The 461,373-nt window shown below is 33.1% G+C and carries 220 protein-coding genes, 11 tRNA genes, 1 other RNA gene and 2 pseudogenes (2 of these 234 only partly in view); 107 read left to right on the top strand and 127 right to left on the bottom strand.

Annotated elements, in window-relative coordinates:
* Positions 1 to 553: the final stretch of a Do family serine endopeptidase gene (locus tag A1OE_RS03930; RefSeq protein ID WP_158512546.1), read on the top strand. It extends 902 nt beyond the left edge of the window; only the last 553 of its 1,455 coding nucleotides appear in the window; the start codon falls outside the window, past its left edge; the stop codon is at positions 551 to 553.
* Positions 554 to 1,008: 455 nt separating this feature from the next.
* Here A1OE_RS03930 and A1OE_RS04450 read toward each other — a convergent pair whose 3' ends face one another.
* Entirely contained in the window at positions 1,009 to 15,387 is a 14,379-nt protein-coding gene (locus tag A1OE_RS04450) for an SDR family NAD(P)-dependent oxidoreductase (RefSeq protein WP_015089151.1), read from the bottom strand.
* A gap of 1,042 nt (positions 15,388 to 16,429) precedes the next feature.
* Complete coding sequence (gene fsa / locus A1OE_RS03920; protein ID WP_015089150.1) at positions 16,430 to 17,116, bottom strand: fructose-6-phosphate aldolase; 687 nt, start codon at positions 17,114 to 17,116, stop codon at positions 16,430 to 16,432.
* A 214-nt stretch (positions 17,117 to 17,330) separates the two neighbouring features.
* Here fsa and A1OE_RS03915 point away from each other — a divergent pair, with 214 nt between their 5' ends.
* The 3 genes from A1OE_RS03915 (at position 17,331) to A1OE_RS03905 (ending at position 22,434) form a co-directional block, all read left to right on the top strand.
* Positions 17,331 to 19,523: a primosomal protein N' gene (locus tag A1OE_RS03915; protein ID WP_202802552.1), complete on the top strand. Its 2,193-nt coding sequence runs from the start codon at positions 17,331 to 17,333 to the stop codon at positions 19,521 to 19,523.
* A gap of 552 nt (positions 19,524 to 20,075) precedes the next feature.
* Positions 20,076 to 21,629 carry a methionine--tRNA ligase gene (gene metG / locus A1OE_RS03910; RefSeq protein ID WP_015089147.1) on the top strand — a complete coding sequence of 518 codons (1,554 nt, stop codon included), beginning with the start codon at positions 20,076 to 20,078 and terminating at the stop codon, positions 21,627 to 21,629.
* Entirely contained in the window at positions 21,622 to 22,434 is an 813-nt protein-coding gene (locus A1OE_RS03905) for a TatD family hydrolase (protein ID WP_015089146.1), read from the top strand. The genes metG and A1OE_RS03905 overlap by 8 nt, the downstream gene beginning before the upstream one ends.
* 408 nt (positions 22,435 to 22,842) lie before the next feature.
* Here A1OE_RS03905 and serA read toward each other — a convergent pair whose 3' ends face one another.
* Both serA and A1OE_RS03895 read right to left on the bottom strand, forming a co-directional pair.
* Positions 22,843 to 24,087 (bottom strand): phosphoglycerate dehydrogenase, encoded by a 1,245-nt coding sequence (gene serA / locus A1OE_RS03900; RefSeq protein WP_015089145.1) that lies wholly within the window; start codon positions 24,085 to 24,087, stop codon positions 22,843 to 22,845.
* A 3,388-nt stretch (positions 24,088 to 27,475) separates the two neighbouring features.
* Positions 27,476 to 28,816: a SagB/ThcOx family dehydrogenase gene (locus tag A1OE_RS03895; RefSeq protein WP_044283305.1), complete on the bottom strand. Its 1,341-nt coding sequence runs from the start codon at positions 28,814 to 28,816 to the stop codon at positions 27,476 to 27,478.
* 2,737 nt (positions 28,817 to 31,553) lie between these two features.
* On the opposite strand from A1OE_RS03895, the gene rpmG reads away from it, so the two are divergent.
* Complete coding sequence (gene rpmG, locus A1OE_RS03890; RefSeq protein ID WP_015089138.1) at positions 31,554 to 31,721, top strand: 50S ribosomal protein L33; 168 nt, start codon at positions 31,554 to 31,556, stop codon at positions 31,719 to 31,721.
* A 1,814-nt stretch (positions 31,722 to 33,535) separates the two neighbouring features.
* On the opposite strand, the gene lpdA is transcribed toward rpmG, so the two are convergent.
* From lpdA to A1OE_RS03835, 11 genes are all read right to left on the bottom strand, one after another.
* Positions 33,536 to 34,942: a dihydrolipoyl dehydrogenase gene (gene lpdA / locus A1OE_RS03885; RefSeq protein WP_015089136.1), complete on the bottom strand. Its 1,407-nt coding sequence runs from the start codon at positions 34,940 to 34,942 to the stop codon at positions 33,536 to 33,538.
* Positions 34,943 to 35,587: 645 nt separating this feature from the next.
* Positions 35,588 to 36,820 (bottom strand): 2-oxoglutarate dehydrogenase complex dihydrolipoyllysine-residue succinyltransferase, encoded by a 1,233-nt coding sequence (odhB, locus tag A1OE_RS03880; RefSeq protein WP_015089135.1) that lies wholly within the window; start codon positions 36,818 to 36,820, stop codon positions 35,588 to 35,590.
* Positions 36,821 to 36,963: 143 nt separating this feature from the next.
* Positions 36,964 to 39,831 (bottom strand): 2-oxoglutarate dehydrogenase E1 component, encoded by a 2,868-nt coding sequence (locus tag A1OE_RS03875; protein WP_015089134.1) that lies wholly within the window; start codon positions 39,829 to 39,831, stop codon positions 36,964 to 36,966.
* 207 nt (positions 39,832 to 40,038) lie between these two features.
* Positions 40,039 to 40,920, bottom strand: coding sequence for a succinate--CoA ligase subunit alpha (sucD, locus tag A1OE_RS03870; protein ID WP_015089133.1), 882 nt, complete (start codon positions 40,918 to 40,920; stop codon positions 40,039 to 40,041).
* Positions 40,920 to 42,089 carry an ADP-forming succinate--CoA ligase subunit beta gene (gene sucC / locus A1OE_RS03865; protein ID WP_015089132.1) on the bottom strand — a complete coding sequence of 390 codons (1,170 nt, stop codon included), beginning with the start codon at positions 42,087 to 42,089 and terminating at the stop codon, positions 40,920 to 40,922. Before sucC ends, sucD begins: the two co-directional genes overlap by 1 nt.
* A 39-nt stretch (positions 42,090 to 42,128) precedes the next feature.
* Positions 42,129 to 43,085 carry a malate dehydrogenase gene (gene mdh / locus A1OE_RS03860; protein ID WP_015089131.1) on the bottom strand — a complete coding sequence of 319 codons (957 nt, stop codon included), beginning with the start codon at positions 43,083 to 43,085 and terminating at the stop codon, positions 42,129 to 42,131.
* Between the two features lie 515 nt (positions 43,086 to 43,600).
* Positions 43,601 to 46,219, bottom strand: coding sequence for a type I DNA topoisomerase (gene topA / locus A1OE_RS03855; protein ID WP_015089129.1), 2,619 nt, complete (start codon positions 46,217 to 46,219; stop codon positions 43,601 to 43,603).
* Positions 46,220 to 47,017: 798 nt separating this feature from the next.
* On the bottom strand, positions 47,018 to 47,617 hold the full coding sequence (plsY, locus tag A1OE_RS03850; RefSeq protein ID WP_015089128.1) for a glycerol-3-phosphate 1-O-acyltransferase PlsY: 600 nt from the start codon (positions 47,615 to 47,617) through the stop codon (positions 47,018 to 47,020).
* Positions 47,618 to 47,673: 56 nt separating this feature from the next.
* Positions 47,674 to 48,963 (bottom strand): dihydroorotase, encoded by a 1,290-nt coding sequence (gene pyrC / locus A1OE_RS03845; protein WP_015089127.1) that lies wholly within the window; start codon positions 48,961 to 48,963, stop codon positions 47,674 to 47,676.
* Between the two features lie 16 nt (positions 48,964 to 48,979).
* Entirely contained in the window at positions 48,980 to 49,963 is a 984-nt protein-coding gene (locus A1OE_RS03840; protein ID WP_044283304.1) for an aspartate carbamoyltransferase catalytic subunit, read from the bottom strand.
* A 1,107-nt stretch (positions 49,964 to 51,070) separates the two neighbouring features.
* Positions 51,071 to 52,192: an FAD-dependent monooxygenase gene (locus A1OE_RS03835; RefSeq protein ID WP_015089123.1), complete on the bottom strand. Its 1,122-nt coding sequence runs from the start codon at positions 52,190 to 52,192 to the stop codon at positions 51,071 to 51,073.
* Positions 52,193 to 52,880: 688 nt separating this feature from the next.
* Between A1OE_RS03835 and trxB the strand changes: the two genes are divergently transcribed.
* The 5 genes from trxB to A1OE_RS03810 all read left to right on the top strand — a co-directional run bounded on the left by trxB (position 52,881) and on the right by A1OE_RS03810 (position 59,109).
* Positions 52,881 to 53,855, top strand: a complete 975-nt coding sequence (gene trxB, locus A1OE_RS03830) for a thioredoxin-disulfide reductase (RefSeq protein WP_015089122.1) — start codon at positions 52,881 to 52,883, stop codon at positions 53,853 to 53,855.
* A gap of 750 nt (positions 53,856 to 54,605) precedes the next feature.
* Positions 54,606 to 55,613: a type I glyceraldehyde-3-phosphate dehydrogenase gene (gene gap / locus A1OE_RS03825; protein ID WP_015089120.1), complete on the top strand. Its 1,008-nt coding sequence runs from the start codon at positions 54,606 to 54,608 to the stop codon at positions 55,611 to 55,613.
* 203 nt (positions 55,614 to 55,816) lie between these two features.
* The gene (locus A1OE_RS03820; protein ID WP_015089119.1) at positions 55,817 to 56,776 is read left to right on the top strand and encodes a class I fructose-bisphosphate aldolase; all 960 of its coding nucleotides are present in this window, start codon (positions 55,817 to 55,819) and stop codon (positions 56,774 to 56,776) included.
* Positions 56,755 to 57,387, top strand: a complete 633-nt coding sequence (thiE, locus tag A1OE_RS03815) for a thiamine phosphate synthase (RefSeq protein ID WP_015089118.1) — start codon at positions 56,755 to 56,757, stop codon at positions 57,385 to 57,387. Before A1OE_RS03820 ends, thiE begins: the two co-directional genes overlap by 22 nt.
* Positions 57,388 to 58,554: 1,167 nt before the next feature.
* A complete protein-coding gene (locus tag A1OE_RS03810) occupies positions 58,555 to 59,109 on the top strand; it encodes a manganese efflux pump MntP (protein WP_015089116.1) in 555 nt (184 codons plus the stop codon).
* Between the two features lie 613 nt (positions 59,110 to 59,722).
* Here the strand turns inward: A1OE_RS03810 and parC are convergent.
* From parC to folK, 6 genes and pseudogenes are all read right to left on the bottom strand, one after another.
* Positions 59,723 to 61,993, bottom strand: coding sequence for a DNA topoisomerase IV subunit A (parC, locus tag A1OE_RS03805; RefSeq protein ID WP_015089114.1), 2,271 nt, complete (start codon positions 61,991 to 61,993; stop codon positions 59,723 to 59,725).
* Between the two features lie 572 nt (positions 61,994 to 62,565).
* The gene (gene era, locus A1OE_RS03800; RefSeq protein WP_015089113.1) at positions 62,566 to 63,447 is read right to left on the bottom strand and encodes a GTPase Era; all 882 of its coding nucleotides are present in this window, start codon (positions 63,445 to 63,447) and stop codon (positions 62,566 to 62,568) included.
* Positions 63,444 to 64,127 carry a ribonuclease III gene (gene rnc, locus A1OE_RS03795; RefSeq protein ID WP_015089112.1) on the bottom strand — a complete coding sequence of 228 codons (684 nt, stop codon included), beginning with the start codon at positions 64,125 to 64,127 and terminating at the stop codon, positions 63,444 to 63,446. Before rnc ends, era begins: the two co-directional genes overlap by 4 nt.
* The gene (gene lepB / locus A1OE_RS03790) at positions 64,124 to 64,840 is read right to left on the bottom strand and encodes a signal peptidase I (RefSeq protein WP_015089111.1); all 717 of its coding nucleotides are present in this window, start codon (positions 64,838 to 64,840) and stop codon (positions 64,124 to 64,126) included. The genes rnc and lepB overlap by 4 nt, the downstream gene beginning before the upstream one ends.
* A gap of 2,608 nt (positions 64,841 to 67,448) precedes the next feature.
* Positions 67,449 to 67,700 (bottom strand): annotated as a pseudogene (rpoZ, locus tag A1OE_RS03785) (DNA-directed RNA polymerase subunit omega); the annotation flags it as partial.
* A gap of 131 nt (positions 67,701 to 67,831) precedes the next feature.
* The gene (folK, locus tag A1OE_RS03780; RefSeq protein WP_044283302.1) at positions 67,832 to 68,335 is read right to left on the bottom strand and encodes a 2-amino-4-hydroxy-6-hydroxymethyldihydropteridine diphosphokinase; all 504 of its coding nucleotides are present in this window, start codon (positions 68,333 to 68,335) and stop codon (positions 67,832 to 67,834) included.
* Between the two features lie 1,321 nt (positions 68,336 to 69,656).
* Here folK and tsaE point away from each other — a divergent pair.
* The 3 genes from tsaE to addA all read left to right on the top strand — a co-directional run bounded on the left by tsaE (position 69,657) and on the right by addA (position 77,137).
* Complete coding sequence (tsaE, locus tag A1OE_RS03775; protein WP_015089104.1) at positions 69,657 to 70,136, top strand: tRNA (adenosine(37)-N6)-threonylcarbamoyltransferase complex ATPase subunit type 1 TsaE; 480 nt, start codon at positions 69,657 to 69,659, stop codon at positions 70,134 to 70,136.
* 498 nt (positions 70,137 to 70,634) lie between these two features.
* Positions 70,635 to 73,625 (top strand): double-strand break repair protein AddB, encoded by a 2,991-nt coding sequence (gene addB / locus A1OE_RS03770; RefSeq protein ID WP_158512545.1) that lies wholly within the window; start codon positions 70,635 to 70,637, stop codon positions 73,623 to 73,625.
* A gap of 20 nt (positions 73,626 to 73,645) precedes the next feature.
* Entirely contained in the window at positions 73,646 to 77,137 is a 3,492-nt protein-coding gene (addA, locus tag A1OE_RS03765) for a double-strand break repair helicase AddA (protein WP_015089101.1), read from the top strand.
* Between the two features lie 1,537 nt (positions 77,138 to 78,674).
* On the opposite strand, the gene ihfB is transcribed toward addA, so the two are convergent.
* The 4 genes from ihfB to A1OE_RS03745 form a co-directional block, all read right to left on the bottom strand.
* The gene (gene ihfB, locus A1OE_RS03760; protein WP_015089099.1) at positions 78,675 to 78,956 is read right to left on the bottom strand and encodes an integration host factor subunit beta; all 282 of its coding nucleotides are present in this window, start codon (positions 78,954 to 78,956) and stop codon (positions 78,675 to 78,677) included.
* Positions 78,957 to 79,160: 204 nt separating this feature from the next.
* Positions 79,161 to 80,864, bottom strand: coding sequence for a 30S ribosomal protein S1 (gene rpsA / locus A1OE_RS03755; RefSeq protein ID WP_015089097.1), 1,704 nt, complete (start codon positions 80,862 to 80,864; stop codon positions 79,161 to 79,163).
* A 254-nt stretch (positions 80,865 to 81,118) separates the two neighbouring features.
* Entirely contained in the window at positions 81,119 to 81,766 is a 648-nt protein-coding gene (cmk, locus tag A1OE_RS03750; protein ID WP_015089095.1) for a (d)CMP kinase, read from the bottom strand.
* Complete coding sequence (locus tag A1OE_RS03745; protein WP_148276845.1) at positions 81,750 to 83,096, bottom strand: 3-phosphoshikimate 1-carboxyvinyltransferase; 1,347 nt, start codon at positions 83,094 to 83,096, stop codon at positions 81,750 to 81,752. Before A1OE_RS03745 ends, cmk begins: the two co-directional genes overlap by 17 nt.
* A gap of 792 nt (positions 83,097 to 83,888) precedes the next feature.
* On the opposite strand from A1OE_RS03745, the gene uvrB reads away from it, so the two are divergent.
* Positions 83,889 to 85,949, top strand: coding sequence for an excinuclease ABC subunit UvrB (gene uvrB / locus A1OE_RS03740; RefSeq protein WP_015089093.1), 2,061 nt, complete (start codon positions 83,889 to 83,891; stop codon positions 85,947 to 85,949).
* A 795-nt stretch (positions 85,950 to 86,744) separates the two neighbouring features.
* Here uvrB and A1OE_RS03735 read toward each other — a convergent pair.
* On the bottom strand, positions 86,745 to 88,580 hold the full coding sequence (locus tag A1OE_RS03735; protein WP_272942669.1) for an ABCB family ABC transporter ATP-binding protein/permease: 1,836 nt from the start codon (positions 88,578 to 88,580) through the stop codon (positions 86,745 to 86,747).
* A 1,332-nt stretch (positions 88,581 to 89,912) separates the two neighbouring features.
* Here A1OE_RS03735 and sseA point away from each other — a divergent pair.
* The 5 genes from sseA (at position 89,913) to ndk (ending at position 94,722) form a co-directional block, all read left to right on the top strand.
* The gene (sseA, locus tag A1OE_RS03730; protein ID WP_015089090.1) at positions 89,913 to 90,779 is read left to right on the top strand and encodes a 3-mercaptopyruvate sulfurtransferase; all 867 of its coding nucleotides are present in this window, start codon (positions 89,913 to 89,915) and stop codon (positions 90,777 to 90,779) included.
* Positions 90,780 to 90,968: 189 nt separating this feature from the next.
* Positions 90,969 to 92,159, top strand: a complete 1,191-nt coding sequence (ispD, locus tag A1OE_RS03725) for a 2-C-methyl-D-erythritol 4-phosphate cytidylyltransferase (RefSeq protein WP_015089089.1) — start codon at positions 90,969 to 90,971, stop codon at positions 92,157 to 92,159.
* Positions 92,156 to 92,653, top strand: a complete 498-nt coding sequence (locus A1OE_RS03720; RefSeq protein WP_015089088.1) for a phosphatidylglycerophosphatase A family protein — start codon at positions 92,156 to 92,158, stop codon at positions 92,651 to 92,653. The genes ispD and A1OE_RS03720 overlap by 4 nt, the downstream gene beginning before the upstream one ends.
* Before the next feature lie 1,034 nt (positions 92,654 to 93,687).
* Positions 93,688 to 94,137: a DNA polymerase III subunit chi gene (locus tag A1OE_RS03715; RefSeq protein ID WP_044283301.1), complete on the top strand. Its 450-nt coding sequence runs from the start codon at positions 93,688 to 93,690 to the stop codon at positions 94,135 to 94,137.
* Positions 94,138 to 94,278: 141 nt separating this feature from the next.
* A complete protein-coding gene (gene ndk / locus A1OE_RS03710) occupies positions 94,279 to 94,722 on the top strand; it encodes a nucleoside-diphosphate kinase (protein ID WP_015089086.1) in 444 nt (147 codons plus the stop codon).
* A gap of 335 nt (positions 94,723 to 95,057) precedes the next feature.
* On the opposite strand, the gene argJ is transcribed toward ndk, so the two are convergent.
* Together argJ and A1OE_RS03700 are read right to left on the bottom strand one after the other, a co-directional pair.
* The gene (gene argJ / locus A1OE_RS03705) at positions 95,058 to 96,299 is read right to left on the bottom strand and encodes a bifunctional glutamate N-acetyltransferase/amino-acid acetyltransferase ArgJ (RefSeq protein ID WP_015089084.1); all 1,242 of its coding nucleotides are present in this window, start codon (positions 96,297 to 96,299) and stop codon (positions 95,058 to 95,060) included.
* Between the two features lie 47 nt (positions 96,300 to 96,346).
* Positions 96,347 to 97,225: a peptidylprolyl isomerase gene (locus A1OE_RS03700; protein ID WP_015089083.1), complete on the bottom strand. Its 879-nt coding sequence runs from the start codon at positions 97,223 to 97,225 to the stop codon at positions 96,347 to 96,349.
* Between the two features lie 694 nt (positions 97,226 to 97,919).
* On the opposite strand from A1OE_RS03700, the gene secA reads away from it, so the two are divergent.
* Positions 97,920 to 100,685 (top strand): preprotein translocase subunit SecA, encoded by a 2,766-nt coding sequence (gene secA / locus A1OE_RS03695; protein ID WP_015089081.1) that lies wholly within the window; start codon positions 97,920 to 97,922, stop codon positions 100,683 to 100,685.
* A gap of 316 nt (positions 100,686 to 101,001) precedes the next feature.
* Here the strand turns inward: secA and aguA are convergent, their stop codons facing one another.
* Positions 101,002 to 102,099, bottom strand: coding sequence for an agmatine deiminase (aguA, locus tag A1OE_RS03690; protein WP_015089080.1), 1,098 nt, complete (start codon positions 102,097 to 102,099; stop codon positions 101,002 to 101,004).
* Between the two features lie 2,397 nt (positions 102,100 to 104,496).
* Between aguA and A1OE_RS03685 the strand changes: the two genes are divergently transcribed.
* Genes A1OE_RS03685 through lpxK form a run of 3 tightly spaced genes read left to right on the top strand, consistent with a single transcriptional unit; the run spans position 104,497 to position 107,434 of the window.
* The gene (locus A1OE_RS03685; protein ID WP_015089075.1) at positions 104,497 to 105,198 is read left to right on the top strand and encodes a lysophospholipid acyltransferase family protein; all 702 of its coding nucleotides are present in this window, start codon (positions 104,497 to 104,499) and stop codon (positions 105,196 to 105,198) included.
* Complete coding sequence (locus A1OE_RS03680; protein WP_015089074.1) at positions 105,195 to 106,466, top strand: 3-deoxy-D-manno-octulosonic acid transferase; 1,272 nt, start codon at positions 105,195 to 105,197, stop codon at positions 106,464 to 106,466. Before A1OE_RS03685 ends, A1OE_RS03680 begins: the two co-directional genes overlap by 4 nt.
* Positions 106,463 to 107,434 (top strand): tetraacyldisaccharide 4'-kinase, encoded by a 972-nt coding sequence (gene lpxK, locus A1OE_RS03675; protein ID WP_015089073.1) that lies wholly within the window; start codon positions 106,463 to 106,465, stop codon positions 107,432 to 107,434. The genes A1OE_RS03680 and lpxK overlap by 4 nt, the downstream gene beginning before the upstream one ends.
* 2,574 nt (positions 107,435 to 110,008) lie before the next feature.
* On the opposite strand, the gene A1OE_RS03670 is transcribed toward lpxK, so the two are convergent.
* From A1OE_RS03670 to mntR, 5 genes are all read right to left on the bottom strand, one after another.
* Positions 110,009 to 110,800 (bottom strand): undecaprenyl-diphosphate phosphatase, encoded by a 792-nt coding sequence (locus A1OE_RS03670; RefSeq protein WP_015089071.1) that lies wholly within the window; start codon positions 110,798 to 110,800, stop codon positions 110,009 to 110,011.
* 1,045 nt (positions 110,801 to 111,845) lie between these two features.
* Positions 111,846 to 113,795: an RNA polymerase sigma factor RpoD gene (gene rpoD / locus A1OE_RS03665; protein ID WP_015089069.1), complete on the bottom strand. Its 1,950-nt coding sequence runs from the start codon at positions 113,793 to 113,795 to the stop codon at positions 111,846 to 111,848.
* Positions 113,796 to 113,976: 181 nt separating this feature from the next.
* Positions 113,977 to 115,932 (bottom strand): DNA primase, encoded by a 1,956-nt coding sequence (gene dnaG, locus A1OE_RS04170; protein ID WP_015089068.1) that lies wholly within the window; start codon positions 115,930 to 115,932, stop codon positions 113,977 to 113,979.
* Between the two features lie 1,733 nt (positions 115,933 to 117,665).
* Positions 117,666 to 119,042 (bottom strand): Trk system potassium transporter TrkA, encoded by a 1,377-nt coding sequence (trkA, locus tag A1OE_RS03655; protein WP_015089066.1) that lies wholly within the window; start codon positions 119,040 to 119,042, stop codon positions 117,666 to 117,668.
* A gap of 2,602 nt (positions 119,043 to 121,644) precedes the next feature.
* Positions 121,645 to 122,082 (bottom strand): manganese-binding transcriptional regulator MntR, encoded by a 438-nt coding sequence (gene mntR / locus A1OE_RS03650; RefSeq protein WP_044283417.1) that lies wholly within the window; start codon positions 122,080 to 122,082, stop codon positions 121,645 to 121,647.
* 3,665 nt (positions 122,083 to 125,747) lie between these two features.
* Here mntR and lepA point away from each other — a divergent pair.
* Positions 125,748 to 127,550 (top strand): translation elongation factor 4, encoded by a 1,803-nt coding sequence (gene lepA, locus A1OE_RS03645; protein WP_015089056.1) that lies wholly within the window; start codon positions 125,748 to 125,750, stop codon positions 127,548 to 127,550.
* A gap of 79 nt (positions 127,551 to 127,629) precedes the next feature.
* Here the strand turns inward: lepA and A1OE_RS03640 are convergent, their stop codons facing one another.
* The 3 genes from A1OE_RS03640 to A1OE_RS03630 form a co-directional block, all read right to left on the bottom strand.
* The gene (locus A1OE_RS03640; protein WP_158512544.1) at positions 127,630 to 129,255 is read right to left on the bottom strand and encodes an ABC transporter permease; all 1,626 of its coding nucleotides are present in this window, start codon (positions 129,253 to 129,255) and stop codon (positions 127,630 to 127,632) included.
* A gap of 1,159 nt (positions 129,256 to 130,414) precedes the next feature.
* Positions 130,415 to 131,338 carry a CAF17-like 4Fe-4S cluster assembly/insertion protein YgfZ gene (gene ygfZ / locus A1OE_RS03635; RefSeq protein ID WP_015089054.1) on the bottom strand — a complete coding sequence of 308 codons (924 nt, stop codon included), beginning with the start codon at positions 131,336 to 131,338 and terminating at the stop codon, positions 130,415 to 130,417.
* A gap of 1,169 nt (positions 131,339 to 132,507) precedes the next feature.
* Positions 132,508 to 132,771 carry an FAD assembly factor SdhE gene (locus A1OE_RS03630; RefSeq protein WP_015089053.1) on the bottom strand — a complete coding sequence of 88 codons (264 nt, stop codon included), beginning with the start codon at positions 132,769 to 132,771 and terminating at the stop codon, positions 132,508 to 132,510.
* Between the two features lie 1,403 nt (positions 132,772 to 134,174).
* Here A1OE_RS03630 and rpmF point away from each other — a divergent pair.
* Positions 134,175 to 134,369 (top strand): 50S ribosomal protein L32, encoded by a 195-nt coding sequence (rpmF, locus tag A1OE_RS03625; protein WP_015089050.1) that lies wholly within the window; start codon positions 134,175 to 134,177, stop codon positions 134,367 to 134,369.
* A 2,975-nt stretch (positions 134,370 to 137,344) separates the two neighbouring features.
* Here rpmF and A1OE_RS03620 read toward each other — a convergent pair.
* Positions 137,345 to 137,418, bottom strand: a tRNA-Gln gene (locus tag A1OE_RS03620).
* 548 nt (positions 137,419 to 137,966) lie between these two features.
* Between A1OE_RS03620 and A1OE_RS03615 the strand changes: the two genes are divergently transcribed.
* Positions 137,967 to 138,686, top strand: a complete 720-nt coding sequence (locus tag A1OE_RS03615) for an RlmE family RNA methyltransferase (protein ID WP_015089046.1) — start codon at positions 137,967 to 137,969, stop codon at positions 138,684 to 138,686.
* A 162-nt stretch (positions 138,687 to 138,848) separates the two neighbouring features.
* Complete coding sequence (guaB, locus tag A1OE_RS03610; protein WP_015089045.1) at positions 138,849 to 140,309, top strand: IMP dehydrogenase; 1,461 nt, start codon at positions 138,849 to 138,851, stop codon at positions 140,307 to 140,309.
* A 1,479-nt stretch (positions 140,310 to 141,788) separates the two neighbouring features.
* Here guaB and A1OE_RS03605 read toward each other — a convergent pair.
* Positions 141,789 to 141,863, bottom strand: a tRNA-Arg gene (locus tag A1OE_RS03605).
* A 1,380-nt stretch (positions 141,864 to 143,243) separates the two neighbouring features.
* Here A1OE_RS03605 and mfd point away from each other — a divergent pair.
* The gene (gene mfd / locus A1OE_RS03600; protein WP_015089040.1) at positions 143,244 to 146,747 is read left to right on the top strand and encodes a transcription-repair coupling factor; all 3,504 of its coding nucleotides are present in this window, start codon (positions 143,244 to 143,246) and stop codon (positions 146,745 to 146,747) included.
* 1,974 nt (positions 146,748 to 148,721) lie between these two features.
* Here mfd and A1OE_RS03595 read toward each other — a convergent pair.
* Positions 148,722 to 149,927, bottom strand: coding sequence for a pyridoxal phosphate-dependent aminotransferase (locus A1OE_RS03595; RefSeq protein ID WP_015089036.1), 1,206 nt, complete (start codon positions 149,925 to 149,927; stop codon positions 148,722 to 148,724).
* Positions 149,928 to 150,393: 466 nt separating this feature from the next.
* Here A1OE_RS03595 and A1OE_RS03590 point away from each other — a divergent pair, with 466 nt between their 5' ends.
* From A1OE_RS03590 to A1OE_RS03580, 3 genes are all read left to right on the top strand, one after another.
* Positions 150,394 to 151,845 (top strand): TrkH family potassium uptake protein, encoded by a 1,452-nt coding sequence (locus tag A1OE_RS03590; RefSeq protein ID WP_202802551.1) that lies wholly within the window; start codon positions 150,394 to 150,396, stop codon positions 151,843 to 151,845.
* 1,271 nt (positions 151,846 to 153,116) lie between these two features.
* A tRNA-Lys gene (locus tag A1OE_RS03585) sits at positions 153,117 to 153,192 on the top strand.
* A gap of 2,253 nt (positions 153,193 to 155,445) precedes the next feature.
* On the top strand, positions 155,446 to 156,054 hold the full coding sequence (locus tag A1OE_RS03580; RefSeq protein WP_015089025.1) for a superoxide dismutase: 609 nt from the start codon (positions 155,446 to 155,448) through the stop codon (positions 156,052 to 156,054).
* Between the two features lie 2,391 nt (positions 156,055 to 158,445).
* On the opposite strand, the gene A1OE_RS03575 is transcribed toward A1OE_RS03580, so the two are convergent.
* Positions 158,446 to 158,522 (bottom strand) — tRNA-Arg (locus tag A1OE_RS03575).
* Between the two features lie 946 nt (positions 158,523 to 159,468).
* Between A1OE_RS03575 and tkt the strand changes: the two genes are divergently transcribed.
* Both tkt and A1OE_RS03565 read left to right on the top strand, forming a co-directional pair.
* Entirely contained in the window at positions 159,469 to 161,469 is a 2,001-nt protein-coding gene (gene tkt / locus A1OE_RS03570) for a transketolase (protein ID WP_015089020.1), read from the top strand.
* A 1,696-nt stretch (positions 161,470 to 163,165) separates the two neighbouring features.
* Entirely contained in the window at positions 163,166 to 163,639 is a 474-nt protein-coding gene (locus A1OE_RS03565; RefSeq protein ID WP_044283296.1) for a SufE family protein, read from the top strand.
* A 638-nt stretch (positions 163,640 to 164,277) separates the two neighbouring features.
* Here A1OE_RS03565 and A1OE_RS03560 read toward each other — a convergent pair.
* A complete protein-coding gene (locus A1OE_RS03560) occupies positions 164,278 to 165,045 on the bottom strand; it encodes an NAD kinase (RefSeq protein WP_015089016.1) in 768 nt (255 codons plus the stop codon).
* A gap of 943 nt (positions 165,046 to 165,988) precedes the next feature.
* Here A1OE_RS03560 and sufB point away from each other — a divergent pair.
* The 7 genes from sufB (at position 165,989) to tmk (ending at position 174,632) form a co-directional block, all read left to right on the top strand.
* The gene (gene sufB, locus A1OE_RS03555; RefSeq protein WP_015089012.1) at positions 165,989 to 167,446 is read left to right on the top strand and encodes a Fe-S cluster assembly protein SufB; all 1,458 of its coding nucleotides are present in this window, start codon (positions 165,989 to 165,991) and stop codon (positions 167,444 to 167,446) included.
* A 31-nt stretch (positions 167,447 to 167,477) separates the two neighbouring features.
* Positions 167,478 to 168,227, top strand: coding sequence for a Fe-S cluster assembly ATPase SufC (sufC, locus tag A1OE_RS03550; RefSeq protein WP_015089011.1), 750 nt, complete (start codon positions 167,478 to 167,480; stop codon positions 168,225 to 168,227).
* A 10-nt stretch (positions 168,228 to 168,237) separates the two neighbouring features.
* Positions 168,238 to 169,533: a Fe-S cluster assembly protein SufD gene (gene sufD, locus A1OE_RS03545; RefSeq protein WP_015089010.1), complete on the top strand. Its 1,296-nt coding sequence runs from the start codon at positions 168,238 to 168,240 to the stop codon at positions 169,531 to 169,533.
* The gene (locus tag A1OE_RS03540) at positions 169,523 to 170,785 is read left to right on the top strand and encodes an aminotransferase class V-fold PLP-dependent enzyme (RefSeq protein ID WP_015089009.1); all 1,263 of its coding nucleotides are present in this window, start codon (positions 169,523 to 169,525) and stop codon (positions 170,783 to 170,785) included. Before sufD ends, A1OE_RS03540 begins: the two co-directional genes overlap by 11 nt.
* Positions 170,786 to 170,811: 26 nt before the next feature.
* The gene (locus A1OE_RS03535; RefSeq protein ID WP_015089008.1) at positions 170,812 to 171,210 is read left to right on the top strand and encodes a DUF59 domain-containing protein; all 399 of its coding nucleotides are present in this window, start codon (positions 170,812 to 170,814) and stop codon (positions 171,208 to 171,210) included.
* Between the two features lie 1,638 nt (positions 171,211 to 172,848).
* The gene (locus tag A1OE_RS03530) at positions 172,849 to 173,322 is read left to right on the top strand and encodes a helix-turn-helix domain-containing protein (RefSeq protein ID WP_015089004.1); all 474 of its coding nucleotides are present in this window, start codon (positions 172,849 to 172,851) and stop codon (positions 173,320 to 173,322) included.
* Between the two features lie 653 nt (positions 173,323 to 173,975).
* On the top strand, positions 173,976 to 174,632 hold the full coding sequence (gene tmk / locus A1OE_RS03525; RefSeq protein WP_015089003.1) for a dTMP kinase: 657 nt from the start codon (positions 173,976 to 173,978) through the stop codon (positions 174,630 to 174,632).
* Between the two features lie 1,151 nt (positions 174,633 to 175,783).
* On the opposite strand, the gene map is transcribed toward tmk, so the two are convergent.
* Positions 175,784 to 176,587 (bottom strand): type I methionyl aminopeptidase, encoded by an 804-nt coding sequence (map, locus tag A1OE_RS03520; protein ID WP_015089001.1) that lies wholly within the window; start codon positions 176,585 to 176,587, stop codon positions 175,784 to 175,786.
* A 72-nt stretch (positions 176,588 to 176,659) separates the two neighbouring features.
* Positions 176,660 to 177,397, bottom strand: a complete 738-nt coding sequence (sfsA, locus tag A1OE_RS03515; protein ID WP_015089000.1) for a DNA/RNA nuclease SfsA — start codon at positions 177,395 to 177,397, stop codon at positions 176,660 to 176,662.
* A 731-nt stretch (positions 177,398 to 178,128) separates the two neighbouring features.
* On the opposite strand from sfsA, the gene A1OE_RS03510 reads away from it, so the two are divergent.
* From A1OE_RS03510 to cysC, 4 genes are all read left to right on the top strand, one after another.
* Complete coding sequence (locus tag A1OE_RS03510; RefSeq protein ID WP_015088998.1) at positions 178,129 to 178,878, top strand: competence/damage-inducible protein A; 750 nt, start codon at positions 178,129 to 178,131, stop codon at positions 178,876 to 178,878.
* 2,889 nt (positions 178,879 to 181,767) lie between these two features.
* Positions 181,768 to 182,448: a ribulose-phosphate 3-epimerase gene (gene rpe, locus A1OE_RS03505; RefSeq protein ID WP_237737652.1), complete on the top strand. Its 681-nt coding sequence runs from the start codon at positions 181,768 to 181,770 to the stop codon at positions 182,446 to 182,448.
* A 1,120-nt stretch (positions 182,449 to 183,568) separates the two neighbouring features.
* A complete protein-coding gene (gene cysD, locus A1OE_RS03500; RefSeq protein WP_015088992.1) occupies positions 183,569 to 184,363 on the top strand; it encodes a sulfate adenylyltransferase subunit CysD in 795 nt (264 codons plus the stop codon).
* Entirely contained in the window at positions 184,314 to 186,263 is a 1,950-nt protein-coding gene (gene cysC / locus A1OE_RS03495) for an adenylyl-sulfate kinase (RefSeq protein ID WP_015088991.1), read from the top strand. Before cysD ends, cysC begins: the two co-directional genes overlap by 50 nt.
* A gap of 665 nt (positions 186,264 to 186,928) precedes the next feature.
* Here cysC and rodA read toward each other — a convergent pair.
* From rodA to A1OE_RS03470, 5 genes are all read right to left on the bottom strand, one after another.
* Positions 186,929 to 188,050, bottom strand: coding sequence for a rod shape-determining protein RodA (rodA, locus tag A1OE_RS03490; RefSeq protein ID WP_015088990.1), 1,122 nt, complete (start codon positions 188,048 to 188,050; stop codon positions 186,929 to 186,931).
* Between the two features lie 63 nt (positions 188,051 to 188,113).
* Complete coding sequence (gene mrdA, locus A1OE_RS03485; protein ID WP_044283292.1) at positions 188,114 to 190,084, bottom strand: penicillin-binding protein 2; 1,971 nt, start codon at positions 190,082 to 190,084, stop codon at positions 188,114 to 188,116.
* 5 nt (positions 190,085 to 190,089) lie between these two features.
* Entirely contained in the window at positions 190,090 to 190,602 is a 513-nt protein-coding gene (gene mreD / locus A1OE_RS03480; RefSeq protein ID WP_015088988.1) for a rod shape-determining protein MreD, read from the bottom strand.
* A gap of 8 nt (positions 190,603 to 190,610) precedes the next feature.
* Entirely contained in the window at positions 190,611 to 191,522 is a 912-nt protein-coding gene (mreC, locus tag A1OE_RS03475; protein WP_015088987.1) for a rod shape-determining protein MreC, read from the bottom strand.
* Between the two features lie 59 nt (positions 191,523 to 191,581).
* On the bottom strand, positions 191,582 to 192,625 hold the full coding sequence (locus tag A1OE_RS03470) for a rod shape-determining protein (protein WP_015088986.1): 1,044 nt from the start codon (positions 192,623 to 192,625) through the stop codon (positions 191,582 to 191,584).
* Between the two features lie 1,575 nt (positions 192,626 to 194,200).
* Between A1OE_RS03470 and A1OE_RS04495 the strand changes: the two genes are divergently transcribed.
* Positions 194,201 to 194,338 (top strand): hypothetical protein, encoded by a 138-nt coding sequence (locus A1OE_RS04495; RefSeq protein ID WP_158512543.1) that lies wholly within the window; start codon positions 194,201 to 194,203, stop codon positions 194,336 to 194,338.
* Positions 194,339 to 196,584: 2,246 nt separating this feature from the next.
* The gene (locus tag A1OE_RS03465; RefSeq protein WP_015088976.1) at positions 196,585 to 196,989 is read left to right on the top strand and encodes a dihydroneopterin aldolase; all 405 of its coding nucleotides are present in this window, start codon (positions 196,585 to 196,587) and stop codon (positions 196,987 to 196,989) included.
* Positions 196,990 to 198,089: 1,100 nt separating this feature from the next.
* On the opposite strand, the gene A1OE_RS03460 is transcribed toward A1OE_RS03465, so the two are convergent.
* On the bottom strand, positions 198,090 to 199,157 hold the full coding sequence (locus A1OE_RS03460) for an NAD(P)/FAD-dependent oxidoreductase (protein WP_015088973.1): 1,068 nt from the start codon (positions 199,155 to 199,157) through the stop codon (positions 198,090 to 198,092).
* Positions 199,158 to 200,032: 875 nt separating this feature from the next.
* Entirely contained in the window at positions 200,033 to 200,935 is a 903-nt protein-coding gene (gene serB / locus A1OE_RS03455) for a phosphoserine phosphatase SerB (RefSeq protein WP_015088970.1), read from the bottom strand.
* 43 nt (positions 200,936 to 200,978) lie between these two features.
* Between serB and miaA the strand changes: the two genes are divergently transcribed.
* Entirely contained in the window at positions 200,979 to 201,926 is a 948-nt protein-coding gene (gene miaA, locus A1OE_RS03450; protein ID WP_237737651.1) for a tRNA (adenosine(37)-N6)-dimethylallyltransferase MiaA, read from the top strand.
* 1,745 nt (positions 201,927 to 203,671) lie between these two features.
* On the opposite strand, the gene A1OE_RS03445 is transcribed toward miaA, so the two are convergent.
* From A1OE_RS03445 to purM, 4 genes are all read right to left on the bottom strand, one after another.
* Positions 203,672 to 205,267 carry a lysine--tRNA ligase gene (locus A1OE_RS03445; protein ID WP_015088966.1) on the bottom strand — a complete coding sequence of 532 codons (1,596 nt, stop codon included), beginning with the start codon at positions 205,265 to 205,267 and terminating at the stop codon, positions 203,672 to 203,674.
* A 488-nt stretch (positions 205,268 to 205,755) separates the two neighbouring features.
* Positions 205,756 to 207,558 (bottom strand): aspartate--tRNA ligase, encoded by a 1,803-nt coding sequence (gene aspS / locus A1OE_RS03440; RefSeq protein ID WP_015088964.1) that lies wholly within the window; start codon positions 207,556 to 207,558, stop codon positions 205,756 to 205,758.
* A gap of 715 nt (positions 207,559 to 208,273) precedes the next feature.
* A complete protein-coding gene (purN, locus tag A1OE_RS03435; protein WP_015088963.1) occupies positions 208,274 to 208,882 on the bottom strand; it encodes a phosphoribosylglycinamide formyltransferase in 609 nt (202 codons plus the stop codon).
* On the bottom strand, positions 208,857 to 209,927 hold the full coding sequence (gene purM / locus A1OE_RS03430) for a phosphoribosylformylglycinamidine cyclo-ligase (protein WP_044283289.1): 1,071 nt from the start codon (positions 209,925 to 209,927) through the stop codon (positions 208,857 to 208,859). The genes purN and purM overlap by 26 nt, the downstream gene beginning before the upstream one ends.
* A gap of 170 nt (positions 209,928 to 210,097) precedes the next feature.
* On the opposite strand from purM, the gene A1OE_RS03425 reads away from it, so the two are divergent.
* Positions 210,098 to 211,174, top strand: coding sequence for a DUF2066 domain-containing protein (locus A1OE_RS03425; protein ID WP_015088961.1), 1,077 nt, complete (start codon positions 210,098 to 210,100; stop codon positions 211,172 to 211,174).
* A 3,519-nt stretch (positions 211,175 to 214,693) separates the two neighbouring features.
* Here A1OE_RS03425 and rnd read toward each other — a convergent pair.
* The 3 genes from rnd to A1OE_RS03410 all read right to left on the bottom strand — a co-directional run bounded on the left by rnd (position 214,694) and on the right by A1OE_RS03410 (position 219,755).
* Complete coding sequence (rnd, locus tag A1OE_RS03420; RefSeq protein ID WP_015088954.1) at positions 214,694 to 215,854, bottom strand: ribonuclease D; 1,161 nt, start codon at positions 215,852 to 215,854, stop codon at positions 214,694 to 214,696.
* A gap of 1,366 nt (positions 215,855 to 217,220) precedes the next feature.
* Positions 217,221 to 219,497, bottom strand: coding sequence for an NADP-dependent malic enzyme (locus tag A1OE_RS03415; protein ID WP_015088950.1), 2,277 nt, complete (start codon positions 219,495 to 219,497; stop codon positions 217,221 to 217,223).
* Positions 219,498 to 219,667: 170 nt separating this feature from the next.
* Positions 219,668 to 219,755: transfer RNA gene (locus tag A1OE_RS03410), tRNA-Leu, on the bottom strand.
* 116 nt (positions 219,756 to 219,871) lie between these two features.
* Between A1OE_RS03410 and lipB the strand changes: the two genes are divergently transcribed.
* The gene (gene lipB / locus A1OE_RS03405; RefSeq protein ID WP_015088949.1) at positions 219,872 to 220,552 is read left to right on the top strand and encodes a lipoyl(octanoyl) transferase LipB; all 681 of its coding nucleotides are present in this window, start codon (positions 219,872 to 219,874) and stop codon (positions 220,550 to 220,552) included.
* A 2,191-nt stretch (positions 220,553 to 222,743) separates the two neighbouring features.
* On the opposite strand, the gene A1OE_RS03400 is transcribed toward lipB, so the two are convergent.
* Positions 222,744 to 223,742: a mitochondrial fission ELM1 family protein gene (locus A1OE_RS03400; protein WP_015088947.1), complete on the bottom strand. Its 999-nt coding sequence runs from the start codon at positions 223,740 to 223,742 to the stop codon at positions 222,744 to 222,746.
* A 2,736-nt stretch (positions 223,743 to 226,478) separates the two neighbouring features.
* On the opposite strand from A1OE_RS03400, the gene purB reads away from it, so the two are divergent.
* The 6 genes from purB (at position 226,479) to purD (ending at position 238,122) form a co-directional block, all read left to right on the top strand.
* Positions 226,479 to 227,777, top strand: coding sequence for an adenylosuccinate lyase (gene purB / locus A1OE_RS03390; protein WP_015088944.1), 1,299 nt, complete (start codon positions 226,479 to 226,481; stop codon positions 227,775 to 227,777).
* A 2,244-nt stretch (positions 227,778 to 230,021) separates the two neighbouring features.
* Positions 230,022 to 230,345, top strand: a complete 324-nt coding sequence (locus A1OE_RS03385; protein WP_044283288.1) for a hypothetical protein — start codon at positions 230,022 to 230,024, stop codon at positions 230,343 to 230,345.
* Between the two features lie 842 nt (positions 230,346 to 231,187).
* On the top strand, positions 231,188 to 232,480 hold the full coding sequence (locus A1OE_RS03380) for a homoserine dehydrogenase (protein WP_015088937.1): 1,293 nt from the start codon (positions 231,188 to 231,190) through the stop codon (positions 232,478 to 232,480).
* Positions 232,481 to 232,603: 123 nt separating this feature from the next.
* Complete coding sequence (glpX, locus tag A1OE_RS03375) at positions 232,604 to 233,587, top strand: class II fructose-bisphosphatase (RefSeq protein WP_015088936.1); 984 nt, start codon at positions 232,604 to 232,606, stop codon at positions 233,585 to 233,587.
* A 47-nt stretch (positions 233,588 to 233,634) separates the two neighbouring features.
* Entirely contained in the window at positions 233,635 to 235,428 is a 1,794-nt protein-coding gene (gene recJ / locus A1OE_RS03370) for a single-stranded-DNA-specific exonuclease RecJ (protein ID WP_015088935.1), read from the top strand.
* A gap of 1,422 nt (positions 235,429 to 236,850) precedes the next feature.
* Positions 236,851 to 238,122, top strand: a complete 1,272-nt coding sequence (gene purD / locus A1OE_RS03365) for a phosphoribosylamine--glycine ligase (RefSeq protein ID WP_015088933.1) — start codon at positions 236,851 to 236,853, stop codon at positions 238,120 to 238,122.
* A gap of 880 nt (positions 238,123 to 239,002) precedes the next feature.
* Here the strand turns inward: purD and A1OE_RS03360 are convergent.
* Positions 239,003 to 240,346 carry a glutamine synthetase family protein gene (locus A1OE_RS03360; RefSeq protein ID WP_015088932.1) on the bottom strand — a complete coding sequence of 448 codons (1,344 nt, stop codon included), beginning with the start codon at positions 240,344 to 240,346 and terminating at the stop codon, positions 239,003 to 239,005.
* 1,179 nt (positions 240,347 to 241,525) lie between these two features.
* Between A1OE_RS03360 and A1OE_RS03355 the strand changes: the two genes are divergently transcribed.
* Positions 241,526 to 242,782, top strand: a complete 1,257-nt coding sequence (locus A1OE_RS03355; RefSeq protein ID WP_015088930.1) for an NAD(P)/FAD-dependent oxidoreductase — start codon at positions 241,526 to 241,528, stop codon at positions 242,780 to 242,782.
* A 76-nt stretch (positions 242,783 to 242,858) separates the two neighbouring features.
* On the opposite strand, the gene ald is transcribed toward A1OE_RS03355, so the two are convergent.
* Entirely contained in the window at positions 242,859 to 243,977 is a 1,119-nt protein-coding gene (ald, locus tag A1OE_RS03350) for an alanine dehydrogenase (RefSeq protein WP_015088929.1), read from the bottom strand.
* A gap of 1,164 nt (positions 243,978 to 245,141) precedes the next feature.
* Positions 245,142 to 246,323 carry an alanine racemase gene (locus A1OE_RS03345; protein WP_015088926.1) on the bottom strand — a complete coding sequence of 394 codons (1,182 nt, stop codon included), beginning with the start codon at positions 246,321 to 246,323 and terminating at the stop codon, positions 245,142 to 245,144.
* Positions 246,324 to 248,216: 1,893 nt separating this feature from the next.
* Here A1OE_RS03345 and A1OE_RS03340 point away from each other — a divergent pair.
* Both A1OE_RS03340 and A1OE_RS03335 read left to right on the top strand, forming a co-directional pair.
* Complete coding sequence (locus A1OE_RS03340) at positions 248,217 to 249,566, top strand: cytochrome P450 (protein ID WP_015088919.1); 1,350 nt, start codon at positions 248,217 to 248,219, stop codon at positions 249,564 to 249,566.
* Positions 249,563 to 250,873 carry a cytochrome P450 gene (locus A1OE_RS03335; RefSeq protein ID WP_044283287.1) on the top strand — a complete coding sequence of 437 codons (1,311 nt, stop codon included), beginning with the start codon at positions 249,563 to 249,565 and terminating at the stop codon, positions 250,871 to 250,873. The genes A1OE_RS03340 and A1OE_RS03335 overlap by 4 nt, the downstream gene beginning before the upstream one ends.
* A 1,322-nt stretch (positions 250,874 to 252,195) precedes the next feature.
* Here the strand turns inward: A1OE_RS03335 and rplT are convergent.
* The 3 genes from rplT to purH all read right to left on the bottom strand — a co-directional run bounded on the left by rplT (position 252,196) and on the right by purH (position 257,736).
* Positions 252,196 to 252,570, bottom strand: a complete 375-nt coding sequence (gene rplT / locus A1OE_RS03330) for a 50S ribosomal protein L20 (RefSeq protein ID WP_015088916.1) — start codon at positions 252,568 to 252,570, stop codon at positions 252,196 to 252,198.
* Positions 252,571 to 252,581: 11 nt separating this feature from the next.
* On the bottom strand, positions 252,582 to 252,779 hold the full coding sequence (gene rpmI / locus A1OE_RS03325; RefSeq protein WP_015088915.1) for a 50S ribosomal protein L35: 198 nt from the start codon (positions 252,777 to 252,779) through the stop codon (positions 252,582 to 252,584).
* Between the two features lie 3,370 nt (positions 252,780 to 256,149).
* Complete coding sequence (gene purH, locus A1OE_RS03320) at positions 256,150 to 257,736, bottom strand: bifunctional phosphoribosylaminoimidazolecarboxamide formyltransferase/IMP cyclohydrolase (RefSeq protein ID WP_015088912.1); 1,587 nt, start codon at positions 257,734 to 257,736, stop codon at positions 256,150 to 256,152.
* Positions 257,737 to 258,727: 991 nt separating this feature from the next.
* Between purH and bfr the strand changes: the two genes are divergently transcribed.
* Positions 258,728 to 259,213: a bacterioferritin gene (gene bfr, locus A1OE_RS03315; RefSeq protein ID WP_015088908.1), complete on the top strand. Its 486-nt coding sequence runs from the start codon at positions 258,728 to 258,730 to the stop codon at positions 259,211 to 259,213.
* A gap of 628 nt (positions 259,214 to 259,841) precedes the next feature.
* On the opposite strand, the gene A1OE_RS03310 is transcribed toward bfr, so the two are convergent.
* On the bottom strand, positions 259,842 to 260,348 hold the full coding sequence (locus tag A1OE_RS03310) for a copper chaperone PCu(A)C (protein ID WP_052312392.1): 507 nt from the start codon (positions 260,346 to 260,348) through the stop codon (positions 259,842 to 259,844).
* 1,773 nt (positions 260,349 to 262,121) lie between these two features.
* Between A1OE_RS03310 and A1OE_RS03305 the strand changes: the two genes are divergently transcribed.
* Positions 262,122 to 262,196: transfer RNA gene (locus A1OE_RS03305), tRNA-Gln, on the top strand.
* 1,013 nt (positions 262,197 to 263,209) lie between these two features.
* Here the strand turns inward: A1OE_RS03305 and A1OE_RS03300 are convergent.
* The 4 genes from A1OE_RS03300 to A1OE_RS03285 all read right to left on the bottom strand — a co-directional run bounded on the left by A1OE_RS03300 (position 263,210) and on the right by A1OE_RS03285 (position 274,507).
* On the bottom strand, positions 263,210 to 263,425 hold the full coding sequence (locus A1OE_RS03300; protein WP_044283285.1) for a DUF2061 domain-containing protein: 216 nt from the start codon (positions 263,423 to 263,425) through the stop codon (positions 263,210 to 263,212).
* Between the two features lie 2,701 nt (positions 263,426 to 266,126).
* Entirely contained in the window at positions 266,127 to 268,016 is a 1,890-nt protein-coding gene (locus tag A1OE_RS03295; RefSeq protein ID WP_148276843.1) for a polysaccharide biosynthesis protein, read from the bottom strand.
* 1,555 nt (positions 268,017 to 269,571) lie between these two features.
* Positions 269,572 to 270,582, bottom strand: a complete 1,011-nt coding sequence (locus A1OE_RS03290; protein WP_015088898.1) for an MraY family glycosyltransferase — start codon at positions 270,580 to 270,582, stop codon at positions 269,572 to 269,574.
* 2,767 nt (positions 270,583 to 273,349) lie between these two features.
* Positions 273,350 to 274,507 carry a glycosyltransferase family 4 protein gene (locus A1OE_RS03285; RefSeq protein WP_015088893.1) on the bottom strand — a complete coding sequence of 386 codons (1,158 nt, stop codon included), beginning with the start codon at positions 274,505 to 274,507 and terminating at the stop codon, positions 273,350 to 273,352.
* Positions 274,508 to 274,647: 140 nt separating this feature from the next.
* On the opposite strand from A1OE_RS03285, the gene A1OE_RS03280 reads away from it, so the two are divergent.
* The 5 genes from A1OE_RS03280 to grxD all read left to right on the top strand — a co-directional run bounded on the left by A1OE_RS03280 (position 274,648) and on the right by grxD (position 283,784).
* A complete protein-coding gene (locus A1OE_RS03280; RefSeq protein ID WP_015088892.1) occupies positions 274,648 to 275,421 on the top strand; it encodes an alpha/beta hydrolase in 774 nt (257 codons plus the stop codon).
* Positions 275,422 to 276,838: 1,417 nt separating this feature from the next.
* Positions 276,839 to 277,240: RNase P RNA component class A (gene rnpB, locus A1OE_RS04180), an RNA gene on the top strand.
* A 2,636-nt stretch (positions 277,241 to 279,876) separates the two neighbouring features.
* On the top strand, positions 279,877 to 280,098 hold the full coding sequence (locus A1OE_RS03275; RefSeq protein WP_237737650.1) for a BolA/IbaG family iron-sulfur metabolism protein: 222 nt from the start codon (positions 279,877 to 279,879) through the stop codon (positions 280,096 to 280,098).
* Between the two features lie 793 nt (positions 280,099 to 280,891).
* A complete protein-coding gene (gene purL / locus A1OE_RS03270) occupies positions 280,892 to 283,114 on the top strand; it encodes a phosphoribosylformylglycinamidine synthase subunit PurL (protein ID WP_015088882.1) in 2,223 nt (740 codons plus the stop codon).
* A 304-nt stretch (positions 283,115 to 283,418) separates the two neighbouring features.
* Positions 283,419 to 283,784, top strand: a complete 366-nt coding sequence (gene grxD, locus A1OE_RS03265) for a Grx4 family monothiol glutaredoxin (protein ID WP_015088880.1) — start codon at positions 283,419 to 283,421, stop codon at positions 283,782 to 283,784.
* Positions 283,785 to 284,594: 810 nt separating this feature from the next.
* On the opposite strand, the gene lpxC is transcribed toward grxD, so the two are convergent.
* The 10 genes from lpxC to rsmH all read right to left on the bottom strand — a co-directional run bounded on the left by lpxC (position 284,595) and on the right by rsmH (position 299,465).
* On the bottom strand, positions 284,595 to 285,506 hold the full coding sequence (gene lpxC, locus A1OE_RS03260) for a UDP-3-O-acyl-N-acetylglucosamine deacetylase (protein ID WP_015088879.1): 912 nt from the start codon (positions 285,504 to 285,506) through the stop codon (positions 284,595 to 284,597).
* 2,029 nt (positions 285,507 to 287,535) lie between these two features.
* Positions 287,536 to 288,456 carry a D-alanine--D-alanine ligase gene (locus A1OE_RS03255; protein ID WP_015088875.1) on the bottom strand — a complete coding sequence of 307 codons (921 nt, stop codon included), beginning with the start codon at positions 288,454 to 288,456 and terminating at the stop codon, positions 287,536 to 287,538.
* On the bottom strand, positions 288,453 to 289,373 hold the full coding sequence (gene murB, locus A1OE_RS03250) for a UDP-N-acetylmuramate dehydrogenase (RefSeq protein ID WP_015088874.1): 921 nt from the start codon (positions 289,371 to 289,373) through the stop codon (positions 288,453 to 288,455). Before murB ends, A1OE_RS03255 begins: the two co-directional genes overlap by 4 nt.
* Before the next feature lie 124 nt (positions 289,374 to 289,497).
* On the bottom strand, positions 289,498 to 290,913 hold the full coding sequence (gene murC, locus A1OE_RS03245; protein ID WP_044283409.1) for a UDP-N-acetylmuramate--L-alanine ligase: 1,416 nt from the start codon (positions 290,911 to 290,913) through the stop codon (positions 289,498 to 289,500).
* A 64-nt stretch (positions 290,914 to 290,977) separates the two neighbouring features.
* Positions 290,978 to 292,081 carry an undecaprenyldiphospho-muramoylpentapeptide beta-N-acetylglucosaminyltransferase gene (murG, locus tag A1OE_RS03240; protein WP_015088872.1) on the bottom strand — a complete coding sequence of 368 codons (1,104 nt, stop codon included), beginning with the start codon at positions 292,079 to 292,081 and terminating at the stop codon, positions 290,978 to 290,980.
* 539 nt (positions 292,082 to 292,620) lie between these two features.
* On the bottom strand, positions 292,621 to 293,997 hold the full coding sequence (gene murD, locus A1OE_RS03235) for a UDP-N-acetylmuramoyl-L-alanine--D-glutamate ligase (protein WP_015088870.1): 1,377 nt from the start codon (positions 293,995 to 293,997) through the stop codon (positions 292,621 to 292,623).
* On the bottom strand, positions 293,997 to 295,082 hold the full coding sequence (gene mraY, locus A1OE_RS03230) for a phospho-N-acetylmuramoyl-pentapeptide-transferase (RefSeq protein ID WP_015088869.1): 1,086 nt from the start codon (positions 295,080 to 295,082) through the stop codon (positions 293,997 to 293,999). The genes murD and mraY overlap by 1 nt, the downstream gene beginning before the upstream one ends.
* Before the next feature lie 30 nt (positions 295,083 to 295,112).
* Positions 295,113 to 296,507, bottom strand: a complete 1,395-nt coding sequence (locus tag A1OE_RS03225; protein WP_015088868.1) for a UDP-N-acetylmuramoyl-tripeptide--D-alanyl-D-alanine ligase — start codon at positions 296,505 to 296,507, stop codon at positions 295,113 to 295,115.
* On the bottom strand, positions 296,504 to 297,967 hold the full coding sequence (locus A1OE_RS03220) for a UDP-N-acetylmuramoyl-L-alanyl-D-glutamate--2,6-diaminopimelate ligase (protein ID WP_015088867.1): 1,464 nt from the start codon (positions 297,965 to 297,967) through the stop codon (positions 296,504 to 296,506). Before A1OE_RS03220 ends, A1OE_RS03225 begins: the two co-directional genes overlap by 4 nt.
* Before the next feature lie 499 nt (positions 297,968 to 298,466).
* The gene (gene rsmH, locus A1OE_RS03215; protein ID WP_237737649.1) at positions 298,467 to 299,465 is read right to left on the bottom strand and encodes a 16S rRNA (cytosine(1402)-N(4))-methyltransferase RsmH; all 999 of its coding nucleotides are present in this window, start codon (positions 299,463 to 299,465) and stop codon (positions 298,467 to 298,469) included.
* A 484-nt stretch (positions 299,466 to 299,949) separates the two neighbouring features.
* Here rsmH and A1OE_RS03210 point away from each other — a divergent pair.
* From A1OE_RS03210 to A1OE_RS03190, 5 genes are all read left to right on the top strand, one after another.
* Positions 299,950 to 300,034: transfer RNA gene (locus tag A1OE_RS03210), tRNA-Leu, on the top strand.
* A 910-nt stretch (positions 300,035 to 300,944) separates the two neighbouring features.
* Positions 300,945 to 301,031: transfer RNA gene (locus A1OE_RS03205), tRNA-Leu, on the top strand.
* A 1,115-nt stretch (positions 301,032 to 302,146) separates the two neighbouring features.
* Positions 302,147 to 302,509, top strand: coding sequence for an NADH:ubiquinone oxidoreductase subunit NDUFA12 (locus tag A1OE_RS03200; RefSeq protein ID WP_237737648.1), 363 nt, complete (start codon positions 302,147 to 302,149; stop codon positions 302,507 to 302,509).
* Entirely contained in the window at positions 302,490 to 303,023 is a 534-nt protein-coding gene (gene mlaD, locus A1OE_RS03195) for an outer membrane lipid asymmetry maintenance protein MlaD (protein WP_015088862.1), read from the top strand. The genes A1OE_RS03200 and mlaD overlap by 20 nt, the downstream gene beginning before the upstream one ends.
* A 1,638-nt stretch (positions 303,024 to 304,661) precedes the next feature.
* On the top strand, positions 304,662 to 305,087 hold the full coding sequence (locus A1OE_RS03190; protein WP_015088858.1) for a DUF2155 domain-containing protein: 426 nt from the start codon (positions 304,662 to 304,664) through the stop codon (positions 305,085 to 305,087).
* Between the two features lie 462 nt (positions 305,088 to 305,549).
* On the opposite strand, the gene accC is transcribed toward A1OE_RS03190, so the two are convergent.
* Both accC and A1OE_RS03180 read right to left on the bottom strand, forming a co-directional pair.
* On the bottom strand, positions 305,550 to 306,893 hold the full coding sequence (accC, locus tag A1OE_RS03185) for an acetyl-CoA carboxylase biotin carboxylase subunit (RefSeq protein WP_193353773.1): 1,344 nt from the start codon (positions 306,891 to 306,893) through the stop codon (positions 305,550 to 305,552).
* A gap of 30 nt (positions 306,894 to 306,923) precedes the next feature.
* Positions 306,924 to 307,367, bottom strand: a complete 444-nt coding sequence (locus A1OE_RS03180) for an acetyl-CoA carboxylase biotin carboxyl carrier protein (RefSeq protein ID WP_015088855.1) — start codon at positions 307,365 to 307,367, stop codon at positions 306,924 to 306,926.
* A 1,035-nt stretch (positions 307,368 to 308,402) separates the two neighbouring features.
* On the opposite strand from A1OE_RS03180, the gene A1OE_RS03175 reads away from it, so the two are divergent.
* On the top strand, positions 308,403 to 309,341 hold the full coding sequence (locus A1OE_RS03175) for an L-threonylcarbamoyladenylate synthase (RefSeq protein WP_015088854.1): 939 nt from the start codon (positions 308,403 to 308,405) through the stop codon (positions 309,339 to 309,341).
* A 125-nt stretch (positions 309,342 to 309,466) separates the two neighbouring features.
* Positions 309,467 to 310,906, top strand: coding sequence for an FAD-binding oxidoreductase (locus A1OE_RS03170; protein WP_044283280.1), 1,440 nt, complete (start codon positions 309,467 to 309,469; stop codon positions 310,904 to 310,906).
* 1,385 nt (positions 310,907 to 312,291) lie between these two features.
* Here the strand turns inward: A1OE_RS03170 and A1OE_RS03165 are convergent.
* The 6 genes from A1OE_RS03165 to speD form a co-directional block, all read right to left on the bottom strand.
* A complete protein-coding gene (locus A1OE_RS03165; RefSeq protein ID WP_015088849.1) occupies positions 312,292 to 313,740 on the bottom strand; it encodes an aldehyde dehydrogenase family protein in 1,449 nt (482 codons plus the stop codon).
* A 1,520-nt stretch (positions 313,741 to 315,260) separates the two neighbouring features.
* Positions 315,261 to 316,664 carry a TolC family outer membrane protein gene (locus A1OE_RS03160; protein WP_044283279.1) on the bottom strand — a complete coding sequence of 468 codons (1,404 nt, stop codon included), beginning with the start codon at positions 316,662 to 316,664 and terminating at the stop codon, positions 315,261 to 315,263.
* A gap of 67 nt (positions 316,665 to 316,731) precedes the next feature.
* The gene (locus A1OE_RS03155; RefSeq protein WP_015088847.1) at positions 316,732 to 317,391 is read right to left on the bottom strand and encodes a protein-L-isoaspartate O-methyltransferase family protein; all 660 of its coding nucleotides are present in this window, start codon (positions 317,389 to 317,391) and stop codon (positions 316,732 to 316,734) included.
* A 1,291-nt stretch (positions 317,392 to 318,682) separates the two neighbouring features.
* Positions 318,683 to 320,611: a glycosyltransferase gene (locus tag A1OE_RS04165; RefSeq protein ID WP_015088844.1), complete on the bottom strand. Its 1,929-nt coding sequence runs from the start codon at positions 320,609 to 320,611 to the stop codon at positions 318,683 to 318,685.
* Between the two features lie 721 nt (positions 320,612 to 321,332).
* Entirely contained in the window at positions 321,333 to 322,181 is an 849-nt protein-coding gene (speE, locus tag A1OE_RS03145; RefSeq protein WP_015088843.1) for a polyamine aminopropyltransferase, read from the bottom strand.
* Positions 322,178 to 322,684 (bottom strand): adenosylmethionine decarboxylase, encoded by a 507-nt coding sequence (speD, locus tag A1OE_RS03140; RefSeq protein WP_015088842.1) that lies wholly within the window; start codon positions 322,682 to 322,684, stop codon positions 322,178 to 322,180. The genes speE and speD overlap by 4 nt, the downstream gene beginning before the upstream one ends.
* A 1,152-nt stretch (positions 322,685 to 323,836) precedes the next feature.
* Between speD and A1OE_RS03135 the strand changes: the two genes are divergently transcribed.
* Both A1OE_RS03135 and pyrF read left to right on the top strand, forming a co-directional pair.
* Positions 323,837 to 324,205, top strand: a complete 369-nt coding sequence (locus tag A1OE_RS03135) for a LapA family protein (RefSeq protein ID WP_015088840.1) — start codon at positions 323,837 to 323,839, stop codon at positions 324,203 to 324,205.
* On the top strand, positions 324,205 to 324,918 hold the full coding sequence (gene pyrF / locus A1OE_RS03130; protein WP_015088839.1) for an orotidine-5'-phosphate decarboxylase: 714 nt from the start codon (positions 324,205 to 324,207) through the stop codon (positions 324,916 to 324,918). The genes A1OE_RS03135 and pyrF overlap by 1 nt, the downstream gene beginning before the upstream one ends.
* A 1,599-nt stretch (positions 324,919 to 326,517) precedes the next feature.
* Here the strand turns inward: pyrF and A1OE_RS03125 are convergent.
* Positions 326,518 to 327,111, bottom strand: coding sequence for a carbonic anhydrase (locus A1OE_RS03125; RefSeq protein WP_015088835.1), 594 nt, complete (start codon positions 327,109 to 327,111; stop codon positions 326,518 to 326,520).
* 2,529 nt (positions 327,112 to 329,640) lie between these two features.
* Here A1OE_RS03125 and erpA point away from each other — a divergent pair.
* Together erpA and xth are read left to right on the top strand one after the other, a co-directional pair.
* The gene (erpA, locus tag A1OE_RS03120; protein WP_044283277.1) at positions 329,641 to 329,997 is read left to right on the top strand and encodes an iron-sulfur cluster insertion protein ErpA; all 357 of its coding nucleotides are present in this window, start codon (positions 329,641 to 329,643) and stop codon (positions 329,995 to 329,997) included.
* A 95-nt stretch (positions 329,998 to 330,092) separates the two neighbouring features.
* On the top strand, positions 330,093 to 330,872 hold the full coding sequence (gene xth, locus A1OE_RS03115) for an exodeoxyribonuclease III (RefSeq protein ID WP_015088829.1): 780 nt from the start codon (positions 330,093 to 330,095) through the stop codon (positions 330,870 to 330,872).
* 677 nt (positions 330,873 to 331,549) lie between these two features.
* Here the strand turns inward: xth and A1OE_RS03110 are convergent.
* The 5 genes from A1OE_RS03110 to grpE all read right to left on the bottom strand — a co-directional run bounded on the left by A1OE_RS03110 (position 331,550) and on the right by grpE (position 341,239).
* Entirely contained in the window at positions 331,550 to 332,251 is a 702-nt protein-coding gene (locus A1OE_RS03110; protein WP_015088828.1) for a GmrSD restriction endonuclease domain-containing protein, read from the bottom strand.
* A gap of 2,210 nt (positions 332,252 to 334,461) precedes the next feature.
* Positions 334,462 to 335,373, bottom strand: a complete 912-nt coding sequence (locus A1OE_RS03105) for a glycosyltransferase family 2 protein (protein ID WP_015088826.1) — start codon at positions 335,371 to 335,373, stop codon at positions 334,462 to 334,464.
* 948 nt (positions 335,374 to 336,321) lie between these two features.
* The gene (gene pheT, locus A1OE_RS03100; protein ID WP_015088823.1) at positions 336,322 to 338,721 is read right to left on the bottom strand and encodes a phenylalanine--tRNA ligase subunit beta; all 2,400 of its coding nucleotides are present in this window, start codon (positions 338,719 to 338,721) and stop codon (positions 336,322 to 336,324) included.
* A 3-nt stretch (positions 338,722 to 338,724) separates the two neighbouring features.
* On the bottom strand, positions 338,725 to 339,795 hold the full coding sequence (pheS, locus tag A1OE_RS03095; RefSeq protein ID WP_015088822.1) for a phenylalanine--tRNA ligase subunit alpha: 1,071 nt from the start codon (positions 339,793 to 339,795) through the stop codon (positions 338,725 to 338,727).
* Between the two features lie 730 nt (positions 339,796 to 340,525).
* A complete protein-coding gene (grpE, locus tag A1OE_RS03090) occupies positions 340,526 to 341,239 on the bottom strand; it encodes a nucleotide exchange factor GrpE (RefSeq protein ID WP_015088820.1) in 714 nt (237 codons plus the stop codon).
* Positions 341,240 to 342,117: 878 nt separating this feature from the next.
* Between grpE and A1OE_RS03085 the strand changes: the two genes are divergently transcribed.
* Positions 342,118 to 342,771, top strand: coding sequence for a non-canonical purine NTP pyrophosphatase (locus A1OE_RS03085; protein WP_015088817.1), 654 nt, complete (start codon positions 342,118 to 342,120; stop codon positions 342,769 to 342,771).
* Between the two features lie 696 nt (positions 342,772 to 343,467).
* On the opposite strand, the gene A1OE_RS03080 is transcribed toward A1OE_RS03085, so the two are convergent.
* Complete coding sequence (locus A1OE_RS03080; protein WP_052312390.1) at positions 343,468 to 344,610, bottom strand: penicillin-binding protein activator; 1,143 nt, start codon at positions 344,608 to 344,610, stop codon at positions 343,468 to 343,470.
* Between the two features lie 1,929 nt (positions 344,611 to 346,539).
* Here A1OE_RS03080 and A1OE_RS03075 point away from each other — a divergent pair.
* Both A1OE_RS03075 and hemF read left to right on the top strand, forming a co-directional pair.
* On the top strand, positions 346,540 to 350,355 hold the full coding sequence (locus tag A1OE_RS03075) for a vitamin B12-dependent ribonucleotide reductase (protein WP_015088812.1): 3,816 nt from the start codon (positions 346,540 to 346,542) through the stop codon (positions 350,353 to 350,355).
* 2,277 nt (positions 350,356 to 352,632) lie between these two features.
* Positions 352,633 to 353,481: an oxygen-dependent coproporphyrinogen oxidase gene (gene hemF / locus A1OE_RS03070; RefSeq protein WP_015088807.1), complete on the top strand. Its 849-nt coding sequence runs from the start codon at positions 352,633 to 352,635 to the stop codon at positions 353,479 to 353,481.
* 2,677 nt (positions 353,482 to 356,158) lie between these two features.
* Here hemF and purQ read toward each other — a convergent pair.
* The 8 genes from purQ to yihA all read right to left on the bottom strand — a co-directional run bounded on the left by purQ (position 356,159) and on the right by yihA (position 370,607).
* Positions 356,159 to 356,851, bottom strand: coding sequence for a phosphoribosylformylglycinamidine synthase subunit PurQ (purQ, locus tag A1OE_RS03065; protein ID WP_015088805.1), 693 nt, complete (start codon positions 356,849 to 356,851; stop codon positions 356,159 to 356,161).
* A 1,627-nt stretch (positions 356,852 to 358,478) separates the two neighbouring features.
* Entirely contained in the window at positions 358,479 to 358,721 is a 243-nt protein-coding gene (gene purS, locus A1OE_RS03060) for a phosphoribosylformylglycinamidine synthase subunit PurS (protein WP_044283276.1), read from the bottom strand.
* Between the two features lie 2,181 nt (positions 358,722 to 360,902).
* Entirely contained in the window at positions 360,903 to 361,688 is a 786-nt protein-coding gene (gene purC / locus A1OE_RS03055) for a phosphoribosylaminoimidazolesuccinocarboxamide synthase (RefSeq protein ID WP_015088797.1), read from the bottom strand.
* A gap of 1,860 nt (positions 361,689 to 363,548) precedes the next feature.
* Complete coding sequence (locus A1OE_RS04510; protein WP_202802549.1) at positions 363,549 to 363,695, bottom strand: hypothetical protein; 147 nt, start codon at positions 363,693 to 363,695, stop codon at positions 363,549 to 363,551.
* Between the two features lie 57 nt (positions 363,696 to 363,752).
* Positions 363,753 to 363,968: an MBL fold metallo-hydrolase gene (locus A1OE_RS04505; RefSeq protein ID WP_202802548.1), complete on the bottom strand. Its 216-nt coding sequence runs from the start codon at positions 363,966 to 363,968 to the stop codon at positions 363,753 to 363,755.
* Between the two features lie 91 nt (positions 363,969 to 364,059).
* Positions 364,060 to 364,329, bottom strand: a complete 270-nt coding sequence (locus A1OE_RS04500) for an MBL fold metallo-hydrolase (protein ID WP_202802547.1) — start codon at positions 364,327 to 364,329, stop codon at positions 364,060 to 364,062.
* Positions 364,330 to 368,460: 4,131 nt separating this feature from the next.
* Complete coding sequence (gene aguB / locus A1OE_RS03045) at positions 368,461 to 369,321, bottom strand: N-carbamoylputrescine amidase (protein ID WP_015088784.1); 861 nt, start codon at positions 369,319 to 369,321, stop codon at positions 368,461 to 368,463.
* Positions 369,322 to 369,938: 617 nt separating this feature from the next.
* Entirely contained in the window at positions 369,939 to 370,607 is a 669-nt protein-coding gene (gene yihA, locus A1OE_RS03040) for a ribosome biogenesis GTP-binding protein YihA/YsxC (RefSeq protein ID WP_015088782.1), read from the bottom strand.
* A 2,597-nt stretch (positions 370,608 to 373,204) separates the two neighbouring features.
* Here yihA and A1OE_RS03035 point away from each other — a divergent pair.
* From A1OE_RS03035 to dnaK, 5 genes are all read left to right on the top strand, one after another.
* The gene (locus A1OE_RS03035) at positions 373,205 to 374,236 is read left to right on the top strand and encodes an MBL fold metallo-hydrolase (protein WP_015088777.1); all 1,032 of its coding nucleotides are present in this window, start codon (positions 373,205 to 373,207) and stop codon (positions 374,234 to 374,236) included.
* Between the two features lie 865 nt (positions 374,237 to 375,101).
* Entirely contained in the window at positions 375,102 to 375,347 is a 246-nt protein-coding gene (gene xseB / locus A1OE_RS03030; protein WP_044283275.1) for an exodeoxyribonuclease VII small subunit, read from the top strand.
* A gap of 22 nt (positions 375,348 to 375,369) precedes the next feature.
* A complete protein-coding gene (locus tag A1OE_RS03025; protein WP_015088774.1) occupies positions 375,370 to 376,263 on the top strand; it encodes a polyprenyl synthetase family protein in 894 nt (297 codons plus the stop codon).
* Between the two features lie 24 nt (positions 376,264 to 376,287).
* The gene (gene dxs, locus A1OE_RS03020; RefSeq protein WP_015088773.1) at positions 376,288 to 378,201 is read left to right on the top strand and encodes a 1-deoxy-D-xylulose-5-phosphate synthase; all 1,914 of its coding nucleotides are present in this window, start codon (positions 376,288 to 376,290) and stop codon (positions 378,199 to 378,201) included.
* Positions 378,202 to 382,118: 3,917 nt separating this feature from the next.
* On the top strand, positions 382,119 to 384,098 hold the full coding sequence (gene dnaK / locus A1OE_RS03015) for a molecular chaperone DnaK (RefSeq protein ID WP_015088765.1): 1,980 nt from the start codon (positions 382,119 to 382,121) through the stop codon (positions 384,096 to 384,098).
* 1,458 nt (positions 384,099 to 385,556) lie between these two features.
* Here the strand turns inward: dnaK and dnaJ are convergent.
* Positions 385,557 to 386,681: a molecular chaperone DnaJ gene (gene dnaJ, locus A1OE_RS03010; RefSeq protein WP_015088762.1), complete on the bottom strand. Its 1,125-nt coding sequence runs from the start codon at positions 386,679 to 386,681 to the stop codon at positions 385,557 to 385,559.
* Between the two features lie 2,752 nt (positions 386,682 to 389,433).
* Between dnaJ and thrS the strand changes: the two genes are divergently transcribed.
* Together thrS and infC are read left to right on the top strand one after the other, a co-directional pair.
* The gene (thrS, locus tag A1OE_RS03005; protein ID WP_015088759.1) at positions 389,434 to 391,371 is read left to right on the top strand and encodes a threonine--tRNA ligase; all 1,938 of its coding nucleotides are present in this window, start codon (positions 389,434 to 389,436) and stop codon (positions 391,369 to 391,371) included.
* A 38-nt stretch (positions 391,372 to 391,409) separates the two neighbouring features.
* Complete coding sequence (gene infC, locus A1OE_RS03000) at positions 391,410 to 391,928, top strand: translation initiation factor IF-3 (RefSeq protein WP_272942676.1); 519 nt, start codon at positions 391,410 to 391,412, stop codon at positions 391,926 to 391,928.
* Between the two features lie 1,185 nt (positions 391,929 to 393,113).
* On the opposite strand, the gene A1OE_RS02995 is transcribed toward infC, so the two are convergent.
* Positions 393,114 to 393,560 (bottom strand): metallopeptidase family protein, encoded by a 447-nt coding sequence (locus A1OE_RS02995; protein WP_015088756.1) that lies wholly within the window; start codon positions 393,558 to 393,560, stop codon positions 393,114 to 393,116.
* A gap of 970 nt (positions 393,561 to 394,530) precedes the next feature.
* On the opposite strand from A1OE_RS02995, the gene A1OE_RS02990 reads away from it, so the two are divergent.
* On the top strand, positions 394,531 to 394,836 hold the full coding sequence (locus A1OE_RS02990) for a 4a-hydroxytetrahydrobiopterin dehydratase (protein WP_015088754.1): 306 nt from the start codon (positions 394,531 to 394,533) through the stop codon (positions 394,834 to 394,836).
* A 976-nt stretch (positions 394,837 to 395,812) separates the two neighbouring features.
* Here A1OE_RS02990 and A1OE_RS02985 read toward each other — a convergent pair.
* The 3 genes and pseudogenes from A1OE_RS02985 to A1OE_RS02980 form a co-directional block, all read right to left on the bottom strand.
* Positions 395,813 to 398,272, bottom strand: a pseudogene (locus tag A1OE_RS02985) (efflux RND transporter permease subunit); the annotation flags it as partial.
* A 20-nt stretch (positions 398,273 to 398,292) separates the two neighbouring features.
* Positions 398,293 to 398,949: an efflux RND transporter permease subunit gene (locus A1OE_RS04560; RefSeq protein WP_015088749.1), complete on the bottom strand. Its 657-nt coding sequence runs from the start codon at positions 398,947 to 398,949 to the stop codon at positions 398,293 to 398,295.
* Positions 398,946 to 399,893, bottom strand: a complete 948-nt coding sequence (locus A1OE_RS02980) for an efflux RND transporter periplasmic adaptor subunit (protein WP_015088748.1) — start codon at positions 399,891 to 399,893, stop codon at positions 398,946 to 398,948. The genes A1OE_RS04560 and A1OE_RS02980 overlap by 4 nt, the downstream gene beginning before the upstream one ends.
* A 907-nt stretch (positions 399,894 to 400,800) precedes the next feature.
* Here A1OE_RS02980 and A1OE_RS02975 point away from each other — a divergent pair.
* The 4 genes from A1OE_RS02975 (at position 400,801) to A1OE_RS02960 (ending at position 404,541) form a co-directional block, all read left to right on the top strand.
* Positions 400,801 to 401,550, top strand: coding sequence for a metal ABC transporter ATP-binding protein (locus A1OE_RS02975; RefSeq protein ID WP_044283272.1), 750 nt, complete (start codon positions 400,801 to 400,803; stop codon positions 401,548 to 401,550).
* 3 nt (positions 401,551 to 401,553) lie between these two features.
* Positions 401,554 to 402,417, top strand: a complete 864-nt coding sequence (locus A1OE_RS02970) for a metal ABC transporter permease (RefSeq protein ID WP_015088744.1) — start codon at positions 401,554 to 401,556, stop codon at positions 402,415 to 402,417.
* 51 nt (positions 402,418 to 402,468) lie between these two features.
* Complete coding sequence (locus A1OE_RS02965; protein WP_015088743.1) at positions 402,469 to 403,365, top strand: metal ABC transporter solute-binding protein, Zn/Mn family; 897 nt, start codon at positions 402,469 to 402,471, stop codon at positions 403,363 to 403,365.
* A gap of 123 nt (positions 403,366 to 403,488) precedes the next feature.
* A complete protein-coding gene (locus A1OE_RS02960) occupies positions 403,489 to 404,541 on the top strand; it encodes a substrate-binding domain-containing protein (RefSeq protein WP_015088742.1) in 1,053 nt (350 codons plus the stop codon).
* Positions 404,542 to 405,085: 544 nt separating this feature from the next.
* Here the strand turns inward: A1OE_RS02960 and A1OE_RS04555 are convergent.
* Positions 405,086 to 405,208, bottom strand: a complete 123-nt coding sequence (locus tag A1OE_RS04555; RefSeq protein WP_015088741.1) for a hypothetical protein — start codon at positions 405,206 to 405,208, stop codon at positions 405,086 to 405,088.
* 374 nt (positions 405,209 to 405,582) lie between these two features.
* Here A1OE_RS04555 and pstC point away from each other — a divergent pair, with 374 nt between their 5' ends.
* From pstC to pstB, 3 genes are read left to right on the top strand one after another with little or no spacing between them, the layout of a single operon-like run.
* Complete coding sequence (pstC, locus tag A1OE_RS02955) at positions 405,583 to 406,971, top strand: phosphate ABC transporter permease subunit PstC (protein ID WP_015088740.1); 1,389 nt, start codon at positions 405,583 to 405,585, stop codon at positions 406,969 to 406,971.
* Entirely contained in the window at positions 406,964 to 408,295 is a 1,332-nt protein-coding gene (pstA, locus tag A1OE_RS02950) for a phosphate ABC transporter permease PstA (RefSeq protein WP_044283271.1), read from the top strand. The genes pstC and pstA overlap by 8 nt, the downstream gene beginning before the upstream one ends.
* 12 nt (positions 408,296 to 408,307) lie before the next feature.
* Positions 408,308 to 409,141 (top strand): phosphate ABC transporter ATP-binding protein PstB, encoded by an 834-nt coding sequence (pstB, locus tag A1OE_RS02945; protein WP_015088738.1) that lies wholly within the window; start codon positions 408,308 to 408,310, stop codon positions 409,139 to 409,141.
* A 1,332-nt stretch (positions 409,142 to 410,473) separates the two neighbouring features.
* Here pstB and purF read toward each other — a convergent pair.
* The 5 genes from purF to metZ form a co-directional block, all read right to left on the bottom strand.
* Positions 410,474 to 411,916 carry an amidophosphoribosyltransferase gene (gene purF / locus A1OE_RS02940; RefSeq protein WP_015088735.1) on the bottom strand — a complete coding sequence of 481 codons (1,443 nt, stop codon included), beginning with the start codon at positions 411,914 to 411,916 and terminating at the stop codon, positions 410,474 to 410,476.
* A gap of 278 nt (positions 411,917 to 412,194) precedes the next feature.
* Complete coding sequence (locus tag A1OE_RS02935) at positions 412,195 to 412,713, bottom strand: CvpA family protein (protein WP_015088734.1); 519 nt, start codon at positions 412,711 to 412,713, stop codon at positions 412,195 to 412,197.
* A gap of 1,582 nt (positions 412,714 to 414,295) precedes the next feature.
* The gene (locus A1OE_RS02930; protein ID WP_015088730.1) at positions 414,296 to 415,051 is read right to left on the bottom strand and encodes an ABC transporter ATP-binding protein; all 756 of its coding nucleotides are present in this window, start codon (positions 415,049 to 415,051) and stop codon (positions 414,296 to 414,298) included.
* Between the two features lie 11 nt (positions 415,052 to 415,062).
* A complete protein-coding gene (locus A1OE_RS02925; RefSeq protein WP_015088729.1) occupies positions 415,063 to 415,836 on the bottom strand; it encodes an MlaE family ABC transporter permease in 774 nt (257 codons plus the stop codon).
* A gap of 1,442 nt (positions 415,837 to 417,278) precedes the next feature.
* The gene (metZ, locus tag A1OE_RS02920) at positions 417,279 to 418,469 is read right to left on the bottom strand and encodes an O-succinylhomoserine sulfhydrylase (RefSeq protein ID WP_044283269.1); all 1,191 of its coding nucleotides are present in this window, start codon (positions 418,467 to 418,469) and stop codon (positions 417,279 to 417,281) included.
* A gap of 1,152 nt (positions 418,470 to 419,621) precedes the next feature.
* Here metZ and A1OE_RS02915 point away from each other — a divergent pair.
* Complete coding sequence (locus tag A1OE_RS02915) at positions 419,622 to 419,837, top strand: DUF3126 family protein (RefSeq protein WP_015088721.1); 216 nt, start codon at positions 419,622 to 419,624, stop codon at positions 419,835 to 419,837.
* A 311-nt stretch (positions 419,838 to 420,148) separates the two neighbouring features.
* Here the strand turns inward: A1OE_RS02915 and guaA are convergent, their stop codons facing one another.
* Positions 420,149 to 421,696 (bottom strand): glutamine-hydrolyzing GMP synthase, encoded by a 1,548-nt coding sequence (gene guaA / locus A1OE_RS02910; RefSeq protein WP_015088720.1) that lies wholly within the window; start codon positions 421,694 to 421,696, stop codon positions 420,149 to 420,151.
* A gap of 2,167 nt (positions 421,697 to 423,863) precedes the next feature.
* Positions 423,864 to 423,953 (bottom strand) — tRNA-Ser (locus A1OE_RS02905).
* A gap of 893 nt (positions 423,954 to 424,846) precedes the next feature.
* On the opposite strand from A1OE_RS02905, the gene rplU reads away from it, so the two are divergent.
* The 8 genes from rplU to A1OE_RS02865 all read left to right on the top strand — a co-directional run bounded on the left by rplU (position 424,847) and on the right by A1OE_RS02865 (position 433,301).
* Positions 424,847 to 425,164: a 50S ribosomal protein L21 gene (rplU, locus tag A1OE_RS02900; RefSeq protein WP_015088716.1), complete on the top strand. Its 318-nt coding sequence runs from the start codon at positions 424,847 to 424,849 to the stop codon at positions 425,162 to 425,164.
* Positions 425,165 to 425,187: 23 nt separating this feature from the next.
* Complete coding sequence (rpmA, locus tag A1OE_RS02895; RefSeq protein ID WP_015088715.1) at positions 425,188 to 425,442, top strand: 50S ribosomal protein L27; 255 nt, start codon at positions 425,188 to 425,190, stop codon at positions 425,440 to 425,442.
* 110 nt (positions 425,443 to 425,552) lie between these two features.
* Positions 425,553 to 426,617 (top strand): GTPase ObgE, encoded by a 1,065-nt coding sequence (gene obgE, locus A1OE_RS02890; protein ID WP_320408555.1) that lies wholly within the window; start codon positions 425,553 to 425,555, stop codon positions 426,615 to 426,617.
* Positions 426,614 to 427,780: a glutamate 5-kinase gene (gene proB, locus A1OE_RS02885; RefSeq protein WP_015088713.1), complete on the top strand. Its 1,167-nt coding sequence runs from the start codon at positions 426,614 to 426,616 to the stop codon at positions 427,778 to 427,780. Before obgE ends, proB begins: the two co-directional genes overlap by 4 nt.
* Positions 427,781 to 427,791: 11 nt before the next feature.
* Complete coding sequence (locus A1OE_RS02880; protein ID WP_015088712.1) at positions 427,792 to 429,102, top strand: glutamate-5-semialdehyde dehydrogenase; 1,311 nt, start codon at positions 427,792 to 427,794, stop codon at positions 429,100 to 429,102.
* A gap of 131 nt (positions 429,103 to 429,233) precedes the next feature.
* Positions 429,234 to 429,854 carry a nicotinate-nucleotide adenylyltransferase gene (locus tag A1OE_RS02875; RefSeq protein WP_015088711.1) on the top strand — a complete coding sequence of 207 codons (621 nt, stop codon included), beginning with the start codon at positions 429,234 to 429,236 and terminating at the stop codon, positions 429,852 to 429,854.
* 217 nt (positions 429,855 to 430,071) lie between these two features.
* Complete coding sequence (gene rfbC / locus A1OE_RS02870) at positions 430,072 to 430,635, top strand: dTDP-4-dehydrorhamnose 3,5-epimerase (protein ID WP_015088710.1); 564 nt, start codon at positions 430,072 to 430,074, stop codon at positions 430,633 to 430,635.
* A 2,096-nt stretch (positions 430,636 to 432,731) separates the two neighbouring features.
* Positions 432,732 to 433,301, top strand: coding sequence for a DJ-1/PfpI family protein (locus tag A1OE_RS02865; RefSeq protein ID WP_044283268.1), 570 nt, complete (start codon positions 432,732 to 432,734; stop codon positions 433,299 to 433,301).
* Between the two features lie 1,781 nt (positions 433,302 to 435,082).
* Here the strand turns inward: A1OE_RS02865 and A1OE_RS02860 are convergent.
* Positions 435,083 to 436,096, bottom strand: a complete 1,014-nt coding sequence (locus A1OE_RS02860) for a FecCD family ABC transporter permease (protein WP_015088705.1) — start codon at positions 436,094 to 436,096, stop codon at positions 435,083 to 435,085.
* Entirely contained in the window at positions 436,093 to 436,902 is an 810-nt protein-coding gene (locus A1OE_RS02855) for an ABC transporter substrate-binding protein (RefSeq protein ID WP_148276842.1), read from the bottom strand. The genes A1OE_RS02860 and A1OE_RS02855 overlap by 4 nt, the downstream gene beginning before the upstream one ends.
* A 1,019-nt stretch (positions 436,903 to 437,921) precedes the next feature.
* Here A1OE_RS02855 and A1OE_RS02850 point away from each other — a divergent pair.
* The gene (locus A1OE_RS02850; protein WP_015088702.1) at positions 437,922 to 439,403 is read left to right on the top strand and encodes a DEAD/DEAH box helicase; all 1,482 of its coding nucleotides are present in this window, start codon (positions 437,922 to 437,924) and stop codon (positions 439,401 to 439,403) included.
* Between the two features lie 49 nt (positions 439,404 to 439,452).
* Complete coding sequence (locus A1OE_RS02845) at positions 439,453 to 439,662, top strand: cold-shock protein (RefSeq protein ID WP_044283398.1); 210 nt, start codon at positions 439,453 to 439,455, stop codon at positions 439,660 to 439,662.
* A gap of 1,397 nt (positions 439,663 to 441,059) precedes the next feature.
* Here A1OE_RS02845 and thiM read toward each other — a convergent pair.
* The 4 genes from thiM to A1OE_RS02825 all read right to left on the bottom strand — a co-directional run bounded on the left by thiM (position 441,060) and on the right by A1OE_RS02825 (position 446,991).
* Entirely contained in the window at positions 441,060 to 441,845 is a 786-nt protein-coding gene (gene thiM, locus A1OE_RS02840) for a hydroxyethylthiazole kinase (RefSeq protein WP_015088700.1), read from the bottom strand.
* Between the two features lie 1,040 nt (positions 441,846 to 442,885).
* The gene (gene rpoH / locus A1OE_RS02835) at positions 442,886 to 443,773 is read right to left on the bottom strand and encodes an RNA polymerase sigma factor RpoH (protein ID WP_015088697.1); all 888 of its coding nucleotides are present in this window, start codon (positions 443,771 to 443,773) and stop codon (positions 442,886 to 442,888) included.
* A gap of 129 nt (positions 443,774 to 443,902) precedes the next feature.
* Positions 443,903 to 444,907 (bottom strand): RluA family pseudouridine synthase, encoded by a 1,005-nt coding sequence (locus A1OE_RS02830; protein WP_015088696.1) that lies wholly within the window; start codon positions 444,905 to 444,907, stop codon positions 443,903 to 443,905.
* A gap of 1,169 nt (positions 444,908 to 446,076) precedes the next feature.
* The gene (locus tag A1OE_RS02825; RefSeq protein ID WP_015088694.1) at positions 446,077 to 446,991 is read right to left on the bottom strand and encodes a homoserine O-succinyltransferase; all 915 of its coding nucleotides are present in this window, start codon (positions 446,989 to 446,991) and stop codon (positions 446,077 to 446,079) included.
* Positions 446,992 to 449,019: 2,028 nt separating this feature from the next.
* Between A1OE_RS02825 and A1OE_RS02820 the strand changes: the two genes are divergently transcribed.
* Entirely contained in the window at positions 449,020 to 450,180 is a 1,161-nt protein-coding gene (locus A1OE_RS02820) for an ABC transporter substrate-binding protein (protein WP_237737647.1), read from the top strand.
* A 3,558-nt stretch (positions 450,181 to 453,738) separates the two neighbouring features.
* Here A1OE_RS02820 and msrB read toward each other — a convergent pair.
* The 5 genes from msrB to A1OE_RS04575 form a co-directional block, all read right to left on the bottom strand.
* Positions 453,739 to 454,158: a peptide-methionine (R)-S-oxide reductase MsrB gene (gene msrB / locus A1OE_RS02815; protein WP_015088687.1), complete on the bottom strand. Its 420-nt coding sequence runs from the start codon at positions 454,156 to 454,158 to the stop codon at positions 453,739 to 453,741.
* Positions 454,159 to 455,159: 1,001 nt separating this feature from the next.
* A tRNA-Asn gene (locus A1OE_RS02810) sits at positions 455,160 to 455,234 on the bottom strand.
* Positions 455,235 to 455,301: 67 nt separating this feature from the next.
* Positions 455,302 to 455,375: transfer RNA gene (locus A1OE_RS02805), tRNA-Cys, on the bottom strand.
* A gap of 1,667 nt (positions 455,376 to 457,042) precedes the next feature.
* Entirely contained in the window at positions 457,043 to 457,351 is a 309-nt protein-coding gene (locus A1OE_RS02800) for a 2Fe-2S iron-sulfur cluster-binding protein (RefSeq protein ID WP_015088686.1), read from the bottom strand.
* Positions 457,352 to 458,440: 1,089 nt separating this feature from the next.
* Positions 458,441 to 459,247, bottom strand: coding sequence for a DUF4167 domain-containing protein (locus A1OE_RS04575; protein WP_015088682.1), 807 nt, complete (start codon positions 459,245 to 459,247; stop codon positions 458,441 to 458,443).
* A 1,677-nt stretch (positions 459,248 to 460,924) separates the two neighbouring features.
* Here A1OE_RS04575 and A1OE_RS02790 point away from each other — a divergent pair.
* On the top strand, positions 460,925 to 461,373 hold the 5' portion of the coding sequence (locus A1OE_RS02790; RefSeq protein ID WP_015088679.1) for a DMT family transporter. It continues 445 nt past the right edge of the window; the window shows 449 of its 894 coding nt (coding positions 1-449); it begins with the start codon at positions 460,925 to 460,927; the stop codon falls past the right edge of the window.

The raw sequence follows: 461,373 nt of genomic DNA, 5'->3' as shown, positions 1-461,373 counted from the left end.
TACCAGTTTAGGTTTATTATCTAATAAAGGTGCTTTAGTTGCAGACGTAGATCCATCGGGGCCTGCCGGTCAAGGCGGATTAAAAGTTGGTGATGTTATTTTACGTTGTGGTAAAATTAAAATTGAAGAAGTTCGTGATTTAACCCGTGCAATCGCTAACACAGATCCAGGCAATCAGATCACACTGATCGTTTGGCGATATGGTAGGGAACGGGAGATAAAGATTCGGGTTAATATTTATCCTAAGGACGATCAATTAGCTCAAGCTACTACAGGTATATCAGACTCTACAGTCATAAAAGTGCCAAATTTAGGAATTACCTTGAGTGATGAACCTCAAGGTGCGGTAATTCTTTCAGTATCTCCCGATAGCGCAGAAGAACTACGTCCCGGAGACATTATTACAGCGGTTGGCCAAGATAAAGTATCAAAGTCTCGTCAGGTTAGCGAAGCAATTAATAGAGCTAAGTCACGCAATGATAAGTTAGTACTTTTGTTAGTTCGTCGAGGAGATCAACAGCACTATGTGACGTTACAGTTGCTGAAGAAGTAATTGACTATTAGCTTTTTGGTTTAAACGTTATGCAGAAGATAATCTCACTAAGTTTTAGTAGATCTGTTAATGTCTCTAATTTAGCTAACAGATTTATGAATAAATCTAATAGATTACATTATTTCTAGCTTCTAGACTACTAATATCAGTTTATGACTTCCATTGTTACACTATTGCTTTTGGTTTTGTTAGGTCTAATTTAGTCTGAATTAGAACAGGGTTTATTAGTATATTATTGCTTTGTTTTTAAAATCTTTAGCAGGCAAAATTACGTCGTAATAATGCGTAGATTGAGGGCAGAAGCTAATAATTTTTAGAAGAGCAATTATAATATGTAATTGCTCTTCTACTTAAAAAAATATCATTTTAAAACAGTAACAATTATTTTTATAAAACTATAATGAGCATAAATATATCAGATAAATTGTTATCTGATATATTTATTATTGCTTTAATTAATTATTGTCTGTAGCACAGCTAATAGTTTCTGCCTTTCGTTGATCAAGTACTTTAGCTAATTCTTCTACAGTTGGGTGAGATGCTAAAAGTGCAGGCTCTACCTCTATTGATAAAGTAGTAGCTAAAGTTTCTGCAATATGCAAAGCTTTGATTGAGTCAATACCTAAGTCCACGAAAGATGTATCCGATTTCAACAATGCATGATCAACTTTTAAATGTTTAACTAGTGCTGCTTTTATCGAAATATCACTAGAAGGGATAGAGATGGGATTGCTCGCTAAGGCCTTTGGGCGCGATATTAATCTTGCTTCGCTTCGTAGTCGCTTGACATAAAATTCTAGCTGAGAGTCATTCATTAAACTGATGTCAGGATCACTTACATCAGGATCACTTACATCAGGATCACTTACATCAGGATCACTTACATCAGGATCACTTACATCAGTGGGACTAGTGAGACCTTCAATCACGTCTAGGCGACCTGTAGCAACTGCTAATATATTTTCTTTACTTGCCAATGCCTGATCTATCAAGTCAAGCCCCTTTTCAGCATTAATAGTACCAAGGCCTGATTTTTCCAACTCTCCTTGGCGAGTTGGAGTTAATTTACTATCGTATTCCCACTGTGGCCAAGCGATTGACAGACTAAGACCAGGGCCAGAGCGAATATTCATCAGTGCATCCTGGAATGCACAGGCAGCAGCGTAGTCTGCAGCCCCAGGCAATCCAAACCAAGATGCAAGAGAAGAAAATACTATGAATGCCTTAAGGTGATCATTTCGTGTTACTCGATCAAGCAAATCAGTTCCAAGAGTTTTAACAGCAAGTACTGATTCTATTTGAACATCATCCTTTGACGCTAGGGTACTGTCATCTACGATGCGAGCAAGATCAATCACAAAGTCAATACCGCCAATTAGTGAACGAATTTTTCCAATGGCAGCGCTTAAATTATCTTCATCTGTTATATCAGCAACAGCATAAGAGATATTAAGCTTAGTCAATAGAGTATTGTTGATTTCTCTACGGCCAATCACGCCAACTCGAGCCTTTCTTTTATTAATTAATACCTTTATCAAGGCCGTGCCAACTTCACCTAAACCACCAACCAAAAGTACGCGACTACCTGGGCCAATCATCAAATTACATTCAATAGACATATCTATTGTTTGTCGTATCGCAATTGCACGTGCTCCACGCCTATCAACTAAAGGCGCGCCTGACATATCTATTGTTCTTTCACTTTCTATAATTTCAGTAAAGTCTTCCTTGGGCAGTAAAATGGTACGTACTCTCCCATTTAGCCCCTCTAATGATACCGAAGCTGCAATCGCAGCAAATACTGTAGCTAGCGTTTCCGAGGAAGTGGTTAAAAACACTCTTTTTAGCCGACCAGGACGCGCCATTATCACGCTTAGTCCAATTAATGTTGCTAGAGTAACACAGTGCAATTCCCGAATATTAGTTACTTTATTTACGATTAGCACAAGATCACTAGCCGAACCAATTGGCATACGATTAAGGAGCTGATCCCAGCCCATACGGTTATCTGGTAGTTTAAGTTCATTAGATGATTGATTTATACTTATAGAATTAGAATCATAAACAAACAAACAAGACGGAGTACTATTGCTCGGCGAAAGTAGAGCTGTTTGTTTCCAGCTACGTTTTATAAAACGGACTGGCATATCAATTTTAGTATTTACATTAGTAAATACTGGCTCTGCTAACCAGTATTTTTCTTTAGCAAATATTGTGCCAGGTAATTCGATAGGCACAATTCTATTCGTTTCAGGTAACTCGTCCCAATCTATATCAGCACCATCAACCCATAGTCTAGCTAGAGCATCAATATCTCTAGCTGCGAGCTTTTCCCTTAGAAGCGCTTGTCCAGAGGAACTTTCTTCTAATATACGTATAGTTTCACCCGAACCATTACCATTTATTCCACCTTTGGGCATTTGACCAATAGCTAATTTATTAAGAGCATTTAGCAGATCGTTAATGTTACGTATAGGCATAGCAAACCGATAACTCAGCGCTCGGCGACCAACTCGCAAAGTGTGACAAATGCGAGTGATATCGTTTTGTCTATATCCTTGTTCGGAAATAAAATCATGCAATACACTAGATAAATGCTTTTGCCTATCGGCATCCACTGTTGATAATACAAATAATTCGCTATTCAGATTAGATGCTTCCACGTTTATCATAGGAGGAGCTTCCTCCAGCACTACATGAGCATTTGCTCCGCCAGCGCCAAATGAACTAACAGCAATTCGACGTGGGCAGTTTTCAGGAGCTGGCCATTCTATTGCTTGGGGCGGCGCATATAATGCCAATGCCTCAAGATCTATTCTTGGATTAAGTGTCATAGCATCCCGTAGGGGGGCAATTTTTTGATAACGAAGTTGAAAAATAGCTTTCACTATTCCTGCTATTCCAGCAGCAGATTCCAAATGGCCAATATTAGCTTTTAGGGCTCCGATTATCAGCGGATTTACTCGCCTACCTTCTCCTTTATAAGCTATGGAAAGACCACTAGCCTCAATCGGATCTCCTATACTAGTACCTGTACCATGAGTTTCTACTACTTGAATAGTAATGGGATCTACTCCTGCATTAGCTAATGCATCAGTAGCTACTTTGCTCTGGGCAACCGGGCTTGGGACTGAAAAACTAGAGGTTCTTCCACCAGCATTTATTGCCGTACCGCGTATTATCGCTTCTATACGATCGTTATCACGCAGAGCAGTATTTAAAGGCTTTATTACAAGAGCAACAATACCTTCTCCATCAACAAATCCATCAGCCCCTTCCCCAAACGACCGGCATTCGCCGCTAGGAGACAACATGCGAGCTTCTGATAAATTAGCAAGCTGTCTGGGATGGACAATTAAGTTGACTCCACCAACCACTGCTGCTCCACATTGACCGTCTCTTAATGCATTTACCGCTAGATGAAGTGCAGTTAATGAGGATGAACAAGCAGTATCTACTGCTAAGCTTGGCCCAGTCCAATCAGCAACATAAGATAAGCGATTTGCAATGGACCAATAAGAAGAAGTTGCTGGCGCTTTATTATTTTGAGCTGACAGCCATTGGTAACCAGCATTCATTACGCCTACAAAGACACCTACTGGCCCGGCTCTCCGTTGCAACCGTGCTGGTGTAGAGCCTGCATTTTCCAGCGCATGCCAAGCTGTTTGTAAAAACAAGCGTTCTTGTGGATCCAAGTTTTCTGCATCTATTGGAGAAATACCAAAATATAATGGGTCAAAACAGTCAATATCGGGCAGGAAACCGCCAATTTTGGTATACGATAGGCCTTCTCCGCCGCTAGGATCGTACCAATTATTAGACTTCCATCGTCCTTCTGGAACAGGTCCAAGCGCAGATAAACCATTTTCCACTAATTGCCAAAGTGCATTTGGTGTATCTGCTCCCGGGAAACGTCCAGCTATACCAATAACTGCTATAGGTGTATTAACAGGCATTATTTGCTTCGAGTTACTTTGTTTTATTTTGTTTTTATCAATGGAGTTTATGTTTTTCGTATTTTGCAAAACTGCACGAACTTCTGTAGGACGAACAGAAATAAGATGATTTGCAAGACCCGTAAGGGTATCGTGTTCAAACATTAGTGTCTGAGATACTCCGCCAAACTTTGCATCTAAAACGTCGCGCACTGCCATAGATGAAAGAGATTCTAAGCCATATTCACCTAGACTTTGATTAGCACGCAACTCAGCTGGATCTATAGCAAGTTGATTGGCGATGATGCTACGCAAATCATCAATTAGCGCTTGTAGTAAACCATCTTTTATAGGATCAGTTTGATCTCCTTGTGGTTCAAACTGATTTATTTTATTTACTACCTCTTTTCCCGCTACTAATCTAACGCCAGAAGGAGCATTAGCAATTATGACAGCTTGCCCTCGCCCTCCTCTTGCTGATAGGTCATTTAAACGGATATTTCGATAACCCTCTGTTTCCAGCAGAGTATGCCATCCATTAGAATCAATAATAGGGCTATAAGGTAAGCGTTCTGCACTTCCAAAACCGCGCCACCAACCGTCAGTTAGCCCAAAAACCATAGTTGCAAAATCTTGCACTTCGATCAATTCATTAACAATCAAGGTACCGTTCGGTTTTAGTAGTCTACCTAATTCACGTAGTACTTTAGGCAAGTCAGCAACCGCATGCAGTACGTTTGTTGCTAGTACTATATCAGCGCTGCCTGGAATTTGACTGTTAGCTTCAACCGTTTGCTCGATATCATATAGTGCTGTTTTAAACCAAGGGCGTCTTAAAGAATTAAAATTTTTAGATGCTGCGTCTAGAAATTGCTTAGATATGTCGGTAAAAAGATAGCTTTTAGCGGGGTTGTAATTGTCCAATGCTGCGATCGCTGCAGCAGTCCCACCTCCGGTACCAGCACCAATTTCTATAATTGCAGCACCTGGACTCAAAGCGGATATCATAGCGCTAGCTGTAGCTGCATTAAAATTATCGGAGATCGGATTGCCGTGATATGCCGCTGCTATTAGATTGCTTTTGCCGCCAGGGAACAAAATTGATAATGGATTAATAGATCCCGATAGAAGGTCTGGATAAACATCTAACACTGCATCTAGTATAATTCTTGGTCCAGAAATCCAGTCGGGCATGTTGTTGGATATTGCATCTTCAGTTATTTGCTTTTGCTTAGCTAAGTTTAACCCAAGCCTAGGTAGGCTAATAAGGTCTTTATGTTTGCTTGCTAACCCTGCACGGCATAGCATTTCCACTATTGCAGAGAAAAGCGGCTTAAATCGTTCAATTATTTGGAGCTTGCCGGCCAAAGTATTTGCTGTTAACGGTTGGTCAGCTTGTAAGTTTAAACTATTGACCAGAGAAGTTGCTAGTCGCGTATATCCATACGCCTCCAAGCGTCTAAATGCAACAATATCTTTCCCAAGATCGGTGCCCAAATCAGCTTTATCTCGCCATCCTAGGCGGGATAAAGCTTTACTTTCGGCTGCAACGACAGCTACACGCTGAACACCACTTTCTAAAATATTATCTAGTACCTGAAATGCATCTTTAGGAGCTATCGGATAAATTCCACCTCGGCGTAGCTTTGCTTGAGTTGCAAGGTCAGCTACTGCTCCAATTTCACCCCAAAGACCCCAATTAATTACTTGCACTCGCATATTGCCATTAAAAGATAAAGCTATTGCATCTTGCATACAGGATGCAGCCACGTAATTAGCTTGTCCCGCTACACCAGCAAAAACATTAGCTGAAGAAAAAATTACTGCTAGCTTGGCTCCTGCCAATTGCGCTACTGCTAGTACATTAGCAGTGCCGACAGCCTTGGGGCCAAGAGGTGCAGAAAACTCAACCGCTGACATTGAGGCTAACTTACTGTCGTTTAACACTAAAGGTAGATGAAAAACAATATCGAGTCGTCCATGTATGCGTACTATGTCATCACAAAGCGTTGTTAACGCCGCATAGTCAGTTACGTCAGCAACTTGGTATCTGACTCCTTCGGGTAAAGTAATTGCAGGATGTTCACGCCTTCCACTTAGCACTACAATAGCATTTTTAGTTGCTAATAAGTACTGAGCTAAAGCTAACCCAATACCACCACTACCACCAGTAATCAAGCATACTAGCGGCATTTTAGTATTAACAGATGAGGAACAGTCATTAGACAGAGTGGTGTCTGATAACGCTTCAATGTATCTGTTCTCGCCTCTCCAAGCCACTCTTACTCCACCCTGCTGGATAGGTTCTTGCAATAGTCGGTCAATGGCCTGAGGAGTATCTATTGATGTAGTTTCAAGATCAAGCAAAACTAACCCAGTGCTAGGTAATTCTGCTACCAGTGAACGCAAAAGTCCTACAATCCCAGCGTTAATTGGATTAAATGTTTGTTTTCCATCTATATCAAATATTCCTGCTGTTACCAGCAATATTTGTTTCGGTGGTTTATTCGAAGCCGCCACTGTTCTTGCCAAATTACCAACAGACTCGATTATGGCGGTAGCATCTACCGCTTGTTTTATTGACCATGAATGAGAACTAATAGCTAGATTAGTCACCAAGATCATAGAATCACAATCAGGTATACCATGCAATGTCTCGGCAAAGGTTAAGTTTGCGATAGGCGCTACACGATCAACTAACCGTTTTAAAAATTGCGTTTCATCATTCATTCGAATAAGTACTACTCGACCTAACTGATCTGACTGACGATGATTCTCTATCAGTGATCGCTGTAGCCAAACCGGAGTCAGTAAACGAGGAGCAATATCATCGACTTCTTGTTCTGGGATGGGCATTTTCTCCACACGTAGACCTTTAATTTGGATCACTGTGTTGCCTTTAGCATCTAAAGCTTCAGCATCAAAAAGACTGTCAGATATTCGTTTAGCACGAACAGTTACAGCAGAATTAGATTGCCCAAATAACGCCATAGAATTAATTGCAACCGGGACGCCAGGTTTGTCTATATCATCCCACCGCAACGGGCCGATCGCTTGAAAGGTAGCATCAATATCAGATACTTGCCGAGTCATAGCATCTGCATTTATTAACGGTTTTAGATGAGCTTCTGTGGTGTTACCATCACTATGCAACTCCGTAAGACGTCGGAAAGTAGCACCGTAATCAATTCCAAGCATCCTAAAGCGATCATAGATTATATTTTCGCTTTGAGTCGTGTAAGATGTATTTACAACTGGCGCTGAAATTGAGTTAAGAATAGTTTCAGCAGTGCTGATAAGTACTCCTGAAGCTATTATAAGGCCTTGAGATAAGATTTTGACCTTACCATTCATAATCTGCCGTTTGAGTTGTAAACCGTTCTCATTAGCCCATCCCGGCAGTAAAAAGGCAATATCCTGCAATATGCATTCAGCACAATTGCTCATAACTGCAAGAGATGCCGCTGCGGGTAATAAGGGCAAATGTTGAAACTTATGGTCACGTAAAATCGGATTCTCGACAGTTAGATGCAATTCTGCATCTGACACGGGGATGGATTTTATAACTGGAGCTTCCAACAAATTTGGCCAGAAACGTTGACGTAAAAGCGGACGAGGAGGTATCCTTATGCGTTTGCCTGACAACGGAAGCTTAGACCAGTCAATTGATGCACCTGTTGTCCATGCTTGGGCAATTTCTTTTAATTTTAATGAGTCCGATGTAATGTATTTTCCACCGCCATCAGCGTTCCCAAAAAACACATCTTTTGCAGGATCACCTTTGCGCCAAGCAGAGAGCTTCGTTGATAATTCTTCTCCGTTCTTGGCAAGTACCGCAATTCGGAAGAATAGCGACTCCCGACCAAGCTGTAATGTGCGAGCAAGATCGACCGGTTCTCGGAATTTATTGAGAATAGCTAAAAAATGATCAATCTCTGTTTCTAATTGTACTCGATTACGACCAGAAAAAACAAAGATGCAATCTTCAGTGAAGGCAGATGATTGTATCTTTGTTTTTTCGATTGGTGCTTCTTCTATAATTAAATGTGCATTAGCTCCTCCTGCACCAAAAGAACTAATTCCTGCAACCCTCGGTAACTGTTCGGATGGCCAATGTTCTACTTCTGTTACTAAGCGTATACGTGCTGATGCATCTTTTAGAGATTTGCTAGGAGAAGCATGTAATATAGTAGGAGCTATAGCGTTGTTGTGAAACTGTAGTACCAAACGAGCTAAACCAGCGATGCCGGCAGCTGCTTCTAGATGTCCAATAGATGCTTTTACAGTTCCAATAGGAAGTGGTTTTGTGCGAGCAGCGGTTGCTCGGGCAATTCCATCAAGCTCAATTGGATCTCCCAGGGCGGTGCCTGTTCCATGTGCTTCCAAAAACCCTAATTGATCCGCTGATACTCTAGCTTTTTCCAATGCAGTAGTAATTGCTTTAGCTTGTGCATCAGGACTAGGTACTGTATATCCATTAGTGCGTCCGCCATGTGTAACGGCTGAACCGCGGATTACAGCATGAATAGGATCACCATTATTTAATGCTTCGGATAACAACTTTAGTACAACTATACCAACACCCTCACCAGGCACATAACCATCACCGCCTTCTGCAAAACTACGGCAGAGTCCATCAGTAGAAGCAAAGCGACCCTGGCTAAGACCAATGTATTTCAGTGGATGTATGCTTAAATTTACCCCTCCAGCGATTGCTACAAAAACCTCGCCGCTCCACAACGATTGGCATGCTAAATGAATAGCTGTTAGCGATGATGAACAGGCACTATCAACTGCCATGCTTGGACCATGTAGATCAAGCCAATAAGATAGTCGATTAGCTATCGACCAGTAAGGCGCTGATGCTGCTATTGGGTTACCTAAGATATGTTGATCAGCTGCGAGAAGTTGATAATCGCCATACATCACACCAATGTGAACTGAACCAAGTCTATCAGTGTCGTTTGTTAGGTTACTTCTGGTTAAAGCAGCATCTTCAAGGGCTTCTGCAGCTACTTCAAGTACTAGCCTTTCTTGAGGATCCATACGAATTGCATCAGCTGGAGCAATGCCGAAATGAACAGGATCAAACATATCAATGTCTTCAATAAAACCACCCCAACGGCTGTAACTACGGTCCATTTTACCGGGCGTATCATCATGGTAACGAGACACGTTCCAACGATGTTCAGGAATCTCTGTTACCAAGTTTCTACCGTCACGTAGTAGCTCCCAAAATGAAGCAAGGTTAGAAGCGCCAGGGAAGCGTCCAGCCATGCCAACAATTGCAATTGGTTCGGAAGAGGTTTTTTGTCCTTTATTTTTTTGGCGATTAAAAGACAAAATGCTATTTGGTAATTGCGTAGCTAGCGATTTTTGAGTCAATGTTTGTGATGTTTTAGAGTTCTCGGTACTTGGTAAGGAAGCTAAAAAATCAGCTACTTTACCAATTGTACGGTGAGCATAAAATAAGGTTGGTGGTACTCCCAAGAATTGGCTTTCTAATTTCTCATTAAGCGTCATCACGTGCATGGAATCAAGGCCAAGATCTTCAATTGTACGCTCTGGATTAAGAAATTCATTTGCTATACCAGTGACTTCAGCAAGCACTGCTTTCAGCACTTTTTGTGCATCTTCGGCTGAATTAGTTGATGTAACAGCTTTAACGGGCATCGAATTAATCACTGTTGCATTGGTAAATGCAGCAGTGATTAATTCACGATCACCCGCTGCAATTGCAAGTCTTGAGTATGGCACAGACATAACCTTGTCCAACAAGGCCAATCCTTCTTCTTGCAATATCCATCGACTACCGGTGGTTCGACGAAGATCATAATCGCTCTCCTCCCGTCCAGCCATACCACCGGTTTGCCAAAATGGCCAGTCAATTACTCTTAGAGGTAAGCCATCACGCTCAGCTAGTGCAGCGATTGCTGCGTTAGCTGCAGCATAGCCGCCCTGTCCAGCTTTACCAAAGCGAGCTGCAAGTGATCCAAAGCCGATTACTGTACGTAGCGGTTCAGCATTTGATTCACTCAATAAATATCTCAACCCGTCAAGCTTAGGCTGCATAATAGCTGAGATAGCAGCCGAAGTTTGATTACGTAAAAGCTGATCTCCGGTAACGCCAGCTGCGTGGACAATTACGTCAATTCGACCAAACTTTTGCTGAGCAGCAGAGATTGCCGTTCGTGCCCCATGTATTGTGCAAATATCTGCAGCGACATCAATAACATCTGAACTAATTTTCTTTGCTAGGTTTGATACTCCTTGTCGTCCGACTAACACAAGTCGTGCATTACGAGATCGAGCCAAATGCAATGCAACTATCGAACCAATTCCGCCACTAGCGCCGGTGATAAGAACTACTGGACGATCCGGTAAAGTATCGGATTTTTCGATGGACTTTGCTTCCCAGATTCGTACATGGCGCTCGCCAGCAAATCGACGCACATAGTGCTCGGAGTCAGATATGCTAAGTTCTTCGCGGATAACGTCAGCAATAGAGCCAGCTCCACGCCCAAGCGATAGAATACGTAAACTTACCTCCGGTGCTTCATGTGGTAAAGTTACAGCAATGCCCTCCAATCCAGCTTCATCCGGGTCTATGCCACCATTTTCAGAATGCACTCGTAAGATATGCAACGGTATACCAGGCCTTGCTTGGAGCCAACCAGCAATCAGATCTACCACTTGACCAGTCGGTGTCGAGTTTATAGCGACAAGGCCACGTAAATCCAACACATGAGTCGGCAATGAATCAATGGATTGGAAAGCTAATTTCCAATCGTTGACAGTTTCCATAACATCCCCACCAAGGATACTCAGTGTGTTCTGCCCTGGATTTATAATCTGCAATAGTTTTTTGGAGAATGGCTCGATTAATGCTTTGCTAGCAGGACACCAGCGAGGTACAAAAGATATAATTGCATCTTCTTTTGGACGTAGAGGAGCATTTGCTACTAACGCTACTATTTTATTCAATTGAGCCAAAACCTTGCCTGCTGGGTCAGTAATGGCGATATTAAGCACTAACCGGTCAGAAGCAGTTTGTGCTTGCTCTGTTACAATGGCGTGACGTGCATTTTTTAGATCACTAAACAATACTGCTTTACCAATTTCTATTGGTATAATCGTTGTTTGCTTTTGAGTAAAACGGCCTAATGCTAAACCCACGGCTGATTGAATTGCTCCGTCAATAAGAGTAGGTTGCCAAGCAAATTCTTTCTTTGCTTTGTACTTTAGGTCAGCTATGACGCAATTATCATAAACTTGCACTCTTTCAACTGTTCGAAATGCCTGGCCATAATCAAATCCAACATCAGCTAAAGCGGCATAAACTGCTTCACCATTAAGTATACGGCTATCGCCTAATAAATTATTATTATCTGATAGATCAATTATATCGGGCGTATAATTATCAGGCTCTATTAAAAAAGCCTTTGCGTAAATTGTATCTGTGCTTTCTTCTACTATTAAAATTTGCCAGTTCTCACCGTCATCCAATAAATTTGCAGTTGCTTTACCAAGCTTTTCAAATGATAAAGGTGTATGAAATGTAATGCTAGCAACATTAACAATATAATCACTGAAAGCAAATTTAGCGACAGCCTGCATAATTTCCAATATAACTGCTGCGGCAATGATAGGTTTTCCATTACGACGATGATCCCGCAATGGCGGCCAGGAACTACTTTCAGCTAACTTCCAACGTAATGCAGTTGTATCAGAGATATTAGAAACTATTAATGGGTGCAATGCGCTACGATTTTCTATTATAACTTGCTTTTTTGGCAGCGTAAGGCGAGTGCGTTGGAAGGGGTATCCTGGTAAAGGCACTCGAAGACGTTCTTCTGCTGGAAACAGGGAAACTAAATCAACTTCTTCTCCAGACAAGAAAGCAACAACTGGATCCGTTGATACTGAAGCTTTCACCGCTCCCAAAACTATAGCCCTACCAATGTTATTGTAAATCTCGCCCGGATCCATTTCACGCAGCTTAGCAATTCCATTTTGTAAGTCATCAAGTGTTGAGGCAATCAACCCTGCACGATGCTCAAAATGGGAGCGACCAGCAGTCAACGTGAAAGCTAAAGCGGGAAACGGTGCTGGTGCGTATTCCAACACTTTTGCGATGTGCTCTAACATTTCCTTAAGTGCACTATCAGTGCGGGCAGAGAAAAATACTGGACGCGGACCACTTGCTTCTTTGGGTAAAAGGCGAAATGGAGCTTGTTCTACTACTGCGTGAGAATTGGTTCCACTAAAACCAAATGAACTAACTGCTGCTCTACGTGGCTTTCCCTCTATTGAGTTCCAATTTACAGTCTTTAGTGGTACTTTGAATCGACCGGTGGTAAGATTTAGCTCAGAATTATCACTGCGATAATGTAGACTAGGCGGTATCATACCGCGCTGAACTGCTAATGCTGCTTTAATAAAACCAGCAACACCTGCTGTAGTTAAGGTGTGACCAATATTCGTTTTTACTGAACCTATCCAGCATGGTTCTTCAGCTGCTCCATAAGCTCGAGTCAATGCATTAACCTCTATCGGATCTCCTAGCTTTGTGCCTGTACCGTGTGCTTCGACATAGCCAATGTCGGCTGGACTTACTTCAGCGCGAGCCATAACTGCTCTAATAAGCTCGGTCTGAGCCGGTCCACTAGGGGCAGTTATGCCACTGGTTCGGCCGTCATGGTTTATCCCAGAGCCCTTCAGTGTAGCAACTATACAATCGCCTTCAGCTAGTGCACGGTCTAGACGCTTTAAAACTACTACACCTACTCCCTCGCCGGGTATAAATCCATCAGCCTCGGAGTCAAAAGTGCGACAGCGTCCGCTGTTTGATGACATACCACTATCAGCCAGGAATTCGTGCAGTCGGGTACTAGTCATAAAAACCGATACACCGCCAGCTAGCATCATATCAGCTTCGCCGTTAGCAATCGTTTGTGCAGCTAAATGGATCGCCACTAGAGATGAGGAACAAGCAGTATCAACCGGTAGACAAGGTCCTTTAAGGTCTAGGAGATAAGATAATCTAGATGATAAAATCGCATTGCTCTCACCCAGCGAAGAGCGTGTATCTGATCTACCCTGACCATAGCCGTCCGGAGCAACTCCTACATAAACCCCCACTGCTCGTCCTGCTAGTTCTTGTTGACCATAGCCCGCATGTTCCAGTGCATGCCAAGCACATTCCAAAAATACCCGCTGTTGCGGACTCATGGCAGTAGCATCGTTAGGGTTTAGTCGGAAAGCTTCAGCATCGAAGCAATCATGATCATCTAAGAAACCACCCCAGTGACTAAATTTCTTACCTTCATTATCTGAGAAAGTCATATGGTCAAATCTATCGTCTGGTATTTCAGTAACACAGTCAACACCGTTAATCAAATTACACCAGAATTCTTCAAGATCAGCAGATTTAGGAAAACGGCATGCCATACCAACAATCGCAATATCTGGATATTTTTTCTCAGTAACAGAAGTAACCATTGGTTCAGTAACAGAAGTAACCATTGGTTCAGTAACAGAAGTAACCATTGGTTTAGAGTTATTGATTAACGATTCTTGTCTCGTCCCTAGACTAACCGCATACTGTGCTAAAGCAGCAATAGTTGCATGATCAAAGAGTACAGAGGCTTGAATTGCCACCCCGAGACGCTCGGTCAGCGTCGTTGCAAGCTGGCCGGCAACAATAGAATCTACTCCAAGTTCAGCAAATGGTCTGTTAATTTCGATTTCTTGTATACTAAGGCCTAGAGCATTAGCTACAATCTGAGTTATAGTTTCTCGTACTAAATTGTCATTCGAATTAGACAAGTTAATCCTTGTTTGGTCATTCTTGTTTGGCAATTGAACAGGAACTTTCGTATCATTTTTGATACGATCGGCAATAAGTAGTGCCTGGCAATCATCACTAACGACTGTTCCCTCCCAGCCTATAGCTAGCGGCCATTCCAATCCAGCAAGTTGGAAGGATTGACACCAACTAGCAATATCTAGTAATGGCGAATGCGGTTGACGTATGCCGCTGTCCTTAAATTTCCACCAATTGTCAAGCAGTCCAAATGTCATAGTGGCAAATAGGCTAGAGCGAGTAATTTCGTTAACTATCAGAACACCACCATAGGTCAGCATATCCCTTATATGACTTAACGTACTGTTAATTTGTGCCGTTGCATGAAGTACGTTAGCAGCTACTACTATGTCGATCGTATTAACATCAAAACCTTGAGCATTTGGACTCTGCTCGATATCCATTTTTGCAAAACGAAGGAATGGATAAACAGAAGCAAAACGATTTCGCCCATATTCAATAAACTCAGTGGAAATGTCAGTGTATGCATAATCAAGATCGAGTTTATTTTCACGACAAGCCTTATCAAGTGCTGGCAGAATACTATTAGTTGTTCCGCCGGTACCAGCACCTATTTCAACAATTCGTAAATTTCCTTGCCGTTCTGCTGCTAGAGCCACAGCTGCGCGGGCTACTGCTTCGGCAACTCTTCGATTAAACCTATCAGCCCAAGTATTGCCTGCGTATATGTTGGCCAATAAATCCATCGAGCCGTTTGGAAACATCACTTCCTTGCCTGTTATTTGCCCCGATAAAACATTTGGCAAGGCATCAGCGCAGTGATGTATTAGTCTGATATGAGGAGACAAATAAGGTTGTTCATCCAAAATAGCCGCAGCAATCAACGCGGGATCGCCATTATTCAATGCTAAAATTAGCGATGCATCAATAGCTTCTGCTAATTTACGCTGATTTTCTAGACGAGCAAACTTAGTTACAGAACCAGGTTGCCAACCTAGCTGTGTAGCGGATCGAAACAGCAGTGCCTTAGCTAAACGATCTAGAATTGTAAATGGATCAACATATGAGGTCATTACTAGGCCTTCCGGATCTCTAGTACATAAAAAAATTTTTCTTTTAAAGTTATATCAATAATAACAGTGTCAGAGCATTGTATTTAGCACGGCCTGCTGGAAAGGCATTGCCTAAATCAATTCTACAGTTCTAATTAGAGAGTCCATTTCCATATATACCGGCTCCATAAATTTTTTTTTATTTAAAGCTTTTTATAAATAAGCATTATTTATTAAATAATCACAAGTTACATTTTATTTATCCTGCTTTTCGATAAAAACCTGTAAACGGTTTAACAACATTGTCGTCTATTTTTAAGGTAATGAAACTTATCATCAATGTCGATATCTACTGCTTATGATTTTAAGTCATTTGATACTAGATACCGAATGCCTTAAAAATCAGTAATTCAATCATATTTTGGCTTATAGACTTGTAATTAAGAATATTTTTGATCGCAATGTTAATTTGGCTATGATGTATAAGAGTAATTTATGATGATTTTAATGACACGTTGTACCTTGCTAATATTACTTAATCATTCGTATGAATGCAATGCATTTAGTCAATAGATACTTCACAAACAGATATTTGTTATCTCTATCCATTAAACAAGATCAGACTAAGCTAAACAAGATCAGACTAAGCAATTAGCTGTATATGCGGTATATTAATGACAAATAAGTTATATCAAGCCTAAACAACAGAAGGATCCACTGTAAATTCAGAGAGTTACGATTATCAGCCTAATAAAATTAGTAGCTTTTAAAAGTAAAATGGACGATTCAAATACGATATAAAGTCGCCTTAAAATTGCTAGAATTTAAGCGCATAAGGTGTCATTATATCATCTAATTCAGCAATTATTTATGACTTATGACGAATTTTAAAAGTTTTGCCTCGTCGCAAAGCTAAAGGCATAGATTGCAAATAATAATTGGTTTTTTTGCGGTAATTTTGCTGCTTATAAAGCTAGATAAGCACACTTTAGTATGAAAGTAATCTGTTCAACAATTTGCAACAAAAAAATTATAGTTATTAGCGATGTTAGGAGTGTAAAATTTATATTTTATGATCATTGATATCTTTTTTTGATGAGAGAATTGATTGGCCAGTATTTGCCCAGTCAGCCATAAATCTTTCTAAGCCATTGTCAGTCAGCGGGTGTTTGTACATAGCACGCAGCACTGCAGGAGGTAGTGTGGAGATATCAGCGCCCATTTTCGCAGCTTCTACCACGTGATGTGGACCGCGCACAGAAGCAACTAAGATTTTAGTATCAAAGTTGTAAGCATTGTAGATATCAATGATCGCTTTGATCATTACCATGCCTTCAGCGCCAATATCCTCCATGCGACCAACGAATGGGGAGATGAAAGCGGCACCAGCTTTTGCAGCTAGTAACGCTTGAGCAGGAGAAAAACATAAGGTTACGTTAACTGCTACACCATCGTCAGCAAGCGCTCGACAAGTTTTTAATCCATCAATTGTTAGCGGAACTTTAATTGTGATGTTATTGGCAATTCCTAGCAAATAACGTCCCTCCCGCATCATTCCTTCATGGTCTTTTGCGGTAACTTCAACGGATACTGGGCCAGCAACTACATCACAAATCTCAGCAATTACTTCGAAAATCGGTCGAGCAGATTTAGCTATTAGCGATGGATTGGTAGTAACACCATCTATTAAACCGGTTGCGTTAAGGTCGCGAATCTCTGAGAGATCGACAGTATCTATAAATAATTTCATTGTGTTGATCTCCGTATCAATAATTAAGCGGAGTCTTAAAAAATAGCTAAGACAAAATATTTTAACCCTATGCCTATTTAGCTATAGACTATAGGCATTTATATTTACAACAAGAAGATTAGGTTATTCCTCAAGCTATCTTCGTATTGATATTTCAATAAACTAGCAGTGGACTGAAAGTCCACTAAAATAAAAGCCTATTATGCATAGTTTGTTGCCTTTAAATAATCCATTCTCTGTTGTGAGTGTTTTGTTGCCTTTGCCTTTAGATAAAGGCTACTATTATAAAGCTAACCCAATGCTAGAGCTGGATCGCGGAGATTTGGTTGAAGTTCCTTTTGCTCGCAGGCGTTTGCTTGGAGTAGTCATTACCCTAAACAGCAAAGGTAATGCGGATTTGGAAAGATTGCGATGGATAATCAGGCGGTTTGACTTATTACGCTTACCTAAAAATTTGATTAATTTGATAGAATGGACTGCAGCTTGGACCCTTGCTCCGCGTGGTAGCGTATTACGCATGGTACTCAGTACACCATCGGCATTTGATCCGCCAAAGTCAATAATGTTTTATACGCTTAATCCTAAAGAAAATTGGATATGCCCAACGCGCCTAACTAATGCTCGTCGCCGAGTATTGTCGGTGTTAAATAATTGTACAGTTCTTGATCAAAAGAACTTGCTTGGCAGGGCTGTAGTAGGTTCAAGAGTAATTAAGAGTATGGTTAAAAGCGGTATCTTGAATTATAGTAAGGAAATTCAGCATCCGATATTTGATATCCCGGATACTAGCCGAGAAGGGCCAATGCTCAATAGAGAGCAACAGGATGCTGTTGAGATTCTAAGTCATAGAATAAATTCTAACAGATTTTCTGTGACAGCAGTAGATGGTATTACGGGCTCAGGTAAAACTGAAGTCTATTTTAGAGCAATTGCTGCAACTTTAGCTGCCGGTAAGCAGGCGTTGGTGTTATTGCCAGAAATCACGTTATCTGCTGAATGGTTAGAACGATTTACAGATCGTTTTGCTGCAAAGCCAGCAATTTGGCATTCAGCCTTACAAGCTAGAGTGCGCCGCGATACGTGGCGTGCAGTTGCACAAGGATCTGTACGAGTATTATTTGGAGCTCGTTCAGCTTTATTTTTACCCTTTAATAAACTTGGATTAATTGTTGTCGATGAGGAGCACGAATCATATTACAAGCAGGATGATGGGGTTGCTTATCATGCTCGTGATATGGCCGTAGTTCGTGCACGCTTGGAAGGGATACCCATCGTTCTTGTTAGTGCTACCCTGAGTCTTGAGACTGTAGAAAACGTTCGTCAAGGTCGCTACACTGCAATTCATTTATCTTCATCTTTTGCTGCTGTAGCTAAACCTAAAGTATCTTTAATTGACTTACGTAAGTACAAGCTAGATCGTGGAAATTTTCTCTCTCAACCATTAGTCGAAGCGATGCAAAGTACCTTGAATAAAGGGGAACAGTTAATGTTGTTTCTCAATCGTCGTGGCTATGCACCGCTGACTTTATGCTATAATTGCGGCAATCGTTTGAAGTGTTCGAAATGTACTGCTTGGCTTGTAATGCACCAGATGCTTGGTCAACTGATGTGTCATCATTGCGGTTTTTTTACTTCATTACCACAATACTGTAATTTGTGCAGTACTAGAAATAGCTTTATCTTTAGCGGTCCAGGTGTAGAACGCTTGGCTGATGAAGTTTTTCGCCGATTTCCAGACGTTAAGTTGCAAATTGCCTCTTCTGATACGATAAAAGGGCTACATAATACAGCTGAGTTAGTAAGTTCGGTGCAGTCAAAAAAAGTTCATGTCGTCATTGGTACTCAAGCAATATTCAAAGGGTACACTTTCCCTTATTTAACTTTGGTTGGAGTAGTAGATGCTGATTTGGGGCTAACAGGATGTGATCCTCGGGCATATGAGAGAACCCATCAACTTTTACATCAAGCAGTCAGTCATGTTAGCCGAACAGGCCATGCTGGTAGGGTATTTGTTCAAACTTTAGCACCAGAAAACCCAGTGATGCAGGCATTGGCATTCGACGATAGAGAATCTTTCTTACGCTTTGAAATTAATCAGAGGAAAGCATCCGGTATGCCGCCGTACGGCAAGCTAGCAGCGCTCGTGATTTCATCACTTAACATCAAGCAAGTTGATGAGGTAACTCAAGTTGTTGCCAAAGCAATGCCAAAGCTAGATGGAGTAGTAATCCTGGGACCAATTCCAGCGCCAATTACTGTTCGTCGTTGCTACCATCGACGCAGATTTATCCTTCGAGCTGACCGCAAGATAAATATTCAAAAGGTATTGCGGCATTGGCTTGCACTGATCAAACCACAAAGTTCTGTACGAATTCAAGTTGATGTTGATCCTTATAGTTTTATATGAGGGAGTTTATTGAATTCGCTTACATAACAATCCAGCTAGTATTTAAAAATTATTTAAATGTTTGTTGTTTAGTATAGAAATTTTTTGTTTTTTTAGGTGAGCTCTTAGCATAGATAGTAATTATTATCATTTTACTCTAGTTCTTTAATTTTACAATATTTCTCGTATAGTGCCTAAGCTCTAAATTTTAGAAAAATGCTTTATCTAAAATTTAGATTGAAACATACACTATTAGCTGCTAAGCTAATAGTGTATGTTATTCGTGAATGCATCTACATAGTATATTGTAGATAGCGAATTTTTAGGCTTTTTAGTCATTGTTCAACCATTATTTTGCTAGATACAATTTGTAGCACAATTATGTTCATTCTAAGGATTTTTTTCCACGCTTATGTGAAGAAATGTTCTTATGCAATAACTTTAGGTACAAAGTCTGTAATTAATTTTACCTAAACTATTTAGGTTAATAGTAAATTAAAGCTTCTTGGTCTAAGTTGGCAATATTTTAGGTACGTTGAGCCGTTACTTGTTTCGCTAACGGAGGCTTGGCTAATGAGCCCCACCTACTACATTACTACACCTATTTATTATGTAAACGATAAGCCGCATATTGGCCATGCTTATACAAGCTTAGCTTGTGACGTTATGGCTCGCTTTAAGCGTCTTGACGGCTATGACGTGATGTTTGTAACTGGTACCGATGAACATGGGCAGAAAGTAGAAAAAGCGTCTTTAGCAGCGGACTTAGATCCACAAAGTTTTACTAACATAGTCAGCCAAAATTTTTGGGATTTGGCTTGTTTGATGGGCTTTAGTCAGGACGATTTTATTCGTACAACTGAGACGCGCCATATAGCAGCTGCCCAGAGTCTTTGGTGCTTGCTTAGAAATAATGGTCATATTTATTTAGATTATTATGAAGGATGGTACTCAATTAATGACGAAACCTTTTACAGTGAAGCTGATGTAAAAAATCTTGCTGGTCAGCATATTGCACCAACTGGTGCTATAGTAGAAAGGGTGAAAAATCCTTCTTACTTTTTTGACTTGTCACGTTGGCAAGAGAAACTTTTAGCATTTTACGAAGCAAATCCAAATTTTATTGCTCCCGAAAGTCGTAGAAACGAGGTTATTGGATTCGTCAAAGGGGGGCTAAGGGATTTGTCAATCAGTAGAACTAACTTTAAATGGGGAATACCAGTACCTGACGATGAAAAACACGTTATGTATGTATGGCTTGATGCATTAACCAACTACATAACTGCTGTCGATTTTCCTAAAGTTACTAGCAAATATACTCAATACTGGCCAGCTGATTTACACATAATTGGCAAAGATATCTTGCGTTTTCATGCTGTTTATTGGCCAGCATTTCTAATGGGAGCTGGGCTTGAGCCACCAAAAAGGGTTTTTGCTCATGGTTGGTGGACTAATGATGGAAAAAAGATTTCTAAATCAATTGGCAACGTAATTGATCCAATCGCTTTAATAAGAACTTACGGACTTGACCCGGTGCGATATTATTTGATGCGTGACGTACCATTCGGTAGTGATGGTCACTTCTTAGAGCCATCTATTATTAAACGTATGACTTCAGACTTATCTAACGACATTGGCAACCTAATACAGCGGGTATTGTCTATGGTTGCAAAAAACTTTGCGTCCACTGTTCCGATCCCTGGTAAATTTACTTCCGAGGATATAGCACTTTTAGCTTCCGCAAATGCTTTGCTTGTAGTCGTGCGTAGACATTTTGATAATCAAGCCTTTCACAAAGGCTTGGAAGAGATTTTTTATGTAATTAAGTATGCTAATAAATATGTAGACGATCACGCCCCTTGGGCATTGCGCAAGAGTGATTATGAGCGAATGGCTACCGTTCTTTATACTCTTGTCGAAACTATCCGATATATAGCAGTGCTATTACAGCCGATAATGCCGACATCGTGCGCAAAGATGCTAGATCAGCTTGCAGTTCCAGTTAATGCTCGTAGCTTTAACCAATTAGCCACAAAGTGCCGTTTAGTTCCTGGTACACGACTTCCAAAACCAGAAAGTATTTTCCCTCGTTGGGTTGAGCCTAGGGGTGTCTTAGATATTGACTAAGTTAGCTGTTCCAATATTAAGTGATAGCCATTGTCACTTAGATTTTGATGATTTTAAGCCAGATCTAGAAAGTGTTATTGATAGAGCAAGACGCTCCGGAGTAATTCATATGTTAACGGTTTGCACGAGGATGAGTTGCTTTACTAGTGTTCGTAATGTTGCTGAGAATTTCTCGCATGTATATTGTTCAGTTGGCTCTCATCCGAGTCAAATATTTGAAGATACTAGTATCTCAACGAAGAAAATTGTTGCTCTAGCTTATAGCTGTAACAAGGTCGTAGCTATTGGTGAGTGCGGTCTAGATTATTTCCATAGTAACATTCCTAGGGATAAGCAAGTTGACAGTTTTCATGCGCATATTACAGCTGCACAAGAAACTGGTATGCCAATTATCATCCATACTAGAAATTCTTACGAGGAGACTGCAACAATACTAGAGAAAGAATACGCCAATAAGTCATTTAGTGGTGTTATACACTGTTTCTCTGGTCCTCATGATATGGCAATGCGGATGCTTGATATTGGCCTATATCTCTCGTTATCTGGCATTATAACATTCAAGAAATCTCATTATCTTCGTGATATAGTTGCCAATTTACCTATTAATCGTCTATTGATAGAGACTGATGCCCCATTTATTAGTCCATCACCAAATCGCGGTAAGCGTAATGAACCAGCTTACATCGTACATATAAATAAAGCATTGGCTGAGGCTAAGGGAATAAGAGAAGAGGAAAGTGCGCTAATTACTACACAGAATTTTTTACATTTATTCAACAAGGTTCCTGCTTATAAAGCAGTTTAAATAACTAAGATAAAATAAATGTTTTTTTTGATTATAACTTTGCTGATACGATCACCGTGACCTTGTACTGTTATGGAGTATGCTTAAAAATTAAAATATAAAACAATGCTATTGATTACATGTACCAATGTAAAAAACTCTAATACATAACATCAAAAGATGTAGAGTATTAAATAATTTTTGCATTATATAATGATACGATTTTAAATGCTAACATTGAGCATTGTCAAGTTAACATGTTTTTATTGCTAATCTATAGCTGAAAAAAGCGATACTCAATCTAAGCTATTCATAGAATATAAAACTAATCAATATACCTTAGCAGATCAAGGATTCTTTTAAAATATGCTACGTTAAGTAATTTTTAGTGTGCTTTTATAAACTTTTGCATTGTAATTTGTGAGATAATTAAACTCTATTTAATAGCCTAGCGCGGATAGTACCAGTTAATTGCCGTATTTCTTTTAAAATATCTACACAATTTGGTACTGCACCACAAACATCTAATACGACATATCCAATATGTCCATCTGACTGATAGTGCTGAGAGACGATGTTTAGCCCATGACGAGCAAATAAATCGTTAAGCCGTCCAAGTTCGCCGGGCTCATTGCGCTGAACCTGAATAAATCGTGTGACCAAAGTACCCTTTGGCAACTGCACCTCAGGAAAATTTACTGCACCTGTTGTCGAACCAACATCAGAATATTCGACAAACTTTCGCGCAACTTCTTCACCGATACACTCCTGTGCTTCTTCTGTTGATCCACCCACATGCGGAGTAAGAATTGCAGTTTCTATACCACGCAACTGGCTTTCGAAAAGATCTTTGTTTGATTTTGGTTCGTTTGGAAAAACATCTACAGCAGCTCCGGATAAATGGCCATCTTTTAGGGCGTTAACCAGGGCATCAATATCTACCAAACTACCGCGAGCATTATTAATTAAGAATGCGCCCTGTTTCATAGCGCGAATCCGTGCTTCAGTGAACAAGCCTTTAGTGTCTGATTGTTCTGGTAAGTGCAGGGAAACTACGTCAGCTTTGGCTAATAGTTCATCGATAGTTTTAGAAGGTTCTGCATTGCCGTGACTGAGCTTGTTAAAGCGGTCAAAATAAATCACCCGCATACCCATTGATTCAGCTAACGCAGCCAGTTGAGTACCTATATTGCCATAGCCGACTATGCCTAAAGTTTTACCCCGCACTTCACGTGAGCCAATAGCAGTTTTAAGCCAGCAGCCTTTGTGGGCGTTAATTGATTTCTTGAAAGTACCGCGCATGAGCATAACGATTTCAGCTATCGTTAGTTCGGCCACTGAGCGTGTGTTGGAGAATGGTGCATTAAATACCGGGATTCCTAACGCGGAAGCTGTCGGTAAGTCTACTTGGTTGGTACCAACTGAGAAACAGCCAACTGCTACTAACGTGCTTGCAGCTTTAAGCACTTGCTCTGTAAGTTGTGAGCGCGAACGGATACCAAGCATATGCACTCCCTTAATTGCCTCAATTAAGGCAGCTTGGTCTAATGCACTGTATATTTCATGAACATTAGTGTAGCCAGCATTAAGGAGAACATTGCGAGCACTAGGAGCAATGTTCTCCAACAAAAGTATACGAATTTGATTTTTAGGACGTGATAATTCTTTAGACATCGTAGATTTACTCTATTCGTCTTGCTAAGAACCACTTAGCATATAATATTGAAAACATATTCGTTAAAGTTTGGGTTAATTGCAGATTAATTACTGACATTATTCTAAGCTTTTGGGTATTTTATTTCTACATTATTTTACCTTGAAGTGTTAAACAAAATATCAAATGTACATTGTGATATTTTGTTTAACACTTATTGCACTTTAGTTCAATTCTAATGATAATAATATTATTTACATTAAAGATTTAGTATCTTAATCGCTTATTAAGCTTTTGTTATCTAAATAAGCTAAATTTAGCCTTTGTTAATTTATTTATAAAGCCAGTAAAGCTCACTTTAATAAACAGCAATTCTAGAAAAAATTTGCTGCCTTGTATAACTTATATTATACAAATATTGTGAAAAAAATACATCTTTAAACTTTTCGAGCAACAAAGATTAAACGAATTCAATATAATAAAACTTAGCTTTTCATAAAATACTATTAAAATAATATTTGCTGTTAAAGTGGTAGTAGATTAGATTATGCTATAGATAATCGTAACTAAATTAGTCAGTCAATTTTATTTATAGTCTAACATTTTAGAAACATTCAAAAGATCGTTAAAAATACGCATTACTCATTGTAATTAAGCAATAAGTGGCTTCTAGCAAAAACATTGTTGCTAATTGGTAATTAATTCTTAATGATATCTGTTATTCAATAAAAAACTTGAAAAATATATGTACTTGAAAATGCTATTAGCAAGGTATGCCTTCGCATTTGAACGAATGTTGTGTAGATACGAATGTGAAATTATGTAAAAAAAAGAACATTAATATAAAAGATATTCTCCGCATCTTTACTGTTAGATTAACCTTAATTAACAATTTACCAATGCTAAAGGTATTAATTAACCGCTTATTTAATACATTTTGTATTTTAAATAATTTCTAGTTAAGGTTAATTGCAGCCATGGAAATTTCTATAAGAATGGTATTTTTACTTTGTAAGAAATAATGCGATGAAAATTGAAATTTATCATAGGCTATGAACTACATGAGGTGGCATTAGTTTTATGGTAATCATTGTGATTATCATAAATTATAATTACGAATCCGCCAAATTTAATATCATTGACTTGAAGCTGAAAGATATTTCCATTTATTTTATATATAAAAGTCAATTATAATTGAGCGAACTGTTTTATATATTTTTATGCTTTAAATTTTTCATTTTTTTTAGTAACTTAAGCTAAAGTAGCTTTACTTTTGAAGCTAGAGTAAAAATGGCCAGGACATGTTAACATTTATTTAATGACTTTAACGATTGATCCAATAAAAGTGAAAGAATGAAAATATTCAATGATTATGTCAATTAAGTATAGTTATTAATCTTATTTAGTATTAATGTTTATTGAGAAAATTTTAGTTCTGTAAAATAATGAGCCTGAATAGTAATCTACTTTATTTAATATAACTGTCCATTTTAGAAAAAATTAAACAAAAATTTTGCTAAATTGTACGCAAAATAGACAAAAATAAAGATAATAATTAAAATTATTACTTAACCAAAATGTTTTATATTTGCTTATTTAAGCTATCATATAATAAGTTTTAATTTAATTAAATAATTTCTATCAAAATATAAAATATTGATTACATTCCCTTTTTGTAATTAGTTTGTATGTGAATAACTATATAATAGTTTTCCATTATTGAACCTATAGCTTATCATTGATAATGAATGATAAGCTATAGGTTCAATATATTAACTAGTGCTTGTGTTTTTATTATTGTTGTGAATCAAAATTAGCTGTTTAAGCGATAAATAAAAATAATTAAATAGTATTATTTTAGAGATGATAGTATTTGACATTTATACAGGTATATTTTTCATATAAACTTAATATTTATAAGTATTTAACTTACTTGGATTTTCTTTATTCTTTGTACTCTCGGTAGTTATTAATTTTACTATTTTTTCTTGTATACTAGCTTAATTAATTGATTTACAAATTCAATTAATTAAGCTATAACAGCAAACGTAAAAGTAAATAGTTGTATATCTAAGCTATATTGAGATAATAACTAACATATATATTAAACTAAAAGTAAATTTACTTATCGTTAATAGCAATCAATTTTAATTGTTTAGATAAACTAGAAAGATATTTTTGTTATTTATGAGGAAATCGACAAATTTATCGTTTAACAATATCAAATTACTTTAACAATTTGAATATTATTTATTTAACTTGATAGATACAATAATTTAATTAAATGAATTAATTTTTGAATAACTCTTAAAATATTACGCATTGATGCAAAAGCAAGATTTGCATTATAGATTCCTTCTTGAGATAACATAATTTTTACTTTTACGGATCGCTATGATTTCATATCAAATTCTTTATTTTAGTTATGAATGAAATTGAATAGATATAATAAGTATATAATGTAAAATGGAAAAACTTAATATCATTAAATAAAATTTGGATTAATTATTAATTTTATTTAATGATAATCAATTATTTTGAAATTGCTTTTATATTTATTATCAATAGGAATAAAAATATAATTTATTTACTTTTAGTATTGTAAACCTATGTTTTAGTAAGCCTATCATCGTAAATAATAGCTAATTAAGTTTATTCTCTCCGTAAGGAAAAAATAAGGTAAGCATTAAATAATTTATTATATATATATTGATCATTAAGGCAGAAATTTTAAAAAGCTTAATGATACTAGATTAGTATATTTATTATGTATTTTTACTCTATTAATAAAAATTAATCATTTACTTATCAGCTAATGTAAAACAATTTGATTAGTTATCAATTGTTTTGCTAATGTGTTGTTTTAAAGATAGCATGTAAAAACTTCTAAATTAGTCAGTTTTTAGTTAATCTTAAAATAAAAATATTCCACCAGCTTGCACTAGCATCATAGTTATACCATGAATTTATTAAATGTATAAAATTTTTAGTCAAATTATATTTTATATTATACAACAATCTACTTTTCTATTTGCTAATACAAGCTAGTTTCAATAGAAACTTGCTTGAAAGAAAATCAAGTACTTAATTTAAAATATAGTTAAATTTATAATAACAAAAACTAAATTTATGCCAGACTAATATGAGCATAGAACGTATATTTTAACTAAAGTGTAACAATCAAGATTAAGCATAATCAATTTATAATGCTTAACACTATAGTTATAATCAATTATGGCCAATGTTGCGTAAGATAAATAAAAAGACTCTTTAGAAAAAAATTTTTAATCCCGTCAGCGTGCTATAAAAGCTTTTTGCTCTTTTGCTGGCCATAACGAATTTTTAGTCTATTACGCATTGTAAATTCTCTGAAAATAAAGCAGTAGAAGGAATACAAGGTCAAATATGTTATTCTATATCATCATGGATTTTTAGTCCAATGGATATTTCTAACAATGGAGTTTCTATAAAACCTCCTGTGATATCTGATATATCTTTGCGGTCGATTAAAGTAGTCAGGGTACGTACTTCACTTGTACCTAGCGAGCAGCTTCCTAAACCAATTTCACTTGCCATTAGCTCCACTGTAGCTGCTGCTGAACCAGCATTAAGTAGAGCTAGGCGATAACCCAGTGCACCGTATTTCTGAACAAGAAGGTCAACTCGAGAAGCTAAAATAAGCATCACAGGTGGTGGATTGTTTGAACGCATCATCGCTGTTGAGGCTCCATCAAACAATCGATACATAGCACTTGCTTCACTGCCTAAATGGTTAAGTTGATCTAACAATGGATCATGACGATAAAGACCAACTTCTAAATCTTCACCATTTCTTACAGCCAAATATCCAATAAGTTCTCCAAGACCACCAGCAGCAGGAAAGGCTCTTTCAACCCAACGAGATGCACCGAGACATCTGACTTTTTGAAAAGCAAGTGTTTGTGTCAGCAACAAGCGTAATGTCGTTGCACTTGGAGGCTTTAGAGAAAAATCACGTAACGAGCGTCTTTTTGCAAATATCTCCGCAATAGATCTATTAGGTAAGCGAGTAGAATCTATCCGGCGCCATTCAGGCACTGGAAGTCCTTGAATTTTGTTTGTAGGTATGATCGAAATTTTTCGACCGTCGTCTCGTGGACGAGATGAGTCATGCATAACCTGGTCAGCAAAAGCCCAATTACGAGTTACTAATGATCCACCCGCTGCTCCACAGCGTAGCAAAAAATCATTTAGTGCTTTGTTTTCGTAAGATATAGTACTTGCCAGAAGACCAGATGCCAATTTCGCTCCCTCAATGGATAGACGAATGTGATAGCTAAGCCCAGGGCAGGAAAAAATAACAGGAAATTTCATGTCACCATCATCTGCTCGACGTAGATGTGATGCGGGATCAAGCTCTCCGCTTGGTTTTTCTAATTGAAATTTTTTAGTTATTGTTGTAGCATGTGCTATAGGCTTTCCTTCTTTCGTTAGTTCCCAGCTTAAAGATAATCGGCAACTTAGCCATTCGATAGCATTATAAATCTTAGCATCATCTAGTGAAGCTACAAGTGTTTGCTCATCTATACCTTGCGGTTGAGCAAGTAAACTTATCAAATTAGTGATTTGTTGATTTTGCATATCAAGAACATCTGGTGATTTCTTCCCAGTATCGATAATAATCCGTAAACCATCTCTTTGTAACGAAGCACTTGGTTGATTAATTCGTAATGATATACGTGTGTCGCTATCCGATAAAGTATTTGTCATTAACATCACTACTCTTAGTAATTGTTGAGGCTATGGATAATGTTTAAAGGTTAATGTTAGCCAATTTGTAATAATACTTTTTTTTTGGTAAAGCAGTATTATTACGGCCGCAACGAAGACAATTTTATTTAACATTATGCTATAGAAAAATATATTGTCTGATGTTATACTTTTCTCGTTGTACTGTTCACGAGATAAGTTATCCTTATTTTTTAAACCTTAATTAGTTATATCTTTAAATTATTAAGTTAATTAATTTTACTTTTATTTACTAAAATTATTCTTCTTTTGTCAGTAATATAGATATTATTTGCACTCCGTAGCTAATAGCTTAATTTGTTAAAAAAGATTATAGCATCTATAGTATAGATCTTGCTTTGTTAAATCAATATTAAAATAAATAAAAATATCTTTTAGTCGTTTTAAAAGCTTAATTTTTCATCTCGGTTATTTATTTAATTGTACTTTAGTTCAATATTGCCACTTTCCTTTAAAGTAATATAAAGATGAAATTAAGTTTTAATTTTGTTATGCGTTAGATATACTATGTACCAATAGTATAAGTTTATTTTACTTTAAGCACTGAGTTTTATTAAATCTTCCTTACTAGTAGTAAAATTTGCTAAGAACTTTTAAAGTGGTTAAAAATTTACATAATTTTATGCTAAAAGTTTAATTATAGGTTTGCTATTGGGGATTAAAAAAAACAACGTGCCTTAATATATTTGTAAGTTTTAATAAAAATATTATTTATCTTTAGTAAATTTAACCAAACCTTTAGCAGAGTATTTTCCCAGTAATTATGAGATCTTTAATCTAGCTTTAGTATCCTTTCTGTAATAAACAACATAGTTGCTGAAAATAATTCTACAGAATTAAGTAGTTGCAAAAAAAATGCGCAAAAATAAATACCAACTATAGCGGTAGTGGCTTTGTATTGTATAATATAAAATGCTCAATTATTTTTTTAGCTATATTTTACAAACAATAAAAATGATTATTATCTGTGCATTAAATAATATTTATTTTAATTAGCTAAAACGTACTATTTATTAAGTCAAATACAAATTTGATCGCAAAAACTCCTGAAAAAATATTATTACTTTATTTTTATCGAACTAATCTTCATTTTGCTTGAAATCAATATATTTTTAATATGTAAAACTATCGGCATATCGATGAGTTTTAATCACTTGATCATTACATTTTTGCGGAAGTTGGTAGAAAGAGATTTAATAAAAAATCTTTTTTGCTTTAGTGGCAGGAAGCATTAAATTAAATTAAAATTTAAACTTAAATTTATTGTTATCAAGATTGTATTATCGATTTTTATCCTAATAAAGTTAGTTAGCTGGGAGGACAGTACTCGAATTTAATAAGAAAAGCAAAAAAGATAAAATACTCTCCTGGAGTACAAAATAACACATTAGTAAAGCATATTGAGCATACGTTAACTATGACTACAAAGCAAATAGTACTTTTGTTTTTTTAATGTACTATTAATTATCCCTGGTGTAATAGAGAGTAAATATTTTTCTTCTTACTTTATTTGATACTATAAATATTTTGTATAGTTCGCGTATGTTGAATCATAAGTAGATAATTAATAATAAGTTTACTAGCAAATATTCTGCATACAATAACAGTATTAATATACTAACTCTTTAATTTTTACTGTGAAATTTAGTCATGAGGAAAGGAGATTGGCTGATGTTTATCAGGAATTTTTACTTATACTTGGGTTGTTAAAAGCATTAATTATCTGATAATTTGCAACCTCAAGTTGTTGATTTTTAGCTTTAGTAAAAATTAGTATAATAATTAGAGTGATGTAGCGAATTTTTGCATCAAAAATATTGCATAGTTGGGCTTTTTCAAAAAAAAAGATAATTTTACTATGTAAAAATGGTTTATGTTATAGCTTAATTTTATTCTTATTGACTCTCTCATTTATCATTTAGAAATAATATTTTGTTTGATGTATAAACAATACAAAAAATTGTTTTTTGGTTCAATTATCAAAACAATTTTTTATATAAAAAAATAAAATTAATTTAACCTCATTGTACTTATTTAGTGTAAATAATTTTTAAACATATTTTTATTTTAAATTCCTATTTAACAGTGTGCTTACTATAACCATAGTTATAGTCTGGTTTTTAATTTTTTCGTTAAAAAATCTAATACTAGTTAAATAATAGTTAGTTTATGGTTAGCTAAATATTTATTTCAATAACAATAGATCTTTTCTTTGAAAGAATATAAATCTACTGATTTATTGCTTAAGATTTTTTCAAAAATTTTTTTGCGAAATAGTTAATTGAATATGTATCTAATATACAAATTTTTTGAGATATTCTTTACTATAGATAAATAAGATTTTTAGCAAAAAAAGAAATATATTTTATTATTGTATTATTTATATGTTACTTGATTATTATTTAGTGTAAGGGTATTTTATATATTTACAGTTTAAAAATTATTTTTTAATTGGAAGTTCACTTGCTAAATAAAGCTACCTTAGCAAGGGCATTTGCTTTAACTGACAAAATGTAAAATTTAACATTCTAGAGTAAAATCTACTTAATACTACGTAATCTAGTTAATAAGTATATTGTATAAAATGCGTGTAGTGCCACTTCTTTAAGTAAGTATACAAAATTATACAGGAAAAATTTTTGAATCTGTGTGCTTTTTAGCTATTTACAGATCATATTAGAGATGAAGGAGAAATGATTTGGCAAAAACTACAACCGTTTTGATCAAGATGGTTAGTACAGCTGATACTGGTTATTTTTATGTTACTAAGAAAAATCCTCGTACAAAAGCGGAAAAACTTAAGTTTCGTAAATACGATCCGGTTATACGCAAACATGTTTTATTCAAAGAATCTCATATAAAATAAGCTAATTATCAGGATAGTTTTATTTATTAATGCAATTAAACAAAAGTTAATCTTTATAAATTTCAATAAGAATTAGTATCTTTATTATGTATAGAAAATAAAATCAGCAATTGATTCTTTGTGTAAAAGCGTTTAATCAATGATATTGATTAGTCAATTTATTCATAATTGAATAAAACTATATAATTTATAATATTAGCTTTTGGTTTGGTAAAAGTAATGATTAGTTGATTAAACTTAGGCCAAAAAACTAGCTTGAGTATAATATTAAGATTATTAAGACTAAGAGAAATAAGTATTATATTTGCTTATTGACCTATTAAAGTACATAATATAGAAAATATTATTTATGAAAAATAGATGTTACCTTGATTATATTTATTATAGTATTTGAAGATAGTAAAAGATTTTTTTATTATATAAACTGTTTTAATTAATATCCTTTAAATTTTTAATCTATTGGAATTTTATAAAAATGATTTGGAAAATTAGTTAAGCTTAGATTAGGTATAGCTTAACTTGATATATTCCTAATCTCTCGATCCATTGTATTATGGTTATTTTGTTTATTGAAGTAATGATTCATAAGCTTATAATTCCATATAAGCAAGAAATATTTTTTATGGGGGTAATTAGATTGCTGAAAAGATTAACAGCGGATCCAGAAATCATGTAATTTAGCTGTTAAATCAATAGTAATAATGCAGCAGTAATATTACTTAAAATATGTTAAAGTGTTAATATACTGAATTTTGCTCCATAAGTGCTCTTAATGCAATAAGCATTATCTATATAGTTTGTGGAAAGTAAAATCCTCAACTGCTAATTAGCAATTGATTTTCACGGAAAAAATAATACTGCAGGAATGTCAAACAATGTATTTTAGTTTTTATACTAAAATTTAGATGTAGTTTTAGTTAACTATGGGTAAATTTTTTCTTTTCCATTAAAGCTAATAGTACAACTATATTATCTAAAATTATGTTTCTCGGATCCAAACATAATTTTATTAATTTTTTTTGGTGCTTGTTATCTTAACTGCTTAATCTAATTTCAGAGAAATATTAAGCATATGTTAATTTTTCTAAGTTTTTTTTAAAGGTTTACTGGTAAGAGTAATTATTAATAACTATACCTAAATAAGTTTTGATATAAAAATTATTAGATAAACAACTTCATTATGAACTAGTACATTAGCTAAATAATAAATATATCTATTTATCCTAGCATTAAATAATCTTCCTGCTATGCTTAGGTAGCTAACTAAATAGCTGATTATTTTCTAATGAAAAATAATAAATAAAATATTTTATTAAAATAGCGCTGCTCAAAAGAGTGTAAATTATATTATTGACTATTACTGAATTAAATACCTCATGGTCAATTAAGGATTGAGCTGTAATAGTTAGTTAAAACTATATGTTAGATATAAATAAGCTAATTTAATAAAATTAAAATGGCATATGGTTATACTTTTAAACCAGTTAAAGAATATCAAGAATGATATCTACATTGTTATAAAACAATTAACCTTCCAAAAATTTAGAAATATTGCTTAGGTAATTAAGCTAGTTAAGCGCATGAAATAGTTAAAATCATTTCTTTTATTATATTTAACTTGCTTTACTCAATTACAATTTAGCGATTGTAGTTTCACTGATCATCGTAATATTAAAGATTAGATTAAAATTAAAAGCCAAAAAAAAATCTTCTTTTAGGCATAATCTTAATTTATTAATAAAAAATTAAGATATAAATACGTGCGAAAATATATTTACAAAATAAAATAGTCAATTTAAATAATCGACTTTATCTTAAATATGAATTGTTTGATCAGCTATAGCCATAGCTGCTTCTTTGATCGCTTCGTTCAAAGTGGGGTGGCCATGACATATGCGTGCGATATCTTCTGCTGCACCTCCAAACTCCATAATTACACAAATTTCGTGTATAAGCGTACCAGCATTTGGCCCTATAATATGAGCGCCAAGAACCTGGTGTGTGTTTTTATCTGCTAGGATTTTTACTTGTCCTTCAGTATCAACATTTGCTCGTGCACGGCTATTAGCAGAAAATGGAAACACACCCCTATGATATTCAATTTTAGATTCTTTTAATTGTTCCTCTGTATTGCCAACAGAAGCTACTTCTGGCCATGTGTAAATGATCTTTGGAACTAAGTCATAGTTCACCTTTCCTGATTGCCCAGCTATAATTTCTACGACAGCAATAGCATCTTCTTCAGCTTTATGAGCTAGCATAGGACCATTAATAACATCACCGATTGCGTAGATGCCGTCTATGTTTGTTTGAAAGTCTTGATCAACTTTAATAAATCCATATTCATCGCATTTTATCCGTACATCTTCTAAGCCTAAGCCTTTGTGATATGGGCGACGACCGGTAGCTATGAGCACTACGTCGCCATTTAGTTCTTCGGTAGTTTTGCCTGTAGTATTTTTAATAGTTAGCTTAACATGATTATTGTTAAGCTTGGCTTGAGTAACTTTTGTTGACATCCTAAAATCTATGCCTTGCTTTTCCATAGCGCGTTTAAATAGCTTACCTAGCTCTTGGTCCATAGTAGGTATAATACGATCCAGAAACTCAACAACGGTTACCTTAGCACCAAATCTCTTCCACACTGAACCCAATTCTAAGCCAATTACACCACCCCCAATTACGATTAATTGTTTAGGCACACATGTTAAATTCAGTGCGCCAGTAGATGTAATTATATGCTTTTCGTCAACTTTAATACCTGGGATCGAAATCGCTTTTGAACCAGTTGCAATCAAGGTATTGTGGCATTTAACGATCTTTTTATCACCACCTGGAGTGACAATTTCCACTTTACCCGGTTCAGTGATTTTAGCAACTCCTTGCAGCCAGTCAACATTATTTTTTTTAAACAAAAATTTTATGCCTTCAGTGAGATTGTTAACTATCTCAGTTTTCTTTTCCATAAGCTTATTTATGTTGAGCTTAGGAGGTGACACTTCAATGCCAAAATGATCCAATCGTTGCTCGACTTCTAAATATTTTTCTGAAGCATTTAGCAAAGTTTTGGATGGTATGCATCCAATATTTAGGCAAGTTCCACCAAGTGATCTGTGTCGCTCCACACAAGCAATCTTTAATCCAAGCTGTGACCCTCGGATTGCAGCAACATAACCTCCTGGCCCAGATCCAATAACGACAATATCATAGTCAATAGACATGATTGCTCCTAATTTGGGTTATCTACTTAGAAAGTATAAATACATTAAGATAAATTAAAAATAAACTAAAAATATTACAATAAATAAAGTATCGTGAAGTGTTATTTTACATATAATCTATCTAATCATAACTTAACCAGTAATAATAATATTAAGTTAATTTAGTAATTAATTCAAAAATTGAATGTAATTTTTATTATTTCTAATTGAAAGTTCTTTCAATGATCAGCCTAAGTTATAAAATAATCTTTTAAAAGTAAAAAATACTTTATAGATTTTAGCACTAGGCAATGACAATTAAATCAATAATTAATTAACAGAAAATCTAACGCCATTACCTAACACAAGCCATTAAATTATTTGTTTGTAGTATTTTATTGAATTTTTTATTCAAGCAAAGACAGCAAATAGTGTATCAGCATTAATAAATTAAAATTTTTAAAAATTATTTACCAATAACTTAAAGTATAAACATAGTTTTTAAATTAAATGAATAGAATATATTTATATAATAAATTTACTTTGCTTCAAAACTAGTCTAAACAAGGATTGTAATTTACTGCAAGAGCATATTTCAGTGAAATGATAGCACAACGTTACTAAATAGATTAAAACAGCTAAATTTTGTGGATAATACTTAATAATTTATAAGTCTAGTAATAACTGGTTTGGATCTTCAATAGCATCCTTGACTTTAACTAGAAAAGTGACAGCTTCACGGCCATCAACAATCCTATGATCGTAACTCAGTGCTAGATACATCATTTGACGTATTTCAACAGAATTACCAATCACTATTGGTCTGGGCTGGATTTTATGCATACCAAGAATACCGGATTGAGGTGGATTAAGAATCGGAGTAGACATCATAGACCCATATATGCCACCGTTAGATATAGTAAAAGTGCCGCCCTGCATTTCATTAATAGAAAGCTTACCATCGCGTGCCTTTACGCCAAGTTCATATATAGTCTTTTCAACAGTAGCAAAAGAAAGTTGATCAGCATCACGCAATATTGGCACTACCAGACCTGTAGCAGTACCAACAGCAACACCTATATCAAAAAAGTTTTTATAAATAATTTCATCATAATATATTTCGGCATTAAGAACGGGAAGCTGGCGTAAGGCATGAACGCAAGCTTTAACGAAAAAGCTCATAAAGCCAAGTCTTACACCATGCTTCTTCTCGAAGCTATTTTTGTGTTGTTTGCGCAAATTCATTACTGTCGTCATATCAACTTCATTGAATGTAGTTAATGTAGCTGCAGTACTTTGAGCTTCCTTTAAACGATTTGCTATAACCTGACGGAGTCTTGTCATTTTCACGCGTTCTTCGCGAGGATTTTCCGGACGATGCGGTATTTGCTCTGCTATTGATACACTATTGATAAATGCACGTTTCGCTGTACCTGCAGCAATCGCTTGTAGCACATCTTTCCGAATTAATCGGCCATCTTTGCCAGTAGGAGTAATCCTTGTTGGATCTAGATTGTTTTCTTCAACTAATTTACGCACCGCAGGAGACATACTTTTTAATTCAAAATTATTAGTAGCAAGAGAAGAAGGTAGTACCGGAACATCATTTTTTTGTTGTACAACAATTTGTTTTAATTCATCTTTTCGTATAGAATGGGATATATTTTGTTCAATCATGCCAAGCACCGCATTAACCTTCACCTTGTCCCCAATTTTAGCGCTAATATTTGTTAGGATGCCGTTTGATGGTGCATTAACCTCTATAGTAACTTTATCCGTTTCAAGCTCTAATAAAGGCTCATCGGCGTTGACGACATCTCCGGGCGACTTAATCCATTTTGCAATTGTCGCTTCAGAGACATAATCCCCGAGTGCTGGAACCTTAATCTCTGTTGCCATAGCTATATTTAGTCCTTTTTATATTTTATTATCAATCAGTAAAGCTGCATAGATAGTTAAAATCATTCATACTAATTTAGTATAGGGATTCTCCAAAGTTTCACATTATCACTTTATTATACATGATTTATACTTTATGTAGTTTATTTAATATTCAGAGTTAACGCTTTGTCAACCAGAGCAGCTTGTTCATTTGTATGTTGAATAGCGCTGCCAGTGGCAGGTGAAGCCGATATTGGACGACCAACATATTGTGGGCGTTTATACATGCCATTTATCTCAATTAATACATCTTCTATGCGACGGTCAACAAAGGTCCATGGACCCATATTTGCAGGTTCTTCCTGGCACCATATAACCTCGGCTTGAGGAAAGCGAGAAAGATTGCTTAAAATCATTTTGCTGGGAAATGGATACATTTGTTCTAATCGCATAAATACAATATCGTTGATGCCGCGCTTTTGACGTTCTTCGTAAAGATCATAATATACCTTACCTGAACATATTACGACTCGTTTTACTTCATTATCTTCGCACATTAATTTTTCATCAAAAAGCACTCGACGAAAAGTAGTTAAACCACTAATTTCTTCTATTTTTGACACCGCCATTTTGTGCCGCAGTAGCGATTTTGGTGTAAAAATGATCAACGGTTTACGAAAGTTGCGATACATTTGGCGCCGCAATACGTGGAAATAATTTGCAGGTGTAGTACAATTTACTACTTGCATATTGTCTTCACCGCAAAGCTGCAAGAAGCGCTCTATGCGTGCTGATGAGTGTTCTGGTCCTTGACCTTCATAGCCGTGGGGTAACATTAGTACCAGTCCAGACATTCTTAACCACTTTGCCTCAGCAGAGGTGATAAATTGGTCCATGACGACTTGTCCGACATTGGCAAAATCGCCAAATTGAGCCTCCCAGCAGGTAAGTGTATTTGGTTCCGCTTGACTGTAACCGTATTCGAAGCAAAGCACACCAGCTTCTGATAAAGGACTATTTATAGCCTCATAACTAGCTTGTTTTTCCTGAATATTATTTAATGGTATATAGCTTTCTTCAGTTTTTTGGTCTATGTATACCGAATGACGCTGGGAAAATGTACCGCGTTGACTATCTTGCCCAGATAAGCGAATCGTAAATCCATCTGTTAGTAAAGTAGCAAAGCTAAGTGCTTCACTCGTAGACCAGTCTATGCCTTTGCCAGTAGTGATCGCTTTTTTGCGAGCTGCAATAAAGCGATTAAGGTTACTATGTAGGTTAAATCCTTTAGGCACATCACATAACTTGGCTCCAATACGCTGTAGCTCTTTGATGTCAACTCCTGTACTACATCCTCTAGTCTCAGCAGAAGCGGTTTTTAAATTAGACCATGCACCTTCTAGATAATTTACCTTTCTTGGCTTATAGGTTAAGCCATATTCAAATTCTTGCACAAGATAAGATTTTTCTTCGGCAAGAATGTTATCTACTTCTTGCTTACCTAAAATGCCTTCCTTGATCAATTCTTTAATATAAATTTCACGAGTAGTCTCATGTTGACAAATCTTTTCATACATGAGTGGTTGAGTGAATCGCGGCTCGTCGGTCTCATTGTGCCCAAAACGTCGGTAACAAATTATATCAACGATAACGTCTGCGTTAAATTTATGACGAAATTCTGCTGCTATTTTAGCTACACGAACCGTAGCTTCTGGATCGTCGCCGTTCACGTGAAAGATAGGTGCAAGGATCATCTTAGCTACGTCTGTAGGATAAAAGGATGAGCGAGCATGTTTGGGATCGGTAGTAAATCCAATCTGATTGTTTATGATGATATGAATTGTGCCACCAGTGCTATATCCGCGTAATTCAGATAATTCCAATGTTTCTGCTACTACTCCTTGACCCACAAATGCGGCATCGCCGTGCATTAATATGCCCATTACCTTTTGACGAAGTTTATCTTTTCTTTGCTCCTGTTTCGCTCGAACACGACCAAGCACTACTGAGTTTACGCTTTCGAGATGCGATGGATTAGAGTTTAAAGTTAAGTGTACATTGATTCCATCAAATGTGCGGTTAGTAGAAAAGCCCATGTGATATTTAACATCACCGGTTTGATGCGTATATTCCAAGTTACCTAAGAATTCTGAAATAATAGCTCGGAAAGGCTTGTTCATGAAGTTACAAAGTACGTTTAAACGTCCTCGGTGTGGCATGCCCAATACCGCTTCTTCTAGCCCAAGCTGACTGCTTCGTATTAAAATTTGTTCAAGGGCTGGGATTAAGCTCTCAGCACCATCAAGCCCAAAACGTTTAACTCCAACATACTTTACAGCAAGAAATTTTTCAAAGCTCTCGGCAGCCGTAATACGGCGCAGAATAAATCTTTTATCTGATGATGTTAAATTTATTCTGCGCCGTGGTTGCTCAATTTGCTCTAAAATCCAAGTTTTTTGTGCTAAATCCTGAATATGCATAAATTCAACACCAATAGAACGGCAATAAATGTTTTCTAAAACGTTTATTATCTCACTTAGAGTTGTTGTTTCTAAGCCAAGCATTTTATTAACAAAGATTGGTCGATCCCAGTCGTTTTTTGTGAATCCGTAAGTCTCAGGATTAAGTTGAGGATGTAAATTTGAGTTCTTCAAACCTAGTGGATCAAGATTAGCCTTCAGATAACCGCTAATTCTATAAGCTTGGATAATCATAATAGCACGTAATGAATCTCGTGAGAGATCAAGTGCGCTATCGGTCTGTTGGGGAGAAGCAACAGTTGCTCTGTCTGGATCTTTTTTTGATACGCTAGAGTCAAATGCACCAATAATCTTCGCTGTTTGAGCTGCAAAACTTGGACCACGTAAATCCATATTAACTACTTTTACATCATCTCTAAGTAGATCAAAATACTGACGCCAGCTACTGTCTACTGTGGCATTATTTTCAAGATACTTTGCAAAAAGCTCGGATATAAACAAAGCATTAGCGCTGTTCAAAAATGTGCAGTCTTGATATTCTATAGACATTTGTCTTCACCACCTATCCGATTGCTGTGTAGTATTTTAAAACTACATTTGCAGCTCCACCGGCCAGGAATACATGCATTGACCTGATTGTTATATCAAATGAATTAATAATATTCATTTGATATTCTGGCCTGAAAAAAATGACGTTGACTAGTCATTGGTACTAGCTAAATAAATAAGGCTACTGAGAACTCAGCTGTGATTTTACTAATTAGTACCACTCATTGCAGCAATCATAGTTTCACCTATCTTAGCTGGGCTGTTTGATACATTAACGCCTGCAGATTTCATAGCTTCAATCTTATTTTCTGCACCCCCTTTGCCACCTGAGATAATCGCACCAGCATGCCCCATGCGTCGCCCAGCACGTGCCGTTATACCTGCAACAAATCCAGTAATTGGCTTTTTATTATAGTTTGACTTCAGGAATTCAGCTGCCTCTTCCTCTGCACATCCGCCAATTTCACCGATCATAATAATTCCATTAGTTTCTTCATCAGCTAAAAACATTTCTAGTATATCGATAAAACTAGTGCCAATAATAGTATCTCCACCGATACCAATGCAAGTCGATTGACCTAAGCCTATAGCGGTAGTTTGTGCAACTGCTTCATATGTTAGTGTACCTGATCTGGATACAATACCAATTTTACCTCTTCTATGTATGTATCCTGGCATTATACCAATTTTGCAAGCGTTTGGTGTTATTACACCCGGACAGTTAGGACCTATTAGTCTAGTATTAGAGCCAATTAAGGAGCGTTTAACCTTAATCATATCCATTACTGGAATACCTTCAGTAATGCAGACGACGAGTGGTATTTCAGCAGCAATAGCCTCTAGAATTGAGTCAGCCGCAGCATGGGCTGGGACGTATATTACGCTGGCGTTAGCTCCAGTTTTATCAGCTGCCTCTTTGACAGTATTGAAAACTGGCAGATTAAGATGAATATCACCGCCCTTACCTGGAGTGACACCGCCAACCATATTAGTGCCGTACTTAATAGCTTGCTGGGTGTGAAAGGTACCTTGGCTACCAGTCAATCCATGACAAATGACTCTAGTTTTCTCATCAATTAACACAGCCATTATGTGAATTCCCTCACAGCTTTAACTATCTTGCTAGCAGCTTCTTCTAGCGTATCGGCGGAGATAATTTTCATACCGCTGTTTGACAATATTTGCTTGCCATTTTCAACGTTGGTACCATCAAGGCGTATTACTAAAGGCACATGCAGATTGATCTTTCTTGCTGCGGTGACAATGCCTTCGGCAATTAAATCGCAGCGCATAATACCACCAAAAATATTGATCATAATACCTTTCACATTTTTATCCGATAGGATAAGCTTGAAAGCTGCTGCAATCTGCTCTTTTGTTGCACCACCACCAACATCAAGGAAATTAGCTGGTTCACCACCGTATAACTTTATTATATCCATGGTAGCCATCGCTAGACCAGCACCGTTGACCATGCAACCAATTGAGCCATTTAGTTTTACATAGTTCAAACCATATTTATTCGCCTTGACTTCTATCGGATCTTCTTCGTCCTCATCGCGCATTGTAGCAATCTCTTGGTGACGGTAGAGAGCGCTATCATCAAAGTCAATCTTTGCATCAAGAGCTACTATATCACCGGCAATATTCTCGATCAACGGATTGATTTCCAGCAATAATACATTGAAACTAGTAAAGAAGTCATACAATCTAGCTAAGAATTCTATCATAAAATTTACTTGCTTGCCTCGAAAGCCAAGCACAAATGCAATACGTCGTGCGTAGTGTTGAGCCATACCAATTGCCGGGTCTATTGAGACAGTCAGAATTTTTTCTGGTTTTTTTTCGGCAAGCTCTTCAATATCTACACCACCTTCGCTGGAAGCAATCACGGCAATTCGTGATGTTGCACGATCAACTAAAAGTGAGATGTAAAGTTCACGAGCAATATTCGAGGATTCTTCGACGTATATACACTTTACTCTTTGACCTTCTGGTTTAGTTTGCTTTGTGATTAGGTTCATATTGAGCATTTTCTCAGCTTCGTATCGAACTTCATCGATTGACTTAGCTACTTTAACTCCACCTCCCTTACCGCGACCTCCGGCATGGATCTGAGCTTTGATCACGTAAATCTGAGCGTCCAAATCTTTAGCTAATCTAACAGCTTCTTCTGGAGTGAAGGCTATTCCGCCTTTTGGCACTGGTATCCCATGTTTAACAAAAAGAGCCTTAGCTTGATATTCATGAATATTCATTGTTCACTAATTTCCATCAGGTGCTAACGATTTTATCTATTAAATCAATAATGCCTTGTTAGCAGCCTGATTGAGTATTTTTATGGCATTAATTGAATTATCAAACATTTCTTTCTCTTCATCATTCAATTCTATTTCCACTATTTTTTCTACTCCGCTACCACCTAATATTATTGGAACTCCTATATAAAGTCCATCAAGTCCATAATGGCCGCTTACATAAGCAGTACAGGGTATTAGTCTTTTCTTATCCTTAAGATAGCTATCAACTATTTGGGCAGCTGAGCAAGCTGGAGCATAAAAGGCTGAGTTGGTTTTTAACAAGTTGACAATCTCGATACCACCATCGCGTGTACGCTGAATAATTTCATCGATTCTTTTTTTGTTCGACCACCCCATTTTAATTAGTTCGGAAACAGGTATTCCAGCGACTGCAGAATATCGAATCAACGGAACCATGGTATCGCCATGGCTGCCTATAACAAAGGCACTTACATCCTCGACTGATACACCAAATTCTTTAGCTAAAAAGTAACGAAAGCGTGCGCTATCAAGGGTTCCTGCCATACCAAGGACTTTGTTTTTTGCTAGACCACTGTATGTTTGAAGTAATCCAACCATAGCGTCTAATGGATTAGTAATGCAGATAACCAATGCTTCCGGACAATTGAATTTGATACCTTCGCCTATGGATTTTATTATTTTGGCATTAGCATTAATCAGATTGTCGCGGCTCATGCCAGGTTTGCGTCGAATACCTGCTGTAACGATGACTACCTCAGCACCAGCGATTGCATCATAGCTGTTAGCCGCAGAAAAAACGGAGGAAAAACCTTCTATAGATGAAGCCTCAGCAATGTCTAGCGCTTTACCTTGCGGTAAGCCTTCGACGTTATCAAACAAAACCACATCGCCGAGATCCTTAAGTCCGGACAAAAGTGCTATTGTACCACCGATGTTACCAGCGCCTATGAGCGCAATTTTATTGCGAGCCATTATCTTCCTATCACATGCTTTGAGCTTAAACGTCTACAGAACTTTGAAAGTAAAGCATAAAGCATAATTAAGTAAAATACAAAACCGAATATTGAGTTTAAATAATGCATAGTGCATTTCTACAAAATAACTCAATATAGTGATAAAAGCAACACACCAACATGTTATAAATCACCAAAAAATATGGATAGTATTTTTCTTACATCAATATTTCTCATTTGTTTGGCAAGCAATAAAAAACAAACCGCTACTTCATGCGACGGATGAGAATATTTTATTGTGCAAGACATCATCGTATAATAGGAAAGCTTAAATTAAGTATGGAAAAACCCGTATTTGATTTCTTAATCGTAAATTAATACTTGGTTAGCAAATAATTAAGTTATTTTAACACACGTAATGTTAATGATTTTTTTTTTCTTTGATCGGGAAATCAAAAAATAATCTTTTAGCTTTCTACTGCTTTAGCGCATTTTTGGCTATGGGCTTGTTTCAAGCTGTTAGTTTATTTTTTTTTAAGAAATGTTCTTATTCTTTTTTTTCTTCGTGTTTAAATTATGATTGCTGATCTTTGTTGGTATCTTTTTGCAATCACCTTTTTGAATATTTTTTGTTTTAGAATTCAACAAATCAATCACTTTTTCTAGAGTGATCTTATCTATCTCTTCTTTTTTTGACAAGTTGGCACGTAAAGACCCATGTTGTGCATATAGGCCGAATCGACCTGTTTGGATTATTACCGGCTTACCATCGTTTGGATGATAACCTAGCAAGCGTTTAATGTTTATCTTGGACACATTTTCAGAGATTAGTTGTACTGCCTGGTTGATGCCGATTGTAAGTACAGTATGATCACTTGGCAGTTTGAAATAGTGTTCACCATGTTTGAGGTAAGGACCGAATCGACCAATACCTGCTTGAATAATTTCCTTAGTTTCTGGATGCTCGCAGATCAAGCGAGGTAGTGACAAAAAAGCTAGAGCAGTATCCAAATCAATATCGGCTAATGCGATTTGTTTTGGCAATGGAGTACGTTTAGGTTTGTCTTTTGATCTTTCTTTCGACTGATCTAGTTGTAGATATACGCCATACGGGCCATTATTTATACTAACTTTCTTACCTGTTTCTGGATCGTTGCCGAGTATTCGAGGAAGAGTATTGTATTCTTTTTCGTCGTCAATCGCCTTGCTTGCAATTCTTCTTTCACTGAGTTGTCGTGTAAACTTACATCCCGGATAATTAGAACAGCCAATAAATGCACCAAATTTACTAAGTCGCAGAGACAAAGTTCCATCAAGGCAGTTTTGGCATTTGCGAGTTTGATGTTCATTGTTACCGTTGGGGAAAAAGTAATCTGCTAGAGCATCATCTAGCTTTTCAAGCACTTCGCTAATAGAAAGTTTATTGATGTCATCTACTAAGCACTTAAATGTTTTCCAGAATTCACGTAATACTTGACGCCAATCGAGCTGACCGTCGGATATATTGTCAAGCTGATTTTCTAAATCGGCAGTAAAACTATATTCAACGTAATGCTTAAAAAAACTGGAAAGAAAGGTTGTGACTAGACGCCCACGATCTTCTGGCATAAAGCGACGACGATCAAGACGAACATATTCACGATCATGCAATACTTGCAAGATATTTGCATAGGTGGAAGGCCTACCTATTCCAAGATCTTCCATTTTTTTTACAAGGCTTGCTTCTGAATAGTGCGTTGGTGGTTGTGTGAAGTGTTGTGTTGGGATGACGTTTTGTTGGGTAACAATATCGCCGTTGTTAAGGTTGGGGAGGGATTTATTGGATTCGCTATCAATTTGATTTGTCTCCTTGTTTGTTTCACAATTTTCTCGATAGAGTTTAAGAAAACCATCAAATGTGATAAATGAACTAGTGGCCTGCAGAATAATGAGTTTATTCTTATCTCTCACATCGATTGTAGTCTGGCTTAGCTCAGTGCTGGCCATCTGGCTCGCCACAGCTCGCTTCCAGATTAATGAATACAGTTTCCATTGATCATGATTGAGATATGCGCACAACATATTTGGCGTACGTGCGATATCGGTTGGTCGGATTGCTTCGTGTGCTTCTTGAGCATTTTTCGCCTTACTGGTGTAAATTATTGGTGTCTTGGGTAAATAGTATTCGCCATATTCACAGCTAATTGTTTGACGAATTTGGGTTATTCCCTCCGCCGATATGTGTATGCCATCTGTTCTTATGTAAGTAATAAGACCAGTAGTCTCGCCGCCGATATTTACACCATCATAAAGAGATTGAGCAACTTGCATGGTACGAGTGGTACGAAATCCAAGTTTGTTTGACGCTTCTTGCTGTAGGGTAGAAGTAGTAAAAGGTTTACTTGGGTTACGCTTGACAAGTCTTTTTTCTACAGAGTCTATAAGAAACATTCCTTTCTCTACAATAGCCATGGCAGCGTTAGCTTCATCCTCTGACTTTATGTCAAATCTTTTTATGCTATTACCATTTAAATTAGTTAATAGTGCGCTAAATGTATCGTTTTCTTTAGTACGAAAAATTGCTTTGATTGACCAATATTCTTTAGCGACAAATTTCTCGATTTCTGAATTACGTTCACAAACTAGCCGTAAAGCAACAGATTGTACACGCCCAGCTGATCGGGCACCAGGTAACTTCCGCCAGAGCAATGGCGATAAGGTAAATCCAACTAAATAGTCTAAAGCTCGTCTTGCTCGATATGCGTTAATTAAATCTTGGTTTAAGCTTCGTGGATTAGCTATGGCAGTCATAACTGCGTCTTTAGTGATTGCATTAAACGCAACTCGTTGGACTTTGACACCAGTAAGTACCTTGCGGGCATCTAATTCGTTACAGATGTGCCAACTTATAGCTTCACCTTCTCGGTCTGGGTCGGTTGCTAAGATGAGTTGCTTTGCTCCTTTCACGGCTTTGGCAATTATTTTTATCTGTTTTTCAGAACGTTGATCAGTTTGCCAAATCATGTGAAAATCATGCTCTGGATTTACTGAACCTTTTTTTGGAGGTAGGTCGCAAATGTGGCCGTAGCTTGCTAATACGTAATATTCTTTACCGAGATAGTTATTGATAGTTCTAGCTTTGGCTGGGGACTCAACGACAACTATGTTATTCATGCCATACTACTCGCTTCTCTAAGATTTGGCACTGTTATCAATATACAAATAGGAGATTTAGATTTGAATAAAATTCAAAATACATAATATAACATGATGTTATGTCATTATGAATTAGTTTATTTATTATATTTTAAATATGCATTTATATTTTAAATATGCATTTAAAAAGTTAATTTTTCTCAAATTCATTTTTACAAGTAAACTTATTTTATAGTTATTTATTGTTAATTAACTGACAATTAGTTGATAAAACATTAGCTCTTTGAGTGTTAATAAAGGTTAATGCTTTTATATGTAATTAGGTATTAGATATCAGTCATCAACAAATCTAAAGCAATTAATTGCCCGGTTATTCTTAATTAAATTTAAAACCTAGAATCGATTAGTTGTATCCATAGCAAAATGGCTCTTAATCGAGAAATTATTTACACCCAATGCAATTTTTCGAATCTATTAAATTAAAGTAAGTAAGTTATGGCGACAATAAGAATACGAATATATTCAGAATTATATTGTATATTTACTTTATCGCTTTTTTAATTTTTTTAATTAATCATAATTTATTATCAAAATTTTCCAAAAGTAATTGAGGCTTTACAAAAAAATTTTGAATCGAATCAGGCTATTCAATAATTAATTGAAATTAAGTCTTGCTGTTTTCGATTTTATCAAGGACTTATGCAGCAAGCGAGATAACATTGAATTAATAAGAAGAAAGCATTGAAGTTATGTCAATGCGCAAAGTAATAATTGCATTATACGAAAAACTAAAAAATTTTTATTAAACTAATGGCTTTATTGTTTTTTTTTGCACAATGTAATCTTGCTTTCACAACCGGCCATAATCCGGCAGATGTTGTGATAATGGCGTAGCCATATTATACTTACGATTACTATTCCAGCTTGAGCAAGTGCAGGATTGCCCATATTCCATGCAAGCAATGGTGCTACGGTTGTAGCTGCTAACGAAGCAGCTGAAGCATAACGAAATATAAAAGCGATGATTAACCAGAGTAAACAAACGATAACTCCAATATCAGTAGCTAAGGCTAACCATACCCCGATAGCTGTTGCAACTCCTTTGCCGCCTTTAAATTTTATCCAGAGTGGAAAACAATGACCAATAACAACCCAAATTGCCGCTAAGTAAGCCATGCTATCCCCAAATTGCCAACCACTCATTACTACGAAGCTGCCTTTGCAGCTGTCAAGTAGCGCTGTGACTAATGCAAGACTTTTGTGACCGGTTCGTAGAACGTTAGTGGCGCCAATACTGTGAGAACCAATTAAACGAATGTCACTAAGGCCAAAATACCTAGTAATAATCAACCCGAAAGGGATTGAACCAATTAAATACGCTACTACAAAACCAGCGAAAAACTCATATGTAGACATGATCAATTTGACAGATATAGATTATAGATGAAGTTCCAATTTTTCGTTGCAAAAATTTATTTTTCCACATCATAAACCACATTACCGCGATACACTGTTCGCCAGACGCGACCTTCTATCGGTCTTTTGTCAAATGGCGTATTTCGGGATTTGGATGCAAAACGCTCAGGTGTTACCTTATCTATCCGGTTTAAATCAAATATCACTAAATCAGCGTCTCCTCCTAGTTTTAGTGTGCCATATGGTAGCCCTAAGATACGTGCCGGAGCAACAGTTAGTCTATGTAGTAAATCTATTAGTTTCATAGCCTTAGTGTGAACCAACTCTAGACTTATAGGCAGTAGCGTTTCTAATCCTACGGCACCGGAAACTGCTTGTGAGAACGGAACGTCTTTCCTATTATGGTCGTGCGGATCATGATCACTAGCTATAGCATCTATGGTGCCATCAGCCAGGCCTGCAACAACTGCTAATCGGTCTTGTTCGCTACGCAAGGGAGGGGAAAGCCGAGCAAATGTGCGGTAGCCGATAATAGCATCTTCGTTGAGTGCAAAATATGGTGGAGCGGTTTCACAGGTAACTGGTAATCCTCTTTTTTTTGCTTGACGGATGGCTTCTATAGCCGCTGCCGTAGAAAGGTGCGCAGCATGATAACTATTACCAGTTAATTCTACTAATCGTAAATCTCTTTCAACCATTATCACTTCTGCTATCGACGGAATGCCAGATAATCCTAGCCGAGTCGCAATCTCACCTTCATTAGCTGATCCTTTGCTAGCTAAATAAGGATCTTCTGGATGCTGGACTATCGTGCGTTTAAAAATGCTAGCGTAAGATAGCGCTCGACGCATTACCAAGGAATTGCTGACAGAGTACTTGGCATCAGTGAAAGCGACTGCTCCGCTATCGGCGAGCATTCCGAATTCTGTTATTTCACTGCCTCTTAGTCCTTTAGTGATCGCAGCATAAGGGTGTACGTTAGCGAGACCAATTTCCAGGGCTCTTCGCTGCACAAATTCAAGTAACGAAACATCATCTATTATTGGATTAGTATTCGGTAGAGGAGCGAAAGTGGTTATGCCCCCTGCTACAGCAGCCTTCTGTGCCGAGTACATAGTTTCAATATGCTCATTGCCCGGTTCACGCATTTGTACTCGCATATCAACTAGTCCGGGAGCGAGACAGCGTTCTTTACAGTCGACAATATCAGCGTCCACTTGTAATAAATCAACAAATACCTTTTCGCTTACCTTAACAATTTTGCCTTCGTGCACTAATAGCGCGCCCATCGTGTCAAGCCCGCTAGCTGGATCGAGCAGTCGGGCATTATTGTAAAGTGTTGTCATTAATTAATTTTCTTATTTAAATTTTTGCTTGATTAGATATAAGAAGGTCAAGGACAGCCATCCGCACAGCAACGCCCATTTCTACTTGTTCACGAATTAGTGAGCGTTTAATGTCATCTGCTACTAAGCTATCAATTTCTACACCACGGTTCATTGGTCCGGGGTGCATAATAAGCGCGTTTGGTTTAGCCGTTTTAAGTTTCTTTGTATCAAGGCCAAAATAGCGAAAATACTCTCGAGCGGAAGGTACAAATGATCCACGCGTCCGCTCTTTTTGTAAACGAAGCATCATGATAATATCGCAGCCAGCTATACCGCTTTTCATGTTGTGGTGGATCTCCACCCCCATGCGTTCAATTTTGCTGGGCAATAAAGTAGGTGGCGCGACAAGGCGCACCCGGGCACCCATGATTAACAGTAGGTAAATGTTAGAGCGAGCAACTCGACTATGAGTGATATCACCGCAAATTGCAACCTCTAACCCTTCCAGATATCCCTTGCGCCGGCGTATAGTTAAGGCATCCAATAATGCTTGAGTAGGATGCTCATGACTACCGTCACCCGCATTAATAACCGAACATTTAACCTTTTCTGACAATAACTGTACCTCACCAGATTCTGGATGACGTACGATCAAAACATCTGGATGCATCGCATTAAGAGTCATCGCGGTATCAATCAAACTTTCGCCTTTTTTTATTGAAGATGATTCGACTGACATATTGATAACATCACTTCCAAGACGCTTGCTAGCCAACTCGAAGCTAGTTCTGGTTCGGGTAGAACTTTCAAAAAACAAGTTAATTATGGTCCGTCCCTGCAAGCTGGTGCATTTTTTGTCCATTTGTCGATTATGTTCAACGAACCATTCAGACCGGTTAAGTAGATAATCAATATCTACTCTAGTAAGTCCATCGATACCAAGCAGGTGATGATACGGATAAACTTGATGATTGTGATCTGATGGTATTATCGAATTCTGTGAAATAACTTTGATCATTAGATCATACTTTATTATAGCTAGTATTAGCATTAACTAAAAAATATTTATAAACTATTTTAGTACGATTGTGCATTAAAAATTATTAGTAGTTTGTCTAGTTAACTTTAGATTAATAATTTCTAAATTATGCTTAGACAAATATCAAACACGAGGTTTTTAGGAAGAAAAGAATTTTTCATTGGATAGTTATTGTTAATGAAAACTACTTACCCAACTAGCAAAATTACCAATTAACTAAAATTAATTTTGAATTATGTACCACTTGTGGTTTCGGGCAAAAATGACAACACCCAGCTTTATATAGGCTGATTTTTTTTTGCAGTACTACGAACAATTTTCGGTCACCTAGCTTGTTAAACATAAATTTAATTCTTTGAGCTAATCAAAAATAACAAATTACTTTAGGAACATTATTATCTTACTGATTAAATGATTTTTTAAATTTGATTAGATAGATTAGATAATGCAGTAAAAAATAACAGCTCATAACTTTATTGAGCATTATTAATTAATCGAAAATTATCGCAGCAAGAAATGCAATTATTATAAAATATGATCTAAAATCAAAGAGTTATATCCGTAAATCTCCACTAAGATTCGGTCTATAGTATTAATAGACATTCTTCAAGCAAACGCTTCTCGTCATATAATCTCTAAATAAAGTATAAAAAAAAACTATTAATTTAAAATGTCAGTAATTGCATCCTTTGTTTTTTTTTAAAATTATAGCTTTCATAATTTAATATTCTGACTAGCGTAAAATATTTGACATTGTCAAAAGCTATCTGCAAACAAGCATATTGCCTAATATATCATATAACTAAAAATGCAAATATTTCAATTATGCCCAACCTCCGAAGGTTTCTTGTCGTAAATTAGTTATTAATCAATCTTGATTAATAACTAACAAATATAAGCAATATTTTGTTAGTTATCTTATTTCATATAATATTGTTAATCCGCTAGGCAAAATTTGCTTTTACATTATTGATTAACGATCGTATGATTTTTTATTTTAAGCAATTATGATACTGATCATTTATAAATAGATGATAAATTCAATATACTTACAGTATATTTTTAGGAGTAAGGCAAACAATTCCTTTAGGATAATCCTTTACGCATTAACCAGTGCTTAATGTTTATGTCACCCGATAGTCTTCTTAGCCAAAATTCTCGAGTTAAATGCCCAAATAGAGATGTACTAGTAGCTATTTTGGTTAGTATTCCTATCGTTATAAGATAAGCAGTTAGCTCATAACGACGCTGGCAGGAGTACCGCGATAAGGTCTCAGCGCTGCCAATATCACCACCTACACGTGCAACAACAGAGAGCACTTTTTCTAAAGTGATCATATCACGCACTGCCAAGTTCCATCCTTGTGCCCCAAGAGGAGGAAGGACATGTGCTGCATCTCCTACAGCTACTATTCGATCTCGTGCTGGAGATAATGAGCATCCTATAGAGAGCGGGAAAACAACTGGTACTGTCGTAATCTTAAGCTGTTTGTAGGCTGGTTGACGAATACGGGTATCAATTTCAATTCCTAATAGACCAGTCGACATAAGCTTGTCAATCATTTCAGTTTGCGCGATACGAATAAGTGATCCATTATGAGTTCCAAGAGGAACAATGGTAATAGATCCAGTATTATCGTAACGTTCTATGCAAAGCCCGTAATGGGGAGCGTTTAATGCGACCGGAACACAAAGTGCACTTAGTCCAAGTAGACGCTGCCAAATGCGAATGTTTGCACTTTTATGAGCGATTGAGGATTTTCCATCCGCTGCTATTACTAATCGAGCGGTTATTTGATATCCTCTGTTTGTTTTTACTGTAACGCATGTTTTACTGCTATTGATTTCACTTATCTTGTCTTCTAAGTGCTTTTCTATTGGCATTAGGTTAGCAAGATCGCTGATCGGAAGATTTAATGCCAAATAAGTTTCTTCAACTTCCTTCGCAGAAAATCTTTCCTCGATAAATCCAAAGGATCCAAGACTTTCAATCAGTATTCCAAGCAATGGTGTTGCTTTTGATGAAACATTAACTCCTAAACCATACAGATAATTAACGCTTAACGGTAGTATAGCTGTATTACGGTGATCAGCTTGAATTGATCCTTTAGGAGCAATAATTATTGCATCTAGTCCTAATCTTTTTAACACACGGTAAGCTAGGCGACCACTAATACCGTCTCCAACTACTATTGCATCTACTTGCATGTTTAGACCTATCAACTAGTTTTAATAGCGCTATTAAAAATCTGTTTATTAATTAAATGTTTTTTTATCTCAGTTAGTTAGCTAAAATTTAAAGAACAAGTTTTGTTTTGGTAAAAAATTTATAGTATTAAAATTCCCAACCAAGATTTAAAAATTTTTTAAAAAATCATCTAGTTACTAGAATAATTTCCCAATTTTGTTTTATGCAAAATTTATAAAAACTTTTTTATAAAATGTTTAATGATTTTTTAAGCTTTAGCGTTTACTTTTCGTAAAATGCTATTTTAAGTTAATACTATATTTTCAATTAAAAATTTGTATTAATTTAATACTTTAAATGACATCTCCTCTATGAATTTCTTACACATTAATGTGTATATTAATTCACTAGACTTAAATTAATCATAAATATTAAAAATTTTTAATTTACTTAAAAATACAGCAAGCAAAATTATTGATTATTAAATCTAGTTTAGGTTTAATAAGTTAAATTTATAATGTAATCGAGATGTCTTGCTGTAGTTGAGTTGTAGTTGATATATTTATGACATCAATATTATATTCATCTAACTAAACATATCGAAGATATTCGAGTTTATGTTAATTTATTTAAAGGCTGATATTATTTAGTTGTAGTATTGACTTTCTTAGAGTTTCTAAATTGTGCCTAGATTGAGGAAAAATTAGAATGCCTAATTATCAAGAAAATTTACTTATAATCGGCGCCGGGCCCTCGGGGTTAACTGCTGGAATTTATGCTGCACGTGCAAACCTTTCACCTGTTATACTAGGTGGATTGCAACCCGGTGGGCAAATGACTCTTACTTCAGAGGTGGAGAACTATCCAGGATTTGCCGATGTTGTTCAAGGTACTTGGCTCATGGAAACAATGCAAAAACAAGCTATGAATGTAGGCGCTAAAATTGTTTATGATATTGTAAATGCAGTTGATTTCTCGCAATATCCATTTCGTTGTGTAACAGATCAAGACGTTGTTTATTCTGCCAAAAGCATCATTATCGCTACCGGTGCCCGGGCGCGCTGGCTTGGTTTACCCAGTGAGGAGCATTTTAAAGGTTGTGGGGTTTCTGCTTGTGCTATTTGTGATGGCTCATTTTATCGAGATAAGAATGTGGTTGTAGTTGGTGGTGGCAATACCGCAGTTGAAGAAGCTCTTTATTTGGTTAACATTTGTCGTTCAGTGACTTTAGTACATCGTCGAGATAGTTTGCGTGCAGAAAAAATCCTACAACATAGATTATTAAATAACGATAAAATTACTGTAATCTGGAATAGTGTGGTTGAAGAAGTATTGGGCAGTGCCCACTCCTCGAAAGGAGTGGAAGCTATTCGTATCAATAATTTAAATTCAGGCGAGTCGATTATCTTGCCTGCCGAAGGTTTGTTTGTAGCTATTGGTCATGACCCAGCTACTAAGCTATTTATCGGTGAGCTATCACTTGACCATGATGGGTATTTAATTGTTGAACCAGGTTCAACCAGAACGTCAGTATCTGGCATTTTTGCAGCTGGGGATTGTGCGGACAAGATCTATCGTCAAGCGATAACGGCTGCTGGCATGGGCTGTATGGCAGCCTTGGAAGCAGAGAAGTACTTAGCTAAGTGTGCGAATAAGGATGTACATGAAACTTATAGCAAATAAGTTGATTGTGCTTTTATATTGGACATGGATAATTTGAACAAAAATAAATGTTAACTAGATATACAAATAAAAATATTTAATAGTTAATAAGTTTGTAATTTAGCGCTTTACTATGTGGTAAAGCCATATTGAAATTGTCAATTGTTGATTACTAATTCTTTAATACTAAATTTATTATCATCATTTTACTTATATAAAACAATAAATCAACTAACTATAGGCTGGGAAATTTTGCTATTTACATGTCTTAATTTTATATTTACTTAATTTAGATTAAATAACTTTCCGTAAATAATCCTTAGTACTAATTAAAGAAGCGGATCGTAAATGTTTACTTAGAGATATTATACGATCCTTGCATACACAAAGTAACGAATACCTTTAGCCTAAAAATAACTGTATTGGTTACGACTTAAGCATTACTTCACTCTAATGCTAGGTAATTACGAGATTATATGCTTAAATGTAAGCATAATACTAGTTAATTAGCTAAATGTAAAATAGCAAAAATAATTTATTTATAGTTAACTTATTAATCGGGTTAATTAATAAATGATTAATTTTGTTGATCTGAGTAAAATAACGACGCTATAGGTAAAAATTTTGTCAATTTATCAAAAAGGATTTTTTAATTAAAAGTAGTAAATAATGTAAACAATTATTTTTTGTGGAATATCCATTAAAGCTTTTAATATTGATTACGTGAAAATCTATTTCTTGTTCGAATGCATAGTTTTTAGGAAAGAAATAATGGTCAAGAATATTGCGATTAATGGTTTTGGCCGGATTGGCCGACTAGTATTGCGTTCATTATATGAATCAAAGCGTGAAGATATTAAAGTTGTTTTGGTAAATGCTTTAGGTTCTGTGGAAAGTAATGCTCATTTATTTCGTTATGACAGTATTCATGGTAGATTCTCTGGTAAAGTAAGCACTGGCAAAGATTGGATGGATGTTGGTATCGGTAGATTTAAGGTAACTGCTGAGCGAAATCCGTCTAAACTACCACATCAGGATCTTGCTGTTGATATAGCGTTAGAGTGTACTGGTAGGTTTACTAAACGAGAAGAAGCTGCCAGGCATATCCAGGCTGGTGCTAAGAAAGTTCTCATTTCCGCTCCATCCGTTGATGCAGACATAACCATTGTTTACGGGGTTAACGATCACTTACTTAAGTCAGAGCATGCAATTGTCTCTAATGCTTCATGTACTACTAACTGTCTCGCTCCAGTCGCTTTTGTCTTAAACAACGTAGTAGGGATTGAACGTGGATACATGACTACGGTACATTCCTATACTGGTGATCAACCAACTATCGATACACTTCATAATGATTTACAGCGTGCTCGTGCTGCCGCTCAATCGATAATTCCAACCTGCACTGGGGCTGCTAAAACTGTTAGTCTAGTAATACCGGAACTGGAAGGCAAATTGGATGGTAGCTCTCTACGGGTTCCGATTGCTAATGTTAGCCTTATAGATTTTAAATTTGTGCCTAAACGAGATACCAATGTGGAAGAAATCAGTATGGCTATTTCTGAAGCTGCTAATAGTTCATTGAGGGGCATTATTGGCATTAACTCTGAACCATTAGTATCCGCAGACTTTAACCATAATAGTCATTCATCGATCTTTGATTTAGGTCAAACCAAGGTCATAGAAAGCAAGATGGTGCGAGTTTTGTCCTGGTATGATAATGAGTGGGGTTTTTCTAATCGCATGCTAGATACTGCTGCTGTTTTAGCTAAAACTTTTTAATATCTAGGTTAATAGACAGTCTAAAAATAGTTTACAATAATCTTAATTATTATATTCCTTTTAAATATATACAAAAGTAGTTACAGATTTATCAAAAATTTAGCCAGAACTTTCAATGCATAGTGTAGCAACAATGATTGCTCGCTTAAAGAGTTATTTCAAGATTTAGCTAGACCTGCACGATTTTAATAGAGAGACCATTCATGGCGATTACCGATAGAGTTAAAAAAATCTTGGATTACTATGAGAGTGATAATCCTGGGACTAAGTCTAATCTTGCTCGCATATTAATGCATGGTAAACTTGCTGGTACTGGTAGAATGGTCATATTACCAGTTGACCAGGGTTTTGAGCATGGTCCAGTATGCAGCTTTGCATCTAATCCGAATGCTTACGACCCTCATTATCATTATAAGTTAGCGATTGATGCAGGGCTTAATGCCTATGCTGCTCCTCTTGGCATGTTGGAGGCAGGAGCTTGCACTTTTGCTGGTGCAATTCCCACAATATTAAAAGTAAATTCTTCTAATAGTTTAGCTCGTGATAAAAAAAGTCCATCTCAGGCTATTACTGGTTCTGTCAGCGATGCTTTGCGCCTCGGCTGCTCAGCAATTGGCTTTACTATTTATCCAGGATCAGATTCTCAATTTGAAATGATGGGTCAGATGCGCGAGATAGCTAAGGAGGCTAAGTCGGTTGGTCTTGCTGTTGTCATATGGTCTTATCCACGTGGTGGAGATTTGCCAAAAGAGGCTGAAACTGCTATTGATATTTCGTCTTACGCTGCGCACATTGCAGCATTAGTGGGTGCTCATATTATAAAAATTAAGCCTCCAAAAGCTGCTCTCTTTCGAGAAACAGCACGCAAAGCTTATGAAAGCAATAACATTCCAATTTCGACCTTGTCTGATCGAGTTCGTCATTTGATGCAATCAAGCTTCAATGGGCGTCGCATTGTATTATTTTCCGGTGGTGATGCCAAGGGAGTTGACGCTCTAATGGAAGAGATTCGTAGCCTATATAAAGGCGGTGCGAATGGTTCGATTATTGGTCGTAACACATTTCAGCGATCTCGTAATGATGCTATGATGATGTTAGATCAGATCATAAATATTTACAAAGGTAATTCGGTTAAATACTTATGTCAGCAGAAATCTACCTAATTACACCCCAGCAGATTCCTATCCTGAAAAGATTTTGTGATGAACTTAGTGCTGTTCTCGATACTGGTTTAGTTGCTTGTCTTCAGCTCCGTCTAAAAAATGTTAAAGACGATCTTCTAATAAGAGTAGCTGAAACAATACTACCGGTTTGCCACTCGCGTGGAGTACCACTTTTACTAAATGATCGTCCTGACTTAGCGGTAAGGGTTGGTTGCGATGGATGTCATGTAGGGCAAAATGATATTTCTTATGAGGATGCGCGCATGATTATGGGACCAAAGGCGCAGATTGGAGTGACATGTAATAACAGTCGTCATTTAGCTATGAAAGCAGGTGAGGCTGGGGCTGACTATGTCGCTTTTGGTGCTTTCTTTCCGTCTGATTCTAAGTACGATGTTCCTATAGCTTCAATAGATATTTTGACTTGGTGGGCAGAGCTAATGACTATTCCATGTGTCGCTATTGGCGGTATCACTGAGCATAATTGTAAATTACTTGTAAGAGCTGGGTCGGATTTTTTAGCTGTAATTAATGCAGTATGGGGACATCATGGAGGTCCTGTTGTTGGAATAAAAGCTTTTGATTTATCATTAAAAGATAATGAATATTGAGTAATTTAATAACAGCGTTATATTACCTTTTACACTAAAATAAGGTAGTTTAGTGTAAAAATATCTTGCAATAGCATTGCTTATAGCTTATTCCTCTGATATTTTTATTTTATATATGCACAATGTTTGTTCTTTACACCTGCTTAGGATTAAAACAGTCTTTCCGACTGTAAAGTATATAAATTTGTTTTTTTTTCAAAAGCTTTATTAGCAGAAGAGAATTTTTATTTTTAATTCATTGTTGATAAGGTTTGTACTTTTCTCGTAGTAGGTTTTAAAATACTCAAACAATTAAATGGATTTTAATTTAAAGCAGAGCTTAGCAAGCTGTCTATTGCTACTAGCTAAACAAAAGTTTTCTATAAGGTAATTAGATTTTTTTAAAAATCATTAGAGCGTGTTTGTAAAATTATTCTGTAGTATTTTGTTATAATTAGAAGCTAATGTTGTTTTTTTTGATTAAAAAATTGTTTTAGTGTAAATAAAGATAAAAGATTTTTTGTTAATTTTCAGCAAATAGATTGTTAGTTAGGATGTATGTGTGTTAGTAAGAATTATTTTTATAAATTTTAATACTGATTAAATTAAACTTTAATGTATTTTTACTTTATTATCATTAATAATTCTACGCTATTGTTTTTTTTTCTTTTTTTTTTGAATTATCATTTACCTTAGCTAATCCAACGAAACCGTTAAATTCATTAAAATAACGTAATAATAATTTTACTACGAATATTAATTAGTGGTTTTTTTATTATTAATAGTTTGTTTTATTACAATAATTTTTGTAATTGATTAATAGTATTTAACTTTTAAATACTATTAATCAGCAATATCACTGTATTCTTGATATGAAATATATTTCTTGGCTTATACACATTTTTAATGTGTGGTTGCTTTAATTGTTATTCACAATAATTTTATTAAATAATGTAATATAAAATATAAAGATAACAGTAAACTAGCTAATGATTGCTATAATATTTTATAAATTATATCATGTATAAAAAATTATACTGAGTAATATTAATTTACCATTAACTAATTCTTTTAACTTAAATTATTATAAATTATTTTTTGACTTAATGGCAATTTACAATTATACATAATCTTCTCTTTAAAATTAAAGAATAACGCATCTTATTTGGCTGATTGAGGATATTGAAAATGTTTTCTACTCTTGCTATTGCCATTGGTGTTTCGGCTGATGCTTTTACAGTAGCGATTGGTAAGGGTGCTAGAAAAGAAAGATACCGAATAATAGATATTTTCATAATCGCCTTCGTTTTTGCATTGGCAGAGACTATCGCACTTTTGATTGGCTGGTCGCTTGGGCGTGCTGCTAATAGCTATGTAGCTGTATTTGACCACTGGTTTGCTTTTAGCATTCTTGGGGGTGTTGGTTTAAGAATGATATGGGAAAGCTTAATATCTTCAGTATCTAGTAATTCAGGATCTGCGATGATATGGTCAAATCTTGCACTCACTTCTATTGGTACCAGTGTAGATACTTTAGCTGTAGGTGCTGTGTTAGCTGTGATAGAGGATTCGCTATTTTCAATAGCGCTTGCTATAGCTGTAGTTACTTTTGTGCTCGCTTTTCTAGGTATGTTGTTAGGAAGGGTAGCTAGTACAGCCATTGGTAGACCAGCAGGTGCTATCGGTGGAATAATTTTGATTACTATTGGTAGTATTATATTAATACAGCACTTGTCCATGTAAAAAATCAATTAGTGATTTTGTTACTAATTGATTTAAGGTATAGCCTATACATTTGTCTTTGAATTAATTACAAGGTAAAGATTTACTAGATAAGTTAATTATTGTTATTTTAGTTAGGATTTTTGTATGTCATGGCGTTATATCAATTAAATTGCTACGAGGGTCATTTCTCCTATAGCCAGTGCACTCAATGCTATTTGGTATAATTAAATCTAGCTTAAATTATAGTAAGTATTACTTTATCCATTTAGTAAAAAATTATATATTAGCTTTATGCATCAAATTACTGGTACTGAATTAATCTGCTTTTACTGGTATTATTATTAATAAGTATTTTTATTGTTAGCTAGATTATATTGGTAAAAGAAGTTTAATTTATACAGATGTATAATTGCATTAGTGGTACTGATTTTAAAGAAATAGAATCAATTTTAATTTCAGTTTATTCAAGTTATTGCCTGTTAGAATAGAACAACCTTTGCTTAATTTTTAAGCAATGCTATAGCTTATTTTAGCGAGTAAATTAATTTTTAATTAATAATAATCAAAGCAATTAGTAATATTTAATTTACTTAATGATTTATATCATATTATGATTATTTTATCTAGTTGTCTAGTCTAGACAACTAGATCGTATAGGAAGCGGAAGGCCACTAGGAAGCAATTTACCAGCAGCAGCTCTTTTTCCTCGCCAGGTAGCAAGATTATCTTCATGATGGAGACAACCACTTGTAATAAGCCAGGACAGCCCTTCCTGCGATTTAAATACCATCAAATCAGCCATTGAATCACCTGATTTATAATTTTGCAAGATAACACCTTTTCCACGACTCATTTCGGGCAAATCATTTACGTCAAATATTAACATTTTGCGATTGGTACCGATTACCGCTACTGTATCCCCAGTAACGGGAATACAAGCTAATGCTTTTGAATCTTCATCTATTCCTAGCACTTGTTTACCTGCTCTAGTTTGAGCTAGTACTTCGTTAGATGACACAATAAAACCTCTGCCATCGTTTGAAGCAACTAAAAGTTTCTCTCCAGACCTGTGCGGAAATATAGCAACAATATCGTCGTCATTAGCCAGATCTATTATGAGCCGAATAGGTTCGCCGTGTCCTCTTCCGGAGGGAAGTTTATCACCGCATATGGTATAAAAACGACCATCTGTAGCAAACAAAAGGATCTTGTCAGTAGTTTCCGCATGAAAGCGGAAACGTTCACCATCTCCTTCCTTATACTTTATCTCCTGATCTAGATCAATATATCCGCGAAGTGCTCGTATCCAAAACTTTTCTGAGCAAATTACTGTAATTGGTTCCCTTTCAACCATAGCTTCGCTTGGAATCGCTAAGATATTTGGAGACGAAATAATATCAGTTCGGCGACGGCCGATCTCGGTAGATTTGCCAAACTTTCTTCTAATTTGACTAAGTTGCTCGCCTATAATCTGCCATCTTCTTTTTTCGTTAGAAAGCAAATCAATTAAATTATCGCGTTCAGCAGAAAGCTGCTCATGCTCTTTTTTTAATTTTATTTCTTCAAGTTTTTGCAGAGAACGTAAGCGCATATTCATAATAGCTTCAGATTGGCCTTCAGTTAATTGAAATGTTCGAATTAGTTCAGCTTTTGGTTCATTTTCTTCCTGGATGAGAAGAATCATTTGGTCAATGTTTAAAAAAGCAATTTGATAGCCAAGAAGTATTTCCAGGCGATGAGCGATATTATTTAATCGATGTTTAGTTTTACGTATAAGTACTTCGTGACGATGATGAAGAAAAGCCTTTAACGCTTCAGGCATGCCCATTACTCGTGGGACATTGTCTTTATCAAGTACATTCAGATTTAATAAAACCCTAACCTGCAACTCAGTTTGCTTAAATAGGCTTTCCATTAAAACGTCTGGATCAACGTTACGGCTTTTGGGCTCCAGTACTACTCTGACATCATTCGCTGACTCGTCTCGGATGTCACCTAAAAAAGCAAGCTTACGAGCATGAAGCAGTTCTGCAATACGCTCAATCAGTCGAGATTTTTGAACTTGATAAGGAATTTCAGTAATGGCTACTTGCCAAGTACCATTCTTTAATCTTTCAACATTCCAACGAGCGCGTACACGAAATGAGCCTTTACCACTGCGATAAGCATCCTTCAGTGTTTCAGGAGACTCTACTAATATACCTCCTGTTGGAAAGTCCGGGCCAGCAATTTTATCTAATAAATTTTCAATTCTAGCTTCCCGGTTTTTTATCAAGTATTGGAGCGCTTCGCACAGCTCATCTACATTATGAGGTGGAATGGAGGTTGCCATGCCTACTGCGATACCTTGACTGCCATTTGCTAGCAAATTAGGAAATGCTGCTGGAAAAACAACCGGCTCTTCTCCTTCTCCATCATAAGTGGTACGAAAATCAATTGTATCGTCATCAATTTCCTCCATCAAAAGTTGCGCTACTTCTGTCAATCGCGCCTCTGTGTATCGCATTGCCGCTGCATTATCGCCATCCACATTGCCAAAATTTCCATGTCCCTCAACTAATGGATAGCGTACAGTAAAATCTCGAGCTAAACGCACCATTGCATCGTAAATTGCGGCATCACCATGAGGGTGAAATTTACCCATAACGTCACCAACTACACGCGCTGATTTTTTAAAGGCTCGGTCAGGGGATAGTTTAAGCTGCCGCATTGCAAATAGAAGTCGCCGATGCACTGGCTTTAGTCCGTCGCGTACATCTGGTAAGGAGCGCCCCATTATGGTTGATAGTGCATAAGCTAAGTATCGCTCGCTCAACGCATCTGCTAGCCAAGCATCAGAAATAGCTTCTGCTTGGCTCAACTCTTGTGGTGGTTTAGACAACAGAGAAAATTTCATGCTCATGCTTTGTAACCTATTTCAGTATTATAGCTTACTTGATTAATTTTTTTTAATTAATCCTATTCCTTACATAGAAGCAGTATTAAAGAGTGATACGCAATTTTAGAAAATTAAAACAAAATTAATATAAGGTTATTATAGCAATTAAAGTTATAAAATCCGAGACACTACTACTTTTAAAGTGTTTAATAATGCACTAGAACAAATACTGCTAGTTTATTAGCTTTTTATGATAACTGTGCAATAGTATTTGCTAGACGGATATATTTGAATAAAAACTATTCACTAGGCGACACCAATTATGTGTCTCATATCTAAATTAGGTACACTATGATGTTAAAAATATCTATGTGTTGTTTAGCAGAGGTTTAGTTGCTTTGGTGATTTTTAGAGATACTCTGTGTTTAACATAGATGGGCGCAGATCTAGCTGTAGCTATCTTGCAGAATTTGTTCGTTGGTAGATTAAAACTAGTATTGCTTATTTTCAGCCATTTTAATAGTATGATGCTTTGATAATTATCTTGTTAGATGTATTAATTAATAATCTAAAAGCAATCATTAATGCAACTTACACTAACGGACGTTCTGAAGGTCTTCTTGACATTTTTTTTTGCGCACTTTTATGAATAAAAACAGATGAACCCGATGTTCTAGCATTTGTTCTAGTTCATTGCGCGCAAGGCAGCAAATATGTTTGATATTTTTACCTTTCTTACCAAGGGTAATTTTTTTATGATTATTACGCTTCACGTATAGTATTTGATCGATTCTTATTGATCCATCATCACGCTCAGTCCATCGATCGGTTTCTACTGTTATTGAGTATGGTAATTCTTCATGCATATATAGAAATATTTTTTCTCGAGTAATTTCTGCAGCCATCAATCGCATCGGTATATTACTTAACTCGTTCCCAGCATAAAGCCAGGGTCCAGATGGTATTCTTGTACCAAGATAAGTCCGTAGATCTTTGCATCCGCTACCCGTTAAAGCAGATATCATAAATATCTTTTCAAATTTAAATACTTCGTTTAACTGTGCAGCTAGAGGCAATAACTTTTCACGCTTAATATTATCCACCTTATTTAAAGCAAGTACCGTATTACGATGAATTTTATTTAAACCATGGATAATCTGTATTATATTTTTATCAAACCCAAGGTGGGCATCTACAACCAGCACAAGTAGATCAGCATCTTTTGCCCCTGCCCAAGCTGCTTCTATCATAACTCGATCAATCTGACGTTTAGGTAAAAAAATTCCAGGCGTATCAAATAAAATAATTTGAGCTTGGCCATCCGATACTATACCACAAAGTCTTGTACGAGTTGTTTGTGCTTTTTGGGAAACGATTGAAACTTTACTGCTAACGATTCGGTTTATCAATGTTGATTTACCAGCGTTTGGCGGGCCAAGTAAAGTGATTAAGCCACATTGAGATTGTGATGTATTCATGGGCTTACTAGTTTAATTAACTTGGCAGCGGCAGCTTGCTCAGCCAAGCGCTTAGATCGTCCGACACCAATGCTTGGTTTATAACCGTCAACTATAACTTGAACAGTGAATTGCGGTGAGTGAGCTGGTCCAGATTGAGTTGTTGTTGTATAGCGCGGCATGGCCAACTTATGACCTTGTGCCCATTCTTGAAGAGAAGTTTTTGGATCCTGAGGTGGAAGTATATCAAGTTCTAATAGTTTATTCCATTCTACTGTAACAAAGCGTCTCGCAGCTTCTATTCCTCCGTCAAAATAAAGGGCACCAATTACTGCTTCCATTGCATCGGACAAAATTGCATCACTATTGCGTGACCCAGCATTGTCCTCACCTCTTGATAATATGAGGAATTTTCCAAGTTGGATGGTACGTGCAACCTTTGCTAATGCTTCGCATCGCACTAAATTGACGTGACGTTTAGCGATTGCTCCCTCACGCTCGTTTGGGAAACGCTCGAGAAGTTGTTCGGTTACTATAAGTGCTAGTACTCGATCACCTAAAAATTCTAGACGTTCATAGGCATTCCAAGCCCACGGTGATGCACTAGCGTGAGTAATTGCTTGTCGTAGCACTTCGATATTTTTAAATTTGTGATAAAGGATGTTGCTGAGAACTGATAAATTTATGCTATTTGATTTCATTCAATCTTTTCCAGAATACGGCTGTAACGGATTACGAAAGGCCATTTCCATATTTCCCAAAGCTTAGCTTGTTCGCTGTGAGAGAAAAATAAGATATCAGCGCGACCTACTAGGTTTTCCTCAGATATTGTTCCTACTTCGGAGAAACGACTGTCTTGGGAATTATCTCTGTTGTCGCCCATTGCAAAATAATGTTTTGCAGGTACGTGATAAATTGGGGTATTGTCTGCACTATTATTGTCACTGTATTCTATAATACGATGCTCTCGGCCATTAGGTAGGGTTTCTATAAACTGTGTTGATGATTCTTTGTCATTTTCAAAGTTAAAATTCTTGATCCGACGGCGTTTTACTGGTTCACCGTTTATATGTAATATTCCATTCTTTACTTGTATATCATCTCCAGGGAGACCAACAATACGCTTAATGTAGTTAGTTTTATTGTCGCTAGCTAGTCTAAACACTACAACATCACCAAGCTTAGGTTGTATAAAGAATATTCGTCGATTAATAATTGGTATAGAATAAAGACTGTATCCGTACGATGCTTTGGAAACGAAAAGATAGTCGCCAACTAGAAGAGTAGGAATCATAGATCCCGATGGGATATTAAAAGGTTCGTAAAAGAAAGTTCGGATGGTGAACGAAAGAGCACAGGCAACTATAACTGTGCGTATAAATTCACGATATACACTCGAGTTTTTTCCAGTCATTGATCAACTATCTCGGCAGCAATTTTAATCTTTTAGCTCATATTTCAATACTTGACAGGTACGTAGGATTTAGTTTGCAGGAGCAAGCAATATAATAGGTTTTTTATACTAAAGCCAATGGACTGTTTATAAGTGTGTTCTGCGAACATAGCATAAAGTTATATAATTCATAAGTAGCTTATATAACTAAAAATAATTATATAATTATGTATCTTTTTATTAAAAAAATTAAGTAAATTATTGCTCACATAGATGGTAAAAGGAACTGCTTTAGCCTTTCTCTGGAGAGAGGCTATATTTTAATGGTATGTTGTCCAGCATGTTATTATGAATCCATCGTTGCAAGTATAATAATTAGTTTGTTACTAAAAGTTTTACAGAGAAATGATACTTAAATAGCTGGCTATTTAGCCATTAAAAATAGCATTATATTAATTTTTATAAAAACGAGATTATTTTCTTAACTATGTATGATATACAAAAATTAATTACGTATGCTGCACATAGGGAACCATAATCATAGTTAAGTAGATAAAATCAATTATATTCCACGTCAATCAGTATCTTAAAAATCGATTGATTAATTTATTAATCTTGAGATTAATGATGTTATCAGGATTATTGTCCAATAATAGTTTACAACAATATTATTGATTTGTATTTCTTGTTAGTATTTATGATACCGATGCTCCTTTCCTTATTTCCTAACATAAAGAATGACAGTAATATTTAACGGAACATATTGTCATGCTATTTATGCAATCCTCGGGTTTTTTATTGTAATCGCTTTGCTTCCTCGTTTCATATACACTTATTAATCTAAAAAGATTAATAATTTTTGCCTGGCAGCTGGTGACATAAAGCGTACGAATATTTTTATAGTAATTTTCGGATTATCTAGGATTCTATTATAGGGATTACGCATACGCTAAGTATGGTGTTATGCTTGAGAAACTGCTCAAGTCTTTTCTTTTAGAAAGAAAAAGAATAGCCTTTGCGATGAAAAGTATTATGCAGCATGTTCTTACTTAAAACAGATCACTCCTAATTACCCTTTAAGCCTACGAAGCTTTCATTGATATGCGCTCTTTAGATCTTTTTTTGAGATACTGATAATAAATTTGATCTATAATTACTCAGGTTAAGTCATGAATGTATTAAAACATAAATTTGTTTTCGTCTTAATTTCTCGGTCTCTCACATTTGAGTTATTAGGCAAAAATTAATTGGCTAGCGTCCTTGCTGGAGAAAATCTGATTTTTAGGGACAATTAGGAATATCATCTTGATATATTTTTAGTTTAGCTTTTTTAAAAATTCTTCAATACTTGCAGCTTGCTCAAGAATGTCAAGTAACTCACGGAAATTAACCTAAATATTATTTACTGTCATTAGTTGAATAGGATTCTTTTTAATTCCCAGTGATTATCAACTTTAAGCTTAACAACATTTTCAGTATGTTCGCTATGCGAACTAATCAGGTCATTATGTCGTAAACGATATACATTTATTTTTAGCTGAGGTGTATTGTTTAAAGCACTTGACGCAACAGATAGGTAGCTATGCATTAGACGAAAAAAACTGGTAGTAAGCAATGATATTATCAACTAATAAACGAAGACTATAATATCAAATAATCGATCAATTTTAACTTTCTTTTTAAGCATTTTGTCATATCAAATATGGCTTTTCATTCTGTCGAATGATAAAAACAATTACGCTATAAGCAACTAACTTATCATGTAATTTAGCGGACTATACTGTTAATCGTATCTCCTCCTAATCGCGTAGATAATTTATCCGAGTGTTGATTGATTAACTTGCTTTGCTGGTTGATATCTGTAAATGAGGTTTGTATGTGCCCTTAAATTTCATTAATACCGACGTGAACTGTAAGAGCAGTGTATATGTCAATTGTATCTTCAGGTAATCTAAGACGTTTTTCTCAATTTTTGATAAAATTCAAGGTAAACATATTATATACTTTATCTGGAATTTTCACTAGTAACACATGAATCTCTTGAATCATGGCCAACTATAAGTTTAGAAAAAAAACTTTCATCCTGTAGTAGAGTAAGATTACAGCTCTATCTTAGTTAAATTAGTGACTAATTCCACTAGACAATTGGCTTGGCTCCTAGGAAATTGCGCAGCCAAATTAAATAAGATTCATTATTTGCGATTACCTCGTCTTGCAAGGCTTATTATGCAGTAGTATGTGGATCTTAATTCAAGCAAGAAAAATTTGCAGATGGAAGATGTAGTTTCCTAATGGATAAGGCAAATAAGGATCGGCTAATGCTCTTAGCTACGAGCAATACACTCCTCTCACATAATACGTAGGTGCTGTCAATGTGACCTGTTTGTATCTGATCCTATGTGCAGATTCGTATCGATAAGTTTAGTTTGTCAGATCATAAAATCATTGTGCTAAGCTAGTTTTGACGTGAAAGTCTTTTCGCAGAAAATTTATGCAATAATTGAACTGCTAATTATCAAGCATTAACCTGACTATTTTTTTTGATGTACGATCTTGCTAAGGTGTGGAAAATAGATTACAGCATTCGATGTTACTAAAATGCTATCAGGGAACCAATCGAGCTTTACATGTCATCGTCTTCAGGTTCATTGAAATCTGTTTTTTTTTGCAATTTTTTAATAAGCGATTCTTTCAACCACGAAACGTCGACAGTTTCTTCAGCAATTTCGCGTAAAGCAATAACTGGGTTTTTATCATTATATTTATCAACTTTAACAGTTGAGCCAGAAGATATGTTGCGCGATCGTTGAGCCGCAATCATAACTAGATCAAATCGATTAAAAATTTTAACTATGCAATCTTCAACAGTAACACGAGCCATCAAAAACCTGTAAATTTTAAGTGTTTAATCGTAGTCGATAAAGTATAACATAACCAATTTACATTGGTAACGTCTTAATACAAAGAAAACAAGTTAATATCTAGTATTTTGTTTAAAATAGTATCGACTAATTATTCAGTAAGCGGATAAATATCTCGTATATCTGAAGATAATGCGCTGATCATTGCGGAAACTGTTTTGCCAGTAATCGGATGTTGCCAATTTGGAGATAGATCACGAACTGGTAATAAAACAAAGGCTCTTTCTGCTGTACGTGGATGTGGCAGCATAGGCGGAACCGAACTAACTTTAACCTTTCCATTAAAGTCTATAAGATCAAGGTCTAGTTTTCGTGCCTCATTTTGTACTTGGCGGACTCTGCCGAAAGAATTCTCAATGGTATGCAGACGCGATAAAAGGTTTTCGGGAGATAACGTAGTATTAACAGTGACGGCGCCGTTTACAAATTTCGGCTGTTTAGACATTGGCACCGGCTTAGATCTAAACCAACGGGAACAGCGTAGCACTTCAATATCTTCTTCTTGCTTCAAAAAAAGGACAGCCGCCTCGCAAGTAGCTAACGGGGTATCGTATCCATTCGCTGAAAGATTTGCACCAAGGGCGACAATAATCATAATAAATTCCAAATTTAAACCTTAAGTAAGCTATGTTATACGAAGTATAACATAGGTGATATCATTATGGTAAAATTTATTAGCTATTTAATCTGATTAAAGCACAATTTTTGTTACCATTGAAGAATAATCTTCAATCACAGAATTGATTTAATTACAAAAGTTTTTTGCTAATAATTTTTAATAATACAAAATTATCAGCAGTGAGTTGGTTGTTGTGGGAGATATGGGTAAAAGGATTAGATTATTTTTTATGACTAATAGCCTTATTTGCAGAAATAATTCTAGTTATGGAATGAATTGATTACAAGATATTGAATTAGTATTAAGGAAAGGAAATTTAGATTTGATATTGAACTTTTGCATTGCGCCAGCAATGTATAATACACAAGCGTAATGTTAATCTAAGCTTATTTTACTTTATTGTTGATCTTAAATTAATAGAAGATTCTTGGTATTAATTTTTTTTATATAATCAATATGAGATATTGAGCTGTTAACGAGTAAATACAAGCGTATCGTTCTCACTATAAGTATCATGTGATTATGAATAATAATTTGGATTATTATTTAAATACTTTCTTTTCCTTCCAAGGAAATACACAACTTCAAAATTTATGCGATAATATCAATTGATATATTCATTAGAATTTAAAGCTGTAAGAGATTAAGCAGAGAATCAATTGGGCTCTAATCCCAAATTAAGTAGCATATCCTTATTTTGAGGATATGCTATAAGTAATATTTAAAAATAGCTTCTTAAGTTGCTTATCGTATTGCAATCTTTCGATGATTTCGTTTAAAGCTTTTTCTCACAAAATCTTTATAATGTTTTAGAATGCAATTGCGAATTTTCGTTCTAATACCAACAAAGAGGTAAAAAATAACCCAAAATGTTTTCACTTATATGATCTAGTATTGATATTATTATTTTATGAATACTAAATAAATTTTTTGCAATTAAAATTCAATTATTTTTTTTTAAACATTAGTGCTTTTTATGCATTAATTGCTTCAGATGCAGAAAGTTGATATTATTCATGTGATGAATAAGTAGTTTTTATAGAATAACAGTACTAGACATAAAAAAATTTGCGCGAAGAACGAAAGCAAGACGAATAAGTGATTGAAAAGTTGTTATTAATTTGATACTAGTTGTTCTAGTATCAAATTTTAGTTACAATGTATAATTTTCTGCAAAACGGAATAATTATTGTTGAATATAACAAAAATAAAGAAGCAAAAGTAAATAAATGATTATCATTGCTATTCGTGCATTATCTGCTGAAGGTATCAATATAGCCGTTTAGGAGAGCGAAAAATGCTGAAATGCGTCTTATTGGATAATCTAAATGCTACGCACAATCTTGCTGCTTTCCTTGCTAAACGAGCTACAATTGGCATGGCAATTTTATTGAAAGGATCGTTGGGTGCTGGTAAAAGTGAGCTTGCTCGTGCGTTCGTACGAGCTTGGCTAAACGAACCGGAGGCAGAAGTTCCCAGTCCGAGTTTTACTATAATACAATCCTACGAATCTACACGCGGGAGTGTTTGGCATTGCGATTTATATCATTTGAGCAATTTAGGTGAAATTGAAGAGCTTGGATTAGAAGAAGCATTCGACGAGTCAATTGTTTTGGTGGAATGGCCATATCAGCTTGGAACGCATCTACCATTTAATCGGCTTGAACTGAGTCTTGAAGTTTGTGATAGCTGCGAATGGCGTATTGCGCATTTAATTCCATACGGCACTTGGATTAATCATTTTAGTGATATTAATGGACTGTCTTTAAGTTTTTAAATAAAAAGCTATATTGTTATATTAATTGTTTCAATAGCTTATACTAGCGGTAACATTAATATTTTGATATATTATTATTGCTATGAAATAGGTTAAAGTGAAATGCAAATATTTGTTAAACATTAATTAATTTGTTGGTCATAAGATAGCATTGTAATACTAAAATAAAAGCAGTAAAATGTTTGATAAAAAATTAAGCTAATTAGCGGTGAGAGAAGTCTTACTTAAGACAAGATGTATTGCTTCTAGCTAAGAGTTATTATAGTATAATTTGGCTATATATATACACTATTTCCAAATTAATAAATATAAGCCATCTATATTATTAGCTGATCAGATTAGCATTAATTCGCTAATTTATTCTATCGTGATTAAAAATACTTGAAGTAAGACACTAAATAAATTTCCTAAAACTTTAAAAATTTATGCGATAACGCGTAATTCTCAGTGAGAGATTTTCTTTATAAAACTAATATTAAATGTTATATGACCAGTGGAGTGTATAATATTCCCATTACTGCACCATTTTTAGATTGTTTGGCAGCAGGCATATGGGAACGAGTTAATGGCAATCTTATTGAATTAACCGATGTACAGGTAATACTACCCAATCGTATCGCAATACGTGCAATTGCGAAGTCTTTCTTGCGTTTATCGCCAAATCCTGTGGTATTGTTGCCCAAATTATCTACTATCACAGATGAGCAGGAATATTTTTTGGATTGGAAGGCAAAACCAGACAGTGATGAAGCTTATGCTCTAGAAATTCTTCCCGCAATAAATGATTTGCAGCGTAATCTAGAATTGATGCATTTAATAATAGGTTTTTTTCATACCTATGCTAATGGAAATATTTCGTATACTCCAGGACAAGCGTATCTTTTAGCAACAAAGTTATCTCATCTGATCGATGAAATGCAAATTCATGAATTATGCTTTACCTCGTTAAAAGACCTTGTTCCAGATTCATATGCTAGCTCTTGGGATAAAACCCTTGCAATGCTGACAGTTTTGCTGAAAGGTTGGAATACACGGTTGAAAGAATTGTCGTTGGTTGATCCAATAGTTCGACGAGATGCTTTAATAAGAGCTAAAGCTTCATACCTGCTTGCTAAGCAACCTAACAGTTTGATTGTCGTAGCTGGATTTACCAACTTAATTCCTGCTACTGCAGAACTGATGAAAGCTGTATTGGGTTTGCCCAATGGGGCAATTGTGCTACCTGGTCTGGATATTTATAGTGACGAGTTGACCTGGAATGCTATTGCCAATGACCCAAACCATCCACAGCACGGTATGAACAAAATTATAAGCACATTAGGCATTACTCGAGTTAAGGTCCAGTACTGGTCACCTTCGCTTAGCAGTACTGGACGTGATCGACTCATCCATGAGGTTATGCGACCTGCTGTTACTACTAATGTTTGGTGTAATCTTTTTACTGCTGTTGGAGGGCCTAAGCCAGCTGATTTTGAGAAAATTATTAAAATAGAAGTGCCTTCTTCGCGTGAGGAAGCTGAGGTCATCGCATTACTTATGCGTGAAGTGCTGGAGAAGCCTGACAAGAATGCTGCGTTGGTTACTAATGATCGCGATCTTGCTCGTCGAGTGTCAAATGAGCTACATCGTTGGCAAATCAGGCAGGAATACGGTGAAGAAATAGCAATTAAAGATTTTGGTAGTTTTCCTTTGTCTAATAGTGTACCGGCAATATTTATGCGCCTTGTGCTTCGAGCAGCTATAGATTGTTCCCCAGTAGCTTTGTTATCGCTGATTAAACATCAGTTAAGCAATTGCGAGCTAACGTCAGAACGCTTAGAATTAGCAGTTAGAGTCATTGATCGCGAAGTATTGCGTGGACCTCGTCCTCCAACTGGATTAGCTGGATTATTAAAGTTTGTCAAAACCATAATACTATCAAAAACCATTAATCAAAATGCTGCAGATCTATTGTTTCATTTCTGCGAGTGGTTAAGCAAGGCTCTTGGACCGCTTGAAGTAGCTTTATCCAATCCTTCGATATTATTAACTGATATTATGGATATTCATTTGCGTGCAGCGGAGATGTTTGCAACTTCTCATGATACTCATGGCAGTTTGCGATTATGGGCCGGGGAAGATGGCGAGGTTGTAGCGCAGCTGTTTAGAGATTTTATTGACGTTGCTTGTGCTCTTAATCCGATTGCTGGAGCGGATTGGCCTGAATTATTTAATATGTTATTAGAAAAAAGAGTTCTGATACCTCACTACAACATGAATGCAAGATTGCATATTTTAGGATTCGCAGAGGCGAGGCTACAGACCTTTGATCGACTGATCTTGGGTGGGCTTAACGAAGGTAAATGCCCGTCAAAACCCCAATTAGATCCATGGATGAGTAGTCGTCTCATGCGTCGAAATTTTGGTTTGCCAGATGTTGATTTGACCACTGGTCAAATGGCCCATGATATAGCTATGGCTATGGGCGTTCAAGAAATATTTCTTACCCGTTCTCAAAGAACGGGCAGCAATCCTACTATTCCTGCGCGCTGGTTGTTGCGTCTCGATACTGTTGCTCGTCTGCTACATAGCGAAGAAAAGTTAAAATTTTGGCAAGAATTACCATCTTACAGTTATACTTTGCTTGACATGCCTAAAGTTTTTGATCCTGGACAACAACCGCGGCCACAGCCGCGGTTGAATCAGCGGCCGCGACGTTTGTCTGTAACTCAAATTGATACTTGGTTACGCGACCCCTATTCTATTTATGCACGTTATATTTTAAATTTGCGTAAGCTGGCTCCAATTGATATGAAAGTTGGAGCTGCTGAGTACGGCAAGGCAATTCATGACGCTTTAGGTGCCTTTGTACACGATTATCCTCAGACTTTGCCGTCTGAACCAAATAAAGTTTTAATTGCATATGGCAAGCGCAGTTTTGCTGCTTATGCAAATAGCCTTAGTATTTGGGCTTTTTGGTGGCCATTTTTTGAACGAGTGGCAAGTTGGTTCATAAAAGTAGAACAAGAACGAAGAAAGTCGCTTGATTATTCGACTATTGAGCGTAAGGGGACAATTGCTATACCTGCTCCAGGTGGGACTTTTGAACTTTTTGGTACCGTTGATCGTATTGATAAAAACAGTGATGGTAGTTATTCAATTGTTGATTATAAGACTGGATTAAACCCAACATTAAGTGATTTGAAAGATGGTCGGGCATCACAACTTCCTTTGGAGGCTATGATTTTGCTCGCTAGAGGATTCTCAGATATTGTAGCTACAGATATTTCTTCGCTAGAATACTGGAGAGTGGGATTAGGCAATCAATCTGGTCGAATAGATCTTGTTGACAAGATTGTACCAGATTTGATTAGTGAAGCGCGTAGTGGTTTGGAGTCATTGATTGCTACCTTTGATAATGAAAAAACTCCTTATTACGCTGCTCCTTATTCGCATTACAATTTACGCTTTAGGGATTACGAACACTTAGCGCGTGTTGGTGATTGGTAGTTGAATGACAATGATTAAAAATGAGTGCCTTTGACTCTTTTACCACAGTTAAGAAAGCTATTCTTAATCAGCGAGAAGCTATTAATCCCTTTACTTCTGTTTGGGTAGTTGCTTCAGCTGGCTCTGGCAAAACTAAAGTATTAATCGATCGATTGCTAAATCTTTTGTTGCTTGATTGTGATCCACGGGGTTTGCTTTGTCTGACATTTACTACAGCTGCTGCGACAGAAATATCTACACGCTTATTGCACATCCTTTCCAAATGGACAATAATTAGCACTGATGATTTAAGGCAAGAATTGAACTTGCTTGATAATCGAGCAGTTAGCCAGGAGCGCATAAATAAAGCAAGGCGTCTGTTTGCCGAAGTGCTAGACATACCTGGCGGTTTGAATATTAAAACAATACACGCATTCGCTCATTCTTTGCTTCTCCGCTTTCCACTAGAAGCTGGTATAACGCCAAATTTTAGTCTTGTCGACGATCGGAAGAAAGTATCTATGCTGGATGATGCACAGCGCTTCGTACTGGAATTAGCATGTACTGAAAATGATAGTGCTTTAGCTAGTGCTTTAAGTATAGTAACTGAGCGAGCTGTTGAGCAAAATATAAGTGATCTACTAAAGACTATGTTGTTTCACCGTGTGCGGTTGATGCATTCATTAGAGCTAGCAGGTGGTATCGAAGAAATTATTGCTAGTTTACATGATACTCTTGGCACCAATGCAACGGATACTGACTTAAGTATTCGTTGCAATGCAAGCAAAGACAATGCGTTCGATCGCAAAGCGTTGTATGATGCCGCACGAGCCTTAGAAGGTGGGAGTAAAACTGATATTAAACGCGCGAATACAGTATTTACTTGGCTTGCTCTACCGAATGTCAAAGCAATGGCATTAGCTTGGGATGATTATAAGCGCGCCTTCCTGACACAGGAAGGCGGCATTTTATCCAGATTTGCTACTAAAAAAATTCAGAATAAAGCAGCTAGCTTAGTCGATAATCTAACCAATGAAGCGAAACGTATCTTAGCAGTCGAAGAGATGCGTAAGGCATTAGACACGGCGTCACGATCAGCTGCATTAATTCGGCTCTCTGTTGCTGTAATTAGTGCTTATGAGAAAGCTAAATCGCGTTCTGGTTTGCTTGATTTTGAAGATTTAGTAGAACGTTTACGTCGTTTACTTGCTATTAAGAGGAAAGATGCTTGGGTGCTATTTAAATTGGATAACAATTTGGAACATATATTAATTGATGAAGCTCAAGATACCAGTTCAGCACAATGGGAAATAGTGCGTGCGTTGGCAGACGACATCTTTTTTAATGGAGAGAATAGTGTAGGCGATAAAGAGTCTAAAAGCTTGAGTAGTATATTTGTCGTAGGCGATGCAAAACAGTCAATATATAGTTTTCAGGGAGCTGATCTCGAAGAATTTATGAATGCAAGATCATATTTAGCTGAACGAGCAAAAACTGCCAATAAGAGTTTTCGTAATGTGGAAATGAATGTGTCATTTCGCTCTACAGCTGCTGTATTAAGGGCAGTAGATGCCGTTTTTAGCTATGATAACGTAAATCACGGGTTATCAGATGTCATTGCTGGTGTTAAGGGTAAGATTACGCATCAGAGTAGTCGTATTGGCCAGGTAGGAAGAGTTGAGATTTGGCCATTAATTGAAGCGAACGAAAAGGAAAAATCTAATTACTGGTCAGCATTATCATCTATTACTATTGTGGAGAAGCATCCTGTTAGGCGCTTAAGTCAAATTATTGTGCAACGCATTGCTGACTGGCTTAGTTCAGGAAAGTTATTAGAGGCAAAAAACCGCCTTATTCGTCCAGGTGATATCATGATACTGGTTCGTCGACGCGGTATTTTTATGACAGAATTAGTTCGTGCTTTTAAGTTTACCGGGATACCAGTGGGTGGCGTTGATCGAATGGTGCTAACCGAGCATATGGCGGTACGTGATTTAATAGCTTTGGGTGAGGTAATTCTGCTACCTGATGACGATTTGATTCTAGCTACTGTCCTGAAAAGTCCACTTATAGGTTTGAAAGAAGAGGATTTGCTGGATCTTGCTTGTGGACGTCAAGAGCACCGCTTGTGGTCAGAGCTTTGGCGCGTGGCAAATAAAAACATCGTTTTTGATAAGGCAGCTAAAAAAATTGCTAATTGGACAATTATGGCAAACCGCTTGCACCCTTATGATTTTTACCAGCAGCTTTTGTCAACTGAACGTGTTCGTGAGCGCTTAATCTCCCGATACGGAGTTGAATGTAATGATGCGATTGATGAATTTTTAAATCATGCTTTAGATTACGAACATGATAACCCACCATCGTTACAAAGCTTTCTGCATACGATTACGAGTAGCAAATATGAAGTAAAACGCCAATCAAATAGCCTTGAAGTGAATCAGGTGCGAGTAATGACCGTTCATGGTGCTAAGGGTCTTCAAGCTCCAATTGTTATATTGCCAGATACAATTCGTGCACCGCAGTTGCGTAATACCATAATTTGGCATCACGATGGCATTGATATACCACTATGGTTGCCATCTATCTCTACTGCCGATAATATTTCTTTGGCTGCACGGGTAAGGTCACAATCAGTGATGGAAGCGGAATACCAACGTTTGCTCTATGTCGCCATGACTCGAGCTGAAGATTGGCTGATCTTCTGTGGCTGGAAGAAAAAGTATGACAAAATTGAAAAAAGCTGGTTTGGACAAGCTTACTTGGCTATGCGTTCCATTGCTGAAGAGAAAGAAGATGGTAGCTTGGTATTAACTACTGGGGAGAAATTAAATTTATCTCAATCGAGTGTCATTAATACAAGTCAGTATCCTAAATCACTACCTTCTTGGGCTCATGTTAGTGCAATTGCTTCGCGCAAAACGATTATTTCGCGCTCTATTGCTCCGTCTCGTTTATTAGTTAATGATAATATTGTTAATTCCCCGTTGCAAAAGAATGAATCAGATCAGCTCAAGCGAGGTGCATTATTACATCGCTTGTTTCAAGTTCTTCCTAACCTAGAGCCGAAACATCGCCCTGAAGCCGGCCGCGCTTTAATTAGCAGACATATCGATACTTTTAGTCATCCTGATAGAATACACGATTGTTTGGAAGAAGTGTTACTTGTCCTCAATGATCCAGAATTTGCTCCCGTGTTTGCTTTTAACTCGCGAGCAGAAGTGCCAATTATTGGACAATTGCTTGGACCAAATGGTTTACAAAATTTTTCCGGTATAATCGACCGACTAGTCGTATGTAATAAATTTATACTTATTGTTGACTACAAAAGTAATCGATCAGCACCAATGTCAATTAGTTATGTAGAAGAATCATATCTACAGCAGATGGCAGCTTATAGAACATTAGTATCTTTTTTATACCCTGGTCGGTTAGTACGCTGCGCATTTCTTTGGATAAGTGTACCTTGCCTAATGCCGATACCTAATGATTATCTTCAAAACATTATGATACACTTTGATCATAATTGCTAACTTCTATTCTCTCTTTTTCCGTCAAAAAAGCAATATCCAAAGATCATTCCAGAGCTTAATCTTGAGTGCATTGATCTTGTAATTTATTAAAATACTACTTTACAATTTTACCTTAATACTTAGTAGTATTAAGCAATATTAGTAAGTTTATTAATGTAGTATTAAAGATACGTTTGATATATGAATACATGTATTTTGTTGGAGTAGACTAATTATAAATTGTATTTTAATATGGTTATAATATGTTAATTTAATCTTTTGATTAATCTTAGCTTAGTCTTTACCTAGTTAATAATCTAATGCCTAGAGGAAAAGTATTTATTTATTTGTAAAAATTTATATTATGGATTGATTAATCATATACTTTCGTGTGTATTAATCTACTCACCCTTTGAAGACAGTAAGTTATTGTTCAATTTTATTTGCTTATAGAGTATTATTTTATAGTTAACCAAAAACAGCAAACAATAATTAATTTTTTCAGCATTGCGAATACAGCGAACTGACATATGGCATTTAATAGATATTAATTTTAATAAAGTAAAATATTTTATTTGGTGAAATCTATTAAAAAAAAGAAAATAGTTCTCTCTTAGACAACCTTACTGAAATTTTTAATTTCTTTTTATCATGGCAAAAGCCAGGAAAGAAATATTAGGTATATATCATCGATTGAATTGATAGAATTTTGATTGCTTTTTTAAATACTAAAATCATTAGTTTATTTGGAATAAAATAACAATTTCCTTAGGTAGGGTTATAAGGACATACTCGATTATAATCGAAAATTAATTATAAACAAACAATATAAAAAATTTACAAAAAATTTTATATATTTAAGCGAATGTACCATAATTTAGGATTAATAATTTAGATTTTGGTATATTTTAATCACACAAATATCTTAATGATAGATAATTCACGGATAATAGATTCTTTAATAAATTTGCGATAATTTTTATTAATCAAATTTATTTTTGCAGTGATTTTATTTAAGATAAATACTTTTATTATATACGCCTTACTCTTTTAGTACTATACAAAATAATAACTATAGAGGACTATATTAATTATCTATTTCAAAATGGAAAAGCAATAATATTATTTTTGAAATAATTTCTTTTATAAAAATAATGGCAATAAATTAGGCTATTTGTACTACTATACTTTGGATAATTAAGCATATTTAAACTTGCTATTTGAATTATAGGACAATTAGTAAACGATAATTATAAATCAGTTATCTTGAAGTTATTATCCACAAAATAATCTATTAGGTTATTCTTTAATTACTGACTATTTTTCGTGTACTAATGTAATCTTTGCTAAAGATAGGCAAAAATAAGTTTGATAAATTTACTAATGATTACAAGCTACTTTCACAGATATTCTACGATAAATATATAATCTGTGAAAGTAGCTTGTAAAAATACATCAATACATTGAATTATCAATAATAAAGTAGTCTATGAATTTATCGGTATCTGAATGATGGTTGTGATCCTAAAAACGCAAAGGTATATTTTAAAAAATCCTGTCAACTAACGTTTATCTTTTCACGAAGCAGCTTCCCTGTCTTAAAAAAAGGGATGTATTTACCTGCAACACTTACAGATTCACCTGTACGTGGGTTACGTCCAACTCTTGCTTCACGCTGCTTAATAGAAAACGCACCAAAACCACGCAACTCAACGCGGTCACCACGTATCAACGCTTCTGTGATTTTTTGAAATACAGTGGAAACTACACATTCAACATCTCGTTGAAACAAATGTGGATTTGTTTCAACGAGTCGAACAATCAATTCGGACTTAGTCATAATTTATAGCCTCTGTTAAGTTTTGTATAAATCTAAGCACAGAGCATCTACTCTCATACAACTCATACTCACTAGTGGTAACAGTAAGTATGAATTTTGCTTAAAAATTAAATTATTGTATAAATGCCTACTAGCAAATACACTAAAAACAATCAAACTACAAAGTAAACTAGATTAATTTGCAAGCTATTAGACTAAATTTCACTAATCATTTGTCTTTTTACCTTCTTCACGTTGATTTAACGCAGCACCCAAAATTTCACCCAGACTCGCACCGCTATCAGAAGAGCCATATTCTTGCATTGCTTTTTTCTCCTCTTCGACTTCGCGGGCCTTAATGGATAGCAGTACCCTACGTGTTTTGTTGTCAACATTGATAACTTTAGCATCAACTTTTTCATCAACAGCAAAGCGATCAGAGCGTTGCTCGAAACGATCGCGGGATAGATCTGATTTTCGTATGAAGCCGTTCATACCGTTGCCTACACTAACTTCAATGCCGCCGTCAGTAATCTTAGTTACTATACAGGTCAGAACCGCTCCTTTACGAGTATTAGCAGCACCCACTTCAAAAGGATCAGCTATTAATTGCTTAATACCAAGAGAAATACGCTCTTTATCGACGTCAACATCTAGAACTTTCGCACGAACTATATCACCTTTATTGTACTTTTGGATTGCTTCTTCACCCGGAATATTCCAGTCGATATCTGAAAGGTGTACCATGCCGTCGATTTCACCGGGAAGTCCAATAAACAAACCAAACTCAGTAATGTTTTTTATTTCCCCATCAAGTTCTGCATCCAGCGGGTATTTATTAATAAAGGCTTCCCACGGATTACCAAGACACTGTTTTAAACCAAGAGAGATACGACGTTTTTGCGGATCAACATCCAAGATCATTACTTCAACCTCTTGAGAGGTTGAAACAATCTTGCCAGGATGAAAATTCTTCTTAGTCCAACTCATCTCAGAGACATGCACTAAACCCTCGATACCAGGTTGAAGCTCAACGAAAGCGCCGTAATCAGTGATGTTAGTGACTCGACCAGCAAATTTTGTGCCGATAAGATAACGCATTTCAACATCTTCCCAAGGATCGGCTTCGAGTTGCTTCATACCTAGAGAAATACGCTGTGTTTCCGGATTGAAACGAACAACCTGCACTTTTACAGTTTGACCGATCTGTAGGGCTTCAGTAGGATGATTAATACGACGCCAAGCAACATCAGTCACATGCAGCAGTCCATCAACACCACCCAAATCAACGAAAGCGCCGTAATCAGTGATATTTTTAACTACCCCTTGAAGAATCATACCCTCCTTCAGCGAAGCAACTAATTCACTTCTTGCTTCTGCACGACTCTCTTCAAGAACAGCTCGACGAGAAACTACAATGTTACCACGCCGGCGATCCATCTTAAGAATTTGAAATGGTTGAGGAGTACCCATTAATGGACCAATATCGCGCACTGGACGAATATCAACCTGACTACCAGGTAAAAAAGCCATTGCACCAGATAGGTCAACGGTAAAACCGCCTTTAACACGCGAAAAGATTATACCGGTAACTCGTTCGCTACTATTGAATGCACGCTCTAAAGCAGCCCATGCCTCTTCACGACGCGCTTTATCACGACTCAGTATTGTCTCACCATTATTGTTTTCTAAGCGTTCAACATAAACTTCAACCTCATCCCCAACATTTAGTTTAACATCATGACTCGAAGAAGTGAATTCTTTCAGCGCCACAATCCCTTCAGATTTAAGCCCAACATCAATCAGTGCATTTCCATTCTCCAAGCTTACTACTATACCTTTAACTACACTGCCCTCAATCGAGGGTACATGACCGAATGACTCCTCTAACATGGATTCAAATTCGTCCGCGTAAGCGGCTTCTGCCATTAGTTCTCCTCAAAAAATACGTAAAAGTAGAAATAACAAAATACAATTATAGCATACAACAACAAGTTAGCTACGTATTATAAAATCATAATAACGGAAATTTGGTATAAAAATGTTCCTTTGCAGTGAGGATTAAATACCGCGTTAGTCCGTATTAAGATATACTGTCTTATGTAAGTATTGATGAAAATTTCTATAATACTCCTCTCTAACATAAAATTTATTTAAAATAACTGTAGCAATTAATTCTTTAATTAAAGGCTTAAAATCTTAAAATTTTCCTTTTGCCGCCTCGATATAATATTTAAAGCAATACGCAAAACACCCAACGGTTTAAGGTACGAGGTATCAATCTCAATCGCATCATCTGCTTTACGCATGGGAGCACTAGTTCTAGTTTTATCCTGCTCGTCACGTGTTTTAATTTCAGTTAGAACTTTATCATATATACTGACCTCACCGCGATCTAGCAACTCTTGATATCTGCGAAGAGCACGCACCTCTAATAAAGCTGTAACAAACAACTTTACATTAGCCTCGGGCACGACCACTGTAGTAATATCACGACCATCTAAAATAGCACCAGGAGGACGATGCGCAAATTTTCGCTGGTAATCAAGCAAAGCTGCACGCACAGCCGGAATTGCAGCAATCTTAGAAGAGGCTAACGTTACTTCGCTAGTACGCAAATCATCTCCATCAATCATATCAATTATGATAGATTCTACCGTAGATTTTGCAACTGTTGGATCCTCAGGATCGGCAGCATTTTTGATAAAAGAGAGAGCCGTTGCTCGATACAACGCACCTGTGTCTAAGTACGGATATCCCAAATAATCTGCTAGTAACTTCGAAAGAGTACCTTTACCAGCCCCTGCTGGGCCATCAATAGCAATAATCATCGATATTTGTAATTGATGCGCCGGCTTTATTCATCAGCTTACTAAAACTGGGAAAAGAGTTAATAACCCCCGTTACGACATCGATAGCGATCTTATCCATCGAGACCATGCCTAGCACGAGAAAAGCTAGGATAATGCAATCGTTAATATCAACTGATATCTTTGCACCACCAGCTATACCATTACTAGCCCCTATGACTTTTAGATCAGCACCATCTATTTCAATCTGAACGCCAACGGAAATCAAATCATTGATAGTATCAATTAGCTGGTTACGTTCCTTTACTTTCATTCCAGAGATAAGCCCTCGCATAATAGTCACACCATCAGCACAAGCGGCCGCAACTAAGAAAATAGGATATTCATTGACCATCGACAGAGCTTGCTTTTGTGGTACTTCTATGCCCTTTAGACGTGAGTGACGCACGGCTAAATCAGCGGTTGGCTCACCACATTTCATACGCCTGTTAATCAGCTCAATATCAGCCCCCATTTCTTGCAAAGCTTCGAAAACGTAGAAACGCAGCGGATTAACACCTACATTGGGTAATAATATCTCAGAATCTTCTATCAATAAAGCGGCAACTGCTGGAAAAACAGCTGAGGCAGGATTGGCGGGTATTACGATCTGACGCCCAGTCAACTCCACCTCACCAAGCAGCGATATGCAACGACCTGCCTCTGTATTTTTTATGTTAATTTCAGCGCCAAAATAACGCAGCATTATTTCAGTATGATCATAGGTTGTTACTGTTTCAATCAAGGTAGTCTCACCCGGAGCGGCTATACCTGCTATGAGGATAGCTGATTTAATTGAATCGGAAGAAGTTGGCATAATATAGCTAATCGGTATGAGCGTTTCAGGAGCAATTACCGCAATTGGTAGAGTAAATCCTTTGTGGGCAACAACTTTAACCCCCATACTTTCCAATGGCTCCACAGTTTGCCATAGCGATTGAGGCTGGAAAGATCCATTGCCAGTAAAAAAAGTCGTTATCGGCTGACCTACTGCTGCACCTATCAGCAATTGCAGATTAGAAATGGCATTATTGCAGTTGATCACATCTGTTGGTTCGTCTAAACCACCTACGCCACGACCTACTACTCTCCAGTGTACTCCTTTTCCCATCTTCTCAATAGTAGCACCGAAGGATTGCATCGCTTTAGCTGTTGCAAGCACTTCATCATTTTCTAACAAACCTTCTATTATGGTTTCACCTATCGATAAGCTTCCTAAGATTAGGGAACGTTGAGAAATTAAATTATCACCAGGAATATTTATTTTCCCAGCCAACGAGCGAGCACGTGATGAAATCAGCCGCTTAGTCACTAAAGGCTCCATATCAGAAGATAGCATTCAAGTGATTGTCTGACGAATCATAACTTTTTCTTGGAAAATTTGGTTAATACAAAAAAACTAATATGTCAATTAAATTGCTGCTAATTATCTAATCCTATGCAAAATAGCAATAAATATAAACTTGGTAAAAAAATCATTTAAAACTATCTAAAGTTCCAATGATGGAATAATATACAGAACGTTTAAATATGTCATTTCTAATATTCAAAGCATGACTAAAGCTTTTTAAGCTAAAGTATTGGCTGAAAAAATTAGCACAACAAATTTATTATTTGCTATAATTATATAGTCAATAATAAATTATTAATTTCTTAATTATATCAATTAAATACTTTTGAAAAATTATTTAATACTAAATTTTTAGTAAAAAATTTTATTCTTTATTAACTCGTCAATGTCTACCTTTGCTTTTCTGTAATAAATTCAGCATAATTACAATGCAATTACATTGCTAGATAAGATCATTCAACTTTTAAAGGGAAGCATTTATAATACCAGTTATTTATTAGAATATTACAATAGGATTAAAATATTATTGTATGTCTACTAGTATTTAATTCACTATCATTAATCAAGAAAATCGTAATTTAAGTTGTTATTTTTTTTTAAGATATCTAGAGTATTCATTTCAACTTAAGCTTAAAAGAGGGTTGTTATGATATCGTTAAAAATTAACATTAATAATTTGATGCAAATTAAAAATTAGTATTTGAGAAGAAGTTTAATATTTGTTATATTTTTTTTAAAAAAAAAGGGGGGGGGGTGAGTTTTACGAATACTGTATTTAGCACTAAGATTAATGAAAATATTTCTGATCAAGATGAAAATCTACTATTTAATTTAGTCTCTGACTATTCTCCTGCTGGAGATCAGAAACAAGCAATTAAAGAGTTAGTTTACGGTATAAGAAACAAAAAAATGGACCAGGTTTTACTTGGTGTTACCGGTTCAGGTAAAACTTTTACTATTGCCCATGTCATTAAAGCTATAGGGCGATCAACTATCGTTATAGCACCTAATAAAACTTTAGCTGCTCAGCTTTACGGAGAAATGAAAAACTTCTTTCCTAACAATGCGGTAGAGTATTTTATTTCCTACTATGATTACTACCAACCTGAAGCATATATACCACGCACTGATACATTTATTGAAAAAGAATCTTCGGTTAATGAGATAATTGATCGTATGCGCCACGCTACAACTAGAGCCTTGCTAGAACGGAAAGATGTCATCATTGTCTCTTCAGTGTCTTGCATATACGGTATTGGCGCAATCGAAACCTATGCAAATATGGTTATTAAGTTAAAAGTAGGGGAACCAATTGACTATACAGCTATAGTACGTAAGCTAATTGATTTGCAGTATAAGCGCAAGCGCAGTCAATTAAAGCGTGGAGTATTTCGTGTAATAGGTGATAGTTTGGAAATTCAGCCAGTTCACCTCGAAGATCGCGCTTGGCGTTTATCTTTTTTCGAAGATAAACTAGAGTCAATCCAGGAATTTGACTCTACGACAGGTGAAATAATCTCTGCTCTCAATTCGATTCAAATTTTTGCTAATTCGCATTATGTGACGCAAAAATCAAGGTTACAGCAAGCCGTTCGCTTGATTAAAGAAGAACTGAAGGTCAGGCTTGATGAATTGAATAAAGCTGGCAAAATATTGGAAGCTCAGCGATTAGAGCAACGCACTATCTTTGATATTGAAATGATCGAAACAACTGGATCCTGTTCTGGCATAGAGAATTATTCTCGCTATCTTTCAGGCCGTAACCCTGGAGATCCACCGCCAACACTATTTGAATATTTGCCAAAAAATTCTTTATTAATCGTCGACGAGAGTCATGTTACTGTTCCACAAATCAGTAGCATGTTTAAGGGTGACTACGCTCGCAAATACACTTTGTCAGAGTGTGGATTTCGTTTGCCTTCCTGTATGGATAATCGCCCTCTCAGGTTTGAGGAATGGGATGGTATACGGCCACAAACAATATTTGTTTCTGCTACACCAGGTTTATGGGAAATGAATCAAACTGGTGGATTGTTTACCGAACAGCTAGTACGTCCAACAGGTTTAATCGATCCTATATGCGAAATACGTCCGGCTAAAAGCCAGGTTGATGATTGTATAGCTGAGTGTCAGGATGTTGCAAGCAAAAAACATCGTGTACTGATTACTGTCTTAACTAAAAAGATGGCTGAAGCGCTTACTGAATATATGAAAGAGATTGGAATCAAAGTACAATATATTCATTCCGATATAGATGCACTAGAGCGTATCGATATTATTAATAATCTACGACGAGGTATTTTTGATGTTTTGGTTGGCATCAACTTATTACGCGAAGGGCTTGATATTCCAGAATGCGCTCTAGTTTGCGTCCTTGACGCTGACAAGGAAGGCTATTTGCGTTCTAAAACAGCTTTAGTGCAAACTATCGGCCGTGCTGCGCGAAACGTAGAAGGCAGGGTTCTTCTTTATGCTGACAAAATGACTACTAGCTTAAAATATGCTCTTAGCGAAACCAGTCGCCGTCGCTGTCGACAAAAGGAATACAATGCCAAACATGGTATTACACCAGAAAGCATAAAGAAAAACATTGACAATATTTTAGATAGTATTTACGAGCGAGGTGACCGCGTTTTAGTTGAAAGCAATAACAACGATGAAATATTTCTTGATAAACCAGTTCAACAGATTATTCAAGATATGAAGATCTGCATGCAAAAGGCTGTCGATGATCTAGCATTCGAAAAAGCTGCTCGTATACGCGACAAAATTAATCGACTGCAATCTATCAAAGCGTTAACTGATACTAATTGAACGATAATATCCAAGGATAGCGAGATAGCAAAAAAAATCAAAGCAGGTAAGAACTAACATAGATAGCGGTATTAATTGACTGATTGCAGTGTAACAAGCAATGTTATGCTGCAAAATTACTAAAAGATACGAATCTGTCGGATTATATTTATTAAAGCAAACTACCTAATGAATTTAAGCTAACTACTTTTCTTTTAAGCAAGGAGTAGAAGTTAGCTTTTTTAAGCTTAAAATTTAATGATTGATTGGATATTAGTTCAATAAAAAAAATAAATCAGATTTTAATCTGTTATTAGTAAAATTTGTTTGATTTATAATAAGCTATCGCGTATCCTTGCAGTCGTTTTTTTTTCAATGCTACATTGACTAGTAAGTGTTTATTTATCTAACCAAAAGATCAACCTATAAGTCTTTATTAGATTGTTAAATTAATACTCAATTAAATATTTTATTGGTATTTGAGTTATAACTTTGTTACAATCAAAATAGTAGAGAGAATAAGATTATCTTAAATCGCTAAGCTCATTCTACCATACAAATTTATTAATAGATACTACACTATTTTGTCTTAATCTATGATTATTTGATCAAGAATTACTATGTGCTATAGTCAGTCTGTAAAAAACAAATTAAGTCATTTTCTTAAAGATATAATAATTGGCTTATTATTCATTTAAAATGCTAATCTTCCTATCAAAATCTTTGGCACTGAAAGTAGATCTATCCCGCTTATTAAGTGATTAGTCACTAGAAGTATTGCGTTATTATGCAAGAGCTATACAATACACACCTAATTTATGATCTAGGTTTTCTCTGGCTCTCATTGTCATCATGCAGTTGAGTACTCCACATAGAGGCATAGATGCCTTTGTGAGCTAGTAGTTCCGCATGGCATCCGTATTCGATAATATTACCATCCTTCAGCACTAAAATTTTATCCGAATCAACCAAAGTGGATAGCCTGTGGGCTATAATCAAGGTAGTATGATCTAAAGAGATATTACGCAAACTATGTTGTATAGCAAGCTCAGTATGACTATCCAAAGCGGAAGTAGATTCATCAAAGACATAAATTCTTGGATCCTTAAGAAGCGTGCGCGCTATGGCGACGCGTTGCTTTTCACCACCGGAAAGCTTCAGACCACGTTCTCCAACCATAGTCTGGTAACCGTCTGGCAATCCTTTAATAAAATCATGAATACTCGCGTGGCGAGCAACAGCTTCCACTACAGATTGAGTCGCGCCAGGTCTACCATAAGCTATATTATAGTAAATTGTATCATTAAACAGTACTGTATCCTGAGGAACAATTCCAATTGCAGCACGCAAACTCTGTTGAGTGACATCACGAATATCCTGGCCATCGATTTTAACAGCCCCGCTTGTAACGTCATAAAAGCGAAATAGTAAACGGGCAATAGTTGACTTCCCAGTTCCACTTTGCCCTACAATAGCGACAGTTTGACCAGGCTCTATGGCGAATGAAAGACCTCGAAGGATCTCTCTTTCTTTACAATAGGAAAAATGTACATTTTCAAATTCAACTCTTCCAGCTCCTTTTTTTAGGGAAATAGCGTTTGGCTTATCTGCTACTTCACGTTTTACTTTAAGCAAAAAAAACATTGCATCCATATCAGCCAGTGCCTGCTTCATTTCACGATAAACAAAGCCAAGGAAATTTAATGGTAAAAAAAGTTGAATTAAGTATGTATTAACCATTACAAAATCACCTACTGACATAGTACCAGCTTTAACACCAAAGCTAGCCATAGACATTAGAGTAATTAAACTGCTCGCGATAATAACACCTTGACCTACATTAAGTAATGATAACGAGCTGCGCGAGGCAATAGCTGCATTCGCGTAACGTTGCAATGAAGTGTCATAACGCTTCTCTTCGTGTTGTTCGTTACCTAAATATTTAACTGTTTCGAAGTTTAGTAGACTATCTATTGCTCGTGTATTGGCCGTTTGGTCATGTTCGTTCATTTGACGTCGAAACTTTAGCCGCCACTCAGTGACAAACATAGTAAATGCTATATAACTACTTATGGTTAATAACGTTATTAATGCGTACCAAAAATTGAAAAAATACCATAAGACAGCACAGACCATAATAATTTCAATTAGCGTTGGTAAAATATTAAAAAGCATAAATGAAAGTAAAAACTCAATACCATTAACTCCACGCTCGATCGCCCTAGATAGACCGCCAGTTTGACGATCCATATGGAATCGCAACGATAACGAGTGTAAATGATTGAATGTTTTTAATGCTACAGTACGAATTGCTAACTGAGTTACTCGGGCAAAGAAAAACTCTCTTAATTCTCCAAAAGCTTGCTGCGCAACTCTTAGCAAGCCGTAGCCAAATACTATAGTGATCAGTGAGTTAATGGTAAAATAAGATCCGTTAGAAATTATATCTATTGCTAATTTGTACAATATTGGTACATAAACAGTTGCTACCTTAGCAAGCAAAAGGCAAACTAACGCTGCTATTACTCGTGCACGGATAGTTACTTGATTTTTTGGCCATAGGTATGGGATCAAAGTGCGAATAGTATTCCAATCACCATGACCATTTTGTTGAATATCGGATTTATGTGATCTCAAAGACTTGGATTCCACTTAACCTGCTGCAGCTCTATAATAAATGTATGGCAAATACAATACATTTATTTCTAAGTAAATTTTTCTCAGTAAAATAAATGCCATCTAGCATAGGTTATTTGATTAATTACTTGTAATATAGTAATTATATAGTAATTACTATATTTTAATGAAGGAGTAAAAATCTAATCATTGATTATTTTCTGCTAAAGATAGTGATAATTATCATTATATTTTTAATGAATACCTAACTTTCTTTATACAAAACATAAGCTAGTACGTTTTTAATATTTTAGTATTAATCTAAATTAAGCTCAAAAAGGTTATACTTTTTGTTTATTCAAAAATTGTGATCTTTTTCTAGTCTTTATAGTGATATACATAATAAGAAATATATGAATTATAATAACAAATAGAATATAGCTATTGTTACTTGTCTGTAATAGTGCTGATGTAATTCAGTGAGATTTGCTTGCAAAATCAACATTAAATTTTAGTAAAATAATCAGTTAGTTATCTTTAACTCAAATGTCCTTTATTAAAAGGATCTTGGAAAGAAATTTTTATAGAAAATTATTCTATTATTTAATATTTTATAAATGTTGTAAGATGCTCTAATAGAAAAAGCTAATCTAGTTTGGATTATTATCCTTAAAATATTTTTGTAATAGGTACAATTTATTTTAACATTGAATAATGGTTGTTAACACTAATCGTTTAAATTTTTAGGTAAATATCTTTATAATAGAGATTATTTTTATTTGGTATAATTTGATGTAATTGAATTTAATAAAAGCTTTAATTAAAATTCCTAAACTATCTTAATAATTGTAAATAAATTACTTGTTCGATACCTATTTAGTTAGGTTTGGTATTTAGTCAAATTAAATAGCAAAAATCACCGAATTATAACAATATATTAAATATATTGGCTATATCATCTACTAAAAAATTAAATTGCTGTCCGATAGGACTAAAGTAGGATTACAGGATACGGAAATCACTTCATTAACTATTTTAATGCGGTTACTAATATACTAATAGTAAATTAAGTATTTAATTCTAATTTACAAAAGCATAGGAAAATTCTTCCTGATATTTGGTATTAATTTTTAATCTGATAATATGCTTGTTTAAGTAACCAATACAAATTAGTTTTAATGATTAGATTACAGTTAATTATTAATTATATCGTTTTTTTTGAAGCTTTTTTTTGACATTTGATCATAAATTGAGAACTATATCACTGTATATTGCCATGCTTATTCATACTGAAAATTTAAAACAGTTTACTCTAAATTAATGAGTTAATTTTATCAAGTATAATAGCTTAGTTAGGAAAATGTAACGATGACTGATGCTTTTGTTACCGCCAAGTGGTTAGCGAATAATTTAAATAATTCTAATGTAATTGTGCTTGATTGTACTTATCACATGCCCTCACTTAAGCGTGACGCTAAAGCAGAATTTTTAGATAGCCATATTCCAGGTGCTCAGCATTTTGATATTGATACAATATGTGATCTTAATAATTCCTTGCCTCATATGATTCCCAGCGTAAAAATTTTTTCGAAAGAAGTAAGTAAACTTAGCATAAACAACGATAAAATAGTTGTAGTATATGACACTTATGGAATGTATTCTGCCGCTAGGGCTTGGTGGATGTTTAGATTATTTGGTCACGACAAAGTTGCTGTACTTGATGGTGGTTTGCCAAAATGGCAGGCTGAAGGATATTTAGTAGAGACGGGCTCAATAAAAAATCGTTCTTTAGCTAATTTCAATGCAATTTTTCGCTGCGGACTTGTTAAATCATGTGACGAAGTGCTAGCAGCAGTAAATGCTGGCGATGCGAATATTATTGATGCTCGTCCTTTTGCTCGTTTTACTGGTGAAGAGATTGAACCGCGGCAGGGAATGCGTTCTGGTCATATTCCAAGTTCGATATCTATCCCAAGCAGTGAATTCTTCGATAAGAAAACTATGTTATCGATTGATGCTAATAAACTAGCTATGATATTTGATAATGCATGTATTGATCTATCGAAACCAATAATAGCTTCTTGCGGTTCTGGCGTAACAGCTTGTAATGTAGCGATTTCTGCTTTTCGTCTTGGTTATCCAGATGTAGCTATATACGATGGTTCATGGTCTGAGTGGGGTTCTCGACAAGATACTCCGGTAGAAACTGGACCAGGCAAAATTCGAGGCGCTTAATTGCTGGCCAATATAAATTGGCAATGATCGTTAGTCTTGTTTATCGGCAAAAACGCTAGCTAGCCGTATTTTTATTATTCTTAAGTAATTCTTTAATATTGTATATCAAATATTATCATAACTTGATATATACTGTTTGGTGGATTGCTCTACCTATTATTGAATAATAAGGTTTATATAGTTTAGGTAATGATTACTACTGTCTTAATTCTTGCTGCTGGAAAAGGTATGCGTATTGGCAGCGATTTGCCTAAGCAGTATCGGTTGCTTGGTGGTATACCTGTGTTGCGTCGAGCAATATTAACTTTTCGAAAACATCCTAGAATTGATTATGTTCGAGTAATAATTGCAGAGGAACATCGTACTTTATACGAGGTAGTTGTTGATGGGCTTGACTTATCTCCTCCTGTGATTGGAGCTGCCAAACGTCAATCTTCGGTATTAAATGGCTTAGAGAGTTTGGCATTGAAAGATAAACCAGATTTAGTCCTGATTCACGATGCTGCACGTCCACTAGTTCCAACTATAGTAATTGATCGAGTATTGGACGCGTTGGAAATGTCAACTGCCGCCTTACCTGTGATTTCGGTAGTTGATACCTTAAAACGTCAAGTGGAGACAAAATGTATTTCGATGAACTATCCGAGCCATAATGAATGGTGGCGAGCCCAAACGCCTCAAGGAATGCGATTCGACAATTTACTCAAAGCTCATCGTCTTGCAAGGGACAAAAATATCTCTGCATCTGATGATGCAACTCTGATGGAATGGGCGGGGGAAACAGTAATTCTAGTCAAGGGCTCGGAGGATTCGATGAAAATTACTATGGCTGAGGATTTTGCATTGGCTGAGCGCTTGCTAGCTGGAGCCGTGGAAACGCGTGTTGGTATTGGATTCGACGTGCATCGTTTAGTAGATAATCTAAAATGCGACAGTAAAGGCCTTTTGTTAGGAGGTATTGTTGTTCCGCATAATCAGGTACTTTTTGGTCATTCTGATGCTGATGTTGTTTTGCACGCTATTACTGATGCTTTGCTAGGAGCACTTGGGTTAGGAGATATAGGTGTTTATTTTCCAAACAGCGATCCGCAATGGGATGGGGCAGCATCTAATCAGTTTTTATTACATGCTTGTAATCAACTTCGTAAGGCTGGTGGAGAAATTCGTCATCTGGACCTTATAGTGATTTGTGATTTCCCTAAGATTAACCCGCACCGTGAAGCTATGCGTGATTGTATTGCAAAGATCTGTAGCATCCCAATAATACGGGTATCAGTAAAGGCTACAACTACTGAAAGACTTGATTTTTTCGGCTGTGCTAACGGCATTGCTGTGCAGGCTGCTGCAACTATAGCAATTCCAGCAACAATGGTCCCGTGAATAGATTTTTTTTTAGCCTTCGTCACTACTTCTTTACCCACATAGCGAAATTGATCGCTACCGGACTGGGAATTGGTTATTTTCCCAAAGCGCCAGGAACTTGGGGCTCGATGATAGCAGCAGTTTCAGCTTGGCCAATTGCCCAACAAAGTAATGGACGTGTGTTTTTGCTAATTACTGCAATTTTAGCCACTGGGTTAGGTACATGGGCAACTTGGATATACATAGAAAATACTGGTACTCATGATCCCGAAGTGGTGGTAATTGATGAGATGGCTGGTCAGTGGTTAACTTTAGTGTTTTGCCCGCTAAACCCAATGTATTGGTGGCTTGCCTTTATTATTTTTCGCTTTGCTGATATTGTTAAAATTTTTCCAGCAAATTGGATTGATCATAATATGCGTAGTCCAATTGGCGTAATACTTGACGATTTGGTTGCCAGTACTTACACTACCTTATTGGTTTGGTTATGTTTTTTTTTAGATTATAGTTAGTGGTGATAAATGCTACTGTATCATATATACGCTTTTTAAATTATTTTTATTGAAGATTTAGCACTGTTGTTACTTTTAAAGTATTAATTATTTTACGCATAAGTTTTGAGAGGTTTATGTAATTTTTTTATTGTTTGATGTCAGTATATCAACTTATATAAAGAGATGAGTGTATTATTACAAACTAATTATAACAAATCTAATGTTATAATTCTTAGCTTTATCGTGCGAACTATTGTTGTTTTACTAATTCAATATATTTTTTAATTAATTTAAATATTTGATATAAAATAGAATTCTTTATTCTATGTCCTTGAATCATTAGCTAGTAAGATTAGTATTGATTTTTACTCACTTACGTGAGTAAGTTTTTGTGCTTGGTTACAGTATGGTGCTTAATGCGATATTTTTACGATTTATTCTGAAATATAACTTCAATTTAGTCTGAATTATTTGGCGTTTGCTAAATTTAATTATGAATTGAGGCTAAGTAATGATAGTTACTTTCGTAAACGGCGTTATTTATTGTTTATATTTTTGGCTTTGATAAATTAATTAATATAAGAAGAGCAATAATTTATTCTAAATATCGAATTAGGCAGATGTTTTTTTCTTTTAGAAAAGAAGACAACTATATGTTTTTTATTTAAAGTCTTACTAAAGAAAATTTATCAGCCAAAAATCATCTACTCTTAGTAAATTTATATGGTACATTTTTTTCTCAATGTTTAGACTATTAATTGGGCTTGTTTAGAATTAGTATAGTGTTTTAGTAGGCTGGTAGAATTTAATTAAGCACCTTAAACTAAATAGATTTTAAGTAACGCTTGCTATTTTACAGAGTGTAGTTTAGATGGAATACTTGATGGCATTTTGGCATGTGATGCGTTTAATATAATTGTTATTTACGGTTAAGGCAGAATATTTATGCTAGGCAAGAAATTTTTTAGTGTATTGTTACTAGTGGTGGTCATAGAAATTTAGAGCATTAATTGTATAAATGCATACTACAAGTCTTTAGATCGATAACCAATATGACTGAAATTATATTTTACCATCTGACGTCTATAACTGTGAATAAAGCCTTACCTAAATTGCTGTGTAAAACTTTAGCAGCGAGAGAACGTGCAATTGTACTTCTAGCTTCAGCCGAAAAAGTACAAGCTCTTGATTATCATCTTTGGGTATATGATGAAAGATCTTGGCTGCCTCATGGAGCGCAGAAATACGATAATGCTAATTTGCAACCAATTTGGCTTACTCATCGAAATGAGAATCCAAATGGAGCTAGGTTCTTATTTATTATTGAACGAGTGGAAGCTTTTGACTTGAGCAGTTTTAAGCGAGTTTTTGATCTGTTTGATGGTCATAATCATAAGTCGATTGCTGCTGCAAGACTACGTTGGAAGTTAGCGCGTGATGCTGGACATGTAATTACTTACTGGCGTCAAAAAAATAATGGTTCTTGGCTCAAAATAGCTTGAAACATTTTTGTTTTTTAATCGTATAAGTAAACACTTGTTGGTATTATTTTGTTACTATGATGCGCAGTGAAATTACCGGACAAATTGTTAGTTTTTATAGAAGTAATTTAATTAATAGTTAAATTAATCGAAGAGAGAGCAATGGCTATAGAACGTACTTTATCTATAATTAAACCGGATGCTATCAAGCGTAATTTGACTAATGCAATCAACACTGCGATAGCAAATTCTGATTTGCACATCATTGCTCAGAAGCGGATTAGGATGACTAAAGAGCAAGCTAATATTTTTTATGATTCTCATAAGGATCGTCCATTTTTTGACGAACTTGTGGATTTTATGATATCTTCTCCGGTCGTAGTTCAGGTATTAGAGGGTGAGAGCGCGATAAGTGTTTACCGTAATCTTATGGGCGATACTAATCCTGCTCGGGCTGCTGACGGCACCATTCGCAAAATTTTTGCTAAGTCGATAGGCGAAAACTCTGTTCATGGTTCTGATTCAGCTGTAGCTGCTAGGGTTGAAATTGCTCAATTTTTTAGCGATAAAGAAATAGTCGGTTGCCTGCGTCAACATTTAGAATAAAAAAGTTTTTTATAGAATTGGACCTAGTGGTCATTATCATGTATTTTGCAATCAAATCTAAGTAGCATTACTTATCAATAAGTACAAAATGCGTACTAGCTAAATTCAATTGATATGCATTCATTATAACTTGTTACAGTTAGCAAAGATTTTATTATCTTATAACCCGTACGATACTACAGATAATAGACTAGGCGAGTCCAATGCTTATTACTAGACTTGCTAGTAATTTTATGCTGTATTTTTATCAATCGATTGTGTAGTAAAATGCAAAAAGCACAACTACTGTGTGCTTACTGGATACTTTATGCTCTTGCTAGATGCATAAGGAAATTTTAACTACGATAATCAGCATTAATCTCTAAGTACTTGTGAGTTAAATCGCAGGTCCATACTTTGGATCGTCCACGGGCTACTCCTACATCTACTGCAATGTCAATATTTTTATTGTTCATATGATTAGCAACCTTTGACTCATCATAACTTTCTACACGCATTCCATTACTTGCTACTTCAATGCCACCAATAGCAATGCTAAGCTTATCCTGGTTTGCTTTCTCACCAGATTTACCGACTGCCATTACTATGCGGCCCCAGTTAGCGTCTCCTCCAGCAATCGCAGTTTTCACTAGAGGTGAATTAGCTATGGACATAGCGATTCGCTTAGCTGCTAGTGTGGAAGCAGCGCCGGAAACTGCAACGCTAACCAATTTGCTTGCCCCTTCACCATCACTCACGACTTGTATTGCCAGATCATGCAGTAGATCATACAATTGTCTGCGGAAGTCGCGTAAAGCAGGATCTTTTGTAGTACTAATTTTTATATTTTGTGGACCACTTTTGCAGGTAGCAAACATCATTGCCATGTCGTTAGTGGACTGATCACTATCAACGGTTATTAAATTAAAGCTACGCTCTATTCCGCGGGTTAGCAATGTCTTAAGGAAAGATGAGGGTAATTTAGCATCGGTTACAATGAAAGATAGAGTCGTTGCCATATTAGGCGCGATCATACCAGATCCCTTAGCAATTCCGTTAATTTTCACAGCCTCTCCGTGGATAATTGCCGTGCGTGATGCCATTTTTGCAAAAGTATCAGTAGTCATGATGGTAGCTGCTGCAATTTCCCATGCATCATCCACTAGTCCTGCTTGTGCTGCTGGTAGATTCTCAATTATTCGCTCGTAGCGTATGGGTTCGCCTATGACACCAGTAGATGCTATCATGATTTCTTTTGGCTCGCATCTAAGTACTGCTGCCGCTGATTTTGCTGTCTCGGCGCATGCTATTACTCCATGTGCTCCTGTAAAGGAGTTTGCATTACCGGCATTTACTACAAGACCGCGAGCTGTACCGGAAGAAAGATGTTTCCGACACCAATTAATCGAAGGGCTTGACATTTGGTTGGATGTTAAAACGCCTGCGACGGTTGTTCCTGGATCAAAAGCCATCAATAGCATATCACAACGTCCGTCGTAGTATATACGAGCTTTTCGGGAAGCCATTCGGCAACCAGCAATAGGCGTTAAAATCTGTTTTTTATTTGGTGCTAGCGGAGAAACCGGAAGCGGCTTCATGATTATTACTTTCTATTAGTTTTAACAATCTAACGATGATTAATTTATCACTCATGTTCTAGTAATGGTTTACCATTCATATCAAATCGATAAACATTAGACTTTTTGCGTAACGTTTTTAAATGTGAGTAAATTAACTCACTAGTTATATCAGCAGTAAGTTGTTCATGCATTTGATCGAAATTAGGTGTGGTGGCTATGCGTTTATCTTCTAGAAGAATTATATGCCAGCCAAACTGGCTCTTTACTGGTACTTTAGTGTAAGTTCCAGGCTTTAAGGTAAACGCTACATCTGAGAATGCTGGCACCATCTGATCAGCCTGAAACCAACCAAGATCACCACCACGAACGGCTGATGGATCAGTCGATTTCTCAATGGCTAACTTAGCAAAATCAGTACCTTTATTAAGCTCTTTAATAATATTTTTGGCTTCTTTTTCACTTTCCAGCAGGATGTGCCGTGCTTTAATTTCTTGTTTACCAGCCCGATTGGCAATAATTTCTTTATATCGTTTGCGTAGAAGATCATCAGTTACTTTCGAGGCAATGTTCTGAGTCAGATATGCTTCGGTAATAACTCGATCTTTTGCTTCTTTAATTAGCGCCTTTACGTCATCATTTTCTGCTATTCCGCTAGCGAGAGCCTCTCTAGTAATTAGTATATGATCGATTGCTCGATTAAGCATTGGTCTGTAGATAGTTTCTAACGGCAATTTTTGGTACTGTTCCGGCAGATGGTTTCTCATTTTCATCAATTCGCCAAACGTGATCTTTTTATCACCAACACGCGCAACAACAGTGGATAAATCAAGAGACGATTCTTTGGTTGTGCTTGATTTATGGTCTTCCGCGATTACCGATCTACAGACCGCAATATTAAGCAAAATTAAAGCCGCACCGATCGCACGGCGCAGGGAGAACAACATACGAGTGTCCTTTCAAAACTTATGCGCAGGTGTGTGTGCAATATCTAGATTAGCGTAATCCTATTTATGATTAGTGTTAGAAACGTTTTTGATTCCCAGCAAGCATATTTATTGAGCAGAGTTTTATTCGTTCTATCAAATTACCTAAATGGGTAATTATGTATACTACACTTTATGTTAGGTTGTAGTATAATAATTATATCTAATTTAGATTAAAAAGTGAACTCATACATATCAAATTATCTAGCTTTATTCTGCGATTGAATTTGCTGGTAAATATTTGATATATATACGTATTATAATTATTTAGTACTTTTGTTAAATTTTGAACTCTGCACAATATTTAAAGTTAAATAATCTAAGATAGATAGTAATAAAGTAGCAAGAAAAAAATATTATGATGCATTTTATTAACTTTGTTAATAAAAGTTAGCATGATGATCCAAAATACTTACTGTCTAGTAAGCAAAAATTGCTCGCCATGAGCTATAATTTATTTTTTTAGCTTCGTATAAAATCTCAATTACAAACAATTATACTCAGTTTAATTTATTTTAAAATAAAGTAATGCATTAATACGATTAATAGATTTTTTTGATTAGCCACCTGCGTTGACAGAGCATGGTTTCACGCCTAAATTTCTTAGTTGCAGCGCTACATCGGTATTTTACGTATTTTTATCGAGGATTTTTCCATGCTTGGGGGCATTGCTAGGGCAATATTTGGTTCGCAGAATGATCGCATTGTCAAGGGAATGCAAAAGCATATCGATGCAATTAATAATCTTGAGGTAAGTATTGCAAGTTTATCAGATGAAGCTTTACAGAAGAAGACTGCTTTTTTTAGAAAACGTTTAGCTGCCGGCGAAACAGTCGACAATCTTATGGAAGAAGCATTTGCGGTGGTGCGAGAGTCAGCTAAAAGAATTCTTGGGCAACGCCATTTTGATGTTCAAATTTTAGGTGGTATTTTTTTGCATCAGGGTCGAGTTACTGAAATTAAAACCGGAGAAGGTAAAACCCTGGTTGCGACTTTGCCGGCATATTTAAATGCTTTGCCTGCCAGCGGTGTTCATGTGGTGACGGTAAACGATTATTTAGCCCAGCGTGATGCTGCCTGGATGGGTAAAGTCTATAATTTTCTTGGTTTAACAGTTGGCTGTATTGTGCACGATCTTGAGGATCGTGAACGTAAAGCGGCTTATGCTTGCGACATAACATACGGCACTAATAACGAATTTGGTTTTGACTATTTACGAGATAACATGAAGTTTCGACTTGAAGATATGACTCAGCGGGATTTTCATTATGCTCTTGTTGATGAAGTAGATTCGATTTTGATCGACGAGGCTCGTACACCGTTGATTATTTCTGGACCAGCCGAAGACAATTTACAATTATATAGTCAGATTAACGAGTTGATTTTGTATTTAGAAGAAGATCATTATGAAAAAGACGAGAAGCAACGAACAATTATTTTAACTGACAAAGGTACTGACAAGATCGAATTATTGCTTAGTAACGCTGGTATTATACGTATGGGTACGCTGTACGACGTACAAAACATTAGCTTAGTACACCAAGTTAATCAAGCTTTACGAGCTCACAAGCTTTTTTCGCGTGACACGGATTATATTGTAAAAAATAATCGAGTGGTCATTATTGACGAATTTACTGGACGTGCCATGGATGGTCGTCGTTATTCCGATGGTTTGCATCAAGCACTAGAGGCTAAAGAACGAGTTGCTATACAAAATGAAAACCAGACTATGGCCTCAATAACTTTTCAAAACTATTTTCGTCTTTACCCTAAGCTGGCCGGCATGACTGGTACGGCAATGACAGAGGCGTCTGAATTTCAAGAAATTTATCAACTCGAGGTTGTAGCGATTCCCACTAGCGCCCCTGTTGCACGTATTGACGAAGACGATGAAGTTTATCGAACCATTAAAGAAAAATATGAAGCTGTTGTAGAAACGATTGAGAAATGTCGTAATTCTGAACGTCCGGTACTGGTTGGAACCATATCAATCGAAAATTCAGAAGCTGTTTCTAGAATTTTAAAACAGCGCAAAATTCCACATAAAGTTTTGAATGCTCGCTTCCATGAACAAGAGTCTCGTATAATTGCCCAGGCCGGGCGTCCTGGTTCTGTAACTATAGCTACTAATATGGCAGGACGCGGTACTGATATCCAGTTGGGTGGTAATATAGAGATGTGTTTAGTTCAGGCCCTAGAAGGGGTGTATGATGAGTCTGCACGCTTACAAATCGTTGAGAAGGTTACTGCTGAATTTGAAGCAAATAAAAACAAAGCATTAGCAGCAGGTGGTTTATATGTGATTGCTACTGAACGTCATGAGAGTCGGCGTATTGATAACCAGTTACGCGGTCGTTCGGGCCGTCAGGGTGATCCAGGGCGCTCTAAATTTTTCTTGTCCTTGGAAGATGACTTAATGCGTATTTTTGGTTCTGAATTGATTGACGGGATGCTACAAAAGTTTGGCCTGCAAGAAGGGGAGGCAGTTGTTCATCCATGGATTAATAAGGCGTTGGCAAAGGCACAACATAAAGTAGAAGTTCGTAATTTTGAGATCCGTAAGCAACTATTGAAATTTGATGATGTTATGAATGATCAGCGCAAGATAATTTATGAACAACGTAGGGAGATTATGCGCTTGCCTGAAGTACATGAGTTGGTTATCGATATGCGTAACGAAGCTATCGATAATATTGTTAGTCAGGTCATTGAAGAAGGCTCATACTCTCATCAGTGGGATTTTGAATTGTTGTGTAGTGAGGTGCAAAATTTGCTTGGTATAACTCCACCTCTGGTTGAATGGGCTAAGGAAGAATTCATAACTAAGCAAGATATCTTGGAACGCGTTCGTGAATTTTCTAATGCTCATTTGAGTCAGAAGGATATAAATTTTGGCTCTACACTGATGCGAATAGCTGAAAAACAGTTACTATTACATATTTTAGATCAATTGTGGAAGGACCACTTGTTATCGCTTGATTATCTTCGCCAAGGTATAAGCTTAAGAGCTTATGCTCAAAGAGATCCGTTAAATGAATACAAACGCGAAGCATTCTGCTTGTTTGAGAAGATGTTAACTGATTTACGTAGTAACGTAACTTCTACAATTGCACATCTAGAAATCCGCGCACAATCATCAGATGATATTGAAATAATTACTGCAGGCAAAACTGGTATTCATCGCACGAAGAACAATCAATTAATAAATAGTAATGCGATTCGTTCAGTTACTAAAGATAATCATCAGGCAGTATCGCTCACAGATAGGGATAAAATGACGACCTTATTTCCGCACTTACCCATCGATTGGAAAACTTCAGAGCCGAATAGCTCGGCAGTTTGGGGCAATGTTCAACGTAACAAGCGATGTCCGTGTGGGTCTGGAAAGAAATATAAGCACTGCCATGGACGTTTTAACTGATTTATACGAATGTTTGCTCTTTTTTTGTTTGGGATTAAAGTTGATTTTAAAAATCATCTAGAGTTAATAGTAATCAAATTTATAGGCTAGTAAATTTGATTACTATGTGTCCTACAGATTATCTGATTACCCAAGCATTGAGTAATGATAGTGGGTATTAAAGTTCAAGCATTCATTGCATGCTGCAAAGGAATTTTTCCATCTATTTTGATGCTACATTAGGTGCCAACAAAAAGATTTTAGGTAAAACAGTAATGATGGTATAGTGATACTATACCATAAAAGGATGCGTAAGAGCAAATATGCGAATAATAATTTATAGCGGGATCTGTTGTGTTATGCAATGAATATTACCACCTCCAATCAATATTTCGCGTGCTGGTATAGGAATAATTTCTCGATCAGGTAATGCGTCACCGATGATTAGGCATGCGTTATCGTCAGTGCGTGGATCGAGTAGGGGAACTAAAACACGACCATTAGCTAAATAGAAATTTGTGTATGATCCAGCCAATCGATCCCCTGCTTTACGGGATTTATTTCCTGACCCTGATACAATACCACTTGCTTCATGATCTGTCATATGCAGTGGACCTGGCGTAGGCAATTTGATGATGCGGAAAGGATTACCTTGAATATCACGCGTGCTTTCCAGTATAGATAATGCTTTGGCTGAGCGCACATATTGTTTATCACATGGATCGTCAGTCCATGTGATAAAGATTATATTTGGTCCAGCTATGTGTAACAGATTATCGATGTGTCCCGTAGTCTCATCTGCATATATTCCACATGGTAGCCAAATCACTTGACTTGCTCCACTGTAAGATTTTAATATCTCTTCACATAATCTATAGCCTAACCTAGCATTACGACCACTACTAAGCACACACTCTTTGGTAACAAAGATAGTACCTTTTCCATCACTATGGATGCCTCCTCCTTCTTGAATCAATGGTGCGCGATAATGATCCATCTGTTCGTTTTTGGCTACGATACCTGCCACCGCATCATCTGCTTGCCAGTCCTGGTATAAACCATGTTCTGTACCTCCCCAAGCATTGAACATCCAGTCAACTGCTCTCTTAGAACCTTTATTGTTGATTACGACGGTGGGACCAACATCACGCATCCATGCGTCATTACTTTCCATTTCTACTAAGGTGACTGCACTGGGCAATGCAGATTTTGCCCGCGCTAGCCTTCTCGTAGAAACCCCAACTTTTAATGACTCGACAGCGACAATGGCTTGGGCAACAGCAGCAAAAGATTTTTCTGCCGGCACAGCATCGTTGCGCCAATTATCGCTACGCTCAGGCCACAACATCCAAGTTCCAGAATGAGGCTCAAACTCGCCTGGCATCCAGTAATTATCTTCTATTGGAGTACTCTGCAGTAAATTTATTCGTTTCATCTAATAACTTTATTATTTCTTCGCAAGAAACAAAGCTGTTAAGCTATTGTATTTCTTGTATATTAATCAATGACCTTTGTTTCTTGCGAAGAAAGTTAAAATATGCCATTTGTTATAGGCCTCTTATTTATTAATCAAAAAACTATTTTTATTGTTAATTATCTTTCAGAGTTTTGCTACATGAACATGATTTAAGTGATGTCAATAGTTGCAAGCAGTATAATAAAGTATTTTATTTTGGATAATGTACTTTATTTGTGAACAGAAAATGACGTCTCTATAACAGAGAAGCACTCATTTTATAGAGGAGCTTAAAGAGATTTTTTTTTGAAGCTATAAATCTTTAGTAGCTTGAAGCTAGTTATTGTACTAGGGCACTATAAAGCTCCATTGATCTAAAATAGATTATACAATTATAAATATATTGTTAAGGATTTTTATATCTAAATTTCAAAACAAATGAATAATAAATATCTTAGAATATTACAAAGATAATAATAATTACTAAATTTATCGAGCGGCTTAGGTAGCTTCAATTTATCAGGCACTATTAGCAATGGTAATATATGAAGTTAATGATATATCGATCTAATACCCAATCGCATTTGAAATAAGACTAAAGCAGATACTATTTTATCTTTGCATAAAGACTTATGATCAAAAGCAATGATATTTTATCGAGTAAATAATCTATGCAATTCATCGTCATTTTTATACTAAACGAATACTGAAAATTAACGTTAACTCTTACTTAATTCAACTAACATTCGATGTTATCAAAAAGATAATGTTGTTTAATCTGCATATTTATATAAGAATAATATCGAAAATTGTCTGATCCATAGCAAACTATATATTACCATTCAGGTAAATAATTAACCAATGCAAGTGTATTACTGTCATTATTAAAACAAAATAAAATTGATCTTTCTTTTTTAATTTAAAGTAATTTAATTTAAATAATAAGTTATAGTACAAGATATAATCAATAATGTAGTTAAGAAAGCATCTTGCACTTTAATTTACTATTCTTAAAAAGAGTACTTTTACTACTAATGCTAGTCGCATTTTGATAAATCAATTTATTTAAGCAAAACTTAGCTATATGCTATCGCATTTTAATCACTATAGATCAAATGGATAAATGACAATTTCATATTTGTTTTTTTATTTTTAAGTATTGCAATTAAAACATTTTGATTGATTTAACTGCCAAATTAAAAATTAATACGATGCTAAAATTTAGCATTTGCCTTGGCAAGGCCGGTAATTGAATTTGCATTATATTTTAGATATTGCTATGTAATTAGGTAATATTTAAGAAATAATTTCATTATCTTAAATTGTGCTATATTTATCTAAATACTATAGTCAATTATAATTGATATTTATTTCGATTAATTTGATCATATTAATTTTTATTTTTGCTAATTTATACTATAAGTGAATTAGCATTGATCCTATTTTCAATTGTGTTTCACGAATTTTATCAAAATTAATACTTAGCAAAAGTTAAGTATATAATTACTTGTTTTCTTTATTGCGTGTTTTTTGGATTATGAGTAATTTTATTTATCTAAAGCTATATTAAGTTAATAATAGGCTTTTTAATTTTTATTTATACCTGAAGATTAATTTCAATAATATTATTGTGCAATAAATTACCATAACGTTAGCCATACTTTTATTAAACCATATTGGTATTGTAGTTGAATTATTTTTTTCCTAAAAATGCTTAATTATTTTAGAAAATAATACTAAGACAAAAGATGGTTAAGCTAACGCCTTATCATGTTAGATTATTGTGGTTTGATGTTATAAAATTGATTAATAATTCAATGATATTTTTTGCATTTTATTTTTTAAAATTTATACGTAATAATAAATTATTTCTATGTTATGATGAGTTTTTTATGAAAAATTCTACTTTGCTAATAAAAATCAGCTTATAATTCGCAATTATCGGCCAAGATTAAACAAAATAAATCCCTATTACTTAATCAAGTAATTGTTAAAATAAATTAATACCAATAGCATTTTTTAATTAAAAAATATAAAATATGTTTTATTAAAACTAAAATCAAAAAGCATTTTTACATTCTTCAGTAAAAGATTAATTATTAGATATGATTTTTATTTTATTCTGTTTAATTTTAACTAGCTAAAGTTGCCTTAAAAGGCAATATATTAATTTAATGACAATACTAAGTGTGCTATACAGCTTGCCTATAAAAATTTATTACTTTAAGCAATTTATCTTTTGCAAAGAACAATCTAGATGAAAGAAAAATATGTCATTTTTTAACGCTATATTTATTAAAATAAATAAATTTTATAAAAAAATGTTAGTACATCAAATCATGCCTTTTACTAATTTAGTAATCATCAGCTAAGTTTATGCTGAAATCTATTGTTCGTAGTTATATTGGTTATACTATTTTAACTAAAGTTACACGTGCTTATATTCGCATGCTTTTCGCAACGATTAACATTGAACGATACATAGATCAAAAATCTGACGCTATTATCACTAGTGGCGAACCTTTTTTAGTGATTTTTTGGCACAATCGTCTTGGTTTAATTCCTAGTAGTTGGCCACGTGGTAAGCCGCTAGCGATGCTACACTCATCCCACTCTGATGGTCGTATGATAAGTGAAGCAATGTCGGATTTTATTACTTTACCGATTGAGGGCTCAACCAGACGTAAGCCTATGAATGCTCTGCGTGGTATGTTGCGTGCTTTGAAAAAGGGCTATCCGGTAGCAATTACTCCTGATGGACCACGCGGACCTCGTATGAGATGCCAGCCTGGCGTAATTGAGGTGGCACGATATACAGGCATTCCAGTACTTCCATTTACTTGTAGCTTGCGCCCGTGTATACAAATTGCTTCATGGGATCGATTTTTATTTCCTCTACCATTTACCAATGGGGTAGTTATGATTGGTGCACCGATTCATCTTACTAAAGAAGATAATCGAGAACAAGCACGCCTTTTAGTCGAAGGAATACTAACCAATGTGACAAATGCGGCAGACCATTATTTGGGGATGGAACCTACAGCACCGGATCCTCCACAACAGGGTGTATCGACGTGATTTTACAAATATACAAAGCGATTGCTACATTGTTAGGATTATTTCTTGATGTTTATTTTAGATTAAAAGTATTGCAAGGAAAGGAGAATAAAGCTCGTTTAGAAGAGCGACGCGGTATAGCTACTCAATCCCGTCCATCAGGCAGATTGATCTGGTTGCACGCCGTCAGTGTAGGCGAGGCGGCTGCGCTGCTTGCTTTAATTAAAATTCTGCATGATACTAAGCCATGGGTTACTTTGTTACTCACTACTAGCACTGTTACTTCAGGTAATTTTATCTGTAAATTATTACCTGAAGGGGTGATTCATCAGTTTATACCAATCGATCGACTGGCTTGGGTGGAGCGATTTCTTGATTATTGGCGGCCAGATTTAGCTATTTGGATGGAGTCAGATTTGTGGCCAACTATGGTGAGTGAAGCTGATAGACGCGGCATCCATATGGTTATTGTTTCAGGTAGATTGTCTTTTGGCACATTTCAACGCTGGAAAAGTATAGGTAATCTAGCCAAGCCTTTGTTTGGCGCATTTGACCTGGTGCTCGCTGCTAATCATGAGCAAGTAAAACGTTTCCTTGCCTTGGGTTGTGTTGATGTACGCTATGTGGGTAATTTAAAAGATTCCATTGTTCCTCCAAAAGTAGATATAAAAATTGCTACAACATTGCGAAACGCTATTGCTGGTCGTCCGGTTTGGCTTGCTGCTAGCACTCATCGAGGAGAGGATGCGATCGTTTTTGATGCTCATGCTCAGATCGTTAAGAGTAAACCAAACTTGCTAACAGTGATTGTGCCACGCCACACAAATCGAAGCGATGAGATTGCTTGTATGGCGGAAAGAAATGGATTAAGCCTAGCTCGTCGTTCCGCTAATCAGCCAATAAAAGAAAGAACTTCTGTATACTTAGCTGATACGATGGGCGAGATTGCTATTTTCTACAGTGTGATACCAATTACTTTTTTAGCTGGCTCTATGGTAAAAGTAGGTGGTCATAATCCGATGGAAGCGTCCTATTGCGGTACTGCACTAATATTCGGTCCACTTATAGCGAATAATCGTGAATCTGCTGATGCTCTTCTTGCAGCTGGCGGGGCACGAGAGGTTAATGATGCTGGTAGCTTAGCTAAAACGGTTAGAGATTTACTAGACGATCCAGTAACAACAAGTAAAATGGGGGCATGTGCGCGAAGAGTCGCTATGGCGAGAGCTATTAAAATTAATTTTATTTTGGAGGCATTAGAACCAATGCTTCCCGAGAAACCCATGTGATTTCACCTAGGTTTTGGCAAAACGGTGGTTGGCTAACGTTGACTCTGATACCGATTAGCTGGCTTTGGAGATTAGTTACCGATATTCGCAAAGCGATAACGAAACCGTATCGTTCGAGTTTGCCACTAATTTGCGTAGGTAATGCTATAGTAGGCGGTGCTGGTAAAACACCAACTGTGTTAGCCATTGCTAATAAGTTGATTGATGACGGCAAGCGAGTTGGATTATTGTCACGGGGCTATGGTGGACGATATGCTGGAACTTTACATGTTGACTTAACTGTGCATACATTCGCTGATGTAGGGGACGAGTCTATCTTGTTGACTGAAATAGCTCCAACGGTTGTTGCACGTCGTTTGGCTGATGGTGCTAGATTGTTGGAGAATAGTGACTGTGATGTTATTATTATGGACGATGGTTTGCAGAATCCTTCTGTAGTACCAACTATCTCTTTACTTGTAGTTGATGCTGTTATTGGAATCGGAAATGGTCAAATAATTCCTTCTGGGCCTTTGCGCGAGCCATGGAACGATTCTTTACAAAAAGCGCATGCTGTATTATTGATAGGCGAGGATCGTAAGGAAATTAAATCACTGATTGGCGATCAACATTTAATATTACATGGAGCGTTAGAGCCATCTCCTGCTGCTTTGTCTTTACGCAACCGTCGTGTATTAGGATTTGCAGGAATTGGTAGACCGGATAAATTCCATGAAACTCTAATAGAAATTGGCGCTAAGGTGATTGGGTTTCGTTCTTTTGCTGATCATCATCCCTATAGATCATCTGAGTTGATTGAGCTAGTAGAACAAGCGGTTTTTGAAGATGCAATTTTAGTGACTACATCGAAAGATGCTACGCGCTTACCACTATGGTTTCGAATAAATGTCACCGTGGTGGAAATATCCCTTGTTTGGAGCGATCCTACAGCGTTTAGCGTATTTTTGAATCGTATGTTATCTTTTTAAAACTACTATTTATTATTGATAGTTATGATAAATAATTAATAGATATTTGATTATCAATACACTCTCCAATAGTACAAGGTAATTATTATAACTATTTCCTTAGAGGAAGTGAGATGTGATTTTTTGTTTAATGGCCGATTGGCTTATTTATCTTCTTATAGAATGCAACATATTAAATATCATTGATATAATCACAAAATTCAGTAGATATCTAGTTTTCTTTGATCGCAAAATCGTAATTAACTTCATTTCACAAGTTGAAACTAACAATCAAAAGGATTACGGAATAGCATAATTATTTATTTTAATTAAAAATTAGCTAATTTTTTCATTTGTTTTATCATTCCATTTAGTATAATGATTTAATATCAAGCAGTTTATAAATTTTGCCAAAAAAAAATAATACATGAATATAAAATGTTAGCTCTATCAATTTTATACAATAAATATTTGAATTTACCTTGTGTTAATTATGCAGAAAGAATAACTTTTAGTTAAGGTATATTCATTGATCAAAAATTTTAGTTTTATTATTCTAGATTGATATTATTAAAGTATAATAATACAATTATACTTTAATAATTAGTTTAACTAACTGAATAAATGGAGTTTAGGAATTAAAATTAGATGTATTTTATTTTGTCTAATGTTAGAGAGAATACCTCTAATCTATAGCTTGGTACCTTTGTGCTTTTATAAAAAATATTAACCAAATATTAAAGGTTTCTTTGTCGAAGAGAAAATATACAATACATTATATATGCTTTAGGATAAGAAAATATTAATAATGTTAATTAGATAAGTAAAATATTTCACAGTTAATAATTTACTTTAAGTAAACAAGCGTCAATCTTATTAATTAACCGTAATATAGACTAGCCTATTATTCTAGTCTTATAATATCAAACGTTGATTTGATCAAACTAAAAAAATTTTATAAAAAGTATTTTATCGTTTAAACTCACAATCGGGAAATAACCCATTTTATTTTCAATACTTATTATCTTCTAGGTAAAATTTATGAGTGTATAAAGCTATACAATAAAAATAATTATTTTCCTTATTGTAGACAGAAGTAATAATGCATTAGTCTTATAGAGATATGGAAAGGTATGTTATAAAATAAGAAAACCTTGTTTAGCTTAGTTACGCTAGTTTTTTTTTGAACAATTCATTTTATTTATTATTTTTAATCAATTACTTTACTTGTTTTTATTAACAACAGGCTCAAAAGTTAATATAATATTTTTCTATTTAATTTAAATATATTTTACTAACTAAATTAGCATTGATTTTAGCGGAATTTATTGTTTGGTTTATTATATATTATACAATCTTTCATTTTAGTATTTCAAATAGTAAAGAATTCCTCTAAGAAATTTTTAAATTAATTAATTGCTGTTGATTTGCATCAACAATTGTATTTTGATACTTATTGCAATCGCTTCTTTTACCTAATTCACTGGACATAAAATTATAAACAATTATATAAATTTATGTCCTCTTATTAAAAATTTATTGATTAGGATTGACATGCTAATTATTGGCGCAAATCTAGAATATAGTTTAATTTTTAAAACTAAAGTATAGTGTGATATAATAATTTATTGATCATACTATCTTAGTAAAAATATTTAATAGTTATTTAAATATCTTATCTTTATATTATTAATTAGCTTACCATTTTAGGTAGTTTTTAGTATATGATAAGCTATTAATTTTTTAATTAAGTGCTTAATTGTGAATCAATTTAAAATGTTTTTAGCTATTATTAATTGTTATATGTTGTAAGAATTAATTATATTATATCTTAAGCTTACTATTTGACTTAGCGATTAGATTATTTTTAAGCCAGGCTAGCTTCCGCAAATACCTAAAGATTAATATGAGAAAATTGTAGATATATTACTTTTTTTAAACTAAACATTTTATTCTAAACTATTCTATTTTTGTAGTTTGACAACGACTGTTGAATTTAGTTTATGTCAAAATATATTTAAGACTAATATATTAAATAGGGATAACGAATGTTAAGCAAGAATTATTATGGGTTTTATGACTGCTTATGAAAATAAATAAAAACTATGCTTAGATTTTTAACCAGCAGATATGGATACACCTAGCATAATTGCTAAGAAATCCAATACTGCATAAACAAAATTTATTTCCTGATCTACACAACAAAAGCATGAAGCTTTGTATTCCATGCTTTCTTAAATTGTAATTTCAGCAAGAATAATAGCCGCCGTAGCTTTGGAGAGCGTTTTGCTTATTTGAGTATTGCCGTAACTAAAATATACAAAATATTAATACTGCGCATAATATAATATTTTACAAATTAAGTATATAACAATACAAGTTAAATACTATTTAACATTAAACCAAATGAGTATTTTTAAAAGGCTAGCTTTGTTATAAATTGATTAAATAACAGTAAAGGACTATTAATTTTCTAGAAAGAAAAATAATCCTTAAAAATACTTAAGTTAGCGAAAGCCCTGTGCGTAGTTATATAATGAATGATTTTATGCTCGTTATTTGTTAAGCATGACATTATTTAGAGTAAGCAAATTTTTATGTCTTATAGAGCCAGATCAGCCATCCACTTCCAAATAAGATACGGTAAATTACGAATGGAAAAAAGCTTGCGCACTTTAACCAATTCATCATTAGTGTGATTGATATCAGAGCAGCAAAAAATGATAATCCACCAGCTAGACATGCATCGATAGTAAGCTGAAGATCATTATAATTGTATAAGTCTAAACTAATTGCTGTTCCTGCAGCAAGAATTGTTGGAATTCCTATTAACATTGAAAAACGAGTTGCTTCTTGTCGTTCGTAACCCAGCGCCCGGGATACTGTTATAGTTATGCCAGAACGACTGGTGCCTGGAATCAGGGCGAGTACCTGGGCAAACCCGATAATGAGAGCATCTCTGTAGGACATATGTTCAATTCGTCGGCTTGTCATACCAAAACGATCGACAACTCCGAGTAAAATGCCAAAGCCAAGAGTTGCCCAAGCAACTATCTTTGGAGAGCGAATAATATCATCTATATAATACTTCACAACAGAACCAACGCAAATAACAGATATGCTTGCTAAAATTATTTGCATAGTTAGGCGAAAGTCCGGATCTCGATATCCTCGTACGCTACCGAGGATGATTCGACTGATATAGCGCCATAGATATAGGCAAACAGCCAATAAGGTGCCCATATGAACCGCTACATCAATTATCATTCCTTGATCACTAGTGCCAAGTATAGTTGGTATCATTATTAAGTGACCGGAAGAGCTTATAGGAAGAAATTCAGTAACACCCTGAATTAGTGCTATGAAAATTATATGATCAATAGACACTCAACTTTCTCCGGTTGTCTAAATTTAAATTACAAAAACCCTACAATAATTAGTTTTAAAATTATAAAAATTTTTTAATTTTAAAACTATCTTTTTGATACATTATAATGCTGTATAAGTTATACATTATTTAATAAATACTATTATAGAGCAGGAAGATGATCAATAAGTGTAAAGACATTATTGATAGCAAATTACTTAAGCCTAGCTTGGAAAACAAGTACTTATTAAATAAAAGAAGATTTGTTAAGATTTTAGTCAATAAAACCTAGTCTTGAATACGCCAGTTTGTATTATTGAGTAATAAAAATATTTTGTTGTATACAAAGCCGATGATAGCTAACTAAATTCGCTTTCCTAAAATATTTTACTTCTTAGTAAGGATGATAAAAGAATATTCCCCTTATCCTTAAAAAGATAAGGAGAATATTTCACTATATCTTATAGTAGATTAATCATATTTTTATGTTATAGCTAATGTCATTTTAAATATTATTGTATAATAAGTTAGATATCTTCTAGATTATATCTATTTGCATTTACTATTCATTAAAAAATTGATTCTGATGTAATATATTAGATATTAATACTTGTTTTAGTTATACAACTTGATACCTAATGAATAAATAAGAAAAATAATATTATATAAAGCAGACAACAGCTATTTGGTTTGCTAAAAACTTAATTAAAGAACTTGATTATAAAAGGTTTGCAAAAATTAATTCATTAGCAGTGAATATCAATTCACTGATTTGCTTATAAAATAAGATCTAAGATTCCCACCATAACTATAAATAATTTGTTTATCAAATAGATTAAGTCGCAGCTATTTAAATATACTAGCTAATAATTAGCACTTGATATAGCTTATAAATTACTACCAATTAATAATTTTACTTTATATTGTCTTTTTAAATTATTTTAAATAAAGATAATAACTGCTTTAAACACATTGATAGGTATAATATTCATTATATAAGTAAAGTTAATTATTTTCTTGCGTGTTTTCCTAAAAATAACATTAATCTAATTTCATAGACTAATGTTAGCATTCAAAGAAACTGCGTAATTTTTTAGATCGCGATGGATGTTTAAGTTTGCGTAGTGCTTTAGCCTCAATCTGACGAATTCGTTCACGAGTTACGCTAAATTGTTGTCCGACTTCTTCTAGAGTGTGGTCGGTATTCATTCCTATGCCAAATCTCATACGTAATACACGTTCTTCACGCGGAGTTAAGCTAGATAATATTCGCGTGGTTGTTTCACGTAAATTGGTTTGTATAGCAGCATCTAGCGGCTGTATAACGTTTTTATCTTCGATGAATTCGCCTAAATTGCTATCTTCCTCATCGCCAATTGGTGTTTCTAAGCTGATAGGCTCTTTAGAAATTTTTAGTACTTTACGAACTTTATCCAGTGGCATTAATAATTTTTCCGCTAACTCTTCTGGAGTTGGCTCGCGACCTATTTCTGGAAGCATTTGTCGTGAGGTGCGAAGTAACTTATTAATAGTTTCAATCATATGTACAGGAATTCTAATGGTGCGAGCTTGATCAGCAATCGAGCGAGTGATAGCTTGTCTAATCCACCAGGTAGCGTAAGTAGAAAATTTATATCCCCGACGGTATTCGAACTTGTCAACTGCTTTCATTAGGCCGATATTTCCTTCTTGAATAAGGTCTAAAAATTGAAGACCGCGATTAGTATATTTCTTCGCGATAGAAATAACGAGGCGTAGATTAGCTTCAACCATATCTTTCTTTGCTCTCGCCGCTTCACGTTCACCTTTTTGCACTGTCTGCACAATGCGACGAAACTCGCTAATAGGTAGTCCTGCGTCAGAGGAAATTTTTGCTAAATTCAAACGATGTTTTTCGATCTGATTACTATAATTTTTAAAAAAATGTTTCCAGCTTTCACTTTTTTTCGCAACTCGTTCAGCCCATCCAGGTTCTAATTCTTTGCCAAAATGTTCTTCCATAAATGATTTACGAGATACATTGACACTGTCGGCCATGCGCCAAAGTTGCGTATCTGCTTGAATCATATTACGATTTAATGAGTATAACTGTTCTACAATAGCATCGATTCTGCTATTGGTCAGACGTACGCTTTCCATAGCTTTGATTAGGTCTCTTTTAAGTTTGTCGTACTTACGTTCAGTTGCCCTAGCAAGCTGTTCGCCACGAGTCAATTTATCAATTCGACGCTTTTGCATTTTTGCAAGCTTACTGTAAGTATTAGCAATATTATCAAATTTTTCTAATACTTGTGGAATTAGTTGTTCCTCCATTACTGATAAAGATATATTGTTTTCTTCACTATCGTCAGAGTATTCATCTTCTTCTTTATTATTAGCACGTTTATCTTTTTCAGAATTATTTTCATTTTTTTTGTCGTTTCCATCCAAGGATGGATCTGGGGTAGCATGTTCTACACCATAAGTAGCTTCCAGATCGATGACGTCGCGTAATAGGATAGTTCCGTCTTTAAGTTGGTCACGCCAGTGTACAAGTGCACGGATAGTTAGCGGACTTTCGCAGATACCGCCAATCATCATCTCAAGACTAGTCTCGATCCGTTTAGCAATAGCTATTTCGCCATCGCGAGACAATAGGCCAACCGAACCCATTTCGCGTAAGTACATGCGCATTGGATCGTCGGTACGTCTGACATCCTCATCAGAAACATTTCCAGTAAATGTATTTTCTTTATCAACTTCTTCTTCCCTTTCAGGATTATATTCGTTATCAACAAAATTAATACCCATTTCATTTAGTGCGCTAATTACATCCTCGATTTGCTCTGAGGATAGATCTTCTTGTGGTAAGGCAGAATTTAACTCAGCATAAGTTAAGCATCCCCGCTCTTTGCTTTTTTTAATAAGATTATTAATTAGTTGGCTGATGCTACTCAGTAGCAAACTATTTGGCGCAGCATCATTGTCGCGGGTATCTTGGTCGTTTTGGGATGCCGCTGCTGTTTTAGTCGCCATAAGCTGTTGACCTCGCATTAATTGTCAAATTGAACTTTGCTCCCGCAGACAATATTTTTAAACTATTAAGTGTATAGTCAAAGCTGTGTAATACGCTGGAAATAATCTGTTATAAGCATATTCCGCTCCAACGCATTTGCGACCATAAAGTTAGATGTGCGTACGCTATAGATTCGTCAATCTATATTCCGATTGTGTCGATTGTACCTATTTCATCATGATCCACCGCATGAATATTATTTATTAAATTAATTCTGGTTGCTCGAAGAGACATAATAATTTCTAGTGTATTATTATTAATATCTTGACTATTCTTCTTAATAAGAGAATCTATTTTTTGCTCGATTTTTTTAATTTTATTTTTCATTAATAAAACAAAAAGAGCTTTTCCCGCAAACTCTGCGTTGTAATTTTGATCACAAAATGGAAATATTTTTTTTACATTTTTACTCACAATAATTTTATTTGTAAAATTTACCTTTAAAAAAAATTTTAGAGATTCAAATGCTGCTTCTGGATAATTTCTCACGAAGCTAAAGATAGCATGACGGGCATTTTCGTGTATTGGATCAATAAAATTTTCATATTCGATACATTCACCAAATCTATCGAGTAAAGATGGATGAGCTGCAATAATCGAAATTATTAATTGTTCTCTTCTAATTTCGGAAGATGATACCGTAAAATCTTTACGAGACTTGAATGATTTATTGATTAAGAGTTTTTTGTGATTTTTTTTGTTAAAAATTCTTTGATTAAGAGAGTGGTTTTTTCCACTTATGCTATGATTATGCATATATTTTTTAGTTGATCGTGAATATAATTCTTTAGTAGATTTTTGAATGTCGTGATATTGGCAATCAACATTATCAAATAGCTCGCTATTTTTTTTTCGAAAAAAATTATGATATTCACAACGTATATATTTATCCGATATATTATTGATTTTTAGATCAATGTCTTGTTTAAATTTAGCTTTGCTCTCTGGGGTTTGCAGGTCAGACAAAAATAACTCATTGTCCCATATAAATTCTGCTAGCCCGCGAGCAGCAGCTAGGAATTCATGTAGCACTTCTTTGCCATAGAGCCTAATCAAATCGGCTGGATCTTGTCCATGTGGCAAAGTTACAAAGCGTAAGGATTGGCCGGGCTTTAGTAACGGTAATGCACGATCGCAAACGCGTAGCGCAGCTCTATAGCCAGCTTTATCTCCATCAAAGCATATGAAAGGTTCTGCCGTGATTTGCCATAAATCTATGAGCTGATATTTGCTTAGTGTATTGCCAAGTGGAGATACAGCTGGAAGACCAGCTTGATTTAGAGAGAGAACGTCCAAGTAACCTTCAGTAACAATTATCTTGCCAAACTTTGAGATTAAATTACGCGCTTGACTGATACCATAAAGCATTTGGGCTTTGTTGAACAAATGAGTTTCGGGTGAGTTTAAGTATTTTGGTTGGTTGTCACCTAAAACTCTTCCGCCAAAAGCAATAACATTGCAATGCCGGTCGATTATCGGGAAAACAATCCTGTTTCGCATATAATCGACCATCAAACTAGAATTTTTCTTTTCTTTATAGTGTTTTACTAAACCTGCTTCTATCAGAATTTCATTCTTCACACCCTCATATTTCATTACATGCTGTAATGCATTGCGATATCCTGGAGCCCAACCGATACGAAAATTCTTTATAGTTTCATTGGTTATACCGCGTTTCATTAAATAATTACGGCCAGCTTCTCCAGCGTTTGTGTGAAGTTGTTGTTCGTACCAGCTACAAGCAATATCCATTATCGATTGAATGGATTTGCGACGTTCGATGTGATGCCGGCTTTCTGATCTTGAGTTCGGTATGCAGATTCCCGCTATGCTAGCAAGCTGTTCAACGGCTTCCATAAATTTTATGCCATTGGTTTCCATAAGAAATTTAAATATGTCTCCGTGCGCTCCGCAGGCAAAACAGTGATAAAAACCCTTGTCATCAACTACAGAGAGCGATGGTTTATTATCGTTATGAAATGGACATAGCGCTATGAATTCACGGCCGTTTCGTTTTAGCTTACATTTCCGGCTAATTATGCTGGATATTGTTAAGCGATTACGTAGTTCTTCAATGAAATGCGGAGGAAGCGACATGGTATTATAGTACTACTTTGCATATCAAAACATGAAATCACAATTATACATATAGTTTTGCTATAATCGTGAGGGTAATTGCAATAGGTCATTATATTAGTCATTTTCTTCTTAATTTATGGTAGGTCTTAAAGGTGCCTTTATGCAGCTAGATTGTTCATTTTAGATTTCTTAGATGCATTGAATAATTAATAGATGCAAGAAATATTACTTTGCTATAAGTTTTTATAGTTTTTTGTATAAAACAAATAAAGTAAGCGTATAATACATTATATCTTAAGTTAAATTAGTCAGCTAATAACATTAAATATTATTGTCTATAGTATACGCTAAATATTTATTACATTAATTAATTTTTGATATTTATATATTAATAATATGTATAATTTATATTGTACGTATAATAAAGGCTGTCATATATTTTCTTTTTCTATAATATTATTTATATTTAGATAATTCTTTTGTGTAATTCAAAATTCCATTGGAGTTGTTTAATAAAAACAGATCATCGCTATTACGAATGTTAATCACCCTTATTAGTTAGATTTTTTTCGAAGAAAAGCTATCATATTTTTAGCAAATTGCGTTTGTATTTAACTAACATTTTATTGATAATTCAATAGATCAATATCCAGGGAATGCGAGTTAGTCAATGTAAAACAAGAGCAATTTGCTTGCCTATTAATCTACTCATTATGCGTAGAAGCAATTTTTTAAACATAAGACCTGATTACAACGGAATGAAAAAAATTGCTAAACTTAGATAAAAGTAAATGATTTTTATAATGTTCTATTTGCTTGTCTGACTATTTAAGTTTTATCATCAGTTTTCCGATAATACTATTTGCAAAAGGCCTTTAAGCTAATAGCTAAATGGTAGCTAGTTATTACATAGGAGATTTAAAGTTTATCGTTAATAAAGTATAAATTATCATCTTTATTATAATTTTTATGACTAATTGTTTGCGATCTGTTCATTATGATTGAGATATATATTCGATATATGGCAATAATTCGACTTCTTTCTTCTAAATGCTAACAATTAAGATGTTTTTTTTAAATCGTTCCCGACTATGAAATTTATCTTGCTTAAAAACTAATAAGTTATTTTTGCTTATGAAACGAGCGCCTAAAATAGGCGTAGTTTAATTGCAGTTAGTACATGTTGTAAATTTTAAGCAATCCATGAATGAGTAAATTGCAATCTAGCAATTAATTCAATCCTATAATACTCAATAAGTTGACATAAACTGCTAATTAAGTATCTGATTAGTAAGTTTACTATGTAGACGGTATAATTGTTAATCGTTAGACGATCCTGTTAAACAACGTTTACTTATATTTTATTTGTTAGAACTAGCTATATAATAATAGCATTATAAATGCAGCATAAGAAAATTTTGAAGTATTCTGCTAATAAAAATTAATATGTAATTACATGCCAACATAATATTTTACTTCTTAAAATTGAAGGTATACTTGTAGAAATATTATTAAATATTTTTGTAACAAAAACACATATACTGTATACTTAATGCTAAATTAAAAATTTTCTATTTTATATATAAAACATGTAATTTTTAGTTAACTACCCATGATATATAAGTATTGCTATGAACTTGAACTTTAGTATAAAAAGCAAAAATTGGATAATGCAGTCCTGCGTATAGGAACTTTTGCATTACAGTATATAAAATAAAATGTAATGATAAGCAACTAACAATTAGATTTGCTTAAAAAAAATCAGAGCCAATAGAAAACAATTTTTCAATTTTCTTTACCACTTTGTAGTTAGCAAATACTATCACACGATCATTGACACAAATAACGGTATCAGAAGTAGGTAGAATAACCTTATCTCTACGTACTATTGCGCTAATTGTTACTCCGGGAGGTAGAGGAGTATTTTTTAATGGATGCCCAGTCAGTACTGATTTTTCTGTTATTTCTGCTTCAATTATTTCGCCAAAGTCTTCTCTTATCGAATATATTTGACAAATATGACCTTGACGAACATGTTGGAGAATTGTAGAAACAGTAATAGTCCGTGGATTCACCAAGGTATCAATCCCAATCTGGTTAATTAGCGGAGCATAGGTGGATGAATTAGTCAGTGATATCGTACGTTTACAACCAAAACGTTTAGCTAGTAAGGAACTCAAGATATTTACTTCATCGTCATCAGAAACGGCAATAAAAGTTTCTCCTTGAGATATATTTGCCTCCTCCATAATTTCTGGGTCGAGGACATTACCATTGATTACCGTGATATTCTTGAGAGATTGGGCAATATAATGCGCACGGGAATTTTTGCATTCGATCAGTTTAGTGGTTACACCGCGATGCTTGCACTCAATTTCTTCGGCAATTGCCAAACCGATATTTCCACCACCAGCAATTATGATGCTACGAGGTTCAGGTTCCTTATTTCCAAAACTAGCTAGTGTATAAGATATTTGCTCGTTATCACATACAAAATATACATCATCTCCTGGTAATAGTTGTTCTTCTGTTTTTAACAAAATAGTTTTATTATCCCGAATAATACCGATGATAACTACGAGCAATTTAGCAAAGAGCGAGGCGAGGTGTTTTAGGGGAGTATGGATTATGGGTGTTGTTTTATTACAGCGTATTCCTACAATTTTAATTTTGCCGTTTGCCATAGGTAGCGCTTCAAGCGTACCAGGTAATTCTAGGCGTTGACCAATCGCGCGGGCAACTTCTTGCTCAGGTGATATGATCACATCAATGGGAATGTGCTCATTTGAGAATAAATTACCCCAGGTTGGATTCAAATAATCCTGGTTGCGCACTCGAGCAATCTTGATTGGTATATTAAATATTGAATGAGCAACTTGACAGGCCATCATGTTAACTTCGTCGCTATAGGTTACCGCGATTAGCATATCTGCTTCACGCGCTCCTGCTGCTTCTAGTACGCTAGGATAAGCGGCTAAGCCAACTATTCCTCGCACATCAAGTGTATCACTTATATGTTGGATCAGTTCTGTTGATTGATCGATTAGTATGACATCATTTTGTTCGCTGGCAAGCTGTTTAGCGATATTAGTGCCAACCTGTCCTGCACCACAAATAACTATTTTCATTTTAGTACAAACTTCATATAAAAAAAGTAATATCTAAATAATTTCTTAGCCTATAATCACATTATAATATCCTATACTTTTGTATAACGTCAAGGGATCTACGCTATACAATTAATTGTTGTACAGTAGTCTATTACCGCATTAATTGCCTTAGATTAAGCTATTAACTACTCTCGATATTTTTAGAAGTATTGCACAATAATTATTGCTTTGTATCTTCATAAGGAAAGAGTATTTTATACTTTAGACAACATTCAGACTTAAGTTAACTAAAGCATACGATGATTGTTTAATATTTTAAATATATTTCGAAATTCTCTCCTAGATATATTAAACAAATACGATATACAGTTAATAAAAGTTTTTTGTTTAGGCACCTTTCAGAAATTATTTATTGTTACAGAAAAAGATTAGCTATGTAATCGTGCGTATGTTAAGTTTTACTTTTAATGTTTTCAGGTCATTGGTAAAATTTATACTTTATTACTTTATAATGTTTTATAGTTATACATGTAGTATATTCCTACTAGTTTAGTTGCAACAAAACAGTATAAATTTTAGCTCACCTAGTGAATAGGTAATGTTTGATTATAAGTTAATCAACTTTTTTACAAAATATTTCAAGGCTTTATCTCTATAGGAAGAACCTAGCTTAAAACGTAATGGACCGAAAGATGTTATATCCACAAAAACCGTCTTTTCTGTTGACCTACTCTCGAAGAAAAGATGCGCTTTTTCATTATATTATTATAATTAGTCTATAATCTTAAATAAAAAACTTTTAATACCATTAAGTATCATTTTGTACCGTAAGTGCTTATTTGTTGTAATAATTATTTCTATATACTGAATTTATAATGCACTGCATCATATGTCTTAGAAAAATTAGCACTTAATATTTAGCCAAATTTATAGCTTTTACATCACGGATAATGCAAAAGAACTTTTTTCTTTAATTATCAAAGATATAGTTGTTTATCACTTAGATCTTAGTATTTTTTAACGATTAGAATATTTTTATACATAGCAGATTAGTCATGCCTAATAAGTAAAAAGAGAAAAGTGCCTTGCTCATAAGGTACATATAATTGAAATAAAACATGATAATATAGAATATTTTTACAAAAGACTCTGATTAATCTTTAGCTTGCTTATGCAATGTTCTTCCTAGTCATCTTAATTGAATAGATCTTGTTGGATTTCTTAATAATTAACGTATTTTTGCGCGGATAGCTAATTTTAACTTGAAATTAGCTTAGTCAATTTCTTCAATTTGACAACAGCATATTACCGATTTTTATCGAAATCCAAATTAATTGATCTGCTGTTATCTTATTTAGCCAGTTAACTTTGCAGTTGTTATTCAATAGCCCATAGTAAGAAGACAATATCTTAAAATTTTGATAATAAAATGGTTATTTTGCTCATTTTAGATATTACTCCGGAACAATTCCTTATGTTGTGGTTGAACTGCTTTCGCATTAAACCTATCGACAATCTTCGATTCAGAATGTTGATATCATTTTGAATGAAATGGCTAGCCATTTTTCCTCGATCAATTGGACATTGCAGTAATCTTCTTTCACTTCGTCAAGGAATGTAAAAATAACCAACTGCATAAAGATATGCTACCAATAGAAAGCTATTTTCGTTAAAATTAGGGCTAATACTGGGAATAACTATAAAGTAAGATATCGAATTATGATTAAAGCATTTTAATGCTATCGTATTAATACATGATTGTATCATTTACAGCATATTGCTGATTTTTGGATCGAGAGCGATCCGATCGCATTGAGAAATAACTAAAAAAAATAAATAAGATATTTATTTTTTTTAGTTACGTAGTATCGATCATAGAGTCGATTTTATTATTGAGGCCAAACTATATCTTACCCGTAGTGAATTGAATTCATAGTATTATATTGATAATAGGTCGAACTTAGCTCCAAAGGAAAATCAATATGAGCATAGATTTGGTTTAGCTAAGCAAACAACAAGATCATCATTTATGTTAAAACAAATAATTTGTAATTAGGTAGTAACAACCTGTTTGAATGATTCGGCTGATACTAGAAATACTTATTTTAATTAGATAATTAAGTTATCTTTATTAACTTTATACTAGTGATTTATCATTATTTTTTTAGTTAGATGCTTCCTTGCAGAGGCAAGCTAAATTACTTATGTTAATTTATTTAACTCAATTGTTCATGTACGTGACAATGAAGTATATAACTAATAAAGCTCATTAGAGGAGCGTTTCCTACTTTGATTCCTAAAAACCTGTTCATTACTGAATTGATTAGAGCATATTGCTTGTTGCATGAATAAAAATTACTAACTTGGGTCAGCGATGTGAGAAATAATTCATATTTTTATGGACAACCTAAATTACAAAATAAGATCAAAATCTACTCTTGATTAACTAATCTTGTTTCTCTGAATAGAGATATATCGCTCCATTTCACCAATATTTTGATATTCAAAGTAATAACTATTGTCAATCTAATTCTTTAATTACAGCTGTCATGCTCATAAGATAAAACAGCATTAACTTTTAATACAGTTACTTTATAGTTCAAAATAGGTAGTTAATAAATTATCCAATTTGCTTAGCTACAAAATCACGAAAAAATGAAATAGTAGCTTCGCTAACATGATGTTCAATACCTTCAGCATCTGCCTCTGCGATATCTCGGTCAACACCAATAGCTATGAGGAAATTACAGACCATTTGATGGCGCTCTTTACATGTTTTTGCCAAGACACGACCATTGTCAGTAAGGAAGATAGCACGATAAGGTTTACTGGTAACGTAACCATCGCGCTCCAACCTTTTTAGTGTATTGTTGACGGTTGCTGGAGTTACACCAAAGCGTTCGGCTAGAGTCACTGCACGGGCTTCGCCATCCTGATCGATCAAGTTAGCGATCATTTCCACGTAATCTTCCGTAACCTCACGTGCATGTTCATCGCGCAATCGTTTAAAGGTTCCCGCTTGGTTATCGATAGCTTGGAAGATACAGTCGTTCGCCATTTCGTCCTCACGCAAAAAACCCTAATTTAAATTTTATGTGGGATTCGCTTTCAAGCAATTTGTCGTTAAAGTCGTTAAAATTGATAATAATATTTATACATGTGATTATAGAACATTTCAAGACTTGTTAATAACAATCCGACTTTAACTTTGAAAATCAAGAAAACTGATTATAGAGTGTATAAAATTTATAATTAATTACTTAAACTAACTATTTGTATGTAAAATGCTTTAATCTTTAAGCTTAACTGAATTATACTATCTAGTATAGTATTATATTGCGTTAGCGTAATAGTGAAATATTGATTATTGAGTTGATAATATCATTTGGCTTTTCTTAAAAGAAAAAAAGAATCAAGGTATGACCAGCAAATACTGTTGTTATAATGGTTTAAAAAATTTGGAGTATTGTAAGGTAAGTTTTTATTACTGAGATTAACTTTTGCTTAGCGGTATTTTTATCCCGAAAAGGTAATAGCTATTCTTAATAAAATCAAGAATAGCCTTCTTTAAGACTATTGTTGCCAATAAAATTAATAATTTTAATAAACTAAGTAAAATATGATAGTTATTATACGCAAACATTAAATAATATTTATTTTGTTTTTTAACTTAAAACAAAGCAACTATATTTTGTATTTATATCTCTAGATTAAATTTTTTTTTGGTAAAAATTGCATACTTTAGCATTGCCGCTGTTTTATCGTTTAGATTAGTTTTAAGTATTAAATTAAGGCAATCTTTTGCGAAAATTAATTATTTTATCATCAATACTTTAGATAATTTAGATGTTTTTAAACACTACACTTATTATGTACGATAAGTTATTTTATATTTTAATACTAAATTACATAATTTTATGTCTTAGATAAGAAATGATTCGATAATATTATCGATTGCATGCTTAGTTATATACAAAAATTACAAAAAAACTTATAGTACGTTCTTGCGAAGAAATATCTTAAAAAACAACTAGTTTTATGCTGAACTTACTAGTATAAGAAGCCATATTATCCTGCTTATAGTTCTGATTGTTGCTTAATTTTGTAATTGAATTGCTTTAGTAGGATAGTGTTTGTAGTAATTTGCTCATCTTTTGTAAAAAAATCCTAAAAAATAGATGAAAATATAGTGCAAATGAATAATTAGTATTAACAAATAACTCCATTTCGCAAAATGACATTTTGCAGTTATACAAATCTAATGCTCAAGAATTGAGCTGAGCTATTTAGCCAGACAAATAAGACGATTTGCTAGTTGGTTTATTTGTAGAAATAAACGTTTTTTTTGACTGATTAAGGATTTCTTAGACGAGTAACTAAAATTTTGCTTTTCTTATAAATGTAAAAATCAACCTTAGCAGCAATTTACGAGTTAGTTGAAAAATACTATTTATTATTTTAGTTTTATTAGACATGCTAATAAAATAAGTTGTTAATTAGTATCTTTGTTAAAATAAATTGATCCTGCTCTCCTATGAATTTCTTCTAGAAAGTTCCCTATTGACTGCTTTGTGCGGAAATTGATATTTAAACCTTTTTCGTTGCATACAACTCCAATTTAATCAACAAGTTAATTTATATCTTGCGATAATAGAATTATTTAAAATTAAACCTGACGGATTATTGTTCGTGCTGCTAAACTGATCTTAAAGAGATATTGTTTTTATCATTTCATTGTAGTGTTAGTCTGCAAGAATGTTTTTTTTTACGTTTCAGCTTTTGATAAATTAAGATATTTCTATAATAGATATTTATTAATTTAGCCATTGCTATTATTAGGTACTCTCTAATTAGAGTGTTTTATTTGCAAATGCATATTGAGTAAATTATCTTTTTAATTTAAGTAAATTAAACTTAATTACGGTTAATAATCATTTTAATTTGCTTAGTAGTAGAGCAAAAACCAATAATACTATTGTAGAGATAATATATAGACATATTTACTTTTTCTAAAGTAATTAATATTAGAATTAACGCTAGGAAATCTTACTTTGATGCTTGCTTTATAAGCAGTTAGTATCATTTTTTAATCTTTTATTAGGATACTATGATATCGTTAACAAATGATTCGTTCTGTTACTTTATCATAGTTAATTAAAGTAACACTAATTATTTCATAAAGTTATTTTATTTTAAGTATTTCTTTTGAAATATATTTACTAATTACTTAAAATTATCCTTAATCAGTTTATTTTTCAATCTAAAGGTTAGCCTAACCTTTAGGCAGAAGATTCAAGTATAGTATTTAATAAAAGTTTGTCTTTAAATATGCAATTATGCTGATAGCAAGTATATGTTAATCTATTTAAATTATTATTTAATGAGCAATAGTCAAAATTAATCTTAATTGATTAAACAATTAATTTTTTAATATGCTAATTACTAACTTTTATTGGGATGAATTGGTTGTGTGTATTATCAATTTAACTAATCTTGTTGGATTACTCACTAAATGAACATTTAAATGCTTAAATTAGGCATAAATAGCATTTTTACTTATCTAGCATGAATTTATTATACTTTTGGCTAACTGAACAAAATTATAATCATATTGTTGGTATTATAAAAATTAATATTTGCGATTGAATAAGTATTTAGAAAGCTAACAATCGTTTACAAAATCCTTAGCATTTAAGGAGATAAACTTCGATGCATTATTGATGCTTTAATCATATATGATTTGCATAAGCTCTTAATGGATTTTCTACATTAAACTTATTAGGCTAAACGATAAAAGATTTTCCGGAGTTTGTTTGAAATTTAAAAAAAAAACGATTTCATTTAAGCAAGCTACAAACATGTCATAGGTAGTAACAAGCAGAATAATTAACTCTTGGATGAAAGCTAGGTGAAATTTATTAGAATCGCAATTGTGTATGGATAAACTTAAAATTGTACAGTGTGTAATATAATTAATGCGCTTATTTAATTGCTTAAAGTTATATAGTCTATGAAAGATTTTTTTTCGATTGGACAGGTATTTTATGAATTTTAAATTTAAAAAATTTAATTTGTTGAAGCCTACTTAATTCAATTTATTCGCTTGTAACTATTGTATTTTTAGTTGAAACATGGACACTAACTGAATATTAAGAATAAATTTAATTATTTATATTATCCTCTTTTAGGCCGAACGGAAAATGACTTTAGTGAAAATTGACAACTAATTTTTATATTTTTATTTTACTTTAATACTATTTATTTTATAGTGCTGCTTTATTTTTGTTGACTGCTTGGCAAAGCCAAGCATAGGTATATTATTAAGTCAATTGCCTACAATATTGATTCTATCTCTAACTTGTTATACATTAAGAATAATTTTAAAATTGGCCTCTTAATTGATAAAATCATTCGAAATTAATTGTTTACATTTTTAAATATGGTATATAGGTTGACCCTAGTATATTAGTTTATCTCTAAATAAAAGAAAATATCAAGTAATAAAGTAATTTTGTTGTTAGCGTACTGCGCTATATCAGGCGTTGTTTAGAAAAACAAACAACTTGCTTTAGTAATCTTTGACGATAGTCGATTTAAAAAGTAATTCTTCTTCATGTGCTTTAGCATATTCTATGGTAAATCGCTCTGTCTAAACTGTTGTCAGGCGATAAGTATAAATTGTTTATTTGAGTAGATATATAATCAGCATTATAGCTTAATAGTATGACAACAAACATTTCTAGTATACGAAACTTCGCGATTATTGCCCACATTGATCATGGAAAATCCACATTAGCTGATCGTCTAATTCAGATGTGTGGTGGACTCACTAACCGTGAGATGAAGCAGCAAGTCCTTGACTCTATGGATATTGAGCGGGAGCGAGGGATTACTATTAAGGCACAGGCTGTCCGTCTGATTTACGATGCTAAGGATGGCAATAGATATACGTTAAACATGATTGATACGCCTGGACACGTAGATTTTAGCTACGAGGTTAGCAGATCACTAGCAGCTTGTGAAGGCTCTGTTCTAGTAGTTGATGCTGCGCAAGGTGTTGAGGCGCAAACACTAGCTAACGTTTATCAGGCCATTGAGCTAAATCATGAGATCATACTTGCTTTAAATAAGATTGATTTGCCTGCTGCTAATCCAGAGCGAGTCAGGCAAAATATTGAAGAGGTGATTGGCCTGGATACGTCTAATGCTATAATGATTTCGGCAAAGACTGGTTTTGGCATTGATGAATTACTTGAAGCAATTATTGACTTTTTACCTTCTCCGAATGGTACTAAGGAGGCTCCGCTAAAAGCAATTTTGATAGATAGTTGGTACGATAGCTATCTTGGTGTTACCTGTCTTGTACGTGTAAATGAAGGCACCCTAAAGAAGGGCCAGAAGGTGAAAATGATGCAAACTGGTGCATTGCATCGAATTGAGCTAGTTGGTGTGATGACGCCAAAAAGGCTTTCTGTTGATGAATTAGGTCCAGGGGAAGTAGGATGCATAAATGCTTCTATCAAAAAAGTAGCTGATACTAATATTGGGGATACAATAACTGAGGAAAATCGCCCAACAGATAAGTTGATAGTAGGTTTTAAGCCAATTATTCCCGTAGTTTTCTGTGGAATATATCCAGTTAATCCAGCTGATTGTGAAGTTTTGCGTGACAGTATAGAGAAATTACGTTTAAACGACGCTAGCTTCCAATTTGAACCTGATACCTCAGCTGCGCTGGGATTTGGTTTTCGCTGTGGATTTCTTGGTTTACTTCATCTGGAAATCATCCAGGAACGCTTGGAGCGGGAATTTAATCTTGATTTAATTACTACTGCACCAAGCGTGGTTTACAAAATTTACACAGTCGATAAAGCAATGATTTGCCTGCATAATCCTACTGAGTTACCCGAATTAATGAAGATTAAATATATAGAAGAGCCAATGATTAAGGCTACAATTTTTGTGCCAGAAAAGTATCTTGGTCATATCATAGCTCTTTGCATTGAACGTCGAGGTGAGCAAATTAAGCTAATATATTCGGGAGACCGAGCAATGCTAGTTTATCTTCTGCCTCTTAATGAGGTTGTATTTGACTTTTATGATCGTTTAAAAGCAAATAGCAAGGGCTATGCAAGCTTTGATTATCAAATGGCTGGCTATAACAAGAGCGATTTGGTTAAGTTGTCAATCATGGTTAATTTTCAGACCGTGGATGCATTATCGATGATTGTTCATAGAACTCGCGCTGATCCACGTGCTAGAGCTATGTGTTTGCTTTTGAAAAAACTTATTCCCAGACAGCTTTTTAAAATCGCCATCCAAGCAGCAGTTGGAGGGAAAATCATCGCTCGAGAAACTATTAGCGCTATGCGTAAAGATGTAACAGCGAAATGCTATGGTAGAGATGTTACGCGAAAGAAAAAATTATTGGATAAACAAAAAAAGGGTAAGAAAAAGATGTTGCAATCTGGACGAGTAGAAATTCCACAATCCGCTTTTATTGCTGTCTTGAAGTTAGATGTCTAAGTTACAAAAAGTATTTTACCTTTTGTAATTCAATTAAAATTACTAGCTTTTTAATATATTTGATATATTTTTATTGATATCAGATTCTCGATTTCGAAATATGCCAACTGAGAAGAATAACCGGTAGAAGGCCAACCACTAAAATAATTAGTGCTGGTGTGGCAGCTTGGGTTAACCGTTCGTCAGCTGCTAAATTGTGCGTTTGCACAGCAAGAGTATTAAAATTGAACGGACGTAAAATCATCGTTGCTGGCAGCTCTTTCATCACATCAACAAACACAATAAGTGTTGCGGTTAGCAGACTGCTTCGCAACATTGGTAAATGTACTCGTTTCAGTATTGATTTGGGAGAGTGCCCTAGAACCTGGGCAGCCTGATCCATGTTTGGGGTTATTTTAGTCAATCCTGCTTCGGTAGTATGCAGTGATACTGCAAGAAAACGAACTAAATATGCGTACACCAGAGTTGCAATAGACCCACTAATTAACAATCCGGTAGATAATCCTAATATGTGTCGTGTTGCATCATCTACACAACGATCGAATATCGATACAGGAATCAAAATACCAATGGCAATAACCGAACTCGGCACCGCGTAGCCGAGTGCAGCTATTTTGGTAAGTAAATTAGTTGCGCAATCTTTCGATAATCTATTTGTATACGCTAGCAACAAAGACATTAAAACAGCTATGAGGGAAGTAATCCCGGCTAGGGTAATGCTATTAATCGTCATGGTTATGTAGCGTATAGCAAACAACTTGTGCCCGTTGGTTGTTGCCATGTGAATTAGCAGAATAGTAGGCAGTAAAAAACCTACAAATACGGGTATAGCACAAGCTGTAAAGGCGCCTGCTGCTTTCATTTTAGTGAGTGCGAATATAGGTAATGTGCGATAGGTGTTGGTGGTGTGATCAAATCGTTGGCGTCCACGGGAAAAACGCTCAATGGCAATGACTATGATCACAAAGATGAGTAAGCCGGTGGCAAGTTGAGCTGCAGCGACTATGTCTCCAAAAGAGAAAACTGCTAAGTACACCCCTGTGGTAAAGGTCTGTACCCCAAAATAAGATACAGTGCCATAATCAGCTAACGTTTCCATAAGAGCTAAAGCAATACCCGCAGCAATCGCTGGTCTTGCTAACGGCAATGCAATTCGTATAAATGTTTGTACAGGTGTTTGTCCTAGTGTCCGACTGACTTCGATTACACAGACCGATTGTTCTAGAAAAGCTGCTCGAGCTAGTAGATAAACATAAGGGAACAAAGTAATCGTTAACATAGCGATTACTCCTCCTAGAGATCGAATTTCTGGAAACCAATAATCTCTTGGGCCTAAATAGAAAATTTGGCGTAATATTTCTTGTACAGGTCCAGCATGCTCTAAAAAATTAGCATAGGTATAAGCTAATACATATGCTGGTGCAGCTAGTGGCAAGACTAGTGCCCATTCCATTATACATCTGCCGGGAAAACGACACATAGTAACTAACCATGCAGTACCAACTCCTATACTGCCAGTTCCAAGCATAACCCCGATAATTAATAGTATGGTATTAATTATATAAGTTGGTAGTAGTGTATTGTAAAAATGAAAAATTAATTCAGTCCGCGCCATAGCATGCAGGAATACAGTGAAGATCGGCGCGGCTACTAGTAGAGCGCATGTAATGGTAGTAACAAGGAAAAAACGATAGTGGAAAGGCATGGACATACCTTAACAGAAAGGCTAATTTTTCCCTTTTAAGCTTTAAAGTTATTGTATTTAACAATTAAAGCATATTATAGCAATAAAAATATTTGTACAAACGAAAATTTCATATAATAATAACAATTAGCTATAATTTTATAAAAAAATTAAAAAGATAACGGATAATAAATATTTTTTCTAAAAAAATACTAAGCTAGATTTTAGCTAGCATCAGACTAAACACAATTACTAGTGTAAAGTAATAATGGTATATCCCCATTGATGATATATAAAAACTAGTAAAGTCTTTTAGACGATGAGTAATGATATTTATATATGTTTTTATTTATACATTTATGTATAAAAATAATCGAATAAATTTTATGTAATTGAAGAAATGCATATTCGTCTCCTAGTTCAAATTATTTTTTTAATAGCAGATAAATGTTTATCTTATTATAATAAGATAATAAAAACTAGCAAATTTTAACTTTTAAAAAAAAGATTTTTTATTTATGTTAATGAAAATTACAAATAGTTTTAAAAACGTATATTTATACTCATGGGATACAATATTTTTTATTGAATACACTATTGTATAATCTTTATTTCTTATTAAGATAAACGCAATTTATTATAGTTTTATAATAAACCAAATTATGGATCGTATCCTCTTTTATAAAGTAAAGAAAACAAGATTTATTATAATTATTTAGTAACCATTGTTATATAACAGACACGGCTTATACTATAAGCTAATGCAGATTAATCATTAAGTAATCCAATTAAAAAAGATATAATCCTATTCTTTTCTGTTTGGAAAAGGATATGCTGACTATTGGCTAATCAAACAAAACACTCAATTTTTAACTTTCAAGTGATCGCTCACGATAACTTAAAATAATGTTAGCAGGACATACTACAAGTTAAACTGGATAGTAATTTACTTACTTATTGGAAGTATTTGAGCTTAATGTCAACTAGTAAAATAATTGATCTATTGATTAATAACCATTCAATAATACTAAGCAGTAAAATATAATTTGAATATAGTTACTAGAATAATTCTTAGCCTATGACTAGTGCATAGCATACTAAGTATGGTGTAAAAGCACTATCCCGTTTAAATATTTGTAAAAAACGTATACTTAAAAATTACAAAAGTAATTGGTATTTTTTAGAAGGATCCCCAGTCAGGTTTGTATGGTTTGATTATCGCTTCATTAGCAATAAGTTGATGATTGAAATTAATAGAGGACTTTAGGCTATCAATACGTATCATCGCTAAACCGATACCTTTTACTTCATTGCTGTCACGATCGGCAACGACACTACGAACTTCACCGATATCACGTCCATTTAAAGTTATTTTTGTTCCTATTTTAGGTATAGATCCATTAATGTTTATTGGCATCAATCTTCGTTTTACTAAACCGCGATACTTAGTACGAGCCGTTAACTCTTGTCCTATATAACAGCCTTTTTGGAAGTCAATTCCACCAAGTTCTTCAAATCCAGCCTCTAGTAATAAGGTTTTTTTAACTGTCATATCTTTGGCACCATCCGGTAGCCCTAGGGAAATACGGTGGCGCTCATAAGATTCGCGATCCGTCTCTTGTAATTTAGTCGTTTTTAATATGCTTGGTTCAATTACTTTGTAACAGAGAATGCGAATACCAGCATTGATATGCCGTGGATCAATGAAGGCAAAACCTTCGTCAAACTTACTAGTTGCTCCACGTTTAGCTGGAAGATTGATTAAGTCTAATGCGTTTCTTCCAAATATTGCCGCTAATATCCAGTCTTTAGAGTCGATTGAAAGCTCAATCTTTGAGCGTAATTTATATTTTTGCAGACTGCAAAAAAAATCCTGAAGACGATCAGCAGCAGTATCGATCAATAATGCATCGTTAATATTAATTAAGAAAAAATCGTGAAGAAACTTGCCTTGCGTAGTTAACAAAGCACCGTATCCAGTAGATTCAGGAGTAACTTTAAAAACATCATTGGAAACTAAATTTTGTAAAAATTGAACTCGATCTTCTCCGGCAACCCGGATAATTCCCCGATCATCTAATATGTGAAAATATGCCTCAGCCATGGTATTGACCTATATAACTATTGTTAGGTGACATAGGTTGACTTATGCAACAAATGTCATATTGTAAATTAGTAATTTTTATATTTTATTCGTTTGTAGATCTACTGATATCTAGGAATTAATCAGCAGCATGGATTATTTATTTGATGGCTAGTCTTTAGCTATTAAACAAAAAATTTCATCCAACAGCATTATAGATCTACCGTAGATAGAATCTATTATTTTCACAGCAAATATATCAAATTAATTTATTGAATACTCTGATTCAGTCTTCAAAATTATTCTTAAATAAGATTTTGATATATAAAAATATATAAATCTATCCTAATTTAATTAGTATAGATATTTGTTTGTATATTTCTAAATATTTTTTAATTTTTATTAACCATAAGTAAAGATTGTTAAAATAACTTCTTTAATATTACCTAAAGATGAGTTATGCTATATGATATATTTTTAGAAAGATCATTTATCGCTTTAAATTTTTTTTAATAAAAAATCAATAATATTTTAAAATTAAAATTTTTTTAAAATATCTGTATAAAATTATCTAATGGAATATTAGGTAAGATAGTGATTAATTTTATGTATTAGATTGTTATGATTGAGCTAAAGAGCTAAATTTATTTAAAAGTATTGTTGCTTTAACTGAACAACCTCGTTTAGCAAACTACTAAAACAAATACACGATTTATTGTTATACTATCAATTGCAGTTATCATTAAGTAATTATGATATAAGAAGTTATTAATAATCAATTAACTAGATTGATTATTAAGCGCAAAGTTTACCTGTCTAAAGAACAATTTTGCTGGTGTAATTTATACATAGCGCGTTTTAAAAATGATCTTTAAAAACGTAAAATAATTAAATAATGATTTTTTATTAAAAAGCTATTTCTTGCCTACTTAATAATAACTAACAATTTAATTACTAGGCGCTTTTATGAAAAAAAATTGTAGCTTTAAAAATTATGGTTATTAATAAATAAATATTTATTAGATTTGATAGTTTTATCAAACTACTTATATTAAAATTTATGAAGGTTTTTAATTTTGATATAATCTATCATTTACATTTGATTTTAATAAAGATTTCTTATAATCTAAATTACAAATAGATAATCAATCAAAAGCAAGATATTTTTATACTTTAATCTCTATTAAGAGTTAACTTTTTTGGTGTAAAATACGTAATATTTGCAGTACTGAATTATCGATTTCTTCATCTGGAATTTTTTTATTAGTGATTAACTTGTATAGAAGGTTATGTTCGATATTTAGTAAATGCTCATATTGATCTAAATCAGATTCTTCTAAGGATTCAAGGTATTGCTTGGCGAATTGACTAAGTATAATTTCAGTATCCTTAACACCAGTGTGAGTACTACGATACCATAATTGTTTGCGGCGAATATCTAGTGCTTTTTTCATACATTTCTCTTTAAAATTTAATGATATATTTATTGATTATAGCCTATAATATTAAGAATGGTATTGTAGTGTAAAGTAGCAAATATTTGCACATTGATGAATTATTGTCTATTTATGTTATGCAAAGATAATTATCTCCTAAAAATAATAACTTATTTTAGAACAGTAAAAAAAAAGATACATATATTTTCAATAATATAGGCATAAGTATTATATTAGTAAATTTTTACAACATAAAGATTGTGCTGTTATTATGGCGACTGACTTAAAAATCAATTAATTCTTATACTATTGTCATTTAAATTAAATCTCTTTAAGAGTCTCGATGGATATCTATCCATCAGATTTAACGAAAGATATCGTTTTTTGATGACTATAAACTGATGTTATATTCGTACTACAAGAAAATATTTTTGTTTGCTATTAAGTAAATATGTAATCGTTTTTGTGTTTTAGTCATTTTGTAGATTACATAGGATAGTTTGCTTTTATTTATTGATTTATCTTATTGGATAAATATCCTAATGATAGGATGAATTGTTTAAAAAGATATTTGTTATAAGCAATTATATAACACTTATATTAAAATGATAGTATTTAAAATCTAATACCACTTAATCACTACCTTGTATCAAGCTATTTATGTATATAAACGAACGATTAACTTGTAGCGATTATTAAACACGCTAATTATTGAACTTAGCAAAGTTGTTAAATCACGCCATGGCGTGATTGCCTAAGAATGATAATCGATTACGCTTAAATATTGAATCTTAATAAGACGATTGTATCAAAAACATTTTATTAATAAGATAATTAGCTTTGTAAGCTAGTACTTTATTGAAGTATGCGGTGATATCTAGTTTATCAATTTTCATTTTGAATACATTAAATACTTTATTTTTTTGTTACTTCTTGTACAATAAAATTATACAGCATTACAATGCTTACATTGTTTGTATGTGTTCTAATCCAATGGGTAACAATAAAAATTAGCAGCTATTATGTTGATAATGAATTTAAAAAATTTTTAACTGAAATGTAAATCTTTACTGTAATCTAGATAATTTACGCGGTAGGATAGATAATTCCCATTAGGAAAATCTTGAAGATCTTTTAGATTAGATGTCTAAATTAGCTTCATGTAAAACATACTCTTTTGTGAATAGTAAGATAATCGCGTTTGAATTAGAGCAAAGAAATAAAAGATTTCAGTTAATTGCAATGCAATTGGAGAATTGTTATAATTGAAGATTACTAAGAGAAAAATTACAAAGTGGTATAAATTTAATTTGAATAAGAGACATTCTGTAGCTTGTTACAGAATTAGCTAGATTATTTTTATTGCTTTTTATAATTTGATCTGTAGTCAGTTCTAATGTTTTGTGTAGAGTATTGATGATATGGCGGTTCCTAAACGTAAAACTACACCTTCCAAGCGTGGCATGCGTCGGGCACACGATAGACTGAATTCTGATGCTTATGTGGAGAGCCAAGAGACTGGCGAGTTACATCGACCGCATCATATTGATTTAAAAACTGGGATGTATAGAGGAAGGCAAGTGATAAAAGTCAAAGATAGGCAGAATATCAATTAGGTAAAATATATTTAATATATCTATGAATATTAAATGAGATCAAGGTATTAATAATACTAACTGTAGTATTTAATGTTCCGTAAAGATCAGTAATCGATTTATAGAAGCATGAGCTGTTTATTATATTCAATTAATTATCTAACAGCTCTTCTCTGAGTATAATTTAAAATGGTATGTTTTGATTGTAGAGCTAATTGTTGTGATTGTTTAGATTATAATTCTCGATAGAAAATTGCGATTGTTTACACGTTAATTATTTAGGTATGTTGAATATTTTGTTATGTTTTTTAGTCTTTTGATTTGTGTAATATGTAGAAATGTGCTACCTCCTTAGCGAGGTATGCTTAATAATCATTAATTTAATTTTTAGCCGACCGGTGCTTATAACTGCTATATTTAGAGTATAGCAATGTAGCATAATTATTTTTTGCCTATTGCGCTGAGTTTTTAAGTGAAGCATGTTCATGTGATGAATTTTGACCTGTTGTTTCATGCTGACAAATAATGTGTTCGTCTAGTCAGCTGTTATTTTAGATCAAGAAGTAGAGATAGGTCTGCTACTTATACTCAAGTATAATTATTGTTAGTTGTTGTAGAAAACTTACTTGATATTACGTTTGCTGCATGCATTCGGGCTCTGATAGATTGTATCTTATACATCAATTACATTACCATTGTCGATGCACGAGAAGTTTTTTTGTTAAGCTAAAGCATCTGTACTATCTAATCTACCATTGCAGATTTTATCCGAGATGGGTAGAAAAAGAATTTTATTGAATTAATTCCACAAATTATTACAACAATATCCTACATTGATAACCTTATTTTATTACTATAATGCTATATAAATTATAGATTTTATCCTATATTATATTTTAACAATAAAGTTATATTTATAGTATTTTTCTTTATCTCAAGAAAAAGATAATTCTTACATTTAATTTTAAAAATATAAAAATATCAAAAATAATTATAATCTATAATTACAGAAATGATAATTATACCTTGATTCTATTCGATAGAATCGTCGAAATTATATTGATTAATATTCGACAATATTATTCATAATTTTATTATTAAAACAATTTACGCTAATTATTATTAGTCGAATCTTTTCACTAATTTTTATTATTTCTAATGCTTAGCATTATATCAGTAATAGTTAAGTACTAGCATTTATTAATTTAATCTCAGCCTGGGAATTTATTTATTGCTTGCCTTGTTTAGTAGCATTCTAATAGAATTAGAGTAGCGATTTAATTATAGTTATATCCATTAGTTTAATCTTGTGTACGCCATTTTAATATAAAAATTAGTTATATTTTATTCAAAAATAAATCAATTATTTTGTTCTTTTACTAATAAAGTTACCTGATTTATTAGTTTGGTTTAATATTATTAGTTAATTAAATTTTAGCTTTGCTAATTTATCTAAATAAATTTTGCAAAAAACTGATATATTTATAACAATTAAAGAAAATATGATAATATAAATTTATTCTTTCTCAAGCTAGTAAATACTGTTTTAGATTGTAAGCGCAGTTTTATTTAATAAACAATATGTTGTCTAGCATTTTCTATTCTATCCAATAAACATTATGACGTAATGAATTTCTTATTATATTAGTCATTAGATGGTAAGTATTACAATCTTAATAATTGATCTAGCTACTTTTATCATAACACAATTATTTTATATAATGCCTTAATTTATTTTAAAGCTAATTTTATTTGTACTTATAGCAAAAAAGTTTTCTTACTGAATTATTCAGTTAATTATTGCTAAATAATAGAATACATATGATTTTTTTAATTATTGACTGTAGATTTTGCTAAACTTCTTAATAGTTTATCACGAAAACTGATGATAATTTAGCGTTTTATTAGCGATGAATTGCTGGAAACTCTGGGTGATAGTCAATTTAACGCTTAATGTCATGTGCTCAAGAATGTGTCAAAAAAAACTACCTATGCATATATAGCCATAGGTTAGGAAAGTACTGATTTGTAAGAATAATATACAAAATAAAAGTTAGCAATTCGTTTACCTCACAAAGCAAGATTATACATTTAAACCATAGGCAATTAATATTGCTAATTCACTAATTAGCATTTTTTAAGCAAGAAAACAATCCATATATTCCATTAATCGTTAATCTTATTGTAAAAGATTTCGGTAATTTGATAGATAAAAACGTATATTATCAATATACCATTATTTAAATTAAAAATATTATTTTTGAACTAATGAAAAAAGTATTAAGTTTTACTATTGTATATAAATAAATTATTACTATGATCTAAGCAATTTATATGACAATAAAGATGATCGCATTCAGGTTATCTATATTGAGAATATAGCATAAGGTAATTTATTTAATACTGTAGATTGGGTATATAGCTTTTATGAAAAATACTATCTAGCAATTATCATTATTTAATGTATAGCTATTTTGTTAGCTTTTAATTCTCGTATTAAATTGCAATAGTTATGTGATTTTTTTTTAATCATGATCAAAATTAATTTTTTAAATTTTGTACCAAAAGTAACATATTTGTAACCTAGTATTTATAGCATACTATGATGCTGATACTTTATTATTTTGCTGACCTAAGTCATTTTGAATTTTGACAGTTTAGTCTATTAAGCAAAAGAAATAAACTTGAATAAGAAATAGCTCAAGGTATTAATAGTTTATTTTATAATTAGATATATACAAATCTAGCTTTAATTATTTCTATCATTGTATTAGGATAGATAAATTGACATGTTTAAATTTTTTTAAAAACATAAGTTTAATATAAAACACATCAGTTTCATTGTAGTTCAGATATTTTACGTTTTACTAGTTAAGTTTGCTAATTGCTTCAGATTTTGATGATTATTAACGAGCATTTTTTTAACTTTAAAATTGATAAGTTAATTATTTTATTCGCTCTTAATAACGAAAGTGAATATTTTCTTTTAAATAAACTGGCTGGGGGACCTGGATTCGAACCAGGGTTGACGAATTCAGAGTCCGTAGTCCTACCGCTAGACGATCCCCCAGTTTGGCTACAATAAATTATGTAATGAATTATATACTAAAACAATAAACAATAGTACATTATTAATAATCAAACTATAGTATTATCATTATACTTGTAATAACAAATGAAATTATATTACTTTTTTAATAAGTATACTTGTTTGTTGGTAATGAATTTGAATGAGAATCGCCTCTTACTCGTTTAGTTTAATAATTAACTTATCTGACATTATGAGCGTAGATGGATTACAAATTATCCCAAAGTCTTTGGGAAGATATTTTATGGATTTAGTTGTCTAAAAGTACATAAATTATGTACTTTTAGACAATAATTTTCTGATGACGTGATACAATGATAGGTAAAATTTAGATAAATTTAAAATTCAAAGAATTATTTTGCTTATTATTGCCGATACAGCTACATTGATCCAATAATTTAATAATTAATTAGATAGTGGTTTTTAACAAAAAATAAAGTAATGTGAAAGTTATTAAATATTGAATGCTGTTAAGGTGTCTAATTTAAATTGATGGCAAAGCGCACTATGCTTTGTGAGAGTTTATTAAAGTGAATTGGCGACGAAAAGCAGAACAATGTTTAATTAGCTACCAGAGAAAATCTGACAGCAGACAGGCTAAATACATGATAAGACGTACTAATAGTCGTTCTGTTTCTTCTCAGCGCTGGCTTTGCCGTCAGCTAAAAGATCCGTATGTTATCAATGCAAAACGACTGGGATATCGATCACGCGCTGCTTTTAAGCTAATGGAAATCGATGATAAATTTAAAATCTTGAGTAATGGTCAGCGAGTTGTAGACCTAGGTTGTGCACCTGGTGGATGGACTCAAATTGTGATTCAAAGAATTGGTGCTTCACACAACGGCCAAATTGTTGGTATTGATATGGTACCGCTTGATCCTATTCCGTTTGCAGAATTATTGTTGGGTGATTTTAGTCAAGCCTCTGGCATGGATTTGCTGAGCTCAAAGCTGAGCGGTCCTGCGAATGTGGTGTTATCTGACTTAGCGCCTTCTTTCACTGGTCATAAAAGAACCGACCATATTCGTATTATGCTACTAGCTGAGCTTGCTCTTGGCTTTGCCATTGAAGTATTATCGAATAACGGTGTGTTTGTTACCAAGATTCTTCTTGGCGGAAGCGATCACGATTTACTGACTCTATTACGTCAAAAATTTCGACAAGTACGTCATTTTAAGCCTCAGGCGAGCAGAACTAATTCTGCCGAAACTTATGTGGTCGCGACTGGCTATCGTCGTCTTCTTTGAGAAATATTCATTGTATGATTCTTTAAAGAAAGTAAAAGGTTTGTACAATTCGGCTTAAACTTAGCATGCATCTAGACGCTATTATTTGCTATGACTATGTCAATTGGTTTTTTTAATTACTACATTATGCATAGCGCCGATATTAATCCGAATGGAGGTATAATGGATATTCGTGATGCGCTGACTTTTGATGACGTTCTTTTAGAGCCAGCTCGTTCTAATGTTTTACCAGCTAAGGTCAAGACTAGTACCTATGTAACTCGCAGTATTGAAATTGGTATTCCTTTACTGTCCAGTGCAATGGATACTGTGACTGAATCTCGTATTGCCATAGTCATGGCTCAAGCAGGTGGAATTGGTGTTGTGCATAAGAACTTAGATATTACTTCCCAGGCTAATGAAGTACGAGCGGTTAAGAAATTTGAGGCCGGTATGGTCATTAATCCAGTTACTATACATCCGGAAGCGGTTCTGGCCGAAGCGATGGAATTAATGAAGCGATATGGAATTAATGGCATACCTGTTGTACAAAAGAGCAGCGGTAAACTGGTTGGCATCCTTACCCACCGCGATGTTCGATTCGCTACTAATGATAATCAACCCATTAATGAGCTGATGACTAAGCATGTTATTACAGTCGGTAAAGATGTGAAAGCAGAGGAAGCTCGTGCTTTGCTTCATAAGAACCGCATCGAAAAATTGTTGGTGATTGACGGAGAAAATCGTTGTATCGGTTTGATTACCGTCAAGGATATGGAGAAAGCGCAGAGTCATCCGAATGCTGCCAAAGACGAAAAAGCTCGTTTGCGCGTAGCTGCAGCAACTGGTGTAGGTAATGATGGAATCGCTCGAGCTGAAGCTCTAATTGATGCAGAGGTGGATATCATTGTCATTGATACTGCCCATGGCCATAGCGATTATGTAATGAATGCAGTACAGGAAATCCGCAAGTTGACTAATTATACCCAGATTATAGCTGGCAATGTTGCTACCGCGGACGGCGCAAGGTCCTTGATTAACGCTGGGGCGGATGGGATAAAGATCGGAATAGGCCCCGGATCAATCTGCACCACGCGTGTAGTTGCAGGTGTTGGTGTGCCACAGCTTACTGCTATTTTAGACGTTTCCAAAGTCTGTCATGAGGCTGGCGTTCCATGTATCTCTGATGGTGGAATTAAATATTCTGGGGATTTGGCTAAAGCGATTGCTGCTGGTGCAGACTGCGGTATGGTTGGATCGTTGTTAGCTGGTACTGATGAAAGTCCTGGAGAAGTTTATTTATATCAAGGGCGTTCATATAAAGCATATAGGGGTATGGGCTCAATGGGGGCTATGGCCCGAGGTTCTGCCGATCGATATTTTCAAGAAGATGTTAGTAACACGTTAAAATTAGTCCCAGAAGGTATTGAAGGACAAGTTCCTTATAAAGGCCCTGCCGGAGCTTTAGTGCAGCAGCTTGTAGGTGGTCTACAAGCTGCTATGGGCTATACCGGTTGTATATCTATTAAAGAACTTCAAAATAATGCTAAATTTCTTAGAATTTCCAATGCCGGATTGAAAGAGAGTCATGTACATAATGTTACTATAACTCGTGAAGCGCCAAACTATTTACCTGATATATAATAGCTTTTATAGTAGTGTTGGAGCAACAAAATATCTGACTCAATAATGATAAGATAGCACATAATAATAATCAACCCTAAGTTTGTTTAAGGCAGTTGAACGGCTAGAGAATTGCATACTTTTTGAAATGTACTCGACTACCTCCGCATTTAGTTAACTATTGTTTATTGTTTTCATACTCTTAATTAATGCGATTAATTGAGTTAAAGTTAATATAGTTAAGCTTGGCTATTGTAAATGTACTCTTAATTACACTGGAATATTTTTTACTATTCATTATTCATTGGCTAATCGAACTGCTTTTTCCGGTGTTTCTGTAGATCTATATTACTGCTATCCTTTTATGAAATATTGTAGATTTTATTACTATAGTTACTTATGCTAAAAACAATTTTTGGTAAATATTATTGAAAATATTTCAACTAATGGTAATAAATCTTAATGTAAATGTTGAGTTTGATTATCATTATTCGTTTGTTAAAACCTTTGGTTCATATACTGAAGTCTTGTGAATAATTAAACAAAATTTATAAATAATAAATTTTTGCTATTTTACATTGTTTTAAGCACTATTTTAATTAGTTTAAGGGTTTTATAAGGTTTATAATTAAAGTTTAGGTTTATTTATTTGTGCTTTTATAAATGCTGTAATATATAATGCTGTGTATCACTTGGGATGATTAATTGTTAATTAATTACGTTTTGTTGATGTGATTGCTAGAAGCTTTACTAGCAGTTAATGAGGGAAAAAGCATCTTTAAGATTTATACAAGCAGTTAATGTATATTAACTATGGTTTGACTGCTAATAGTTGATAAAGATACTAAAAATTACAATTTTAACATTGAGAAATTGCTGTAAATTAAATAATATTTTACTCAATAGTTATACTAAAACTCTATTTTATTAACTAAATAGCACTAAAGTAACACTAAATGGCTTTTAAAAAGCTTTCTTTGCTAGAATCAAGAAAATTTAGCAGTGCTGCTACAGCTTAAAGCAAAGATTTAATTAGATACAGTAAAAATCTTAGTCATCATGTTATTAAATTAATGCATTAATTAGTAATTAATATTCTTTGCATTATTAATGCAACAAAATAGTGTAAGTTATACAATTAAATCAGTTGTTTTACAGTAAAAATTGATAAGTACTTGCTTACTGGGAAAATAAAATTATTAAAAAATAATATAAACATACAACCAATCAATTAGTTTAAATTTTTCTATTTTATATGTTTCCATGATTATATATAATAATTTTCTTTAGATTTAAATTAATCAATTATTGTATCTATAGATTTAGATATAAAAGCCAAAGTTGCCTATCAATTTTTAACATCTGCGGGCTAATGATTAATTTTATTAATTAAAACTGAAGCAGTAAAGATACTTTATCTAAGGATTTCTTATATTTCCTCATCGATTACTTAATTTCAATTGAAATTTTATATCAAAAATAATAATACAAATAGTATTGGGCACCCGACAGGATTCGAACCTGTAACCCCTGCCTTCGGAGGGCAGTACTCTATCCAAGTTGAGCTACGGGTGCAAACTCACAGCCATAGTACTGCATAATTAAATTATGCAGTACTCATTTACTTAAAAAAAGTTTACTCTAAATAAGCGATTGACTGATTAATGATATTAATCAAGATAATATGGATAAAAATCAACATTGACTTTAAGTATGAAATAGCCAACTTACCGAGCTATGTTTATAACAGCTATAATTAACGAATTATATTAGCTAGACTATTGTTTATTTTATTTTTCTTTTTGAGAAATGCTAAGTTCATTTATGAACTAAAGAAGCATAATGTATTCTTCATTATGGAAAGAAGTACATATTTATTGCTCCCAACAAAACCAAGGCTAATATACAGTTTAGCTGTTGTTAAGCTGAGATAACGATAAACTCAAATAATTAATCTACTTTCTGCATTAGTCAATTCCTTGTGTATTAAATTCATTCAAGATAAACAGGATCGCTTTCTACAAGAAAGAATAGTATTGCAATAATGTCAAGTTTATATTTTAGATGTGCACGCACATTACGTTGTAGGAAAACAATCAGTTTTTGCATGCTAATAATCTTAGTATCTTACTAATCTTTTTTGTTAAATTATTGTTAAGTAAACTACACAATCTCTGCGTCCTAGTTAATTACTGGAATTGCGTATTTGGTCAACTATAACTATAACCGCTTTTGCTAATAGTCGGCGACTAGGAATAATATTGTTGTTTTTTTTTGAGCTAAAATATACATAATTTAGCTTTACAAAAGCTCAATAATCAGGATAAATAACGGATAGTTTTTATGCTTGAAATTCATATTGTAGGATGTAACCTTAGAGAATAAACTATAATTAGCGTATTTTGTCGAAAAGTAAAAAAACGAACTTAGTAAAGCTACATTTGTATAATGCAAGTTATAGATTCAATCTATGTTCTTGTCAAAACTTTTGTTAAGATTATCAGCGATAATATTTCTATTTTCTGCTAAGGTAGGCTTAGGTAATATATTTATATCTATGCTTTATTATCTGTTATATAATCTATGCAGAGTTCGTATTATACTTTTATTCATACAGATAATCTATATAAATATAAAAGTAGCTATTATACTGGATGGCATGTGTTATGATATTGGAAATAATAGTAATCTAGCTAAGCTATTTTAAATAATGACGATAATTAACAATTATTCTATCGCTATATTAGCACTATTAAGTATTAACAGTAGCATAGTTTGTACTAAATAAATATATACAAAATATAGTTTTAATAATTTTATGCATTGTTTCAGCGACTAGAATAACTTTACTATAAAAGATTAAATTTTAATATTTGTCCCACATATTCAAAGATCATCTTGTGGAATATCCTACGCTACTTGAACTGATATTATCTTAAATAGAAGGACCGGATAATGAACATGGTTGGCAACTTCAACCAGTTGTTTGCTAATTTTCCGATCGACGTTGGGCGCGTGGCCATTGCCTCAGCCCCGGAAGGAGTAGAGGCCGAGGCAATCTCCTTCTTAGCTAGATCTCATGGGCTACTTTTACATGTGACTTGTGATGATACAGTGAGCAATGAACTAAAGAGGGCTGTTGCTTTTTTCGATCCAGAGTTGCAGGTAATGCAATTACCTCCTTGGGATTGTCTGCCTTATGATCGATTTTCACCCAATAAAGAAATCATGGGCCAGCGTATCGAAACACTGTCTATGCTTGCCTTGCGTAAGCTTAGCGCAAAGCCTGCATTAGTAATTACTACTGTGAATGCTGTTTTGCAGCGAGTTCCGCCTAAAAGTTTTTTTATTGATTCCACAATGGCACTAAAGGTTGGTCAGATAATTTCGTTGGCAAAAATAACTGATTTTTTTGTAAGCAATGGTTATTACCGCTCTGATATGGTGCAAGAATGTGGTGAATACGCAGTGCATGGCGGAACGATCGATGTATTTCCTACAGGAACAGCATGGCCGGTGCGACTTGATTTTTTCGGTGATACTCTGGAAGAGATTAGATGCTTTGATCCTATATCTCAGCGTACTATTAATAATCGTAAGGACATATTGTTTTTACCGGCTAGAGAGGTGCAACTTAATGCTGTTACTATACAACGTTTTCGCTCTAGCTATCGCTCCCTATTTGGTGCAGAAGTTATAGACGATCCTGTTTATGAATCAATTTCAGCTGGAAGGTTCTATAGCGGGATGGAGCATTGGTTGCCACTTTTTTATCAAACCATTAGTACTGTGCTTGATTATGTTGGCGATGCTCCGATTACTCTGGGATATCAAGTAGAAAAGTCTATTAATAATAGGTTTGAGCAAATAACTGAATATCATAATACTCGTATGCAAATGTTGCATTGTAGCGATACAGAGGCTGATAACAGATACCGTCCGCTTGATCCATGTGCAATGTATTTGATGCCGGATGAATGGGATTTACTAATGTCTACTCGAGTTGTGGGCATTTTTACACCTTTTGCTATACCTTCTTCTGCAGATAGTGTTATTGATCTTGGTGCTAGGTCTGGTATTAGCCTAGCAGAAGCGCGAGCACTTGGTGGTTCTGCAGTATATGATGCGGTACGTCACGCAGTAATGGATGAGAATAGTCAGGGGCGCCGAGTAGTCATAGCTGCTTATAGCAAGAGCTCTTGCGAACTAATTGCTCGTTTGTTTCACGATCATAGCATTGATAATGTTGATTTAGTGGCTAATCTACAAGCAGTTCTTGCTCTACCTATTGCAACGGTTGCGACAGTTGTGCTCCCGCTCAAGCATGGTTATCGACGTGGTAAATTAACTATTGTTTCTGAGTGTGAAATTTTTGGCCAACGTTTGTTACGCCAGTCTAAGTTGGGAAAGCGCCGAGGAAAACATTTACTGCGTGAGATTTCAGCATTAACGGAAGGTGATTATGTCGTTCACTATGAACATGGTATTGGTCGTTACCTTGGCCTGGAAACTTTGGAAATCAATGACGCGCTTCATGATGTACTGTGCCTTGAATATCTTGGCGGCGATAAGCTTTTTGTTTTAGTTGAAAATATTGATGTTTTGTCTCGCTACGGAGATCATGAGTTCAAGGTTCAGCTTGATAAGCTTGGAGGGCTTAGTTGGCGGTCTCGTAAAGCTAAGGTAAAAAAGCGGTTATTTGATATGGCAGAAAAGCTGATTAATATTGCTGCTAACAGAGAGCTGCGTAAAACACAGCCGTTGTGTTTGCCGGTTGCAAATTATGATAAGTTTTGTAGCAGATTTCCTTTTATTGAGACAGAAGATCAACTTAAGGCAATCGATGATGTATTGGCTGATATGGAATCATCGCGGCCGATGGATAGGTTGATTTGCGGAGATGTGGGGTTTGGTAAGACAGAAGTTGCCTTGCGGGCTGCTTTTGTGGCAACTGGTCAAGGATATCAGGTGGCGGTAGTGGTTCCTACAACTTTGCTTTGCCGCCAGCATTACGTTAGTTTTGTTAATAGATTTGAAGGTTTTCCTATTAAAGTTGCTCAAATTTCTCGCCTTATTTCGACTAAGGAAGCTAATGATGTTCGTGATGGTTTGCGCAATGGAAACATCAATATCGTGGTGGGTACTCATGCACTATTGTCAAATCATAATCATTTTGACAATCTTGGTCTTGTTATCATCGACGAAGAGCAGCATTTTGGTGTTAGTCAAAAAGAGCTTCTAAAAGATATGCGCAATGCCGTACATGTTCTTACCATGACCGCAACACCGATTCCACGTACCACGCAAATGGCACTTTCTGGTTTGCGCGAGATGAGTTTAATTACAACTCCACCAGTAGATAGGTTAGCAGTGCAGACATTTGTTATCCCATACGATGGAATGGTTGTTCGGGATGCTTTGTTACGTGAGCGTCATCGTGGCGGGCAAACATTCTATGTTTGCCCGCGTATAGATGATCTTGTTCATGTACATGAGCAGTTGTTGAAGCTAATTTTGGACCTTCGTATAGGTGTGGCGCATGGTCGGATGGCATCAAACGATTTAGAGGATGTAATTACTTCATTTATCGATGGTAATTACGATGTACTAATTTCTACAAACATTTTGGAAAGCGGTTTGGATATTCCAGCAGCTAATACAATCATCATTCATCGATCTGATATGTTCGGTCTAGCTCAGCTTTATCAGCTACGTGGACGAGTGGGACGATCCAAAGCCCAAGCTTATGCATATTTAACTACTCATCCAACTAAACTGTTACCACCAGCTGCTAAGCGCCGGTTAGAGGTCTTGCAAACTTTTAATAATCTTGGCGCATGCTTGTCTTTAGCTAGTCATGATATTGAAATCCGCGGTGCTGGTAATCTTTTGGGTGATCAGCAATCGGGTCAGGTTAAAGAAGTAGGTATTGAGCTCTATCATGAGATGCTTCGTGAAGCGGTAGAAGTGGCTAGAGCCGGTGATCATATAAAGACAAAAAATGATACATCTTGGACACCTCAAATAACTATTAATATGCCAGTGCTAATTCCTCCCACTTATATATCTAACATTTCGATGCGTATGAGTTTATATCGTCGTATCGCTATGTTAATTAATCAGGAGGAAATTGATGGTTTTATAGTTGAACTAGTTGACCGATTTGGACCTCTTCCAGTAGAAGTGGATAATCTATTAAAAATTATGACAATTAAATTATTATGTCGGGTAGCTGGTGTTGAGAAGATAGATGCAGGGTCCAAAGGGGCTATTATTGCTTTCCGCAATAATAGCTTTGCTTACCCAGACAAACTGATAACTTTTATGCAGCAGCAGGCAGACTTTGTGCAGTTCCGCCCTGATCATAGAATGATTTACCGTTGTACTTGGAATGATTCAGATAAGTTATTGCGTGGGTTGATAGGTTTGATGAAGAAATTAGCGGCTGTAGTCGTTTGACATTTTTTATTTATCGCCAACGTATCAAATATTTACTTCTCTTACGTCAAATATTAATTTTCTAATAGAAAATCTGTTTTATTATTTCATTAAATAAAATAATAACTTTGTTACAGATATAAAAAATAATGTTAGATTTAGAAGAGGAAGGTCTTTATTATTGTAATAAATTTTTCTAATGAAAATTTTCTAATCTAAACTATTGGTATTCTTATTAAGAAAGCTTCTGCTTGCTTATGATACTTTATTTTTACTAGGTAGGACAATATCCACGTGTTTTTTAACAATTAAACATCGTGAATTTTATAAAGGTTACTTGCGTTTTCTAGCTATATTTGTCAAAATATAATATAAATTGATTAATAAAAATCCTAAATTTTTTCAAATTCATATTAAAGTTTGGATATTATACAATCCACTTTGCCTTGGGCTGATTACGATTAGCGAATATCCAGGTAAAGCATATAAAGCAATTTTTGTTTAAATTTGATAGATTTCTGATCTATCCAAAAAAAATTCCTAGAGAAAACAACAAATCGTACAAATGTTCTATGAATTATTATTAGATTATTGAGTTAGTTTAAAATTTAATTTATTAATTGGCTGCAGAGTGAACATTATCTTATTGTAAGAATATATAATCGACTACTAAAAGTTAACCAGTAAAATTTCATTCTGAAATTAAATTTAGCAGTTATTTAGCGTTTGACTTTTTAACTTTAGCACTTTAAGTCAGTTTACAGTTATTATATTATCGCTTACAGCAGCTAATAATTTTGAATTAGATTACAACTAAAACTAGTTAATAGCGCTATAGGTAATCAATAATTAGACATAAACATAAAATATTTTTATTAGAAAAAGCAATCAATACAGCTTATTTTATTATAAGCTGTAAATAATACAGAAATTAATTATATGTAGAATATTGCTGCTATTTATTGATGGAGTAAGGAATTATTTTCTTTTGTTTAAAACTTAACGTAGCTAAATAAGATCATATTATGAAATGATAATCTTAATGGCAAATAAAAATTAATGTAAAAATAAATCGTCTAGTTAAGATAATAAAAACATAATTTATTATATGTCTTATTCTAATATTACTGATATTTTATTTAATACAATATAAGCATATTCCTATTATTAAACTTTAAATTAAAAATAAAGTATCAGTAATATTATGTATTATTGAAGGTGTTATCAAATTCTTAAAGTATTATTTATAATTAGTCATTGATTTATTAGTAAATGCTACGAAATAGCACGAATATGCACATTTATTAATTATATACTTATTTTAAATAAAAATCTCTTTGTTGTATACTTATCAAAGTAAGATTTAAGAAAGTTCTGCTATAAGATAATTGATAAGCAGATAAGTAATGAGCGCTTACTTTTCAACATTGACAACCTATCCAGTAGGTTTTTATTTTTTGACAGTATAAGCATAACATGTTATGCTTATACTAATAACTATGCTAGCAAATTACGGGTGTAAAAAATAGCAATCTACTTTTACCTATTATATGGTAATATTATTTGGTAAACTTAAAAAATTGCTGATATTTAAACCTATAGTTTTCATCTTAGAAAAATTACAGCAGTTAATTTTTTCAATGTAATCTTTACAGTTTATTTTTAATAAACATTTTTTATAAAATAGATACATTGCTACTTACTAGCATTAGAAAAAAAACTTGAAATAAATTCTTACAATTATTTTAATTATATTAAAAATATTTAAAATTTCATAATAAACAGAGTTACCACTCGCATAGTAAATCTAGACAATGATTAAAACATTAACGAACTAATGATAAATAATAAAATTTGTTTTAAAGCATAAATCAAAAAAAACAATATAAAAAAAAGATTAAATTATAGCATCTTTGCTAAAGATGCTTGTGATGATATAATTAATATTTCATGCTACTTAATGAGGATATTCTTTTTTACTATAGATTCAAGTAATTATCTTTTTAATGAGGCACAAAATCTTTGTATACGACTACAAGCTTCTTTCAGGAGTACTGTAGAAGTAGCATAAGAAATTCGAAAATACGGGCTCATACCAAATACGCAACCTTGTACTGTAGCTACACCTTCGCTATCTAATAGTGCGCTGACAAAGTCATCATCGTTATTAATTTTTTTACCGCTTGGTGCGGTGCTACCTATGCAGCCTTTTATAGAAGGATAAGCGTAAAATGCTCCTTCCGGCACAGTACATTCAATGCCGTCTGCTTGATTTAGCATAGAAACAACTAAATCACGTCGTTTTCTAAATATCTTATTGTTTTCAGCGATGAAGTTATGGTCTCCCATTAAACCAGCAACAGAGGCCGCTTGACTGATTGAACAAGGGTTTGAGGTTGATTGCGATTGGATATCGGTCATCGCTTTAATTAAATTTACAGGCCCACCTGCGTATCCAATACGCCAACCGGTCATACAATACGCTTTGGACATACCATTAATCGTTAATGTACGATCGTATATACCAGGTTCTACTTGGACCGGAGTGTAAAACTTAAATCCATCATAGACTATATGCTCGTAAATGTCATCAGTGATAATGTGAATATGTGGATGCTGCATAAGTACATTAGTTATATTTCTCATTTCCGCATATGTGTAGCCAGCACCGGTTGGATTAGAGGGGGAATTTAGTATTAACCATTTAGTCTTTGGGGTAATAGCTTGCTCGAGATCTTCTGGCTGTAGCTTAAATCCTTTTTCTTGTGGACAATTAATAAAAATTGGTTCACCATCAGCTAGAATTACCATATCTGGGTAACTAACCCAATAAGGTGATGGTATAATAACCTTATCGCCCGGTTCTAAGGTTGCTGCGAAGGCATTATATAATACTTGTTTACATCCATTTGCTGCAACTATCTGATTACAAGCATAATTCAAAGAGTTGTTATTTTTGAATTTCAAAGAAATAGCTTCTTTCAGCTCTATTGTTCCTCCAACATTGGTGTATCGGGTTAATCCTTTATCTATTGCTGCTTTCGCTGCTTGACGGATGTGTTGAGGAGTATCAAAATCAGGCTCACCAGCGCCTAAACTAATGATATCATAGCCAGCAGCTTTTAATTCTATCACCTTGTTATTAACAGCGATTGTTGGAGATGGCTTCAATCGGCTAACGCGCTTAGCAAGAATACTCATTTCAAAACTCCCTCTAGTCTGCGTACAGGCAAGTTTAATCCGGAAAGCAAAATAGTTTATAGTTATTTAAGATAAAATTGCTCAGAATGCCATTTTAGGATGCAGATTACAAAAGTATAATAATGCTGCAGATTAATCAAATTAGGACATACAGATAATACCTGTGATGCATAAAACTTTTTATGCACTCGTGTTATTGCTTATCACAAAACCATGTTTCTTCATGTTGCACTATGGATAATTTTACAAACTAGATTTATATTAGTATAGCACACAAAAATATAAAAATAACTTAAAGAATAATTTACTATATTTTTGATATATTTCATTTACTTGGACAAATGCGCAATTCTTTTCATGTTTATTCAGGTTGAATTGATTTAATATACCAATTAGTTTACATATTAGTATTATCATATTAAATTACACTTTTTAATAAAATACCTATTATTATTTAGGCATTTATGTGATCGAATTAGGGCCTGTATTATTTATTTTAGGAATGTTGCTAACATTTTTAGCAATAGCTATGTGTGTGCCTGCTACGATTGATTTAGTAAATCACTATTCAGATTGGCAGGTTTTCTTAGGTGTAGCAGGTATAACACTATTTGTCGGTGTGCTAACAATGCTTGCAACGCGTACAGTTCGGGGATCTAAGCTAAATTTACGGCAAGCCTTTTTGTTAACAACATTAAGCTGGCTAGTTATTTCTAGCTTTGCTGCCTTACCTTTTTTCTTCTCTGATCTCGATATGACTTTGGCAGATTCTTTTTTTGAATCTATGTCGGGTGTGACAACTACCGGAGCTACAGTAATATCTGATTTGAATCATGCCCCTCCTGGCATCCTAATGTGGCGCGCTTTATTGCAATGGTTGGGAGGTTTGGGGATAATTGTTATCGCTCTAGCTATACTTCCAACACTGAGCGTGAGAGGTATGCAGCTTTTTTTGACTGAAGCTTTCGATCTTGCTGATAAGGTACTTCCTCGGGCTGCTCAGCTGGCTGCTGGTCTTGGCGTTATGTATTTTATTATAACATTTATTTGCGCTATTTCATTGTGGTTTGCTGGTATGGATGTATTTGATGCTGTTGCTCATGCTATGAGTACCATTTCTACTGGTGGTTATTCTACTAAAGATGATTCGATTGGCTATTTTAACATTCCAGCTATTCATTGGATCGTTACTTTTGGTATGATTCTTGGTAGTTTACCTTTCATTCATTATGTTGGTATTGCTCATGGAGATATTCGTAGCATTCTGCGCGATCGCCAGGTGCAGTGTTTTCTAATGTTAGTACTGATTGCTGTTGCTCTGGTAAGTATTTGGATTACATACTATATCAATCTTGACCCTTACGATGCCGTACGCTTTGCAGCTTTTAACGTAGTTTCGATAATCACCGGTACTGGTTACATCACGATGGATTTTAGTACTTGGGGTGGCTTTGCGGTTACTCTGATGCTTTTTTTGATGTTTCTAGGTGGTTGTTCGGGATCGACTACTTGTGGTATTAAGATATTTCGTTTCCAGGTGCTTTATGCTATGGCTAAAGTACGATTTGCTCGGTTGTTACGTCCACATGGAATATTTATTCCATATTATAATCGCAAACCTATTCCAGAATCTCTATCAGAGTCTGTAACGGGATTTGTTTTTTTATACATAATATGTTTTTGCTTGGTGGCTATTGGATTAGCAGCTATGGGGCTTGACTCAATTACAGCTTTATCTGGTGCGGCTACTACGATCAGTAATGTTGGTCCTGGACTTGGGTCAATAATCGGGCCAGCAGAAAATTTTGACAAATTACCTGATGCCGCCAAGTGGTTACTTTCTTTCGCTATGCTACTAGGAAGGTTGGAAATATTTACTGTATTATTACTACTTACTCCGAGATTTTGGAGTAAGTAGTAATAATAGCTTCTACCAAAAAGATAATTATTGATTATAATATTAACTAGTAGACTTTACTTTAAAGTAACTGTGCTTTGGTGCAAGAGAGTAATTTGATCCATAATTATTATCTTTACTAAGACTATTATAGATAGATGAAATGGATGTTAAAGCACATTATTAAATAATGTTATTGTTATTTTTTATTGTTAGAATAAACGATTATATGCCTGCCTACAATAATTGCTTATGACTTAATGTTTAATTATAATTAAACATTAATCTTTTAAAATTTTCAATTCTTTATAGAGTTTTTCTTGTTTTAATACAGTTTTGTCTTTCAAAATAGAGCAAAAATGTATTCAACAACTTAAACGTAAGTATTTTAGTTAATTATTTTTTGTATAATACGAAAGAAGGTGTTATACTATAGTTTTTTTTCTAAAAAATAGATAAATTATTTATTTTTTAGAAATAGTTAGTACTATTCTTATTGTTTTATTTAGACTTAAAACTTAGTAAAATATTTTGCCTACAGCCTAAAAGGATTTGCCGTCAATAAACCATTGTTGAAAATTGTATTTCTTTGTTTTAGCGAATTTATCTTTTAGATAACTTTTTAAGTTATTAAGGCGATAATTTTCTTATCGCCGTGATGTATAAATAGTTGATAATATCAATATTTTAAATAAATACATAAAATTAATTATTTTATTATTGTTTATAGTAATTAAATCTATTTTGTATGATGTAGCATATTTATAGTAATTTATAACAGGCTAATTTTTCATTATCATGAATTATCTAAATTAAGCTTATACTGTATTCACTAAAGGTATTTCTGCTGTATTTTGAAAGATTAAATGATGCTTTTTAAAGCAGCGAAAATCTTGAGTATTTCGGATTTTAACTATGCTTTAAGCATAGTCGGCTAACATGATTTGTTAGTAAACTATTAATGATTTTGTTTACCTATAAGCATAATTGATTACAATCATAGGATAATTTTATGAAATAAAATAGTTTAAATACCTTCGCAGGATATTAGCTACTAAATTATTTGTCTACAACCACATCATTCGTTTCAGTATTTCAGATCAAGTATTTTTATAAGCACTTGTTTAAGGTAATAATATTTTATATAGTTAAGACAAGCAAGCTGCGGCCATTAAACATATTGATAGAAAGTGTCAAGCGGTGACATAAATTGACTATTTTAGCATAAAAAACTAATGTTTTAAAATAACTTTTTGTAGAAAAGCAATATTTTGTTAAAATAGTCGACTTATGGGCGCATAGCTCAGTTGGTAGAGCAGCTGACTCTTAATCAGCGGGTCCAAGGTTCGAATCCTTGTGCGCCTACCATATCATTTTTGGTGGAAATCAGAATTGACGGTAATGATGTATATCTTATTTTATCTTTTGTCATCAGATTTAGTTTAGTAAAAAATATTTTTAAATCTGATTTGATATTTTTTATTCTTTATTTTTATATTTTAACTGATAAAAGTATAGTTATGTACACTGTTATGTAATAAATATTATTATTGGTGCACTAAAATATTTATGCTTATTGAATAGGCTAAAATAGGGTAGTCTAATTTTGTATACTGATTAATTTAGTGAAATTTGCTGAAATTGGCTAAGTAATTGCTAAAAAATACAATTACATTTTTTACAGAAATGTCATTGTATTGTTGTCATATAGGCAATGACTCTGAAACAAAAATTATTTACCGTTTAATAGCTACTAACAACAAGATTTAGTTATTAATCCACTACCTAAAGATTGATAGCCATGGTTAATAAATTCGTTAGCACAGTCTAACGTAAGAAATTATATAAATATATAGCATTCAAGCAGTTAAATCTTTATTAGATTAACGATAACCAGGGATGGCAGATTTTAATGCTAGCGAAAAATACTGTATGATGCTTTAAGAGGCTAGTTTTTATAATTTTCCTATGCATAGATATAGCGAGTAAGATTAATGCCGTTAGATTATTATTTACCCAATAATCTAGTCTTATTGTTAAAGTGCTATATTTTATATATAAATTTATACTCATGTTTTATATAAAACATTCTTGTTTAGAAGATAGTAAACTTTTTCATAAATTGTTTATATGATAAAATTTATTGATTTTGTTAATCATTACTTTTAATTTTATTATTGTATTACTTTGTATTTTAGCAGTTTTCTTCTTCTCTCTAACAAGAGTTACTTTCATTATAGAAATAATTTTATCATAAAATTGTAATTTTTAAACCTTATCTAAAAAAAAATTTACAGATGATGTGTTATTATATAGATCATAATCTTGTGTTTTTTCTAGTATAAAAACTAGAATTCTTGCGCAAAAAAAATTAATTTTATGTCTTGCAATTAATAAATATATTAAAAATTTTAATTATCGATAATAATTGCAGATTTTAAGCATATGCACTAATGTTAGTAGGGGAAATATTTTATAATTTAATAACATTAATTATATCGCAATAGTACAATTGAGAATAAAATTATCTTACTTCAAGTTTTGTTTAATAATGACAGTGTCATTAGGCTTTCTTTTATGCTTTAAAGCAAAAGTATTAAGGAATCGAAAACAATACACCAATCATAATTGTTAGTCTTTTTGACGATTATTTGTCAATTATGTCGAGTTTGTGATCCTTAAAATTCCAATGTGGAAATTCATCTTATAGATGAATAATGACGGAGCATTAATATTCCAAGTTAATAGTAAATTATTGGCTGTAGTTTTAGCGCAGTACTCTACAATTGGGAGTATTTTTGATAGATTTTTTTTATTTAAAATATCCATCTCTCGACGAGATAAATTAGCTTTCATTACTATAACATTGAGGATATCGTAATCAGATACAGATTATGACTAATGTCGAACAATGTAATTATTAGGGCAGTAGAGATAATTATATATAAAATTATCGTTAATCATTTAATTATAAAACTGACAGCGCTATGCTAAGGATAATATACAATCATGAGCATATTAAATTTAATGTTTAAGTATTTTGATAATCCATTTTACAATTTAAAAAAAGGTTTTTTAGCGTGATTAATTAAGCTATGCTTTTTTTATTTTATCATGATTTATTAAAAATAGTTTATTAAAACCATTTAGGTTAAATCATGTTTATTTCTTTCTTAATTTTCTAGATATGAATTGATTTTCTTTAACGATAGCTTATTTTTAAAATAAATAACCTGAAAACTTCATTTATTAGACAGCACATAACATTAAGGTAGTCAATTATTGTTTGATAATTAACCAAAAAATTCTTACTGTTGTGATTTATAATTAAAATAAGGATCTATATGTAAGGACTTTTATAGAAGTAGGATTAAATTTTAATATTGCTATAAGCTACTAAAAAAATATGAACAAATATCCAATATATATTGCTATGATCTAGTATTATTTAAATTAACTTAAAATATTAGGTTTATACTGAGAATTATCCTGAAGAATAATTTATTTAGAAAAAATTATTTTTCAGGATAATTACTAAAAGACTATCTTGTATATAATCATTGAGTATTAGTTAAGTCAAAGAAAAATAAATTATCGATAATTTAATCAAAGGAGATACGAATGGCTTTTGAATTGCCTAGTCTACCTTATGAGTATGATGCGTTGGAACCTGTTATGTCTAAGGAAACCTTAGAATATCACCATGACAAGCATCACAACGCGTATGTTGTGAACGCTAATAAGCTAATAGATGGTAGTGGCTTAGAAAACAAGTCATTAGAGGATACCATTAAGACTTCATATCTAAGCGCTAAAGGTGGTGGTTTATTTAATAACGTAGCTCAGCACTGGAACCATATAGAATTTTGGAAATGGATGAAGCCAAATGGAGGTGGCGCTATTCCTGGTGCTTTGGAAAAAAAAATTATTTCTGACTTTGGTAGCATTGAAGCAATGAAGGAAGAATTTATTAAGTTTGGTGTAGGACAGTTTGGTTCCGGCTGGGTTTGGTTGATCTTGGGTCAAGAAGGTAAGCTTTATGTGACTAACACCTCTAATGGTATAAATCCGCTTGCGATTGGTAACGGCATTGCCTTACTTGGTTGTGATGTTTGGGAACATTCATATTATATCGATTATCGTAACGCTCGTATCGACTATATTCGAGCTTTTGTAAGCAATTTGGTGAACTGGGAACGTGTTGCAGATATTTTTCATCAATCTTATTAGATTTTTATAATATTAATTCAAAATTACTTATTTAGTAAAGCTTTATCAAGGTTAAAAATAAGCTGGTGCTTAAAAAAATTATTGTAGCGTCAGCTTATTTATTGTAATGAAGAAATTAAAGTAATTAACTTTTACTTTAAAAAAAACCGTTAAATATTTCATTCAAAATCGAAATTAATCCGTAATCAAGTAAATAACTTAGGTGTATTTATTGTATTTGACTCGAATCTATTAATCACTTGCTAATAGCTAATCTTTTTATTTTTTTATTAAAAAAATGAATACGTAATTAGATTTTAGCGTTTTATTTATATTATGTGAATGATTTGTTATTTAATCTTTTTTTTGTTTTTTAACTAAACCTTTGTATAAGTTACTATCTGCAAGTAAGATATTTATTTTTGATAAAAGTTTTCTTAATTCTATCTATTAAAAATAACATCGTTAGATTTAATAGCTATTTTAGCTAATTCGATAAATTAATCTAACTAAACTTCTATCTAGATTTTTGTTAGCCAGCATTATTTTAATTGATAAATTAGCTATCTTATTAATATAAATTAGATCACTAGGAAAATTTAATGATTGTATAATTTAATATATTATCCTAAAGTTAATAAAATATAATAAAGTTTTTATATCAATAAACTTAAAAAGTATAGCTAGTGTATAGAGTTAAAAATTAATAGTTAGACTGTGAGACAACTAGAATTAAAATTAGCTAATTTGATTTTTTTTCTTTTAAAATTGCTTTACCTTTTTATATTGTCTTGTTTAAAACTAGGTAAGTATACCATGTAACGTTTTGTCAGTATTTTAAGTAAAGTTTATTAGATGTCTAGTAAGCGAGCTTAAAAAATTTTAAAATTAATTATAACCTAATACTCTATCAACCAAAGCATTCTAGTGATTAAGTACTACTGATGAGATAACTATCTAGCAAAAATACCATTTAAAAAAAAAAGATTAATTTTATATATTTACTATTGTAATAAAGTAATATTACTTTATTACAATTTATCGATTCCATATTATTCAGTATAAAAATTTTTTCTGCTGTTTGCGATTTGCTTTAAATATAAAAGTTAAACTTACAGCTCAAACCAGCTATTATAGTAACCACTATAATAGTATAGTTTTCTTGTTTAATTCATATACAATAACTATGATTTTTTAGGTTGTTTGGTAATTTTTACTGGATACTGATTATATGTTAATTTGACTAATGGCACATAAATTTATGTAAGATGTTAGTATTATTGTAGTTAATTATTTTTATTTTATGACAATTGTCAAAAAATAATCTCTTTGCAAAGCAAACATATAATAATTATAGCGATGAAGATTGCTCTTTTCTTCTCTGCTAATATGGATAATACTAAGGCAGCTTAGTCTTGATTAAGCTTTAAAAGTATGTTTTTTAATTTAGTTTAATGCCGTCGTAATAACAACATAAATTTACTATTTTGCACAATTATTTAACTTAACTTGTGTTAATATCTTTTTAGTAAGTTAGCTCTTAGTTTAAACACTACAGACGCGGATAAAATTTTACATTAATACTTACTAAAATAAACTGTGTATTAATTTTTTTGTAATTTAAGAAATTACTATATAATTCAGCTATTATTTATTTATATACAGTAAGTTAGGGTCAGTTTGTAACTGAATTACAAAAGCATGTTTATGGCATTGGAAGACTGTCTTTCTTAAAAAGAAAGTTTTTATTTATTATAAATTTTGGGAGAAGGAAATCAACCAAAGATTGTAAAAAATGCTATAAATGAAAAGCGTTATTTATTAGAAAAATAATCCGATTTGTTTTGAACTACTTCGCTGAATTTAGGGTAATCAAGCACTTATTTTTTTGCCAAGACTGCAAAATATTTTGTCCTAATCATTTAAATTTGATAGAATTTTCATTCTATTTTTCATTCCATGAATCTTGATGGGGATAGGGAATAAGATGGTTTGATTTACTAGGACTTTAAGGTGTTAATACGTTAAGTATTAAGCAGATTTTTTATATACGTTAATGAGTATTATACTTCGCTGCGCGGGTTATACTATTTTCTATAATCTTAGGCAATGATTTATATTAAGTTATGTAGTTAGCATATAATTTTTTCTTTATTCAGATTAATAGGCATGTAAACTTATCAATGTAATAAACTAGGTTTAACTACAGTAAATATTAGCAATCTGCAAGATAATCAAATAATAAAATTATTCTGCAGCTTATTTACTAGGCTTTTTATATTAGCTATTCAATACGAGAACAAGGCATTAGTTAAAGTGATTTTTTGTAATTATTTTTCTTAAAGATGTTTTATTAGATTAGTTCTTTCATTAATTAATTTATGAAATGTTTAATAAAAACATTGCAATAATTGGCGCGCCCGGGAAGAGTCGAACTCCCAACCTCATGATCCGTAGTCATGTGCTCTGTCCAGTTAAGCTACGGGCGCGCTATTACTCACAAATTATCACAATAATTAATTATTGTTTACGATAATAAGGAGTATAATATAATTAAGAGCATATAGTACAAAAATTTTTAATGCTCATGTCTAACTTAGATAAATTTAGCATAAAATTTAAAATATTACCTTATTGCTTTTACTACATATATATAAAAGTAAAGACAACCAAAATATCTTTAGCGAAATAATTTTTATTTTCTCAGCAATAAATAAATTCATGGTGATAATTGTACGATTCATTAATGAATTAAGAGATAATTGTTAGCCTAACAATTATCTCTTAATTTTGTGAAAATTTAACCATAACAAATCTTTAATCTTAATTAAGACGATCTTCCGTGAGTAAATATTCTCACAAGATAAGAAATTATTGTTGAATATTTAGGTAGATTAATCTACATTGATTTTGGTTAATAGAAAAATACTTGGTGTTTGCAATTTAAAAGTAGATATAAAATACTACTTTTAATAAAATATTCTACTTATTTTAGTTGACCTTTTACCGGCTGTATTGCCTGGAGTGCAAAAGTAATCTTACTAAGAATTATTTTTGTTGTCTTTTATGCTGCTTTTAATTCTCACTAACTGTTAAAATGCTTTGAATAAAAACTAATTTTAGCTGCTTTAGTAGAAAGTATATTGTGTTATATTAACAATTAGGATCGTGTATCGACTTAAGAGCAACCAATCACAAGAAAATTCGCTATGAGCGATTAAGATGATTATTTCAATTGGAAGTTAGCTTCAACCTTAGCCTGCCTGAATAGGCTATCTTCAGTGGTTTTTATGAAAAAATATATGCAAAATGATTCAATGAGATTTTATTCCCATAAACATAAATGTGTTACTTTGTATGGAAAAGAGTCATTCGGCAAGTTTTCAGCGTTTTTTTTATTGATTTTGCTAACATTTAAATTCATTTGATTAAGTTATGACTGCTTCCTCAAATTTTGGTGCTGCTCTTTCTGAACAGGAACATTTCAGCCTTTCAAGTACAATTAGCGTTCTTTCTATGGACGCTGTAGAAAAAGCGCAATCAGGTCATCCTGGCATGCCGATGGGTATGGCTGACGTAGCTGTTGTCTTATTTTCACAGTTTCTTCGTTTTGATTCACGTCATCCTGATTGGGCTGATCGCGATCGATTTATTTTATCCGCAGGCCATGGATCGATGCTATTATATTCGCTATTATATCTAACTGGATACAAAGATATCTCTTTGGAGGAAATAAAGAATTTTCGTCGTCTTGGTTACAAAACTGCTGGTCATCCAGAATATGGTGCATTGCAAGGTATTGAGACTACTACCGGTCCATTGGGTCAGGGTTTTGCTAATGCTGTAGGGATGGCCATTGCAGAGCGGCATCTGAATGCTCGTTTTGGTGACGATTTAATCGATCACCGAGTTTGGGTTGTTGCTAGTGACGGATGCTTGATGGAGGGAATTAGTCACGAAGCTGCTTCTCTAGCTGGTCATCTTGGTTTAGGTCGGATGAATGTTCTGTGGGATGATAATAAAATTTCTATAGACGGCCCAACTGACTTGACTTCATCCGATGATGTAAAAAGGAGGTTTTTATCTTACGGTTGGCATGTAGTGGAATGCGATGGGCATGACCCTAAAAATATTGCTTTAGCTATTGAAGAAGCTGCTGGTGAAACACGTCCTTCTCTAATAGATTGTCGTACCATTATTGGTTGTGGCGCTCCAACAAAAGCCGGCAAATCAATTTCGCACGGGGCCCCCCTAGGGGAAGAGGAAGTTGCTGCTGTGCGTGCTGCTATCAACTGGCACCACGCTCCCTTCGTGATTCCAGAAGAAGTTAATAAACTTGGCTTGTCACTAGGTGATCGTGGTGCCAAGGCCTTTGATTACTGGAATGAAGGGCTATTGAAGTCTAGTAATAAGGAAAATTTTAATCGATGTATATCTGGTTTTTTGCCGGCAAGCCTTAATGAGGCTATTAATACGCATAAAAAAAATATGAGCATTAATAGGCCTCAAATTGCAACTCGTGTATCTTCCCAAAAAATGCTTGATGTTGTCGCTCCGATTCTAGTTGAATTGCTTGGTGGATCCGCTGATCTTTCTAGTTCTAATAATACTAAGGTTAACTCCCAAGAACTATTAGACCGTAATAATTACGGAGGGCGATATATACATTATGGTGTTCGTGAACATGCTATGGTTGCAGCAATGAATGGCATGGCTTTGCATGGTGGCATTATTCCATACGGTGGTACTTTTCTTGTTTTTACCGATTATTGTCGCCCTTCAATTCGCCTAGCTGCTCTGATGGGTGCTCGCTGTATTTTTATCATGACGCACGATAGTATTGGTCTTGGAGAGGATGGCCCAACTCATCAACCAGTCGAGCATTTGTCTTCTTTACGCGTAATCCCCAATTTAGTTGTATTTCGTCCTGCTGACTCGGTAGAAACCGCTGAGGCTTGGCAACTTGCTTTACAGCGGATATCAGGACCAAGTATTTTAGCACTGACAAGGCAAAATGTATCAACTGTACGTGTGAAACATTCAGAATTTAACCTCTCCTCGAGAGGCGGTTATGTGTTAGCAACCGCGAAGGGAGAGCGAAGGGCTACCATAATAGCAAGCGGTAGCGAGATAGAGATTGCAATTGCTGCTAAAGATCAGCTTGATTCTGATGGTATATCCACTGCGGTAATTTCTATGCCCTCTCTCGAGTTATTTTTAGCACAAGAGCCATTTTATATTAATGAGGTACTTGGATCTGTCATACGTGTTGTAGTGGAAGCTGGCGTACGTCAATGCTGGGATAGGCTACTTGGAGAGAATGGCATTTTTATTGGAATGTCTGGCTTCGGAGCGTCTGGTTCATGCCAAGAATTATATGCGCATTTTCAAATCACTGCTGACAATGTCGTTGCTGCTGTAAAAGCGCGCATTTAGCAGATTTTTAAAAAAATTAATTGCTTTCTATGCATGTTATTTTCAGCGAACGCAAAGGAAATTTAGCGAGATATAACGGTGATATTGTTGGATTGGGGTTTTTATTCATCAGTTTAATCTTACTGTAGTATTATAGCATAATAGCTTTCTGTTTGCTGGAATCAAGCTGGATACTGATATATTGTTAATATGAGTTCTATCATACTAACACACTGCAATCTTTGGTTATATTGAAAAGTATATTGTTTAGTTAAACTATGTTGTGACATTGATTATTTAAAATAATATTACTACTATTGCTTAAATTAGTATGAGTAATAAAAATTATCCTATAGGCCATTAATTAGAATATGAAACTGCTTAAATTTTTAAAAATTTTTACTTTGTATTTCTTATTTAGAAAGAATCTTTTATGGAGATTATTTACTATTATGTCAACATGTTTGTTCACAAAGATTTTGCTGGTTTGTTATAGCAATAAACTAGGTAATAGTTTTTTTTGCCATAAGTTTTGTTATTATTCTAACTTACTTGTTAATAAGATTACAATTTAATTTATGATTTTATAAATGTGCTATTTACAATAATCTGATTTTTAAAAAAATTATTAAGAATAAAAGATTTGATTTAAAAGCTATGAATAAGATAATTTTTTTAATAACTAAGTTTGCCTTTCTAAGAGAATTAGATAGTATTATTATATTTGCTTTTTAAAGCGATAAAATAATTTGCCTAATATTTAATTTTAAGTATTTGTGTGAAATAAAATTAAATATTAGGAGAATTTTGTATGCAGTACAATGATGTAACAAAGTAACAAACTAGATAAATTACAATCATAATTAATTCAAATTTTATTGTAAATGTCATCAACTAGATGCCTTTATATAAAAGGCCATCATATATTTTTCAATCGATCGTGGTGATTATAACAATTATATCGCTTGATGTTCATCTAAATAAGTATAATTTCTCGTGTTGTGTTAAATAACCAACTATTGGACGATAATATTTACTTTATTTTTTGTTGTTTGTATAGTTTACTGCAGCAATAAAAATTGTTAAAGTATACAGCTCATTTTTATTGTAATGATTTAATTATTATCTTTGAGGCAGTAATTTACTATAAAAAAATTTTGTCAATCGAATAATAGCAAAAATTAAGTCTATAATAGCAGTAAGTTGTTTATAGTTAAAATTAAGAAAAGTAGGAATAAATTTTTGTTGAAATGATTAAAAATACCTATTACTACATGCAGTATGTATATTTACATATGCTAGTATGTGCAAAACGACTGACTTGCTTTAGTAAGTAAATGTTGTATATGCGAATATATCAATATAGGATATTAAGTTGATTGTTAAATTTATGCTTGTTGTCAATATTTAAAGTTGATAGTACGAAATCCTTTTTTCTTAACAGAACACTAACTAGCTTATTAAGCTTTTTGCAAAGCGACTAATTGATTTAATTGTGTACTTTTGATTAAAATAAGAATATCAATTTAGTGAATTGAGCGGTAAGCAGATAATTAAATTTAAAGGTGAAATTTATATTTGTTGTAGTAATTTTTTTTAAACGATGAGTAAGAAGCTATCTAATTTGAGTAAACCATTTGGTGGAATTTATTATGCTAATTAGTCTATTTTTGATAAATATTTTTTACAAGACCTAAAAATTGCAGATATGAAGAGCATGAGCCAAGATCTTCTTGAAGATGCTTTAAAAAGCTCCATCGAAGAAGAAAAAGCTAAACTTATCGAGGAATTTGCTTTTTTTGATGATTGGATAGAGCGTTACGAATATTTAATTGACATTGGTCGTAAACATCCACCGTTGAATGCAGCTTATAAAATTGACGAGTTTAAGCTTAGTGGCTGCCAAAGTCAAGTTTGGTTAGTTGCTGAAAGGCTTGGCGATCGACTATTGTTTCATGCTACAAGCGATGCTGCAATAGTTTCTGGTATTATCGCTTTGCTTTTACGAGTCTATTCCAATCGAACTCCAGAAGATATTATAGTTACTAAACCTGATTTTATTCAGGCCATTGGACTTGACTCACACCTATCTGCGACTCGCAAGAGTGGTCTTAATGCTATGCTTAGGGCGATTAAAGATCGAGCGCAAGCTGAGTTAGATCATTGCAGTGAAGAGAGAGAAAAAGGATGATTTTACTCTTAAAATATGTTGTTTATGGTAGGTTTTATACTTTAGGCAAGCATTTTTTTTGAATCTTCTTACCAATTAAGTATTTATTTAAAAAAAAATAAATATCAAACTAATATTGCCTTATGTATAAATTTGGATATGAATGATTAAAATGACTAGTGTGATCTTTGTTAAATAGCTAATGTTGTGATTTATCGTGAATAGTTAAAGCAATTGCATAGCTTTAACTATATTGAATAATTTTTCAATGTTCTATAAAATCTAACTTTTACTAAAATTCGTATCTCTTATTTTGATCACATAATACAATTTGTACATAATCGATTAAACTTCTTTAACTTAAATTACTCACTTGCTTATTTAATGCATATCTATGTTCTAGATTAATAGTGATTTTAAATAATAGATTCTGAGTTTATTTTATAAACACCATGTCTTTCGCTCAATTAACAAAATTGCTTAACCATGGAGGTTAAAAACTTATAAGTAGTATCCCAAATTATGAGTATCAACCTAATTCTAGAACTCCACAGACAATATATAGTTTCGTTGTTTACACGGTAAGTCTGCTAAAATTTAAGGCCATAATAAAGTAATTATATCTTAAGGACAATAATATAGATGCTGATTAAGCAAATTCATGGATTAAATTGTTCTGTTAAAACACGCTCTTCAAAGTTGTGTTCTGGGTCGTAAAGCACGGTAAGTTTTACGTTGCTATCTTCGCGGATTTCTACTTCAATTACGTCAGGCACTTCCATAACGTCAGCTACAGCATTGATAGGTCGTTTTTCTGGTGAGGTAGTTTCGAAGCGAATGATGGCCTCACGCGATAGCAGAGCGCTTCGCAAGCGACGGGGGCGAAATGCGCTGATTGGTGTCAGGGCGAGCACATTTGCTCCAAGCGGAATAATCGGTCCATGGGCGGATAGGTTGTAGGCGGTTGAGCCGGCAGGGGTAGCTACTAGAACGCCATCGCAGATCAACTCTGCGAGTCGTTCCCGACCGTCAACCAATATACGAATGTTGGCTGCTTGAGCTGAGGCTCGAAACATGGATACTTCATTAATTGCTAGCATCTCCACCCTTGTACCGTTGCGACAAGTAGCATGCATTCGTAGTGGATGTAGTATAACTGGCTTTGCCTTATGCAATCTTTCTATTAAGTTGTTATTTTGAAATTTATTCATTAAGAAACCAATGGTACCACAATTCATACCATAAATTGGTTTACATGTGCTAATTGTAGCGCGGATAGTTTCTAACATATATCCGTCACCACCAAGTGCAATAATTAAATCAGCTCTGGTTGGTACAACATTGCCATACTGTTCGCTTAACAACTTTTGTGCAAGAAGCGCTTCTTCGTTGTTAGCAGCTACGAAGGCAAGTGCCATATTATGCATTTCAGCTACCACAGTATTTCTCCGTCATTTAACTCAGCCCTAAATTTTTTATAAAAGAAGCAAAGCTATTGAATTTTATTTAATTTATTAAATAGATTATTCTAGCATATAATTGTTTAAATATTTTTCTTGGTACGATGTTGACATTCAACAGGTGATATGTAAATGATTGATTACGTTAGTTTTATTGTTAATAATTTATTCTTTAATAGCTTTGCAGGTACCTAAATATGATTTTATCAGAACGAATAAGCAGATAAGATTGTTGTATATTGTTGTATGCTAATGTTGGCAAATATAGTTGTTAAATTAAAATGCTTTAACCTTCGTCAATAGCCTACTGCCTTTCTGTTAAGGCTATAAGTATAGATATATCTATAATGGATGATACTTTTGGTGAAGAATTTAAGTTAAAATTTATTATTAACTCAGAAAGCACTAAAAGTAATAAGTTAAGTGGCAAGTAAGCAGTGATTAAAAATCAATTCCCTTGATGTTGTCACCCTTAGGTTTAGATTGATTTATACAAATTATACTCTATCAAATTACCTAAAATTGATTAGGTAAGGTATTTAAAATTGATTAGGTAAGGTATTGCAGACAATATACAGATCATTAGATGTAATTGCATTACTTTAGTATAAAGTTATACAATTCATAAATTGAATTACGTTTAGTTATATAATCAAGAATTATCGTGCTACTATATGAAATAATATACTTACAAAAATGCATAATGTTATGTCTTTGTTTTTTTTCTAGGTGACTTTTTTATCAGAACGTATTGATAATTAAGATAGAATTAATTTATTCTTCACTTTTTACTTATGCTGAGTTAATAGTAAAAAATCACTTAACTTTTAGGGATGCAAGATGCCTAATAAAATATCTTAGGTGATTTTTTGTACTTGATGATTCTAACGACTTAGGAAATATTATAGATATGGCTGCTACAGCTGATACTGTTCGTCATGTTCAAGAGTTTACTAGCCGCGCTTATAAGCATGGTTTTGTAACCGATATTTGTATGGACATGGCACCCAAAGGGCTTGATGAAAGCACTATTCACTTTATTTCCAACAAAAAGGAAGAGCCGGATTGGTTGCTAGAGAAACGTTTAGAAGCTCTGAATTATTGGCGATTAATGAAAGAGCCAATTTGGGCTAAGGTTAGTTACCCACCGATTGATTATAACGATTTATATTATTACGCAGCACCATCACATAAGCCTAAGCTGAATTCTCTAAAAGAAGTTCCCCCAGAATTGTTGTTAACTTACGATAAGCTTGGTATTCCGTTAAAGGAACAAGAGCTTTTGGCCGGTGTAGTTGCTGTAGATGCCGTTTTTGATAGTGTTTCTGTGGCTACAACTTATAAAAAAGAGTTGGAAAAGCATGGAATTGTGTTTTGCTCAATATCTGAGGCTGTGCAAAATCATTCGGAATTGACAAAGCGATATCTTGGCTCGGTTGTGCCGGCTATGGATAATTTTTTTGCTTGCTTAAACAGCGCGGTTTTTACTGACGGTAGCTTTGTGTATATTCCTAAAGGGGTCCGTTGTCCTATTGAGTTATCAACTTATTTTCGTATTAATGCTCAGAATACTGGACAGTTCGAACGCACTCTGATCATTGCTGATGAGGGCAGTTATGTTTCTTATTTGGAAGGTTGTACTGCGCCGCAGCGAGATGAAAACCAACTTCATGCTGCAGTAGTTGAGCTGATTGCTTTAGATAATGCCGAGATTAAATATTCAACTGTCCAAAATTGGTATCCGGGCGATGAAAATGGAAATGGTGGCATTTATAATTTTGTAACCAAGCGTGGTGTATGTAGAGGTAAATGTGCCAAGATTTCTTGGACTCAAGTCGAGACTGGTTCCGCAATTACTTGGAAGTATCCAAGTTGCATATTGCAGGGTGATGGTAGCGTTGGAGAGTTTTATTCTGTTGCTATTACTAATAACCTTCAGCAAGCTGATACTGGTACTAAAATGATTCATCTTGGTAAAGGCACTAAATCAACAATTGTTTCTAAGGGCATTAGTGCTGGGCATTCTAACAACACTTATCGAGGCCTAGTACGAGTTGGGAAACGCGCCGATCTGGCACGTAATTTTACTCAGTGTGATAGCTTGTTGATCGGTGACAAGTGCGGGGCTCATACCGTTCCTTACATCGAGAGCAAAAACCCATCTTCTAGGATTGAGCATGAGGCATCAGCCTCGAAAATTAGCGATGATCAGCTTTTTTACTGTAGGTCTCGTGGTCTTGCAGCAGAGGACGCTGTTGGCTTGATTGTTAATGGATTTTGCAAGGAAGTAATGAAAGAGTTACCAATGGAGTTTGCTGTTGAAGCACAAAAGCTAATTGCCATTAGTTTGGAAGGCAGTGTTGGTTAATTTGATTCTTTAAGAAGAATGTAATATGAAATTGTTAGAAATTGAAAATATTCATGCTGAAGTTGATGGAAGGCCGATACTTCGTGGCATAAATTTGTCAATTGAAGCTGGTCAGATTCATGCAATTATGGGTCCAAATGGCTCCGGGAAAAGCACATTAACTTATGTTCTAAGTGGCCGCGAAACTTGTAAGGTTACCCACGGATCCGTGCGCTTTTGCGGCCAAGACTTGTTGTCCATGGAGGCTAATGAACGTGCAATTGCTGGCTTGTTTCTTGCTATGCAATATCCCGTGGAACTTCCTGGTGTGAGTGGTATGACTTTTTTACGAGAAGTAGTGAATGCCAGGCGTAAGGTAGCCGGTGAAGAGCTAATAGACTCTATGGAATTTCTTAAGATGGTTCGTAGTAAAGCAAAGTCTTTAGGAGTAAGTGACGAAATGTTAAAACGCTCAGTAAATGTTGGATTTTCGGGAGGTGAGAAAAAACGCAACGAAATTCTGCAAATGGCAATGTTGGAGCCTAAATTTTGTATCCTCGATGAAACTGATAGTGGTCTTGATATTGATGCTTTAAAGATAGTTTCAGATGGGGTAAATTCTCTGCGCTCTTTTGAGCGTTCAATGTTGGTTATTACTCATTATCAACGCTTGCTAGATCATATCGAGCCGGATTTAGTGCATGTTCTTGCTCATGGTCGTATTCAAAAAACTGGTGGGAAAGAATTGGCAATGCAATTAGAACAGCGTGGCTATTTCAATTTTATTGAAACAACGGCATAAGGGATTTATTATGCCTAGTAATAAAAAGTATTTATTGCCTAGCAACGCCCAGAAAAATTCTGAGCCTGGATGGTTGAGTAGTTTATTTCGCAAAGCGGTGGAAGAGATAGAAGGCTCAGTTATGCAAGACATGGTGTTTGCAGAGGCTTGGAGATTTACAAATTTAAATGCATTTAAGGCTTTGGAACCGATTGCAGCAAATAGTACAGCAATTCTTTCTTGCCCAAAAGTTTTTGCGGAGCTTAATGCTCTCGAGTTACACATATCAAATGGAATACTAACTTGGATAGATGCTGTCCCAGAGTATATAGATTTATTTGATTTTGCTGATCGAAGAATTACGCCTACTTGGGTAATAGAAGCTTTTGGTTCTACTATTAATACTAAAATGCATCCATTTACCGCAATTAATACTACTGCTTTTTCTGGTGGTGTAGCTATGCGAATTCGCAAAGGTGCGGTAATGAAAAAACCGATTATTTTATTAGTTGATACCCAAGCAAACGGTAAGATCGTTGCAGTTAATCCGCGTGTTTTGGTTGTATTGGAAGAAGATGCAGTAGCTGATTTAATTGAAATTCACACAGGCAGCGGCGTTTATATAAATAATGTCGTTACTGAGTTGGTAATAGGTAAAAATTCTCATATTAGTCATTACAAACTGCAAGCAGAAGATACCGATGCTTTTCATATTGCTATGAATGCAGCTCGTTGTGCTGCAAATAGCATTTATGATAATTTTGCGTTGTCGACTGGAGCAAAATTATCTCGTAATGAGATTAGCGCGACTTTAGCCGGTTCTCATATCAATTATAGCATTAATGGTAGCTATCTTGCCTGTAGTGATCAGCATATGGAAACTGTTACATTCATCGATCATGTTGAGCCTGCTTGTGTAAGTCACGAGTTGTATAAGGGCGTATTAGCTAACCATGCTCAGGGTGTTTTTCAGGGTAAGATTTTGGTTCGTAAGAATGCACAGCAAACTAAAGGATATCAAATGAACCGTGCGTTACTGTTATCTAAGGAGGTGGAAATTAACTCAAAACCAGAGTTAGAGATTTATGCTGACGATGTAACGTGTAGTCACGGCGCTACGGTAGGAGAGTTAGATGAAGAGCAGATCTTTTACTTGATGGCACGTGGTATTTCCAAGAAAAGAGCACGAGCTATTATGGTTTCAGCCTATGTTGAGGAGACGATCAATTATATTCATAACTTGTTGATTCGTGATGTGTTTCGCGTAGTAGCGAATAATTGGATGCAGCAGAATATTGTTGATACGCAGGCTATTGATGGATCATGATTTTGCTACAGAAAACCTTACTGATAAGTTTGATAGCTACAATTTAGCCCGTATTAGGGAAGATTTTCCTATTTTGTCTCAAATGGTACACGGTAAGGATTTAGTTTACTTTGATAATGCTTCTTCTGCCCAAAAACCTCGTCAGGTAATTGACCGCATAACTGAGGCATATACGACGGGCTATTCTAATGTTCATCGTGGTTTGCATTTTATGAGTGAAAAAGCGACTGACGATTATGAAAGCGCGCGAGAGACGGTGCGCGCTTTTCTTGGTGCTGCTTCTAGTACTGAAATTATTTTTACTCGTAACGCTACTGAGGCAATCAACTTAGTTGCTTCAAGCTGGGGGCGAACTAATCTTCAGGCAGGAGACGAAATTCTTATAACTTATATGGAGCATCATTCTAACATTGTTCCATGGCAGATGTTAAGAGATGAGAAAGGCCTTGTTTTAAAAGCGCTAAAACCAGAAAAAGATGGCACATTTGATTTGGATAGCTTTAAAACATTATTAACTGATCGTACTAAATTAGTATCAGTTTGTCATGTATCTAACGTATTAGGAACCGTAGTACCAGTATTTGAGGTAACAAAACTAGCCCATGATGTAGGTGCGCTTGTATTATTAGACGGCAGCCAAGCTGCCCCACATATCTCCATTGATGTTAAAAATATTAGTTGCGATTTTTATTGTTTTACTGGCCACAAATTGTACGGCCCATCTGGCATAGGGGTGCTTTACGGGAAGGAAAGCGTGTTAGAGACTATGCCACCGTATCAGGGTGGCGGAAATATGATCTCATCAGTCTCAATTGAAATGAGCAAATGGGCTGACCTGCCAGCTAAATTTGAGTCTGGTACACCGGCTATTGTTCAGGCGATTGGACTGGCCGCTGCGATTGATTATATAAATGATATTGGTTTAAACAGTATTGCTAAGTATGAACGGGAATTGTTGAATTACGCTACACAGATGCTTGATTTAGTGGAAGGTTTGACTATAATCGGTAGGCCTTCTGGGAAGGCACCGATTATTGCATTTGTTTTGAATTGCGTTCATCCACATGACGTGGCGACGATCATTGATCGGCAGGGCGTTGCAGTGCGCGCCGGTAATCATTGTGCCCAGCCTTTGATGAATTTTTATAAAGTTGGTTCAACTACTCGAGCAAGTTTTGCTATGTATAACACCTTTAAGGAAATTGATTTTTTTGTTGATGCACTTAATTTAGTAAGACGAATGTTTGCTTGATATAAATATTTTATAGGATAAGTGTTATGAATTACGCTACAGATTTGCATTATTTTATGCCAGAAAGTAGCCGTACCGGTGCAAGAGTACATGCTGGTCGTCCTTTGCCTGACAGTGCTTTTCGGGTTAAAAAACAAGTTGTTATTGAATCGATAAAGACTGTATATGATCCAGAAATTCCAATTAATTTATATGATCTTGGCTTGATATACAGCATCAAGTTACTTGATGCAGGGTCGGTTAATATTGAAATGACTCTAACAGCTCCAGCATGTCCGGTAGCTGGCGAGCTACCCCAATTGGTTGCTAATGCTGTTGCTCAAGCCCCTGGCGTGGGTGAGGTAGAGGTGTTAACAGTTTGGGATCCTCCATGGTCTAAGAACCTTATGAGCGAGGATGCTCGACTACTTCTTGACATGGTTTAATCATATAATTATTATCTTTATATCAAGAACCTTTATTTTAAGTATTGAACAAGTTATTTTTAATAACCATTCGACTTTTTATCGCTTGTTTGAAAATTTTGGCTAAAATTAATCGCATACACAAATTAATTTTATTATCATTAATTACTGAATTAAGGCTTTAATTTTTTTTTTTTGACTATTCCAATTAATTATTGTTTAATTTTTTGTTCAATATATTTAGTGTTAATAATAATTTTTATTTAATTACATTATTTATTCGTTTACTGTGCATTATATTGAGCATTGCTTTTTTTATAATGATTTTTTTTGCAAAAGAGCAGTTCATGGCTAGAATTAAATTTATTTATTCTAAAAGTTTTTCTAAGAAAAAAAACTAATGGGCATAACTGCAGTTAATCTATTTTATCTTGGATAACATTAATTGTATTAATGTTCGCATTTTTATTATTAACAATTAGATAATTACAGTATAGTAGGTTTAATACAAGCAATTAATTGCCCTTATTAGGTAGATAACGTATTCTAGATCACTATAATTAATATAGCAAATCATTTTATGAAACAAATTTTATTGTGCGCTACAGATTATGATCCAAAATATTGGAATTAACTAAAAATAATTTTATCTAAGAATACTAGAGTATTATTCTGAACACTAAAAGTTTTATCTGAATGTTTTCCAAGAAGATGCAATATAGCGTTTTATGCAGTGTTACTGATGTTTATCGATTTGTGTTGTTCGCTTTTGTATTTATTAAAAATACCTTGCCTATATTATTGGGTTACTTAATATATAGAAAATGTATAAATTATGCTAACGCTTAGGTCCTTGTAGGAAATACTATGTTTTATGGGATAAATTAGTGTTAGTTGCTAGAAGCTGTAGGCAGGAATTGAACAATTGACATAACTATTTTAGACTATAAAATTTCCAAAGAAATCTTTGATGATCTTTTTGTAACCTTAGCTAATAAAATAATTTTAGAATAGTTTATTAGCAAATCTTGCATTAAGCTATTAAATAAATATGCTATTGCTGCAATCTTACAAGCAGTTACTTAATTCCATTACAGCAGTTATAATTTACTTAAAAGCAATCAGGTAAATAAAACAATTTTTAATTGGTATTACGAAAGATACTTTTTGACGGTTTAGTAAAATCCTTTAAGTTGATTTATTATTTTACCTATATGCTACAGTAATTTAAAATCATCAAAACATCAAATTTATTCAACTAAATTATTTACTTCTATCATAATTTAAAGTAAAATTTTTCTCTAATAAAGCATCCGGAAGGGTTGGTGGATTTTAATTTTCTTTTTGAATGTAAAATTCAATTTATTATAGAATTTCGTAGTATGGTGCAATATCAGTAAAAATAAATTTATTTTTACTGATATTGCTAAAGTTATTTATAAAAGAAACGATTGCAGTAATGAATTTTAGTAAAATTATTAATCGATATCGAGTATTGTTTGTTTTTTTTCTTATACTGTTATAATTTGACTGCAGAAATTTTTAGCAAAGCTAGTATTAATTTCAGTTAAAACAATTAGTAACGAATGGTTTAATTATCCAGTAAGAAAGTGATTATTAGATTTTTTGTTTTGATTTAAATGATTTTAAGGCATTTCCATGACCAAAGTGGAATCATATAAGTATTATGGTGATAATAATTATCAAATTACCAATAATAATCCCATTGATATTCATGTTGGTCGTCGTGTTAGGCTGCGTCGTACTCTGCTAGGAATGAGCCAAGAGAAATTAGGCGAGGCACTAAATATAACCTTTCAGCAAGTCCAAAAGTATGAAAGCGGTAGCAGTCGAATTAGCTCTTCTCGCCTATGGGATATTGCTCAGATACTTGATATACCTGTTAGCTTTTTTTTTGATGACATATCTGATGATACTATAGCACACTCACCTCATCTTATGAAGACTCGTTTAGCTTACAATAAACATGAAGAAAATACTACTGACCTGATGTTTCGTCATGAGACATTAGAGTTAGTCAGTGCTTATTATTCTATCAAAAATTCAGACCTGCGCAAGCACATCAGCGAAATGGTAAAATCAGTTGCAGTTGCTTTACTAGAAGAGAGTTAATTTTTACATTATTTTCTGTTTTTCTAAAGCAAAAATGATAAATCTTTTACTAAAAAGATTAGATTGTTATGTATTAGATGAAAATTTACTGTACTAGTTTGTTGTTTATATTGATGTTTTCGTAACTTAGATCAATTTATAATTAACACTGATAATTAATTACTTATCGCAATTATATAATATTACACTGGTATAATATTCAGTAATGCAGCTTATTTTTTATAAGCCAGCACTATGCTTCGTTTTATTTTTAAGCAAAGTAAAAATACTTGCTAAATAATTCTAAAGCATAAATCAGTAATAATCTTTTTTAATACTTTACGTAGTATAATTTATTACTGAGCACGTATTCGAGGCAAAGTAGGAATTATGGCTAATCTATATACCTCTAAGATAGCAAAACTCTGGTTGATTATAATATTATTACTTATGTAATTCTTACATAAAAATTAATTTTTTATTGTATTACCTTGCTGATGATAAGATTTTAACAACTTTAAAATATAATTACTTTACTAGTAAAGTATAGACTGTATAAATTAAATACCAGAGCGGTATTCTATAAAGTATAGAATATTGATATATTTATTATTTTATTAATGTATGAACTTAGTGGTATCTAGTTAGATTAACTGCTAGTGATTGGAAATGAAATGCAATATAACTATCCAGGATGTTTAATCACTTTAGAAGGAGGTGAAGGTGCCGGTAAATCTACACAGATTGCTTTCTTGCGTGATTGGCTAGCTGCTCGCGGTATCAGTGTGATATGCTCTCGAGAGCCTGGCGGTTCACCTGGAGCAGAAGAAATCCGTAGCTTGTTGAATTTAGGTGAACTAGATAAGTGGGACGAGATCACCGAAGCTATACTTATTAATGCAGCCCGACGTGATCACGTAGTTCGTAAGATTCGTCCTGCATTAATGCGTGGAGATTGGGTGGTTTGTGATCGATTTTTGGATAGCACCCTCGTTTATCAAGGTGCAGGTAGTGGTATACCACTAGATATTCTACGTACGTTAATTAATATGGCAGTTGAAGGTCTTCGTCCAGATTTAACTTTGATTTTATATATCGATCCACTTATAGGATTAAAACGAATTAAGCGGCGGAAAAGTAAAAAAACAAGGTTTGATCGTAGGGATAGTGCTTTTCATGCTAGGGTTGCTAATGGTTTTTTTAATTTAGCAATGACTGAGCCAGAACGTTGCGCTTTGATTGATGCTACTCAATCACCAAAAAGAGTGGCCATGGAGATTAGTTCTGTGGTATCCAATCTTTTAAAGAATAAGATTAAATATAAAAATTAATATGCTTAAAGTACTTAATGTTACGAAATTTACGCTTGATACCAAGATAAAGTTAGTTATACATTGTATAATTTGCTGTTACTATAGCTGATTTATAAAAATTAAGTATTAATTTCAACATAGATTTAAACATATTATAATTTTTATTAAATCTAAGTAGATTTATACTAATTTGCAGAATATCTGACTAATAATTTGACAAATTTATTAAATAAATTACATATCTTAGCGTTACTAATAATATTTAGATAATGATTTTAGGTCTATTTACAAGCGTAATTAATTTTATTATTAATTAAAAGCATATGCATCAGTACTATAATTTTTTGCATAAAATTCATTAAAGAAGAGTTAACATTACAATTAAGATCTATAGTCTATAGATCTTAATTGTATATAAGATATTATGATGTTTAATAATTGCATTTATTATAATTTAAATTAAGCAGATTTTTACTATCATTAATTATAAAACACAGTCAAGATAAAATCTAACATTAGTTAGATTTTATCTTTTTTTGCGTAAATTTGCCATCCAAGGGGATACTTATATATAAATCAAGGTAAAATTTATTCATAGTGGCTATTTTTACTAAAGTAAGTATTTTAGCATTCTAATACTTACGTACGCGTTACAATAAATTAATAATGCTAAAGTATTTTATTTCGATTTCATTTTAATAAGCAAATATAAGCTATTTCCTTATTAAGGCTACTGATATTATCTTAGGTCCAATAGAATAACTTGTATTACTCTTGTTAAGATTTTAATTGTGCAAACATTTAATTATTTTTAACAATTCAAAATATCATTTATTATACTAGTGATTTTTGAAAAATCTTCGGTACTTTGCATGAAGTATGAATATTTTGATAACTTTACAATCTATCATTGTGCTCTTCGCAAAAAACAAAAAACAATTATTGTATTAGCTTTATGTCTATCATACTTTATGAAGTAGCTACTTTACAAAGTAAGCACAATGATTATAGCTATACCGGACGTAAAAGCGTTTACGAACTAGTTAATTTGGAAGAAATGAAGTTCAAATGTAGATTTGATCAATGGTTCTTATGCATGCAATTTGGTAATAAATAGCTCAAACTCTGTTTTATTTTTGATCTAAAAGTATTTAAAATATAAATTTTATTTAGAGATAAGGTGGCTTTGTGTAACCGTTAGGTGATAAAGTGAATATTTCAAATCCGGTTTCTGTCACTCCAACCGAATGTTCAAACTGAGCTGAAAGAGAACGATCACGAGTTACCGCTGTCCAACCATCGGATAGAATTTTTACTGAAGATTTACCGGCGTTGACCATTGGTTCAACGGTAAAAAACATACCTTTTTCTAGACAAATGCCTTGCTCTGCTTGGCCATAATGCAGTACGCTCGGTACCGTGTGAAATGTACGTCCTAAACCATGGCCGCAGAAATCACGCACTACAGAAAAACTATTCGCTTCTGCGAATGCTTGAATGCAATGACCTATAGCACCTAGACGCATGACAGGACTAATTGCTTCAATACCTAGCATCATAGCATCATAGGTTACATCTACTAAACGTCTAGCTTTTACAGATATTTTTTCACCGACCAAATACATTCGACTGGTATCGCCATACCAACCATCAAGGATAACGGTTACGTCTATATTAACAATATCACCTTCTTCCAGCCTACGGTTGCTAGGAATACCGTGGCACACAACATGGTTGATTGATGTGCAAATCGATTTTGGAAATCCATTATAACCAAGTGGAGCAGGAGTAGCGCCATTATCTAAAGTCATTTGAAGACATAAGTGATCTAATGTATCGGTACTGACGCCAGGTACAACATGGTTAGTTATCATGTCAAGAATTTCTGCTGCTAAGCGCCCAACTTTTCGCATGCTTTCAAAATCTTCATCCACATGGCGCACAATACGACGCGATTCAGTAGTAAGTTGCATGAAAAAAATCCTTATTAATTAAAGTATCATGGATGTATCGTGCTTTTAGCTATAAAGAATAATACCTAAAGACTATGCCACAATAGGTATAGAACGTTTTAATACAATCTCCGTTAGATTAACTTTACACTCCCAAGCCATCGCTTCTACTCCTGCTTCACGAGCAAGATCGAAGGCTAATCCATATTTAGGATCAATATCGCGCGCCAATGTCATGCAATTACTATCGGATCGCTGAATACAGAATATTATTATGCTACGATTACCAATCCTAGCCATTGCTGCTAGATTGTCGAGATGTTTGGCGCCGCGCGAAGTTACACTGTCGGGGAATTCATAATAACTAGGGCTTTGAGCAGTAAAGCGGATCAAATTAACATTTTTTACTTCTACATAGCACCGTGGTTGAAAAGGTGTTTCCAATAATATGTCGATACGACTGTGCAGCGCGTATTTTACCTCACGTCGTAAAGTTTTATAACCAACGATTTCAGGAATTACCCCCTGTACAATTGCCTCTTCCACTATAGCATTTGCCCGACCCGTATGAATTCCTACTATACTACTATTATTACTCTCTACAAGTTCGAGTGTGTATGGTAGCTTATTTTTAAAATTGCGCGAACGAGATAGCCAGACTCGCATTCCAGGATTGATTAGTCCGGTCATAGCGCCAGGGTTAGGACAATAAGCAGTAACTATATTATTATTACCTAGATCTACATCAATTAGAAAGCGTTTATAACGCTTAATTAATCGGCCCTCTTGTAGATTATCTGGTAACTTCACGGCAAAATGATATTCAAGCAAAAATTCACTTTATATAGTTGCATCAGTATTCATTTTTCAAGTAATTAAAATGTTAATAAACAAAGTAAGAAGCAATTTCAATCATCACTTTGCAAGTGCTTATCTATGCTCGTTACAGGGATGATAATCTATCTATGCTAAATAATACTTCACGTCAATAGTAATATATTATCGAAATCTATAAATTTTAGCTTAGTATTTTATCAATTACAATAATATACTGGGAAACAAAAAAGTACTCAATTTATGCCACATTGCTACTAATAACACTTAGTTTATTTTACTTAAAATTATCCATTGGCATTTGTATTATATAGTAAAAATATCATTGTATCTTTGTTATTGGAATTTACTAGTTAAGAATTATGTAATTTTGCTAAAATTATTTACCTTATTTTATTACGAATACAATAAGAAAAATTAAAACAGTATTTTAAGTAATATCAATGTATAATTTATCTAAATTGCAATTAGTGATTATTAGTATCGCAAGAAATAAGAAATTTCATCTATTTGATAATGAAAATAAATACTATATTAGTCAAATAATCGTTTAAATGGATTTATTAAAATTAAAGATTTTAAACAGTTATTTGTTTTCTGGAGTTATAATTTGATTTCAATGTATAACTAACGCAGCCGAGTTCCTATGAGGAGATAATTTGATAAAATCAGAATTATTTGTTACGATTACGCAATAATGGTTTTTTAAATTTTATTTAGAGCAATAAATGATTGATACGATGCCAGCGACTATCACAGCTGCTATATTGGTTATAGGTAACGAAATTCTTTCTGGATATACGAAAGATGAAAATATTGAGTACATCGCTAAGAATCTAATGGAGAGAGGCATTCGTTTATTTGAGGTTAGGTTGGTAAGAGATGAAGAACTTGCAATAATTGAAGCTGTTACTGCTCTTGCTGATCGTTACACTTATGTTTTTACCTCGGGCGGTATTGGAAGTACTCATGATGATATTACTACTGCTAGTATTGCTAAGGCTTTTAATATACCAATAGAGCAAAATGTCGAGGTAATGAGACTGCTTGCTTCTTACTATGCCAGTAACGGAGTAGAATTCAACGTTGCTCGCCAAAAGATGGCTGAATTGCCAGTTGGCGCGAAGCTAATCAATAACCCAGTTTCTGTAGCACCAGGTTTTATAGTAAAAAATGTGCATGTTATGCCTGGTATGCCAGATATCTTGCGTGCGATGTTTGATAGGTTAAAGCTAGTGCTGAATGGCGGTCCTATGGTGTATTCACGTACAGTGTCATGTATGGTGGGAGAAGGTGTTATTGCTCATGATCTAGGTAAGATACAGTCCACTTTCCCTGATATCGAGATTGGTAGCTATCCTCATCTGCAAGAAACTGGTATTTTAAGCACTAACCTGGTTCTATCTGGTATCGACGAGGTAAAGCTGGAAAAGGCTACAGAGGTAGTTCGTAAACTTATTCATTCCTTAGGTGGCTAGCTTACTAAAATGGATAAGGAGATTAGTACCCTAAGTAAAACATAAAACAGATGTCAAATATTATAATATTTTATTTAGCGCTAAATTTGAATGGTGAAAGATAATAATATCTATAAAAATTTTTTTTAGAAAGGCTTCGTTTTTTTTTAACTATTTAAGCAATTTGGTATTTTATACGCTATACTTCGATGTATGTTTTATTATCTTATTACAAGATTAAGATTTTATTGGCTTAGCTAGCTTAGTAATAAGTGAATTAGTATTTTTAAATATAAGAGGTTTTTGCTAAAAATTAATTAGTAGTTTTAATATCTTACCTTGATAAGCTTTAAACATAATTAAAACTTGTAAATTTAATAAATATCCGATGATATGTGAGATTTTAACTCACTGCGAGTACAAAGTAAAATATTAATATCAGAGATTTTTTGATTTTACTTTAATTGGTAAGTATTAATTTAACAATTATTTACTGGTAGATTCAAAAAAAAATTTTTATATATTTTATTTTCTGTGTTATAAACTAATTACTTGATTTATAACAATATTTTCTTAACATTATTCTCTTAATCTTAAAAATTGATATAACTATTCTTTAGTTTTTTACTCTAACCTTAGAATAAAAACTTGATTAACAAGAAATAATTTATTTTAAAATAATATTATTATCTCAATACTTTTGATTTTAATTAGGAAGATAGATGTTTATAGTTTTTAGTCAATTAAAGAAATCTGCCTTAATATAATTTCTATTCATATACTTGTTGAGTATATAGCTATCTGTCAAAAAAAATTAATAGTTTCTTTCATAATTATTCAGTACATTTACATAGTACGTACTGTATTAGCCCTATAAAATTTAGTTATTAACCTAAAGTTTAAATATTAATTTATTTTTATTATTTTTATTTTCTAATCTAATACTAGATAAAACATACTTTATCCACTATAATTTTTTAAAAAATCAATACTTGAATTGATGAAAACAATTCAGTTTTTTTGCTGTGTTACGTTAAATGAATGAGTGTATTTGCATTTTACATTAATCGCTTAATTTAATTATATTGAGTATTTGATGGTTAGGTTTCCAGTTGAATTTAAAAGTATAATGTTTTAAAGTTTATTTCATTATTACTAAGCTTAATAATGACAGGTTTTGTTTATTTTTGATAGTATCTGATAATCACTATATCTTTTTCTGCAATGATTAAACAAAAAATTCTAAAATTATTTAGATAATTTCTACTATTTCTGCAAAGCAAATTTTTATAATTTAAATTTTTTTATGATAATCTCTTTAAGTACTACAAAGCTTTTGTTTCGTCTAAATCATGCAAGGCAATCGGAAACTGCTGAAAGAGATTTATTGAAATCTGCATTTCACTTAAATTTGCTGTTAAATTTGAATTTTTTACATGTCTTATTAATAATACAACCATAGTTTTTTAACTTATGGCTAGATTGCTAATGCTTAATGAAAATAATATTTACGTTGTTGTTGTTTTTGCCACTATTTCAAAAAAAAAAATGATATTTTGCTGGCGATTTAAGCAATGAATGAAGCTTGCATTTTTCTTTATTACGTTATCTCGCTATACTATTATCGAATTGATTGATGTTTTAATTCTAATTTCCTAGGAATTTTGCTCCAAGCGAAAAGTTTAAACATTTTTTAAAATTAATTGAAGTTTCGTTCGTGTGATTTATATTTGATAATGATTTTTTTTTAAGATAACTCAAAGTGAATGCAGTATAATATACTTAAAAAATAACTCTAATCATAGTTCATAGATTTATAAAAATATCGCCTTTAAAGAATTACCCGGTTTGTTATTCTAATTCCTAGGATTGCAATTTATTTTCGCCATTTTTATACATTTCACTTTGGTATCATTCCATTATATTAAATGGTAATTTTTAGATTGCTTTTAGCTTGTATCAATAAGCTAATCTAATATACACTAAGGTGTAATACTCTGAACAAGCAGAAGAAAATAATTACCGTATCTAAATAAATTTTTAATCAAGTTAGGTAAGAAAGCTATTAATCAATTAATTCTATCTCTCCAAATCTTAGTATTTGAAAATCCTTTTCAAAAATATTAGCATCTTTTTATAAGGCTTGTATTGCACAAACGACTGATTTAGTTGTTTTTTTACATAACTTATATCAGTAGCAGTTATAGTTCATATTTTTATCTAGATTGAATTTTTACAGAAAAAAGTAAAGGATAATAATTAACAATTATCCTTGCGCCAATAGGTATATTAGAGAATAACAATTAGCTATTTTTTACAAATAACCCAATCGTATCTTACTCTTGGTAATTTAATTTACTAATATATTAATCAATCTGTTTGAGGATTAATCTATCTATTGTTTTTTTTAAATTAGCATCACTTCATTAAGAAGTGCTATTTGATACTTCTTTTCTAAAGAAAGCTCCAACTATTATAGCACTCTAGTCAATGCAAGAATTGATTGATTAAACAATCAAGCGCAAAATTTATTACAATCATTTTGCCATAATTTAAAGTAAAATAAACAAATCTCGTCATACTATCTTAATTATATATATCTCAAGACTATAAAATTACTTAAGACACTACTTTTATATGATTACAGTTTTAACGCAAAATTAAGCTTCCCTGTATTAAAATATAGTGCATTTAACAATTTTTATTTTCAATAATATAATTTGATATCTTATTGAGTACGATGATTGTTGTTTTTAACAGCAGCATTATGCATGATAATTAAACTACTCTTGATTTGTAAAAAGTATTGCTTTAGCACTGTATCTACACTAGCATTCTTTATTAGAGTACTTTACTATATTAAAACTAGGCTAATAAGTTAGCTCAATTGCTTGAGAATAATAGGGCAACATGCTACCCTTGCATGCATCAATGGCTAATGCTCCGCTGATCGCTGCTTCAATTCTTGCCGCTGATTTCGCTAAGCTTGGAGAGGAGATTCGGGTCGTTGATGCTGCCGGAGCGGATTGGATACATGTAGATGTAATGGATGGGCATTTAGTACCAAACATATCTATGGGACCAGCAATTGTTAGAGCGATACGCCCTTATACGTCAAAAATTTTTGATGTCCATTTAATGATTTCGCCAGTGGAAGCATATCTTCAAGGCTTTGTTGAAGCTGGCGCAGATATTATCACCATACACCCGGAAGCTTGTACTCATATTCATCGTACCTTACAGCTTATTCGTTCTTTGGGCGTAAAGGCTGGAATAGCACTCAGCTTAGATACATCATTGAAAACGTTAAATAACTTGCTAGACATTGTGGATTTAATTGTGGTAATGACTGTTAAACCTGGCTTTGGTGGTCAAAATTTTATTGTTTCTCAGCTTAAGAAGATTACCGCGGTACGGCAGCGAATTGATGCTAGTAACTATCCTATTCACTTGGAGGTTGATGGAGGGGTTACAGCTGATATATCAAGGCGAGTTGTAGCTGCTGGAGCTGATGTCCTAGTTGCTGGTACTGCCACCTTTAAAGGTGGCAGAGAGGCTTATGCATCTAATATTGCTGCGATGCGGCTATAAAATTCAGATAGATGAACTATTAGTTATTGATTTTTTTGTTTTAGCTTAGTTTACTTATTATTGAGGTGCGTTCTGCTCGTTAGAGCAGCTAAAAATTAGGAATTACGTAAATAAATCTGTATATTTCACAATTATTTATTATTGCTTTATATTTTTATTCTATGTAAAGTTAACAGCTAAATTACAGATCTAGCTTTATTTGTGCAAGCAATTTTATAGTATAAAGTTTTATTGAATATTTTTAATATATTAAAATTTGAGATAAAACTCATTTTTTGAGCGAGAAATACATAATAGTGAATTATTTATAATCTATTAATTTTGTTAAAGAACAAAGCAATTTTGATCTACGATTAATTAAATATTGTGTTATAAGTTCAATGCAATAAGAATTTTTTGTATAAAATTTAATACAAAACTTATTCTCATTTAAACTATCTAAGTTTAAATGAGAATAAGTGAAAAGATAATCTTGTAGAATATATAAAAAAAATATGAATTATATAATCCTATAATACATAACTATTTGTAAATTAAATTTAACTATGTTTTAACTAAACTAGCTTATACATATAGTTTACTTTTTTACGTATAGTATTACTACCTGCTTTGACAGTTATGCTAACTAAAAAATCCTAGCTTATTCTAATGGTGAATAAATAGGAAAGATTCCGCTCAATCCTACCAAAGCAGACAAAATTTATTGTATAGAAAAATAATTATTATTTATTGCATAAACAATAATTCAAGTAATTAGCCGATCTTTACTTAACAGAATAATTTTGCTAGATTGAAATTTCTTAGAAGGGCATTTATAATAAACCTAAAACTACTCTTTCTAAAAGAAGAATAGGATTTCTTATATGGAAAATATAAAGCATTTACTTTGTTGATATATAGCTAATCCACATAAGAAAAATTTGCTGATTATTTATTGTATTTATTATATTTTATCAGTAATATTCCTGTTTTCAAAAAAAAATGATACTATACTTAAAAATAGTTACTCTAGCTTTATGCAGCTAATTTTCAGCATTGAAATAGGCTTTATATTTCTTTAACAATCACCCCGTGATTGAAGTTATCGATAACACAATGACAACTAGAAATAATTACTTTTATGGATCATCTCGATTTCATCGAGGCGTATAGCATTTATATTTTGCGTGAAGCGTTCAATAAATTTGATCGCCTGGTGATGCTATGGTCGTTGGGTAAAGACTCTAATGTGATGCTATGGCTAGCTAAAAAAGCCTTTTTTGGCCATATACCCTGTCCTGTCGTGTTTTGTGATACAGGAAAGAAATTCCCCGACATGTATTCATTTCAAAAAAAATACACTAAAAATTGGAATTTAAATTTTATTCGTCAAGAGTGTCCACCAATTGAAGAAATTGACCCAACTTTAACAGTATCTGTTCGTTCTGCTGCACGTAAGACCGAAGCACTGAAGCGATTGATTCATGAATTGGAACTACAAGCAGTTATTGTTGGTATCAGACGTGACGAAGAATCTACTCGTGCAAAAGAACGCATTTTTAGTCCGAGAGGTGAAAATGCTGAATGGAATTTTCGTGATCAGCCTCCAGAGTTTTGGGATCATTTTATGACTAAGTTACTGCCCGGAAATCATATTCGTATTCATCCGCTACTTCATTGGACAGAGCTGGATATATGGTTATATATACAGCGAGAAAGTATTCCAGTGGTACCCCTATATTTTGCCCACAACGGTAAACGCTATCGTTCGCTTGGCGATATGGATATTACTAAACCGGTAACTAGCAATGCTGATACAATAGAGAAAATCATTGCTGAGTTGTTGGTTACTAAGATAGCAGAACGTAGTGGGCGTATGATGGATTATGAAACTGAAGACGCTTTTGAACTCTTGCGTTCAGCTGGTTATATGTAAAAAATTTTGCTCTGACGAAAACACTATTACAATTAGCAATATGGAACAAATTAAACTGGTCATCGCTGGCCATATCGATCATGGAAAATCTACTATGATTGGTCGTATAATGCAAGATATTGGTGCATTGCATGATGACAAGATAGAATTGTTGAAAGCTATATCCAAACGTCGCGGTATGCCAATGGAATGGGCGTTTGTATTGGATGCAATGCGAACTGAACGAGAGCAGGGTATTACTATCCAGACAACACAGGTATTCCTTAAAACTCCTACGAAATCATATGCTGTTATTGACGTACCAGGCCACAAGGAATTTCTAAATAATATGATTTCCGGAGCAGCATCAGCTGATGCTGCTATATTGGTAGTTGATGCTAAAGAAGGAGTACAAGATCAAACACGTGTTCATAGCTACATTTTACGTTGGCTTGGTTTTGATAGTGTTTTGGTGACAATCAACAAAATGGATTTGGTTAATTATTCAAAGGAACGATTTGATGAACTCAGATTCCAAGTCAACAAACATCTTAAAAAAGTGGGAATTATTTCAACGACTATATTGCCAGTATCAGCTCGTTATGGTGATGGACTTGTACATAGGTCGCAAAATATGTCTTGGTTTACTGGTCCTACATTGATGTCCTCTCTTGATGCTTTTTGGCCTAAGCCAATGCCAATGGAACTACCACTACGTTTACCAATTCAAGATATCTATAAGTTTGATGAACGCCGGATTATTGCCGGTCGGATCGAAAGCGGGAAGTTAAAAGTTGGTGATACCTTGATGTTTGCTCCAAATAACTCTACTGCTAAAGTGCGCTCCATAGAGGCATGGGGAGTTAAATTACCAGTTTTAGCAGCTTCAGCTGGTCAATGTGTTGGCATTACCTTAGAAGATCATATCTTTGTTGAACGCGGCTTCTTAGCTAGTCACAAGACTAATCCTCCGGTACAAACTTATTTTTTTCGTGCACGTATCTTTTGGCTTGCCAATACTCCTTTGGAGTTAGGTCGGTACTATAAGTTAAAGCTAACTACTATTGAACGTATAGTGGAAGTGTTTAAGATTGAAAAAGTAATCGATATATTTGATTTATCAGAGCATTCAGGTAATCAAATTGAGCGTAACATGATCGGTGAAGTTGTTTTACACACCCGCGCTATGTTGTATTTAGATGAATTTACCTTTAACCCACACTTGGGGCGCTTTGTATTATTTGACGGCTACGATATGGTAGCTGGTGGATTAGTTTTTATAGATAAAGTTCAGGAATTAGGTTTAATTAGCTATAAATCATTGCAACAAATTCCTTCTGTAGAGGATCATGTAACCATAGAGAATCGTTGGAGAGCAAATGGCCACAAATCTGGCGTACTTTGGTTGACCGGACTATCTGGTTCAGGTAAATCAACTTTAGCTTTGGAGCTGGAAAATATACTGTTTCGAAAAGGTTGGCAAGTGTGTGTACTTGATGGTGATAATATTCGTTCTGGCTTATCAGCTGATCTCGGATACTCTCCCTCAGACCGACATGAAAACATCCGTCGTGTAGGAGAAATAGCTCGTTTATTTGCTAATTCAGGCGTTTTAGTGATAACAGCATTTATTTCGCCATATCGCTCCGATCGCGCTCGTGCTCGAGCGCTCATGCCTAGTCTATTTCACGAGATTTATGTTAATGCCAGCCTAGATTCTTGCAAGAAACGTGACCCAAAGGGGCTATACAAAAAAGCAAATAATGGAGAAATTATTGAATTTACTGGTATTTCCTCGCCATATGAGGTACCTTCTTCTCCAGAAGTAGAGGTCAATACATGTAAACAATCTATAAACCAGTCTATTGAAAAAATGCTTAGTTATATTCAAGCAAAGTTTGCTCTTGAAAACAATGAGTAGCATACGCTTGTGGAATTTCGCATCATTACTGTAAGAGCGTTATTCTTTAAATACAGTTAGATAACTTAGGTGCATTTAAGATTTTAATCTACCTAATGTGTATTTATAAATAAAAATTGTCGTGTAAAGAGATAATCAATTAGCAGTAGAGCATGCATATGATATTCATTATGGCTTGCTCATTTATTTTTTAGATAACTGCATTTGTGCAAATTGACTTAGTTAAGTAAATAAATATAATTTGTATTTATTAGCTAAATTTATCATAATTTAGCTAGCTAAATTGTTTCATTATTACTATCTAATAAGTTTGTTTCAAAGATTTAAGTAAATGCGTTAAATAGAACTGCTTTAAAGATAAATGCGTGCAGGTATACTAATGAACTAAAAATTACTATATTTTAAAGTTTATTACAATTAGACGCGTAATCTTGAAGTGTTAAGTATAGCAAAGAATTTTCTACAGAAAATGTTTCGTAAACGGATATGAGTAAAAATTAACAAAGAATATAAAAACTATACTAACATACGATTATTGATGACTGTAGAATTCAATAATATTAGTAACTAGGCAATGGTTAATTTTTCGCTATTTTGAAAACTAGAAAAAATAGTTAATCTATGCAGATACTGCAGTGGGTGATTAATAGGAATATTAGATATTTTTAATACCCATAATGGCTTACACGTACATATCGATGCACAGATACTCCAAGCAATAATCCTAGACCAATCATTATAGTCAGCATTGCTGTACCACCATAACTAAGCATTGGTAGCGGTACACCAACTATCGGTATTAACCCAATTACCATAGCAATATTAATGAATAAATAGAGAAAAAGGGTTGTAGTTATGCCAAGTGCTAGCAAACGACCAAATTGACTACATGAGCGCATAGCGACAGAAAAACCATACGCTAGTATTAATACATAAAGCCCAATTAAGCAATAAGCACCAACCATACCAAACTCTTCGGCTAGCATAGTAAAAATAAAGTCTGTCTGTTTTTCGGGTAGAAAATTTAAATGACTCTGACTTCCCTTCAGAAAACCCTTCCCGAATATTCCACCAGAGCCTAGGGCAATTTTGGATTGTAAAATATGATAGCCGGTGCTAGTATGATTGCTATCCGGATTAAAGAAAGTCAGTATACGGTTTTGTTGATATGCGCGCAAAAACCGCCAGCTTAACGGAAAGCTGAGTATAGCAATTGTGATAAAGGCAAAAAACTTCCAAATGCGTACTCCTGCAAGAAAAAAAATCGCCGCTGACTCAGCAATCATAATTAACGCCGTGCCAAGGTCTGGCTCTTTTAAGACGAGAAAAACTGGAATGCCAACCATAAGCAACGGTATTATTAATTTTAGTTTGTTACCAACCTCCTCATAAGTTAATCCATTAAAATATCTTGATAGTGCTAATACTAAACAAATCTTCATTGCTTCCGAAGGTTGAAAGTGAAATAATCTAAGATCAATCCAACGTTTTGCGCCCATATCAATCTTGCCCATGAGATCTACCAAGACAAGAAAGAAGAGGATGATCATATACCCTAAATAAGCGTTTCTCATCCAAAATCGAATATCAACAACGGCAATCGATAACATGATAGTCATTCCGATGCCGAAGCGAATAAAGTGATGATAAGCCCATGGAGACCAAGAACCATTAGCTGCCGAGTATAACATCAGGCAGCCAACCGCTGAAATTGCTATAACAAGAAAAACTACAAACCAATTCAGCGATAATAGCTTACGAGCAATAATCAGGTTAGATTCATACATAACATTAGATCAGAAAGAAAGTACGATTAGCTAGATAGCTAAGTGTAGTTAATCGTTTTACTGTTAAACGACGTTGAATCTATCATGCCTAAAATCAACTCGCATTACCTCGCGTAATATATCAGCACCAATCGGAGCTGCAGCATATAAACCAGCAGTACCATGCTCAACAACAACTGATATCGCATAACGTGGTGTATTTAGAGGGACAAAGCCTACAAATAAAGAATGATCTCGATAACGCCATGGTTTATTATTCTCATTATAATGCCCTGCGGAGCGTTCATTTATACTGATGCGTCGTACTTGTGCAGTGCCTGTTTTACCAGCTATCTTTATGTCGTTCTTATCGCCCCTAATTTTACGTGCAATCCCACGTGGGCTATTTACTGCCTGATACATAGCCATGCAAACAGCATCCAAGTGATTTTTATTTATACCCATATCCTCAGCAGGTTGATTCGAACTGCTAGAAATTTTTATATGCGGAACAACCGCTTTACCGCCGTTAACCAATCTGGCTGTCATTAAAGCAAGTTGTAGTGGCGTGACCGTATCAAACCCTTGACCAATCCCTGCTACCAACGTATCGCCTATCTGCCAAGGCACCCCAGTAGTTGCGAGCTTCCACTCGCGTGTTGGAATCAAACCAGCGCATTCACCAGGAAGGTCTAATCCGGTCACCTTCCCTAAGCCAAAACGTTTGGCGATATTTGCAATACAGTCAATACCAATTCTATGAGCTAAATCATAGTAATAAACGTCACAACTTTGTGCGATAGACTCTTCCATGTCAATCCAGCCGTGACCATAATGAAGCCAACAATGAAATCGAGTATTACCAAGCGACAAATAACCTGGACAATAAAATTTTGTATCCATTTTGGCCTTGCCAGACTCTAGAGCGGCTAGCATAACTAGCATTTTAAAAGTAGACCCTGGAGGGTACTGGCCAGACAATGCTTTGTTATTAAGTGGTCCACGGGGGTTATTCAATATTTTTCCCCATTCTTTACTAGACAAGCCCTTATTAAACTGATTTGGATCATATCCCGGAAGCGATGCCATTACCAACAATGCACCATTACGAACATCTATGACTACGACTGCACCACTCTCTGCCTCTACTAGCCTGCCATTAGAATTGACTAGGACTGTCTGCTGATCCGTATAATAATCGAGAATAGCCGGCGCAGCTTGTGTCAAAGCGCGTTGAGCGCGAGGATCATTTATTAATAGCAATTTTGCATTACCGCGTACCAAGCGTTCAGCAGCAAATCTCTGCAAATTGATATCCAGTGTAAGATTAATGTCACAACCTGCCTTACTCTCATCACCTGGTAACTTGCGAATAACTTTACCAAGTGCATTGACTTCCACTTTTCGCCAACCAGCTTTACCGCGTATCTCTAATTCATGCATCTTTTCAAGACCACTCTTGCCAATACGAAAATTGGGTAATCTAAGAACTGGATCGCCAGTCAATTGCTCTTCTTCTGAAACAGCAGCGACATATCCTATGATATGAACAACAATATCTGAGAAAGGATAGCGTCGTAAATAATTAACATTAATACATATACCAGGCAGATAAGGAGCATTAACCGCTACCCGATCAATTTCTTGACGAGTTAAATTCTTCCTCACAATTACCGGCGTAAAGGCATGACTACGCTTCACATCTTCAAGGACTCGTTTAATATCCCATTCTTTTATCTCAATAATAGAACTCAAAGCAGATAAAGTTGCACATACGTCTTTAGTTCGTTCACGAACAATTGCAACTTGAAAAATATCTTGATTATCAGCAAGAGCTACGCCATGACGATCGAAAATTCGCCCACGAACGGGCAATATAATTTCACTAATAAACTGGTTATTTAGTGATAGTAATTCGTATCGCTCCCCCTCGACTACCTGAAGATTATAGAGCTTAGCCCCTAAAGTGCCTATTAGGGCAACCTTGCCACAAGCTAACATAAAGGCTCGACGGGTAAATACCTTTCGAATGTTTTGTTCATTTGCCCTAAACATTATTGTTATCGAATTACGTAACAGTGAAGATGAAAAAGAAACCACATCATAATTGGAAAGCTAAATACAGTAATCAAATATTGATACATGACTGGATCTGGCGCAATTAAACAAAAATGTAATACTGACATCATCAGCCAGCTTAAAATAGAGATAGGAAGTTGGATTAACATGAAGGCAAAACAGATAAACAGAAATGGCTTCGTAACTAAAAAGCGTTGCTGAGACAAGGCTAACCCATGAAGCAATAGTAAACTAATCGCAGTTAGGCCAAGAGGATTACCGGTTATAATGTCTTTTAATAAACCGATCATAAACAAAAGTAAAACCGGCTGTAGATCTGGACGGAATACCGCCCAATAAAAAATAGCCATTGAAGTATAGTCAGGAACTACTGAAGCCCACCCAGGAATTTTGATCGAAAATACAGATATAACAGCTAGCATAGCAACCAAAGCCATCGGCATTGATCGACGTATCCAGAGACTAAATAATTGAGCTAATGTAACATTCATCATGATTTTTTTTATTTACTAGGGCATGGTAGATTTTTCGGTCTTCTAGTCAAAGATGGCAATAGTTTAGAAGTATCCGAGCGTGCGATGCCATCGTAACCAGTTTTCAAAATGCTAACGTATTCTAACCTTTCCCAATCGACAAATGGTGTAACAGAAATCAATCCATCATTGACCATCGTCACAACACCTACGCCTAACCCTGATGGAAATACGCCTCCATGACCAGAAGTAACAATTCGATCACCAAGCACTACTTGGGAATATAGAGGAAGATAGATAATACGAGGTGTACGAGTATTATCACCAATTAGCAAACCAGGATCGCGTGTCCTATCAATCTGTATAGGGATAGATGAGTTAAGATCAGTGATCAACAATACCCGACTATATGACTCACCAACTTCGATAACGCCTCCTACCAAACCCTCGCCGCTAACCACAGCATTGCCTAAGGTAAGCCCGTCTTTATTACCAGCGGTTATCATAATGTTACGCACAAAAACACCGTTACCATCGCCGATCACCCGAGCGCTAACAAAGTCAACATCCTTAGGTGGTATAAAATTCGTCAAAGAACGCAATGCTAGATTTTCGGCTTCAAATAGCTGAGCTATATGCTGCCAGCGGTATAGTTGCTGATTTTCTAAAATCAATCGCGAATTTTCAGCTTGAAGATAGCGCAAATCGCCGATTTGTTTCATTAATTTGTTAAGAAACGAGATTGGTCCAGCTGCTACCTCTATAGCCGGCGCTAACGCATCGAGTACTATAGTACGGGCATTATCTATCAAAAATACATCCACTTTCCCCAACAACATAAGTATAAAACTAGTAATTAGTAGGATTGTAAAGGCAAAATAGCTCCAGAGTGAGCGCACTGGTTGTGTTAAGCTATTAAATGATCCGGGTCGCTTCGCCATGATTACAATTCACCTCATAAGATGAAAAGAAAGCTAGAGCGTACCTAACTAACAAACCACTAGTAAGCACCAATCAGTACTTTTTGGAGTACTTTCATTTCCTCCAAACATCGCCCTGTTCCAAGCGCAACGCATGAGAGCGGATCGTCAGCGACCATAACAGGTAAACCTGTAACATCACGTAGTACGAAGTCAAGATTAGCAAGTAATGCCCCTCCACCCGTTAACACAATTCCCTTATCGACTATATCGGCAGCTAATTCCGGTGGAGTTTGTTCCAAAGCAACCCTTACAGCGTCAACTATTTGACTAACCGGCTCAGCCATACTGTCAGCAATCTGTGACTGATCAATGACAATTTCCTTCGGAACTCCGTTCAAAAGGTCACGACCTTTAATTTGCCATCCATTGTATGTTTGATCTTCTGCTGGATAGGCTGAACCAATATCTTTTTTGATTCGTTCGGCACTACCTTCGCCAACCAGAAGATTATGATTGCGGCGAATATAAGCAATTATTGCTTCGTCCATTTTATCGCCACCAACTCGTACCGAGCGCGAATAAACAATACCACCCAAAGATAGCACAGCTACTTCTGTAGTGCCACCACCGATATCAACAATCATAGAGCCGGTCGGTTCAGTAACTGGAAGATTAGCACCTATTGCAGCAGCCATGGGCTCCTCGATAAGGAATACTCGACGGGCGCCAGCACTTTCCGCACTTTCCTGAATTGCCCTTCGTTCCACAGCGGTTGATCCTGAAGGCACGCAGATAATAATCTGCGGGCTTGCGCACGAGCGACGATTATGCACTTTACGAATGAAATGCTTAATCATCTCTTCAGCGACCTCAAAATCAGCGATAACCCCATCCCGCAAAGGACGGATTGCTTGAATATTTCCAGGAGTACGTCCAAGCATTTGCTTAGCCTCATCGCCAACTGCCAAAACTTGCCTCTTGCCACGAACTGTAGCGATAGCGACTACTGAAGGTTCGTTAAGAACAATACCGCGACCCTTGACGTAAACCAAGGTATTGGCCGTACCAAGATCGATCGCCATGTCGGCAGAAAGCATTCCGAGGAGATTGGCGAAAAACATCGTTTTAGTTCCGTCGATAATACAATCCGATTCATATTGGTTAATTTTATAACTGTCTAAAATAATACGTTATCTTGGCTAGTATGCCGAATTATTAATCTGCACTTAATAGTGCTCCAAATTTATATTTAAGTACCTTAAAGAATTAACTTTTCAGCAGTTATAATTGGCTACCTTGCGTGTTTTGTGCTGCTTTAGCTAAGTACAAACTGCATCATGACATCAGTACTTAGATATAACGGTTTTACAGAGCTCTTAGGCGTATGATTGGTTAAAGATTAATAGTCATCTCGTGCAAATTAAGAAGCAATATTCCTAATATAGAAAAAATACATTCAAGGACTTACCAAATAACTTTAATGAATTAATTATTTGAATGTCATCAATTATTGATAGCGTTGTGCTGCTTCGTTGAAATATGCACCTAAGGCATATTTTATATTATCCTTATATTTTCTTGCATCATAATGCTGGAATAGTAAAAAGTATTTATCTGTACTAAGCAGAGTCACAAATTACGCATAATTCAGCTGAAATAACGATTTAATAGATAATGTCAAAATAGCTTGATTTGTTTTAAAATATCAAAATACCTTTGTCTCACATCCTAGCTAACCAGCAGCAAGCATGTGCAAGCAAACTATACAGACTTGCAATACAGGATAACAAATTATTTAATATCTTTCTTGCAGGTAGTTTATATAGTGCACTCATTGCCTATAGTATTAAATACTTATGAGATAAGCTTCATATAGACTGTCCACCAGCAATATTTATTAGCTATCTACTAAGTATAGTACGTAATTGTTTATGGATTTATATGTATAGTTAACATAATACCTTTTTATTCAACAAAAAGTTAAATATAAATATGTATCTTGATAAAGAAAATACATATTTAAATTATTACCAATCGTTAATATAGCTTTTTTCGACTGCGCTACAAGTTTGATAATATCATAAAATGAACAACATACTAGCGAATATTTTGCTAAAAATCAATACATTCTTAATGCAGGAATTAATCAAATTAATTATTTATTAAGATTATTTTTAATATTGCTCTGTGTATCCTTATTATAAAATAAGGTTCAATTGCTTACGACAATTAGCAACCTATGCAGGGGCATGACTTCAATCCGTAGCATACCTTCTTCAGAAGGAAGTTAAACTCGCAAGCCATAACTTTATTTTATAGTAGAAGTATTATCAAGAGAATAAATAACATGATTGAAGTTAAAATTAAATAATATCTCTGGGTAAAGACTAGTAATCTACTAAATAAAGAGTAAAAATACTATAAACAGAATCATTGCAATACATTAAAAATGTAAAAATATGAGCTAATTTACAATATTCAAAAAAAAACTTTTTTCGTGAAAAATTTTCAATTTTTGAATTAAAAAAAAAGAAAATTAGAATACCAAAATAGAACGTTTTTATAAAACTGTAAATGTGATTGAAGAAAGTAACAATACTTATCTAGTAAACCTCAATACTTAAACCTTATTTTACTTAAAAAAAATTATTGTGCTTTTCTAGCCTTAGCTAACGAATCGTATATAGCAAAATAAAATGAAACCCAAGACTTATAATTATGATGGCTTCGTAATCACTGTTATTTGTTTGATAACACTTCAGCCAAAACATGTGTTCAATGCAATTGCTGTCTTCGGTTGTTCGTCAGTTTATTCCATGAGCCCATTGACGTGAATGGAGAGAAAAGCGATTGTTTTTAAATCTACCAATTACATTTGGCATATATGTCTCTACGCCAATCAAAAACTAACTTAAAAGCCTTCAGCAATGTAGTGGACGATTGGCATCAAGCGCCGCATGCTAAATACAGCAGTATTTATTGCAGATTCGATGATATTAGCTTTACATTTTTGATGATGAACTACGCTAATTAGTTGCTTAAAGTATCACAGATTAATAAAATTATTTCAAACAGATAGATAGATAAAAGACTACTATAGGTTAAATCGGAATCATTCTTTTCTAAAGAAAAGAGAATAAGGTGCACAATTTAAAATGTTGTTAAATAAATTTACTTATAAATTTTAAGATAAAGTAATTTATATATTAGTCTTAATATAGTTAAAGACTCTATCAGAGATTTTCAATGTCAAACTTTAGCAGTTAACTAACCTGCACTCAACTGCTAATACTTAATTAGTATTATTCAGGAGGTATTAGCGTAAATGCCTTAGTACAATTGATGCATTTAGTTGTATGTAGATGAAATACACTTACTAAATCTATATAAAAATAAGTAATCAATGTATAATTAAATCTATCTAATCAAGAATAAAGAAGAATATGATTTTATTAAAATTAAGTTATACTTGAATCAAGATTTTAAAACAGGCGTTATCTTCAATTTTTGATGGTAAAAAAATGGAAAACAAAATACATTTTTATAATAAAAATATTTTTATTATAGCTTTAAATTGAACAGCAGTTCTGCCAAAGCTTTTATGCTTAAAATGGCATACACTATCTCTTACTTTTATCTCACAAAATAAAAAATTATTACGAATAATCAATAATTGCAGCAAGAACAATGCTGATTATCTCTGTCATAACAAGTAATTTAAAAAAATTTTTAATAAAGAACAAAACTTACATAACAGTTATGTAAAACGTAATGCTAAGACAGGATTGGTGTTAAATATGTATAACTAGCTAAGCGCAAGATTACTTGCAATCACATAGTTATAGTTATAATCGCAAGATATGAGTTATTATTTAACTAGTTTTAATACAAAATCTATTCAATATCCAATAATTATTTCTGTTAGCGCCAATCAAACGCAAAACTGCCCAATTAAAAATTGTAGCTTTTAGCAAAAGTCTAAATAATGTTAGAATAAATATAAAAAACATTTTTATCAAAAATTCTATAAAATAGCTTATGAATAAAGTCTTATCTTTCGATAAGAACCACTATTTTTATCAAAATATCATTTAAATTTACTAACTCTAAACAAAACAAACGATTAAAGCAATAATAGTAACACTAATTGATTGTATAATAATAAGCTACGGATTTTTAATATATCACCTAATAACGATCATATATCAAAAAGAGAAGAATTTGTTAAATTCACCCTAAGACATCTGCTATTTGCTAGACAAAATCACATGATAAAAATAATTTTCATTATTTTTTAAACCACTTGAGAATTAAAATCTCATAAGGAGGAGAATAATCCGATGGCTTCGAATGTCTTCTGCTTTTCTTACTTGATTTTTACGAGTTATTATAATTAATGTATTGCATTAATTATAATAACTCGCCTGCGATTAGTTTATCACTAAGATACGTTCTATTATGCTTACGGTTAAATTGACAAAATAACAAAATTAATCGATATTCCAACATTTCCTAGCTATAAATTTAAAAATACCGCTTTGACTATTTAAAAAAATCTTTATGATACCTAGAAGAATAATAGAGGAGTTATAATTAACTATTAACTTAAACAATTTTATATATAATGTGACGAGTTCACATACGTATACAGATTACCAAATTAGAGATATAAAACATTAATAATGCAAATATTACCTCCAACTCTTATATATCAGATTGATGTAATTTAAGTATATAACATGAATGCGTATTCTGCAGATATAAACTTGCCAGAGTGTAGTTTATTTTAATTAAAAAATCAATGAATAAACGACTTAGCGCGGAATTATCCATGTAAAGCATAATGTGATAATCAATTATCGCATAAATCATCCAGTTAGAGTAATTTACAGTCCAATATGATATACACCCAATCTATCTTGCTCATCCCACATGAAACAATACAGAAAATGCTTAGATAAAGCTAGCATTGATAGGTTTAACAACAAAAAAACAATAATTAAGATTATCCACGATCGCGTATTTTTAGTATAAAACTAGCTGGGATAAAGATGATTTCGTTTGAAGGATAATAATCTTTATGACTGAAAAAACGCATTTTGCGGAACAAAATGATACAATTGAATCTTTCTACACAGTACAGATAAGCGGCTTAGTAGTTGATTTTCAGATCGGTATTCATAACCATGAACAAGGAATACGCCAGCGTGTACGTCTGGATATCGCTATTGATGTAAGCAAACCTAAAGGTGGTTTTGACGATGATTATACAAGAGTTTACTGCTACGAAAACATTGTGAATTCAGTTCGCGCACTTGCTGACTACGGGCACATAAGGCTAGTAGAAACTTTAGCTAATCGAGTAGCTAAGATATGCTTGACTGATGTACGGGCGAAAAGGGCTAAGGTCACAGCTTCCAAATTAGATGTCTCTCAAGATATTGAGAGCGTAGGAGTAAAGGTGGTACATAATCGTCACTCTTAGAAAAGAGTTAATGCATCTATGTTGTAGATATCTGTGGGTAAAGTATTACACTATACGAAATAACATAAAATAGTATTTTCATTATTATTTTATGCTTCATTGTTAAATAAGTAGAATATAAATTCCAATCGTTCTAAAATTACATACTCTTAATTAAGATATAACAATACAAATATAATTATATTATAGTAAAGGTAATATATTAGCTTTTAAGTAAAACATTATGGAAACTAGCATATCTTTTGGTATTGAACAAAAATTACAACCGTATACTATTTTAATATATCATCAAGAAAATGAACTTAATTACAATAATTATCAATTTTTTAATCGTAAAACATAAAGTATAATATTAACGCTTATAGTCATTAATTTTCGTGCATTAGTAAAAACATAACAAATATTTTATTTGTATTAAATTGTCTAGTTATTCTTAATTAATGATAACTAATACTATAGTTAATGTAGTTTAATACAAAATCAAATTACTTTTGCAATTTTTGTCTATAATCATCTTTCTGATTATAGACAGTTAGAAAAAGATATAACCATTAATCCGTACGTGTATTTTTATGTAATAACAATATAAATAATAATTTTTATTAAAGTTAAAAACATAAATTAGTATAGTATTTGATAAATACACCTCTTTATTAATTAAAGATAACCAAAACTATATCTATTAGTGGAATAGGCCGATTAAATTGCTAACATCAAAAAAACATTACCAATATCATTGCTGTGATCAAAGATACGCTTAAATAAGAAAAATTCTTATTAAGAATAATAAACCAATTGTGCAGTTGTTTTTGCTAGATTACATCGGATTGATAATGAAATTATTTTGAGTAAAAATTTCTATGAGTGGAATTATTATTAGTATAATCTGATGGCCTAAAATAAATTAACTAAGCCAATTACTAACGCGTTTTTATAAAAGTTAAATCAGTAACTATTTTTTTTTTGATAAAAACTTAAAAATGTACAAAAATGTAACAATATGAAATTTAATTAGCCCACATTATGGCGTATTAATACGCAATAATGTACAATTAAGCACATTTATGAATTTTTTATCTGCAAAAAATAAAGCTTAAAAATCATGTTACACCAAGCTTAGTATGGAGTTCAGTAGAAGAAGTCGTATACTGAAAGCGGATCTTTTTATCAGGATAGATAATATGTGCAGCAGCTCGACTCATCAATGCGGCCTCATGAAAACCGGAAAGAATTAGCTTCAGTTTTCCAGGATAAGTATTAATATCGCCAATAGCAAAAATGCCAGGTATTGATGTCTCAAACTTTTCAGTATCTACTAATATCAAGTTGCGTTCTAAATTTAACCCAAAATTAGCTACAGGTCCAAGCTTCATAGTTAATCCATAAAACGCTAAAAACATATCACAATTTATTGACCATTCTCCACGCATTTTGTCTTTCAACTTCACTTTAGTAAGTTGACCATTACTACCCTCTATGCAAGCAATCTGAGCACATTCAAGAGCTATCTTTTTATCATTGACCAAAGTACGCATCTTATTTACACTATCTGGAACTGCGCTAAATTCTTCACGTCGATGAACTAGAGCAACTGACTTAGCTATTGGCTGTAAGTTAATTGTCCAATCAACTGCACTATCGCCCCCACCAGCTATGACTAAATCCTTATCTCGAAACTGTTCAATTGTGCTTACAGAGTAAAAAACGCTAATGCCTTCATAAACACCAATTCCTGGTATTGACGGCTTTTTAGGGACGAATGAACCGCCGCCAGCAGCGATAACTATTACCTTACTATCAAGTATCACACCTTTATCAGTAGTTAATCGCCAATTACCGTTTTCTAGTTTATTTAATTTTTCGACCCTCTGCTCAAGATGAAATACGGGATTAAACGGAGTAATCTGCTGCATCAATTGTTCGATTAATTGTCTTCCTGTACAAACGGGAACAGCTGGAATATCATAAATAGGCTTATCAGGGTACAGCTCGGAGCATTGCCCTCCTGGACGATTGAGAATATCAACTAGATGACATTTTATATCTAACAATCCAAGTACGAATACAGCGAATAGACCACAAGGTCCAGCGCCAATAATAGCGACATCAGTTTGATACGGATGAGGATTCTTAGAAGAGGCTATTTTAGTTATATATTTAATAGACATAAATCAGCTTAGTAATTAATAAACAGCTACTTGTTGAGAGTAAACCATTGTTACGATAAAACTTATCTAATACTTAAAATAATACAATAAATACTATGCTAGATAAAAAATCTATTTACAACTATTAAAAAGCATAATAATAAATATGTCAACAATATATTAATTGATTTTTATTAATACAATAGTTTGATCTAAGTTGATATTTATTTAACATCAATTTTCTACATCAATCCAAATAACGATAATCGTATCTTAAGGAAACTATCCTCTTTGGCTATTATGTTGTTATATTAATAATAATAGCAATCCCACTAAATATAACTAAGGCAGCGATTATTATTATATAAAATATTTTATAGTGGAAAATACATGCCGAATTGGCATTGCTTTTGAATAAAGCTAGTAGAGAAATGAATAACTACTTAGATGTAGAATCGCTCAGATAAAGTAAACTAGCGTGATAATTAAAATACATAATTATCAGGTGATGTTATCATGATATCTACTATTTTAGCACAAGCTAATGCTGTAGTAAATTTTAGCATAAATAAAGATAATCATCACTTTGATGAAATATGCTTATTTTGCCTTAACTTTAATTTAAAAATTAATTGTTGAAAATGTTAAATATTTTGTTTGCTAATTATATTAGTGTGTTATAATTAATGATTAAATTATAATTAATAGCATTAAAATAATAAGCTTAGGCTACTATAAATTAATCAATGACACAAAGGATACGAGATGTTTTTAGTACCATTAAGTTGATAACAAAATTTTGGTTTTAATAAAATATTACGAGCTATAGGACATAAGTAGGCTCTTTTAGAGAGCGAGCAAATAAACAAAATAATAATTAATAGTACGCAACTATTCTATACAGTGGGCGAATTAATAAAATCTGAACGCTTAAATCCTTGTAAATACAGCAAACCACGCAAGTCTGCATGGTTGATAACAAATCTTGCCTTAGAAGACAAAAATTGCTTAGCACGAAAGGCTACACCCATCCCTGCAGCCTTCAACATCGCTAAATCGTTGCTGCCATCACCCACCGCTAAAGTATCATCCATAAGCAACCCACGTACAACGCATAGTTCTTTCATAATCTTAAGTTTGGCATTACGCCCAAGGATTGGCTCACTAACTGTGCCGACAATAACACCATTGTTTACATGCAATACATTGGAATAATCATCATCGAAGCCAACTCTTTGGCGAATCACGTTGGTGATAGACTTAAAGCTTCCGGAAACTAATACACAATAAGCGCCGGTCATTTTCATTGTTGTCACCAACTCTGTTGCTCCAGGAGTAAGTTGAATATTTTCTAAAACTTTAGTTATATTTACTGCCGACATGCCTTTTAACATACTAACTCGCTTCTTTAAAGCGAGTTCAAAACATAATTCACCACACATAGCAGAGGAAGTGATTGTAGCAATTTCCTCAGCAAAATCTGAATATTTAGCCAATTCGTCTAGTGACTCGCCAATGAGAATGGTACTATCCATATCAGCTATCAGTAACTGTTTACGCCGTCGCGCTAGTAATCCACAATTAACATCAACTGGAACTTCTGCTAGATTAAGACGTAGGCAATCTAAGAGATCTATTGGCCGTTCCGAATTGAAATGAATTTCTGCGGCTTCTTGTGGAGCCAACCACAAAACATCACCGACTTGTGCACCGGCTTCAATTAATAACTGTTTCGCCGATACTACAAAATCAGAATCTAGTCCGCCTGGCGCTGAGCACAGCGTTATAAACCATTGCATAGGTTAAAATTATAACATAAAAAATAATATGTCTAGCTTTATCATGCCTTCAAGCAAAAATTTCGTACTTATCATAACTGGCCCTACAGCTAGCGGTAAAACAGCTTTATCAATAAAGCTAGCGCAACTACTTAACGGCGTAGTAATTAATGCTGATAGTTCGCAAGTATATCGGGAATTACGCATTATAACTAATCGACCGTCGCCCCGAGAAGAAAGCAAAGTACCTCATCGGCTTTTTGGAGTGTTATCAGCCACTGAGCGCGGTTCAGCAGGCTGGTGGCGAGATGCAGCAGTTAGTGAAATTGATGCGGTGTTAGGCACTGGACAAATGCCAATACTCTGTGGAGGCACTGGAATGTATATCAATACACTAATTCATGGAATTGCCAGAGTGCCTCCAGTAGAAAATACAGTGTTTGAAGAAGCAGCCGCTCGTTATCAAAAAATAGGATGTGAGCGCTTTAAAGATGAGCTTCTTACTCTCGATCCCGTATTGGGACCGAGAGTAAGATCAGGAGACTCACAACGATTGCAACGAGCGTGGGCAGTTGCAATTTCAACAGGTAAGCCCTTATCTTACTGGCAAGCACAACCAGCAATTAAGTTGCGAAAAGATTTGGTTTTTTGCCGAGTGCTTCTTTTCCCCTCTCGTCATGTTTTGTTTCAATCTGTCAAAATTCGATATCAAAAAATGATTGAAAAAGGTGCTGTAGATGAAGTAAAATGTTTAGCTGAACTTAATATCAACAGCTCTTTACCGGCTATGCGAGCTATTGGAGTTCCACAGCTAATAAATTACATTGAAGCAAAAACTAAATTACCTGCGGCTATAGAGTCAGCAGTGACTGCTACCCAGCAATACATAAAACGGCAGCGCACTTGGTTTTCTAACAAATTTCAATATGACATTAAATGTGAAGGACAGTGTACAACAACCAAACTTGAACAAATATGTGAAAAAATCATGCAATGGTTATTAACACAATAATTTTAATCTTTATCTTAAAAAGATAATTTGTAATCAAATAATGAATATATTTTAAATATAAAGTTATTAACAATGCATTACTGAGCATAATATAGATTATTATTATATTTTATTAGCTATATTGTTATATTTAGCTTACTTAGACGAAATAATAGATAAAATAATAAAAGTGCTAAATATTAAAATCCAAGATTTAGTATTAAGCAGTATTTCATCCCGAGTGCGAAGTAGATAACGTTTCAGAAAACATGCAAAGAGTGTAAAAGAAAAAAAGAATAGTATAGTCATTTTTATTAATTAATTAAGTAGTAAACTACTTTTACTATAAGATAGTTTACATTGTATCACAATTCTATTAAACTAACCTACTGGAATAGGGTAACGCAGCATCTCTTCAAAAAAGAACACTAATATCAATTTTATTGATATTAGTGTTCTCATAAAGGACAATGCTAATAAATATAGCTATAATGTAAAAAATAATAAGACTATTTGATTTCTGGAAGAAAGTTATGAAATTTAGGTGGTTTGAGAGTTGCATTCCTTTGTTTATCTAAAAAAATCATCCGTGCAAAAAAAAACAATCAGAACCAAGCCATTCTTGTAAATCATGGAAATAATTTGAAGTCAAAAGTAATCGAAATAGTCTGGATAATCTGGCTCATCTAATAGGAGAGCAAATGATAATAGCTTAGATAACAAATAAGTAAATTATACTCCTTATAGAACTAATAGTCATTAGGCGTTGATAAATAAGTTTTTATCAAATTAAATATAGGCAATAATTATCCATCTTTATAATTTAAATTTATTAGCTATTCCAGTAGAACATATAGATATTGTTGGTGTCTAACTATATAAATTTATTGGATATATCTACAACTAACAAACTTCTCAATCAAGATTGATTGCCTACTTTAAGGGATCAAGCAGTAAGTCATTAGTACTATATATTTGAAAAACTATACATTTTATGATTAACTACAAGATACATTTGGATAATTTAAATGAAAAACAACTGTTCTATCCATCGTTGCATAAAAATAACATCAAGCGCTAGCAGACTATTGCTTGTCAATTAATCTCTAAAAAAAGTACTATACATTGCAAATGGTAAAAATAAATAAAATTAACCAATAAAATTGCGAAAAGCTTATTAGACTAACTATAAAATCACTCAAAAAATTATAGTCGTGGCGTACCTTATTGAGTATAGAAGCAGTTAATTCTGATGCAAAAAGTTACATGTACAATAGATTATAGATGGTGATTGTAATATTAAATTATGCTTGCTATTTATATACATATAGTAATGCATGATTTTAAATCCGGATAATATGCATAGATATGAGCTTTTGGTAGAAGAGTTATTCTTAATAATAGCTCGTATTTCGATTTATAATGAGTATTAAATTATCCAAAAACTTTTGCATATCGTGTGCAGCATTAAAGTAACAAATTTAATCGCTAGCAAAATCATAAATTTATAGATTTTGCTACTAAGCAGGCTTGCACTAGCAAGGATTTATTACAAGTATAGCTTTAAAACTTGCTAATTTATATACAGCGTTTGGATAACTAAAACATATTGTAAACAAGATTATAATACGAATGATTAATTCCCGGGGATATTTAGAATTTGTCTTATTGCAATTTTGATTTTAGTTAAAGTAATAATATGACTTGTTGCATTCTAGCTTGAGATTATAGTGCTTCAGCTAAAATGCCGTATCAATTAAATGATTTTATGGTGTGATTGACTCCCTAGTCAAAGCTTTATCTAGCAAACTAATTGTTTCTTTTACTCCATAAAGCAAAATAAATGAGCCTAAACGAGGTCCGTCGGACTGACCAAGTAGAATTTCATATAGAGCTTTAAACCATTCGCGTAAATTATTAAATTTATGTCTTTTTCCAATTTCGTATACTTTGATTTGTAGATAATCTGCAGAAGCGTCTTGGTTAAGGCCTTTTAGCACAACTTTCAGATCTTTTAGTGCTGCACGCTCTAATTTACTAGGAGTACGATATTTGTTATATGGACGCACAAAATCTTGATAATATCTTATGACATAAGTCAACATTCTATCTAGCAATGGGTTTGACTCTGGAGTTGTTTTTGGAAAGTATCGACTAACATAGATCCACATCACCTTTTTGTCATCGGTTTGGCAAGCAGCTGCTAGATTTATTAGCAGTGAAAAAGATAGGCCAGAGCATTCTGGATTAGGAGGTGTACCGTTATGAATGTGCCATACTGGATTCTCAATGCGCTTTTCGGGGCTTTCCTCTGAAAACTTAGATAAAAAAGTAAGATATTCATCAATAGCCCTTGGAATTACCTGAAAATGTATTCGTTTAGCTCGTTGAGGGTGTTTATACATAAATAGTGCAAGGCTTTCTGATGGACCATATTTTATCCACTGTTCTACAGATAAGCCGTTGCCTTTTGATTTGGAAATTTTTTGGCCATTAGCATCTAGAAACAGCTCGTAATTGAAGCCAGCTGGTGCAGGATAACCGAGGATTTTGACGATTTGTGAAGATAGCTTTACTGACTCGATTAAGTCCTTGCCAAACATTTCATAATCTACTCCTAGAGCACACCAACGCATAGCCCAGTCACATTTCCATTGCAGCTTACAGTTACCGTCGGTAACTGGAATAGTAATTCGCTTATGTGTGCAAGGATCGTGATAAGATATTGTTCCAGAATTCACATTCCTATCGATAATAGGCACTTGAAGAACATGACCAGTACGCGAACAAATCGGCAAAAATGGCGAATAAGTTGCTCTTCTTTCGTTGCCTAGTGTAGGAAGTATAACATTCATGACTTCGTCGTATTTGAACAATATTTGTAATAATGCATCGTTAAACATACCTGAAGTATAGCACTCAGTCGCTGAGTAAAACTCGTAATTGAATCCAAATTTATCTAAAAACTTTCTTAGAAGAGAGTTGTTGTGATGTCCAAAGCTTTCGTGTGTGCCAAACGGATCAGGGACTTTTGTGAGTGGTTTATTCAAGTGCTCAGCTAACATCTGTTGATTTGGGATATTAGTTGGTACCTTACGCATTCCATCCATGTCGTCTGCAAAACTGATAAGTTTAGTTGGTATATCACTCATCATCTCAAAAGCTTGACGTACCATGTTAGTGCGAGTAACCTCACCATAAGTGCCGATATGTGGTAATCCAGACGGGCCGTAGCCAGTTGACAACAGCACGTAGCCTTTTTTTGGTGGCTTATTGTTATAACGCTTAATTATTTTGCGCGCTTCAGCATATGGCCAGGCGTTAGCGTTTAGAGCAAAATGAGATTTTAGATTAACAGACATTAGATTTTTTTTAAAAGATAACAAAAAAACTCCTGAAAACTATGTACTAGATTGCTTCTAGTCAATATAGAAACATCAATATATATCAGTTAAAAAGTGTCTTGAGTTATTTAATACGCTGTAATTATGTTTATTTGTTGGTTTAGATATTTTTGTTAGTGATAACTGTTTCGAGAAAACAAGTTACGCAACAATTAAGATGCTAATTGTTTTAGCAAATACTACTTAATGGAGTTATTTTCTTCTTAAGCTACTCAACAGCTCAGCTGATTATTTTGTCTTATAATTGCTAAATTGCCCTGCAATCGGGTTTAGTATAAAAAATTATAAATTTCCTTGTATCATAATAAATATTAACTTAGCTTATAATGCCTTTAGCATATCAGTAATTGTAAAAAGTTTATTTATTCGAGTAAAATAATACTTAGAGTACGCATAAGATGAATAGCCTTAGCCAGTTTATCTTAAATCATAAATGCTAAAAATATTTAATGATTGGCCTTTTCTTTTATAAGAGAGTCATTTAGCAGCCTGGTTGGCGGTACAATTTTTATATGTAGTTCATTAAGCTGTTCTGTATACACTTTGTTTGGCGCGTTCATAATCAAATCTTCAGCTTGCTGATTCATCGGAAATAAGATGACTTCACGCAGATTATTTTCATGAGCCAACATCATAACTATACGGTCAATGCCAGGAGCAATACCGCCGTGTGGTGGAGCGCCAAATTTAAAAGCATTAACGATACCCGCGAACTTATCATTCACAAACTCTTGGCTATATCCAGCAATCTCAAACGCTTTGTACATGATTTCTGGGCGGTGATTGCGAATAGCACCAGAAGATAGCTCGACACCATTACATACTAAATCGTATTGAAAGGCTAGTATCTCTAAAGGATCCATATTTTCCAGCGATTTTAAACCGCCTTGTGGCATAGAAAAAGGATTATGTAAAAAATCAATACTGTCCGTAAGTTCGTTGACTTTGTACATTGGAAAGTCAACAATCCAACACATCTTAAATACTTTCACATCTATGATATTAAGATCAGCTCCTAGCTTTAGACGAGCTTGGCCAGAGATCTTAGCGGTTTCTAACTCTTCTCCTGCGGCAAAGAATATGGCGTCTCCGTCTTTCGTACCGGTAATTAATTGTAGTTGTCTAATTTCATCGGTTGTTAGATAATTAGCGATTGGCCCACTAGCTTTGCCTGCGTTGAAAATAACGTAGCCAAGACCTATCATGCCTTGAGCTTTAGCCCAAGAATTAATGCGATCACAAAATGCTCTACTACCACACTCAGGTCCTGGAATTGCACGAACCACACCCCCACTTTGTACAATTTTTGAGAATCTGGCAAAAGCGGAAGCTTGAAATATATGGCTGACATCAGCGATCTCTATGGGGATACGCAGGTCAGGTTTGTCAGATCCATATTTGAGCATAGCTTCTCGGTAAGCAATTCTTGGGAAGGTATTTGATATACTCCAATCGGAAAATTCTTTAAACACGCCTGATAAAATCGGTTCGACAGCGGAAAATATATCTTCTTGTTCCACGAAGCTCATTTCTAAGTCAAGCTGATAAAACTCCCCTGGGGAACGATCAGCACGACTATCTTCGTCACGGAAACAGGGAGCGATCTGAAAGTATCGGTCAAATCCAGAAACCATAATAAGTTGCTTGAACTGTTGAGGAGCTTGAGGCAGCGCGTAGAACTTACCTAGATGTGAACGAGAAGGTACTAGAAAATCACGTGCACCCTCTGGTGATGAAGCGGTCAGAATCGGTGTTTGGAACTCTATAAAACCTTGTGCATTCATACGACGACGAATGGAGGAAATTACGTTAGAACGTAAAACGATATTATCGTGCATTCGTTTTCGACGCAGATCAAGATAGCGATAGCGTAGTCTAGTTTCCTCGCCAGCATCTTCTTCAGAATTAACCTGCAATGGTACTTGTTCTGCCGCAGATAGCACTTCCAAATCATTAATACGAATTTCTATTTTACCTGTAAGTAAACCTGGATTAATTGTCTTTTTACTACGCTTAAACACACGTCCAGTAATGCAAACTACACTTTCTAATCTAATTTTTTCGACTTGCTGAAATGATAATTCTTTAACGTCAGTTACACATTGAACGATACCGTAATGGTCGCGGAGATCAATAAACAGCAGTTGTCCATGATCACGACGACGATGAATCCAGCCAGCTAGTCTGACAGTTTCACCAATTTTAGTTTCAAGAATATTACGACAAGTATGTGTGCGATAGCGGTGCATGACATCAAGATGGTATGGGAAGGAGATATTATAATCTCGCATGTAGGGAAGATAACGTCAAGATATATATTTGCCAAGTAACAACTGCAAATAACTTCAATTGGCTTGTTTATAATTATATTTTTCTGCTTTAATAAGCTATTAGCAATTAAATACATTCAATGTATTTTCTTAATCTAGAAAAAATAAACCGATTTCTTAAATAAGTTGGCTAGAGTTAATTGCTGCGGGTCGAGCGTCAATTTCTATAAGATAGATAAATTATCATAATTTTTAACAATTATACAACATGTTTAATGTTTGTTTAAGACTAGAACAATATTAACATGCCACTTCTGGATGCTGTGATATGTTGAATTTATTAACGTATATTAATTTTATCTTGCGAAAACAACTACTGTTATTTAAGCGTAATAAATTTAGACTGTAATAAATTCGATAATATCCAGACTAAGTTTGCAAATTACCACGTAAGGTTTAACCTTATTCTTATATAATGGGAAGTTCTTTGTGCTAAAAATATATAAACAAAATTTAACAGAGGATGTTTTTATTATATTTTGGCTAAAAAATGCACAGTGTGCTTTATTAAGGTAGAAAATAAAAATAATTAATATTATTCATTAAATAACTAAAATATTTTATCTTTTTAATAAGAAGTTTAGTTTTCCATATTGCCAGATGCTAGGCTATAGCAGCATGCCCTCCATTTTATCTATCGTAGCACGTTAGCCAGGATTGCAAGTCCCTTTTGGTAAATTCGATGTTCTTCTTCTAGAATTCTTGCTGACAAACTAGCCTCATTATCTTTATCTTTAACTGGGACAGCGGCTTGTAGAATAATTGGGCCATCATCTACTTCTGCAGTAACTAAATGTACTGTGCATCCAGTAATTTTTACTCCGGCTTCTAGTGCTTGACGTTGTGGATGTAATCCTTTGAAGCATGGTAATAGGGAGGGGTGAATGTTTAAGATGCGCCCCTCCCATTTTTCAGTAAACTTTTGAGAAAAAATTTGCATAAAGCCAGCAAGACAAACGATATCGCAATCTGCCTTGCGTAGAACTAAGTCTATGTCATACTCAAAGCTTATTCTGTTAGAATAAGCTTTATTATCAAATATATACGTTGGAATTGCTGCCTTAGCAGCACGTTGAAGTCCAAATGCATTTGATTTGTTGGAGATTACCAAAGCGATCTCCGCAGGATAATCATGCCCGTAAGCAGCATTAATAAGCGCCTGTAGGTTGCTACCGTTTCCGGATATCAATACACCCACACGTTTACGTACATTCATGTTAACTGAATATAGAACTGAGGCCACACAATACCACTGCTTTGTCTTTGCGTGGCTCAATAAATCCAACTCGTACTGAGTTTTCTCCCTGTGTCTTTAATATCGATTGAACAGTCTCTACATCATTAGGACGGACTAAAACTAGCATTCCGAGCCCACAGTTAAAAGTACGTAACATTTCTTTTTTATCAATGTTACCTTTCTTAGCAATCCAGGTAAATACTGTGGGAGTTATCCAACTTGTTAGATCCAATCTTAAAGCTAGATTTTCATTAAAAACTCGTGGTGGGTTTTCTAACAATCCACCACCGGTAATATGTACAAAACCTTGCACAGCGTTAGTTGCCAAAGCAGCAAGACATGCTTTAACATATATTTTTGTTGGTGCAAGCAATGCCTCAGCTATTGTTTTATTAGCTTCGAATGGAGCTTGTGCATGCCAGGTAATCCCAGTGCGCTCTATCACTTGACGCACTAATGAATAGCCGTTGGAATGTAGGCCGGATGACATGAGACCAAGAACAATATCACCTGCTCTAACTCTTCTGCTCTCTAGCACCCGAGATCGATTGATAGCACCAACTGCAAAACCTACTAGTTCATAATCGCCTTCGCGATACATTCCCGGCATTTCAGCGGTTTCTCCTCCGATCAAACCGCATCCAGCTTGCTTACAACCATCGGCAATGCCAGCTATAATGTCTTTCGAAACTGCTAGATCCAATTTGCCTGTTGCGTAGTAATCAAGGAATACTAGTGGTTCGGCACCATGAACCAATAGATCGTTGACACACATTGCAACGAGGTCAATTCCAATGGTGTCATGTATGCCGGAATTTATTGCTATACGTAGCTTAGTACCGACGCCATCAGTACATGCTACTAGTATTGGATCGGAATAACCAGCTGCTTTCGGGTCAAAAAGCCCACCAAATCCACCAATACAAGGGTTAGCACCTGGACGGCAAGTTGAGCTAGCAAGTGGTTTAAGTTTGTTTACTAGTTTGTTAGCGGCGTTTATATTCACACCAACACCATGGTATGTAAGATGATGTGTGTTATCTTTGTCGATTACCTGGTTTTCTGAGGAATTTTTTCTAAGTTTAGCTATAGTTTTCTCCTATTAAGTTAAGGCACAATGACATAATAGATTATTATCTAAATAATAATCTATTATTCGACAAGTAAATAATTTTACTATTGGCTAATATCTCTAAATTTAATGACAAATGAGGAGGAATATTGAATTGTAAATCTTTTCTTATAGCTTTTTTTACGTACTTAGCAATTACGCTATATACTCACTATACTAACTGGGCGTTAGCGGAAGAGCTTTATACTGTTCGCAGTATCTCAGTTGACGCATTTGCTGAAACTCCATCAGCAGCTAAAGTAAAGGCGGTTGCTGATGGTCGACGTATCGCTTTTGAACGTCTGATGAATCGGTTATTACCACTAAATTTAACTAAAACTCTAGAAGAGCAATCAGATCGCACACTGGATAATTTAATTATCGGATTTGAGGTTGCGAATGAAAACAGCTCATCAATGCGATATGTCGCACGTTTGAGCTTTACTTTTGATCCAGTATTGGTGCGTAATTTTTTAGTATATAACAATTTGTCATTCGCGGAAACTTGCAGCCTTCCTGTGCTGGTTATTCCATTGTTAGATAGTAATGATGGCCCAATACTTTGGGAAGAAAGTAATCTTTTTCGTAAGGCTTGGGTTAAAGCGTTAATTGAGACCGGATTGGTTCCTATAATTGTTCCACGTGGAAATATTTTTGATATTAATGGTTTGAGTACTGAAAATGCTATAGTTGGTGACCAGAAAGTTTTGACTAATTTTGCCCGAAGTTACGGTGCTCGTGATGCAGTTGTTGTTGTTGCTAAACCAAGCAATAAGTCTATCGCTTTATTTGTTCGTAGGATTGGACCATTTGGTTTTAGCAGCACAATGAGGCAAAATATATTAGTGGATGAGGGTGAATATAATTATGATGCTCTAGTCCAACATGCGATTTCAATGATAGAAGAGTCTTGGAAAAGTGACAATTTAATACAAGGTAAATTAGAATCACAGATTACAGCTACAGTGCCGATTGATAACATACAGCAGTGGGTTGCTCTTCGTAAAGTGCTAGATAAAACTATTGTTTTGCTTAAATATGATGTGATTCAATTAACCAAAAAAAATGCGCTTATTAATTTGCGGATCCGTGGTACAGTAAAACAGTTGAGAATTGCCCTGGAGCAACAAAATTTACGCATCATTTCTGTGGGAGATAAGTATATCATAGTCCCATTTTATTTATAAATTTATAGGTTCCTTAGGTGTTCATGCAGTTTAGTCACTATTCCCATTTTCTAACAATGGAATATTGCTGCTGTTGTGGAAAAATTGATCAATGCGTTAGTTTAAATGCAGAGTATTATATTTTTTAATCTTTTTATTTGTATACACAAAGGAGGATCATATGGCGCCACGAAGCGCTATGCCTTGAACTTAACTGATAATATTTACCTTGCCGGCTGCGTATGTTTAATGAATCAAATAACGCGGGTTATTTTAGAGTTAAGTATATATTTTAAAGCATAATATGCATTTTTGCATAAAAATTATTGTATTAACTCTTCATTGATTAATCTAAATCTTAGACTTAACTAAGTAAAATATATTTCTGAGTAGGTATTTTTTAATTTTAACGCCAAAATGATAAGTAAAATACATTTGAAAAATAAGAGCAAAGTTAAAAATCATTCTAATAAATTTATAGTAGCTTTTTAAAAATTTACTTATAGCTATAAAATCATCGGTTGAGTATTATTTTTGATTATAAATAGTTATTGATTGTATCCTTGCATATTTAACTTCCGCAAGATTAAACCTTAATTTAGATTATTATCTTTAGAACAAGGTGCAACAAGAGCAAAGTTTAATATTAAAAAAAATTAATCTCAATTATAAGACGTAAATTATTGCCATAAACTTTTTTTTAATAAAGTAATTGATCAGCGATTCAATTATACTAGCTCCTCAAGCTAGAAGATTTGTTTATGCGTTAAAGTTAAAATTAATTTAATCAAGTATTTACGCTACTTGCTGAGGCTATTTATGATAGCTTTCAAAGTTTAAGAGTATAGTTTATTTATTTAATAACCGAAGTTAGTTAGTAATCTTAATAAGATAAATACTAAGTTTACTTTTGTTATTATTAATTGTAGTTTTAAACGCCTAAAATATATACTGTTCCGTATGTTATAAAGCGAAAATAAAATTAAACATTACTTTTATCTGCGCGGAAATTGATTTTAGAAAAGTAAAATTAGATTAGTTTTTAAACTATAAATAGAATGAAGAGCATTTATTCAAACGTTTGCCTAAGTTGACCATACGAAGAGATATAAATATTTAGTGATAAAAATTAACAATTTATATTGCTAAATATTTAATTTAGTGGAATTTAGATATGAATCGGCTGCAGTGCTTTGTTGATCTTGTAAGCAAGATACTATATAGCCCAAGTCTGTGCTGAGGCTTATATGTAGCTCATGTTTTTATTTGTTGATTGATCTTCCTGGTCATTGTCATTTTAGATCAATTAACAGATTATATTCATAGAGTAAATAAATCTAAATACTAATATAGTAATTACTGTAACTAAAAATGTCGCGAGCTATTATTCATAGCTGTGGTAAAAAATATAAATATTCTTCTTGACAATGCTGTGATTTATCAGCAATTAAATTAGTATATGGATGAGTAAAAAAAAGGTTGAATGTTGCTACACTAGTTCCGATTGAATTAATAAAGATAATTATTGATGGAATGAGCTACTATATATTTGAATACATTATGAGTATTACTTCCGTTTGGCGAAGTAATCAACTTCTTAATCTCGACATATAGAATTTTCTCCATTCTGATCTTAGCAGATTATTTGTTACTCGTAATATCACAATAATTTTGCACGTTCAGGCTAAAAGCGCATGCAGGTTTGACGATACGACTAAGTTATTGACTAAAGTAACAATTATGCATTTGCGCGTTTTAATCTTTCATAAGACTGTTGTATTAGCTATGATTATTGTAATAGTTATATTAATTTAATTATAGCATGAATCATTTTGCTTTGAAGGTCACGCATTTTTGGCAATTTCTAAATATTTAAAAGAAAAATAACTTAATTTAAATAAAATAACTGTAGATATCTTTTGTAGAAATATTGTTATGTAACAATTAATTAAATTTAGGGTATACTAAATGGACTGCTTCACGAAATAGTTTCTTACTTTGAATTACAAAGCGTATTTAATTATTTTTAATAATGATTGTGAGAAAATTAACAAGGAAAAATAATTTATTGTCCATTTATTTAGACTCTAAATTAATCTTAATTTTTATAGAAATATACTCATTAATAGTATGCTATTGTTAAATTATTGGCTATTTTTTTTCGGACTAGATTTACTTGTATAAGTGAAAACTAGAAGTTTTTTTAAATCATTCTGACAATAAAGTTTATTTTATTTCTATAAATCATTTAAACTTAAGCATGTTTAATTGCGATAATAGTAATAATTAATTATAAGAATAATATAGTTAATAATTAGCTAAGAATAATGATTATAAAGATTTTATATATGTTGATTATGAATAATAAACCATATGGTTTTGGCATATTGTACTAAACTAGCTTAGTTGAATAACAGTTACTATACGGTGGTTTGAAAATACTTATTTTACTAAAAGGTGGAAAATTATCCTAATTAGCTGAGTAATTGTTAATCGATTGATATCTTTTAGTCAAAAGCTATATTTTGACTAGGACCTATAGCGTATAGTTAATCATCAAATCGCTAGATTATCATGCTAACAAATTAAGTTTTGTCAAAAATGGTAAAAACAATGATTAGCTTGATTAATTATATAATCATTGTGATCGTAATGATTTTGAGCAAACATCTATCGAATTTAGTTATATTTATTTTTTTTAATAACAAAACTCCTTAATATAACTTGACTAACTTAACATTTAGGTAATCAACTAACTAAAAAAACACTTTTTAAGAGATGGTATTTTCATTTTTACTATGTAAATTAGATTAACTTAGTAATTACTAGTTTACAAACACTAGTAATTTATTAGAATATAATAATATTTTACTTAACATTATATAATATTTATTTGTTATAATAATATATAAAACTTATAAAATGCATTTATAAATCAATAGATATTTAAATAATATTAATGTAGATATAAAATACATGTAATATTTTATTTAGAGAATAATTTCGTTTAATTTCAATAATTATTGATTTTTTATTTAAGGTATTCACAATATTGTACTGATTTTGGTAAAAAAGCGATTTCTCTTCTTTTTATAACTTCATTAATAAAAGCTAATTTGCTCGATGAGCACATATTGGTGTTTAATTTATTTTAATCTGCTGTATGCTATTTATTACTGTAATAAATGTTTCCCAGTGATTATACCAACCGCGGATTGTATTTTAGTTAAATTTTCTGTTCATCATTCATTGCCTAATTAATCAATAATATTCTGCTATGCATTCGATATTAGTTTTATTGTTATCTAATTCTTCTATCCTTAATATTAGTATAGTATACACAAAAGGTATACTTTTATACAATCAATCAACTTTTAATTAGCAAAATTTGTAATAGTTGATAGATTAATAATAATCGATAATTAATATTTTTTAATTACCTTGCATGCTATCTATAAGAGTATCTAAGGTAAAGGGAATTGTACTTAAAGTATTTTATATCTACATCTTCGCAATAGTGAATTTTGATATTTTCAACTTTTATTTAGGAACTTTGATGAGTGTGAGTCGATCATTTGTTGTGTCGAACACAAATGCGAGCTTACCTTGCTTCACTTCCAGTGCTGCTTTACCGAATATTTCTCGACGCCAGCCTTTCATAGCAGGCAATTCCGCAGTATCATCAGCGGCTATAGCAGCTAGATCGTCAGCGTTAGCCACTAGCTTTGGGGCTACATTGTGTTTTTTGCACTGTAACTTTAATAGCACTTGTAACATTTCAGCTATTGGTTGACGCTTTCTTGTTTTACCTTGATGGTGAATTACTTGAGGCCATGTGTTTTTTGGTGATTTTAACGCTGTTTGTATCACTTCCAGTATTTCCTTAATTATTATGCTATTGGCGAATTTTTGATTGAAAAATCTTGAGCACGACAATTCTGCGCTAGAAGTTGGTAATTGCGAAGCTATGCTCACTAATGCATTGTCTCTCAGGATATAATTTCGAGGAATGTCTATTTTTTGAGCTTTCAGTTCTCGCCATGCGGCTAAGGCACGTAGTACAACGAGAACGTTTTGTTTGTTGGAATGGGTTTTAATTCTTTTCCAGTATTCTTCTGGTTTTATAATGTAAGTCGAAATATCAGTTAGTATTGCCATTTCTTCTTCTAGCCATTTTAGGCGATCAGTTTGGGTTAACCGGTTTGACAAACATTCGTAGCAAGGACGGAGATGGATTACATCGTCTAGCGCATAATCGATTTGTTGCTTCGACAGTGGTCGGCGACTCCAGTCAGTGAAGCGATAGGACTTATCTATGGTTACTCCAGTTATTGCACGTACCATGCGGTCGTAACTCACAGCGTTACCAAATCCACACACCATTCCAGCAATCTGAGTGTCAAAGATTGGTACCGGGACCTGACTAGTCAGGTGCACAAATATCTCAGTATCTTGGCGGGCTGCGTGAAAAACCTTAAGCACATTATGGTTAGCCATTAGATCAAAAAGCGGCATCGGATTTATATCAGGCGCTAGGGTATCAATCGCAACTACATCATGCTCACCGGCAAGTTGCACTAAGCAAAGTTTAGAATAATAGGTCTTATCTCTCAAGAATTCAGTATCTATTGCAACATAAGGCTCTTTTGCAATTCTTTCGCAAACTGCTGATAATGTTTGCGTATCTGTGATAAGTTTCATGGATAAGTTAATACATAATTTTTTAAAATGTAAAATTACTTAGGTTTTAGCTTATAACTACATAGTAATTAAAACTTAATCAAGATCAATACATGCGTTGGATAAATCGATAAATTATTATATAAATAGCTATCTAGCTACAGTTTAAATTTTAATTTTTTAGTCCGTAAACTGAATAAGTATTCAGTTTAGTTTATTGATAATAACAGTTCTTAGTAAATTCAGGCTAATTTATCAACAAATAAATATATTCTATTGTTAAATGCACTTATATAAACGTAATTTAATTGTGTTAACTAATTAGTTTTTTAAAAAAAAACTTTAAACTATAAATATAATCATTTTATAATAAATTATTTATTATAAAAGGTTAAATTTGTTAAAGAATGATATGTTCATATATTTATATTGTCGTGATTTTTATAAAATTTAACGACTTTTTAAGCAATACTTTACAGATTATTTTTGAGATCTGAAATGATACAGCATAATATAATATCTTCATGCAAAAAATTATCATAAATAAATAATAATAGCATTATATAAATAATTCTAAATAACGTAATACTATTTATATTATTTTATAAGGGCGGCTAGATTGCATAACAATCAGTTTTAATTGTACTTACACTAATTAGTCTTATGTAATTATGTACACTTTATGTAATTTTTTATGTTAAAGGGGAGTAATGCTAGATAATATACAATCAATCTGCTATTTATTACGGCTATATATTCTATTACACACAATTTTGTGATACCATTTACTAGCATATATTAGTATACATCAGTATTCTACGATCAATAACAACAAAATTATAAATCTATATTACACTTAGCATCTTAATTAAAAAAAAGTAAATAATAAATCCTTCCTATTACTTCATTATAGAAAATAATAGTTTTTATAATTAATAACTTGTTATCTTTATTAAAGATTTTAGCTATGTTAAGCTAATTAACAATTTAGCTTAAATTTTTTAAATATAGATTGTTGTTTACTACAGTAGAAAATTTAACAACTCTTGTAGATATTCAAACCATAGTTAATACTATTAAATTATTTAATTTAACCAAAAACAAAGAAATTTATTACTATATCAAAAAATTTATTATTCATAGGCACATCCTGTTACATTTAATAGATATCTATAATATCAAGAGTGGAATCATCAATTCATAACTTACTGTTTTACGATTTAAAACGTTTAACTTTAAGATAATTTAAACGGTTAAATTGATTTATAAATGCAAATCTACGCTTAAGATAGTATACAACTATAAATTAGTTAATAAAAAAATAATCTTAAATATTGATTTTTGTTGCATTTTATATATTTGCTGCTAACTTTTATGATATATGCACTTAGCGTGCTATCTGATTCGCTTGAGCGTCAACAACAGCGACGGCAGTCATGTTGATTATTCCGCGCACAGTAACTGATTGAGTAAGGATATGCATTGGTTTCGCTGATCCGATAAGCATTGGCCCCACAGATAAGCCTTGGCCAGCAGTTTTCATTAAATTAAATGCTACGTTAGCAGAGTCTAACGTAGGCATAACTAAAATGTTAGCTGCTCCACTTAGGCGAGAATTAGGAAAAGTGCGGTTGCGGACAACCTCAGATAATGCGCTGTCTGCTTGCATTTCACCTTCAACTTCGAGATTGGGATGCTTAATTGCCAGTTTTGATACTGCTTCACGCATCTTTAGAGCTGATGGTTTGTTGGAAGACCCAAAATGGGAGTGAGAGACAAAAGCTACCTTAGGCTCTAAACCAAAAGCACGCACTTCATTTATTACCAAATCAACTATTTCCACTAGTGTATCTGCACTAGGATCTGGCGTGACGTGAGTATCGACCATAAAGTACGAGCCTTGTGGTAAAATAAGCAGACTAACAGCTGCAAGATCGTTTATTCCATCCTTAGTGCCAATTATTTGACGCACATGACTTAGATGGTCCCAATATAAACCAACTGTACCACAGATCGCTGCTTCAGCTTCGCCAAGTTGCATCATCAAGCTAGCGATAACGGTATTATTAGTGCGTACTATCTCACGAGCCCTTTTGGCTGATACTCCGCGACGCTCCATAATTTTATGGTATGCAGTCCAATATAATTCATATCTTGAGTCTTTGTTGATATCTATTACATCTACGTCGCAACCGATCTTTAGTCTTAAGCCCAGTCTAACTAAATTGTGCTCAATTACCTCCGGGCGGCCGATCAAAATCGGATTAGCCAGCTTTTCATCTAGTATCGATTGTACTGCGCGCAATACTCGCTCTTCTTCTCCTTCTGCAAACACCACTCGCTTAGGTAACTCGCGAGCTTTAGAGAAGATTGGGTGCATTACTTGTCCGGAGCGGTAAACAAATTGCGATAGTTTCTGACGGTAGGCGTCAAAATCTTTAATAGGTCTAGTAGCTACCTCAGTATTCATTGCTGCCTGTGCGACACGTGGAGCGATTTCTATGATTAATCGCGGATCAAATGGCTTGGGAATCAGGTATTCTGGTCCAAAAGATAGTTCTTGGCCGCTATAAGCAGAAGCTACTACGTCTGAAGCTTCATGCATCGCTAAGTCTGCTATAGCAGATACAGCAGCTATTTTCATTTCTTCGTTGATAGTAGTAGCGCCTACATCAAGCGCACCGCGAAATATAAAGGGAAAACATAAAACGTTATTTACTTGGTTCGGATAGTCAGAACGGCCAGTTGCTATAATAACATCTTCACGTACTGCTTTAGCTTCTTCTGGCATGATTTCTGGTATCGGATTTGCTAATGACATAATGATAGGGTTAGCATTCATAGATTTTATCATGAATGGCTTTAGAACACCTGGAACAGATAGGCCAAGGAAGATATCAGCTCCATTTATCGCATCAGCTAGGGTGCGCATCGGTGTATTTCTTGCGTAACGAGCAATTATTTGATTCATTTGAGGGCGTCCAGCATAAACTACTCCGTCAATGTCGGTCAGTATTACGTTTTCAATTTTTAACCCCATTTCTACAAGAAGATTTACACAAGCCATAGCAGCAGCTCCAGCACCTGAGGTTACTAACCTAATCGAATCTAATTGTTTATCGACTAAGCGCAGAGCATTAAATATAGCAGCTGCTACGCAAATGGCAGTGCCATGCTGATCATCATGAAATACTGGGATATTCATACGTTGTCGTAGTTTACTTTCAATTTCAAAGCATTCAGGCGCTTTGATGTCTTCCAGATTAATTCCCCCAAATGTTGGTTCTAAGGCAGCAACTACATCAACAAAGCGATCGACCTGTAACTCCGCAACCTCAATATCAAAAACATTAATGTCTGCGAATTTTTTAAATAATACTGCCTTACCCTCCATTACTGGTTTGGAAGCGAGCGGGCCAATATTACCAAGGCCAAGCACAGCTGTACCGTTGGTTACTACACCAACTAAATTTTGACGACCAGTATAACGTGCTGCTGTGCTAGGATCTTCTGCAAGTGCTATGCATGGGTGTGCAACTCCTGGGGAATATGCTAAAGATAAATCGTGTTGCGTTGCCATTGGCTTTGTAGGTACCATGGCCATTTTCCCAGGTATTGGTTTCTCATGATAATATAATGCAGAGTCTTTAAGGTTTTGCGCCATTCCTACCTCCACTAGGTATGCCTTTTAGCGTGCTTGATATTGTGTATAACCTACTTACGCACTAATAGGTTATTGGCAGGGGTATAATTGCATCTTTTAGGGTAAATAAGCCTACTAGTTTTTCCTCTGATAGTTTTATCATTATATTTTTTAAATAACTAAAAATAATGTGGTGCGGTCGAGAAGACTTGAACTTCCACCCGGATTATCGGACAGCGACCTCAACGCTGCGCGTCTACCAAATTCCGCCACGACCGCATGTTGTCAGTTAGTTGGCAATAAATCGAACTTACGATAATTATCAATATAAATACATCTAATTAAGCTAGATTCATAAACTCTTATTGTAAAAATAAAAAAACAGCCTTTATATTATGATGATAGCATATTTAACAAATCAAGTCGACCAGACATTTTTTAGAGATATCAACTGGTGTCGTGATAATGGAATTATAGAATATAAGACAGCATTAGCCAAAATGGAGCGACTCGTTAAAGCAATTCGCCAAGGTAATGCTCCGGAAACTGTTTGGTTGCTGGAACATCCGCCAGTTTATACTGCTGGTACAAGTGCTAATAATTCAGACTTGCTAAAGCCAAATCGTTTTCCAGTATACCATATTGGGAGAGGTGGTCAGTTTACATATCATGGCCCAGGACAACGGATAGCTTATGTTATTTTAGACCTTAAGCGTCGTCGTTTAAATGTACGAACTTATGTACATGCGCTAGAAGAATGGTTAATTCAAGCATTAAAACAGCTCGGAGTGCAAGGAGAGCGACGTGATAGTAGAATAGGTATTTGGGTGCGCCGTATTGATTTAGGTGATCCCATACGTGAAGAAAAACTTGCAGCAATTGGCGTACGGGTACAGCGTTGGGTAACTTTACACGGCTTTGCTCTAAATGTTAGTCCTGATCTATCTCATTTCGACGGTATCGTTCCTTGTGGGATATCCAATCATAGGGTTACTAGTCTTACAGATCTTGGTGTACCGGTAAAAATGAGTGAAGTGGATGAAGTATTAGTTGATGCATTCAACAAGGTTTTTTAGCTCAAAGAGGAAATAAGTTACCCGGGTAACTTAAATAAATTAATTTGCTAATGTATGTTAAATTGTGACTGTAATTATCATAGTCAATTTTGATTTATGAGTCAGAGTATTATACTTCAAATGCTTAAAGTGTTTAGTCAATAGCTAATTTTTATTAATTGATAAAAATAATTCGGCTGTTTTTATGATCTTACACTTGATACATGTTACTGATACGCCGTAAATCTTTTTGTTGATGTAAAAGTTTAATGTTTTAGTACTAAACTATTGATATTTATAATTCAGATATCTTTTTTATTGCTATTCTTAACTTATAGTATAAGTAGTTGATTATTTTTTAGCAAGGCTACTTTGTGACTATAGATCCCTTTAATTTTACGAGTGAAAATTTGATATCAAAGTGATTATATTATTTAGTGAGTATTGCGATGCAATAAATTTTAATAAATTACTATTAATTTTATTATTAAGCAATTGTTTCCATAATTTTTATTATAATAATTTATTATTTTTGCTCTTGTAAAATTGCTTAATAATAAGTTTTTTAGCTAAAGTTATTTAAAATGATAATTAGTCTTGTTAAAAATTTAATAGTGCATTTGTTATTGAATTAACAATTAGCTATAATAAAAACATTGCATTATGTTGTAGTATTTTAGCTATTATAATTTAGTTTTGAGATCAATAGATTAAATTTTACTTATTGCTTTTTAATAATTATTAATAGTGTTTTATATCGTAATAACAATGCATTTTAATATAAAAATATTTTGTAACGTAATGCAGTATAAAGGATAATGTTGCTTTTGTTCGCTTATACAACGAGTATTACGAATAAAAGTGAGTGGATTCAGATTAACTACAATTTGATTAAGTGATCATATATAATTTGTTTAAATTGAGAAAATGTATTACAAAAAGATAGTCTAAAAAATCATTATTCTAGTAGATTTCACAATAAATTAATATTAACTAATCGTAGTATTTACGATATTTATTTATTTTAACTTAAGTGGTATAAACAATTGTCCCAGTATAATTATTTTTTCCGATCAATCGTTTAACTAACTATTTATTAATAATTAAATCTTATAATCAATTCATACAAAATATGATAATTTTGTAAATAATGATATTTGGTATAGGCTGATTAATGAATTTTTGATTCAAAACTTAATGTAGTCTTAAAGTAAGTTATTTTTTTTTGCATTATCTTATAGTAAAAAACTTAAGCTACTTAAGATAAATGTATTATTGCATACAATATTAAAAATCAATACTCATGATGAGTAATGTGTAAGCGGTATTTTAATTTAAAAAATTATTTTTTATAAATAGTGTCAGGTAATAATTTTTATTATTGCGTGACAAAGTAGTATACTTGATATAATTATTATTGTCTTTTAAGATATACAAATTAATATTTATTTTTATAAAATAAATATTAATTAATTGTTAATGTTAGGTAGACTACGAAGCAAATTTTAAAAAAATTAGCGTGTATAACCTAAAATACTACAATAAACAATTATCACATAATTTAGTATAGCATTTGGAAAATAAGTGACAAAAGATTTTTCGCATTACGGTTGCAGCTTAGTATTGAAGTAACATTAATATTACTATCTTAATGTAATATTAATGTTTGAGCTTTGATTGTTTAATCTTTACGTAAAATATGTGATTTGTTAGTTTTTGGATATGAAATTGATTAGTAGAAATTTGACTACTTTTATGCAAATTTGTTACAGCATGGATAGGTTATTTACTTGTCCATAAAAGTATACCAATCGAACTTTTCGAAGGTTTTATAAGTATAAATAGCTCTTTGCAAGAGAGGCTGTTCGTGTTTTTAATATGATATTTTTGCCGTATTAAATTTTAATGCCCAAGCTATTATCGAACGTAACCTAGGATGACAATTGGTGTCTTTTAACAAGAGAGTACTTGCAACCAAGTGTTAGTTTGTGAAGAAAGGGAACGATGAAAGTAATGGCTAGATTAATTTTTAAAAAGTATGTATGCTTTGTTTGGTATATGATATTTATATGTGAATCATTTCGCTTGAAAGTATAAATTTGCACAATATCAATGTATTATAATTTTTAATGTATACAGGAAATACTGTACCTTAGCAAAAAGATAATCGTTGTATTGATAAGCATAATACAGCCAATTAATATATTGGTAATTATCCCTTTAAAGCGGAAAATCGCTTGGCTAGACGTTGCTTCATAATTGCACCGACTCTGTTTGTTTCATCCAGTGGTTTGTAGGTCCAATGTTCTAATCGTCCTACAAATGGCCTGGTGTATCCTTCATTTCTTAATCTGTTATGAAAGGCTGCAAGTTTTCCGGTTTCTTGCTCAATAGTTGCGACATGCAAGGGCTTGCCTGTGCTGCAAGCTTCTGATATCATGTTAACCGAATCAGATGTAACCACAAATGCTTCACATAAGTATAAAAAAGCAAGATAGGGATTTTTACCTGAACCAGTCCAAATAATACCGGGAAGATCGTTTAATCCATTTAATAGTGCAACTTTAGTTGTATCACTTGTACGACGTGAACAAGCGACGAGCAAGGATCCGCCGGTACTTTGAGACATTGTCCGCAAATCTTTCACAAAGCGACTAACAGCTTTAGACGAAAAATTATAGCGTTTATTTGATCCACCGACATTTATTGCGATTAATGGACGAGGTAAGGTAGCTACTTTAGTTAGCCAAGGTTTTGCTGCCTCAGTTAGTTGTTTTGGTTCTTGATAATTTAGCGAACCAAATGTCGTGATAACGTTTTCTCCACGTATCTGATCGTGTTCTGGAACTATAAGCATATCGAAATGACGTGGATGGATGTGTGGGTCTTGTATGTGAGCCAAAAATGGTTGTGAAGTAGCTAAGCACCGTACTGCTAAAGCAACTCCAGCGGTACTTCTCCCACAGGAAATAATCACTTCTGGCCAACGTTTATCGATATTTTTGCAATCAATTGTCGGTATTATAGAAGCTAGCTGACCAATCAATGGCACAGCCCGTAGTAACCAGCTTGGTTTAATGTGTTTAATTACTGGATTTAAGCCAGATGCAGCAGCAAGTCCCAGACATTGTATATGTTTACCAACGATATCGTCACTAAGCACCCAACACAAATAGTCTATATCTAAAGATATGCTTGTTTTATTAGACATTTATTTTTTTTTACTACAAAAATAAAATCAATAGTAAATATATTGTTGTTTATCTTAAAAAGATTCTCTTTTAAGAAGAGAACTAGATGCAATAATAATTTTTCTAGATTATATGTTACATACTTAACGTATTGAGGTAAATAACTGTTATCTATAAACATTATACTTAATTTTAATATAAATATACATTCTTAGTATTAAAATATTCTTTTGGATATGGAAGGAAGTTTTGCAAAAAATTTTTCCTTAAGTTAAAGTTTATTATGATAAATAATCGTCTAAAACCGATCCTATACTCATGATAATTTTAATTTCTGTACAAATAAAAAGGTAATATTTATTTTAGGATTTATTTTTTTATTGCATAATATTAGCATTGGCTAGTGTATTAATACGATCGTAGTGAGATGAAAAAAATAATTGTAATTACAAAGCAATCGATATGTAAACATATCGAGACAATAAATTATTAAGTTATTGTCTACTTTTAATAGTTACTATGGATTATATTTATTTTTTGCAATAATCACGTAAAAACCAAAGTTAGCTCGATTGTTTAATTAACTGTGAATACAGTTTGCTTGCTGAATTGAATTAATCTTACCTAGAGGAATTCCAGCAGAACGCAAGCAGGCTTCCTTGTCTGTTATTGAATGCCCCGTTAAAATCTCTATGTTAAATTGTTACTATTTTTAATAACTATTAGATTATACTAAGTAAATGCTGCATTTAAGATAATAAGTGGTTCATTTTTGACAGTCAAATTTTTTGATCTGAAAATTAAATAGATAAAAAAATAATAAGAATTATTAATGTTTTATCTATTTAATTGTTGAATTTAGATTAGAAATTATGTCTTTTATTATCCAAAAGTTTATTTTTTTACTTTAAAAAAGTATTCTTGTCAAATGCTTAATTAATTTAATGATTAGTTATACATTGTATTTTTTACATAGTATAGAAAACATCAAACTCATGATATCATATCTGTTATTTTTTTCGCTAGATAATATTCTTAAAAAGTAAATCTATTTTACCAGAGTACAAATCTAAAAATTTGGTTTTTATTATTTGGTAGCGGTTATAGTTAATTAGTTTATTAATTAATGCATCTAAAGATGCTATAAAATAACTTTATTTTGCAATTGAATTTAACCGTAAATTTTATTCTCGATTTATGTTGTAGCAAATGTTTTTCGAAAGGAATTGGCTAATATAGATTATCCTAAAATGTTTTACTTATTATTAATCTGTTTCTATTTCATTATAGAGTTAAGTGGTGTTGCGCTTTGGTCAATAACCTAACTGTCGGATACTCGCTTATTAAGACGTACTTAATCTTACTGTATTATAATGTTAGATAAAGTAACATAATAAGGTAATTCTACATAATTTTTTCTTTAATGGTATTTAACTATTGATTAGAGCCTTATTAACAGATTTTTATGAAGCATTGCATATTATCCCTAAAATCAGCTGTTTATTTTTAAATAGCATTAAATCATAGTGAATAAAGTGAACTAAGGTTACTATATATAAAGATAATTTAATACACTAAGCATTGAACACATAAAATATATGTTTAACCCTTATGAAGCTATTTAGCAAAAATGTTATTCTCTGCTTACTTTTTTATACGTTGATTACCTTTTATCTATGGATAATTTTTATTCATTAAACATTATAAGTTATTGTATTAGTAATTTTATTATTTTTTTTTGATAAACCTATACGAGCATTTTGTTTTATAATTAATTGTTTGGTTATTTATGCGATTATGTGATAAAAGATCTAAAATAGTTTTCCTTAATTATAGATTTTTTTATAAAAAAGTTATGATTTATTAAATTAGATATATAGAAGCAATATATAATCTTCCTAAGAAGCAATTTATGTACAATTATTGCTATCGGTTCTCAAAAAATAAAGAAGAATACTAGCTTAATGAAGCTTTGGCGCTAACTCAAGCAAGCTAATAATTTAAAATTTTTACCGCTTTTATTAATTAGTAAAACTGAGCAAGAATTTTAATTCTAAAGTTAATCATTCATTGTATTTTGCATAAATTAATTTAATTTGTTTTTTTTAATTGCTAGTTATTTTATTAAACTTGTCAAGTTAAACGCAAGATAACTTTGCAATTTTAAAGTAAAATATTGTTTAGACGATGGTGTAAGATGCGATTAATCCATTTTTATAAGATAATTTGTTAACATAATGTGAAAATTTTTACTTCATTATCATTAGATTAATATGAAGATACTAGACATTGCGTATATTTAATTGTCTATGTAGACAATTGCTGTTGCATCCATGATCTTTTATATCATATCGCTTTATTTTTTTACATTGGTCTTCAACCTTTTAGAATACTGAATTGCTAGTTTTTTTGTAGATGGGCAACTTTATGTTGTGGTTATTACCAATTAGCATTGTGTGTATTATTAATCAGTTCGCTTGAACTCATAATCTTGATCTTATAATAAAGATATTATGTAATTTATGATTAACATAGTCCATTTTGGAATAATATTCCATAAACATGACTTTAAAAGAAAAATGCTATTTATATCTTAAAAAAGATTATTAGTTTTTTATGTACTTTATAATGTTTTTAATTTCAGATATTTTGGCTTTGATTGTTTTATGTGTTTCCTTGACGATCTAAGGATTATTTTTATAATAAAAATATTATTTGGAATAGATTGTATGTTTTAAAGTAGTGATGATAAAATCATGATCTTGCGTTATTCTCGCGAAAAAATGTCGTCCATATGGTCGAATAAATCGAAGTTCCAAATTTGGCTAGAAATTGAAGCGCATGCTTGCGATGCACAAGCCGAGTTAGGGGTAATTCCTAAGAGTGCGGCTGTTGCGGTATGGAAACATGGAGCATTTGCTGTTGATCGAATCAATTCTATAGAAATAGATGTAAAGCATGAAGTTATAGCCTTTTTAACTAATATTGCCGAACAGGTAGGTCCTGAAGCTCGTTTTATTCATCAGGGTATGACAAGCTCTGATATACTCGACACTTGTTTAGCTGTTCAACTAAGCAGAGTATCGGATATCTTAATTGAAGATCTGAATGCTTTATTAGTTGTTTTGGAACGAAGGGCTTTTGAACACAAGAATACTATTAAAATTGGTCGTAGCCATGGTATTCATGCAGAGCCGACTACTTTTGGTTTGACATTGGCTTCTCATTATATGGAGTTTCAGCGTTGTCGTGACCGATTAATTAATGCTCGCAAGGAAATAGCTATTTGCGCTATCTCAGGTGCTGTAGGAACTTTTGCTAATATTGATCCATTCGTCGAAGAGCACGTATCTAAGGCCATGGCTTTACAAATTGAGCCAATTTCTACTCAAATTATACCGCGTGATCGACATGCAATGTTTTTTGCTGTGCTTGGTGTTGTCGCTTCTTCGGTTGAGAGACTAGCTACTGAAATTCGTCATCTTCAGCGTACTGAAGTTTGTGAGGTAGAGGAATTTTTTAGTGAATCGCAGAAAGGTTCTTCTGCGATGCCGCATAAACGAAATCCGGTTTTGAGCGAAAATCTAACTGGCCTTGCTAGATTGGTACGTATGACGGTAAATCCTGCTATGGAAGACGTTGTTCTATGGCATGAGCGAGATATTTCTCATTCATCGGTAGAACGAGTAATCGCACCAACTGCTACTGTAACTCTAGATTTTGCTCTTGCTCGCTTGACAGAAGTAATGGATAAGTTAATAGTCTATTCAGCTAATATGCAAGTAAATGTAAACAAGTTAGGTGGTTTAATTTATAGTCAGCGGGTAATGTTGGCGTTAACCCAGGCCGGCTTAAGCCGCGAAAATGCATATACTTTGGTTCAGCGCAACGCGATGGCTGTTCGCTTGGAAGGCAAGGACTTTTATAATTTGCTAGTTACAGATAAGGAGATTACATCTGAGATTAGTGTTGAGCAAATTAAGGGATTGTTTGATATCAGTTATCATACTAAGCATGTTGATACGATTTTTAATCGAGTGTTTGGGCGAAGTTAACAATAATTAATTTGCATGTAGAGACTTTATGGTTAAAACTAAGCATATTTTATTATATCAATAAATATATGTTTATTATTTTTATTAGTTGTTTTTTTAATTACTTTTATACACATTTGCAGTGTTATAATTTTTATGTATACAATTTTTATTTTTACCTGAGACAAAAAGCACACATTAGTATTTTTAATTGCTTAATTTGATTAAGTTATACGAATATTATCAAAATAGTTCTGAATTAATTTAGTTAGCTTTGTTGAAATTATTACTTCTACTTTGAGAAAGTTTAAATTTATCAAGTCTATTTATTTAAGTATAGAAAGAATAACTATATATTATTGCGCACAAGTTAATGAGCCAGGCGTATTCTATTAATGAGTACCCTGATAGAAATTAATTATAGATCAACTGCTAATTGCGTATGGTTGATTATTATTAGGTCGATAGTTAATATACTTATTAAGATACATTGTTTCTTTTTTTTATATTTAATAAGTATGAATAACTACAGTTGGTTTATTTGATAATGAAGTAATTATAGTAAAAATGAATATTCCAGACATTGCGTAAAAATTAGTTGCTAGACAAATTATTATTTGCTAACTATTGATATTATCTCTATTGATTAATTAAGATTAATGCTACTTCACAAATAAGTAGCTTTCCAAATAACTTAAAAGAGATATTGGCGTTGATGTACATTACTTATATGGATTTTTTTATAAAACTTAGTACGGTATAAAATTTTATTTAACGTTAGCATTAGAATTAATTAACAATAAATGAGCTATTTTAATCAAAAATTAAATTTTTATTTGATAGATAGCGTAATGCTTATTATAATTTTTATTTTGATTTTAGATTATTTTTAGAATAAAACTCCATTATATTCTGACTATTGCAAATAGCAATAGGTGATTGATATCAATGCAAGGTAATTTCTTTATAATATAAGGAGTAATTAGTAATATTTTGTTTCATTTACTTTTTACTTAGTAAGAAAGCATTTAACTTTTCCAGTTAAAATTGAAAGATTTCATCAAGTAACGCATAAGAAAAATTTTGTAATAATATCTTATATTTGCTAGTATGCTTGGTTAAAACTGTGTAAATTATTAACCATTTCAGAATACAAATTGTTAATAATTTACACAGTTTATAAAATAATACAGTCAAATAGGATATTACCATTAATCGAAAGTGCAATTGCTTAGGTAGTGTATTTTAGTGTTATAATTTGTTATCATTAATGTCATTACCTACTTGAGCTCGACGCGCGCAAAATACTCTATCGAAGTATACATGTTAAAAACCATCTTTTACTATCTAAGAGATGCTTGTTAGTCGATAATAATAGCTGTCAATCATAGATGCCTAATTGTAAAAAGTTACTTAGGTAAAGTGTAATGCTTGGCATCATAATCCAAACGTTGCAATATCTATAACTTTTTAATTTTATTTAGCCAAATGATAAACGTACAATTATTTTTTATGATTTTAATAGGTGGAAGGTTTTTTGCGTAATCTTGCCATAAAGAATGAATATTTTACTTCATGGAGTACTACAAAGTTATTGTTAAACAAGCCAAGTTATAGCATGCTATAATTTAAATCGATATTAGATGCTAATGTTTTCAGGATACTGTTACAGCTAAGTTGTTTCAGCTAATCTTTTTTTTTATTAAGTATTTTCCACATAACTAATAAATTTATTTTAGCAATTATTTAAGAGCAAGCTACATTGTTAGATCTGTCTTTCATAAGAAAGAATTTTTTAATGATATTAACGATTTGTAGTAATTACTTTATGGTAATGCTATATAATTTAGAAATAAAGTTTAATTTATTAAAACTAATAATATAGTTAAGAGATATTTCATATTGAATATTAATATTTTATATTTTGTTTTAGATATAATTTTATTAATTGTACATTACCGATATTTTATTTTGTATAAATTATTTTGTAAATATATTGTTAAATAACAATTATAAATCTAACTTTTTAGTTATATGTAATTGGTGAAAAAGCTTGATATTGTAATTTGTGAAATGATTGGGTAACCTACAAATTAATGAACGCTGTCTAGCAAACAGTGTATAATTTTTTAATGTCTTGGTTCAGTAGGTAAAATAAGAATGTTAACAATAACTACTAAAGGTAGATTATTAATTTTAGTACGTAAAATTAATAAATATTGCCTGATTAAGCTATTATCGACTATCTACTGCTGTACTACACTAATGTTGTTAGTTAATTGCTTTTCGGTATCTTCTATAATTAATCCTGTGATTTGGTATAAATACATCACCGAAACTACAAGTATCAAAGTTGAAAGTAACGTTTTCTGGGAAAAATGCAAACAAATAACAAAACAAATTACTTTCTTTACTGAAGAATTACTAACTAATGATAAATCTTTTCCAAATTTAGCAAGCGTTCCTGGTCGACCAAAGTATTTAACTAATAAAACAGAACGCATTGCAATTCAGCAAAAATTAGCTGCAGAGCGATCTAGTGCAGAATACATTAAAGAAAAAATACAAAAATTAGCTCCTGAATCTTAAGTGCGTAAAAGGAGTTTACCTTATAAATATAACAGGCAGTGCAAAACTTGTAAAATTTTAATATAAACAAATATGGCTCAATTTTTTGAGCTTGGGATTTTTATATTGAAACAATATAACAGCAATAAAGCTGAATAATAAAACTAGACTTTTTACTTAATGCTTATTTATGCTGTTTAATTAATCATAAGTAGAATCATTGATTACTACAAAATAAGTCTTAGTAAATTATTATTTTGACATCTAATTATAGTAAATTCTTGTAATCAATCGTTAATGCTGATATTAATAAAATTAATTTGTGTACAAGATATGCCTTAATTAAAACATTATAATACAATAAAAAATTTTAAGGATTAAGGTTAATTATTCGTTTGAGTATTTCTAAATTAATAATTGCATCACAAAAGCAATCTAAAATGAGTTGATTGAGCGTTGACTTATTTATTTTAAATTCAATTTGAACGCCTATTTATTAATAATATTGAATTATTATGCGGTGATAATTTAGAATGCAATTTCTTAAACAATTTTATATCGATAAAATATTTGTTAAGTTTTTATGCTAATTTGCTTACTGTAAGCATAGGCTATTTTTACCAATTTCTTAATTTATATTTTCGTTGAAATGCTTTTAAAACTAGACGATGTAGTAGTGAAGATCATGTAAATCAAAACATTTAATGAAAAGAAAATAAAGATGGCAATTGGTTAATTTACAGGATGACTACATTGAGAAAAGATTTTATAGACAGCTGGATAGATTTTTATCATCATTACCAAAGTATTGATTTGTTAACTAATATTGATTCCTATTGGGCAATAATAACTCAGGTGAACTGATGAGCAAGACGCTACGTGTTGCTATTGCTGGTTTGGGAACGGTTGGTGCGGAAACTGTACGGTTACTAGCAAAACGAAGTAGAATAATTGCCTCACATGCCGGACGGCCAGTGATGGTAGTGGCAGTTTCTGCTAACAGCAAGAACAAGAATCGTGGGTTAGATTTAACTGGTATTGATTGGACTGACGATCCATTGACATTAGCTATTCGCGATGACGTTGATGTGGTTTGTGAACTTATCGGTGGATCCGACGGAGTAGCTAAAAATTTAGTTGAAGCAGCCATGGCTTCCGGCAAGTCAGTAGTTACAGCCAATAAGGCTATGTTAGCTCATCACGGCACTGAGTTGGCTAGTAAAGCTGAAAACGCTGGAGTGGTTTTAGCATATGAAGCAGCAGTAGCTGGTGGAATTCCAATTGTACGCACTATACGCGATGGTTTGGTAATTAACGAACTGAGCCGTGTTTATGGTATCCTTAATGGAACAAGTAATTATATTTTGACCGCTATGCATGAAACTGGTAGAGATTTTAACGAAGTCCTTGCTGAAGCACAAGAATTGGGTTATACTGAAGCTGATCCGAGCTGTGATGTTGACGGAATAGATGCAGCTTATAAGCTATCGCTGTTATCAGCACTTGCATTTGGTCATACTGTTGATTTTAAGGCAGTGCATATAGAAGGCATACGTTCCATCTCAGCTGTCGATATAGCTTATGCTAAAAAATTTGGCTACCGAATCAAGCTTTTAGGTTTTGCTGAAAAGACTAATGATGGGATACGGCAGAGAGTGCATCCTTGCATGGTTCCTAAAGACACTCTGATCGCTAAGGTAGAGGGTGTTTTCAATGCTGTTATTGCTGATGCTGATTCGGCTGGAACAACTTTGCATTATGGTCGTGGTGCTGGTGCAGATCCAACCGCTTCTGCAGTTATAAGTGATATTGTCGATATTGCTCTAGGCCGCGGTGCCCCGGTCTTTGGTTTGCCGGTTGACAAATTATTCGCTAACCAAAAAACACGACAAGAGTTAGTGCGCTGCAGATATTATGTTCGTATAGCACTTATTGACCGCCCAGGCGTTCTTGCGCATGTTAGGACGGTTATGCGTAATCAAGATGTTTCTATGGATTTATTTATACATAATGATCATAATCAGCATGAAAAAATGCTATTGGCTTTTATCATCCACGAAGCTGAAGAAAATTCATTGCGGAAGGCAATGGATGAAATCATTAATCTTAACGATGATGAAGATTTAACGGTAATAATTCGGATCGTCGATTTGTGATATTATTAATAACCCAAACCATAAGAATTTTTTATTAATTTCTTGCCAAGAATTAATTTGTTAACGCGCCGAATTTTTTTTTAATTAAAAATAAATAAACTAATAAATTAAGAGAATAAAGTAATGTTGAATAAAGGCAAAAGTTTTACTGTTAATTCCAATCTTGTTTGGGGGGCTATCAGGGTTACTGAAGAAGCCGCTTTTGCGGCTTCTTCAGTAATTGGTAAAGGTGATGAAAAAATGGCTGATCGAAAAGCTGTAGATGCCATGCGTGCTGCGCTAAACGATCTTGATATCGAAGGCAAGGTTGTAATTGGTGAAGGCGCGCGAGACAAAGCTCCTAGATTTTATACCAGTGAAAAGGTCGGCAAAGGTGGCGCCAGGATTGACATTGCACTTGATCCTCTGGAAGGAACAACTAACACCGCTAAGTATGCCCAAAATGCACTCGCGGTGATTGCCTTGTCTTCTGAGGGTGGATTTCTTAACGCTCCGGATGTTTATATGGATAAGATTGCTGTTGGCTTTAGTGTACCGAAAGGCATCATCGACCTTGATAATACTGTAGAAGAAAACCTAAAAAATTTGGCGAATAAGAAAAATGTTGCAATATCAGATATAGTTGTTTGTATCCTGGATCGACCACGCCATGCGCAGCTTATTGCGCGGGTACGCGAGACAGGAGCAAGAATTGCACTAATTTCTGATGGTGACATTTCTGCTGCTATTGCTACCGCTAGCCCAAACAGTGTAATAGATATTTACATGGGATTGGGGGGTGCTCCGGAAGGCGTTCTAGCAGCAGCTGCTATGCGCTGCATTGGTGGTCAGATACAGGGTCGTCTAATATTCCGAGATGATGTTGAGAAATCAAGAGCACACCATTGTGGTATCACTGATGTCAACAAAAAATACGATATGATGGAATTGTCTAGCGGTGAGGTAATATTTGCTGCTACTGGTGTAACTGATGGATCCATGTTGCGTGGTGTGCGGCGTTACATTGGTGGTGCAACGACCAATTCAATTATCATGCGCTCTAAAACTGGCACTGTGCGGATGGTAGAAACAACTCATGATTTTACTCGCAAATCTTTGATCATTTAATTATTCACATAACAAGTGGCAAAAAATTAAAGTAATAGGAAGAACTTGTGCCGCAATCCAATGCATTTCTAGGTGTTGAACAATCACTCACTTTACGTCGTTGGGTATTGCACGGCAACGGTAGAATAAAAAATGTGGATAAAATTGGTTGGGCAATTGCACAGCGCTTTGCTCTTCCCGAAACTGTAGGACATATTATAGCTCAGCGAGGCATTGAATTGGATGCGGTTGAGTCTTTTTTGCAACCAACCTTAAAAGCTGAACTTCCTGATCCCAAACGATTTATTGATATGGACTTTGCCGTCAATAGGTTGGTTGAAGCGGTACTTTTAGGACAGGTTATCGGGTTATTTGCGGATTATGACGTAGATGGTGCTACTTCGGCAGCTAGTATGGCCAAATACTTTCGCGCGGTTGATGCCTCAGTGGTCATTTATGTTCCTGATCGTATTAAGGAAGGTTATGGTCCAAATATGCCAGCCTTACAGAATCTAGTTATGCAAGGTGCTGCAGTAATAGTTTGCTTGGATTGTGGCATCCTCGCTACTAAAACTCTAGCTCAGGCAATGAGGGATGGGATAGATGTAATTGTTGTTGATCATCATTTAGCTGGTTCAGAGCTACCGCCAGCTATAGCAGTTGTTAATCCTAATCGGCTAGATGAAGTACCAGGATTTGGTTATTTGGCGGCATGTGGTGTTACTTTTCTGACTATAGTAGCTGTTAATCGCGCATTACGAGATAAGGGTTGGTTTACTCATCATGTTGAACCGGATCTAAGACTTATTCTTGATTTAACTGCTATGGGGACTGTTTGTGACGTTGTACCGCTTACCGGACTTAATCGGGCTTTTGTTGCTCAAGGTTTGAAGATCATGGCTAGGCGTTCAAATATAGGATTAGCAGCCTTACTGAATATTGTTGGACTCGATTCTAAGCCAACTGCTTATCATCTAGGCTTTGTTTTGGGCCCGAGAATCAATGCTGGCGGACGTATGGGTAAAGCTGATCTTGGCGCTAAATTGCTTTCTACTAATGATACCATTGAAGCTCATCAAATCGCTAAAATACTAGATTACTGTAATAATAAACGTAAAATAATTGAATCGAGATTTTTGAGAAATGCTATTGCTCAAGCGGAAAACGAGAGGAATTCACCAGTGCTTGTAGTCTCGGGAGATAGATGGCATCCTGGTGTGATTGGCATTATTGCCAGCCGCCTAAAAGATCGATTTCAACTTCCTACTTGTGTGATTAGTATTGATGATAAAGGTATTGGAAGGGGCTCTGGCCGCTCGGTGCCTGGTATAGATTTGGGAGCTGCGATTATTGCCGCTTGTCGGGTGGGATTATTAGAGAGCGGTGGTGGGCATGCTATGGCTGTAGGCTTTACTGTTGCTGCAAGTCGTATTGGTGAATTTACTGCCTTCCTGATTGAGCGTTTTGCTTTATCAAATAGTTGTTGCTTGCCTTTGATGCCTGCTGAATTATCGGTGGATGCGGTTTTAACCCCAAGCGGGGCTACGATAGACTTAGCTCGTGCGATATCACTACTTGCTCCATTTGGTATTGGTAATGTGGAGCCGCGTTTTGTAGTATCTCATGCTAAAGTTGAATCCAGTCGTATAGTTGGCAACCAACATATAAGATGTAATTTGGTTGGTTATGATTGCGCCCAAGTACAATCTATTGCTTTCCATGCTATGGATAATGCTATTGGTTCTAGCTTGTTGCAAGTGCATAAAGACCCTTTATATGTAGCAGGGTACTTAAGACTCAATAATTCTTGCGGTAATTATAAAGTTCAGCTTGTTATAGATGATGTTGCTCAGGCTGTTTAATTTGTTTTATTACTTAACTTTTTAAGTAAAAATTAGCAAAAGGTTTACTTGCTTATCCGAGAATAATAAATTCTTAGAGAGATTTATTGAATTATACAATGTATAGTTCTTGATAGTATCACTACATCTCTTTAGAGATAATAAATGTAAAAGCTTATTATATATCTTAATGTAAAATTATTTGCACTAATCTCTTTAAGTTTTATCAGCACTCGCATGCTTTCTATTTATTAATGGGTAAATTTTATAATCTTTTTGTAAATTTAGTATGATCTAGATTTTTACTGAAATTTATCCTTACGTATAAATTAATTTGGATAGTTTTTTGGTATTCTTCTTGTACAAATTGGTTTTTTGTTATTTGAATGCTGTATTAAGATTATTTTGCTTTTGATACCTATTTTATTTTATCTTTACTAAAGGTTGACTTAGACATATCAGTCATTTGTAAATTTTCTTTGCAAAAAGATCACTTAAGTTGTTCATGCAAGGATTTTCCTAATAGTATACTCTACAATGAGAGTATTTTTATTTTGATCTGTATTAGAAATTGGCTTTGTTTTTTATCGCATTGAATAGATTTTATGATTTGGTTTAGCAGAAGTTTACAGAATGATGTATTTATTTAAATTTTGTTTGAAGACAAGAACTTAATATAGTTGTTGTTATTTTTTTTAATTAAAGTAAAAACTTAAATTTTGATAGTCGATACTAAGCTTATTAAACTATTAAGTTTTATATTATTCTAATAAAATTGTTCAGTATTAATGATTAGTTTAGCCCAATAAAGCGATGTGTTTATCAATAGTGTTTTTCTTTTTACTTATCTTTGAATTAAAATTTTGACTTATTGCTGAAACTAGATTGTCGTCATTTAATTTAGCATTGTCAGATGCCGGAATATATTATATTTGATATTGAATTAACTTTAATATGCTTGTATTTAACGATCGAATTATATTCCTGTTTAGGTATTAACTACAATAGCATTGGAAAATAAACTATTGATTTTATTTATTTTGAATAATTTATCGAAAAATTTATACTTTGCTATAAAAGGCAATTATTAGTGTTTTTTTTGTAGTTGATCTGTCTATTAGCATTGATTCATAACTTTATTGCCTTAAATACTTAAATTGTTTTACTTAGTTTGGTTTAGCAATAAGAATTATTATATGCGTTAGTTATTATAATTATAATACATCTACTAAACTGTAAGCGTTTTTTTCGGTTAAATGAGCGATGGAGGCAAATTATCCTACATTATGTAGCAGAAATCCAGCAAAGCTGCTTCCTGCTTGTAGTTCTAAATGATAGATCACTAACTTAATTATCGTTTAATTATGAGAAGGAAGATCAGGTAATCATCTAGTTAGTTTAGTTAGCTGATAAATAATTAATATTAGCGGAATCAAGGTTAGTATGCGTATTTTGGTTGTTGGCTCCGGTGGGCGTGAACATGCTATATGTTGGGCTATTTCTAGTTCGCCATTGTTGACAAAATTATTTTGTGCTCCTGGTAATGCTGGCATAGAGCATGAAGCAGAGTGCATTTCTATCGCTGCTGATGACTATGATGCACTAATAGTATTTTGTATTGATAAAGCAATTGATTTCGTCGTGATTGGTCCAGAAGGTCCTTTAGTGGATGGCTTAGTTGATAAACTGGGAAACGTTGGAATTAAGAGTTTTGGTCCAACTGCTGCTGCTGCTGTGCTGGAAGGTTCTAAGGTCTTTGCTAAAGATTTTTGTATTCGTCACAACATTCCTACCGCAGCTTATGCTAGGTTTGATAAGGCAGAGACTGCCAAAGCTTACATATCTGAAAAATCATTGCCAATAGTTATTAAGACAGACGGGCTTGCCGCTGGTAAAGGTGTATTTATAGCTGAAACAATTACTCAAGCTATGGAAATAGTAGATAGGATTATGATTGATCGAGTATTTGGTGAATCTGGAAAAGAAATCATTATCGAAGAATGTATGATTGGTCAAGAGGTTAGCTTTTTTGCACTAACAGATGGCGAATTCGTATTACCAATGATAACTGCTCAGGATTACAAGAGAGTGGGCAACGGTAATACTGGACCAAATACCGGTGGCATGGGTGCATGTTCTCCAGCTCCGATTATCGATGATTTTCTAACCACAAAAATTGTTAGTGAGATTATTAATCCAACTATTGCTGGTATGGCAGCTGAAGGTCGAAGATTTCGAGGTGTACTGTATGCTGGGCTAATGATTACTGATACCGGCCCTAAGGTTATTGAATATAATGTTCGTTTTGGTGATCCAGAATGTCAAGCGTTGCTGTTGCTTTTAAAGAGTGATTTTCTTTCTGCTTTGATTGCTATAAACGATGGAAAAATTACTAATGTTCGTTTGAAGTGGAATGATGATATTGCACTTTGTGTCGTTATGGCTTCCAAAGGATATCCTGATTTCTACGAAAAGAACTCAGTAATTAATAGCATCAGTGAGATAGAAAATGATGACGTAGTCATATTTCATGCTGGAACTTCTTGGGATAGAGAAAGAAGGTTGCTAGCCACCGGTGGTCGAGTACTTGGGATAACCGCTATTGGTAAGGATATAACTCAAGCTAGAAAAAAGGTTTATTCAGCTATTAATAGAATTGATTGGCCGGAAGGTTTTAACCGTAATGATATAGCTGAGTCTGCATTGAATTTATAAAATTACCCCCATTATTTTGGTACTTAAAGTCAGATTGTTTTAATCTAATATCCATTTAATGGACAATCAATTGTATAACATTGAACAGAAGGCAAAACAAGCTGAAATAGTTCAATAAATCGTTTATTTTATATTCTACTTGATTTATAGCTGGTATTGGTTAGATTTTAAACAAAAAGAATGAAGATGATAATAATTTAACCTTCTTATTTACTATTGTAATAAGAAATTACGAATATGTTTGTTGCAAGTTTTTGCTACTGGTATAAGTGCACATTTATATTCTTCAATTATTCTTTAATACTAAACTAAACAATATTTTTGACCTCGCTATGTTTACTGTAATTTATTAAGTAAATTTGTTGAATATAGATATCTATTGTCTACAGTAGCCTAACTACTTTATCTAACCTTAATAATTAAAAATTATAATGAGTAAAAATTATAAATACGTAAAGTATACTTTTGCTTATAAAAGCTATTACAGCAATTAGAAAAATGTCTTGTCTATCGCTTTGAGCTTAAAACATGAAAGCTAGAATAAAAAATTCTTGAATTTTTTTTGTTTTAAATGTAAATTATGAATAATTGGACTTGCTGTACCGTACAACGTTTTTAAAATGGATATTTTAAAAATACTCGTTTAAATGGTCTCAATAAATGATAACCTAGCCGTGCTAGGTTTGAATTGCGCGCATGAAGTGTAGCTTACATTTTAGCCGTAGGTTTTTTTATTTTCATCATGGCCAAATATTTACTCCGATAAAGCAAGGTTGCAGTTTTGTTAAATTATTAATATCGATATAACTAAATGATTAGTTAATCTCTTTGTTTTCTATAGCAAATGAATAGGAATATTAACCGTTATTATAACAGATGATTAAACGTTAAGAAGTAAGTATTGTCGTTCCCAAGCACTAATTACTTCAAGATAATTTCTTGATTCTTGCTCTTTGATTTGAGTAAGTACTTTGATGAAACGTTGTCCAAGTATGTCGCGGAGCTGTTTTGATCGGTTTAATCGTAACAGAGCATCCTCTAAATGACGTGGTAAGCTAGCAGCTAGATTGTAAGCGCTACCATCAACTGGTTTTGAAGCCTCTTGTTGCTCTATTATTCCAAGATATCCACAAGCTAATGAAGCAGCGAAAGCCAAATATGGATTTGCGTCTGCACCTGGCACACGGTTCTCAACTCGTCTACTTTCAGGGCGGGATTCTGGTACTCTAAATCCAGTAGTTCTGTTATCAATTCCCCAATGGACATTTACCGGCGCGTCAGAATCTTGCACTAAGCGACGGTAAGAGTTGACGTAAGGCGCGAATAGAGCCATTGAAGGGGGTACATATTTTTGCATTCCTCCTATGAAGTTAAGGAAGAAATCAGAATTTTTTCCATCCTTACTAGCAAATAAGTTCTGACCGGTTTCGCTATGAACCACAGAGATATGCATATGCATTGAGCTACCTGGTTCGTATTGCATTGGTTTAGCCATAAAGGTAGCATATATCTTATGATCTAGTGCGGCTTGGCGTACCGTACGCTTAAATAAAAAAGTTTGATCAGCCAGATCCAATGCGTTGCCATGGTTAAAATTTATCTCCATTTGTGCAGCGCCGCTTTCGTGAATTAACGTATCAATATCGATTTCCTGTGCCTTGCAGTAATCATAGATTTTTTCAAAAAGTGGATCAAACTCGTTAACTGCGTCAATACCGTAAGCCTGACGTGCTATTTCTTGGCGTCCGGAACGACCGATTGGTGGCTCTAAAGGATAGTCAGGGTCTTCGTTAACTTTTACCAAAAAAAATTCTAACTCTGGAGCAACTATTGGGGTCCAACCTTTTTCAACATAAAGATCTAGTACACGGCACAGCACAGCGCGAGCTGCAATGTCAACAAAGGTACCGTCAAAATAATAAGCTTCGTGAATTATCTGTGCTGTCGGTTCAGCATACCATGGTACCATGCGAATGGTTTCAGCTATCGGTCGTAACAATACATCACTTGCGCGTGGATCAAGGTCAATTTCATCAATATAGTCACCAGTAACGGTTTGACCAAAGATTGATTCCGGCAAACGTAATCCTTGGTTACGCGTTGCGCACATGAACTTTTGGGCTGGAAGGATTTTACCTCGAGCAATGCCAGATAAGTCGGAAACTAAACATTCCACTTCCTTGATTTGATTTTCACGAATCCAGGAATCGAGATTAATTTTCATAATGAAATAGCTAAGATAAATAGTATACTATATTGATGGCTTAATGGCACTTTGCTTATTTTTTTAACCGTGGTCATTACAAATACTATACAGCATAACAAGCTTGTTTTCTATAATAAATTGCATATTTCTAGCACTGCTAAATATAATATGGTATGTAAATGAAGAGTGCTAAGTATTTGGTCCAAGAATGAGTGAGACAATTATAGCAAAAAGCTTTTTTATTTAAGGAAAGGTTGTACAAAGGCAATATTTTAAAACTTTTTATAAATTAAGAGAATGTTAATTATTAATCAGCTAATTTTAGTCTGCAAATGCTCTAAGCAAAATTATATTCGATAATTTTTAAATCTATAATTGCAGGAATTGCTTAATACTCAATTATCTTAATTTTGAATTATATAAATGTATAGACTTTATGATTTGCTCAATCTATAAGAATTTTGTGTAAATGCATCATTAGTACACTGATGGTAAAGAACTTTAATTTGCTATAATCCCTTTTAGTTCAGTCTTGGTTGACTTTAGGTAAGTAAGCAAAAGATCAATCATTACATAAATATAATTAACTTGATTAACTACAAATTAAGTTAATTAGCGCAGAATCAAGCTTATTTATCTAGCATTGTAAATAGAAAATTTTTTGTTTAGATTTTCTAATTAAATGACTAGAACCGTTACTATCGTAATTAAGTTCTACTTTGGAATTTTGTTTATAAGTAAAACCAATTTATGGATTGTTAGTCATAAATTGATAAACTTCTAACAAAGTTAGAAGTGTCGCTGTGGAATTATAAAGTTAGTTTGAGGAGATATTGCGGTTTATAAATTTATGTTTTTATCCTTAAAAAATTACTTGCGATGCTAAATTAATCAAGCCATACAATTTAAGTAACTATTAATGCTGATCTATAAGGAAAAAACATTATAATGGATGACAAATATGATTTAATAAATATCGCAATCTAGGCGTGATACAAATTATTTTTTTGCATTAGAAGATAAGTAATAACAAACAATCTTTAGACAATGATTATCTTTAGCCAAAGAAAAATTAGATCATAACGATTGTTCTATTATTACGAAATGAAACAAAAATTTATTTTTTTAAATTTAATATATTAAGAATAAAATTTTTTCTATTCCTACAACCTTTGTAATTTTGACTGGAAATTGATCATGCCTTCAATGACTTGGTATCACGATACTGCTAATATCTCCAAACGCCATAGGTTGAATGATGATTTGCATTGTGATGTATGTGTCATTGGTGGTGGTCTTACCGGTATTTCAACTGCGTTAAATTGTGCTGAACGCGGAATGGATGTCGTTTTACTTGAGTCTGAGACAATCGGCTTTGGTGCATCTGGACGTAGCGGTGGTCAAGTAGTGCAAGGCTTTGCTGCTGATATATCAGTGATTGAGCAATATGTTGGGAAGGAAAGCGGTTACACTTTCTTTCAAATGGCTCGTGAGGCGGTGGATGATCTGAAGGAACGTACTGCTCGTCATGCACCCGAAGCTGATTTACGCATGGGATACTTGCATCTCACGCTAAATAATCGGCAGTTTAAGGCTATGCAAAGTCTGTGTGCGGCATGGCACGGATGGGGATATACAGGCCCAAAAATGATTACTCGTTCGGAGGTACGTGATTGGCTGGGCTCCGATCGATATTTTGGTGGTATGATTGATCCGGAAAGTGGACAGATTCACCCATTGCGTTACCTTTTGGGTTTAGCAAAAGGAGCTGAAGAAGCTGGGGCGATTTTGTTTGAGGATAGCGCTGTGCGGAAAGTAGATGGTACTATTGTACAGACAGATTCTGGTTTGGTTAACGCAAAGTATATAGTATATTGCTGTAATGCTTACCTTGGAAAGCTAGAAAGAAAACTTTACTCTAAAATTATGCCAGTAGCATCTTTTATTTCTGTGACTGAACAGCTTTCTGCTAGTCTTGCTGCTACAATATTTCCCCGAGACGTAGCGGTCGCAGATTGCAATTTAGCACTTGATTATTTTCGATTGACTCATGACCGCCGTTTATTGTTTGGCTCGGGTGCAAGCTATTCGACTATCGTTCCGCCTGGTTTGATTGGTACAATGAAGCGTAAAATTGTTCGAATATTTCCAGAGATGGCTAACATCAGGATAGATTATCAGTGGGGCGGGTTGATTGGTATCACTATTAATCGTATTCCCGATATTGGAAGATTGTCGAATAATACTTTTTATGCTCAAGGCTTTTCTGGTCATGGCATAGTGCTAACTGGTTTTGCCGGCAAGATTATTGCTGAAGCAATAACAGCTAACGATAAAAGATTAAAATTATTTGAGAAAATTCATCATCAAACATTTCCCGGCGGATGGTTGCGAACACCAGCATTAATAGCCGGAATGAGTTGGGTAAAATTACGAGAATGGTTAAATATATAACATTTTAAAAGGAATTTAATTAGTTACAAGCAGATTGCTAATGTGCTTAATAAAAGCAAGTATAGTGTGCGATCTATTACAATTCTAATGCTTCCTCAGCTGGAGTGAAGCCAAGTCCATGAGCTTCTGCTACTGCTCTATAAGTTACTTGACGTTTGTAAATGTTTAGGCCTGCACGTAAGTGCTCATTATCGAGCATTGCTTGACGTAAGCCTTTATCGGCTAAAGCTAAAGTAAATGGTAAAGTTGCATTGTTTAACGCAAACGTAGAAGTTCGTGCTACTCCACCTGGCATGTTCGCTACGCAATAATGCACTACGTTTTCGATAATATAGGTTGGATTTGTATGGGTAGTTGGTTTTGAAGTTTCGAAACAGCCACCCTGGTCAATCGCTACGTCCACCAGTACAGAACCTCTTTTCATTTGCGATACGATCTCTCGTCTTACTAGTTTTGGTGCTGTTGAACCAGTTACTAATACAGCACCAATTACCAGGTCAGCATTCAGGACGTATTCTTCTAAAGCTTCTCTTGTGGATAAAATGGTACTTAATGTCGATCCAAATTGCATATCTAATTTATATAATTTATACAATGAAATGTCAAATATAGTAACTTTTGCTTCCAGGCCAATAGCCATACGTGCTGCGTTCTTACCAACTACTCCGCCACCAATTATGACTACATTAGCAGCTGCTACACCAGGCACACCACCAAGTAGCGTGCCACTACCGCCTTGAGCTTTTTCCAAGCAATGGGCGCCGGCATGGATTGACATTCTACCTGCTACTTCGCTCATCGGGGTTAATAAAGGTAACTGGTAATAGGGGTCAGTCACTGTTTCATAAGCAATAGCAATGCAACCGCTATTAATTAATCCTCTAGTTTGCTCAAGATCTGCTGCAAGGTGTAAGTAGGTAAACAATATTTGTCCAGGACGCAGTCTGCTGATTTCTACCGGCTGAGGCTCTTTCACTTTTATGATCATATCGGCAAAAGAAAAAACCTCCCCTGGGGTTGGTAAAATATTAGCTCCAGCCGCTTTGTAATGATCATCATTTAAACCTATGGCGTATCCAGCATGAGTTTCTACGGCTACTTCATGTCCATGCGCTACAAGTTCACTGACGCTAGAGGGCACAAGAGCAACTCGGTATTCGTGGTTTTTAATTTCCTTTGGTAAGCCAATGCGCATTTTTAAACCTCTTAGCCTCACCATATGTTTACGGTAATCCAGTATAGACTAGGCTTCGATTACTGCGTTTAGTCAGTTACTAATATTTAAATAATTTCGATACTAAATAAACACAATAAAATTTAGGATAAAATATATTAAAAATTATTCTAGGAGAATATCCGTTCAATAAGGAAGCAATCACTAAAGTTATTGCTTCCTTATTGAAGCTATGGCATTGTACGTGGTTAAAATTCTATCAATTAGTTGGATAAATTCTTTTTTAATAATAAGAAGTTAGCAGTAAAAATAAAAATTTTTTACTTACAGATGGTGCCTTTATTCAACCTAAAAAAGTTAAGACTTTTTTACTTAAGTGTGTATTTATTAGTTATGCTGTTTTAACTATGTTAACCTTTAACTCAAATTACACAATAATATTTTAATAAGAGCATTTTTATTTATCTTTTTAGAAAATACAATTTAAAATTTAATGCATTTATCATTGAAGCAATCCCTCAGACTTGGACTATAATCTACAAAGCCTTAAAGCAAAACAATAAAAAGCAATCTAACTTATAGACTAAATGAAAAAAAATAAATTACTTTATTAAAAAGTCTGTATATTGTTTTTATCTAAATTATAGATCATCTCCTTTATTAATTTGACTTAGTATTATCAAGAAAGAGATTTATTGCTCATCACTACTTGAGTAGTAGTGACGCTAACAAAAATTAGTATATAATAAATTAGATTGCCTAAATATTGGTATCTTGCTCGCGAATTAATAATAAATAAAACGTTAGTTTTCTGATTAGGGGATTATAGTTAAACTTTAATGCAAAAAATCTGCTAACAATTCCTAGCAAAGAGGTTTGTACTTAATGGACAGCATAATTTTATCTGACTTATTCTAAGCTTATTTGATCAACAATTCATTTACATACAGCTCTAAGAACAGGATTTGCCAAATTGTCGACTATAACGAAATTTATTTTATACTAAAAACAACTAGATACAAAATTAATTATCAAGTAACTAATTTAAAGAGTTTATCAATTTTAATGTTGTATTTATACAACAAGACATATTCTGATAAAAACTAATAGCAATTTCGCACTGTTATATAGCTGGATCAGCCTATTAATATTCAAGGCTAAAAATAGTTGTTATGAACAAGCAAATCACCCAGTACACGGTGGTTCATCAGAAAGTTCGACTTGTACATTGGCAAAGAACCCGTTAAATTTTGTAGCTAAAGCCGCTCCATAAGCACCAATTTGTCCAACTTCAATCCAATCTCCTTCCCTGACATCAGACGGTAAGCGAAATGGTGTAGGCAGAAAGTCGTTCCCATCGCAAGTTGGGCCAAATATAGTAAAGTCTTGAAGCGCTGTATTATTTGTTCTACAAATCTCATTCTTTGCGCGAATCAATCTAACCGGTAAACGAATTCTTGCCCAATATGGTTCTGATAAATTTCCATAAAGCCCGTCGTTTAAATATAGTCTATTACCTTTGCGCAAGTATACTTGGCAAAGCATAGAACATCCATCAGCGACTAGCGCACGACCTGGCTCGCATAGCAGTGCTACATTTTCATCTATCCCTGTTTCACGTCTTCCTTCAACGATTTCCTTGACGAAATCTTCTAGGGGTGGCACAGACTGACCTGCGTAGGCAACAGGGAAACCGCTACCGACATCGATCTCGCGTACTTCAGCTTTTGTACCACGCCAAACATCAGAGATCACAGCGAATGCGGTTCGAAAAGCGCGTGGATTTATGCATTGAGAGCCAATATGAAAGGCGATGCCAGCTTGCATTCCTTCCTTTGCTACTCGATCAAGTATCTCAATTGCCTCAGCCTGAGTAGCGCCGAATTTAACAGAAAGTTCAAAAGTAGCTTTGCTGCTTGGCGTAGCAACTCGCACAAATATCTTTAGGTCTCTTCGTTTAGCGACCTGTAATACTTTTTCTAACTCAGCCATAGAATCGACGCAATAAGTCGAGACGTCATAAACTTGATCAGCTGCTAGTATAGATGCTCGGCTTTTCACTGGATGCATAAATAAAGCATCGGCATCTGGCAATTGCTTGCGTACAGCAGCGATTTCAGTTAGCGAGGCAGTATCAAAAGCAGTAACCCCGGCTTCTGATAACCAAGATAACATCCTTGGCTCAATATTACACTTTACAGCATAGACCACTTTACCAGGAAAAGTTTCAATGAAATGTTGTACTACAGCTCTTATCTTGTGTGGTCTAAAGCAATAAACTGGATAGCTTGGCTTTAAAGTTGTTACTAAAGCAGCAGCGTCGCTAAAACGAATGCTATCAATTGCAGTAGCTTGATCATCGAGCATTTTAGCATCCTAATTTAATAACAATTAATATTAGACAGCATGTACAAAAAAAACAACATTCATTATATCGGCGTATAAATTACGCTAATAATAATTTTGTAATTATACAACTGTTTAAACATCAATTAATATAATAATTATTATTAATTAAATTGTTTGCATTTATTAAATTTAGTTATTTAAATAATAAACACATTAGGTGCCTAAATAATGTGTATACAAATCTGCCAGGTTATGTTGCCCATTCTCTGTATTGTAGCATAAGCTGAGTTAATACTGTTGACTGTATATTGGATGTAATGTGAGACTTGCTAAATATATAGTATTATAGATTGCAAGTAACGATATGTGTAGGATAGATGCCGCTTCATTAAGAAAACTATAAGGGCGTTGGTCATAACGCAGCATACTATAAACTAGTGCTTGGGTAGTATAAATGCATTAAACGCTCAATAAATTGCTTATACAAACTTATGCCAAATTCAGGTATATTTTATAAAAAGCAAAGTTTGCAGCAGCTCTATTATCCATTGCCGATAGATGGGAACTTATGATTAATAAACTACAAGTTAATTTAATAATTGAGCGTAGATTTTATCTAGCTTCTAAGAAGCAAAAATTTGTTAAATTTATATAGTCGCTTTATAGTATTTATCGTGAATCACTAAAGAAATTTTCTTCCTTATATTTGTGAGTTTTTTATAAATTAATAAATGCAATAATTCTTTGGCGTCTAAGATGAAATTTGTTTTTTCATCTAAAAAACTTATTTTTTACAGCCATTATCGTTTAAAGAAATTTTGTTTAATAATTACAACATGCCGTGCTCAGTTACCTAGCTTAAGCAAGTTATTTTTCTGTCTGGTTCTGCTAGAGAATTTCTAGTTTTGTCTTTGCTTTCTAATACATTGTAGTGTATAATTCATATCGAATAGTATTCTACTACATTAAGGATTGTAACTGGTTAATAAGAAACTTAAAGTGTAATTGCTATAAGTAAAGAAATTTATTAAACATTTAAAGTTTAGTATGTTTATAATTAGTTTGTTAGATTGCTAAGTTATTTTGTGCAATGCATTCCAGTAATAGCTAATCTTGAAAGCGGAGTAGGTTTGGCGATAAGGCGATAAATTTTTTATCTAAACTATTCTTCCCGTGTGAAGATCAATTAAAGTAAAGCATTAACAGTGAAAAATACTAACATCAAATATCTAGAAGATACTATTTACTGCTTGCCATTAGTAAAGTTAAATTCATATTTATTAATAATAATATTTAACTTTTGGTTATTTTTGTTTTAACAAAATTAGAACTGCTGAGACTGTTGAGTGAATTCTTTACGAGCATGTCTTACATTGATTTATTTATATTTGTTAGACTAATTGATTGTAATAGGGAAAAGACATCTTTTAGTTTCTAACTAAGTGGAAGCTTTGATCGCAGTTTATTGTGCATATTGAATATTGCCAATTTATATTGTGAGCGTTATCTAGGAAAGTGTGGTTTAGTTTTATTTTCATGAGAATTTAACTTTGATGTTGACTTGCTAAATTTGTAAAATCTTCAGGAAAGGGCAGCAATTTTATTTTGAGATTAAGGCAAGTGGGGTTTACTATTGCTACACCAGTTATTGCTTTATTTTTTACGAATTAATGCTTTCCAAATTGCATTTAGTGATATGTACAATTATTATTCATCAAGTTTGAGAAAGAATTATATTTAGGAAGTTAATGATTAAGAGTATATCAAATGACTGACTATAAATTTTGGTATAATTTCTCTCAGAGTAGAGAATTTATAAAATTCTATTGTAGCCGGGTCGATACGGCATTAGGAATACTAAATCAACGGTTTCTTACTAACTAGTATCCTCGCATTGAGAGAAGACAAAAGATGACAATAAATGCCACTGACTTTGCTCCTCACATGAAGTTGCCTCCAGGACCACGCTTTTCACTGTTCAGCAAAATCGGCTATTTGCGTGATCCGATAAATTTATTCTCACAAATGAAGGATAAGTATGGTGATCCTTTTTGTGTTACAACCTCTGCAAAAACTGTCTTCACTGCTGATCCAGTAGGAGTAAAACAGATATTTACATCTCCAACCGATTGCTTCTTACCGCTTCAAGTTGAAGCGCAAAAACAGGTTCTCGGTAAGGCATTTACCGGCCATTCTGGCGCGGAACATCGCCGTCAGCGTGCTCTGCTTGCACCTGGTTTGCGTGCTGAAGCTTTACAGCGATTAGCTGGACAGATGGTCAATGCAGCTCGGTTGCGTATAGAAACTTGGCATGTTGGCCAATCACTGGATTTAGTCGAAGAAGGCATGGCTATTGCCCTCGAGATAATTATTCGAGCACTGTTTAGTGTTCATGATCGGGCTGGAATTGAAAAGCGTAAGAAAGCTGTAAGAGCATTCTCCGAGCAATTAAGCAATAAGCTATTTTTAGTTACATCAATGATGGGTTTATTACATCCAGCAGTGCCTTCTCAAGGTAAGTTTATTCGAGTGCGTCAGCAGTTTCAAGACTTATTGCTGCAAACTATTGCCGATATTCGTGCTGATCCTAGCAAGCATGAAGGATTACTAGCTCACATGGTATTAGCTAAACGAGATGACGGTTCTCCTGCGTTTGGCGACATAGAGATGGCCGATAATATGATTACAATGCTAATTGCTGGTCATGAAACTTCAGCACTTAGTTTTGGCTGGGCATTACAGGCAGTATTGGGAACTCCAGATGTGTATAATCGATTGATGTCGGAATTGGCTGATGTTGATTTGGAAGTAAATCCAAATGCAGTTCATAATTTGCCGTATATGAACGCAGTGATTAAGGAAGTTTTGCGATTCTGGACTCCGGTACCAGATGTTTTGCGTTTGGTAGCTAAGCCTATTAAGTTGATGGGCTATACTATCCCAGAAGGAACACAGGTTTGTGCTTGTGTCTGGCTAACACATTTTGATCCTGATCTTTATGAAAATCCTTGGGATTTTAATCCAAGCCGCTTTTTGGATAGGAGATACACTGCTTTTGAGTACTATCCATTTGGCGGTGGTGAGAGGGTGTGTGTCGGTAATACATTTGCCCCGATGGAACTCAAGGTACTACTCGCGACAATACTGAAAACCTGTCGTGTTGAATTACAAGATACTAAATTTCCAATGTTACTGCGTACTGGCTTTTTGCTTGGACCTAAAACCCCATTACGTGCAACTTATCAAGGGAAGTTACTGTGACAACTACTCTTCCACCTGGACCAAGTGGACTAATTGGACCGATGATGAAATTTGCTGCCGATCCAGTTGGTGCTCATCGAGCCTTTGCTGCACGTTATGGTGATCCATTTACTCTCCGCTTACCTGGCATGCGCATGATGGTGATCGGGGATGCAAATTCTATTATCCAGGTTTTGGCCTTGCCAATTGATGCATTTAGCGTATTGGATGTTGGTATCGAAGTGATGGGGGTTTATAGTTTAGTGCGACTAAATGGTGCGGCCCATTCCGCGGCTAGAAAGCAGGTAGCACCGTTGGTTATGAATCCTTTACGCCAAAACAATGGTGTTATTATTCAAGATATTGCTAGACGTGTTTATGCCAAGTCTAGCGGACGGCGCGTATTGATGATTGAAGTAGCCAAGCAGCTTACCCTTCATGTAATCTTACGCAGCGCTATTGGTTTTTTACCAGAGCAAGAAGAGGCTCGTTTTGCTGTAGCCTATGCCGCTTTGCAATCAAAAGCCAGCTTCATGCTTCATTTTTTACCAATTTTACAGGTAGATCTTGGTCCTTGGTCTCCTTGGGGACGATTGAAAAGAGCACGAGCTACTGTAGATCATATTATATCAAAATCAATAGATAATGCTACTTTTCGAACTGAAGATGATACTCATCCTTTTGTAGATATTGCGCGCGCAGCAAAGGAATCTACAGATGCAGCTTTGGGAGTAGATGGTTTGCGTGACCAACTATTTACTCTTTTATCTGCTGGACACGCTTCTACTGCCCAAGCATTAACTTGGGCAGTTTGGCATGTTTATGCTGATTCTGAAATTCTTGCTCGACTTAGGGATGAGCTTGCTTCGGTGCGATCAGATCCTGATAGAATAGTTCGTCTTGATTATTTAGACGCGGTTTGTCGAGAAGTATTGCGATTGCGACCAATTGGGCCAGTGATTGGACGTAAGTTAGCAAAACCATTGCATCTTGCTGGACGTATGTTACCTGAGGGTACAGTTATTGGCCTTTCAGTGCCTCTTGCTCATAGTAATCTGACAACTTTCCCTGAACCTGATATATTTCGACCCGAGCGATACCTGGGTGATAATAAAGCTGCTAAGTCAAGATCAATTCCATTTGGGGGAGGAGTGCGACATTGTCTTGGTGCAAATTTAGGTTTGACTGAAATGAAACTTGCATTAGCAATTTTAGTGGAAGGGTACGATGTTTTGCTAAGTGAGGGCACACGCCCACCTAAACACAAACTAATTGATGCGGTTGCTGGCCCAGCTAGCGGTGTACCTTTAGTTATGACTGCTCGTTGAGTAGATAATTAAGTTAGATAACTATAAATTAATTTTCTCTGCCATTAAGGAAATTAATAACTTAAAAAAGATTAGTTTTTTATTTAACCGAGGAAGTAGTAATATTATATTTAACTTGTTTAAAGTCTAGAAAAAACTTAGATAGATAAAAAATTGTTGTTTATTTTTAGATTATTTGTCTTACATTAGCATTTTAATAGTATTTTTGGTATTAAAATAATTCTTTTATCTATCTTCAGCTGGAAGCTGACTCATTAGGTATACTTTTATATTAGTAATTTTGCTAATAAAGTTAGATGATCTTCTGTAGTCCTTTTGTTAAGCTATTATGTCTTTGTTGGCGAACTAATTAAATTTAATTGAGAACTTTACCGATTAAACAAAGCTTGTAAAGCTGATCTTTTTAATTTTTTTTAAAATTAACTATGTTGTTTTAGTTTGTTAGTTAATTAATCCTTATCCTAGTAAGAGCTAATTTCTTGTAATGCTTCGTAGATAAAAAGACCATAAAGCTAGGTATTTTTATGCCTACTAATTATAGTTTTGATTAATACTTGTTGCTGTTAGAGCCAGTAATGTATTGTTTACTATTGCTTATTTAGCAAATTACTATAAACAATTTAGTTTATAGTAATTTAATGTGTATTAACAATACATTTTTTCAATTACCTTATTGATTTTAAAATACTAGTGATAATTTTAGACTGGCTGTTAAGTAAGTTAAATTTTTATATATAAAGTAAAATAAATTATGAAAAAATTTAACTTACTATTTTATTTGATTAGAGTGCATGATAATTATTAATTTTCTCATGTATATCCATTTTAGAAGTAAATAATTTAATCTGAATATATTAAATTATTTACTGTATTTTTTATAAGCATGATTTTTATGTAAAAGTTGTAGCATCAATTGTTCCTAAGCTTGCTCTGATTTAGTTAAAAGTAAATTATCAATAGTTAGATTAGATTTTTTACACCAGGATTACTATAGTATTTATTCATAATCTAAAGATAATCAGTTAAATTATTAACAAGGTTATATTTTTGCTTTTTAAATTACTGAAGATAAATTGAAATAATTTCTTCCCTCAGAAGCAAATTTTTATCTAAAAATTTGCTTCTGAGGGAATATAACAAAGAATGATAAATATGTTTTACAACAAACTACCTTAGATAATTAATCAGTTAAAAGCCATTTTAGCTTATGATTATTCTGGCTTAATTTTAATCTGTGAGCATATAATAAAATATTATTTTGGTACCTTTTTTTTAAGTTGATACATAGAACGCATAAATTTAAGATAACTAGCTTATTGTATTTATAAGCTAGTTTCATTAAGGCTTAACGCGTTTTCAGCATTTTTTATAATATTTTTAAATATAGTAGGGTTATGAATTGCTAAATCCGCAAGAATCTTACGATCTAGCTCAATGCGCGCAAGCCTAATGCCATTCATAAAACGCGAATAAGTTATGCCGTGTTGGCGTACACCAGCATTAATGCGTTGTATCCATAGTGCTCGAAAATTGCGTTTACGTGTACGTCGGTCCCGATAAGCGTATTGCCGACTCTTCTCAACTGCTTGAACAGCAATTCGGAATACATTTTTACGACGGCCGTAGTATCCCTTAGCTGCATTTAGTATTTTTTTGTGCCGTGCGTGTGTAGTAGTACCGCGCTTAATTTTTGCCATCTATTTGCTCCTCAGCAGTAAGGCATAAATCTCTTAATAATTTTTTGATCTGATTCTGATAATAGAAACGTTCCGCTAGCTTGTCGCTTCATTTTTTGGGAACGTCTGCGCAACATATGACGCTTGTATGCCCCATTGCCTTTAATATTTCCCGACTTAGTTACACGAAAGCGGCGTTTTATGCTGCTTTTTGTTTTCATTTTTGGCATTTTATGATTCCTTAAGTCAAACCATAATTCGATACGGAGCTATTCAAATCTTTTGTATGCTATAAATTATTATACCTAATTTATTAATTATTTCATATCTATAGAATATTCAGTCATCAACGTATGAACATAGTAGGATTATTGCATATGTATAGAAGATTTCATGCAAAGTATTTTGAGTAATATTGCCTATTGTAAACTAGGCTTTTGTTTTTTACATAGTTAAATTGAGGAGTAATATAGTAAAAATTATTTAGGATAGGTTAATTAGCTTTTAGCTCATTAACCATTTGCTTTTGTTGTGCATAATTGTAAATCTTTATAAGGATACTGATTGTTTAGCTTGTTAATGTATCAAGAAAAACAATAGGATGATTGCGATAGCGGTAGCCTATTGTTTGGGAAGGGATTGGTATATTCTAGTGTATATTACTTGACTAGAAAGTAATATACACTAATTAATAATTATAATTCTAAGATTATCCTATTCTATCCATAATTGATATATTAATTCTTCATTAATTGTAGACAATTATTGTTTTCGCTTTAGGAAGATGCTGTTATCGTGGCAGTTTAAGGAGTTTTAGTTAAACCTTTTGCTAAAGCAATAATTTTAGTTTAATTTCTCAGTAACGAAGTATCCTATAGTGTAAATTTTATCTACTATAAGTATGATGCAGCATTTTATTAGATATTGGTATATTCATTGCATTAAAATGTTAAATCTTTTTATCATTAAAAAATAGTGACTTATTTTTCTGCTTTGTAGGGCAAAGCAATATTATTATTTCAATAAATACGATAATATTGTTATTAGCAGAAATTGATCAAATTAAACTTTACCCGGATCATTACATATTATGTATAGCTAGCTTAAGATTTTTTTACTATAGTCTTTCTAAGAAATTTTTTATGAATAAAACTTTTTCTAGATAAAACTGATCTTTATGTATTAATTTGTAGACATCAAATTTTTACATTGTTAATTATGTTATTTAAAATTCTCCTTAATATCTAAGATATTATAACTGCAAATAAAAATACATTTTTCTTAAAGGTTAAATATTTGTAGCCACGTGCAATAAGATCTAAGTACCTGATGGTAGATAAATTTTAATGAGTTTAAATAAACCAACATTTTTATAAACTGTACTGTATGGAAATATCCCCTGAACTAAGAGATAAACTTGTTGTCTTGGGATTTTGAAAGAAGGCCATCTTTCATAACAACATCAATACCAAAAAAATTAATTTTTTAAAATTAAAGATGTAAATGTTTAATAAACTAAAAATTGCTCAGATAAATTAATATCAAATAAATATTTTAACCATCAAATTACGTAATAGATAATAGCAAATCTAGCTAATATTTTTCACTATTTTGTTTTGTTGCATTAATATATAAATACATTGGTAAATTAGAGCTAATTTTTATCGATTACAGATTATTGCTTTTTACTCCGCTATGTATGTTTTTGCATTAATTTATTGCTAATGAAATCTTTTAATTTTTTTTGGTTACTATTTGTAGCTAATAACGGTACTTTAAGTAAGTAACCTTTTTTATAAAGCTTAGTTTAGTGTTTGTTTAATGGTTAGTAATCGACGAGCAAAAGCAAACTAAGACCTATACCTATACAGCTTTTTAAGATTAGCTATTAATTTTTGTATTAAAGCGTTAAATGTACTTCTTTTGAAGTAAATTCAAGATTTTTAGAAATATATAATGATAAGCTAAAACTTAGCTGAATCTTCTACTTTTTTAGTAAAGAAAATTCTTGGAGATGCAAATTTTTTTTGCATAACGTTTTTAACAAAAACTTATTTATTAAAGTTTGTCCATATTAATACGATTATTCCTGTTTGATAAATTTAACTGCGACTTTAGTGTGAGAGAAAAATCACTCTAGTCGATAGAAAATATAAAACTATCTTATAAAATAAAATTTTTAATTGCCAGTAGCAAAATAGTTATATTAACTAATTGCTTTGTATGTATAAAATGAAAAAAAATTTCTTGAATAAATAATCCACGAATAAATATACTTATCCAAGGGTAGGCTAGAATATTCAGCAAATACGCAATATTAAATTGTATTGATCTTCTAGAGTTATTAGCATTAGCAATTAATATTGTCTGTCTCTTTTTTTTAAAATTTAAATAGCTTTTTATTAAGCTAACATTAAAAATGAGAAATTATTAACATGCAGGTAAAATGCCTATTTTCTTAGATAAATTGTGTAAATGAAATTAACTTAACTGTTAAGTATGAAACAATCATTCAAAAATGAAATCAATTATCATACAGTTTCAAATTTAAAATCAATCCTGACTCCACTCTTACTATTATTTATATTTGTTGACAGCTATTAATAAATAATGCATTAATAATGCTAAATATAATTACCAGCTGCTACAGTAATTCGTTAATTTCATTTTAGCTAAACGTAGAAATGTATGATTATACCAAAATATTTGAATGTAACACTAACAAAAGCTCATCACTTGAATTATTATTCAACTAGCAAATAAATTAGATCAAATAATTATGTAAAGCTATTATCATTATCGTGTCATTATTTTTTGTGATGTACTACTTAGTAATTAAGTATACAATTTCTATAAATACGACAAATCTATAATTGAAAAATCACATCAATTTTAACAAAAAATAATAAGCTGATACAGCAAAGCTATAAGATCGATGAGCTTGGAGTTTTTTTCTGTCAAGGTTGGATGTATTGTAAATCTTAAACAATCGTTTCTTTTTAAAAGAAATTCAGTAATGTAGTTAAATAAATTATCTCAAGTATGGCTAAGCCTATTGCTCATTAAGTTTTTAATACAACACTAGGTAATTGGCTGTTTAAATCATGTTAAAAAAATAAAATGCTGATTTTAGCAGATTGCGAACATTTTAACGTAAAATTCTTAATCGAGTGCAAGCGAAAATAATTTTTAATATAACTATAATCATTTCGCCAAATAGCTTGTAGATAACAATCTTATCTTTTATTAAAACCTCAAAAGGATAGCACTGGCTAAATTAGCCTTTGTAATAAAACATTTCTCTTGTCATAAAAATTATTTTATATTGAATTTACTAACACGTATATAGAAAAATTAGTCTAATAGACTTGTTATTTATATAACAGTACAGCATGGATTCATTACTCACAGCTCTTATAATTACGTTAACGAATTTATCTTGAAACTATTTTAAAAGATAAACTAACTAATATTTATTTTTAATAGACTAATCTAATCAGAGTAAGTTGATTTAATCATAACCTTAGATAAGCAAAAATATTTATGGCTATTACATAACTAATTGAAATGTATATCATAAAACTATGCCTGTCTTGCATTTTAATGAAATAAGTGCCGCATGCCAGTTAAAACCATTGCAAGATTGCGTTCATTGGCAACAGTGATAATCTCTTTGTCACGAACGGATCCTCCTGGCTGAATGATTGCAGTTGCTCCAGCTTCAGCAATAATGATCAAACTATCTATAAAAGGAAGAAAAGCATCAGAAGCAACAACCGAGCCAAACGTACGTGGTTTCAACTCGCCTGCTACTTCAGCCATTTCCTTAGCCTTTAAAGCGGCAATTTTAGCAGCATCTATCCGACTTGTTTGTCCTGCACCAATAGCAGCAGTAGATCCGTCTTTTACATAAACGATAGCGTTTGACTTTACATGCTTACAAATACGAAAAGCTAACAAAAGATCACGTATTTCCGCTTCGGTTGGATAGCGCTTAGTAACTACTTTCAGCTCATCTTGATTTATCCTTCCCGTATCACGGGATTGAACCAGTAATCCTCCCGATAAATTATTAATAATGAGGCCGGAAGACGTCGGATCAGGTATACCGCCAGTTTTTAGTACCCGTAGATTTTTTTTTTCTATAAAAACCTCTAATGCATCTTGATCAAAATACGGTGCAATGACTACCTCTACAAAAATCGCAGCAATCTTTGTTGCAGTAACAAAGTCTATCTTGCGATTAGCCGCAACTATGCCACCAAAGGCACTAATAGGATCACTAGCGAGGGCAGCATCCCAAGCTTCGCTCAATAAATTAGCGACAGCTACGCCGCATGGATTTGAGTGCTTTATGATAGCAATTCCTGGCCTTTCTAGCTCAGACACCAATTCAAAAGCAGCAGCAGTATCATTCAAGTTATTATAGCTAAGCTTTTTGCCTTGAATTTGCTCAGCATTAGATACTCCAAATCTTTTTTCTGTTGTACGGTAAAAAGCAGCTTGCTGGTGAGGATTTTCCCCGTAACGGAGCATCCGAGGAGAAAAGCCGGATAGAGTAAAACGACGTGGGAATATTTCGCCTGCCTCGCGGGCTAACCAAACGGAAATTGCAGCATCATAAGATGCAGTACGGCCATAAGCGATAGCTGCTAGCTTGCGACGGAACGCCATTGTAGTATAACCATTGTGTGCGTACATTTCATCAAGCAACCGGCCATAATCATCCACATCTACTATAACTGTTACGAACTCATGATTCTTAGAGGCTGCACGAATCATAGCTTGTCCTCCAATATCAATGTTCTCCACACTTTCATCGTAACCTACTCCACGAGATTGAGTTATCTCAAAAGGATAAAGATCAACTACTAAAAGATCAATTTGAGATATTCCATACTCATTCATAGCAGCAACGTGATCATCCTTATCACGCCGAGCAAGTAGCCCTCCGTGAATCAATGGATGCAACGTCTTTATACGCCCATCCATTATCTCCGGAAAGCCAGTTATTTTTGCCACGTCTACTACTGGAATTCCAGCATCGGCGATTTTCTTGGAGCTGCCACCAGTAGACAGAATTTCAACTCCCATATGCGACAAGGTTGATGCAAACTCGGTAAGACCAATTTTGCAGGAAACGGATATTAATGCTCGGGAAATATGAACCAAATCAGGAGAAGTCATGTGGTTAATACTCAGCAGTTGTTTAAAAAACTAAATCTTATCGTCATTCAAAGATCTGCGGTTAATCAGGTTATTGAAATTTAAGAAATACCTAGCGCTTAGTTAATTAGATCTCAATTTTTACTTCTTCGCAGAAGAATTTTTTAGGGGTATTTATTTTTGAAATACACTCACGCACAGGCATATATGACAAATATCTAAATCCACAAAGGTTATTTACTCAAAATCGTAAACAATCTTTGTGCGGTAATATCATTGTTGTGTTATGCCAAACCTTAAGATTTTCAGCACTAATTCATCATTTTCTCAGTAAAAATTATGAAGATACGAAGAGATTTTATCTACAGAAATATTAAGATTTAAGTTAACTGGCAAAATTATTCAGACGCTCAATCAATCCAATTGTCAAGATTTCTTTCTATTTTTAATAAAAATTGGGTTTGAATCTAGGATATTAGTTATTAATGGTACTTTAGAATAAGTAAAGTATTCATCAGTTTAACATATCAAATTAAATAATAACTAAATATTTTTAGTAGTAAAATTTACTTTATATTATAAACTTTACTAAAGTCATCCATTAGAACGCTTATTGTGCTGGTTATAGTAGTATTATATTTTATGTTTATTATTTAATGCATTTTTTGCATTGGCTTAAGTAAAATATTTCGATTGCTTTAATATATAGGCTTCTGCCTATCTTGATTTTTGTTATTAAAGTATAACATAATCTATTCTTTTTTTCATATTCATTTGTATTATTTAACAAATTTTATTTCATTTTTACGCTAAATAAATAACGACAATTATTGGTAAATGGTGTGACCACATTCATTCATTAAAATAAGTTAAAAATTGTGTCAAATAATTAAGTAATTGTTTGTTCTATATAGTGATCTAGCATAGTTTATATCCATTATGTTTGCATTGCTTGTGTTTTTTAATTATTATACTATAGTTCTCACTTAAATGATATGGAGATGGATTTATCGTGGAAAGTACAAAAACAATTATTGAACATCTAAATTGCATTCTTAAAAATGAATTGACGGCAATTAGTCAGTTTTTTTTACACTCACGCATGTTGGGAGAATGGGGAGTAGATAATCTTTCGAAGAAAGCTTATCACGAAGCCATTGAGGAAATGGAGCATGCTGATAAGTTAATCAAACGTATTTTAGTTCTCGATGGCTTACCTAACCTACAAACGCTAAACACTTTGCGTATAGGAAAAAATGTTAAGGAAATTATTGAGTATGATCTTGCGATTGAAGTTGATGCTTTACACTTTCTGCAAAGTGCTATTGCTGATGCAGAATTGATTCGCGATTATGTAACCCGTAAGCTTCTAGTTCAGATTATCGAAGACGAAGAAGAGCACATGAATGATCTTAAGACTCAGCTTGAACTACTCGGCCGTATTGGCTCGGAACACTATATCCACCTAAAAAGTGTGATTAGTAATGTTACAGAATGAAATTTAATTTACTTAACAGAAGATAATTTTTATGTTGCTGTTGAGACAAATACCATGCAGGATTTCCGGTTGAGTTAAAAGTAATAAATAAACTACTAATTTATCTTCAATTTTTTCTACTTTTTACATTTCGCAATCATCAAACTTCAACTAGTCAAATAGCTTCGTTTGTTATATATTGATTAAAAAAAACTAAGCCAATCACTCACACCATTTTAATTAATCATAGTATCATTAAACGATTATTAATCGCTACTAATGCTATAAAATTTTATAAAATCTGGCAATGTATAATCAAATCACACCTAAGATACTACATCTTATTGCACAAGGTAAAAAACTCATCTAAATATTAGTTATTTATTGTAAAAACGTAACCATTATTGTACTAAAGTATATGCCTATAGGGCTATACTTTAGTACAATAAATAAATTGTTGATTTATTTATTTAATCAAAAGATAAAATTACTTCTTTAGGCAATACACAGAAAATAAAATGTAAGTTCATTTTTTATTAGGGCATTCTATCAGAAGATAGAATAATAAATTACAAGCAAAAATCTTTAGTGCAGTAAGGCAATATGTGAATAATAACAGGAAAAATTTAAGTGATAATCGATTTACTAATTATCGTATATTATTAACTAAATCAGCAGTTGGACTAGACATCGCATCAATTTCTCCAATTTGTACATTAAAAGTAATTTCACCTGCTTTTTCAAACAGTAAAGTTAAACAAAAGCTATCTCCTTTCTTTAAAGCCTTCTTTAAACCCATCAACATAATATGATTACCGCCCGGTTGCATAATCACCACGCTTTTACCTGCCACAGGTATTGAATCTAATCTGCGCATTTTCATTACGCCATTTTCATTCAGATGGGTATGTAGCTCTGCTAGATCAGCAATCGGAGTTTTTGCTCCAATAAGATTATCTATTTCAATGTTCGTATTCTTAATGGTTAAGAAGGCTACACCATTCTCGAGGGAACCTACACTAGCTCGCGAAAATGCATTTTCAATGCAAATACCTTTACTCATAGCAACCCGAGAATCAGTGCAAGCGACATTTTCATTATAATCTGTCTTATTGGATGAAGAGTGGGCAAGAGGATTATCAATGCTCTGACTCATTGATGGAAAAATAGGGATGATAAAAAATATCCCTGTAATTGACACAAAGCAAGTTATAATGAATTTACTATTCATTAACAATTAATTTCGCTCCTTTGTTTTTCTCTTTTACGTTATTAATAGGCAATAAAATGTATTAATTTACTTGTGTAAGTTAATACGGTAGATTAAAGCATTACGCAATAATTATTGCACAAAAATTACTAAATTCCTATTTACTTTTAAAAAAATTTTCTAAAAGTTTAGGTTTAAAATAATTAATTACTATATGCTTATTTTAAGCTTAGTTAAATAAATAAATTTAAATAATATCTTAATAATTAAAACAAGGAATTAAATAGGAAATGCTTAAGAATATTTCTTCTCGCCTTAATATGATATAGTTTTAAATAGCTATTTTTCCATTTAAATACTGAGTATCTCACCAAATATTTCTTGCTGAAGTTATATAGAATACTCTTAATATTTTATTAAGAGTATTCTATATAACAATCTACTGTAATAGCTAATCAAAGTATGCGATAGGGTGCTTGTTACAAAACGCTGCTCTGCCAGAAATTTGATCATTAAGTAAAAGTTTTTCGACGATTAATCCAAGTACGAATAGTCTTATTTGAGTGCAGGCATTGTGTCTAATAAAAAATTTCTAAATATTAATATCTTAAGTTCGTTCGCTTAAAAGAAGAAGAAAAGATATTATGCTTTTATCAAAATAAAAACTTTATTTATAGGAAAAGTTCTAGACTAGTGTTGTTATAAAAATATGATTATCCTAGATAAAACTTTAATATTATTACGGTTATTTCTTAGATCAATAATTTAACCTTAACTAATAATCTAACAGAAGAATAAAGTATAATTGTGATTTATATAGCATTAGCCCTACATTGTAGAAGTGGTTGTATATCATTGTCCTTCCAAAGGGCAATTCATTGCTTAATATTTGAATGCGAATAATAAAAGTCTTTATTTATATAAATAATAAATACTTTTTTTCATCACTCTTGCTAAGATTAACTAAGGATGTGCAGTGCAGCAGTAAATCCAAATTAAAAATTTGTAAAAAATTTAAATACAAAAATTAGGCAAAAATCCTTCTTTAACTAAGAGATATTAATCATAGACTAAGACAATGAATTAGTGATTTAGTTACTAAATCATAATAGTCCTTATTTTCTTCAGAAATATTTATAAACTCTTTAGACAGGAATTAACCATGGTATAGCTAATGCATAAATTAACTCGTTATACAATTGTCACAACAACGATAATTTTATTTTTAATAAATCACAATATAAATTAGCATGTATTTAGCTTCACTAGTGAAGATTAAATTATAAGGTGTTTTTATGTTAAATCTATTTAATTAAATAATCTTAATATTTAGCTAGTTAAAATCTCCCTTTGTTACTATATTCCTTTGTTAATATAAAAGGATTTATTCGGGTAAATATTGTTGCTTTATATACTAAAGAACACTTCAAGTAGTTAAAACTTTAAAGATATATAGCTATACGCAGTATATGATATATTTATAATCTTTAATTCAATTAAATATTACATGTAATTATTGGAATCGATGTATTGATTTAACTAAACATTATACATAGTTGTTTTATTTGTTACATTTCAATCATATCCTAAAATAATTACTTGTTCTAGGTTGGCAAAAGAAATGTTTAGCATTCCTTAAAAGATGTAATATAATACTTAATTAGTAGTCTATACCTAAATTAATGTTTATAGTGTGAGTCTCTCCTTATATCTTTTGTGTGGGGCGTAGCCAAGCGGTAAGGCAGCGGTTTTTGATATCGTTATTCGCAGGTTCGAATCCTGCCGCCCCAGCCATTGCAATTAGCAACTAATATTTCACTTACTCACTTATAAAACTTTATTTATAAATAGATTAAGTAGTATTTTTATTAAGTTAATTAAGGATATATTAAAATATTGAAATAATTTTTACTTCTCTCAGTTAATTATTATTATTATTATTATTATTGTTGTTGTTGTTGTTGTTGTTGTTTAGTCTAATTAACTAAATTAATCAGTTAACTAATTATATCTTTTAAATATACTAATCTGCTTGTTGATATGCTTAAGCACCAAACAAAAAGTCTGATTAGACTTAATAAGTTAATTTTAGTTTATTTTAAATCGTTTATCTGTTTGATGAATAAAAGGAATTCTTGCTAAACCCGATTAGTTCTTTAGGGGAAGCATTAAAAAAATTATTCTTATAATGGCTGAAGTTATCAAGTATAGTACATTTTATGATTATTAAAACTCTATATAGTAATAATCATAACATAATTTAAATATTATTTGCTTATGTTAGTAATTAGGACAAATTGTAATTATTTGTCTTAGGTTAGCAAAGTTAAAAGATTATATGTAAAAGAAACCATATCACTTATTAATTTTTAATCATTTGATTTTTAGAAAAAAAATATATTATCAAAATTAGGACAAAATACTACTTAGTAAGCTTTCGATTTATGTAAATTACTGTGCATTATCTTAAGTTTAAGATTATGACAACTTAAATAATATTAAATAAATAATAACATTAAAATATAATTAAACTACGATATTACAGTATACCATATCATCATCTGTGGAATATTAATGATAGATAATTTTTATCTCAAAGGATATTATGAAATAATTGATTAAAATTTCTTAATAAAAATCTGAAAATTATTATCAGTGCAAATATAATTAAGTGTAAAATAAATACGTTATTCCTTGGATACATGTAATAAATTGCCAAAAATCTATAAATAAGTGACATCAGTCAGCATAATATCGTGGATATTATGCTCATTAGCAATGATATTAGTGCTGTTTATTAAATTGCATCAATCGATACCCCATTCAAATCGTGACCACAACCGCTCATGGCCATAATATAAAAACATCTTGGTTAGCACTTCTATGCTAGCGATTGAGCTGGCCCAAGCAAAACTATCTGTTATCATCAAACTGATCAGGAATGTATCTAATGTTGCCATTGCTCGCCAGGTCAAGGTTTTGGCGAGAGAACGCTTGCGAGTTGTTTTCGAGTAGTTGATCATGATCCATCTCCTTATTACACACAAAGATAACATTGGCGATTTCCCATCACCGGTGAGTATCGTATACAGTTTGCTGCTCCTTTGCATACAAGCAACTAATCAAAGAATCATACTACTCTTAAAAACTCATTATTAAGATTAGTTTAACCGAGAAAATCTATAACTAAGCCGGAATTTTAGCATAAGACACGGTGTTAAATACCCTAACCGTTTCTTTGTAGACTTTAGTACTTATGCGCATAGGATTCTATGATTAAGTTTTATGATGAATAGTTGTATCTTGAAAAGCTTTGATCTTAGCTACGCTGATTGTCATATTTAATGACACTGCTTATCTAGGGATCAATTCTTGAGTTAATTTAATAATTATGATTTCATATCAAAAATGATACTTGCCTTGCAAGGCATAGTAAAGACGTATTCTTTCGCAGGTAAACAGTTAGTAACGATAAGTATAATTGATCTTTTTTTATAAGATGATTTAACGTAGATTAACTAGGTACTAATCTTGCTTCAGAAGCTGAAATAGTTTATAGCGTAATTTCCTCAAACAATATCAATCTTTATATTGATAACAGTATGTTAGTATTGTTTATTGCAATCTAATAAGAGCTCTCTTTTTTTTAAATACATAATCAAATGCTATTAAATTTGACACAATATTAATTATAAAAATTTTTTATTTACTTGATTTTTAATAATCATTATTTACCAATAAATAAAAATAACTAGTTATACACAAATTACTTCATAGTAAATTAATTATTTATCGAGCTATGCTCAATTTTACTGAATTATATAAATACTATTTATAATGATATCGAACTTTATTTAAAGTTATATTATTTTAGTTTTAGATTAATGAAATATAAGAGTTTGTTTATTAACTTCAGAAGAAGTTAGTAGCTTATTTGATTTATTTTGATAAGTTTAATTATCTTGTTATTAGTAAATCACGCCACTTTCAATAAAGTTAAAACGTATAGATAATGATTTATTGTTAGAAATATTCTAGACTAAAGAAAATTATTATTTTATTCAAGATATATGAAGTATGCTATCTTGTACTAAAATACTAACTACTTATTAAGTAAATTAACTATACTATCATAGAAAAGCTTATAAGATTGAGGGCTAAGCTAATGGAATTTACAAATTATAAAAAGTTATTACGCAATATTATATTTGCTTATTATAAAATATTTCTTACTCATTTTTGCACAACAAATTAGAAGATTGAAATTGGCCATATCGATGATTTAATCATCTAATTATTAATAGGATCATTAATGTGAGATTTAATCTTTTTGTGTTTTATTTAAGAAACAAAAAGTGTTTACGGTGATTTATCATTTAATTACTTACTTCATTTAAACTGCATAACGACACGCAATTTATTAAAAATAATCTATGACAATCTTACTAATCTGAAAAAACTTCAACGCGCATCAACTAAGTAATAGCTTAAATTATTCTCCATACCTGTATTTTTAATAGAGATCTATACCTCTTAATCAGTATTGTGTCTTAATAATTAATGTCTTAAAATATGGCTTTTATCAAATTTATATTTAAACAAAAACTATATTGTTATTGATTTTTTTCTCTTGACCTGTCTATTCAGGTAGATTTTTCTTGTATGCTTATGCGTACTAATTTGGTTAACTTCATAAATAAATTTAATCACTTGTAATTTTCTGCAAAATTGCTATTGAATTTTGGATTGTGCTCAATAATTTGCAAAATATCCTGGTTGTCTATATTAAACTTCATAGTTCGTATCTGAATCAAGACTTAATAATAATATTATGCAGCAATAAAATGTTGTATTATAGCATAAATTTTTGTTAATTTTCAAGCAGTTGTTTCAATATTAAATCGGATAGAATCATGTTGAACAACAGTAAGTTTAACATCGGTTTATTTCAATACTTTGATATTGAATAAATTTTAGCAAAAATGGAACAATACATGTTTCATAGACTTTTTTTAAGTTAAATAATTTGATATTTATTAAAATATAAATTAATAAATATCAAAGGTTAAGTTAATTTTATCTGATAAAAATTTCATTCTGTGAATGACATACTAGTAATTAGCTAATTGTTTAGCTGAAAAACATACTTTTTTGCATGTAAATGTAAATTTGGTGTTTTATAATGGCAACATAGTTTTGACATAAGGATATTTGCATACAAAATGCCTGTTGGTTAGATTATTAACAATAAAATAATTATTTTATTGTTAATAATCTTTTCGCTTATAAATAAAAATATCCTAATATAGCGCGTAATTATTTTTAATCATTTTGATTAATACTACCTCGCTAGACTATAGCATGTATGTTGATTTATTAATTAAGCAATAATCTCTAATAAGAGAAAGATTTTTTAATCTAAATTATTATTGTTTTACTACCAATAATCTTTGGTTAATATTTAATTTTTAGTATTTATTAGTGGAATAGGTCAATTTATGTTAATAAAATTATGAATGATGATGCATCTTAATATTAATTAATAATAATCATGTAAAAACTAGATCATCTACAATTTATTTCTGGATTTCTAAAGTAAAAGATAATATATTGATTGTACAAGAGATTAAAGATAAGCTGATTACTGTTTGCTGTCTAGAAGTAACAAATTAAAAAAATAAATCGAATTACAGATATATTCTCCTGGCCAAGTTTGGTTTATAGTCAATTTTTCGTTTTAAGCATACATAATTTATATTCTGGGACTATGCGGCTTAGGATTTGCATGGTAGCCATCGTTTGTCTTGAGGAAGCTGCGGCTTCCAGTTCTTTCATAGCACTTTGTATAAATGCACGATTTGTAGTGCGGGGCTGTGCGTGCCGTATGGCAGGAATTTTTGTAGCTTTTAGTGTTTCATCCATTTGAAACAATTCTTCATGTAATTTATCTCCGGGACGAAGTCCCGTAAAAGCTATTTGGATATCTTTTCCAGGAGTTAGCCCGGCTAGTCTAATCATTCTAGATGCGAGATCAATGATCTTTATTGGCTCTCCCATATCCAGTACAGTGATTCCACCTCGCTCATTCTCCAAAGAAGCAGCTTGCAAGACTAATTCTACCGCTTCACGCACAGTCATAAAATAGCGTGTGATATCTGGATGTGCGACAGTCAATGGCCCACCATGTTCTAATTGCCGTTGAAATAACGGTACCACAGAGCCATTTGACCCTAAGACATTACCAAAGCGTGTAGTTACAAAACGGGTACCACCTTCTAGGTCGCGAGCTTGACAATAGTGTTCAGCGAGCCTTTTAGTAGCCCCCATAGCATTTGTTGGGTTAACTGCTTTATCCGTTGAAATTACTACTACGGTTTTAACCCTTGTAAAGCAAGCTGCATCCGCGATAATGCGAGTACCAACAGCATTGGTTAGAACAGCGTCGCAAATATTATTTTCCATTAGGGGAACATGCTTTAGGGCAGCAGCGTGGAAGATGATTTCTGGCTTAGTAGCTTTTAAAATCTCGTTTATTCTTGATTGGTCACGTACGTCACCGATCATCGCAGTATAATGTAGATTTGAAGCAATTTCTGCTAATTCCAGATCAATACGATATAAGGCGTATTCTGACTGCTCAACCAAAGTGATGCAAGTCGGTTTAAGGTCAACAATTTGGCGAACTAACTCAGATCCAATTGTACCGCCAGCCCCGGTAATTAGTACTCTTTTCCCTTTTATTATTCTTTGCATAGAGGGACGGTCAAGAATTGCTTGCGGCCTGCCAAGCATGTCTTCCATATTAATTGGACGCAAGTACAATTGCTTTCCGGCTTTGTCAACACTTTCCAAAGCACCCAAGACAGACATACGACTTACTGGGATGCCTATTGCATTCGCTTGTTGGAGTAACTTGCGTGTCGTCACACTACTGAGTGTACGTCTTGTAATGACGATACGCTGCGGACGTAGTCCATGAGTGCTCAGTTTTTCGATCACGTCTTTTATTTGGCTAATTCCCCCGTAGATTGGTACACCCCGAATTTGCCTTCCAGTTCGGGAATTTCGATTATCAATAATACCTACTACCGTATACGGTACTCGATAACGCGGAATGGTTTCGCGGATAAATAAGTCAGCATCATCACCTGCACCAACTAATAGAATTGGTATTTTCCCATGTGTGTTTTTATGCTTGAACATTCCTGCAATAGTGCCATCCTTTAGCATTTTATAGCTTATACGTGGAAGAATTAATAAGATCGATAAAATAATAGCCTCAATCACTGAGAATGAGTTGGGTAAGGCATCAAAACTAGTAATGATTGACTGTAATAAGATAAAGCAGAAAATATTTATTACCACCGCCTGTACAATACGTCCTAGATCAACAATTGAGGTGTAGCGCCATATTGCAATATCCAATCGCATTAGAATAAACACTCCAAGTGCAACGAAGGTAAAGATTAGTATCCAAGTGTGAATTAGCTGTATTGGCCAAAGGGGCATTTGTTCCCCAATTTGCACGTATAGTGCTAATGGAAACGAAATCGCGGCCAGTACTGTGTCATGGGCGAAAATTAACAGGGAACGTTGGAAAGCACGTGCTTTCATATATTGAGTCATAAAGTTAGTGAGATTACAAATAATTCACACATCATACGATGATGCGATTCAGATCGTTATAGATTAGGATTTCATTATGTATAGCTAATTCACAGAAAAATTAAAAATATCAACGCCATCTCTCGTTAGAGAGATGTTAGTCAAATATTTCATCTAATATATTGCTAAATATAATTTAAGTAAAATAAAATACTTTATAAGTAAAATACATAATGTTACTTATTTTAACAATCCAATTCATCATACAATGATAATTTGTAGGATATGATGATTACTTTTCTTCATTAAAGTATATTAACTATTGAATATTATTAATTACGCTTTATTTAGACATTTTTATAAAAATAAATTTTACTGATTGCTGTATTGGTAATGTTTTGCATTATATGGTTATGGTTAAATTTAACAAAAATAACTAGCGATTTCTAGCATAACAGGTTTGTCAGTTTTAAATCGATATACTTCTGGCCGTCATTGGGAGAGGCAAAACTTACTTAATTGTAATTTTGGAAGATTGATTACCTTTTCAAGTATAACTAACCAAAATTAAATAGAAGTATATTTCTAATAGAAAATTTTCAGCTATTTAAAATAGTTAGTTAATTTTAACATTAACAAAATAACTTATTAAACATAATAATATATTATAGATATTAAGTTTATATTTAAGTATTATTGATTTTTTATCATAGAATTTATTACTAAATAATGTATAATGGTAATATTTAGATACTTGATAAGTAATGCGGAACATAATATCTGATCAAGCAGTAACAATCAAACTAACCTTTTATACAGCTAAAATGGATAACTCGTCGAAAATGTTTAAGATTTTTATTTATGATAAATCAATTTGCAAAATTTGCAGTAAATAACAATGGATTGTGTTACAATATTACCATTATTATGAATTAATAGATAAATATCTGATCTACATTAAGTTAATTTTATTATTATATGAGATTTAGATTTTTATCCGACTAGTCTCGCTTACTCTCTTTAACAGAGAGTGTAGAATGATAGATTTAACAAAATAATAGTTCAGATTTTCGCCGCTGTAAATTTTACATTGTCTTTGCATGTCTAATACAAGTAGAATTATTAATTAACATGTTAAAAGATAATGTTATTTAAATATAGAATGAGATAATTTTCCCTCAAAAGAAAACTATTATTTTTTTGTACGAATAGTGCTATAATAAGGATGATTAAATATATTTTACTGTTTATAATTACTATTACTTGAATAGACTAAGATTGATCTACTAGTAGATAAAATAAAAATACCTATGAGATTAGATTAAGTTTATTTTATGCCTATTTTTAATAAGACTTGGTTTATTATAAGTATAATAAGATTGATTTTGATATTTTTGCAAGCGAGTAAGAGCAAATAATAATTGATTTGCAATATGTATTTTGATACGCGTATGCTTGTCTTATAGAATCTGACCAACTAGATATTCTCTTTCATGAGCATTTATCTAATTATTTTATTAGTATATAGATTAGCATGTTTTGTTTTATCTTGAAAAAATAAATCTTATGCCGTTTTTTGAGCTTGAGTGCCAATCTTTAGAAAAAGGAAAAAACATCCCAAAGATACAATTATTCCAAAAACTAGTGAAAGCAAGGGATTTATTAATAATACCCCCCATGATAAAATCATAAGAATGCCGTTAGTAGCTAATATTATTAAACACACACGGTCATGTTTCCAACCAGCCCGAGCAGCCAACTGATAGGCATGTTCTCGGTGAGCTTCCGTTATTTTATTTCCTTGAACTACTCTTCGCAGCAGTGTTACTGAACTATCTACTACGAACACTAGTGGCAAAATCAAAGAAGCTACTAAACCCGCACCTCCTAGTTTTGAATTGGCTATTAGTAAATAACCAATTATGAAGCCAAGAGGAATACTGCCTGAGTCGCCAAGAAATATTTTTGCTTGATGCCAATTCCACATTAAAAATCCCAAAGAAGCCCCAAAGATAGAGACACTTAAGTTTAGTAATGAGGTAGGAGCGAGCCCGAGATAAGTAAGACCTTCGATGCCGAAACTAATGAATGCTGTTTCGCTAGCAACGATGCCGTCTATCCCGTCCATAAAATTATAAAGGTTTATAAACCAAAGCCAAACTACTGCACTTAATATTATGTCTGCTATTTGCGGTAGATAAGCTGCAAAAGCTCCACGACCATCTAAGGACCAAAGTCCTACTATCACGGCTATGCCATGAACAGTAAGACGTAAACTAGCAGTTAGGTTGCTCAGATCGTTAATGAAAGAGATAACGCTGAGTCCTATTGTGGCACAAAGCAGGATGCTGAGATTACTATTAGTCTGTCCAAACAACATATCCCAGCTTATAGCCGTAACTGCAATAGTAGCGATTACTGCTATTCCTCCTCCGCGTGGAGTTGGGATCACATGGCTAGAACGATTGTTCGGATAATCAAGCAATGCTGAATGTCGTAATATATTCAGCATTGCTTTTGTCGCAAAAAAAGAAAGTAAGGCAGCAAGAACAGTAAATATTAGAATTATAGACATAGCGTTAGTTTATAACTATCCGAATAAAGTATATCTTAAATGATATCAATAAATATATTGATACTAAAAGGTAAAATATTGTTCTCATTAATCGATGCAAATGCTAATTTGCGCATAATTAATTTTTGTTAAATGTTCCTCCTCAATAATGTTTACTGCTTGCTGCCGTTGATAAATTTTATTTTTAATTGACCTTTAAAGGAAATTAAGTCCTAAAACTGGCTTTGTATAGTTACTTTTCAGTTTCTTTTTTAGTGTTAAGTGATAGTATTTTAGTAATCAATACACAAGTATTTAGTATGATTACTAATGGTGTGCAGATTAATTTGGATATCAAAAATATTCAGTAAATTGAGTAAAATTAATAATATTAAGGTATGCTATGCTTAGCTAAGTAGGCATTTAATTTGGTAGTAACTAATGAATATTAACTTCTTAACTGGAAAATTGTTTTTACTTAGTTATTATTATATAGGTAGCTGCCCCTAAAATTTAGTAGTAACATCAACGATCTTGGTTGCAGATAATTATCTAGAGTGTTTTGTGTTGAAGTAAACGTTATTTGCTTTTTGCACCTACAGGATTTGTAACCTAATTTAAAAATATACTTCTACCGGATAAAAGATGATTATGCTTAGTATCACGAATACTCTTGATGACTTTGTTAGACTTTGATTGCCTTATGATAAAGTATCATATTAAAAATGATGAAAAATACACATGCGAGCCGCGGTATTTTGTATTGATTAGGTCTCAACGGATAAATAACAAACTATTAAATAAATTTATCTGTTATCAAGACAAGCTGCATCGCAACTTACTATGCAACGAGAAAATATTTAGCGAATCAATGTGAAAGTGCTTTAGTTAAATACAGAAAGTTATTTGAATAAAGAAAAATTTAATCATCCATGGCTATATGGAAACATCTTATCGAAGATAATTGCAAGCTAAATAATTATAAAATCCACATTTTATCATGATGTCTCTGTGTTTATCTAGATTACTTTTACTAATGGAATAGTATGTAAAAAGCTACTGGCAATAGAATAAATTAAATGTGACAAAACTAGCTAAATTTATTAGCAGTATTTTTGTTTTAAGATGGCAAATAAAATTATTATTGCCGACAATAAAATTGCTATGGATAAAAATTAAAAAAAACTAATAATTTACCGTTAAAAATTTTATTGTTCTATTTTAGCAAAGTTTGAAATCATTTCTTGCTTTTATCAGTGTATAGCTAGATAAAGTCAAAAATAGCTTTCATAGTAAAATTTTTACTATATTACAGCATAGGTAGTTTCTCGCATTTCGCTGAACGGTCTTTGGCTGTGTTCAATAAGAGATATTAGTTAAATGTTAAATCTTTAAAAAAAAGTGACATAATAACAATGGAGCTAATAGAACCACCGCAGAAAAATAAAAATTATTATAAGATTTCAGGCTTTATACTTTAAGTTGGTTTGTTGGCTTTGTATTAATTAAACAAATTTTATAGCCGATCAGAACATTAGCCATATAATCATGTGGTATTGTCTTTTATAGCTAATCATTAGCCCGATCTAATGCAATTAATGATTGATTTTTTTCAAGTATATCAGAAATTAATATTTAATTTAATTCAAGCTATAAGTTTTAATGTAGCGACGAATAGAAATTAACTAATTTTTCTTCTGACTTATAGAAAAATTTAAAATAAAATATGTGTAATGCTACATTACTAAAATTCTCTGGCAAAAGTTAGTATGATAGATTAAGTAATAAATTTAATATTATTTGATTGTATAATCTTTTTATTATTGCTAATGATTATTTAATCCATTTGATGAAATAATTACTTGCAAACAGTGTTCTTTATTATTTATTCTTTTTATATATAAAATTTTTACTTAGAAGTATAACTCATTCAAGTATTTATCAGTCATTACTTTTCAAAGTAAGCGTAAGGAAATCTTCTTAAGAAGAATTATTACCAATTTTAGTTAGCATATATATTATAATATATTTACTTATAGCAAGTATATTATAGAGCGGGGGAATAGTTGATATTTGTAATTAGATTGCAGCGTATTGTGGATCTTTATTTGAAACAAAATAAGCATTACTATCAAAAGTGGTGTTGTAGCGAGTTGCTATTAGCTCAATTAGATTATTCATTCTTTTTTATTAAAAATCGACTAACTACACCAATTGGTCTGTACAACTTTAGCTTGTAAACAAGAGGAGAAGACTTGGTAGTAACGTTACTTCTTAATATGTATGCGATATGTCAAAAGAAAAACTATGAGTGATCGCGTAAATAGTCATTGTTTAATTATCAATTTAAATCTAATCATAGCAATGAAATGCTATGAAAACTCTTTTATTTGGATAAATAAAAAAGATAGTTTATAAAAAATCAAGAATAATAATTTTATATTTTAGCTTAATTTCTTATTAGATCATGGATATTATACCCTAGTTAAAATGCTTTGATTTTTTAATCACAATTTGTCATCCCTTAAAAGCAATCATTTAATCAGATGATCGCACAGATCAGAAACACTGCCTATCCATAAATTAATCTAAATAAATTCTTGAAAAAGAAACCAGAATTAATTGATAATTAGTGAATTTTTGGTAATTTATCATAGGTTGATTTATTAGTGTAATTCAATGAACAATATAAGCTGTGTTTGCAATCTTTTGTATGAGGCTAAGCAGAAACAGGATTCTTCCAAAGCAGAGCCATCAAAGCGATATTTTTCAAAAGATTAATATAGTATCATAAATGGCTATATCCTCGTGTGTTTAAGAGTTCCTTGTAGACTTTTAGTGTACTGTTGCACATTTTGGTGCATGAGAAATGTTCTCTCACATTAGCGACCGCTTTTGTGGCAAGAGATGCACGCTCGCTCTTATTTAGACTAAGCGCTGTAAGTATTCCATTAGCTAGTGCTTTAGAATCGCCAGGTTTTACTAACCAACCGGTTTCACCCATAAGTACTGTTTCGCGTGCACCACCATGATTGAAAGCAACAATTGGCCGTCCCATAGCTTGAGCTTCGATCATTACTCTACCGAAGGGTTCGGGAATTAAGCTGGCTGAAACAACTACATCTGATAGCTTGTAAACAGCAGGCATATCGTCAGTGCAGCCAACGATTTGGACAAATTTATCTACACCACAGGCACGAGCATAAGATTCCAACACTTTCTTAATCTTTGGCTTAGCTGTGTAGTCACCAACCATTAAGCAGTATAAAGAACCACGCTTTAGGTGATGAGCTAGAACATCAATCACAAGCCGATGACCCTTCCAAGCGGAAAGGCGTCCTGGCATCAGGAGTATTGGAATACTCTTAGGTATTTGCCATTTGTTAATCACCCTAATAATGCGCTCTGTTGGCACTTTGTTTGGGGCAAATAATTCTAGATCCACTCCACGTGGAATTATCCTCAGCCGATCTTTATCTATTTTGTACTCGACAAGCAAGCGATTTGCGATATAGTGCGAGACGGCAATTACTCTATCTCCGCGCGCCATTACTGAGTTATAACCTCGTTTTATAAAAGTAGAGGTGTGTGGGTGTTGATGAAAGGTAGTGACAAACGGCAATCGACTCCTTTTCGTTGCATTCAGACCAAGCCAAGCGGGAATGCGAGAACGTGCATGAATCAAATCGATATTTTCACTATAAATCAGATTAACTAATGAATTAAATGTCGCTCGCCAGCACAGAGGGTTTTTAGAATGGATAGGAAGTTTTATGTGAGTGGCGCCTATTTGCTCTACTTCACTCACAAGTGGACCGCCTCTCGAAACTATTATCGATCGCCAATTAGCCTGGATAATGGCTTTAGCCAGATCTAGAGAGCCGCGTTCAATTCCTCCAGAAACTAAAGAAGGAAGCAATTGTAAGATAGTTGGACTATTCATCATATGAGTTTAGCTAAAAATGCTTCAAAGTCTTTCAAATAAATGTTAAGAAGTAATTTGTTTGTTTAATCACTCTCATTGTTAGCAAGTACATTAGCTGTGCTAATTAATATCGGAAGTTAACTTTAACAAGAATAAAGCTAATGTCATATAATGAAAAAATAGATGCAACCTTGGCTGATACTTTGACTACCCAAGATGGTGAAACACTTGCATATTATCACCTTTTGGGAAGTAAACCTGGTATCATGTTTTGCGGTGGTTTTATGTCTGATATGACTGGCACTAGGTCCATGGCACTGGAAAATTTTGCCCGAAAACGTGGCCAGGCCTTCACTCGATTTGACTATCGTGGTCATGGTCAATCATCAAGTTCGTTTCGTGAAGGCACTATTAGTAAGTGGAAAATGGATGCAATTACCGTTTTTGATTCCTTGACATCAGGGCCGATGGTTTTAGTAGGTTCTTCTATGGGGGGATGGATAGCTTTGCTTCTTGCTTTAGCCCGCCCTGAGCGCGTTGTTGGAATAGTTGGCATTTCTGCCGCGCCAGATTTTACCGAAGACTTGATGTGGGCAAAATTTGACGAAAATGTTCGCCATACTCTTATTACTGAGCGAGTCTATCTAAAAAACTCAGATTCTTTTGATCAACCTTATATTATCACAATGGATTTAATTGAGGATGGTCGTAATCATCTTATTATGCGCGAGCCAATCCCAATTAAAGCGCCAGTTCGTTTGCTTCATGGGATGCGTGACACTAGCGTACCATACCAGTTGTCAATTATTTTAGCAGATCGCCTGAAAAGCGAAGATGTTCAGCTGCATCTTGTAAAAGATGGGGGCCATCGATTGTCAACTAATCGCGATCTCTCATTATTGATGAGAGCAACATCAGATCTGTTGGAGATATAGGTTTGTAGTAATGATTAATAATCGCTCCTTTAAACTATAGCTGGTGTTTTATTTAGAAGCAAAAGTACTATTATGATTTGCGTTTTGTCATAAGCAGCAGTAAAAATTTATTGCCAATCTAGATTAGATTTATTAACTAAAATGATGATGACTTTTCTTACAAATGCAGATATTTTATTGAATTAAAAGCTGCCAACAACTCTCTCAATCAGAGATTGAGAGAGTTGTGTGTTAGATTTTTTATTATATTCGCTAGAAATTAATTACTTAAAAATATTTCGTTAACTAAATAATAGCATTATTTTTAATAATTAACAAAAACATAAAGAATTGGCTAATTTTGTAGTTCTTGCTTGTTTTAGTTAAAAATTTTTTACATATTTTTATTAGCAGATCATATGATACTTGAATAGTACATTCTGTTTTGGTTATCTTGGATTAATACTGTAAAGCTTGCTAAGTTTTTTCTAGCTTGACTCAATAAATTGGTTTTTACAGATATCTTATACGATATCCTAAAATTGTTTTTCGCTGCAGCAGGCGGAAATTAGCATATTAGATACATTTGTAGTTTATAAAAGTTATGCTATTTGCTTAAACAACTATTTGCTTATTAAGTTAGATTATTTAATTGATATTATAAATTTCCATTTACCCTTCAGTGATCGATTAAGATCATTAATGCAGATTAACATGCATAAGCTAATATAGTGCAGGTTGTTTTTTATAAAATGCAATAATTATTTCAGTTGTATTCATTGTAATTATATTTTATATATGTTTAATATTTTTTGATTACTAGGATTATTTATCTTAACAGCGAACATATATTATATGTTCGCAATTTAGTTTTTATTTAGCAAATACTTGCAGTATTGGACGTTGTTTTTTTTCCTTTTTCTGTAAGGATAAAGCTAGTAAAATCAGATAGGTGAGAATTTTTGCAATAATCCTAATTGTTAATAATAGAAGAATAAATTGTTGACATCTAGAGTATAATGTTCTTCCTCCGAAGAGGAATCTTTGCTATTATAAATGTACTAATAGTTTTTTAATTGGGTTGTTATTATGATTAATTTTATGGATGATATTATATATACCAGAACTGATCAATTTGTATAATCTATCTAGATACAATAACGATTATGCTTATAATTATGGCATTGACTGTTCTCTATAATCAGTAAGGAACTGTGTCATAATCACTACATCTTCCTAGTAGACAAGTAGGTTTTTTACATAAAGAAGGTTTAAGATTGGTAAAAATATTTATTAGCAATTTAGCTCACTTGCTAAATTAACTTTGGCAACTTGCTGTTTAAGCATGTTTTAAATACATAGCAATTTTGTTAATAAATTTATTATTATAATAATTGCTTACTTGACATTTAAGAAAATATAAAATACTTTATAAATATCAGGCGGTTGGACGGCCGCCGATACGTTATAATTAATATGGGAGGAAAGTCCGGGCTCCACGGGAACACGGTGCCGGGTAACACCCGGCAGAGGTAACTCTAGGGATAGTGCCACAGAAAGTAAACCGCCTAGGTCTCTTGATTCTGAGCTTCTAGGTAAGGGTGAAAGGGTGCGGTTAAGAGCTCACCGCAATTCCGGCAACGGGATTGGCAAGGTAAACCCCACCGGGAGCAAGACCGAATAGGGATGGCATGCTAGCTTGTAAAAAGATATGCAAACGAGTTCCTGCGTAGTCATTCGGGTAGGTCGCGTGAGATGGTCGGTGACGACTGTCCTAGATGAATGGCCGTCACCTAGGTTTTCTTAGGTACAGAACCCGGCTTATAGACCGTCTGAAACTTTTGTTTTATCCTGTAAGGAAGGTGTTGTTAATTAAAAATAGATGTTATATGCAAAATGTTAGTAGATTTGTATTGTATTGATTTTTTTATTTTAAAAGTTAAAATTATACTATTTCTAATATAGAAATTTTTGGTTACGAAAATAGTAGGCGACATATGATAATGTCGCTTTGATTCGGTTATAAAAATAATTTGTTCGTTTTAATAAACGAAAATTTGTTTTATTTATTAAAACATTATGAAAAATTAATATCTATTTGCTGTTTTGTACAATTATAATCAGTTATGAGTATAAATAACGAATTGGATGTTTTTTACGTAGTTTGCTGATTATTGTTATGAAGTGAATCGAATGCTTCAGGATAGACTTACTATTAAAGTATCTTCTCCTTCACTATTACTTATTTTTATTAAAGTATTTTTAATTTTTCCCCGATCTTATCAATTACTTGATGTAGTATTTAAAAGTTGTTCCGTTTATGATGCCAGTCGGCTAGTTTAGAATATAATTTCGATATGCTAGATAATATTTTACTTGCTATAATAATTTCCGTGCTGTATTTTATCCATTGAACCAAATTATTGGCAAAAAATAATTTTTGTATTGTTTTAAAATGAATCATTAAAAAGTGATTAATTTTATTCTTTTAAAGATAATATTTCATTAACTAATAAAGTTAACTTTTTAAAGGTATAATAATTTTTAATCTAGGCTAATTTCATAAAGAAATAAGTATGCATTTATTGATGAGGTATTAGCTTTCACTTGGAGCGAAAGCTAAGAACTTACTAATTTAATATGATGTTAATAAATGCTATATTGACTTATGTTTGTTTATGCAAATAGTTTTCCATTTATTGGAAACAAATTTCTTATTTTTAAATGCGGAATTATATACAAATATTTATATCAAGTATATAAAACAATACAAATTTTATCAAAGATTAATAGTGTGATGGTATAACTATAATCAAATATTTGATTGATTACAAAAATATCTTGCTATTTGTATTAGCACTAAATACTAGACTAACGTCATTTATCTATTTTGCTGAATTTTTCATTGTGTATAAATTTATCTGCATAAATAATTATTGTAACTAGTTGTAACAGTAATTTTATTGGTGTAATAAAAAAATTTAATAACTGCATTACTCTCTTGCAATGCAGTTATTAACTAACTTGCTTATTCAAGATTGCTATTAGAATAGTATTTTTGATTAAATTTTTCTTCTAAGAAACTTGCTTTTCTCTATATCTAATATTTCAAAAATAAAACTTGTTTAAAATTGTTACTATCACAGCTAATCAATAATTTATGTATATGTTATTGATTATTGCTAAATACACTGGTGATGAATATACTACCTTCATCAAAGTAGCGGATATATGTTTATCTTAAATCAATATAGATTATTGATTGCTATTCCACTTGGGTAAAGTTTAAATGCTAAAGTTTGGTAATGTATATATTAAGCTAAATTTATTTTAATAAATACATTATTTTTAGTTCAAAAAAGTAGTAAATTATCAGCTAGATTGCTAGCTTAACTATAAGCTATTGTTCAAATAAGTTTTAGCATAACCAATGTCAGTGAATTAATGAGATAGAACATATTATGAATTATATTTGCTATTTTCTTAAATTACAATAATATCAACTACTTAATAGTAAATCTAATATCGGTTAATAAGTAAAACATGATAGGATTTAGGTTGTGTGAATGAACAAATAAGAGGCTATCCAGCTTACTATAAAACAACAAGCGTTAACAAAATATGTCATCTATTTCTAATCTTAATGCTATTTTATCTCACAAAAATCAATTTATTTACCGAAAGCAGCTGCACTTAGATAAGAAAATTTTAAGTAACATTGCTGTTCGATAACCTATTCTAGAGAACACTACTCTTTTTTCTCTTGAATATTTTAAATTAAAAATTTAAAATATTTTGCCTGACTATATAGTCTAAAATAGCCGGATTATTTGGTTATTGGGTATACAATAATTTTTCTGAGGATATAGAGTCATTTTTATTCATGATAGCTATATCAGACTACCTAGCATTGCTAGGAATATTAGATCACTAGGTAGTGGTTAATTCGTAGATTGATGAAATCATAGTTTACTTAGCTGATAATAATCAAAAAAAATTTTTACTTTCCGATTTAGAATAAACTCTATTAATTGTATAGATTGTTAGTTAACCAAAACATGATTATTAAACTATTCTTGTTTTGTTTAAAAGCTTTATTTTAATACCTTAACGTCACCAGTTAAATTTGATAATTGATTACAAATATAGTTAAATTGAATTTATATGCTTTTCCACAAAGCAAATTAAAGCGATTGTTGCGCAGTTTTTCCATGTTTTATAAATAGCATTACTGTGATCTAAGCGAATATTCTTTTTCATCCTATATTCAAGTTAGTATTTTACTAACTTGAATAATATCTGTGGTAACCTATTCCCGATCAGCTGATTTTATAGCAAAAATTATACTTAATTGACGTGCAAAGATATGCTTTTAAATCTCAGTTAGAAAGTTAATTTATTAACTAGGCAGTATACTATATTATTACTATGAAACAGTTAAATTTAGCATCAATAAGCAAAAGGTTAATTATGATTATGAAAGAGAATGAAATTAAATACTTAATCAAACAAGCTATGCCTAATTCTTATGTAAAAATTAAACATTTGCATGATGATAATTATTCTTGTTACGTTGAATCTTCTGCTTTTGAGGGTAAAAGTCTTGTGCAACAGCATCAGATAGTGTACAATGCCCTAGGGAAAAGTTTAGATAAAGATATTCATGCTTTTAGCATCCAAACAGCTATTCCCAAGTAGTTATGCTTATAATTATTATATAGTTAGTTTATACATTAATATTTTATTAAATTTAAGTAATTAACCTTATCGAAATATGTTTAATTAATTGCTTAGCCTGAGTAACGATCTGCTAAATGGAGCTAAATAAATAAGTTGTTGGCAATTTTATTATCTTGTTCAGTTCTTCTAGGTAACTTTACAATAGCACCTATAAGTATCTAAAATATTGTTCTTATATATGTTTATACTCTAAGAACAATATTTATGTATAATTGTTTTATTATTTTCATCACTATTAATAAATTCATTTTTTATTAATAGTGATGAACCATTGTATGTATTCGATAGGTTATTATGATCTAGGAGATACAAATTAAGCTGTTCTTGTTGGTCGCAGAGAAACTATAATTAAAGATTTTAATCGGTAAACGACGTTAATTTTTCTAGCTAATTACAGCCAGCTATTTTTTATACTCGGTATATTATCGGCTATTTTCGATAACAATTGAAGCTACAAATATTAAAAAAACTTTCAACTAAAGCTTTAACATCAGATTGATTAATCGAAAGCAGATAGATGCAGGAATGTTAATTTATGTATTTATATAACCTTAGTTAATTTTGTTTATTACATGTAGATTTATATTTAATTAACACTTATACTTAGCATAATAATCGATTTTATTTGATGTCTAATACGCCTTGACATTATCTAAGCTTTGTATATTTGTTTGCTTAAATCTAATATAGAATTTGCTTTGTAAAGATTGATTAATAATTCTTTTTTTCTATAATTTATGCGTCCAAGATGATGATTACAAATACTTTTATTACTGATAATTTGGTATCTGAGCACGGCTTGACACAGGAAGAGTATAAACTAATAATAAATATTCTTGGGAGAAATCCTAATTTAAATGAATTGGGCATATTTTCAGTTATGTGGTCAGAACATTGCTCCTACAAATCCTCTAAACGTTGGCTGAAAAACTTGGAAATAAAGTCTAGTCATGTCATTCAGGGGCCAGGAGAAAACGCTGGAGTTATCGACATTGGTGGTGGCATTGCGGTAGTTTTTAAGATTGAAAGCCATAATCATCCATCCTTTATCAACCCATACCAGGGAGCTGCTACCGGTGTTGGTGGCATTTTACGCGATATATTCACAATGGGCGCTCGACCAATAGCAAATCTAAACGCTTTGCGTTTTGGAGATCCAAAACATTCTAAAACCCGTCATTTGCTCTCAGGTGTAGTAGCTGGCATAGGGGATTATAGCAACTGCGTTGGTGTACCAACTATAGCTGGTGAAGTTAACTTTCACCCTGCTTACAATGATAATGTTTTGGTTAACACTATGACTGTAGGCATCACCTCAACTGAGCGGATTTTTTATTCAGCTGCTGCTGGCTTAGGTAACCCAGTGGTTTATGCAGGTGCTAAGACTGGTCGCGATGGTATTCATGGTGCTACTATGGCATCAAAGGAATTTGATAAGGATAGTGAGAATAAGCGACCTACAGTCCAAGTGGGCGACCCGTTTACTGAAAAACTCTTATTAGAAGCATGCTTGGAACTTATGGATAGAGATTGCATAATTGCCATCCAAGATATGGGCGCTGCTGGCCTTACCTCTGCTAGCATTGAAATGGCTGACAAGGGAAGCGTTGGTGTAGAACTTGACCTTGATCAAGTCCCAGTGCGCGAATTAGGAATGAGTACATATGAGATCATGCTCTCAGAGAGTCAGGAGCGTATGCTTATGATCATGCGTTGGGAAAGTGTGGATGAGGCGCAGGTAATATTCAAAAAATGGGACTTAGATTTTGCGATAATTGGCTCAGTAAATGATACTGGCCATCTAGTATTGAAAAAGGATGGCACTGTGCAATGCGATATTCCAATTAGACGATTGGTCGGAGAAGCACCAGAATATGATCGTGCGTACTTACCGATCGTCTCTTCTCCAGTGATTGCAGCTATCGACGTGCCCGCACCGCAGTTTTCCCTGGGAGAGGCTTTAGCTAGGTTAATGTCATGCCCAGACATGGCTAGTCGACGTTGGATATGGGAACAGTACGACCATTTAGTTATGGGCGATACTATAATCAAACCGGGAGAAGCTGATAGCGGCGTTATACGTATCCATAATACTCAGCGAGCTCTCGCCCTCACAGTTGATTGTACTCCGCGATATTGTTTAGCAGATCCGAAAATCGGTGGTGCCCAAGCAGTAGTAGAAACTTGGCGTAATATTATTGCAATTGGTGCTACCCCAATAGGAGTGACAAATAATTTAAATTTTGGTAATCCCCAAAATCCTACAATTATGGGTCAAATGGTAGGGTGTATAAACGGCATGAGAGAAGCTTGCCAAGCTTTGGATTATCCTATCGTATCAGGTAATGTCTCGCTTTATAATGAAACAAACGGTAATGCAATTTTGCCTACCCCAGTTGTTGGTGGTGTTGGCGTCATTGATAATTGTTCTAAAATTGTTACTTTAGCCCTAAGAACCGCTGGAGATACTCTTGTCGTTCTTGGCCAGCCCGCTAATCATAAGGACGGTTGGCTTGGCTCTTCAGTTTATTTGCGTGAACTGGAAGGTAGGGAAGAAGGCGCTCCCCCACCAATTGATTTTGTTGCTGAAAGGCGCACTGGTAATTTAGTCCGTAGTTTAATTGCTGAGGGTGTGGTAAGCGCTTGTCATGATGTTTCTGATGGTGGGTTATTAGTATCAATTGCTGAAATGGCGCTAGCCTTAAAGGTTTTTGGTGTTGATATAATTAAACCTGAAGACGCCTTGCTGCATGCTTGGTGCTTTGGTGAGGAGCAAGGTAGATATATTGTTGCTACTTCATATCCTATGAAAGTTATTGACGATGCCTTATCTGCTAGTGTTCCCTCAACTGTAGTTGGTATTGTTAATAAAACTGGTATATTGACACTTAATGGGATGATTATAATTTCTGTGGAAGAATTAAGCTATAGGTATGAAAAATGGATGCCAGCATACATGAGCTATAAAAATTGATTAGGCATGCTGAACGATAAGAAGAACTAAATAACCTGATAAACCTCTGCTTGTTTACACAAGCAGACATAAGCCTATCTCTTGATAGAGTTCAATTAAGAAAAGTTGTTTGGCTGACTATTAAGAATAAGGTCGAATGTATCGCGATAGTTTATTTTTTTGATATCGTTATCTTGCATGAAGAAAAGTTAGATGCATCATCAGTTTGACTGATGATTATAGATTAAAGAAGATTTTTTTGTTTATTATTCATACACAAAAATGAGATCATTTAATAATCTGAAAACTAAAAGGAATATTTAAAATGCTTGATGACTGTATGAAAAGAAAAATTAAGCAGGAAATTGCTAGTAGTGATGTCTTATTATTTATGAAAGGTAGTGCTGAATTTCCACAATGTGGTTTTTCTTCTATTGTCGTGCAAATATTGGGTAATCTTGGCATTAAATTTAAAAGTATTAACGTACTTAAAGATCAAATTATTCGTGAAGCTATTAAAGAGTATTCGCAATGGCCTACTATCCCCCAACTTTACGTAAAAGGTGAGTTCGTTGGTGGATCCGATATTGTGCGTGAGATGTTTGAATCTGGTGAATTGATTGAATTCTTTCACAATTGCGGCATTGATATTAATCTAAGGGAATCTATTGATTCGAACGATATAGTATAAATTAGATTGCTATTTTTAAAGCACATTTTAAGCGTTTTGTGATCAGGCACTATTTAAAAACATTTATTGTCAAAAAAAAAGAAATTTTTTGCACTTTATTGCCAAGATTTTACGTATTTAATCATTAGATTAATATATTGAATATGATAAAATCAAACTAGTTTTATAACACAATCTATCAATGGTATACGTCAAAAAGTTCATAAAATAATGTTTATCTTAATTATGGTAGATTACAACAAAACTCATGAGTTTGTATAGTCTAGTTAGACAAACTTTTTGCTAATTACTGTCGTAATATAATATTTTGATCCGCAAGCAAAAACTGCTTTAGAACTAGTAAGAAAACTTCTTCGGTTATCTGATAGGAGTTGCTTTATTAGTTATTTTTCTTTTATTGTTATAGATAGTATTTAATCAAATCTTGTGCTTAAACTGAGCATGGCGGACTATAATCAAGTGTTTATTAAGATTGCTTGAAAGATGAGGACAATTTAAGCCCTATCTTCAGAAAGAATTTATAGTCTAATTTATTAAAACAATCTCTTAATAGTCTATAAGGATTGATTAATTTTTAGTTTGTATAATATAATAATTTTAAATTTAACTGTTACTAGGCTGTTTTAAAAAATGGTATAGTTTAAATATAATACCTTATACTTTGTATAATGGATTATGGAGTAATTTGCCGGTATTCCATAGCCAAATTAAAACTTATTAGAGATATTAATTTGATTTTGCTAAAGGCTCTTTTTAGGAAGCTATTATTTAAATAATAGGGCAGTGAATTTATTGTGTTGCTAAAAGCAGTTATTCGATAACACGACTATGCGCATAGTCAACAATCGCGTATGCGCTTGGATCAGCGAAAAGTGCTCGTAGAGCAGCGTTGTTTATCTGGTGACCTGCTTTTACTGCGTTTACACGCCCAATTAATGGGGCAACAGCAAGATATAAATCACCTACGCAATCTAGTACTTTATGACGCACGAATTCATCTTTAAAACGCAGACCATCATGGTTTAATACTTTATCACCGTCAACTACGATAGCATTATCTAAGCTTCCACCCCGAGCTAATCCGTTAGCTTGTAAGTATTCTACTTCTTCTAGTAATCCAAAAGTGCGCGCTTGTGCGATCTCATCTCGGAATGTACTGTTTACCATCTCTATTCCCCATACAGTACGACCAATCGCTTTACTTGCAAAATCAATCTCAAAATCGATTGCATAGCAATTAGCAGGGCTTAACGTTACTCTTTTATCATCCATGTCAACAGTAATCGGTTTGCGGATCTCAATGACTTGACGAGGTGCATCTTGCTCGACGATACCAGCAGAATCAATCATGCAAACAAAAGGCTCAGAAGATCCGTCCATGATAGCTAGTTCGGTACAATCAACTTCAACTAAAGCATTGTTAATCTCACAACCAGCAAAGGCAGCCATTAAATGTTCAATCGTGCCAACGCATATATTGTCTTCATTGGCGATGACTGTACAAAGTTTTGTATCAACTACGTTATCGTATCTTGCTGATATTAGTTGGTTACAGTCGTTGATATCGGTGCGATGGAAGACTATTCCATGATTTATTGGAGCTGGACAAAGTTTCATAGTAACATATTTGCCTGAGTGCAGTCCTACTCCGCTGCAGGCAATGGATTGCTTAAGAGTTTTTTGGCGAAACGCTGTCTCATATTTTGAAAATCGTGTCGCCATTGTCACTCCCAATATCAATTATTTTGTGTTTATGGTATATCTTCACATGAAGCAGAGCAAAAACTATAATGGATAAAATACATTTCACTAAAGATGATAAATTCATTTTTTGTTATAAATTATTAATAAAAATTATGTTGATTACCGATAGAATGTATAAAAAATATTTACTTAATTTATCGAGTTAAATAAGTTTGCTTGCATCACATATTTTTTTATTTTTGGTATAATTATACAAAAATAGAATTTGATTGAGTTAAGTAGTGCCTGATAGTTATAGTTAAATAACTTTATTATTCTTGCTAATAGGCAATTCTTTGTGTTAATTTAAGATCAATATTAATCAGTGGAGATAAGTTAATCATAATTAATTTGATAAAACTTTAGCTCCAAATCTTTGATTAAGTGGTTTAGTAGATCATTAAGAATTTTTTCTTATATAAGAAAATATTTACGGCGAGCGCATTAATAAGTTAGATTGTTTTAAGTAGTGATTAGATAAGATCTAAAATAGCAGTCAAAATTTTAGTTAACAAGAGATTACTAGGAGAAAAATATACAAAACTTATTTATATATCAAATATTATATAATATAATTTGATCAAAGTTAAATAAGATTTTTGTGATTTTTATTCCCACAAATAATAAGCTTATTGCTTTATTCTATGGGATAAGCATAGTTTTTAAAAACAAGTAAATCTTTACTCAATCATTTGGGAAAGTAATCTATTACTAGTAGTATTTACTCTATCGATTTTTTATATAATAAAAATAATAAACATAAAACATTATTAATGTAACAATGTTTACCTTTGATGGTCTAGTATGAAGATTGATTTAAGCAAATCGGGTATTTTTATAAATATTTATTTCTTTAAAGTATGATGGTTTATTAATTAACTATAATAATAAGGCCACAAAATTAATAACATTCACGATTTATTATAATAAAATATTTATTAGTCTAATAACGGTAGTAAAGTACATTTATTATTTAATAATATTTCTGTAATTGTTACTATTCAATTCATTTAACTATAAAAGTAAAGTAAATTGATATTACATTAAATGTAATATTCTTTAATTTATTTTAATTAAACAATTTTGTTTTTTTAATAAAAAATATTATATATATGCGTATAGTCTGTTAAAATAGCATAAGAAAATTACAACAAATTTCTTGGGATATTTATTTGCTAAGATTTTATCACTAAAAACGCAAGAATAAAATCTTATCCTAAAATAGAAAAACTACACTTTGAGTCAGATGATTTTTTTTAGCTACTTTTAACTAATAATTATTTTTATAACAAAAATAATTATTAGTTAAAATACAAAGTCAGATGTTAAATTTCAGTTTTTATAAATTTTTTTTTAAAAATCTCATAAATCATGTGTACTAATCTTATTAGTATTTAATATTGAAAATAAAAGAATATAATATTGCGTGTATATGCAATACTGCAGAGTAAATGACCCTAATTTACGTGAATAGTTTATCAATTTTATATGTATAACAGAAAATTATGAAATATATCTTTAAGTATTATAATATTTACATTCTTAACATGCTATTATAGGTAATAATATATAAATTAAACTATTTTTTAATGCTTCGAATTTCTTAAAGAAAAACAACTTATTTTAGCATCATACTCGGATTGATGTATAAAATTACTTAGTATATTGTAATAAGCATTACTCTCATGCGTATTTTTACCCAAAGTAACCTATTACTTTGGGTGTTTTGTAGGAGTGATATCTAGTAGATATGCCCATTATTCTTAATAAAATTACTATATTATTTTATAGCCAAAGCGAATACTAACAATATCAATAAATTATTGCTAATCACTTTTTTCAAGTGTAATAGCCTGGCATAATACTCTAATTTATTATCCTCTCTAGGAGGATAATAATCCGAACTAATTAATTAAAAATAATAATGGGTGAATAAGTCATAAAAATATTCATTGTGAATTGTTTGTAAGTTTGTAACGTGATATATATTAATTAACAGATCTTCTTATTAATAGTCACATTGGGCGTTACTTACCATGCGGGTGACTATTTCTGTAAAAGATATTCCACGAAAAGCTGCTTGCTCTGCTAGAAGTGACGTTGGTGTCATGCCTGGTTGTGTGTTTAATTCTAGAAGGTACAAGGTACCAGAATTTGATTTAGTGTCGTCATAACGAAAATCGCATCGGCTAATGCCACGGCAGCCAATCGCCTCGTGTGCTTGGAGAGCCATACTGATTGCTTCATTACGAATTGACAAAGGTATTTGAGCTGGTATAACATGGCGAGATTCTTTTTTAACATATTTAGCTTCATAATCGTAAAACATATTCGAGGAGATTATTTCAGTAATTTCTAGCGGATTACCGTCAAAAATAGCGACAGTTAACTCACGGCCTTCAATAAATTCTTCTACTAAAACTTGATTACCGAAATTCCATTCACTCCAGATTGGTTGGTGATCATCGCCTTTTTTAATAACACAAATACCGACACTGGAACCTTGGTTAACCGGTTTTATTACATAGGGAGGTTCTATCGGTTGCCTAGTTTTAAAAGAAATAGGTGTAACTACTTTACCAATAGGACAACGTAACCCTCTACTAAAAAATATATTTTTTGCTATTGCCTTATTCATTGCTATAGCGGAAGCAAGTACGCCAGAGTGAGTGTATGGGATGCCCAATATGTTTAGTAAGCCTTGAATTGTACCATCTTCGCCAACTGGCCCATGCAAAGCGTTAAAGCACACATTTGGTTGTATTGCTTTTAGTTTAGAAGCTATGTTACAATCGATGTCAATTTCACTTACCTGAAATCCTGTTTGGCGTAGGGCCTTAGCACATTCTCGAGCAGACGATAAAGATACTGCTCCCTCTGGAGAAGAGCTATTTCTTAGAACAGCTATGTGATTATTTGCATGACTCATGTTTCTTCCCTTACATTTACTATTTTACCGATTCTGTGAATTTCCCAATCTAGTTCAAAACCGCTAGTTTCTTTAACCCGAAAACGAACTTCTTCCCCCAGACGTTCGATATCATCTGAGGTAGCGTTTCCAATATTAAGCAAAAAATTACAGTGTAATTCTGATACCATGGCGTTGCCTATGCGTAAACCGCAGCAGCCAGCTTTATTAATCAAATTCCACGCTTTATCCCCTGATGGATTAGTAAAGGTAGAACCGCATGTGCGTGCGTGGTATGGCTGAGTACTGTTACGCACACTTTGAATTTTGCGCATCCTTTTAGCAATATTTTTTGCTTCCACCCCGGGCTTTGCCTGAAAAGTTGCTTGTATGACAATCCAATCCACTGGTAACTTGCTGTTACGATATGAAAAGCCCATATCTTCAGAAGAAATAATATAAACATTGCCAACAGGATCTAAGACTTGTGCTGATATTAATGCATCGCATACTTCTTTACCATAAGCGCCAGCATTCATTCGCAGTGCACCACCTATAGATCCGGGAATGCCTGATAAGAATTCTAATCCACCCAATCCAGCTTTTTGTGCTTTAGCAGCGACTGTCACATCTAAAGCGCCTGCTCCAGCGATTATCTTGTCGTCATTAATTGTTATCTTGGCAAATGGTTTGCGTAAACGAATTACTACACCGTCTAATCCGCCGGAACGAACCAATAGATTAGAACCGAGTCCAATCACTGTTACTGGCACGCCATTGGGCTTATTAGCAAGAAAACAGATCAAATCTTTTTCATCAGCAGGATAGTATAAAACTTCGGCGGGGCCGCCAACCTTAAACCATGTTAATGGTGCGAGCGAAGTGTCCCCATAATATTGGCCGCGTACTTTAGGCAGTTGATCGATAAGTTTATTCATTGCTACTTACAGTAGTGGTTTAATCGAATGTAATTACTTTATAATAAATTTGCCAGATAAGCTAGGTAATTAATATAGCATTAGATTACTATATTATACTGTGTTGATTCATTATTAGGATAGATCATTTGCTGATAATGCGATCAATTTGAGCTGGTAAGTTATGGGCCCATTCAGTAATGCTACCAGCCCCAAGACAAATTACTATATCACCTTTCTCGCAAAAATTAACCACCATACCAGCAAGTTCTATGGGATTGATTAAGGGCATTACCTTCTGCTGGCCATGTGCTCGTAAGCCAGATACCAGAGCATCTCGACTAATGCCTGTTATACTTGTTTCGCCCGCAGCATAAACCTCAGAGACAATTACAAGGTCAGCTGCCCTAAAACAACAACAGAAATCTTCAAATAGGTCACGTAAACGAGTATAGCGATGTGGTTGTACGACTGCGACGATCTGATTTTCTCTAGTTATCTCCCGAATAGCAGATAACAAAGCAGCAATTTCTGCTGGATGGTGCGCATAATCGTCAATCACTTTTATGCCACCAGATTCACCTATTTTGGTGAATCTACGTTGCACACCCGTGAATTTTTTCAATGCGTTGCGCACTTGATTGTCATCAATGCCAAGATTAGTAGCTACAGCAATAGAAGCTAGTGCATTTTGGACGTTATGTCGGCCGTACATTGGAAAAAATATGTTATCTATGCTCCTTGTTTTTTTGCGCATACGATCGGTAATTATTGCGGTAAAGTTTACTCCCTTTGAGATTGTATTCACATCAATGGCGCGAATATCTGCCTGCGTATTAAATCCATAAGTAATGATCCTTCTATCTAATACTCGTGGAATTATACTCTCAACTGTTTGATTGTCTAGGCAGAGTACAGCGAAGCCATAGAATGATATATTTCGCACAAAAATTTCAAATGCTTGCTTTAGGTTATCTAAGGAACCGTGGAAGTCTAGGTGTTCATGGTCAATATTGGTTACTATTGCAATTGTCGCTTGTAGTTTCGTAAAACTACCATCGCTTTCGTCGCTCTCTATTACCATCCATTCGCTCTTTCCAAGGTGAGCGTTGCTTCCATAATCATTTATAATACCCCCATTAATTATCGTAGGGTCAATTTTACCGCTATTTAATACTGCTGAAACTATAGAGGTTGTCGTCGTCTTGCCATGAGTTCCAGAGACGACGATAGATCTCTTTAGGCGCATTAGTTCCTTTAGCATATCCGTGCGATGTACCACTGGTGTTATTCTTTCACGAGCTGCAATCAACTCTGGATTATCCATCTTGATAGCGCTGGAAATAACCACAACGGAAGCCTTAATTATATTATTTCCAGAATGTCCTATAAATATCCTAATGCCAAGTTGCTCAAGTCGCTTTGTATTGATATTTTGGGCAATATCACTGCCTTGCACATGATAATTAAGGCTATGCAGGATTTCAGCGATACTGCTCATGCCTATCCCCCCAATACCGATGAAATGTATAATGCCTATTGTAAAGGGGATAATGCTCATGCGATGATGTTTTGTTAATATACTGGATGCTGATGATTGTCTTGGTATTGATTTTGCCGCATTCTTAGCTAAGATCTCGCAATAGATAAATAGTGTTTGCAAGATCCTCCACTGCGTTTGGTCGGCCATAAGCGCGAGCAGCAGAAGTCATATAGGATAACCGTTTAGTGTTACTAAACAAATCTGTGAGTAATTTAGCGAGATATGCTGGCGTAAGATTAGCTTGAGGTAAAAGTATACCACCTTCTGCTGCTTCTATAGCGCGAGCATTGGCTGTTTGATGATCATCAACTGCGTTAGGGTATGGTACTAACAGCGCTGGTCGACCAACGACTGTATTTTCTGCTAATGTGGAAGCACCAGAGCGACAAATCATTAAGTGTGCTGCGCGAAGACGCTCTGGCATATCATTGAAGAATTGTCTTACATCGGCATCAATACCTATCGCACGATAAGCAGCTATTATTTGCTTAATCTCGTTTAACCTAGCCTGTTGAGCTATGTGTAATCGAGAGCTAATTCGCTTTGGTATCAGAGCAATGGCAGCTGGAATCAGTGTAGCAAAGAAGCTAGCACCTTGGCTACCTCCAGTTACTAGAATTTTGCATGGGCCATCTGGTGTTAGCGGTGGCGGATCTATTGTCCGCATAGCTTTAATCTCTGCACGTACTGGATTGCCAACTAGTATAATCTTATATTGATCTTGTTTGTGAATTTTTTCGATTTGCTCAAAACTAGTAGCTATAATTGAAGCTTTTTTAGCTAATAGCTGATTACTTCTGCCAGCTACGGCGTTTTGTTCGTGAAGAATAATAGGAATACCGCGGCAACTTGCTGCAAGTACTGTCGGTACACAGGCATATCCTCCAAAGCTAAATAGTGCGGTAGGATTTAATTCATCTATTAACCGACAAGCATCTAAATATCCAAAAAGGAGTTTAGTTACACCTTTAATTTTTTGAATAATGCTGAGTTTGGCAATGCCGTATGCTCTGATCTTATACACCTCAATATTAGCAAATGATTCTTTGAAATAGTAGCCACGAGTGTCAGTGATTAAGACTACTCGGTAACCGCTTGCAACTAATAATTCAGCCAAGGCCTTGGTTGGATAGATATGCCCAGCAGTGCCTCCAGAAGCTAATACAATAGTACGCCTGTCGATCACGCTATTATTTCCTAGCCTTTGCTAAAATAGCATTTATCAGATAGTGTGTCATGATAATAACCAAGGAAAGAATTTGTATCATTGTTCTACGGCCGACAGAGTATACCTAATTGTAATTATCTTTCATAATTTATGATATTTTAAGATTAATTTATTTTATTTTTGTTTGAGATTAAAGGTTCTCTCATTATTCAGAATAATAAGCACAAAAGGTTATTTTACAAATAGAAAAATAAACTTGTTGCATGTAACTATTGGTTATAAAATCATAAGAATGAAAATTTATACTAGAATACCAAACTATTCCTTTGCTTAAAGGAAGCAATGAAAGGATATATTACAATAGGTAAAAATGGCTATTATACATGGCCCAATTATTTAACAAATGACTGACTGTATAAAATAAAGTTTCAAAAAAAATAATACCAATTTGCATAGGTTTTTTGTTAAGGTAAACAAGAGCTATAGTAGCTAACGTAATTTTTACGGAAGTTATCTAATAAGTATTGACTTACAATAATAACCAGATGACCTCATAGTCAGGAAGTGAGTGTGTGGACTAACGCTTTAAATTGCGCACCGCGAACTTCAAAATTAGGGAACTGATCGAAGCTAGCTGCAGCTGGTGATAGCAGTACCGTCGCACCCACAATATTATCTTCCAATGCTTCGGCATGTGCTTGGCGTATTGCTCTTTCAAGTGTATATGATAACACAGTAAGGCAACCGTTACCGATTTGGTGTAAGAAAGCACAAGCACTTTCGCCAATCAGATATGCACGCTTAATTCGATTAAACCAAGGTGCTAGTTGCTCAATACCACCCTCTTTAGCGCATCCACCTACAATCCAATAAATTGTATTGTAGTAACTAAGAGCCTGTGCTGTAGCAGCAGCATTGGTTGCTTTGCTATCATTTACATAAGCGACATTGTCATACACCGCAACTAATTCTAAACGATGTGCTAATCCTGCAAACGAAGTAATGCCTTTTGCTATTACTTCACGACTAAAGCCGAGGGCCAAGCAAGCGGCAGCTGCGGCTGCGGCGTTTTGTTTATTATGTGCACCGGGTAAAGATTGAACACAGTTAAGATCAAATATTTTGTGTGATTGGTTTGATCGCGCATCAATTAGAAAGCCTTGATCAACATAAATACCACCAAGAATCTGTCGCTTCTGAGAGACCTCGATTAAATTATTCCCATTTTGGCGCAATGCATTAGCAACTATAGTAGAGGGTTCATCATCGACAACTACTATAGCTGTACTATTGCCGTGCTGGTTAGCAAATATTCGTTTTTTAGCTTCAACATAGCCAGCCAAATTACCGTGCCTTTCTATGTGATCAATACTTATATTAAGCCATACCGCTATAGTTGGTGCAATTGATGGGGTAAGTTCAAGCTGGTATGAACTTAGTTCTAGTACTAGTATTCCCTCGTGACCTGGGTCATTCAAATTTAATACAGGACGTCCTATATTGCCGCCAATTTCAACTCTTAATCCAATTGAGCCTAATAGGTGGCCGATTAGGGCAGTAGTGGTAGATTTGCCGTTGGTGCCCGTGATAACTACACTTTTGCGATTAGGGAGAGCACGCAGCATTAATTCGATGTCACCTATGACGGGTAAACCTCTTCTCTTGGCTTCTGCAGCTACTGGATGTGGTTTTGGGTAGGTATGCGGGATGCCAGGGGAAAGAATTAAAGCATCGACTTTGTCAAGTCCTCGGATGGCTAGATTTTCTAATTTCACACCTTCTATACCACTAACGTGATTGCGAGCATTATCTACATTATCCCAAGCTAAAACATCAGCACCGGCTTCTGCTAATGCTCGAGCTGCTAGCATTCCAGATATTCCAAGTCCCATGACAGCGTAGCGTTTATTTTTTGCGAAATCTAATTTTATCATTACGTCAAACTAAAATTTAATGTAGATAAACCAATCAAAGCTAAAACAATTGCGATAATCCAAAATCGGATCACTATAGTTGATTCTTGCCAGCCTTTTTTTTCAAAGTGATGATGTAAAGGGGACATTCGGAAGATGCGTTTGCCTGTTAGTTTGAAAGAAGCGACTTGCATGACAACTGAAATTGTTTCCATTATGAATAGACCACCAACGATAGCTAGCATCAATTCTTGCTTAGTGATGATACTTATTGCTCCAAGCGTTGCTCCTAACGATAATGATCCAGTGTCGCCCATGAATACTGTAGCTGGCGGAGCATTAAACCAAAGAAAACCTAAGCATGCTCCAATCAGCGCACCGCAGACAATTGTCATTTCCCCAGTATTTGGTAAGTGGTAAATATGCAGATGGCTTGCGAGTGATGTATTACTAGCAATATAAGATATCAACGCAAATACACTAGCAATGATAATTATTGGCATGATAGCTAACCCGTCAAGACCGTCGGTTAGATTTACTGCGTTTGCAGTACCGATCATCGTAAAAATAGCAAATGGAATAAAAAACCAGTCTAGATTGAATAAAATATTATTAAATAATGGTACAATTATACCAAAGGCTATTGTTCTTTCAACGGTAGAAATGATAGCTAATGTTGCTACTGTAGCAACAATGAATTGGCATGCCAACTTCAACTTAATTTTTAATCCTTTGATGTTTTTTCTATTTATCTTTAGCCAATCGTCGAAGAATCCAATTATGCCGAAGCTAATGTTAATAAATAAAGTAGTCCAAACATACACATTCGACGGCTTTGCCCATAATACAGTGGAGATTATTAGTGCACTTAAAATGACTAATCCGCCCATAGTAGGCGTACCCTTTTTAGTTATAGGGTGGCTTTCTGGACCATCATTACGAATTGGCTGACCATTCACTTGATTACTTTTTAAGTAATGTATTGCTTTTGGCCCAAAAACAAAAGAAATAAATAATGCCGTTAGCAGTGCTGCACTAAAGCGAAAACTTAAAGAGCTTAATATACTAATAACAGGAAGCTTATTAGCAATAAAGTCGTAGATCATCTTGATATTATTATTTTAATTCACGCATTTCTATAGAATATTCCTTTTCTTTTCAAGAGCGGATACAATTTTTTGCATTCCCATAGCAAAAGCTCCTTTTACCAGGACGACATCTCCATCCGTTACGTTATTTACGACTGATTCTACAAGTGCATTGGCTGTTTTGGTCCACAAAGTTATACGGTCTCGACCCAAGGCTTCACGTAAATGAGACATTCCATCTCCGCATAAGTAGATTAATTCTGGTTTTATATCATCAATAGTATTTTTTAAGTTAGCATGTGCAATCGAGGTTATGTTGCCTAGCTCTAGCATATCCCCTAGTACTACAATTTTACGCTTTCCCCGGGTTGCGGCAAATACAGACAATGCTGCTCGCATACTTTTAGGACTAGCACTGTAGCTTTCGTCGATCAATAAAGCAATACCATTGTCTATGGTAGTAATCATTACTTGATTACCTCGACCACGTAAGGGTGAAAATACAGATAATTGTTTGAGTAATGGTATAATTGAAAGACCTAGGGCATGAAGGACGGCAATAACTCCAAGGCTATTCAACCCCCAGTGAAGACCGATACAACCAACTGTCCAGCTAATTTCTTTACCTGCCACGCTAGCAATTACTTTTGTGCCATCGCTGAAAGGTTCAATTTTGATACCACGTATATCGCAGGCTGCACCACGCCCAAAGGTAGCGATTTGATCTATGCATAGCGCTTGAGCTCTTTTGCGTAATCTTACAAAGCTACTGTTATCAGCATTCAAGACAGCAATTCCACCAGGCAGAAGGCCTTCCATGATTTCAGCTTTGGAGTCAGCAATATCCTCGATGCTATTAAAAAATTCGGTATGTACGAGCTCAACATTAGTTATTATAGTAACATGCGGTGCTATCATTTGGGCTAGCGGTCTAATTTCGTTGGAATGGTTCATACCAAGCTCAAACACTGCAAAATCGCAATCTGCTGGCAAGCTAGCCAACGACATTGGTGCGCCTATATGATTGTTTAAGTTACCAACGCTAGCTATGGTTTTTCCATCTGCGCCAAGGGTCCTGGCAAGCATTTCCTTGGTCCCAGTTTTACCGACACTGCCGGTTACAGCTACTATCCGCGCATTAGAACGTGCTCGAGCAAAATGTGCTAAATCTTTCAGCGCTTTTAAGACATCCTTTACTATAAGCAAAGGCGCGTTATCTAGGCCATTTGGTATGTGTGAGACTAGAGCAGCAGAAGCACCTAAATTCAGGGCAGAGATGACAAATTGATGCCCGTCGACACGTTTCCCTGGTAGTGCGATAAAAATATCACCTGTTTTAATTTTACGACTATCGATGCTTATTCCATAAGCGGACCAATTGTCTCCGACTATCTGACCTTTGGTCGCTTCAACAGCGGCGGTACGTGTCCATAGAGCGGTCATCTTGAATACTTTATTGCAGTAATCGCTTCACGAACAATGCATGAGTCGTTTAATGGATATTTCATCTCGTTAATTTCCTGTACATTCTCATGACCCTTTCCAGCTATTATTAGTATGTCCCCAGTATCTAGTTTGGCAATAGTTTCATATATTGCAGTACGTCGGTCAGAGATTTCTATGCCATTTTTGCAACTTGCAAGAATGGTGGCTCGAATCTTGGCCGGGTTCTCGGAGCGAGGATTGTCATCAGTAATGATTGCTCGGTCAGCGTATTCGCCAGCAGTAGCACCTATCATTGATCGTTTACCAGGATCACGATCGCCGCCGCAGCCAAGTATGCACCAGAGTTTCCCATTCGTATGAGGACGAACTGCTTGCAGAACCGATTTCAGAGCATGTGAAGTATGAGCGTAATCAACATAAATTGCAGCTTCATTTTCTAGTACTGCTACTCGCTCTAAGCGCCCGCGTACGCTGGTTAACAAAGGCAAAGCTTCTAAAGCCAGTCGTATGGGTGTACCACTACTTATCGCTAAACCTAAAGCACATAGAACATTCCAAGCTTGGAAATTACCAATTAGGGTTAATTTGACCAGATAGTAATTTCCATCGATAGTAATCTCTAGCTCTTGGCCGTTCGGTTGTATCCTTTGGCTAATAATACGCAGTCTAGCACTCGAATGCATTCCGTAAGATACAATCTGGTGTTGATTACGTTTTGCTACCGTATAGAAATTATTAAATTCTGGCGAATCAATGTTTATCACAGCAGTTCCGCCCGAGAGCATTACTCTTTCAAATAAGCCAAGCTTAGCTCTGCGATAATTGTCAATATTGATATGATAGTCGAAATGATCACGCGTTAGGTTAGTAAAAGCAGCAGTCCTAATATGCACACCGTCAAGCCTAAACTGGTCTAGTCCATGACTAGAAGCTTCTAAAACAGAATGATTAATATTTGCTTGAGCGAGGTTGTGTAGTATTTTGTGAATTTCTACCGCGTCTGGAGTTGTTAAGTTTGAATTGGTAATGATGTTTTCTACAGTGGTTCCTAAGGTGCCAATTGATGAAGCCAAATATCCGGCACTATGCCATATTTGTCTGGTAAAATCAGCTACTGAGGTTTTTCCGTTGGTGCCAGTTACAGCGACGCATGTTTTCGGCTGCTTGCTGTAAAAGCGGGCAGCCATTAAAGCCAGTTGGCGGCGAGGATTCTTGTCACGTACTATTCCAACAGCACATTCAATAATATTTGGTGTTGTTAAGACAATTATTGCACCGTTAGCGATAGCTTCAAGTATATAGTTGCGGCCATCTAATCTAGAGCCGGGGAGGGCAGCAAATAAAAATCCTGGTTGTATCTTACGGCTATCTGCTGTTAGTCCGAGTATTTCTGGATCTTCCGAAACCAGTGTCATGGATGATAAATCTTGATAATTAATAAGAGCAGAAAGACGCAAGACTCTAACTTCAGTATTTCGCTAAACTGATTCGCATAATATATAAGGTTAAAATTTAATCACATTCTATTGTTCAATAGAGATTTATCGTAAAAATATACAAATTGTTTTGTGCAATGATATTGCCCGCGTATTACACTATGTTTACTATAAATTATAGTGCTCTAGCTTTTTATTTAGTATTTCTTAGTTGCTTTATTAAAAAAGCAATATGGTAAAGATGATGGTATCTATAATGTTTGTAGCAGGTTTTGCCATAATATTATTAATATTAATGCAATAATTTTTTTTTCTAGGTTTATTGTTTTTTCTAAAAAAATCCTTAATCTGGTAAGGCCTTGAAAGAAAAATAATACTTAAAGATTAATTCAGCTAAGGAAATGTTATTAAAAGCAAAGTTAATTAGTGCTAGGATTTAATATGGTAAGTTAGTTTGTATTAAACTGTTTTTAAAAAAATCACTATTCAATACTTATTGCTAACCAACAAATAAAAAATGTTAAACAATTTTATTGCTTTTTTCTTGTAATCTCCATGCTAAAGCTTCAGTGCGATAACCAATTCGTAAACGAGCAGAACGAGCACGAGGGTTTTGCGCAATCTCGTCCTTCTGTGGAAGGATTAGTGGAAATAGTGTATTGACAAAAGTAGGCGAAAAGCCTGTGCATTTGCCAGCAATAGCTTCTAGATCATAGCGTGAGGGGTTGGGATCATGCCCAGAACGCTTACGTAATAAAAGCTTTACCTTTCGATCTTCCAACGAATGAAAAGAAACTACTGCAAGCTTACCACCAGGAGCTAATAATTGTTCTGCGGCATCCAAACCATGCTCAAGTTCTTCAAGTTCATTGTTCACATAAATGCGTAAAGCTTGAAAGGTACGAGTAGCTGGATCAATACTCTTGTAATTTGAATAAGGCAGTGAACGCCGAACAAGAGCAGCAAGATCACTTGTCCTGTTAATAGGAACAATTTTCCTTGCCTCGACAATTGCTTTGGCAATACGACAGGCGTAACGCTCTTCTCCTAAATAGAAAATAATATCGGATAATTCTTTTTTGCTTGCTGTATTGACTAAATCAGCAGCTGTCATGCCACTACTTTCCATCCGCATGTCAAGTGGTCCATCGAAGCGAAAAGAGAAGCCACGTTTAGGATTGTCCATCTGTGCAGAAGAAAAGCCTAAGTCAAGGGTTACGCCATCTACAGTAGAATATCCAGCAGTTTTAGCAAGCGTATACATTTGACTAAATCTGCCTTGTAAGGGAATAAGATGCTTTCTCTTTCTATCATTAAATTCTTTTTTCATGATTTGGGCACGAGCAATTGATTCAGGGTCTCGATCAATGGCAAGAACAGTACAATCAGCTTTTTCCAATATTGCCCGAGTATAACCACCAGAACCAAAAGTGCCATCTAGATAACACTTCCCTGAAATAGGAGCTAGTGCAGTTAACATTTCAGACAATAGCACCGGAATATGTATTCTACTATTCACTGAATTTCTTAACTTTAATTTTAAGTTTACTAAAAACCTTAGTGTGGTAATTCGCAAGATTTTTTGAAAAAAAATTTGTTTGAATAAGGTAGTATTCAACATATGGTTAGAATTTTCATTAAAATAATAAAATAATATCTTAATATTTTATTATTTTAGTTTTACAATCATAAATTAAGGTGTTTTCTAATTTATAATAAAAAATAATTAATGCCGTATATGCTAATAGTTGGTTTTTCTAAAAGACATCAAAACAATTAAATCTAATTATTTTATTTTGTTATGCTATATTTAATAGCCAATTAGGAAACAATGAGACATTATATGTTGCCATTTTTATTTTATGATAAAAAAGTCTATTTATACGTAAAAAATATATCAAAATTAACATATCTAAATTATATTCAGTGTAAGTAGGATGCGTTTGGTTTAAAAAAATTATGTCAAGACTACATTACGAGTATTTTGCTCCGCATGATATACTGGCCCCGTGGCGGAATTTGGTAGACGCACGCGACTTAAAATCGCGAGCCTATGGCGTGAGGGTTCGAGTCCCTCCGGGGCCACCAAAAATTTTTTAATTATTATACTCACATTATAGTCGATTAGCGATTAATTATAATTGTTTATGGCTTATTATGGGATATTTTTTCGCACTGTTGAGTAATTTTTTGTATTGCTAATTTCTTTTTTCTGAAAAACCACTAGTATTATCAATGAAAGGTGATAAAAATTTTAGGCAATCTTTATTTATTCATCATTAAACTTGATTTCGGCTAGCAGCCTGCGGGGAAAGATAGAAATAATTTTACTTGACCAAGGCAATATAAGCTTTGATTGTGTGAGTTATAATTTGCTGAATTTAAGTTAATTTTCCTTAATCAGTGCTTATTGAATGTTTTTATTTAGCTTTTGGTTGTCTTTGGCGTAACTAAAAGTTTTTTATTAATTTATTAAATAAGGATATCTTATATGCAGATGCATAAGATTTTTTTTAACACACAAAATCAATAGATTACTTTTGTATACTATGAAATAAATTAGTAGTTTTCTTTTTAAATTTATTTTAACTATTTATTCCCTAAGAATTATAAAGTAATTTATCAAATTCTGAATAATTTATGATTATATCTAACTTGCAATCGCTAGTCAATTAGTAACTAAGCGTTTGAGGTAATTTTCCCTATGGAAATTATTAATAGATTAAACTGCATATTTGATTGTGTAACTTTTTTGTTTATTTTTATAGTTTTTACGACAGATGCTTTGGACTTTTCAAATAGTTCACGTCGTCTGCTTAAAGCAATTTAATGTGTTAATATATTATAAAGTAACATGGTAATCGGTTATCGCTTCGACTAAGCTAAGCATGCTTAATTGACAAGAATCACCAATAATATTTAAATTAATTTTCTAGGCTAGCGGTAATAATTTGTTATTGACTTGTATTATCTATATGATAAGAATTCTATGATTCTAGCCCCCGTGGCGGAATCGGTAGACGCGGCAGACTCAAAATCTGTTTTTCGCAAGAAATTGTTCGTTCGAGTCGAACCGGGGGTACCAAATAAGTTTCCTAATTTTACTGATGGGTGTTTATTTGTAATAAGTTATGCCTTGTCTCTCTTAATGAGAGACATAAAAACGTTTTGAATTAGAGGTAGTTTTTATACTTTAATTTGAATGAATTACTTTGGTAAGTATTATTATTGTTTATCTATGCATGTTATTCAACAATTGTATTACATTAATTAGTTGTATTAATTTTTGATTTTGATGACTTAAAAATTAATACAACTTGCTATATATAACTGAATATATTTTAGAGCTGTAATCAGTTATCTAGTTTGTTTTATTTAAAATATTTTATTTAATTTTGTAATGTGTTTAATTTGTTTTTGAGCAATAATATTTCTAATATTCGTTGTCGCAGTTAATTATTAATTTTATTTATTACTATTTCATTGTAATCTTAATGATAATTAATATTATTTAAGTATAATTAACTTGTTTATGATTATTATTTTATTTCATGATACTGAACTTAACATAGCTTTGTATAATTAGTTATTCGTGCTCATTGATGTGAAAAGAATTAAAATTAATCTATTCTAGCTAATGAACAATAGCACAGCTAATTAAGCTAAGCATGTATATATTACGATTACATTTAAGGCTTAAAAGTGCAGTCAATACTGTGCTTCGGCTAAACAAACAGCTTTATTATCTAAGTCATACCAATAGATTTGTATAAAGTTTTTGTCGATAATTTGCTAGGAGGATAAATTAATCTACTTGCTAAGGATTATTAAAGAAACTGGATTATTTAATTGATGAAGTATGTTATATTGAATTTAGGATTTTTTTTGCTAGATTTTGATTAGCACTGAATGATTTCATATACTACAGCACGTTCTTGTATAAAAATGATTAAATTTTGTATTGTTTGTTAGGTAAAATGATTAGTTTGTAGATAGAGTAGTAAATTATTATTTAATTATTAATTTACTGATATTTTGTTGCATTTTATCGATTATTTAGATTACTAAGTCCAATATTTAATAACTTTGGTAAACCTACTAAGATAAGTTTGTAAACATTAAGAAACGATATCGATTTATAAATGTGATAAGGATATTGTAGTTTGATATACTAATTAAGGTTGAGCAATGAAGTTTGAAATGAGGATATATACTTACATAAATGGCAAATTTGTTGGTAAAGATATTTATGGTAACAAATATTACATCCATTGCCGTGGCGTTCTGCGAAATGGTCGCGAGATGAGATGGGTTATCTACAATGGTCTTGTAGAAGCTTCTAAAATTCCACCAAATTGGCATCACTGGCTACATCATGTCAGCAATGAAGTGCCCGAGGAAACCGATTCTCGACGCTTTGTTTGGCAGAAGAAACATGAGCCAAATCTTACCGGAACGCTCTATGCCTATCGTCCAGCAGGTCACCTTTTAGAAGGCGCTAAGCGCGATAAGGCAACAGGAGATTACCAACCCTGGACGCCGAGTGATTCGGCAGGAATATGATCCATTGAGTAAATCTCTAATTGAAACATTGATAGGAGCAATTGTTTTAGCCTTTGCTGGAGTGTTTCTATTCTATGTATATACTTTTTCGCAGTTCAACATGAGAAATGAATATGATGTTACTGCTTATTTCACCACTGTAGGTGGTCTAAAGCCAGGTAGTGATGTTCGCATGTCTGGCCTTAAAATTGGTACTGTATCAGGGCAATCTTTAGATCCAAAGACCTACTTAGCAAAAGTTACTTTGAGTATTGATAATTCTATTAAGCTTCCCATAGATTCTAGCGCTGCTATTTCCAGTGACGGCTTATTCGGTAATAATTATGTTAATTTGCTACCTGGCGGTGATCAAAAGATATTGAAGCCGGGTGAAAGAATCGAAATAACTCAAGAAGCTATTGACTTTGTTCAGATGATGAGCCGTTTTATTTTCCAGTCAGCTAGAATAGATAGTAGACCTCAATTAAGCGAATTAAATCCTGTCAAGACTCAATCAGGCAAGCCAGGTTTTTAGTTTTCACAAAGTATTAAATGTAAGCAGCTAAATTTTGCATAGATAATTTAATCGGCTTTGCTTTTTTTAAAATTTAAAGATATAAGAATGTATAGATTGGTTTTATCTTAAATTATCATCAATTGATTGGAGTTTTTTTATTTTTTTGGCACGTAACTGGAATAACCGTTAATGTTGAAGGTGAGTATAAGGTAGATTAATATTAAACTAATAATATTACTAATTGATATTTCATTGCAATCTTATTACCTCATCTTTTTAGATGATTGTTGTTATTTTAGTTAGAATCATATAATATCTTATTAAGATTATTTTGTGTATACATTTAATTAAAAGTTTTAAGTTTAATTTTTAAATCTTCTGCTGTTGCATTGATTAGTTTTTATAGATAAAATAATATCTAATATTAGTTTAATTTAAATTAGCTGTATTAATTATTAAAAACCCTACTCTTAACTTATTAAATTTTGCTTTTATAGAGAAATAGATTAGCCTGAAATCTTTCATGGATAATTCATTAGTATTTCTTTATTAATTATGATAAATAGTTAGCGTTAAATTACTTGCATAATTTGTTTTTTTGGACATAACCATTAGCATGGTTACTTAAGTATAGTAAACGAATAGCAATAAATATTTCTTTTTTTTTAAAAATTTAAGTTGTCAGCTATTGCATTATTCACTAATCCTTTTTTAATTTGCTTTTTATAACGTTTTATTAGCAAGATTACTTTTGATCTATTTGGGTGTTAAGGATGTGTTATATAATTAGTTGTTTAACCTAGCTTTTAGTTATCACTTTTTGAAGCGTTGTTTCTTAATAATAGTAGTAAATTTGTGGTATGTTTGTATTAAGAAATTAGCGCGTTATTATAACAACTTAGATTATTTTTGGATATTTATCAGCGAATATTATGCCTTATATCTTATGAAACAATTTGTATTTTTGAAAGATTGTGAAAAGTAAACAGGGAAAGCTGGCAAGTATAGAGCTATTCATAATTGGTTTAATATTGCGCTAATTAATATTTATTTAATTCTGTAATATGCCTGATTGAATATTTCTGCTGGCATATTTATTGTAAAAATTTATTGTTCGATATTTTGCTTGCTACTTCATAGCAGATCGATAAGTTACTTAACTGCTATAATTTTTTATCTCTAATTGTATTAATTAGATAAATGATTTATCACTATAATAATTACTAAATGTGCTAAAATAGTAAAACTAAGTTTATTATCTAATAATAATTACATTAATTGTTTTAAATCATCTTTATAATATAATATTACTTTTTCTAGTAAGCAAATTATTTGAAAAATTGTCTTAATATTTTTTACTTAAAAATGTTAGTGTTTAATTACAAACCTTTTAGTGGTACAAATAGTTTCTTATTCAAGATTGCTAAAGTGATTTTCCAGAAGATATCAACTGATATATTTTGAGAAATGTAAATAATTGGCTATTTAAGAAAATACCTAAACTGCTTATTAATTAATAAGATTAATTTATTTTAAATATTTCATTAGTAATTTTTTTTTACAGAAACATTCCTTTGTCATTAAGATACAAATCTGATATCTAACAGAATAATAGAAATTATTGAGGATAAAATAGAGCATGGATACTTTTAAAGTATGAGTCAAGTAGGCTTATTAAGAACTATTGCCTCTGTGTGCATGGGAGCTAGTATTAATCTACAAGCTTTTGACGTTTGCGCTCAAATTCTTCCACTTAAAAATGAATGGCGCCAGCACAATGTTGCTGTTTTGCAGGGATTAAATAAGGTTACTGGAAGGATCACCTCTTTTGAGGTGATGATTGGACACATTGTGTCCTTTGGTACATTTAGGATACGTGTTGATACTTGCCAAGACTTGCCTCCAATTCTGCCGCCAGAAAGTGCAGCATTTCTACATATTGAAGATCAGTTACCGGACGAAGAAATATGTGATTTGTTTACTGGTTGGATGTTTGCTTCTAGCGTTAGCTTACATGCGGTGGAGCATCCTATTTATAGCATTTGGTTGATATCTTGTAGAAGTAATTTTATAGACGATTAGTAATTCGCTTATCATTAAACTAAGTTAATTTTTTTTGCTATTGCTAATATCAAGGATTAATTGGCTGAACTTTTGTTCAGAGAACTTTTGCATTGAAAAAGTTGGATAATTATTAGCGAACTAAATTCTTCAAAGTAAAGCAACTTGCTTTTAAGTTAAGTAAGCAAATTAACTAATGACACTTTTGAATTATCGGTTATTCGATTAAATATGCATCCTCTCTGAAGAATGCCTTGGCGAATGCTACTTTATTTACTAAAGTTTTTCCAACAGCATAGTAGCAATAGCTATTGGGTATCAAGGAAGAATAATCTAGGCTAATTTGCTTCTTAGTTAATGATAAAAATATCTACGAATATACATTAGTAAAAGCAGCTCCGTTTGTATCTCCGATATTGAATTATTGCAGTTGTAAACTACTACGTAATCTGATACGCACAGCTCTGCTAACAATGAGATTAATTAGGATTTAGATAAATAATCCCTTTCCAACCAACGAATGGAGTATTCCCCGCTGCGAAAAATTGGATCTAGCAGTAGATTTGCATGCAATGGAATAGTTGTCGAAATTCCACTGATTACGTACTCACCCAATGCTCGTTCAGCACGCATTAGGCATTCTTGACGATTAGCCCCGTGTATAATTACTTTGGCTATTAAGCTATCGTAATGTGATGGTACACTATAACCGGCATAAAGTGCGCTATCTACACGCACACCTAACCCGCCAGGTTGATGGTAATCATTAATTTTTCCTGGATTAGGTTGAAATGTGCAAGGATCTTCAGCATTTATGCGGCATTCAATTGCATGTCCGTTAAAAGTTATGTCTTGCTGTGCTATGCCTAACGACTTGTTAGCTGCGATTTCAATCTGCAGACGGACCAAGTCGATCCCGGTTATCGCTTCGGTGATCGGGTGTTCGACTTGTAAACGAGTATTCATTTCGATAAAGTAAAACTCATCCTTTTCGTAAAGGAATTCCATAGTACCAAGGCTACAATACCCCATATTGCGCATAGCAGCGACAATGCGATTACCAATATTATCGCGCACAGCCGGCGTAAGAACTAGAGATGGAGCTTCCTCGATGATTTTTTGGTGACGACGCTGAATAGAGCAATCACGCTCTCCGAGATGAATCACGTTGTTGTGATTGTCAGCGGCAATTTGAATTTCAATATGTCGAGGATTTTCAAGATATCTCTCTATATAAACAGCTTCATTGCCAAAGGCAGCAGCACTTTCGCGTCGAGCAGTTGTATAAGCTTCTTCAATGTTATTTGGACTATTGGCAACCTTCATACCGCGTCCACCGCCGCCATTCGCAGCTTTAATTACTACAGGATAGCCGATACGATTAGCTTCATCTTTAGCTGCTCTTATATCATCCACTGGCTTTTCAGAGCCTGGTACGCACGGAATGCCAAGCTTAATCATCATTTTTTTAGCTGTGATTTTGTTGCCCATAAAATGGATATGCTTTGACCTGGGACCAATGAACGTAATACCATGAGCTTCAACGATTTCAGCAAAGGCTGCGTTTTCCGATAGAAAACCCACCCCTGGATGAATTGCATCAACATTAGTGATAGCAGCTGCTGATAAAATGGCAGGTATATTGAGATAACTATCGATTGCTGATGCCGGACCTATACACACACTTTCATCTGCAAGTCTTACATGCATGGCGTTAGCATCTGCTGTCGAGTGTATAGCTACTGTTTTGATACTCATTTCACGACAAGCACGATGAATGCGAAGAGCAATTTCCCCGCGATTGGCGATCATTATCTTGCTAAACACGCTTTACTAGCCCCCTGAGCAATAAATAAATTATTCTAGGACCAAAAGCGGCTGACCAAATTCTACAGGCTGCCCGTTCTGTACATGCACTGCCTTAACTTTGCCGGCTCTTGGAGCTGGGATTGGGTTCATAGTTTTCATCGCTTCGACTATCATAATTGTTTGGCCACTACGTACGCTAGAGCCAATGGGTGCGAAGGCTGCGGCATTCTCCTCTGGAGCAAGATAAGCAGTTCCAACCATTGGTGAAGGTATCACATCGCCATCTTCTACTGTATTTCCGCTTGTATCTGAATCTGATATTGCTGCAGTTGTAGTAGAAGCTGATACTTGTGTAGTATAAGCTGCATTAATCTTTGGATTAGATATACGAATACGTAGGTCACTTGTCGCGTATTCCAGTTCGCCTAGTTCATTCTCTTTTAATAACTCGACTAGTTTGCGAATCAAATTTTCTTCCAAATTATTCTTCATGGAAATTTTTCCTTGAATTGCAGCTAATTATAATTTTTTGTAAGGCTGCAATATAAATTTCAAGCTCAGAAAGCAACAATATACTATTCTTTAAATGCGTATGAAAAAACAGGAATGATAAAATAATATTTTGCTGAGGTGCGCGTTAAATAGATTAATGATAATCATTCAGTACTCCACTCCAGGTTAATAACGTAATGACTAATTTAATACTTACGTCCTCATCTTAAGTGTATAAACGGATAACGCTAAAGTCAGTAATTCATTTTTATCTTTGGTATAGGGTAACAAAGTTTAATTCAAAGTAAGGCTTGTAATAAATTCAAGTAAAAAATCAAATCCATACGACTCATTATCTCGTCATCTCACTTAATAGTTTATTTTTTTATCTTAGCTATACAAGTAGGCGTGGAACATATCATAAAACTAAACGAAGTTCAAATCTACTTATTCAAGATTGTTAGATTAATGCTTATCCTGTTAAATCATGTTCTATAAATTAGCAGGATAGCATGATTTTTAATTATAAGATAGTCGGCGTTATCTTAACAAATTTATCATCTTTTGATATTATCTTAATGCGAATTAGTTTGAAATAATTCGGCTTTAGAGTGCGGTTCTGGGAAATGTTGATAATTAACTAAAGATTATTTACTGGAAAAAATTTTTCATATTTGATGTTTTTTTATTTGAATTGATTGTCAAATGATCTTACTTTTCATTCCATTACCGCAAGGGGCAAATTTTTGCATGAAAAATATTTTCTTGCATTAACTGAGTATTTGTTCAAATTTTAGTATCTATACTGCTTGTATTTTAACGCTGATACCTAATCCACCTGAGAAAATGTCATTTGTACAGACAGTTTTTTTTGCAGTGCTTAATCGTATTTTTAGCTTTATCCTTCTTGATTAGCTTGGCATATTCACTGATATGTTAGTTTAATTATCGTAGTTAGCGCATGATAATTATTTATTATGGGTTATTTAGGCGACACTTTAGGTTATTTTTGCTGCATTTCTTAAAGTATTATATATGTATACGCATGTTTATTCTATAAACGATCCAATGGCTCGAGCCGAAGCTGGAAGAGTTATACTTAATGGAGGTTTGGTTGCTTTTGCAACCGAGACAGTATATGGTCTTGGTGGAGATGCAACTAATGAAATGGCGGTAGCGAAGATATTTGCTTACAAGGCACGACCTCTGTATAATCCACTTATTAGCCATGTACATGATGCGAGATCTGCTTTTGCTATTGGTCAAGCTACTTCTGCAGCCCTTGCTATGGCAGATGTTTTTTGGCCTGGCCCTTTAACATTAGTGATGAAATTAATGGACGGTTTTCCGCTTGCTTGTTTAACGTCAGCAAATATGGATACTGTGGCTATTAGAGTACCAGGTGATCCTACAACTCGCGCTTTGCTTTCGGAAATTGGTCGACCAATAGCTGCTCCGAGTGCTAATCGCTCTGGGCGTTTGAGTCCGACTACAGCCGATCATGTAATAGCAGAGGGTTTTGATGGATTAAAAATTATTCTAGATGGTGGTTGTTGCATGCTGGGTGTGGAAAGTACGGTTTTAGATGTGTCTAGTGGAATACCCAGGCTTTTACGTCCAGGAGCCGTCACTCAGGAACAAATAGAGGAAGTAGTAGGTCCTATTAAGCTTGCCAGTGATAATGCTAGATTATTGTCTCCTGGAATGCTGGCTAGTCATTATGCACCAATTGCATCGCTGCGCTTGAATGCCACCGAGTTATGGGATGGAGAGGTAGGGTTGGATTTTGCTGGCCAGCTGGGCGCAGATATGGATCTTAGTTCATTGGGTGATTTGCTGGAAGCTGCATCTAATTTATTTGCTTATTTGCGTACTCTTGATCTGCCAGGCATTAAAACCATTGCAGTCGCTCCTATCCCTCGTAGAGGGCTTGGGGTCGCTATTAATGATCGTCTACAACGTGCTGCAGTTTGATTGTATGAATTATGATTATACATATTATCACCTATCAGTAATATATCTTGATTTTTGCTTGAATAAGCCTTGTTGCTTTAACTTTTTTTACAAAATTTTATTACCTCGTTATGAGGAGAACAGCTATGGCTAATATTACTGCAAACAGACCGGATTTTATTAATGTACTGGAACGTATTAAGCAAGTAGTTGGGCCAAAAGGCTGGACTAACGATCTTGAATCCATGCTGCCATATATGACAGATTGGCGTGGTATTTGTAGAGCTGAAGCGCTTATGGTAGTTAGACCTAAAACTACAGAAGAGATTGCTAAATTAGTTACGCTCTGTGCAGAAGGATGTATTTCGATTATTCCTCAGGGTGGTAATACTTCTTTATGCGGTGGATCAATACCACTCAATAGTGGTGAGGAGATCATTGTATCGCTTGCACGAATGAATAAAGTTCTAAATGTTGATCCTGATAATTATACTATAACCGTAGAAGCTGGGTGCATTCTTAAAGACTTACAGAATGCTGCTTCTAAAGCGAATCGCTATTTTCCGTTATCTTTGGCTGCTGAAGGTAGTGCGATGATAGGTGGTAATTTGTCGACTAATGCCGGCGGTACTAACGTACTAAGATATGGCAATGCTCGTGATCTAGTACTTGGACTTGAAGTTGTGCTGGCAGATGGGCGGATATGGAACGGATTACGTGGATTGCGGAAAGATAATACTGGTTATGATCTTAAGCATCTTTTTCTCGGCTCCGAAGGCACACTTGGTATTATAACCGCAGCCGTGCTAAAGATTTTTCCTAAACCAACCGAAGTTTGCAGTGCATTCTGCGCTGTACCTAATGTCGATGCTGCAGTTACTTTGCTAGGAATTGCTCGGGCAGAGAGTGGTGACGCGGTAGAAACCTTTGAGTTAATGCCTCGTTTGATGATTGATCTAGTAATGAAACATATTGCTGATTGCAAGGATCCTTTGAAAGAACGCTATGATTTCTACGTTCTGATAGAATTAGTTTCCAGCGCTTCGGTAGATAGTGGAATATCAGAACGCTTGGAATCAATTTTGAGTAATGCTTTTGAATCTGGACTAGTGATTGATGCCGCTATTGCTCAAAACGAAACCCAACGCCAAGCATTTTGGAAGCTGCGTGAAAATGCTTCTGAAAGCCAAAGAATTGAGGGTGCGTCCATCAAAAATGACATTTCAGTGCCAGTGTCGCGCATCGCCGAGTTTTATGATACTGCCTGGATTAAATTGGCAGAAATTGAACCTAATATACGCTTGGTTGCTTTTGGTCATATTGGTGACGGCAATTTGCACTATAATTTACAAATTTCAGAACACGGCGATAAAAATGCTTTCTTGGCTCGTTATGAAGAGTTTAGTCGGGTTGTTAATGAAATTGTTGTGGAAATGGGAGGATCGATCAGTGCTGAGCATGGCATAGGTCGTTTTAAACGTAAAGAACTTGCCTATTATAAGGATAAAGTTTCCATGGATCTTATGGGATCTATCAAAAATTCCATGGATCCTGCCGGAATTCTTAATCCTGGAAAGGTAGTATAATCCATAGCTAATAAAACTAGTTTGTAAATATATATTTCAAATATCTTTGTTATTGATCGATTAGTTATGTTTATGCTTTAACCTAGTTGCTAAATTAATTTTATTTGAATATACTTACATCCTTTGATTTTTTAAAAATGTGTCTAATAGTGGAGTAAGTATGATCTTTAGCAGTTAATGAATTGGCGAACGTACTATTTCATAGTTAACATAGAAGAGGTGCATTTCTAGTAAAGACATGGCATTGCATTTGATTCAAGCTAAATTATCGTTTGCTACTGCTGCAATATAGAACGATATTTAGGCTTTCGCACAAATACTAGTAGATAATTATACGGCATTTCTCTTAATTGTTATTAGGTTCTGTGGTAAGAAATTAAGGTTATATTCACAATTTAACCAATTGTTTAATGCAACTTTTCAAAGTTAAAACAGATGATTTGTATGCCAGTGGAGAGGTTGTAATAGATTGTAATTTAATTGAGAAAATGGTAGTAATATTAATTTTATGGTTATTATTGTTGTATTGAACTTGCTTAAGTATTAGAAGCAAAAACCTATGGTGGTTGATAAAAGTGCCTTTTTATCTTCAACATTTATTTGTTGTAGAATATTTTTTTTGCTTACTTAATTTAAAGTGGAGAGAAGTTAATAAATTAAATAACACTAATTATAATCCTTCTATTTGTTTATCTTTATTATATTGATAATGTAACTAAAAATGCTGAAGGTCTGTTTTATGTATCAGTTGTAAAAATATTACCGAAATTAAAACATTGATCTTTTGATGAATTATAGACACGATTATTATGCTTTTTAAATATTTTAAGTAATTTTTTTCTTTTTATCCGCTAATTATTTGATCTTTTGAAATTATTATAAGAATGCTAGAAATGCTTGTTGTGGTGCTTTTTAAGAAAAGCACATGTCTATAGTTTATTCTAGTTTGTTTACGAAATAAATATTAGTGTAGATATTCATTTTTATCATTCGTAAAGGAAAATTAGTCAACAAGTTATTTTTGTGAAAAATTATTCTTCAAGTTACTATTAAATAGAATAGTGCGATTTATTATGATGAGAATTTAATCGTACAAAAAATTTTTAACTAATTAAAATTAAATCCATTTTGGAGTACTATATTTTCTTTATCAATTTTTTAAATTGAATTAAGTGTTTGTATCTTACGACTAGGTACTTATTACATTTGATTCTAATAAGTACCTAGTCTTTCTTAGCATTCAAGTAGCTTGAGTAGATGTTTTATTTTTTTAAGATATAACGCAAATACGTTAAGTCTTCTTTAAGCAAGACAGCTACATACCGTTAATGCACATTTATGACTGCACAATGGATATAGATTACTGGTATAAATCATTATCCTTGTTATCTTATTACTGTATTCCATCCTGATATTGCTTTAACTTCCAGAAACTCTTCTAGACCGTATATTCCTCCTTCACGACCCTTACCGGATTGCTTGTAACCGCCAAATGGACTTTCTGGATGTCGTGAAGCTCCATTAAACACAACCATGCCGGAGCGTAGATGACGGGATATACGTTGGGCACGGAGTATATCACCACTCTGGACGTAGTTAGTTAGACCGTATTTAGTATCATTTGAGATTTTTATTGCTTCCGCTTCGTCATCGAATGGAATTATTGATAAGACAGGGCCAAAGATTTCTTCACGAGCAATTCTCATGGAATTATTTACATCGGCAAAAACTGTTGCTTGCACAAAATAGCCGCGATTGAAGCCGTCTGGTCTGCCAATACCACCTGCTACTAGGCGAGCTCCTTCGTCTATACCAGATTGAATCAGGTCTTGTACTTTGTTAAATTGCGCTTCAGATACTAATGGCCCAATATGATTACCGTGTTCATTTGGCTGACCTATAGCGGTATTTTTAGCTGTAGTAGAAGCAATTTCTACTGCTTCATCATAGACTGAGCGCTCTACTAGCATTCTGCTTGGAGCGTTGCAAGATTGTCCGGTATTGTTAAAGCAGTGAATAGCACCGCGCTTTACTGCTTCAGTGATATTAGCATCGGCGAATATAATGTTCGCTCCTTTTCCACCCATCTCTAAAGCTACGCGTTTAACTGTATCCGCAGAGGATCGAGTTAATCCAATGCCAACTTTTGTAGATCCGGTAAAGCTTATCATGTCAATATCAGGATGTCGGCCTATTGCATCACCAACGGTTGGGCCATCACCATTTATCAAGTTGAACACACCATCTAGAAAACCAGCTTCATCCATAAACTCTGCAAAAAGCAGCGAAGACATAGGTGCAATCTCTGATGGCTTAAGAACTACGGTACAACCAACTCCTAGCGCGGGTATAACTTTCATTGTTACTTGATTCATTGGCCAATTCCATGGAGTAATTAAACCACAAACGCCTACCGCCTCGTGTATAAGGAATTCATCTGGGGTGTCATCACGTAGATAATGCTCAAATTTGAACTCTTTCAGCACGCGAATAAATGATCTAATGTGTCCTATGCCAGCTGCAGCTTGAGAGTTGATTGCCAAATCAATAGGAGCACCCATCTCCATAGAAATTGCTTTTGCCATTTCGTCAACACGAATTTCATAAATCTCTGCCAGCTTCTCGATTTTTAGTATGCGTTCTTTTATAGGGGTATTATTCCAGATATCGAACGAATTTTTTGCTGCAGTAACTGCTTTGTTAACATCTTTGCTAGATCCTAACGAGATTACACAGACGGGCTTTTCAGTCGCTGGGTTAATTACATCGAAATCGTTAGGTAAGGTAGGTGGAATCCAAGCTCCATTGATGTAGAAGTTAGTTTTACGTAGCATTTTATATTCCTTTTACGGTCAATTATAACTAAACTATAAACACTCACGTAATTTATTAAGCATGATAAAATAAATACAGATAAACAATTTTATAGCAAAGCGATCAGTATGAATTGACCGTGATTAAATTATTGCTTTAGCTTAATAAGCAGTTTTTTGTATTTACTAGAATAGTAAAATTTCTTTCTAAATCAAAAAAAACTTAAGTAATAAAAGAAGTAGTTACTTTAGTAATTAACAAATTTTAAGGTAAATTTGTTAATTTTTAGTTAAATCTATGCTTTAAGAAACAATATTGATAAATATAACGGCTGTGTAGAGATTATGAATTAATTTTTACTTCACTTAGCGTAATATTTACTTAATCTTACTTTAATAAGATGTAAATAATATTTAACTGTTACTATTAAACTTATTATTTAATAATAGTAAAATACCTCAAATTAATTCGATTCTTTGCATATTTAATCAGTGAATTAAATCATCAAGCTAATTTAGTGTATTGATTATTTATTTTCGCTTATCTTAGTTTATATAAGCATATTATACAACGAATAAATTGCATTTATAAATTTTTTTTACAACTAGCTAGTAATGTAATTTAGCATTAAATTATTTAAATCAGTTTCAGTCTAGTTTACAATCACATAAATTTTAATTTCATTATCTGCTCTATACCATAGAGTATAGTATTTTACTTTTAATATTTTAAGGCACAATTCATCAATTACTACTAAATAAAAATTAATAGTTAAATAAAAATCTCAAATGAGTTTTTTATTGAGAGTGATTTTATCATTTTATAGATATATTTTAAAATAAAAACGTGCAAATTATAGAGGACAAGTATTCATTTACAATGATAAATTTAATTTTTAATTTTCTGTATTATCGATCAAATCATAGACAAGTATTCTAAAAAACTTCTATTTTAAAGTAATTTATTTTTAGATTAAGTTGGCATTTATTTCTATGAAATACAGACACGCAATTTGGTTATCAAAGAATTCATCTTTTAGAGCATGGTTACGAGCAATTAACGGCTTACTTGTATAATTTCCTGATAATATTTTACAAAAAGCAATGCTGACTCATCAAAATAAAATTATGCCATCTTTTTTACCGAATTAAATTAAATGTAAGATTGCTTAAATATTCCCTTTCTGAATTAAGTATGTATTGACATAAACAATAATGATATTTTAAGTAATCTTATTTTATTTATACTGGCCAATACAGCAACAAATCTTTCAGAAAAATTATCCCTCAGGCTATGCTATCGATATCTAACTTAAAAGCAGTTTGATAATTTTATCAGAAATTATTAGCGATTGTAGATCTGGGTGTAAATTGGATGTACACCACCCAATCGAATACCTTGATAATTCTTTCTCAATAGATTCATAATTCGTTACGGGATGTTTTCAGTTGAGAAACTAGCAATGGTTAGCAACATAAAATTTATACATTAGTTTATCTAAACATACTTGCTTGAAATAATATTTTCTATGAACTTTTAATTAATTGCTAGATACAGATTGCGAAATTTTGGTGCCATAATATTGAGATACAGTCTCTGTATAGTGCCAATTATAGTCATAAATCTTGACAGGCAAAGCTAGTTCTTGAGCTGATAAACGACCCAATGAAGCAAGCAGTGAGAAAGCTGCGACAATAGCATTCCTATCAGCGCTGACTAAAGCAACTTTAGCTTCCAATTGCTCGTGTTCAGCATCTAGAATGTCTAGGACGCTACGATTACCGATATTTGCTTCTTGACGTATTCCTTCAAGCGCTAGTTGAGAGGAGCTAACCGCTAATCTTAGGGATTTAATTTGCTCTATTGCAGCTTTATAGTCTTCATAGGTGCGAGTAGCTTTTTCTATTACCCCGCGGCGTGTAGCATCTACTAATAAGTGTAGTCGATTAACTTCTTCCTTAGCTGATCTAATTTGAGAATACACAGTACCTTTCTGGTAAATTGGTACAAAAAGTTGAACCTCAGCGCTGAGAGCGCTTGTATTATTGTCGTATCCTCTTGTATTATAAGATTGTTCTGCTTGAGCAATTAACGAAATTTTGGGTAAAAGCTCAGACTCAGCGTGAGATACTACATATTTTGCTTCCATTTCCTTTGATTTTGCTTGACTTATACTATAGTTTTCGCGTAGTGCAATACTAACAGCTTCTTTTCTGGTATTTGGCAAGCCAGGTGGGATTTCAGGTTTAGTTAAGATCGTTGGCGCGCTACCGATAACGCTTTCAAAAGCAGTGCGTGACTTGGTTAAATTGCTTTCTGCTTTAGTTCGTTCTGCGTCTGCGCTAGCTTGGCGTGCTTCAGATTGCGCGACGTCTGTACGCGTGATTTCACCTAATTTTAGCCTCTCCTTCGTAGCTTCTAGCTGCTTATTCAAGTGCTTACTATTGTTTATTTGTAGATCGAGAATCGCAGCATCGCGTATGACGTTCATATATGAAACAACTGCGTTGTATAAAGTATTTTGTTCCATTTCAAACAGATCAGCACGAGCGATCTTGACATTGAGTTTTGCCTTATTGATTTCTGAATCAACTCTGCCAAATGTGTAAAGAGGTTGATTAGCAGTGAGCAATCCAGTAATCGGGTAAGAACTACTATCTGCTGTTTTTACACCACGGCTGCCTGCATTAACATGGGTAATTCCAAAATTAGCTGAAACGTTGATTGTGGGCCGCCAACCGCTTTTGGCTTGAGTAACATATTCATCTGTTTGACGTAGACGTGCGCGCGCCGCCAACAATTCAGGATTATTTTCATAAGTTATTGATAAAACTTCCTTTAAATTTTGTCCGTGAGCAATTGAAATGCTGCTTATCACAGCTGCTAAGGTTATCAGGGCCAAGCATGTGGCCGGCAAACTGAGCAACTTAGCGAATAATATCATGGTACTCCTTTTGGGGTGCATTTTATAAAAGAGTAAAATATCATAAATTAATATAGTATATAATTTTTTAAAATACGAATCTTGTCTTTGTACAGAACTCAGAGAGTAAAGGAGTGCTCGCGTTAAAAAGAACTCTTCTCCCTATACGCGATCGGATTTTTTCATATAGTACCGCTAGACCAGGTCCGCTAGGTAAAGTATACTCAACCGTGACAAGTCTTCCTTTATTAGATAGTTTATCTAATAGACTCTGTGAAACAGTTTGAACACCACCGCCAATTACGATTATGTCATAAGGAGCCTGCTCATTATATCCCAAAGAAAGAGGACTATTAATAATACGTGCGTTTTCTATAGTCATAGTTTGTAGATTAAAATTTCCTGCATCTACCATGTCTTGCATGTCATCTACGCCTATGACACAAGAGACTAATTTAGATATAATGGCAGTAGAGTAGCCAGTTCCACAGGCAATATCTAACACCACATCGTTTGATTTTGGCAAAGATGCCTGTAATAAACGTGCTAACAGCATTGGTTCCAACATGTAACGGCCATCACCAATTTCTAGTGCTTTATCTACATAAGCAATGCTTTGCATAGATTTCGGTACGAAGAGTTCACGGGGGATGCTATAAAAGATGCTGATCAAATCTTTATTAGTCACTTTATTAGTTTGAATTTGGCTTGTAACCATATTCATTCTTGCTATAGCAAACTTGTCCATAACAAATACCTTAAATTTATTAGGTGTGTAGTCTTTACTTGCAAAGTAATTAGCTATAAGCTTTCTAAGCTTAGCTTATTGAACAATAAATCAGATTACCGTCATGAATTATTATGATAAAGGATTCTATAGTGGGCGAATAACCTCTTAGAGGCATTAAATTGATTGATTAAACAAGCATAATGATATATAATGGCTTTCGTTTAATTATTTTGCATAGTGACTGATTAAAGTTTTAATCAGTCACTATGCAAAATCCCGTCCAAAATTTAATAAGCAATAAGTTTAAATCAATAACCAGAGTTAATTTGTACGGTTATTGTTATTCCCTTCAAATTTAGAGATTTTAGTATTATGTAATTTATCTGATTGCGGCCAAAAATATTGTAAATTTTCCCCACATAAAGTTGTCGATAATTATAGAAATAAATAAAATTGTAGATTGTGTATTTAGCAAACTTTTCTTCTGAAAAGGGCCAATAACAAAGCTTGCTCAATTTATTTCATGGTTATTTTAAAATCAAAATAAAAAAGCTCAGGTGCTATTTCTTTGAAAGTAATTATAGTAAATGCTTTTTTGTTTACTATTGTTTTTTAGATAAAAAATTACGATCTTAATGTTTAATTTATAGATGAGCTGTATTTGCTAGATCCACTTTATGCAGCTTTTTGCAAAATAAGCGTAAAATTATAACAATATTGTCAATCTAGAAACAATAAAATATACAATTAATTTATGAATTAAATTTAATTTTTATAAATAAATTAATAAAAACGTTATTCTAAATATCAAATAGATCACAAATCTTCATTTATCATTTCATACAAACTAAAGAGTAGTGTTTTGTATTATTTTTATATATATAAAATTATTTCCTAATATAATTTGTAAGTGGAAGTGATGTAACGAGCACTATTTTTACTAAAAATTATGATTTATTTTACAGCGTTTTTATATTCATACCCCACTAAAAATTTATTCAAAGTCATCTAGAAATCTTCCTATTTCTCATAAAGATATTATATATGAGTTATTTTAATGGAAAATATTATCTCCTAAAAAAGTACTATAGCTAATTATTGAATAAAGAGTCTGACGTTATGTAATATTCTAGATTAGAAAGCGATGATCTTTTAAAAATTATTAAATCTCTGCTATAGGATGCTTAATTAAACATTTAACTTACTAAAAAGTAATTCAGCTCGAACGAGAAAAAAGTATTGTATGTTGGAGGAAAGACAGATTATAATAATCTGGAGATTGATTTGGTTTTAGATTAGTAATTTAAAACTATTCTCGCCAGCCAGCTAAAAACCCGCGAATAATAGCATAGAGTTTAGCGATTTTGTTAGTATCATAGACTATCACTTTCCATATATTGTACATTGCAGCAAAAAAATCCCACGCGATCCATGCCGGAACCTCAAAGAAAAATCTTCGCCAAACTCTTACCCGGTTGCGGTAAATCATATAAATTCGCCATGGTGGATGAGTATACATTCCTAATGTATATCCAAATAATTTGATGTGCTGAAAATCTCCTAACCGATGATCGAGTATTGCATTACCTACGCCAATTATCTCAAATTTTATCTCTCGCATGCGTAGGCAAAACTCGATATCAACGTAATCGATAAAGAACGGCACAGGCATCCATCCAACTATATCAAGCACGTTTCGCCTAATTAGGCTGCCTGAGGCGATGGCGAAAATACCAAAACGCACCAATTGTCCAGGCAGCATTGGAGTGCGATGTAAATCCCAACCCGTCTTGCTGGATAACATATATTGTTTTAGTCTACCCCTTGCATCGCGGAGTTGTGGGGATACTAGACCAACGTATTTACGATCTGAAGCCATTGACCGCCAAGCATCGAGCAATTTAATCACCATATCATCTGCCGGTACACTATCATCATCTAGAAGCAAAATCCAGTCAGCTCCTGCAGCACGAGCAATCTCTAGACCATGATTCTGAGCAGCCGCTATTCCCAGATTAGTAGTATTTTCGATAATCATTAACCCTGGATCTGCTATTATCCACTCGTGCAGATTCTGGCGTACATTTTTTGCGCTTGCATTATCCACCAGAATAACTTTAGCACTTTGTGCTAAAGCAGATTTGAGGACATCATTTAATCTTGTATCCGGGTCATGACTAACAACTACTGAGATAATAATCTCACCATCTGAGTTGATTGTTAGGCTACGGTATTGTAGGCCATTAGAAATCGGGCGCGCATCAATGCTTCGTTGTAAGAAACTTAGCGGAGACCAAGTCATAGCATCAAGCGCACTTACTTTAGCCGTTCGAGAAATAATTGAACGTTCTTGTAAGGTTTCTGGAAAAGCCTCAACCGCCTCTAGTAGTGCACTCAGTCGTATTTTTGCATTGGCCAATTCACCACGAAAAAGTTCTGTTAACACACCTGCAACTGCTAAAGCGATCATTACTGGAGAAAACATTAACGCTGCTAAGCCAGGCATACATCTAGCATAAGTCAAAACACGGTTTCTCGTGGCAAATCGTAAGACAAAATTTGAAGATGCTGAGCTTGATCCCACATGATGTACGACAGCCCATGGGGTAATTAGAGCCTGCCATCCAGCTCTTCTTAATCGTATGGCAAGGTCTACATCCTCATAATAACAAAAAAATCGCTCGCAAAATCCTCCTACCATATCGAATGCTTCACGTCGGTACAATGCAGCAGTAGCGCATGCTCCAAAAATTATGCTTTCTGCTATTGGCAGTGCAAGACTATTCTTGCCACCTCGCCATGCTGCCCCCCAAGGGGAATACATGTCGCCCATTCCGTCTAGTCTATTTATATTCTTCGCGCTAAGTTGTACGGAGGCAATAGCAGCGGCTTCGGGATGACGATTAGCGGCATTAACTAGAGCATCTAACCATCCTGGTGTGGCGAAAGCATCTGGGTTGAGCGTTACTAAATAATTTCCTTTTGCTAATTTTGCTGCCAAATTACTGCCGGCGGCAAAGCCTACATTATCTATTAAACGAACTAGGTGTAGCCAATTGTAATAAGGGATTGATTCGATTGAACCATCTGTTGACGCATTATCAACCAGAATCACCTCAAACGCTCTCATACTCTGATAATCTAGCGCTTTTAGGCACCTGTTTAGATTAAAACCAGACTGATACGCCACAATTAAAATAGATACAACTGTGTGGGATATCGTCGTAGCCTCCTTCACTGGCTTACTCTACACTACCAAGAAATTTATAACACAACATATAGAAAGCTTCCCTCGAAGCTATTCACTAATTGTTAAGATTATCAAACCAGGATAAACTATTTATCTTTATCCCATTAAGAATGATCTTGATGGGATATTTGCCTTACTTTCAGGAAGGAAGCTCTAGAACATACATTTAATTTTGACATAAAATAATGATCAAATAAATATACATTTTACTAAAAAAGTTAATTCACTTTACAATATTGACCCTAGATATTTTAGTACTTTATCTATCATAAAATCAATGAAATATCTCACTAAGCTAGACATCATAAATGTTTGTTTGATAATAAATTAAGCTTAGCCTAAAATAAATAATTGAGTACAAGTTAATGGTCGATGAATTTAAGACGTCAATAATGTGTAGCGCTAGCGCGATAGCTTATTAAAAGGAATTTTTAAAAAATTAAGTAAAGCTTTCAACTAATCATAAAAATAACGAAATTTAATTCTAAAAATACATTCATCGGGAAACAAGTATCGCTATTGACAAAGTTTTATTCTCCTCCTAATAAAAGTAAGAAGATTATCGAAGCAGGTTATTAAACGTACAGATTATATCAAGATAATCAAAACTAATTAATATTTTAAAGTAAATTCAAAGCACTACATATGGAGGATGTAGTGAAGATTATCAAAAAAAAAACTTAATTGCATACTTATTCATGGTCAAAATCTATTGCAGTAAGTTTAAGATAAACTTTGGTAAAGCAAAACTACCTAAATGAATCGACGGCGTGTAGTATTGAGTTTTAAAAGGAGAACTAGCAAATCTATCTTCAATGATACATAGTTCAGCATTACGTACGTTCTTGTGATTACATGCCCAACCAAAGGCCATAAAACCACCTTGATAGGTCGGTATCGGAGCAACAAAGAAGTAAACATCTATAAAACTTTTTCTAAGACGATTCCAAGAATCGGTTATCAATGAGGATTGTAGGTAAGGAACACCATTCTGTGTTACTAAAATTCCGTTATCCGTTAGACACCGACTACATGTGCTGTAGAATTCTTCACTGAATAAAACTGCACCTGGACCAACAGGGTCGGTGCTATCGATTATAATAACATCAAATTGATGACGTGTTTCAGCTATGTAGTTAGCACCGTTCGTAATTATTATTTCCAAACGCTGATCCGTAAATGCACCATCGTTAAGAGACGGTAGGTAGACTCTACTCATATCAACTACTGTGCGATCAATTTCGACCATCGTTACGTGTTGGACTTCAGGATGTTTAAGTACTTCACGAGCCATGCCACCATCGCCACCACCAATTATTAATACATGTTTAGCATTGCCGTGTGCAGTTAATGGCACATGAGTAAGCATCTCGTGATAAATAAATTCATCTCCCTCAGTAGTTTGGATTACACCATCAAGCGCAAGCACTCTGCCAAATTTTGCATTTTCAAATATGACTAGTTCTTGATGTTCAGTCTCTCCACGGTAAAGAAATTTTTCTGTACGAAGACCCTGGTTCCACCAGGGGTGTAAAGTTTCGATAAACCAATTAGTCATGCTACAATACCTCGACGATGATCTCCTATATTAATGATATCAGGCTTAAAGGCCATTTTGAGCACATCAACTGACTTGTATGGTTGAGCTTCTCCGCACATAAAAATATCAAATGCCGCATACTTGCATTCTGGCCAGGTATGTACTGAGATATGAGATTCTGCCAGTACAGCTACGCCAGATACACCGCCATTTGGTGCGAAATGATGCAAGTGAATGTTTAATAATGTTGCTCCAGCTTCCTTTACACATTGCTTTAGTGCTATTTCGATATGCTCTATATCATTAATGCGTGATGCTCCCCAAAGATCAATGATAAGATGAACGCCAGCAAACGTTAGTCCATCACGTTTAATAAAATGATCGAACCGCTCATCTGAACTACTAAAGCCAGTCGAAGGAAGAAGAACAATGTTGTCATTGCGTTGATTGCAATCTAATTTATCACTGTAACGTTCCGCTTTAATTTTTGAATCAAACCCCAATGACTGCGTAATTTCCATAACAAATTAACCCCTTATTAAGATTAAGTAGTTTTACTGAAAAAACTTAATTAGCTATGCTTTTCTAAATAAGCATAGAAGCAAAATATCAGAAATAATATCTATAATTTATCTTAGATAAATACTTACAAATACAATCAACAATAATATTACGAAATAAAGTAACCTAAGTAAAATCTTAAACAATATATTTCATTAATATCTTGCATTAAGGTAAAAAGTCAAGAAAATTCAACATTTTATTTATTTAAGGAAATTTTTTTCTAAATTATCCTAGCTGTCATTCACCTTGATTTATTTTGCTGTTCTCAATGAGAACAATTTTCCATCTGGTATTAAATAATAGTAAATCAATAAGCAGGTTAATACTTGAACTTTTAGGATATTATCTTAATATCAAGATTTTTTAAAATTTTAGATTGGTAATACTGTTAGCCTGCAGGGATTGTAATATCCCTGATGCGAATCTAGAACTGATAGATTTTTACCAAAATGATTTTCATTTGAGTAAACTATTGTCAAATATATTTTGAATTTAGTTTCCAAATAATCAATTTTGGCTTTCATGAGTTATATGTCTACAAAATAGTTCATTAATGTCTGTATAGAATACTATTTTTCTCCTTCTTGAATGATCCAGAACAGTTAATTAAAAAAATTACATAATAGTTGATCTATTATTTTATTATTGAAGTTATTACTTTAATAGTTAAATTCTAGCTATTATGAATACTTGATCTTAAGTTTTAAGTTAATTTTTGTTTGCTAAATCTCACAAGTAGACCATTTTGATTAGTCTGCAATAAATTATTTATTCGCATTCTGTCTACCTTATTATATTTAAAAATTTTTTTAATATATAATAATATAGTAAATTATAACTCAAACTATAGTCTTAAAGATAGTCAGAAGTTTAATATATGGTTACCTGAAATATAATTGCGAAACAGTTATATTACCAATAAATTTTGTTTATTGTTTGATAGAAAAAAAACTATTCGTCCATAGATAATGTTTTACTTAAAAAATAGTACATGTATTTGGTTTATAAAATCCGTGCAAACTTAATTAAAACTATGCTTATTCTATAGCTTAGAATTCGATTACGGCATTGTATTTGCCTTCATTTTACAGTAACTGTAGAGGTTCATAATGAGGCATATTAATTGGATGCTTACTTTAATTTTTTTCTGCATTAAGCTTCCAATTACTGTTGCGGTAGTGCTTTTTGCCGTGTCTAATTGGAAACTTATATCATTGGAGTTGTGGCCTTTGCCGGGAGTTTTAGATGTTCCGATATCTCTGATATTCATGCTGTCACTTGTTGTTGGTTTTATAACAGGGGCGGTGATCGCTTGGATCTGGGGGTTTGATCACAATATACGTGCCAATCGGGCCGAGAAGCGATTAAGAACTTTGGAACGTGAACTTACTTTGATGCGCGTTCGTGAAGAAGAGATCCGCGCTCAGTTGTCAAAGTCACCAAAAGGTTTTGATTTTCTTGACAAACAAGTAAGCTAATGAATCCTCGTGAAAGAATATTTGTTGCTATTGATACTACGGACATGGAAGAAGCTAAATTTTTAGCCACCAGCGTGCGTAAGTACGTAGGTGGCATTAAGTTAGGTATCAAGTTCCATAACATTAATGGACTTAACGGAGTTAGAAAAATTGCCGACGATATACCGCTTTTTCTTGATCTAAAATATCACGATATTCCGAATACGGTTGCAGGAGCTGTGCGTTCCGCAGTGACCATTTCTCGGCCAAAGATAATTAATATTCACGCCTCAGGCGGATTAGCGATGATGCTAGCAGCAGTCGAAGCGAATCTAGAAGCCGCAAACAAGATAGGCATTATTCCACCTCTGATGATCGCAGTTACTGTGCTTACAAGCATTAACGATGATGATCTTGCAATGATTGGACAAGATTATCCATCTTATATTCAGGTTAAACGTTTAGCACTACTAGCCAAAAGGTCGGGTTGCGACGGTGTAGTTTGTTCTCCTCATGAGATCGATATACTTAGGCTAAATTGTGGTGCTGGATTTAGTTTGATTGTGCCAGGTATACGTCCATCTGATTTGATCAGAGATGACCAAAAAAGAAAAATGACCCCAGAAGCAGCTATTGCTGCTGGGGCTGACTATCTAATCATTGGTAGGCCCATAACTCAAGCTCCTAATCCCGCTGCTGCTGCTCAATTGATATCAGATAAATTGATATCATAGTATTTTGGTAATGTAATTTGTGCGCTGTTTGTCTTAAGATGTATCTTAAAGCTTAAGATGTTTCCTATTCAAATAGATAAATCTGTTATGCTTGAAAATACCTGCAGTTAATCAAAAATCAGCAGTTAGTTTTTATGCAAAAAGAATTGTGTTACGTACACCTAGTCTATTATTATGCTTAGAAAATGAAGGGCTGTGTTAGCGTACTGCTCATTAGTCATGATATAAATTTTTACTGAAAAATTAATTGACTGGCTATGGGCGTATAGGTAAATCTATTATTTTATCTAGGAATTTTGTGCAATTTTGCTTAGAAAATTTATTAACTTTTATTGTCCAGTATAGATTGTTTATGCTAATTAAGTAATTTAGCTTTTCCGCGCATTGCAAACTATAATAATATTACCAAAAACTTTATTATATTTGTGTTTTTAATTCATGCAATAATATTAAAAATAAAATTTTTTTACTTGCTAATATTAAGAATATTTTATTTTTAATATTAAGGAATATCTATAGCTTTTTGTAAAATTAAGGCCTGCAAATTATCAAGGTTAATTTTGGTGTTATCATTTCATTTTAGGCACGAGTCGAATATTGAATAGCTCAAGTGTTTTATTGATTTTCCAATCAGAGATTAGTAGTTTTAAAAATATTTGCATTTTATTTTGTTAGTTAGTATGACGATAAATATTTCTTAAGCTATTTTAAGTTAATTGATTGATTAGTTGTGTAAAAGCAATCAAGTTATATAATTGTTGCATTAGTTTGTTAAAATTCTTAGGAAAACTAATAATCATTAGTATGAATATGAAAATTCACAATTTATCTTTTAAAAAAAAGAGTAGTTATGCTTAATTTACATATAGTTTTATTTGTGCTATTGTTTTGAACAAATATATTATTCTAAATATAGTAATACTTAAATTTCGTCCGCATAAGCAATTATAAAAGATATGTTCGCAAATACCTTCGATAGTTTACTGATAATCTTTTTCATTACAATACGAATCGTGTAAATATGAATTTCATCATAATAAACTAATCAGCGGGTTATATAAAAAAATCTAATTTTGCTCAGCAAAACGCATTCTTTCTTTTGTTTTTATTACAGAAAAACAAACGTTAAAACACATAATTTATCAATTATTGAATATCTGCTAATCTTTTAGTTAATTAAACTTCTCTTAATAACTAAGAGAAAGCGATTTTTGTTTTGTAGATGAATAGGCTGTATAAATTGATTTTCTGAGGTTCAGTTGCTAGCGATATTTTTATCGTATTAATTTGTCTTTAAAGCAATGAGGCGTTAAGCTCATGTATTGTAGATACCTTAATTTTTTTAGACTGCAATACTACGCAAAATAATTAATATTAAATTAATTTTTACACGCATTATTAACAAGCAACAAATTTCTTTAATTTTCAAAACAAACTTTAACTTAGAATAACATTTAAGCTAGATCGTCAAAAATTATAAATTCATATACAACTTCGTATTGCTTTGTCAGCAGTCGATCAAAATAATCTTTCCACAAAAAGCTATTCAACATTTTACAAAAAAGTTGTGAATAGTAAATTCTTTCATAGATACATTGCTTAAGAATCCCGCCGGCACAATTCACTTAAAATGCCTTTTTTCATGTCATATATTACTCCGTAAACCTGTAAATTACTACAATTTGACCAAGCATTTTGCACAATCGTAGTACGACACACATTATTTACTTGCTCGATAACATTAAGCTCTGCAAGCTGTTCGAGGGATTTTTCCTCGAGCATATTTTCTGGCAATTCTCGTGCATGTAAGCGGTGCACTAGTCTTATGTGATTTAGCCAGTTGTCAATTAAATTGCCATTACTACCAGTCATTGCCGCACGTATACCACCGCAGCCATAGTGGCCGCATACTAAAATGTTAATGACGCCCAGCACTTCTACGGCAAACTGTAGAACAGATAGACAATTTAAGTCGGAGGGCACAACTAGGTTTGCTATATTGCGATGCACAAATACTTCTCCAGAAGGTAGATCCAAAATTTGATTGACAGGTAATCGACTATCCGAGCAGCCTATCCACAAAATATCTGGATTTTGTTGAAGAGAATTTTGATCAAAATAACTAGGATTAGCTTCTTTTATACGATTTGCCCACTGACGGTTGCGATCTATGATTCGGTTAATATTATTCATCAATAATCTAAAAATAGCTCAATTAGTATTTTGTACATTGTTTATAATGTTGAAATATTTGTCGTTTAGTCGCATGAGGTGACTATTGTTATTGTTATTTAGATTGCCAATCATTTATCTTTGGCTACATTTCTTATATTGTTAAGCTATATATCAATAGGTAGGTGAATACATTTCAACATCGTTTTATAATAATCACTATCTAGCAAGATTTTTATTATAAAATGCTGTAAATTTATGGTTTTATTTTTTAAAATCGTTGAAGATATTCACCTTAACTATTTTCCGTATGATCGTCATAAGAATAATCATGGTTATTTATTAGGGCAATATGAATAAAATTATAAACCTCAAACTAAGTGCTTAATAAAATTGCATTGTACTCTATAATCATCTAAAATTTGCAGCGAACAAGTTAGATTGCATAGTATTTTTTGTCAAAATCAGCACCGAACAGAAGTTGCTTATTGTTGTGTTAGATAAATTATAACATTATAAGATCCTTATCGTGAACTTGAATTTTATTTTTAGTGGTTAAATTTAATTAAAGCTCAAGAAGTCTTTTAGTGGTTAAATTTAATTAAAGCTCAAGAAGTCTAGTTGATCCAAAATGTTAAGATATACATACGCTAACGCCCATAAATTGGCAATTTAATTATTAGCGAAATTCAAAATTTTATCCTAATTATAAAACAAGCAACATAATATTAATTTTAACAGCATGAGCATAATCTTTTGTTGGTCTTTAAGTGATTGAAGATCATTGGATCGAAAACCTAGGGGTCAATTACATTTTACCTTTAGAAAATATTGCATTGAAAATATAGTCATATACTGTCTCGTATTTGGCTTATTATAATCGTTGCAGATATTTTGACTGTTGGTTGCTTAGAAATAACAAGGACATCAACTGCTATATACAGTTAAATAAGTTATTATTTTATAATACTAGGAAGTATTTAAAAACTAAAACTAAGATTCTAGCAAAATAAAGCAATTGCATCAATTATTCTCACATTGCCAATCATGTGCATGAGCAGTTGATCATAAGGATCCTTAACATTAGACTATGAGGTGTAAGGCATTTGTTTGATTAACAACATTAACTATTTGCTGCAATTAATGTTAATTACATTATTCTAAAAATTAGCTAATCATTAGCATACTATTTTTACATATCCTTTTAATGGCTAGACTGCTATTAAAAATTAAATATAAAGACTTTTACTAAAGTAATTATAGTATACTACATAATTTTAGTATCGTTATATTAAGTTAGTTTTCGTCTGAGGTATTTCGTTAATTAAGAAAATATTGATGGCCTACAGTTAATAAACTGGGAGTTTACTACAATGCATTGGCATGTTTAGAATGCTATATTGAAAATATTATTTTTCTAGTTTTTGTAAGCAAATTTCAAACGAAAGGAATTTGTTTTAGCTAGTATTATTTTAAAGTAAAAATAGATTTAAAGATTTTTACGGTTTAAGTCGGTAATTTGTTGAAATTAGTTCCAAACAGTCTATTGGCAACTAGTTTAAAATTAATTAAGCAAGTAATTAATTGTAGGATTTTATTTTGAAAAGATCCAGAATGAAAAATTAAGTATGTACGTGTTATCAGCAATACTTTTCTTCCATGTATACTGAATATTTTATACGAAATTTAAAAAGATCCTGAGAGAAAATAAATGATCTATGCTACAGGTAGAACAAAAGGAGGTACTTAATGATTTTTGACTATTGTGTAGCTTTTATGAGGTTGTTTGTGATCATGGCTATTGCCAATTTATAGGCAAGCTCTTTAGCATCTTTTCAAGATGAGATAGACAGCAGCAGAAAACAATAAGTATTAATTGTGTAGCAAAATCTCAACTAATAATTAAACATGAGTACATTATATAATACGCGTCTCGTAAGGTAGGTTAAGTAATCTTATGCATGGTATTTTTGTAAGAATAAGGAGAGGATTAAATCTAAACACTAATATCAAATTATTAATTACATACTAATGATCAGTTTTGTTAATAATTACAAAAAGAAAAATTTGTTACAATAAAGATTATCTAAAATAGAGATGTGATTAGTTAACGAATTTACCATTCGTTGATAGATTGCTCTTTTTAAAGGATGCTTTGTTTAGTATTTAAAAGCAATGCCTGATTATATTTTGTTGGTTTTTATTTTTGGCGTTAGTAAAATTAATTACAAAAGTTCTTCACCTAATTGCTCAATATTGTAATAGTATGCGAATGGGCCTAATTTTAGATCATTACGAATTTTTGAATAAATCGATTAACATTTGAATTTAGATTTATGATACGCTGGATTAGTATTTATTAGACTAATTTTTAACTTTAAAAATTAAATTTTCTTTTAATATAGCTTTATTACAGTATCTTAATCTTACGGAATTTTTTTGATATTTGTTTCAAGCAGACTGGCTTTTATATTTTCATTAAATTACTTATTGAAGCCGAAGGTTGCAGCTATTACGTTAGTCTTTGTTTATTTTTACGGGAAACGCAAAATGACAAAATGCACATCGCAAGGTCGTACATTTATTATTACGGAAAGTGCAGCTAAGCGAATTGCTTTCTTAAAAAGTAAAGAAAGTAGTTTGCGTGATTTAAGGATGAGAGTATCTGTTCTAGGCGGAGGGTGTGCTGGATTTCATTACGTTTTTGATTTCGACGGTACGATGAACGATGATGATCATATTTTCGAGCATAACGGAGTTGAGGTGTTGGTGGATGATCTATCGCTAGATTTATTAACAGGTGCTCAGCTTGATTACAAGGAAGAGCTTATAGGTGCTTATTTTGCTGTCAAAAATCCTAATGCTAAATCATCCTGCGGTTGCGGTACAAGTTTTGCGGTAAGTTGAATAGTTCCTTGCCCTTTTATTTAGTTTATTGATAATAAAATACCTGTTAAGCATTGATGATTTGCTTTTCGGTGAGTTAAGGCGGGTTAAATTTTGTGAAGTTTGCTACTTGGAACGTCAATTCAATTAGAGCTCGTATTTCAAACGTTTTAAGCTGGCTGAAAACAGCCAATCCAGATGTAGTTATGTTACAAGAAATTAAGGTACTTGATGAATATTTCCCGCGCTTAAAGATTCAAGAATTAGGATACCAGTGCGCTGTTCATGGTCAGAAAGGATATAACGGTGTAGCTATACTTTCTAATCGTGGCTTTGATAACGTTTTGTCTTGTCTTCCTGGTGGTGAAGAGGAAGATGCACGCTATTTAGAAGCTACGATAGATGGTATACGTGTAGCCAATATATATATGCCTAATGGTAATCCAGTCAATAGCAAAAAATACGTTTATAAACTTAACTGGATGAAGCGTTTAAAAGCGCGTGCAGAGGAATTGTTGATTGAGGAAATGCCAGTTATTCTTGGTGGTGACTATAACGTGATTCCTACTGATGATGATGTATATGATCACGATGCATTACAAGGAAACGCACTTATCAAGCCGGAGATTAGGGCTGCTTTTCGTGAAATTCTTTGGTTGGGATATACCAATGCTTTTCGTGCTAAAGACCATACTAAGCACAAATACAGTTACTGGGATTACAGCGGTGGTGCTTGGCAAAATGACCATGGCTTTCTTATCGATCATTTGCTCTTGTCGCCTCAAGCAGCTGATAGACTGGAGGATGCTGGTATTGATATTACGCCTCGTGGTCAAAAGAAGGCAAGCGACCACACTCCAGTCTGGTGTACTCTAGCAGACCTAGCTGATCATTAATAGCATGAAATTATCAACTTTTTTTACTTAAATTTTCTTTCAAAAGTGTTATCATTTCACATGTGTTCATTTTGAACGACTCATCCAAAAATTCACAGATTAGCATGTTAATTTGTACTTACTTAGAAAGTACAAATTGTTGTTTTGTTTCACTTATGTGCTACTATATCTAGCTTTTTCTATATAATAAGCCTCTTATACGCGCTATTTGTTAATATTTTATAAAATAGTTCATTGCTTTATTCTCTATTAGAGAAGATGGATAAAAATCCACAGTAATAATACGGCTACTAGCAGTCTTCTGACAAAGAACTATTGACAATATTAGGAAATTATGTGATTTAATCTAGAAATAAGGAATTTCAGTATTCCAATACTTTTGTCAATTTTGCAAACACTAAAACTAATTTTTATCTAATAAAGAATTGTTTCTGATTTAATTCAAATTAATTTTACTATAGGAAAATTTAATAAATTCGCAATTGTCTTAAACTTTTATAAGTTAGGTAATTAAGTTTTCGTTTAATTATTTATAGCATTAATCGTGTAATCAATCTCTATTTTCGTAGAAAAACCCTTTGTTTAGCTTTAAGTGTACCAAATTACACAATATTCATTTAGCTTAATACTAGCGCTCAATTTTTTTTTAAGTAAAGTATAGCACATAGTATATAATACTAAGTTAAATAAGATCTAAGGATTGTAATGAGCTTATTATGATTGTCTATAAGCGAGCAGCTTTTTATTATTATATCAATCCACAAGCTTTCCAATAAGTCCTCTTGCAACTTCCAACGTTTTTTTGTGGCGCGCCAGCTAGCTACATATTGGCACCAATAACTCAGCCTTGGCGGCATCCAAGATAGTGGATCGGAATCTCTCTTAGATCTGTTTACTTTTTTATCAATGGCTATTAGTGTATCAGGATGTGAAAGATCGTTAGCATAAGCTTCACGCCGGGCAGCGTTCCATTTATAAGCACCTGAGCGGTGTGCTTCTGATAATGGCACTAGATGATCGATATCAAGCTCAAAAGGATTAGTAAAGATCTTGCCGGTAAATGAGTCGTACCATTTGCCAGATATTACCTTACATCCGTCACGACGGAGCACCGGCGTTGTTAAGCTTTCGGAAATCAAAACTTCCTGACGAGTATCTTGGCAATCTTTATCGTGATCAGTCCAGTGACGATAAAGCGCACGATTGAATGGCTTGTGTATTGGGTAAACAATCTCAAATTTTTGAAAACCATAGATTAAAGCCATTATAGCGCTGATAAATACTGCGCTGTGTCGCAGTATTTTCCCTCTACTAGGCCTCCAGAAAAAGTTTTGCCGATAGCGGATAAATTTACGCGAGTTTGATCTGCGGCGCGGCATAGCTAAAACATTATTAGGTGTATTTAATTATTAGCACTAGCTTCAGCGCCAATAAAGGAAATGGCTAACAAGAATAATCTCTTGCAAACCAGGAATAAATTATATTTTCTAGTTTTGAATACAAATGCATGTTTTTTATTTGTTTATATTTTAAAAAAGACAAGATACTTCAAAAGTAAATGCATTTTTGCTATTTTGTTATCAAAACAAGTTTAGCTACTTTATTATTGAATGAATATTGTTTGTCATATTGATCGACGCAGTATTTTACTTTTTTGATTGTACTTGTTGGATATAAAAATTACCATTTAGTCAATACGTGAATAACAATAGTGCAGCACATAAGTAAGCAAAACAAGATGTGCAATAGTTAATCATAAAATAAATAAATTACATTTATAAATCTTATTTTACTCACAAAAATCAGCAATTCACTGATTAGTTATATAAATCGTTTCTTTAGCTTATTAGTCTCATGCATGTTTTTTTATATGACTGATTATATCATATTTTGATAATAATTAGAGTATATAATTTTCCGATAATACGATGCTATTTTTACAAATAAAATATTTCTAATTTAACTGATTATTTTACCATACTATCCAACAATTGATACTAACTTATCTTTTGTAAATACAAAACAAATCTCTATACTTATCGCTATCTCTAAAAGAATTTTACAGAAAGTTTACTTGCTTTTATTAAGATAAATTATTTTCATACTAAAATTCTTCAATTCATATCTATAATTGAATATTACTTAATAATTATTAGTATGATCTTGAATTACATTTAACAAGAAAATTTAGGTAGAGCAAGCAGACTTTTTTTACCAAGTAACATATAAAATTGATATAAATAATATTTTATATTATCTAGGATAATAGTTATAAAAGCAATTTTACTTATACTAAGTTAAAAACCCTTGAATATTAACCGTTAAATTTAGCTCTTTGTAAAACTAATTTGAGACAGTAGATATTTCTGTGAGTATAATGGTTTTACCTAATAAACAACAAATGAAACTACAACATGGTTATAACGATGCTAGAGCATCTAATTTCACCAAAATCACTTTGTTAACTTAACTGAAGAGTATATTGCGATTATTAAAATCACAAGTAATTTACAAGAGTATAAAATTTTCTAATCTTTATATGATTCAAGGAGATTTAATAAATAATAAATTTTTATAATTATGCTGTTTAAGAAGATAACAACACAAATCTTTTACGATTATTGAATAATAATTGTTTTGATTTTAAAATTTTATCCTAAAATGCTATTTTACAGTATATACTAATACTGCCTAACTGTATGCTATTTCAATGATGCTATAATTAGTTTTGAAATTATTTCGATAATATCATTTCGTTGAAATGAATCATCATTAACTTTCATAAAGTTATGATAATGGTTAAAAATTATTTTTTTAAAGGATATTAAAGTAATAAAATATTCTTTTCTTACAATTTACTATTGTAAAAGTACAATAATAACCTTAAAAAGTTTTTTTATATTAAAGCTAAATAAAGTATTTTTTAATTTACACTACAGGAATAAGATTTTTTATTTTAAAAAACTAACAATTAATTTTTAGTCAACATAAAAGTTAATTAAGCATGCACTTAAAGCAAAAATTATTTATAATTCGAGATTACACGGGAGTAGATCAAGTAAAATTGAATTAATTTTCTATTACAGTTGTTCAAAAACAAGCCAGAAGCATTGCTTATTACAAGCTGGCACTAAGCATAATATTACGTCTTAAACTTAAACAACTAATCACTCTTTACTGCTTATTTAACTAAAGAATAAATTTATTTTTATTGTATCAGGTTATTTATAGCTATTGTTTTACAATTAAATTAACGCTTGATGATAAACACTAATACACTAGAGATTATGCGTATTAATATTTTATTTGATTGATTCCTTTTGTTATTAAGATAAAAACGAACTTTTCAATTCTTCCTAAAGAATTGCATACTTAATGAGAAAATCAATATTGCCTACTATCTATAAATAATGTTTCCGCAATTGTTTTATTGCTAAATAAATAAAATAATATCAAGTTATTTGTTACTAAAACAAAAAATAACTTTAACAATTACCTCAAATGTTAAAATATACATAAAATATTTTACTTTATCTTTATTAAACTTTATGATTATTTCAACTTAGCGAGAATTGTACAGTAATTATACCTAACGAATACTACTAAGTAATCTTTTATTAATGCCGTATAAAACTATTGGAAATATTCGCACGGCTAGGCGAATAAATATCGCTACACCAATAAGCAGCAAGGCAAAATAATTATATTTATTTTGGAAGTGTTTGCGAAAATATTTTATAGCGCTTATTGACTTATGCCATTCTATCGTAAAGGGTGAAACTTGACTAGTACTCTTTACATGAGTAACAAAAGCATCAGGAACGTAAAGAATGTCCCTACCGTATTTAGTTATTCGCATACATAAGTCTATATCTTCCACGTGTAAAAAGTAATCTTCGTCCATACCGCCTAACTTATTATAAATATTGGTTGATATCATCATGAAAGCTCCAGAAATACACTGAACAGTACTAACTTCCCTAAGTGTTTGATTTTTTTTTACATTAAAATGTTTTAAATTTATATAATTAAAAGTTAACCATTGTAGATTAAATAAATCTATGACGCATGACCATGGTGTCATTAAATTGCGATGACATTCACTCTGTTCAGTACCATCAGGGTTTTTGATTAATACTGTTGCCATTGCCGCAGCAGGGTTTGCGTCAAATGCCGAGAAGACGCGCGTTACTACATTAGGATGTAGGATGCAGTCAGGATTTAGCAAAAGTACATAACCAGTATAAGCATGAATAACTCCTATATTGCATCCACGAGCAAAACCGACATTACCTTGTCCACGAATAACTATCAGAGTTCGATTCTGTGCGGCGAGTGCATCTATAGAGCACTGTGTATTTAACGAATTTCCATTATCTACTAGGATAACAGAACATACTCCATCTTGCTGAAGAGCTGATTTTACGCTTTGTACAAGTATTATACCTGTGTGATAAGAGACAATTACTACTGTGCAGCTATGAGCTATGTTGGATTCCAAGTCGTAAATCACCACCTAAGAAAAGTTTTTAGCTGTTTTACGTAATAAAGTTACAAATTGACACTAAAACCTTGACGCAATATGATAACGATCATATTCGGATAAGTTATTTTTGCTAAAGTTCGTAAAAAGATATTACAGCTTAGCAGTTTTACATTTTTAATAATTAAAGATTTTACAAAAAGTTCTAAAATATTTTTATTAATTACTTTATAAAATGCTTTATAGCTTATCAAGCCATAATTGATTTATTATGATAATAAGCAATCAATTTAAAAAAATTATTAGAATATATATTTAATGCTTTTTAAAGCAATCAATAAAAGATATTATTTTAAATAACGCAACATTTTACTTTTTATAGTATAATACGTATATTATATGTTTGTAATAACTATATATTAATATTATCGATCAACTACTATGTTAAGGATAGTTTTGCTTATTATTCAGCCTATGTCTTTCATTTAAGACAAGTAGGTGCCTAATAATTAATAATCTAGCTAGGATATTAATTATTATGGTTTCTGGTATAAATTATATTAGAACATAGTCAATTTTATTATTTATCAAAGCTAATGTCATCCTTTAGCACATCATGTGCTACTGAAATATACGAGTGATATTTATCACAGATAAACAATTGGATGTAATTAGTTTGATGAGCTCTAATGGAAATAAATTTGTTATGCCTTGTAATGTGATAGTCTAGGTATTTATATTTATCGTTCTCAAACAAAATTCGTGTTGAAAACCGTAGGTGCTAAAAATTCTGTGTTAATTTAACTAAATTGCTTTAAATAATGATCATTATGATCTGATTCTGCGATTGTAACGATACATTTCTAATATAATTAAATTTTAGTAGGATTTTGTACTCTACTCTGATAAAGTGATGGTAAGTTAATGGCAATTTCTTGGTCAATCATTTGTTTTTTATCTAAAATTCTAATCTCTTAATATCCCATTGGTATTTTTTTTCACACTAGCAATGATTTTAGCAGAAATTGCTTCAATTTGCTCATTCTTCATATTTCCATAGCGTGGTTGCATAGTTACTTCCACTGCGATAGATTTTGTCCCTTGAGGAAGATTAGGTCCGGTATATTGGTCAAATATATGAACACTATTGATAATAGCCTTGTCGGCACTTCCCACTGCTTGGGTAATTCTGTCTGCTGGTAAATCCTCTGCTACTATAAAAGCGAAGTCACGAACTATTGACTGAAACGTATTATTTTCTAGTAGTGGACGTTGCGGGTTGTTGTGCTTTGGTATTGGAAGATTATCTAACAATACTTCAAAAGCTACTGCTGGGCCATTAAGATTAAAATACTTGAGAATGTAAGGATGTAAGTCACCAAAATAGGCCATAATTTTGGATCCGAGATAAAAACATCCTGAACGACCTGGATGATACCAACTTGGCGTTTCTTGAGATAAATGCAAATTAATGATCGATATTTCAATCATTTCTAATAGATTAATTACATCGGCTTTGGCGTCGAAAACGTCTACTGCTCGATCAAAATTGCGCCAATCACGTCGACCTGTACGACCGACTCTTAAACCAACAGCTTCTTGGCATTGGTCTTCCGGCTGATCACCAATATATTTTGGGCCAACTTCAAACATTGCGATATCAGGATGACCTGAATTAATGTTGCGGGTAGCAGCGGTAATTAAGTTTGGTAAAATTGACGGACGCATAGCTGCTAAATCGCTGCTAATTGGATTAACTATTTGCAAAGCTTGCTTCCCACCGCCAAAAAGTTCTGCATGCTTCAAAGGCAAAAAAGAGAAAGTCACTGCTTCCATCATGCCCCGACTTACTAAGGATCGCTTAACAATACGGCGAAAATTTTGTTCAAAGGTTAAGGCCGGTTGGTTAATTACGTTGATATGTTCCATAGATACCGGTGGTATTTTATCATAACCAAACACCCTAACGATCTCTTCTACTAACTCAGCTTCTCCCATCACGTCACTCCGCCAAGGTGGAGGAATAACGCTTATGCTCTCGCCTAAGCTATTGACTTCAAATCCTAGAGCGGATAAGATGCTATCGGTTTTCTTATTCGGCACATCGACTCCACAAAGAGCTGCAATTCGAGAATAGCGCAGTGTTATTTTGCGTTGGCATAAATTTTCTTTGCCATTTACAACAATGTCGCTAGCTTCACCTCCACAAATTTTCAGTATCATACGAGCAACAATTTCTACTCCCCACCATGGACTCGTATAGTCAAGCCCACGTTCAAACCGATAGCGAGATTCTGATAAGATGCCAAGCTTACGTCCAGTGCTAGCAATAGAAAACGCGTTAAAAATTGCAGCTTCTAAGAACATGCAAGTTGTATTATCGTTTACACTAGTTCTCTTGCCACCCATGATGCCAGCTATACCTTCGATTCCTTTAGCATCACTAATTACCAGCATATCAGTTTCTAATGTGTATTCTTTGTCATTTATACCTAAACACTTTTCTCCATTTTTTGCTAAACGAATACTTGGATTACCATGTAACTTAGCGGCATCATAAGCATGTATAGGGCACCCAAGATCAAGCATAAAGTAGTTTGTGATATCGACTAAAGCGGAGATAGGAGATATATCCACTGCACGCAACCGCTTTTGCATCCAGAATGGAGATGGGCCATTTTTGACATTACGAAAATAACGGCCAATGACTACTGGGCAAACGTATGTTTGTTTCAGTGGTAAATCGATCTCAAAGCGTAGTGGGCTTATAAAAGTTCCATTCATTGGTGAAGTATCAAGAGGTTTCAAAGTACCAATCCCAGAAGCAGCTAAATCGCGAGCGATACCACGCACACTAAGACAATCGCCTCGATTTGGAGTGACGCTAATTTCAATAATTACCTCATCTAAACCAGCATAGGTAGCATAATCTATCCCTATCGGTGCATCTTTTGGTAGGTCAATGATATTGTCATGATTATTGCTCATCCCTAAATGTCCTTCGGACATCAACATGCCGTTATGAATTTCATTGTAATTCTTATATTGCTTTAATCTAAAGTCATAGCTTGGTACATAGGTTCCAGCTGGAGCAAAAATGCTTTTCATTCCGATACGTGTATTTTTAGCATGAGATGTTACTTGTAGAACGGTTTTGCCAATATCGACTTTACATATATTGAGTTGATCAACTGTGGGATCCGGCATTACTTCCACAACTTGGGCTACAAAAAAAGTAGAAAAAACTTTTGATGGAGCTTGCACTTTTTCAACCTCAAAGCCTAACATAGTAAGTTTATCGGTGATTGCTTTGAGAGATAAATCAGTATTTAAATGATCATTCAGCCAAGATAGAGTAAACTTCATGTTTTAAACTCCTCCGGCAATAGTCGGTTGAGCAAATGATAAAAATCCATAATGACGCATCCAGCGTAGATTACTCTCATAAAACGGACGCAAGTCAGGAATGCCATATTTCAGCATACTAACCCGTTCTATCCCAATGCCAAAAGCAAATCCTTGATACTTGTTTGGATTAATTCCAGAATTATGGAGGACATTTGGATGCACCATGCCACAACCAAGAATTTCTAACCAATTACCATAATCACCAATCTTTACTTCAGTGCCGATTCGCAAACAGCCAATGTCTAATTCAGCTGATGGCTCAGTAAAGGGGAAGTAGCTAGGACGAAAACGTAGTGGTAAATCCTTAATACTAAAGAATGCGTGACAAAAATCAATCAAGCATCCCTTTAAGTGCCCCATATGGCTTACTTTGTCGACGACCAGACCTTCTAGTTGATGAAACATCGGTGAATGGGTAGCATCGTGGTCGGAACGAAAAGTGCGCCCAGGTACAATTATGCGAATCGGGGGAGACTGTTTCTCCATTGTACGAATTTGTACTGGACTAGTATGAGTACGTAAAACCTTGCGTTTACCATTTTTATCAGGCTTTAAATACAAAGTATCTTGATCTTGACGAGCTGGGTGGTCAGGTGTAAAGTTAAGCGCTTCAAAATTATAGTAATCACTTTCTATGTCTGGCCCTTCTACGACTACGAATCCCATCTCTGCGAAAATAGTTACTATTTCGTCCGTGGTTTGGGTAATGGGATGGATACGGCCTTTCATTTCTGGAGGAGCCGGCAATGATATATCTACTCTATCTGCGACGATGCGATTATTCAGTATTGCTGAAGATAGCGCAATCTTGCGAGCAACTAATGCGTTTTTCACTAGGCACTTAAGCGAATTAAGTGCTTTGCCTGTCTTTTTGCGAGTATTCATATTCATACCAGCTAAATTGCTCATTGCTGTAGTAATTCGCCCTTTTTTTCCTAGAGCAAAAATTCGAATTTGTTCCAATGAATCAAGGTCTTCGGCACGAGCGATCCTAGCCAATAATTCAGTTTCTAACGCTTTGATGTTAAACATAATTATGCGCTAAATTTTGCGATTTACAAATTTATTATCTTAGAGAATGAATAAAGCTTTTTAAATTATATTAATAAATATGCCATATCTTCGATATATTACTGATAGTTTAAGTAAGACAATAATAAAGATTATATCACTAATCTTTTTAAAATTAATTTGTCTAAGGTTGTCAAAGTAAAACTGTGCTATTTTTTTATAGGATAATTGTGTAAAGTAATATTTATTAATACTGCACCGGTAACTAAGTACAAATCAGTTAAATATCAATCGCAATCCGTTAAATTAGTCTGCAGAGATAACATTGCTATATGTTTTTTACAAAAAAAATGTTATTCTTAAATAAGTTAACTAAAATATCAAGCATATCTATTTAAGTCAATCTTTGATTTTTTGTTTAGTAAAAGCGTAATTAAAAGTTGATTAATCAATGATCATAATTTCACATACAAAGCAATATTTATATCGTATAGATTATCTGTCATCAGCTTAACGAACAGTTATATTTACATGCATACAAACAAAACAACGATTGCAATGATTTTTAAAAATTGCCAATTAGAAGACGGCTGAATGCACTGGGATATAAAAATATTTTGCAGACATTTGCGGTCATAACAATGATTAGTATATAACTTTATAATCTAAGGAATACTGCTAAAGTTATATACCACAGTCTTCAGGTATCTTGATAAATATATAACCGCCGAATAAAATAAATTAAAAATAATCATGTTATTGATGGTGTATCTGAGTCGATTGTTTGTTTCTTCTGATTGATGATCTTGGAAACTCCAACTAGCGCAGGGCGTAATAGACGATCGTGTAAAACATAACCAGGAGCTAGTACTTGTACCACAGTGCCCAGCGGTTTGCTTGCATCTTCAACTTCAAACATTGCTTGGTGGATGTTATAATCGAACTTTTCGCCGAGCGGGTTAATTTGTTTTATATTATGCTTGTCAAAAGCAGACAGTATTTCTTTTTCAGTCATCTCTACTCCAATGATGACGTTCTTTATTGAATCCTCAAGCAATTCACGATCAACAGGCAGAGCATCTATCGCTCGATGCAAATTGTCAACTGCGTTGAGTAAATCTTTAGCAAGATCAGCGCATGCTAGTCTACTCCATTGCTCTTTTTCACGTTCAGTGCGTTTGCGTAAGTTTTCTGCTTCTGCTAAGGCTCTTAGTGCTTGATCTTTAAATCTTGCTAACTGTTGTTCAAGATTTGCGATCCGCATGACTTGGGAATCTTCTTCTATACTATCAGTATCAATCGTCTCTTCCTGCTCATTAGATTCAATTGTCTCTTTCTCTTTCAAATCAAATTCTTCGGTAACCAATGTATCGACTATTTTATCCTGCAAATCATCCACTGATTGCTGCGGATCATCAAATAAGTTTTGTGCAGACGTTTTATTATTTTTTATGTTTTTTGTCATAATCACTACTCATAATTATTCAGTTATAATAGTCTATAATCCAAACACATATAAGAACATACTGGTTGCACTTTTGCAGGTTTTTGCACGATTTAAAGAGTGTCAAAAACCATTAAATTAACCTTTCGTTTACATTCATTATTGACAATTATGCTTGAAATTAAACTAATGAAAATAGAATTAATTTGCTTTAAATCATCTATTATGACAACTATAAACAACTAGGAATAAATTAGCAAGGATAGAATCTTAAGTAAACAAAGTGTTATTTCTGCATCCAAAATGAAAGTGATGATTTTGAAGATTGGTAACTATTTAGTTTGGTATGATATTTTTATTTTACTATGTCTAAAGAACATTTGATTTTATGTGAAAAAAACAATTTTCGTATTTTATATTTTACTTAATAAAAACGCAATTATTACAATCGTAAATTTGTCTATTTTTTTACTATTGCTCTATAATCTAAATGTAGAAATTTAACGAGGATTTATTCATTGAATTGCCCTTAGGGCTTTACTTTAAAAACACATAATTTAATGAACAATTAAAGCAATAATATTTTTATCTATGACTTTTGTTAGTTATAAATAACTGCTCAAAATTTAGACATTATTAAATTACAATAATGTTTACTCAAACTACTTAATTTATCGTTTATCAGTAAGTTGCTAAACTTTTAGCAAAAAAATTTTAATCATTAAAATGTTAAGGATGTTAGTTTTTAGCGATTATTTTGATGTTTGTTTTCTTTAATTTTAGCACAATCTGGTAATTAACACTAATCGATACTTTTAAGTTCTCAAGTTAGGATCACATATGATATACTACCAAGATATTCCAAACTTTATGTGGTACTGGCGGAGGAAATTATCTTAATGTTGGTGCGGAAGATGGATAGTGAAGTATTAGTTCTTGCCACCGATAATCGAGGAAAAATCGTAGAGCTTACTGATTTGTTAAAGCCTTATCATCTGCGTGTACTTTCAACGAAAGATCTTTTACTACCTGATCCTGAAGAAACTGGAAGTACTTTTATCGCTAATGCTAAAATAAAAGCCCTGACAGCCGCACAGGCCTCAGGAATACCTGCTATGGCCGATGACTCTGGATTCAGTGTTGCTGCTCTTGAAGCTGCTCCGGGAATATATTCAGCGCGTTGGGCTGGCCCACAAAAAGATTTTAATTTGGCTATGCAATTGGTTCACTATAAAATGATAATTAGTAAATCTGACGATACTCAAGCCTGGTTTACTTGCGCACTCGCCTTAGCTTGGCCAGACGGTTATTGTGAAAGTGTTGAAGGTTATGTTTATGGTCGCGTCGTATGGCCACCGCGAGGCGACAATGGTTTTGGTTACGATTCGATGTTTGTACCAGATGGTAAAAATATGGAAACTTTTGGCGAGTGTAATATAAATAGAAAAAAATTAATAAGTCATAGAGCTGACGCTTTTTCACGGCTTGTTAACCGATGCTTTAAGGGTAGAAATTTTGACGGAAAAAGATTGTTATCTTTTAGACAAAAGTGAAATTTTTGTAGCATATACGTAAGATTACAACTTATTTTTAATCTATTTTTCACTTACACATTCTAGCATCTACTATTAGCTAACGCCAATAGTTTTGTTGTTAAGCATACAACAAAATTCTGCTCTTGCTTTACAAGAAAATGTTAAGCATTCAAATCTTTATTTATTTTACTAAGTTCTTGTATTTAACTTATGCTCATTTTCGAGTTAGAATTTCCAAGATCAAAAAAAAACATTAATCTAATAATCTTATTGCCATGAATCTAATGTCCATAACAAAATTATTTTACTTAACTAAGTTATGCAAATCATCTTTCAATTATTAATTGTTAGCTATTTCCGATAGGCTTGATAAAGTTTAATTTTATTAATTGCAGGAAATTATTACTTAATAATCTGTTTGAAAAACATCCAACTGTTTTGTTATACAGTGTATAAAGTATGCTATTTTAGTAAAAAATTTACTTTAATAATATAACTTTAGATTAAGCACAATGCTAAATAATTAATGTAGATTACTTTATTAATCTGCATTTTATTAGCGCCTTATCAATTACTATGCTCTGCTAAACTCTTTTAATTTTAATAAATCTTTTAGTAAAACTCATTCTTATTGAGGTTTCTCTTGCGTGAAGAGATTGAATTGTTAATTAATGGTATCAATTTTTTCTTTGAAAGCTGTAGTTTTCATGGTTTCTATTGTAATAGTTTATGAACTGTTGAATAGTAAGGTTCAAGAAAACTAGTTGATGGAGGCTCTATCAGTCTGATTCCGTTTGTAGTAATCTGTAAGATTGCAAGGTTGCGTTGATTTGTCCCATCTTCTAACAGACGAAATTGACCATCAACCCCATTGAACCCGGATGGCTGAGTGAGGTAGTTTGCGGAAAAGCCAGATTTGTTTGGCTGCTGAGCTAGTTTCGCTGCTAAACTTACGGTATCATAAGCTAACGAGGCTAGGCCTTCTGGCAAATTTCCGTAAACTGACAAATAGTGTTCGATAAATGGTTTACGGTTTGCTGGATCTGGTGCGACAAACCATCCGCCATTTAGTGTTGGCTCATGCAGAAGAGCTGGATTTGCCCATAGGGAGGAGCCAAGAAATTTTACCTTACTTGGATCAATATCATAATAGACCATAAGAGATGCTACATTAAGTATCGTTTTTCCTCCTTCTGGTAATAAAACTGCATCATAGTCACGAGATGCAGCTAAACTCTTAATCATATCAGACAATGAGCTGAATGACTCCGATTTATATAAACATATTGGATGAATAATTGCCCCAGCAATTGTCGCAGTCTCTTGCGCTGCGCGTCTCGTTTCAAATCCATATGCATTACAAGGGGCCAACATAGCGATGCGGCGGTACTCTTTCATAGCTGCGTAACAAACTATTAATTTAATTTGTTCACTTGGCAAAATGCCAAGTATCCATACACCATCGCTAGCGATCGATCGATCATTAGAAAATGACAAAACTGGAATGCCAGCTGCTTGAGTAATCGGGCGAATGGCTAAGACCGCATCGGAAAAAAGTGGACCAATAATCATGTCAGCCCCTTCGTTAATAGCAATTTCGGCCATAACTGCTGCCGTTTGAGGATCAGAAACAGTATCATAAAATGACAAAGTAAAATTGTCAGATGCTTTATCGAATAAAGCTAATTCTGCAGCATTGCGCATCGCCTTACCAATCATCATAGCTCGACCGCTCATAGGTAATAGAATTGCTACTTTTGGCGATTCAGAAAATTTTTTTTTTGTTTCATCTTGTTTAGAATTTAACCAATCACCCTGCCAGTATGTACCAAGTTGTGACACTGATTGTTTTTGCATGGAACATGCTGAAAAAACTGCAAACAAACTAAGCAATGCTATAAATAAACTATTTAATCGTACGTAGACTATTAGCATTCAGATTTTTTTTAATTTAACTCCATTAATCGGATAGTACTGAAATTCATAATTGTGTACTAAGCTTTCATTAACGATTCAACGCCAAATATTTATCATTATTTGTAAACCAAACATATTACAATAAATGTACAACAAAGGTATCAATATCACTTTTAAAGGTGGTTTTACTACAATGCTATCTTCCTAGCAATTAGCTGAGTATTTTAGATTAAAAAATCTTTGTAACGCTAATTATTTGTAGATGATTTTTATTATATAAAAAATGTATTTTGATAGCAAATTGCTGAATCTAACGAAACTTCTCCAAACTAATCTAATAGATTACTCTAACTTTACCTGAAATTTGCTGTTATTCATTATGCACTTTTATTGCTGTAGATTTTGCTAATTATTATTGGCTAGGCTAATAAACTTCTTTAATTATAGCATATAAAATAGGATAAATTTTTATAAAATATTAACACTTAATTAAAATTTGTATCGTATTATTTCTATAATTTACCCATAATCTATAATAATAAGACTAATTTATTAATTTAATATCGTAAATTTCTACTATTTTGTATAATTATGCTATTAGATTGATAGCATAATTATCTTACCTCTACGTAAACGAACGAGTAATATTTACTTTACGCTACAAAAGGTGTTGCAATGAAAGTTGCATCATTTATTAAGGTTAGCTTGTTTGTACCGGAAAAATGTATTAATTTGAATATGCGTTCTGTTCTAATTTAACATTAAATAGCTACATTATTTATGTAAATCTTATTTAAATAAGATTTAATTCATTTGTTTACTTAATGGGTGGCTAATTGATGAGATATTTGACGTATTTCTTTAAAATATTAAGAATCTTTGCTTTATATCTTGTTAAGACGTAGGGAGTAGATCTGTCTTTATATAACTGTGATACTTGTATTAATTCTAATCTTTATACTTGGTATTTTTACTTTAAGTACCTTTTTATATTGTTTTAACGCGAGAAAAAAAAATTATATTTGAAGCTACCCTAGAACAAACGTTCTCTAAAATACTTATCATAGTTTTTTGTTGACGAATAAATTTCTCGCAATAACTTGTTATTGATACAATCCGCGGTGATTTTTAACTCAATGTACTTATCTATACGCAAACAGATCATCATTTTTAAGATATTGTCAATACAAGACAGCAAATAATTTGCTTAAACATTAGCGATTTATCCAGCACGCTTGCTATTAATAAGACAGATAATCTTTTGTTATTATTATTTATAAAGTATTTATTGCTGTCACTTCTTGCAAAGAAGATATCGTAGTAATAATATCGCTTATATGTCTTAGACAGAGAGGTAATTACATAAAACGCGATTTTAATAAGGAGCATTTTAATATTGCTTGTACTAAATAGATTTATTAAGGAGCTACTGCTCATTTTTATATTTGCTTTTCGGCAATCAGCAATTTGAGCGAGTTTATAATTCTGTAAATTAAGTCAACGTATTGATGTTATTAAGCCTGTATGGAGATTTTAAACCTTTTAAATAAACCATCCTGGTTCATTGGGAACAGACTTAATCAACTTTTATTTGATGATTAATTAGTTTACATATAACAAAGCTGGATTTATTGCAAGTTATTGTTTAATCAGCATTATTATTCATAATTAGGCAAATCATTATTTTATTACCAAAGAGTATATTAATTTATGAATATTAATTCTATTGTAGTATACTATTTTGATTAATTTATTAAATTTTAATCTTTCTTTATCAACTACATATCTAGATATGTAGTTGATATTAATGTGTGTTTTAATTTTTAAACAATCAATGCGGCATTACCCATCTCATATGGGAGCTTTAGGATGAAGGTTGAACGATGCTTCACAACAGCTGGTAAGGATGTACTAGATGAAATCAATTTTCGGAGAACAACTAGTGAGATTCGGCACCTAGACGGGAGTGTTATATTTCATTGCGATAGCATAGAGGTACCAAGCGATTGGTCTCAAGTTGCAAGCGATATTTTGGCACAGAAGTATTTTCGTAAGGCAGGTGTTCCTGTTGCCCTTAAAAAGCTACAAGAAGAGAATATTCCCAGTTGGTTATGTCGGGCAGTTCCAGATGAAGAAAAGCTTGCTGCTTTACCGAAAGAAAGGCGTACCACTGGTGAAAACAGCGCTAAACAGATTTTTAACCGTTTAGCAGGTACTTGGACCTATTGGGGCTGGAAAGGTGGTTACTTTGACACTGAACAAGATGCTCGTGTTTATTATGACGAGATGTATGTAATGCTTGCTCGTCAAATAGCAGCACCAAATTCTCCACAGTGGTTTAATACTGGTTTGTACTGGGCATACGGTATCAATGGTCCAGCCCAAGGTCATTACTACGTTGATTTTGAGACTGGCAAATTGACTTTTTCGCAATCCGCCTACGAGCATCCCCAACCTCACGCATGTTTTATACAGAGCGTACAAGACAATCTGGTGCAAGATGGTGGCATAATGGACCTTTGGATTCGTGAGGCACGTTTATTTAAGTATGGCTCGGGAACTGGTTCTAACTTTTCCCAATTGCGCGGTGAAAGTGAACCGCTATCCGGCGGAGGCAAATCTTCAGGTTTACTCAGTTTTCTAAAGATTGGAGATAGGGCTGCCGGTGCTATTAAGTCAGGTGGTACCACTCGTCGTGCTGCTAAGATGGTCGTTGTCGATATCAATCATCCTGATATTGTAGCATACATTAAGTGGAAAGTAGTTGAAGAGCAAAAGGTTGCAGCACTTGTTTCTGGCTCTAAGCTTATCGTTAATTCTATGAAAGCTATAATGGCAGCTTGTGTCGGTGGGGTCAAAATCCTTGGCGATAATGCCTTTGAACCAAATAAAAATCCTGAGCTGAAAGTAGCTATTCAGGCTGCTAAAAATGCTATGTTACCGATAAGTTACATACAGCGAGCTATTCAATTTGCTCGTCAGGGATTTACAGAAGTTGAGTTTGACACCTATGAAACTGACTGGGATAGTGAAGCCTATCTTACTGTCTCTGGGCAAAACTCAAACAATTCAGTACGTGTTAGTGATGAATTTTTGAACGCCGTTGAGGTTGATGGCGAATGGAATTTGATTCGTCGTACTGATGGTAAAATACATGCAACTTTGCGGGCTAGAGATCTCTGGGAAAAGATCGCTGAGGCCGCTTGGCATAGTGCAGATCCAGGCTTACAATATGATAGTACAATCAACTCTTGGCATACTTGTCCAACTGGTGGTCGCATTAACGCTTCTAATCCTTGCTCAGAATATATGTTTCTTGATGACACTGCTTGTAATCTGGCTTCGATAAATTTAATTCGCTTTTTAGACGATGATGGTAGCTTTAACGTTGCTAAATTCACCCACGCCTCTCGGCTATGGACTATTACATTAGAGATCTCAGTGCTTATGGCGCAATTTCCTTCCAGGAAAATTGCTAAGCTTTCCTATGAATATCGCACACTAGGATTAGGTTACGCTAATATTGGCGGTCTTCTAATCGCAATGGGATTGCCATACGATAGTGATAATGGTCGTGCGATTTGCGGTGCAATTACTGCTTTGATGACTGGCGTTGCCTATGCTACTTCTGCTGAAATTGCTGGCGAAATTGGAGCTTTTTCTAAATACCAATCCAACGCTAATGATATGCTTCGGGTAATTCGCAATCATTGTCGTGCTGCTTATGGCGATAATGACGGTTATGAAAATCTTTCTATATCTCCTGTTGCGCTGGATGCTAGCAATTGTTCTCAGAGGTCTTTGATCACAGCTGCACGAGCGTCTTGGAGTACAGCTTTAGATCTAGGCGAAAAAAATGGCTTCCGGAATGCTCAGGTTACAGCTATTGCGCCAACTGGTACGATTGGCTTAGTCATGGATTGTGATACTACAGGCATTGAGCCAGATTTCGCGATTGTGAAATTCAAGAAGCTGGCGGGAGGTGGCTATTTAAAGATAATTAATGGTGTTATACCCATAGCATTGCGCAGATTGGGCTATAGTGATGAACATATTCAGGATATTGTCCGTTATGCTATAGGTCACGGTTCTTTGAAGAATGCTCCTGTTATGGGGCATTCTTCACTACTGGCTAAGGGATTTGCTGATGAACAAATTGCCGCTTTAGAACAAGCGATAGTATCGGCTTTTGATCTAAGGTTTGTTTTTAACAAGTGGACGTTGGGAGAAAAATTTTGCAAAGAAGTACTTAATTTAACTGACAAACAAGTTAATGATAGTTCCTTTGATGTACTGAGTAGTATTGGTTTTTCTAAGTTAGAAATTGAAAGCGCTAACAAATATGTTTGTGGCGCGATGACTTTGGAAGGTGCGCCACACTTAAAAGAGAAGCATTTAGCTGTATTTGACTGTGCTAACCCATGTGGTCGTGGGGGTAAGCGTTATCTTTCGGTGGAAAGCCATATTTATATGATGGCTGCAGCTCAGCCATTCATTTCTGGAGCAATATCAAAAACTATTAATTTGCCTGAGAGTGCTACGGTTGAGGATTGTAAAAACGCTTACATGTTATCTTGGCGATTAGGTCTGAAAGCTAATGCTTTGTACCGTAATGGATCTAAGCTTAGCCAGCCGCTTTCTGCTGCAGTATTTGGTTTTGACGATGAGGAGGAAATTAACGAATTTATCACTCCGTCAAGTACGGGAAAGGTTGGATTAACTGTAGAACGTGTTGTTGACAAGGTGGTAAATAAGATTATAAAAAAGCGCGCGGAACGTGATCGTTTGCCTCAGCGTCGTAAGGGTTATACCCAGAAAGCAGTTGTTGGTGGCCATAAAGTTTATTTACGTACCGGAGAATATTCGGATGGTTCGCTTGGTGAAATTTTTATAGACATGCACAAAGAAGGCGCTGCCTTTCGATCGTTGATGAATAATTTCGCTATTGCAGTATCTATTGGTTTGCAATACGGTGTGCCACTAGACGAATATGTAGATGCTTTTACATTTACCAGATTTGAGCCGCAAGGTGTAGTTCAAGGTAATGACGCCATTAAGATGTCAACTTCAATTCTTGACTATATGTTTCGCGAATTAGCTATTTCTTATTTGGATCGCCATGATTTAGCTCATGTGAAGCAAGAAGATTTAACTCCGGATACTGTTGGTGATGGTCAAGGCGAGGAATATGATCATTGCAGGGCGGATGCAATCTTAGATAAAGTTATTGACCTTGCTAGTCGTGGTTTTATGCGATCTGATGTTCGCTCGAATTTAGTAGATGTTATAACCCGTAATACGCAGCATTTTGTCTCTTCTTCTAAGAAAAATGTCGATGAGCGAGTACCGATATTATCATCGTTGATTGAGCCAAATATTACATTGGCTCATCAACAACGTAGTAGCCCCATCACCCATATGAGTGATGGGGCTAACGTGCTTTCTGATAGCCATATGAAGGATGCTACGGTTAAATCTGATGATGTTGCTGGGAGTAATTATTCTATAGCTGCTAGCAATAGGGCAATTAACGATGTTAATGAGATGGATTTATCAATGAAAATGGAAGCAAAGATTAAGGGTTATCAAGGTGAAGGTTGTATTGAGTGCGGTAACTTTACTCTAATACACAATGGAAGTTGCTTAAAATGTGTTACTTGTGGTTCTACTAGCGGTTGTAGCTAATATAGCTATAATTTTTATTATATTCACAGAATATGCGGAAGGATAAATATTATTATCCTAGTAATTTTTATTTAGCAAAATTTTTTACTGTCGAACTAATTAGTTTGTTTTTTTTAATAAAAATTATTAAAATTGTTAATTTTCCTGTAGCCATGTTGATCGGGTGAAAATTATAATAAAAACTCTTTATTTTATGGTATAAAAAAAGATTTTTTAGGCGATAAAAAGATAATAATAGTCTAAAAAAATACATATGTAATTTAAAGTAAAACAGAAAAAATTAATAAAAAGTTTTGTAAAATTACTTGCATATTAATTATCTGATGTTGTTTATTATGTTGTTTATTTTTTTTACTAGGATTAACGAATAGTATAATTAAAAATTGTATATATTTCACTCATTCTAATATCATCGAAAAGATTTCAATGATATCGCCTTATAGATGATATTGGATGTATGAATAGATTAATTACTAAAATAGCTGATAGCACAAATAATTTTTTCTCTGATAGTATAATAAATTATATAATTTAACGTTTGCTCAAAACAATTTTTCTTTTGTCATTCTGACTATCTTTAAAATGCTTTTTACATCATGTATTTAGAATAATCTATCAATTAGCTATCGATCATAACTTTATATATTTAAATTGTATTTTTGGATTTTATAATATACAATTTCTGCAATTACTTTTAATAACTATAAAAATTAACTAGTAAATTGAAGTAAAATATCGTTTAATCGATAGTATAATAGAATTATTTTTATAAAATGATTCATTACGGATATTTTTATTACTAAGCTTTATTTTGATAAAATAAATTATTCTATAAGCTATCATATCTATAAGTAATAGTAATATAAAAAAATTATCGATAAATAAAAGAGAAGATAATTGTAATTTGCCAATAGAAGATCTACGAAATGTTTAGTTTTTTCTTTTAATTTATCAAAATAATTTTCTTACAGAAGAGAATTTACTTTATTTAAAGAATTTACAACTTGTTTATCCAAGTTAGCTTAATTTTTTTTGTTTTATGCTGTAATCTATACTACAGTGCTCTACTGAGATAAATTTATAGTACGATTGACATAATTTTTATCTTTTTGGAATTTAGTAATGAAAAAGAGCTTTTAATGTCCGATTAAAGCATAAAATGCAGTTTTATCATATACGATCTATAAAAGCTAAACAAGAGAAACTCGAATAAACCACAAGCAGCATAAACATGACTTTCTATTTTAGATATCCTTTTTTATCTTTTTCTTTTACTAATATTATGTTTATAATATTGTGCGCTTTTGGCAAAAGAAATGTAGTAAATTAGTATTTTGAATAAGCCACAATTTACTAAAAATTTTATAAAAATCCAGATATTAGCTACTTTAATAAATAAGATTAAATAGCTTATGTAATAAATGAAAGATCAAAAAGTTTTGTATATGTTGTTTTTTTAGATTGAATTAGCGGTTAGATGATCTAATAAACTATAAATTTATAATTCCCAGTAAATATTAATTAATATTAATGGTAAATGGTTTTATAAATATAAAATTTAATACTACATATTATATCTTGTCATTCTTTATTTAACCGCTTTTTTAAAATTATTATTAATCACTATTATGGTTTTGTGTTACAAAAAAAAGATTGGAGTAAAATATTTTATCAATTATTGTGATAACTTAAATATTTTTAACATTAGTTATATATTACGAAATATATTACTCTTTAAATGTAAAAATTTTTCTCGAGATATCATTGTTTTCAATTAAACTTATTATCTATAATAGGATTAATTTTGGTTAGTAATAAATAGTTTATTTGATCCAATATTTTACTTAATTAATATTAATTAATTGTTTAGGTAGAGAAATTACATAGATAACATATTATAATTATGGTTGATTAGTTTAATGATTCAAACATCTAAGTTTAGTTCTATTATGAAAGTAAAAAATTATTGAGGATTTAATATAGATATTACGAATATATAACAAGCTATTTCTAAGCGAACAGACATTATTTTACTTGCTTTTTATAAAGCAGACTTAAGGATGGTTTTTTTAAGTAGTTTTTAAGAATTGTAGTCAAGATTATGCATATGATTATCTCTATATTACATGTTTAATGTGAGTGTCTTGTATTTTTTTGCTATTTACGCTATTTGCTTAATCCTACACTAGTAAAGATTAGTATTACTTTATGCTTGGCACTGAAATAGTTTAATTATATTATTAATCGTACAGTTAAAAATTAAGATAAGGATATCGTATGTATCTTGCATCAGATAATCAACAAATTACTGCCCAAACCTGGTTTGAAAGTTTGCGTAATCAAATTTGCAAGGTATTTGAATCTTTAGAAGACGCATACGATGGCAAGTTAAAGAGTTGGGAACCTGGAAGGTTTAAGGCTAAGAGATGGGAGCGTAATGGTGGCGGCGGCGGCGTGATGTCAATAATGAAAGGGCGTGTATTTGACAAAGTGGGTGTCAACGTCTCGACTGTATATGGTGAATTATCTGGAGAATTTCGCAAACAGATTCCTGGCGCGAATCAAGACCCTCGTTTCTTTGCCACAGGCATATCACTGGTAGCACATATGCGATCACCGAAAGTGCCTGCAGTCCATATGAATAATCGCTATATTACTACCAGTAAAAGTTGGTTTGGCGGAGGGACTGATTTAACTCATACAGTTTTTGATCCAATTGATACTAATTTTTTCCATGCAGGTCTAAAGGCTGCTTGTGATCGACATAATCTAGGATACTACCCTAAATTTAAAAAATGGTGCGATGAATACTTTTACATTAAGCATAGAGATGAGCCACGTGGAAGTGGTGGGATATTTTATGACTATTTAGATGAAGACTTTGATAGTACTTTTGCTTTTACTAAGGATGTTGGACTCGCATTTCTTGCAATTTACCCCAAAATAGCTGCTAGGCGGATGAACGAGGATTGGACATCAGAAGAGCGTGATCATCAGCTTGTGCGACGCGGCCGCTATGTGGAATTTAATTTACTATATGATCGTGGTACTATTTTTGGATTGGAGACTGGAGGTAATGTGGAAGCAATTATGATGAGCTTACCTCCAGAAGTACGCTGGCCGTGATTGCTTTGTTAAAGGTTAATTAATGAAATCTTAGCCATTAAAGTTTTGTATAATGCTACTTTGTTTAACTAATTGAATTAGCCTAAATTGTGCTAATTGTACCAACAATACTAATAAAGAATCAATTAAATTGATTCTTTATTAGTATTGTAACATAAGAAATTGTTAAGCTTTTGTATGTAAAACGCTGCTGAGTACTAATTTATCTTCTAATATAAATTAGTACTTGAAATAGCCTACTGACCCGCCTTTTATACGTACCTAAATTGGTATTTACAATGCTTTAAGTGAGTCCTAATCAATTTTTGTTACAACTTTTCTGATGTTTTTTTTCAAAAACCAGCGTTAATTTTTACACATGAGCTGCTTTGTTTTGTATAATGCATAAGGCCTTACACGTATTAAGCAGCCGTAATTTCAGTAGTTTTTATTACGTAAGTGAATAATATCACAATTTCCCAAACTTGTTCGCATCCACAAATTTTACAATAATTAAGATAAAAAGAGCTAAAGACGGTTAATATAGCATTAAGTAATATTTTTACGTGGTGCGAAGATAGATTCGTTTTATTCTTAGCTTTCAGGTTGTGAGTTAAAAGAAGTAAAATTTATGGTTTCTTTTGTTACTATAATAAAAGATACTTTCAGAGCTGAAATTTGGTCAGAATATACTCTGTTGACTTATCCTTAAATTCACTTTTATGAATTCCTAATCTAGTTGATTAGTATATTTTTAGTGCGTTAAAAAGTTAGCTCCTATTATTTGAATACTGACTTATCGTCATTGCTATAAGATAACCTAGATGTTAGAATTGTTTAATGATTTTATAAATAATAGGAAAAACAATATTACATTTAAATCTATTGGTTAATAATTCATTTTATATAATAAAAATTATAATACTTATAATATAATTTATGCAATTATAAAACGGTAATACTTTAATTTATCTGTAGTCATGGCTGGTTTAGTTTATTGCTAAATAAGCAAATATACATTTTATATCATAGGTTATATTGCAATATTTTTTATATAAAAATTATTTATTCATTTTTAATATTTTATTTGATTGATATTTGATAATTTTATGCATTATCGCAATTAAATTTGAACTAAATGAATCGTAGAGTATTAGTATATAGGAGTTATTATATTCTATAAACTTACCATTAAGTTTTTCTTTACGCTTGTATAGAATTTTATTATAATTTTTATGGACGTTTTAGCCTAGAGCATATTCTAGGATTATTTGATTAATCTCGTAACATAACTATGCTTGTTTAGTATCGTATTAAGTAATTTATGTATATTATTATATGATTAGTTAAAATTAAAATTGACGAATTAATAAGTATCAGCTTGTATAATTAGCTATTAAATAGTTAATTATAGCTCTGCTAAGATTATTTTAAGTTTATAAAATGTGCTATATTTGTTAATATGTCTCTTTCTTATAGAGATAAATATTAGGATTTTCTCATCAATTATGTAAAAAATGTCTTTTAGGTAATTTTTAATTATAAAAAGGTATTAATACTTAGTTAATATTTACTTCACTGTTAAATTGGCTTGTGCCAAATATTTCGCCTAATTTTCGTTTTAAACTTTATTGTTCTTATTTACTAAGACTATTTTAGTCTAAATTTATTGATATTTATTACAGAACATTTATTGCATTGGTATTGTAGTTTTATTATAAAAGTAAAAATATTTAATTTCATTCTACAAATTATTTAAAATTTTTAGTTATTTATTATAGTATCTATAAATAGATACTATTTTATAATAAAATTTAGTATTTTGACAAAATCAAAGCGAATGTAACTGATATTTTTGAATTATAATTTTCTATTATTCTTTTATTCTAAGCTTCATCTCATCTTGACAAGTATTAGTTACGTTTTCTTAATGCTCTTAATCTTGAGATTAATTTTATTGATTTCTAGAAACCAACCTTTGATTTATAAATTATCCAAGATAGAATCTATCTCCAGGAATGAGTATTAATTCATTAATTTGTAGCAGATGTTTCAACATTCAAATAAATTTCATTACATAGATAATTTTTTTAAATTTTAAGCTGTACATTTTATTACACTAATGCAAACACATTTTAAACAGTAAAACTATCTTACGATGGGTGTAAAGTGTTTAATTTTTAAGCTAACTTCTTTACTATTATATGGATTACATAATATCATAATATATCAAAAATACATGTGGCTGCCGCGGAAATGAATATCATTTTGTTGAATAATCAAATAATATAAACAACAAAGATACATTGCTACATTGTTATTTATTATACATCAAACGCTAGTGTAGTTTTTTTGTCCAGCCTATAAGTATAACATTGTTATTATGATAATCTTTAGAATTTTAGCCTAGCTATCAGTAAAAATAACATCCGGATTTATTCTTATTTGATAATATACTCCAGGTGGTTTAATAGGAATTTTTTCATCGTTGCGCTATCAACTTTAGACTTTGTTTTAATGAGAATTTAGTGGCAGAGATTTGGTTTATGGAATGCATTACGTCTAACTATTTATAAGTAGTTGCTTGATTAATATTAGATCTATCAATGAACGCAGTTTACTTAAACTATCCATAACTTAGATCTATAATTTAACAAGATAAAACATGTAATTAATTTTACAAAAAAAAATCAACATCTCAAGATATTAAATACAATGATTTTATTAAATTATCAAAAAAATCTCTACCATCCGCTCTTCCGAAAAAAGAGTAAATAGCATTCTCAGGATGAGGCATTAAACCCAAAACTGTCTTATTTTCGTTATAAACGCCAGCGATATCACGCATAGATCCGTTTGGGTTTCCAAGCAAACCATTCTCATTTGTAACATAGCGAAAAGCTACCTGGTCATTATCCTCTATCCTATTAAGTGTGTCATCGTCAGCAAAATAATTACCATCGTTATGTGCAACGGGTAGTGAAAGAATTTGTCCCCGACTATAGCGATTGCTGAATATACTAGAAGAGTTTTCTACCTTCAAACTGATTGTTTTACACACAAACTTTAATGTAATATTACGCATAAGAACGCCTGGTAATATTCTAGCTTCGGTTAAAATCTGGAAGCCGTTACAAACTCCTAACACTGGTACACCATTTCTGGCTTGTTTCTCAACCGTACGCATTACAGGTGATAGTGCGCTGATTGCACCGGAGCGTAGGTAATCTCCATAAGAAAACCCGCCTGGAATAATAATTAAATCTACTTTGGGAATTTCGGTTTCTTTATGCCAAATAAAGAGTGGGTCATTACCGAAAGATTGGCGTATGGCTATAGACATATCCCGATCTCGGTTAGATCCGGGAAATAGAACAATCGCCGTTTTCATTTTTTGCTCTCCGGGAAACATCCAATTATTGGAATATTCAGCGGATAAGTGATCGCATAATTCTTATAATTGAACAAGTTAAAAATAGTATAGCTTAGTAAGTGATCGATATTAATATTTTAATAGATAAATTACTAAATAAAAATTCATTTGATGATATTAGTTTAGATGTCAAGATTGCTCTCGATTTTAAAAAATTTATTTAACTAAGATGCTTAGTGAAGCATTAATTAATTGAACTCACATCTAACTAAGATGTATTCTATACATTATTTAAATGTTAACAATTATCATTAATCACATAACTTAAATATTGATTTTTCATCTATAAAAAATTTTATCACTTAAATTTAGCATAAAAAATTATGCATTTATATAAGAAATATGTAAATAATAATGTGCTTCTCTGCATTAGCAGCTAATATATTGTTTAATATCTCACTTGTACTAATTCGATTAATTTTCGTTCAAAGTATCGTCGTTATATTTATAATTAGCATTAAGAAATGCTATTTGTAATTTGAGCTAAACTAGTATACTTGCCTAATTAATAGAATATAGTAAATGTAATTTATTCCTTTGATTAACATAGAGCATTGGCCTACAAAACATAGAAAAACTCAATCTATATAATTGCGCGATTAATTATTTTATATATATGATTAGCTGATTTAATCGATATAATAACTAGAAAATTGACAATTGCGCTTTTTGTAATTAATAATGATATTAAATAGTCATGAATTTTTGTATTGTTTTCGATTTATTAATCGATGATGTTACTCTTATTACAAAACTACCTTGTCAGATAATACCACACCATAGGATCGTAATAATTTATTAGTTTATTTTTTAAAGAAAATTCCTTAAGCAATAATTTTTAATGTATCTAATCTAGGATTTAATAGTATTGCGTTTGGAAGCATAGAGATTAGTTTCAATATTTAATGTCTAATGCTTGTATACAATTTTAGCAAAATAATTTAACTATATTTTATTCAGGATATTATTCATTTTGCTTTTTATTTTTCTAATCAATTTATATTGATTTTACTTTAGCTGTTAGTTGTAATCAATAGTCGGATACTAATTATTAATCTAAAAATAAATGTGCTGTGGGGTTGTCTTATGTTAAATAATTAAATTGTGCGAGTATTGTACAATATATTCACTAGTTTTTGCGGCTTCTATTGCTTTGTAATATAGTTGCGCATTAAACTAAAATATTAAGTATTTAAAGTATATTTGTATTTCTGCATCAGCACTTTTAAAAAATCATTAAATAAGTATTTTATATCTCAAACGGTGAACTTAATCTGTTTTAATATAATATATTGTGGATCGTACAATAATCCATCTGGTAAAACTAGATGTGCTATATTAACAACTGCAGCTGTGCAATCAAGATTAAGTGATAAATTGCGGTTGCTTAATTTTTAAGCAAAATATTATCTATTGTTCTTGGTAATTATTAGTTGATCTCTATTTAAGAGAGGGTATTTATTAGCGCTTTATTTATACTAATCAATGAAATATTCGATATGTTAATCGATAATTAATATAAGCCATCTAATGTGACATACATCATTAGTTAAACTTTAATAAGTAAAGAAAAGTACTAATTGGATTAGTCGTCGATGCTAACACTATAATTTTCGATAATCGTATTTGCTAATAGACGTTCGCACATGTTTTTTGTATAGGATAAAGCTTTAACGGAATCCGTTTCGTCAAGATCAATTTCAATTATTTTTCCTTGACGAACTTCGTTGATACCAACAAATCCCAAATCGGAAAGGGCACGAGCAATTACTTTTCCTTGTGGATCAAGTACTTCTAGCTTAAGTTTGAGATAAATAGTAACCTTCATAATATTATCCAAATTATTTAGTGTAGTAATTTTTATTATTACGATAAAATTCTACTACTTTTTAGTCAAATTAATCGTATAATTAAGTTTATTTTTTTACAAAATAAGTTTGTTAATGCTGTTATAGCTAACTTAAGTAAATTCGTGAAATTATCATGACAATAATCTAATGCAGCCGTTGATGTGGAAATTTGCAAAGAAAATAACTGAAATCTTTTGTTTAAACAAAATGTAAACGTATCATTGCCGATTAGGAAAGTTAATTTATACTAGAGTATAATAATGAAGATAGTTTATTTTTAATTTAGTAGGTAGAAATAAGATTTTTTTGGTTTTCCTTGCGAGAAAATTATATCTTTCGCTCATTTTAACACAATAATATATAAAGAATTATATATTATTGTGTTAAAATGGAATATGTAGCAATTATAGAACTTTTCTTATTAATATTTAACTACCGTTGTGTAGATAAATTTAAAAATATTTTAATTAGTAATCTATATGTGTTGTAGTATAGATTTATGAATGTATTTTCCTTAAGCATATTAAGTATTTTTTATGCCAAGGTAGCAAGTATTTTGAAGCTTAAACTTGATTTTTGCTAACATACTTAATATTTGTTAGTATAGTTTATTACTTATAAACTTTTTTATGGATCATAGCAATTTTTTACCAGTCTATTGAATATTAGTTTTATAGTTATTGCTTCAATACCTATCGGCTTTGAAAGGTAAAAATTTATTTTTATTATATATTTACTCATAGAATAAAATCTTAAGTTTTTAATGATTATACAGCAATCTTATGTTTTAATATAAAATTATAATTAACTATACTAATTGTGTGGAACCGCTTAATTTTTTTGTATAAAATCTACCGTTTGTGGGCTTAACGTCAATCATATCATATATCGGTTGATTAGTGATCAATTAATAGAAATATCAGCGCGCTGTTTTAACATAAGGCAATTTTAGCAGTGGATAAAATGGAATAAAAAAATAACTATCCGACATATTGTTAATGCTACTTAATTATATCACTCGATAACCTACTGTAATTATAAATAAAATACCACCTATCGGCGATTTATTTTTTTCTAGAATTAGTTTTTTATCGTAGAATAGATCATAAAGGTTCCAAATTATTAACATTTCCAAATTAAGTTTTAATATGAAAATTAACCATATCCTTTGTTATAATTAGTATCTCCAATACTAATTATAATCGCTAATAAATCACCAATCGACTAAATCGAAGGTTTTTTACAATAATATTTAAGTGATTGCATAACTGCTAAACTAATAATAATTAGGTTTTTTTATGCTATCAGTAATATCTACCTCACAAGGATAAATATTATCCGTTAGGGAGGTATATTATTTCAATGGTAGCTACTTCAATGCCATGGAATGACATTAAAGCAAATTAATTTGCGCATAATTGTTTTGTATCGTTAGGTTTATTAATTGCAATTGGTACAATGCTAAAGAAGTACTCTCAATTATTCTTAAGATCAATAATGATAAATTATTTTGATGCAGCAGTGTGGTTACAGCAATGCATTGTCAAGTAAAGTGACTTTGCCTACTGTATTAAGTAATAATAAAAATCAGCAAGAAGATTGATAAAATAATTAAGCGCTTAAAGATTGAAAATATTTTAAATTGATTATATTGCTTTTTTTGAAATTTTAATGCTGTTATTTATTCAAATAACGTATACTAAATACATTTCTTACCAAAAGTATTTCTAACAGAGTAGTTTACTTTTTCGAGATTTATCTGCATATCATCGTTAAAAATGCCAACATAGAACTTGAAAAATGTAAATTGCTTATGCAGATTATCTCATTTAGTGCAGTAACATTGCATTTTAAAATTCATCTACTTAATCAGTTTGCTTTCATAAGAATATCCATAGAATTATATCAATATCCGAATTAGCTATTTCTTGATGAGAGACTTAGTAGACTCTACCCTTGGATTAGCTACAAATCTGCAAGATATCTAGATATCACATGATGCTTATTGTTGAAGTTTGTAGCTAATTATCTCTGCTGTATAAATTTCAATTAGTATACAACATTTTATAATTTATTAGTATTAACTAAATCTGGTTGCAGTAATTTTTAAAAAATTCAATAAAAAGACTGATCAGCTATAATTATTAAATTATTTAGCATTATGCTAATCCATCTTGTACTGAAAGGCTATTGTGATTATTCAAATCAATGTTATTAATTTCCGTTAGCACTCCTAGACGGCGTGCTACCTCCTGATAGGCTTCCTTAACGCCACCTAGATCACGCCTAAAGCGATCCTTATCCATTTTTTCGTTGGTTTTAATATCCCATAATCGGCAATTATCCGGACTGATCTCATCAGCAAGTACGATCTGCACTTCCTCATTACTATTGTGCCAACGACCAAATTCTAGTTTAAAGTCAACCAGTCTTATTCCAACCCCAAGAAACAAGCCAACTAAAAAATCGTTTACTCGGAGAGACAAAATAATCATATCGTCTATCTCTTGATTAGTAGCCCAACCAAAACAATTAATATGTCCTTCAGAAATTAGTGGATCACCTAGTTCATCTGATTTGTAATAGTACTCAATGATAGAGCGCTGAAGTTGAGTACTTTCTTCTAATCCAAATCTTTTTGCTAATGAACCAGCAACTACGTTTCGTACTGCAACTTCAAGCGGAAGCATTTCTACCTCATGTATAAGCTGTTCACGCATATTAAGTCGACGAATGAAGTGGTTAGGCACACCAATCTCTGTCAATTTTGTCATCAAATATTCGCTAATGCGATTGTTAATAACACCCTTTCCAGCAATTAGATCATGCTTTTGATTGTTAAAAGCTGTAGCATCGTCTTTGAAGTATTGAATGATCGTGCCTGGTTCTGGCCCTTCATACATGATTTTAGCTTTACCTTCGTAGAGCTTGTAACGTTTAGACATTTAATGTGATCTCCAAGTTAGTAGATCAATACCCAGTTTTCGTTGACTGTCTAACTGAACTAATTCTAGTTAAATTTTAATAAAAGTATGTTTTTGCCATAAATATAAATAGCCTATTACTAACATAATAGACGATTCGATTGGTATTTAGTTAATTTATTCATCATAAAGCTATTCTTTTAAACCTCAATTTATCATATATTTAATGTTTATACAGTATTGGCAAAGAATTTAAGGTTTCTATAAACACTGCTAGTACTGAGAAACAAACTAAAGAAATCAATTTGATAATAAATTGATTTCTTTAGTTTGTTTCTCAGTACTAGCAAATTGCTTTCCTTTGTTGGAAAAGAAAAAATGAATAACATGGGTTTTAGACCTTCAATTACCTAGTATTTTAAGTCTTTATCTATAAAACTAAAATTTTAGTCATGCGGTAATCTAGCGCTATATAATTTATAGAAATGATTAGATATGCTTTGCTTAAAGTTATTTAGGACTGATTGTCGTAGAATTTCATATTGCTGGTTTATCAACTAGCTTGATAGTATTCCTGATGTTGTAATCTATAAGGCCTTTTAAAAAAGCTTGTGATGAAACAAATATCCATAATTGATTAAACTGTTGAGCTATTAAATCAAAATAAATTGTAAAAAACCTTATAATATAAATATCTGCTGTAACTAATTTATAATAAGTTATGGCATATCAATTTTACGTTTATGCATTGAAATAATAAAGTATTAATCTTTACACTAATAAGTTGATACTTATCCACCAAATTGGTGTAGGTCTTAATAATTAATTAAATAGAAATCAACTATTTTAGCTAAATAAACTCTATATCACTTTCATAGTATGAATAATGCCATTCATCGGATTGCTGGCTATTTAAAATCACATAAATAATGCATATTAGGTGATACAAGCTTACATCTACCACACTAATACATTATAACATATAATATTTAATGAGAATGAATAAAAAATTATTAACCATATAGGCAGCATTTCCTAGAGAAATTTTTCTAAATTTTTACCTGATTGGTGTGAGTTAAATGCAGTTGTTTTAGTTTTACTTCCAAGCTGGAAAATAAGAAAATGCTTAATTCCAGTTTTAATGATTTCAGAAAGATAATTCTAACATAAGCGTATAATCTTAACGATTGCACGTAAAAATTCTACGTCAGACACTAGTTTAGTTTAACGATAAATTAACAACCCATAACTTCTTTGGTGGATTTTAAATAAATTTAAAAAATTAGAATTAAAAATTTAAATAGAATATTATATCACCATAATAATTGTAGTATACAGCAGAGAAAAACACAAATGTTATTACGAGGATAAATTTACTAGATTTGTAACAATTAGTGTAATATAAAGAAATAGCTTATAAGGTAATTTAGATCTGATGAACTATCACGGGACTATTGAAGAAAAACTCATGTTATTAACCATAATAAACTTTTTCTTTTAAAGACGATCGAGTTAAAAACTTAGCAATAACTGGATGCTACTTCAGACGATTGCGCTCCTAATATCAATAATTGATATGATTGTTGATATTAGGAAGATAACGTTGAATATACTTTTTGAGTACATTATAAATAGATAACAATAAATATTAGCCAAAATTAACTTGAATCATCAGAAAATCCTTGGTTTATCTGCACAAGATCGCAAAGTTATTATAATTAAAAAATTAACGATAATGACATTATTTTATAATGCCTGCACTGATTTATGCTTTAATATTTTTTAAAGCTAGATTATAAGCACTAAAAATCATCAATTGATTAAACTTGCTATTTTTATCATTTATGTAATTCTATTAAAGTTTGCTTTCCTTGTTTTTTGTTATCTCAATAGTCTATTCATCGGTACCTTTAAAAAAGTATAGCCTTCTTTATCTGGAGGCTGCATTTGGCCAGCACGCATGTTTATCTGTAAAGAAAGTCTGATAAGACGTGGCATTTCTAGTTTAGCGTCATTATCTTCTCGCATTGCTATGAAATTTTTACGAGATATTCCCTCTGCCTACGTGGCTATTAGTTTCTTTTTCTACACTAACAGTGCTTCCCATTGAAAAGCTCGACCATTTGGTTCATAATCATGACACATAAATAGACGCATATTATTTGGTAAGTTTAGTAACTTTTGGATTGAATCGTATAATTTACCGGAATCACTGGCAGGAAAGTCGGTTCGTGCGCTTCCGCTATTTGACATAAACAAGGTATTTCCGATAAAGGCTGAGTTGCCTATAACATATGTCATACAGGTTGGCGTATGGCCCGGGGGTATGTATAGTAAATGCAGTCATGTTACCTATGTGATAAGTATCACCGTCGCCAAAAAGATAATCAAATTAGCTATCGTCCCTCTTGAATTCGCTTCCTTCGTTAAATAACACACCAAAAATATTCTGCACGATTTTGATCTCTTCGCTGATTCCTAATTTACCTCCTAGATTGCTCTGTATATAACTTCCTCCTGAGAGGTGTTCAGCATGAATATTAGTACCAATAATCGAATCTGTTTTTAAGCTATTGCTGCGAATATAATCAATCATTTTATTTGCATGGTAATAGTTTATTTCACCTACCGCGTAATTTATATCCATTACATAGTCAATCACAGCGCAAGATAACGAGTCTGGGTCACTTACTACATAACTTATTGTATTGGTTTCTGGCTCAAAAAAACTTCTATATTAGGGATTATCGTCATATCAATGGGATAGCCATCCATTATATTTTCCTATGGTTTTTTATATAATGCTTTGTTACTTTAATTAAAAAGTATTTTTATTAGCACCCGATCCTAGCCTATTTTTAAACTTAAAATGGTTAGCTACAGCCAATAAACTTGGATAATCTTTGATTAGCAATATTAAGATGTAAAAATAATTTACTATGTAGTTAGAAAAATCATCACTCAATAATGCTATTTAATAGCACACTATTGAGTTTTTATATCTACTTTTTTGACGATAATGAGGATTATCCTAAGTGCATTTACATGAAACATAAAGTTAATTTGCTCTGACAATTTAATTAATAGCTTTTTCACAATGCAAAATTCAAAACAGTCCGCTTATTATGATACTGTTATCATTTAAGAAAAATCTTATTTAAGTAAATCTAGATTACTATAATAAGATTATAGATATACTATTTGAGCATAATGCAATAAGTTTATTTTAAAAAAAATTATGTTGAACTTTTTGACGGTCGTATCAATTCGTATTTAATACCAAAATTTTTCTTGCATATTTATTGTTTCTTTGTATTAACTAGGTTTGTATTTTATTACGCATTGTACTAATAATTTGCCAATTGCAATTTCATTCATTGTTAAATTATTTTAATAAAAAAATTAAATTTTTTAGACATAAATAGGTATAATATTCAATTTTAATAATTTACAAAAAATCTAGCAATAACTTAAAATAAAAATTAATAAATAAACTAAATGCTAATTTTAAATAAGCATTGGTGCTTTTTAAAAACAAATACAAGACTGTTAGTGTTTTTATGTAGAATCGATAAAGTTTTTGTGTCGTAATTTTTTTTTGGTATTATTCGACTATTATCTAGGGTAGCAATGTTAATTTAGCTGCGATGTATTATTAATACTATGGTGAGCTGCCTGATAAATTATGAGAATTTTTAATTTTTATCAAGCATTTCTATATAAACTAACTTGTTTTCCATACGGATGGGCTGTTGATTAAGCTTAGAATTGCTATTAGGTTTTTACAAAAATACTATGGATAATGAATAGTATAGTCCTTATATAAAATTTTGGCAACAATAAGTATAGTACTATCGAGTTATATCTACTAGATCATAAATGAAAATGCGCATATTTTAAGCCTTATTCTTATTAGTTATGATACTAAATAGAAATTACTTTAAATATTAAGATTATGAAATAAAGCGAATAATGTTTTTGTTCATAACATTACTTATTCTTTCCAGATGGATTAGTTAACATAAAAATTTAACTTTGATACTAAAATGAGTTTTTACGGATACAATAATAAGCAAAAAGTTGTTATGGTTTCCAATGAAAACATTAAAAATTTTTAATTTCCTTCTTAGAAGCATTTAATATGGTGTAACTTATTGATATTATATTTAATATGTCAGTTAAGAAAAATAGGTATATTTAGTGAAAAGAAAATCTGCTTTATATTTTATTAAGCACATTGTATATAAAACAAGTTAATTTTAACCCTTGGCAACCACTGCTCTAAAGTTAATTATTGTAATCCATACTATATTAAGATTAATATTTTAAATACTATATAGTATACTGGCGCTTTTATTGTTGTTTTTGATAACATAGTGTTTAAAAAGCAAGATATCAGTCAATTAGTTAAGACTAATATTGTTTGTTAAGATTTGGCTAAAGGTTGCTATACTTAGCTAACTAAGTAAGATAATTATGCACTTAACCAGTCAATCCACTGATATAGCTAAGTTTAAGACGTCTTTGCATAAAAGCAATATTTTAGTTAATGAAATATTAGTACTATATTATATAGTATTGTAATTAGCAAAAATGCATTAACTAATAAATTTAGCAAATATTATGCATAATATGTTTTATAACATAAATATTATTGCATTTTATTCCAAAAAAATTCTTCAGCTGTAGATTTTAAATGATTATATTTACCTAGCATAATATTTTATATATGCATAGCATATTTTACTAGACAATAGCGTATACTAGTACGCTGGATAGATAATTGAAAGGTTAGTTATATTTAAAACTAAAAATTAATAACATATTCCTTTATATCTGCAAACAGCACAATTTGCTTTGTTTAGATCCAAATCTTTCTATAAGAAAATTATTTGCTCTATTTTTTTAAATAGACATTACTACACAAGCAATTTATTGATCTAGATAGAAATCTAAGTATATTATTTAGATAGCAAGGATGTATCAATAATGCTTAAAGACATTTTATATTTATTAATCACTTGTATTAAATTTCTATAATTATTTTATTAATATTATTAACTTTTCAAAAAAAACTTTATTACCTATGTTAAATGATTAACTGTGAACTGTTTAAAAAAAATTTTTGTATTCTCGTTAATTAAATTAACAACCTAAGCGTAAATAGGTTACGCTTGCACTATTTTTTAATGCAATATCCTAAGATCGATATTTAATTATTTTTAAACAAAAATGACGATGTAATTTATTAGTTCTAGTATGCAAGTTAAATGTACTCAATTTAAGCTTGGTAGTATTATTTTGCTTAACGCAGCAAAACTGAAGGCAGTTCGACATTGCGAAGATTTGTCTAGTTAGTTATTATTTTTTTTAACTCGTCAACTTGCATATAAGTATGATTATGCGAAACATTCAAACTACTAAAATAAACTAAGTGAGCTAAGTTGGTAGTTTTGTTTGCGATAGTAAAAAGTTTATATTCCATAAAGTAATGCCTTCAATTACTAGAATAAAATAATGCTTTATGATATGCTCTCTGTCTAAGACGACGGAGTTATCTTTCTTTTAAAGAAAATTATTTTTATGATAAAGTTAATAACTTTAATGTAGAATAGAGAGCAAATATTCTCATAGATCATCTAACATTATTGTAAAAGATAGCTAAAAATAAAAGTTATGATGGTTAGTACATCTAACTGTTTTTTCTTAAGGAGATTTTTGCCTTTAACCTAGTCATTAGCTTTAACAAAAATTCGTTGAGATTATAATGCGAATTAGGATTTAAGCAATGAACGCATTTGAGTTTAAAGTAAAAATGCTTAGCTGCTCAATCAATCTAAGAGTGAATATCAGTTATATCATTATTAACAATGACTTAATTTATGTACCTACAAGTAAAAATTTTTATTTGTTAACAGTTAAACATTTATTAAATTTGCTATATATTAAATACTTTGGCTTTCTTTGGTATTATGTTTAATCTATTTAATCGCATTATTCAGTATAAAAATACCGCCGAATAAAGCAAAAGTGATAGCAAGAATTTACATTCTAGTCACTTTAGTAAAAGTGGTAATCTTATTTTAAGTTAAATAGTCTAAAATAGATTTATCCATTAACAATTATCTATTTCCCTCATTAATGGAGAAAAAAACATAAGAATCATTCAAAATATAGTAAATTACATTAATTTAATATGATTAGGTAATTCAATTATTAAAATATACTTGATAATATGCTTGTTTATTAATTTAAAAAAGTATTTTACACAAATTGCTATAACAAAATTTACCAAAAAATCTAATTAACCGCCAACAGCATTCTATTAAGCAAGCAAATAATTTTAATTAAAGTATGCAATTAATTCCAATGTTATAATAAAAGCTTGCTAGTTTAAGTTAATCATTAACAAATTTGGCTATTTATTTGCCGACAAGAATTTTTCTTAGTTACTATAACTACATACTTACATCAACAAATTAGCATTTTTTATTGTCAATTATCATTGATTGTCTATCAATATTCTATTGATAAGTTATCATATCATTGGTGTACTATACAATTTTATTATTTAGTAAGCAGTACTTTCATTAAAAATGATTGCTTCTAATAAGATCTGTACAGTAGATATAAATATTAGTAAAATATTATTTACCCTATGAGTTTTAACATAAGAACAAATCAGCTTAGTAATGCAAGCTTAATTAAATTAAGCTAATTAAATAAATTACTTAGAAAACTAACTATTTGTAGATTATAAACAATTACAGTAGTTTTTTATCACTTAAACCACTTAGGCCGTAATAATATTATATAATTGTGGTCGACGGTCACGAAATACACCCCATTTGATTCTTTCAGCTCGCAACTCGTCTAAATCAAAAGTTCCAAGAATTACCGCTTCTTTTTTTTGCTTGGCATCAGCTATCACTGCTCCAGTTGCGTCGGTGATAAAAGAAGAACCGTAGAAAGTAACATCCAATGTATGACCAATCTCTATACCTGTACGATTACTGACAATAACAGGAATTAAGTTAGCGCCTGCATGTCCCTGCATAACTCTACGCCAATGAGCAGAGCTATCAACTTGCGAATTCGCCAACGGTTCGTTGCCTATAGCGCTTGGATACAGCAAAAGCTCCGCACCCTGTAAAGCCATAGCGCGAGCAGCTTCAGGAAACCATTGATCCCAACAAATCGCGCATCCAATACAGCCATAAGCGGTATCCCAAACTCGAAAGCCAGTATTGCCAGGAGTAAAGTAGAATTTCTCTTGATATCCTGGTCCATCGGGGATATGCGACTTACGGTACAGATCGAGAACAGATCCATCAGCGTCTATCATTACCAGGCTATTGAAATGCGTATTATAAGTCTCTTCAAAAAAACTAAACGGTAACACGACAGATAATTCTCGAGCGATGCTCGAGAAACGAGCAATGATCGGATTACCCTTCAATGGTCGTGCTAACTGAAAATAAGATGCATCCTGATCTTTGCAAAAATATTGCGTCTCAAACAACTCCTGCAGCAAGACGATTTGCGCTCCATCTTTTACCGCGTGGCGCACCATTTCTTCAGCGTGGTCAAGATTATCAGCACAATTATCACCACAGGACATTTGAGTAGCAGCGATAGTAACAATTCGTGACATCAAATTAACAATCAATAGAACGGCAGCGGAAAGTGGTAATTTACCGATGTGTTTTCAAAAACAACGTAATATGAAATTTACGTACAATAACTTCTAATTCAAATTTTTTCAATCAAACTTGATTTTAGAAAAAAAGATATGCAGCAATGTTTTTACAAATTAAAAACACCAATAATTAAAATTACTGCTCGTAATTAAAACATGCTTTAAATATATTTTAGTTTTATTTCCTTATTTATTGTCTTTAAATATTATCTCTTTACTGTATTAGTATTTTTATGATATCTAAAAAATCAAAGTAATTTACATCGATCATGACATAATATAAGTTAAAACAGGGATGAAAAATTTTTGCTAACCGTTTACCAGACTGGTTTAAAATTATAAGTTGGTTTCTTCGCATTAATTCATCTGACAAGGATATTTTTTGCGTTAAAAAAACATAATAATTCACAGCGTTTAATCATGTATTGGGCGAAAGGTTGGCGTTTTTTCTTGAAAAAAAATGAAAAATCGTTTCTCATTATTTTACTGTCGAAAACATCCATAAGTCAAATAAAAACTTATAGTTTTTACTATTAAATACCTAATAGCAATAAATTCATCTAACTTAGAAGTTAAATCTTTTTTAAGTCACTTAATTTAATGTTAGCAAAGCGAGTTAATTCTACTTGTAATTCTAGAATACCAATGCCACTAACAACGCTAGTTGCTCCTACTATAGGATATGCTGCTGGCCGATACAATATCTTGGTGATAATTTTTTCAATCATTATGGCAAGTTCAATTTGCTTAACTTTGTCTACCTTAGTTAATACTACTTGATAAGAAATAGCGATTTTATCTAAAATGTTCATGATTACATCATCTATATCTTTTAACCCACGTCGGCTGTCGATCAGTAGACTAACTCTACGTAATGTTGTCCTATAACGTAGATAGTTGAATATATTTTTTATCCAAATGGCTTGCTTCACCTTCGAGGCTTTTGCATAGCCATATCCTGGTAAGTCTACCAGGATTATTTTCTCGCTTAAGTTAAAGAAAATGATTTCTTGAGTACGCCCAGGAGTATTTGATTGTCTTGCCATAGTTTTACGTCCTGTAAGCGCATTAACTAAACTTGATTTGCCTACATTAGAGCGTCCCATGAAGGCAACTTCTGGTAGCTTTTCCATTGGCAATTGCAAACTTGTCGCTGATGAGGCGACAAAGCTGCAGTTATGGGCGAATAAAAAACGAGCCAAAGCAAGTTCTTCTTTCGAATTATTATTCCCTTGGATCATATTATTCAAGATTATTTTATGCACAAAAATCGCTAATTAACAAAGAGAAGATAATATTTCTATAGATAATTTAATAACTGATTTACAGTTTGACTTTTATTATTAGCCATCTAATCAAACTGATTGTAAAAAGAACATTCATTCTATTTATTAATTATACTCGAATAATTTGAATACTTCAAGATATTTAGCAAAAAAATTATTTAGCATATTATTATCAATTTTATTCTAACAATTAATAAAACTCTGATGAGGATTATTAATCGTACGCATTATATTAATAGATAATCCTTTTATTTTCGCTGCCGACAACAAGAGTTTGATTTGATCAAACGGTATATTTTGAATAATTTACTGCTGCATACTATTATGCGTTTTGAATTACTTTTATTGGATTATTGATACTTGCTGGATCCAACGCTAATTGATCTAATTTTGTAATATCTATAATTTAACCTTTTAAGACATATTTGGCAAAAGTTTTGTCGTAAAATACCAAAATTATCTAAAAAATTTTAGATTTGTGGGCAGTTGGCACGAGAAAAATGAGTAATTTATTTGAGCAAATTTTTAATTAACATAATATTTATGCGAAATTACTAAGGAGATTTGTTATATTGGCATTTTTGTGTACTGTTATTATTTATGGATCTAATAATGATTGCACGATGAAAGGGATTTTTCAGTAAAAATTACTATATAAACTATCTAATTCATCATCTAGACATGATTATTTAGCTAATTTTTTACGAAACTGCATGTATTAAGCTTGATCATTGACTTTTTCAGTGATTCAGAATTATAACTATGTTCTTTCAAACTAGTATACAATAGGATATAATTAAAGCTAATTAATGATTGTAACATAATGTAAGCAAGGCTATTGGTGAAGTCTATTTAAGTATATTGTTGTAAGCTTGCATTAATGTAGTATTTTCTGCTGAATTTATTACCGAGTTTAATCAATGCTGTGTCTATTTTTTGATGCTTTGTGCTAATTGTAGTTGTGAATATGCGTCAATCAAATTTTTGGAATACGTTAAATTTACTCTCAAGCTTTACTTGTGCATGAGATTATATCAGCAATTAGCACAGATTATGTCCAAGATAATTGGGCATTGGGTAAAATAATATGCCGTATTTAAAAAAATACGATTAAACTGATATGGTCGCTTTTACATTAATAGATTTTTTTATATCGTAAAAGCTCAACAAGTCAGTATTATGCCATAAAGCGTAATTATTTTATCCTAGTTTTCTTCAGTATAAACTATATAACGATTTCTACCTTATTTGTTGTTGATGATTTTCGGTTTTTGCTTAATTAATTTACTATCTATCGACAAATGAAATAACTGTTATTTTATAATGAAATAACTGTTATTTTATATACTTGATCGATGTCCTGTTAAGGAATGTTTTTTGCTAAAAGTAGTTCAGTATAATATTGAATTACTTAAATTCCCGTTCTTCTTTCTTTGAAAGAAAAAGGACAAATTTACATTGTAAAAAAGATAGCATTAAGGTTGCTTGGGAAATTTGAGTAATTTTTATGAATGATTTGACAATTTGGATATTTATCAGGTATGTATATAGTTGTATATTAAAATATAGTCGAAAATTGTATTTGTTCATGTTTCTGTATTATAGCTATGCTAATTAATACATCTTCTTGAAGCATAAGAATCTTTACCGACATTGTATACTACAAATTTTTGTTAATTTATAATTAGTTTATGTATTTTTGTAGCGTAATTATTGCTTTGTATACTTAACTATAAAGCTTGACAAAAGCTGTTTAGATTTTAATGCGTTGTTTATTCTCCAGCCGGATAGTAATTAGATTTTTTTTGACATAATAATTACTTTCTGAAGTAAGTATTATTATGATTAGCAAATCATCAATTAAGCACAACCTATTGATGATTTGAGCTCGCTATCAAGCCTTTAAAAAGAGTCATAATTTATGGTACATACGCACTATGTTACATTTGCTTAAGCGAAGTATTTTACCTTAAAACAGATTATTATATCATAAGTTAATTTTTTTTGCAAAATTTACGCTGCACAGTTGTTTTTAATTTTATCGCAAGAAACACATAATGACAGTTTTTCAGCGAAGGATAATTTAATTAATAAAGATAGACGGTTATTAGGTTGTATGCTGTTTGTTATGATTTAGATTCATAAGTTAAAATAATATTTAATGTATCTTAAGCAAGATTTGTTATGAAGTATAAATAATATAGTATTGTTATAAATCTAATTTGTTTTTTTTGTATACTATTGTCAAATAGTTTGCTATTAAACGAGCATACAGTTGTTTTTAATGCTTTGAGCGTTTTGTCTATGATGGCAACCAATATCAATACATGCTATCTTCAATGTATCGAGGAATATTTTTAATAGTTGCATTTCTCAACACTTTATTTTATGCATGAAGGTGTATTAGTTAATAAAGAGTAATAATTTTGGTAGGTCACTGTTTATATTCTTTCTCCTTAGAAAGGATTGATTTAAAATAGTCTAAATAAATAGTTTTTACTTTTGATTAACCCAAATATAGTGTACTTAGAAAGTTTTTACTGTTTTATCTAATGAAAACTGACATTGATTACATCTACGGTAATACCCTCCCTAATCCAGGTACAGCCATGGAAGTCTCTCCTGGAATTCGTTGGATCAGAATGCCGCTTCCGTTTGCTCTAGACCATGTTAACTTATTTTTGCTAGATGACGGTATAGAAGGTTGGGTTCTAGTAGATACTGGTCTTGCATCGAAGACGACTCAAGATCTATGGGAGTTGATTTTAGCTAACGAATTATGTGATAAGCATATATCACGTATTTTGATTACTCATTTTCATCCAGATCATATTGGCAATGCTGGCTGGTTGTGTAAACGTACTGGTGCGCAGTTATACATGAGCCGCACTGAGTGGCTGTCAGCCAGAATTACTTTGGCAGAGCGGCAAGAAGATTTTCAAGAAGATATTCAAAATTTTTATAGTTTAACTGGGATATCTGACTTATCTAGTTTTGAAGTGAATGATTTCGCTGCTCAATTTCATCGAATCGTTTCGCCAGTACCACCGCTCTATAGACGGATAAGAGAAAAAACTTCCTTGGTAATTAGCGGTAAGACTTGGACCCCTATCCTCTCCGAAGGGCATTCGCCTGAACACATTTGCCTATATTGTAGTGAAGGTAATATTTTAATTGGCGGTGATTTTTTACTACCGCAGATCTCACCAAACGTATCTGTTTGGTGGAATGAACCGGAAGTTAACCCACTAGCGGACTACATTCAATTTCTGGAAAACTTAAACTACATGCAATCAAGCATTCTGGTTTTACCGGCACATGAACTACCCTACCGTGGTTTGCAGAAACGCTGTTCTGCTCTGCTTGCTCATCACAAGGAGCAACTTCAATTAGTACTAGAGGCTTGTTCCTTGCCTTCGACCGTCCTAGATGTTACTTATAAGATGTTTAAACGTCAGTTTGATCCCAATCAACTTAGCTTTGCTATTGGCGAATCTCTCGCACATCTAAATTATTTGATGGGGATTGGAAAAATAGAACGAAACTTAGATGCAAGCGGGTTTTGGCGCTATAAAATTAAGTAAATAATTACATTTGTAACTTAATTTTATAGCCCGTTTTTAGTATAATATTCATAGTAATGACCTTAGCATGTTTATTTTAACAAATAATCCTTGTTAATCTAGATCAAACTTAAAAAGTGATATTATTTTCTATTTTTATTGAACTAGTAGTTTTTTAATATTCATTTACTAAAGACTACAACGCAAAATTTACTTGTTTAAGCTGGTGTATTAAGTTGTAATTTAGTTTTAAGGTAGTTGTATTAGCATATTTTAATACCGCATCCCTATAGCTAATCCGAGTCTGTTTACATTTACGTACTTAGCGTGTCGTAAATGTCAAAAAAAGTTATGTGGCCGCCAAGTCATTTAATTTCGCTTAGATAATGATTTTCTTTAGTAATTCTAGTAGTGCAATACATGCAATTATATAAGTTTAATATTCAAGTTTTTAGTCAGTATTATATGGTCTGTATAGTAAGCTTGAAGCTAAGTTAAAGTCGTATAAATTAAACTATGAGGTTTTATGAGAATGTTAATGATATTTGTTGGAGATCAGATTTTGCTAATGGGTAATCCTGGAAAATTCCATCCATAGATTACCTCAAAAAATGGTATTAAACTTACGCCAAACAGTAAAAATCTCATTATTTAGCGATGTTTGATACTAACACTATAAACCATTCTAAACAATTTATTTATTAACTCCAGATAATCGTTGGTTTATTTTTATGTTTATTTATAGAAAAAGGCAAGATATTTGCTTGATTGTCTTGTTTTTCATAAGATTTGTCTCTTCATGATTAAAGAGAAAAAACAAATTTTATAAATTGGTAAATTAGAGTACATAAATTTTCTTGCATTTTCCAGAGGACAGGTATGAATCATGTACAATTTACCCCATCCAGCGGAACCTATTGATACTATAACCTTCGAAAAGGCTTTGTGCGAGCTTGAAGTAATCGTTGATAATTTGCAGCAAGGTGAGTCTTCGTTGCATGATACTATTGCCGCTTACGATCGTGGCATTGCTTTAAAAAAATATTGCCAAAATGAATTAAAGAAGGCCTTGTTTCAGGCTAAGCATGTTAGTCTTAATGAAAGCATTCAGCATTCTGGTAATAAAGATTAAAAATGTCATTAGGAGAAACTGAATGTCTGATCTGCCAACGTTGCTAGCGGAGTGTACTACCGTCGTTGATGAAATTATGGATGTAATACTGCTATCGCAAACCAAAGATACTGAGATGCGGCTTTTTGAAGCAATGCGTTACTCCTATACGACAGGGGGCAAAAGGCTGCGACCGTTTCTTGTAACTCATTCTTCAGCACTATTTAGTGTTGATCAGCGTTGTGCAGCTCGAGTTGCAGCTGCTGTAGAATTTATGCACACCTATTCTTTAATTCATGATGATTTACCAGCGATGGATAATGCTGATATTCGACGAGGCAAGCCAAGTTGCCACAGGCAATTCGATGAAGCAACGGCCATTCTGGCTGGTGATGCGCTTCAGGCTCTAGCTTTTGAGGTTCTTACCGCACCGGAGACTCATGTTGATCCTGCTGTACGAGTAGAACTGGTGCGAGGATTGTCTCAAGCAGCTGGTGTAAATGGTATGTGCGGTGGTCAAATGATTGACTTGCTTGCTGAGCGTACGGGTGAGTTAAACATTAGCAAAATTACTCGCTTACAGCACTTAAAAACTAGTAAAATGTTTGCATTTTCTTCAGTTGCTGGATCTATTTTGGGTAAAGGTTCTCATAGATCTTATATGGCATTACATAATTTTGCGCAGGACTTTGGTTTAGCTTTTCAGATTGCTGATGATTTACTGGACGTGGAAGGCGATCGGAAAAAACTTTGTAATTCAGTTGGACAAAATGTTGTAGACGGCAAGGCAACTTTCGTTTCAGTTTTAGGAGTGGAGAGGACGCGAGCTCATGTTAGTTTGTTAGTTGATAATGCTATCACTCAGCTCGAAGTATTCGATGAAGTAGCTGATCCGCTACGTGAGGCCGCTCACTATTTTACAAATAGCATTAACTGACGGACTTGGTATGGTTAATAAATTATGAGCTATCGGCCAGATACTCCGCTCCTGGATGTAATCTCTACTCCTGATGATTTGAAGGAGTTGAGCGTTAGCCAATTACGTCAAGTGGCCGATGAGCTGCGTGCTGAGACAATTTCAGCGGTATCAATTACTGGCGGGCATTTAGGTGCCAGTCTTGGTATAGTTGAGTTAACAGTAGCTTTGCATCATGTGTTTGATACACCGTACGACAAAGTGATTTTGGATGTTGGGCATCAAGCTTATCCGCATAAAATATTAACTGGTCGGCGCGACCGCATCCGTACACTGCGTCAAGGAGGGGGGCTGTCAGGCTTTACCAAGCGCTCCGAGAGCAAATATGACTCTTTTGGTGCTGGGCATAGTTCAACTTCTATTTCCTCCGGCCTTGGTATGATTGCGGCGCGTGATCTATTGGGCAAGGATTTTGATGTGGTTTCGGTGATTGGTGATGGCGCAATGAGTGCTGGTATGGCTTATGAGGCTATAAATAATGCTGGGGCATCTGCCAGTAGCATTTTAGTAATTTTGAACGACAATAAAATGTCGATTTCCCAGCCTGTTGGTGCAATGAGTGCTTATTTATCTCGGATAGTATCTTCGCGTTCTTTCTCTTCTTTACATGAACTCAAAAAACAACTTACTCAACACTTTCCGAGATCTCTGGACTTAGTTACTCGGCAAGCGAAAAAATTTGCCCGGGATATACTTAGGGGGAACACTCTTTTTGAGAAAATGGGTTTTTTCTATATTGGCCCGGTTGATGGGCATAATATCGACCATCTTGTTCTAATTTTAAAAAAACTAAAGGGTAGCAAGCATGGACCTGTGCTCTTACACATAGTTACTGAAAAAGGCCGAGGACATCCGTTTGCTAAGAACAATGCTGAAAAATATCATGCAGTTGCTAAATTTAATCCGATTACTGGCAAACAGGTTAAGCCAAAATTGAATGCTCCGAGTTATACTAACGTTTTTGCTGAGAGTTTAATTCAAGCAGCTGAAGTAGATGACCGTATTGTCGCAATTACTGCCGCTATGCCATCTGGTACAGGACTTAACAAATTTGCTGAACGTTTTCCAAAACGTAGTTTTGATGTTGGTATCGCTGAACAGCACGCAGTCACATTCGCTGCTGGCATGGCATGTGAGGGAATGAAGCCATTCGCAGCAATTTATTCAACCTTTTTGCAACGTGGTTACGATCAGGTGGTTCATGATGTGATGTTGCATGATTTACCAGTACGCTTTGCTATCGATCGTGCTGGATTAGTTGGTGCAGATGGCCCTCCTCATGCTGGGGCCTTTGACTTAACTTATCTTGGTTGTTTACCAAATTTTATTATTATGGCACCATCTGACGAGGCAGAATTGAAGCACATGATTACTACTGCTGTTGCAATTGATGATGGTCCTTCAGCTGTACGCTATCCTCGCGGAGAAAGTGTTGGAGTAGAGTTACCGGAGATTGGATCTGTACTGCAGATTGGTAAGGGTAGAATTATACGTGAAGGGACAACTGTCGCGATATTATCTCTTGGTACTAGACTACAAGAAGTTGTATCTGCAGCCGATGCTTTGCAAGCACGCGGAATATCCACTACAGTGGCCGATGCAAGATTCGCTAAGCCAATTGATGGTGAACTTGTTAGTCGTCTAGCTAAAGAACATGCAGTACTTATCACTGTGGAAGAGAATGCCATCGGTGGATTTGCTACTCAAGTGCTGCATCATTTGGCTCAAGCTAGGCTATTAGATATCGGATTAGTGATACGCTTGATGGTGCTACCTGATCGGACCATTGATCATGACAGCCAGATTGCTCAATACAAAGATGCTGGATTGGATGCAGAATCAATTTTGAACACAGCACTTTATGCACTAAAAGCACCTGTAAGATCAGGAAATATTTAGATTGGCTATTAAAAAACTATACATTGCATGATTTGATAGCCAAATTACAGTAGCTTAGTTTAAGTTTCATATATTCTTAATTAGTTATATTTTTTGCAAAATGTCTTTTACATCCTTACTTAATTTTTACTAATAAATACTCAAATAGGATTGATCGGTAATTGGAAAATTACACTAAAAAAACAGTTACTACAATATATCAATAATAGTAATGAAAAAGTTTTTATATGCGAGGAATTAATCTCAATTAACTGTGCACTAGTTAATTTTACCAAATAATTTATACATTAAGCTAGTTTTTAGGCTTTAACGCAAAAGCCTTATAGGCGCATGAAAACATTTGCTATTTAATCCGTCTATAATATGAAATTTCACTGTTGCCTAAAGCTAAAAGCTAGTGATTACAAAATATATATAGCGTGCCATGTTTGTTTTTTTAGGTAAAAATAAAGAAAAATCATATGTACTAAAATAAAAATTGCGCTACTGTAATCTAAAAAAATCTATCACAAGATATTTCTAGGTTATCTTTAAATTAGGAATATTGAATTCTGCTTAAGATTATAATCTAATTGGTCAACTTTAACAATTGAGCTGTAAAATTTTTTATCCATTAATGCCCGTAAGTTATTTTAAAATTCTTGCTAAATAATTTTTTGTAATCTATATGATTAGCTTAGTTATCCCATGATAAAGATTTAGACAAAAAAAAACTTAGTTTATTATTATTATTTTTTTTAAGTACGTTATAAGATTGCAATAAAAAAAGGTTAAATCTTATACGTAACGCTTTATATTGTTCAAATATATAAATTTATTATGTCCGATTTTTTGAAGTTATCCAACCTTGACCATCAGCTGCTATTTGTTAAGTTTTCTTCTGTGATAATGGAGAATTTTAAATTAAAATTTCCAGCCATGCTGAGAGCGTTAAACCTCATTTAGATTTAAGCGAGTCTATCTAAATGTTTGCTTTTTTATCACATAGGTGGATTTTATTAAGTCTTCTTTGAGAAAGCGAGCTCTGCCGACTGTCGATTGGATATTACTTTTACATAACAATAGACACATTTGACGAAGAATATCGTATTCGAGACGTGTCAATTTAATTACTTGACTACTTTGCTAAAAGGCAATATATTTTGTATATTGCATGATTTGATATTTTTACTGATTTTTCACAATCAACCTTTTGATTTATGTGAGATAAAAGCAAATTTTAATACGGATTATCCATCCTAATTAATTCTTTTTAAAAAATGTATGCTAATCCCTTCTTCGAGAATTGTCTGGCGGATATGCGTAATATAGCTATCCTTTTCGTCAACAGATATCGATTAGTTAAGATTTAACCCTGATAATGATAATGGACGAAGTTGTTTCGGAGAGTTTGTATATTTTAAGTATATCGCACGCTTTCGCGATTTTTCCCGTTCTGAAAATTAGCAGAAGCAGCTATCATTATATAATTAAGGATAAGGCAAGCCTTAGATCCTTGGTCTTTATGGTAAGATAAAAGATTGATACTCTAATTTGACGAGACTTGAATTAGCTCATATTCTAGTCCAGAGAATATCTCGATAGTCTAAGTGTCATTTCTCCCGTAGATCATACTTTTAATGGGTTAGTTTCGGAGCTATTAAGTTTTGGGTTACGGCAATCTAATAGATTCTGAAGAAATTATTTTTTTTAGTTAAATCGCCTATCCCCGGATAGGATAACGAACCCAATAAAATTTGCGAGTAATTCTTATTTCGTATTAGCGAAATTAATCACACTTTATCACTTCTAGCACTAAATATAATGTTAAATTGAGTGATTTGATATTAATTTATAGATGCTAGCCGGAGAGTGAGTAGTTAACTTGATGCTCTTACTAAGCCAACTTCATCCGCTTTATCTGGAATCTATCAAGAAAAATTTGTAATCATTGATAAGTAATATTCTGATTTTATTAATTTACTGACTAAGTCGTTGAGTATCTCAATCACCCTATTGGATTGTATGGCAGATTTGTTTTTTTTTCAAGCAATTTACTCGATATTGGTTCCTAGCGTAATTTTTGTCAGGAGCTCAGACAAATTATTTATTATTTTGTATGCAAAAGACTTTTATAAAACGAGTTATCAAAGTTCAAAGTCAATAACAAAATAAAGTATTGAAATATTTTATTGAGATATTGCCGTAAATAAAAAAATAAGTAATGATTTTTGCTTGTTTTATACAACCTCTAGTCCATAGCTAAAATATAGTTATTTTTTGGGATCTTTGTTAGCTTAACAAGGATCGTAATCAAGATAGTTATAACCATCACATTAATAGCATGCTTTGATATTTCGCTTGCCTTTGCAGAAATTGCTAAGGCTCGTAATTAATGCTGGTTTATAGTGATATGGGTAGGCTAGGATCTCTAAGATAAATGCTGCTCGCTATAGTTTGCGAAAGATTAGTTTATAAAATAAACTAATCTTTCGCATTTAATTATTTCGATTCTGTGTCAGGATAAAAATATAGTCATTCCCTTATCTATAATACAAGCAGAATTATAGATAACTAGTTAACAATTTTATTATTATTCAGTAATCTACGTTTAACTATAAACAAATATTACACCGCAAAAGTTATATTTATGTTTATTTTATCTATTGTGTGCATATAGGTAGCATAAATATTTTATTTGATGTTCTATCTTAATAATATACCAGTTTAAATTTTTTTTGCTTAAATACCACCTATACACTTTAGAAGATTATAGTACCTTATCTTCCTTTGAAAATTTGACAAAATTCTAAGTATTGGAACAGTAAGCCAAATAATTAAGTGGCCATTTGTAAATTGACCGCGTATTTTTTTATTAAACTATTTATTGATAAATGTTAGTTGCTAATTGTATTTTGCTGTCGGCTGAAGACTGGTTAAGTTTTAGTAGTATAGAAGACAATTCAGTGTTAATAACAGAATGACCTTTGTTTTTGGAAAGAAGTTTGTTTAGTATCATTGTTGATTTTTAACAGAAAAATACCTAATATGTTCACAATTATTGATTTAGTGGGTCTTTATAAGTAAAAGTGCTTTTTCTTGAAATCTTGCGTGAGAAATTAGTAAATGAGTTAAATAATTATTAGTTGAGACAAATTTTTTTAAAATATAAATCACTTACCTTATTTAAGTATAGTTTATAATGCAAATATAACTAATTTAGTTATTAACCTAAATAAAGTTAGCATAAAAATTAACCTTTGCTGTTGATTAAATAGCGCGAAGTCTTAATAAGGTCGCGGGAAAATTTTTACAAAATTTTTGCCGAGTAAATTATAAAATTATTTTACCTACCTTTTGCATCCGAGTTAATTTGGCTAACAGGTAAGAGTGTTTGCTTGAAATTACTGCAATTGAAATATAATTTTTTACACTAGATTTATAGCTAATTGATTTGCAAGCGTAAAGTTTCATTGTTTTGATTACTAAGATAGGTGGAACAATTATCTAAGCGATTAGATCAGTATTTGATACTAGTCCATATTTAAATTTTTAATCGCTGGCGTGTGTAATTATTTACATTCACTTCGCTATTAGTGGGCAATGAAAATTGGATTGGAGAAAGTGGATAATGTTTGTGTGCTATAGGGAAAATTGACTATTCATCTACGCTAGTATTATACAAACTGTATAACCAAAATAATAATCATGGTTAGTTATGGCATCGATCATAGCTGTTTTAAAGCACAGGATGAATGAAAAACACCAACCAAGATCGCTAATGACTGTTAGGCAACTATTGTATCAGTGAATGCTAAAAACTATAATATGTTCAGTTGTGAATGTAACGTTCATTAATATAAAAAATTAACCCTGATGGGGGAGCTAGGGGTGCTTTAGATGTTAATGGCACCTGCCGCTTGCCAAAAGAGGAAGGTATGAGCAAGGTTATTGGTATAGATTTAGGCACGACAAACTCGTGCGTAGCTGTCATGGATGGAGCAAATGCTAAGGTTATTGAAAATGCGGAGGGTGCTCGCACTACACCTTCTATGGTAGCTTTTGCTGAAAATGGTGAACGGCTTATTGGCCAAGCGGCCAAGCGCCAAGCAGTCACTAATCCAGAAAAAACGCTATTCGCGATTAAGCGTTTACTCGGTCGTCGCGCTGATGATGTCGCGTCCAAAAAATTTAATGAACTTGTTCCCTATAATGTTGTTGTGGGTGATAACGGTGATGCTTGGGTCGAGATCTCTGGCAGTAAATATAGTCCAGCGCAGATTTCTGCGATGATTCTTGGTAAAATGAAGGATGATTCTGAGGCTTATTTAGGTGAGAGTGTTAATCAAGCTGTTATTACTGTACCAGCTTACTTTAGTGATGCTCAACGCCAGGCAACTAAAGATGCAGGTAAGATTGCTGGTCTTGAAGTCTTGCGGATTATTAATGAACCAACTGCCGCATCTCTTGCGTACGGTTTAGATAAAAAAGCATCCGGCACTATAGTTGTTTATGACTTAGGAGGTGGTACTTTTGATGTCTCTGTGCTAGAAATCGGAGACGGAGTTTTTGAGGTTAAGTCAACTAATGGCGATACTTTTTTAGGTGGTGAGGATTTTGATCAGCGCTTAATTGACTATTTAGCTGATGAATTTAATAAAGTTAACGGCATAGATTTACGTAACGATCGTCTAGCACTTCAACGTCTGAAGGAATCTGCTGAGAAAGCAAAGATTGAGCTATCCTCTTCGCAACAAACTGAAGTTAACCTACCATTTATTACTGCTGATCAATCAGGTCCAAAGCACCTTAATATCAAAATTACCCGTGCTAAGCTAGAAGCAGTGGTGGAGGACTTGGTTCAGCGCACAATTTCACCATGTGAATCTGCTCTAAAGGATGCGAGCTTATCGGCTCGTGATGTAGACGAAGTGATCATGGTTGGTGGCATGACTCGTATGCCAAAAATTATTGATATGGTAAAAAACTTCTTTGAGAAAGATCCAAACCGTGGTGTAAATCCTGATGAAGTGGTTGCATCAGGTGCTGCGATACAAGCAGGTGTCCTAAAAGGTGAAGTAAAAGACGTATTGTTGCTTGATGTGACTCCACTTTCGTTGGGAATTGAAACTTTAGGTGGAGTTTTTACTAGATTAATCGATCGCAATACAACAATTCCAACCAAAAAAAGTCAAACGTTTTCAACTGCTGAGGACAATCAAACTGCAGTAACTATCAGAGTTTTTCAGGGCGAACGTGAGATGGCATCTGATAATAAGATGCTTGGTCAATTTGACTTGCTTGGTATACCTTCGGCCCCGCGTGGAGTACCGCAAATCGAAGTAACTTTTGATATAGATGCTAATGGCATTGTTAACGTGTCTGCAAAGGATAATGCTACTGGTAAAGAGCAACAAATTCGTATTCAGGCTTCTGGTGGTCTATCCGATACTGATATTGATCATATGATTAAGGATGCAGAGGCAAATGCTACAAAAGACAAAAAGCGCCGTGAATTAATCGATGCAAAAAATCAAGCTGATAATATTATTAGCTCTACGGAAAAGACTATAGCTGATTTTGGCGACAAGTTTGATGCTTCGGATAAAACATCTGTTGAATCTGATATAGCTGCACTGAAGACTGCGGTGGAAGGAGATGATATTGATCATATTAATTCCAAGAAGCTAGCCTTACAGCAGTCTTCCATGAAGTTAGGTGAAGCTATGTACAAGGCGCAGCAGCAAAATCAGGCTGTATCTGATGCTGCGAAGGCGGATAGCATAAATAATGCTGACGGTGCTGCTAATGCAGATGGTTCTGGCGCTCATTCTAAATCCTCTTCTGAAGCCAGCAATAATGTTGTCGACGCAGACTTTGAAGAAGTTAATGATCAGGAACGTAATAAGTCTTCATGATCTTTATCGTTGGATACAGATATGGTATGATAATGGTACGTGTGTTTTTTACTTTTTTAATTGGATTGCTATGATTAATGTTGTTTAATAGAATTGTAGTGCCGTTAGAGTAAAAGGATGTAGTGTAGTTTTTAATTCTGGAGAGTAAATGAAAAGGTTTCTTTTTGGATAGTTAAGAAGTATTTATCTAAAAGAGCAAATTTTCCTGTTAGGAGGTGGTTTATTGTACTTTATTTATTATTTTTAGCAATGTAATTTACAATTAGCTAATGAAGTAGTGTTTTGACTTATTAGAGCCTTTATTGTTGATTACTTATATTGTCCCTTGTTCCGATCAAATTATTTTATTTATATTGATTCAATAGACAAAGTTAATTATGTTACATTAGTAATGAAAGTTAGATAAGTTTATTAATGTACCTGCTATAAAATATATTTAGATTAATGTTTTAATCAGGAAGTTTAAAAATATAATTTTTATAGCAATATTTTTTATTTAAAACCTTTTAAGACAGATTATTAAGTCTGTTATAGTACAATGCTTACCTAAATACGATAAATTATTCTTTAAATACTTTACTTGGTAAAAGTAAAGTATTTAAAGAATGGATAAATTAATGGGCAGGCTAGTAGTAGTCATATTTTTTTGTTACTATTAGTAATGTTAAGTAGAAATACTTTAGAATAATTAAAAATATCTTAGCCTATTATTCTATAATATAAATTGTAGAATTTTTAGAGGTTGATTTAGGTAGTAAACTAAAAAAGCTATTTTAGCTTATCTAATTTTTTAGATTTATTAATAAATAAGAATTATTGTCCAGTGCTTTTTTTTATTTTTATAAAATTTATTATAATTTCCAATAATTAATTATTTTGAATTTCTAGTTATTTTTACTTTATTATATTTGTAATAAGCAAAAAAATATTTTAATAATTCTATTAGCTAAGTATCTTATTTTAAGATGATTTTTCTATGAAATGATTATTTTCTTATGCTAAACTTTTACTTATACTATAGTAAACCAATTTTCTTAATTGCTAGATTAACTTTTTGTTTATTAGATCTATTAATTAATAGGAGAAAGAAGCACAGAACATTGCTATGTTATAATGTTTATAGCTGTAGGGATAGTACTAAAAGATATTTATCATTAGTATATATAACTTTTCATTGCCTTGATTATTCTTACCCAGGATAAGGCATTAGCACAGTCAAGCAACGTCTATAGATGATTATTTTGATTCAAATTAAGTAATTAACCGTAATATTTTTATCTATAATATGCAATGCATATTTTTTCTGAGAAAAAATCAATAGTATTTTTTTTGTTCATTAAAAAAGTTAATTATTGTTAAAGATTCTCTTGTCAAGCTTTTGTAAGAGAATAAGTATAGGATACAAAATAAATGTTGAATAAAATTCAAAACATTATGATAATAATTCTACTGAAAACGCTAATAGCGTAGATCTTCCCAAAGTTCTCTTACTTTATTGAAAAAACCATGGCTTTGTGGACTAGTCTTTTCGATTCCACTATCTTTTTTAAATTCCTCTAATAATTCGCGCTGTCTATCAGTAAGATTAACTGGAGTTTCTACCGCTACCTCTACATACATATCACCACGCGATACTGAACGCAATACTGACATTCCTTTGCCACGTAAACGAAACTGTCTTCCAGTTTGCGTACCAGATGGTACAGCAACTTTAGCTCTCTTACTATCGATTGTCGGTACTTCGATCGCTCCGCCTAGAGAAGCGGTAACCATTTCTAGTGGTACTCTGCAGTAAATATCAGCACCCTCACGTTGAAAAATTGGATGTGGTTGTATATTTAAGAACAAATAAAGATCGCCTGAGGCAGCACCACGCATACCAGCTTCACCTTCGCTTTGTAGGCGAATACGAGTTCCATCTTCCACACCAGCTGGAATATTTACTGAGAGGGTTTTCTCTTTGCGTTGACGACCAGAACCGTTACATAGTTTACACGGATTATCAATAACTTTTCCAGCGCCACCACAGCTAGCACAGGTTCGCTCAATAGTAAAGAAACCCTGCTGATTACTAGTTTTTCCTCGTCCGCCACAGATTAGACAATTCACTGGCTTTGATCCCTTTTCTGCGCCTACGCCTTCACATATATCGCAAGTAACGAAATTTGGCACGCGGATTTCAGTCTGTTTACCGTTAAATGCATCTTCTAGACTAATCTTCATGTTGTAGCGTAAATCTGAACCACGTCCAGGGCTACTACTCCGGCGCCCACTTCCCCCTCCCATGAAGTCTCCAAACATCTCTTCGAAAATATCAGCAAAACCACCACTTCCTGTGCCAGGAGTTGAGCCTCCACCCTCGAATGCTGCATGTCCTAAACGATCATATGCTGCTTTTTTTTCGTCGTCTTTTAGAACGTCGTAAGCTTCATTAAGTTCCTTAAATTTATGTTCCGCGTCTCTATTTCCTTGGTTGCGATCTGGATGGTAGCGCATTGCAAGATTGCGATACGCTTTTTTAAGGGTATTTTTATCAGCGTTTCGGCTTACTCCCAATATTTCGTAATAATCGCGCTTTGCCATCAATATTCACTGCTCCTAAAATTTTGCATGGTAATACTTGTTAACGTGTTTAAAACTTGATCGATATAAAATAAAATAGCCAGCCTATAGTTGATTATTGTATCGTTAGGTATTTTTTTTTGCATTAGGATAATAATCCGAATTAATGCTACCCTAAGCGATAATTTATTAAAAATTATCATTTGTTACATCCTCTAGCCTCTCTTTTAAAAGAGAGCTTGATTCGATTCCGAAGCTAATTCAACATACTTTCTTCCAATTCTTCTAATCAAAGAGATCATACTGAGAATGTTTTCTGATGTCATTACTATACTCTGATAGTACTAAAAATTAGAGTAAATAGCCAAGTTATCTCAAGCAATTTCATCAGCCAAGATTGCATAGTATAATTAGTAGCTTGGATAGAGTGTTTGCTTGATTATATGCTTTAATAAACGTGAATTGCTTGTCATTTATTTTAACATATAACCTAACATTTCAGATAATTTCGCTCGATTTTGATATAAAATTTAAGAATCTAATTTTCCTATTTTGCTAGCAGTATACTATTAAACAAATAATTTCTTAAACTTCCTTATACTTTACTCTATCTTAACAATGAATACTGGACAAATGCTACTGGTTAAGTATGTTATAATTAATTGCTAGTTTCAATTGTTGTGTAAAGAGCAATGTTTATTTTCACAATCTTATTTCCTTAAAAAAAAATTAATATTTTTAGTACTTTTATTGGAATAATAACATTAGAGGCAATTGTCTTGTCGATCCTCATGCTTATACGTGCAAATTGCTATCCCATAAAGTACCCTACTGCATTGAATATATTTTTCATGTATTTAATATAAAGTGTTTAATATAATTAAACAGCAACACTATTTACATAATCTAATAAATTTATTTATTATCCCTATTTTTCTAGGGAAAATATAATGTATCTTACAAGATAGCTTAATAAGCTTATTAAGATTACTGCAGATAATTTTAATACTTAAGTATTACCTATCTTATTGATTAATCTTGATAAGAGTTCATTTAGTTTAATATTCTTAGATAGATAATATGTCCGTATTGGATTTTCTAAGCGTTTTTAAGCTTGTGTAACCGCATCATTTGGTTCACAATTTGATGCTATTTTATGTGCTAAACTTACTATCTCTTTAGTCAATCATCCGCTATTCGAGACTTTCTTATTTATGATTAAGTGTGCTCATTGGCTAATTTCATTTCGAATACGTACTTTGTATTTAGCATTAAATTAATGTTGAAGTAGAATTTTTACAATTATTTATTACAACGACAGTAAATGAGTTTTTGTTTGCTTACTGCGTTAAGCTTATGCCGATTTATATTAACTGTCTTGTTTTGCCATCACATAGGATAATGTGTTTTCTTTTTTTGTTGAAACAATAGCTTGCATCACGCAACATTATTAACCTTGCATTTTTTAGGTAATATTAGTTAAAATATTTAATCGCTTCCAGCGTTTTTCATAATTTATTTATAATTTTTGAATTTTGCTACCATAAACACATAATTGTCGTATATGTGCTTAAATTGTACAGAAGGCACTGTGTGTAATATGTTATCACCTATGAAGTGTTTTAAAACAAAAAACCGCATGTAACATCAAACATAATAGGTAAATCATAATAAAATCAATCACCTTTATTTCTTACTGCTTTATCCATCAACAACAGATGTCGTGTTATTTATTACTTCGAAGCGCCTAATATTATATCTATTCCTTGTATAATTTTATCAGAAAAGAATGATATAATTAGCATTTTTATTTAATTAGCATTAAACGGAAGTGTTAATTCACTCCTATTTAAGGTGCTGTGTTAAGGGATTAATATTTATGTAAGCAAAACACATTTAACGTTGTTAAATATTAGAAATGATATTCATGGCTATAGTTCTTGATGCGGGTTTGATCTTTCTTTTAAGGATTTTTTCGGCTATATTCGTGAATATAACAATGTTTTAATCTTACCTAGTTGCCCGATAAAGTATTATTTATTAAGAAAGTTAGTTTTAAGGTAATGCATACACTTTAATCTATAGATTATTGTAGAGATAAATGAAGTATTGTGCTTCTTTAGTTGTATAATGCATGCGACTATAGCGCTTAATCTGGTTTTATTAAATTTATTAAATAGTTTCTTGAAGATGATAGTGAGTATTATACACCAATCCTAATTGCTTTCGGCAGTATACTATTCCTAGTTATTGAATATATATCCAATTACTAGGAATAGCTTTATTAACTAGAAGTGGGAAGAACGGCATATCAGTTTTTTTTTAAAAAGCTAATTTTCGCAAAGCAAGGATTGGTTAAGATCATCGTATGATTACTTTCAAATCGGATTTATTTTTTATGCTTTGATCTAATAGTTTGCTTTTTGTAGTCAAATATTCAGTGTTAATTAAAAAAAGTTTATTAAATCTGACCCAAAAAAACCTACTTTATTGTGGTACAATGGGGCAATAGCGGAGGTCTCAAGAAGTTAAAAATATTTAATTGAAGTCTAGGTTATTGCCTGTTTTATTTTAGCGGCTTAAATTATTGGTATATTATTGCAAAGCGCCCAAGCTGCATAACGATAAAGTAAAGCATTATCTGATGTAGGCTGTTATATTTTTTTTAAATCTTTAGGCTGTATTTTATTACTGCTTGAAGAAATGGTCTTTCTATTGGAGATATGATCCTATTTTGTTAATATTGTATGGTTCCATTGATAGAGAACTTTAAATGCCAGCCATTACCCTTGCTGACGGCTCAGTCCGTTATTATAATTCTCCGATTACGCCACTTACTGTTGCTAATGATATTGCCTCTAGTCTGTTAAAAGACACTTTCCTCGCGGAGATTAACGGTAAGATAGTCGATATCAACCATATTATTGTCGAGGATGCTAAGCTTATTTTAATTAGTCGTGAAGAGGATAAGGCGCTTGCTTATATTCGTCACGATTGCGCGCATATTTTGGCTGAGGCAGTTGTGGATTTATATCCTGAAACCCAGGCCACAACAGGCCAATCTATTGATAGTGGTTTTTATTATGATTTCTATCGTTGTCAGTCTTTCACACTGGATGATCTCAATAAAATTGAAAAACGCATGCATGAAATTGTTGATAGTGATGAAAATATTGTACGTGAAGAATGGACACGGGAACAAGCATTGGATCATTATAAGCAAAAAAACGAATTATTTAAAGTTGAACTGACGAAAAAAATCTCTGATGAAGAAACGATTATTTTTTACCGACAGGGCAATTTTCTTGATCTGTGCCGTGGACCACATGGCTCATCGACAAAAGTGGTTGGCCATGCTTTTAAGCTTATGAATGTAGCAGGTGCTTATTGGCGTGGAGATAGTAAATGCGAGCAACTTCAGCGCATTTCTGGTATAGTTTTTGCGGATGAGAAGGCTTTGCGGTGCCATATCCAGACCCTAGAGGATGCTGAAAAACGCGATCACCGCCGAATAGGTCGGGAGCTTGATTTATTTCACATCCAAGAAGATGCAATCGGTTCTGTATTTTGGCATCCTAAGGGCTGGGTGTTGTATCGTGAGATTGAGATGTACATACGCCGTCGTTTGGATATGGCTGGCTATCAGGAAATTAAAACGCCGCAGTTAATTGACCGAGCGTTATGGAAAGCTTCTGGTCATTGGGATAAGTTCAACGAGAATATGTTCACTGCTAATGCTAAAAATGATAGAATATTGGCCCTGAAACCGATGAATTGTCCCGGTCATGTACAAGTTTACAAGCATAGTCTAAAGTCTTATCGAGATTTACCTCTTCGTTTAGCTGAATTTGGCTCGTGTTATCGTAACGAACCATCGGGAGCCTTGCATGGAGTTATGAGAGTACGTTCTTTTACTCAGGATGATGCTCATATCTTTTGTACAGAAGCTCAAATTACCGAGGAGAGCATAAAGTTTTGTGATTTGCTAAAATCAATTTATGCTGATTTTAGCTTTCATGATATTCGTATCAACTTTTCTGATCGGCCAGCTATTCGAGCGGGTACAGAAGAGGTGTGGAATCGAGCTGAAAAGGCCTTGCGCGATGCATGTATCGCTGCCGACTTGGAAACTATTATGAATCCTGGTGAAGGTGCGTTTTATGGACCAAAGGTTGAATTTATTTTACGTGATGCTATTGGGCGTGATTGGCAGTGTGGTACTTTGCAAGTTGATTTTGTACTGCCGGAACGCTTGGACGCTACCTATGTAGCTGAAAGCGGTGATCGCAAGCGGCCTGTTATATTGCACAGAGCTATCCTGGGCTCTATTGAGCGCTGGATTGGTATACTAATTGAGCAATTTGCCGGTCGGTTTCCGATGTGGTTATCGCCAGTTCAAGTGGTAGTGGCGACGATTACTAATACTGTTCAGGATTATGCACGTGAGGTGGCTGCTACCTGCAAAGCAGCCGGGTGCCGTGTAGTTTTAGATTTGCGCAATGAAAAGATTAATTACAAAGTTCGCGAACATTCTGAGGCAAAAGTACCCGCCTTGCTTATTATCGGGACTCGCGAAGCCAAAAGTAGACAAGTAGTAATACGTCGTATAGGTAGCAAGGCCCAGGAAGTTCTTGCTCTTGATAAAGCTATTCATAAACTAAGTACTGAAGCGTTGGCTCCAGATTTTTCTGCCAATCGCTTTGTTGAATAAAAAACAGGAGGCAAACTATAGCTAGATCAACATTTAATCTGACCCAGCCAAAAAAAAACGGCCCTCGGGTCAACCGTGACATTCGCGTTCCTAAGGTGCGCTGCGTTGGTCCTGATGGCGACATTTTAGGCCTGATGAGTATCGATGAGGCTATTATGCAAGCGGAAAAATTTGGCCTTGACTTAGTAGAAGTATCGCCTAATGCTGATCCACCTGTTTGCAAGATTCTGGGCTATGGAAAATTTAAGTACGAAGCACAGAAGAAAAGCAATGAAGCAAAGAAAAAACAAAAGATTATTGAGATCAAAGAGATCAAAATGCGACCTAATATCGATGAACATGATTATCAAACGAAGATGCGTAGCGTAATTCGTTTCTTAACAGGTGGAGATAAAGTTAAATTAACTATGCGTTTCCGTGGTCGTGAAATGGCACACCAGGAAATTGGCTTAAAGGTGTTGAAACGCGTACAGGAAGATATAGCTGATATTACTAAGGTAGAGTCGCATCCAAAGCTTGAAGGTAGACAAATGATAATGGTTATAGCTCCACGTTAATGGCAAGTGATATTGTTAATATATGCTGTAATTAGTTTGCTTATTCAAGGAAGTCAATTTTAGCTCGGTTGATTATCGTCAATAATAATAGTACTATGAGCCGCTTATTTGCCTAACGATATGTTTGTGTATGTAATCAAGAGATGATTGAAGTTAGCAGGTCGAGAGAACGATTTTTTATAATTTTATGGTTCATGTGGTTCATCCCGATCACTTATTTAGCAAATAGAATAGTAATATCTTATATTGACTAACATGTGAATATTGCCGCATATGTAATTTTTTCTATAAAATGTTGTATTTTGTCGCAAAAACTTAGTTATGGGTTTTTATTATTACATTACACAAATACCTTATTTAATTTGATTGTTAATCAATCTCTATCTTCGAAAAAAGGTAATTTTTATACATAATCCTTATGTAAAGCGGTGTATAAAGATCTACAGATTAGGAGTAAGTAACTATGAAAAATAATTTTAAGTTTAGTTGAATAATTCATTATAATTTAAATCCGCCTATAATATAAGTTCGACCACGACATATGTAACTTATTTATGATTGTTGTTAGAAAGACTAAGAGCTCAATCTGACCGATAATTAGTATATTTAGAATTCCTTAGTTAGGTAAATACATTACTTTAAATTGGATTTGTATATTGTTCTTATTAGGCATAGAATTATATATTAACAATATGTTAAGTTAGCAGTGTATCTGCAATATACAACATAACTGTAATTGTTGTTTGTTAGATATTTTTATAGTTCGATGTGTGCAAAATAGTATTTTCATCCTATACTAGCTTTAATAGCACAATTATAATTGATTTACTTGATAATGTATAAGATTTTATTACGTCATTCAGTTTTTACCTATATTAATAATTAATATTTTTATTTTATCTATTTTTCACTTTAAGCTTCTAGCTCATTTGCCCTTAACTTAACATTAAGGTAAGATAGTAAAAATTAATTTTATATAGTAAATGGCTAATCTACAAGATAGCCACAATTAATGTTTAGTAGAACAGGAATATATTTGCTATATACGATCTTCGTTGCAAATATTATAATGCATTCCTGCATGCATAGTGACTTTCTTGCTGACTGACTAGTAATTCATTTATTCAAACTGAAAAAATAATTTGAAAGACATTTTTAGAATCAATTATTTGAGGTTAATTCAAGTTAGGCTCGGCCTGCTGGGGTATTAGCCTCTTCCTCGTCTGCAAGACGTTCCATTTCTTCCATTTCACTATCGCTATATCCGTAATGATGTCCAATCTCATAAATTAAGACGTGTCGCACAACTGCATAAAGATCATCACCACTATCGATCCAGTAATCAAGGATCGATCGACGGAACAGAAACAATCTATCAAACTTTGCTGATGTATCTTTTGTAGAATAATAGTTTAGCGATAATCCTTGATACAAGCTAAGTAAATCAAATGGTGTTTCAAGGTTCATTGCCTCACATATGTCCTCATCAGGAAAATCCTCTACCAAAATAGCAAGACTAGACAATGGTTTAAGCAGTTTCTGGGGGATATTCGATAAGGCATCCTCAGCCAAGGCAGCCATCTGCTCGATGGTTGGAGCAAGAATTTGTGGACGAGCTTTCTGTGCGCACATAAGCGCAGTTATAACCCATTTCTATTCAAGTGGACAGTTCGCTCCCTAAAGGGGAAATTCAAAAAAACACGCCTGACAGGTCGCGAGATTAATTTTAGATAGGAGAAGAATGTCATTTAGTTGCTAAAAATAATCAACTAACCACGAAAAACAATATGATTATTAAACGATAATCATATCACAGGCAATAGGATTTGTCAGTAGTAAAATTTAACATTCTTAGAAAAATCCTTATTGTTAAGATTAGCATTGACTAACGGACATAGTGAAGAAAAGTAAATTAATTTATCTTATTTTATAATACTAATAAATAAATGTATACAAATAAATTTATTCCGTTAATTAAACTATAGTGTGCTAAAAGAGCATTTTTCATACTGGGGTAGACGAATTAAAAATTGATCATAATCCTTTGACTTATCTATTTTTCTACGAAATGCATGGATGATTATCTATTGAGCTTTTTATAATAGATTTAACATATTTTAGATGACAAAAATTATATTGGTTAACATTTTGCGTTATTAAGCTTTAAGATTTCATTTGAAATGATAATTAACAATCTAACCAAATAATTCAAATACTTTTTAATTATAATAGTAAAAGCGTACATTGCAAAACTTTGATCACTTTCTAATATTTACTTTTACTATTGTAGTATCATCAGCGATTTCTATTATAAAAAACAAATTAACAAAGTTTATGCTTATTAATTGTCATTATAAATTAATCTATTAACCTTAATAGAAACAATAGATTTCTGAAACAAATTATGGCCGCTTAGTAATATAAAAGTTATAGTAAAATTAATTTTTCTAATAACATCGGAGATTAAATTGCTTGACCTACTAGCTAATTTTTATTCATCATCTCTATTAAACTATCTATAAAACTTATTTAATTAATTTTTTTATTTAATAAATTGTATCCTTGTTATTAGGATAGTACATTTAAAAAGGGAGATTAAATAATGGTGGAAAAACTTAGCATTAAAGAGCTTAATAACAACCTTGTATCTATGGATGGTTGGACTAAGACAAATGATAATACTGCGATCATCAAAACTTTTAATTTTAAAAGTTTTGATGATGCATGGAACTTTATGACTCAAGTAGCTATTAAATCCTCCAGTATGAATCATCATCCGGATTGGTCAAATTCTTACAATAAGGTTATTGTTGAGCTTAGTACGCATAATATCGGTGGAGTAACAGATTTGGATATCGAATTAGCAAATTACATGGATGTAACAGCACTTGATATTAGATTAATCTAATTTATGTTTATAAACTTATTAATCTGTTTAATTAAATAAGTTTATAAGTATATATTTAATAAGATCTAATCTCCTTAATGAATTATTCTCTAATACAGTACAATTTTTTATTAATTAATGTAATTTTATTATCAGAAAATTACTTAATGAAAATTATATTTTTAATATAAAAAAGATGTATTAGCTAGTTCTTGCTTATATGCAAGCTAACTAGTACTATTTATAGTAAGTATCATACAAACTTTTTGTAAATGTTATTCTTATCTAAACGCAAAGTAGTTTAATTAAAGTTGCCAGCTATTGTCAAATTAATTGATGTTATTTTTTTTTTGCAAGAAATTAACAAGACCAATTGTGCACTTACATTTTCTCATAGTTTAGTTTTAGGTGAAAGATTATTTGAAAAGGTCAATAAATCCAGATTGTTATTAGAATGATTATTAGTGCGACTAAGTGCTTAATCAGACTAGCTACTTTTATTGTAGCATTTCAAATTTATTTAGTATAATCTATCTTTTTAGATAATAGGCTAACGTTGAAAATTAATTCTATTTCATTAATTAAAAATGATTATAATGCCTTAATTTTTATTGTTATTGTTAATACAGATATAATCAACTTTTCCCCATCCTTTGTCTTTAATTATACTTGAGAGCAGCCGCGATAAATAAAATAACTTTGATTATGATCTTTTTTATAGTTCTTATGATAAATATTAAATTGATAATGCATTGTAAGACGATTTCACTACAAATGAATCGAGTACAGTTGTTTTAGAAATATCTCATTGTAAGTAAAAAATGTTTGCTAATTTTATTTATGCTGTCCTGCGTTATGCTTATAGCAAATGATAAAATTGTATAACTAGCAATATTATTGCTTTTTAACTAACTTATCAATTTTATCATAAAATATATTGCTAAATAGTTCTCAATATAGTTTTAAACTATAATATCGTTGCATTTTTTTTATTAGCTTAGATAAGCAAACGTTGTATTTTGTGAAATGTTTTGATCATGCTTTCTCTGAAGAGAAAAGCACATGGCGTAAGTAGTAGAGTAAGAAGTGTGGAAAAAGCTAGTCCATAGATAATAGCATTGGCTAAGGATACCCATATCTGGGTGGATGGTGCTCCAATATTTATGTGGCGTGAAATAAAATCTATATTAATGCACATTGCCATCGGTAGGAAACCTAAAATTGTGGTAAGAGTAGTAAGCAGTACTGGACGGAGTCGTTGAGCTCCAGTGCGTAGGATCGCTTCTCTGGTATCTAAGCAATTTGACTTAATTTTATCAAAAGTATCGATTAACACAATATTGTTATTCACTACTATGCCAGATAACGCTATGATTCCGATACCATCCATGACAATATTGAATGGAGATTGGGTAATTATTAATTCAAAAATTACTCCAATCGTTGACATAACTACTGCTGATAGGATCACTAAGGCAGAATAAAAACTATTAAATTGAGTAACTAAAATGATCGCCATAACAAATATGGAAATGCCAAATGATTTTATTAAAAAATTCTGTGCTTCTTTTTTTTCTTTATCTTCACCCTTGAAGACTATCTTTACGCTTTGTGGCAGCGGCTTGTTAGCAAGCCAATCACGTATTTCCATTACCTTGTCGTTTATCAGTATACCATCTGATACATCTGCCTTAATTGTAACTGCCTCGTGAGCATCGATACGACTAATTTTACCGATTTTTGCTTTAGCACTACGTTCTACAAAGTTTGAGATTGGCACCAAGCCATTCGCCGTTTTCATACGAGTTTGGTCGAGCTGCTCAAAAGTCCGGTAATTATCTGCATAACGTACGACAACATCGATTTCTTCTTCGCTGTCTTTTGGAAGATAGTCACTAATTTTTAGCCCTTTAGTAATAAGTTGTACGTACTGACCAGTTACCATCATATCAGCTGCATATAGCGCAGCTTTTTCTCGATTAACAGTAATTTCCCATTCGATACCTGGAACGTCACGAGTATCTTTCACATCCCGTAAGCCGGGTATTGTCTGAAGCTTTGCTAACATATTGTTGGCTACTTCCTCCAATGCCTCGCGATCTTTGGAATAAAGCTGCATTTGTATTGGACTACCGGTTGTCAGGACATTACGCTTTATGCGCGTCTCAACGAGAATGCCAGGCAGACTTTTAGTCTGCTGAGCAATCTTAGCTAAAATTTGTTTAGCTGGCTGTCTTTGTTCCCAATCAATCAATTCTACCTGGATGCTACTAATTATGTCGTTAGCCAGCTCTTCTCTTCTACTTTTCTTGTTTGCTCCTACATAAGTATAAATTGACTTAACTCCTTCTATATCCATGATTATTTGCTCAACTGGCAGGACAAGACCAAGTTTCTCTTCTATCGAAAGATTGCCTCTGGCATGGATATATATTTGAGCAGTGTCTGGCTCAACATTAGGAAAGAATTCTATTCCCTTACCATGATTAACATAGTAGTATGAAATTATCAGCAACGTTGCGATTGATATTAATAAAACTATACCAGGCATTCGCAACGCGGTTTTGAGTAATTTTAAATAAAAGCCAGTTAAACCTTGGATCTTACCTGTATCACCAGTTTCAGCAGCAATAATCTCTAGACTATAAGAATGATTTATTGTAATGGCCTGGCCAATTTGAGCACCTAAAGCTGGGATAAAGATCAGTGCCATTAGCAGTGAAGCTAACAATGTTGTCAACAGCGTGATTGGCAAAAATTTTATGAATTCTCCGACCAAACCAGGCCAGAATACCAATGGGAAGAAGGCAGCTATGGTTGTTGCAGTAGAAGTTATTATCGGCCAGGCCATGCGCTGGCTAGCCAGAAGATAGGCTTCTGGTCTACTAATACCCGATATCATCTTACGATCGGCAAATTCAACAACTACAATGGTACCGTCAACCATCATACCAACTGCTAGAATTAGGCTGAACAAGACCACGACGTTGATGCTAATACCCAGTGAAGACAGCACCAAGATTGCAAGCAATAATGAAGCAGGGATCGTCATGCCAATTAGCCAGGCTATACCTATGCCCATGGCTCCTATAATGACGATTATTACGAGCAATATGGCGCTAATAACATTATTTTCTAGGTCATTTAGCATATCTTGAATTTTGTTAGACTTATCTTGACTAAAATTTATTGTAATACCTAAGGGGAAATCTTGTTTTGCATTATTCACTACAGAACGAATATTTTCTATAGTATCAATGATATTTTTTCCTGAGCGCTTAGAAATCTCGAGAGAAATGGTCGGTTGTCCGTTGAAACGCGCATAGTTTTGGCGATCCTTAAAGCTATGATGAACTGTACCGATATCACGAATTCTTACAATTGCGTCTTCTTTAACTTTAATTGGTTGATTAAGAATATCTATTATATTCTCGTATATCCCTGGCACCTTAACTGGAAAATGTCCGTTACTAGTATCTAGCGCTCTCCGGTACTAATCAAGTTGTTTGAACGTTGAAAGATCTCCAACACATCACTTGGTCGCAAATTGTAGCTCTCTAATTGTGACGGATTGATCAGAACCTCAATTACTTCTTCACGACACCCGACGAGATTTACTGCAAGAACTGAAGGAATTCCTTCCACCAGCTTTTGCAATTTGCGTGATGTTTGCAGGAGTACATGCTCATCGATATTACCAGACAAAGTAACAATTAAAACTGGAAAGAGTGAGAAGTTGAGCTCATGCACTCTCGGTTCATCTGCATTTCTAGGCAAAGCTAACTTAGCAATATCAATTTTCTCTCTGACATCATCTATAGCCTGAGCAGAATCAAAACCTGCATTAAATTTCAAAGTAATATTAGCACCGCCTTCATAAGCAACTGATTGCATCTCATCTATGCTATCGATCGAACGAAGTTCTTGTTCAAGCGGACGTAGCAAAAGACGCTCTGAATCTTCTGGTAATATACCTTCGAGTTTTATTGATACATAAATTATTGGTATATTGATGTCAGGATCAGATTCTTTCGGAATTTCTATATAAGAAGCAGTGCCGGCAATTAAGATTAACAAAAGCACAGATAATGTGCTTCTATTATGTGATAAAGCGTAAGATATTAAGGCGTTCATAAAATCGTTTCATTATCAGTTTCTACTGGTTCTACGGTCTCGCCTTCTTTGACCATATCTTGTCCGGCGACGATAACTCTTGTATTGTTGGGTAGACCTGTGACCCAGGTTCCCTTATCATCATTTCCAATAATTGTGATTGGAATGAAGTGAGCTTGATTATTATTGTCGACGATCATCACACCCAGTTGTCCTAATTTTTCTCGTCGGAATATCGATGGACTTATCCGATAACCATTTTTTGATGGTAAATCAATATGTATATCCGCTGTTAAGCCATGGGCAAATTTATTGGTAAGATTATCAACATGGATTTCAATACGGAAAGTTCTAGTTTTTTCATCTGCAACGTTTGAGATATAGGTTACTAGACCAATAACTTCTGTTCCAGTAGATAGGTGAGCATGGGCTAACATGCCGATTTTAAGCATTGGTGCTTGACGTTCGGATATCTGAGCTACTACAAGTAAAGGATTGAGATCTATTATCCTTGCGATAGCATCTCCTACAGTCACATACTCTCCTACTGCAATCATAAGGTCATTAAGCACGCCGCGAATTGGAGCACGGACGCGTGTACGTTCAAGATCAATTTCAATTGTTCGACCTTCGGATTTTGCTGCATCAAGCTCAGCTTTAATAGCTACTAGTTCTGTTTTCGCTTTAAATCCCTTGGCAACTAATTTAGAAATCAAGTTATATTCTATTTGACGATGGTAAATACGAGAGTTCGCTTTGTCCATTAGAGCATTACGATTAGATTCATCGATAAACGCTATTTCTGTGCCTTTTGAGACTTTAGAGCCTTTTGATATTGGAGTAGCTACGACTCGACCAGCAGTTTCAGCCTTGATAGTAATGATTCGAGCAGCTGCAGTATGACCAGATAGTATCATTGAAGGAGTAAAAGAACTAACAGATGTTTTATTGATGCGAACACGCATTAAAGGATTTGTGAGGGGATTATAAATTTTCTCAGTTTTCTGAGAAGGAGCTGTTTTTATGTTGAATATTTGACCAGATATTATAATCTAAGAATAATTTTGCGCTTATGAGCTAGATTAATAGATTATTACTTGCATATATTTAATATAATAAGTAGTTTTTCTCGATGTTATTTGATGTAATGATGAATATTTCATATTTGTTGATGCAATTACTTTAACAATAATAAGTATAATTATACTTATTATTGTTAAAGTAATTTTGATATAAGCTAATATATTATTTTTTTTATCTTAAAAAACTAGGATAATTTTATATCAATTAAGTCATTGATTAAATAATTAGATAGTTTGTTATAAAGTTAATTTAGAGAATAGACAAATTAGGTTAGAAATCAAATTGCTATAGTTAAAATAATTTTATTACAGGCGCAGGAAAAATTCCTAGCTTTACTAAAAGTAATTGTTAAATCAATGAGTAAGTTGCTTGTGTTATTTTTTTGTGTGAATTATTTACTGCACTTCCTTAATCAAAAATTAGTATTAACTAATTAAATATTTTAAGCCTAAAGACGGTATAGTTATCTTTTTGCGTTAACTTTGATTGATTATTAAGGCAAGCGCTAATTGCTTGCCTTAATAAAAATATTCTTATTGTTATGTTATAACATCTAGTAATGATCATACTTCTTAGTTATATTACGCGGGAATTTTTAGTACTATAAAAATATGCTAAACTTATTTCCGTATTTGCTAGGTATAATAATGATTTATTAGGTGCAACAATGCCGCATTTTTATTCATTTTTTAATTCTTTGATTTCAAGCTCAGCATATATTAGATTGTTAAATGTCCTTATTGTCATCACTGCTTTGTGGTTAGCTATACTCTGGGCAGTTTCTTTACCGTGAACCATTCTGGTATTTATTTGCACAAAGTGTCTATTGCGTATGATAGACAACTGGTTATCGATGATCTATCTGGAGCATTTGAATTTGGCACGATGACTGCAATTACTGGACCTAATGGAGCTGGAAAATCAACACTCATTAAAACGATTATGGGTGAACTTTTACCTGACAGTGGAAAAATCGACCTAGGTGGAATATCCAATAGCACTTTGGGTTATCTACCACAATCACTTACAATTGATCGTAGTTTTCCGATCAGCGTTATCGATACCGTTATTCTAGGCACATGGCCAAGAATAGGGCCGTTTAGCGGAGTAACTTCAGAAATGGAATACGAGGCAACTGATGCGCTATCAGCGGTTGGCTTAAGCGGTTTTGGTAGGCGGTCAATCTGCACTTTATCTGCTGGGCAATTTCAAAGAGTTCTTTTCGCTAGGTTGTTACTGCAGGACCCTAAAATAATCCTTCTTGATGAACCGTTTAATCTAATCGATAATCGAACTACTCAGGATCTGTTAAGTATTATTGTTCGTTGGCATGATGAAAAACGTACGATTATAATAATTTTACACGATTTTGAGCAGATTCGTGCTCATTTCCCTAATACTTTGCTTCTTGCACGTAAGTCAATTGCCTGGGGGCCAACGGAAAATACCTTATCATCTGCCAATTTACTCAGTGCGCAATCTATTGCTGATGGCTGGTCCAAGGAACCCAAGCTTTATAGCAAGTTGTTGGAGATTTAAGAGATGAATATGTCAGCTTTACTAATCGAGCCATTTGCTAATTATGGGTTTATGCGGCGTGCGCTAGTCTCATCTGTCGCATTAGGTTTGGGCTCTGGTCCATTGGGAGTATTATTAATGCTACGTCGTATGAGTATGATTGGCGATGCTATGAGTCACGCAATTTTGCCTGGTGCTGCTATTGCTTTTTTATTGGTAGGTAGCATTTCCATGTTTGCAATGTGGATGGGAAGTATTATAGCAAGTCTCATCGTAGCTTTGCTTGCAGGTATTGTGAGTCAGACAACTGTCTTAAAAGAGGATGCGAGTTTTGCTAGCTTTTATTTGACCTCTTTAGCTTTAGGCGTACTGATCCTTTCTTTAAGTGGTTCTAATATTGAATTGTTACATGTACTATTTGGCACTATTCTGGCGATTGATGCTCAAGCGATTTTTCTCGTTGGATTAATAACTTCTTTTACTTTAATTACTTTAGCGGTAATTTACAGACCTTTGGTCTTGCATTGTTTTGATCCAGGCTTTTTGCGATCTGTTGGTGAGCGTGGTGCTATTTACCATTTATTGTTTCTGTTTCTCGTTGTGATTAATTTAGTAGCTGGTTTTCAAACGCTAGGTAGTTTGATGGCTATTGGCATGATGATACTACCTGCGGTAATCGCAAAGCTTTGGGCGCGCACTCTACCTGTAATGGCATTAATTGCTGCTGTAAGTGCTGTTACTTCTGGTTTTTTCGGATTGCTTGCCTCATATCATTTAGGATTTGCTTCTGGCCCGTCTATTATTATATCCGCAAGTTTGATTTATGCTGTCTCTCTAATCATTGGACCATACGGCACCCGTACTAGTATTTATAATCGATCTCACTAAAGAATATTATTTAATTTTTAATTAACGTATTAAAAAACTAATTTAAGTAAAATGACATATAAAAAAACATTCATATGTCTTGTCATATTTATCTCGTTAATTTTACGTGTTTCTTCCTCAGTGTCAGCTAAAGTTATTAATGCGGTAGCTAGCTTTACGATTATTGCCGACGTGGTTCAAAATGTCGGTGGCAATCATGTTTCTGTGAAAAGTTTGGTGCCGGTCAATGGTGATCCGCATAATTTTGAGCCTTCTCCCGCAGACCTTAAGAATGTTAAGACAGCTGATATTAACTTCATAAATTTAGATGATTTTGAGGTTTGGTTTAAGCGTTTAGTTACAGCAACAGGTGTTAATAGGAAGCCAGTAATTGTATCTCGTGGTATAAATATTCACTCTTTTAATGAGGATGGTAGGATTATAAACGATCCGCATGTGTGGAATAGTGTAGCTAATGTATTGGTTTGGGTTGATAATATCGAATCAGCTTTGATTCAGGCTGATCCGCAGGATGCCTTAGCTATTAAAGCTAGCGCTGAGGCATATCGTCAGCAACTTAAAGTGCTTAATTCTACTATCAAAACTAAAATCCTTCAGGTACCGAAAGAACGACGTGTGCTTTTAACTAGTCATAAAGCTTTTGGTTATTATGGTAGTGAATACGGCTTGAATTTTCTTGCTCCACTAAGTTATTCTACCGATAATGAGGCTTCTGCATCTGATATCGCTCAATTGATTGAACAGGTTAAAAGCAATCGTATTAAAGTATATTTTTTTGAGAAATCCAACAATTCCCGCTTGCTGATACAGATAGCTAATGCTACTGGGGCAAAATTTGGCGGTGAGTTGTATTCTGAAGCACTGTCAGAACTTAACGGTAATGCTTCGACTTATATAGAACTGATGATGCACAACACTAACCTGATAGTCCAGGCTTTGTCTGAATGAGACTTAAATATTTAATTATTTGATCGAATGCGGGGATAATAGCTCGTAGCATGATACGCCATATAAAACTTCATTGAAAGTATAAGTCATTTTCTTTTTAAGAAAAATACTGGTGGGCTATTAATGAGTTTGTCATTTACCAAGTTGGCCATTATTATTGGGTTATTTTTTATTGCAATGACGGCTCGTGTTGAGGCTCGTGATCAAATTCGCATAGTGGGCTCTTCTACTGTTTTTCCCTTCGCTGCACTGGTCGCTGAGAATTTTGGTAAAAGAACTGATTTTAGAACTCCAGTCATTGAATCGACCGGTTCAGGAGCTGGTATAAAGCTTTTTTGTCAAGGTATTGGCGTTAAATACCCAGATATAACTAACTCATCTCGTGAGATCAAAAAAACAGAGGTTGCTTTGTGCGCCAAGAATGGCGTGAGAGAAATTACTGAAATTAAAATTGGTTTTGATGGTATTATATTGGCTAATTCCAAACAAGCTAAGATATTTAATCTGAGCTATAAAGATATTTTCTTAGCTTTAGCTAAGAAAATACCATTTAATGGTAAATTAGTCGCTAATCCATATACTAAATGGTCACAAATTAACGCATATTTACCTGATATTAAAATTGAGGTTCTTGGTCCTGCACCAACTTCCGGAACTAGAGACGCTTTCGTTGAACAGGTAATGAAAACAGGGGCTAAAAAGCTCGAATTCTTAAATAAATTATCTAACTATGATCAGAGTAAATTTAAGCAGATATTTGCATCTATGCGTGAAGACGGTAAGTTTATCGAAGTTGGTGAGAACGATAATCTCATTATTCAGAAGCTAGAATCAAACCCATCTGCAATAGGGATCTTTGGCTTTTCTTTTCTTGAGCAAAATACCGACAAGATACATGGTTCTCTCATCGAAGGTATTCCTCCAACATTTGATTCGATTGCTAACGGTTCTTACCCCATTGCACGATCTCTATTTTTGTACATAAAAAATCACCATATTGATTTGATACCTGGAATAAAAGAATATGTAGCTGAGTTTATTAGTGATGAAGCAGTTGGTGAGGAAGGATATCTAACTATCAATGGTTTAATTCCGCTACCAGAATTAGAACGTAATCAGGTATTGGATCGTTGGTTTAAAATAATTGACTCAAGCATATATTCGGTAGAATCATAAAGTTAATTGTATTAGAAGGTATTTTGATTTAGGATTTAAATATTAGCTTGCATTAAGCTATCTATGCGATTCATTGACATTCATGTAATAATTAGTTACGAGATATTAAATACTAATAAGTTATTAGTAGAACACCTTGAACAATACTTTAGAGTAACGTTTTGAAAACACTTACAGTAAAATTTTTAATCAGTTAACCATGGTACAATATTAGTAATCGATAATGAATTTTTGCTTAATTTGCTAACAGATCATTAGTCTAACTCGATATATTGCTTTTTAGGAGGTGTTTAATAAATTAAATGATATCCTAGTATAAGGAATGATGAAATTTTGTTGTTGCCTGTTTCTCAAGATATCGTAAATCGTATAGAAATCAGAGGGATAAGTAAGCATTCGGCGGCATTTGTTACGCATAAACGTGTTTTTCGCCTTTTGCTTGAGATATTTTAGCTGTACAGTTTGGATCTGGTGGATCTCTAACTATGCTTCTTGTTAATGGTTGGCTGGATTAATATGAGGTTAAGCAAAGATCAAAGTCTAACTACTTCGTGAAGGCCATTGATTTACTTGGCAACCTCACTGATGCCCAGGTCCTAGTTTGGGCGTTTATTACAACAGCTAAGTCATGATTGTTAACTAAGTTGTTTGCTGTATGTTGGCTCATGCTACCTAGAAGCTAAATCGTAAGGAAAGCTTACTCTTAAGTAACCGGTTATACTAATGTCAAAATTTATTAAAATGGATATATGTCAATACTAGATCTTATAAAGATGTTATTATACGCCATAAAAGAATAATCTTTAACTTTTATTACCCTTGTAGTATTCAATTATACCATTGTATCGAATGTATTGCTTGAATCCACGCCTTTGCAGTTTCTAATTTTTGTTAACCATTTATTACTGTTTATTATTTATCAAGAATCTTTATATTCAGTTCTTTGATCCAGCTATAATATGTTTAAAACATCTTTTCTTTAGACCCTTTATCCATCACTGGTATAGCGCCAGAGGGGATCGCTCTCGGGGGCCAGGATCAATGCATACTTTCATTGTGGTGATTGGGCTGATTGGCTTCGCTACCCTTGGCTACACCATAGGACGCGCCCGAGCGATTATAACTGCAGGCGGTGTCGTGAAGGATTTGAACTCCATACCTAGCTATTATGGCTATTATACTGCTATATGGATCGGTATTCCTTCATTAGTTATGCTTATTGTTTGGCTAATCGTAGAACCTCACGTCATTGACGGAGTTGTTATGAGCAACTTGCCGATAAATATAACGCAAAATCTTTCTACCTCCGAATATGGCTTACTACTTAATGATATTCATAATGCGGCTAATGGTAGTCTTTTTTCAAAGATGAATGACCGAGTCATTGCAACTGCAGCCAAGCAACTTAACAGTTTGCGTCAAACAAGTTTTATGCTGATGCTAATCGCAGTTTTTTGTGTGGGTATCAGCGGTTTAAGGTTTGCTCGTAACCGTATTAGCCCTGATATGAGAGCGCGGAACATCGTGGAAAAAGTAATCAATTTTATATTAATTATCAGTTCATTAATTGCGATTCTGACCACGATGGGAATTGTTGTTTCGCTAATATTTGAAAGTGTTATTTTCTTCAGCAAGATTCCATTGCACGAATTCTTGTTTGGTTTGAATTGGAGTCCACAAATTGCCATTCACACCGAGCAAGTCGGCTCCTCTGGTGCTTTTGGTGCAGTGCCACTATTTGCCGGTACCTTGCTGATTACTTTTATAGCTATGTTAGTGGCGGTACCAATTGGTCTGATGTCGGCAATTTACATGGCTGAATACGCTAAAGCGCGATTTCGAGCATTCGCCAAGCCTATGCTGGAAGTGCTGGCTGGCATACCAACGGTGGTCTATGGTTTTTTTGCAGCTACCACTGTTGCACCAGCCTTTCGGATAGCTGGGCAAAAAAGTATTGGGCTTGATGTTTCTTCGGAAAGCGCATTAGCCGCTGGAGTAGTAATGGGAATTATGATCATCCCATTCGTCTCATCTTTGTCAGATGATGTGATTAAAGCGGTTCCTCAATCACTGCGTGACGGATCGTACGGCCTTGGTGCTACTAAATCTGAGACAATTCGTTTGGTTGTTATGCCTGCCGCCTTGCCTGGTATTGTAGGAGCTTTGCTTCTTGCTGTTAGTAGAGCAATCGGTGAAACGATGATTGTGGTTATGGCTGCTGGTCTCACCTCTAATTTAACAGTTAATCCGTTTGAAGCTGTGACTACTGTCACAGTGCAGATCGTTACTTTGTTAGTTGGCGATCAAGAATTTGATAGCCCTAAAACTCTCTCAGCATTTGCTTTGGGTATGGTACTATTCTTAATCACCCTTGCCCTTAATGTCCTTGCCCTCAGAGTGGTACGTAAGTACCGAGAGCATTATGAATAATACACTTTCTACTTCTTTAGGTAAATCTACATCTAGTAAAACAATTCGTTTGCCGGATTTTAGTGGTCCACATCTTGCTAAACGCTATGCTAGCGAAAGGCGTTTTCGTATTTTAGGTATTTCCAGTGTGGGCGCTGCCGGAATAATTTTGCTCATTTTGTTGAGCAGTATTGTATCTAAAGGCTATTCAGCTTTTTGGCTACACAAAGTTGAGTTAAACATCACATTTAGTAGCGAAGTGTTAAATCCTGATGGTGGTGCAGTTGAAGAAGTAAAGTTAAAGGAAGCTAATTATTTAGCGTTGATTCATAATGCTTTAAAACAAAAGTTTCCTGCAGCTATCGGTAATCGCTGTAAAATTCGTATGCTTTACGGGATAATTTCACCAAAAGCTGATTTGGTTTTGCGTAACATGGTATTGAGTAATCCTTCTCTTGTTGGCACAACTAAGACGGTTTCCTTAAAACTTTCTGATGATTTAGATAATCTATCTAAGGGTTTTATTAACCGTGATCTACCAGAAAGTGATCGCCGAGTAAAGGATCTGCAAATCGACTGGTATGATCAATTAAAATCGGAGGGTCATATTCATTCAGTATTTAACACTGACTTTTTTACTACTGGTGATAGTCGCGATCCTGAAGAAGCAGGTATTTATAGTGCATTAATTGGTTCAATTTTAACTTTGACTATTACGTTATTAATTTCCTTTCCAGTTGGAGTAATGGCTGCTGTTTATTTGGAGGAATTTGCACCAAATAATAGATTCATTGATTTTATTGAGGTTAACATTAACAATTTAGCAGCTGTTCCTTCTATTGTATTTGGTTTGTTAGGCCTAGCTGTTTTTCTAAACTTTTTTGGTTTGCCGCGCTCGGCACCATTAGTTGGTGGTTTAGTGCTAGCTCTGATGACATTACCTACTATAATTATTGCAGCCAGATCGGCTTTAAAGGCGGTATCACCATCAATTCGCGAAGCTGCTCTTGGCCTTGGTGCTTCGCCTCTACAAGTTGTTACCCATCATGTTTTGCCTATGGCAATGCCCGGGATACTTACTGGTACAATTATCGGTATGGCACAAGCTTTAGGCGAAACAGCTCCATTGCTAATGATTGGCATGGTTGCTTTTATCGTAGACATTCCGCAAACTTTCACCGATCCAGCTACTGTTATGTCGATTCAGGTTTATATTTGGGCTGACAGTCCAGAGCGAGCTTTTGTTGAACGGACATCAGCAGGTATTATGGTTCTGCTTAGTTTTTTAGTTTTAATGAATGCAGTAGCTATATTGTTACGCAAACGCTTTGAGCGTCGATGCTAGAGAGATATAAAGATGATTAACAGAGCTTTGAATCCGCCTGATGTTAATTTAGCAGCAAAATTATCGGATTCTAAACAGTTAGCTAATCGCTTCACTAAAATTAAGTCCCGTGATGTCAACGTTTATTACGGCAATAAACATGCATTGAAGCATGTTAATTTAAGTGTTTATAAGAATGAGGTAACTGCGTTAATTGGCCCTTCTGGATGTGGCAAATCTACTTTTTTACGTTGTCTAAATCGGATGAATGATGTAATCGATATTTGTAAAGTGACAGGTAAAATTACGCTAGATGATTATAATATTTATGACTCATCTCTTGACGTAGTACAGCTTAGAGCGCGAGTAGGTATGGTTTTTCAAAAGCCAAATCCTTTCCCAAAATCCATATATGACAATATCGCCTATGGCCCTCGTATACATGGTATCGCTTATGGTAAGTCTGAGCTAGATGAGATTGTCCAGAATTGCTTGGATCGCGCTGGGTTATGGAAGGAAGTTAGCGATCGTCTTGAGCAGCCTGGTACCCACTTGTCAGGCGGACAGCAGCAACGCCTTTGTATTGCTAGAGCTATAGCAGTAAATCCAGAAGTAATTTTGATGGACGAGCCGTGTTCAGCACTTGATCCTATTGCTACTGCTCGCATTGAGGAATTAATCAAGGAGCTACGTGAAAATTTCACTATTATTATCGTTACTCATTCAATGCAACAAGCAGCTCGTGTATCACAACGTACGGCTTTTTTCCACCTTGGCGAATTACTTGAGGTCGGAGATACTCAGGCAATTTTTACTAATCCTATTAATAGCTGTACCCAGGGATATATTACTGGGCGTTTTGGTTAAGAGCATCACACTAGCTTATAATGGATAAGGCCAATTATTAGCTTAGTATAATTACTAAGGCCTACATTTAAGTCGCATAGCTATTATAGTTTCATTTAATTTATAACAAAATATAGTAAAGTTTTTACTCAATTGGTCGATTTAATATAAATAAAATTCATTATCTATACTTTAAATTTGATGTTTGATTATCTATTTCGGATGAATTTTCATGATTAGCGATTAATAATTTATATTATATATCTATAGCTATGAATTATATTCTATATTTAAAAAAGATCGAAGATATAGATACTGGATTAATTACATACAGATAATTGACAGATAACTTGAACGTTCACTTTAAGTAAACGAGTTTTTATCATCGTTAGTCGATGTTTTATAAGCCGTTTAGTAATAAGAAAAATTGGATTTTAATAGAATACTGAAAGAAACATGCCTGAAAAGTACATTATTTATCATTTTACTGCAAAATATTTATTTTTTTCTTTTTCTGTGCACTAGTGCATATGGAAAATATAATAAAATTAGACGATGATATAACATTAATATCTTGTTTATCTCGCTGCTACTGCAATAAAATCAATGGTTAGCACCCGCTCATTAAACTGATAATAAAGTTAGTTTGTTCATGTAAATCTTGCTAAGTTTAGATGATGTTGTTGATTAAATTGATATTATTTGTGACTTAGTAATTGAACATGGTTTATTATCCGACATCATTAATAAATGATTTGATATCTTTTTATTCTGATTGTAAATAGAATAATGCAAGGTAATACACTTACCTATTTGATCGTAGAATACAAACAAAAGCTGCTAACAGTTCAGAAATATTGATATTTTACTCGTATTAATGAAGTATCTTTTCTAGCTATCGGATTGAATGGTTTTAAAACAAAATAGCAAATATTATGCTTGATCTAACAAGCGAATCAAAAATATTCTTTTTATTATGAAATGCTTTTACATAAAAATTTTGTGCTACTATTAGGTAATGATTAGTCGATTAAGTATACTAATTGTTTAGTTAATAAGCTTGTTTCACTCGTAAAATCTTTATTAAATAAACTTAATACAGAGTCAATAATAGTAAACAATATAATAAATTATATTGTTTACTATTATTGACTGAATGAAATATTTAATTTTATTATACTGTAATGTATAATCATTTTATACTAGATGACCACCCGCTCAGCGTAGTTATAAAGAAACTTCGGCAATGTGTTCTAAGTAATCAAATATCCGCACCTAGGCAATGAAGTAATGGAAATTAAATTTTGATTTATTATCTAACTTTTTAGATTATGCAAATAATTCTATGTAAAATCAAGACTTGTGTATTATTCTTCCACTGTCATAATCGACTCGTGAGATTGGATATTCACCGGTAAAACAGGCGTCGCAGAATTGTGGATTATCATTTTTTCTTGATGTTTTACCCATAGCGCTGTATAAACCGTCAATTGATATAAACGCAAGGCTATCTACACCAATCTTATTGGCCATATCTTGTATGTCAAACTGCGCCGCTAATAGCTCTTCTCTTTGTGGAGTATTTATACCGTAAAAACACGAATGGGTAGTTGGTGGGCTGGCTATGCGTAAGTGTAACTCAGTGGCGCCTGCTCGTCGGACCATTTCAACAATCTTGCTTGAAGTAGTGCCTCGTACAATAGAATCATCAACTAAAATAACCCGTTTGCCTTCAAGCTGCTTGCGATTAGCGTTATGTTTTAATTTTACTCCCAGGTGGCGTACCTTATCATTTGGTTGAATAAATGTACGGCCAACATAGTGGTTGCGTATAATACCTAAATCAAATGGGAGATTTGAGGCTTCGGAGTAACCAATAGCTGCAGGCACACCAGAATCTGGTACCGGGACCACTACATCAGCATCCACACCGCTTTCATAAGCTAGGTATTTGCCTATATTCTTGCGAGCTGCATAAACACTATTGCCTTCGACAAAACTATCAGGGCGAGCAAAGTAAATGTACTCAAAAACACAAAATCTGCTAGGACGGGGAGGAAATGGAAAGAAAGATTGAATTCCTTTGCTATCAATAATAACCAACTCCCCTCTATGTATATCACGTACGAAATCAGCACCGATAATGTCTAATCCACAAGTTTCTGAACACAGAATATATGCTCCATCAGCATTACCAAGAACGAGCGGACGCACACCAAATGGGTCACGCATTCCAACAAGTAGATCTTTACTCATGCAAATCAAAGAATAGCCACCATCAATTTGACGCATGGCATCAATTAGGCGATCAATCACTGAGGTGTTTCGAGATCTAGCTATTAAGTGGATAATAACTTCAGTATCCATGGTAGAATGAAAAATTGAGCCATGGCGAACTAAATTTTCACGCATTTGCAATGCATTAGTTAAATTGCCATTATGACAAAGCGCGAAGCCACCAAATTCTAGATCAGCAAATAGCGGCTGCACATTGTGTACGGCCGTTTCGCCAGTAGTAGAGTAGCGAGTATGGCCAATCGCTGAGTGCCCGACTAACTGAGCCAGGACAGCTTGATTTTTCTCGCCAAAATTTTCGCCAACATGACCAATACCTCTATGTATGTTAAAATATTGACCGTCAGTGGCTACGATTCCAGCAGCTTCTTGACCGCGATGTTGTAGAGCGTGTAAGCCAAGAGCGGTGTGTGCAGCTGCGTCAGATGTACCAAAAATTCCGTAAATTCCACATTCTTCGTGAAGATGGTCATCGTTAGATAAAGAATTTATGATTGTCATGTCAAAATCCGATTTTTACTCCATGAGTTATCAATGATTAAAGAAAACCATAAATCAACAATATGGCTGAAAGCAAAATTGTTAAAACAAAATTGCTTATAAAGCAACTAAGTGTTTTGAGGCTCATGTAATTAATTTATTAACTTTACTATTTAATATAGTAAATGATATAATTCTTCTAAAGAAAATAAATTTATAACTTCTATATTTTGCTGATAACTTATTCTATATTTTTATTTATTTATGTAAATACGTTTATTATTTTCTAATGGCTTGAGTCAGGTGTTTGGGTTTTCAACTAGTTTGGTATCCAGACATTTAGGTACTAAGGTTAGTAGCTGATTTGTTCCCTTTACAATCATAGGTAGTAATTTTGCTTCCTTCAAGTATTTTGGATAATTGTCTGGGTTAGGCTCAATCCATGAAAGTAGCAAGTAGGCAAAACCAACGATTATTAACCCACGAACTATTCCAAAAATGAAGCCAAGCGCTCGGTTTACCGAATCATATTTTATCATAGGCATCATTCGAAGAGCTAATTGTCCCATATTCAAGAATAATATTAAAGATAAGACAAACAATACGCCACTAGCGATCAATATTTTTACCGAAAAATCTGTGCCCATAAATTTTGCTAGATATATAGTGATAAGCTTGTAACTATAAATTCCTACTAATAGAGCGCTGATCCAAGCAAAGATAGAGAATATTTCAGAAATAAATCCCTTGATAAAAGCTGGTAAACTAGAAAAAATTATAAAGGTGATTATTATTATATCAATAATATTGATTTTCATATAAAATACAATTATTTGAATTAAGCTAAAATTAATTCATTTATCCGTATCAAAACAAGAAACTAATCTATTGCTATAAAGTAGTTAGATTAGTTTTTGTTTAAGGTGTTTTACGTAAATCAAAGTTTTTAATAACACTTTGAATTTAGCTAATTAATTCCCTATCTTAAAATTTTTAATATTAATTATTTTTTTTTGAGAAAATGGATATTATAATTTTGGTACATTATGTTCGTTAAACATTTATTATTTATACGATTTTATAGAGAAATTGATACCATTGATATGATATCGATTGCCTACTAAACTAATCATAGAACTTATAAAGTTGATTTATCAATACTTAATCTTTTGTGTAAACTGCTGTTCAATAAGAATTGAAATGTATTCTCATAAAGCAAACTAACGGTAGTTACTAAAGAATGCTCAAAAGCGCTATTTTCGCGCTAGATACTGTGCATGTTGCTATAATAATGGACATTAGTAATCTATGTGCGGTTATCATATTTTAGACAATTTTTGCTAAAAGAGTTAATACATTACTTATATGACATATTACCTAATATTATGCCTAAACTGCTGTTTGATTTTAGTCCATAAAATACTGTATGCATTATCGGGAAATTTATTGGCTTTTTTTAAAAAATACTTAGAGGGTAAAGCACAGCTGGTAACTGCTGATTGTTAATATTTTTTTGTATTTTAGTTTGGTAGTGGTGTACTATTCGCATAGATCTGAAGGTAATGTTAAGCAAACTACAACCTATTTAATAGTTCAGTAGATTTAACAAAAGAGCATGGTAGTTTATAGCACTAATAGCCGAGATTACTCATGATAATGAGTATTGAACTGATCATGAATAACTTTGAGAAATAATATTTATTCTTGTTTTCTCTAGCTAAAAAAACAACGTATTTTCTCAGCATTGAACTAATGATTAGCTTTTAGTATTAAATAAAATTTATATCTCATGCAATCAGCTTACTCTTCAAAGTACCTGATTAACAGTATAGAGATTTATTTCTATACTGTTTTCGCGCATGGTATTGATGATTGCATTTTGTTTGGTTAGCTATGAGTAGCCAATGGCATATCCTTTTTAGGTTTGCTAAATAAGTCTTGTATGTCTGCTAAATAGCTAAATGATTCTATATAAAAATATAATTATATTAGTTAGCAATCGAACGTATTAATGACAAATTTGATAGCTTAATAAATGTATCTAAACAATAAACTTTTGCTTAATATTAGTATTAAGTTATAATATTGCGTGTTTTATAATACGTTACCAAACCAGCATTATTATCCTAAGATTAGCGATTGATATAATTCACCTTGACAGGTGAATTATATCATAATTGATCCAGTAAATAATATTACTACCAGTAATATTATTTACTGGATCATGCTTTTAGAGGAATCTTGGCAAGAAATTCAATTAAAATTAAACTTTGATTTATATAGAAATTGTAATTAACAATTAATATACGTCAAATAACGTTAGTTTTTTCAAATCAATGAGTAAAATGCGTGAATTTATCATAATAACCTCTAATGTGTTTGTTAAAATTAAGTTATTATCTAAATCGGCAATTCAGCTTTTCCGTTGATGAATTGATTGACATAGTTATTCCCTGAATTATCTATTTTATTAACTGCTCCTTCCCAGATGATCTTGCCATGGTATAACATAGCTATCCTGTCGGCAATTTTACGTGCACTGGACATGTCATGAGTTATCAAAAAACCTGTTATACCTAGATCGCGTGTGCATTTAACGATTAGTTTGTTAATGATGTCGGCCATAATTGGGTCGAGTCCAGTAGTTGGTTCATCAAAGAAGATAAACTTAGGATCGTTTGCTATGGAGCGAGCTAACGATACACGTTTTTGCATACCTCCGGAAAGATCCGCAGTAGATAAATTAGCTACATCTTCACTAAGACCTACCTGAGCAAGTTTCTTTAAAGCGATACCACGGGCAGTAGATCGATTTATATTTCTCGTTGCTATTAGTCCAAAAGCAACGTTTTCCCAAACTGAAAGACTATCGAACAAAGCCCCACCTTGAAATAGTACACCAAATTTGTGCATATAAGCTTCCCGCTCGTAACGCGGTAGGCTGATTACATTTTTACCATCAATTTCAATAACACCGGAATCAGGCCTAATTAGACCAATGATGCATTTTAATAATACTGATTTGCCGCTGCCAGAGGCGCCGATTACTACTAAGCTTTTGCCTTCGCATATATCTAAATTAATGCCGTTTAGCACCATTTTAGAGCCAAAGCTTTTCTTTAGGTTGCGTATACGAAGCTTAATGATCTTGCTCATCTGCTTCGCCCTTAATTAATAAAAAAAATCTCGGTGATAATATAGTTTGTTAGCAAGATCATTATTGAAGCTACTACTACAGCATTAGTAGTAGCTAGGCCAACTCCTCGCGCTCCTCTACGAGAGTTAAATCCTTGATAACAACCCATTAGTGTAATCAGAAAACCAAATACTATTGCTTTTGCCATACCGGCAATGACATCAATTTTTTCCAAATGATGCACAATAAAAAAAATGTAGCTAGCAGCGTTAAAATTTAATTTGTAAATACCAATCATAAACCCACCATAAACACCTATTATATCGCCTATCAATACCAAAAACGGCAGACTAATGATGGATGCAATGATTCGAGGGACGATTAGATATTTATAAGGATTTGTTGACAATGTTGTTAGTGCATCTATTTGCTCGGTGACTTGCATTGCGCCTATTTCTGCCGCCATTGAAGCTCCGACTCTTCCGGCAACCATCAATCCGGTTAGTACTGGAGAGAGCTCACGAAGCATAGATATCACAACAACTGTTGCTACCGTTTCTTCGGCAAAGAATCTAGCAAATCCTGTATAGCTTTGCAATGCAACCACCATGCCTGAGCATAAAGTAGTCATTCCTACCATCGGAAGAGAATGATATCCGATTTCAATAAATTGACGCAATATTAACCGTAAATAGAGCGGTGGTTGTAAGCAATGGCAGATTATCGATAAAGCAAATAGCACGATTCTACCAGTGCTGGCAAGAAAAGTGATAAAGTTTCGACCAATTGCTGCGAGAGGATTCATCCTTGCATTGTTTCCAATAATTCGTAAAATGAAGTTATATTAATTCCTAATTGCGCTATCGCATACAATATAAAAAATGATAATAGTTATTTAACGATAAAGATAAACATCGATTATGTTTTAAATATTGTACTTTTATATTCTGCCATCCATTATACATGATTCCCAATATCTTTCTGCTGCTAAAAGCTAGAGAGCAATTTAACTTGGTTATTTAATTGCTCGTAATAATATAAAAGCTAATCTTTATATGAAAATTTCAGTATAATGCTGAGGCGATAATAACCTGGCATATTGAATGCAATGCTGCATAAAATATGCAAATGGGAATTTATTTTAGAGATTACTACAATGAAAAAGTATTTAGCACACTTATAACATTTCAAGGTTGAAAATGTCGAGCAATCTTTTTAGCAATCTATACTGCACGTGCATTTCATACTCATTTGAGTCATCATTTAATACTATAAAATATTGCTTAGGATCAGTTAGTTATTCGGAGCAATGAGAGTAAAATTGAGATATGTCAATAGTGCAGATATCAAGCTTATAACAGATAGAGATCTATACGCAAACAGCTGCTAATTACAACTAGGAACTTATTGTTCTTTAGGTTATTTTTTTTTACGAATTTTTATATACTTAAAATCTTTAATTAACCATGCGTGGCTTTCAAAGTTTAATTATAATAATTTATATGCAGTAGCATAGTGATTCATTAGCGTTATCATATTAGTACATTATATTAATGGTTGATTTTATTATGCTTTGTTAACTACATCTAACTATTTAATTTTTATTTAATCGACTCACCTCATTTAATTATTTGATTAAGTTTAATATTTTAGTAGCTTTTTGTTAGGTTTGCAAACATTTGGGATTGTACGAAAAAATATCTTTGATAAGAGTATTTGATGGGAAAATGCCTATAGCCATTAATTTTCTTTAACTTATTCTGTATAATGCATTATAAATAAGCGAGAATTTGCTTTGTAATCGCTCGTTTTTATTTTGCCATTATTACTTGGCTTATTATCGATTTAATGGCTGATTTGTAGACGTTTGACCAGTCGATCGTCAAATTAGTGATATATATTTTAATTTGCATAAGCAACTATGCAGTCCTTGCAATGAGTAAACGAATTCTATTAGCATATTTGAATAAACTATAAATTTTCTGTTGCGTGAAATAAAATTACCTAATACAAAAATATTTTTTAACTCGAAGTGTGAATAATTATCTAAAGAGAATAAGCAGTTAATTTAATCTATTAAAAGATATCTATTATTACTAGCAATTAACTATAATTGCCATTACACTCAATATAAGCGATATTATACTTTACCAAAGATAGCTTACAATTTCCCAATCTAAGTAATACTAAAATTAAATTATTAATAAAGCCTATTTAGTAATTCTGTAAGATCTAAATGAGAAATAATTAGCAGGCTTTTCCTAACGCTTGCAGTAGATCTTCGATTAAGTCGTCAAGGTCTTCAAGACCTACAGATATTCGTACTATTCCATCAGTTATGCCACAGTCAATACGTTCATCTGTTGGGATTCTTGCATGGGTTGTGGTAGCTGGGTGGCAGGCAAGTGACTTCGCATCGCCAAGATTATTAGACAAATCAATGAGACTAAAAGCGTCAAGAACATTAAATGCACCCGTTTTGCCTCCGACTACTTCTATAGTAATTATGTTGCTATAATTAATCATTTGCCGCTTTGCTAAGTAATGTTGAGGATGATTAGCGAGTCCAGGGTAGCGAACCTGTAAAACTTTTTCATGACCAGTTAGCCATTTAGCAATTTTAGCAGCTGTTGATGTCATCCGTTCCACACGTAATTCCATAGTTTCTAAGGATTTTGCCATAATCCAAGCATTGAATGAGCTAATAGAAGGTCCAGTATTTCGATAAAACGGGATAAAATAATCATTCATCCAGGCAGCTGAGCTTAAGACTGCTCCTCCAAGACATCGACCCTGACCATCAATGTGCTTAGTGGAGGAATAGACAACTATATCTGCGCCAAGCGCTAGTGGGCTTTGAAAAAGTGGTGTAGCTAAAACATTATCAACGATAACTTTAGCACCGGCATTATGAGCTAATTCAGCTACGGCTGCTATATCTACCAGGTCAAGCATTGGGTTTGATGGGCTTTCTAAGAACACTGCATTAGTAGGTTGTGATAGTGCGGTTTTCCAAGAATCCAAGTTAGAGCCAATTACAAACTTAGTTTCCACACCCCATTTTGGTAAGATCTCTGAAAGTATGTAATGACAGGATCCAAATAGCTCACGTGCCGCCACAATGCGATCACCGCTCTTTAGTTGGCAGGATAATGCAGAGAAAACAGCTGCCATTCCAGTTGCAGTTGCTCTACACATTTCTGCTCCCTCTAAGGCAGCTAAACGCTGTTCAAAGAGGGTAACCGTAGGATTGCTGTAACGCGAATATATGTAAACGTCGTTTTCACCCTTAAAGGCTGCTTCGGCTTCAGCTGCGGAATTAAAGACAAATCCCGAGTTAAGATAGAGTGTCTCAGCAGTTTCATTGTTTAAGGTACGAGCCAGGCCAGCGCGAACAAGGCTAGTTGCACGGCGCCAACCGGAGATTTCGGAAGTCACTCGAAACACTCCTGATGAAAGAAAATTATTATACAATAGGAAGAAAATCGCAAAAACTTATATTGCATTGCGTTAGATAGATAATTGCCTTCGTATAGCTATTTAAATATGTTTTTACAACATAATATATTCATGATGCCGTGCAAGAATAGATTAACTCAAGGTTTTTATCATTATAGACAAACTATTATCACAGTATAAGCTATTGATATCAATTAGCTTATATAGAATTTAATTTTTGTGTATGATGTTTAAGAGGTGAGTAAAAATATCTTCATAGTTTTTTTTAAATTGAAAAAATTTAGATACTTGTCCAAAATGCAATAAAAACTTTAACAATCTAGTAGATATTATTATCGATAGTGATTAACACCACTTACAATGCCATACTATGAGAAATGAAGTGATTTTAGATAACTAAAGTATATCAATAAGCGTTGATCTAAGTATTTTAATACAGTTGGATATTGGTCTCTAGTAGAAATGTTTTTTTCAAAAAAGTATTATTATAAATATACAATTTATTTTTGCTAATCAGCCAAATGATAAATTTTTCCGTTTATTTTTGTTGCTTTCATTGATCTATCATTATGACAAGAATAATGATTAGGTTAGCATTGCAGCTATTTTCAGGATCGGACTATTCTATCTGTAAGATTTGTATGTAAGCTAAGCGAGATTATTTAATTAAATTATTAATAGTTAGTAAATTTATACAAACAAGTAACATATAGCAATATATATGTTACTTGTTTGGCTTTAACTAATATGTTTATTTTCAAAAATATTGTTTTTGGCAATCATTTAATAGTTAACAGTTTATTTGCACTGACTGTCCTGGCTTTATCGGATTGGCATTATTGCAAAGCGTAAAATTTAGCTAAACAGTGATCTATTTTAAAATAAAATCTATTCCAGCATCTTGAGAATTAATAAAAATTGGAATGGTGATGTGTTATGGACATAATAATAGGCCGTAAATTTATCTGGAATAGTTTTATTACAGTTAACAAGTTTTAAAAGATAGCAAATCATCAACCGCGATTACTAACTCCAAATATTGCAGGACAACTAATGATTAGTTGGAAGAGCAGATTTAATGTGCTAACGAATGTTAGTGCGTGGGAATGTCTGTAAGACAAGGAGAGAGAAATGAATCCTAAAGAAATTGCTCAACTACAGGCGTACTTGCGTAATCGCTTTTCCAACAAAAACATTATTATTATTCCTCGAACTAACAAAAAGGATTCTGCTGAAGTAATGCTTAACGATGAGTTTCTTGGCGTTATTTTCCGAGATGATGAGGATGATGAGATTTGTTATCAATTTAATATGACATTACTCGATATTGATATTAACGCATTTTAGTACAAAATGATTCTAAATTTTTTTAGCACAAATCTTCTTTGTTGAATCAATAACAATTACTAATTAAACCATTTAATTGATCGATCTGGTACGAGTGATTGTATATTTTGCTCCATTCAATTCCTGTTAATTTTTTACTCCAAAATGAAATTTTATACCTAATATGTTGGATATTAGTTGATTGAAAAATTAAACCAATAGTTTATTTGCTTGTCCAAGCGAGCTGTATGCATAGAAACTTTATCTTAACTTTAAGTATTAATGACAATCAATCTAGTATAATATTCCATAATATGGAATATTTAAATAAATTATTCCCACTCAATAGTGCTAGGTGGTTTGCTTGTAACATCGTAAGTCACTCGATTAATGCCACGTACCTCGTTAACGATACGAGTAGCAGTGCGGCTAAGAAATTCATGCGGGAATTTATAGTAATCTGCTGTCATACCATTACTAGCAGTTACCGCACGCAGCACACAAACATAATCGTAGGTACGAGAATCTCCCATCACACCAACTGTACGTATTGGTAACAATACTACAAAAGCTTGCCAAATTTCATCGTACAATCCCGCTTTGCGGATCTCATCAAGGTAAATCGCGTCAGCACTAGTTAATATATTAAGCTTTTCTCTGGTAACAGAGCCAATTAAGCGGATAGCAAGGCCTGGGCCAGGAAATGGGTGACGGTTAATTAAGGAATCTGGTATGCCTAATTCACGACCTAACGCTCGGACTTCATCCTTGAAAAGCTCTCTCAATGGTTCTACAAGTTGCATCTTCATTACATTAGGTAAACCACCTACATTGTGATGAGATTTGATGGTAATTAAAGGACTGTTAGTCTTGGACAAGCTCTCGATCACGTCTGTGTATAAAGTACCTTGAGCTAAAAATTTCGCTCCTTCAATTTTTGAAGCTTCAGAATCAAAGATATTAATAAATAACTCACCAATGGTCTTTCGTTTAATTTCTGGATCATCAATTCCTTCTAGCTCATTAAGAAATTCTTCGCTTGCATCGCGGGTAATAAGCGGGATATTGTATTGCCTGCGAAATAAACGATTAAATTCTTTCGCTTCTCCGGAACGCATCAAGCCGTTGTCAACAAAAATGCAGGTTAATTGATCACCAATCGCCTTGTGAATTAACAAGGCTGTTACCAAGCTGTCAATGCCACCAGATAATCCACATAGTACCTTACTATTTCCGACTTGTTTACGAATTTTTGAGATTACTTGATCCTTATAGGAAGCTACATTCCAGCTAGATGTTAGCCCAACAACCTTATACGTGAAATTGCGTAGAAGCTGGTTTCCACATGGCGTATGCTCCACTTCTGGATGAAACAGTAATCCATATATTCGTTTTTGCTCGTTAGCAAAAGAGGCAAATGGAGACGAAGGGGTGGTCGCTACGCTTTTAAAACCGGGAGGAATTGCAGTAATACGATCTTTATGGCTCATCCAAACTGTTTCAACCCTACCTAGCGGCAATAATTTATTGAATAGAAGACAACTATCCTTGATAGTAATTTCAGTTCGACCAAATTCCTGTTTTTCACTTTGCTCTACTATGCCACCAAGTTGGTGACATAGTAGCTGGGCACCATAGCAGATGCCAAGGATTGGAACGTTCATCTCAAACACTAAATTCGGTACTTGGGGTGCATTCTTATCGTAAACTGAATAAGGCCCACCTGATAAAATAACGCCAGAAGCACTAAAATTCTTAATTAAGTTAAGGTCAACATTAAATGGGAAAAGCTCACAGTAAACCCCAGACTTTCGTATCAGACGGGCAATTAATTCTGTTACTTGGCTACCAAAGTCCATAATAATAATTCGACCAATCATTAACTGCACCCGCAAATAAATTTTATTTATTAACTACAAAGTAGTGATAAATTATAGTGTTGATGTTATTAAATTTTAAATATAATTCTTTTTTTAAAAGAGAAATATTATCTTATTTAATATCAAATTTAAAAAAATTCTACATAACAAATTTCCTGCAATCTGCCAAAGTGATTTGATCTAATCATTATTTTTTTAATTTTATATTTTTATTTGTTTAGCGTAACTATAGTTTAATTTCTGAATAATAAAATGTTACGCTTGGCGTGCTATTATATGATTCATAACTAACTTACAGTAAGTAATAATAATCATACTTTAGAAAAGTATTCATTTTTATATATTTGAGTTTAACCTTCAATAGCAAATTTTTTGCTTAATTCTAAGCTTTTAAGTTATATTTCAAAGCAATACATTTCATGTTTAATCATGATTTACTTATAGTATACAGCTAATTCTTAAATTTATCTTGTTAACCTGAAGTACCAAATAAAATGCTAATCTAGACAAATAGAAAACGATCTAATTTTAGAAAAATTCTATTTTCTATCCCATAATTAGATTATTAAATGCATTAACTAAAGTGAAGATCAAATAATTTTGTTAGATTTATTTATTGCAAAACATATAAAGTAATTAATTTTTTATTACTTTATATTAGTCAGTATACTACTTACGCTATACTAAGCATACAATCGATATGATTGGGGAAAGTATTTAATTTTATTAGTTAACGTAACTATCTTTTATTTATTACAACTCTATTGTTAGTATGCTAATAGCCAAACAGCTAGTTGAATACTAGTCTAAATATTGGGATAATTTTAACTAACTAAACATCAAATACATATAACATGTACAGTATACTATATATACCCCTAAGCTTAAAGCATATTTGATTAGTAAGAAAATTTTAATAAAAAATACATATAATCGTTGATTAAGTTGACTGTCTCAAGCTTGATTAAAAATCAATAGTAATTCATAATTATCGAATATTTAATTATTATTATTTAACCTTATAGCATGGTTTATAATTTATACAAAAAGTAAAAATCATTATTCTAGTATCCTAGCATAACGTTAATAATAAAAGCTTTTGCAAGGCAATGCAGTCTATCGTTGCAAATATAAACATCCGATGTTTTTGTCAAATGTAATCGGATTAACCTTATTCTTTTATGCTATGTGAATAGCTAGTTGATTGTCATAAAATTTAATTTGTTGTCTTTTTTATGTACTTTTTGATTGTTAGATATATCAGACTTTTTATTCAAAAAGATCATTAATTCACGATCAAAATTAGTTTAAATATCAAGAGATAGATTTTAATTTTATGTTTCATACTTTTAATGATTCTCTTTCTTTTAGTGTATTTTTAGTAGGGCTGTTTAAAATTGAAGATTTGTCATAATCTATTATCGATCAGAGCATTTGCCAGTCAAGTAAGTTGCATTCTATTTTGTATAAAATACTTAATTAGGTTTACTAAATTTCAAAACAATTTATTTGTTAATCTTATTGTTGGTCTTAGGTCAATTTGCTTTTTAAAGCAATAATCTTTATCTCAAAAAAAACTTACGCAAATAATAAAATTTTTTTAATGCTTATTATAAACTCTTCTCAACAAACAAGTTAAGGGTACTTTTGTACCCCTAAACTAAACAGCTTTAAAGAAAAGCTTTGTTTACAATTTAAAATCAAGGAAGATAATCAAATAAGGTTTTTTATTTTTTGTATATGCATTTGCTCAAACAATATGATTTCTTTGTAGAAAGAAAGGCTAGCTATTAATCACATTTTTTGAATGTAGAAAAGCAGTGTCTATTTGCTAAAAGTAATAATTCATTGAATATATTAATGAATATTAATCATCGTTACAAATTAAGTTGTAAAATTTTTGAATACAATTAAACAATTTAAATTAAATGCTAAATTCAATTAGTAATTGTTTTGTTTAAACTATTAGCTAGATCAATTATCTTTGTTAATTACTGTTCTATGGATTTGCTAAGCGACATTATATAATCAGCTAATCAATAAATATTTATATAGTCATAAATATTCCTAAATAGATAGATTATGATGATTACAAGTTTTTACCGATTATGTGATATATTTTAACTGTCTGCTGTCTGTGTTCTAACATCATTAGTCAAAAATATTTTGGCGGAGAGAGAGGGATTTGAACCCTCGGTGAGCTCACACTCACAACGGTTTTCGAGACCGCCCCGTTCAACCACTCCGGCACCTCTCCACAAAACTCTAGTCAGGAATATTCTGTAAACTAATGAAACTGTCCTGTTATACAGTGTATTAGTCTTCAAGCAACTTGCTAGAGCGATTATATTAATGTAAGTGACGGCAACACTATAAAACTAAATAAATTAATCATTGTAGTATTCTTTAAAAAATTTAATTAACAAACAAAAATATTTTAAATAATATATTTAAATTAGAAAAGAATCAAAATTTAATAATTTTTAGATTTGATTAATTTATTACAGTAAAGTATACCTACACAAGTAGTATTTATTTTAGAAGATAATAGTTAAAGATGTTATTTAAGAACAATTAGCACAGTTAAATATTTGAATTTTTCAGGGTTTAGTTTGCTAATTCACCGCGTGAAAATAGCTGAATTCCTTTTTTGTAAATTACTCAATAAGTTCATGATTCATGATGTTCATTATATCTTAAAATAGTGAACTTTATTGTGTTAAAGAAGATGCTGCTTAAATAGCTTTATTTCACAGAATATATCGCGCAATTAAAATAAGCATTTTACAGTTCACATGCTCTTTGTTACCAGCATACTATAATAAATGCAGTTATATTCCCTGATAATTAAGTTGTAATGGAGATTGATCGAAATATATAACAGTTTCAGCTTTTGAAAAGCTTATTGTAAAAATACTTTTTTAAGTTTGTAATCGATTATTATATTGATTACTCAAAAGGCTGACACTGAATATCTTCTACAGTATTTTAGAAAACTCATTTATAATGATACATGCAATCACCATAGGTCAATATTTTAGTTTGTCATGTCTAAATTAGGGTTATGTGTTTTGTTCTGTACCTATTTCATATTAAATCAATACTTTTATAAAACAAGGGAATAATAAATTCTGTGTTAGGATCTAATTAATGTTAGCTGTCGTTAAAACTGGCGGTAAGCAGTATAGAGTTGCCTATGGCGATATTATTAAGGTTGAACATATTGAAGCTGTTATTGGGACAAAGGTTGAGATTAATGAGATTCTATTGATCAATACTGATAGTCAACTGACCGTTGGTTCGCCATTAGTATTCGGTGCTTCAATTGCATGTGAAGTTTTAGACCAGCGTAAAGATCCAAAGATTATAGTTTTTAAGAAAAAGCGTCGGAAAAATCATCGACGTACGCACGGTCATCGACAAAATGTTACTGTTTTGCGTGTGATAGGCATCAATGCTGGCGCTTAGTTAAATCGAAAGGTATCGCATCGATGGCTCATAAAAAGGCAGGTGGCAGCTCTCGTAACGGCCGTGACTCTGAAGGTCGTCGCTTAGGTGTTAAAAAGTTTGGTGGTGAATTAGTTATTCCTGGTAATATTTTGGTTCGTCAGCGAGGTACTAAGTTTCACCCCGGAAATAATGTTGGTATAGGAAAAGATCACACGATTTTCGCTACAGCTAAGGGCAAGGTTGAGTTTCGCCACACACGTAACCGATCTTATATTAATGTTGTAACAGTAAATTAATATTGAAAATAGGTCATGAAGAACTCTAGAGCTTTATTTAATAGAATATTTTACTGTTAGTTTTACCCTAGTTTATAATTTTTCGTTTCCGTTTGATGAATTATTACTAAGTGGTTCATGTGAAATTCCTTGATCAAGCCAAGATATTCATCCGTAGCGGTAACGGGGGCAATGGCTGTTTAAGCTTTAAACGTGAAGCTTATTTGGAATTTGGAGGGCCAAACGGTGGCAATGGGGGACGAGGCGGTGATGTAATACTAGAATGCGTAGGATCGTTGAATACATTAATTAGTTTTCGTTATCAGCAGCATTTTAAAGCCATGAACGGTCATCACGGTAAGGGCAGGAATATGACTGGTGAGTCTGGTAAAGATGTTACGTTGTGTGTTCCGCTTGGCACTCAAATTTGGGACGAAAAAAATAAGTTTTTATTAGCTGATATGACTAGGATAGGACAGCAAATAGTCCTTGCGCGTGGTGGAGATGGTGGCTTTGGAAACGCACACTTTAAGTCATCCACTAATCGAGCTCCACGTAAAACAACGTTAGGTTGGCAAGGCCAAGAGATGTGGATCTGGTTGCGCTTAAAATTAATTGCTGATGCTGGAATAATTGGTTTGACTAATGCCGGTAAATCTACTTTTTTATCGACTGTGAGTGCTGCTAAACCAAAGATTGCAAGTTATCCGTTTACTACTATCCATCCTAACCTTGGTGTTGTTAACATCGGTGATGACGAGTTTGTCTTAGCTGATATTCCAGGATTGATCAATGGTGCTCATATGGGGGAAGGGCTGGGAGATCGCTTTTTAGGCCATATTGAGCGCTGCACTGTCTTGCTTCATTTAATTGATGCTACAGGCAGCAATCCGCTGGATGATTGGAAGATTGTGCGAGAAGAAATTAAGGCTTATGGCTCACAATTAGAAAGCAAACCAGAAATTTTAGTTTTTAGCAAAATTGATGCCCTTGCTGAGTATGCTGTGAAGGCTTTACAGGACCTATTTCAAGAGGAAATTTGTGAGCGTCCTATCGCTTTGTCTAGTGCTTCTGGTCAAGGAGTAAGGTATGTTTTGAAGAAGTTAATAGATCGCATTCGTGTTAACATTGACAGGCAAAAAGCGAGTAATGAGGAAGCTAAAGATCAAAAAAGACATCGTATGTGGTTACCATGAACAGTGCCCCCATAATGAACATCACTGCCTCTGATCACAGGATTTATAGATCTCGTAGGATAGTGATCAAAATTGGCTCAGCTGTACTAATAGATAAGAAAAGTGGCTTAGTCCGTACGGCCTGGATGGAATCTTTGGCAGCTGATGTTAATCGCCTGCGACATGCGGGGATAGAGGTCTTGATTGTTTCTTCCGGAGCTGTGGCTCTCGGCTGCCATCGATTACGTATTAATCACATTCGATCAAAGCTTAAAGCAAGGCGACCTACTTCTGCCATCGGCCAAATTATGTTGGCTCATGCCTATCAAGAAGTAATGTTTCATAATGGTATAACTACAGCGCAAATTTTGCTTTCTACGGATGATACCGAACAGAGGCGGCCTCATTTATATCTTCGTTCCACCATAAATGATTTGCTGAAACTTGGGGTAGTGCCGGTGATCAATGAAAATGACACAGTATCGACCACTAGTTGCAGCTTTGGCGACAATGATAGGCTCAGCGCAAGAATAGCTCAGGTGGCAAACGCCGATACTCTAATTATTTTATCAGATATAGATGGTTTATATACTTCTGATCCTCGCTGCAATGCTGCTGCTCGTCATATACCAGAGGTCAAGTATGTAACCGCTGAGATCGAAGCAATGGCTGGTAATGCGGGTAGTAGCTACACATCTGGTGGTATGGTTACTAAGCTTGCCGCCGCTAAAATAGCTGCTGCTGCAGGCTGTCAAACGGTTATAGCTAACGGATTGGAACCAAACCCAATTTATCGCATTGATAGTGCAGGAAGTTGCACTTGGTTTTGTGAGGTTGCTTCCTCTTTGACTACTCGTAAACGCTGGATTGCTAGTTCGCTTGATCCTCGTGGTCAGCTTATTCTTAATTCTGGCGCACTACAAGCGCTAATTGCTGGCAAAAGCTTATTACCTGCTGGAGTAATTGAGGTAATTGGTACTTTTGAAAGAGGTGACGTAGTAACATTACATGCGCCTGATCGTGCATTATGCGGTCGTGGTCTAATAACTTATGCCTCTCATGATGCAAAACAAATTGCTGGACTGAAATCTCGTGAAATAGAAACTACCCTTGGTTACCATCGCTCAGATGAAATCGTTCATAGAAATGATCTTGTATTAAATGAATGCAGCATTCCTAAGTAGGTTTGAATATAATGGATTTTGCAAAAGACTTCCTTGTTAATGAGTTAGTAGACTTTTCCGAAAACGAGATAGAAGCAGTTATGTTGGATATAGGTAAGCGCGCTCGTATTGCTGCTGCGTTCTTGGCTCATGCCTCTTCCGAGCAAAAGGACCAAGCCTTGCGTAACGCTTCTACTGCTCTGTTGAAGGAAATGCCGACGATTCTTAACGCGAATTTCAGAGATATTTCTATAGCTAAAGAAAATGGACTAAAAGAATCAATGATTGATAGGCTATTGCTAACTGATAGTCGTATAAGTGATATGTCTAACGGGCTAAACAGTATAGCGGAGCTATCTGACCCGGTTGGTCTAACTATAAAAAAATGGACTCGGCCGAACGGACTTTATTTCGAGTGTCTTCGTGTGCCAATAGGCGTGATTGGTGTTATATATGAAAGCCGACCAAACGTAACCGCTGATGCTGGTGGTTTATGTTTGAAGGCGGGCAATTCAGTGATTTTACGTTGTGGATCGGAAAGCTATCATTCTGCTAAAGCCATTACCGCAGCGATACATCAGGGCTTGATATCAGCTGGATTACCTAAAGATGCAATCCAATTAGTTCCAACTAACGACCGGATTGCTGTAAGTAAGTTGATCACTATGCCGCAATATGTAGATGTAATAGTGCCTCGCGGTGGAAAATCGCTAATTGAGCGTGTACATAATGAAAGCCGTGTACCTGTGTTAGCTCATTTAAGTGGACTTTGTCATGTATATCTTGACGCCGAAGCTGATCTAGAAAAAGCCGTAGTTATAACTGTGAACGCTAAAATGCGTCGTACTTCGGTATGTAACGCAGCTGAGGTATTGTTGATTGACCGAGATGGAGCGTCCAAGTTATTACCTCCAGTAGCTGAAGCTCTTAGCATGGCTGGTTGTGTGTTACGTGGTGATAAAAATGCACAGGCGATTGTAGGTAATAATATGGAAAGTGCTACTGAGATTGATTGGGAAACTGAGTATCTTGACGCTATTATGTCAGTTGCATTAGTCGATGGCGTTTCTGGTGCTATTGCTCATATTAACTCACACGGATCTCATCATACAGATAGCATTGTTACTGAGAATAAAATAGCTGCGGAAAAGTTTTTGCTTGAAGTAGATAGTGCTATCGTTTTACACAATGCTTCAACTCAGTTCGCTGATGGCGGAGAGTTCGGATTTGGCGCTGAGATTGGAATTTCTACTGGGCGTATACATGCTCGCGGCCCAATTAGTGCCGAACATTTAACTAGTTTTAAATACTTAGTACGTGGAAGTGGTCAGATTCGGCATTAGCTTTGTTTGCTTAACATTTTTAATGTAACTATTCTTTAGAAATCTATTAATTATTCTTATTAAAGGCTATTAATCTTGTTTTGCTAGTCTAACTCCTTTGTTAGAGCGTATAAGACCACATAAGTGTGTGTATGCTAAAAGAGATTACTCAATTACCTCATACCTTAGCAGATAGACGGCGAATCACAGTCGGGCTAATGGGAGGATCTTTTAATCCAGCTCATGACGGTCATCGCTATGTTGCTAAAACTGCGATGAAGCGACTAAGACTAAAGGAAGTTTGGTGGCTGGTAAGTCCACAAAACCCACTGAAATCAAGAAAAGACATGGCAACTTTTGCTGAGCGTGTTGCCTGTGCTAGGACGATAGCGCGTCATCCACGCATTAAAGTTAAGGATATCGAATTGCACCTTGGTACCCAATATACAGCGGATACTCTTGCTACTTTACGCCTACGTTGCCCTAATATATCATTTGTATGGATTATGGGAGCAGATAATTTAGTAATATTTCATCGATGGAAACGATGGTTGTTTATTTTTCATACAGTTGCGATTGCTGTTTTTGATCGTCCTACATATTCCTTAAGTTCTTTAGCAAGCCAAACAGCTAAGCGATTTGCTAGGGTAAGAGTTTCAGACAGTAATTTACAAGCACTAGCGCAACAGAAACCTCCAGCTTGGGCGTTCTTACATACTTCACAATATTTAGAATCGTCAACACGAATACGAGCTAAGAGCAAAGTACTATAATTAAAATTTTTTAAATTATAGTATGCTAGGAGAAATAAAGATTGCAACTGCAGCGATTGGGTTAATCTGCATCAGATCGATTAAAAATATAAGCTATAATAAGTCAATAATTAAGATAATGCTTAATTATTGACTAAAAAAATTTGATTTTGGATTTTGATCGAAAACATTAAAGCAATCGCATTAAAGCCTTCCTTATATTTAAGGAGAATATGCTATGCAAATAGAATCTTTATCTCTCACAGAGATAAAAATTATAACTCCAAAGCAATTCAGAGATTCTCGTGGTCATTTATCGGAGACTTACAACAAGCTAACTCTAGCTAATAATGGAATAAATCTTGATTTTGTGCAGGATAATCATTCTAGTTCAAAACAAACAGGTGTCCTACGTGGTCTGCATTTCCAAATACCGCCATTTGCTCAAGACAAGCTAGTACGTGTCATTAAAGGTAAGATTTTCGATGTAGCAGTTGATATTCGCCAATGCTCACCCACCTATGGTAGGTGGGTTGGTGTGGAGATATCAGCCATAGCTCAGAATCAGATTTTAGTACCAATTGGTTTTGCTCATGGATTTATTACAATGGAGCCAGAGACCGAGGTAATATATAAGGTTACTTCCTCTTATTCTCCAGAGCACGAGAAAGGGATTGCTTGGAATGATCCAGCAATAGGTATTAAATGGCCGCTGAACGGCTTGAAGTTAATCATGTCTGACAAAGATACAAAACATCCATTGTTAGCCGATTTACCATCTTATTTTCAATTTGATTGTTGATAACTATTACTGTAAATTCAACCATAATTATAAAGCAATAATTTGCTTAGCAGGCTATTTGTTTGATGGCGTATTTACATAAAACGATGATTGATACGTTCAGTTATAAATCATCGATTGAAATAATTATGAGGACTTTAAGTTAAAAGATTGATATTAAGGCAAATTATTCTGCTCAGATTAAAAGCATTTGTGCATCTGTTAATCTTAAAATATAACTCAGTATGAAATAATAGTGTTTAGCATAATTGGTTTTACCAAAAAATATTAGAGTGTTTTGCTTATAATTGTGTTTTTATCATATGATTGCTAATCAAAATTAAATTTTAATGGTGCTTTACGTATGCCATTATAGTATATAATATAAATTAATTTAATATTAATAAAATGAATAACTTATTTATAAAAGTTATTTTATCAATGGTAATAAAAAATTTTTAAAGAATAGTTATTCAATAACAACAGGTATATACTGCAATTATAGAATTGACTTAATGAAACAAAATAGGATAAATTTTGTATTCTAGCAGTAATTAAGGAATCAATATAATTAGGTAAAAATTGCTGACTTGATGTATAATTACCCTTATAATTGATATTTATACTAGATTTTACTAGTAAATAGCATTAATTTAATTAACCATAGATAGTGTTTACACTCTTTATCCTATAAATTATTATTGAGTACTTAGAAAGCTTCTTGTTGTTTAATTTAATTAATTGGCCAATTAATTAAATTAAACAACTTTGCTAATTTTGAAAAGCTTAAAATTTTTCATTAGTTACAGTTTTTTTTTAAACAACAAAATACTTAATTAAGTAATGCTTGATAATTTATTGTATTGATATGATGTAATATAAGTAAAACTGTACCAAAATAAGTTTTTGCATAAAAAATTATTTAATCAATACGCAGAAAAATTTTTTCAAAAAAAATTGATCACAAAAATCTAATAGTCTTTAAGCAAAAATTATATTTTATTTAAGAAATCTATCACAAGAATAGCATTAAACTAATGAGCTAAGTAGTTTATAAAATCATATTTTGCGAGTTCATTACTATCAGATCACAAGTAGAAAATATATTATTCACTAATAACGCTTCGATCTCCTAAAAATTAAACCCCGCATTAGAATTTACTTTTTAACAACTAATTTATCTTCACCATAAATTAGTTGTTATTGGGATAATCTATAATATGCTGCAATGAACTTCATCTAACTTTGCGTAAAAATCCTTAACTAAGAATATTAAGTCATTTAGTAAAATTTTGAGCTAATTAATCAAAATTGTAATAATTAGCTAATTTTTAACTCAGGTTAAAGTCTTAACAATTATTTTTTTTGCGGAAACTGTTATAAATATCGTAACTATAAGCAAAATTATAAAGTAAGATTTATTTAAATAATTAATATGATTGTAGTATCATCACAAAATTTTTGCATAAAAACTGTCTTTTCCACAAAACAACTATTTGTCTACTTTACTTAAACAAATAAGCTACATGGGAAATTACACAAAAGCTTTACCTTTGTATTATTTGTAAAAAAGTATTTCTGATTGATTATATAAGATTTTATTCCAATGATTATCATTCCTTGTTTCAGTATAGGATTAGTGATTAATTTGTTATTGTTAATAAAATTACTAATAAATTATTTTTTATGTACTATCAATATATAATATATTATAATTTTTAATTAAAGATACTGCTGTCTTCTTGAATTACTTTCCTCGGTTGTCATACAATCCAGATGTTAAAAATTACTGTCCAGATAGATTATGGTTCCGATAGTATTAAGGCATTTTTTTATTTAGTCGATGGTTTATTACTATTAATGTGGAATTACTTAAGCTTAGCTTGAAAATAAGAAGAATAGTTTAAAGTTTATTTAACACGAGATATAATATACTGTTGTTAACACGTATGGTTTTTATTGAAATAACCATCTCAAGTACATACCTTGGCTAAGGTATTTATCTATGAGATTTTGACAGTTTTGAATTGTTATCTTTTTTGTTTGTTGACTAATACTACTTGACGCTTTTGGCTGATTTAACCATAAGCAATAAAATTCTTAATGAAGAGGAACGCATGGCAGATAAGCTTCTAGGCGGGCGTATTGTTGCAGTTATGCTCGCTAATGGGTTTAATGAAATTGAGTTTACTGAACCCCAGAAGAGGCTAATAGAAGCTGGCGCTACTACTAAAGTGGTATCGCGCGCGAATGGCTTGGTTAATGGTTGGTATGAAGATTCTTGGGGTCATTTTTTCCCGGTAGATGTCGATCTAGCCGAAACATTGTCAGTTGATTATGATGGTTTAATTATTCCCGGCGGCATGCACGCAATAGATAAAATGATAAATGATCCGCATAGTCGTCGTATTCTAAAAGCCTTTATACGTGCTTCCATGCCGACTATTATTGTTGGCGATGCTGCTAAAATGTTAGCTCGAAAGGAAATAATACAGGGACGTACTGTAACATCATCTATAAATGTTCGAGCGGAGCTTGAAGCCAACGGAGCTATCTGGAAAGATGCTCCTTTTATCGTCGAAGATGCTTTGGTCACTGTCAACGGTATCGAAGGCATACGAGATGCGATGGAAGTTTTTGTCACTATAGTTGATGCTTATGATAACGAAGACGCTAAAGCTGCGTAATGCCTTGTAAAGTTCTTTAAAAACGTTATACTATGTATTTATTTATAATTTGTTATTTTTCTAATAGGCTAAGCTATTTGCAATAACCAAAATTTTAACCTGGTTTTATGTTAGCAAGTTTAGGTAGATTGTTAGTGATTTTCTTTAAGCAAGAATACAGCTGTTTTTTGTTTTGAATTTCTTTACGACAATAGCTAACAATTATTGTGGGTTTAGTTATATTTTGTTTTGGTAGTTTAAGCATACAATGCTATTGAACATTATAAAACACAAATGCTGCTCTAAGCAACTGCGCGAGCAGCATTTGTGTTTTATTGCGAGTACCAAGATAAGTTGGGAATACTTTAGAATTGCTGCACTAGCGCTCAAATTAAAATTTGATCTTATAAAGACAGCCATTCCATGTTAAGAATCATATTAAAATTTATAATTGGTTGTTTTGATGCTGAAGTAAATTTCTACAGTAATTTAAATCCAAGCGTAATTTGTAATTTATAGATTAGTTATATTATATAGATAAGTTATATTATTATTATTTAATATTTTATAACTATAATAACAAAGCATCAAATTCAAAATAAGTATTTTCTTATGAAGAATTTTTTTGAAGTATTACTACACAATAATATTATACATATTTTGATTACCATATCATGAACTAATAAAATTTTTATAAGTATTATTACTCAAATTTCTAATTTGCTATTATCGCTAAATGAGCGATTGTTAACAGCTTTGAATTGTCAACTTCATTCATAATAGTTTGAAATTATAAAGAAATATTTTTTATACAAAGATTTTTATTTCTAATCATAATACTAGTACTGTGTGACTAGTTGATATTTTGTAGAATTGATTTCTGTGCTTTCCTAGCAATATTGCCTATTACATAACTTAAGAATATCTAGACTAAAAATAAATCAATTAATTTTGTGACCCCATTGGCAATCTAATTAGAAGAATGATCTTATTTTAAAGCTTATTGAGACCTACCTCCATTAATCTATGTATACGCTAGCTGGATTATACACCTGGCGAAAAATATAGAATGCTTTATAAAGATAAAATTTGTAAATTAATTATTTAAATTTAATTTTTACGTATTTTAATTTACCATTAAAGAATTTACATAATGCTTTGTTTTAACTATTTGATATAATCCTTTGCAAATGTGGACATTATTGCTAATACTAGTTTTGAAATATTCCAGTACGATCTTTAAAATTTGTAAATCTTATCTAAGTGAAAAAAAACTTTGAATTATTAATTGTAAAAATTAGTATTACCTAATGTTAACTAAAAAATAATTGAAAATTTTGCCTTATTACTTTCCTAGCTTTGAAGGGGTTTATGGAATAAATGCTTGGATTTTTTATTTAGAAAATTTTCAATTGTTACTTAGATTAGTAATATTATTGTTAATCGAATTATTTGATTAATCTAAAATTAAAACTGCGTATATTGCTGCCTAGTATAATTAAGGTATTGTTTTTATACTATTTTTCATATTAATTTAATATGTTATTGTATTTATATACTCAAATAATTTTTTAAACTATCACACCATATTAATATACTAATGTTTTATTATTTAATTTTCTTAACTTACTGTAATATTTTTTTTGTATGTTATATTTCTAATTTATTTATTTTTAACTTAAACTGGATCTGTTATTAAATGGTTTTTCGTATATATTTAAATTCTATAGTATCAATCTTAACAAATAAGTAACATTATAATGGCTTAGTAAACATTAAATAGCCGTTTGGCTATTTAATGTTTACTTGGTATCGTTGTTTACTTGGTATCGTTGAATTATCCAGATAAAAATAGGTGAGCCGATTAATGAAGTTACTACACCAAGTTGAATTGGGTTACCTTCATTAGGTAGACGGGTAAGCAAATCAGCTAATGTGATCAGAATGGCACCTCCCAGTGCACTTGCTATAAGCAATCGCCCTGGTTGATATCCTACGAATGGCCTGAGTATGTGCGGTACTACAAGACCAACAAAACCAACCGCGCCACATACCGCAACCATCGCTCCTACCGAAATCGATACACCTAATATTATTCGCCAACTTAGCAATTTTACGTTGATACCAAGTGATTTAACAGTTTCTTCACCCAAACTCATTGCATCTAAGCTTCTTCCAACAGTTGCCATGATAATCCAACCTAGGAGCACGAATGGGGTAGAGATCATAAGGTCGGCAGTAGTACGATTTTCAAGCGAACCAAGTAACCAAAATATCATATCACGTAAAGTCATTGGATCTGGTGCTAAATTAAACGCAAGCGAAGTTAGTGCCGTAGATAAGCTAGAAATGCTAATGCCGGTTAAGATAAGCACCAATAGGTTATCGTTTCGTGTAGCGATAATAAAAAGCAACATAGTTGCTAATGTAGCGCTAATAATTGCCGCTAAAGGTATAATTATTACTGAGATAGCTGCCATACCAAAACCGATGGCAATCACAGCTCCTAGACTAGCTGCTGCCGTTACACCTATCAAACTTGGATCTGCTAGTGGATTGCGTAAAAGCCCTTGCAATGCTGCACCGGAAAATCCTAGCATGCCCCCAAACATAATACCAAGCAGGACTCTAGGAAGTCTTAATTCAAGGATAATAATATTTTGTACAGTCGTGCCTCTGCCAAATAGTGCGAATAATATCTCTAATATAGTTATTTTTGTTGGACCTAAGCATAGTGAAATTATTGCTATTGCTGCTAGTATAATTGTTAGAATGGTTAGTAATACGCGATCACTAATCTCCCTTAACTGGATCATTGCATTAAGGACGCGCGGAGGTATTCGGCTGCCTTGACAGAAAACATTCCGTTACAAGACAGAAATCGACTTGGTATTGACACTGTTCGAATTTTACCTATAAGTCTTGAGATGTATGGGTTTCCTGCTGATGACCAATAAGAGTGAGAAACTTCTTGAACATCATTGAAGAAGCTAACGATATATATATCAGGTGGATTAGTTATTATTTGTTCTAAAGAGATCGTACGCCAACCAAAATAACCTAAGTCGACAGCCATGTTTTTTAGTCCGGCCAGTTTAATCATTGCATCTATCTCGGTGCCGATACCGCCAGTAGTACCGCTAGGTGTGATGTAAAGAGCGCTCATATTCAACTTTGGTTGAGATTTTAAAGTGAATATAAGAGACTTTTGATCTCTAATTATTGAACTTACCGGTTGATCAAGTGCTTCAGCAACTTTGATAAAATTGGAAAAGATTGTCTGATAATCACAACAGTTTGAAATATTAATAATCTTGATCCCAACACGTGCTAGTATAGAGGTAAGGTATTGGTTTCCCGCCCAAGAATGTACGACAATTTCTGGATCCGTTGCTAATATAGCTTCGGCGATTGGCTTAATTATTGGTAAGCCAGTAGCCCGGTTTCGATGATAAGAGAAAGGTTCCTGAGCTTGTTGGGATATTCCACGAATTTGCATTCGATCGGCTAGTTCTAGTACATATTGGTCTGAACAATAATCTAAAGATACTACGGTGGGAGTAGAAAGCATTGAAGCAGCTGGTCTAGTCCAAATTAGAATAGCTAATAAAACAATTGCCATTTGCTTCATAAACTAAAAACAATATGTTTTTTTTTAAACAAACTTTTATTATCTCGCATTTTTTTAAGCGAAGATTGGTTTTTTTATTGTATAAAACATTCAAATGTTAAGATGATTAATATTGCTCTATATTAGGTATTTTAATTATATCTAATTGATTCGTTGTTAGACAGCGAGTAATATGTTTTCTTTAATAAGAAAATTCAATATGCTTCTCATTATTTGAATTATATTCGATACTAATTGCGAATAATCTTTGATTAGCTATTAAGTAATGCGCTAAACTATCACTCGCTTATGGTATTATTTTATGAACTTTAGCAGGATAATCGACCCTTTTATTCTTGGATTTTGGTCACTTTAGAAGTTAAAACTTTAGTATTTGCAACAGATTTTTTCTAAAAACGATCATTTGTAAAAAATACAGCTATCAACCTTAAAGGTTAAGCGATTATTAGAATGCTTTTAATGATCCAACAACAACTAAGATAGCATGATAGATTATTTTTTAAAGCCAAATATGAGATAAATTAGTAATTTTACAGTGATATTAAAAAAATGTTTAAGTATAAGCAGTCCAATGATTTTTAATATAAACACTCTGACGTTTTTTTAAGTTACGATTTTTTGTTTTCTACTTTTAAAATTATAGCAAAAACATAGCGATTTCTAAAATTAATATTAATTATACTAATAAATATTAATTTTTTTTTAGAATAAAGCTAACTAAGAAAGTTGCTTAGGTAAGAATATAATGCTATACAGTAAAAAACAACATTTACGAATTATCTTGCAATCCTGATTGCAAGGCCCATGTTCCCCTAAAAAGCTGGGTTATTTATATTCTAAGGAGGATGCGACGGGGATTCAGTAATGTCACCTTTAGTGAGGTCAACATATTACTAATATAATCTACAAAGTATTATTTAACCTTTGCTGTTAATGATACGTTTATTTGGGTAAATTTTTTGGCGTGTCTCGATTAGAAAGTTTGGATACCGTCTGGTGTGGCGGGATGAATGAAGAGTGAAAGATATCATTTGACTAACTTTAATGCTCTCGGTTTGGCTAAGGCTGTAATTCAGGCTGTTTTGTCCGAAGGATATGACGCACCAACCCCTATACAAGTTAAAGCTATACCCTTGATTCTTGAGGGGCGCGACGTTGTTGCTGTTGCACAGACAGGCACAGGCAAGACTGCTGCTTTTCTTTTACCCTTGCTCAGTAAGCTGGATCAAGCTGGTCGTATAGCAAAACCAAAATGCACTAGAGTATTAGTACTTTCTCCAACTCGCGAACTAGCAACTCAGATCCATAAAGCTGTTTTGATCTATGGTAAAAAATTACATCTGCGCTCCACTGTTATTATTGGTGGTGCAAAGTCTTGCGTGCAAATTCGCAAATGTGCCCCAGGGGTTGATTTTTTGGTAGCTACGCCAGGTCGATTGCTTGATCATATTAGGTCAGGTACTATAGATCTTGGCAATACTGAGGTTGTTGTGTTGGATGAGGCAGACCAAATGTTGGATTTGGGTTTTATGCCAGCCGTACGCAATATATTAGCAATGACACCGAAGAAACGGCAGACGTTGTTATTCGCTGCAACTATGTCTGCTCAGATTCGTGCTTTGGCTAAGGACTTTTTGACCAATGTCTCTGAGATAGCAGTAGCGCCAGCTTCTATTCCAATTGAGCTAATCCGCGAGAGTGTTGTGCAAGTATCTCGCTCCAGTAAAAGTAAAGCGCTAATCAAGATATTATCAGATGTTACGGTTAAACGTGCCATTGTTTTTACACGAACTAAGCGAGGTGCTGATCATATCGCTCGATGTTTGAGCAATGCTGGTTTTGCAAGTGAAGCTATTCATGGTAACAAAACCCATGCTCAGCGAGAGTGTGTACTGAATACTTTTAAAACAGGTAAATCGAAAATATTAGTTGCAACGGATGTTGTTGCTCGTGGTATTAATGTCATTGGTGTGACTCATGTAGTGAACTATGAATTACCTATTGTCCCAGAAAGTTATGTTCATCGAATCGGTCGTACAGGTCGAGCTGGCGCGGAGGGTGTTGCTATATCTTTAGTAGATGATGGAGAAATGGAATTGCTTACTGCTATAGAGCGCCTTATTGGTCGATCTCTTGTTGCTGACAAAACTGTTGATTTTTGCACGCGAAGATCGCGTTTTACTAGATCTGCTGAAAAAGAAGTAAAGTACGATCGTCACCGCTGTATTAGTAATTTACGACGAGTCCATGATAAGAATTATCTGAAACAACAAATTTTTGATGAAAGTTATCAGAAACAGCCTACAAATAAGGGCGTTAATCGATCGAAATATGCCCTCAAAAAAGGTAAGCGCCAGAAGAAGCTAAATGACAAAAATTCCCAGATAAAGCAATCCTTGAGCAAGAAGGAGATTAATTCTGGGATTGTTCGATTTGCTGGTCGCAAACCACCGCAGCGGCAAAGGACAGGAATTCCATTCTCCGGAACCTGAGCTGGCGGACTGAATACCAATCAACGTTAATATGAAAGGAGCTACAGTTATGGCCACTGGTACGGTGAAGTGGTTCAACACCACCAAGGGTTATGGATTCATTCAGCCGGAAGATGGCGGTGCGGACGTTTTTGTGCATATCAGTGCTGTTGAACAGTCCGGAATGCATAGTCTGAATGAGGGCCAAAAGATCTCATACGAGTTACAATCTGACCCGCGTCGAAATAAGGTTTTTGCTGGTAATTTGTCAGCTACTTAAGCCTTTTAAGCTTAATTAGCGATAAATATAAGAAGCCCCGGTAAATTTTGATTAACGGGGCTTCTTATTTGGCTTTATTTTTTCTGACTGTCTTAGTAAGAAGAATTTGTTGTTTGCTGATATGGATAATGAAATGATTATTTGTATAGAATGGGATCCATAATAATATAAACCTGTAATAAAGAATTTAAATATTGTATTGTTTTAACATTAGGAGGAAAGAACGGAAGTATTAATTTATTTTCACTTTTTAAGTGTACTAATACGTATGGTTTACTTTCTTTAATTGTAAATATATAACTTTTGTTTCGGTTTAAATTTTATGGAATTAATTAATTTGTATTATTGATTGTGAAATAGTACAATTTATAAATTACACTTTTTATAGATAATTTTTCTGTCCAAGGTTGATAATTAATTTCTTGCCATAATTAAACTTACCTTTTGTTACTTTTACAAAAGTAAAGCTTTTTATGTTGAATTATTTTAAAAATTAAAATTTTTGATTTAATACTGCTACCAGCTAATAAAGCGCTCGGTTGTTATATGTATAATAAGATTTAACAAATTACCTTACCTAATTATAGCAAAAAAAACTTTTGTATGAATTTTGCTATTAGATTAGCTTTATTTTATTTAGCTAATTTTTTAGTTTAAAACAACTTTAGCAATTGATTCAGATGGTTCTTAATGAAGTCATATACTAATTTGCTGACAATTGATAACAAAAATCATAATCCTTTTTCATCTACAAATTATTTCTGTTACTGCAGAAAATAAATCTAATTATTAAGTATAATAGCTTAAATTAGCATGATAATAAGCACAAAAAATTTACTATTTCCACATTAAATTAATACATTACTAAAATATAATTTTAAAAAGAAAATTCTTAAGATAGAAATTAAAAAAAAACATTTTGATAGGTCATTAAATATTAAAGAAAATTTCTTTAATTTAAATTTTAATGTATACCTTCTAAAAGTAAATTTACATAAAAATTTTATCTATTTGAGTAATAAATATTACTCTTTTAGCACTTATTCTTAATAAGAATTTTATATTACGTATTATACAATATATAGAATAAATTTATTCTATATATTGTATAATACAGCTTGAATTAACAGCAAACGTAACAATTTTGTTATACATTTTTATGTATAAAATGTACTAGCTGATTTTAATTTTACTTAGCTTTACAAAAAGCATCTTGATACGATACATGCTATTTTGCACTGCAAGAGTCATTTATTTTTGATTTACCTTTGTGGTTATTAAAATTACGCTGTAGAAATAAATGTTTCTTTATTTGATCTTAAGTTCGTACTTGAGCTCTGCAGCATAATGTTACTTTTATAAAAGTATAGAATAGAATTAAATTAACTGTTTGACATTCAAACATCTTCAATTTTGACTTCATCGTCAATCTCAAATGATTTTATTGCGTATAAAGCATCAATCATCGCGGAATTGAAAGTACCGGGTCCGAGTGAATTTTGAGCAGCAATATTACCAGCGTAGCTAAAGGAAGCGTGAGCCGCAATTGTAGCTCCAAACGGTTCTTGTTCAACTAGAAATGCGCCAATTACGCCAGTTAGCGCGCATCCTATTGCAGTTACCTTACTCATAATCTGGCTACCGCCAAAGACTCGCACTGAACGCTCACCGTTGGTTACAAAATCAACTTCTCCACTAATTGCAACTATTCCAGAAATAAATCTTGCTAAGTTTCTAGCAGCATTTTCAGCGTCTGCCACGGTATCGCTAGAATCCACCCCCTTACCGCGTGGCTTCCAAATACCATTTAGTGCTATGATTTCCGAAGCGTTACCGCGCAATACTGTCGGTTTAATTGCAAGTAAACGAGATGCTAATCGATGGCGAAATTTAGTTGCACCCAAGGCTAGTGGATCTAGTACCCAAGGTTTATTTATTGTTGAAGCCATTGATGCAGCAGCAATCATCGAATTTTCCCAATAAGCATCAACGGTACCAATATTTATTGTCAATGCATCAGCAATTTTTGTAAACTCAGCTGCTTCTTCCAGAGCATGCACCATAGCTGGCGAAGCGCCAACCGCGATTTGAGCATTGGCCACCATATTCATAGCAACAAAATTAGTAATATTTTGCACCAATGGTGCCCTATTTCGAAGAAATTCAATATATGATGCCATCATATTTACTACTACCGTTATTGTATAATTGGTTTTGAGGAAAATGGTAACTTTTATGATGTAATCGAGAGAAACATCTATTCATAGTGTTTATCGATAATATGCACTTTGCAATCATAAACAAGAAAAGGACCTAATTCCACTATCATTTAAGCTTACGTTAAGATTAAATAATAGTATTGTCTCTTTAATTTACTTACTAAGTTAATTATGCTCTAAAATTATAAAATTTTACTCAATCTATCTTGTAAAGATTTATTTAATAAATTAATTTTTAAGTAATTTTGAAAAAAAATAATTTTTGGGTACAATTTAATATAAAAAGGTATAAGACTAGTCTAAATTTTAAATTTAGCTAACATTATCGCTATATAATAAGGAAATATCTTATTCTATAGCGATAAAATGAGATGATTAAACTTATTGCCATCTAATAAAGGATTTAGCAACCTATAAGTTGATTTGCTCTCTTACAAATGTGAGTTTATTTTTTATCTTATCTATGTGAAATGAGCATATACTGTTATTATTACACAATAATTTTATTCGACTGCGTGTCTTTTGTTTTATTTACCACAGAATTTTTTATATTTTTAATGTTTTTTCCGTGGAACGAATACAATAACAAATTAGAATAATGTATAAAATTGTGTATAGTTAATTTTATGTTATAAGAAATATTTGTAGTAAGAAAATCCATTCTCTCACTAAAAGTTTTTATCGGACGTTATCTATAACGAGTTTTTATCTGGAAAATAAATCCTATTCAAAGAGTCAATACGTTCATCCTACTAAGAGATATTTATATTAGGAATGTTCATTTTTACGCTTATTACCTACCAAGGATTTTTGACTTCTTAAAATGGTGTTGCTGATTTTTTTTGTATTATAAAGTTATAAACCAGCTATCTCTTTAAGGGAAAATCCTATGGCCGTTTGCAATATTTGCACAAGCAAACTGTATAAATAATAGAAAATAATTTTTCTCTCGCTTAAATACATGGAATGTTGACACTGCATTATGTTGTCTTAGGCAAACCACCTTAGGGAATGTTCTGATCCATTGCTGCGTTCCTAATCAGTTTTTGTAATTTTTCAAAGGCTCTTACTTCTATTTGACGTACTCGCTCGCGGCTAATCCCGTATTCTTGACTTAGATCCTCTAGTGTAGTAGGATTGTCTCTTAGACGACGTTCTGTCAATATATGGCGCTCGCGATCTTTTAAACTATCCATTGCTTTGTTGAGGAGCAATAGGCGTTTATGAAGATCTTCGTCCTCAGCTAAGCGAGTTTCCTGGCTGATCTGCTCGTCATCAACAAGCCATTCTAACCATTCGCCTTCTCCATCAATTCTTAGTGGAGCATTTAATGAATGATCTGGACTCGTTAGGCGACGATTCATAGATACTACATCTGCTTCTGTAACATCGAGACGCTTGGCTATTGCTATAACCTTTTCTGGCGGAAGGTCACGGTCTTCAATAGCTTGCATTTGCCCTTTAAGCTTGCGCAAGTTGAAGAAAAGCTTTTTTTGAGCTGCTGTGGTGCCCATTTTAACAAGCGACCAAGAATGAAGAATGTATTCCTGAATAGATGCTCTGATCCACCACATTGCATAAGTAGCTAAACGGAATCCACGCTCTGGATCAAAACGTTTTACCGCTTGCATCATGCCAACATTACCTTCTGAAATCAATTCAGCAACGGGCAGTCCGTAGCCACGGTAACCCATCGCGATTTTGGCAACAAGACGAAGGTGACTAGTTACTAGCTTGTGAGCTGAATCTGTATCTCCTTGCTCTCTCCAGTTTTTAGCTAAAATGTACTCTTCCTCAGGCTCCAGCATTGGGAAATTACGTATCTCTTGTAGGTATCGTGATAGATTACCTTCTGTACTAATTGTAGGTAGTGCGTTGCCATTTGATATCATGCGATTCCCTTCCAATTGCAACCTTGCACAGCTCGGATCTTAAAAGCATATACATAAAAGTATCATTTCAGTATATCATATAGTATAGGCTTATATTTTAGCGTATTAAATGAGAATTTGAATGCATAATTAAGTTGTTTCCAATGCATGCAGAAGCGTCATTAAGTCTTCTGGAAGTTGGCTTGTAAAAGTCAATGACTTGCCATTTGCTGGATGATTAAACCCTAGTACGGTTGCATGCAGGGCTTGACGTGAAAAATGACGAGCTGCGTTGCCTGCGCTAGATTCTCTAGCTAATATTTTTTTTTTATGATATAGACAATAAAGTGGATCACCGATTAGTGGATGTCCTATATGGCTTAAATGAACTCTGATCTGGTGAGTTCTTCCTGTCTTTAGTTGGCATTCTAGTAAACTAGCCCCGTTCATTCGTTTTAACGATTCATAATAAGTTATAGCATGACGTCCACTGTATTGATCAACTACAGCCATTCGCTTGCGATTCTTAGGATGGCGCCCTATGGGTAAGTTAATATTTCCATTTAGCGGGATAGGATGCCCAAAACAGATAGCTTGATATGCTCGATTTATGTCGTGAGCAGCGAAGCAGGTAGCCAAAGCAGCATGTGCCCTATTTGTTTTGGCTATTACTACTAGACCAGATGTGCCTTTGTCTATTCGATGTACAATGCCTGGACGCTGTACTCCATTAATACTTGATAAATTCTCTCCGTAATGATACAATAAAGAGTTTACTAGAGTTTTATCTAGTGCCCCAGGAGCTGGATGCATGGGCATCCCAGCAGGTTTATCTATAATAATTAGCTCCGAATCTTCAAATAAGATGTTCAAGGGTATGTTTTGAGCTTTGGGATGAGCGGTTGTCACTAAAGGTTTAAAAAAAATCCTATATCGTGCACCTGATTTAACTCGAACCGATGGACTTTTGATTATTTTTGTTCCATCGCTTACCTTACCTTGTTTAATCAAAGACTTTAACTGGGAGCGAGATAATGGTTCAGGTAAATTTTTCATTCGTCTGCAAGCCATAGTAAGCCAGCGATCTATACGATCGATTTGTAGTGTTGCTAATGCAGCAGTATCAGCTTCGACAACAATACATTCCAGATTCATGGTTAAACTATCCTTATACCTTTATTCAATTATTTTTTTTGTATATCTATCAAATATACAATTTTTTTGACAAATAACTGGATATTTTTTCGTTACAGTTTGTTTCTATAGAAACAATTAAACCATATATGTAAATGCATTTAGCAGGTTAATTTTTTCTTAACTTCCTTTTATAATTTTTTACATTAAAAGCCTTAATAAAAGGTTATTATATATTTAATACTAACAATTAGCTTTTATTGTGAAAAACTTTTAGGTAAGTATTTATATTTATCGTGATCATCTAGGCTGTATTTTGCGCAATCGCTTTTTACAAAATTACATCATGTTATGCTGGATTATTTATTATCTAATTTAAAATTACTCAATGAATAAGGAATAACATAATTATTTTACTAATTAGCCTATGCTAGTAAGTATATCTTTGCCTAATCTACTTTAGGGTTTTTCTTTAATCATATAATAGCCAGTTGTATTGGTGCACATTGCTAGATTAACTGATATGGTATAAGTGGTAAATAATGCTTATTATGTGATTGCGAAGTATTGCTAAAGTTAAATATCACTTAATTGATAAATGCTCATCGCTTTACTTATTTGTATAAGTTTATTCTATAATCAATCTAATTAATTTGTAATAGAATTAACTTCGGCTGATTAAAGAAAGCAAAATTATGAATTATTATTAGCATAATTTTGTAGCTATTATAAGATGTAAGGTTAGTTAAATTTAGCATTTTTTAGGGAGATTTCAAACAGTGTTTAAGCCATCTTACTTTACTTTACTTTTCAACCGCAGCAATTTCTCTTTTACATAATTACTGCTATAATTTTTACTTGTTTCTTCTCTTCAGCAAGAAGAAACAAGTAATTCGATACAATATTACTTAATTATTTAGATATAGAGTCACAGTCATTCCGTAATCTTAGTAGTAGCTTAACTATAATAAAGCAGCTATTTTTTTGAGACTAATAGGTCAGCTAAATTCTTTAACTTTAATTGTTAAAAAAGTTTTTTTTAAAATACAATACTGTAAAAAACGCTAAGGAAAGCATTTAACTCTAGTGATTACAGCTTGTTTTGGAATAATCATACGAATATTCCATCATTCTTCTATAGAAAAGTTTTTTACATTTTTTTAAGATAATTGCGATACGATTAAATTATATTACTCACCTTCTCTAAGGTTAAATGGTGTGGTTTGATAAATGTTATTGAGCCAATTGTAAAACAGCAATTTAGCTTCATTATGCCATAGATTTTCTGGGACTAATGATGCGTCATTATTCGGAAAATAATTGTATGGCATTTCTGTAGATTCGCCTCGCTTCAAATCGCGAAAATACTCTTCACTTAATGAAGACAAGTCATATTCAATATGATTAAACATGTGCAGTGATCTATGTTGCTGGTCATCTAGTAGGCATAGGCCAGTATCTTTCGATACCACTAAAATTTTTATTCCGCTATCGACTGGGATGTCATCGGCTCGAACTTCGGTCCAGCGGGATGTTGGAACAAAAAAATTATCGGAAAAACCAAGCAAGTACGGGGAGGTTTGGTCTACTGCGTAATGAGGGAATACGCCAAAAGCTTTTTTCGGTAAATCGTATTTCTGCATGCCATAAAAATGGTAAACAGCTGCTTGCGCTCCCCAACATATGTTAAGGCATTCATGCACATTAGTTTGAGTCCAGTCAAAGATATGACGCATTTCTTCCCAGTAAGTAACTTCCTCATACTTTAGCTTTTCTATAGGCGCTCCTGTAATAATAAATCCATCGAATCGCTGATTTCGGATATCTTCCCAGTTTTGATAAAACGATATGATGTGATTGTTTGAAGTATTACGTGAGATGTGTTTCGTGATTTTTACTAAAATAAGATTAACTTGAAGTGGTGTTGCTCCTAGAAGACGAGCAAACTGAGTCTCTGTGCGAATTTTATTTGGCATTAGATTTAACAACCCAATTTTAATTGGCCGCGTACCTTGACGAACAGCAAGAGATTCGTCAATCAATATAACTCCTTCTGCTTCTAGCTGAGTTCTAGCGGGGAGGTTGCGTGGAATTTTGATAGGCATTACCAGTTTTTATCCTTATCTTAAAAAATAAATAAAGTAGAGAAATAGCTAATTTTTAATTAGAATTAAGATATAATGAACAAAATTAATCTAATACTAAATTTGCAATGTTTTAAATATAGAGGTTAATGTAATCAATGCTTACTAAATTTTTCTTTAAAAGATCATTGATTCATATGAAAATAAAACTTTTTTATATTTTAAAACTAAAAATCATTTTATGTTGAAGCTTAACTAATAGAATCCTTAATTTTTTATCTCAATTGCCATTAATATTTATCTTCCTAAGCTTGGGTTTTATCATTAAGTATTTTGTATGCTAAAAATGAAATTAGAATTAGAAAGTGCCGCTACTAGTTTTTAGCATATTTGTTATTATTTTTATTTAAATTAAAATAATAAACGTTAAGAATCTAATTTTGTTTAGCTCTATTTTAGATGAAATTTGTTTTATACTTATCTATAAGTTAGATTATTTACTACTAACAAATTAATTAATATTTGATTTGTAATCAAATATTAGACCTTATTCTAAGCGTATGTACTTGATAAGTATGAGTATTATTAGTTTCATTTAACTCGTTATATTTGATTATACAATCGTTTAGATTGTATAATTTTGGCTTGATAACTAAAAATTGTTTAAATACTAAATTATCGGCTATTTAGTATTTTATTGAAAATTTATTATCCTTTAGTAGTTTTTATGTATAAAAACTACTAAAGGATAATAACTAGATATTAGTTTGTTTCATGAATAATTTATTTTTAATAATTTTGATTTAAAGAAATGTATTAATATTTCGGCTATTTAATAGGTTAAATAGCGCACTATACAATTTTCTATATGTAGTTTAATATTGTCTTAACAATGAGTACAAAACATAAGTGCACTTTTATATGATGACACAATTAAGGATATTCCCTGGTGTTTTTATAATTTTATTCGATAAAATTATTGCATCATTTGCATTAAATCCAGATTAGGAAATTTCAATGATTTATTATTAACTACTGTTGAGTATTAATAATTATCTTTAATTTTGGAACATATTAAATTGTGTGAAGAAAATTAATTAGCTTGTGGAATTGTCCAAGAATTGATTTTACGATAATCAATAATTATAAGTTTATGACTTACAAATATTAGAACAGAAATAATTTTAAATATTAGTACATTACGAGTAATGATTCATTTATAGTAGGAAAAGCAATTTAATTTTTTCAAAGTGTAAGGTAGAATTAACAAAATGTTATCTTTTATAAATGTATAGTATAGTTTTTTTTAGTAGAGTATCTTGATAAATTCATTATATTATAAATTTATTCGCTGATATAAAATTCAGGATAAATTTAACATTTATGATAAATTGATTAGCTAATTAATTGGATTTCTTGATATATTAATATTTGCCAGCACTGATGAAATCCAACCAGCTGATTATGGTTTTTTGTAATAGGTTGTAATAAAATTTTACTTTTTGTTTATTTGCTTAATACAGATTAATGTAAGTTTGCTTATGAAAATAGTTAGAGATTTTAAAAAAAACTTTAGTTCAATTTTGTGTTAATAAATAGCGAATGTGTAATGAAAATAAATGTTTTTTTTGCGATCTCCGCAAACAAAAGATATAGAAATTAGTAAAATAATTTAACGCTTTGTGTTTTGCAGTGTAATTTAGTTATCTTTGATAAAAGAAACTGCGTATGAAAAAAAATGCTTAGGTATTATTAATGCCTGCTTTATTAATTTCTTTTTAGAAAGGTGCTGTCAATCTAGCTATTCATAGCAATTAATTGTTAGCAATATTAAAAATATACATAATTTTATTGCTTAAAGTATTGTAATTAAGTTGTGTAAAGTTAAATTTTTGATGATTTTTTACGCAAATAAATTTTATTTTAAATTTGCACTACAATAATAAATTACGTAAAAAACGAGGGTCCAATAAATTTTCTTAGAAAACAAAGATTTTTTTTAAAGTGAAATTATTTTTACAATTTAGTAACCTATTGTGTGCTGTATTTTTGTCAGCTGCTGTCCCCATTCAGAAATACTGCAAAGTAGGTATACTTCAAGGATTTACTGGCCCTGCTGAGTCTTTAGTTATTCCGATAGTTGCGGGTGCTGAATTATCCATTAAAGAAATTTCTGATAGCGGTTTGTTTCTTGGGGGTAAGAAGGTAATCCCTGTAAGAGCTGATACTACTTGCATAGATGCTGCAGCAGCTAGGACTACAGCTGATCGTTTAATCACGTTAGAGAGAGTAGCAGGTATAATTGGCACCACCTGCTCTGGTGCAGCTACGGCAGTTCTTAATAATGTTGCAAGACCGCATGGTGTTGTTATGATTTCTCCTTCCGCAACATCCCCGGTAATGAGCTTCCTTGAGGATGACGGTTTGTTTTTTCGCACTGCTGCATCTGATGCTAGTCAAGGGGAGGTTATTGGCGATATTTTATTTTCTAAGGGAATTAAGTCTGCGGCTCTTACTTATACAAATAATGATTACGGCAAGGGCCTTGCTGAAGCCATTAGGACATCTTTTGAAAAGAATGGCGGCAAGATTACTGTTGTCATTGCCCATGAAGATGGGAAAGCCGATTATTCAGCTGAAGTTGCTACTATGGCTTCAGCAGGCGGTGATATATTAATTGTAGTAGGATATTTAGACCAAGGTGGTAAGGGAGTAATCCAGGCTGCAATTGATACCGGCGCTTTCGAAAAATTTATGTTACCAGATGGTATGGTCGGTGATTCCTTGACTAATGCTTTTGGTAAAACTATCGATGGATCAATTGGCATTGTACAGGGTAATGATAGCCTTGGTTCGAAGATGTTAGTTGATCTAGCCAAAAAAAATGGATTTAATGGAGATGACCCTTATTTTAAGGAGGCATATGACGCAGCCGCAATTATGCTGCTTGCTATGCAGTCCGCTGGCAGCACTGATAGTGCTGTATATAAATACCATGTAAATAAGGTTGCCAACTTTCCTGGCGAGAAAATTTACCCTGGTGAGTTGGCTAAAGGCCTAAAAATTCTTGCTAGTGGCGGTGAAATTGATTATATTGGTGGTACTACTGTGGAATTGGTTGGAACTGGCGAATCCGTTGGTAGCTTCAGTGAAAAAGTCGTTATCAATGGAACCTGGAATACAGTATCATACCATTCATTGCTGCGATAAGTTATTGTTTTATTTGCATAGACTTGGTGTAATGATCTTCGATTAAAATTTGCTTGTTAGCTAGAGTTCAGAATAAAAATACGCGGACTGAACTATTCTTTTTTTAAATACTATTTTGAATATTTCCATACTTCCTAAGTTTAATGGTTAATTGTATTTTTAGAGGAAATAGGGAATTTTTTTCATTATAATTTACTACAGATAGCTTTTTATGCAAATCTTGCTAGATCTTTTTAAATTTTTTAATTTACTTTATAAAAAACATAAAATACGTCGTGTGTGATAAGGCGAATTATTAACTTATTTATTAGCAATAAAAATTAATAGAATTTAGATTTATCACTATTACAATTGCTCATTATAATTCTCTAGTATAACATACACCTGTACGTGGATTTTTGATACTATCAAGTACAATTAGTATTGCTATTTTTAGTCTAAAAAGTAGTCAATAAATTAACTTATGGAATAGAAATCACAAAAGGCAATGGATTTTAAGCTCAATACTAATAAAATAGTAATTTTATATAATTTACTATAACTAATGTACAGTTGAGCTTAATATTTTTCTTTATATATTATATCTAATAAAATGAATTTTCTCGATGTAAACCTTAATCTCAAATGAAGCCATTGTTTAAGTTGATATCATTAAAATAAGTAGTAGTAAATAAGATCATCCATAATTAACGCTTTAATCAATTTCTTTGCTTTTACTAAATTACAGAATTAATTTTTTAACATTTTATTATGTAATATTTATAAATGGTAACCTCATCGCTTGTATGTTTTCGATTGTCAATTTTTATGATTAACAGTAACTTCAAATTAATCCTTTGCTCGAGATCGGAGCAGTTTATAGAAAACTACTTGCTCATTATATTTCAACCTTAACAAAGAAATAAATTTATTATAGCTGTAGAATCTTTATCATATGTAATAAAGGTGATTATTATCTTATTTGATTAAACTTGATGATATCAAATAGCTAATAATTCTTTAAATTATTTTTAATGTACTGTCTTCACATAGCAACAATTGAGATTTCGATTTTGAAATAAGTATAAAAATTTTTTATTCAGGGCACTGAAATTAATTACTACGAAGTTTAATTAGATTAAATTTGATTCTCCTTTTTTTTTAAAAAGTTATAAAATATGTTATCAAGCATTTTATGCTTGTTATTTAGGAAAATAACATTTTAGGATATTGTTAGTTACTTTACTCAGGTATTGTTTAGAACTAAGGGCGGAGCATAGCTTTTGCTATTAAAGTCATCTAACCGCATTAATTAAATGTTTTTGCTAGAATTTTTTAGTTATGCTGTCACCTAAATAATTATAATACAGAAAATATATTATCATGCAGAATCTTCTTTTTGTAATAAGCAGAGGATTGCAAATTTGCATTTGATTTTTAGTAAATGATAGAATCTATCTATGAACTTAAATTTAATTTAACAGGATTTATAATAATATCTGTTTTTAACAATTTAAATATTTTATAGAATCATATCATTAGCGATAGTAGTAAAAGTTTATATTTTTTAAATCCGAAGGATTGTTTATAATTAGCATACTTAATGATAAGTATACCTAGTTTAGTATATTGTGATATTCTTACATTGCTTACGCTTATCTGAATAAGCCTTTCTCCTATTAACATTAACTATTGGTTAGAGCTGTTAATGTATCAATCAAATATTTTCTTAGAAAGATTTATTTTTTTACAGTTTACCAGTAGTTAATGCCTAATAACGTTGGCTGTTAATAGATAGGTTTATTGAGCTTTATGAAAAGCTGAATTTATTTTATGCATTTAGCCGAAAAAGGAGAAATCTTTGTTAAGATATTCACAAATTTAATGATAAAACCCGAATATCATCAGTATATATTTGTTATCATCACTAAGATTACTGTATTATTCAATCACTAAATAATGTTTTTCATAAAAAGTAATTTAATATTAAATATACATAATCATTCTTAATTCTTTAATCTGTATATTTTTAATTAGTTATATTATTGTAATATTTTCTATAATTTGGTAGATAATAACTTTGTTATAAAAAACTACCTTTGCGTATAATTTTAGATGGTTAGACATTGCATTGTCGATTAATGGTTACTTTTATTAGATACTTTTTTAGATCTGCCGCATTGTATGCTGTTATAATAATATTACAAAATCCTTGCTTAAAATTTATTTATAGTTAGTCAAAGAAAAAGCTTGTAGTTTAAATAATGCACAAAGTATTAATCGATTACTTCTCTTATAAAATAATATCAAAAGCTTTTTCTATTCACTCTACGAGTAGATTTTTTACGCAGAGAATTTTTTTATCCTATACAATTATTTTACCATTAATTTAATGGAATTAATGAAATTTTATTATTGTATTCATCAACAAATTTCTTGCTTTTATTTGATTATTATAATACTAGGCTACACTAATATATATGTTAAATTGCTGGGAATATGATGTGGACTGCATTTTGTTAACAAGAAATTATTTTTAGCAAATAATAACAACAACTAGCTAATATGAGAAGCTGAGGTTATGAGTATACAAGCTACTAATCGATAGAAGTATTAAATAGTTAAAAATGATCTTTAAATACTTTTATACATTAGAAATAATTGATATTATGGGCATCAACGATTTTTTAGCTAGAAAAAGCTTTCTCTTATTAATTTTCATCAAATTATTATAAAATACTATATTAATTTGATTGATAAATAATCAATAAGTTTACCGTACATAAGTTAATCTCTTAGGAGATTAACTTATGTAAATTTGTATGATTTTTAATAATTAAAGAGCATTAACGGCAGATCATCACTTAAATAATTTAATTGTTTCAATTTTTAACTGAAATTTTTAATAATTTAATATTATGTCAGCTCGTACCTCTTTAATTTATATATTAACCTTTGAGTACTGGTATACTTTTAAGTTAGTATTTACTATTTTTACTTCAATAATCATTAGTCAATAGTTATGATATTTTGGTAAATTAATAACATTACTCCTCTCTCGAGGAGAGGATATTTTTTCTTGACCTATCGTAGGAAATGTAGAGCTATTTATTGGTTTAGATATGTGAACTATAAATTTATACAACTAATATAAAGCATAAATAAAACTATATATGTTTTAAACAGAAATCAATTTTTAAGAATAAATTAATCAATGATAGTAATGGAATTCGGCTAACTGGCAAATTAGGGCGATATTCAAATTATCCATCATAATAACTTGCCTATAGCAACATCCCTTTCGATTAAGCATAAAAAATAATTAAAAAGCTTTTATTTGAATGAAATACTTTTGATTTATCTTTTTAATAAAGCAAAATATTAAAAATGTGTAAGCGATTATAAGACCACGAGCAATAAGAAATTTTTCATTTATATACTTATCCTCAATTTGAGTGATGTTGACACAAAATTAAAAATAGGGAATGCTTATCAAATTATACTAAAAAATAGCTATTTTATAATTCCCAAGCAAATGGCATGATTCATTCTAGATTATAGATAAGGGCTTGTTTTTTTTTAAACGCTAGGATTAGAATGTGTTTTATATTTTTTTAGATTTATACTGGTCGAATTTATGCAATACCTTAGCCCTGTTGGCGGAGGACCATCTAAGAATAAATGTCCTAGATGAGCTTGACAATTATTGCAGTGTAACTCTTTGCGTATCATAGAAAACGAATAGTCCATTTTAATGCCGATTGAATTTTTTATGATTGGAGACCAAAAACTAGGCCAGCCCGAACCACTTTTATATTTAGTATTACTATCAAATAATGGTTGATCGCAGCACACGCATGCATATATCCCTTGTTCAGTGGTTGTGTAATATTGATTCACAAATGGCTGCTCTGTTTTATGCTCACGTGTAACTTTATACTGCTCTGGAGTTAATTTAGATTTCCATTCAGCATTTGACCTATTGATTTTATTTATCATTTAATCCATCGCAGTTTTTTTTATTGCAACTAGAAATCCTTAAAATATAAAATTAATATTGAAATTAAAAATCTATAGCAGATAGTAATTAACAATTAATAAAATTATTAATCTCATTAAATGAGTTTATATTCATTAACAAATTAAGAAAATATAGCATGTATCGTATTGCTTCTTGTTTCATAGTAACATTACTCTAGTTTTTAATCGTAAGTTGTAGCAGTTATACAATTGCCTTGTAGTCGATTGTATAGAAAGCATAAGTCGTTATGCAGTGTATTTAATTCATACGCTGTTAGCGAGCTATAGATCAGTTTTAGTTATTGGTTTATTATAAAGATAATTAGACGACGTTGGTGTTTATATCCTTAAGTATTTTCACTATAAAGTGATTAAAAATTTGTAATTTAATTGCACATAAAATGCTATGTTTCTCGATTTAAGAAGTGTTTTTATAATAATAATTAATAGTATATTAAATTAGCAAATATTAAAGAAATATAGCTATACATTTACTATATTAACTAGCTACATATAGCAATAATAAGTTAAGTTCAACTAAAGCTTTAGCCAGCTAACTTAAGTTCGCTATTATCATCTAGTAACATGATTTTGATGTTCTAGACATAATGCTATGAGCAGTGTCAGCTAATTTAAAATCCATTTTTATCAAGCTAGTCCATACTTCAAATCTTTACTCATAAAATAGTTATATTTTCAGAATAATCTCTAATTTTAATTAAAATTAATCCTCAATAAGTATTATTAAATATTTTAACAAACTTAATATACTTGTCTACTGTTTTTTTTAAACACAGAATCAATATAAATAAATGATTAGCCAAATTAAAATATTTTACTCTCCTTTAATACCATGAACAATATAGTATAAATTAACTTGATGATTTTTTTTTAACTATTGCTTAAACTTCAAGGATTTCAGATATACTAGACAAAATCAAGCAAAAAAATTAAGAAAAATATTTTTAATAGCAAATAAATGGCTCCCGGGGAGGGATTCGAACCCCCGACCAAGCGGTTAACAGCCGCCGACTCTACCACTGAGCTACCCGGGATTGATGTTAACACTACAGATTTATTTTTAAGATTATTGCTTGAGATAAATAACTCATCTTTCTTCTTTGGAGGCCCCGACCGGTATCGAACCGATGTAGAAGGATTTGCAGTCCTTTGCATAACCACTCTGCCACGGGGCCATTTAGAAATTAATACGAGAATTGATGTATATAATCGTACGAAAAAAATGTAAAGTATTGCTTATTTTGAAAGAAATCGATGGCATACAAAACGCTCTTTAGTAAATTAGCCATTTTTATTTTCTTCGTATATTATAACATAATTTAATAAATTTTCTTTAGTCAAATCCATATTAAGTAATATTTACTTATTTCAAGAGTATGAAAAGATAATTCGTGTTAAATAAAGATAATATATTTCTAATAAAGTTAATCTTTCTGTCTATTCAGACAAGAATAGATAGCTATTATTATTAAATCCAACTAAAATAGTTTAGATAAATCAAAAAAAAACGAGTTAAGATATTAATCTACTAAAGCCATAAATAATACTAAAGTTATGATATTTTGTTTTGCTTTAGTTTTGTTGATCAGTAACACTGATAATGACCAATTAATAAATAAATAATTTGACTTGTTATTGATAATATAATTGATAATTTTCCTTACTTACTTAAAGTAAAAAATAACAAAAATTGTTTATCAAGCAACTTACCAAAAGTTAATATATGTTTTACAATTTTGTTATAAGGATTAAATTTTTATACAATATGTTTATAAAATATAATACATATTTTGATTCTCAATAAGAAATAAACTAATAGTCAATGAAAATTATTGTATACACAAGATACCAGTTTAGATAACTTGATTTAATCTTTTATCATAAGTACAAAATAATGGCTATTAATTACAATTAATCGCTGCTGGAGTCTAATAAAATAGCAAATACAATATTATTTTTTGATTCATTTTTAATGATGATTATAGAGGATTCAAAAGTCAACTTCCAAGAAGTAGTATACTTTAGTCTTAATAGTAGATGCAAGTATCTAATTAGTATTGTTTATGTTGCTGAATTGAATTAACGATGGTAGTTAATTTAATTATAATACATATTCAAATAATAATAAACTAATAATCTTTTTTTTCTTAACAAGTGCTACGATAGCACACCTTGCATCAACCGATAGACTTGCTATTTAATTAATATTAATAAACAATAATCAATTTTAACAGTAAAAAAAATACACTCGAGTTAATTTTAATTATTTAAAAATCTAAACTAGATCTTTAATAGTTAAATATTTAACTATTAAAGTAAATCTATTATCTTAGTTTAAATACAGCGAACTAATAAGAAGTCATTTTGTTTGTGTATATTTTACATCATTTACACAGATTTTAGCTGTGTATCATACATTAAATAATGGATTAGATACTTACTTTTCTCTAAGTATTTAAAGTAATTAACGAAGCAATTTAATTTTTTTTAGTACTATAAAAAGTTTGTTAAATGTCAAAAACATTTATTTTGATGCTGGAAAAAGGAAAAACATTTAAATTATAATTCTCTAATAATTACTCGGGAGCATAAAGTCATTTGGTTATACTTGACTTAAATTACTAATGTTATTACAATAATACACCATTCTTAACCTAAGATAATTTCTCTTGATTTTTTATCATATATCTTTTGATCAAAGATCAGAATGATTGAAGAATCAATGCGAAATAGTCCCTAAATCAAAAATAAATTTATAACACTACTGACATGTTTGGGAAATTTTCTTTTAATTATTAAGTATAATTCTATACTCAGTTAAATCTCTGCTTAAATTTATTAATTATTCAGGCGCTAGTGTCATTTTAAGCCCATCTAAATTTTCATTGAATAAGATTTGGCAAGAAAGTCGAGAATACTCACTAACATCAAATGCAAGATCTAGCGTATTATTCTCTTCTTCATTTCGTGGTTCTAGCTTATCCCACCATTCAGGATCAACGTAGATATGACAAGTAGCACAAGCACAAGCACCTCCACATTCGGCTGTGATCGGCAGACCAGAATCACGAATAATCTCCATTATTCGCCATCCAGGAATTGCTTCAAGTGCGTGTTCGCTACCTTCCCTATCTATTACATAAATCTGCATCTTGTTTTCCTTAGATAAGTCCGGAATTAAGTTTTTTAATCTTTAAGCGTAATTTACATTGATTTTGTATTTATTTGAGGGAATGCTATTACATTCTATTGTTCACCAACAGGTAGAAAATGTTTTAACATCTGTTAATTTATCAAGCTCGTTACAAATAAGCTTAAAAATACTCATTAATCTTAGCTAAATTAAATACCTTAAATAATAATTGAATAACATTAATCTTAGTAGAAATACTACTTAATATATTAAAAATAATCACTAATGTACTGATATAATTTTGGATTAAACATGACAAATATTGTATAAAATTACTCGACTTAACTGAAATTTATTAATTATGATATAAAGAATGAATACATCGTATTAAATAGCAACCTAGACTCAAATTATGTAATCAGTTAATAAAAATTGCTCTAAGAGAATGATATTTAAATTGATAAAACCATAGGCTTCTTTTTACAGAAAAGCATTAATCATTCATAAAACTAAATAACTGGATCACTAGGCAACAGATAATAAAGCCTTTTTGCTATTACAAGATAAAATTGATAAAGAGATGAGCTACTTGAACATACGCTTATACAATGAATAAAGCTCAAAAGCAAATCCTAAAATATTCTTTAAATGGAGCGTTAAGACGATACAAATAGGAAGATTCTAATTGAATCTTCCTATTTGTATCGTCTTAACGCAGATTGCCAGTTTTGCATTTACAAATAACCCACAACAATACTAAACACATCCCCAGGAGTAATGCCTTTTATCCATCGAATAGTATATACAAATCATTTTTGTAAAAAAATTTTATAAAATGTTATAATGAAAGTCACTAATAACAACATAACATAAAACAACAAAGCAAAAAATAACATCAGTCAATTAAAAATTGACCTATTCAATAACGAGAATAATAATATAAATTATTAAAACGATAGAAAGAAACAGTATTATATAATCAAAATTGCGTAAATTAAATCAATAAATAGAAGAGTCACATTATAAAGCTAAGTCAACAATATTTTACACAAAAATAACGCTGTCTAATGATGTGAAATTTATTCAACTCATTCTTATTTAATGCGGTTAACTATTTGCATCTATGACTTCTTTGTTAACTGATTGTTCGATATTAGAGCCTCGCCGCCGGCGTTTTCGGCGCGGCCGATGCTCATCATCTTCGCTATTAGCCTCAATAGTAGGCAAATCACCATCCTTGTTACTTGAGAGGCGAAGTGTCTGACGTACACCATTATCATTGATAGATAATCCTACTTCGTTAGATTTTGTAGAGATTCTGTTTGAAAAGTGTCGTGTAGAAGCTGATGTTTTTTCGTCATGTTTTTGGGAATGCTCAGATGGAACTGCTTTGACGTTACGTTTTTCACTTCGTTCGAAACTAGATGATTGACCATCATAAGCTCGACGATTATCTTCGCTGTTATTTACACGATTAGCTCCTGGGCTTTTGTAAGAAGGAAAACGATAATCATCAACTTCATCATCATTCGAATCACGAGAGGTACCATTATGTTGCTGGCCTTGGAAATTACTACGATCGTGGCGATCAGCTTCATCTTCTGCAAACGCACTGACAATTCTATAATAGTGATCTGCATGCTGAAAGTAGCTTTCTGCAAGGACTCGATCTCCGGATGCTGCAGCATCTCGACCCAAAGCTAAATACTTTTCATAGACCTGATTAGCGTTGCCTCTTATACGCACATCAGGACCATTGCTATCAAATGTTTGATTACGATTAGGCGTGTTTGTACGGCAATTATTACGTCCGCGATTACGCTTTTGATGTGGGCCTTGTCTCATGCCAACCACATTTCCTGTTGTTTCAAAATCGAACCATTGTTTAGTTCTTAGGCTACGTTGTTTAAACAAAACTACCTATGTGCCTCACACTAATGGTCAACTTGCACAAAGCAATCTTTATTCTAAAAAAGAACTTCATTAATGAAATAAATTAGTACAATAACTTCATATATCATAATATAGGATTTCTGACTGTACTCCAAGCGCTTTTCCTCCTATTAGGAATTTGAAAAATATTTTATTATGCTATCATAAAATTAGCTTTACGGCTAATATATTTAAATATTGTATGTTTTACGTTAGGGTTTCATCCATCAAACCACCCTAGCCGATCAATAGATTCGATACATGATTTCTAACTGATCAATAGCAGCACAATCATTACCCTTCTGAACAGTAGCGATATATAATTTGTATCGTGTTAGCAAATGCTACTGAAGGTGTAATTATAAGATCAAAAGAGTACCGAACTAATAGATTTAACTAGTAGCACATTATTACAAATAATAATTGGGAGGTAAACTTAATAGTAATTAATTAAGTTAATTATTAAAAAACAACAAACGTCTAGTCGATAAGAGAATGTTCTCAAGCAAGGGTGCTTTTTCCTACTGTCTGTAAAGACAGTAGTTAGCAAATAATACATTTTTAAAAACTAAAATCATCCTAGGTTCTAGTTTAATATCAGAAATTGAACCATCACTATAGTCTATTATTAGAACAATAAACTTGTTAGTGATGTGTTCAATCAATGTTTTCTATATATGCATTGTTAAATATAAATACCGAAAAATTCGTATTTAAATAATTTTTTTTAGTTTTTTTTTAGTAAAAAGTAGATAATCATAGCTAATTACGACCAAGATTTTTTACTATAAAAAATATTTTATAAATAATAGTTTAATAATTAAGTAGCAAATTAGAGCGAAAATAATCTAAGAAAATAACGCTCAATTTTTTACTCAAATAATTAATAGTATTCTGCGATTTATAGTAAATATCATTATCTAGGATGTACTAGATGATACGGCTATAAGCATCTATCACTATAACTATACAGGTGGTTTCTTTCATTGGCATTCTTTACTTTTAGAATAAAAAATTTTCATTTAGGTATGGAGAGAAATAACAAAAACATTTTTAATCAATTTCTACTGAAAAAATTAATCCAGCATTAGAGCAATATAATTTAAATAAAGGGTTTGGAAGCAGTTTGTTATAGCTATTGCGCTATTATTGTATGTTTACAAATAAATTCTATTTAATAAATATTTGTTATTATAAAATAATATAGGCTGATTTAAAAATGAAACAGTATCAGTTTTATGGGTGGTGATTGATACCTTCGATACGGAGTTCACATAAACTTTATTTATACTCCTTGCTACGGCTTAGTTAATTGTTAGTCTGGTTGTGATTAAAACTAGATCTAATAGATGTCTATTTTTATAAAAATTTTATAAATCCATCAAAATTATAAACACCTATGTATTCAGGGGCTAACTATAATAAAATAACTAACATACTTATTATGGATGCAATTTATCATCCTATGAGCGTTATCCAATATAATTTGAAAAATTCATGCTAGGTGCGCCATACGCATAGTTTATTGAGAACAAGATAAGATTAAGTAATTAGCATGGTATCGAATATCAATTGTAGTTTGCTTCGAATTACATTAATAAAATTCCATAGTTGTTACCTATGCTTAACACTAAATAATTTTAGCCAAAAGCGTAAAACATGATAGAGGTAACGAACTTTTTCTTTGATTATATGCAAATAATTCTAGCGATAATCGCTTCACTTATGTTTGCACTTGGTGCTCAATGGCAAAAAATCGGTTTAGCAACTGTAGATTGGTCTACTGGAGCAATGATTTTAATTACTGCAGCTACCTGCACCCTGTGGATTTTTGCGCCTTTCTTTATGCATTGGCAATATTGGCTAGAACCGCAAGTACTAATATTTGCTTTAGTTGGTCTTTTTCGTCCGGCTGTCTCCGCAAATTTAGCTGCGGCGGGGATACGATATCTTGGGCCTACCTTGGGTAATGCTTTAGCTTCTATTTCTCCATTATTCGATACTGTTATGGGAGTTTTAATTTTAGGAGAAAGATTTACATGGTCAATGGCAATCGGAACCATTGGCATTATGGTTGGTATTTTGCTATTATCTAAGCGTGGAGAGAT

The organism is Candidatus Endolissoclinum faulkneri L2, assembly GCF_000319385.1.
In the GTDB taxonomy this organism is placed as follows: Bacteria; Pseudomonadota; Alphaproteobacteria; order Thalassobaculales; family Thalassobaculaceae; genus Thalassobaculum; species Thalassobaculum faulkneri.
The sequence above is the reverse complement of the archived record's forward strand: the minus strand, read 5'-3'. Positions and strand labels throughout refer to the sequence as shown.

Coding starts and splice junctions, on each gene's coding strand:
- rpmF (WP_015089050.1), top strand. CDS start 134,175: ATGGCGGTTCCTAAACGTAAAACTACACCTTCCAAGCGTGGCATGCGT.
- pheS (WP_015088822.1), bottom strand. CDS start 339,795: ATGTTTAACATCAAAGCGTTAGAAACTGAATTATTGGCTAGGATCGCT.
- A1OE_RS03385 (WP_044283288.1), top strand. CDS start 230,022: ATGTTGTTAGTTAATTGCTTTTCGGTATCTTCTATAATTAATCCTGTG.
- rpmI (WP_015088915.1), bottom strand. CDS start 252,779: ATGCCAAAAATGAAAACAAAAAGCAGCATAAAACGCCGCTTTCGTGTA.
- pyrF (WP_015088839.1), top strand. CDS start 324,205: ATGAATCCTCGTGAAAGAATATTTGTTGCTATTGATACTACGGACATG.
- rfbC (WP_015088710.1), top strand. CDS start 430,072: ATGCAAATAGAATCTTTATCTCTCACAGAGATAAAAATTATAACTCCA.
- sucD (WP_015089133.1), bottom strand. CDS start 40,920: ATGGCTGTGTTAATTGATGAGAAAACTAGAGTCATTTGTCATGGATTG.
- trxB (WP_015089122.1), top strand. CDS start 52,881: ATGCCTAATTATCAAGAAAATTTACTTATAATCGGCGCCGGGCCCTCG.
- sseA (WP_015089090.1), top strand. CDS start 89,913: ATGACTGATGCTTTTGTTACCGCCAAGTGGTTAGCGAATAATTTAAAT.
- pheT (WP_015088823.1), bottom strand. CDS start 338,721: ATGAAGTTTACTCTATCTTGGCTGAATGATCATTTAAATACTGATTTA.
- A1OE_RS03380 (WP_015088937.1), top strand. CDS start 231,188: ATGAGCAAGACGCTACGTGTTGCTATTGCTGGTTTGGGAACGGTTGGT.
- mntR (WP_044283417.1), bottom strand. CDS start 122,082: ATGGCGAACGACTGTATCTTCCAAGCTATCGATAACCAAGCGGGAACC.
- A1OE_RS03085 (WP_015088817.1), top strand. CDS start 342,118: ATGTTGGTGCGGAAGATGGATAGTGAAGTATTAGTTCTTGCCACCGAT.
- A1OE_RS03820 (WP_015089119.1), top strand. CDS start 55,817: ATGGCGATTACCGATAGAGTTAAAAAAATCTTGGATTACTATGAGAGT.
- mraY (WP_015088869.1), bottom strand. CDS start 295,082: ATGATCTACGACTTTATTGCTAATAAGCTTCCTGTTATTAGTATATTA.
- map (WP_015089001.1), bottom strand. CDS start 176,587: ATGCAACTTACTACTGAATCGCGTCGTATTGTGCGCCATGTGGATGAA.
- A1OE_RS03355 (WP_015088930.1), top strand. CDS start 241,526: ATGCCTTCAATGACTTGGTATCACGATACTGCTAATATCTCCAAACGC.
- A1OE_RS02970 (WP_015088744.1), top strand. CDS start 401,554: ATGAATATGTCAGCTTTACTAATCGAGCCATTTGCTAATTATGGGTTT.
- A1OE_RS03895 (WP_044283305.1), bottom strand. CDS start 28,816: ATGACAAATACTTTATCGGATAGCGACACACGTATATCATTACGAATT.
- grxD (WP_015088880.1), top strand. CDS start 283,419: ATGCTTGATGACTGTATGAAAAGAAAAATTAAGCAGGAAATTGCTAGT.
- A1OE_RS03200 (WP_237737648.1), top strand. CDS start 302,147: ATGAGGATATATACTTACATAAATGGCAAATTTGTTGGTAAAGATATT.
- purL (WP_015088882.1), top strand. CDS start 280,892: ATGATTACAAATACTTTTATTACTGATAATTTGGTATCTGAGCACGGC.
- pstC (WP_015088740.1), top strand. CDS start 405,583: ATGCATACTTTCATTGTGGTGATTGGGCTGATTGGCTTCGCTACCCTT.
- ndk (WP_015089086.1), top strand. CDS start 94,279: ATGGCTATAGAACGTACTTTATCTATAATTAAACCGGATGCTATCAAG.
- pstB (WP_015088738.1), top strand. CDS start 408,308: ATGATTAACAGAGCTTTGAATCCGCCTGATGTTAATTTAGCAGCAAAA.
- A1OE_RS03460 (WP_015088973.1), bottom strand. CDS start 199,157: ATGTCTATTAAATATATAACTAAAATAGCCTCTTCTAAGAATCCTCAT.
- serA (WP_015089145.1), bottom strand. CDS start 24,087: ATGTCTAAAGAATTATCACGTCCTAAAAATCAAATTCGTATACTTTTG.
- trkA (WP_015089066.1), bottom strand. CDS start 119,042: ATGAAAATAGTTATTTGTGGTGCAGGACAGGTTGGCACTAATATCGCT.
- purD (WP_015088933.1), top strand. CDS start 236,851: ATGCGTATTTTGGTTGTTGGCTCCGGTGGGCGTGAACATGCTATATGT.
- A1OE_RS03295 (WP_148276843.1), bottom strand. CDS start 268,016: ATGAAAGCACGTGCTTTCCAACGTTCCCTGTTAATTTTCGCCCATGAC.
- A1OE_RS03685 (WP_015089075.1), top strand. CDS start 104,497: ATGCTGAAATCTATTGTTCGTAGTTATATTGGTTATACTATTTTAACT.
- mfd (WP_015089040.1), top strand. CDS start 143,244: ATGAACATGGTTGGCAACTTCAACCAGTTGTTTGCTAATTTTCCGATC.
- rodA (WP_015088990.1), bottom strand. CDS start 188,050: ATGTATGAATCTAACCTGATTATTGCTCGTAAGCTATTATCGCTGAAT.
- cmk (WP_015089095.1), bottom strand. CDS start 81,766: ATGATTATTGCTATTGATGGCCCAGCAGGGGCTGGTAAAGGTACTCTT.
- tkt (WP_015089020.1), top strand. CDS start 159,469: ATGACTGCTTCCTCAAATTTTGGTGCTGCTCTTTCTGAACAGGAACAT.
- folK (WP_044283302.1), bottom strand. CDS start 68,335: ATGATTATTGTCGCCCTTGGTGCAAATCTTTCAGCGAATGGATACGAT.
- A1OE_RS02980 (WP_015088748.1), bottom strand. CDS start 399,893: ATGCGTGTTCGCATCAATAAAACATCTGTTAGTTCTTTTACTCCTTCA.
- A1OE_RS04560 (WP_015088749.1), bottom strand. CDS start 398,949: ATGAACGCCTTAATATCTTACGCTTTATCACATAATAGAAGCACATTA.
- purF (WP_015088735.1), bottom strand. CDS start 411,916: ATGACAATCATAAATTCTTTATCTAACGATGACCATCTTCACGAAGAA.
- A1OE_RS03580 (WP_015089025.1), top strand. CDS start 155,446: ATGGCTTTTGAATTGCCTAGTCTACCTTATGAGTATGATGCGTTGGAA.
- lepA (WP_015089056.1), top strand. CDS start 125,748: ATGACAACAAACATTTCTAGTATACGAAACTTCGCGATTATTGCCCAC.
- pyrC (WP_015089127.1), bottom strand. CDS start 48,963: ATGACAACACTTTACAATAATGCCCGACTGCTCGATCCAGCTAGCGGG.
- A1OE_RS03080 (WP_052312390.1), bottom strand. CDS start 344,610: ATGCAAAAACAATCAGTGTCACAACTTGGTACATACTGGCAGGGTGAT.
- lipB (WP_015088949.1), top strand. CDS start 219,872: ATGATGATAGCATATTTAACAAATCAAGTCGACCAGACATTTTTTAGA.
- A1OE_RS03470 (WP_015088986.1), bottom strand. CDS start 192,625: ATGTTTTTCGCCAATCTCCTCGGAATGCTTTCTGCCGACATGGCGATC.
- sufD (WP_015089010.1), top strand. CDS start 168,238: ATGCCTAGTAATAAAAAGTATTTATTGCCTAGCAACGCCCAGAAAAAT.
- rpe (WP_237737652.1), top strand. CDS start 181,768: ATGCTACCCTTGCATGCATCAATGGCTAATGCTCCGCTGATCGCTGCT.
- rnd (WP_015088954.1), bottom strand. CDS start 215,854: ATGAAACTTATCACAGATACGCAAACATTATCAGCAGTTTGCGAAAGA.
- speD (WP_015088842.1), bottom strand. CDS start 322,684: ATGGAAATTACGCAGTCATTGGGGTTTGATTCAAAAATTAAAGCGGAA.
- A1OE_RS03300 (WP_044283285.1), bottom strand. CDS start 263,425: ATGATCAACTACTCGAAAACAACTCGCAAGCGTTCTCTCGCCAAAACC.
- A1OE_RS03290 (WP_015088898.1), bottom strand. CDS start 270,582: ATGTCTATAATTCTAATATTTACTGTTCTTGCTGCCTTACTTTCTTTT.
- A1OE_RS02860 (WP_015088705.1), bottom strand. CDS start 436,096: ATGATCCAGTTAAGGGAGATTAGTGATCGCGTATTACTAACCATTCTA.
- A1OE_RS03275 (WP_237737650.1), top strand. CDS start 279,877: ATGAAAGAGAATGAAATTAAATACTTAATCAAACAAGCTATGCCTAAT.
- A1OE_RS03595 (WP_015089036.1), bottom strand. CDS start 149,927: ATGAGTATTCTTGCTAAGCGCGTTAGCCGATTGAAGCCATCTCCAACA.
- A1OE_RS03640 (WP_158512544.1), bottom strand. CDS start 129,255: ATGCCTTTCCACTATCGTTTTTTCCTTGTTACTACCATTACATGCGCT.
- fsa (WP_015089150.1), bottom strand. CDS start 17,116: ATGAAATTATTTATAGATACTGTCGATCTCTCAGAGATTCGCGACCTT.
- aspS (WP_015088964.1), bottom strand. CDS start 207,558: ATGCACCGCTATCGCACACATACTTGTCGTAATATTCTTGAAACTAAA.
- mdh (WP_015089131.1), bottom strand. CDS start 43,085: ATGGCTCGCAATAAAATTGCGCTCATAGGCGCTGGTAACATCGGTGGT.
- A1OE_RS04555 (WP_015088741.1), bottom strand. CDS start 405,208: ATGAGCCAACATACAGCAAACAACTTAGTTAACAATCATGACTTAGCT.
- aguB (WP_015088784.1), bottom strand. CDS start 369,321: ATGTCACGAATTGTTACTATCGCTGCTACTCAAATGTCCTGTGGTGAT.
- ald (WP_015088929.1), bottom strand. CDS start 243,977: ATGCGCATTGGCTTACCAAAGGAAATTAAAAACCACGAATACCGAGTT.
- thiE (WP_015089118.1), top strand. CDS start 56,755: ATGTCAGCAGAAATCTACCTAATTACACCCCAGCAGATTCCTATCCTG.
- msrB (WP_015088687.1), bottom strand. CDS start 454,158: ATGATAAATAAAATCAATAGGTCAAATGCTGAATGGAAATCTAAATTA.
- A1OE_RS03135 (WP_015088840.1), top strand. CDS start 323,837: ATGAGGCATATTAATTGGATGCTTACTTTAATTTTTTTCTGCATTAAG.
- murD (WP_015088870.1), bottom strand. CDS start 293,997: ATGATAAAATTAGATTTCGCAAAAAATAAACGCTACGCTGTCATGGGA.
- lpxC (WP_015088879.1), bottom strand. CDS start 285,506: ATGGCGACACGATTTTCAAAATATGAGACAGCGTTTCGCCAAAAAACT.
- thiM (WP_015088700.1), bottom strand. CDS start 441,845: ATGATGGCATCATATATTGAATTTCTTCGAAATAGGGCACCATTGGTG.
- A1OE_RS02965 (WP_015088743.1), top strand. CDS start 402,469: ATGACATATAAAAAAACATTCATATGTCTTGTCATATTTATCTCGTTA.
- A1OE_RS03445 (WP_015088966.1), bottom strand. CDS start 205,267: ATGTCTGTTAATCTAAAATCTCATTTTGCTCTAAACGCTAACGCCTGG.
- A1OE_RS03360 (WP_015088932.1), bottom strand. CDS start 240,346: ATGAAAATTAATCTCGATTCCTGGATTCGTGAAAATCAAATCAAGGAA.
- A1OE_RS03160 (WP_044283279.1), bottom strand. CDS start 316,664: ATGATATTATTCGCTAAGTTGCTCAGTTTGCCGGCCACATGCTTGGCC.
- mrdA (WP_044283292.1), bottom strand. CDS start 190,084: ATGTTTAGGGCAAATGAACAAAACATTCGAAAGGTATTTACCCGTCGA.
- A1OE_RS03565 (WP_044283296.1), top strand. CDS start 163,166: ATGAGCCAAGATCTTCTTGAAGATGCTTTAAAAAGCTCCATCGAAGAA.
- A1OE_RS03180 (WP_015088855.1), bottom strand. CDS start 307,367: ATGAAGAATAATTTGGAAGAAAATTTGATTCGCAAACTAGTCGAGTTA.
- dnaJ (WP_015088762.1), bottom strand. CDS start 386,681: ATGGCAAAGCGCGATTATTACGAAATATTGGGAGTAAGCCGAAACGCT.
- A1OE_RS02800 (WP_015088686.1), bottom strand. CDS start 457,351: ATGCAGATTTATGTAATAGATAGGGAAGGTAGCGAACACGCACTTGAA.
- A1OE_RS03110 (WP_015088828.1), bottom strand. CDS start 332,251: ATGCCGCGCCGCAGATCAAACTCGCGTAAATTTATCCGCTATCGGCAA.
- guaB (WP_015089045.1), top strand. CDS start 138,849: ATGGATATTCGTGATGCGCTGACTTTTGATGACGTTCTTTTAGAGCCA.
- A1OE_RS02960 (WP_015088742.1), top strand. CDS start 403,489: ATGAGTTTGTCATTTACCAAGTTGGCCATTATTATTGGGTTATTTTTT.
- A1OE_RS03700 (WP_015089083.1), bottom strand. CDS start 97,225: ATGTTGTTCTCCCTGCGCCGTGCGATCGGTGCGGCTTTAATTTTGCTT.
- plsY (WP_015089128.1), bottom strand. CDS start 47,617: ATGTCTACATATGAGTTTTTCGCTGGTTTTGTAGTAGCGTATTTAATT.
- A1OE_RS03155 (WP_015088847.1), bottom strand. CDS start 317,391: ATGGACAAGTTTGCTATAGCAAGAATGAATATGGTTACAAGCCAAATT.
- A1OE_RS03840 (WP_044283304.1), bottom strand. CDS start 49,963: ATGATCAAAGTTATTTCACAGAATTCGATAATACCATCAGATCACAAT.
- argJ (WP_015089084.1), bottom strand. CDS start 96,299: ATGAAGCCGCTTCCGGTTTCTCCGCTAGCACCAAATAAAAAACAGATT.
- A1OE_RS02845 (WP_044283398.1), top strand. CDS start 439,453: ATGGCCACTGGTACGGTGAAGTGGTTCAACACCACCAAGGGTTATGGA.
- A1OE_RS03310 (WP_052312392.1), bottom strand. CDS start 260,348: ATGAGTCAGAGCATTGATAATCCTCTTGCCCACTCTTCATCCAATAAG.
- rpoD (WP_015089069.1), bottom strand. CDS start 113,795: ATGGCGACTAAAACAGCAGCGGCATCCCAAAACGACCAAGATACCCGC.
- murB (WP_015088874.1), bottom strand. CDS start 289,373: ATGAATAAACTTATCGATCAACTGCCTAAAGTACGCGGCCAATATTAT.
- dnaK (WP_015088765.1), top strand. CDS start 382,119: ATGAGCAAGGTTATTGGTATAGATTTAGGCACGACAAACTCGTGCGTA.
- A1OE_RS03280 (WP_015088892.1), top strand. CDS start 274,648: ATGTCATATAATGAAAAAATAGATGCAACCTTGGCTGATACTTTGACT.
- A1OE_RS02990 (WP_015088754.1), top strand. CDS start 394,531: ATGGTGGAAAAACTTAGCATTAAAGAGCTTAATAACAACCTTGTATCT.
- yihA (WP_015088782.1), bottom strand. CDS start 370,607: ATGATCCAAGGGAATAATAATTCGAAAGAAGAACTTGCTTTGGCTCGT.
- rplU (WP_015088716.1), top strand. CDS start 424,847: ATGTTAGCTGTCGTTAAAACTGGCGGTAAGCAGTATAGAGTTGCCTAT.
- lepB (WP_015089111.1), bottom strand. CDS start 64,840: ATGACTGGAAAAAACTCGAGTGTATATCGTGAATTTATACGCACAGTT.
- A1OE_RS02880 (WP_015088712.1), top strand. CDS start 427,792: ATGGATTTTGCAAAAGACTTCCTTGTTAATGAGTTAGTAGACTTTTCC.
- rplT (WP_015088916.1), bottom strand. CDS start 252,570: ATGGCAAAAATTAAGCGCGGTACTACTACACACGCACGGCACAAAAAA.
- lpdA (WP_015089136.1), bottom strand. CDS start 34,942: ATGTCTATTGACTATGATATTGTCGTTATTGGATCTGGGCCAGGAGGT.
- xseB (WP_044283275.1), top strand. CDS start 375,102: ATGTACAATTTACCCCATCCAGCGGAACCTATTGATACTATAACCTTC.
- A1OE_RS03810 (WP_015089116.1), top strand. CDS start 58,555: ATGTTTTCTACTCTTGCTATTGCCATTGGTGTTTCGGCTGATGCTTTT.
- A1OE_RS03400 (WP_015088947.1), bottom strand. CDS start 223,742: ATGTCTAATAAAACAAGCATATCTTTAGATATAGACTATTTGTGTTGG.
- erpA (WP_044283277.1), top strand. CDS start 329,641: ATGACAAAATGCACATCGCAAGGTCGTACATTTATTATTACGGAAAGT.
- A1OE_RS04450 (WP_015089151.1), bottom strand. CDS start 15,387: ATGACCTCATATGTTGATCCATTTACAATTCTAGATCGTTTAGCTAAG.
- hemF (WP_015088807.1), top strand. CDS start 352,633: ATGTATCTTGCATCAGATAATCAACAAATTACTGCCCAAACCTGGTTT.
- A1OE_RS02930 (WP_015088730.1), bottom strand. CDS start 415,051: ATGAGCAAGATCATTAAGCTTCGTATACGCAACCTAAAGAAAAGCTTT.
- A1OE_RS04510 (WP_202802549.1), bottom strand. CDS start 363,695: ATGCGAGAAGATAATGACGCTAAACTAGAAATGCCACGTCTTATCAGA.
- purC (WP_015088797.1), bottom strand. CDS start 361,688: ATGTCTAAACGTTACAAGCTCTACGAAGGTAAAGCTAAAATCATGTAT.
- A1OE_RS02925 (WP_015088729.1), bottom strand. CDS start 415,836: ATGAATCCTCTCGCAGCAATTGGTCGAAACTTTATCACTTTTCTTGCC.
- parC (WP_015089114.1), bottom strand. CDS start 61,993: ATGAGCATGAAATTTTCTCTGTTGTCTAAACCACCACAAGAGTTGAGC.
- A1OE_RS02850 (WP_015088702.1), top strand. CDS start 437,922: ATGAAGAGTGAAAGATATCATTTGACTAACTTTAATGCTCTCGGTTTG.
- cysD (WP_015088992.1), top strand. CDS start 183,569: ATGGATCATCTCGATTTCATCGAGGCGTATAGCATTTATATTTTGCGT.
- rpsA (WP_015089097.1), bottom strand. CDS start 80,864: ATGGCAGAAGCCGCTTACGCGGACGAATTTGAATCCATGTTAGAGGAG.
- purB (WP_015088944.1), top strand. CDS start 226,479: ATGATCTTGCGTTATTCTCGCGAAAAAATGTCGTCCATATGGTCGAAT.
- A1OE_RS03225 (WP_015088868.1), bottom strand. CDS start 296,507: ATGACCGCTCTATGGACACGTACCGCCGCTGTTGAAGCGACCAAAGGT.
- odhB (WP_015089135.1), bottom strand. CDS start 36,820: ATGGCAACAGAGATTAAGGTTCCAGCACTCGGGGATTATGTCTCTGAA.
- pstA (WP_044283271.1), top strand. CDS start 406,964: ATGAATAATACACTTTCTACTTCTTTAGGTAAATCTACATCTAGTAAA.
- A1OE_RS04495 (WP_158512543.1), top strand. CDS start 194,201: ATGAAACCCAAGACTTATAATTATGATGGCTTCGTAATCACTGTTATT.
- A1OE_RS02995 (WP_015088756.1), bottom strand. CDS start 393,560: ATGTGCGCACAGAAAGCTCGTCCACAAATTCTTGCTCCAACCATCGAG.
- mreC (WP_015088987.1), bottom strand. CDS start 191,522: ATGGCGAAGCGACCCGGATCATTTAATAGCTTAACACAACCAGTGCGC.
- A1OE_RS03510 (WP_015088998.1), top strand. CDS start 178,129: ATGATTGATACGATGCCAGCGACTATCACAGCTGCTATATTGGTTATA.
- A1OE_RS03415 (WP_015088950.1), bottom strand. CDS start 219,497: ATGGCGCAAAACCTTAAAGACTCTGCATTATATTATCATGAGAAACCA.
- mreD (WP_015088988.1), bottom strand. CDS start 190,602: ATGATGAATGTTACATTAGCTCAATTATTTAGTCTCTGGATACGTCGA.
- purQ (WP_015088805.1), bottom strand. CDS start 356,851: ATGAAAACGGCGATTGTTCTATTTCCCGGATCTAACCGAGATCGGGAT.
- A1OE_RS03530 (WP_015089004.1), top strand. CDS start 172,849: ATGACCAAAGTGGAATCATATAAGTATTATGGTGATAATAATTATCAA.
- A1OE_RS02825 (WP_015088694.1), bottom strand. CDS start 446,991: ATGCCTATCAAAATTCCACGCAACCTCCCCGCTAGAACTCAGCTAGAA.
- A1OE_RS03285 (WP_015088893.1), bottom strand. CDS start 274,507: ATGATGAATAGTCCAACTATCTTACAATTGCTTCCTTCTTTAGTTTCT.
- tsaE (WP_015089104.1), top strand. CDS start 69,657: ATGCTGAAATGCGTCTTATTGGATAATCTAAATGCTACGCACAATCTT.
- A1OE_RS02865 (WP_044283268.1), top strand. CDS start 432,732: ATGGCAGATAAGCTTCTAGGCGGGCGTATTGTTGCAGTTATGCTCGCT.
- A1OE_RS02830 (WP_015088696.1), bottom strand. CDS start 444,907: ATGAATCTGGAATGTATTGTTGTCGAAGCTGATACTGCTGCATTAGCA.
- A1OE_RS03535 (WP_015089008.1), top strand. CDS start 170,812: ATGAATTACGCTACAGATTTGCATTATTTTATGCCAGAAAGTAGCCGT.
- rnc (WP_015089112.1), bottom strand. CDS start 64,127: ATGAAATCAAATAGCATAAATTTATCAGTTCTCAGCAACATCCTTTAT.
- secA (WP_015089081.1), top strand. CDS start 97,920: ATGCTTGGGGGCATTGCTAGGGCAATATTTGGTTCGCAGAATGATCGC.
- A1OE_RS03345 (WP_015088926.1), bottom strand. CDS start 246,323: ATGCTCGATGATCAAGCTACTGCAATTGATAGCATTCGTTTTAGCGAC.
- A1OE_RS03025 (WP_015088774.1), top strand. CDS start 375,370: ATGTCTGATCTGCCAACGTTGCTAGCGGAGTGTACTACCGTCGTTGAT.
- A1OE_RS03540 (WP_015089009.1), top strand. CDS start 169,523: ATGGATCATGATTTTGCTACAGAAAACCTTACTGATAAGTTTGATAGC.
- metG (WP_015089147.1), top strand. CDS start 20,076: ATGAGCCCCACCTACTACATTACTACACCTATTTATTATGTAAACGAT.
- gap (WP_015089120.1), top strand. CDS start 54,606: ATGGTCAAGAATATTGCGATTAATGGTTTTGGCCGGATTGGCCGACTA.
- A1OE_RS03835 (WP_015089123.1), bottom strand. CDS start 52,192: ATGCAAGTAGATGCAATAGTAGTTGGAGACGGTATTAGTGGTCGCCTA.
- addA (WP_015089101.1), top strand. CDS start 73,646: ATGAGTGCCTTTGACTCTTTTACCACAGTTAAGAAAGCTATTCTTAAT.
- A1OE_RS04505 (WP_202802548.1), bottom strand. CDS start 363,968: ATGACATATGTTATAGGCAACTCAGCCTTTATCGGAAATACCTTGTTT.
- A1OE_RS03465 (WP_015088976.1), top strand. CDS start 196,585: ATGACTGAAAAAACGCATTTTGCGGAACAAAATGATACAATTGAATCT.
- grpE (WP_015088820.1), bottom strand. CDS start 341,239: ATGACAAAAAACATAAAAAATAATAAAACGTCTGCACAAAACTTATTT.
- A1OE_RS03875 (WP_015089134.1), bottom strand. CDS start 39,831: ATGTCTATAGAATATCAAGACTGCACATTTTTGAACAGCGCTAATGCT.
- serB (WP_015088970.1), bottom strand. CDS start 200,935: ATGCAATGGTTTATAACGCTGTGCTCAGCGCCAGGCGGACTAGATTCT.
- A1OE_RS03075 (WP_015088812.1), top strand. CDS start 346,540: ATGAAGGTTGAACGATGCTTCACAACAGCTGGTAAGGATGTACTAGAT.
- proB (WP_015088713.1), top strand. CDS start 426,614: ATGAACAGTGCCCCCATAATGAACATCACTGCCTCTGATCACAGGATT.
- A1OE_RS03255 (WP_015088875.1), bottom strand. CDS start 288,456: ATGAGTCATGCAAATAATCACATAGCTGTTCTAAGAAATAGCTCTTCT.
- A1OE_RS03630 (WP_015089053.1), bottom strand. CDS start 132,771: ATGAAAAAAGCACTAGATATTCGCCGCAAACAATTATGGTATCGTAGT.
- A1OE_RS03165 (WP_015088849.1), bottom strand. CDS start 313,740: ATGCTACGTAAAACTAACTTCTACATCAATGGAGCTTGGATTCCACCT.
- thrS (WP_015088759.1), top strand. CDS start 389,434: ATGCCAGCCATTACCCTTGCTGACGGCTCAGTCCGTTATTATAATTCT.
- guaA (WP_015088720.1), bottom strand. CDS start 421,696: ATGATTGGTCGAATTATTATTATGGACTTTGGTAGCCAAGTAACAGAA.
- A1OE_RS03175 (WP_015088854.1), top strand. CDS start 308,403: ATGTATACGCATGTTTATTCTATAAACGATCCAATGGCTCGAGCCGAA.
- A1OE_RS03190 (WP_015088858.1), top strand. CDS start 304,662: ATGAGTCAAGTAGGCTTATTAAGAACTATTGCCTCTGTGTGCATGGGA.
- dnaG (WP_015089068.1), bottom strand. CDS start 115,932: ATGTCGCTTCCTCCGCATTTCATTGAAGAACTACGTAATCGCTTAACA.
- A1OE_RS02915 (WP_015088721.1), top strand. CDS start 419,622: ATGAATCCTAAAGAAATTGCTCAACTACAGGCGTACTTGCGTAATCGC.
- sufB (WP_015089012.1), top strand. CDS start 165,989: ATGGCTGCTACAGCTGATACTGTTCGTCATGTTCAAGAGTTTACTAGC.
- dxs (WP_015088773.1), top strand. CDS start 376,288: ATGAGCTATCGGCCAGATACTCCGCTCCTGGATGTAATCTCTACTCCT.
- cysC (WP_015088991.1), top strand. CDS start 184,314: ATGAAACTGAAGACGCTTTTGAACTCTTGCGTTCAGCTGGTTATATGT.
- era (WP_015089113.1), bottom strand. CDS start 63,447: ATGAATACATCACAATCTCAATGTGGCTTAATCACTTTACTTGGCCCG.
- tmk (WP_015089003.1), top strand. CDS start 173,976: ATGCAATATAACTATCCAGGATGTTTAATCACTTTAGAAGGAGGTGAA.
- A1OE_RS03125 (WP_015088835.1), bottom strand. CDS start 327,111: ATGAATAATATTAACCGAATCATAGATCGCAACCGTCAGTGGGCAAAT.
- A1OE_RS02875 (WP_015088711.1), top strand. CDS start 429,234: ATGCTAAAAGAGATTACTCAATTACCTCATACCTTAGCAGATAGACGG.
- A1OE_RS03035 (WP_015088777.1), top strand. CDS start 373,205: ATGAAAACTGACATTGATTACATCTACGGTAATACCCTCCCTAATCCA.
- miaA (WP_237737651.1), top strand. CDS start 200,979: ATGCCTTCAAGCAAAAATTTCGTACTTATCATAACTGGCCCTACAGCT.
- purH (WP_015088912.1), bottom strand. CDS start 257,736: ATGACTTCTCCTGATTTGGTTCATATTTCCCGAGCATTAATATCCGTT.
- A1OE_RS03170 (WP_044283280.1), top strand. CDS start 309,467: ATGGCTAATATTACTGCAAACAGACCGGATTTTATTAATGTACTGGAA.
- ygfZ (WP_015089054.1), bottom strand. CDS start 131,338: ATGGCTGAGGCATATTTTCACATATTAGATGATCGGGGAATTATCCGG.
- A1OE_RS02935 (WP_015088734.1), bottom strand. CDS start 412,713: ATGAAAATCAATATTATTGATATAATAATAATCACCTTTATAATTTTT.
- A1OE_RS03715 (WP_044283301.1), top strand. CDS start 93,688: ATGACTGAAATTATATTTTACCATCTGACGTCTATAACTGTGAATAAA.
- A1OE_RS03560 (WP_015089016.1), bottom strand. CDS start 165,045: ATGCATAATATGGCACTTGCCTTCGTAGCTGCTAACAACGAAGAAGCG.
- murC (WP_044283409.1), bottom strand. CDS start 290,913: ATGAGCATTATCCCCTTTACAATAGGCATTATACATTTCATCGGTATT.
- sucC (WP_015089132.1), bottom strand. CDS start 42,089: ATGAATATTCATGAATATCAAGCTAAGGCTCTTTTTGTTAAACATGGG.
- A1OE_RS03340 (WP_015088919.1), top strand. CDS start 248,217: ATGACAATAAATGCCACTGACTTTGCTCCTCACATGAAGTTGCCTCCA.
- aguA (WP_015089080.1), bottom strand. CDS start 102,099: ATGAAACGAATAAATTTACTGCAGAGTACTCCAATAGAAGATAATTAC.
- rpoH (WP_015088697.1), bottom strand. CDS start 443,773: ATGATATCAAATGGCAACGCACTACCTACAATTAGTACAGAAGGTAAT.
- purS (WP_044283276.1), bottom strand. CDS start 358,721: ATGAAGGTTACTATTTATCTCAAACTTAAGCTAGAAGTACTTGATCCA.
- ihfB (WP_015089099.1), bottom strand. CDS start 78,956: ATGACTAAGTCCGAATTGATTGTTCGACTCGTTGAAACAAATCCACAT.
- topA (WP_015089129.1), bottom strand. CDS start 46,219: ATGAATAACATAGTTGTCGTTGAGTCCCCAGCCAAAGCTAGAACTATC.
- ispD (WP_015089089.1), top strand. CDS start 90,969: ATGATTACTACTGTCTTAATTCTTGCTGCTGGAAAAGGTATGCGTATT.
- rpmA (WP_015088715.1), top strand. CDS start 425,188: ATGGCTCATAAAAAGGCAGGTGGCAGCTCTCGTAACGGCCGTGACTCT.
- glpX (WP_015088936.1), top strand. CDS start 232,604: ATGTTGAATAAAGGCAAAAGTTTTACTGTTAATTCCAATCTTGTTTGG.
- A1OE_RS02855 (WP_148276842.1), bottom strand. CDS start 436,902: ATGGCAATTGTTTTATTAGCTATTCTAATTTGGACTAGACCAGCTGCT.
- speE (WP_015088843.1), bottom strand. CDS start 322,181: ATGACTAATTGGTTTATCGAAACTTTACACCCCTGGTGGAACCAGGGT.